The 449,546-nt window shown below is 55.0% G+C and carries 463 protein-coding genes, 2 tRNA genes, 1 other RNA gene, 7 pseudogenes and 1 other annotated feature; of the genes and pseudogenes, 260 read left to right on the top strand and 213 right to left on the bottom strand.

What is annotated here, in order from left to right:
* Window positions 1-338: 338 nt before the first annotated feature.
* From csgB to ymdB, 5 genes are all read left to right on the top strand, one after another.
* Entirely contained in the window at window positions 339-794 is a 456-nt protein-coding gene (gene csgB, locus ACTJI7_RS03940; protein ID WP_028012679.1) for a curli minor subunit CsgB, read from the top strand.
* Between the two features lie 41 nt (window positions 795-835).
* Window positions 836-1,288 (top strand): curli major subunit CsgA, encoded by a 453-nt coding sequence (gene csgA / locus ACTJI7_RS03935; RefSeq protein ID WP_047368274.1) that lies wholly within the window; start codon window positions 836-838, stop codon window positions 1,286-1,288.
* Between the two features lie 61 nt (window positions 1,289-1,349).
* On the top strand, window positions 1,350-1,682 hold the full coding sequence (gene csgC / locus ACTJI7_RS03930; protein WP_041910536.1) for a curli assembly chaperone CsgC: 333 nt from the start codon (window positions 1,350-1,352) through the stop codon (window positions 1,680-1,682).
* 150 nt (window positions 1,683-1,832) lie between these two features.
* Complete coding sequence (locus ACTJI7_RS03925; protein WP_045261657.1) at window positions 1,833-2,153, top strand: type 1 fimbrial protein; 321 nt, start codon at window positions 1,833-1,835, stop codon at window positions 2,151-2,153.
* Between the two features lie 103 nt (window positions 2,154-2,256).
* On the top strand, window positions 2,257-2,799 hold the full coding sequence (gene ymdB / locus ACTJI7_RS03920; protein WP_045630081.1) for an O-acetyl-ADP-ribose deacetylase: 543 nt from the start codon (window positions 2,257-2,259) through the stop codon (window positions 2,797-2,799).
* A gap of 35 nt (window positions 2,800-2,834) precedes the next feature.
* Here ymdB and mdoC read toward each other — a convergent pair whose 3' ends face one another.
* The gene (gene mdoC / locus ACTJI7_RS03915; protein ID WP_041910534.1) at window positions 2,835-3,974 is read right to left on the bottom strand and encodes a glucans biosynthesis protein MdoC; all 1,140 of its coding nucleotides are present in this window, start codon (window positions 3,972-3,974) and stop codon (window positions 2,835-2,837) included.
* Between the two features lie 254 nt (window positions 3,975-4,228).
* Here mdoC and mdoG point away from each other — a divergent pair, with 254 nt between their 5' ends.
* The 3 genes from mdoG to ACTJI7_RS03900 all read left to right on the top strand — a co-directional run bounded on the left by mdoG (window position 4,229) and on the right by ACTJI7_RS03900 (window position 8,615).
* Window positions 4,229-5,782: a glucans biosynthesis protein MdoG gene (mdoG, locus tag ACTJI7_RS03910; protein WP_440669724.1), complete on the top strand. Its 1,554-nt coding sequence runs from the start codon at window positions 4,229-4,231 to the stop codon at window positions 5,780-5,782.
* Window positions 5,775-8,303 carry a glucans biosynthesis glucosyltransferase MdoH gene (gene mdoH / locus ACTJI7_RS03905; protein ID WP_041910533.1) on the top strand — a complete coding sequence of 843 codons (2,529 nt, stop codon included), beginning with the start codon at window positions 5,775-5,777 and terminating at the stop codon, window positions 8,301-8,303. The genes mdoG and mdoH overlap by 8 nt, the downstream gene beginning before the upstream one ends.
* An 84-nt stretch (window positions 8,304-8,387) precedes the next feature.
* Window positions 8,388-8,615 (top strand): YceK/YidQ family lipoprotein, encoded by a 228-nt coding sequence (locus ACTJI7_RS03900; protein WP_013097162.1) that lies wholly within the window; start codon window positions 8,388-8,390, stop codon window positions 8,613-8,615.
* A 6-nt stretch (window positions 8,616-8,621) separates the two neighbouring features.
* Here ACTJI7_RS03900 and ACTJI7_RS03895 read toward each other — a convergent pair whose 3' ends face one another.
* The 3 genes from ACTJI7_RS03895 to ACTJI7_RS03885 form a co-directional block, all read right to left on the bottom strand.
* Window positions 8,622-8,996, bottom strand: coding sequence for a MysB family protein (locus tag ACTJI7_RS03895; protein ID WP_028012687.1), 375 nt, complete (start codon window positions 8,994-8,996; stop codon window positions 8,622-8,624).
* A 97-nt stretch (window positions 8,997-9,093) separates the two neighbouring features.
* Window positions 9,094-10,311, bottom strand: a complete 1,218-nt coding sequence (gene mdtG, locus ACTJI7_RS03890; protein WP_192979238.1) for a multidrug efflux MFS transporter MdtG — start codon at window positions 10,309-10,311, stop codon at window positions 9,094-9,096.
* A gap of 140 nt (window positions 10,312-10,451) precedes the next feature.
* On the bottom strand, window positions 10,452-11,378 hold the full coding sequence (locus ACTJI7_RS03885; protein WP_028012689.1) for a Kdo(2)-lipid IV(A) acyltransferase: 927 nt from the start codon (window positions 11,376-11,378) through the stop codon (window positions 10,452-10,454).
* A gap of 222 nt (window positions 11,379-11,600) precedes the next feature.
* Between ACTJI7_RS03885 and trhO the strand changes: the two genes are divergently transcribed.
* Window positions 11,601-12,650, top strand: coding sequence for an oxygen-dependent tRNA uridine(34) hydroxylase TrhO (gene trhO, locus ACTJI7_RS03880; protein ID WP_192979239.1), 1,050 nt, complete (start codon window positions 11,601-11,603; stop codon window positions 12,648-12,650).
* Between the two features lie 41 nt (window positions 12,651-12,691).
* Here trhO and ACTJI7_RS03875 read toward each other — a convergent pair whose 3' ends face one another.
* The 9 genes from ACTJI7_RS03875 to mdtH form a co-directional block, all read right to left on the bottom strand.
* The gene (locus ACTJI7_RS03875) at window positions 12,692-13,270 is read right to left on the bottom strand and encodes a YceI family protein (protein ID WP_028012691.1); all 579 of its coding nucleotides are present in this window, start codon (window positions 13,268-13,270) and stop codon (window positions 12,692-12,694) included.
* 1 nt (window position 13,271) lies between these two features.
* Window positions 13,272-13,838: a cytochrome b gene (locus tag ACTJI7_RS03870; RefSeq protein ID WP_063942654.1), complete on the bottom strand. Its 567-nt coding sequence runs from the start codon at window positions 13,836-13,838 to the stop codon at window positions 13,272-13,274.
* Between the two features lie 218 nt (window positions 13,839-14,056).
* Window positions 14,057-14,170 carry a YceO family protein gene (locus ACTJI7_RS03865; protein ID WP_032644857.1) on the bottom strand — a complete coding sequence of 38 codons (114 nt, stop codon included), beginning with the start codon at window positions 14,168-14,170 and terminating at the stop codon, window positions 14,057-14,059.
* Between the two features lie 60 nt (window positions 14,171-14,230).
* Window positions 14,231-15,349 (bottom strand): N-methyl-L-tryptophan oxidase, encoded by a 1,119-nt coding sequence (solA, locus tag ACTJI7_RS03860; protein ID WP_047368279.1) that lies wholly within the window; start codon window positions 15,347-15,349, stop codon window positions 14,231-14,233.
* 116 nt (window positions 15,350-15,465) lie between these two features.
* Entirely contained in the window at window positions 15,466-15,720 is a 255-nt protein-coding gene (bssS, locus tag ACTJI7_RS03855; RefSeq protein WP_023299782.1) for a biofilm formation regulator BssS, read from the bottom strand.
* 272 nt (window positions 15,721-15,992) lie between these two features.
* A complete protein-coding gene (dinI, locus tag ACTJI7_RS03850; protein WP_028012694.1) occupies window positions 15,993-16,238 on the bottom strand; it encodes a DNA damage-inducible protein I in 246 nt (81 codons plus the stop codon).
* 74 nt (window positions 16,239-16,312) lie between these two features.
* Entirely contained in the window at window positions 16,313-17,359 is a 1,047-nt protein-coding gene (gene pyrC / locus ACTJI7_RS03845) for a dihydroorotase (RefSeq protein ID WP_028012695.1), read from the bottom strand.
* 126 nt (window positions 17,360-17,485) lie between these two features.
* Window positions 17,486-18,046 carry a lipoprotein gene (locus tag ACTJI7_RS03840; protein WP_028012696.1) on the bottom strand — a complete coding sequence of 187 codons (561 nt, stop codon included), beginning with the start codon at window positions 18,044-18,046 and terminating at the stop codon, window positions 17,486-17,488.
* Between the two features lie 123 nt (window positions 18,047-18,169).
* The gene (mdtH, locus tag ACTJI7_RS03835) at window positions 18,170-19,378 is read right to left on the bottom strand and encodes a multidrug efflux MFS transporter MdtH (RefSeq protein WP_047364272.1); all 1,209 of its coding nucleotides are present in this window, start codon (window positions 19,376-19,378) and stop codon (window positions 18,170-18,172) included.
* A gap of 236 nt (window positions 19,379-19,614) precedes the next feature.
* Between mdtH and rimJ the strand changes: the two genes are divergently transcribed.
* From rimJ to murJ, 4 genes are all read left to right on the top strand, one after another.
* Complete coding sequence (gene rimJ, locus ACTJI7_RS03830; RefSeq protein WP_013097146.1) at window positions 19,615-20,199, top strand: ribosomal protein S5-alanine N-acetyltransferase; 585 nt, start codon at window positions 19,615-19,617, stop codon at window positions 20,197-20,199.
* Between the two features lie 9 nt (window positions 20,200-20,208).
* Complete coding sequence (locus ACTJI7_RS03825; protein ID WP_047368280.1) at window positions 20,209-20,856, top strand: YceH family protein; 648 nt, start codon at window positions 20,209-20,211, stop codon at window positions 20,854-20,856.
* 2 nt (window positions 20,857-20,858) lie between these two features.
* Complete coding sequence (locus ACTJI7_RS03820; protein ID WP_182035272.1) at window positions 20,859-21,782, top strand: Gfo/Idh/MocA family protein; 924 nt, start codon at window positions 20,859-20,861, stop codon at window positions 21,780-21,782.
* 129 nt (window positions 21,783-21,911) lie between these two features.
* A complete protein-coding gene (murJ, locus tag ACTJI7_RS03815) occupies window positions 21,912-23,447 on the top strand; it encodes a murein biosynthesis integral membrane protein MurJ (RefSeq protein WP_063153827.1) in 1,536 nt (511 codons plus the stop codon).
* Between the two features lie 59 nt (window positions 23,448-23,506).
* Here the strand turns inward: murJ and flgN are convergent, their stop codons facing one another.
* The 3 genes from flgN to flgA all read right to left on the bottom strand — a co-directional run bounded on the left by flgN (window position 23,507) and on the right by flgA (window position 24,983).
* On the bottom strand, window positions 23,507-23,932 hold the full coding sequence (gene flgN / locus ACTJI7_RS03810; protein ID WP_028012701.1) for a flagella biosynthesis chaperone FlgN: 426 nt from the start codon (window positions 23,930-23,932) through the stop codon (window positions 23,507-23,509).
* Window positions 23,933-23,936: 4 nt separating this feature from the next.
* Window positions 23,937-24,230 (bottom strand): flagellar biosynthesis anti-sigma factor FlgM, encoded by a 294-nt coding sequence (flgM, locus tag ACTJI7_RS03805; RefSeq protein ID WP_014883360.1) that lies wholly within the window; start codon window positions 24,228-24,230, stop codon window positions 23,937-23,939.
* Between the two features lie 93 nt (window positions 24,231-24,323).
* Window positions 24,324-24,983, bottom strand: a complete 660-nt coding sequence (gene flgA, locus ACTJI7_RS03800) for a flagellar basal body P-ring formation chaperone FlgA (protein WP_028012702.1) — start codon at window positions 24,981-24,983, stop codon at window positions 24,324-24,326.
* 157 nt (window positions 24,984-25,140) lie between these two features.
* Between flgA and flgB the strand changes: the two genes are divergently transcribed.
* The 11 genes from flgB to flgL all read left to right on the top strand — a co-directional run bounded on the left by flgB (window position 25,141) and on the right by flgL (window position 34,989).
* On the top strand, window positions 25,141-25,557 hold the full coding sequence (gene flgB / locus ACTJI7_RS03795) for a flagellar basal body rod protein FlgB (RefSeq protein ID WP_008500815.1): 417 nt from the start codon (window positions 25,141-25,143) through the stop codon (window positions 25,555-25,557).
* Between the two features lie 3 nt (window positions 25,558-25,560).
* Window positions 25,561-25,965, top strand: coding sequence for a flagellar basal body rod protein FlgC (flgC, locus tag ACTJI7_RS03790; RefSeq protein ID WP_013097138.1), 405 nt, complete (start codon window positions 25,561-25,563; stop codon window positions 25,963-25,965).
* A gap of 11 nt (window positions 25,966-25,976) precedes the next feature.
* Window positions 25,977-26,687: a flagellar hook assembly protein FlgD gene (flgD, locus tag ACTJI7_RS03785; RefSeq protein WP_041910524.1), complete on the top strand. Its 711-nt coding sequence runs from the start codon at window positions 25,977-25,979 to the stop codon at window positions 26,685-26,687.
* A 26-nt stretch (window positions 26,688-26,713) separates the two neighbouring features.
* Window positions 26,714-27,922 carry a flagellar hook protein FlgE gene (gene flgE / locus ACTJI7_RS03780; RefSeq protein WP_041910523.1) on the top strand — a complete coding sequence of 403 codons (1,209 nt, stop codon included), beginning with the start codon at window positions 26,714-26,716 and terminating at the stop codon, window positions 27,920-27,922.
* Window positions 27,923-27,942: 20 nt separating this feature from the next.
* Window positions 27,943-28,698: a flagellar basal body rod protein FlgF gene (locus ACTJI7_RS03775; RefSeq protein WP_028012705.1), complete on the top strand. Its 756-nt coding sequence runs from the start codon at window positions 27,943-27,945 to the stop codon at window positions 28,696-28,698.
* Between the two features lie 11 nt (window positions 28,699-28,709).
* Window positions 28,710-29,492 (top strand): flagellar basal-body rod protein FlgG, encoded by a 783-nt coding sequence (gene flgG / locus ACTJI7_RS03770; protein ID WP_000625853.1) that lies wholly within the window; start codon window positions 28,710-28,712, stop codon window positions 29,490-29,492.
* A 57-nt stretch (window positions 29,493-29,549) separates the two neighbouring features.
* Window positions 29,550-30,248 (top strand): flagellar basal body L-ring protein FlgH, encoded by a 699-nt coding sequence (gene flgH / locus ACTJI7_RS03765; protein WP_023311139.1) that lies wholly within the window; start codon window positions 29,550-29,552, stop codon window positions 30,246-30,248.
* 12 nt (window positions 30,249-30,260) lie between these two features.
* A complete protein-coding gene (locus ACTJI7_RS03760; protein WP_028012706.1) occupies window positions 30,261-31,352 on the top strand; it encodes a flagellar basal body P-ring protein FlgI in 1,092 nt (363 codons plus the stop codon).
* Complete coding sequence (gene flgJ, locus ACTJI7_RS03755) at window positions 31,352-32,305, top strand: flagellar assembly peptidoglycan hydrolase FlgJ (protein WP_041910522.1); 954 nt, start codon at window positions 31,352-31,354, stop codon at window positions 32,303-32,305. The genes ACTJI7_RS03760 and flgJ overlap by 1 nt, the downstream gene beginning before the upstream one ends.
* 75 nt (window positions 32,306-32,380) lie before the next feature.
* Entirely contained in the window at window positions 32,381-34,021 is a 1,641-nt protein-coding gene (gene flgK / locus ACTJI7_RS03750; RefSeq protein ID WP_048956760.1) for a flagellar hook-associated protein FlgK, read from the top strand.
* A 14-nt stretch (window positions 34,022-34,035) separates the two neighbouring features.
* Window positions 34,036-34,989 (top strand): flagellar hook-associated protein FlgL, encoded by a 954-nt coding sequence (gene flgL, locus ACTJI7_RS03745; RefSeq protein ID WP_048960921.1) that lies wholly within the window; start codon window positions 34,036-34,038, stop codon window positions 34,987-34,989.
* 75 nt (window positions 34,990-35,064) lie between these two features.
* Here flgL and ACTJI7_RS03740 read toward each other — a convergent pair whose 3' ends face one another.
* A complete protein-coding gene (locus ACTJI7_RS03740) occupies window positions 35,065-36,279 on the bottom strand; it encodes an MFS transporter (protein WP_048960925.1) in 1,215 nt (404 codons plus the stop codon).
* A 109-nt stretch (window positions 36,280-36,388) separates the two neighbouring features.
* Between ACTJI7_RS03740 and ACTJI7_RS03735 the strand changes: the two genes are divergently transcribed.
* A complete protein-coding gene (locus tag ACTJI7_RS03735; protein WP_048960926.1) occupies window positions 36,389-37,327 on the top strand; it encodes a LysR family transcriptional regulator in 939 nt (312 codons plus the stop codon).
* Between the two features lie 41 nt (window positions 37,328-37,368).
* Here ACTJI7_RS03735 and rne read toward each other — a convergent pair whose 3' ends face one another.
* Window positions 37,369-40,476, bottom strand: a complete 3,108-nt coding sequence (gene rne, locus ACTJI7_RS03730) for a ribonuclease E (protein ID WP_192979240.1) — start codon at window positions 40,474-40,476, stop codon at window positions 37,369-37,371.
* 572 nt (window positions 40,477-41,048) lie between these two features.
* Here rne and rluC point away from each other — a divergent pair.
* The gene (rluC, locus tag ACTJI7_RS03725; protein WP_028012713.1) at window positions 41,049-41,996 is read left to right on the top strand and encodes a 23S rRNA pseudouridine(955/2504/2580) synthase RluC; all 948 of its coding nucleotides are present in this window, start codon (window positions 41,049-41,051) and stop codon (window positions 41,994-41,996) included.
* 79 nt (window positions 41,997-42,075) lie between these two features.
* On the opposite strand, the gene ACTJI7_RS03720 is transcribed toward rluC, so the two are convergent.
* On the bottom strand, window positions 42,076-42,660 hold the full coding sequence (locus ACTJI7_RS03720) for a Maf family protein (protein ID WP_063153829.1): 585 nt from the start codon (window positions 42,658-42,660) through the stop codon (window positions 42,076-42,078).
* Between the two features lie 140 nt (window positions 42,661-42,800).
* On the opposite strand from ACTJI7_RS03720, the gene yceD reads away from it, so the two are divergent.
* The 14 genes from yceD (at window position 42,801) to ptsG (ending at window position 55,127) form a co-directional block, all read left to right on the top strand.
* Window positions 42,801-43,322, top strand: a complete 522-nt coding sequence (gene yceD, locus ACTJI7_RS03715; RefSeq protein ID WP_021240759.1) for a 23S rRNA accumulation protein YceD — start codon at window positions 42,801-42,803, stop codon at window positions 43,320-43,322.
* A gap of 16 nt (window positions 43,323-43,338) precedes the next feature.
* Complete coding sequence (rpmF, locus tag ACTJI7_RS03710; RefSeq protein ID WP_003857964.1) at window positions 43,339-43,512, top strand: 50S ribosomal protein L32; 174 nt, start codon at window positions 43,339-43,341, stop codon at window positions 43,510-43,512.
* A gap of 80 nt (window positions 43,513-43,592) precedes the next feature.
* Complete coding sequence (plsX, locus tag ACTJI7_RS03705) at window positions 43,593-44,627, top strand: phosphate acyltransferase PlsX (RefSeq protein ID WP_028012715.1); 1,035 nt, start codon at window positions 43,593-43,595, stop codon at window positions 44,625-44,627.
* A 6-nt stretch (window positions 44,628-44,633) separates the two neighbouring features.
* Window positions 44,634-45,587, top strand: coding sequence for a beta-ketoacyl-ACP synthase III (locus ACTJI7_RS03700; protein WP_041910515.1), 954 nt, complete (start codon window positions 44,634-44,636; stop codon window positions 45,585-45,587).
* A gap of 15 nt (window positions 45,588-45,602) precedes the next feature.
* On the top strand, window positions 45,603-46,532 hold the full coding sequence (gene fabD, locus ACTJI7_RS03695) for an ACP S-malonyltransferase (RefSeq protein WP_028012717.1): 930 nt from the start codon (window positions 45,603-45,605) through the stop codon (window positions 46,530-46,532).
* A 12-nt stretch (window positions 46,533-46,544) separates the two neighbouring features.
* Window positions 46,545-47,279, top strand: a complete 735-nt coding sequence (gene fabG, locus ACTJI7_RS03690) for a 3-oxoacyl-ACP reductase FabG (protein ID WP_010429699.1) — start codon at window positions 46,545-46,547, stop codon at window positions 47,277-47,279.
* Between the two features lie 154 nt (window positions 47,280-47,433).
* Window positions 47,434-47,670, top strand: a complete 237-nt coding sequence (gene acpP, locus ACTJI7_RS03685) for an acyl carrier protein (protein ID WP_003857954.1) — start codon at window positions 47,434-47,436, stop codon at window positions 47,668-47,670.
* 91 nt (window positions 47,671-47,761) lie between these two features.
* Complete coding sequence (gene fabF, locus ACTJI7_RS03680; protein ID WP_045630098.1) at window positions 47,762-49,003, top strand: beta-ketoacyl-ACP synthase II; 1,242 nt, start codon at window positions 47,762-47,764, stop codon at window positions 49,001-49,003.
* Between the two features lie 121 nt (window positions 49,004-49,124).
* The gene (gene pabC / locus ACTJI7_RS03675) at window positions 49,125-49,940 is read left to right on the top strand and encodes an aminodeoxychorismate lyase (RefSeq protein ID WP_063153830.1); all 816 of its coding nucleotides are present in this window, start codon (window positions 49,125-49,127) and stop codon (window positions 49,938-49,940) included.
* Window positions 49,937-50,959 carry a cell division protein YceG gene (yceG, locus tag ACTJI7_RS03670; protein ID WP_063153831.1) on the top strand — a complete coding sequence of 341 codons (1,023 nt, stop codon included), beginning with the start codon at window positions 49,937-49,939 and terminating at the stop codon, window positions 50,957-50,959. The genes pabC and yceG overlap by 4 nt, the downstream gene beginning before the upstream one ends.
* A complete protein-coding gene (gene tmk, locus ACTJI7_RS03665) occupies window positions 50,949-51,590 on the top strand; it encodes a dTMP kinase (RefSeq protein ID WP_041910511.1) in 642 nt (213 codons plus the stop codon). Before yceG ends, tmk begins: the two co-directional genes overlap by 11 nt.
* Window positions 51,587-52,591 (top strand): DNA polymerase III subunit delta', encoded by a 1,005-nt coding sequence (holB, locus tag ACTJI7_RS03660; RefSeq protein ID WP_045261638.1) that lies wholly within the window; start codon window positions 51,587-51,589, stop codon window positions 52,589-52,591. Before tmk ends, holB begins: the two co-directional genes overlap by 4 nt.
* Before the next feature lie 10 nt (window positions 52,592-52,601).
* Complete coding sequence (locus tag ACTJI7_RS03655) at window positions 52,602-53,396, top strand: metal-dependent hydrolase (RefSeq protein WP_028012723.1); 795 nt, start codon at window positions 52,602-52,604, stop codon at window positions 53,394-53,396.
* 297 nt (window positions 53,397-53,693) lie between these two features.
* A complete protein-coding gene (ptsG, locus tag ACTJI7_RS03650; RefSeq protein WP_028012724.1) occupies window positions 53,694-55,127 on the top strand; it encodes a PTS glucose transporter subunit IIBC in 1,434 nt (477 codons plus the stop codon).
* Between the two features lie 71 nt (window positions 55,128-55,198).
* On the opposite strand, the gene fhuE is transcribed toward ptsG, so the two are convergent.
* A complete protein-coding gene (fhuE, locus tag ACTJI7_RS03645) occupies window positions 55,199-57,388 on the bottom strand; it encodes a ferric-rhodotorulic acid/ferric-coprogen receptor FhuE (RefSeq protein WP_045630101.1) in 2,190 nt (729 codons plus the stop codon).
* Between the two features lie 340 nt (window positions 57,389-57,728).
* Here fhuE and hinT point away from each other — a divergent pair, with 340 nt between their 5' ends.
* From hinT to ACTJI7_RS03605, 8 genes are all read left to right on the top strand, one after another.
* On the top strand, window positions 57,729-58,088 hold the full coding sequence (gene hinT, locus ACTJI7_RS03640; RefSeq protein ID WP_006809243.1) for a purine nucleoside phosphoramidase: 360 nt from the start codon (window positions 57,729-57,731) through the stop codon (window positions 58,086-58,088).
* A 1-nt stretch (window position 58,089) separates the two neighbouring features.
* The gene (locus tag ACTJI7_RS03635) at window positions 58,090-58,464 is read left to right on the top strand and encodes a YcfL family protein (protein WP_041910507.1); all 375 of its coding nucleotides are present in this window, start codon (window positions 58,090-58,092) and stop codon (window positions 58,462-58,464) included.
* A 13-nt stretch (window positions 58,465-58,477) separates the two neighbouring features.
* Window positions 58,478-59,122, top strand: a complete 645-nt coding sequence (gene lpoB / locus ACTJI7_RS03630) for a penicillin-binding protein activator LpoB (protein WP_126327402.1) — start codon at window positions 58,478-58,480, stop codon at window positions 59,120-59,122.
* A complete protein-coding gene (gene thiK / locus ACTJI7_RS03625; protein WP_440669713.1) occupies window positions 59,103-59,927 on the top strand; it encodes a thiamine kinase in 825 nt (274 codons plus the stop codon). The genes lpoB and thiK overlap by 20 nt, the downstream gene beginning before the upstream one ends.
* Before the next feature lie 11 nt (window positions 59,928-59,938).
* Window positions 59,939-60,964, top strand: coding sequence for a beta-N-acetylhexosaminidase (gene nagZ, locus ACTJI7_RS03620; RefSeq protein WP_440670040.1), 1,026 nt, complete (start codon window positions 59,939-59,941; stop codon window positions 60,962-60,964).
* Between the two features lie 34 nt (window positions 60,965-60,998).
* The gene (ycfP, locus tag ACTJI7_RS03615) at window positions 60,999-61,541 is read left to right on the top strand and encodes an alpha/beta hydrolase YcfP (protein WP_008500781.1); all 543 of its coding nucleotides are present in this window, start codon (window positions 60,999-61,001) and stop codon (window positions 61,539-61,541) included.
* A gap of 237 nt (window positions 61,542-61,778) precedes the next feature.
* Complete coding sequence (locus tag ACTJI7_RS03610) at window positions 61,779-63,083, top strand: NAD(P)/FAD-dependent oxidoreductase (RefSeq protein WP_008500780.1); 1,305 nt, start codon at window positions 61,779-61,781, stop codon at window positions 63,081-63,083.
* Window positions 63,084-63,276: 193 nt separating this feature from the next.
* Window positions 63,277-63,816 carry a glycine zipper 2TM domain-containing protein gene (locus ACTJI7_RS03605; RefSeq protein ID WP_028012731.1) on the top strand — a complete coding sequence of 180 codons (540 nt, stop codon included), beginning with the start codon at window positions 63,277-63,279 and terminating at the stop codon, window positions 63,814-63,816.
* 58 nt (window positions 63,817-63,874) lie between these two features.
* On the opposite strand, the gene comR is transcribed toward ACTJI7_RS03605, so the two are convergent.
* A complete protein-coding gene (gene comR, locus ACTJI7_RS03600) occupies window positions 63,875-64,510 on the bottom strand; it encodes a TetR family copper-responsive transcriptional repressor ComR (protein ID WP_028012732.1) in 636 nt (211 codons plus the stop codon).
* Between the two features lie 244 nt (window positions 64,511-64,754).
* On the opposite strand from comR, the gene bhsA reads away from it, so the two are divergent.
* Window positions 64,755-65,012: a multiple stress resistance protein BhsA gene (gene bhsA, locus ACTJI7_RS03595; RefSeq protein ID WP_023332711.1), complete on the top strand. Its 258-nt coding sequence runs from the start codon at window positions 64,755-64,757 to the stop codon at window positions 65,010-65,012.
* 73 nt (window positions 65,013-65,085) lie between these two features.
* Here bhsA and ldtC read toward each other — a convergent pair whose 3' ends face one another.
* The 3 genes from ldtC to ACTJI7_RS03580 all read right to left on the bottom strand — a co-directional run bounded on the left by ldtC (window position 65,086) and on the right by ACTJI7_RS03580 (window position 70,871).
* Complete coding sequence (gene ldtC, locus ACTJI7_RS03590) at window positions 65,086-66,051, bottom strand: L,D-transpeptidase LdtC (protein ID WP_100170471.1); 966 nt, start codon at window positions 66,049-66,051, stop codon at window positions 65,086-65,088.
* A 150-nt stretch (window positions 66,052-66,201) separates the two neighbouring features.
* Entirely contained in the window at window positions 66,202-69,648 is a 3,447-nt protein-coding gene (gene mfd, locus ACTJI7_RS03585; protein WP_440669710.1) for a transcription-repair coupling factor, read from the bottom strand.
* A gap of 149 nt (window positions 69,649-69,797) precedes the next feature.
* Window positions 69,798-70,871, bottom strand: coding sequence for an acyltransferase family protein (locus tag ACTJI7_RS03580; RefSeq protein ID WP_048959703.1), 1,074 nt, complete (start codon window positions 70,869-70,871; stop codon window positions 69,798-69,800).
* 256 nt (window positions 70,872-71,127) lie between these two features.
* Here ACTJI7_RS03580 and lolC point away from each other — a divergent pair, with 256 nt between their 5' ends.
* From lolC to cobB, 5 genes are read left to right on the top strand one after another with little or no spacing between them, the layout of a single operon-like run.
* On the top strand, window positions 71,128-72,327 hold the full coding sequence (lolC, locus tag ACTJI7_RS03575) for a lipoprotein-releasing ABC transporter permease subunit LolC (RefSeq protein WP_028012739.1): 1,200 nt from the start codon (window positions 71,128-71,130) through the stop codon (window positions 72,325-72,327).
* Complete coding sequence (gene lolD, locus ACTJI7_RS03570; protein ID WP_192985959.1) at window positions 72,320-73,021, top strand: lipoprotein-releasing ABC transporter ATP-binding protein LolD; 702 nt, start codon at window positions 72,320-72,322, stop codon at window positions 73,019-73,021. The genes lolC and lolD overlap by 8 nt, the downstream gene beginning before the upstream one ends.
* Window positions 73,021-74,265, top strand: coding sequence for a lipoprotein-releasing ABC transporter permease subunit LolE (lolE, locus tag ACTJI7_RS03565; protein WP_047368298.1), 1,245 nt, complete (start codon window positions 73,021-73,023; stop codon window positions 74,263-74,265). Before lolD ends, lolE begins: the two co-directional genes overlap by 1 nt.
* A 54-nt stretch (window positions 74,266-74,319) precedes the next feature.
* Window positions 74,320-75,231, top strand: coding sequence for an N-acetylglucosamine kinase (nagK, locus tag ACTJI7_RS03560; RefSeq protein WP_063153838.1), 912 nt, complete (start codon window positions 74,320-74,322; stop codon window positions 75,229-75,231).
* A gap of 14 nt (window positions 75,232-75,245) precedes the next feature.
* A complete protein-coding gene (cobB, locus tag ACTJI7_RS03555) occupies window positions 75,246-76,067 on the top strand; it encodes a Sir2 family NAD+-dependent deacetylase (RefSeq protein ID WP_041910499.1) in 822 nt (273 codons plus the stop codon).
* Window positions 76,068-76,106: 39 nt separating this feature from the next.
* Here cobB and potD read toward each other — a convergent pair whose 3' ends face one another.
* Genes potD through potA form a run of 4 tightly spaced genes read right to left on the bottom strand, consistent with a single transcriptional unit; the run spans window position 76,107 to window position 79,915 of the window.
* Window positions 76,107-77,141 (bottom strand): spermidine/putrescine ABC transporter substrate-binding protein PotD, encoded by a 1,035-nt coding sequence (potD, locus tag ACTJI7_RS03550; protein WP_028012743.1) that lies wholly within the window; start codon window positions 77,139-77,141, stop codon window positions 76,107-76,109.
* On the bottom strand, window positions 77,138-77,929 hold the full coding sequence (gene potC, locus ACTJI7_RS03545) for a spermidine/putrescine ABC transporter permease PotC (RefSeq protein WP_048956794.1): 792 nt from the start codon (window positions 77,927-77,929) through the stop codon (window positions 77,138-77,140). The genes potD and potC overlap by 4 nt, the downstream gene beginning before the upstream one ends.
* On the bottom strand, window positions 77,926-78,783 hold the full coding sequence (potB, locus tag ACTJI7_RS03540; protein ID WP_041910497.1) for a spermidine/putrescine ABC transporter permease PotB: 858 nt from the start codon (window positions 78,781-78,783) through the stop codon (window positions 77,926-77,928). The genes potC and potB overlap by 4 nt, the downstream gene beginning before the upstream one ends.
* On the bottom strand, window positions 78,767-79,915 hold the full coding sequence (potA, locus tag ACTJI7_RS03535; protein WP_167401640.1) for a spermidine/putrescine ABC transporter ATP-binding protein PotA: 1,149 nt from the start codon (window positions 79,913-79,915) through the stop codon (window positions 78,767-78,769). Before potA ends, potB begins: the two co-directional genes overlap by 17 nt.
* Before the next feature lie 237 nt (window positions 79,916-80,152).
* On the opposite strand from potA, the gene pepT reads away from it, so the two are divergent.
* Window positions 80,153-81,376 (top strand): peptidase T, encoded by a 1,224-nt coding sequence (pepT, locus tag ACTJI7_RS03530; protein WP_440669706.1) that lies wholly within the window; start codon window positions 80,153-80,155, stop codon window positions 81,374-81,376.
* Window positions 81,377-81,418: 42 nt separating this feature from the next.
* On the opposite strand, the gene ACTJI7_RS03525 is transcribed toward pepT, so the two are convergent.
* The 8 genes from ACTJI7_RS03525 to rluE all read right to left on the bottom strand — a co-directional run bounded on the left by ACTJI7_RS03525 (window position 81,419) and on the right by rluE (window position 89,226).
* The gene (locus ACTJI7_RS03525; protein WP_047364295.1) at window positions 81,419-82,540 is read right to left on the bottom strand and encodes a ribosomal protein uL16 3-hydroxylase; all 1,122 of its coding nucleotides are present in this window, start codon (window positions 82,538-82,540) and stop codon (window positions 81,419-81,421) included.
* A 90-nt stretch (window positions 82,541-82,630) separates the two neighbouring features.
* Complete coding sequence (gene phoQ, locus ACTJI7_RS03520; protein ID WP_045630113.1) at window positions 82,631-84,094, bottom strand: two-component system sensor histidine kinase PhoQ; 1,464 nt, start codon at window positions 84,092-84,094, stop codon at window positions 82,631-82,633.
* Window positions 84,095-84,766 (bottom strand): two-component system response regulator PhoP, encoded by a 672-nt coding sequence (gene phoP / locus ACTJI7_RS03515; protein ID WP_440670038.1) that lies wholly within the window; start codon window positions 84,764-84,766, stop codon window positions 84,095-84,097.
* A 124-nt stretch (window positions 84,767-84,890) separates the two neighbouring features.
* The gene (gene purB / locus ACTJI7_RS03510; RefSeq protein ID WP_014883421.1) at window positions 84,891-86,261 is read right to left on the bottom strand and encodes an adenylosuccinate lyase; all 1,371 of its coding nucleotides are present in this window, start codon (window positions 86,259-86,261) and stop codon (window positions 84,891-84,893) included.
* A 19-nt stretch (window positions 86,262-86,280) separates the two neighbouring features.
* The gene (gene hflD, locus ACTJI7_RS03505) at window positions 86,281-86,910 is read right to left on the bottom strand and encodes a high frequency lysogenization protein HflD (RefSeq protein ID WP_013097081.1); all 630 of its coding nucleotides are present in this window, start codon (window positions 86,908-86,910) and stop codon (window positions 86,281-86,283) included.
* A 26-nt stretch (window positions 86,911-86,936) separates the two neighbouring features.
* A complete protein-coding gene (mnmA, locus tag ACTJI7_RS03500; RefSeq protein WP_028012751.1) occupies window positions 86,937-88,049 on the bottom strand; it encodes a tRNA 2-thiouridine(34) synthase MnmA in 1,113 nt (370 codons plus the stop codon).
* Between the two features lie 40 nt (window positions 88,050-88,089).
* Window positions 88,090-88,563, bottom strand: a complete 474-nt coding sequence (locus ACTJI7_RS03495; RefSeq protein ID WP_440669704.1) for an NUDIX hydrolase — start codon at window positions 88,561-88,563, stop codon at window positions 88,090-88,092.
* Between the two features lie 9 nt (window positions 88,564-88,572).
* A complete protein-coding gene (rluE, locus tag ACTJI7_RS03490; protein WP_440669703.1) occupies window positions 88,573-89,226 on the bottom strand; it encodes a 23S rRNA pseudouridine(2457) synthase RluE in 654 nt (217 codons plus the stop codon).
* 117 nt (window positions 89,227-89,343) lie between these two features.
* On the opposite strand from rluE, the gene icd reads away from it, so the two are divergent.
* On the top strand, window positions 89,344-90,594 hold the full coding sequence (gene icd / locus ACTJI7_RS03485) for an NADP-dependent isocitrate dehydrogenase (protein ID WP_003857898.1): 1,251 nt from the start codon (window positions 89,344-89,346) through the stop codon (window positions 90,592-90,594).
* 260 nt (window positions 90,595-90,854) lie between these two features.
* On the opposite strand, the gene ACTJI7_RS03480 is transcribed toward icd, so the two are convergent.
* From ACTJI7_RS03480 to ACTJI7_RS03445, 8 genes are all read right to left on the bottom strand, one after another.
* On the bottom strand, window positions 90,855-91,391 hold the full coding sequence (locus tag ACTJI7_RS03480) for a hypothetical protein (protein WP_246949820.1): 537 nt from the start codon (window positions 91,389-91,391) through the stop codon (window positions 90,855-90,857).
* On the bottom strand, window positions 91,375-91,848 hold the full coding sequence (locus tag ACTJI7_RS03475; RefSeq protein ID WP_246949818.1) for a hypothetical protein: 474 nt from the start codon (window positions 91,846-91,848) through the stop codon (window positions 91,375-91,377). The genes ACTJI7_RS03480 and ACTJI7_RS03475 overlap by 17 nt, the downstream gene beginning before the upstream one ends.
* Before the next feature lie 212 nt (window positions 91,849-92,060).
* On the bottom strand, window positions 92,061-93,191 hold the full coding sequence (locus tag ACTJI7_RS03470; protein ID WP_439199536.1) for a phage integrase Arm DNA-binding domain-containing protein: 1,131 nt from the start codon (window positions 93,189-93,191) through the stop codon (window positions 92,061-92,063).
* Window positions 93,172-93,417 (bottom strand): excisionase, encoded by a 246-nt coding sequence (locus tag ACTJI7_RS03465; RefSeq protein WP_246949814.1) that lies wholly within the window; start codon window positions 93,415-93,417, stop codon window positions 93,172-93,174. Before ACTJI7_RS03465 ends, ACTJI7_RS03470 begins: the two co-directional genes overlap by 20 nt.
* Before the next feature lie 52 nt (window positions 93,418-93,469).
* The gene (locus tag ACTJI7_RS03460; RefSeq protein ID WP_440705156.1) at window positions 93,470-95,953 is read right to left on the bottom strand and encodes a 3'-5' exoribonuclease domain-containing protein; all 2,484 of its coding nucleotides are present in this window, start codon (window positions 95,951-95,953) and stop codon (window positions 93,470-93,472) included.
* Window positions 95,954-96,129: 176 nt separating this feature from the next.
* Window positions 96,130-96,312, bottom strand: a complete 183-nt coding sequence (locus ACTJI7_RS03455; RefSeq protein ID WP_281506764.1) for a DUF1482 family protein — start codon at window positions 96,310-96,312, stop codon at window positions 96,130-96,132.
* The gene (locus ACTJI7_RS03450; RefSeq protein WP_281506763.1) at window positions 96,309-96,431 is read right to left on the bottom strand and encodes a hypothetical protein; all 123 of its coding nucleotides are present in this window, start codon (window positions 96,429-96,431) and stop codon (window positions 96,309-96,311) included. The genes ACTJI7_RS03455 and ACTJI7_RS03450 overlap by 4 nt, the downstream gene beginning before the upstream one ends.
* 277 nt (window positions 96,432-96,708) lie before the next feature.
* Window positions 96,709-97,146, bottom strand: coding sequence for a helix-turn-helix domain-containing protein (locus tag ACTJI7_RS03445; RefSeq protein ID WP_080934414.1), 438 nt, complete (start codon window positions 97,144-97,146; stop codon window positions 96,709-96,711).
* Window positions 97,147-97,235: 89 nt separating this feature from the next.
* Between ACTJI7_RS03445 and ACTJI7_RS03440 the strand changes: the two genes are divergently transcribed.
* The 6 genes from ACTJI7_RS03440 to ACTJI7_RS03415 are packed head-to-tail and all read left to right on the top strand — an operon-like array spanning window position 97,236 to window position 100,380.
* On the top strand, window positions 97,236-97,466 hold the full coding sequence (locus ACTJI7_RS03440) for a transcriptional regulator (protein ID WP_072052375.1): 231 nt from the start codon (window positions 97,236-97,238) through the stop codon (window positions 97,464-97,466).
* A gap of 2 nt (window positions 97,467-97,468) precedes the next feature.
* On the top strand, window positions 97,469-98,023 hold the full coding sequence (locus ACTJI7_RS03435) for a toxin YdaT family protein (RefSeq protein WP_045889188.1): 555 nt from the start codon (window positions 97,469-97,471) through the stop codon (window positions 98,021-98,023).
* Window positions 98,024-98,077: 54 nt separating this feature from the next.
* Window positions 98,078-98,884: a DUF1376 domain-containing protein gene (locus ACTJI7_RS03430; RefSeq protein WP_246949810.1), complete on the top strand. Its 807-nt coding sequence runs from the start codon at window positions 98,078-98,080 to the stop codon at window positions 98,882-98,884.
* 2 nt (window positions 98,885-98,886) lie between these two features.
* Complete coding sequence (locus ACTJI7_RS03425; RefSeq protein ID WP_179367409.1) at window positions 98,887-99,627, top strand: ATP-binding protein; 741 nt, start codon at window positions 98,887-98,889, stop codon at window positions 99,625-99,627.
* Window positions 99,628-99,646: 19 nt separating this feature from the next.
* Window positions 99,647-100,066, top strand: a complete 420-nt coding sequence (locus ACTJI7_RS03420) for a PerC family transcriptional regulator (RefSeq protein ID WP_179367408.1) — start codon at window positions 99,647-99,649, stop codon at window positions 100,064-100,066.
* Window positions 100,063-100,380, top strand: a complete 318-nt coding sequence (locus ACTJI7_RS03415) for a hypothetical protein (protein WP_248249143.1) — start codon at window positions 100,063-100,065, stop codon at window positions 100,378-100,380. Before ACTJI7_RS03420 ends, ACTJI7_RS03415 begins: the two co-directional genes overlap by 4 nt.
* 664 nt (window positions 100,381-101,044) lie before the next feature.
* Here the strand turns inward: ACTJI7_RS03415 and ACTJI7_RS03410 are convergent.
* Complete coding sequence (locus ACTJI7_RS03410; RefSeq protein WP_246949804.1) at window positions 101,045-101,980, bottom strand: DUF6896 domain-containing protein; 936 nt, start codon at window positions 101,978-101,980, stop codon at window positions 101,045-101,047.
* Window positions 101,981-102,326: 346 nt separating this feature from the next.
* On the opposite strand from ACTJI7_RS03410, the gene ACTJI7_RS03405 reads away from it, so the two are divergent.
* Together ACTJI7_RS03405 and ACTJI7_RS03400 are read left to right on the top strand one after the other, a co-directional pair.
* The gene (locus tag ACTJI7_RS03405) at window positions 102,327-102,470 is read left to right on the top strand and encodes a hypothetical protein (protein ID WP_316326011.1); all 144 of its coding nucleotides are present in this window, start codon (window positions 102,327-102,329) and stop codon (window positions 102,468-102,470) included.
* Window positions 102,437-102,559, top strand: a complete 123-nt coding sequence (locus ACTJI7_RS03400) for a DinI-like family protein (RefSeq protein WP_338031139.1) — start codon at window positions 102,437-102,439, stop codon at window positions 102,557-102,559. The genes ACTJI7_RS03405 and ACTJI7_RS03400 overlap by 34 nt, the downstream gene beginning before the upstream one ends.
* Window positions 102,560-102,939: 380 nt before the next feature.
* On the opposite strand, the gene ACTJI7_RS03395 is transcribed toward ACTJI7_RS03400, so the two are convergent.
* A complete protein-coding gene (locus ACTJI7_RS03395) occupies window positions 102,940-103,878 on the bottom strand; it encodes a hypothetical protein (protein WP_246949803.1) in 939 nt (312 codons plus the stop codon).
* A gap of 269 nt (window positions 103,879-104,147) precedes the next feature.
* Here ACTJI7_RS03395 and ACTJI7_RS03390 point away from each other — a divergent pair, with 269 nt between their 5' ends.
* Genes ACTJI7_RS03390 through ACTJI7_RS03375 form a run of 4 tightly spaced genes read left to right on the top strand, consistent with a single transcriptional unit; the run spans window position 104,148 to window position 106,344 of the window.
* The gene (locus ACTJI7_RS03390) at window positions 104,148-104,348 is read left to right on the top strand and encodes a hypothetical protein (RefSeq protein WP_063162725.1); all 201 of its coding nucleotides are present in this window, start codon (window positions 104,148-104,150) and stop codon (window positions 104,346-104,348) included.
* Window positions 104,339-104,707, top strand: coding sequence for a RusA family crossover junction endodeoxyribonuclease (locus tag ACTJI7_RS03385; RefSeq protein ID WP_246949801.1), 369 nt, complete (start codon window positions 104,339-104,341; stop codon window positions 104,705-104,707). Before ACTJI7_RS03390 ends, ACTJI7_RS03385 begins: the two co-directional genes overlap by 10 nt.
* A complete protein-coding gene (locus ACTJI7_RS03380; protein WP_213821750.1) occupies window positions 104,707-105,726 on the top strand; it encodes a DUF968 domain-containing protein in 1,020 nt (339 codons plus the stop codon). The genes ACTJI7_RS03385 and ACTJI7_RS03380 overlap by 1 nt, the downstream gene beginning before the upstream one ends.
* Before the next feature lie 12 nt (window positions 105,727-105,738).
* Window positions 105,739-106,344 (top strand): hypothetical protein, encoded by a 606-nt coding sequence (locus ACTJI7_RS03375; protein WP_246949799.1) that lies wholly within the window; start codon window positions 105,739-105,741, stop codon window positions 106,342-106,344.
* A 293-nt stretch (window positions 106,345-106,637) separates the two neighbouring features.
* Here the strand turns inward: ACTJI7_RS03375 and ACTJI7_RS03370 are convergent, their stop codons facing one another.
* A complete protein-coding gene (locus ACTJI7_RS03370; RefSeq protein WP_246949797.1) occupies window positions 106,638-107,228 on the bottom strand; it encodes a hypothetical protein in 591 nt (196 codons plus the stop codon).
* A gap of 103 nt (window positions 107,229-107,331) precedes the next feature.
* Here ACTJI7_RS03370 and ACTJI7_RS03365 point away from each other — a divergent pair, with 103 nt between their 5' ends.
* From ACTJI7_RS03365 to ACTJI7_RS03305, 13 genes and pseudogenes are all read left to right on the top strand, one after another.
* Entirely contained in the window at window positions 107,332-107,547 is a 216-nt protein-coding gene (locus ACTJI7_RS03365; RefSeq protein WP_040017182.1) for a class II holin family protein, read from the top strand.
* Window positions 107,547-108,083, top strand: coding sequence for a lysozyme (locus tag ACTJI7_RS03360; RefSeq protein ID WP_246949822.1), 537 nt, complete (start codon window positions 107,547-107,549; stop codon window positions 108,081-108,083). Before ACTJI7_RS03365 ends, ACTJI7_RS03360 begins: the two co-directional genes overlap by 1 nt.
* Window positions 108,080-108,541: a lysis protein gene (locus ACTJI7_RS03355; RefSeq protein ID WP_032642684.1), complete on the top strand. Its 462-nt coding sequence runs from the start codon at window positions 108,080-108,082 to the stop codon at window positions 108,539-108,541. Before ACTJI7_RS03360 ends, ACTJI7_RS03355 begins: the two co-directional genes overlap by 4 nt.
* A gap of 188 nt (window positions 108,542-108,729) precedes the next feature.
* A complete protein-coding gene (locus ACTJI7_RS03350) occupies window positions 108,730-109,659 on the top strand; it encodes a hypothetical protein (RefSeq protein WP_246949794.1) in 930 nt (309 codons plus the stop codon).
* A 538-nt stretch (window positions 109,660-110,197) separates the two neighbouring features.
* A complete protein-coding gene (locus ACTJI7_RS03345) occupies window positions 110,198-110,743 on the top strand; it encodes a terminase small subunit (RefSeq protein ID WP_023292740.1) in 546 nt (181 codons plus the stop codon).
* Window positions 110,718-112,640, top strand: coding sequence for a phage terminase large subunit family protein (locus ACTJI7_RS03340; RefSeq protein ID WP_039025128.1), 1,923 nt, complete (start codon window positions 110,718-110,720; stop codon window positions 112,638-112,640). Before ACTJI7_RS03345 ends, ACTJI7_RS03340 begins: the two co-directional genes overlap by 26 nt.
* Window positions 112,640-112,846 carry a phage head-tail joining protein gene (locus tag ACTJI7_RS03335; RefSeq protein WP_023292738.1) on the top strand — a complete coding sequence of 69 codons (207 nt, stop codon included), beginning with the start codon at window positions 112,640-112,642 and terminating at the stop codon, window positions 112,844-112,846. Before ACTJI7_RS03340 ends, ACTJI7_RS03335 begins: the two co-directional genes overlap by 1 nt.
* Complete coding sequence (locus tag ACTJI7_RS03330; protein WP_032641872.1) at window positions 112,843-114,432, top strand: phage portal protein; 1,590 nt, start codon at window positions 112,843-112,845, stop codon at window positions 114,430-114,432. Before ACTJI7_RS03335 ends, ACTJI7_RS03330 begins: the two co-directional genes overlap by 4 nt.
* Complete coding sequence (locus tag ACTJI7_RS03325; RefSeq protein ID WP_246949793.1) at window positions 114,413-115,756, top strand: S49 family peptidase; 1,344 nt, start codon at window positions 114,413-114,415, stop codon at window positions 115,754-115,756. Before ACTJI7_RS03330 ends, ACTJI7_RS03325 begins: the two co-directional genes overlap by 20 nt.
* A gap of 9 nt (window positions 115,757-115,765) precedes the next feature.
* Entirely contained in the window at window positions 115,766-116,098 is a 333-nt protein-coding gene (locus tag ACTJI7_RS03320; RefSeq protein ID WP_039025130.1) for a head decoration protein, read from the top strand.
* Window positions 116,099-116,153: 55 nt separating this feature from the next.
* Window positions 116,154-116,399: pseudogene (locus ACTJI7_RS03315) on the top strand (major capsid protein); the annotation flags it as partial.
* 163 nt (window positions 116,400-116,562) lie between these two features.
* Complete coding sequence (locus ACTJI7_RS03310; RefSeq protein ID WP_440669690.1) at window positions 116,563-117,798, top strand: tyrosine-type recombinase/integrase; 1,236 nt, start codon at window positions 116,563-116,565, stop codon at window positions 117,796-117,798.
* A 1-nt stretch (window position 117,799) separates the two neighbouring features.
* Complete coding sequence (locus ACTJI7_RS03305; RefSeq protein ID WP_248188503.1) at window positions 117,800-118,021, top strand: helix-turn-helix transcriptional regulator; 222 nt, start codon at window positions 117,800-117,802, stop codon at window positions 118,019-118,021.
* A 50-nt stretch (window positions 118,022-118,071) separates the two neighbouring features.
* On the opposite strand, the gene ACTJI7_RS03300 is transcribed toward ACTJI7_RS03305, so the two are convergent.
* Both ACTJI7_RS03300 and ACTJI7_RS03295 read right to left on the bottom strand, forming a co-directional pair.
* A complete protein-coding gene (locus ACTJI7_RS03300; protein ID WP_248188505.1) occupies window positions 118,072-119,436 on the bottom strand; it encodes a hypothetical protein in 1,365 nt (454 codons plus the stop codon).
* A gap of 7 nt (window positions 119,437-119,443) precedes the next feature.
* A complete protein-coding gene (locus ACTJI7_RS03295; RefSeq protein ID WP_248188506.1) occupies window positions 119,444-119,638 on the bottom strand; it encodes a toxin-antitoxin system HicB family antitoxin in 195 nt (64 codons plus the stop codon).
* A gap of 133 nt (window positions 119,639-119,771) precedes the next feature.
* Here ACTJI7_RS03295 and ACTJI7_RS03290 point away from each other — a divergent pair, with 133 nt between their 5' ends.
* The 10 genes from ACTJI7_RS03290 (at window position 119,772) to ACTJI7_RS03245 (ending at window position 125,639) form a co-directional block, all read left to right on the top strand.
* On the top strand, window positions 119,772-120,059 hold the full coding sequence (locus ACTJI7_RS03290; RefSeq protein ID WP_023343858.1) for a host cell division inhibitor Icd-like protein: 288 nt from the start codon (window positions 119,772-119,774) through the stop codon (window positions 120,057-120,059).
* Window positions 120,052-120,231 carry a hypothetical protein gene (locus ACTJI7_RS03285; RefSeq protein ID WP_121425934.1) on the top strand — a complete coding sequence of 60 codons (180 nt, stop codon included), beginning with the start codon at window positions 120,052-120,054 and terminating at the stop codon, window positions 120,229-120,231. Before ACTJI7_RS03290 ends, ACTJI7_RS03285 begins: the two co-directional genes overlap by 8 nt.
* Window positions 120,232-120,236: 5 nt before the next feature.
* Window positions 120,237-120,560 carry a DUF4222 domain-containing protein gene (locus ACTJI7_RS03280; RefSeq protein ID WP_248192930.1) on the top strand — a complete coding sequence of 108 codons (324 nt, stop codon included), beginning with the start codon at window positions 120,237-120,239 and terminating at the stop codon, window positions 120,558-120,560.
* Window positions 120,557-121,975, top strand: a complete 1,419-nt coding sequence (locus tag ACTJI7_RS03275) for a helicase RepA family protein (protein WP_248188511.1) — start codon at window positions 120,557-120,559, stop codon at window positions 121,973-121,975. Before ACTJI7_RS03280 ends, ACTJI7_RS03275 begins: the two co-directional genes overlap by 4 nt.
* Before the next feature lie 184 nt (window positions 121,976-122,159).
* A complete protein-coding gene (locus tag ACTJI7_RS03270; protein ID WP_248188513.1) occupies window positions 122,160-122,522 on the top strand; it encodes a hypothetical protein in 363 nt (120 codons plus the stop codon).
* A gap of 6 nt (window positions 122,523-122,528) precedes the next feature.
* Window positions 122,529-122,888 carry a hypothetical protein gene (locus ACTJI7_RS03265; protein WP_440669685.1) on the top strand — a complete coding sequence of 120 codons (360 nt, stop codon included), beginning with the start codon at window positions 122,529-122,531 and terminating at the stop codon, window positions 122,886-122,888.
* Between the two features lie 241 nt (window positions 122,889-123,129).
* On the top strand, window positions 123,130-124,170 hold the full coding sequence (locus ACTJI7_RS03260; RefSeq protein ID WP_099543328.1) for a major capsid protein: 1,041 nt from the start codon (window positions 123,130-123,132) through the stop codon (window positions 124,168-124,170).
* A 9-nt stretch (window positions 124,171-124,179) separates the two neighbouring features.
* The gene (locus ACTJI7_RS03255; RefSeq protein WP_248188517.1) at window positions 124,180-124,521 is read left to right on the top strand and encodes a head decoration protein; all 342 of its coding nucleotides are present in this window, start codon (window positions 124,180-124,182) and stop codon (window positions 124,519-124,521) included.
* A 10-nt stretch (window positions 124,522-124,531) separates the two neighbouring features.
* Window positions 124,532-124,915: a helix-turn-helix transcriptional regulator gene (locus ACTJI7_RS03250; RefSeq protein WP_248188520.1), complete on the top strand. Its 384-nt coding sequence runs from the start codon at window positions 124,532-124,534 to the stop codon at window positions 124,913-124,915.
* Between the two features lie 214 nt (window positions 124,916-125,129).
* Window positions 125,130-125,639 carry a terminase small subunit gene (locus tag ACTJI7_RS03245; protein WP_248188522.1) on the top strand — a complete coding sequence of 170 codons (510 nt, stop codon included), beginning with the start codon at window positions 125,130-125,132 and terminating at the stop codon, window positions 125,637-125,639.
* Between the two features lie 159 nt (window positions 125,640-125,798).
* Here the strand turns inward: ACTJI7_RS03245 and ACTJI7_RS03240 are convergent, their stop codons facing one another.
* A complete protein-coding gene (locus ACTJI7_RS03240) occupies window positions 125,799-127,007 on the bottom strand; it encodes a hypothetical protein (RefSeq protein ID WP_440669682.1) in 1,209 nt (402 codons plus the stop codon).
* A gap of 137 nt (window positions 127,008-127,144) precedes the next feature.
* Between ACTJI7_RS03240 and ACTJI7_RS03235 the strand changes: the two are divergent.
* From ACTJI7_RS03235 to ACTJI7_RS03160, 16 genes and pseudogenes are all read left to right on the top strand, one after another.
* A pseudogene (locus ACTJI7_RS03235) lies at window positions 127,145-127,933 on the top strand (major capsid protein); the annotation flags it as partial.
* A gap of 45 nt (window positions 127,934-127,978) precedes the next feature.
* Complete coding sequence (gene gpFI / locus ACTJI7_RS03230) at window positions 127,979-128,392, top strand: DNA-packaging protein FI (RefSeq protein ID WP_052259186.1); 414 nt, start codon at window positions 127,979-127,981, stop codon at window positions 128,390-128,392.
* 11 nt (window positions 128,393-128,403) lie between these two features.
* Entirely contained in the window at window positions 128,404-128,757 is a 354-nt protein-coding gene (locus ACTJI7_RS03225) for a head-tail joining protein (RefSeq protein WP_039025133.1), read from the top strand.
* Between the two features lie 9 nt (window positions 128,758-128,766).
* Complete coding sequence (locus tag ACTJI7_RS03220) at window positions 128,767-129,351, top strand: phage tail protein (RefSeq protein ID WP_023292731.1); 585 nt, start codon at window positions 128,767-128,769, stop codon at window positions 129,349-129,351.
* Window positions 129,348-129,746: a phage minor tail U family protein gene (locus ACTJI7_RS03215; RefSeq protein WP_000683284.1), complete on the top strand. Its 399-nt coding sequence runs from the start codon at window positions 129,348-129,350 to the stop codon at window positions 129,744-129,746. Before ACTJI7_RS03220 ends, ACTJI7_RS03215 begins: the two co-directional genes overlap by 4 nt.
* A 7-nt stretch (window positions 129,747-129,753) precedes the next feature.
* Complete coding sequence (locus ACTJI7_RS03210; protein ID WP_032677929.1) at window positions 129,754-130,497, top strand: phage tail protein; 744 nt, start codon at window positions 129,754-129,756, stop codon at window positions 130,495-130,497.
* Window positions 130,498-130,507: 10 nt separating this feature from the next.
* Complete coding sequence (gene gpG / locus ACTJI7_RS03205; RefSeq protein ID WP_032677930.1) at window positions 130,508-130,939, top strand: phage tail assembly chaperone G; 432 nt, start codon at window positions 130,508-130,510, stop codon at window positions 130,937-130,939.
* Between the two features lie 50 nt (window positions 130,940-130,989).
* Window positions 130,990-131,262, top strand: a complete 273-nt coding sequence (locus tag ACTJI7_RS03200) for a phage tail assembly protein T (protein ID WP_246949789.1) — start codon at window positions 130,990-130,992, stop codon at window positions 131,260-131,262.
* Complete coding sequence (locus tag ACTJI7_RS03195) at window positions 131,246-134,383, top strand: phage tail tape measure protein (RefSeq protein WP_246949786.1); 3,138 nt, start codon at window positions 131,246-131,248, stop codon at window positions 134,381-134,383. The genes ACTJI7_RS03200 and ACTJI7_RS03195 overlap by 17 nt, the downstream gene beginning before the upstream one ends.
* Complete coding sequence (locus tag ACTJI7_RS03190; protein WP_032677933.1) at window positions 134,380-134,718, top strand: phage tail protein; 339 nt, start codon at window positions 134,380-134,382, stop codon at window positions 134,716-134,718. The genes ACTJI7_RS03195 and ACTJI7_RS03190 overlap by 4 nt, the downstream gene beginning before the upstream one ends.
* A 55-nt stretch (window positions 134,719-134,773) precedes the next feature.
* Complete coding sequence (locus ACTJI7_RS03185) at window positions 134,774-135,511, top strand: phage minor tail protein L (RefSeq protein WP_032677934.1); 738 nt, start codon at window positions 134,774-134,776, stop codon at window positions 135,509-135,511.
* Window positions 135,512-135,513: 2 nt separating this feature from the next.
* Window positions 135,514-136,233: a C40 family peptidase gene (locus tag ACTJI7_RS03180; RefSeq protein WP_246949784.1), complete on the top strand. Its 720-nt coding sequence runs from the start codon at window positions 135,514-135,516 to the stop codon at window positions 136,231-136,233.
* Window positions 136,226-136,843 carry a tail assembly protein gene (locus tag ACTJI7_RS03175; protein ID WP_246949781.1) on the top strand — a complete coding sequence of 206 codons (618 nt, stop codon included), beginning with the start codon at window positions 136,226-136,228 and terminating at the stop codon, window positions 136,841-136,843. Before ACTJI7_RS03180 ends, ACTJI7_RS03175 begins: the two co-directional genes overlap by 8 nt.
* A gap of 43 nt (window positions 136,844-136,886) precedes the next feature.
* Window positions 136,887-140,363, top strand: coding sequence for a host specificity protein J (locus tag ACTJI7_RS03170; protein ID WP_440669675.1), 3,477 nt, complete (start codon window positions 136,887-136,889; stop codon window positions 140,361-140,363).
* Entirely contained in the window at window positions 140,357-140,659 is a 303-nt protein-coding gene (locus ACTJI7_RS03165; RefSeq protein WP_071888249.1) for a hypothetical protein, read from the top strand. Before ACTJI7_RS03170 ends, ACTJI7_RS03165 begins: the two co-directional genes overlap by 7 nt.
* A complete protein-coding gene (locus ACTJI7_RS03160; RefSeq protein ID WP_063154256.1) occupies window positions 140,656-141,297 on the top strand; it encodes a hypothetical protein in 642 nt (213 codons plus the stop codon). Before ACTJI7_RS03165 ends, ACTJI7_RS03160 begins: the two co-directional genes overlap by 4 nt.
* On the opposite strand, the gene ACTJI7_RS03155 is transcribed toward ACTJI7_RS03160, so the two are convergent.
* The gene (locus ACTJI7_RS03155) at window positions 141,262-141,624 is read right to left on the bottom strand and encodes a hypothetical protein (protein ID WP_063154253.1); all 363 of its coding nucleotides are present in this window, start codon (window positions 141,622-141,624) and stop codon (window positions 141,262-141,264) included. The two genes, ACTJI7_RS03160 and ACTJI7_RS03155, sit on opposite strands and share 36 nt — an antisense overlap.
* A 126-nt stretch (window positions 141,625-141,750) precedes the next feature.
* Here ACTJI7_RS03155 and ACTJI7_RS03150 point away from each other — a divergent pair, with 126 nt between their 5' ends.
* From ACTJI7_RS03150 to ACTJI7_RS03140, 3 genes are all read left to right on the top strand, one after another.
* Complete coding sequence (locus ACTJI7_RS03150; protein ID WP_047749200.1) at window positions 141,751-143,298, top strand: tail fiber domain-containing protein; 1,548 nt, start codon at window positions 141,751-141,753, stop codon at window positions 143,296-143,298.
* Between the two features lie 241 nt (window positions 143,299-143,539).
* The gene (locus ACTJI7_RS03145; protein ID WP_023618012.1) at window positions 143,540-143,959 is read left to right on the top strand and encodes a translesion error-prone DNA polymerase V autoproteolytic subunit; all 420 of its coding nucleotides are present in this window, start codon (window positions 143,540-143,542) and stop codon (window positions 143,957-143,959) included.
* A gap of 2 nt (window positions 143,960-143,961) precedes the next feature.
* The gene (locus ACTJI7_RS03140) at window positions 143,962-145,230 is read left to right on the top strand and encodes a Y-family DNA polymerase (protein ID WP_047368311.1); all 1,269 of its coding nucleotides are present in this window, start codon (window positions 143,962-143,964) and stop codon (window positions 145,228-145,230) included.
* Here ACTJI7_RS03140 and ACTJI7_RS03135 read toward each other — a convergent pair.
* Entirely contained in the window at window positions 145,213-145,794 is a 582-nt protein-coding gene (locus ACTJI7_RS03135) for a hypothetical protein (RefSeq protein ID WP_131701658.1), read from the bottom strand. The genes ACTJI7_RS03140 and ACTJI7_RS03135 overlap by 18 nt on opposite strands.
* A gap of 48 nt (window positions 145,795-145,842) precedes the next feature.
* A complete protein-coding gene (locus ACTJI7_RS03130; RefSeq protein ID WP_047368312.1) occupies window positions 145,843-146,517 on the bottom strand; it encodes an SOS response-associated peptidase in 675 nt (224 codons plus the stop codon).
* Window positions 146,518-146,740: 223 nt separating this feature from the next.
* Between ACTJI7_RS03130 and ACTJI7_RS03125 the strand changes: the two are divergent.
* The 3 genes and pseudogenes from ACTJI7_RS03125 to ACTJI7_RS03115 form a co-directional block, all read left to right on the top strand.
* Window positions 146,741-146,911, top strand: a pseudogene (locus tag ACTJI7_RS03125) (NADP-dependent isocitrate dehydrogenase); the annotation flags it as partial.
* A 77-nt stretch (window positions 146,912-146,988) separates the two neighbouring features.
* On the top strand, window positions 146,989-147,336 hold the full coding sequence (locus ACTJI7_RS03120; protein WP_028012754.1) for a DUF1304 domain-containing protein: 348 nt from the start codon (window positions 146,989-146,991) through the stop codon (window positions 147,334-147,336).
* Between the two features lie 69 nt (window positions 147,337-147,405).
* Window positions 147,406-147,651 (top strand): DUF2543 family protein, encoded by a 246-nt coding sequence (locus tag ACTJI7_RS03115; protein WP_028012755.1) that lies wholly within the window; start codon window positions 147,406-147,408, stop codon window positions 147,649-147,651.
* A gap of 1 nt (window position 147,652) precedes the next feature.
* Here ACTJI7_RS03115 and ACTJI7_RS03110 read toward each other — a convergent pair whose 3' ends face one another.
* Window positions 147,653-149,152 (bottom strand): EAL domain-containing protein, encoded by a 1,500-nt coding sequence (locus ACTJI7_RS03110; protein ID WP_028012756.1) that lies wholly within the window; start codon window positions 149,150-149,152, stop codon window positions 147,653-147,655.
* 172 nt (window positions 149,153-149,324) lie between these two features.
* Between ACTJI7_RS03110 and ACTJI7_RS03105 the strand changes: the two genes are divergently transcribed.
* Together ACTJI7_RS03105 and ACTJI7_RS03100 are read left to right on the top strand one after the other, a co-directional pair.
* Window positions 149,325-150,809 (top strand): sensor domain-containing diguanylate cyclase, encoded by a 1,485-nt coding sequence (locus tag ACTJI7_RS03105; RefSeq protein ID WP_323307231.1) that lies wholly within the window; start codon window positions 149,325-149,327, stop codon window positions 150,807-150,809.
* A 278-nt stretch (window positions 150,810-151,087) separates the two neighbouring features.
* A complete protein-coding gene (locus ACTJI7_RS03100; RefSeq protein ID WP_028012758.1) occupies window positions 151,088-151,336 on the top strand; it encodes a GlsB/YeaQ/YmgE family stress response membrane protein in 249 nt (82 codons plus the stop codon).
* 126 nt (window positions 151,337-151,462) lie between these two features.
* Here ACTJI7_RS03100 and ACTJI7_RS03095 read toward each other — a convergent pair whose 3' ends face one another.
* Window positions 151,463-151,561 carry a YoaK family small membrane protein gene (locus ACTJI7_RS03095; RefSeq protein WP_014883431.1) on the bottom strand — a complete coding sequence of 33 codons (99 nt, stop codon included), beginning with the start codon at window positions 151,559-151,561 and terminating at the stop codon, window positions 151,463-151,465.
* A 45-nt stretch (window positions 151,562-151,606) separates the two neighbouring features.
* Window positions 151,607-152,626 carry a sensor domain-containing diguanylate cyclase gene (locus ACTJI7_RS03090; protein ID WP_063437681.1) on the bottom strand — a complete coding sequence of 340 codons (1,020 nt, stop codon included), beginning with the start codon at window positions 152,624-152,626 and terminating at the stop codon, window positions 151,607-151,609.
* Between the two features lie 308 nt (window positions 152,627-152,934).
* Between ACTJI7_RS03090 and ACTJI7_RS03085 the strand changes: the two genes are divergently transcribed.
* The gene (locus ACTJI7_RS03085) at window positions 152,935-153,183 is read left to right on the top strand and encodes a putative hemolysin (RefSeq protein WP_323307230.1); all 249 of its coding nucleotides are present in this window, start codon (window positions 152,935-152,937) and stop codon (window positions 153,181-153,183) included.
* A gap of 80 nt (window positions 153,184-153,263) precedes the next feature.
* Window positions 153,264-153,569, top strand: a complete 306-nt coding sequence (locus ACTJI7_RS03080) for a hypothetical protein (RefSeq protein WP_323307229.1) — start codon at window positions 153,264-153,266, stop codon at window positions 153,567-153,569.
* Here ACTJI7_RS03080 and ACTJI7_RS03075 read toward each other — a convergent pair whose 3' ends face one another.
* Window positions 153,570-153,914 carry a DUF488 domain-containing protein gene (locus ACTJI7_RS03075; RefSeq protein WP_041910484.1) on the bottom strand — a complete coding sequence of 115 codons (345 nt, stop codon included), beginning with the start codon at window positions 153,912-153,914 and terminating at the stop codon, window positions 153,570-153,572. It lies immediately after the preceding gene.
* Window positions 153,915-154,015: 101 nt separating this feature from the next.
* Here ACTJI7_RS03075 and ACTJI7_RS03070 point away from each other — a divergent pair, with 101 nt between their 5' ends.
* Window positions 154,016-154,723, top strand: a complete 708-nt coding sequence (locus tag ACTJI7_RS03070; protein ID WP_028012763.1) for a CTP synthase C-terminal region-related (seleno)protein — start codon at window positions 154,016-154,018, stop codon at window positions 154,721-154,723.
* 31 nt (window positions 154,724-154,754) lie between these two features.
* On the opposite strand, the gene ACTJI7_RS03065 is transcribed toward ACTJI7_RS03070, so the two are convergent.
* Window positions 154,755-155,942, bottom strand: a complete 1,188-nt coding sequence (locus ACTJI7_RS03065; protein WP_063153842.1) for a CynX/NimT family MFS transporter — start codon at window positions 155,940-155,942, stop codon at window positions 154,755-154,757.
* A 99-nt stretch (window positions 155,943-156,041) separates the two neighbouring features.
* Between ACTJI7_RS03065 and ACTJI7_RS03060 the strand changes: the two genes are divergently transcribed.
* On the top strand, window positions 156,042-156,833 hold the full coding sequence (locus ACTJI7_RS03060; RefSeq protein ID WP_041910482.1) for an AraC family transcriptional regulator: 792 nt from the start codon (window positions 156,042-156,044) through the stop codon (window positions 156,831-156,833).
* Here ACTJI7_RS03060 and ACTJI7_RS03055 read toward each other — a convergent pair.
* Window positions 156,817-157,263: a DUF441 domain-containing protein gene (locus ACTJI7_RS03055; protein ID WP_008500737.1), complete on the bottom strand. Its 447-nt coding sequence runs from the start codon at window positions 157,261-157,263 to the stop codon at window positions 156,817-156,819. The two genes, ACTJI7_RS03060 and ACTJI7_RS03055, sit on opposite strands and share 17 nt — an antisense overlap.
* A 145-nt stretch (window positions 157,264-157,408) precedes the next feature.
* On the opposite strand from ACTJI7_RS03055, the gene yoaI reads away from it, so the two are divergent.
* Window positions 157,409-157,513, top strand: a complete 105-nt coding sequence (gene yoaI / locus ACTJI7_RS03050) for a small membrane protein YoaI (protein WP_088205013.1) — start codon at window positions 157,409-157,411, stop codon at window positions 157,511-157,513.
* Window positions 157,514-157,518: 5 nt separating this feature from the next.
* On the opposite strand, the gene ACTJI7_RS03045 is transcribed toward yoaI, so the two are convergent.
* The 3 genes from ACTJI7_RS03045 to yeaG all read right to left on the bottom strand — a co-directional run bounded on the left by ACTJI7_RS03045 (window position 157,519) and on the right by yeaG (window position 161,417).
* Complete coding sequence (locus ACTJI7_RS03045) at window positions 157,519-158,025, bottom strand: YbaK/prolyl-tRNA synthetase associated domain-containing protein (protein ID WP_028012766.1); 507 nt, start codon at window positions 158,023-158,025, stop codon at window positions 157,519-157,521.
* A gap of 99 nt (window positions 158,026-158,124) precedes the next feature.
* The gene (locus ACTJI7_RS03040; protein WP_028012767.1) at window positions 158,125-159,408 is read right to left on the bottom strand and encodes a YeaH/YhbH family protein; all 1,284 of its coding nucleotides are present in this window, start codon (window positions 159,406-159,408) and stop codon (window positions 158,125-158,127) included.
* A 74-nt stretch (window positions 159,409-159,482) separates the two neighbouring features.
* Window positions 159,483-161,417, bottom strand: a complete 1,935-nt coding sequence (gene yeaG, locus ACTJI7_RS03035) for a protein kinase YeaG (RefSeq protein ID WP_014883443.1) — start codon at window positions 161,415-161,417, stop codon at window positions 159,483-159,485.
* A 430-nt stretch (window positions 161,418-161,847) separates the two neighbouring features.
* Here yeaG and ACTJI7_RS03030 point away from each other — a divergent pair, with 430 nt between their 5' ends.
* Entirely contained in the window at window positions 161,848-162,594 is a 747-nt protein-coding gene (locus ACTJI7_RS03030; protein ID WP_048959711.1) for a MipA/OmpV family protein, read from the top strand.
* Window positions 162,595-162,672: 78 nt separating this feature from the next.
* Here the strand turns inward: ACTJI7_RS03030 and ACTJI7_RS03025 are convergent, their stop codons facing one another.
* Window positions 162,673-163,557 carry a D-hexose-6-phosphate mutarotase gene (locus ACTJI7_RS03025; protein WP_041910476.1) on the bottom strand — a complete coding sequence of 295 codons (885 nt, stop codon included), beginning with the start codon at window positions 163,555-163,557 and terminating at the stop codon, window positions 162,673-162,675.
* A 75-nt stretch (window positions 163,558-163,632) separates the two neighbouring features.
* Window positions 163,633-164,628 (bottom strand): glyceraldehyde-3-phosphate dehydrogenase, encoded by a 996-nt coding sequence (gene gapA, locus ACTJI7_RS03020; RefSeq protein WP_006809136.1) that lies wholly within the window; start codon window positions 164,626-164,628, stop codon window positions 163,633-163,635.
* Between the two features lie 341 nt (window positions 164,629-164,969).
* Between gapA and msrB the strand changes: the two genes are divergently transcribed.
* Together msrB and ACTJI7_RS03010 are read left to right on the top strand one after the other, a co-directional pair.
* Window positions 164,970-165,383: a peptide-methionine (R)-S-oxide reductase MsrB gene (gene msrB, locus ACTJI7_RS03015; RefSeq protein ID WP_028012770.1), complete on the top strand. Its 414-nt coding sequence runs from the start codon at window positions 164,970-164,972 to the stop codon at window positions 165,381-165,383.
* 41 nt (window positions 165,384-165,424) lie between these two features.
* Window positions 165,425-165,703, top strand: a complete 279-nt coding sequence (locus ACTJI7_RS03010; protein WP_028012771.1) for a YeaC family protein — start codon at window positions 165,425-165,427, stop codon at window positions 165,701-165,703.
* Window positions 165,704-165,762: 59 nt separating this feature from the next.
* Here the strand turns inward: ACTJI7_RS03010 and ACTJI7_RS03005 are convergent, their stop codons facing one another.
* The 4 genes from ACTJI7_RS03005 to sppA form a co-directional block, all read right to left on the bottom strand.
* Window positions 165,763-167,019: a glycoside hydrolase family 18 protein gene (locus tag ACTJI7_RS03005; RefSeq protein WP_440669668.1), complete on the bottom strand. Its 1,257-nt coding sequence runs from the start codon at window positions 167,017-167,019 to the stop codon at window positions 165,763-165,765.
* A 172-nt stretch (window positions 167,020-167,191) separates the two neighbouring features.
* On the bottom strand, window positions 167,192-167,833 hold the full coding sequence (gene pncA / locus ACTJI7_RS03000; RefSeq protein ID WP_028012773.1) for a bifunctional nicotinamidase/pyrazinamidase: 642 nt from the start codon (window positions 167,831-167,833) through the stop codon (window positions 167,192-167,194).
* 9 nt (window positions 167,834-167,842) lie between these two features.
* Window positions 167,843-168,859 carry an asparaginase gene (ansA, locus tag ACTJI7_RS02995; protein ID WP_028012774.1) on the bottom strand — a complete coding sequence of 339 codons (1,017 nt, stop codon included), beginning with the start codon at window positions 168,857-168,859 and terminating at the stop codon, window positions 167,843-167,845.
* 63 nt (window positions 168,860-168,922) lie between these two features.
* Entirely contained in the window at window positions 168,923-170,779 is a 1,857-nt protein-coding gene (gene sppA, locus ACTJI7_RS02990; protein WP_063153844.1) for a signal peptide peptidase SppA, read from the bottom strand.
* 167 nt (window positions 170,780-170,946) lie between these two features.
* On the opposite strand from sppA, the gene ACTJI7_RS02985 reads away from it, so the two are divergent.
* From ACTJI7_RS02985 to ACTJI7_RS02975, 3 genes are all read left to right on the top strand, one after another.
* Complete coding sequence (locus tag ACTJI7_RS02985) at window positions 170,947-171,498, top strand: NAD(P)H nitroreductase (protein ID WP_028012776.1); 552 nt, start codon at window positions 170,947-170,949, stop codon at window positions 171,496-171,498.
* Window positions 171,499-171,614: 116 nt separating this feature from the next.
* Complete coding sequence (gene selD, locus ACTJI7_RS02980) at window positions 171,615-172,658, top strand: selenide, water dikinase SelD (protein WP_192970925.1); 1,044 nt, start codon at window positions 171,615-171,617, stop codon at window positions 172,656-172,658.
* A 4-nt stretch (window positions 172,659-172,662) separates the two neighbouring features.
* Window positions 172,663-174,570 carry a DNA topoisomerase III gene (locus ACTJI7_RS02975; RefSeq protein WP_440669665.1) on the top strand — a complete coding sequence of 636 codons (1,908 nt, stop codon included), beginning with the start codon at window positions 172,663-172,665 and terminating at the stop codon, window positions 174,568-174,570.
* A gap of 71 nt (window positions 174,571-174,641) precedes the next feature.
* Here ACTJI7_RS02975 and gdhA read toward each other — a convergent pair whose 3' ends face one another.
* Window positions 174,642-175,985 carry an NADP-specific glutamate dehydrogenase gene (gdhA, locus tag ACTJI7_RS02970; protein WP_048959453.1) on the bottom strand — a complete coding sequence of 448 codons (1,344 nt, stop codon included), beginning with the start codon at window positions 175,983-175,985 and terminating at the stop codon, window positions 174,642-174,644.
* A 227-nt stretch (window positions 175,986-176,212) separates the two neighbouring features.
* Here gdhA and ACTJI7_RS02965 point away from each other — a divergent pair, with 227 nt between their 5' ends.
* Window positions 176,213-176,485 carry a YnjH family protein gene (locus tag ACTJI7_RS02965; protein ID WP_028012780.1) on the top strand — a complete coding sequence of 91 codons (273 nt, stop codon included), beginning with the start codon at window positions 176,213-176,215 and terminating at the stop codon, window positions 176,483-176,485.
* Here ACTJI7_RS02965 and ACTJI7_RS02960 read toward each other — a convergent pair.
* Window positions 176,445-176,861 carry a pyrimidine (deoxy)nucleoside triphosphate diphosphatase gene (locus tag ACTJI7_RS02960; RefSeq protein WP_248037862.1) on the bottom strand — a complete coding sequence of 139 codons (417 nt, stop codon included), beginning with the start codon at window positions 176,859-176,861 and terminating at the stop codon, window positions 176,445-176,447. The genes ACTJI7_RS02965 and ACTJI7_RS02960 overlap by 41 nt on opposite strands.
* Before the next feature lie 75 nt (window positions 176,862-176,936).
* Between ACTJI7_RS02960 and ACTJI7_RS02955 the strand changes: the two genes are divergently transcribed.
* Both ACTJI7_RS02955 and ACTJI7_RS02950 read left to right on the top strand, forming a co-directional pair.
* Window positions 176,937-177,506, top strand: a complete 570-nt coding sequence (locus ACTJI7_RS02955; RefSeq protein WP_182034244.1) for a carboxymuconolactone decarboxylase family protein — start codon at window positions 176,937-176,939, stop codon at window positions 177,504-177,506.
* Complete coding sequence (locus tag ACTJI7_RS02950) at window positions 177,499-178,116, top strand: CDP-alcohol phosphatidyltransferase family protein (protein WP_236300248.1); 618 nt, start codon at window positions 177,499-177,501, stop codon at window positions 178,114-178,116. The genes ACTJI7_RS02955 and ACTJI7_RS02950 overlap by 8 nt, the downstream gene beginning before the upstream one ends.
* Here ACTJI7_RS02950 and ACTJI7_RS02945 read toward each other — a convergent pair.
* The 6 genes from ACTJI7_RS02945 to xthA all read right to left on the bottom strand — a co-directional run bounded on the left by ACTJI7_RS02945 (window position 178,113) and on the right by xthA (window position 184,288).
* Entirely contained in the window at window positions 178,113-179,420 is a 1,308-nt protein-coding gene (locus tag ACTJI7_RS02945; RefSeq protein WP_236300246.1) for a sulfurtransferase, read from the bottom strand. The genes ACTJI7_RS02950 and ACTJI7_RS02945 overlap by 4 nt on opposite strands.
* A 73-nt stretch (window positions 179,421-179,493) precedes the next feature.
* Complete coding sequence (locus tag ACTJI7_RS02940; protein WP_063153849.1) at window positions 179,494-180,114, bottom strand: ATP-binding cassette domain-containing protein; 621 nt, start codon at window positions 180,112-180,114, stop codon at window positions 179,494-179,496.
* Entirely contained in the window at window positions 180,114-181,643 is a 1,530-nt protein-coding gene (locus ACTJI7_RS02935) for a thiamine ABC transporter permease (protein ID WP_440669660.1), read from the bottom strand. The genes ACTJI7_RS02940 and ACTJI7_RS02935 overlap by 1 nt, the downstream gene beginning before the upstream one ends.
* Window positions 181,616-182,776 carry an ABC transporter substrate-binding protein gene (locus tag ACTJI7_RS02930; protein ID WP_440670035.1) on the bottom strand — a complete coding sequence of 387 codons (1,161 nt, stop codon included), beginning with the start codon at window positions 182,774-182,776 and terminating at the stop codon, window positions 181,616-181,618. Before ACTJI7_RS02930 ends, ACTJI7_RS02935 begins: the two co-directional genes overlap by 28 nt.
* A gap of 15 nt (window positions 182,777-182,791) precedes the next feature.
* On the bottom strand, window positions 182,792-183,475 hold the full coding sequence (locus tag ACTJI7_RS02925; protein ID WP_440669658.1) for a TVP38/TMEM64 family protein: 684 nt from the start codon (window positions 183,473-183,475) through the stop codon (window positions 182,792-182,794).
* Window positions 183,476-183,481: 6 nt separating this feature from the next.
* The gene (xthA, locus tag ACTJI7_RS02920) at window positions 183,482-184,288 is read right to left on the bottom strand and encodes an exodeoxyribonuclease III (protein WP_032644863.1); all 807 of its coding nucleotides are present in this window, start codon (window positions 184,286-184,288) and stop codon (window positions 183,482-183,484) included.
* 433 nt (window positions 184,289-184,721) lie between these two features.
* On the opposite strand from xthA, the gene astC reads away from it, so the two are divergent.
* From astC to ves, 7 genes are all read left to right on the top strand, one after another.
* Complete coding sequence (astC, locus tag ACTJI7_RS02915; protein ID WP_440669656.1) at window positions 184,722-185,942, top strand: succinylornithine/acetylornithine transaminase; 1,221 nt, start codon at window positions 184,722-184,724, stop codon at window positions 185,940-185,942.
* Window positions 185,939-186,973, top strand: coding sequence for an arginine N-succinyltransferase (gene astA, locus ACTJI7_RS02910; protein WP_126817517.1), 1,035 nt, complete (start codon window positions 185,939-185,941; stop codon window positions 186,971-186,973). Before astC ends, astA begins: the two co-directional genes overlap by 4 nt.
* Window positions 186,970-188,457, top strand: a complete 1,488-nt coding sequence (gene astD, locus ACTJI7_RS02905; RefSeq protein ID WP_192985977.1) for a succinylglutamate-semialdehyde dehydrogenase — start codon at window positions 186,970-186,972, stop codon at window positions 188,455-188,457. The genes astA and astD overlap by 4 nt, the downstream gene beginning before the upstream one ends.
* Window positions 188,444-189,769: an N-succinylarginine dihydrolase gene (gene astB, locus ACTJI7_RS02900; protein ID WP_047368346.1), complete on the top strand. Its 1,326-nt coding sequence runs from the start codon at window positions 188,444-188,446 to the stop codon at window positions 189,767-189,769. The genes astD and astB overlap by 14 nt, the downstream gene beginning before the upstream one ends.
* A gap of 10 nt (window positions 189,770-189,779) precedes the next feature.
* Window positions 189,780-190,745: a succinylglutamate desuccinylase gene (astE, locus tag ACTJI7_RS02895; RefSeq protein WP_248095448.1), complete on the top strand. Its 966-nt coding sequence runs from the start codon at window positions 189,780-189,782 to the stop codon at window positions 190,743-190,745.
* A 337-nt stretch (window positions 190,746-191,082) separates the two neighbouring features.
* Entirely contained in the window at window positions 191,083-191,577 is a 495-nt protein-coding gene (spy, locus tag ACTJI7_RS02890; protein WP_028012795.1) for an ATP-independent periplasmic protein-refolding chaperone Spy, read from the top strand.
* A 297-nt stretch (window positions 191,578-191,874) separates the two neighbouring features.
* A complete protein-coding gene (ves, locus tag ACTJI7_RS02885; RefSeq protein WP_041910459.1) occupies window positions 191,875-192,432 on the top strand; it encodes an environmental stress-induced protein Ves in 558 nt (185 codons plus the stop codon).
* On the opposite strand, the gene cho is transcribed toward ves, so the two are convergent.
* Window positions 192,410-193,288, bottom strand: coding sequence for an excinuclease Cho (gene cho, locus ACTJI7_RS02880; protein WP_032644984.1), 879 nt, complete (start codon window positions 193,286-193,288; stop codon window positions 192,410-192,412). The two genes, ves and cho, sit on opposite strands and share 23 nt — an antisense overlap.
* A 121-nt stretch (window positions 193,289-193,409) precedes the next feature.
* The gene (gene nadE, locus ACTJI7_RS02875) at window positions 193,410-194,234 is read right to left on the bottom strand and encodes an ammonia-dependent NAD(+) synthetase (RefSeq protein ID WP_048959444.1); all 825 of its coding nucleotides are present in this window, start codon (window positions 194,232-194,234) and stop codon (window positions 193,410-193,412) included.
* A gap of 232 nt (window positions 194,235-194,466) precedes the next feature.
* Here nadE and osmE point away from each other — a divergent pair, with 232 nt between their 5' ends.
* From osmE to chbG, 7 genes are all read left to right on the top strand, one after another.
* Complete coding sequence (osmE, locus tag ACTJI7_RS02870) at window positions 194,467-194,811, top strand: osmotically-inducible lipoprotein OsmE (RefSeq protein ID WP_003857836.1); 345 nt, start codon at window positions 194,467-194,469, stop codon at window positions 194,809-194,811.
* Window positions 194,812-195,092: 281 nt separating this feature from the next.
* Window positions 195,093-195,410, top strand: coding sequence for a PTS N,N'-diacetylchitobiose transporter subunit IIB (gene chbB / locus ACTJI7_RS02865; RefSeq protein ID WP_014883474.1), 318 nt, complete (start codon window positions 195,093-195,095; stop codon window positions 195,408-195,410).
* Window positions 195,411-195,490: 80 nt separating this feature from the next.
* Entirely contained in the window at window positions 195,491-196,849 is a 1,359-nt protein-coding gene (chbC, locus tag ACTJI7_RS02860) for a PTS N,N'-diacetylchitobiose transporter subunit IIC (protein WP_028012799.1), read from the top strand.
* Between the two features lie 47 nt (window positions 196,850-196,896).
* A complete protein-coding gene (chbA, locus tag ACTJI7_RS02855; protein ID WP_028012800.1) occupies window positions 196,897-197,244 on the top strand; it encodes a PTS N,N'-diacetylchitobiose transporter subunit IIA in 348 nt (115 codons plus the stop codon).
* Between the two features lie 5 nt (window positions 197,245-197,249).
* Window positions 197,250-198,092 (top strand): transcriptional regulator ChbR, encoded by an 843-nt coding sequence (chbR, locus tag ACTJI7_RS02850; protein ID WP_028012801.1) that lies wholly within the window; start codon window positions 197,250-197,252, stop codon window positions 198,090-198,092.
* A 109-nt stretch (window positions 198,093-198,201) separates the two neighbouring features.
* Window positions 198,202-199,557 carry a 6-phospho-beta-glucosidase gene (locus tag ACTJI7_RS02845; protein ID WP_028012802.1) on the top strand — a complete coding sequence of 452 codons (1,356 nt, stop codon included), beginning with the start codon at window positions 198,202-198,204 and terminating at the stop codon, window positions 199,555-199,557.
* Window positions 199,558-199,568: 11 nt separating this feature from the next.
* Window positions 199,569-200,318: a chitin disaccharide deacetylase gene (chbG, locus tag ACTJI7_RS02840; protein WP_063153855.1), complete on the top strand. Its 750-nt coding sequence runs from the start codon at window positions 199,569-199,571 to the stop codon at window positions 200,316-200,318.
* Between the two features lie 123 nt (window positions 200,319-200,441).
* Here the strand turns inward: chbG and katE are convergent, their stop codons facing one another.
* Window positions 200,442-202,691, bottom strand: a complete 2,250-nt coding sequence (katE, locus tag ACTJI7_RS02835) for a catalase HPII (protein WP_063153856.1) — start codon at window positions 202,689-202,691, stop codon at window positions 200,442-200,444.
* A 168-nt stretch (window positions 202,692-202,859) separates the two neighbouring features.
* Here katE and cedA point away from each other — a divergent pair, with 168 nt between their 5' ends.
* Entirely contained in the window at window positions 202,860-203,135 is a 276-nt protein-coding gene (cedA, locus tag ACTJI7_RS02830; protein WP_223239595.1) for a cell division activator CedA, read from the top strand.
* A 48-nt stretch (window positions 203,136-203,183) separates the two neighbouring features.
* Here the strand turns inward: cedA and tcyP are convergent, their stop codons facing one another.
* From tcyP to hxpB, 4 genes are all read right to left on the bottom strand, one after another.
* Window positions 203,184-204,575, bottom strand: coding sequence for a cystine/sulfocysteine:cation symporter (gene tcyP, locus ACTJI7_RS02825; RefSeq protein ID WP_041910456.1), 1,392 nt, complete (start codon window positions 204,573-204,575; stop codon window positions 203,184-203,186).
* Between the two features lie 129 nt (window positions 204,576-204,704).
* Window positions 204,705-205,295: a metal-dependent hydrolase gene (locus ACTJI7_RS02820; RefSeq protein ID WP_032644865.1), complete on the bottom strand. Its 591-nt coding sequence runs from the start codon at window positions 205,293-205,295 to the stop codon at window positions 204,705-204,707.
* Between the two features lie 94 nt (window positions 205,296-205,389).
* Window positions 205,390-206,151: a 2-dehydro-3-deoxy-D-gluconate 5-dehydrogenase KduD gene (gene kduD / locus ACTJI7_RS02815; protein WP_028012807.1), complete on the bottom strand. Its 762-nt coding sequence runs from the start codon at window positions 206,149-206,151 to the stop codon at window positions 205,390-205,392.
* A gap of 127 nt (window positions 206,152-206,278) precedes the next feature.
* Entirely contained in the window at window positions 206,279-206,950 is a 672-nt protein-coding gene (gene hxpB / locus ACTJI7_RS02810; protein WP_028012808.1) for a hexitol phosphatase HxpB, read from the bottom strand.
* 147 nt (window positions 206,951-207,097) lie between these two features.
* Between hxpB and ACTJI7_RS02805 the strand changes: the two genes are divergently transcribed.
* Window positions 207,098-207,634, top strand: coding sequence for a YniB family protein (locus ACTJI7_RS02805; RefSeq protein WP_045261585.1), 537 nt, complete (start codon window positions 207,098-207,100; stop codon window positions 207,632-207,634).
* Between the two features lie 36 nt (window positions 207,635-207,670).
* Here ACTJI7_RS02805 and ACTJI7_RS02800 read toward each other — a convergent pair whose 3' ends face one another.
* The 3 genes from ACTJI7_RS02800 to pfkB all read right to left on the bottom strand — a co-directional run bounded on the left by ACTJI7_RS02800 (window position 207,671) and on the right by pfkB (window position 209,963).
* Entirely contained in the window at window positions 207,671-208,531 is an 861-nt protein-coding gene (locus ACTJI7_RS02800; protein ID WP_041910453.1) for a fructosamine kinase family protein, read from the bottom strand.
* 105 nt (window positions 208,532-208,636) lie between these two features.
* A complete protein-coding gene (gene ghoS, locus ACTJI7_RS02795; RefSeq protein WP_028012811.1) occupies window positions 208,637-208,927 on the bottom strand; it encodes a type V toxin-antitoxin system endoribonuclease antitoxin GhoS in 291 nt (96 codons plus the stop codon).
* Window positions 208,928-209,030: 103 nt separating this feature from the next.
* Entirely contained in the window at window positions 209,031-209,963 is a 933-nt protein-coding gene (pfkB, locus tag ACTJI7_RS02790) for a 6-phosphofructokinase II (RefSeq protein WP_041910452.1), read from the bottom strand.
* A gap of 296 nt (window positions 209,964-210,259) precedes the next feature.
* Between pfkB and ACTJI7_RS02785 the strand changes: the two genes are divergently transcribed.
* Window positions 210,260-211,018: a DUF481 domain-containing protein gene (locus ACTJI7_RS02785; protein WP_028012813.1), complete on the top strand. Its 759-nt coding sequence runs from the start codon at window positions 210,260-210,262 to the stop codon at window positions 211,016-211,018.
* A 100-nt stretch (window positions 211,019-211,118) separates the two neighbouring features.
* Here ACTJI7_RS02785 and yniD read toward each other — a convergent pair whose 3' ends face one another.
* Window positions 211,119-211,226 carry a small membrane protein YniD gene (gene yniD, locus ACTJI7_RS02780; protein WP_120279406.1) on the bottom strand — a complete coding sequence of 36 codons (108 nt, stop codon included), beginning with the start codon at window positions 211,224-211,226 and terminating at the stop codon, window positions 211,119-211,121.
* A gap of 97 nt (window positions 211,227-211,323) precedes the next feature.
* Window positions 211,324-211,416 (bottom strand): stress response membrane protein YncL, encoded by a 93-nt coding sequence (gene yncL, locus ACTJI7_RS02775; RefSeq protein ID WP_071787459.1) that lies wholly within the window; start codon window positions 211,414-211,416, stop codon window positions 211,324-211,326.
* Window positions 211,417-211,738: 322 nt separating this feature from the next.
* Here yncL and thrS point away from each other — a divergent pair, with 322 nt between their 5' ends.
* From thrS to selO, 14 genes are all read left to right on the top strand, one after another.
* Entirely contained in the window at window positions 211,739-213,667 is a 1,929-nt protein-coding gene (gene thrS, locus ACTJI7_RS02770; RefSeq protein ID WP_028012814.1) for a threonine--tRNA ligase, read from the top strand.
* A 3-nt stretch (window positions 213,668-213,670) separates the two neighbouring features.
* A complete protein-coding gene (gene infC, locus ACTJI7_RS02765; protein ID WP_023616141.1) occupies window positions 213,671-214,213 on the top strand; it encodes a translation initiation factor IF-3 in 543 nt (180 codons plus the stop codon).
* Between the two features lie 97 nt (window positions 214,214-214,310).
* Window positions 214,311-214,508 (top strand): 50S ribosomal protein L35, encoded by a 198-nt coding sequence (gene rpmI, locus ACTJI7_RS02760; protein ID WP_003030583.1) that lies wholly within the window; start codon window positions 214,311-214,313, stop codon window positions 214,506-214,508.
* A gap of 50 nt (window positions 214,509-214,558) precedes the next feature.
* On the top strand, window positions 214,559-214,915 hold the full coding sequence (rplT, locus tag ACTJI7_RS02755; protein ID WP_000124850.1) for a 50S ribosomal protein L20: 357 nt from the start codon (window positions 214,559-214,561) through the stop codon (window positions 214,913-214,915).
* Window positions 214,916-215,032: 117 nt separating this feature from the next.
* Window positions 215,033-215,157 (top strand) — a sequence feature (Phe leader region).
* Window positions 215,038-215,082 (top strand): pheST operon leader peptide PheM, encoded by a 45-nt coding sequence (gene pheM / locus ACTJI7_RS02750; protein ID WP_001386830.1) that lies wholly within the window; start codon window positions 215,038-215,040, stop codon window positions 215,080-215,082. Its footprint overlaps the feature before it by 45 nt.
* A 62-nt stretch (window positions 215,158-215,219) precedes the next feature.
* Complete coding sequence (gene pheS / locus ACTJI7_RS02745; protein ID WP_010426091.1) at window positions 215,220-216,203, top strand: phenylalanine--tRNA ligase subunit alpha; 984 nt, start codon at window positions 215,220-215,222, stop codon at window positions 216,201-216,203.
* 15 nt (window positions 216,204-216,218) lie between these two features.
* A complete protein-coding gene (pheT, locus tag ACTJI7_RS02740) occupies window positions 216,219-218,606 on the top strand; it encodes a phenylalanine--tRNA ligase subunit beta (RefSeq protein WP_028012816.1) in 2,388 nt (795 codons plus the stop codon).
* A gap of 4 nt (window positions 218,607-218,610) precedes the next feature.
* Entirely contained in the window at window positions 218,611-218,910 is a 300-nt protein-coding gene (ihfA, locus tag ACTJI7_RS02735; RefSeq protein ID WP_003857805.1) for an integration host factor subunit alpha, read from the top strand.
* A 102-nt stretch (window positions 218,911-219,012) separates the two neighbouring features.
* Window positions 219,013-219,993, top strand: a complete 981-nt coding sequence (gene btuC / locus ACTJI7_RS02730; RefSeq protein ID WP_045630141.1) for a vitamin B12 ABC transporter permease BtuC — start codon at window positions 219,013-219,015, stop codon at window positions 219,991-219,993.
* 22 nt (window positions 219,994-220,015) lie between these two features.
* Window positions 220,016-220,567 carry a glutathione peroxidase gene (locus tag ACTJI7_RS02725; RefSeq protein WP_028012818.1) on the top strand — a complete coding sequence of 184 codons (552 nt, stop codon included), beginning with the start codon at window positions 220,016-220,018 and terminating at the stop codon, window positions 220,565-220,567.
* Window positions 220,567-221,322, top strand: coding sequence for a vitamin B12 ABC transporter ATP-binding protein BtuD (gene btuD, locus ACTJI7_RS02720; RefSeq protein ID WP_047368358.1), 756 nt, complete (start codon window positions 220,567-220,569; stop codon window positions 221,320-221,322). Before ACTJI7_RS02725 ends, btuD begins: the two co-directional genes overlap by 1 nt.
* Before the next feature lie 74 nt (window positions 221,323-221,396).
* Window positions 221,397-221,861, top strand: a complete 465-nt coding sequence (locus tag ACTJI7_RS02715) for a C40 family peptidase (protein WP_028012820.1) — start codon at window positions 221,397-221,399, stop codon at window positions 221,859-221,861.
* A 291-nt stretch (window positions 221,862-222,152) separates the two neighbouring features.
* Window positions 222,153-222,869 carry an EAL domain-containing protein gene (locus ACTJI7_RS02710; RefSeq protein WP_028012821.1) on the top strand — a complete coding sequence of 239 codons (717 nt, stop codon included), beginning with the start codon at window positions 222,153-222,155 and terminating at the stop codon, window positions 222,867-222,869.
* 61 nt (window positions 222,870-222,930) lie between these two features.
* A complete protein-coding gene (selO, locus tag ACTJI7_RS02705) occupies window positions 222,931-224,373 on the top strand; it encodes a protein adenylyltransferase SelO (protein WP_063153858.1) in 1,443 nt (480 codons plus the stop codon).
* 43 nt (window positions 224,374-224,416) lie between these two features.
* Here selO and ACTJI7_RS02700 read toward each other — a convergent pair whose 3' ends face one another.
* The 5 genes and pseudogenes from ACTJI7_RS02700 to ACTJI7_RS02680 form a co-directional block, all read right to left on the bottom strand.
* Window positions 224,417-225,187 (bottom strand): 3-hydroxybutyrate dehydrogenase, encoded by a 771-nt coding sequence (locus tag ACTJI7_RS02700; protein WP_063153859.1) that lies wholly within the window; start codon window positions 225,185-225,187, stop codon window positions 224,417-224,419.
* A 10-nt stretch (window positions 225,188-225,197) separates the two neighbouring features.
* Window positions 225,198-226,591, bottom strand: a pseudogene (locus tag ACTJI7_RS02695) (GntP family permease).
* Window positions 226,592-226,632: 41 nt separating this feature from the next.
* On the bottom strand, window positions 226,633-227,814 hold the full coding sequence (locus ACTJI7_RS02690; RefSeq protein ID WP_063153860.1) for an acetyl-CoA C-acetyltransferase: 1,182 nt from the start codon (window positions 227,812-227,814) through the stop codon (window positions 226,633-226,635).
* A 9-nt stretch (window positions 227,815-227,823) separates the two neighbouring features.
* On the bottom strand, window positions 227,824-228,480 hold the full coding sequence (locus ACTJI7_RS02685) for a CoA transferase subunit B (protein WP_041910432.1): 657 nt from the start codon (window positions 228,478-228,480) through the stop codon (window positions 227,824-227,826).
* 2 nt (window positions 228,481-228,482) lie between these two features.
* Entirely contained in the window at window positions 228,483-229,190 is a 708-nt protein-coding gene (locus ACTJI7_RS02680) for a CoA transferase subunit A (protein ID WP_028012827.1), read from the bottom strand.
* Window positions 229,191-229,330: 140 nt separating this feature from the next.
* On the opposite strand from ACTJI7_RS02680, the gene ACTJI7_RS02675 reads away from it, so the two are divergent.
* On the top strand, window positions 229,331-230,254 hold the full coding sequence (locus tag ACTJI7_RS02675) for a LysR family transcriptional regulator (RefSeq protein WP_440669647.1): 924 nt from the start codon (window positions 229,331-229,333) through the stop codon (window positions 230,252-230,254).
* On the opposite strand, the gene ACTJI7_RS02670 is transcribed toward ACTJI7_RS02675, so the two are convergent.
* From ACTJI7_RS02670 to ppsR, 8 genes are all read right to left on the bottom strand, one after another.
* Window positions 230,221-231,000, bottom strand: a complete 780-nt coding sequence (locus ACTJI7_RS02670) for a heme ABC transporter ATP-binding protein (protein WP_126345709.1) — start codon at window positions 230,998-231,000, stop codon at window positions 230,221-230,223. The genes ACTJI7_RS02675 and ACTJI7_RS02670 overlap by 34 nt on opposite strands.
* Window positions 230,993-231,985: a FecCD family ABC transporter permease gene (locus tag ACTJI7_RS02665; protein WP_045261574.1), complete on the bottom strand. Its 993-nt coding sequence runs from the start codon at window positions 231,983-231,985 to the stop codon at window positions 230,993-230,995. Before ACTJI7_RS02665 ends, ACTJI7_RS02670 begins: the two co-directional genes overlap by 8 nt.
* A complete protein-coding gene (locus tag ACTJI7_RS02660) occupies window positions 231,985-232,806 on the bottom strand; it encodes a heme/hemin ABC transporter substrate-binding protein (protein ID WP_041910423.1) in 822 nt (273 codons plus the stop codon). The genes ACTJI7_RS02665 and ACTJI7_RS02660 overlap by 1 nt, the downstream gene beginning before the upstream one ends.
* Window positions 232,803-233,831, bottom strand: coding sequence for a hemin-degrading factor (locus ACTJI7_RS02655; RefSeq protein WP_440669644.1), 1,029 nt, complete (start codon window positions 233,829-233,831; stop codon window positions 232,803-232,805). Before ACTJI7_RS02655 ends, ACTJI7_RS02660 begins: the two co-directional genes overlap by 4 nt.
* A 35-nt stretch (window positions 233,832-233,866) precedes the next feature.
* Entirely contained in the window at window positions 233,867-235,849 is a 1,983-nt protein-coding gene (locus ACTJI7_RS02650) for a TonB-dependent hemoglobin/transferrin/lactoferrin family receptor (RefSeq protein WP_063153863.1), read from the bottom strand.
* A gap of 72 nt (window positions 235,850-235,921) precedes the next feature.
* Window positions 235,922-236,110, bottom strand: coding sequence for a hemin uptake protein HemP (gene hemP, locus ACTJI7_RS02645; protein ID WP_193031202.1), 189 nt, complete (start codon window positions 236,108-236,110; stop codon window positions 235,922-235,924).
* Between the two features lie 212 nt (window positions 236,111-236,322).
* Complete coding sequence (gene aroH, locus ACTJI7_RS02640) at window positions 236,323-237,369, bottom strand: 3-deoxy-7-phosphoheptulonate synthase AroH (RefSeq protein WP_028012834.1); 1,047 nt, start codon at window positions 237,367-237,369, stop codon at window positions 236,323-236,325.
* 152 nt (window positions 237,370-237,521) lie between these two features.
* A complete protein-coding gene (gene ppsR / locus ACTJI7_RS02635) occupies window positions 237,522-238,355 on the bottom strand; it encodes a posphoenolpyruvate synthetase regulatory kinase/phosphorylase PpsR (protein ID WP_028012835.1) in 834 nt (277 codons plus the stop codon).
* A gap of 335 nt (window positions 238,356-238,690) precedes the next feature.
* On the opposite strand from ppsR, the gene ppsA reads away from it, so the two are divergent.
* The 3 genes from ppsA to ACTJI7_RS02620 all read left to right on the top strand — a co-directional run bounded on the left by ppsA (window position 238,691) and on the right by ACTJI7_RS02620 (window position 245,083).
* A complete protein-coding gene (gene ppsA, locus ACTJI7_RS02630; protein WP_192978969.1) occupies window positions 238,691-241,069 on the top strand; it encodes a phosphoenolpyruvate synthase in 2,379 nt (792 codons plus the stop codon).
* 234 nt (window positions 241,070-241,303) lie between these two features.
* Window positions 241,304-242,704, top strand: a complete 1,401-nt coding sequence (locus ACTJI7_RS02625) for an MFS transporter (protein ID WP_192978970.1) — start codon at window positions 241,304-241,306, stop codon at window positions 242,702-242,704.
* Between the two features lie 3 nt (window positions 242,705-242,707).
* Window positions 242,708-245,083, top strand: coding sequence for a glycoside hydrolase family 3 N-terminal domain-containing protein (locus tag ACTJI7_RS02620; protein WP_440669641.1), 2,376 nt, complete (start codon window positions 242,708-242,710; stop codon window positions 245,081-245,083).
* A 5-nt stretch (window positions 245,084-245,088) separates the two neighbouring features.
* On the opposite strand, the gene rprA is transcribed toward ACTJI7_RS02620, so the two are convergent.
* Both rprA and ydiK read right to left on the bottom strand, forming a co-directional pair.
* An RNA gene (gene rprA / locus ACTJI7_RS02615) (antisense sRNA RprA) lies at window positions 245,089-245,196 on the bottom strand.
* Window positions 245,197-245,405: 209 nt separating this feature from the next.
* Window positions 245,406-246,521 carry an AI-2E family transporter YdiK gene (ydiK, locus tag ACTJI7_RS02610; RefSeq protein ID WP_440669639.1) on the bottom strand — a complete coding sequence of 372 codons (1,116 nt, stop codon included), beginning with the start codon at window positions 246,519-246,521 and terminating at the stop codon, window positions 245,406-245,408.
* Window positions 246,522-246,719: 198 nt separating this feature from the next.
* Between ydiK and ydiJ the strand changes: the two genes are divergently transcribed.
* From ydiJ to ACTJI7_RS02595, 3 genes are all read left to right on the top strand, one after another.
* The gene (ydiJ, locus tag ACTJI7_RS02605; protein ID WP_063153865.1) at window positions 246,720-249,776 is read left to right on the top strand and encodes a D-2-hydroxyglutarate dehydrogenase YdiJ; all 3,057 of its coding nucleotides are present in this window, start codon (window positions 246,720-246,722) and stop codon (window positions 249,774-249,776) included.
* Complete coding sequence (gene menI, locus ACTJI7_RS02600; RefSeq protein ID WP_028012841.1) at window positions 249,773-250,183, top strand: 1,4-dihydroxy-2-naphthoyl-CoA hydrolase; 411 nt, start codon at window positions 249,773-249,775, stop codon at window positions 250,181-250,183. Before ydiJ ends, menI begins: the two co-directional genes overlap by 4 nt.
* 85 nt (window positions 250,184-250,268) lie before the next feature.
* Window positions 250,269-250,463, top strand: coding sequence for a YdiH family protein (locus ACTJI7_RS02595; protein WP_003857766.1), 195 nt, complete (start codon window positions 250,269-250,271; stop codon window positions 250,461-250,463).
* Between the two features lie 50 nt (window positions 250,464-250,513).
* Here the strand turns inward: ACTJI7_RS02595 and ACTJI7_RS02590 are convergent, their stop codons facing one another.
* A complete protein-coding gene (locus ACTJI7_RS02590; protein ID WP_150143549.1) occupies window positions 250,514-251,143 on the bottom strand; it encodes a helix-turn-helix domain-containing protein in 630 nt (209 codons plus the stop codon).
* Between the two features lie 77 nt (window positions 251,144-251,220).
* A complete protein-coding gene (locus ACTJI7_RS02585) occupies window positions 251,221-251,880 on the bottom strand; it encodes a winged helix-turn-helix transcriptional regulator (RefSeq protein ID WP_063942603.1) in 660 nt (219 codons plus the stop codon).
* A gap of 422 nt (window positions 251,881-252,302) precedes the next feature.
* Between ACTJI7_RS02585 and ACTJI7_RS02580 the strand changes: the two genes are divergently transcribed.
* The 6 genes from ACTJI7_RS02580 to ACTJI7_RS02555 are packed head-to-tail and all read left to right on the top strand — an operon-like array spanning window position 252,303 to window position 258,310.
* The gene (locus tag ACTJI7_RS02580; protein ID WP_192978971.1) at window positions 252,303-252,833 is read left to right on the top strand and encodes a fimbrial protein; all 531 of its coding nucleotides are present in this window, start codon (window positions 252,303-252,305) and stop codon (window positions 252,831-252,833) included.
* A gap of 57 nt (window positions 252,834-252,890) precedes the next feature.
* Window positions 252,891-253,568, top strand: a complete 678-nt coding sequence (locus ACTJI7_RS02575) for a fimbrial biogenesis chaperone (RefSeq protein ID WP_048960405.1) — start codon at window positions 252,891-252,893, stop codon at window positions 253,566-253,568.
* A gap of 42 nt (window positions 253,569-253,610) precedes the next feature.
* Window positions 253,611-256,154 (top strand): fimbria/pilus outer membrane usher protein, encoded by a 2,544-nt coding sequence (locus ACTJI7_RS02570; protein WP_440669635.1) that lies wholly within the window; start codon window positions 253,611-253,613, stop codon window positions 256,152-256,154.
* A 1-nt stretch (window position 256,155) separates the two neighbouring features.
* The gene (locus ACTJI7_RS02565; RefSeq protein WP_192978973.1) at window positions 256,156-257,103 is read left to right on the top strand and encodes a fimbrial protein; all 948 of its coding nucleotides are present in this window, start codon (window positions 256,156-256,158) and stop codon (window positions 257,101-257,103) included.
* An 11-nt stretch (window positions 257,104-257,114) separates the two neighbouring features.
* Window positions 257,115-257,627, top strand: coding sequence for a fimbrial protein (locus ACTJI7_RS02560; RefSeq protein WP_192978974.1), 513 nt, complete (start codon window positions 257,115-257,117; stop codon window positions 257,625-257,627).
* 41 nt (window positions 257,628-257,668) lie between these two features.
* Window positions 257,669-258,310 carry a helix-turn-helix transcriptional regulator gene (locus ACTJI7_RS02555; protein WP_048960398.1) on the top strand — a complete coding sequence of 214 codons (642 nt, stop codon included), beginning with the start codon at window positions 257,669-257,671 and terminating at the stop codon, window positions 258,308-258,310.
* Between the two features lie 15 nt (window positions 258,311-258,325).
* Here ACTJI7_RS02555 and ACTJI7_RS02550 read toward each other — a convergent pair whose 3' ends face one another.
* Both ACTJI7_RS02550 and ACTJI7_RS02545 read right to left on the bottom strand, forming a co-directional pair.
* Window positions 258,326-258,964, bottom strand: coding sequence for a helix-turn-helix domain-containing protein (locus ACTJI7_RS02550; protein ID WP_192978975.1), 639 nt, complete (start codon window positions 258,962-258,964; stop codon window positions 258,326-258,328).
* Between the two features lie 87 nt (window positions 258,965-259,051).
* Window positions 259,052-259,714: a winged helix-turn-helix transcriptional regulator gene (locus ACTJI7_RS02545; protein ID WP_047368376.1), complete on the bottom strand. Its 663-nt coding sequence runs from the start codon at window positions 259,712-259,714 to the stop codon at window positions 259,052-259,054.
* Window positions 259,715-260,120: 406 nt separating this feature from the next.
* Between ACTJI7_RS02545 and ACTJI7_RS02540 the strand changes: the two genes are divergently transcribed.
* The 8 genes from ACTJI7_RS02540 (at window position 260,121) to ACTJI7_RS02505 (ending at window position 267,306) form a co-directional block, all read left to right on the top strand.
* Window positions 260,121-260,639 (top strand): fimbrial protein, encoded by a 519-nt coding sequence (locus tag ACTJI7_RS02540; RefSeq protein ID WP_100170423.1) that lies wholly within the window; start codon window positions 260,121-260,123, stop codon window positions 260,637-260,639.
* 61 nt (window positions 260,640-260,700) lie between these two features.
* Window positions 260,701-261,378, top strand: coding sequence for a fimbrial biogenesis chaperone (locus ACTJI7_RS02535; RefSeq protein WP_028012853.1), 678 nt, complete (start codon window positions 260,701-260,703; stop codon window positions 261,376-261,378).
* 40 nt (window positions 261,379-261,418) lie between these two features.
* Window positions 261,419-263,959: a fimbria/pilus outer membrane usher protein gene (locus tag ACTJI7_RS02530; RefSeq protein ID WP_063153874.1), complete on the top strand. Its 2,541-nt coding sequence runs from the start codon at window positions 261,419-261,421 to the stop codon at window positions 263,957-263,959.
* A gap of 8 nt (window positions 263,960-263,967) precedes the next feature.
* Window positions 263,968-264,891 (top strand): fimbrial protein, encoded by a 924-nt coding sequence (locus ACTJI7_RS02525; RefSeq protein WP_074147899.1) that lies wholly within the window; start codon window positions 263,968-263,970, stop codon window positions 264,889-264,891.
* Window positions 264,892-264,901: 10 nt separating this feature from the next.
* Window positions 264,902-265,411, top strand: coding sequence for a fimbrial protein (locus ACTJI7_RS02520; protein WP_126326128.1), 510 nt, complete (start codon window positions 264,902-264,904; stop codon window positions 265,409-265,411).
* 12 nt (window positions 265,412-265,423) lie between these two features.
* Window positions 265,424-265,933, top strand: a complete 510-nt coding sequence (locus tag ACTJI7_RS02515; RefSeq protein ID WP_047368379.1) for a fimbrial protein — start codon at window positions 265,424-265,426, stop codon at window positions 265,931-265,933.
* Between the two features lie 41 nt (window positions 265,934-265,974).
* A complete protein-coding gene (locus ACTJI7_RS02510) occupies window positions 265,975-266,661 on the top strand; it encodes an EAL domain-containing protein (protein ID WP_063153875.1) in 687 nt (228 codons plus the stop codon).
* Between the two features lie 3 nt (window positions 266,662-266,664).
* The gene (locus ACTJI7_RS02505; RefSeq protein ID WP_063153876.1) at window positions 266,665-267,306 is read left to right on the top strand and encodes a LuxR C-terminal-related transcriptional regulator; all 642 of its coding nucleotides are present in this window, start codon (window positions 266,665-266,667) and stop codon (window positions 267,304-267,306) included.
* Between the two features lie 67 nt (window positions 267,307-267,373).
* Here ACTJI7_RS02505 and fdhF read toward each other — a convergent pair whose 3' ends face one another.
* The 4 genes from fdhF to ycgZ all read right to left on the bottom strand — a co-directional run bounded on the left by fdhF (window position 267,374) and on the right by ycgZ (window position 270,581).
* A complete protein-coding gene (gene fdhF, locus ACTJI7_RS02500; RefSeq protein WP_063153877.1) occupies window positions 267,374-269,524 on the bottom strand; it encodes a formate dehydrogenase subunit alpha in 2,151 nt (716 codons plus the stop codon).
* Between the two features lie 184 nt (window positions 269,525-269,708).
* The gene (locus tag ACTJI7_RS02495) at window positions 269,709-269,987 is read right to left on the bottom strand and encodes a biofilm development regulator YmgB/AriR family protein (protein WP_047368383.1); all 279 of its coding nucleotides are present in this window, start codon (window positions 269,985-269,987) and stop codon (window positions 269,709-269,711) included.
* Between the two features lie 29 nt (window positions 269,988-270,016).
* A complete protein-coding gene (locus ACTJI7_RS02490; RefSeq protein WP_047368384.1) occupies window positions 270,017-270,337 on the bottom strand; it encodes a hypothetical protein in 321 nt (106 codons plus the stop codon).
* Between the two features lie 4 nt (window positions 270,338-270,341).
* A complete protein-coding gene (gene ycgZ / locus ACTJI7_RS02485; protein WP_028012861.1) occupies window positions 270,342-270,581 on the bottom strand; it encodes a regulatory protein YcgZ in 240 nt (79 codons plus the stop codon).
* Window positions 270,582-270,921: 340 nt separating this feature from the next.
* Between ycgZ and ACTJI7_RS02480 the strand changes: the two genes are divergently transcribed.
* From ACTJI7_RS02480 to ldtE, 9 genes are all read left to right on the top strand, one after another.
* Window positions 270,922-272,142, top strand: a complete 1,221-nt coding sequence (locus ACTJI7_RS02480; RefSeq protein ID WP_047368385.1) for a diguanylate phosphodiesterase — start codon at window positions 270,922-270,924, stop codon at window positions 272,140-272,142.
* A 188-nt stretch (window positions 272,143-272,330) separates the two neighbouring features.
* Complete coding sequence (locus ACTJI7_RS02475; RefSeq protein ID WP_048956258.1) at window positions 272,331-273,059, top strand: MerR family transcriptional regulator; 729 nt, start codon at window positions 272,331-272,333, stop codon at window positions 273,057-273,059.
* 313 nt (window positions 273,060-273,372) lie between these two features.
* Window positions 273,373-273,741: a Fe-S cluster assembly scaffold SufA gene (sufA, locus tag ACTJI7_RS02470; protein WP_063153878.1), complete on the top strand. Its 369-nt coding sequence runs from the start codon at window positions 273,373-273,375 to the stop codon at window positions 273,739-273,741.
* Between the two features lie 8 nt (window positions 273,742-273,749).
* A complete protein-coding gene (gene sufB, locus ACTJI7_RS02465; RefSeq protein WP_028012865.1) occupies window positions 273,750-275,240 on the top strand; it encodes a Fe-S cluster assembly protein SufB in 1,491 nt (496 codons plus the stop codon).
* Window positions 275,241-275,249: 9 nt separating this feature from the next.
* Window positions 275,250-275,996, top strand: coding sequence for a Fe-S cluster assembly ATPase SufC (gene sufC, locus ACTJI7_RS02460; RefSeq protein ID WP_041910384.1), 747 nt, complete (start codon window positions 275,250-275,252; stop codon window positions 275,994-275,996).
* Window positions 275,971-277,242: a Fe-S cluster assembly protein SufD gene (gene sufD / locus ACTJI7_RS02455; RefSeq protein WP_049138918.1), complete on the top strand. Its 1,272-nt coding sequence runs from the start codon at window positions 275,971-275,973 to the stop codon at window positions 277,240-277,242. The genes sufC and sufD overlap by 26 nt, the downstream gene beginning before the upstream one ends.
* Window positions 277,239-278,459, top strand: a complete 1,221-nt coding sequence (sufS, locus tag ACTJI7_RS02450; RefSeq protein WP_028012868.1) for a cysteine desulfurase SufS — start codon at window positions 277,239-277,241, stop codon at window positions 278,457-278,459. Before sufD ends, sufS begins: the two co-directional genes overlap by 4 nt.
* Window positions 278,460-278,472: 13 nt before the next feature.
* Entirely contained in the window at window positions 278,473-278,889 is a 417-nt protein-coding gene (gene sufE / locus ACTJI7_RS02445; protein WP_028012869.1) for a cysteine desulfuration protein SufE, read from the top strand.
* Window positions 278,890-278,986: 97 nt separating this feature from the next.
* Entirely contained in the window at window positions 278,987-280,000 is a 1,014-nt protein-coding gene (ldtE, locus tag ACTJI7_RS02440; RefSeq protein WP_028012870.1) for a L,D-transpeptidase LdtE, read from the top strand.
* A gap of 60 nt (window positions 280,001-280,060) precedes the next feature.
* Here ldtE and lpp read toward each other — a convergent pair whose 3' ends face one another.
* The 5 genes from lpp to ACTJI7_RS02415 all read right to left on the bottom strand — a co-directional run bounded on the left by lpp (window position 280,061) and on the right by ACTJI7_RS02415 (window position 284,924).
* Window positions 280,061-280,297: a murein lipoprotein Lpp gene (gene lpp / locus ACTJI7_RS02435; RefSeq protein ID WP_001082307.1), complete on the bottom strand. Its 237-nt coding sequence runs from the start codon at window positions 280,295-280,297 to the stop codon at window positions 280,061-280,063.
* Between the two features lie 309 nt (window positions 280,298-280,606).
* Window positions 280,607-282,019 (bottom strand): pyruvate kinase PykF, encoded by a 1,413-nt coding sequence (pykF, locus tag ACTJI7_RS02430; RefSeq protein WP_014883536.1) that lies wholly within the window; start codon window positions 282,017-282,019, stop codon window positions 280,607-280,609.
* Window positions 282,020-282,026: 7 nt separating this feature from the next.
* Window positions 282,027-282,221 carry a protein YnhH gene (gene ynhH / locus ACTJI7_RS02425; protein ID WP_418721936.1) on the bottom strand — a complete coding sequence of 65 codons (195 nt, stop codon included), beginning with the start codon at window positions 282,219-282,221 and terminating at the stop codon, window positions 282,027-282,029.
* A 175-nt stretch (window positions 282,222-282,396) separates the two neighbouring features.
* A complete protein-coding gene (locus ACTJI7_RS02420) occupies window positions 282,397-283,542 on the bottom strand; it encodes a trans-sulfuration enzyme family protein (protein WP_063153879.1) in 1,146 nt (381 codons plus the stop codon).
* An 11-nt stretch (window positions 283,543-283,553) separates the two neighbouring features.
* Window positions 283,554-284,924 (bottom strand): pyridoxal-phosphate dependent enzyme, encoded by a 1,371-nt coding sequence (locus ACTJI7_RS02415; RefSeq protein ID WP_136486051.1) that lies wholly within the window; start codon window positions 284,922-284,924, stop codon window positions 283,554-283,556.
* A 400-nt stretch (window positions 284,925-285,324) separates the two neighbouring features.
* Here ACTJI7_RS02415 and ACTJI7_RS02410 point away from each other — a divergent pair, with 400 nt between their 5' ends.
* The 4 genes from ACTJI7_RS02410 (at window position 285,325) to fumD (ending at window position 288,164) form a co-directional block, all read left to right on the top strand.
* A complete protein-coding gene (locus ACTJI7_RS02410) occupies window positions 285,325-286,347 on the top strand; it encodes a methionine ABC transporter ATP-binding protein (RefSeq protein ID WP_063153881.1) in 1,023 nt (340 codons plus the stop codon).
* Window positions 286,340-287,008: a methionine ABC transporter permease gene (locus tag ACTJI7_RS02405; protein ID WP_049138910.1), complete on the top strand. Its 669-nt coding sequence runs from the start codon at window positions 286,340-286,342 to the stop codon at window positions 287,006-287,008. Before ACTJI7_RS02410 ends, ACTJI7_RS02405 begins: the two co-directional genes overlap by 8 nt.
* Before the next feature lie 23 nt (window positions 287,009-287,031).
* Window positions 287,032-287,844, top strand: a complete 813-nt coding sequence (locus ACTJI7_RS02400) for a MetQ/NlpA family ABC transporter substrate-binding protein (protein WP_028012875.1) — start codon at window positions 287,032-287,034, stop codon at window positions 287,842-287,844.
* A gap of 110 nt (window positions 287,845-287,954) precedes the next feature.
* Window positions 287,955-288,164, top strand: a complete 210-nt coding sequence (gene fumD, locus ACTJI7_RS02395; protein ID WP_028012876.1) for a fumarate hydratase FumD — start codon at window positions 287,955-287,957, stop codon at window positions 288,162-288,164.
* Here the strand turns inward: fumD and ACTJI7_RS02390 are convergent.
* Genes ACTJI7_RS02390 through ACTJI7_RS02375 form a run of 4 tightly spaced genes read right to left on the bottom strand, consistent with a single transcriptional unit; the run spans window position 288,145 to window position 291,209 of the window.
* Window positions 288,145-288,831, bottom strand: coding sequence for an amino acid ABC transporter permease (locus ACTJI7_RS02390; protein WP_063153882.1), 687 nt, complete (start codon window positions 288,829-288,831; stop codon window positions 288,145-288,147). The genes fumD and ACTJI7_RS02390 overlap by 20 nt on opposite strands.
* Entirely contained in the window at window positions 288,815-289,561 is a 747-nt protein-coding gene (locus ACTJI7_RS02385; protein ID WP_063153883.1) for an amino acid ABC transporter permease, read from the bottom strand. Before ACTJI7_RS02385 ends, ACTJI7_RS02390 begins: the two co-directional genes overlap by 17 nt.
* Window positions 289,561-290,376 (bottom strand): amino acid ABC transporter ATP-binding protein, encoded by an 816-nt coding sequence (locus ACTJI7_RS02380; RefSeq protein WP_440669622.1) that lies wholly within the window; start codon window positions 290,374-290,376, stop codon window positions 289,561-289,563. The genes ACTJI7_RS02385 and ACTJI7_RS02380 overlap by 1 nt, the downstream gene beginning before the upstream one ends.
* A gap of 2 nt (window positions 290,377-290,378) precedes the next feature.
* Window positions 290,379-291,209 (bottom strand): ABC transporter substrate-binding protein, encoded by an 831-nt coding sequence (locus ACTJI7_RS02375; protein WP_071993779.1) that lies wholly within the window; start codon window positions 291,207-291,209, stop codon window positions 290,379-290,381.
* A gap of 241 nt (window positions 291,210-291,450) precedes the next feature.
* On the opposite strand from ACTJI7_RS02375, the gene ACTJI7_RS02370 reads away from it, so the two are divergent.
* The 5 genes from ACTJI7_RS02370 to ACTJI7_RS02350 all read left to right on the top strand — a co-directional run bounded on the left by ACTJI7_RS02370 (window position 291,451) and on the right by ACTJI7_RS02350 (window position 295,745).
* Complete coding sequence (locus ACTJI7_RS02370) at window positions 291,451-291,618, top strand: hypothetical protein (RefSeq protein ID WP_032644868.1); 168 nt, start codon at window positions 291,451-291,453, stop codon at window positions 291,616-291,618.
* 144 nt (window positions 291,619-291,762) lie between these two features.
* Window positions 291,763-293,169 (top strand): DUF1996 domain-containing protein, encoded by a 1,407-nt coding sequence (locus ACTJI7_RS02365; protein ID WP_063153885.1) that lies wholly within the window; start codon window positions 291,763-291,765, stop codon window positions 293,167-293,169.
* A 91-nt stretch (window positions 293,170-293,260) separates the two neighbouring features.
* Window positions 293,261-294,571: a sensor histidine kinase gene (locus ACTJI7_RS02360; protein ID WP_236299168.1), complete on the top strand. Its 1,311-nt coding sequence runs from the start codon at window positions 293,261-293,263 to the stop codon at window positions 294,569-294,571.
* Complete coding sequence (locus tag ACTJI7_RS02355) at window positions 294,564-295,175, top strand: response regulator transcription factor (RefSeq protein WP_063153887.1); 612 nt, start codon at window positions 294,564-294,566, stop codon at window positions 295,173-295,175. Before ACTJI7_RS02360 ends, ACTJI7_RS02355 begins: the two co-directional genes overlap by 8 nt.
* A gap of 90 nt (window positions 295,176-295,265) precedes the next feature.
* On the top strand, window positions 295,266-295,745 hold the full coding sequence (locus ACTJI7_RS02350) for a GlcG/HbpS family heme-binding protein (protein WP_047368400.1): 480 nt from the start codon (window positions 295,266-295,268) through the stop codon (window positions 295,743-295,745).
* Window positions 295,746-295,781: 36 nt separating this feature from the next.
* Here ACTJI7_RS02350 and ACTJI7_RS02345 read toward each other — a convergent pair whose 3' ends face one another.
* On the bottom strand, window positions 295,782-295,922 hold the full coding sequence (locus ACTJI7_RS02345; RefSeq protein ID WP_003857665.1) for a hypothetical protein: 141 nt from the start codon (window positions 295,920-295,922) through the stop codon (window positions 295,782-295,784).
* A gap of 125 nt (window positions 295,923-296,047) precedes the next feature.
* Here ACTJI7_RS02345 and ACTJI7_RS02340 point away from each other — a divergent pair, with 125 nt between their 5' ends.
* Together ACTJI7_RS02340 and ACTJI7_RS02335 are read left to right on the top strand one after the other, a co-directional pair.
* Window positions 296,048-296,830, top strand: a complete 783-nt coding sequence (locus ACTJI7_RS02340; RefSeq protein ID WP_063153888.1) for an MBL fold metallo-hydrolase — start codon at window positions 296,048-296,050, stop codon at window positions 296,828-296,830.
* 72 nt (window positions 296,831-296,902) lie between these two features.
* Entirely contained in the window at window positions 296,903-297,538 is a 636-nt protein-coding gene (locus ACTJI7_RS02335; protein WP_028012884.1) for a carbonic anhydrase, read from the top strand.
* Between the two features lie 28 nt (window positions 297,539-297,566).
* Here the strand turns inward: ACTJI7_RS02335 and ACTJI7_RS02330 are convergent, their stop codons facing one another.
* The 4 genes from ACTJI7_RS02330 to mdtK all read right to left on the bottom strand — a co-directional run bounded on the left by ACTJI7_RS02330 (window position 297,567) and on the right by mdtK (window position 300,965).
* A complete protein-coding gene (locus ACTJI7_RS02330; RefSeq protein WP_063153889.1) occupies window positions 297,567-299,162 on the bottom strand; it encodes an FAD-NAD(P)-binding protein in 1,596 nt (531 codons plus the stop codon).
* Between the two features lie 118 nt (window positions 299,163-299,280).
* A tRNA-Val gene (locus tag ACTJI7_RS02325) sits at window positions 299,281-299,357 on the bottom strand.
* Window positions 299,358-299,361: 4 nt separating this feature from the next.
* Window positions 299,362-299,438 (bottom strand) — tRNA-Val (locus ACTJI7_RS02320).
* A gap of 153 nt (window positions 299,439-299,591) precedes the next feature.
* Complete coding sequence (mdtK, locus tag ACTJI7_RS02315) at window positions 299,592-300,965, bottom strand: MdtK family multidrug efflux MATE transporter (RefSeq protein WP_047368403.1); 1,374 nt, start codon at window positions 300,963-300,965, stop codon at window positions 299,592-299,594.
* Window positions 300,966-301,190: 225 nt separating this feature from the next.
* Between mdtK and ACTJI7_RS02310 the strand changes: the two genes are divergently transcribed.
* The gene (locus ACTJI7_RS02310) at window positions 301,191-301,832 is read left to right on the top strand and encodes a riboflavin synthase (protein WP_028012887.1); all 642 of its coding nucleotides are present in this window, start codon (window positions 301,191-301,193) and stop codon (window positions 301,830-301,832) included.
* A 31-nt stretch (window positions 301,833-301,863) separates the two neighbouring features.
* Here ACTJI7_RS02310 and cfa read toward each other — a convergent pair whose 3' ends face one another.
* Window positions 301,864-303,012, bottom strand: coding sequence for a cyclopropane fatty acyl phospholipid synthase (gene cfa / locus ACTJI7_RS02305; protein WP_028012888.1), 1,149 nt, complete (start codon window positions 303,010-303,012; stop codon window positions 301,864-301,866).
* Between the two features lie 297 nt (window positions 303,013-303,309).
* The gene (gene punC / locus ACTJI7_RS02300; protein WP_047368404.1) at window positions 303,310-304,500 is read right to left on the bottom strand and encodes a purine nucleoside transporter PunC; all 1,191 of its coding nucleotides are present in this window, start codon (window positions 304,498-304,500) and stop codon (window positions 303,310-303,312) included.
* A gap of 114 nt (window positions 304,501-304,614) precedes the next feature.
* On the opposite strand from punC, the gene punR reads away from it, so the two are divergent.
* Complete coding sequence (punR, locus tag ACTJI7_RS02295; RefSeq protein ID WP_028012890.1) at window positions 304,615-305,526, top strand: DNA-binding transcriptional activator PunR; 912 nt, start codon at window positions 304,615-304,617, stop codon at window positions 305,524-305,526.
* Window positions 305,527-305,543: 17 nt separating this feature from the next.
* Here punR and purR read toward each other — a convergent pair whose 3' ends face one another.
* Window positions 305,544-306,569: an HTH-type transcriptional repressor PurR gene (purR, locus tag ACTJI7_RS02290; protein ID WP_008500597.1), complete on the bottom strand. Its 1,026-nt coding sequence runs from the start codon at window positions 306,567-306,569 to the stop codon at window positions 305,544-305,546.
* A 297-nt stretch (window positions 306,570-306,866) separates the two neighbouring features.
* Here purR and cydH point away from each other — a divergent pair, with 297 nt between their 5' ends.
* Both cydH and ACTJI7_RS02280 read left to right on the top strand, forming a co-directional pair.
* Window positions 306,867-306,956, top strand: coding sequence for a cytochrome bd-I oxidase subunit CydH (gene cydH / locus ACTJI7_RS02285; RefSeq protein ID WP_020688313.1), 90 nt, complete (start codon window positions 306,867-306,869; stop codon window positions 306,954-306,956).
* Between the two features lie 163 nt (window positions 306,957-307,119).
* Complete coding sequence (locus ACTJI7_RS02280) at window positions 307,120-308,286, top strand: MFS transporter (RefSeq protein ID WP_028012891.1); 1,167 nt, start codon at window positions 307,120-307,122, stop codon at window positions 308,284-308,286.
* Window positions 308,287-308,323: 37 nt separating this feature from the next.
* Here ACTJI7_RS02280 and sodB read toward each other — a convergent pair whose 3' ends face one another.
* A complete protein-coding gene (sodB, locus tag ACTJI7_RS02275) occupies window positions 308,324-308,905 on the bottom strand; it encodes a superoxide dismutase [Fe] (RefSeq protein WP_028012892.1) in 582 nt (193 codons plus the stop codon).
* Between the two features lie 122 nt (window positions 308,906-309,027).
* Window positions 309,028-309,801: a C40 family peptidase gene (locus ACTJI7_RS02270; protein ID WP_047368407.1), complete on the bottom strand. Its 774-nt coding sequence runs from the start codon at window positions 309,799-309,801 to the stop codon at window positions 309,028-309,030.
* A 338-nt stretch (window positions 309,802-310,139) separates the two neighbouring features.
* Here ACTJI7_RS02270 and grxD point away from each other — a divergent pair, with 338 nt between their 5' ends.
* Window positions 310,140-310,487: a monothiol glutaredoxin 4 gene (grxD, locus tag ACTJI7_RS02265; RefSeq protein ID WP_003832760.1), complete on the top strand. Its 348-nt coding sequence runs from the start codon at window positions 310,140-310,142 to the stop codon at window positions 310,485-310,487.
* 44 nt (window positions 310,488-310,531) lie between these two features.
* Here grxD and rnt read toward each other — a convergent pair whose 3' ends face one another.
* The 5 genes from rnt to eptA all read right to left on the bottom strand — a co-directional run bounded on the left by rnt (window position 310,532) and on the right by eptA (window position 315,203).
* A complete protein-coding gene (rnt, locus tag ACTJI7_RS02260; protein WP_440669616.1) occupies window positions 310,532-311,182 on the bottom strand; it encodes a ribonuclease T in 651 nt (216 codons plus the stop codon).
* Window positions 311,183-311,277: 95 nt separating this feature from the next.
* A complete protein-coding gene (gene gloA / locus ACTJI7_RS02255; protein ID WP_013096923.1) occupies window positions 311,278-311,685 on the bottom strand; it encodes a lactoylglutathione lyase in 408 nt (135 codons plus the stop codon).
* A 100-nt stretch (window positions 311,686-311,785) separates the two neighbouring features.
* The gene (locus ACTJI7_RS02250; protein WP_028012895.1) at window positions 311,786-312,883 is read right to left on the bottom strand and encodes an alkene reductase; all 1,098 of its coding nucleotides are present in this window, start codon (window positions 312,881-312,883) and stop codon (window positions 311,786-311,788) included.
* Between the two features lie 53 nt (window positions 312,884-312,936).
* Window positions 312,937-313,536 carry a TetR/AcrR family transcriptional regulator gene (locus ACTJI7_RS02245; RefSeq protein ID WP_440669614.1) on the bottom strand — a complete coding sequence of 200 codons (600 nt, stop codon included), beginning with the start codon at window positions 313,534-313,536 and terminating at the stop codon, window positions 312,937-312,939.
* 41 nt (window positions 313,537-313,577) lie between these two features.
* On the bottom strand, window positions 313,578-315,203 hold the full coding sequence (gene eptA / locus ACTJI7_RS02240; RefSeq protein WP_048960364.1) for a phosphoethanolamine transferase EptA: 1,626 nt from the start codon (window positions 315,201-315,203) through the stop codon (window positions 313,578-313,580).
* A 149-nt stretch (window positions 315,204-315,352) separates the two neighbouring features.
* On the opposite strand from eptA, the gene ACTJI7_RS02235 reads away from it, so the two are divergent.
* From ACTJI7_RS02235 to sodC, 3 genes are all read left to right on the top strand, one after another.
* Complete coding sequence (locus tag ACTJI7_RS02235; RefSeq protein WP_028012898.1) at window positions 315,353-315,592, top strand: DUF1289 domain-containing protein; 240 nt, start codon at window positions 315,353-315,355, stop codon at window positions 315,590-315,592.
* A 48-nt stretch (window positions 315,593-315,640) separates the two neighbouring features.
* Entirely contained in the window at window positions 315,641-316,537 is an 897-nt protein-coding gene (locus ACTJI7_RS02230; RefSeq protein WP_440669612.1) for an aldo/keto reductase, read from the top strand.
* A gap of 80 nt (window positions 316,538-316,617) precedes the next feature.
* Complete coding sequence (gene sodC, locus ACTJI7_RS02225) at window positions 316,618-317,136, top strand: superoxide dismutase [Cu-Zn] SodC (protein WP_063438364.1); 519 nt, start codon at window positions 316,618-316,620, stop codon at window positions 317,134-317,136.
* Here the strand turns inward: sodC and ACTJI7_RS02220 are convergent.
* The 3 genes from ACTJI7_RS02220 to ACTJI7_RS02210 are packed head-to-tail and all read right to left on the bottom strand — an operon-like array spanning window position 317,115 to window position 320,247.
* Complete coding sequence (locus tag ACTJI7_RS02220; protein ID WP_063153893.1) at window positions 317,115-319,148, bottom strand: FUSC family protein; 2,034 nt, start codon at window positions 319,146-319,148, stop codon at window positions 317,115-317,117. The genes sodC and ACTJI7_RS02220 overlap by 22 nt on opposite strands.
* A complete protein-coding gene (locus ACTJI7_RS02215; protein WP_049000858.1) occupies window positions 319,148-320,008 on the bottom strand; it encodes an efflux RND transporter periplasmic adaptor subunit in 861 nt (286 codons plus the stop codon). The genes ACTJI7_RS02220 and ACTJI7_RS02215 overlap by 1 nt, the downstream gene beginning before the upstream one ends.
* Before the next feature lie 2 nt (window positions 320,009-320,010).
* Entirely contained in the window at window positions 320,011-320,247 is a 237-nt protein-coding gene (locus tag ACTJI7_RS02210) for a DUF1656 domain-containing protein (RefSeq protein WP_028012903.1), read from the bottom strand.
* A gap of 186 nt (window positions 320,248-320,433) precedes the next feature.
* Between ACTJI7_RS02210 and slyA the strand changes: the two genes are divergently transcribed.
* Window positions 320,434-320,874 (top strand): transcriptional regulator SlyA, encoded by a 441-nt coding sequence (slyA, locus tag ACTJI7_RS02205; protein ID WP_028012904.1) that lies wholly within the window; start codon window positions 320,434-320,436, stop codon window positions 320,872-320,874.
* 37 nt (window positions 320,875-320,911) lie between these two features.
* Here the strand turns inward: slyA and ACTJI7_RS02200 are convergent, their stop codons facing one another.
* Window positions 320,912-322,273 (bottom strand): sensor domain-containing diguanylate cyclase, encoded by a 1,362-nt coding sequence (locus tag ACTJI7_RS02200; protein WP_063153894.1) that lies wholly within the window; start codon window positions 322,271-322,273, stop codon window positions 320,912-320,914.
* A gap of 196 nt (window positions 322,274-322,469) precedes the next feature.
* Window positions 322,470-322,937 carry an outer membrane lipoprotein SlyB gene (gene slyB / locus ACTJI7_RS02195; RefSeq protein WP_028012906.1) on the bottom strand — a complete coding sequence of 156 codons (468 nt, stop codon included), beginning with the start codon at window positions 322,935-322,937 and terminating at the stop codon, window positions 322,470-322,472.
* A 255-nt stretch (window positions 322,938-323,192) separates the two neighbouring features.
* Between slyB and anmK the strand changes: the two genes are divergently transcribed.
* From anmK to pdxY, 5 genes are all read left to right on the top strand, one after another.
* Window positions 323,193-324,317, top strand: a complete 1,125-nt coding sequence (anmK, locus tag ACTJI7_RS02190) for an anhydro-N-acetylmuramic acid kinase (protein ID WP_028012907.1) — start codon at window positions 323,193-323,195, stop codon at window positions 324,315-324,317.
* A 93-nt stretch (window positions 324,318-324,410) separates the two neighbouring features.
* On the top strand, window positions 324,411-324,734 hold the full coding sequence (gene mliC / locus ACTJI7_RS02185) for a C-type lysozyme inhibitor (RefSeq protein ID WP_028012908.1): 324 nt from the start codon (window positions 324,411-324,413) through the stop codon (window positions 324,732-324,734).
* Window positions 324,735-324,791: 57 nt separating this feature from the next.
* Window positions 324,792-325,448, top strand: a complete 657-nt coding sequence (gene pdxH, locus ACTJI7_RS02180) for a pyridoxamine 5'-phosphate oxidase (protein ID WP_028012909.1) — start codon at window positions 324,792-324,794, stop codon at window positions 325,446-325,448.
* Between the two features lie 125 nt (window positions 325,449-325,573).
* Window positions 325,574-326,848 (top strand): tyrosine--tRNA ligase, encoded by a 1,275-nt coding sequence (gene tyrS / locus ACTJI7_RS02175; RefSeq protein WP_028012910.1) that lies wholly within the window; start codon window positions 325,574-325,576, stop codon window positions 326,846-326,848.
* Window positions 326,849-326,914: 66 nt separating this feature from the next.
* Window positions 326,915-327,775 carry a pyridoxal kinase PdxY gene (pdxY, locus tag ACTJI7_RS02170; RefSeq protein ID WP_063153895.1) on the top strand — a complete coding sequence of 287 codons (861 nt, stop codon included), beginning with the start codon at window positions 326,915-326,917 and terminating at the stop codon, window positions 327,773-327,775.
* A 60-nt stretch (window positions 327,776-327,835) separates the two neighbouring features.
* Here pdxY and gstA read toward each other — a convergent pair whose 3' ends face one another.
* From gstA to blr, 12 genes are all read right to left on the bottom strand, one after another.
* Entirely contained in the window at window positions 327,836-328,441 is a 606-nt protein-coding gene (gene gstA / locus ACTJI7_RS02165; RefSeq protein ID WP_028012912.1) for a glutathione transferase GstA, read from the bottom strand.
* Window positions 328,442-328,546: 105 nt separating this feature from the next.
* Window positions 328,547-330,055: a dipeptide/tripeptide permease DtpA gene (gene dtpA, locus ACTJI7_RS02160; protein ID WP_028012913.1), complete on the bottom strand. Its 1,509-nt coding sequence runs from the start codon at window positions 330,053-330,055 to the stop codon at window positions 328,547-328,549.
* 592 nt (window positions 330,056-330,647) lie between these two features.
* The gene (gene nth / locus ACTJI7_RS02155) at window positions 330,648-331,283 is read right to left on the bottom strand and encodes an endonuclease III (RefSeq protein ID WP_028012914.1); all 636 of its coding nucleotides are present in this window, start codon (window positions 331,281-331,283) and stop codon (window positions 330,648-330,650) included.
* Window positions 331,280-331,966: an electron transport complex subunit E gene (locus ACTJI7_RS02150; protein WP_023617347.1), complete on the bottom strand. Its 687-nt coding sequence runs from the start codon at window positions 331,964-331,966 to the stop codon at window positions 331,280-331,282. The genes nth and ACTJI7_RS02150 overlap by 4 nt, the downstream gene beginning before the upstream one ends.
* Window positions 331,967-331,968: 2 nt before the next feature.
* Complete coding sequence (gene rsxG, locus ACTJI7_RS02145; RefSeq protein ID WP_063153896.1) at window positions 331,969-332,589, bottom strand: electron transport complex subunit RsxG; 621 nt, start codon at window positions 332,587-332,589, stop codon at window positions 331,969-331,971.
* A gap of 10 nt (window positions 332,590-332,599) precedes the next feature.
* Window positions 332,600-333,652 carry an electron transport complex subunit RsxD gene (gene rsxD / locus ACTJI7_RS02140; protein ID WP_063153897.1) on the bottom strand — a complete coding sequence of 351 codons (1,053 nt, stop codon included), beginning with the start codon at window positions 333,650-333,652 and terminating at the stop codon, window positions 332,600-332,602.
* Window positions 333,653-335,674, bottom strand: coding sequence for an electron transport complex subunit RsxC (rsxC, locus tag ACTJI7_RS02135; protein WP_047368415.1), 2,022 nt, complete (start codon window positions 335,672-335,674; stop codon window positions 333,653-333,655).
* Window positions 335,667-336,245 (bottom strand): electron transport complex subunit RsxB, encoded by a 579-nt coding sequence (gene rsxB / locus ACTJI7_RS02130; RefSeq protein WP_032640037.1) that lies wholly within the window; start codon window positions 336,243-336,245, stop codon window positions 335,667-335,669. The genes rsxC and rsxB overlap by 8 nt, the downstream gene beginning before the upstream one ends.
* A complete protein-coding gene (rsxA, locus tag ACTJI7_RS02125; RefSeq protein ID WP_028012919.1) occupies window positions 336,245-336,826 on the bottom strand; it encodes an electron transport complex subunit RsxA in 582 nt (193 codons plus the stop codon). Before rsxA ends, rsxB begins: the two co-directional genes overlap by 1 nt.
* Before the next feature lie 76 nt (window positions 336,827-336,902).
* On the bottom strand, window positions 336,903-337,343 hold the full coding sequence (locus tag ACTJI7_RS02120; protein WP_025758365.1) for a DUF2569 domain-containing protein: 441 nt from the start codon (window positions 337,341-337,343) through the stop codon (window positions 336,903-336,905).
* Window positions 337,344-337,429: 86 nt separating this feature from the next.
* A complete protein-coding gene (ydgT, locus tag ACTJI7_RS02115; protein WP_013096896.1) occupies window positions 337,430-337,645 on the bottom strand; it encodes a transcription modulator YdgT in 216 nt (71 codons plus the stop codon).
* A gap of 233 nt (window positions 337,646-337,878) precedes the next feature.
* Entirely contained in the window at window positions 337,879-338,004 is a 126-nt protein-coding gene (gene blr, locus ACTJI7_RS02110; protein WP_168733269.1) for a division septum protein Blr, read from the bottom strand.
* Window positions 338,005-338,244: 240 nt separating this feature from the next.
* Here blr and ACTJI7_RS02105 point away from each other — a divergent pair, with 240 nt between their 5' ends.
* On the top strand, window positions 338,245-339,285 hold the full coding sequence (locus ACTJI7_RS02105) for an oxidoreductase (protein ID WP_048956290.1): 1,041 nt from the start codon (window positions 338,245-338,247) through the stop codon (window positions 339,283-339,285).
* A 54-nt stretch (window positions 339,286-339,339) separates the two neighbouring features.
* Here the strand turns inward: ACTJI7_RS02105 and add are convergent, their stop codons facing one another.
* The 3 genes from add to malX all read right to left on the bottom strand — a co-directional run bounded on the left by add (window position 339,340) and on the right by malX (window position 343,251).
* Window positions 339,340-340,341: an adenosine deaminase gene (add, locus tag ACTJI7_RS02100; RefSeq protein WP_047368418.1), complete on the bottom strand. Its 1,002-nt coding sequence runs from the start codon at window positions 340,339-340,341 to the stop codon at window positions 339,340-339,342.
* Between the two features lie 96 nt (window positions 340,342-340,437).
* Window positions 340,438-341,610, bottom strand: a complete 1,173-nt coding sequence (locus ACTJI7_RS02095; RefSeq protein ID WP_192979000.1) for a MalY/PatB family protein — start codon at window positions 341,608-341,610, stop codon at window positions 340,438-340,440.
* Between the two features lie 48 nt (window positions 341,611-341,658).
* Complete coding sequence (gene malX / locus ACTJI7_RS02090; RefSeq protein ID WP_028012923.1) at window positions 341,659-343,251, bottom strand: maltose/glucose-specific PTS transporter subunit IIBC; 1,593 nt, start codon at window positions 343,249-343,251, stop codon at window positions 341,659-341,661.
* Between the two features lie 177 nt (window positions 343,252-343,428).
* On the opposite strand from malX, the gene ACTJI7_RS02085 reads away from it, so the two are divergent.
* Window positions 343,429-344,457, top strand: a complete 1,029-nt coding sequence (locus tag ACTJI7_RS02085; RefSeq protein ID WP_063153899.1) for a Mal regulon transcriptional regulator MalI — start codon at window positions 343,429-343,431, stop codon at window positions 344,455-344,457.
* 1 nt (window position 344,458) lies between these two features.
* Here ACTJI7_RS02085 and ACTJI7_RS02080 read toward each other — a convergent pair whose 3' ends face one another.
* On the bottom strand, window positions 344,459-345,355 hold the full coding sequence (locus ACTJI7_RS02080) for a LysR family transcriptional regulator (protein WP_045261486.1): 897 nt from the start codon (window positions 345,353-345,355) through the stop codon (window positions 344,459-344,461).
* A 107-nt stretch (window positions 345,356-345,462) separates the two neighbouring features.
* Here ACTJI7_RS02080 and ACTJI7_RS02075 point away from each other — a divergent pair, with 107 nt between their 5' ends.
* Complete coding sequence (locus ACTJI7_RS02075) at window positions 345,463-346,443, top strand: MBL fold metallo-hydrolase (protein ID WP_063153900.1); 981 nt, start codon at window positions 345,463-345,465, stop codon at window positions 346,441-346,443.
* Window positions 346,444-346,458: 15 nt separating this feature from the next.
* On the top strand, window positions 346,459-347,313 hold the full coding sequence (locus tag ACTJI7_RS02070) for an alpha/beta fold hydrolase (RefSeq protein ID WP_063153901.1): 855 nt from the start codon (window positions 346,459-346,461) through the stop codon (window positions 347,311-347,313).
* 38 nt (window positions 347,314-347,351) lie between these two features.
* Here the strand turns inward: ACTJI7_RS02070 and ACTJI7_RS02065 are convergent, their stop codons facing one another.
* A complete protein-coding gene (locus ACTJI7_RS02065) occupies window positions 347,352-348,884 on the bottom strand; it encodes a YdgA family protein (protein ID WP_047365362.1) in 1,533 nt (510 codons plus the stop codon).
* 99 nt (window positions 348,885-348,983) lie between these two features.
* Entirely contained in the window at window positions 348,984-350,159 is a 1,176-nt protein-coding gene (gene manA / locus ACTJI7_RS02060; protein WP_440669605.1) for a mannose-6-phosphate isomerase, read from the bottom strand.
* A 199-nt stretch (window positions 350,160-350,358) separates the two neighbouring features.
* Between manA and fumA the strand changes: the two genes are divergently transcribed.
* Window positions 350,359-352,005, top strand: coding sequence for a class I fumarate hydratase FumA (gene fumA / locus ACTJI7_RS02055; protein ID WP_028012930.1), 1,647 nt, complete (start codon window positions 350,359-350,361; stop codon window positions 352,003-352,005).
* Window positions 352,006-352,142: 137 nt separating this feature from the next.
* Window positions 352,143-353,537 carry a class II fumarate hydratase gene (gene fumC, locus ACTJI7_RS02050; protein WP_063153903.1) on the top strand — a complete coding sequence of 465 codons (1,395 nt, stop codon included), beginning with the start codon at window positions 352,143-352,145 and terminating at the stop codon, window positions 353,535-353,537.
* Here fumC and tus read toward each other — a convergent pair whose 3' ends face one another.
* The 3 genes and pseudogenes from tus to ACTJI7_RS02035 form a co-directional block, all read right to left on the bottom strand.
* Complete coding sequence (gene tus, locus ACTJI7_RS02045) at window positions 353,538-354,467, bottom strand: DNA replication terminus site-binding protein (RefSeq protein WP_440669602.1); 930 nt, start codon at window positions 354,465-354,467, stop codon at window positions 353,538-353,540.
* Window positions 354,468-354,540: 73 nt separating this feature from the next.
* Window positions 354,541-355,839, bottom strand: a complete 1,299-nt coding sequence (gene rstB / locus ACTJI7_RS02040) for a two-component system sensor histidine kinase RstB (RefSeq protein WP_028012933.1) — start codon at window positions 355,837-355,839, stop codon at window positions 354,541-354,543.
* Window positions 355,840-355,868: 29 nt separating this feature from the next.
* Window positions 355,869-356,120, bottom strand: a pseudogene (locus ACTJI7_RS02035) (site-specific integrase); the annotation flags it as partial.
* A gap of 32 nt (window positions 356,121-356,152) precedes the next feature.
* On the opposite strand from ACTJI7_RS02035, the pseudogene ACTJI7_RS02030 reads away from it, so the two are divergent.
* A pseudogene (locus ACTJI7_RS02030) lies at window positions 356,153-356,329 on the top strand (KilA-N domain-containing protein); the annotation flags it as partial.
* A 6-nt stretch (window positions 356,330-356,335) separates the two neighbouring features.
* On the opposite strand, the gene ACTJI7_RS02025 reads toward ACTJI7_RS02030, so the two are convergent.
* A complete protein-coding gene (locus ACTJI7_RS02025) occupies window positions 356,336-356,722 on the bottom strand; it encodes a hypothetical protein (protein ID WP_045261479.1) in 387 nt (128 codons plus the stop codon).
* 326 nt (window positions 356,723-357,048) lie between these two features.
* Between ACTJI7_RS02025 and ACTJI7_RS02020 the strand changes: the two are divergent.
* A pseudogene (locus ACTJI7_RS02020) lies at window positions 357,049-357,195 on the top strand (AraC family transcriptional regulator); the annotation flags it as partial.
* A 175-nt stretch (window positions 357,196-357,370) separates the two neighbouring features.
* Here the strand turns inward: ACTJI7_RS02020 and ACTJI7_RS02015 are convergent.
* Window positions 357,371-357,631, bottom strand: a complete 261-nt coding sequence (locus tag ACTJI7_RS02015; protein ID WP_207118989.1) for a hypothetical protein — start codon at window positions 357,629-357,631, stop codon at window positions 357,371-357,373.
* Window positions 357,632-357,875: 244 nt separating this feature from the next.
* Window positions 357,876-358,592 carry a two-component system response regulator RstA gene (rstA, locus tag ACTJI7_RS02010; RefSeq protein WP_028012938.1) on the bottom strand — a complete coding sequence of 239 codons (717 nt, stop codon included), beginning with the start codon at window positions 358,590-358,592 and terminating at the stop codon, window positions 357,876-357,878.
* A 128-nt stretch (window positions 358,593-358,720) separates the two neighbouring features.
* Between rstA and ACTJI7_RS02005 the strand changes: the two genes are divergently transcribed.
* A complete protein-coding gene (locus ACTJI7_RS02005; RefSeq protein WP_014883596.1) occupies window positions 358,721-359,056 on the top strand; it encodes a GlpM family protein in 336 nt (111 codons plus the stop codon).
* On the opposite strand, the gene folM is transcribed toward ACTJI7_RS02005, so the two are convergent.
* From folM to ydgH, 3 genes are all read right to left on the bottom strand, one after another.
* Window positions 359,053-359,775 carry a dihydromonapterin reductase gene (gene folM, locus ACTJI7_RS02000; protein WP_061098394.1) on the bottom strand — a complete coding sequence of 241 codons (723 nt, stop codon included), beginning with the start codon at window positions 359,773-359,775 and terminating at the stop codon, window positions 359,053-359,055. The two genes, ACTJI7_RS02005 and folM, sit on opposite strands and share 4 nt — an antisense overlap.
* Before the next feature lie 39 nt (window positions 359,776-359,814).
* A complete protein-coding gene (locus ACTJI7_RS01995; protein ID WP_232948166.1) occupies window positions 359,815-361,197 on the bottom strand; it encodes an amino acid permease in 1,383 nt (460 codons plus the stop codon).
* 184 nt (window positions 361,198-361,381) lie between these two features.
* A complete protein-coding gene (ydgH, locus tag ACTJI7_RS01990) occupies window positions 361,382-362,326 on the bottom strand; it encodes a DUF1471 family protein YdgH (RefSeq protein ID WP_232948167.1) in 945 nt (314 codons plus the stop codon).
* A gap of 535 nt (window positions 362,327-362,861) precedes the next feature.
* Here ydgH and pntA point away from each other — a divergent pair.
* The 3 genes from pntA to ACTJI7_RS01975 all read left to right on the top strand — a co-directional run bounded on the left by pntA (window position 362,862) and on the right by ACTJI7_RS01975 (window position 367,006).
* The gene (pntA, locus tag ACTJI7_RS01985) at window positions 362,862-364,391 is read left to right on the top strand and encodes a Re/Si-specific NAD(P)(+) transhydrogenase subunit alpha (RefSeq protein ID WP_028012942.1); all 1,530 of its coding nucleotides are present in this window, start codon (window positions 362,862-362,864) and stop codon (window positions 364,389-364,391) included.
* Between the two features lie 10 nt (window positions 364,392-364,401).
* Complete coding sequence (gene pntB / locus ACTJI7_RS01980) at window positions 364,402-365,790, top strand: Re/Si-specific NAD(P)(+) transhydrogenase subunit beta (RefSeq protein ID WP_013096868.1); 1,389 nt, start codon at window positions 364,402-364,404, stop codon at window positions 365,788-365,790.
* Window positions 365,791-365,896: 106 nt separating this feature from the next.
* On the top strand, window positions 365,897-367,006 hold the full coding sequence (locus ACTJI7_RS01975) for a mechanosensitive ion channel family protein (protein ID WP_041910286.1): 1,110 nt from the start codon (window positions 365,897-365,899) through the stop codon (window positions 367,004-367,006).
* Between the two features lie 40 nt (window positions 367,007-367,046).
* Here the strand turns inward: ACTJI7_RS01975 and uspE are convergent, their stop codons facing one another.
* The 7 genes from uspE to ACTJI7_RS01940 form a co-directional block, all read right to left on the bottom strand.
* Window positions 367,047-367,997, bottom strand: coding sequence for a universal stress protein UspE (gene uspE / locus ACTJI7_RS01970; RefSeq protein ID WP_028012944.1), 951 nt, complete (start codon window positions 367,995-367,997; stop codon window positions 367,047-367,049).
* 109 nt (window positions 367,998-368,106) lie between these two features.
* Window positions 368,107-368,259: a hypothetical protein gene (locus ACTJI7_RS01965; RefSeq protein ID WP_223824746.1), complete on the bottom strand. Its 153-nt coding sequence runs from the start codon at window positions 368,257-368,259 to the stop codon at window positions 368,107-368,109.
* 176 nt (window positions 368,260-368,435) lie between these two features.
* Entirely contained in the window at window positions 368,436-369,188 is a 753-nt protein-coding gene (gene fnr / locus ACTJI7_RS01960) for a fumarate/nitrate reduction transcriptional regulator Fnr (RefSeq protein WP_006174991.1), read from the bottom strand.
* A gap of 183 nt (window positions 369,189-369,371) precedes the next feature.
* On the bottom strand, window positions 369,372-369,887 hold the full coding sequence (ogt, locus tag ACTJI7_RS01955) for a methylated-DNA--[protein]-cysteine S-methyltransferase (RefSeq protein ID WP_028012946.1): 516 nt from the start codon (window positions 369,885-369,887) through the stop codon (window positions 369,372-369,374).
* A gap of 10 nt (window positions 369,888-369,897) precedes the next feature.
* On the bottom strand, window positions 369,898-371,424 hold the full coding sequence (abgT, locus tag ACTJI7_RS01950) for a p-aminobenzoyl-glutamate transporter (RefSeq protein WP_048999464.1): 1,527 nt from the start codon (window positions 371,422-371,424) through the stop codon (window positions 369,898-369,900).
* Between the two features lie 41 nt (window positions 371,425-371,465).
* The gene (locus tag ACTJI7_RS01945) at window positions 371,466-372,911 is read right to left on the bottom strand and encodes a M20 family metallopeptidase (RefSeq protein ID WP_440669598.1); all 1,446 of its coding nucleotides are present in this window, start codon (window positions 372,909-372,911) and stop codon (window positions 371,466-371,468) included.
* The gene (locus tag ACTJI7_RS01940; RefSeq protein ID WP_248186707.1) at window positions 372,911-374,221 is read right to left on the bottom strand and encodes a M20 family metallo-hydrolase; all 1,311 of its coding nucleotides are present in this window, start codon (window positions 374,219-374,221) and stop codon (window positions 372,911-372,913) included. Before ACTJI7_RS01940 ends, ACTJI7_RS01945 begins: the two co-directional genes overlap by 1 nt.
* 175 nt (window positions 374,222-374,396) lie before the next feature.
* On the opposite strand from ACTJI7_RS01940, the gene ACTJI7_RS01935 reads away from it, so the two are divergent.
* Window positions 374,397-375,308 (top strand): LysR family transcriptional regulator, encoded by a 912-nt coding sequence (locus tag ACTJI7_RS01935; RefSeq protein WP_440669596.1) that lies wholly within the window; start codon window positions 374,397-374,399, stop codon window positions 375,306-375,308.
* A 355-nt stretch (window positions 375,309-375,663) separates the two neighbouring features.
* On the top strand, window positions 375,664-376,227 hold the full coding sequence (gene smrA / locus ACTJI7_RS01930; protein ID WP_045630204.1) for a DNA endonuclease SmrA: 564 nt from the start codon (window positions 375,664-375,666) through the stop codon (window positions 376,225-376,227).
* Between the two features lie 27 nt (window positions 376,228-376,254).
* Here smrA and tcp read toward each other — a convergent pair whose 3' ends face one another.
* Window positions 376,255-377,916, bottom strand: a complete 1,662-nt coding sequence (tcp, locus tag ACTJI7_RS01925; RefSeq protein WP_063153904.1) for a methyl-accepting chemotaxis citrate transducer — start codon at window positions 377,914-377,916, stop codon at window positions 376,255-376,257.
* 143 nt (window positions 377,917-378,059) lie between these two features.
* Here tcp and ACTJI7_RS01920 point away from each other — a divergent pair, with 143 nt between their 5' ends.
* Window positions 378,060-378,926 (top strand): aldo/keto reductase family oxidoreductase, encoded by an 867-nt coding sequence (locus ACTJI7_RS01920; protein ID WP_028012953.1) that lies wholly within the window; start codon window positions 378,060-378,062, stop codon window positions 378,924-378,926.
* A gap of 46 nt (window positions 378,927-378,972) precedes the next feature.
* Here ACTJI7_RS01920 and ACTJI7_RS01915 read toward each other — a convergent pair whose 3' ends face one another.
* Window positions 378,973-379,173, bottom strand: a complete 201-nt coding sequence (locus ACTJI7_RS01915; RefSeq protein ID WP_028012954.1) for a hypothetical protein — start codon at window positions 379,171-379,173, stop codon at window positions 378,973-378,975.
* A gap of 309 nt (window positions 379,174-379,482) precedes the next feature.
* Between ACTJI7_RS01915 and umuD the strand changes: the two genes are divergently transcribed.
* Together umuD and umuC are read left to right on the top strand one after the other, a co-directional pair.
* A complete protein-coding gene (umuD, locus tag ACTJI7_RS01910; RefSeq protein WP_028012955.1) occupies window positions 379,483-379,917 on the top strand; it encodes a translesion error-prone DNA polymerase V autoproteolytic subunit in 435 nt (144 codons plus the stop codon).
* The gene (gene umuC / locus ACTJI7_RS01905; protein WP_045630206.1) at window positions 379,901-381,163 is read left to right on the top strand and encodes a translesion error-prone DNA polymerase V subunit UmuC; all 1,263 of its coding nucleotides are present in this window, start codon (window positions 379,901-379,903) and stop codon (window positions 381,161-381,163) included. The genes umuD and umuC overlap by 17 nt, the downstream gene beginning before the upstream one ends.
* Before the next feature lie 83 nt (window positions 381,164-381,246).
* On the opposite strand, the gene ACTJI7_RS01900 is transcribed toward umuC, so the two are convergent.
* Window positions 381,247-382,227: an NAD(P)H-dependent flavin oxidoreductase gene (locus tag ACTJI7_RS01900; protein WP_207118976.1), complete on the bottom strand. Its 981-nt coding sequence runs from the start codon at window positions 382,225-382,227 to the stop codon at window positions 381,247-381,249.
* A gap of 136 nt (window positions 382,228-382,363) precedes the next feature.
* On the opposite strand from ACTJI7_RS01900, the gene ACTJI7_RS01895 reads away from it, so the two are divergent.
* Complete coding sequence (locus ACTJI7_RS01895) at window positions 382,364-383,248, top strand: LysR family transcriptional regulator (protein ID WP_045261464.1); 885 nt, start codon at window positions 382,364-382,366, stop codon at window positions 383,246-383,248.
* Between the two features lie 195 nt (window positions 383,249-383,443).
* On the opposite strand, the gene ACTJI7_RS01890 is transcribed toward ACTJI7_RS01895, so the two are convergent.
* The 4 genes from ACTJI7_RS01890 to ACTJI7_RS01875 all read right to left on the bottom strand — a co-directional run bounded on the left by ACTJI7_RS01890 (window position 383,444) and on the right by ACTJI7_RS01875 (window position 389,627).
* Complete coding sequence (locus tag ACTJI7_RS01890) at window positions 383,444-386,515, bottom strand: efflux RND transporter permease subunit (protein ID WP_440669593.1); 3,072 nt, start codon at window positions 386,513-386,515, stop codon at window positions 383,444-383,446.
* The gene (locus tag ACTJI7_RS01885; RefSeq protein WP_047368441.1) at window positions 386,512-387,660 is read right to left on the bottom strand and encodes an efflux RND transporter periplasmic adaptor subunit; all 1,149 of its coding nucleotides are present in this window, start codon (window positions 387,658-387,660) and stop codon (window positions 386,512-386,514) included. The genes ACTJI7_RS01890 and ACTJI7_RS01885 overlap by 4 nt, the downstream gene beginning before the upstream one ends.
* 78 nt (window positions 387,661-387,738) lie before the next feature.
* Window positions 387,739-388,935 (bottom strand): sensor histidine kinase, encoded by a 1,197-nt coding sequence (locus ACTJI7_RS01880; protein WP_440669590.1) that lies wholly within the window; start codon window positions 388,933-388,935, stop codon window positions 387,739-387,741.
* Entirely contained in the window at window positions 388,932-389,627 is a 696-nt protein-coding gene (locus ACTJI7_RS01875; RefSeq protein WP_028012960.1) for a response regulator, read from the bottom strand. The genes ACTJI7_RS01880 and ACTJI7_RS01875 overlap by 4 nt, the downstream gene beginning before the upstream one ends.
* 124 nt (window positions 389,628-389,751) lie before the next feature.
* On the opposite strand from ACTJI7_RS01875, the gene ACTJI7_RS01870 reads away from it, so the two are divergent.
* Window positions 389,752-390,537 (top strand): MipA/OmpV family protein, encoded by a 786-nt coding sequence (locus ACTJI7_RS01870; RefSeq protein ID WP_059356979.1) that lies wholly within the window; start codon window positions 389,752-389,754, stop codon window positions 390,535-390,537.
* Between the two features lie 28 nt (window positions 390,538-390,565).
* On the opposite strand, the gene yajD is transcribed toward ACTJI7_RS01870, so the two are convergent.
* The gene (gene yajD / locus ACTJI7_RS01865; RefSeq protein ID WP_003857471.1) at window positions 390,566-390,913 is read right to left on the bottom strand and encodes an HNH nuclease YajD; all 348 of its coding nucleotides are present in this window, start codon (window positions 390,911-390,913) and stop codon (window positions 390,566-390,568) included.
* Between the two features lie 177 nt (window positions 390,914-391,090).
* Between yajD and ACTJI7_RS01860 the strand changes: the two genes are divergently transcribed.
* Both ACTJI7_RS01860 and ACTJI7_RS01855 read left to right on the top strand, forming a co-directional pair.
* Window positions 391,091-392,116, top strand: coding sequence for an LLM class flavin-dependent oxidoreductase (locus tag ACTJI7_RS01860; protein WP_048956325.1), 1,026 nt, complete (start codon window positions 391,091-391,093; stop codon window positions 392,114-392,116).
* A 28-nt stretch (window positions 392,117-392,144) separates the two neighbouring features.
* Complete coding sequence (locus ACTJI7_RS01855; RefSeq protein WP_045261811.1) at window positions 392,145-393,092, top strand: zinc-dependent alcohol dehydrogenase family protein; 948 nt, start codon at window positions 392,145-392,147, stop codon at window positions 393,090-393,092.
* Between the two features lie 3 nt (window positions 393,093-393,095).
* On the opposite strand, the gene ACTJI7_RS01850 is transcribed toward ACTJI7_RS01855, so the two are convergent.
* Window positions 393,096-394,130, bottom strand: coding sequence for an AI-2E family transporter (locus tag ACTJI7_RS01850; RefSeq protein ID WP_041910260.1), 1,035 nt, complete (start codon window positions 394,128-394,130; stop codon window positions 393,096-393,098).
* Between the two features lie 133 nt (window positions 394,131-394,263).
* On the opposite strand from ACTJI7_RS01850, the gene ACTJI7_RS01845 reads away from it, so the two are divergent.
* From ACTJI7_RS01845 to mdtI, 3 genes are all read left to right on the top strand, one after another.
* On the top strand, window positions 394,264-394,434 hold the full coding sequence (locus ACTJI7_RS01845) for a protein YdgV (protein ID WP_088205359.1): 171 nt from the start codon (window positions 394,264-394,266) through the stop codon (window positions 394,432-394,434).
* Window positions 394,435-394,552: 118 nt separating this feature from the next.
* Window positions 394,553-394,915, top strand: a complete 363-nt coding sequence (gene mdtJ / locus ACTJI7_RS01840; protein WP_028012965.1) for a multidrug/spermidine efflux SMR transporter subunit MdtJ — start codon at window positions 394,553-394,555, stop codon at window positions 394,913-394,915.
* Window positions 394,902-395,231 carry a multidrug/spermidine efflux SMR transporter subunit MdtI gene (gene mdtI, locus ACTJI7_RS01835; protein ID WP_028012966.1) on the top strand — a complete coding sequence of 110 codons (330 nt, stop codon included), beginning with the start codon at window positions 394,902-394,904 and terminating at the stop codon, window positions 395,229-395,231. The genes mdtJ and mdtI overlap by 14 nt, the downstream gene beginning before the upstream one ends.
* 38 nt (window positions 395,232-395,269) lie before the next feature.
* On the opposite strand, the gene ACTJI7_RS01830 is transcribed toward mdtI, so the two are convergent.
* From ACTJI7_RS01830 to puuD, 9 genes are all read right to left on the bottom strand, one after another.
* Window positions 395,270-396,091 (bottom strand): trypsin-like serine peptidase, encoded by an 822-nt coding sequence (locus tag ACTJI7_RS01830; RefSeq protein ID WP_028012967.1) that lies wholly within the window; start codon window positions 396,089-396,091, stop codon window positions 395,270-395,272.
* Between the two features lie 102 nt (window positions 396,092-396,193).
* Window positions 396,194-396,277, bottom strand: a complete 84-nt coding sequence (locus tag ACTJI7_RS01825) for a hypothetical protein (protein WP_023617729.1) — start codon at window positions 396,275-396,277, stop codon at window positions 396,194-396,196.
* 93 nt (window positions 396,278-396,370) lie between these two features.
* A complete protein-coding gene (gene asr / locus ACTJI7_RS01820; RefSeq protein WP_032642591.1) occupies window positions 396,371-396,745 on the bottom strand; it encodes an acid resistance repetitive basic protein Asr in 375 nt (124 codons plus the stop codon).
* 148 nt (window positions 396,746-396,893) lie between these two features.
* Window positions 396,894-398,381 carry a carboxypeptidase M32 gene (locus tag ACTJI7_RS01815; protein ID WP_440669586.1) on the bottom strand — a complete coding sequence of 496 codons (1,488 nt, stop codon included), beginning with the start codon at window positions 398,379-398,381 and terminating at the stop codon, window positions 396,894-396,896.
* A 150-nt stretch (window positions 398,382-398,531) separates the two neighbouring features.
* Complete coding sequence (puuE, locus tag ACTJI7_RS01810; protein ID WP_028012970.1) at window positions 398,532-399,803, bottom strand: 4-aminobutyrate transaminase; 1,272 nt, start codon at window positions 399,801-399,803, stop codon at window positions 398,532-398,534.
* A gap of 25 nt (window positions 399,804-399,828) precedes the next feature.
* On the bottom strand, window positions 399,829-401,109 hold the full coding sequence (locus ACTJI7_RS01805) for an NAD(P)/FAD-dependent oxidoreductase (RefSeq protein WP_063435703.1): 1,281 nt from the start codon (window positions 401,107-401,109) through the stop codon (window positions 399,829-399,831).
* The gene (gene puuC / locus ACTJI7_RS01800; protein WP_252015411.1) at window positions 401,106-402,599 is read right to left on the bottom strand and encodes an aldehyde dehydrogenase PuuC; all 1,494 of its coding nucleotides are present in this window, start codon (window positions 402,597-402,599) and stop codon (window positions 401,106-401,108) included. Before puuC ends, ACTJI7_RS01805 begins: the two co-directional genes overlap by 4 nt.
* A 157-nt stretch (window positions 402,600-402,756) precedes the next feature.
* Entirely contained in the window at window positions 402,757-403,314 is a 558-nt protein-coding gene (gene puuR, locus ACTJI7_RS01795; RefSeq protein ID WP_013096835.1) for an HTH-type transcriptional regulator PuuR, read from the bottom strand.
* 25 nt (window positions 403,315-403,339) lie between these two features.
* Window positions 403,340-404,104, bottom strand: coding sequence for a gamma-glutamyl-gamma-aminobutyrate hydrolase (gene puuD / locus ACTJI7_RS01790; protein WP_028012974.1), 765 nt, complete (start codon window positions 404,102-404,104; stop codon window positions 403,340-403,342).
* Window positions 404,105-404,318: 214 nt separating this feature from the next.
* Between puuD and ACTJI7_RS01785 the strand changes: the two genes are divergently transcribed.
* From ACTJI7_RS01785 to ACTJI7_RS01775, 3 genes are all read left to right on the top strand, one after another.
* Entirely contained in the window at window positions 404,319-405,737 is a 1,419-nt protein-coding gene (locus ACTJI7_RS01785; RefSeq protein WP_024909135.1) for a glutamine synthetase family protein, read from the top strand.
* A 172-nt stretch (window positions 405,738-405,909) separates the two neighbouring features.
* Window positions 405,910-406,104 (top strand): YmjE family protein, encoded by a 195-nt coding sequence (locus tag ACTJI7_RS01780; protein WP_032644869.1) that lies wholly within the window; start codon window positions 405,910-405,912, stop codon window positions 406,102-406,104.
* Window positions 406,094-407,485 carry an APC family permease gene (locus ACTJI7_RS01775; protein WP_252015413.1) on the top strand — a complete coding sequence of 464 codons (1,392 nt, stop codon included), beginning with the start codon at window positions 406,094-406,096 and terminating at the stop codon, window positions 407,483-407,485. The genes ACTJI7_RS01780 and ACTJI7_RS01775 overlap by 11 nt, the downstream gene beginning before the upstream one ends.
* 63 nt (window positions 407,486-407,548) lie before the next feature.
* Here the strand turns inward: ACTJI7_RS01775 and ACTJI7_RS01770 are convergent, their stop codons facing one another.
* Window positions 407,549-408,802, bottom strand: coding sequence for an MFS transporter (locus tag ACTJI7_RS01770; protein WP_126326086.1), 1,254 nt, complete (start codon window positions 408,800-408,802; stop codon window positions 407,549-407,551).
* Window positions 408,803-408,923: 121 nt separating this feature from the next.
* On the opposite strand from ACTJI7_RS01770, the gene ACTJI7_RS01765 reads away from it, so the two are divergent.
* The 3 genes from ACTJI7_RS01765 (at window position 408,924) to bioD (ending at window position 411,996) form a co-directional block, all read left to right on the top strand.
* Window positions 408,924-409,820 carry a LysR family transcriptional regulator gene (locus ACTJI7_RS01765; protein ID WP_440669582.1) on the top strand — a complete coding sequence of 299 codons (897 nt, stop codon included), beginning with the start codon at window positions 408,924-408,926 and terminating at the stop codon, window positions 409,818-409,820.
* A gap of 129 nt (window positions 409,821-409,949) precedes the next feature.
* A complete protein-coding gene (gene mlc, locus ACTJI7_RS01760; RefSeq protein WP_041910244.1) occupies window positions 409,950-411,170 on the top strand; it encodes a sugar metabolism global transcriptional regulator Mlc in 1,221 nt (406 codons plus the stop codon).
* Between the two features lie 130 nt (window positions 411,171-411,300).
* Window positions 411,301-411,996 carry a dethiobiotin synthase gene (gene bioD, locus ACTJI7_RS01755; protein ID WP_028012980.1) on the top strand — a complete coding sequence of 232 codons (696 nt, stop codon included), beginning with the start codon at window positions 411,301-411,303 and terminating at the stop codon, window positions 411,994-411,996.
* Here the strand turns inward: bioD and clcB are convergent.
* Entirely contained in the window at window positions 411,931-413,241 is a 1,311-nt protein-coding gene (gene clcB / locus ACTJI7_RS01750; RefSeq protein WP_063153919.1) for a voltage-gated ClC-type chloride channel ClcB, read from the bottom strand. The two genes, bioD and clcB, sit on opposite strands and share 66 nt — an antisense overlap.
* A 250-nt stretch (window positions 413,242-413,491) precedes the next feature.
* Between clcB and ACTJI7_RS01745 the strand changes: the two genes are divergently transcribed.
* From ACTJI7_RS01745 to ACTJI7_RS01735, 3 genes are all read left to right on the top strand, one after another.
* The gene (locus ACTJI7_RS01745) at window positions 413,492-415,189 is read left to right on the top strand and encodes an S-type pyocin domain-containing protein (RefSeq protein WP_440669579.1); all 1,698 of its coding nucleotides are present in this window, start codon (window positions 413,492-413,494) and stop codon (window positions 415,187-415,189) included.
* The gene (locus tag ACTJI7_RS01740; protein ID WP_047368455.1) at window positions 415,186-415,653 is read left to right on the top strand and encodes a DUF6392 family protein; all 468 of its coding nucleotides are present in this window, start codon (window positions 415,186-415,188) and stop codon (window positions 415,651-415,653) included. Before ACTJI7_RS01745 ends, ACTJI7_RS01740 begins: the two co-directional genes overlap by 4 nt.
* 369 nt (window positions 415,654-416,022) lie before the next feature.
* Window positions 416,023-416,259 (top strand): DUF7683 domain-containing protein, encoded by a 237-nt coding sequence (locus ACTJI7_RS01735; RefSeq protein WP_422110662.1) that lies wholly within the window; start codon window positions 416,023-416,025, stop codon window positions 416,257-416,259.
* Between the two features lie 171 nt (window positions 416,260-416,430).
* Here the strand turns inward: ACTJI7_RS01735 and osmV are convergent, their stop codons facing one another.
* From osmV to ACTJI7_RS01705, 6 genes are all read right to left on the bottom strand, one after another.
* Entirely contained in the window at window positions 416,431-417,579 is a 1,149-nt protein-coding gene (gene osmV, locus ACTJI7_RS01730; protein WP_045631630.1) for an osmoprotectant ABC transporter ATP-binding protein OsmV, read from the bottom strand.
* On the bottom strand, window positions 417,579-418,226 hold the full coding sequence (gene osmW, locus ACTJI7_RS01725) for an osmoprotectant ABC transporter permease OsmW (protein WP_028012983.1): 648 nt from the start codon (window positions 418,224-418,226) through the stop codon (window positions 417,579-417,581). Before osmW ends, osmV begins: the two co-directional genes overlap by 1 nt.
* Window positions 418,227-418,234: 8 nt before the next feature.
* A complete protein-coding gene (gene osmX / locus ACTJI7_RS01720) occupies window positions 418,235-419,134 on the bottom strand; it encodes an osmoprotectant ABC transporter substrate-binding protein OsmX (protein ID WP_063153920.1) in 900 nt (299 codons plus the stop codon).
* Window positions 419,135-419,152: 18 nt separating this feature from the next.
* A complete protein-coding gene (gene osmY / locus ACTJI7_RS01715; protein WP_440669576.1) occupies window positions 419,153-419,863 on the bottom strand; it encodes an osmoprotectant ABC transporter permease OsmY in 711 nt (236 codons plus the stop codon).
* A 277-nt stretch (window positions 419,864-420,140) separates the two neighbouring features.
* Window positions 420,141-420,878 carry a YoaK family protein gene (locus ACTJI7_RS01710; protein ID WP_041912015.1) on the bottom strand — a complete coding sequence of 246 codons (738 nt, stop codon included), beginning with the start codon at window positions 420,876-420,878 and terminating at the stop codon, window positions 420,141-420,143.
* 155 nt (window positions 420,879-421,033) lie between these two features.
* Window positions 421,034-421,657, bottom strand: a complete 624-nt coding sequence (locus ACTJI7_RS01705) for a glutathione S-transferase family protein (protein WP_028012987.1) — start codon at window positions 421,655-421,657, stop codon at window positions 421,034-421,036.
* Between the two features lie 251 nt (window positions 421,658-421,908).
* Between ACTJI7_RS01705 and catA the strand changes: the two genes are divergently transcribed.
* Window positions 421,909-422,574 carry a type A chloramphenicol O-acetyltransferase gene (gene catA / locus ACTJI7_RS01700; protein ID WP_047368456.1) on the top strand — a complete coding sequence of 222 codons (666 nt, stop codon included), beginning with the start codon at window positions 421,909-421,911 and terminating at the stop codon, window positions 422,572-422,574.
* A 64-nt stretch (window positions 422,575-422,638) separates the two neighbouring features.
* Here the strand turns inward: catA and ACTJI7_RS01695 are convergent, their stop codons facing one another.
* On the bottom strand, window positions 422,639-422,929 hold the full coding sequence (locus ACTJI7_RS01695) for a YebG family protein (protein ID WP_063153922.1): 291 nt from the start codon (window positions 422,927-422,929) through the stop codon (window positions 422,639-422,641).
* A gap of 69 nt (window positions 422,930-422,998) precedes the next feature.
* Window positions 422,999-423,352, bottom strand: coding sequence for a helix-turn-helix domain-containing protein (locus ACTJI7_RS01690; protein ID WP_028012990.1), 354 nt, complete (start codon window positions 423,350-423,352; stop codon window positions 422,999-423,001).
* 333 nt (window positions 423,353-423,685) lie between these two features.
* On the opposite strand from ACTJI7_RS01690, the gene ACTJI7_RS01685 reads away from it, so the two are divergent.
* Together ACTJI7_RS01685 and oqxB are read left to right on the top strand one after the other, a co-directional pair.
* Window positions 423,686-424,861, top strand: coding sequence for an efflux RND transporter periplasmic adaptor subunit (locus ACTJI7_RS01685; RefSeq protein ID WP_063153923.1), 1,176 nt, complete (start codon window positions 423,686-423,688; stop codon window positions 424,859-424,861).
* Between the two features lie 24 nt (window positions 424,862-424,885).
* Window positions 424,886-428,038 (top strand): multidrug efflux RND transporter permease subunit OqxB, encoded by a 3,153-nt coding sequence (oqxB, locus tag ACTJI7_RS01680; protein WP_028012992.1) that lies wholly within the window; start codon window positions 424,886-424,888, stop codon window positions 428,036-428,038.
* Window positions 428,039-428,096: 58 nt separating this feature from the next.
* On the opposite strand, the gene ACTJI7_RS01675 is transcribed toward oqxB, so the two are convergent.
* The 3 genes from ACTJI7_RS01675 to ACTJI7_RS01665 all read right to left on the bottom strand — a co-directional run bounded on the left by ACTJI7_RS01675 (window position 428,097) and on the right by ACTJI7_RS01665 (window position 430,779).
* Window positions 428,097-428,576 carry an RrF2 family transcriptional regulator gene (locus ACTJI7_RS01675; protein ID WP_028012993.1) on the bottom strand — a complete coding sequence of 160 codons (480 nt, stop codon included), beginning with the start codon at window positions 428,574-428,576 and terminating at the stop codon, window positions 428,097-428,099.
* Between the two features lie 137 nt (window positions 428,577-428,713).
* Complete coding sequence (locus tag ACTJI7_RS01670) at window positions 428,714-430,102, bottom strand: sensor histidine kinase (RefSeq protein WP_063153924.1); 1,389 nt, start codon at window positions 430,100-430,102, stop codon at window positions 428,714-428,716.
* Window positions 430,102-430,779, bottom strand: a complete 678-nt coding sequence (locus ACTJI7_RS01665) for a response regulator (protein ID WP_028012995.1) — start codon at window positions 430,777-430,779, stop codon at window positions 430,102-430,104. The genes ACTJI7_RS01670 and ACTJI7_RS01665 overlap by 1 nt, the downstream gene beginning before the upstream one ends.
* A 203-nt stretch (window positions 430,780-430,982) precedes the next feature.
* Here ACTJI7_RS01665 and ACTJI7_RS01660 point away from each other — a divergent pair, with 203 nt between their 5' ends.
* Together ACTJI7_RS01660 and ACTJI7_RS01655 are read left to right on the top strand one after the other, a co-directional pair.
* Complete coding sequence (locus ACTJI7_RS01660; RefSeq protein WP_063153925.1) at window positions 430,983-431,819, top strand: MipA/OmpV family protein; 837 nt, start codon at window positions 430,983-430,985, stop codon at window positions 431,817-431,819.
* A 233-nt stretch (window positions 431,820-432,052) separates the two neighbouring features.
* Window positions 432,053-433,783 (top strand): SulP family inorganic anion transporter, encoded by a 1,731-nt coding sequence (locus ACTJI7_RS01655; RefSeq protein ID WP_045631623.1) that lies wholly within the window; start codon window positions 432,053-432,055, stop codon window positions 433,781-433,783.
* A 35-nt stretch (window positions 433,784-433,818) separates the two neighbouring features.
* Here ACTJI7_RS01655 and dmsD read toward each other — a convergent pair whose 3' ends face one another.
* The 3 genes from dmsD to ACTJI7_RS01640 form a co-directional block, all read right to left on the bottom strand.
* Complete coding sequence (dmsD, locus tag ACTJI7_RS01650) at window positions 433,819-434,433, bottom strand: Tat proofreading chaperone DmsD (protein WP_440669572.1); 615 nt, start codon at window positions 434,431-434,433, stop codon at window positions 433,819-433,821.
* A 92-nt stretch (window positions 434,434-434,525) separates the two neighbouring features.
* Entirely contained in the window at window positions 434,526-436,964 is a 2,439-nt protein-coding gene (ynfE, locus tag ACTJI7_RS01645) for a selenate/tellurate reductase subunit YnfE (RefSeq protein ID WP_440669570.1), read from the bottom strand.
* A 131-nt stretch (window positions 436,965-437,095) separates the two neighbouring features.
* On the bottom strand, window positions 437,096-437,389 hold the full coding sequence (locus ACTJI7_RS01640; protein WP_028013000.1) for a DUF1161 domain-containing protein: 294 nt from the start codon (window positions 437,387-437,389) through the stop codon (window positions 437,096-437,098).
* A gap of 69 nt (window positions 437,390-437,458) precedes the next feature.
* On the opposite strand from ACTJI7_RS01640, the gene ACTJI7_RS01635 reads away from it, so the two are divergent.
* Window positions 437,459-438,205: a YnfC family lipoprotein gene (locus ACTJI7_RS01635; protein WP_032644870.1), complete on the top strand. Its 747-nt coding sequence runs from the start codon at window positions 437,459-437,461 to the stop codon at window positions 438,203-438,205.
* A gap of 17 nt (window positions 438,206-438,222) precedes the next feature.
* Here the strand turns inward: ACTJI7_RS01635 and speG are convergent, their stop codons facing one another.
* Together speG and ACTJI7_RS01625 are read right to left on the bottom strand one after the other, a co-directional pair.
* Window positions 438,223-438,783, bottom strand: a complete 561-nt coding sequence (gene speG / locus ACTJI7_RS01630) for a spermidine N1-acetyltransferase (RefSeq protein ID WP_041910220.1) — start codon at window positions 438,781-438,783, stop codon at window positions 438,223-438,225.
* Complete coding sequence (locus tag ACTJI7_RS01625) at window positions 438,783-439,121, bottom strand: DUF1283 family protein (RefSeq protein ID WP_008502414.1); 339 nt, start codon at window positions 439,119-439,121, stop codon at window positions 438,783-438,785. The genes speG and ACTJI7_RS01625 overlap by 1 nt, the downstream gene beginning before the upstream one ends.
* A 297-nt stretch (window positions 439,122-439,418) precedes the next feature.
* Here ACTJI7_RS01625 and manD point away from each other — a divergent pair, with 297 nt between their 5' ends.
* From manD to ACTJI7_RS01605, 4 genes are all read left to right on the top strand, one after another.
* Complete coding sequence (gene manD, locus ACTJI7_RS01620) at window positions 439,419-440,633, top strand: D-mannonate dehydratase ManD (RefSeq protein WP_028013004.1); 1,215 nt, start codon at window positions 439,419-439,421, stop codon at window positions 440,631-440,633.
* 14 nt (window positions 440,634-440,647) lie between these two features.
* Window positions 440,648-441,667 (top strand): Zn-dependent oxidoreductase, encoded by a 1,020-nt coding sequence (locus ACTJI7_RS01615; protein ID WP_063153928.1) that lies wholly within the window; start codon window positions 440,648-440,650, stop codon window positions 441,665-441,667.
* 72 nt (window positions 441,668-441,739) lie between these two features.
* The gene (locus tag ACTJI7_RS01610) at window positions 441,740-443,107 is read left to right on the top strand and encodes an MFS transporter (protein WP_440669567.1); all 1,368 of its coding nucleotides are present in this window, start codon (window positions 441,740-441,742) and stop codon (window positions 443,105-443,107) included.
* A 221-nt stretch (window positions 443,108-443,328) separates the two neighbouring features.
* On the top strand, window positions 443,329-444,792 hold the full coding sequence (locus tag ACTJI7_RS01605) for a mannitol dehydrogenase family protein (RefSeq protein WP_063153930.1): 1,464 nt from the start codon (window positions 443,329-443,331) through the stop codon (window positions 444,790-444,792).
* A gap of 43 nt (window positions 444,793-444,835) precedes the next feature.
* Here ACTJI7_RS01605 and ydfZ read toward each other — a convergent pair whose 3' ends face one another.
* The gene (gene ydfZ / locus ACTJI7_RS01600) at window positions 444,836-445,039 is read right to left on the bottom strand and encodes a putative selenium delivery protein YdfZ (protein ID WP_028013008.1); all 204 of its coding nucleotides are present in this window, start codon (window positions 445,037-445,039) and stop codon (window positions 444,836-444,838) included.
* A 288-nt stretch (window positions 445,040-445,327) separates the two neighbouring features.
* On the opposite strand from ydfZ, the gene ACTJI7_RS01595 reads away from it, so the two are divergent.
* Window positions 445,328-445,759, top strand: a complete 432-nt coding sequence (locus ACTJI7_RS01595) for a universal stress protein (RefSeq protein WP_041910207.1) — start codon at window positions 445,328-445,330, stop codon at window positions 445,757-445,759.
* Window positions 445,760-445,792: 33 nt separating this feature from the next.
* Here the strand turns inward: ACTJI7_RS01595 and ACTJI7_RS01590 are convergent, their stop codons facing one another.
* Window positions 445,793-446,479, bottom strand: a complete 687-nt coding sequence (locus tag ACTJI7_RS01590; RefSeq protein ID WP_028013010.1) for a GntR family transcriptional regulator — start codon at window positions 446,477-446,479, stop codon at window positions 445,793-445,795.
* A gap of 91 nt (window positions 446,480-446,570) precedes the next feature.
* Window positions 446,571-447,317: a bifunctional NADP-dependent 3-hydroxy acid dehydrogenase/3-hydroxypropionate dehydrogenase YdfG gene (ydfG, locus tag ACTJI7_RS01585; RefSeq protein WP_028013011.1), complete on the bottom strand. Its 747-nt coding sequence runs from the start codon at window positions 447,315-447,317 to the stop codon at window positions 446,571-446,573.
* Window positions 447,318-447,459: 142 nt separating this feature from the next.
* Here ydfG and dcp point away from each other — a divergent pair, with 142 nt between their 5' ends.
* Window positions 447,460-449,493, top strand: coding sequence for a peptidyl-dipeptidase Dcp (dcp, locus tag ACTJI7_RS01580; protein WP_063153936.1), 2,034 nt, complete (start codon window positions 447,460-447,462; stop codon window positions 449,491-449,493).
* Window positions 449,494-449,546 lie beyond the last annotated feature (53 nt).

Genomic DNA, 449,546 nt, shown 5'->3' with positions numbered 1-449,546 from the left:
GCTTAAGAAAACTCGCCTTGTGTCACGCCCTGAAGAAAATGTCATCCTGGCGTTACGCTTAAACAACGCGGGAAGGGGCATGGACGGCTTTCTCGCCGTTGTACAACATGTCGCGCATAAATATTTCATAAAAAATAAAAACGGCCTGTGTCATGCCTTTTATGGTGCAAATTACAACTTTGTGGTGACCTGAAAAATAAAAATAAGCCGCGCGGGTGAGATATTTAAAATGTTTCAGCGGACATACTCTTCACCGTAACGACGCGTTAACAAAAACGAGTCGTTTAATACGAAATACGATCAGGGTGTTTTCAGGTAGCCGGGTCCAGGGTGACAACATGAAAAACACATCGTTATTTTTGATGTTTACATTACTGGGTGCGCCTGGATTTGTAACCGCCGCGAATTCAGATTTAGCAAACGCTGAATATAATTTTGCGGTTAATGAATTAAGTTATTCATCATTAAATCAGGCAGCCATTATTGGTCAACAGGGCGTATTTAATGACGCTCAGCTTCGCCAGGAAGGGTCGAAACTCTTGTCCGTCATTTCTCAGGATGGGGCAGGCAACAGAGCGAGAGTTGATCAATCAGGGACTTACAATATTGCCTGGATCGATCAGAGCGGTAACGGGAACGATGCAGGTATTACGCAGGATGGATATGGTAATAGTGCGAAAATTATCCAGAAAGGGTCGGGTAATAGAGCAAATATTACGCAGTACGGTACGCAGAAAACCGCAGTTGTAGTGCAGAAACAGTCGCAGATGGCAATTCGCGTTATTCAGCGCTAGCTATTTCGCGACGACGTTAATCAATCCGATGGGGGTTTACCATGAAATTTATCAAAGTGGCAGCACTTGCAGCAATCGTCGTTTCTGGTAGTGCTATGGCTGGTATGATTAATCAGGGCGGATGGGGTCATGGACACGGTCATGGCGGAAACAGTGGTCCAAATTCAACCCTGAATATTTATCAGAACGGTGGCGGTAACTCCGCGCTGGCGTTGCAGACAGATGCCAGAAATTCCGTTCTTAATATTAGCCAGACCGGTGGCGGTAACGGGGCTGATGTCGGTCAGGGTTCTGACGACAGCAAAATCAACCTGACCCAGAACGGCTTTGGCAACAGTGCGACACTCGATCAGTGGAACAGCAAAAAATCCGTTATGAATGTTAGCCAGTACGGCGGCCTTAACGGTGCGCTCGTAGACCAGACGGCGTCTAACTCCACCGTCAACGTTACCCAGATCGGCTTTGGTAACCACGCGACAGCGCATCAGTACTGATACTGAAATCTGTACTACAAAAAAACAGGGCCGATGCCCTGTTTTTTTTCGGGAGTTCCTCATGAATACCTTCATTCTCCTTGCCGCGCTTTCCGGGCAGATAACCTTTCAAACGTCACAGCAGGGAAATATGACGACCATTATTCCGCAGGTCATTTTGACGGAACCGTGTGATTGTCAGGTTCAGATCCTCTCTTTGAAGGAAGGGCAGAGTGGGCAAAGTGCTTCGCGACAGCAAAATACCCTTTTTATTCCCGCTAATCAGCCGATTGATTTAACGCGGTTGAGTTTAACTATTTCTGCGGAAGACACGATCAACATCGTTGTCACCGTCACGGATGGAAAAGCGCTTCATTTATCACAGCAGTGGTCGCCAGCCGGGGGTGCGCTGTAAATATTCATGAAATCAATGCATTGTGAATATTTGCCGTTGAACTAAGCTGTTATCAGGAACTGCGTTGTTAGGTTCCGTAACGTCAGCCTTCGTTTGCATAATGAAGCGCGTTTGCCCCTCATGGACGATTTTCATTGAGGAGTACATATCGTGACCCACTCGTTTGCACATCTTATTTCAGGTCTGGGCCTGCTTGTTTCGGCATTTATCGCTCCAGCTTATTCGGCCACGCTCGCGCAGGGCGGCGTTATTCACTTTCGCGGCGCAATCGTTGCTGACCCTTGCGAAGTTACCCAGCAGCAGCGGCAGCTGGCGGTGTCGTGTCCGGAAAAAAATCGTATGCAAACGCGTATGGTGAGTTACGGCGACGCGCTGAACGGCAAGGCGACGGCTTCCGGCCTGGCGACAGTGAATATGACGTACCTGAATCCTGAAAAAACGCTCGCGGTTGTTCAGATCCAGTACCGTTAATACCCGTGCGCGCCCGTCGGCGGGCGCGGTTTTATGCCTATCGTTTTTCTCAATAACCCCTCTGCGATACACTTATAAAAAAGGCGGGCAGCAGAGGGGCTTTATGAAACCGCAAATTGAAGTTATTCATGGCGATATTACGACAGTTCATGTCGACGTCATCGTCAATGCGGCCAATCCTTCCCTGATGGGGGGAGGAGGCGTAGACGGCGCTATTCACCGGGCTGCCGGACCGCAGTTACTGGAAGCCTGTAAAATGGTGCGTCAGCAACAGGGTGAATGCCCACCGGGCCATGCGGTGATTACGCTGGCGGGCAACCTTCCTGCCAAAGCGGTGATTCATGCTGTCGGGCCCGTGTGGCACGGCGGAGACCAGCATGAAGCGAGCCTTCTGGAGGAGGCATACCGAAACTGTCTGCGGCTTGCCGCCGACAACGGCTATAAAACGATGGCGTTCCCGGCCATCAGCACCGGCGTGTATGGATATCCTAAGGCGGCAGCGGCGACCATCGCCGTCGAAACGGTTTACCGCTATTTGTCGCTTAAACCGCTGCCAGAGAAGGTGATTTTTGTCTGCTTCGATGAAGACACCACGCATCTTTATCAGCGGCTTTTGACTCAGCGCAGACAAGAGCTGGAGAGCTGAAGCGAAGGCGGCGCACCGTGAGTGCGCCGCGCTGCTCAGGCGGCTTTCGGCTGAGGTTTTCCTGAAAACAGGAAGCGCAGAAGAGGGATCCGCAGATGGATCTCGTAGAGTACGACGGCAATCCCCACCACAAACACCAGCCCGGTAAAGAAGCCCAGCGTGTTGGATGCGATATGCGGCGTGATGTATGCCCCGAAGAACAGCGTCAACGGGTGGTGCACCAGATAGATAAACAGTGAGGCATTGACGAAGTAGGTCACGCGGCTGGACTTAAAGTTCAGCAAACGGTGGCCGAGCGCGAACACCACGTTCACCATCCATAAGCCCAACAGCATGGTGATCACGCTTTCCGTTTCATACATCCAGGCGTCGCCGCTCCCGTAGCGCTGGTTCAGCAGGTAGGCCGCAAACGCGATGGCCGCACCCACCGCGCACCACGGTGACGGGGTGGTAAACAGCGCTTTAAGCCTCGGATGAATAAAGGCCAGCGCGCCAATTAAAAAGAACGGAATGTAGAACAGCGACTGCATCACCACAAAATTGAACAGGCCGTCGCTCAGTATTGGTGGATAGACGATAAACAACGTGCGTCGCACCGCGGCATAGGCGATCCCCAGCAGTAAAAAGAGCACCGACAGTTTGCCCAGCGTGACGTTAGCGAAGAAAGAGTCTGCTGTCGTGCTGAGATGACGGCGCAGGCGGCTGAAAATCACCAGACTGACCGTGGTCAGCACCACCAGAACCAGCAGGAACCAGAGGTGAGACACCAGCTCCCAGACCAGCGTGTTGTACTTTTCATACAGCGAGAGATTCGGCCAGTTCTCCGCCTTGCCTTTAACGTATTGCAGCATAATGAACTGCGGCAGCGTCAGCAGCGGTATGGCGGTTAACATGGGAATACCTACGCGCTCTACGCGCACTTTCCACCAGCGCTTAAGCGGATAGCGTAAAAAAAGCATGTACGAGAAATAGCCGGAGATGACAAAAAACACCTGCATGCGGAAGGCGTGAATAAAGTCATTAAACAGCGTCAGCCACCAGGAGGGCATCTGGCTATTAACATGCCACGTGTGGCTGGAGTAAATCAGTGAAATATGAAAGGGGATCCCCAATAGCATCAGCCATGCCCGGATCGAGTCGAGGAAATATTCCCGTTGTATCGGTGTTGTGCTCATATAACGTTGCGCATTCTCAGACTTTTCGCCTTATCCCTAAGGCTCATAATGGTTACATTCGACGCCAACCCTACACCAAGACCGACACACTGTCTCCAGGATAAGCACGCAAAGTGAATAACGGGTTCTTTCATTTGCTTAATCCATGAGCCAGCAGCTGAACAAAGCAGTGATTATGTTGTCGGATTGCCTGAGTTTCCATTAAAATGGATCGGATCGATATAAGCACACAAAGGGGGAAGTGCTTACTTATTATGAAACATAAACCACAGATGATGAAAATGCGTTGGTTGGGTGTTGCGGTGGTGTTATCACTGTATACCTCATCGGCACTGGCCTTTAACATCGACGATGTCGCAAAACAGGCAAAATCGATGGCAGGCAAGAGCTACGAAGCGCCGAAAAGTAACCTGCCCTCCGTTTTCCGCGACATGAAGTATGCGGACTATCAGCAGATCCAGTTCAACCACGATAAAGCGTACTGGAACAACGTTAAAGCCCCGTTCAAGCTTGAATTTTATCATCAGGGTATGTACTTCGACACGCCTGTTGCCATCAATGAAGTGACGGCGACCGCGGTACGTAAGATCAAGTACAGCCCGGATTACTTCAATTTTGGCAATGTGCAGCACGACAAAGATACGGTGAAAGACCTGGGCTTCGCAGGCTTCAAGGTGCTTTACCCGATCAACAGCAAAGATAAAAACGACGAAATCGTTAGCATGCTTGGCGCCAGCTACTTCCGCGTGATTGGCGCGGGCCAGGTGTACGGGCTTTCTGCGCGCGGTCTGGCTATTGATACCGCGCTGCCATCAGGTGAAGAGTTCCCGCGTTTCCGCGAGTTCTGGATTGAGCGTCCAAAACCAACGGACAAACGTCTGACTATTTATGCGCTGCTGGATTCCCCACGCGCAACCGGTGCCTATCGCTTTGTGATTATGCCAGGTCGTGACACGGTCGTTGACGTGCAGTCTAAGGTTTACCTGCGTGACAAAGTGGGCAAACTGGGCGTCGCTCCGCTGACCAGTATGTTCCTGTTTGGGCCGAACCAGCCGTCACCGGCAACCAACTTCCGCCCGGAACTGCATGACTCCAACGGTCTGTCTATTCATGCTGGTAACGGTGAGTGGATCTGGCGTCCGCTGAATAACCCGAAACATCTGGCGGTCAGCAGCTTTGCGATGGAAAACCCGCAGGGCTTTGGCCTGCTGCAACGTGGCCGTCAGTTCTCTCGCTTTGAAGATCTTGACGACCGCTATGACCTGCGTCCAAGCGCCTGGGTTACGCCGAAAGGCGACTGGGGTAAAGGCAAGGTAGAGCTGGTTGAAATTCCAACCAACGACGAAACCAACGACAACATCGTCGCATACTGGACGCCGGATCAGCTGCCGGAAGCCGGTAAAGAGATGAACTTCAAGTACACCATTACCTTCAGCCGCGACGAAGATAAGCTGCATGCGCCGGATAACGCGTATGTGACGCAGACTCGCCGCTCTACGGGTGACGTGAAGCAGTCTAACCTGATCCGTCAGCCTGACGGTACGGTAGCGTTTGTCGTGGACTTCACCGGCCAGGATATGAAGAAACTGTCTCCTGATACTGCGGTGTCGGCCCAGGCCAGCATCGGTGACAACGGTGAAATCGTAGAGAACACCGTGCGTTACAACCCGGTAACCAAAGGCTGGCGTCTGACCCTGCGCGTGAAAGTGAAAGATCCGAAACAGACCACTGAAATGCGTGCTGCGCTGGTCAGTGAAGATCAGCCGCTGAGTGAAACCTGGAGCTACCAGCTACCTGCCAATGAATAATACATCTGAATATATTGATGCCATGCCGCTGACGGATATCGAAAAAGCGGCGCTGCCTAAGAGCGACATCCGCGCGGTTCACACCGCGCTGGATGGCGAACATCGTCAGTTTTCCCGTGATGATGATACGCCGCTGGGGTCAGTCAAGGCGCGTCTGGAGCAGGCCTGGCCGGACTCGCTGGCAGAAGGGCAGTTGATTAAAGACGACGAAGGACGCGATCAGCTTCAGGCGATGCCGAAAGCGACGCGTTCCTCAATGTTCCCCGATCCATGGCGCACCAACCCGGTTGGCCGCTTCTGGGATCGCCTGCGCGGGCGTGACGTCACGCCGCGCTATCTGTCGCGCCTGACGAAAGAAGAGCAGGCCTCCGAACAGAAATGGCGTACCGTGGGGACAATTCGCCGTTATATCCTGCTGCTTCTGACGCTGGCGCAGACGGTTGTCGCGACCTGGTATATGAAAACCATTCTGCCTTACCAGGGCTGGGCGTTTATCAATCCGACGGACATGATGGGCCAGGATCTCTGGGTCTCCTTCATGCAGCTGCTGCCGTATATCCTGCAGAGCGGCATTCTCCTGCTGTTCGCGGTCCTCTTCTGCTGGGTATCTGCCGGTTTCTGGACCGCGCTGATGGGCTTCCTGCAGCTGCTGATGGGACGGGACAAGTACAGCATTTCGGCGTCAACGGTCGGGGATGAACCCCTCAATCCCGAGCACCGTACCGCACTGATTATGCCTATCTGTAACGAAGACGTTGACCGCGTATTTGCGGGGCTGCGTGCAACCTGGGAGTCCGTAAAGGCAACCGGTAATGCGGCGCATTTCGACGTTTACATCCTGAGTGACAGTTACAACCCGGATATCTGCGTTGCAGAACAAAAAGCCTGGATGGAGCTGATTGCAGAAGTGCAGGGCGAAGGACAGATCTTCTACCGCCGCCGCCGCCGTCGCGTGAAGCGTAAAAGCGGCAATATCGATGACTTCTGCCGCCGCTGGGGTAACCAGTATAGCTACATGGTCGTGCTGGATGCTGACTCCGTCATGAGCGGTGACTGCCTGAGCGGTCTGGTGCGTCTGATGGAAGCCAACCCGAACGCGGGGATCATTCAGTCTTCGCCAAAAGCATCCGGCATGGACACCCTGTACGCGCGCTGCCAGCAGTTCGCCACCCGTGTTTACGGCCCGCTGTTTACCGCCGGTCTGCACTTCTGGCAGTTGGGTGAGTCGCACTACTGGGGCCACAACGCCATTATCCGCGTGAAGCCGTTCATCGAACACTGTGCGCTGGCGCCGCTGCCGGGCGAGGGTTCGTTTGCCGGTTCGATTCTGTCGCATGACTTCGTGGAAGCGGCGCTGATGCGTCGTGCGGGCTGGGGCGTCTGGATTGCCTACGACCTGCCGGGATCGTACGAAGAGCTGCCGCCGAACCTGCTGGACGAGCTCAAGCGCGACCGCCGCTGGTGTCACGGTAACCTGATGAACTTCCGCCTGTTCCTCGTAAAAGGGATGCATCCGGTTCACCGTGCGGTGTTCCTGACGGGCGTAATGTCTTATCTCTCCGCACCGCTGTGGTTTATGTTCCTCGCGCTCTCCACTGCGCTGCAGGTCGTCCATGCCCTGACGGAGCCGCAATACTTCCTGCAACCGCGCCAGCTGTTCCCGGTGTGGCCGCAGTGGCGTCCGGAGCTGGCGATTGCGCTGTTTGCTTCCACCATGGTGCTACTGTTCCTGCCTAAGCTGCTCAGTATCATCCTGATCTGGTGCAAAGGCTCGAAAGAGTACGGCGGATTCTTCCGCGTCACCCTTTCGCTGCTGCTGGAAGTGCTGTTCTCCGTGCTGCTTGCGCCGGTGCGTATGCTGTTCCACACCGTGTTTGTGGTCAGCGCGTTCCTGGGCTGGGAAGTGGTCTGGAACTCACCGCAGCGTGATGACGACTCCACGCCGTGGAGTGAAGCCTTCATGCGCCACGGCTCTCAGCTGCTGCTGGGCCTGGTGTGGGCGGCCGGGATGGCCTGGCTGGATCTGCGCTTCCTGTTCTGGCTGGCGCCGATTGTCTTCTCGCTGATCCTGTCGCCGTTTGTGTCCGTGATCTCCAGCCGTTCAACGGTAGGGCTGCGTACCAAACGCTGGAAACTGTTCCTGATCCCGGAAGAGTATTCCCCGCCGCAGGTGCTGGTGGATACCGATACCTATCTGGAGCAGAACCGTAACCGCACGCTGGACGATGGCTTTATGCACGCCGTGTTTAATCCGTCATTCAACGCTCTGGCGACGGCAATGGCCACCGCGCGCCACCGCGCAAGCCAGGTGCTGGAGATTGCCCGCGATCGTCACGTTGAGCAGGCGCTTAACGAGACTCCGGAAAAACTCAATCGCGACCGTCGTCTGGTGCTGCTGAGCGATCCGGTCACGATGGCAAGACTTCACTATCGCGTATGGTCCGCTCCGGAGAAGTACTCTTCGTGGGTGAACTACTACAAAGAGCTGAAGCTGAACCCGCTGGCGCTGAAGGCGAAGTAAGCGGTTAAGCAAGGCGGGTAAGCAAAGCGCCACCCGTCAGATAAAATACCGGCTGTGAGGCCGGTATTTTTTTAGAGGTTACTGATGAAAATAATCATCGTCGTCATGATGGCATGCCTGCTGAGCGGCTGCGGCAGCATCATCAGCCGCACTATTCCAGGTCAGGGCCATGGCAACCAGTACTACCCGGGCGTAAAATGGGATGTCCGTGATTCCGCATGGCGTTACCTGACGGTGCTCGATCTGCCGTTCTCGCTGATTTTCGACACGCTGTTGCTGCCCATCGATGCCAGCCACGGCCCGTACGAGTAGCGTAAATTAACGCTCGTCCCATTCATCGGCTGCGGTTTGACCTTCTTCCGTATCCAGCGGTGGCTCGAGCTGAAATTCGCCCTCATCCCACTCGTGCAGCGTATTCTCCTCCAGCCATTCCTGGCGTAACTCGATTTCATCATAGTCGCCATCAAACACGGCCTGCGCACCTGCACCGCTCAGGACCGGCAAACATTCTCCTTCTTCGCCTTCATCGGCAAAGAATTCGGCCTGCCACATAATATCCCCATCCTGCAGAACATATTTTTGGATATTAAGTTGTTGCACGTCAGCATCTTCTTCCTCAACGCCGGGATTATCGGCAAGGAACTCTTCACGAGCGGCATCAATAGCTTCTTCCAGCGTGGCGTACATGGTCATTGGTGTCTCCCTGTTTTCCAGAAGGTTTCAGGGAAAGAATAGCTGAATATCAGATTCTGCAAGTATGAATGCGAAAATAAGCCGTCAGGCGTTCTTCTTATTCCGTCACCGGCCGTAACGCGCGGGATAAACTGAACCAGGAGTAAATCGCGTTGAACAGCACCACGCCTGCCGTCACGATAAAGACGGCGCGAAAACCGAAGCTGGCGGAAATACCCGCCCCGAGAAGCGGCCCGGTGACGTTACCGATATCGCGAAACGACTGGTTATAGCTAAAGATACGCCCGGCAATCTGATTCGTGGAGTTGTAGACCAGCAGGGTCTGTACGGCGGGCAGCAACGCTCCGTCGGCGGCGCCCAGCAAAAAGCGAAGCACGCCCAGCTGCCACGGAGAGTGCACCATCGACATGGGGATAAGCAGCAGGACGGAAATGATCAGTGCGCAGATCAGGATCTTTTCCGGGCCGACCCGGTCACCCAATTTCCCCAGTCTCGGTGCGCTAACCAGCGCCGCCACGCCGGGCACAGAGGCAATCAGTCCGCTGATAAACGCAATATTGCTGACGTTACCCGCCAGGTCGCGAACGTATAGGGTGAGAATAGGAGCGATCGATCCGGTTGCCACCTGAATGATCAATGTCGTTACGAATAGGCTCAGCACCAGTCTGGGATTTTTAAGCGAGGTCAGCACGTCTCTGGCGTGAAGCATCTCTTTTTTGGCGACGGCCGTAAATTTTTCACGGATGCATACCAGGGTGACGATAAAGCACAGGAACAACACGCTGGCGGTGATGAAAAAGACCGGGCGCAGGCCGTAGTTATCCGCCAGTAATCCCCCCGCCAGCGGCCCAAGCAGGGCGCCGCTCACGCCACCGGTTGAGAGCGTGCCAAGCGCCCAGCCGCTCTTATGGCGAGGAATTTGCGTGGCGATCAGGGCGTTCGCGTTGGGAATAAATCCGCCCAATAAGCCCAGCAATGCGCGCAATATCAGGAACTGCCAGACGTTCTGCGCCACGCCCATCAGCGCCATGATAATCGCCATCCCCAGCGCTGAACGCAGCAGCATGATTTTACGTCCCTTGCGGTCGGCAAGGCCGCCCCAGAAGGGCGAGGCAATGGCGGAAAAGAGAAACGTGATGCTGAATACCAGGCCAGACCACATGTTGAGTGCGCTATGGCCCGTCACGCCCAGCTGTTCGACGTAGAGCGGCAGGAAAGGCATGACCAGGCTAAACGCCGCGCCGGTAAGAAAACAGCCAAGCCACGCAACCGTGAGGTTACGCTTCCAGTTTATGGGGGCATCTGAGGGTGTCATAACAATCCGAATAGTGAGGTGCAGAGCACCTGAGGCATGAAGTAATAAGCCTGCTAATTATGCGCCTGGGTTATGATTGCCGCAATGAGGGGGAGCTTTTAAAGCTAAAATAGCATGCGGCCCTGAGGGCCGCATGAGGATCAATAGCGGGAAGGCGTGCCTTCTGGCCGCGTTTTAAAGCGTCGATGCAGCCACATGTACTGCTCGGGTGCCAGCATGATGCACTTTTCCACAACGCCGTTCATCCAGCGCGCGGTAGTTTCCGCATCTTCCAGCGGCGGCGCGAGTTCCGGCTCAAGCATCATCAGCTCGTAGCCTGAGCCATCCGGCATACGGCGGGGAACAAAGGGAACGATGGCGGCTTTGGACATCCGCGCCAGCATCCAGGTGCCGGTCGTGGTGGCGGCCTCATCAACGGCGAAGAAGGGGACAAAGACGCTGGCCTGGGGGCCATAGTCGTGATCGGGGGCATACCAGACCACTTCACCGGACTTCAGCGCGCGGATCATGCCCTTCAGATCCTTACGGTCGATCATGCTTTTGTTGGAGCGCATGCGGCCATTGGTCTGGATGAGGTCGATAACCGGGTTGTCGTTAGGACGGTAAACCCCGATGCCGGGCGCCTGCATGCCAAACATACGCGCCCCGATTTCGAGCGTCAGGAAATGGACGCCGATCAGCAGCACGCCGGTCTGATTGGCCTGAAGCGTATGCACCGGCTCCATGCCGGTGCCTGTAACCTTGCTCCAGCGGGCCATACGTTTGTCCGACCAGAACCACGCCATTCCGGTCTCCATGAGACCCATGCCGACGGATTCGAAATTCTTCGAGACCATATCATGGCGCTCTGCCTCGCTCATCTGCGGAAAGCACAGCTCAAGGTTACGATACGCGATGCGGGCGCGGCGCTTCATAAGCGTTTGCGCGAGTCGGCCTAATGATGTACCTAACCGGAAGATAACAGGGTAGGGAAGCTGTACCAGTAGCCATAAAAAGCCAATGCCAAGCCAGGTCATCCAATAGCGGGGGTGCAAAAGGGCGACGGTAAATTTTGGTAACTGGGTCATGTCTTTCCTGTGTTCAAACGTCCTGTTTCGCTATTGTCGCATTTTTTGAGACGTAGCCAAAATATCTGCCGTCGAAACCTGCACGACGACGGCGATTGTTAAGCCTGATTCATCAGGGTGTGTGAAATGTAGCGTAAATTGTGTGGATGTAAATTGGTTTTGTTTGCTATATGATGCCGACCGATTTTTCATTCTCTCTGACGATTGCAGGACTTGTACACCATGCCAGTGTTACACAACCGCGTTTCGAATGAGATGTTAAAGGCGCGCATGTTGGCTGAAACCGAACCGCGCACGACCATCTCCTTCTACAAATACTTCACTATCGACGATCCGCAGGCGACCCGCGATGCGCTTTATCAGTCCTTCACGGCGCTGAACGTATTCGGCCGCGTCTACCTTGCCCGCGAAGGGATTAACGCGCAGATCAGCGTGCCGGAAAGCAAAGTGAATGCGTTCCGCGACGCGCTTTATAGCTTCGATCCTGCCCTCAACGGCTTACGCCTGAACATTGCCCTGGATGACGATGGAAAATCGTTCTGGGTGCTGCGCATGAAGGTGCGTGAACGCATCGTGGCGGACGGTATTGACGATCCTGAGTTTAACCCGGCGGACGTCGGCGAATATCTGAAGGCCGCGGAAGTGAATGCGATGCTGGACGATCCGGATGCCGTGTTCATTGATATGCGTAACCACTACGAGTACGAAGTGGGGCATTTCGAAAACGCGATGGAGATTCCGGCCGATACCTTCCGCGAGCAACTGCCTAAAGCGGTGGAGATGATGCAGGAGCATAAGGATAAAAAAATCGTTATGTACTGCACCGGCGGTATCCGCTGCGAGAAGGCCAGCGCGTGGATGAAGCACAATGGGTTCAACAAGGTCTGGCACATTGAAGGCGGTATTATCGAGTACGCCCGCCGCGCCCGTGAGCAGGGCTTACCGGTACGCTTTATCGGTAAAAACTTCGTCTTTGACGAGCGCATGGGCGAGCGCATTTCTGAAGATGTGATTGCCCAGTGCCACCAGTGCGGCGCGCCGTGCGATACCCACACCAACTGCAAAAACGACGGTTGCCACCTGCTGTTTATTCAGTGCCCGGCCTGTGCCGAGAAGTTTAACGGCTGCTGTAGCGAGCTGTGCAGCGAAGAGAGCGTCCTGCCGGAAGAAGAGCAGCGTCGTCGTCGCGCGGGGCGTGAAAACGGTAATAAGATTTTTAATAAATCACGCGGCCGTCTGAATACCAAACTGGGTATTCCTGACCCGGAATGATAATAACGCCCGGCACGGCGAAAGCCTGCCGGGCGAATCTATTACGACTTCTGCTGCACACCTTCAACGGAAATAACCAGCTCAACGTCCTGCGACGCCGGGCCTAAATCCGTTGTGATATTAAAATCTTTCAGGTGAATTTTACCCGCCGCTTCAAAACCTGCGCGTTTTCCGCCCCACGGATCGTCGCCCTGACCGATCAATTTCGCATCCAGAGTCACGGGTTTAGTTACGCCATTCAGCGTCAGATTCCCGGTAATAGCCAATTTATCACCGTCTTTCTTAACTTCCGTGGAGGTGAAGGTGGCCTGTGGGAATTTTGTGACGTTGAGGAACTCTGCGCTGCGCAGGTGTTTATCGCGCTCAGCATGGTTCGTGTCGACGCTGTTCGTATTAATGGTCACATTGACTTTATCTGCCGCAGGATTTTTCTCGTCAAAAGTAAATGTGCCGTCGAAATCTTTAAAGGTGCCGTACAGCCAGCTGTATCCCAGGTGCTGAATGCGGAAATTGACGAAAGCGTGCTGGCCCTCTTTATCAATTTTATAGTCAGCCGCTACGGCAGAACCGGTGGTGAATAACAGAGAACCGAGGGCAATACCCAGCAGGTGTTTTTTCATTTTATGCTCCAGAGTCAACTGACGAGCGGCCAAGCATGCGCTTAAGCGTATCGTCTTTATCAATAAAATGGTGTTTAAGGGCGGCGAGCCCGTGCAGTACGGACAGGATCACCACGCTCCAGGCAAGCCAGAGGTGAATGACGCCTGCCGTATCGGCCTGAGCCCCGGCATCGCTGAGCGTTGCCGGAACCTCGAACAGGCCAAAAACGCTAATCGGTTTGCCGTCTGCCGTTGAAATGAGATAGCCGCTGATAAGAATGGCGAAGAGCAGCGCGTAGAGCGCAATATGCGCGGCAACGGCGCTGACTCGAGTTATTTTTCCGTATGTCTTTAGTGGCGCGGGCGGTGGGGAAATATGTCGCCAGATAGCGCGAAATACCAGCCCCAGCATCAGCAGAACCCCGATGCTTTTATGCAGCTCGGGTGCCTGATGATACCAGCCATCGTAATAGCTGAGCGTGACCATCCAGAGTCCAAGTCCGAACATACCGTAGACGGCAATGGCAAATATCCAGTGCAAACTTATGGATATTATTCCGTAGCGCCGGGAGGAGTTACGCAATTGCATCAGAATGTCCATTTTCAAATTAACCGAAAGGTAAAAATGAACGGGAAGGCGCGATATTGCAACTGAAATAATTGACTATTGATTTTTATTTTATTTATTTCAGCGATTTTGAAAAGAAACGGCGAGATTAATTCAATGGCTTCGTGCAAGACGTATTTAGCAGAAGAAAAAATCTTAAATAAACATAAAGTAACGTCAGTTAACGTCAATTGTCACTTTCAATAAAACACAATGTAAATAACATCAACGATAGCGAGCAGCGCCCACAATAAGATATAGAGCATAAAGTGTTCGCGAATGTTATTGATGAGGAAATCCACTATCCTGCGCATAACGCCCCACAATTGAGTACGAAGAAAACGGGCCCCGATGCCGCCGGAGCCCGTGGCCGATTATCCGTTAAAACGCGAGAGTGAGAACGGCGTCAGATCAAACTGCGGCGTGATACCCTGGGCGAACTGCGCGGCGATTTCACCCAACACCGAAGCGAACTTAAAGCCGTGGCCACTCAGCCCGGTAATCAGCAGGGTGTTGTCATGTCCCGGCAGCGTATCAATGATAAAGTCTTCATCCGGCGTGTTGTCATAGGTGCAGGCCGCGCCATAAAGCAGGCCACCGACGCCCGGGAGAATATTGCGCAGGAACGAGAAGGCTTCGGAGCCGTCCTGCGGGCAGGCGCCAAACGGCTTGCGCTCCTCAGGTGAGGAGATGACCTGCCCGCCGTTGTGTTTTCCAATCTTGAGGGCGTCCTTCTCGGAAGGGAAACCGTAGAACTGATCGCCGTTGGGTAACTCGCCGGTAAAGGCCGGGAATTTATTTTGCGCGCTGTAACGCCCGTCAGACTGGAACCAGGAGAAGACCTTGCGTACCGGCTGGATCGGCAGGTCCGGGAGCAGGCGGGTAACCCAGGTTCCTGCGCTAATAAGCAGGCGGGAAGCCGAATATTCCCCGTCTACGGTTTTCACCGTAACGCCGTTTGCATCATGCGTGATGGCCTCTACGGGGCAATTGAACAGCTGCGCACAGCCCGCTTTGGCGGCAAGATCGACCCAGGTTTTGATCGCCGTTTCACAGTGCAGCACACCGGAGTTGGCTTCAAAGAGGCCGATATAATCCTCCGGGACAGTAATTTCAGGCCAGCGCGAGGTAATGGCCGCCGCGTCCAGCTTCTCAACGTCAAGATTAAAGGCTTTCGCGCTGCGTTCGACGTTGGCGAGAAATTCTGAACGGGCCGGACCGAGGTTGATGATCCCTGTGCGTTCGAAAATGCGCTCTTCAGTCTGTTTCGCCAGCTCGTCCCACAGCGTCTGGGCGCGAAGCACCAGCGGAACGTAGCGCTCCCCCTCGCCATAGGCATGGCGAATGAGACGGGTGTCGCCATGATGGCTACCTTCGCTATGCGGCGGCAGGTGGGCGTCAATCATCAGGACGTTTAGCCCTGCCTGCGTTGCGTAATAACCGGCGGCCGATCCAACGGAGCCGCTACCAATAATGATTAAGTCGTATCTCATATGCATCTCGTAAACTTACGGTTTGTTAGCAGAGTAATTAACAACGCGGGCGTAAACAAGCGGGAAATAAATAAGGCACCGCGAGGGTGCCTGTTGAGTGAAAAGTGGGCATAAGGTTAGTGCCGTTTATACTCATTTTCCTGATAGTCGCCAGATTCTATTTTTGCAATGCCTGCCTCTAAAATAGAAATAAACTGACGGGCGACGTCTGTTGTTAGCCACAGCGTCTGTCCCACTTCCGCTTCGTCACGGTTGAGTTGATTTGGGGTCTGGTAGTGCAAACGCAGCATCAGTGCATCGTAGCTATCTACGGTACTGATATCCCAGCCTACAAGCGGATGGGTCTGGATGACTTCGTTATTCTTTTCCATTATAACCCCCTTAATGCGTGTTAGAAGACAACGGCTCTGAGGTTCAATGCATGTTTTTCTGAAAGCTTCTTCAGTATACCAAGTAATAAGGGTTCCAAAGGGAAAAATAAACAGGTAGCAACACATTTTTCTGCTTTTTAGGATTGTTCGAACAATAAAACACCATCTCGTTCACGATTTTTTAAGAACACGCTGAATTAATTTGAACTTTCGAAATTACAGGCAAAAAAAAGCCGGGGCGACCCGGCAAAAAACACAATGAGGGAGCAGTGTTAATCGGTAATGAACCAGTCGTCTGCGCTTTCCCACGTTTCCTGCAGGATTTCGCTGATGCGATCTTTATCTTCTTTTGCGGCACCCATGACGGAGAGGTTGTTCGCTGCGGCGTAACGCACCGTTACGGCGCCCGCGTTGTCGGGAAAGGTGTTGTTAATACGACGGGATAATTCGCCTGCCAGAGCGTCAAGCGCGCCGGCAGGCAGAACGGTAGTTTTGGCTATGGTGACTTCAATACGCATAAATGCCCCCTGTGTAATATACTGTTTATTTATACAGGCATATTATCGGTTTGACAACAAGGGGCGTTGATTTTTTAGCGTTTTACCGTCCAGCTTACGGTTTCACCTGCCAGGAAGGGGATCAGCGTGTCATCCGTCAGCGCGATAGACTCCTCAACCTGGCTCGCTTTGCGCTCCAGCTCAATGAAGGTGTCATTGACCGGCAGGCCGTAGAAGCGCGGGCCGTTGAGGGAGCAGAACGCTTCGAAATGTTCCAGCGCGTTCATCTCTTCAAATACGGTTGCGTAGCTGGCAAGCGCCGTTGGGGCGTTGAAACAGCCCGCGCAGCCGCAGCTTGCCTCTTTGCGATGGCGGGCGTGAGGCGCGGAGTCTGTGCCCAGGAACGCACGCGTGAATCCGCTGGCGACCAGCTCGCGCAGCGCCTGCTGGTGAACGTTGCGCTTGAGGATCGGCAGGCAGTACAGGTGAGGGCGCACTCCGCCCACCAGCATATGGTTACGGTTAAACATCAGATGCTGTGGGGTGATGGTCGCAGCGATCAGCTCGTTACCGTCGCGAACATACTCTGCCGCGTCTTTGGTGGTGATATGCTCAAAGACCACCTTAAGCGCCGGCAGGCGCTGGCGCAGGGGCTCCATCACGGTTTCGATAAAACGGGCTTCACGGTCGAAGATGTCAATCTCCGCATGCGTTACTTCACCGTGTACCAGCAGCGGCATGCCCAGTTTCTGCATGCGCTCCAGCACCGGCATGATGGCATCAATACTGGTGACGCCGTGGCTGGAGTTGGTGGTGGCGTTCGCCGGGTAGAGTTTCGCCGCCGTAAATACGCCTTCGTTAAACCCGCGTTCCACTTCGTTCGGATCCAGTGAATCGGTCAGGTAGCAGGTCATCAACGGGGTGAAATCATGTCCCGCCGGAACGGCATCCAGAATGCGCTGACGGTAGGCAATGGCGGCATCGACGGTGGTGACTGGCGGAACCAGGTTTGGCATGACAATCGCGCGGCCATAAATTTCACTGGTATAGGGCACGACGGTTTTCAGCATATCGCCATCGCGCAGATGGATATGCCAGTCGTCTGGGCGGCGGATTTTAAGAACCTGGGGTTGTGCAGTCATGGAAGCTCCGGCTTGTCAGGAATCAGTCATAAGGATGGCTGTTTTTGCCGGACACAAATCATAAGCGGAAACGTTTTCGTTTGCACACTTTTCCGTAAAAAAAAGGGCGCCGCAGCGCCCTTCAGGTTAATCGGTGAAAGGAATAACGATCTCTCCCGGTTTCACCTCTATCCCTTTTGCGTATTTCTTCGCGAGGGCTTCACCCTTGCTGTTGTCTTCGCTTAAGACGTACGCCGGCTGCTGGTTAAAGTAGTTTCGCAGCGACTGGTTCAGATAGGGCATCAGGGTTTGCAGTACCGGCGCCATTTTGTCCGGCGAAACCTGCGCATCGACCACTTCCATCTCCTGCAGGAATATCGCTCCTTTCTCTTTGTTGAAAACGGGGAGCGCCTTCAGCTTGAGCTTGATGTTGGCTTTCTGATTGCCAAAAAGGGACGTCATATCAAGCGCGGCATCGCCTGCGAGAGTGACTTTATTCGGCTCTTCGCGACCAATCTGGCTGGTGAGATTGGTGAGAACGATGTGGGCATCGGCCAGCCCCGGCACGCCAATGTCTTTAGAGAAATTGTTATGTTTTTCCAGCGCCTGATTAATTTCCTGCTCACTGACGGTATATTGCGTAAGCTGGTTACAGCCCACCAGCAGACCGCTGACAACGAATGCCGCGGCTAAGACAATTTTCTTCATAGTGCTCCTCAACGAAAAATCGGCGCTTCTGTCCTGTTACGCCAGTATGTCAGCGTGAATGGGCAGAAACCAGCAGAAAAAACTGAGAAGTGGGGCGGGAGAGGCTCCCGCCCGAGGGAAAGGCTACGCGCCAGGCTCGAGCATGCCGCTCGCGCTGCGCTTCTGGCTGAACTGCCACCACAGGGCGAGAAGCGTCATGATGCCTACCACGCCGAGCATCATCCAGGGAAGTTCCGGCTGGTTAAGCGCTTTGCCGGCATCGAACAGCCAGCCGCCGCCGGCGTAACCCAGCGCACCGCCAAAGGCCAGACCCAGGCGGCTGAAGCCCATATAGCTGCCGCGCGCACGCGCATCAGCAAGCGAGGCGCTCAGCGTTTCGCGGGCGGGCTCGGCGATGATGGAGCCGATATAGAAGGTGCAGATCAGCGTAAAAAGCTGCTGAAGCGTGTTTACCAGACCGATCGGCATCATGCTCAGCGTCATCAGAAACAGCCCGGCCATCAGGCGATGCTCCAGGCGAAAACGCCGTTCACTCCAGCGGGCAATCGGATAAAGCAGCGTTAATGACAGACAGGCTTCAATGGCGTACATCCATTTTACGGCAGCAGGCGTGCCCGCAATATCGTTCACCATGATTGGCAGCATCAGCATCACCTGTACGGCGAGCATGTAATAGCCGGTCAGGGTCAACACGTAGGTGACAAAACGCCTGTCGCGCAGGACGCGTCCTAGCCCCTCCCGCACCGGGGCTTTTACCGTCGACAGCTTCCAGGCCGGAAGGTAGAGGCCGTTAAACAGGGCGCAAAGAATAAACAGCACCGCCCCGGCCGCGCAAACCAGACGGAAATCGTACTGCAGCAGCCAGCTGCCCAGCAGGGCGCCAACAACCGCCCCGGCGCTGTCCTGCATCATCAGAATGGAGAAGAAGCGGCCGCGGTGCTGTGGACGAATCAGCTTTACCACCAGCGCGGTGCGTGGCGGGTCAAACAGCGTGCCACCGATACCGGAGAGAAAGCAGGAGAACCACAGCAGCCAGGGCTCCTGGGCAACCGCCATCGTGGCAAAGCCTGCCGCGCGGAGCAGCATCCCGGTCACGATCATCGGTTTAGCGCCAAAGCGGTCGGCAATAGCCCCGCCAAAGACGCCCAGCCCCTGCTGGACAAACTGGCGTAACCCCAGGGCAATCCCAACCATTAATGCCGCCCAGCCCATTTGATCGACAAAGCGGATCGAGATGAGGGGGAACACGACAAAAAAGCCGAGCACGACCAGCATGTTATCGACGAGCAGGAAATATTTACCCAGGCTCCTGGCCTGTGATACGCGGGACATTTTCCCTCCAGGGAAAATAAGAAGGTGAGCACGCTAACATTCTGCGGTGTCGCCGCGTTTTTTCCCACCCCCGGGCGCGACAATATTTTTTTATCAAAACGGTGCTTTGATAGAGAGTTCTCATCGAAAAATGTGAAAAGAGGTCAAAATGGTATGTCACTGTTTTCACAGACGGCACGGGCGCAGGTATAGTAAAGCTAATGGGTAAGCTGAAGTGACGGGAAGGAGTGGTATTGATGTTTGGCTATCGCAGTAATGTGCCAAAAGTGCGTCTGACAACGGACAGGCTGGTCGTTCGTCTTGTGCATGAGCGTGATGCCTGGCGTCTGGCGGATTATTACGCCGAGAATCGCCAGTTTTTAAAACCCTGGGAACCCGTTCGGGATGAGAGCCATTGTTACCCCTCCGGCTGGCAGGCACGCCTCAGCATGATCGCTGAATTTCATAAGCAGGGCAGCGCGTTTTATTTCGCGCTGCTGGATCCAGAAGAGAAAGAGATTATCGGGATCGCCAATTTTTCAAACGTGGTGCGGGGATCGTTTCACGCCTGCTACCTTGGCTATTCCATCGGCCAGAAATGGCAGGGGCAGGGACTGATGTACGAGGCGTTAACGGTAGCCATCCGCTATATGCAACGCACGCAGCATATCCATCGCATTATGGCGAACTACATGCCGCATAATCAGCGCAGCGGGAATTTGCTGGCGCGTTTAGGGTTTGAGAAAGAGGGTTATGCCAAAGACTATCTGCTGATAGACGGAGAGTGGCGCGACCACGTTCTGACGGCATTAACCACCCGTGACTGGACCGCAGGTCGTTAAGGAGAAAAGATGAAGTATCAGCTAAACGGTACGGAAGCGCGCGTGATTGGGTGCTTACTCGAAAAACAGGTCACCACGCCGGAGCAGTATCCGCTCTCTGTTAACGCCGTGACCATGGCCTGCAACCAGAAGACCAACCGCGAGCCGGTGATGAATCTCAGCGAGCATGAGGTTCAGGACGTGCTGGATGCGCTGGTGAAGCGCCACTATTTGCGCACCGTCAGCGGCTTCGGCAACCGCGTGACCAAATACGAGCAGCGCTTCTGTAACTCCGAATTTGGCGATCTGAAGCTGAACAGCGCGGAAGTGGCGGTTATTACCACGCTGCTGCTGCGCGGGGCGCAAACGCCGGGGGAACTGCGAACGCGCGCTTCCCGAATGCATGAGTTCAGCGACATGCAGGAAGTCGAGCAGACCCTGGAAGGGCTGGCCGCGCGTGAGGATGGCCCTTTCGTGGTGCGCCTGGCGCGCGAGCCGGGTAAACGTGAGAGCCGCTACATGCATCTCTTCAGCGGCGACGTTGACGCCGCAAGCGTGGCGACGGAATCGAGCCCTGCAACCCGTGACGACCTTGCCGCGCGCGTAGAGGCGCTGGAAGACGAGGTGGCCGGGCTGAAACAGCGTCTGGATGCACTGCTGGCACATTTGGGAGACTAACGGTGAAAAAATTACGCATTGGCGTGGTGGGGCTGGGCGGTATTGCGCAGAAAGCCTGGCTGCCCGTATTGGGCGCTGCGTCTGACTGGACGCTGCAAGGGGCATGGTCACCCACCCGAGAAAAGGCAGAACGTATCTGTGAAACCTGGCGTATCCCGTATGCGGCATCGCTCCAGGATCTGGCCCGCGATTGCGATGCGGTCTTTGTGCATACCTCAACGGCAACCCACTATCAGGTGGTGAGCGAGTTGCTCAATGCGGGGGTTCACGTCTGCGTGGATAAACCGCTGGCGGAAAATGTTCAGGACGCTGAACGGCTGATTGAGCTGGCGGCACGTAAAAAACTGACGCTGATGGTCGGTTTCAACCGCCGCTTCGCGCCGCTTTACCAGCAGCTGAAGGCGCAGTCCGGCAATATGGCCTCGCTGCGCATGGATAAGCACCGCACCGACAGCGTGGGACCAAACGATCTGCGCTTTACCCTTCTCGATGACTACCTCCACGTGGTGGACACCGCGCTGTGGCTGGCTAACGGCGAAGCGCTGCTGAAAAGCGGCACTCTTGTCACCAACGAACAGGGGCAGATGGTGTATGCGGAACACCATTTTGCCGTTGAGCATCTTCAGGTCACCACCAGCATGCACCGCCGCGCGGGCAGCCAGCGGGAATCCGTGCAGGCGGTAACCGACGGCGCGCTGTACGACGTTACCGACATGCGTGAATGGCGGGAAGAGAAGGGCGGCGGCGTGGTGATGCAGCCGGTCCCCGGCTGGCAAAGCACTCTGGAGCAACGAGGTTTCGCAGGATGTGCCCGCCACTTTATCACCTGCGTGCAAAATCAGACGGTTCCTGAAACGTCCGGCGAGCAGGCCATTCTGGCTCAGCGCATTGTGGAACGGCTCTGGCGCGAGGCCATGAGTGAATAACTCGCTGTAACATATGCGGATAGTAATTCGTTGAAATCGGGTTAGACTAAGCGCCGCTTGTTGGCTTTGCCGGGTGGCGCTTGTGCTTTCCCGGTCTATAAATCCGTATGGTTCTGGAAATTCACGTTAATGAACTTATTAAAATCGCTGGCGGCCGTCAGCTCGATGACCATGTTCTCTCGCGTTCTCGGTTTTGCGCGCGATGCCATTGTGGCAAGGGTCTTTGGTGCAGGGATGGCAACGGACGCCTTTTTCGTGGCGTTCAAACTGCCGAACCTGCTGCGTCGCATTTTTGCTGAAGGGGCGTTCTCCCAGGCGTTTGTGCCCATTCTGGCGGAATATAAAAGCAAGCAGGGTGAAGACGCGACGCGCGTGTTTGTCTCTTATGTCTCCGGGTTGCTGACGCTGGCGCTGGCCGTGGTGACGGTAGTCGGTATGCTGGCCGCGCCCTGGGTCATTATGGTGACCGCGCCCGGCTTTGCCGACACGGCGGATAAATTTGCTCTGACCTCGCAGCTTCTGCGCATTACCTTCCCCTATATTCTGCTGATCTCGCTGGCCTCGCTGGTGGGGGCGATCCTGAACACCTGGAACCGCTTCTCCGTTCCGGCGTTTGCGCCGACGTTTCTCAACGTCAGCATGATCGGTTTTGCGCTGTTCGCCGCGCCGCACTTCAACCCGCCGGTGCTGGCCCTGGCCTGGGCGGTCACCGTGGGCGGCGTGCTGCAGCTGGCGTACCAGCTGCCGCACCTGAAAAAAATCGGCATGCTGGTGCTGCCGCGTATCAACCTGAAAGATGCCGGGGCGATGCGCGTTATCAAGCAGATGGGGCCCGCCATTCTTGGCGTCTCCGTCAGCCAGATCTCGCTGATTATCAACACCATTTTTGCCTCTTTCCTGGTGTCGGGTTCCGTCTCGTGGATGTACTACGCTGACCGCCTGATGGAGTTCCCGTCCGGCGTGCTGGGCGTGGCGCTGGGGACCATCCTGCTGCCGTCGCTGTCGAAAAGCTTTGCCAGCGGCAACCATGACGAATACTGCCGCCTGATGGACTGGGGCCTGCGTCTCTGCTTCCTGCTGGCCCTGCCAAGCGCGGTAGCGCTGGGGATCCTCGCCAAGCCGCTGACGGTGTCGCTGTTCCAGTACGGGAAATTCACCGCGTTTGACGCCGCGATGACCCAGCGCGCGCTGGTCGCTTACTCGGTGGGATTGATGGGGCTGATTGTCGTCAAAGTGCTGGCACCGGGGTTCTATTCACGTCAGGACATTAAAACGCCGGTGAAAATTGCCATTGTAACGCTGATTATGACGCAGCTGATGAACCTGGCATTTATCGGCCCGCTGAAGCATGCCGGCCTGTCGCTGTCTATTGGTCTGGCGGCCTGTCTGAATGCCGGGCTGCTTTACTGGCAGCTGCGCAAGCAGGATATCTTTACGCCGCAGCCGGGGTGGGCAAGTTTCCTCGTGCGTTTGGTCGTGGCGGTGCTGGTGATGTCTGCGGCACTCATCGGGATGATGTACATCATGCCGGAATGGTCTTTGGGCACGATGCCTTATCGTCTGATGCGGCTGATGGCCGTGGTGGGCGTTGGGGTGGTAGCGTATTTTGCCACGCTCGCCGTGCTGGGCTTCAAAGTGAAAGAGTTTACCCGCCGGACGGCATAAACGCCAAAAGGGGAGTTCACCTCAGGGTGCTCCCCACTGCAAGATTTGTCGCTTACGCCTCAAATCGAAATCTTTTTTACACCCGCAATACGTGCCGTCGCCGTCTGACCATCCGCGCCGTACAGTCCGGTTTCTTTATGCGGCTTCAGCACCTCAAGCGCCTGCTGATTACGCTCTATCTGGCCTTCAAGCAGCCAGCCGTTATGCTGGTTGAGATCGCGCAGATGCTGGGTTTTTTCGGTAATGGTCTGCCAGCGCTCGGCAATATCGTCATTGGCGCTGCGCTTCGAGTCCTGCTCGGCGCGGCGCTGCTGCTCCAGATAATCCAGCGTGGCCAGCAGCGAACTCTTATCTTCAGTAATACGCTGCAGCGCGCTGCCGTTAATGTGACCGGAAGAGAGATGCTGTTGTTCAGCATCCATTACCGTTTTCAGGTCGTTCAGGACAACCGTCATTTGATCCAGTATTTCTGACAGTCGACTCATACGGTTAGTTACTCTGTAAGAAACTCTGTGCTTCCTGAATCAGGGCATCAGCAATTTTGCTGGTGTCCATTTTCAGCTCACCGTTGCGAATAGCTGTTTTCAGCGCTTCAACACGTTCCATATTGATATCGTTGCTGCCTGGCTGCATCAGTTTTGCCTGGGCATCGCTCAGGGTCACGCTGGTGCTGTTAGACGTTGACGGTTTTTCCAGACGCGTTTTCTGAGGGGTAGCGTCGTTCGTTTCGCGAGGCTGTACAGCGCTTACCGGCTTCAGGGCTGATGTACGATCAATGCTCATAGTGTTGTCCTCATCGAGGGTTCGCGGCGTTTGCGCCTGACATCATCATTAGTGGAATATTTATCGGCACGCGCCGCGAAATCTTTAAAAAGATTATAGGTTAATCAGAATATTCCCATCAGAATCGACGGTTCCGCTCACCACCTGGCCTGAGGACATTCTGACGCGGGCGTTTTGCGCTACCGCGGCATTGTTTAACGCTTTCCCTTCACTGTTGATGCTAAAGCCGTCTCCGTTGGCAACGACCATCACCTGCTGTCCCGCTTTGACACGCCACGCCTGGCGCAGCATGGAGAGCTGAATAGGCTGGCCCGGCGCAACATCGCGCAGGCTGACGGCGTCCTGTGCCTGGTTAATGTCCAGCATTGTCCGCGGCGGGAGCTGATCCAGACGCCCGCGCTTTAACGTCACGCTGTTTGCCTGCAGCGCGCTGCCACGCACAATGGGGACGGCGGCGACAACATAATTGCCCGTCGCCTGAACTGCAACCTGTAAATAGCGTTTTTCGTTGGCGCAGCGTGCCAGGACGTTCACATTGCCCCACAGCTTCGTGGTCCCCGTCACGCTGAATGACGGTTGCTCGCAGGTCGGATACAGATTCGGCGGCGTGCGTATGGTCACGTTAACGTCATCGCTAAAGCCTGCCAGCTTCTGGGCAAAAAAATTCGTCAGCGCATCCTGTAAATCCCCGGCATTCACCAGAGGGCTAAACAGCAAGAAAGTTGCCATCAGGCCACGTTTTAACGTTTGCATCGCAAGTTCCACCGTTTCCAGAGTTGGATGAATTCTACCTGCAGTGGTTTTGCATCAACGGAATAAATAGCGACGCATTTTGTGCTTATTCCGTCGATAGGGGAGACCGGGTGAGATTTAAGCTGTGAACTGAAATTTTGCCATCAGCGGAGGAGACATGCTCGATAAACTCGACGCCGCGTTACGTTTTCAGCAGGAAGCGCTCAATTTACGCGCCCAGCGGCAGGAGATTTTAGCCGCCAACATCGCTAACGCCGATACGCCCGGGTATCAGGCGCGCGATATTGATTTTTCCAGTGAGCTCAAAAAGGTGATGGAGCGTGGACGTGCCGAAGGAACCGGTGTTGCACTCGCCATGACATCCTCTCGCCATATTCCCGCTCAGGCGATGACCGCGCCAGCGACCGATTTACTTTATCGCATCCCTGACCAGCCTTCACTCGACGGTAACACCGTGGATATGGACCGGGAGCGTACGCAGTTTGCCGATAACAGCCTGAAATACCAGACGGGCCTGACCGTACTCGGCGGACAAATCAAAGGCATGATGAACGTCCTGCAAGGGGGCAACTGATAAATGGCCTTGCTGAATATTTTTGATATCGCCGGCTCGGCGCTAACTGCCCAGTCCAAACGTCTGAACGTGGCCGCCAGTAACCTGGCGAACGCCGACAGCGTGACCGGACCTGACGGACAGCCTTATCGTGCCAAACAGGTTGTGTTTCAGGTCGACGCTGCGCCAGGCGCGGCGACGGGCGGCGTGAAGGTGTCTGACGTGGTTGAGAGCCAGGCGCCGGACAAGCTGGTGTATGAGCCAGGTAACCCGCTCGCGGACGCTAACGGATACGTGAAGATGCCAAACGTGGATGTGGTAGGCGAGATGGTGAACTCCATGTCGGCGTCCCGTAGCTACCAAGCGAACGTCGAAGTGCTTAATACCGTGAAGAGCATGATGCTCAAAACACTCACTCTCGGCCAGTAAAGGAGACATGCATGTCCATCGCCGTAAATGTGAATGATCCGACGAACACGGGTGTTAACAACACCAAAAGTTCGACAAGCTCCAGCTCCCTGACGGGAAGCAATGCCTCCGATTTGCAGAGCAGTTTTCTGACGCTGCTGGTGGCGCAGCTTAAGAACCAGGATCCGACTAACCCAATGCAGAACAATGAACTGACCACGCAGCTTGCGCAGATCAGTACCGTGAGCGGCATTGAGAAACTGAACACCACCCTCGGTTCCGTCTCCGGTCAGATTAACAGCGCTCAGTCCCTGCAGGCGGCAAGCCTGATTGGTCACGGCGTGATGATCCCGGGGACCACGATCCTGGCGGGCACCAGCACCACCGACGGTACATCGACCACCACCACTACGCCGTTCGGCGTTGAATTGCAGCAGGCGGCTGACAAAGTGACGGCGACGATCACCGATTCAACCGGCGCCGTGGTTCGCACCATCGACATCGGCGAGCTGAAAGCGGGCGTTCACACCTTTACCTGGGACGGCAGCCTGACCGACGGCACGAAAGCACCAAATGGCTCCTACAAAGTTGCGATTAGCGCCAGCAACGGGACGACCCAACTGGTGGCGCAGCCGCTGCAGTTCGCGCTGGTTCAGGGCGTGATTAAAGGGGGCGACGGCAACAAACTGGATTTGGGTACCTCCGGTACCACCACACTCGACGAAGTTCGGCAGATTATCTAAGCCTTAACACTTATCAGGAGTAAGTCATGGCCTTTTCTCAAGCGGTCAGCGGCCTGAATGCTGCGGCCACCAACCTGGACGTCATTGGCAACAACATCGCCAACTCCGCGACCTATGGTTTCAAATCCGGTTCTGCGTCTTTTGCAGATATGTTTGCCGGTTCCAAAGTGGGTCTGGGCGTAAAAGTTGCGGGCATCACTCAGGACTTTACCGACGGTACCACCACCAACACCGGTCGTGGCCTGGACGTTGCCATCAGCCAGAACGGTTTCTTCCGTATGGTCGATGCAAACGGCTCGGTGTTCTACAGCCGTAACGGCCAGTTCAAGCTGGACGAAAACCGTAACCTGGTGAACATGCAGGGGATGCAATTAACGGGGTATCCGGTTGCCGGAACACCATCAACGGTTCAGACCGGTGCGAATCCACAGGCGATTAATATCCCGACCACGCTGATGGCCGCGAAGTCCACCACAACGGCTTCCCAGCAGATTAACCTCAACTCCACCGATGCTGCACCAACCGCCGCCTTCGATCCGGCCAACCCGGACACCTACAACAAAAAAGGTACGGTAACCGTCTTTGATAGCCAGGGTAATGCGCACAACATGAACCTGTTTTACGTCAAAGATGCAACCCCGGCGAACTCCTGGAAAGTGTATGCCCAGGACGGCAGCGTGGCAGGCAGCGCGGCGGCAGTGGCCACGACCTTGACCTTCGATAATAACGGTACGTTGATCGGGGGTGGAAACATCAACATCACTACCGCGACTATCCCAGGTGCGGACCCGGCGACCTTCGCGATGAGTTTTGCTAACTCCATGCAGCAGAACACCGGTGCAAACAATATCGTGGCGACCAACCAGAACGGCTTCAAGCCGGGCGACCTGGTCAGCTATCAGATCAACGATGACGGCACCGTCGTCGGGAACTACTCCAACGAGCAGACTCAGGTGCTGGGCCAGATCGTGCTGGCAAACTTCGCCAACAACGAAGGCCTGAAGTCCGAAGGGGATAACGTCTGGTCTGCCACGCAGTCTTCCGGTGTTGCCCTGCTGGGCACCGCGGGCTCCGGTAACTTCGGCACGCTGACCAACGGCGCGCTGGAAGCCTCTAACGTGGACCTGAGTAAAGAACTGGTGAACATGATTGTCGCGCAGCGTAACTATCAGTCGAATGCGCAGACCATCAAGACCCAGGATCAGATCCTCAACACGCTGGTTAACCTGCGTTAAGCGGCTAACAGGAAAGCGCAATGGATCACGCAATATATACCGCGATGGGCGCGGCAAGTCAGACGCTCAGCCAGCAGGCCGTTACCGCCAGCAACCTGGCAAATGCCTCTACGCCGGGCTTTCGCGCGCAGCTGAATGCGCTGCGCGCAGTGCCGGTGGAAGGGCTCTCCCTGCCGACCCGTACGCTGGTGGCGGCATCCACCCCGGGCGCAGACATGACGCCAGGGCAGATGGATTACACCTCACGCCCGCTGGACGTTGCTCTGCAGCAGGACGGTTGGCTGGCGGTGCAAACGGCGGACGGTGGCGAAGGCTATACCCGTAACGGGAATATCCAGGTCAGCGCGACCGGCCAGCTGACGATTCAGGGGCATCCGGTGATGGGTGAAGCGGGCCCGCTGACCGTGCCGGAAGGCTCTGAGCTGACCATCGCCGCGGACGGCACCATCTCGGCGCTGAACCCGGGCGATCCTGCCAACACCGTTGCCCCCGTCGGGCGTCTGAAGCTGGTCAAAGCGGAAGGCAAAGAGGTGCAGCGCGGCGACGACGGTATGTTCCGTCTGACCCAGGCAGCTCAGGCTACCCGTGGTGCCACATTACAGGCCGATCCGAGCATCCGCGTGATGTCCGGCGTTCTGGAAGGCAGCAACGTTAAGCCGGTAGCCGCTATGAGCGACATGATCGCCAGCGCCCGTCGTTTTGAAATGCAGATGAAAATTATCAGCAGCGTGGACGAAAACGCGGGCAAGGCTAACCAACTTCTGTCGATGAGTTAACAGGACTCTTTATGATCAGTTCTTTATGGATCGCGAAAACTGGCCTGGACGCGCAGCAAACCAACATGGATGTGATTGCCAACAACCTGGCAAACGTGAGCACCAATGGTTTCAAGCGTCAGCGCGCCGTTTTCGAAGATTTGCTTTATCAAACCATCCGCCAGCCGGGCGCGCAGTCTTCTGAACAGACGACGCTGCCGTCAGGCCTGCAGATCGGTACCGGCGTTCGCCCGGTGGCGACCGAGCGTCTGCACAGCCAGGGCAACCTGTCTCAGACCAACAACAGCAAAGACGTGGCGATCAAAGGCCAGGGCTTCTTCCAGGTGCAGCTGCCTGACGGGACCTCTGCCTACACCCGTGACGGTTCCTTCCAGGTCGATCAGAACGGTCAGCTGGTGACGGCGGGCGGTTTCCAGGTTCAGCCTGCGATCACCATTCCGGCGAACGCCCTGAGCATTACCATCGGCCGTGACGGCATCGTGAGCGTGACCCAGCAGGGGCAGGCCGCGCCGGTCCAGGTCGGACAGCTCAACCTGACCACCTTCATGAACGATACCGGTCTGGAAAGCATTGGTGAGAACCTCTACACCGAAACGCAATCCTCCGGCACGCCAAATGAAAGTACGCCAGGCCTGAACGGTGCCGGTCTGCTGTATCAGGGGTATGTCGAAACCTCCAACGTGAACGTGGCGGAAGAGCTGGTGAATATGATCCAGGTCCAGCGCGCGTATGAAATTAACAGTAAAGCAGTCTCGACGACCGATCAGATGCTGCAGAAACTGACGCAACTCTAAGGTGTAGCCCGGTGCGGTAAACCCCGCACCGGCTCCCTGTTTTCGAAGATGAAGGCAATGCAAAAAAACGCGGCGTTTCGTTATCCGATACTGACTGTTCTGGCCGTCACCCTCAGCGGGTGCGCTTTGATCCCGTCTAAACCATTGGTCCAGGGTGCGACGACTGCCCAACCCGTTCCTGGCCCTGCGCCAGTTGTAAACGGCTCCATTTTCCAGACCGCGCAGCCGATTAACTACGGCTATCAGCCGCTGTTTGAAGATCGCCGCCCGCGTAATGTCGGCGATACATTGACCATTGTGCTGCAGGAAAACGTCAGCGCGAGCAAGAGCTCGTCGGCGAACGCCAGCCGCGATGGCAAAACCAATTTTGGCTTTGACACCGTTCCACGCTATCTGCAGGGCCTGTTCGGCAATGCCCGTGCGGATGTTGAGGCCTCCGGCGGCAACACCTTTAACGGTAAAGGTGGCGCGAACGCCAGCAACACCTTCAGCGGTACGCTGACGGTCACGGTTGACCAGGTGCTGGTTAACGGCAATTTACACGTCGTGGGTGAAAAACAGATCGCCATTAACCAGGGCACTGAATTCATTCGCTTCTCGGGCGTGGTGAATCCACGCACCATCAGCGGCACCAACACCGTTCCGTCCACCCAGGTGGCGGATGCGCGCATTGAGTACGTCGGTAACGGCTACATTAATGAAGCGCAGAATATGGGTTGGCTGCAGCGCTTCTTCCTTAATTTATCGCCGATGTAAGCGAGGTGACCCATGTTTAAATCGATCTTCGCCGCGGCGCTGGTTCTTGTCGCAACGTTTGCCCAGGCCGACCGCATTCGCGATCTCACCAGCGTTCAGGGCGTCCGCGGGAACTCGCTGATTGGCTATGGCCTGGTGGTGGGGCTGGACGGTACCGGTGACCAGACCACCCAGACGCCGTTTACCACCCAAAGCTTAAACAACATGCTTTCCCAGCTCGGCATTACCGTGCCAGCGGGAACAAACATGCAGCTGAAAAACGTGGCCGCGGTAATGGTCACTGCCTCATACCCGGCGTTTGCGCGCCAGGGGCAGACCATTGACGTGGTGGTCTCCTCAATGGGTAACGCCAAAAGCCTGCGCGGCGGTACGCTGCTGATGACCCCGCTGAAAGGCGTCGACAGCCAGGTCTACGCGCTGGCGCAGGGGAACATCCTGGTCGGCGGGGCAGGCGCATCCGCTGGTGGAAGCAGCGTACAGGTGAACCAGCTGAACGGCGGGCGCATCACCAACGGTGCGATCATCGAGCGTGAACTGCCGACCCAGTTTGGCGCGGGTAACACCATCAACCTGCAGCTGAATAATGAAGACTTCACGATGGCGCAGCAGATTGCCGACACCATCAACCGCAGCTATGGCAATGCCACGGCACTGGATGCGCGTACCGTGCAGATCCGCACCTCCACCGGCAGCAGCAACCAGGTGCGCATGCTGGCGGATATCCAGAATCTGGAAGTGAACGTGCCGGTGCAGGATGCCAAAGTGATCATCAACTCCCGTACGGGCTCCGTGGTGATGAACCGGGAAGTGTCGCTGGATAGCTGTGCCGTGGCGCAGGGTAACCTGTCGGTGACGGTTAACCGTTCCGCCAACGTCAGCCAGCCGGATACACCGTTTGGTGGCGGCCAGACGGTAGTGACGCCGCAAACGCAGATTGATTTACGCCAGAGCGGCGGTTCCCTGCAGAGCGTGCGCTCCAGCGCCAACCTGAACAGCGTGGTGCGTGCCCTGAACGCCCTGGGCGCGACGCCGATGGATCTGATGTCCATTCTGCAATCGATGCAAAGCGCGGGCTGCCTGCGCGCCAAACTGGAAATCATCTGATGCTGACCGATAGCAAACTGTTGACCAGTGCCGCCTGGGACGCCCAGTCGCTCAACGAACTGAAAGCCAAAGCAGGTAAAGACCCGGCGGCGAATATCCGCCCGGTTGCTCGCCAGGTGGAAGGGATGTTTGTACAGATGATGCTGAAGAGCATGCGCGAAACCCTGCCGAAAGACGGGATGTTCAGCAGCGATTCAACGCGTCTCTACACCAGCATGTATGACCAGCAGATTGCGCAGCAGATGACCGCTGGTAAAGGCCTCGGTCTGGCTGACATGATTGTCAAACAGACCGCTGCCGCACAGGGTGTTCAGCCAGAAGAGCAGCCGCCGCAGGTGCCGATGAAGTTCGACCTTGAAACGGTGACCAGTTATCAGAACCAGGCGCTGACGCAGATGGTGCGTAAAGCGATACCGAAGGCAACGGGCAGCGGCGACGAGGCGCTCTCCGGTGACAGCAAAGACTTCCTGGCGCAGCTTTCTCTGCCGGCACGGCTTGCCAGTGAACAGAGCGGCGTGCCTCACCACCTGATTCTGGCCCAGGCCGCGCTGGAGTCGGGCTGGGGCCAGCGCCAGATCCGCAAGGAAAACGGCGACCCGAGCTTCAACATCTTCGGCGTGAAGGCCACCTCCAGCTGGAAGGGGCCGACCACCGAGATCACGACTACGGAATACGAGAACGGCGCGGCGGTGAAGGTGAAAGCCAAATTCCGCGTTTACAGCTCTTATCTGGAAGCGTTGTCTGACTATGTGGGTCTGCTGAGCCGAAATCCGCGTTATACCGCCGTTACGCAGGCGGCAACGGCGGAGCAGGGCGCTCAGGCCCTGCAAAACGCGGGCTACGCGACCGACCCGAACTACGCGCGCAAGCTTACCAGCATGATCCAGCAGCTGAAATCGATGGGCGAGAAGGTCAGCAAAGCCTATAGCACAGATATCGAAAATCTGTTCTGAAAGTTCTCAAGTCCCGGTGGAGGTTGCCGATAACCTTCATCAGGACTCGTGTCTGAACGTATAAAAGGAACCCCCATGTCCAGTTTGATTAACAGCGCCATGAGTGGCCTCAGTGCCGCACAGTCGGCACTCAATACCGTCAGTAATAATATTTCAAGCTATAACGTGGCAGGTTACACCCGCCAGACGACGGTGCTGGGTGCATCTAACAGCACGCTGACCGGCGGTGGCTGGGTGGGTAACGGGGTGTATGTCTCCGGTGTCCAGCGTGAATATGACGCTTTCATCACCAACCAGCTGCGCGCCGCGCAGACCCAGAGCAGCGGCCTGACCACGCGCTATCAGCAGATGTCAAAAATTGACGATGTGCTCTCCGATACCACCAACTCGCTTTCCACCACCCTGCAGGATTTCTTTAAGAGCCTGCAAACGCTGGTGAGCAACGCGGAAGACCCGGCTGCGCGTCAGACGGTGTTGGGAAAAGCGGGCGGCCTGGTCAATCAGTTCAAAACCAACGATCAGTATCTCCGCGATCAGGATACGCAGGTGAATACGGCGATCGGAACCAGCGTTTCGCAGATCAACAACTATGCCAAACAGATTGCCAATCTGAACGATCAGATTTCCCGCCTCACCGGCGTCGGCGCGGGCGCATCGCCTAACGATCTGCTCGACCAGCGCGATCAGCTCGTCAACGAGCTGAACAAAATCGTGGGTGTGGAAGTTTCGGTTCAGGATAGCGGCACGTTTAACATCTCTTTCGGCAACGGCTACAGCCTGGTGCAGGGCAGCAAAGCTAACCAGCTGGCTGCCGTGAAGTCCAGCGCCGATCCTTCCCGCACCACTATCGCCTACGTCGATGAAGTTGCGGGTAATGTCGAGATCCCGGAAAAGATGATCACCACCGGCTCGTTAGGCGGTTTGCTGACCTTCCGCGCGGAAGATCTGGATAAGGCTCGTAATAACCTGAACCAGATGGCGCTGGCGTTTGCTGACGCGATGAACAAGCAGCATGAGGCCGGCTTTGATGCCAACGGCGATGCGGGCGGCAAGCTGTTCGGCTTCGGTTCTCCGGCTGTGCTTTCCAACAGCAAAAATAGCGGCACGGCGGTCGTCAATGCCACCGTTGCGGACAGCACCAAAGTTCAGGCAACGGACTATAAGCTGCAGTTTAACGGCACCGACTGGACCATCACCCGCACGTCGGACAAGACCAGCTTTACCATGAGCCCGGATGCCAGCGGCAATCTGTCGTTTGACGGTCTTAACGTGAACGTCAGCGGTTCGGCCAACGCCAAAGACAGCTTTACCGTGAAGCCCGTCTCTGACGTCATCATGAACATGGAACTGTCCATCAGTGACGAATCCAAACTGGCCATGGCCGCGGTGCAGAACGGCGGTGAGAGCGACAACCGCAACGGGCAGAAAATGCTCGATCTGCAAAACAGCAAAGTGGTTGGCGGGAACAAAACCTTTAACGATGCCTATGCCTCACTGGTGAGCACCGTAGGGAGCACCACCGCTTCACTGAAAGTCAGTAGCCAGACGAAAGCCAATGTGGAAACGCAGTTAATTAAGCAGCAGCAGACCATCTCTGGGGTAAACCTCGACGAAGAGTATGGCAACCTGCAGCGTTATCAGCAGTATTACCTCGCCAACGCGCAGGTGCTTCAGACTGCCAGTACGCTCTTCGATGCAATTATCAACATTCGTTAAGGTTGAGGTGAAAAATGCGTATTAGCACCCAGATGATGTACGAACAGAACATGCGCGGGATCACCGATTCCCAGAGCAGATGGCTGAGCTACGGTGAACAAATGTCCACCGGCAAGCGCGTTAATCGTCCGTCGGACGATCCTATCGCGGCTTCACAGTCTATTGTGCTGTCACAGTCTCAGTCTCAAAACAGCCAGTTCGCGTTAGCGCGCACCTTTGCCACGCAAAAAGTGTCGCTGGAAGATAACGTGCTGACCCAGGTGAACACCGCGTTATCAAGCGTGCGTGAGAAGCTGGTCTACGCGTCAAACGGCACCTTAAGCGATGACGACCGTCTCTCTCTGGCGACCGATATCCAGGGGATCCGCGACCAGCTGATGAACCTGGCTAACACGACGGATGGCAATGGTCGCTTTATCTTTGCGGGATACAAAACCGAGAGTGCACCGTTTGATGCCGCAACCGGCACCTACAATGGTGGTACTGAGGCGATTACGCAGCAGGTTGATACGGCGCGAAACATGGCAATCAGCCATACCGGCCAGCAGATCTTCGAGAGCATTACCAGTAATGCGCAAGAGCTGCCGGGCGGGGGCTATGGCGACACCAACATGTTTAAAATCCTGGACTCCGCCATTGCTTCGTTGAAGACGCCGATTGAGAACGATCCGGCCGCCGCCGCCGCGCAAAGCCAGGTGATTTCCAACGCGCAAATCGGCATCAAAAACGCTCAGAACAATGTCCTGACGGTTGTTGCGGATGTGGGAACGAAGATGAACGAGCTGGAAAAACTCGATACGCTGGGCGATGACCGCGCGCTGGGTCAGACCAAGCAGATGAGCGACCTGGTTGATGTCGACTGGAACGAAGCGATCTCCTCTTACACCATGCAGCAGGCGGCCCTGCAGGCTTCTTATAAAGCGTTTAGCGATATGCAGGGCATGTCTCTGTTCCAGCTGAACAAATAACATCTTGACCTCTTGGAACATGTCTTGAAACTGGGCATGTTTTACTGCCCAATCCGTCTGGATTGGGCATTTTTTTTATGCCATTTCTGCTGGTGCCGAGGCGACCCGCGCGCTTTCAATCATACGGATTGCCAGCGCAATGATGCCGCAAACCGTTGCCAGCGCAACCACGCCCGTCCAGCCAGCCAGCGTGTAAATATTGCTGCCTAAAGCGGAACCCAACGCCATGCCGATGAAGATCACGGTAAAGAGCAGGGCGTTCAGACGACCCCGTGCCTGTGGCTCAAGGCTGTAAACCAGATTCTGGTGCGCGACCAGGCTGGACTGCAGGCCCAGATCGAACCCGATAGCAGAGACGGCAATCAGAATCAGCTGTCCGTGAACTCCCAGGGCGGGCATCAGGAACATCAGGGCAAACGAGACGGTCACAAGGACGGCACCAAGCTGCGTGACTTTCCCGGCACCCAGTTTATCCGCCAGGCCGCCCGCCAGCGGGGCTGCCAACGCACCGGCTGCACCTGCGATACCAAAACCACCTGCGACGGCACTCCCGAGGTGATAGCGTTCCAGCAGCATGACCGCAAGCGTAGACCAGAAGGCGCTAAAGGCTATCGACAGAAAACCCTGGGCCAGCGCTGCACGGCGCAGAGCGGGATAGCGACGCCACAGATGTTCCATCGAGCGCAGCAGAGCGGGATAGCTCAGCGTGGAGTGAACGGCGAAACGAGGGAGTACGGCCCACATCACCACGCCGATAAACGCAATACTTCCCGCAGCCAGCTGATACATCACGCGCCAGCCAAACGCTTCGCCCACCACGCCGCTGACGGTTCGGGAGAGCAAAATGCCCAGCAGCAGACCGGTCATCACCGTACCCACGGTTTTCCCCTGTTTGCCTTCCGGCGCAAGGATCGCCGCAGCCGGGACAATATCCTGCGCCATGGTGGCGGCCATGCCGATGAGCAGGCTTGCCAGCAGCAGGGAGTGGATCTGTCCGGTCAGGCTACAGCCCAGCAGGAACAGCGCCAGGGCCGCGCTCTTTATCAGGATTAATGTTCTGCGGTCGTGGCGATCGCCGAGCGGCAGCAGGAACAGGATCCCTAAGGCATATCCCGCCTGGGTGAGGGTCGGGACCAGGCCCATTCCTTCGATACTCAGGTGAAGGTCGGCGCCCATCAGAGGCAGCAGAGGCTGGGCATAATAGATGGATGCCACGCTGAAGCCTGCACCGAGCGCCAGCATTAGGATTACCCAGCGGCTTACGGCATGGGCGGCGGTTGTTGTGTTCATAAGACGTTCCTCATTCATCGTGTGAGGCTATTTTTCATCAGTACGCCTTGCAGCGGTAGCGGGCGCGGTGGTAAAACGCTTATACGTTGAACGTATAGATGAAAAGTAAATGAAAAGAGCTGAGCGTATAGACAGGGTAGAGCTGATGCGGACGTTTGTCCGCATTGTGGAGGCGGGTTCCCTTTCTGCGGCGGCACGGCAGCTGGACACCACCCAGGCTACGGTGAGCCGGCGGCTGCAGTCGCTTGAGACAATGCTGGGCGTGCGTCTGATGTTGCGCACCACCCACACGACGCGGCTGACGGATGACGGGGAGCGCTGCTATCAGCATGCCCGTCGGGTAATTGACAGCTGGCTGGCGCTGGAAGATGAGGTGGGGCAGACGGAAGATGAACCTGTAGGCGTGCTGCGGGTGCGGGCACCGCATGCGTTTGGTCAGGATCAGCTCCTGAAACCACTAACCGAATTTCTGCAGCGTTATCCGCAGCTTTCTATTGAGTGGATGCTCAACGATCGGTCGGCTGATTTTCTGGGCGACAACCTTGACTGCGCTATTCGGGTGGGAATGGAAGTCGACCCGGCGACCGTGTCCGTGCTGCTGGCCGAAGTGCCGCGCTCGGTGGTGGCTTCTCCGGCATTGCTGGACCGCTTTCCGACGGTTAACGCCCCGGAGGATTTGCAGCAGCTTCCCTGGATTGCCATCAGCTCTTTCTACCAGCGCCATGTGGAGCTTTTTCACGAGGCATCATCCGCCACCGCGCGCGTGATAATTACACCACGCCTGAGCACTGACAGTCTGTATGTCGCACGCAATACGGCACTCACCGGTCTTGGCGTGGCGGTAGTATCCAGCTGGACGGTACAGGATGATATCCGGGAAGGTCGGCTGGTACATTTGCTGCCAGAGTGGCAGCCGGCGGCGTTACCGGTGCATCTGGTTTACCCCTGGTCCCGGTATTATCCGGCGCGCTTGCGGCGATTTCTGGAGCTAATGCGGCAGATCATGCCGGAGGTCACCGGGATGAGAAAGCCCGTGCAGCAGCCATAAAAAAAGCCGACCCGAAGGTCGGCTTTTTACTTTCTGCGTCGTTATTCGACAGACTGCGGACGTGTCGCTGGTGCAGTCGCCTGATGCGTTGCACTGTGGCCGCCTGCAGCACCTTTACCGTCAAAGCTGAACGCCGGGCGAACCCAGTCGCTGTGACGCGGTGCTTCAGGCACATACTCTGGTGCCGGAGCGCGCGTCATCGGCGCTGTCGCAACGTGAGCAGGCGCAGGAGCGGCAACAACCTTAACCGGCTCTGGCTCCACTTCAGGCGCTTTCGCTTCTTCAACAACCGGTTCAACCTGAATCTCAACGTCCTGAACGATTTCTTCAGTGGTGGTTTCGACGAGGGTTTCAGCGGCTTCTTCCACTGCGGCTACTGGTTCAGCCTCTTCAGCGACTTCCTCAGCCACCACGACATCTTCTTCGGCGATAATCTGCGGTGCGGCATCAACCGGCGCGGCAATCACTTCAGGATGGGTGGTTTCGACGTCCACTGCGTGTGGTTCTGCTGCTTCAACAACCTGAGGTTCAACCACGGTTGCTGCTTCGGTCACAGCGTCTTCAACCGCTGCTACAGGAGCAATCACCTCTTCGGTCACAGCCTGCTCTTCAACAGCCTGCTCCAGGCGAGCGACCGGATAACGGATCCAGACTTTGCCGGATGCCATTTCTGGTGACGCGCACGCCACGGTCAACGGCATTGGAGACTGAGTCGGATAACGCTCGTCACGGTAGCGACGACGACGCTGGCCACTCACGCGCAGATGACGCGGAGAACGGCGGGAGCGACGCGGCATACCTGCGTTGTCACGGTTTTCACCGTTTTCATCCTGCTCAACGTTATTGTCCACGACGGCTGGCAGGTCAACTTTTGCAACCTGCGTGCCTGTTGCGGTTTCTGCCGCTTCAGCCGCAACTACGGTGGTTTCTTCTACCGGAGCCGCACCAACGCGCACTTTCTGTGCCAGCTGGCGCTGCTTACGACGAGGCATCACCTGAGTACGTTCTTCCTGCTCGCCGTCCTGCTGCTCAGCGGGCTCTTCGCGGTTCAGGTTTTTAACTTCCTGCTGCGCCTGACGCTTCTCCTCGTTACGACGACGGTTGCGTTCGCGGCGTGGCTGCTGCTCGTCGCGCTGTTTGCTCTTCTCAGACTCATCGCCCGCCTGCTGGCGAATTTCACGATCTTCAACATTCTGCTGCTGTTTCTCGCGACGGTTGCGACGGTTGTCTTCGCGCTGCTCACGGCCTTCATTATTGTCTGAGCGGCTGTCACGACGCTCGTTACGGTCGCTGCGGTCGTTACGATCGCGGCGGTTGTTCTGACGCTTGCGACGGTCCTGCTGACGTTCAGGTTTGGCTGCTTTAGGTTCTTCTTTCGGCTGCTCTGGCTGAACTTCTTCACCCGCAAACATCTTCTTCAGCGCGCCGAAGAAGCGGCTCAGCAGACCCGGTTGCGCCGGCTGGACTTTCGCGGCCGTTGCTTCTGGTTTCTGCGCCGCCGGTTTGGCTGCCGGTTTTTCCAGCGCCGCTTCCGGTGGTGCTTCAGGCATAATGAAGGTCGCTAACGCAGGCTGCTCTGGGAGTTTGCGCTCGGCAGGTTCTTCATCGGAAGGCAGCGCCATCTCTTCTTCATGCAGCTTCGGCAGCAGGTAGCTGAGGGTGCTGGTCTCTTCGCCCTTACGGACACGCAGCACGTGATAGTGCGGGGTTTCCATCTGGTCGTTTGGCACGATGATGCAGCGAACGCCGCCCTGACGCGCTTCGATTGCGCTGACCGCTGCACGTTTTTCGTTCAGCAGGTAGGAGGCAATCGGCACAGGCACAATGGCGTGAACCTCTTTGGTGTTCTCTTTCAGCGCTTCTTCTTCAATCAGACGCAGGATAGAGAGAGACAGAGATTCGTTATCACGCACGGTACCGGTGCCGGAGCAGCGCGGGCAGACGTGATGGCTGGACTCACCCAGCGACGGGCTCAGACGCTGGCGGGACATCTCCAGCAGGCCGAAGCGCGAGATGTGGCTAATCTGGATACGCGCGCGATCCTGACGCACCGCTTCACGCAGGCGGTTTTCAACCGCGCGCTGGTGGCGAACAGGGGTCATGTCGATGAAGTCGATAACAATCAGACCGCCCAGGTCGCGCAGGCGGAGCTGGCGGGCGATTTCATCAGCGGCTTCAAGGTTGGTGTTGAAGGCCGTCTCTTCGATGTCCCCGCCGCGGGTTGCACGCGCGGAGTTGATGTCGATAGCGGTCAGCGCTTCGGTGGTATCGATCACGATAGAACCGCCGGACGGCAGGCGCACTTCACGCTGGAAGGCGGACTCGATCTGGGATTCGATCTGATAATGGCTGAACAGCGGGATTTCACCGGTGTACAGTTTAATTTTGCTGGTGAAATCCGGACGACCCAGCGCGGCGATGTGCTGGCGAGCCAGCTCAAGCACTTTCGGGTTATCGATCAGAATCTCACCGATGTCCTGACGCAGGTAATCACGGAAGGCACGCACGATAACGTTGCTTTCCTGGTGGATCAGGAACGGAGCAGGGCGGCTTTCTGCGGCTTTCTGGATAGCTTCCCAGTGCTTCAGACGGAAGCTCAGGTCCCACTGCAGCGCTTCGGCAGATTTGCCCACGCCCGCGGTACGCACGATAAGCCCCATGCCATCCGGCAGCTCAAGGCTTGCCAGCGCTTCTTTCAGCTCGGTACGGTCATCACCTTCGATACGGCGAGAGATGCCCCCCGCGCGCGGGTTGTTTGGCATCAGCACCAGATAGCTCCCCGCCAGGCTGATAAAGGTGGTCAGTGCGGCACCCTTGTTGCCGCGCTCTTCTTTATCAATCTGAACGATAACTTCCTGACCTTCACGCAGAACATCTTTGATGTTTGGGCGGCCATGGGCGTTGTAGTTTGCAGGGAAATATTCGCGGGCGATTTCTTTCAGAGGGAGGAAACCATGACGCTCAGCACCGTAATCGACAAATGCAGCTTCAAGGCTTGGTTCAATGCGGGTGATTTTACCTTTGTAAATGTTCGCTTTTTTCTGTTCGTGTCCAGGACTTTCAATATCCAGATCGTACAGGCGCTGCCCATCCACAAGGGCGACACGCAACTCTTCTTGCTGAGTTGCGTTGATTAACATTCTTTTCATCGTAACTTACTCGTTATTCTTACATTGACGACAAAGCTGCGGGCAAGGTGACGCTTTCCGGGGTATGAACCGATGGCCTCGTGTCTGTTCACGTCGCCAACCTCACGGTTGTCGCTCGCTTAAGAGGCGCAGAGTGTCGGTTGCCTGTATTTCATACGGAAACACAGCGCAATTATCAGGGGAATTGCCTGGGTAGAACTCTCCAGAGAACAATCCTTATACCGGGAAGTACTGCAACCCGCAGCCCGCTAACTGCCTGAAAGATCAATACGTCTTACGCCATTGCTGCGTGGATGATCGGTCAGACAAAATTGGTCATTCCGTCGACATCCTTACAAAACCCGGATTTAACGCGGAAAACAGCCCCATTATTCCACTGCTCGCCGGGTTATAGCAAGATGACTTTTACCAATTATCACCCGGTTACTCACAGTTTCTTCACCTCAAGGTGGTGATTGGTTTAATAACCACCAAATCGATTGCGTGAAACGGGGCGCAGGCCGGATAAAAGTAAATATAAGCATAGAAAAATGAGTGGCGCTAATGGCTGACGATATTTAGAATCGCCAACCATGAAAACAGAGACTCCAGCCGTAAAAATGGTTGCTATCGCGGATGACTACGCGGGGCAACGCATCGATAACTTCTTGCGCACCCAACTGAAGGGCGTGCCAAAGAGTATGATTTACCGCATCCTGCGTAAGGGCGAGGTGCGGGTGAATAAAAAACGCGTGAAGCCTGAGTATAAGCTCGAAGCCGGTGATGAAGTGCGTATTCCACCGGTGCGCGTGGCTGAACGTGAAGAAGAGGTGGTTTCGCCGAAACTGCAAAAAGTCGCGGCCCTGAGCGATGTCATCCTTTATGAGGACGATCATATTCTGGTGCTGAATAAGCCATCGGGTACCGCGGTCCACGGTGGTAGCGGTCTGAGCTTCGGCGTGATTGAAGGGTTACGTGCGCTGCGTCCGGAAGCCCGTTTCCTCGAACTGGTTCACCGCCTGGACCGTGATACCTCAGGCGTGCTGCTGGTAGCGAAAAAGCGTTCAGCGCTGCGTTCCCTGCACGAGCAGCTGCGTGAAAAGGGCATGCAGAAAGATTATCTGGCGCTGGTGCGCGGTCAGTGGCAGTCCCACGTGAAGGTGGTGCAGGCCCCGCTGCTGAAGAACATTCTGCAAAGCGGCGAGCGCATTGTGCGCGTGAGCCAGGAAGGGAAACCGTCGGAGACGCGCTTTAAGGTTGAAGAGCGCTATGAGTTTGCCACGCTGGTGCGCTGCAGCCCGGTGACGGGGCGTACCCATCAGATTCGCGTGCATACCCAGTTTGCGGGCCATCCGATTGCGTTTGATGACCGCTACGGCGATCGCGAGTTCGATAAGCAACTGGCGGGTACGGGCCTGTCGCGTCTGTTCCTGCATGCGGCAGCGCTGAAGTTTACCCATCCGAATACCGGGGAAGTTATCCGTATTGAAGCGCCGCTGGACGAGCAGTTGAAACGCTGCCTGAAGGTTCTGCGCGGCTGATTAGGTGCCGGGTGGCGCTGCGCTTACCCGGCCTACGAAACCCGTAGGCCCATGCAAGCGAAGCGCCGCTGGGCATAACTTACACGATCAGCGGATTACACTCTTCTCGCCGTAACATCTGGCACAAGGCAATCAGCGGCAATCCCACCAATGTGTTCGGATCCCGCCCATCCATTTTGTCGAACAGCGCAATCCCCAGTCCTTCACTCTTAAAGCTTCCTGCGCAGTTCAGCGGACGTTCCCGGCGCACGTAGTCCATAATCTCCTGCTCGCTAAGATGGCGGAAGTGCACGTCGAACGGCTCGCATTCGGTTTGCAGATGGCCAGAGGCGGAGTTATAGAGCGCCAGGCCCGTGTAAAAGGTCACGATAGTGCCCCGCGCACGCAGAAGCTGCTGGCAGGCATTCTCCTCCGTATGAGGCTTGCCGGTGATTTCGCCGTCCAGCACGCAAACCTGATCGGAGCCTATAATCAAATGTGCAGGATAACGTGCGGCCAGCGATTGCGCTTTCTCCTTAGCGAGACGCGTTACCAGATGACGCGGTGATTCACCCGGCTGCGGCGTCTCATCAACGTCCGGCGCGGCGCATTCAAACGGGATCCCGAGCTTTTCCAGCAGCGTTCGACGGTAGGGAGAAGTGGAAGCAAGGACGAGATTTGGCATATTTTTATCACCAGATATAGCGTATCGATGCCAGCCATTTTAAACTACAGGCCGCAATGTGTGCGAATAATTGGCAAAAGGCAGCTCTGGTTGCCTTTTTCTTTGACTCTATGACGTTACAAAGTTAATATGCGCGCCCTATGCAAAAGGTAAAATTACCCCTGACTCTTGATCCGGTTCGTACGGCTCAAAAACGCCTTGATTACGAAGGTATCTATACTTCCGATCAGGCCGAGCGTATTGCCGAATCTGTAGTCAGTGTGGACAGTGATGTAGAATGCTCCATGTCGTTCGCTATCGACAACCAGCGTCTCGCCGTTTTAACCGGTGATGCAAAGGTAACGGTAACGCTCGAGTGTCAGCGTTGCGGGAAACCGTTTGTACAGCATGTTCACACAACGTATTGTTTCAGTCCGGTTCGTTCTGACGAACAGGCTGAAGCACTCCCGGAAGCGTATGAGCCGATTGAGGTTAACGAATTCGGTGAAATCGATCTTCTGGCTCTGGTTGAAGATGAAATCATCCTCTCCTTGCCAGTTGTTCCGGTGCATGATTCTGAACACTGTGAAGTGTCCGAGGCGGACATGGTCTTTGGGGAACTGCCTGATGAAGCGCAAAAACCAAACCCATTTGCCGTATTAGCCAGCTTAAAGCGTAAGTAATTGAGGAGTAAGGTCCATGGCCGTACAACAGAATAAACCAACCCGTTCCAAACGTGGCATGCGTCGTTCCCATGACGCGCTGACTGCAGTTACCAGCCTGTCTGTAGACAAGACTTCTGGTGAGAAACACCTGCGTCACCACATCACCGCTGACGGTTTCTACCGCGGCCGCAAGGTTATCACTAAGTAATCGCGCGAAAGCGTGATTAGGCTTAGTGAGGATTTCCCCGTGCAAACGGGGAAGTTACCGAACCAGGCTGCGACGATACCTTGACACGTCTAACCCTGGCGTTAGATGTCATGGGGGGAGATTTTGGCCCTTCCGTGACAGTGCCTGCAGCATTGCAGGCACTGAATTCTAATTCGCAACTCACACTTCTTTTAGTCGGCAATCCCGACACAATCACGCCATTACTTGCAAAAGCTGACTTTGAACAACGTTCGCGTCTGCAGATTATTCCTGCGCAGTCAGTTATTGCCAGTGATGCACGCCCCTCACAGGCGATTCGTAATAGCCGTGGCAGCTCTATGCGCATGGCGCTGGAGCTGGTAAAAGAAGGGCGAGCGCAGGCTTGCGTCAGCGCCGGCAATACCGGCGCGCTGATGGGGCTGTCGAAATTACTGCTCAAGCCGATTGAGGGCATTGAGCGCCCGGCGCTGGTGACGGTGTTACCGCATCAGCAGAAGGGGAAAACGGTGGTGCTCGATTTGGGCGCTAACGTGGATTGTGATAGTACCATGCTGGCTCAGTTCGCCGTGATGGGGTCGGTGCTGGCAGAAGACGTGGTCGGGATCAACAATCCCCGCGTTGCGTTATTGAATATTGGTGAAGAAGAGACCAAAGGCCTGGACAGCATTCGCGACGCTGCTGAAATGCTCAAACAGGTTCCCTCCATCAACTATATTGGTTATCTCGAAGCCAATGAGTTGCTGACGGGAAAAACGGATGTTCTGGTGTGCGATGGCTTCACCGGAAACGTAACGTTGAAGACCATGGAAGGGGTCGTGCGCATGTTCCTTTCTCTGCTGAAATCTCAGGGAGAAGGCAAAAAAAGCGCCTGGTGGTTGATTTTATTGAAGCGTTGGTTACAAAAGAGCCTGACGCGGCGATTCAGTCACCTCAACCCCGACCAGTATAATGGCGCCTGTCTGTTAGGATTGCGCGGCATCGTGATTAAGAGTCATGGCGCCGCCAATCAGCGAGCATTTTCTGTCGCCATTGAACAGGCAGTGCAGGCGGTGCAGCGACAAGTCCCTCAGCGGATTGCCGCTCGCCTGGAATCTGTATTAGCTAAAAGTGACTGAGCGTACATGTATACGAAGATTTTAGGTACCGGCAGCTACCTGCCAAAACAAGTGCGTACCAACGCCGATCTGGAAAAAATGGTAGATACGTCTGACGAGTGGATTGTCACGCGCACAGGTATCCGTGAACGTCGTATCGCCGCGCCAGACGAAACCGTGTCCACCATGGGTTACGAAGCCGCACAGCGCGCTATCGAAATGGCGGGTATCGATAAAGAAGAGATTGGCTTGATCGTGGTTGCCACGACGTCTGCCACGCATGCTTTCCCAAGCGCGGCGTGTCAGGTGCAGAACATGCTCGGTATTAAAGGCTGCCCGGCGTTTGACGTTGCCGCTGCGTGCGCAGGTTTCACCTACGCGCTGAGCATTGCCGATCAGTATGTTAAATCTGGCTCCGTCAAATATGCGCTGGTTATCGGTGCTGACGTTTTGGCGCGTACCTGCGATCCAACCGATCGCGGAACGATCATTATTTTCGGTGATGGTGCCGGTGCGGTGCTGCTGGGGCAGTCCGAAGAGCCGGGTATCATCTCCACGCATCTGCATGCCGATGGCCGCTACGGCGAGCTGTTAACGCTGCCTAACGCCGATCGCGTTAATCCGGACAGCTCCATCTACCTGACCATGGCGGGTAACGAGGTGTTCAAGGTGGCGGTGACCGAGCTTGCGCACATTGTCGATGAGACGCTGGAAGCAAATAACCTTGAACGCACCGCGCTCGACTGGCTGGTGCCGCATCAGGCGAACCTGCGTATCATCAGCGCCACCGCTAAAAAGCTGGGCATGTCGATGGATAACGTTGTGGTGACGTTGGATCGTCACGGCAACACCTCTGCGGCGTCGGTACCGTGCGCATTTGATGAAGCGGTACGCGACGGACGAATCAAACGGGGCCAGCTGGTCTTGCTTGAAGCCTTCGGTGGCGGGTTCACCTGGGGTTCCGCGCTGGTTCGTTTCTAGTATAAGGAATAAAAAATGACGCAATTTGCTTTTGTGTTCCCGGGCCAGGGTTCTCAAACCGTTGGGATGTTGTCTGAAATGGCAGCAAACTACCCGGTCATTGAAGAGACTTTTCGTGAAGCTTCTGATGCGCTGGGTTATGATCTGTGGGCGCTGACCCAACAGGGTCCGGCCGAAGAGCTGAACAAAACCTGGCAAACTCAGCCAGCGTTGCTGACTGCGTCCGTTGCGCTGTGGCGCGTATGGCAGCAGCAGGGCGGTAAAGCGCCAGCGCTGCTCGCGGGCCATAGCCTGGGTGAATACTCTGCGCTGGTGTGCGCCGGTGTGATTGCGTTTGCTGACGCGGTGCGCCTGGTAGAACTGCGCGGTAAATTCATGCAGGAAGCGGTGCCAGAAGGAACGGGTGGCATGTCTGCCATTATTGGTCTGGATGATGCCGCGATTGCAAAAGCGTGTGAAGAATCTGCTGAAGGGCAGGTGGTTTCTCCGGTTAACTTCAACTCGCCGGGCCAGGTTGTTATTGCTGGTCATAAAGAAGCCGTTGAACGTGCCGGTGCTGCCTGTAAAGCCGCGGGCGCCAAACGCGCACTGCCGCTGCCGGTCAGCGTACCGTCTCACTGCGCACTGATGAAGCCCGCAGCCGAGAAACTGGCGGCTGAGCTGGAAAAAATTACCTTTAACGCACCGACGATTTCCGTTGTGAACAACGTCGATGTGAAATGCGAAACCGCGCCGGAGGCTATCCGTGACGCACTGGTTCGCCAGCTCTATAGCCCGGTACAGTGGACCAAAACCGTTGAGTTTATGGCCTCTCAGGGCGTTGAGCACCTTTATGAAGTCGGTCCTGGTAAAGTCCTCACCGGTCTGACGAAACGTATTGTTGACACCCTGACTGCCTCGGCGATTAACGAGCCGGAAGCGATGTCAGCGGCACTCTCGCAATAAAAGAGGAATACCATGAGTTTTGAAGGAAAAATTGCCCTGGTTACTGGCGCAAGCCGCGGTATCGGGCGTGCAATTGCTGAAACACTGGTCGCGCGCGGCGCGAAGGTGATTGGTACAGCAACCAGCGAGAATGGCGCTCAGGCCATCAGCGAGTATCTGGGTGCGAACGGTAAAGGTCTGGTACTGAATGTGACCGAACCTGCATCTATCGAATCTGTTCTGGAAAATATTCGCGCAGAGTTTGGTGAAGTGGATATTCTGGTCAATAATGCCGGGATCACTCGCGACAACCTGCTGATGCGAATGAAAGATGATGAGTGGAACGATATTATCGAAACCAACCTGTCATCTGTATTCCGTCTGTCAAAAGCGGTAATGCGCGCTATGATGAAAAAGCGTCATGGTCGTATTATCACTGTTGGTTCTGTGGTTGGTACCATGGGAAATGCTGGTCAGGCTAACTACGCTGCGGCGAAAGCAGGTCTGATCGGTTTCAGTAAGTCGCTGGCGCGTGAAGTCGCGTCCCGCGGGATTACTGTAAACGTTGTTGCTCCGGGCTTTATTGAAACGGACATGACGCGTGCGCTGACTGATGATCAGCGTGCGGGTACGCTGGCGGCAGTTCCGGCGGGTCGTCTTGGCGACCCTAAAGAAATCGCCAGTGCGGTTGCATTTTTAGCCTCTGACGAAGCGGGTTACATCACTGGTGAGACCCTCCACGTCAACGGCGGGATGTACATGGTTTAATCACGATCGAAAATATTTGCGTTATTAGGGCAAATGGCCTCAAAATAACGTAAAATCGTGGTAAGACCTGCCGGGATTTAGTTGCAAATTTTTCAACATTTTATACACTACGAAAACCATCGCGAAAGCGAGTTTTGATAGGAAATTTAAGAGTATGAGCACTATCGAAGAACGCGTTAAGAAAATTATCGGCGAACAGCTGGGCGTTAAGCAGGAAGAAGTTGTGAACTCCGCTTCCTTCGTTGAAGACCTGGGCGCAGATTCTCTTGACACCGTTGAGCTGGTAATGGCTCTGGAAGAAGAGTTTGATACTGAGATTCCGGACGAAGAAGCTGAGAAAATCACCACCGTTCAGGCTGCCATTGATTACATCAACGGCCACCAGGCGTAAGTGAACATCTCCAGGCGGTCATTCGACCGCCTGAGTTTTATCTTTTTTAGTCCCACGTATCTCTTTTTTTATCCCTCCCTGGAGGACAAACGTGTCTAAGCGTCGTGTAGTTGTGACCGGACTTGGCATGTTGTCTCCTGTCGGCAATACCGTAGAGTCCACCTGGAAAGCTCTCCTTGCCGGTCAGAGCGGCATCAGCCTAATCGACCATTTCGATACTAGCGCCTATGCAACGAAATTTGCTGGCTTAGTAAAGGATTTTAACTGTGAAGAGATCATCTCGCGCAAAGAACAGCGCAAGATGGATGCCTTCATTCAATATGGAATTGTCGCTGGCGTTCAGGCCATGCAGGATTCTGGCCTTGAGATTACGGAAGAGAACGCAACCCGTATCGGCGCCGCTATCGGCTCCGGGATTGGTGGTCTTGGCCTGATCGAGGAAAACCATACATCGCTGATGAATGGCGGACCGCGTAAGATCAGCCCGTTCTTCGTTCCGTCCACGATTGTTAACATGGTGGCAGGTCACCTGACCATTATGTTCGGCCTGCGTGGGCCAAGCATTTCTATCGCTACCGCGTGTACGTCTGGCGTACATAACATCGGCCAGGCCGCGCGTATCATTGCGTACGGCGATGCAGATGCTATGGTTGCGGGCGGTGCTGAAAAAGCCAGTACCCCACTGGGTGTTGGTGGTTTCGGCGCAGCGCGTGCGCTCTCTACCCGTAACGATAACCCTCAGGCGGCGAGCCGTCCGTGGGATAAAGACCGCGATGGTTTCGTGCTGGGTGACGGCGCAGGTATGCTCGTACTGGAAGAGTACGAACATGCGAAAAAACGTGGCGCGAAAATTTATGCTGAAGTCGTTGGCTTCGGGATGAGCAGCGATGCGTATCACATGACGTCTCCTCCGGAGAACGGCGCGGGTGCTGCGCTGGCGATGGAAAATGCGATCCGTGATGCGGGTATTACCCCTGCACAGATTGGCTACGTTAACGCACACGGCACTTCTACGCCTGCAGGCGATAAAGCAGAAGCGCAGGCGGTTAAGTCTATCTTCGGCGAGGCTGCCAGCCGCGTAATGGTCAGCTCCACGAAGTCCATGACCGGTCACCTGCTGGGTGCGGCGGGTGCAGTAGAGTCAATCTACTCTATCCTTGCGCTGCGCGATCAGGCTGTGCCGCCAACCATCAACCTGGATAACCCGGATGAAGGTTGCGATCTGGACTTCGTTCCGCACGAAGCGCGTCAGGTTAGCGGTATGGAGTACACCCTGTGTAACTCCTTCGGCTTTGGCGGCACGAATGGTTCTCTGATCTTCAAAAAGGTCTGAGCCTGACTGCCCGAAAGCTATAAAAAAAGGTCCGCTTAGCGGGCCTTTTTTATTAGGGAAAATCCCCTTGTCCGGCTTTTAACATCCTGCCAGACTGAGCCTCCACGCATAAGGAGCCACCATGTTTTTAATTAATGGCCTTGAGCAAGAAACGCTGCCGGCAAGCGACAGGGCAATCCAGTTTGGCGATGGTTGTTTCACCACTGCGCGTATTCTTGACGGTGAGGTGAGCCTGCTTGACGCCCATATCCGTCGTTTACAAACAGCCTGCGAGAAATTGCTGATTCCCTTCATGCAGTGGGACATTCTCGAGCGCGAGATGCGCCGGCTGGCGTCAGGTAATACAAACGGCGTTTTAAAAGTTATTCTTAGCCGCGGCAGCGGCGGGCGAGGGTACAGCGGTTCCGCCTGTCAGCATCCCACGCGTATTCTTTCCGTATCAGCGTATCCTGCTCACTATGCGCGCTGGCGTGAGGAGGGGGTAATGCTGACGCTGAGCCCGGTACGGCTGGGGCGAAACCCTATGCTCGCCGGAATAAAACATCTCAACCGCCTTGAACAGGTGCTTATTCGTACTCATCTTGAACAGACGGACGCCGATGAGGCGCTAGTCCTTGACAGCGAAGGGTTCATTACGGAATGCTGTGCGGCTAATTTACTCTGGCGGAAGGGCCGTGAGGTCTTCACCCCTTCGCTGGAGCAGGCTGGGGTTAACGGCATCATGCGCCAGTTTTGTTTGCAACAGCTGGCACATGCAGGCTTTCGCGTTGTCGAAGTAAACGCGAAGGAAGAGGCGCTGCTGTCCGCCGATGAAGTTGTGATCTGCAATGCGCTGATGCCTGTTATACCCGTTCGGGCGTATGGTCAACAGCGCTGGTCTTCGCGAGAGCTCTTTACGTTTTTAGCCCCGATATGTGAGCAAATCAAAAAGTCATGAAGAAAATGTTGCGCTTTGTCCTTCTCCTGCTCGTTGCGCTGGGTATTGCCGGCGGAGCGGGAGTATGGAAGGTTCGCCAGCTGGCGGACAGTAAAATACTGATTAAAGACGAGACGATTTTTACCCTGAAAGCCGGTACCGGGCGGATGGCGCTGGGCGAGCAGCTTTACGGGGATAAAATCATCAACCGTCCACGCGTGTTCCAGTGGTTATTGCGTATCGAGCCTGAACTGTCTCACTTCAAGGCTGGTACCTATCGCTTTACGCCCGGCATGACCGTCAGAGAGATGCTGCAGCTGCTGGAAAGCGGTAAAGAGGCACAGTTCCCGCTGCGCTTTGTTGAAGGGATGCGCTTAAGCGATTACCTCAAGCAGCTGCGTGATGCGCCTTACATCAAGCACACGCTAAAAGACGATCGCTATGAGACGGTCGCCGAGGTGCTGAAATTTGAACATCCTGAGTGGGTGGAAGGCTGGTTCTGGCCAGACACCTGGATGTATACGGCGAGCACGACCGATGTGGCGATTCTTAAACGGGCACACAAAAAGATGGTTGAGGCAGTTGATTCCGCCTGGGAAGGGCGCATGGACGGGCTGCCTTATCAAGATCAAAACCAGTTTGTGACAATGGCCTCGATCATTGAGAAAGAGACGGCCGTGGCGGCCGAGCGCGACCGGGTCGCGTCGGTATTTATCAACCGCCTGCGCATCGGCATGCGTCTGCAAACCGACCCGACCGTCATCTACGGCATGGGCGAGAGCTATGCCGGTAAGATCTCCAGAAAAGATCTGGAGACGCCAACGGCGTATAATACCTACGTGATTAACGGCTTGCCGCCGGGCCCGATAGCCACGCCGAGCGAGGCTTCGCTCAAAGCCGCCGCGCACCCGGCCAAAACACCGTATCTCTATTTTGTGGCTGATGGAAAAGGGGGGCATACCTTTAACACCAACCTTGCCAGCCATAATCGCTCTGTTCAGGACTATCTGAAGGCACTTAAGGAAAAAAATGCGCAGTAAATACATTGTCATTGAGGGACTCGAAGGGGCGGGTAAAACCACCGCCCGTAACGTGGTAGTGGATACGCTGAAATCGCTTGGCGTCGCTGACATGGTCTTTACCCGCGAGCCGGGCGGTACTCAGCTGGCGGAGAAACTGCGCAGCCTGGTGCTGGATATTAAATCCGTTGGCGACGAGGTTATTACTGACAAAGCCGAAGTGCTGATGTTCTATGCGGCGCGCGTCCAACTGGTTGAGACCGTGATTAAACCTGCGCTGGCCGACGGCAAGTGGGTGATCGGTGACCGTCACGATCTGTCGACTCAGGCCTATCAGGGCGGCGGACGCGGTATTGACCAGGCGATGCTGGCAACCCTTCGCGATGCCGTACTGGGGGATTTTCGCCCGGACCTGACCCTCTACCTGGATGTGACCCCGGAAGTGGGCCTCAGGCGCGCCCGCGCGCGCGGCGAACTGGATCGCATTGAGCAAGAGTCATTCGATTTCTTTAACCGCACGCGCGCGCGCTATCTTGAGCTGGCCGCACGGGACAGCGCAATTCGTACCATTGACGCCACGCAATCTCTGGACGACGTCACGCGCGATATTCAACAGACCGTTACGCAGTGGCTACAGGAGCAGCAGGCATGAAATGGTATCCATGGTTGCGCCCGCACTTTGAACAGCTGATCGCCAGCTATCAGGCCGGTCGGGGGCATCATGCGTTACTGATTCAGGCGTTGCCGGGAATGGGGGATGATGCGTTGATCTACGCCATCACTCGTTTTCTGATGTGCCAGCAGCCGGAAGGGCATAAAAGCTGCGGTAAATGCCGCGGCTGCCAGCTGATGCAGGCCGGCACGCATCCTGACTACTACACGCTTGAGCCTGAGAAGGGCAAAAGCGCGCTCGGCATTGATGCCGTGCGTGAAGTCAGCGAGAAACTGTACGAACATGCGCGTCTGGGCGGGGCAAAAGTGGTCTGGCTCAACGACGCTGCGTTGCTTACCGAGGCGGCGGCGAACGCGCTGCTTAAAACCCTGGAAGAGCCGCCGGAAAAGACGTGGTTTTTCCTTTCCTGCCGGGACCCGGGACGTTTACTGGCGACGCTGCGCAGCCGTTGTCGTCTCCATCATCTGGCGGTGCCTCAGGAATCGTGGGCGTTAAGCTGGCTTGAGCGAGAGGTGACAACGTCACAGGAGAGTGCGTTGTCTGCGCTGCGCCTCAGCAGCGGCGCCCCCGCGGCGGCGCTGGCATTACTACAGCCTGATGTCTGGTCGCAGCGAGAAGCGCTTTGCCGGGCCGTTGAGGCTTCACTTAACAACCAGGACTGGCTGAGTTTACTGCCTGCGCTGAATAGCGATCGGGCCGTCGAGCGTCTGCACTGGCTGGCCTCCTTATTGCTCGATGCGCTAAAAATCCAGCAAGGGGCTACGCTGCTGACTAACCCGGACGCGTGGCCCCTGGTGAACATGCTGGCGAGCCGCCTTACAGGCGCGTCTCTGCACGCTATCCTTCATGATGTTTGCGAGAGCCGCGAACAGCTTTTAACCGTGACGGGTCTTAATCGCGAGCTTTTGCTGACCGACCAGTTACTGCGTATTGAACACTACCTGCAACCGGGCGTTACGCCGCCTGTTTCCCATCTCTGAGAGAGACATTATGTTTTTAGTCGACTCACACTGCCATCTTGATGGCCTGGATTATCAATCCCTGCACAACGACGTGGATGACGTGCTGGCGAAAGCCGCTGCCCGCGATGTGAAATTTTGTCTTGCGGTGGCGACGACGCTGCCAGGGTATCGCTCAATGCGTGAGCTGGTGGGCGATCGCGATAACGTGGTGTTCTCCTGCGGCGTTCATCCGCTGAACCAGGATGAAGAGTATGACGTAGAAGAGCTGCGCCGACTGGCAGCAGAAGCGGGCGTCGTGGCGATGGGTGAAACCGGGCTGGACTATTTTTACACGCCGGAAACGAAAGCGCGCCAGCAGGCGTCTTTCCGCAACCATATTCGCATCGGCCGCGAACTGAATAAACCGGTCATCGTACATACACGCGATGCGCGCGCCGATACGCTGGCGATCCTCCGGGAAGAAAACGTGACGGATTGCGGTGGCGTACTACACTGTTTCACAGAAGACAGAGAAACGGCGGGTAAACTGCTTGATTTGGGGTTTTATATTTCGTTTTCCGGGATCGTGACGTTCCGTAACGCTGAGCAGCTCCGTGATGCTGCGCGATATGTCCCGCTCGATCGCATTCTGGTGGAAACAGACTCTCCGTATCTGGCGCCGGTACCGCATCGCGGTAAAGAGAACCAGCCGGCCATGACGCGAGACGTCGCAGAGTACATGGCCGTGCTTAAAGGCGTCAGTATCGAAGAGCTGGCCCGCGTCACGACGCAAAACTTCTCTGCGCTGTTCCATATCGACCCCGCCCGCCTGCAATCCGTCTGATAAGCCTGTTTTTTTTAGGCTCGTAATTAATAAATAAAACGAGTAAAGTTCACCGCCTCATTTGGGGCGGTGACGGTGTTCTTAGAAACATCCAGACATGCTTTTTGTAAATTACTGAAAGTTTTTCGACCGTCTTAAGCTGAAACGTGATAGCCGTCAAACAAACTCAGAGGGAATTATTTTACTCTGTGTAATAAATAAAGGGCGCTTAGATGTCCTGTCCACGGCACGGTACTCCCCCCGGGCCAATGCGTGAAAACGTAAAAAAAGCACAAATACTCAGGAGCACTCTCAATTATGTTTAAGAATGCATTTGCTAACCTGCAAAAGGTCGGTAAATCGCTGATGCTGCCAGTATCCGTACTGCCTATCGCAGGTATCCTGCTGGGTGTCGGTTCTGCTAACTTCAGCTGGCTGCCAGCCGTAGTTTCCCATGTGATGGCTGAAGCAGGCGGTTCCGTCTTTGCTAACATGCCTCTGATCTTCGCTATCGGTGTGGCGCTGGGCTTCACCAATAACGACGGCGTTTCTGCGCTGGCTGCAGTGGTTGCTTACGGCATCATGGTGAAAACCATGGCTGTGGTTGCGCCGCTGGTTCTGCATTTACCGGCAGAAGAGATTGCCGCGAAACACCTGGCAGATACCGGTGTTCTGGGCGGTATCATCTCCGGTGCGATTGCAGCGTATATGTTCAACCGCTTCTATCGCATCAAGCTGCCTGAGTATCTGGGCTTCTTCGCGGGCAAGCGTTTTGTTCCGATCATCTCTGGTCTGGCAGCGATTTTCACTGGCGTGATCCTCTCCTTCATCTGGCCACCAATCGGTTCCGCTATCCAGACCTTCTCTCAGTGGGCTGCTTACCAGAACCCGGTTGTCGCGTTCGGTATCTACGGCTTCATCGAGCGTTGCCTGGTGCCATTCGGTCTGCACCACATCTGGAACGTTCCATTCCAGATGCAGATTGGTGAATTCACCAACGCAGCAGGTCAGGTGTTCCACGGCGATATCCCACGTTACATGGCGGGTGACCCAACTGCAGGTAAACTGTCTGGTGGCTTCCTGTTCAAAATGTACGGCCTGCCGGCTGCTGCGATTGCAATCTGGCACTCTGCTAAGCCAGAAAACCGTGCAAAAGTGGGCGGTATCATGATCTCCGCAGCGCTGACCTCGTTCCTGACCGGTATCACCGAGCCGATCGAGTTCTCCTTCATGTTCGTTGCGCCAATCCTGTACATCATCCACGCTGTACTGGCTGGCCTGGCGTTCCCAATCTGTATCCTGCTGGGTATGCGTGACGGTACGTCCTTCTCTCACGGCCTGATCGACTTTATCGTTCTGTCCGGTAACAGCAGCAAGCTGTGGCTGTTCCCAATCGTGGGTGCGTGCTATGCCGTTGTTTACTACACCATCTTCCGCGTGCTGATCAAAGCACTGGACCTGAAAACTCCGGGTCGTGAAGATGCAACTGAAGACAGCAAAGCAGGCGCGACCAGCGAAATGGCTCCGGCACTGGTTGCTGCGTTCGGCGGTAAAGAGAACATCACTAACCTGGACGCGTGCATCACTCGTCTGCGTGTGAGCGTTGCCGACGTTGCGAAAGTGGACCAGCCGGGTCTGAAAAAACTGGGTGCAGCGGGCGTGGTTGTTGCAGGTTCGGGCGTTCAGGCTATCTTCGGTACTAAATCCGATAACCTGAAAACCGAAATGGATGAGTACATCCGCAACAGCTAAGCTGTGACCTGGGGAGACTAAGGCAGCCGAATGGCTGCCTTTTTTATTGCTGTGGTTTGTTGTGCCAACACTCAGAAGTCGTAGCTTGCGCTCACCGAGACGTTCAGCGGTGCGCCATAAACCACGTAAGAGCCGACGTAATCGTAATACTCTTTGTCGAACAGGTTGTTGACGTTCGCCTGAATAGCAAAATCTTTGGTGACCTGATAGCGGCTGAACAGGTTAACCAGTCCATAGCTGCCTTGCTCTGCGCGGGATTGTCCCGCCGGGCCACCGTCCACATCCGTCCACACTTTGTTCTGCCAGTTTACGCCACCGCCCACCGTCAGCGCCGGCAGCATTGGCAGTTGATAACGGGTAAACAGCTTCATTGTCGTGCGCGGCTGATCGGAACTGACAGCGCTGCCGTTCTTATCTTCCGCAATGTAGCGGGTCGCGCCGAACGTCAGCTGCCAGTTATCGGTCAGGGCGCCGTTCAGCTCGAACTCAATCCCTTTGCTGACCACGCCGTCCAGCGATTCATAAATCGATTCACCGCTCGGCATGTAGGTATAGGTGTTGCTCGCCACGTTATCCTGCTCGATGCGGAAAATCGCCAGCGAGGTGGTCAGACGGGTATTAAACCAGTCTGCTTTAACACCGGCTTCGTAGCTTTTGCCCGTGGTTGGATCGAGATAACGTCCGCTGGCGTCGCGCTTGTCCTGCGGCTGGAAGATGGAGGTATAGCTGACGTAGGTCGACCAGTCTTCGTTGATATCGTAGACCAGGCCCGCGTAAGGCGTTACGTCATCTTCAGTGCTTTCCAGACGGGTGTCAGGAGAGCCCGCCGGGTTATAGCGAATGTTGTAGTTGGTGTAGCGCGCACCGAGGATCAGGTGCAGCGGGTCAGCCAGCGAGAAGCGGGCGGAGGTGTACGCTGAGGACTGGCGAATGTCATCCTGGCTGTAGAGCTTCCACGGGGTCCACTGCGGATCGGCGATATTTCCGTTCCAGTTTTTGAAATTCCCCACGTCCACCATGCCGTACAGCGCATCCGGCATTCTGTTGTCATAGTGGTTGCGCTGTCGGCTGAAGCTGCCGCCAAACATCATCTCATGCTGGCGGCCGAAAAGATCGAAGCCGCCGCGCAGGAAGGCATCAACCGCATCCTGTTTGCGTTCACCTCTGTTCCAGCCGCCGTAGCCAACCATGCCCGCCCCGGTCTCTTTTTCCGGATAGCCGGACATATACATCAGCTTGCTGTCGAAGTTGGTCTCCGCGTGCATGCCGTTGACGTGCGCTTCCCAGCCGTTGTCGAAACGCTGGGTCAGGTTAGCGAAGATGCGGGTGCTATCCTTGTCTGAGTAGGCCCAGTCAGGCGCGACGGTCTGGCTGCGATTGTAGTCGGTTTTACTCCCGTCGCTGTACCAGGTCGGCAATCCGCCCCAGGTCGGATCGGCGGTGTGGCTTTCCTGATATTCATACCCTACAGAGAGGGTGGTGCTGTCGGTGACGTCCGCATCCACCACGCCGTAGAGGAACTTCTTCCGGTAGTGGTAGTTATCCACGAAGCTGTCGTTGTCCTGATAGCCCGTAATCAGGCGTCCCCGTACCTTCCCGGACTCTACCAGCGGTGCCTGGAGATCCAGCACGTAGCGCTGTTTGTCCCAGCTGCCGTAGCTGGCGGAGACATTGCCTTTGAACTCATTGCTGTCCGCATGCTTACGCACCATATTGACGTACGCCGCCGGGTTACCGGTGCCGGACATCAGCCCGGTCGCGCCGCGAACCACTTCGATACGGTCGTAAATCGCGGTATCGGCGGCGGTGTCGCCGAAGTTCCACACTTCGCTGATGGAGGTTGGCAGGTCGTCAAAGGCGTAATTACTGACGAAAAATCCGCGCGAGTAAAATACGGTACGATCGCTGTCCTGCACCTGCGCCGTTACGCCCGTGGTGTTAGTCAACACCTGGCCGATAGACTGCAGGTTCTGATCCGCCATGCGCTGTTGGCTAATGACGCTAACGGACTGTGGGATATCGCGTGGAACCAGCAACAGCTTTGTGCCGGTGGTGGTGGTTTTTACGCTGTAATCCCGGTCCTGACTTGCGGAAGGATCCTGCGTATTGTCAAAACCTCCATCCACGACGACGGTGTCTTCGGTTGCTGATGCAGCGAAAGCGGCGGCTGGCGTCAATGCCATAGCAATACAGGCTGCCAGCAACGAAGGTGTTGCGACAGGCTGACGTTGCCCATCCCTGGTGTGATCAATGAAAGACATTATCAAACCCTTATGAACGGTGAAGAGTGTTTGCGTCAGTCCCACAAATACGGTCTGACGTCGTTTTCTATGTTAAAAATGCGCATGAAAATGCAAATGCGAAATATACGCATTGCCATTAATGCTGTAAACAGATGTGTCGTGCGAAACTGAAATAATGTTTCAGCCCGTTAAGGCACGCGAGCGGTCACTCTTCAGTCAGCTGATGAATATTCAGCAAAGAATTCGGGGGAGAAGGTTGAAAGGACAGGAGAAACTCGCTCATACTCTTGAATTGTGTCACACAGTCCTCCAGAGAGTGTGTTAACAGCGGACGCACCTAACAAAAAAGGAAAAGGTCATGGCTGAAGAAACGATTTTCAGTAAAATTATTCGCCGCGAAATCCCGTCGGATATCGTCTATCAGGATGAACTGGTAACGGCTTTCCGGGACATTTCCCCTCAGGCACCGACGCACATCCTTATCATTCCTAATATTCTGATTCCGACCGTAAACGACGTAAAAACCGAGCACGAAGTGGCGTTAGGTCGTATGCTGACGGTGGCGGCGAAAATTGCCGAGCAGGAAGGCATAGCGGAAGACGGTTATCGTCTGATCATGAACTGTAATCGTCATGGCGGCCAGGAAGTTTATCATATTCACATGCATCTGCTGGGTGGACGTCCGCTGGGACCGATGCTGGCTCACAAAGGTCTGTAACATGTTTAAAGGGCGTATTGCAGCGCTGGTAATGACGATGATGGTTGTGGGGTGCAGCACGCGTCCGGCGATCCCCGTCAGCGATGAACAGACGCTGGTGATGGAATCCTCCGTGCTGGCTGCGGGCATCACGGCGCAACAGCCCGCACTGACCATCAGTGAAATTAAATCTTCTGCCTCCTCTACGCTCTATAACGAAAGAAATGAACCGGTGACGGTCCACTACCGTTTTTTCTGGTATGACGTAAGAGGTCTTGAGATGCACCCGCTGGAGGCGCCGCGTAGCGTCACTCTTCCGGCAAGGTCGTCGGTAACGCTCTATGACAGCGCCAGCTATTTGGGTGCGCATAAGGTGAGACTTTATCTTTATCTCTAAGGGGTGAACCTTGATTAAAAATATGAGCCGTTATGCGCTCGTGACCGCATTCGCGCTGTTCCTCGCAGGGTGTGTGACCCGTACAGAACAGCCAGCACCTGTGGAAGAGGCAAAGCCGGGTACCGAGCAGCCGACACCGCCAACGCAGACCCAGCCAACCGTGCCGTCTGTACCGTCTATTCCGTCACAGCCTGGCCCGATTGAACATCAGGACCAGACGTCACAGCCTGCGCCGCGCGTGCGCCATTACGACTGGAACGGTGCGATGCAGCCGATGGTCGGTAAAATGCTGCAGGCTCAGGGCGTGACGGCAGGCAGCGTGCTGCTGGTCGATAGCGTGAACAACCGTACCAACGGTTCGCTGAACGCGGGCGAAGCGACAGAAACGCTACGCAATGCGCTGGCAAACAACGGTAAGTTTACGCTGGTCTCTGCTCAGCAGCTCGCGTTAGCCAAACAGCAGCTGGGCCTGTCGCCGCAGGATAGCCTCGGCTCCCGCAGCAAGGCGATTGGCATTGCCCGCAACGTTGGCGCCCAGTATGTGCTGTACTCTAATGCGACCGGTAATGTGAATACCCCAGCCCTGCAGATGCAGCTGATGCTGGTTCAGACAGGCGAAATTATCTGGTCAGGTAAAGGTGCGGTTACGCAACAATGACACCACGCGTGATGAGATTCTGACGCGTTATTTTCCACAGTACCGCCTTATCGCGCCGCAGGCCCACTCCGGGCTTAGCGGCGCGAGTTGCATTATAGCGCGGGGCGCGCACCGTCTGGTCTTGCGGCAGAACCACGATCCCTTCGCCCCGGCTTTCCAGTTTCGCCGTCAGTTTCGCGCCCTCAAACGCCTTCCGTCGGATCTCGTGCCTGAACCCCGATTTTTCAGCAAGGGCTGGATGGCCGTCGACTATCTGGAGGGGGAGGTGAAAAGCGCGCTGCCGGACACCCCAGCGCTTGCGGCGATGCTGTATCATCTGCACCAGCAACAGCGTCTGGGGTGGCGAATCGCCTTACTTCCACTGCTGGAAAACTACTGGCAACAAGCCTCTCCAGCAAGACGTACCCCAGTGTGGCTTGCGCATCTCAAACGGCTGCGTAAAGCGGGCGAGCCGCAACCGATTCGGCTCTCGCCATTACATATGGATGTGCACGCCGGAAATATTGTGCATACGCCACAGGGCGCCAGGCTTATCGACTGGGAATATGCCGGAGACGGCGATGTGGCGCTGGAGCTGGCCGCGGTCTGGACGGAAAGTGAAGCCGCGCGGCAGAAACTCATCAGAGAGTATGCCAGCGTTGCGCACTTTAACGCCGATGCGCTGGCACGCCAGGTGAGACGCTGGCGGCCCTGGGTCATCATGCTGATGGCGGGCTGGTTTGAGATGCGTTTGCATCAGTCCAGAGATAAACACTTTATTGCGCTGGCAGACGATGCCTGGCGCCAGTTACAAACGAAAGGATAAGAGAGGTGAGTGTGGGTCCAGTCATGTTGGATGTAGAAGGGTTTGAGCTGGATGCGGAGGAGCGTGAAATTCTGGCGCATCCGCTGGTGGGCGGCCTGATCCTGTTTACCCGCAACTATCACGATCCGGCGCAACTGCGTGAACTGGTGCGCCAGATCCGCGCCGCGTCGCGCAATCATCTGGTGGTGGCCGTCGATCAGGAAGGCGGCCGCGTGCAGCGTTTTCGCGACGGTTTTACCCGCCTGCCGGCAGCCCAGTCTTTCGCCGCGCTGCTCGGCACGGAAGAGGGTGGGAAACTGGCGCAGGAAGCCGGCTGGCTGATGGCCAGCGAAATGATTGCCATGGATATCGACATCAGCTTTGCCCCGGTTCTGGACGTGGGGCATATCAGCGCCGCCATTGGCGAGCGCTCGTACCATGACGATCCGCGCATTGCGCTGGCCATGGCGACCCACTTCATTGACGGCATGCACGATGCCGGGATGAAAACCACCGGGAAACACTTCCCGGGCCACGGGGCGGTGACGGCGGATTCCCACAAAGAGACCCCGCGCGACCCGCGTCCGGAAGCGGAAATTCGCGCCAAAGATATGTCGGTGTTCCGCTCGCTTATCACCGATAACAAGCTGGACGCCATTATGCCCGCGCACGTGATTTACAGCGACGTTGATCCGCGTCCTGCCAGCGGCTCCCCGCACTGGCTGAAAACCGTTCTGCGCCAGGAGCTGGGTTTCAACGGCGTCATTTTCTCCGACGATCTGTCGATGGAAGGGGCGGCAATCATGGGCAGCTATGCTGAGCGCGGTCAGGCCTCGCTGGATGCAGGTTGCGATATGATCCTGGTCTGCAATAATCGTACAGGTGCCGTTAGCGTGTTGGATAACCTGTCACCGATCAATGCAGAGCGTGTTACGCATTTGTATCATAAAGGTTCATTTAGCCGTCAGGAGCTGATGGATTCGGCGCGCTGGAAGTCGGTCAACGCCCGGCTTGAAGACCTGAATGAGCGCTGGCAGGCACATAAAGCCAGCCTGTAAACCCTCCCGGAAGGCGTAGCGTGGTGAGAAGACAATGATCATCTATTTACACGGTTTTGACTCAAACAGTCCTGGTAATCATGAGAAGGTGCTACAGCTGCAGTTTATCGATCCCGATGTACGGCTGATTAGCTACAGTACGCGCCATCCGAAGCATGATATGCAGCATCTGCTCAAAGAGGTGGACAAGATGCTGCAGCTTAACGTCGACGATCGCCCGTTGATTTGCGGCGTGGGGCTGGGCGGCTACTGGGCGGAGCGGATTGGCTTCCTGTGCGACATCCGCCAGGTGGTCTTCAATCCTAACCTTTTCCCGAATGAGAACATGGAAGGCAAAATTGACCGCCCGGAAGAGTATGTCGATATTGCGACCAAGTGCGTGAGCAACTTCCGTGAGAAAAACCGCGATCGCTGTCTGGTGATCCTCTCGCGTAATGATGAAGCACTGAACAGCCATCGGGCCGCAGAGCTGCTGCATCACTATTACGAGATCGTCTGGGACGAAGAGCAGACCCACAAGTTCAAGAACATCTCCCCGCATCTCCAGCGCATCAAAGCCTTTAAAACGCTGGGCTAAACCACAGCCTGCCACTTCAGAAACCCGGTCGCGAACGCGCACCGGGTTTCTTTTTGTCCAGAATTGTCTACTTTTAAGCCATCAAAACTTGATGCATATCAATTTTGGTATGACCAATGCGCCTGACGTGTTATTCTCAATGCACCTGAATGGTTTCAGTGCTGTAACCTGTTGTTAATTAAGGGTTATTTTCATAACTTTTAATTAACAATTGGTTAATAATTTGAGGGGGTCACGTTGACTACGCCATTGAAAAAGATAGTGATTGTAGGCGGTGGTGCTGGCGGGCTGGAGCTGGCCACACAGTTGGGCAAGAAGCTGGGGCGCGGTAAAAAAGCCAAAATCACGCTGGTGGATCGTAACCACAGCCACCTGTGGAAACCGCTGCTGCACGAAGTGGCGACCGGCTCACTGGATGAGGGCGTGGACGCGCTGAGCTATCTGGCGCACGCGCGCAACCATCATTTCCAGTTCCAGCTGGGCTCGGTGGTTGACATCAACCGTGAAAGCAAAACCATCACTCTGGCAGAACTGCGTGATGAAAAAGGGGAGCTGTTGGTTCCTGAGCGCAAGCTGCCGTACGACACCCTGGTCATGGCGCTGGGCAGTACCTCCAACGACTTCAACACGCCGGGCGTGAAAGAGCACTGTATCTTCCTCGATAACCCGCACCAGGCGCGTCGTTTCCATCAGGAAATGCTGAACCTGTTCCTGAAGTACACCAGCAATATGGGTGCGAATGGCAAGGTTAACATTGCCATTGTCGGCGGCGGCGCGACAGGCGTTGAGCTGTCCGCAGAGCTGCACAATGCGGTTAAACAGCTGCACAGCTACGGTTACAAAGGGTTAACTAACGAAGCGCTGAACGTGACGCTGGTTGAAGCGGGTGAGCGTATTCTGCCTGCGCTGCCTCCGCGCATTTCAGGCGCAGCGCACAATGAACTGACGAAACTGGGCGTGCGCGTCCTGACGCAGACCATGGTGACCAGCGCTGACGAAGGTGGATTGCACACCAAAGACGGCGAGTATATCAAAGCGGATCTGATGGTCTGGGCGGCAGGTATCAAAGCGCCTGACTTTATGAAAGATATCGGTGGTCTGGAGACGAACCGCATTAACCAGCTGGTCACCGAGCCGACGCTGCAAACCACGCGCGACCCTGAAATCTTCGCTATTGGTGACTGTGCCTCCTGCGCGCGTCCTGAAGGGGGCTTCGTGCCGCCGCGCGCTCAGGCCGCGCACCAGATGGCAAGCCTGGTGCTGCACAACATCCTGGCGCAGTACAAAGGCAAGCCAATGAAGGCGTATGTCTATAAAGACCACGGTTCTCTGGTATCGCTGTCAAACTTCTCTACCGTCGGTAGCCTGATGGGTAACCTGATGCGTGGCTCGATGATGGTGGAAGGGCGCATTGCACGCTTCGTGTATATCTCCCTGTACCGTATGCACCAGATCGCGCTGCACGGTTACTTTAAAACGGGCCTGATGATGCTGGTGGGCAGAATCAACCGCGTCATTCGTCCACGTCTGAAGCTGCACTAATCTTTCACTCCCTCCGGGCCCTCCGGAGGGATTTTTTAGCATATCATGCTGCTCGTCGTGGATTAGGTGCCTAAGAGTTCTCCTAAACGCGATATATCTCTCCCCGATGTCCACTTTTTGATCCTTTGTCTTATTGGCGAAGCCGCGCCTCCATAGCAGAATTGTTACCAATAGCAACAAAGGAGGAAGTCCCGTGAATAAATCAATGTTGGCGGGTATAGGGATCGGCGTCGCAGCTGCGTTAGGTGTGGCTGCTGTTGCCAGTCTCAACGTTTTAGATCGCGGCCCGCAGTATGCGCAGGTGGTTTCTGCAACGCCTATTAAAGAAACCGTAAAAACCCCACGTCAGGAGTGCCGTAACGTCTCCGTAACCCACCGTCGTCCGGTACAGGATGAAAACCGTATTGCCGGCTCTGTTCTGGGTGCGGTAGCGGGTGGGGTGATTGGTCACCAGTTTGGCGGTGGCCGGGGTAAAGATGTCGCGACCGTGGTCGGCGCGCTGGGTGGCGGCTATGCCGGTAACCAGGTGCAGGGCGCAATGCAGGATAACGATACTTACACCACGACCCAGCAGCGCTGTAAAACCGTCTATGACAAGTCGGAAAAAATGCTGGGCTATGACGTGACCTACAAAATTGGCGATCAGCAGGGCAAAATCCGCATGGATAAAGACCCGGGCACCCAAATTCCACTGGATGGAAACGGCCAGCTGGTACTGAATAACAAAGCGTAAAAAAGATGTTCTCTGAACTTAGCTCCTCAAGCGCTCAGGCTGAGGAGCTTTTTTTGCGTCAGATTTTGAGCAGTTCAGGCCACAGGCGCAGCGTGGTGTCGGAAATGTTCTGCAGTTTTTCCAGCGTCGCCCCTTCACGGGCGCTGATCGACATTCCCTGTAAAATACAGCTCAGGTATTGCGCCAGCATCTGAGGCTGGCAGTGTGCGGGAATTTCACCGCGCTGCTGGCGCTGAGCCAGAAATGCGCTGAGCGTCTCCTCCTGCATCGCATGACGCGATTTCACCGTATTGGCGATCTCTTTTGATGCTGCCGCCAGGGTGGCAGAGGTGTTAATCATAAAGCAGCCCGCGGGCGTCTCTTTACTGGTGAAGCAGGTGGCAACGGCGGTAAAGTAATCCCGTAGCGCCTGTTCAACGCTTTTCTCTTCACAAAATAGCTGGGCTTCGTGTTTCGCCGCAAAGCGCGAAATGTACCTGTCCAGCACCGCCCTGAACAGCCCCTCTTTATTGGTAAATTCAGCATAAAGCGTCGGCGCTTTAGCTCCGGTGGCTTCTACCAGATCGGAAAGCGAGGTCGCTTCATACCCATGTTGCCAGAAGAGAGTCATGGCCTTATCAAGCGCTGCATCCCTGTCGAACACTTTTGGTCGGCCACGGCTTTTCTTCACACAACTCGTGACGTCGGTTGTCATTTGCCGTTGGTCCTCTGTTGGTTTGTTGAATGACCATTATAAAAATAAACGCAACCCACCACCAGTGCAGAATGCTTAAAAATAAATTAATCATATATGTATGAAAAATAACAATTTTAAAATTTAATTAATGCTCGTTATAAAAATGTGTTGACGCGTGAGCTGGATCACATTTATTATTTATCTATCGATCGTTAACTAAATAGCTAACGACCAAAAAATTCATCTGCCAAAGGTAAACATTATGAAAAACGTAAAAACCCTCATCGCTGCTGCTGTACTGAGTTCACTCTCTTTCGCAAGCTTTGCTGCTGTACAGGTACAATCCACTCCAGCCGATCAGCATAAAGTCGGGACGATCTCTGCATCTGCCGGGACTAACCTGGGCTCTCTGGAAGATCAGCTGGCACAAAAAGCGGAAGCAATGGGTGCAAAATCTTACCGCATCACCTCTGTGACCGGTCCTAACACCCTGCACGGCACCGCTGTCATCTACAAATAAGCCGGGCATAAACCCTCATTTATGCCACTGCAATAAAAAACGCCCTGCTTAGCAGGGCGTTTTACTTTCCGTCTTACATGGACTGCTGGACGACATCGTGATGCCGGGTGACATCGGTCGGCATGCCTGACCGCGCTTCCATCGCGCGCTCCATCACCAGGCTATCGGTATTCGCATTCGTTTTGAAGCTCACCATCGTGGCATTCAGGTTAATGGGTAATGTCTGGGGATCATCGCCGATATTTTTTGATAGCGGCTGGTGAATCTCAACCAGCCGCACGCCGCCTGGCTCTTCAGAGACCTTAATCGGCGTATTGATAATATTCACCTTCGTTCCCGGCGTAACGACGTTAAACAGCGTTTTGATATCGTCATCGCGCAGACGAATGCAGCCGGAGCTGACGCGCATGCCGATGCCAAAATCCGCGTTCGTACCGTGCAGCAGGTATACACCGCCGTATGCGGCAAGGCGGATCGCGTGATGACCCATCGGGTTATCCGGGCCTGCCGGAACCACGGCAGGAAGATCGATGCCCTGGGCCTTATAGCGGGCGCGAATGTTGGCCGTCGGCGTCCAGGTTGGGTTGGCGCGTTTATCCGAGACGGTGGTGACCATCGTCGGTGTCAGCGTATCGCCGCCCAGTTGACCAATACCGATAGGGTAGACGGTAACCTCATTTTTACCCGGCGGGTAATAGTACAAACGCAACTCCGCCAGGTTGATCACGATCCCCTCCCGCGGGGCATCCGGCAGGATAGTCTGTAACGGAATGGTCAGTACGCTGCCCGCGCGCGGGACGTACGGATCGACGCCGGGGTTCGCCTGCAGCAGGGCCAGAAAACCGACGTTATATTTTTTGGCTATCGCTTCAAGAGAGCCACCATTGTTTTCAACCACATGAAAGCGGTTTTCACCCACCACCTTGCTGCCGGGCGGGGGAAGGGGCCAGGTGTTTGCCCGCGCAGGAAGCGCAACCGCGACGGTGGCTGCCAGCGCAAACAGGGTTATCCAGCGGGTAAAACGCGAAGAGGTCATCATCACCATAATCCATGTAAATGATAAGGTTATTGTTTTATAAGGGGTTAAAGATAATTATGGCGAATGGGTGTGTCGGGAAGATCGGGTGAAGTGCAAAGAGTTTGTAAATTGTCCCCCCGCCAGCACTGCGCTAACGGGGGGAAGGGCGAGTTACGCGACAGCGTTCTCTTCCAGCTGACGCATAAAGTTACGCACCCAGTCCATGCGCGTTTTGCGCTCCGTCAGCTCCTGGGTAAATTTCAGTCGCGTCGGGCCATCAAGACGGAAGTGCTGCGGCTGTTTTTGCAGCAGGCCGATCAGCCACATCGGATTGACGTGGTTCTTCTCGGCAAATTCAATGACGCCGCCTTTTTCGTTGCCCTCAAGCTTGCGAATGCCCAGCTTCTGCGCCTGCTGGCGCAGGCGCGCGATATCCAGCAGGTTACGCGCAGCATCTGGCAGCAGGCCGAAGCGGTCGATCAGCTCAACCTTAATTTCTTCCAGCTCGTTTTCCGTCTTCGCGCTGGCGATGCGCTTGTAGAACGACAGTCGGGTATTCACGTCCGGAATGAAATCATCCGGCAGCAGGGAAGGCATTCGCAGCTCGACCTCGGTTTGCTGGCTGGTCAAATCTTCCAGAGACGGCTCGCGCCCGGCCTTCAGGGCGTCCACCGCGTTTTCCAGCAGCTCCATATAGAGCGAGAAGCCGATGGTCTCCATGGAGCCGCTCTGGTCCTCACCCAGCAGTTCACCCGCGCCGCGGATCTCCAGGTCGTGCGTGGCCAGCGCGAAGCCTGCGCCGAGGTCTTCCAGCGAGGCGATGGCTTCCAGGCGCTTTTGCGCGTCGGTGGTCATCGCTTTCGGATGCGGCGTCAGTAGCCAGGCGTAGGCCTGATGGTGCGAACGCCCGACGCGGCCGCGCAGCTGGTGAAGCTGGGCCAGGCCAAAGTGATCCGCGCGTTCGATGATAATCGTGTTCGCCGTTGGAATGTCGATCCCGGTTTCGATGATGGTGGTACACACCAGCACGTTAAAGCGCTGGTGGTGGAAGTCGTTCATCACCCGCTCCAGCTCGCGTTCGCGCATCTGTCCGTGACCGATGGCAACACGCGCTTCCGGTACCAGTTCCGCCAGCCTGTCGGCGGCTTTCTGGATGTTTTCCACGTCGTTATACAGGTAATAGACCTGACCCCCGCGCAACACCTCACGCAGGATCGCCTCACGCACCACCAGATTGTCGTACTCGCGGACAAAGGTTTTTACCGCCAGACGGCGCGCCGGCGGCGTGGCGATAATCGACAGATCGCGCATGCCGCTCATCGCCATGTTCAGGGTTCGCGGGATCGGCGTGGCGGTCAGGGTCAGGATGTCGACGTCCGCGCGCATCGCTTTGATGCGCTCTTTATGACGCACCCCGAAGCGGTGCTCTTCGTCGACGATCAGCAGCCCCAGATCTTTCCACTTCACATCGCTTTGCAGCAGCTTGTGGGTACCGATCAGAATATCGATCTTGCCTTCGCTTGCCTGCTCCAGGATCTGCGTCTGCTCTTTGGTGCTGCGAAAACGCGACAGCATCTCGATGCGTACCGGCCAGTTGGCGAAGCGGTCGCGGAAGTTGTCGAAGTGCTGCTGGGCGAGCAGGGTGGTCGGCACCAGCACTGCCACCTGCTTGTTGTTTTCAACCGCAAGGAAGGCGGCGCGCATCGCCACTTCGGTTTTACCGAAGCCGACGTCGCCGCAGACTAAGCGGTCCATTGCCAGCGGCTGGCACATGTCGCTCAGCACGGCGTTAATAGCCTGAGCCTGATCCGGCGTAGTTTCAAACGGGAAGCTGTCGCAGAACAGCTGGTACTGTTCTTTGTCGTGCTTAAAGGCGAAGCCCTCTTTGGCCGCGCGCTGGGCGTAGATATCCAGCAGTTCGGCCGCCACGTCGCGCACTTTTTCCGCCGCTTTCTGGCGTGCACGCGTCCAGGCGTCGCCGCCCAGCTTGTGCAGCGGCGCATTTTCCTCCGCGCCGCCCGCATAGCGGCTGATCAGGTGCAGCGACGAGACCGGTACATAGAGTTTGGCGTCGTTGGCGTAGGTCAGCATCAGGTACTCACCTTTGATACCGCCCGCTTCCAGCGTGGTCATCCCCTGATAGCGGCCAACGCCGTGCTCCAGGTGAACAATCGGCTGGCCTGGATGCAGCTCGGCCAGGTTGCGGATCAGCGTGTCCGGGTTGATGGTCCGACGGCTGTCCTGACGGCGGCGCGCGACGCGCTCGCCCAGCAGGTCGCTTTCGCAAATCAGCGCCAGGTTGTTGAGCGTGTCGATGAACCCGTGCTCGGCGGCGCCGATCATCAGATAACGACCGTTTCCGGTCGCTTCGCTCAGACGCAGGATGCGCTTCGGGGCCACCTTAATGCGTCCCAGCAGCTCACCCAAAGCTTCGCGGCGGCCTTCACTCTCAACGGAGAACACCACCGGGCCAGTAAAGGACTCCAGGAACTTGCGCAGATTATCCAGCGGCGATTTCTGCTGCGCCTGAACGGCCAGCTCCGGCAGCGTGCGGAAGGCGAGGTTGGTGTTGGCGGCCTTATCGGCAAGCGAATCGGTTTTCAGCTGCATGCGCGGCCAGCGCTTCAGCTCGGCGTTGAGTTCGTCGGTGCGCAGCCACAGCGCTTCCGGTGGCAGGAGCGGACGCATCGGGTCAACGCCCCGGTTTTCGAAGCGTGCGCGGGTTTCGCTTTCAAAGCGGCTGGCGCTGGCGTCGATATCGCCGGTGTTCACAATCAGGGTATTCGCCGGGAAGTAGCTGAACAGGGCGGGCAGCGGCTCGCTGAAGAACAGCGGCTGCCAGTATTCGATTCCGGCCGGGAGCGTACCTTTGCTGACCTGCTGATAGATATGTTCTGCATCACGCTTTACGTCGAACCTGTCGCGCCACTGGCTGCGGAACAGCTCGATGGCGGTTTTGTCCGTCGGGAACTCGTGGGCAGGCAGTAAATTGATGGATTCCACCTCTTCCAGCGTGCGCTGGGTGTCGGCATCGAACACGCGCAGGCTGTCGATTTCATCATCAAAGAAATCCAGACGATACGGCTGGTCGCTGCCCATCGGGTAAAGGTCGAGCAGCGCGCCGCGGGTGGCATATTCCCCGTGCTCCATGACCTGATCGACATGGCGATATCCGGCACCGTCAAGCTGGTCTCGCAGGGTGTCGCGAGACAGGCGCTGGCCTTTTTTCATCACCAGCGCGTGGCCGTGCAGATAGCTATGCGGGCAGACGCGCTGCATCAGGGTATTCACCGGCACAATCAGCACGCCGCGCTGCATGGTCGGGAGTTGATATAGCGTCGACAGGCGCGAGGAGATGATCTCCTGATGCGGGGAGAAACTGTCATACGGCAGCGTTTCCCAGTCGGCCAGGCTGAACACCAGGCTATCGGTGAACTGGCGGATTTCATCGTGCAGGCGCAGGGCGTTTTGCATATCCGGGGCAACCAGCACCACCGGGCCAGGGTGCCGCTCAGCGATTTCTGCCACCAGCGTGGCGCACGCCGCGCCCGTGAGTTCACCCAGCTGGCGCTGGTCGCCCGCTTTGACGGGCAAGGAATAACGATAGTGTTCAGGCATGGCTATGTCAGAGTCTCTTATGGATATACCAACAGTATTGGGGCATATCACTGATACGCAATGTCTTTATTATCCTCGATCGTTTTACATAAGCAAATTGTAACCGCACGGCAGGGCTAAACGCCCCCAAAACGGGGGCGGAGAGGGCATTAACGGGTGGCAGGTGACAGGCTCCGCGCAGACGGAGGAGAGAAGAAAAGGTCCCCGAACAGCGCGGTGGAAATTTTACGCACCCCGAGCCCGGCAAGGGTACAGATCAGCAGGCTGGCAATCGGGTAGACCAGTATTAAGCACAGTTCTGCCCAGACCGGCCACAGGGCGGCATTCATCTCGCCAATCAGGATCAGGCTGAAGGCCTCAATTAAGATGCGGTGGGTGGTATAGATCGCAATGGTGTTTGAGCCAATCACGTTCAGCAGGTTGTTGGGATGTACGGCATAACGCTGCTCAAGGCTGTAGAACAGCTTCATGATCAACACGATCGACAGCAGAGAAAGCAGGAGAGGAACGTTAGCAAACCACAGCACCACGGAGACGGCCGCGAAAGCGCCAGTAGCCAGCCAGGTGCGGCGCAGGTTGAAGCTTTTCATCCACGCCATCAGCTCGGCGCCATACCACGCCCCCAGGCTGTAGTAGATCATGTTGCGTACCACGCTGTTCATTCCCCACCACGGCAGCGGCAGGAAGTTGATCGCGATGCTCGCCAGCGCAAGCAGTCCGAGTACCGGCAGCTTCCAGCGGCTCAGCAGTTTACACAGCGTGAAGTAGACCACCAGAGCATACAGATACCACAGGCTGGTGCTGGCGGTGAGCATGCCCCGCACAAATCCTGCCAGAGAATCGGCGTAGGCCGCGTTCGACGAGGTGGCAAGCTCGCGATCGGGCGCCAGCCAGGCGTTCAGGTGGGTCAGCGCCTGCCATTGCAGGATCCCCCACAGCGCCAGAACCCAGACAATGCTCCAGATCCGCTTGTCGAGGCTGGTGCGCCAGTCTACCTCATCAATATAACGACGGATCAGATAGCCGGAGATAAAGAAGAAAACCGGCATCCGGAACGGGGCGAGATAGAGGTTAAAATAGACCCAGCATTTGGCGAGGAGACCGGAGAGCGGATGCTGTAGCCCGCTGAGATGAGGATAAAAGGTGATAACCGAGTGGTAAATCACCACCAGACAGATGCACAGCCCTTTTATCTGGTTTATCCATAATGCTTTTTGCTTCATTGTTCGCAACTACCTTATTGCCATAGACGAACGAGCAATTGTTGTTAAACGAAACCGTGATGTAATGGGTAACAGTCTGTATCAGGAGGTTTTTCGGAAAAGGTGGAGGTTGCGAGGCGCGGTTTCAGACATTAGTACCCTGATTTATCTGAATTTTTCGGAAAAATGATTACCAAAGCTTACGGTTTCAGTCATTTACCCTTAACGGATTCGCTTATATACTCGTGGGTCTGCTATCAGCAAACAGACGGACTTCATGTATCAACCTGTCGCACTCTTCATAGGCTTACGTTACATGCGTGGGCGCGCCGCGGACCGCTTCGGTCGCTTTGTCTCCTGGCTTTCGACTATTGGCATTACGCTCGGCGTGATGGCTCTGGTGACGGTGCTTTCCGTCATGAATGGCTTCGAGCGCGAGCTGCAAAACAACATCCTGGGGCTGATGCCGCAGGCCGTTCTCTCATCGAATAACGGTTCCGTTAACCCGCAACAGCTGCCGGAAAGCGCGGCGAAGTTACAGGGTGTCACGCGCGTTGCGCCCTTAACCACTGGCGATGTGGTGCTGCAAAGCGCCCGCAGCGTGGCGGTCGGCGTGATGCTGGGGATTGACCCGGCGCAAAAAGACCCGCTGACGCCGTTCCTGGTTAACGTGAAGCAAACCGATCTGGAAGCCGGAAAATACAACGTGATTCTGGGTGAGCAGCTTGCCGGACAGCTTGGCGTCAACCGCGGCGATCAGCTGCGCGTGATGGTGCCGTCCGCCAGCCAGTTTACGCCAATGGGTCGCCTGCCGAGCCAGCGCCTGTTTAACGTGATTGGTACTTTTGCCGCCAACAGCGAAGTTGACGGCTATCAGATGCTGGTGAACATTCAGGATGCGTCACGCCTGATGCGCTACCCGGCGGGAAATATCACCGGCTGGCGCCTGTGGCTCGATCAGCCGCTGAAGGTCGATACCCTCAGCCAGCAAAAACTGCCGGACGGCACCAAATGGCAGGACTGGCGCGAGCGTAAAGGCGAGCTGTTCCAGGCCGTGCGCATGGAAAAAAACATGATGGGGCTGCTGCTGAGCCTGATCGTCGCCGTGGCTGCATTTAACATCATCACCTCGCTGGGCCTGATGGTGATGGAGAAGCAGGGCGAAGTCGCCATCCTGCAAACCCAGGGTTTGACGCCGCGCCAGATCATGGCGGTCTTTATGGTGCAGGGGGCCAGTGCAGGCATTATCGGCGCGCTGTTGGGCGCCGTGCTCGGCGCACTGCTTGCCAGCCAGCTTAATAACTTAATGCCGATCATCGGCGCGCTCCTTGACGGCGCGGCGCTGCCGGTGGCTATCGAGCCGCTGCAGGTGGTCGGAATTGCGCTGGCCGCGATGGCCATTGCTCTGCTTTCTACGCTTTATCCTTCCTGGCGCGCCGCCGCCACTCAACCCGCTGAGGCTTTACGTTATGAATAAGATCCTGTTGCAATGCGACAACCTGTCCAAACGCTATCAGGAAGGCACTGTGCAGACCGACGTGCTGCACAATGTGAGCTTCAGCGTGGGCGAGGGCGAGATGATGGCGATTGTCGGCAGCTCCGGCTCGGGCAAAAGTACGCTGCTGCACCTGCTGGGCGGGCTGGACACGCCAACCAACGGCGACGTGATCTTCTCCGGTCAGCCGATGAGCAAAATGTCCTCTGCGGCGAAGGCCGAGCTGCGTAACCGCGAGCTGGGCTTTATCTACCAGTTCCACCACCTGCTGCCGGACTTCACGGCGCTGGAAAACGTGGCGATGCCGCTGCTGATTGGCAAAAAGAAACCGGCAGAAATCAACGCCCGCGCCAGCGATATACTGAAAGCGGTAGGGCTGGGCCACCGGGGAAATCACCGCCCGTCGGAGCTGTCCGGCGGCGAGCGCCAGCGCGTGGCAATTGCCCGTGCGCTGGTCAACAACCCGCGTCTGGTGCTGGCGGATGAGCCTACCGGTAACCTGGACGCGCGCAATGCGGACAGTATCTTCCAGCTTCTCGGCGAGCTTAACGCCTCGCAGGGAACCGCGTTTCTGGTGGTGACTCACGATCTGCAGCTGGCAAAACGCATGGGTCGCCAGCTTGAGATGCGCGACGGCCATCTGAATGCGGAACTGACCCTGATGGGGGCAGAGTAATGGCGTCACCGTTATCGTTACTCATCGGGTTACGCTTTAGCCGCGGCCGCCGTCGCGGCGGTATGGTGTCGCTGATCTCCGTGATCTCCACCATCGGTATTGCGCTGGGCGTGGCGGTCCTGATTGTCGGCTTAAGCGCCATGAACGGCTTTGAGCGCGAACTGAATAACCGCATTCTGGCGGTGGTGCCGCACGGGGAGATCGAGCCGGTTAACCAGCCGTGGGCCAACTGGAGCGATGCGCTCGCCAAAGTGGAAAAAGTGCCGGGCATTGCCGCGGCCGCGCCATACATTAACTTTACCGGACTGGTGGAGAGCGGGGTAAACCTGCGCGCCATTCAGGTGAAAGGGGTGAATCCGGCCCAGGAGGAGCGGCTCAGCGCGCTGCCGAAATATGTGCAGAACGGCGCGTGGGCGAACTTTAAGGCCGGCGAGCAGCAGATCATTATGGGTAAAGGCGTTGCCGATGCCCTGAAGGTGAAGCAGGGCGACTGGGTGTCAATCATGATCCCGAATGCCAGCGCCGATCACAAACTGCAGCAGCCAAAACGCGTGCGCCTGCACGTCACCGGTATTCTTCAGCTGAGCGGCCAGCTTGACCATAGCTTTGCGATGGTTCCGCTGGAAGATGCGCGCCAGTATCTCGACATGGGCGACAGCGTGACGGGCATTGCCATTAAGGTGAACGACGTCTTTAACGCCAACAAACTGGTGCGTGATGCCGGCAGCGTGACCAATAACTATGTCTACATCAAAAGCTGGATCGGCACTTACGGCTATATGTACCGTGATATCCAGATGATCCGTGCGATCATGTATCTGGCGATGGTGCTGGTGATTGGCGTGGCGTGCTTTAATATCGTCTCGACGCTGGTAATGGCGGTTAAGGACAAGAGCGGCGACATCGCCGTGTTGCGTACCCTCGGGGCAAAAGACGGTCTTATTCGCGCCATCTTCGTCTGGTACGGTTTGCTGGCAGGGCTGTTCGGCAGCCTTTGCGGCGTGGTGATTGGCGTGGTGGTTTCTCTGCAGCTGACGCCGATTATCAACGGGATTGAAAAGCTTATTGGTCACCAGTTCCTGTCCGGTGACATCTATTTTATTGACTTCCTGCCGTCTGAACTGCACTGGCTGGACGTTTTTTATGTGCTGGTTACAGCACTTTTACTGAGTCTGCTGGCAAGCTGGTATCCGGCGCGTCGCGCAAGCCGAATTGATCCGGCGAGGGTATTAAGTGGCCAGTAATTACGTCATGGTGTAGCGGTCCTGAGGCCGCTATGTCAGAAAGAGGAATGCGTTATGTATTATGGATTTGATATTGGCGGCACCAAGATTGCGCTCGGCGTGTTTGATAAAGACCTCAAACTGCAGTGGGAAACCCGCGTTCCCACGCCGCGCGAAAGCTACGATGAATTTTTAACCGCCATTGCCGCGCTGGTGGCGCAGGCGGATGAACGATTTGGCGTGAAAGGCAGCGTCGGCATTGGTATTCCGGGCATGCCCGAAACCGACGACGGTACGCTGTACGCGGCCAACGTGCCTGCCGCCAGCGGTAAACCGCTCCGCGCCGACCTCTCGGCCCTCCTAGAACGCGACGTGCGTTTAGATAACGATGCCAACTGCTTTGCCCTCTCTGAAGCCTGGGACGATGAATTCCGCCGCTATCCGCTGGTGATGGGGCTGATCCTCGGTACCGGCGTAGGCGGGGGGATTGTCATCAACGGCAAGCCGATTACCGGGCGCAGCTACATCACCGGGGAGTTTGGTCATATCCGTCTCCCGGTGGATGCGCTGGAGGTGGTAGGGCGTGATTTCCCGCTCACCCGCTGCGGCTGCGGCCAGCACGGCTGTATCGAGAACTCTCTCTCAGGACGCGGGTTTGCATGGCTTTACGAACACTTCTATCATCAGAAACTTGAGGCCCCTCAAATCATTACCCTGTGGGAGCAGGGGGATGCGCAGGCGCGTGAGCACGTCGAGCGCTATCTGGATCTGCTGGCGGTGTGCCTGGGAAATATTCTCACCATCGTCGACCCGGATCTGCTGGTGATCGGGGGAGGGCTGTCAAACTTTACTGCGATTACGGAACGGTTGTCCGGGCGTCTGCCCCGACATTTATTGCCGGTCGCCCGCGTGCCGCGCATTGAACGCGCGCGACACGGGGACGCGGGAGGCATGCGCGGAGCCGCATTCCTTCATCTCACCGATTAGTTTACGAGGTCTTTATGCTGTCGCGTCGCCAGGGTCGACTCAGCCGTTTTCGCAAAAACAAACGCCGCTTACGAGAGCGCTTGCGCCAGCGGATCTTTTTCAGAGACAGAATCATGCCAGAAGCGATGGATAAACCCAGAGTGGTGGTACTGACCGGGGCGGGGATCTCCGCCGAGTCAGGAATTCAAACCTTCCGTGCGGCAGACGGGCTGTGGGAAGAGCACCGCGTCGAGGACGTGGCGACGCCGGAAGGCTTTGCCCGCGATCCGGATCTCGTGCAGGCGTTTTACAACGCTCGCCGTCGACAGCTTCAGCAGCCTGAGATTGCGCCGAACGCGGCGCATCTGGCGCTGGCGAAGCTGGAAGAGGCGCTCGGGGATCGTTTTCTGCTGGTGACGCAGAATATCGACAACCTGCACGAGCGGGCCGGTAACAAGAACATCATCCACATGCACGGTGAGCTGCTCAAGGTTCGCTGCGCCTGGAGCGGCCAGGTGCTGGACTGGAAAGAGGACGTGCTGCCAGAGGACAAGTGCCACTGCTGCCAGTTCCCGTCGCGCCTGCGTCCGCACGTGGTCTGGTTTGGCGAAATGCCGCTGGGGATGGATGAGATCTACAGCGCGCTGGCGATGGCGGACGTGTTTATCGCTATTGGCACATCAGGGCACGTTTACCCGGCGGCGGGGTTTGTTCACGAAGCGCGACTGCACGGGGCGCATACGGTGGAGCTCAATCTGGAGCCGAGCCAGGTGGGCAGCGAGTTTGAAGAGAAGCAATATGGCCTGGCGAGCGAGGTGGTGCCAGCGTTTGTAGATAAGCTTCTGAAGGGGCTGTAAGAGTAACGGGCGACGTTGCGTCGCCCGTTATGTATTGCATTAACGACCTGCTTTTAACTTCTGATAATACTCTTCGTAAAGGCGGCTCGCGTCGCCTACATCGTTCTGCCATTCTCCTTTGCTGATGGTTTCGGCATCTGGATAGAGTGACTTATCGTTAGCCACGTCAGGCTTCAGCAGCTTGCGGGCGGCCAGGTTTGGCGTCGGGTAGCCAATCGTCTCGGCTACCTGTTTCGCCACGTCCGGACGCAGCAGGAAATTAATCAGCTTCAGCGCACCGTCCACGTTCTTCGCGTTGGCCGGGATCGCGAGGCTATCCATCCAGAAGATCCCGCCTTCCTTCGGCCAGACCACCTCCAGCGGCGTACCGGCCTGACGGGCAACATACGCAGAGCCGTTCCACACCATCCCCAGGTTTACTTCGCCTTCCATATACGGGTTTGCCGGGTTATCAGAGTTGAATGCCGCCACGTTAGGCATCAGCTTTTTCAGCTCGTTGTAAGCCGCGTCGATCTCTTTCGGATCGGTGGTGTTACCGGAATAGCCAAGCTTACGCAGCGCGATCTGGAACACTTCACGCGCGTCATCGGTTAACAGCAGGCTGCCTTTGTATTCCGGTTTCCACAGATCCGCCCAGCCGGTGACCGTTTTTGGATCGATGGCCTCGCTGTTCACGCCAATCGCCGTCGCCCCCCAGATGTACGGAATGGAGTAGTCGTTATTTGGGTCGAACGGCTTGTTGAGCATCTCAGGATCGAGGTTTGAAAAATTAGTTAGCTTCGTTTTGTCGATCTTCTGGATCATGCCCTCTTTGCGCATTTTGTCGACAAAGTAGGTGGAAGGAACCACCAGATCGTAGGCGCCGTCCTTGTAGGTTTTGAGCTTGGCATACATGGTTTCATTCGACTCGTAGGTCGAGTAGATCACCTTGATGCCCGTCTCCTTTGTGAACTGTTCCAGCAGGCCCGGCGGCACGTACTCGGTCCAGTTGTAGAAGTAGAGCGTTTTGCTGTCATCAGCGTGCGCGGCACCCATGCCAAGCACCAGCGCCGCAGCGGCGAGCATTTTTTTCATTTCATTGTCCCCTGAGATTTTGTTTTATCACGAGCAATAACCTGGCTGGCGATCACCAGAACCAGCGAAAACAGCAGCAGTATGGTCGCCAGCGCGTTCACCTCCGGTGAGACGCCAACTTTTACCATCGAATAGATCTTCAACGGCAGAATTTCGTAGCTCGGCCCGGTCACGAAGGAGGAAACCACGACGTCATCCATCGACAGGGTAAAGCTGAGCAGCCATCCGGCGGCGACGGCAGGCATCGCCAGCGGCAGGATGATTTTGCGCAGGATGATCATCTCGCTGGCACCCAGATCTTTCGCCGCTTCCAGCATGCGCACGTCGAACCCTTTCAGACGCGCGTAGACGGTGACCACCACAAACGGCAGGCAGAAGGTGATATGGGAAAACAGCAGCGACCAGAAGCCAAGCTGTACGCCCAGCAGCATAAACAGCACCAGCAGCGAAATCGCCATCACGATGTCCGGCGACATCATCACTACAAACAGCATGCCGCTGACGAACGGCTTGCCGCGAAAACGGTAGCGGTACAGCGCCACGGCGGTCAGTGAGCCAATCAGCGTGGCGAAGGTGGCGGAGACGATCGCCATCGTCAGCGAGTGCTGTGCGGCTTGCAGCAGGCTGTCATTGTTCATCAGCAGGCTGTACCAGTTGGTGGTAAACCCCTGCCAGTTGATCCCGAACCGCGAGCTGTTAAACGAGTTCACGATCAAAATGATAATCGGGATATAAAGGTAAGCGTAAATGGCGGTCATAAAACCGCCGCGAAGCAGTCGACCGATCATTCGAGTTCCACCTTCTTGTTGAGCAGGCGAGAAGCGCGCCAGTAGACCAGCAGCATCAGCCCCATCACCACCGTGAGCGTAATGCTGGTCGCGGAGCCGAACGGCCAGTCGCGGATGTTCAGGAACTGACTCTTAATCACGTTGCCGATAAGCAGGTTTTTCGCCCCGCCCATCAGGTCAGAAACGTAGAACAGGCCCATCGCCGGGAGCATCACCAGCAGACAGCCCGCAATAATGCCGGGCATGGTCAGCGGAATGATAATGCGGATAAAGGTCTGCAGCTTGCTGGCCCCCAGATCTTTTGCCGCTTCCAGCAGCGGTTTATCGAGCTTCTCAATGCTGGAGTAGAGCGGCATCACCATAAACGGCAGCAGGATATAGACCAGGCCAATGATTACCGCACCTGGGGTAAACATGATGCGCACTGGCGTATCAATCACGCCCAGCCACAGCAGAAACGCGTTGAGGTAGCCTTTGGTGCTGAGGAAGATTTTCAGCCCGTAGATGCGAATCAGCGAGTTGGTCCAGAACGGCACAATCAGTAGAAACAGCAGCAGCGGGCGCACCTTTTGCGGCAGTCCTGCCAGGAACCATGCGAAAGGGTACCCCAGCAGCAGGCAGGCCACGGTGGCAATCAGCGCCATATTGAGCGAGTGCAACAGCACGTCGAAATAGAGCGGATCGAGCAGGCGCGCGTAGTTGTCCAGCGTAAAGACCAGCGAAACGAAGTTTGCATCGTCGCGGGTCAGGAAGCTGGTGGCGATGATCATCAGGTTGGGTAAAAAGACAAATAACACAAGCCAACCGACGATAGTGGCAATAACCACCTTCTGGAACTTACTTGTGTTCTTCATCAGCCAGCACAACCTCCCAGCTTTCTACCCAGTTGATAACCATTTTCTGGTCAAGAGAGTGGTCAAAGTCAGGATCGTCCTCGTTAAAGAATTCGCTGACCATCACCATTTTGCCGTTCTCCAGTTCCACAACGGACTCGAGGGTCATCCCTTTATAGTTACGTTCGCGAACGTAACCGATCAGACCTTCGACGTCGGCCGTGTCGTGGATCTCATCAACGCGGAGATCTTCCGGGCGCAGCAGGACGTTGAGTTTTTGTCCTTTCTCGACGGCAAAGTTCACGGTGATAATGCAGTCGCGTCCCTCGACGTTCGCGCGAACGCGCTGTGCATCCAGACGCTCAAGTACGGTGGCGTTGAAGATATTGATCTCGCCAATAAAGCTGGCGACAAACAGGTTTTTCGGCTCTTCGTATATTTCACGCGGCGTACCGTCCTGTTCAATCTTACCGTCACGCATTACCACGATACGGTCTGACATGGTCAGCGCCTCTTCCTGATCGTGGGTGACGAAGACAAAGGTGATACCGAGCTTGCGCTGTAGCGCTTTCAACTCGTTCTGCATCTGCTTGCGCAGCTTGTAATCCAGCGCGGAGAGGGATTCATCCAGCAGAAGCAGGCGCGGTTTATTGACGACCGCGCGGGCAATGGCCACGCGCTGCTGCTGACCGCCGGAGAGCTGGTGGGGCTTTCGCTGGGCAAACGTCTCCAGCTGAACCATGCGCAGGGCTTCGGTGACGCGCGGTTCGATCTCATTAGCCGGGGTTTTTTGCATCCGCAGGCCAAACGCCACGTTCTCAAACACGGTCATGTGCGGGAACAGGGCGTAGCTCTGAAAAACGGTATTGACGTGGCGATCTTCGGCAGGAACCTGGGTTATGTCCTGGTTTTCAAGATGGATGCGGCCATTATCAACGCTTTCCAGCCCGGCGATAAGGCGCAGTACGGTGGTTTTGCCGCAGCCGGAAGGGCCAAGCAGCGTAAGAAACTCACCATCATTGATGGTCAGGTTGAGGTCGGAAATGACGTCTTTGCCATCAAAGCTTTTACGAATTCGTTCCAGTTGCACCAGCGGTGAACGAGAACGGGATTGTGTATTCAATTTTTGCGCTGTCCCATATAGACGCCTCAGGCAGCAGACTGAAGCGGGGTTTGTGTGTAACCACCTTGGTGACTCGTAATGAGGGCGGACATTCTACGGCAATCCCCCGTAATCGCCAATCCTTGTCACTGATTCATAAGCTACATTTATTAACGCATAAAGATATAAACGTAAAAAGTTCTCGTTTGCGGGATAAAAGTGACCTGACGCAATATTTGCGTTTTGATGCTTACTGATAATGTTGTCACAAAAAGTGAGGGTGACTGCATGGATAAATTACTTGAGCGTTTTTTACAGTATGTTTCGCTGGATACCCAATCTAAGCCGGGTGTCCGCCAGGTGCCAAGCACCGAAGGCCAGTGGAAGTTGTTAAACCTGCTTAAAGAGCAGCTTGAGGCCATGGGGCTGGTCAACGTCACGTTAAGCGAAAAAGGCACTGTGATGGGAACGCTGCCGGCGAATGTGCCGGGTGATATTCCGGCGATTGGCTTTATTTCTCATGTCGATACCTCACCTGATTTTAGCGGCAAACACGTGAACCCGCAGATCGTGGAAAACTACCGCGGCGGTGATATCGCGCTGGGGATTGGCGACGAAGTGCTCTCTCCGGTGATGTTCCCGGTGCTGCACCAGCTGCTCGGCCAGACGCTGATCACCACCGACGGTAAAACGCTGCTGGGGGCGGATGACAAGGCGGGCATCGCGGAAATCATGACGGCGCTGGCGGTGCTGAAACGTAAAAACATCCCGCACGGGGACATCCGCGTTGCCTTTACCCCGGACGAAGAGGTGGGTAAGGGCGCGAAGCACTTCGACGTGGATGCTTTTAACGCGCAGTGGGCGTATACCGTCGACGGCGGTGGCGTGGGCGAGCTGGAGTATGAAAACTTCAACGCGGCGTCGGTGACTATAAAAATTGTCGGAAACAACGTTCACCCCGGGTCTGCCAAAGGGGTGATGGTGAACGCGCTGTCGCTGGCGTCGCGTATTCATGCGGAAGTCCCGGCGGAAGAGAGCCCTGAACAGACAGAGGGATACGAGGGTTTTTATCACCTCACCAGCATCAAAGGCACCGTGGACAGCGCGCAGATGCACTACATCATCCGCGATTTTGACCGTAAAGCTTTTGAGGCGCGCAAGCGCAAAATGATGGAGATCGCCAAGAAGGTTGGGAAGGGATTGCATCCTGACTGCTATATTGAGCTGATCATTGAAGACAGCTATTACAATATGCGCGACAAGGTGATGGCCCATCCGCACATTCTGGATATCGCCCAGCAGGCGATGCGAGACTGCGATATTGAACCGGTCTTAAAACCGATTCGCGGCGGCACTGACGGCTCGCAGCTGTCATTTATGGGGCTACCGTGCCCGAACCTGTTTACCGGGGGCTATAACTACCACGGCAAGCATGAGTTTGTGACGCTGGAAGGGATGGAAAAGGCGGTGAAGGTGATTGTGCGCATAGCCGAGTTAACCGCTAAACGCTAAAAAAATGCCCGGTGGCGCTGCGCCACCGGGCATTGTCACAACTCAGTCCTCAAAGAACCAGTACCCGCTGTTGACCAGCGCGGCCAGCATCGCGAGGAAGGATGGGTCTTCCAGCGCGTCGCCAAAGGTTTCTGCAGTCAGTACCATATGGCTGGCAATGGCTTCCAGCGCCGGGCGGTGCGGGGAGTCGAGCTTCTCCCCGTTGACGAAGACCTCTTCACCAATGCGCAGCACGCGTAATCCACCCAGACGAACCAGCTTGTCACCCTGCTGCAGCGCATCATAGATCTCATCTGCCTGATACGGCGGCTCCGGCGGTGCAACGTCCAGCTCGTGGCGTGACTGACTGATAAATTCGCCAAACCACTGCCTGAAATGTTCCGGCTCGTTGATCAGATCCAGCATCATGCCGCGCAACTTATCCAGCTCTTCTGGCACGATGTCTGCCGGATGCTCGCGCGCAGGCACATCCGGATCGCTGTAGCGATAGCTTCCCAGCTCGCGCTGCAGGACATAGTCGGCAAAGCCGCTGATCATCTCGCGGCCGCTCGGCGCGCGGAACCCGACAGAGTAGTTCAGCGAGTTCTCCAGGGAGTAACCTTCGTGAGGGAATCCTGGCGGAATGTAGAGAATATCGCCTGGCTCCAGCTCTTCGTCGATAATGCCTTCGAACGGATCCACCTGAAGCAGATCCGGGTGCGGGCAGTGCTGCTTCATCGGCACTTTTTCGCCCACGCGCCAGCGGCGGCGGCCCGTGCCCTGAATGATAAACACGTCGTACTGGTCCAGATGCGGACCCACGCCGCCGCCAGGTACGGAGAAGGATATCATCAGATCGTCCATTCGCCAGTCTGGCAGGGCGCGGAACGGGCGCATTAGCGCGGCAGTCGGCTCGTGCCAGTGGTTAACCGCCTGCACCAGCAGCGACCAGTTGCTTTCGCCGAGATGATCGTAGCTTTCGAAAGGACCGTGGCTGACCTGCCATTTCCCGTCCTGGTGGCTGACCAGACGGCTGTCGACTTCGTTTTCCATGGCCAGACCGGCCAGCTCGTCAGGTGAGATAGGGTCGACAAAGTTGCTGAACCCGCGTTTCAGAACCACCGGGCGCTTTTGCCAGTAACGTTCAATAAACTCGGGCCAGTTAAGTGTTAAGTGATAATCCATATTTTTTTATCCGCAGGCTCTTACTGACTCGGATTATAACGGAAGCTCAGCCCCCCGGCTGCGAGATCCTCGCATTTTTCACATAACGGGTTAACTATCGTCCGATGTGGGCTGCTGACGACCAAAAATCACTTCCATTCTGGCCCCGCCGAGCAAGCTTTCGCTGGTTTCGATTTTTCCGTCATACTGGTCGACAATCTCGCGGGCGACGGCTAAACCCACGCCCTGACCGGGGCGCAGCGTATCCGCTCGCTGACCGCGATCGAACACCACATCACGTTTATTAAGCGGGATCCCGGGGCCATCATCCTCAACGATAATGTGTAACTCGTTATCCGTCTGGCGCGCCGATACTTCAACAAACTCCAGGCAGTATTTACAGGCGTTATCCAGCAGGTTGCCCATCACTTCCATAAAGTCATTTTTTTCGCCTACAAAGCTAATTTCAGGCGAAATATCGAGGCTGATGTTGACCCCTTTACGCTGATACACCTTGTTAAGGGCGGACGTGAGATTATCCAGCAGCGGGGCCACCGGGTGCAGCTCGCGGCTCAGGAGCGCGCTGCCGGAACGCATGCTGGCGCGGTGCAGATAGTAGCCAATTTGCTGCGAGATTCGGCTGATTTGTTCCAGCATCACCGGCTCGGCATCGTCGACGCTCAGCCTTGAGCTGCGCATGGAACGCAGGGTGCTTTGCATTACGGCCAGCGGCGTTTTCAGGCTGTGGGTGAGGTCGGTCAGGGTCGTACGGTACTTATCATAGCGTTCACGCTCGCTTTTCAGCAGGCGATTGAGGTTACGCACCAGACTGGTCAGCTCACGGGTGGTTTCCGGATTGAGCTTTTCACGATGATGTTCCTCAAGCTCGCGCACCTCTCGCGCCAGGGACTCAATAGGGCGTAAGCTCCACCACGCCGCCACCCAAAGCAGCGGGATCACCAGCAGCAGGTTTGCGGCCAGAACATAAACGAACCAGCCCCAGACCTTATAGGAACGTTTTAGCTCAACCGGAATGGTGTCGATCACCACAATAGTTAACTGCGGCATGTTCATGGTCGCCGGGTAGATATTGATCGCCACCGAATGCGTCATTTCCGTCTCGGCATCGTCAGCCCGGATTTCATTGAGCTTTTGCTGCATCGAGCGATCTTCGCGAATCAGCGTGCTGGTGGTATTGAGATCGGCTTCTATCTCATGAAACCCGTTGGTTTTGAGCCACTCCGGACGAATGCTTTTCGCCAGCCACGGAATATCGCGTTGCGCCCAAAGCAACTTTCCCTTTTCATTGTAAATCAGGGCTAAAGTAGGACTCTGTTGATCCAGGTTCTCCGGCATTTCAACGGTGATGTGGTTGTCTTCCCATGTGGCCAGGGTATAAAACAGATTACTTTCGCCGCGTAACAGTCGAAAGGTCGTTTTATCGAAGCTGACGCTGTAGCCCACCAGGGCGACCAGACCGTAGGAGAGCGACAGCACCAGCACCACCGCGGCTGTTGCCAGTAAAAAACGAACCCGCAGCGAGAGGGGCAGAATGTGGCGCAAAATCCGTCTCATTTAGCGTAATTCGAACAGGTAGCCCTGGCCGCGGACGGTCGTAATCACGTCCTGCGGATACTGCGCCTGAATTTTCTTACGCAAACGGCCCATCAGCACGTCTATGGTGTGACTCTCGCGCAGCTCAGCGTCAGGGTAGAGCTGGAGCATTAAGGAGTCTTTGCTCACTACTTTTCCGCTGTTACGGATCAGCGTTTCCATAATGGTGTATTCGAACGCGGTGAGCTTGATCACTTCATCGTTAATCGACAGCTCGCGACGGGAGAGATCCACCTGGAAAGGCGGAATGGAGATAACCTGTGAAGCCAGCCCGCTGTTGCGGCGTAACAGCGCCTGCATGCGCGCCGCCACTTCTTCAATGTGAAACGGTTTGGTGACGTAATCATCCGCACCGGCGCTGAGCACTTCAACTTTGTCCTGCCAGCCTTCGCGGGCGGTGAGAACCAGAACCGGCAGGGAAACGTGATGGCTGCGCCAGCGACGAATTAACGACAGGCCGTCTTCATCAGGCAGGCCTAAATCGACAATGGCGATGTCCGGCAGGTGTTCATTGAGATAATAATCGGCTTCTTTTGCATCTTCAGCATCATCCACCTGATGTCCCATCTCCTGAAGCTGAACCTTCAGGTGGTGGCGTAGCAATGCGTTATCCTCAACAACCAGTACGCGCATCATCTTTTCTCCCAGAATAAATAGTATGAATAGTTTAACGCTGATTATGTTGCTGTGGGGATAAACATTCAGTAAACCGGGGAAAAGCAACCCCCTTTCCGGGCGGAAAGGGGGGGAAGGAACATTACTTCAGCTCATCAACCATAGTGATGGCGCGGCCAATGTAATTCGCCGGAGTCATGGCCTTCAGGCGGGTTTTCTCTTCTTCCGGCAGTGCCAGACCGTCGATAAACTGTTTCATGCCTTCGGCATCGACGCGTTTACCGCGTGTCAGCTCTTTCAGCTTCTCGTACGGTTTTTCGATACCGTAGCGGCGCATCACGGTCTGAATCGGCTCTGCCAATACTTCCCAGTTGTGATCCAGCTCGTCCAGAAGACGGTCACGGTTCACTTCGAGCTTGCTCACGCCCTTCAGGGTGGACTGATACGCGATCAGCGCGTAGCCAATGCCCACGCCCAGGTTACGCAGCACGGTGGAGTCGGTCAGGTCGCGCTGCCAGCGGGAAACCGGCAGCTTGCTCGCCATATGCTGCAGCACGGCATTAGCCAGGCCCAGATTGCCTTCGGAGTTTTCGAAGTCGATTGGGTTCACCTTGTGCGGCATGGTGGAGGAGCCAATTTCCCCGGCGATGGTCTTCTGCTTGAAGTGGTTCAGCGCGATGTAGCCCCACACGTCGCGATCGAAGTCGATCAGGATGGTGTTGAAGCGCGCGATGCAGTCAAACAGCTCTGCAATGTAGTCGTGCGGCTCAATCTGGGTGGTGTACGGGTTCCACTGGATCCCCAGAGAGGTCACGAACTCTTCGCTGAACTGATGCCAGTCCACTTCCGGGTACGCGGCAATGTGGGCATTGTAGTTACCGACCGCGCCGTTAATTTTACCCAGAATTTCAACCTGCTCCAGCTGACGATACTGGCGCTCCATACGGTACGCCACGTTCGCCATCTCTTTACCCATCGTGGATGGGGTGGCTGGCTGGCCGTGAGTACGGGAAAGCAGCGGAATGTCGCGGTATTCCACGGACAGCGCTTTCACCGCGTCGATGATTTTACGCCAGTAAGGCAGCACCACTTCTTTACGCGCGGTGGAGAGCATCAGCGCGTGAGACAGGTTGTTGATATCTTCGGACGTACAGGCGAAGTGAATGAATTCGGATACCGCATGCAGGGCCGGAACGCTTTCCACTTTCTCTTTCAGGAAGTACTCAACCGCTTTCACGTCGTGGTTGGTGGTGCGTTCAATGGTCTTAATGCGCGCGGCATCTTCTTCGCTAAACTCAGCAACGATTTTATCAAGGTAATCGTTTGCCTTTTCGTCAAAAGCAGGAACTTCCTTGATTGCTGCCTGGGCGGCCAGCTTCTGCAGCCAGCGTACTTCAACCTGAACACGGAACTTCAGCAAACCATATTCGCTGAAGATCCCGCGCAGCGCGCTGACTTTATCGCCGTAGCGTCCATCGACAGGGGATACGGCGGTCAGTGAGGATAATTCCATAATTCGCAACTCCGGGAGGTTAACAATGAGCAAGAATTTGTTTTGCCTGAGTAGTCAGGCGATTACGAGAAAACATTAACTGCAGGCGGCCACCGCCAACCTGATGCCACAGCACGGCGGCGCGGATCCCAGCCAGCAGGGAAGCGCGGACCTTCGCCTGCACCTGCGGGCTTTGCAGTACGGCAGGGGAGCCGGTGACCTGAATGCGCGGGCCCAGCGGGCTGATGACGTCAACGTAAATGCCCGCCATGGCGCTCAGCAGCGTTTCAGACTGCAGGTCAAAATGGTCGAGCTGACGCTGTAGCCCGGCGATGCGATCGCCCAGGGTATTGAGCGCGCCTTTTGCCGCGCTCAGCTTACGCTCAAGCACCATCAGGCTTAAGGTGTAGCGGGTCAGTTCCGCGTTTAACCCCTGACGGCTACTGGCGTTAAGCACGCCAAGCAGGGTTTCAAGACCGAGACGAAGATTGGTTTCGCTGCCGCCGAACACGCCCAGGGTTGAACCGGGGTTGAGGTCGATAACGCTGTTGAGCGAAACGTGCAGGGCATCAGCGTCACAGTGACCCTGATGCGCCAGCTGTTGCACCAGACGAGCAGACTGGCAAATTCCTGCCAGCGCAAGGGTGATGTCATAATAATTCTTCGCCACACGGTCTCCTTTATGTGTGCAATCGGTTAAACAGCGGGCAGCGGCAGGCGCTGTTCAATGATCCCGCCGCCCAGGCAGATTTCGCCGCTGTAGAAGACAGCAGACTGGCCCGGGGTAACGGCGGCGACCGGCTCGTCGAAACGGACGTCAATACGGTCGTCATCAAGCGCGGTGATGGTGCAAGGAATATCGGTCTGGCGGTAGCGCGTTTTCACCGTACAGCGCAGCGTGCCTTTCAGGGGCTCGCGATCGACCCAGTGCAACTGCTGTGCGATAAGGCCAACGGACATCAGACGCGGGTGGTCGTGACCCTGAGCCACCACCAGAATATTGTTTTCGACGTCTTTGTCGACCACGTACCACGGATCTTCGCTGCCTTCTTTCGTCCCACCAATACCGAGGCCTTTACGCTGGCCTAAGGTGTGGTACATCAGCCCCTGATGCTGACCAATCTCGTCGCCATCAACGGTGACAATTTTACCTGGCTGTGCAGGCAGGTAGCGGCCCAGGAAATCACGGAATTTGCGCTCGCCGATAAAGCAGATACCGGTGGAGTCTTTTTTCTTCGCGGTGATCAGGTCCAGCTCTTCGGCAATTTTACGCACTTCCGGCTTTTCCAGTTCGCCGACCGGGAACAGACTTTGCGCAATCTGTTCGTGGCTCAGCGTATAAAGGAAGTAGCTCTGGTCTTTATTGCCGTCGAGGCCGCGCAGCAGCTGGCTTTTGCCATTCACGTCCGCACGACGCACGTAGTGACCGGTCGCAATGTAGTCAGCGCCCAGATCTTCCGCGGCGAATTCCAGGAAGGCTTTAAATTTGATCTCTTTGTTGCACAGAATATCCGGGTTCGGGGTACGGCCCGCTTTGTACTCTTCCAGGAACAGTTCAAAGACGTTGTCCCAGTATTCTGCGGCAAAGTTAACGGTGTGCAGTTCAATGCCGAGCTTGTCGCATACGGCCTGCGCGTCGGCGAGATCCGCTGCGGCAGTGCAGTATTCCTCGCCATCGTCTTCCTCCCAGTTCTTCATGAACAGGCCCTCCACCTTATAGCCCTGTTGCTGCAACAGGTAGGCGGAAACGGAGGAATCGACACCGCCGGACATGCCGACGATCACTTTTTTCTGGCTGTTATCTGACATGGAATACTCACGACATTGAACTTCAAGGCGGCGTATTCTATCACGCCCCCCCACCGTTGACACCCTCTGTAAACGGCCAGTTAAATTCTCCGATGACACCCAGCGGCAGGCGTGCGCCTGACTGCCAGCAGCGGATGCTTTCCGCAACCAGCGGTGAGCGCAGGTTTGGCGCGTTCAGGATCTCCTCGGCGGTGACCCACAGGCAGCGATCGATATCGTCATCATGCGGTTCTGTGGCGCACGTTTCGCTAAGCGCAACGGCGAATAAAAAGCGCAGGAATGGGGTGCTGTCGGGCGCAATCCACTGGTGCATGCGAATGAAGTGCTGGGGCTCAGCGCGAATGCCGGTCTCTTCCCAGAGCTCGCGCTTCGCGGCCTGCAGCAACGTTTCATTGGCTTCAAGATGCCCGGCAGGCTGATTCCACAGCGCCCTGCCGTTGATGCTCTCTTCCACAACGAGGAATTTTCCCTGCGCGTGCACCACGCAGGCGACCGTAACATGAGGTTTAAACATCGTTTCTCCTTAAGGGGCAGCGTCGCGCCATTCGCCGTTTGCCAGCGTATCCAGCGTGTAGCTGCCCATGGCGTAGCGAATCAGACGTAGGGTAGGGAAGCCGACGTGCGCGGTCATTCGCCTCACCTGGCGGTTGCGGCCTTCATACAGGGTGATTTTGAGCCAGCTTGTCGGGATGGATTTACGCTCGCGAATGGGCGGGTTACGCGGCCACAGCCACTCCGGCTCATTCACGCGTTCAATACCGGCGGGCAGGGTGGGACCGTCGTTCAGCGTCACCCCGCTGCGCAGTTTTGCCAGCGTCTCTTCGCCCGGCTCGCCTTCAACCTGCACAAAGTAAATTTTGCCGGTGCGTTTGCCCGGCTGCGTAAGCTTTGCCTGTAGGGCGCCGTCGTTGGTTAGGACCAAAAGTCCTTCGCTGTCCCGGTCCAGGCGACCGGCGGCGTAGACGCCCTGAACAGGGATGTAATCCTTGAGCGTGCTGCGTCCGGCCTCATCGGTAAACTGCGGCAAAACATCGTAGGGTTTATTGAACAGAATAACCCGCTTTGGCTGGGTTTCTTGCGGTCGTCTGGCGGCTTGTCGCGAGCTGAATCGCTCAACCCGGTGTTTTGTAAAAGAAGTTTTCTTCATGGTATTTTCAGGCGTTATCAATTGCCGCATTATAGCCTAATAACGAAGACCTTTCATGGCGCAGGACAATCAGGTACTATCGAAGGGCTCATTACAATTTATTAACATAAGATCAGTAACAACCAGAAGCGCTCGAAGGAGAGGTTAATGGAAAGCAAAGTAGTTGTTCCGGCGGAAGGTAAAAAGATCACCCTGCAAAACGGCAAGATTAACGTTCCTCACAATCCGATTATTCCGTTCATCGAAGGCGACGGTATCGGTGTAGACGTTACCCCGGCAATGCTGAAAGTGGTTGATGCCGCTGTTGAGAAAGCCTACAAAGGCGAGCGTAAAATTTCCTGGATGGAAATTTACACCGGTGAGAAATCGACGCAAGTTTATGGCCAGGACGTCTGGCTGCCAGCGGAAACGCTGGACCTGATCCGCGACTACCGCGTTGCTATTAAAGGCCCACTGACCACTCCGGTCGGCGGCGGCATCCGTTCCCTGAACGTGGCGCTGCGTCAGGAGCTGGACCTGTACGTGTGTCTGCGTCCGGTTCGTTACTATCAGGGCACCCCAAGCCCGGTTAAGCACCCTGAACTGACCGACATGGTTATCTTCCGCGAAAACTCAGAAGACATCTACGCGGGTATCGAGTGGAAAGCGGACTCTGCTGATGCAGAAAAAGTGATTAAATTCCTGCGCGAAGAGATGGGCGTGAAGAAAATTCGCTTCCCTGAGCACTGCGGTATCGGCATTAAGCCGTGCTCTGAAGAAGGGACCAAGCGCCTGGTGCGTGCGGCCATCGAATACGCGATCACCAACGACCGTGATTCTGTGACCCTGGTTCACAAGGGCAACATCATGAAGTTCACCGAAGGCGCGTTCAAAGACTGGGGCTACCAGCTGGCGACCGAAGAGTTCGGCGGTGAGCTGATCGACGGCGGCCCGTGGCAGAAGATCAAGAACCCGAACACCGGCAAAGAGATCATCATTAAAGATGTGATCGCCGATGCGTTCCTGCAGCAGATCCTGCTGCGTCCTGCTGAATACGACGTCATTGCCTGTATGAACCTGAACGGTGACTACATTTCTGACGCCCTGGCGGCACAGGTTGGCGGTATCGGTATCGCCCCTGGCGCGAACATCGGCGACGAGTGCGCCCTGTTCGAAGCAACCCACGGTACTGCACCAAAATACGCAGGCCAGGACAAAGTGAACCCAGGCTCTATCATCCTCTCCGCAGAGATGATGCTGCGTCATATGGAATGGTTCGAAGCCGCAGACCTGATCGTTAAAGGTATGGAAGGCGCGATCAACGCGAAAACCGTAACTTACGATTTCGAACGTCTGATGGAAGGCGCTAAGCTGCTGAAATGTTCAGAGTTTGGCGACGCGATTATCGCGAACATGTAATGCACTCTCTGGGTTGAACAAGAACGGGGGCCACTTGGTTCCCGTTTTTATTATTAGATTTCGTACGGTTATCAAAATATTATCAAAACTATTTAACAAAATATCTAAATGGTAACCGCAATTACATTGTGAAGATATTGAATATTTTAGGCAGACATGTATGTTATGATATTCACTGTGAATCAACATGAACTAAAAAACCCAGACATTTAAAGCATGACTGGGCTTAATTGATAGCTGAAATGTGTCAAATTCAATAATCAGGGGCAGAACATACTGAGATAATCTGATTGGGCTCCTGCTGAAGGTAAGTCAGAGAGATTGTTAGCCTCTTTACTAATATTAATTTTTGTCATTATTTTCTTAATATCACCTACCATAGATTCAATATTATCATTCGTTAATATTGTGTTATTAAGATTGCAACTAATAGCATGGATTATTTTCCTTTTTTCATCGATTATTGTTTCTTTTGCTGTCAATGCGACTTTAAGGGTTTCTAACTCTTCCTTGGTTTGTTCATGATTTTTTCTCTCTTTATTTATTGGTGCTTGCATGTCCCATTCTTCGGTGATCATGTCTCTGAACCAACTTAACAACCCTACAAAAAGAACCAAAAGAATGATACCAACAGAGAGTTTGAAAGCATCCTGTTCGAGCAAGAACTCTTTTTTAACATATCCAATAACTAAATATGATAAGAAACTATATAAAGCAGCGTTCAAAAGAGAAATGATTTTTCCGGTATGCCTAAGATTTAAAAACTTCTCCCAAGCACCTTTATTTTTTTCGCTCATCTGCAGCCCTTACAATCTTTTTATGCTGAATAGATTTGAGATCCATATCCATGCTAAAAATCAAGGGTGCTGCTGACAGTATTGGAATGGAAGCATAAAGTGAACCTTTTAGGGTATCATAATCTCCGTTTTTAGTAATTATCTCACTCTTGAAAGCAATCTTCAATTTACCTTTTGGCATATCTGCCAAACAACATTTAATACCTGGTTTAGTCTTATTAAAGAAATTAACTAACTCTAATATTTTATCTTTCTTTTCTTTATTAAATAGAGTGTACTCAAATGCAATTGTGGTCAATATAATGTCAATTGCAGTGGCTTTTTTATATTCAAAGTATGCTCGCATACCTTGGATATCAAGCATGCCACTAGTATCATGGTTATCATCCTCAGTTGTTGTTATTACAATGTTTTCAACACCAGGTACGCTTCTAAACGCTTCTTCCAAGTTAAACATGTCATCTCCTTAAGTAAACAAAGTGATATAATACAAAACAAGCAATGATTGTGCATCAAAAAAATTTATTGTTATAATGTTTATTACTATTTTCAATCTTATGATTAAAAAGTGCACAATCTAATGAAATTTGTAAAACAAACCTGTTTTGTTTGTTTTTTGTGCAGAGAGAGTGGTTTCTAACATCGATAAATGCATTGCGATTGAATTTTTCATAGTATTGAAACCACAGTCCAATTTTTTCCTCGATCATCGTGATATCGGGCTGTTTGATTTGGAGATTTATGGCCAAGCAATTTCTGAGTATCAACACCTTGAGCTTCGTAAAGGCGTTCTGCTAAAGATCGTTGTTCGTGGAACGTTGCTGGCGTACCATCCCCCCAATTTATTTCTGCTTTATCACGGGCCTTACTGAAATTCATTGTTATAGTGTTCGACTTCACCTGTGCACCTCGTTCAGCCATTGAGGTCGCCCGGAAGAAATGGATAAGGTATGGACTCACGGTATAGTCACGGCAACGCGCAACTACATCCCTCAAACTCCAGTCAATCACATTAAGTCTCAGGGATAGAGGGATCGCTAGCTTGCTACCCGTCTTCTCCTGTACGACATGCAGATGGTCATCCCAAATATCGCTAAACTTCATGTTGGATATATCCCCGAGGCGCTGACCAGTAACGAGTGCCAATAGCATTGCATTGCCCATGTAATGATGGCGGGCATCAGCAATCGCGAAAATCTTATGCCATTCGTCGAGGTTAAGACGTTGTCGGCTAATCCGCCGGCGCGGTTGTTTTGTAGCAAGTGCCGGGTTATAACCCGGCGGTACCTCGCCATAATGTTGGGCTTCCTTGAAAACATCGATTAAAACAGAGCGGATCACCTGGGCCATCCTAGGTTGACCTTCTGCAACATAGGACTCCAGAATCTGGGCAACGTCCCGAACATCGACGGATGAAATCACTTTCATTCCTACGCTCTCACGGAGTAGGGCGACGGGTTTAGCCTTTTGCTTATGAGTGTTCGGCTTGATATCACCATTCTCCAGTCTTTCATCCTGAATTTTCCAATAACGATCCAACCATGTACTCGTTGATATCGCTTTTCCTTTGCTGGTGGCTATCTTGTCACTTATTGCCAAAACCTGCCTAGTACGCTGTTCAGCTAGTCGCGCATTAGCTTCTATTGCTATTGCTGTTGCTTCAGCCTCGTTAGTTCCGAGGCTGTGAAATTTACCAGTAACAGGATGCTTATAGCGCCAGTAGATTTTATTTACCTTGCGACTGTAGAGCGGATAAAGATTAGGTATCTTGACGTTGTTTTTACGTGGTCGGGCAGCCATCAGACAGTATCCTTTGAAGCATAGGAGAATCAGATTTTTTAATAACGGGCTGGGTTAAATTACCTGTAATCTCGGCATCTTCTCTTACCCGCCAATATCTTCCTTCTTTGGTGGCCGGGGGAGTGAACATGCTCTCTTTAGCGTATCGGCGTAATGTATTCAGACTTGGAGGATTACTCCGGTATTTTTCCCCAGCCCATTCTTCTAAAGTCAGCATTTGAAGCATATGATTTACCTCATAATGGCCCATATCAGAGCCATTTTCTGAAATTAAAAAATCAGTGTTCAGTCAGACGCTGCCAGATTGCAGACACGTATTTGACCTGATGATGAGCATCCGAAATAGCCTTGTGAGGTTCTCCCTCAAACGGGATCTCATAGCGAGGCTTGCAGCCAACGGCTTTACCCAACTCGACAATTGTTCTTACATCCCGGTTATTCCAGAACTTCCATGGGCAGGGGATCCCCGTCCGGTCATAAGATGCCTCAAGCAGGACATTGTCATAAGTGGCACCATTACCCCAGACCTGAACAGAATCAGGGCCGTTAACCGCATTCTCGCCTATAAACTCATTTAGCTGCAGTAATGCATCATCGAGCGGAATAGCATCATCCATCACTAACTCTGAACGAGCTTCAGGTGAAGCTTTGAGCCAGAAGATTATGGTAGATGCATCCGGAACTCCGCCGCTGGCCATGGCAGATTCCAGGCTAATCACTTTGTAAAAATCCGAACCGGTATTACCTGTTGATGGATCAAAGAACACGGCCCCGATAGATACGACTGGTGAATCAGCTTTTTTACCAAAAGCTTCAATGTCGATCATAAGGTGTGTATAGAGCATTTCAGGCTCGACATGATTATGATGACCGGAATCATTATTTATGGCAGTTGTGCTGCTATAAGTTTCATTAGCGCTTGCGCTTGAGATAGTTTCTTCCGTGCCTTCTGATAACGCAGCACCGTCCGGTGTTTCATCATTGCCAGTTTCTTCCATCTGCACATTATCAATGTACTCCGCCGCGGTATTTTGTTGGTCGATTACAGCTTTGCTAGTGGCCAGCCCTTCAATAGAAAAAAGACCATTACCAACTTTTTCGAAAACCGGCAGCGTGCCGCCGTCGACTTGTGCCCCTTCATTCTGGCCGCGAGTTTCAAAAGCAGAATCAGTCACTATCTCGTTTGTCCAGCTCACCTCAGGGTTATGTCGCGCAGCCGCAAGAGTTTCGTCTGATGGAGCAGAATGATCGCTTTCAGTCAGGTTCGCGTTAATGAATCCGCTGAGACGAGCCGGATACAGGTAATGCTCTGGGTGAGCGCTGCGGACAAGTGCAAAGATAGCTGCACGCGAGTAGTCCAAAACCCCCGGAGTTGCGCGAAGAACTCTAGACCATTCTTTGAATGGACTTTCTTTTTTACTTACGATCTCTTTTGCCCGACGGAAAACACCACCAGGGATATCATAAATGTTGAAATCCATTGGTAACGTGGCCAGCGCAATCTCTAAATCGAGAGTGTCGAGATCATGTTTAAGGTCAGGGTTTCTGTCGGTCTTGTTGCCTCCGCCAGCATTCGTACCGCTTTCAGTACGCTGTATTTCTGCAATGCGATTGCCTTTGGCCCATTCTTTTACCAGCAGGCCGCGGTCTATGTAATCAGTCGCCGCCCAGATTCTGGTGAATCGGAGAACCAAAGCGAGTTCGTGACGCTTTTCCTGGCTGAACACTTTGCGAATGGCGTCGGTATAGCGCCACAGGTCTTTGGTGTCGTAACCCTTAACCTGTTCGCAGTTTTCTGCCGCCAGCAACAGGTTCTGGACATAGCTATTGTCAGTGTCCATCTCAAGCGCGCTGATACCTTCGTATTCTTCGCGGGTTAAGTGGTGGCGCAGTTCGTCGGCGGTGAACTGGGCGAGTAGCTGCTTGCGGAAGGGCATACGAACGACTGGATAACGTGTGGTTTCGTCATCATTCTCGTCAATCTGGATAGCGTTATCAGGTGCAAGACCCTGACCTGCTATAACGCCAGTGTCGCTGGTGCTTTCAGATTTCAGAGGGGGAAATTTGCCGCTGCGCCAGTCTTCCACTAATTGATTGCGAGCGCTGGCATCTGCTTTAGTCCAGTCAGCCATGAATGCAGCGATATCTTCAGTTTCGTGCGTTTCATCTGGCGCGAAAACCTGCTTAATCGCCTGAACGAGTTTCCACTCAACGTACAGGCTGAGTTCGGCAACTTCAGGGATGTCGCTCTTCGCCAGCAGCAGGTTCTGAAGATAGGTGTTGCCTTCATCCAGTGACATTTCGCTGGCAGCCAGCTGCTGCTCTTTAGTGATATGTGACTGGTATTTGTCGCTGGTCAGGTGGACGGCAAAACGGACCGCTGGAGTGCGGTTTTCAAGCGGGACACTCTCGACGGTGGTTTCAATTGTAGTGGTCGTTTCCGGAGCGGCAGTGTTGTTGTCCACGGCTCCAGTAGACTCAGCACCAGCCTTTGGCAGCCAGGTGCGTCCATCGTCCCGGAGTTCGTAGCGTTTGCACCAGGTGTAATCTACTGTGCTTTCTTCCGGCAGGTCGTTGTAAACAGGAAAATCGGTACGGACAGGCTTGCTATAATTCTTGCCCCGGCCGGTTTCAATGCCAGCATCTTCCAGCTCTACATCCAGCTGCAAATTGGCTCGCGCTTCTGATTTAGCCGTAAACCAGATAACGGCATCTTCTTTGCCGGATTTCTGTGTTGCCTTGATTAAATGAAAGAATTCCATATCGGGTCCTTAATTTTGGTTGTAAGATACCCGCAGCTAGTGATTGCCGCCTTGGGTAGTGGTCATTGGTCAAAACTCGATTCCGGAAAGCTTTGGTCGGCTGACCGGGTACTTAACCCGCCTTGCGCGGGTTTTGTGCTTTTAGGGGCTGGTAACAGCCATTGGTCATAACTCGATTAAAACTTGAAAGCAGGCTGTTGGTCTCCAGCCGGTTTATATGGGTAACACACTCCTTTAATGTGCTGCTCTTTGGCAGCTGCATCACAGCCAGATTCGGTTTTGTATACACCGAGCATGATGTCTGAGCATTCCCCGGTGAGGGCACAGACGGTAACGATCAGGGCATAGAACGAGCTCATGCTTTTAGCTTTGGATTGCCTTTTTGGGCCAGTAAATAGCAAAGTTTACGAACCAGAACTTCAAACAGATTTAAGCGAACGGCTTGGCAGCCTGCTTTTTTGCGTGCGAAATCGATCATGGTTAACTCCTGTGTGCCTTTAACGCCAGGCTGGCGGAACGGTAAACCTGCTGCGCGATTGTCTTGCCATCTCATCCGGTGTTTCGTATGCCGCCGGCAGCTACTTCGTGGGCGTCCTGCCTTGATGACTGATTTTCTAAATTCAGACTACAAATAAATATGTCATTGGTCAATATTAAATTGACAAATATAATTTCATTGATGATCTCATGGGGGGCGAAAGAGATGTTAGGGACGAAAAAAAAGCCGCTATATGCGGCCTTTCGAATGTTCTCTATTAGTCTTTGGTGGGAGCGGGCTCAATCTTCCTTTTGCTGAGGAATTCAGCCATAAATTTATCGAGTTCTTCGAGGCGTTCGCTGGCCAGCTGTATGAACCTGGTTTGTTCAACTTCAGGTAACTGATCAAAAACTTCCAACAACGCAGCTTGTTTCTCGTTCAATACCGTTTTGCTTTCGCTGGTTGCCTTAAGATGCGCCTCTTCTTCATCAGATAAAAAGAACCAATACAGTGGTTTACCTAATGCTTCCGGGAATAACGCCAACTTTTCCTTGCGAGGAAAATTACCTGTATTGCACCAGTTACTAACCGTTTGTGAGTTTACCCCCACTCTGCGGCCCAGCTCAGATTGAGATATCCCGGCTTCATCAAGAGCCCGTAACAGTCTTTCTTCGAAATTCATGTTCGTATCCAAATCAAACCCATAAGCAAGCATACAAACTTTCTTATCAGATGTGATTGATTAATTTTATTGACACTGACAAATTATTTATCAATTATGTGATTCATAAATTGGGAGGAAGCATGAAAGAACACATTCAACAAAAAATTATTTCACTATGTGGCAGCCAATCAGAGCTGGCTCGCCGCTTAGGAAAAAACTCGCAGACTGTATCTGTCTGGTTTCGTACTCAGGTAGCAAGCACAGAGGTTTTAAACGCATGCAGAGTTTTAGATTGGGAAGTCACCCCGCATGAATTACGTCCAGACCTCTACCCCAACGCCACAGATGGTTTACCTCAGAAGGAGGCTTAATCATGCAGTCAGCCACATATCAACATCATAACCAACGTCTGGCCGGACCGTTGAAAACTCAAAATCAGTTTATGGCGCATCGGCGAGATAACTTTAAGCAACGTTCAATACAGGCTGCAGTGCGGGAGTGGGAATCTACTTTGCCCGGCCAGGCACAGGAAAAAATCGCTCAGCTGGTGGCTGACCAGTGGGTGAAGGAAGGGGGCCGCGGTATCGCGGTGAACAAGCAGAATTTATTCCGATATCTGAGAAACGAAGCTGGCTCGGAAAAATACACCGCTTACGTCATGCAACTGTCGGGCGCAATCGTCGCAGCTATGCCTATTGAGATAGCAAGGAAGCATGGGCTCAGTAACGCCAGAACGGAAGCCGAGTTGGTGGCGAGCGCAATCAAAGAATGCAGTGAGGCGCATCAGGCTAAGTTACTTGGCGCCCCCCTTCAAAAGCTTGAAAAAGAGATTCGTGAAGCGGCAATCGCTTTGTTCAATATGTTACCCGCTGACGCGGCGGGACCACTACTGGCGAGCATCAGCGCCGTAGCGCCGCAATTTTTTTAATCGAGTTTTGAGCAATAACCATTACGAGCCGGGAAACCGGACAAGGGAGTAACCATGGCAGCTCTGCCTTACATGCAACTGTACATTGCTGATTACCTGGCGGACACCATGCATCTGTCTACAGAAGAGCATGGCGCATACCTGCTGCTGATGTTCAATTATTGGCAAACAGGTCGCCCGATCCCCAAAAACCGTCTTTCGAAAATAGCACGGCTAAGTAACGACCGTTGGGATGCCGTTGAACCATCGTTGAAAGAGTTTTTTAACGATACTGGCACCGAATGGGTACAGGAGAGAATTGAGCGGGATCTGGAGGCTGTAAAAAATTCAATCAGTCAAAAGTCTGCCGCAGGTAAAGCATCCGCACAGGCCAGAAAGACCAAAAAAAGAGCAAACACCCAACAAAACAGTAACGAGCGTTCAACGGGTGTTAATGCTCCGTTTGAACAGAACAGTAACGGCAAATCAACTAATAAAAATACAGATACAGATATAGATACAGATCTAAAAGAGAAACAAGAGAGAGAGTTAAGCGCGCAAGAATCATTTTTGCCACCAATCGGTAAATTCCCGATTACCGATGACTGGATGCCGAGTGATGACTTTGTCGGGCAAGCCGCACAGTGGGGAATTAATCTCGGTGACCGCCCTGGTTATACCCCAGTGGAACTTCAGCAGTTCCGCGATTACTGGAAGTGCGAAGGGAAGGTAAAACACCACCTGCAGTGGGAACAGACTTTCGCCTCGAGCCTGAAAACATCCCGAGCCAAAACCTCAACTTCTGGGACATCTTCTCGCCGTCAGGCAGGCTTTGGCATTTCACAACCAGACACTGAGATCCCACCGGGATTCAGGGGGTAACTATGAAATCGACGCACGATTTGCTTGGTCGTCTCCGCAATATCATGCCTGCAGGTATCCAGCCGAAGTTTACCAGCAGTCAGGAATTGATGGCTTGGCAGCAGGAAGAAGGCCGGAAGCGTGCAGTAGAGCTGGAAAAACTAAATCAGCGGGCGCGAGCGGAGAAGATATTTGGGCGTTCAGGGATATGCGATCTGCATAAGGGGTGCACTTTCTCGAATTATCAGGTCAGCAACGACGGGCAAAAGCATGCTCTCACCATGGCAAAGAGCTATGCCCATAACTTCGGGTCTGGTTTCACTAGTTTCATTTTCAGTGGGAGCTGCGGGACGGGGAAAAATCATCTTGCTGCAGCAATCAGTAATTACCTGTTGCAACGTGATCACTCCGTTCTGGTGGTTACAGTACCTGACCTGATGTTGCGCGCTCGTAAGTGCTATGACGAGGGGCAATCAGAGTCCGCGCTGCTGGATGACCTTTGCAAAGTAGATTTACTGGTTCTTGATGAAGTCGGCGTCCAAAGAGAAACGCGAAACGAATGGGTTCTACTCAATCAAATTATTGATCGTCGTATGGCGGCGATGAAACCAGTGGGCATCCTGACTAACCTGAATTTTGATGAATTATCTAAGACTCTTGGTGAGCGGGTAATGGACCGCTTAACCATGGATAACGGTCTCTGGGTTAACTTTGCCTGGGGAAGTTATCGCAAAAACGTAACCCATTTACGGGTTGTTAAGTAATCAAATCGAGTATTGACCAATGACTAAAGCATTAACACAAAAAGAGCAGGTGGCGGTATTTGTGCGCTACCAACCCAACTGCGCCGTTGGCGAAGTTTCCGAAGCGCTGGACATGGCTGGAGGTACAGCCGGAAGGCTGCTGCGCGAACTCAGTGACGAAGGCGTGATTATTCGCTCGCGTGACAGCGTTCAGTACACATACAGGGCGGTACCTCACGCGGATATTCCAGACGTAATCCTCCCGTGCATGGTTGAAAAAAGTGATCCGGTCAGGATGCAGGCTGCCGAGCAGAAAGCGAAGGAGCTAGAGGAGAGGGGGCTTTGGCGAAGAGCAGCAGCAGTATATTCGGACATGTTTGGTATCGCCGGTAGCGCTGTTGAAGTAGCCCGTATTGCCAAGCGCCGTAAAGACTGTCTGCGCCTGGCGGGGAGGGTATGACTATGGCGAGCAATAACCTCTGGACAATCATTCGCGCCATTCAGCACGGTGGCGAGATCACCCCGCGGCAAGTTCGCCAGTTGCTGGGCTGCGACAGCAAAAAGGCCTGTCGCCTACTGGAGCATCTCGTTTCTGCTGGCGCCGCGAAGAACATCGGTCAGCGACACCACCCGGTGTACGTGATGCAGCCAGGCGGGGAAACATGCATTAAGCCATCACCGGTGGTTCGCAAGAAGTCCGGTATCACCGAAGTTTGCCGCCAGAACTGGCGGGATTATCAGATCCACAAAGTTATTGGGAGCACTCGCGCATAAACCAACCTCTAAATGCTGGTGGCATCCGGCATTAAACAGTCGCAAAACTCTATTGAGAAAGAGATATTATTTTGGTATCAATATACTTAATCAAGAGTTCGAGACTTACGGAGCTCCTGTTAGTGGTACTTGGGCACTGGTTTTAGGTGTGTTCTCATCCTTAGTAACGATCGGTGATTGGCTTAACCGTCTGATCATTAGCTTTTTCAACATTGAGGATGTGAATATGAAAAAAAACTGTGGAACACTTGTGTTCATCCTAGCTGTGTGCGGTGCGGCGCTGTGGGAACATCATCAGTAACCGATAAACCCAAGGAACACTATCAGCCGTAAGCCTTTAACAGTCGCCGGGAGTAGCCTCCTAACCCACACCAAATCAATGGCCTCGTTATGCGAGGCCATAACTTAAAAATTAATTGTATCGAATGCTATCAATTTAGCTTCCATAGGACGCAATTTATGACAATGAGAAAAGTAACATTCAAAAAAGGTAATGAAGAAATAAGTTGCGATTGCTTTTAACTCCCTGATACCGCTGATTCGCAAGGGTATTTTGGTTATTTTTCTAAAGATAATTTCGGTATGTTCGAAAATAAATTTTCATACCCTGTTGAGAAAATTGGAGAAGAATATATCGTTTTTCTTCCGCAATAATATAAGCTCCTCAGCGTAATTTTAAATTTGATTTCTTCTGGCGCTTTAATTTCTCTCTTATAAAATCACTCTCGCCATTCCGCCCGTTAACTAAATAATGTACTTCACAAAAGACTCGATAATTCGAAAAGAAATCAGAAAGTGCCGCGTGTAAGTCTTTTGCCCATTGTATACGATTAACTTCTGCATCAAAAAATTGACGCACGGATTCTGTGTTTTCTCTGAGATGAAAAACATTATTTCTAAAAATTCTGAGTGAATTCGAATTTTCTTTCATCAACTTTCCAATTTTGTCTGAAATTGATATAAGTTCTTTAAATTCATTGGGGCGCTCTTTAGCCAATAAGATTCGCATGTTTAGGTTACGAAAGCCCTCGCAGACCACACCTAAGAAACCTAACCAAGTAAAAAGATAAACTCGCATGTCAAATTCATCGCGATGAATTAATGATCCATTTTTTTTCATTTTTTGTTTGAGTTTATTGTAATTTCGCAACATAAGTTCAGCCGTTTCGAAATAATGAATATGCAGTGTTAAAACATGATCTTGATTACGGCTAGGAAGTTTATCCTCAGGGGCGCGAGCGTCTATATCTAAAGCATATTTTAATGGAGCGTTAGCAATGTAATACAGACCTTGATTCAAAGGCGATAAATGTCCTTTTTCTAATTCTTGCTTTAAGTGATCATCTACATCATTATAATTACTAAAGCCATATATGGGTAATCTACTACCTGCAAATGCAGTTAACCACCAAGAGTTAAATCCACCTATCTCACCATGTTCACCGAAATCAAAATCAACAGTTCCAGAGTTTAAATCTACTCGACATCCAGCACCATGTTTAAAATATTTCACACCATCTGTTAACTCACCTGAAAATGGAATGTCATAATCAATCCATTCATTGCAAGAGGACGGCATTTGAATACCGGAGCGATACATTAGTTTTAGAGCGTCCTCAACATGGCTTTGAAAGTCTATAATCAAATGATAGAGGTTTACATTCACAGCTCACACTCACTTCTGGTTTCTTTAAAAAGAATACTATGTGTCCCGGACGAACAAGTAGTTTACCACTTTGCCTTAAGATCGCGACAAGTATACATGTTTATCAGTATCGTCGCGAAATGAATCAAATTATTGATATATATTATTTTTCATGTGGTTCTTGATGTGGTTATTTTTTGATTAGATCCTTTTTGTTTACCATTTCGTGCGGTTAAAGCGTTGATCAAAACAATCTTGCGATGTACTGTGTGGATATACAGGTATCGCAGTGGAGACAACGATGAAAATAGAATTACCCATTGATCTTGCTCAAGAACTTCCTCAGAGCGTGGTTCCGACACTGGAAAAAGAACTGTTAAACGGCTCCAGAATCAGTTCGCTGAGTGCAGCCTGGTCATACGCCGTGCAGGCTCCAATTGGTTAAATGTTTACGGTGGTGAGAAAGAAGCTGAGCAGATGGTTGATGAAATCATCCAGAAGACTTGGGAAAGTGCAGACAACTGGTTTTATTGATACAGCATGCAATGACTTTCCAGTGTGGAGGGATAGTGTTGAAACGGATAAAAGAATTACCTAGTAAGGGCTACGCGGTTATTAGATGCCACGATGGGGTTATTGTTGCGAGACTGCACTCATTTCCTGACAGTGGGCGCGCACTCATGTACCGACGAGGCGACGAGGTGTCGTTCATGCCGTTACAAGATGATGAGATGGTAGGAACACCGACACTCTTTACGCAGATGCTTGAGCGGGCTGGTTATCGAATAGCAAAAAGTGGGTATCATTGAGCTAGTATTCATAGCAACGGACTGCGCCCTCACTTAAGTGATGGCGCAGAAAGTAAATGTATCTGAATTGAAATTTATATCACTCCCAAACATTGTTATTCAAACTCAATCTTTATTATTATGTTCAACAATCGGCAGTTTATTGGTTACTATCTCATCAAGAGTACCATAAAGCATTGAGTTATTGATGTTATGTAAGCCCCTCTTTGCCCTTTTCGTCAGTTCTACATGTGGAATGTTATCAACTATACTAATTTCAAAAATACCTTGGTATTCATGAGCTAGTGTTGTTAATTGGTCACTTAAGTTTTCATTTTTCTTAACTAGTGCTTCTTTCTCAATGCGAAGTTCAGATACGTCTTTGGTAAGAATTTTGATGTCACTTTTTGCGTGCTCGATACTCTGTTCAAGTTCCTTTATGGTTGAGTTTAAATTTAGGTTTATATCTGAAAGTTGCTTGCGAACATTTTCACTCTGCGCAACAGACTCTTTTTCTGAGCGAAGTAATGTTCGCAGGCTATTTTCCTCCGCCTTACTGTCACTCAACCTAGCCTGAAGATCTTTAACTTCAACCTCATATGATAAGACTTGGTCGTTTAATTTGCTATTCTCATTTTTTATTGACTCTATGCTTTCCTCAATAAATCTTTCTTCTTTTTTATCAGCTAATTTTTTTCTTGCTTCAATTTCTGCTATTGATTGTTGCAATTCTGCTACTCTGATTTTTGATGATAGAGTTAGTTCAATTGTTTCAGAATTGGGCTTGTCTTGGATTTTAGTAATTAATTTATTTATTTGTGGTAATAAGAAAGCTATTAAAACAGAGGTGCAAAGAGGTGCAAGCAAGTATGAGCCTATTTCAAAGTTAGAATTTATAAATTCAATTCTAGATTCAATTTCTTTTTTACTGAAAAATAAAATGGCAAGCATTGGCCAATTAAATGCAATCCAAGAAAAAACAAACACCCCTAAAAAAGGGCTTTTTACTCTCTCAATAGAAGTTTGTCGAAAAGAAGCGAAGAGGTCGCGAATAAACTCCAACATGTCACATTCCTTGGTAGGCATTCCGATTATGATAGATAAGGGGTGATAATCGCTATCAAGCATACTACTCCGACTCATCTCAAGAAAGATGCTTGAGTAGGTATAACATAACTTAGTAAACCGTGTTAATCTCTTTAAAGGTCTGAACAACCTAGCCTGCTGCGCCACTGGAGAGAAACCATGGCGCAAAAATCAAACCAGAATGAACCCTTACTGACCCCTCAAAGGGCCAGCAATTTTCTTTTGATGTCACTCCTGCAGGAGGCGGCATGAAGAAAAGCTGGTTCACTCACACCGGGCTGACAACCGAAGAAGCCAATGAGCTGGTGGCGCGCTATAAGTCTAAAGGTGTTCCTGTCGAGAAGAGTCTCGATATTGACCCTCGCCTTTGGATAGTCAGCGCACTTCTACCGCAGCAAAAATCCGCACCTAAGACGCAGCAAAGTATGCGTTCCCGGGCATGGGGGTGATCGTGACCGTCTACAACATCCTTCCGATTGGTAAGCCACGCATGACGCGTGCAGACAAATGGAAAAAGCGCCCTGAAGTTATGCGTTACCGGGCCTTTTGCGATCACGTCCGGCTGCTGGGCATTTACATGCCAGAGTCAAATACACACGTTACCTTCGTTCTTCCGATGCCTAAGAGCTGGAGCAAAAAGAAGCGCGCAGAGATGAACGGGCAGCCCCATCAGGGTAAACCCGATCTTGATAACCTGATGAAGTCTTTGATGGATGCGCTCTTCGAAGACGACACGCATATATGGGATTCAAGGATAACAAAGCTCTGGGGCGAGAACGGGCAGATCATTATCAGGGAGAGCGAGTGATGCGTGCGCTTCTTCAACCTGTGATTGCACGGGAGCTGGGTGTCGTACTTTTGAAGCCAGGAAGAGAGCTGATGGAGTTGTTCACCGCAGGTAGAGTATTAATCGAGCGCCAGCCAGAAAGTATGGCTGGATATCAAACTGGTCGCGTTTCGGACGCGCGGCAGCCACTGGCTGAAAACGAGCAGCTGCGAAGCTTCTTTCTGAATGAAAAGGTCCTGACTGCAGCTGGTGGTATAAGTGGGCTTGATTACTGGTTGCTAAAGCACGGCGCCGGAAATTGCCAGTTCGCTCACAGTGAATACCACTATCACGAACTAACCATTATGCACCATGAGCCTGGCTCCATCCTGCTTTGTGGCTATTGTGATAACCACTTGCGAGAGCAGCGTACCGAAGCACTGGCAGAGCTGGCACGCAGAAATGTAATTGCCTTTGTTCTGGATTCGGTTCGTATTTCACTCGCTATCGACAAAAGCCGCGAGATTTCCCTCGCTGAACTCTGCTGGTGGGCAGTTCGTAAAGGGGTTACGGATGCACTTCCAGAATCCTGCGTTCGTGAAGCGCTTCGTTTACCTCAAGAAAGCAGGATTGGTCGTGAAAGCGATATTACGCCTTCAGTATCGGCCACCAGCATCCTCGGGGAATTAGTTTCATCCGCTGACCTGCCTGATGCGCTGACCGAACCTCTGGTGGGGGTGATGGTGGATCCGGCGCCGCCTCAGTCTTTCATGCGTCGACCAAAGCGTCTTCGCTGGGAAAGTCGCGATTATCTGAATTGGGTGAAAACACAGCCCTGTGAATGCTGCCAGCAGCAATCAGACGACCCACATCACTTAATCGGATGGGGGCAGGGTGGCATGGCGACAAAAGCGCATGACATCTTCTCCATACCACTTTGCCGAAAGCATCACACCGAACTGCATAACGACCGACTGGCATTCGAGCGCAAATATGGCTCGCAGCTGGAAATGATCATTAGAGTGCTGGACCGGGCCTACGCGCTCGGCGTTCTGGCGTAAGGAGCGAACAGGATGACACCACGTCAACGCCGTAATCATATTGAAGCGCTGGGTAAAGCAGCGAGTGCGCCGCGTAAAAGCTGGCTGGGTAAAAGCATGCTTCTTACAAGTATTCAGTCGGCATGGATTAAATCATTGCTGACAACATGGGGCGAGGGGGTAAGCGGTGGAACAGCCCCACGATTGCCTCGCGCTCATGCATGCTGGGATGTTCTTAAGGGCGGGCGATGGTCGGATAAGGCATTGTCTCGCTTTACAGCTGCACTGGAACAAGCTCGAGCAGAGGGATTCAGAGGGCCGCAGGCGTTAAATCGTGCTCACGCCATTTTGTGGCCACAGCCCGCCACCAGCATCATTGATGAAGCTATGCAAAATGATGACGTTGATTTTGTCGAGCAGTCAGTGCTACAGGCGCTTGATGTAAATGACCCGGTTTATATCGTCGGTCTGCAGTATTACACCACACGCAAAAAAATCTCAGACATTACGCGGGAACTACAGTCTATCGCACCGTGGCTAACGGATTGGGAGGCCAGAAAACGAGTTCGCTGGTGCCTGGAGATATTCAGGGCGAAGGTCTTTTTATCTACGCGGAAACTCATGGCTGGGCAGAGTTGAATGATTGGGTTTTAACTTTTCGTGCTCTAATTCTATTTGTATATTGAAAATGAGCCAGGAATTTAGATAATTCATTCATGCTTGGCAGAGCTGCGCCGCGATGGCAGCGAATTTAAGCGACAATTTGAATATAACGAGAGCCCCGCCAGTCGGGGCTTTTGCTTTACGGCGATACGACAGGGGTATTCGTGAAGGTGCATTGCACTAGTACCCCTGTCTTAGCGTCGTCGCATAATTCCATTTGAAACGTAAGATTAAAGGCAAAAAGTTAATTAACCAAAATGATGGCAGCTTCAACCAAATTGATTACCCATAGAGGCATAAGTTACATAAGCACCAACACCAAAAAGAATCAAAGAAGAAACTCCTGACACAATTGCGATGATATTGTTAACATCGCCTCCCATCTTCCATTTGCTATCTGACCCTAATTCCGAAGTTGCATAACAATATTGCGCAAGATAAGTAAACCCTGAGCAAACACCGGAACACAGAACGCCGATACAGAAAATTAAAAGTGAGCCTAAGATTGATGACAATACATCTGGACTTGAATCTTTATTCCAAACATTACCTAAAAAAGCGAGTAAAGCTATTGCTGCTCCGCCATTTATAATCATAAACGCTCTGGCAGCATTTGCTCCGACAGTTATTACTGAACGAAAAGCCTCCAGGCTTGCAGCATGGTTCATTTTGGCAATTTCAATTTGACTTGTATTGCTGCTCTTAAGTAATTCCATCTGAACATCATGGTCATAAACATTTTCTTGCTTTAAATTCTCGAGATACATAAGCATTTTTTCAATGTCTAAATTTTTGTATCCATCATTCTTAGTTTGTTCAATATCATCAATTATCTTATCAAGCGGGTTAACAACGGCCATATCGAAATCTCCATGCATGGGACACTGTGTGGGTAATATATCTAATTATATAGCTAATTACTTGGCTATTTCACCAAACGCCTCGTCAGAACGGAGGTGGAGTATGTATCCAATGGAAAAAATTACGACGGGAATAGCTTACGGAGCATCTGGAGGGGGGACTGGATACTGGTTGCTTCAGCTCCTCGATAAAGTCTCCCCATCTCAATGGGCGGCCATAGGTGTGCTCGGTAGCCTCATGTTTGGTTTGCTGACCTGGTTAACGAGTCTGTACTTCCAAATCAAAGCGGATCGCCGCAAAGCTGCGCGGGGTGAATGATGTCGAAAAAATCAAAGCTCAGCGCAGCAGTGTTGGCGCTAATCGCGTCGGGTGCATCTGCTCCACTCATTTTCGACCAATTCATAAGCGAGAAAGAAGGCAATGCGCTGGTGGCCGTTGTTGATCCGGGTGGGGTTTGGTCTTTATGTCACGGCGTTACCGTTATTGATGGCAGACGTGTTGTTAAAGGCATGACGGCCAATGAGGAACAATGCCGGAAGGTTAACGCTATTGAACGCGATAAGGCATTAGCCTGGGTTGATCGCAATATCAAAGTGCCTCTAACAGAGCCGCAAAAGGTGGGTATCGCATCCTTCTGCCCGTACAACATTGGTCCCGGTAAATGCTTCCCATCGACCTTCTACAGGCGCATCAATGCAGGTGACCGTAAAGGGGCATGCGAAGCAATTCGCTGGTGGATTAAGGACGGCGGTCGGGATTGTCGCCTGACCAAGGGCCAGAAGAACGGTTGTTACGGTCAGGTTGAGCGTCGCGACCAGGAAAGCGCGCTGGCATGTTGGGGGATAGATCAGTGAGCCGATTAACCGCAATTATCTGCGCTTTCGTTATCTGCCTGCTGGTTTCTATGGCCTGGGCGATTAACCACTACCGCGATAACGCCCTCACCTACAAAGACCAGCGCGATAAAGTCACTGAAAATCTCAGCCTGGCGAATGCCACCATCAAAGACATGCAGACCCGCCAGCGTGATGTCGCTGCGCTGGATGCCAAATACACGAAGGAATTGTCCGATGCGAAAAAGCAGCTTGATGATATGCAGCGTTGTGTTCGCGATGGCAAGTGTGGGCTGCACGTCAACGCCAGATGCCCCGCGAACGGAACGACCAGCACCGGCGGCGTGGGCGATGCTTCCGGCCCCCGACTTACTGACACCGCTGAACGGGATTATTTCACCCTCAGAGAACGAATCGAAACAGTGACCAAACAGGTAGACTATCTGCAGAATTACATAGGACAGCAGTGCCTTCAATAGGTTACAGCTCATTACGTTCTGATGTTTTCTCTCCTCTTAATGGATTTCCTGCTAATATACTCAGTCATTGACAGTTAACGTGCCATGACTAGAGATCTATTCACCGAGAAGATTTCTTATATTTTGCAAGCAAGTTCAATGATGAATGTGAGAAAATGATATCTTCAAAGTCAAAAGGGGATGAGAAAATGATAACGTTACTATTTGGCGCCGGTGCCAGTTTTGGTGCGGAGTTACATAAGCCTGTTCCTCCTTTAGGAAATTATTTATTTGATAAACTTGTGGAACTGGGTGGCGCGTTTGCTGAATTGCCGGATGATATAAAGCAGGAGTTTAGACTACACGGTTTCGAAAAAGGTATGTTGAGCATACCTAATGACAGTAGAGTCATTAACCCCCTTCAAAAGGAAATAGCAAAATACTTGTCCTCATTTAAACCGAGCAATGAAAATGCTTATGTAAGACTATTTCGTTCTCTGAGAGAGTATGCGAAGCATGTTAATGTCATTACACTGAATTATGATTTACTTATTGAGCATGCTATGCTTATGTCTGGCGCTCAAAAAGTTTCATATGGTATAGATGCCAATGAGAAAAGTTATAGTGTTTTGAAAGTTCATGGCTCTGCTAATTTTGTGCCGGTATTAGCACCTAATGTTATCTTTGAGGGTAATGTATCTATTGGTTGTGGTGCGTTTATTGAAACCAATCAGATACGTTCATTAAATAGCCATGAAGAAATCATAAAGTGGTGTGATTCACGCCAAAATTCGGATCTCAGTCCGATAATGTGTATGTATAATAAAGAGAAACGTGTAGTTATTAATCCAAAATACCTTGAGTCAAAGAGGAAGGATTATACAGGCGTTATCTCAAATACTAGAACGTTAATAATTGTTGGGGTTAAATACATTGAGCATGATAATCACATATGGGATGTAATACTTGATTCAGCACCTGAATTAATAATTGTCGATCCATACCCATCTGAAGAGTTTTTATTGTTATTGCAACAAAGGAATATAACCCACACTCTGATACGAGATTCATTCTATAAAAGCGTGCTAAAGTTATCACTACATATAAGGAGTAGGGTAAAAATTGACCCTCAAATTTAAAAAAAAATCATGTCTCCATGTATTGGAAGTTCATTTTTTTAATGTGGGACGATTTTAAATTACGTTCCTATAAGGTTTTATGAAGAAAGCAAACTTCCTTATGTATGTAGGGAGGCTTTTTCAAAATGGATATGTGGAGAGTTGCAATCGTTAATTTTGGTTATAATCATTTTCAAAAGTTATGCGGTCAACAATACCTAAGACACCTTTTCAATTGGGTTTTTTTTGTGCCGGATACGCGAACCCATACCCTGCTGACCTATTTTGAAAATAGGTTAGCAGCTAATCACATTATGTAAATGATATTTGTTATCATTTACGGGTCCTTTCCGGCGATCTGATATGTTACGGGGCGGCGACCTCGCAGGTTCTCGCTATTTATGAAAATTTTCAGGATTTTGCCTTTTCCGTTCTTCTTCTTGCTAAGTATCTGTCTTTGCTGGGTATAACCCACCACAAGAAAGGAAGTGTTAAAGCCAGGTAGTAGTCATTTTACCCGGCATGGTTTCCTTACCCTGTGTTTCGACTGGAGTTCGTCATGGAGGTCAATAAAAAACGCCTTTCAGAGATTTTTGGTGTCAGCATCCGCACGATCCAGAACTGGCAGGATCAGGGAATGCCAGTTGCGCGCGGTGGTGGAAAAGGTAATGAAGTGCTTTATGACTCTGCCGCCGTAATCGAATGGTATTCCGCCCGTGACGCAGCGATAGAAAACGAAAAGCTGCGCAAAGAGGTTGAACAGCTGAGAGTTGATTCAGAATCAGACCTTGTGCCTGGCACGATTGATTATGAGCGCCATAGGCTTACCCGAGCCCAGGCTGATGCTCAGGAACTAAAAAATGCAAAAGAGTCCGCTGAGGTGGTGGAGACCGCATTCTGCACGTTCGTGCTGTCGCGGATAGCCGGAGAAATTGCCAGTATCCTTGATGGAATACCTCTGTCGGTTCAGCGGCGCTTTCCGGAACTGGAAAATCGACATATTGATTTCCTCAAGAAGGACATCATAAAAGCCATGAACAAAGCAGCTGCGCTGGATGAAATGATACCGGGGTTGCTGAGTGAATATATCGAACAGTCAGGTTAAGGGGCTACAGCACTCCGCGCGCTCGGGGCTCCGTTCGTTGTACCGGCCAGAACCGCAAACGGCGGTTGAGTGGGCAGACGAAAATTATTACCTTCCAAAAGAGTCTGCTTATCAGGAAGGGCGCTGGGAAACGCTGCCGTTTCAGCGTGCGATAATGAATGCGATGGGTAATGACTATATCCGCGAGGTCAATGTCGTTAAGTCTGCCCGAGTAGGCTATTCAAAAATGCTGCTCGGCGTGTATGCGTATTTCATCCAGCATAAACAGCGTAACTCGCTTATCTGGTTACCTACCGACGGTGATGCAGAAAACTTCATGAAATCCCATGTCGAACCGACAATCCGGGACATCCCCTCACTGCTGGCGCTGGCGCCCTGGTACGGTAAAAAGCACCGGGACAACACGTTGAGTATGAAACGTTTCTCGAATGGGCGAGGTTTCTGGTGCCTCGGTGGTAAAGCTGCAAAAAACTACCGTGAAAAATCTGTTGATGTGGCGGGTTATGACGAGCTTGCGGCATTTGACGATGATATCGAGAAAGAGGGCTCTCCAACGTTCCTGGGGGATAAACGTATTGAAGGGTCGGTCTGGCCTAAATCGATACGAGGATCCACACCCAAAATTAAAGGGACATGCCAGATTGAACGTGCCGCCAAGGAGTCTGAGCATTTCTTGCGCTTCTATGTTCCCTGCCCACATTGTAGGGAGGAGCAGTTCCTTAAATTCGGCGATAAAGAGACGCCATTCGGGTTCAAATGGACGCCGGGCGATCCTGCCAGCGTTATATATCTGTGTGAACACAATGCATGTGTAATTAAACAGCAGGAGCTCGATTTTTCGCAGGCGCGGTACATCTGTGATGAAACCGGGATCTGGACGCGCGACGGACTTTGCTGGTTTTCATCATCGGGTGCCGAAATTGATCCGCCTGACAGCGTAACCTTTCACATCTGGACGGCCTATAGCCCCTTCACAACCTGGGTGCAAATCGTCAAGGACTGGATCAAGACCAAAGGCGACACGGGAAAGCGTAAGACGTTCGTCAACACAACGCTTGGTGAAACGTGGGAGCCTAAAATTGGTGAGCGTCCTGATGCTGAGGTGATGGCCGAACGTATTGAGCACTTTGGTGCCAGGGTGCCGGAGCGCGTGGCCTATCTTACTGCCGGTATTGACTCCCAGCTTGACCGTTACGAAATGCGTGTCTGGGGCTGGGGGCCTGGTGAGGAAAGCTGGCTTATCGACAAAATTATCATTATGGGGCGACATGATGATGAATCCACGCTTCTGAGGTTGGATGAGGCGATCAACAAAACCTATCCGAGGCCTAACGGCGTTGAGATGCTTATTTCCCGCATCTGCTGGGATATCGGCGGCATAGACCCAACGATTGTATATAACCGCTCGAAAAAGCATGGTCTGTTTCGTGTCATCCCCGTTAAAGGCGCATCTGTCTACGGCAAGCCCGTGGCGAATATGCCTCGTAAGCGTAACAAGAACGGCGTTTATCTCACTGAGGTAGGAACAGACACCGCGAAAGAGCAGATTTATAACCGTTTCACGCTGGTGGCAGAAGGCGACGAACCGCTGGCGGGAGCGGTTCACTTCCCTAATAACCCTGAAATATATGATTTAGCTGAGGCTCAGCAGCTTACGGCTGAAGAGCAGGTTGAGAAGTGGGTAGACGGGAAGAAAAAAATCGTCTGGGACAGTAAAAAACGACGAAATGAGGCGCTTGACTGTTTTGTCTATGCCCTTGCAGCTCTGCGGATAAGTATCTCCCGCTGGCAGCTGGATCTGGATTCTCTTCTGGCCAGCTTACGGGAAGAAGACACTGGCCGTAAAAATAACAAATCTCTGGCGGATTATGCCAGGGCGTTAGCGGGAGATGAATAATGGCAACACAGGCTGAACTGGATGCCGCGCGCGCAGCGTTACATGATCTGATGATGGGAAAACGGGTTGCGACGGTACAGAAAGACGGTCGAAGGGTGGAATTTACGGCGACGTCAGTCAGCGATCTGAAAAAGTACATTGCCGATCTAGAGTCACAGGTCGGTACCACTTCACGACGCCGCGGGCCGGCAAGGTTCTACGCATGAAAATTCCTTCTTTAGTTGGCCCCGACGGGAAAACCTCCCTGAGGGAATATGCAGGCTATCACGCCGGTGGCGGCGGATTCGGTGGGCAGCTGAATGCCTGGAATCCCCAGAGTGAAAGTGCCGACGCCGCACTTCTGCCGAACTTCGCCCGGGGGAATGCCCGTGCTGATGATCTGGTCCGTAACAATGGTTATGCTGCAAACGCCGTTCAGCTTCACCAGGATCACATCGTCGGGTCTTTTTTCAGACTGAGTTACTGCCCGAGCTGGCGTTATCTCGGCATTAAAGAAGAGGAAAGCCGGGCATTTGCCAGGGAGGTGGAGGCCGCCTGGTATGAATATGCGGAGGATGACTTTTGCGGGATTGATGCCGAGCGCAAGCGTACCTTTACGATGATGATCCGTGAAGGCGTTGCGACGCACGCCTTTAACGGTGAACTGTGCGTCCAGCCCACCTGGGACAGTGATTCATCGCGACTTTTTCGCACGCAATTTAAAATGGTTAGTCCAAAACGCGTGAGTAATCCCGGTAATACAGGTGACACGCGTAACTGTCGCGCGGGTGTCAAAATCAGTGATAGCGGCGCAGCGCTGGGGTACTACGTCAGTGAAGACAGCTATCCTGGCTGGATGTCGCAAAAATGGACCTATATACCACGGGAACTGCCGGGCGGAAGGCCATCATTCATCCATATTTTTGAACCGCTTGAGGATGGGCAGACCCGCGGCGCAAACGTGTTTTACAGCGTGATGGAGCAGATGAAAATGCTCGACACACTGCAAAATACTCAGCTCCAGAGCGCAATTGTAAAAGCTATGTATGCGGCGACAATCGAGAGCGAGCTTGATACCGATACGGCGATGGACTTTATCCTCGGCGCGGACAGCAAGCAGCAAAATAAGCTGACGGGCTGGCTTGGCGAAATGGCAGCATACTACGCTGCAGCGCCGGTTCGCCTCGGTGGCGCGAAAGTTCCTCATCTTATGCCGGGCGATTCCCTGAACCTTCAGTCAGCACAGGATACCGATAACGGTTATTCCACCTTTGAACAATCACTCCTGCGCTATATTTCGGCCGGTCTTGGTGTTTCGTATGAGCAGCTTTCCCGTAACTACTCTCAGATGAGCTATTCGACGGCGCGCGCGAGCGCCAATGAATCCTGGGCGTTCTTTATGGGGCGTCGCAAGTTTGTCGCGGCCCGGCAAGCCTGCCAGATGTTCGTCTGCTGGCTCGAAGAGGCGATTGCGCGCCGGGTTGTCACGCTCCCGTCCAAAGCCAGGTTTAGCTTCCAGGAGGCGAGAACTGCCTGGGGTAACGCCAACTGGATTGGCTCGGGGCGCATGGCTATTGATGGGCTGAAGGAGGTGCAGGAGGCCGTGATGCTGATTGAGGCTGGTCTCAGCACATATGAGAAGGAGTGTGCCAAACGCGGAGATGACTATCAGGAAATATTTTCTCAGCAGGTACGTGAAACTATGGAGCGCCGGAGCGCGGGACTTAAACCTCCGGCATGGGCGGCAGCTGCATTTGAATCTGGGCTGAAAAAATCAAACGAGGAGGTAAAAGATGACGCCAGAGCTGCGTAATCTCCCGCATATTGCCAGCATGGCCTTCAATGAGCCGCTGATGCTTGAACCCGCCTACGCGCGGGTTTTCTTTTGCGCACTGGCAGGCCAGCTGGGTATCACCCGACTGACTGATTCCGCTTCTGGCGTCTCGCTCGGCGCTGAACAAATTGCAGAGCCGCTGGCGCTGTTTGGCGATGACGAGGAAATGGGGCCCCGGCCAGCGCGGAGCTATCAGGTAACAAACGGGATCGCGGTGCTGCCCGTTTCCGGGACGCTGGTCAGCAAAACCCGGTCACTGCAGCCTTATTCCGGTATGACGGGCTATAACGGGGTCATTGCCCGACTGCAGCAGGCAATGAGTGATCCCGGCGTAGACGGTATTCTGCTGGATATGGACACGCCGGGCGGGATGGTGTCCGGGGCTTTCGATTGTGCCGACATTATTGCCCGGATGCGGGATATCAAGCCCGTCTGGGCGCTGGCAAATGATATGAACTGCAGCGCAGGGCAGCTAATTGCCAGTTCTGCATCGCGACGGCTTGTCACGCAAACGGCCAGAACCGGCTCCATCGGCGTCATGATGGCGCACAGTAATTATGGCGCTGCGCTGAAAACTAACGGCGTTGAGGTCACGCTGATTTACAGCGGCGATCATAAAGTCGACGGCAATCCCTACGAAAAACTACCAAAGGACGTTCGCGCTGATTTTCAGACGCGCATCGATGCCACTCGTCAGATGTTTGCCGAAAAGGTTTCAGCTTATACCGGCATGTCAGTGCAAGCCGTACTGGACACCGAAGCGGCCGTCTTCTCCGGCCAGGAGTCCGTGGATAACGGTCTGGCGGATGAACTTGTTAACAATACCGACGCGCTCAGCGTGATGCGTGAAGCACTCGACAGACGCAAAAAAACAACCACTGGAGGAACTATGCCATCACCTTCTGCATCTGCAGCGACCAATCAGCCAGCTGACCAGGCAGCAACACAGACGACTGCACCGGCTGAGCAGGTCACCAACGTTGACACAACAACTGCTGCCTTAACGGCCCCGGCAGACCTCAGCGCTCAGGTATCGGCAGCCTTAGCCGCCGAGAATGGTCGCATCATGGGTATTCTGAACTGCGAAGAGGCAAAAGGTCGTGAATCACAGGCCCGTGCGCTGGCAGAAACGCCGGGCATGACGGTCGAGAGTGCACAGCGCATTCTGGCCGCGGCGCCGCAAAGCGCCCAGGCGCGTACCGATACGGCGCTGGATCGCCTGATGGAAACCGCACCAGGCGCTCTTTCAGCAGGGAATGCCTCTGCTGAAGCCGGCGACGATTTGTTAAACACCCCCGTTTAAGAGGCTAACATGGCAATCACCGAAGTATTTACTCATCACCAGCCGCTCGGTAACAGCGATCCGGCACACACCGCGTATGCACCGGGCGAACTGACAGCATCCACCCCGGCAATGACCCCGCTCATGCTCGATGCTACGTCCGGCAAGTTAACCGTCTGGGACGGCGAGCATGCAGGTGCAGCAACCGGCATTCTGGCTGTTACCGCTGACCAGAACAGTGCTGAACTGGCATTCTATAAATCCGGCTCTTTTCGCATCGAAGATGTGCTCTGGCCATCTGCCGTTACCGACGAAAATATCAAGCGTAACGCGTTTGCCGGTACGGCGATCAGCATCGTTTAATCACCCTCAACTTTCATCAAAGCCGCATATGCGGCTTTTTTTACGGGAAAATTCTATGTCAGTTTACACAACAGCCCAGCTTCTGGCGGTCAATGAGAAGAAATTCAAGTTCGATCCGCTCTTCCTGCGCATCTTCTTTCGCGAAACTTATCCCTTCAGTACAGAAAAAGTCTACCTGTCGCAAATTCCGGGCATGGTCAATATGGCGCTGTACGTATCGCCGATTGTCTCCGGGAAAGTGATTCGTTCCCGTGGTGGCAGCACGTCGGAATTTACGCCGGGGTATGTGAAGCCAAAGCACTTAGCATGGCTTTCTGAGGCTTTCGTATAGTTGCTAGTTTTTGCACTTAATTGTCTGATAACTATGGTTAAGTTTTTCTGGCGCTTTCACTGGATTTTCCTCGTTTTCTGTGCGTTGCAATCACCTCTGTATTGCAGCTTGTATTGCTTTTTGGGGGCTAAAAATGGCTGGTGAGAACAAATTGAGCGACAAGGCGCTTAAGGGGTATCTGGGAAAATCCAGAGAAAAGCAGATCACTGTAGCGGATGGGAAGGGTCTTTCCGTTCGTGTGAGTAAGAAGGGGGCTGTGAGTTTTGTTTTCTTCTACAGGTTAGCTGGTGGTCTGACTGCCCCGGTCTGGTTAACGCTGGGTAAGTATCCGGATATGTCGCTAAAACAAGCCAGGGAGAAGCGGGATGAGTGCCGGGCGTGGCTTGCAGATAAACGAGACCCACGCATACAGATAAAGATTCAGTCCGAGGAGCGTCTTAGGCCGGTTACTGTTCAGGACGCTCTCTGTTACTGGTACGAAAATTACTGCAAGGTACGTCGCAAAACCCATGCTGTAACTCTCGGCCGTTTTCGAAAACATGTTTTTCCCTTTATCGGGCATCTGCCTGTAAATGACACTCATCTCTATGAATGGCTCGACTGTTTTGACCGGATTAAACGAAATGCGCCCGTTATGGCCGCTTATGTATTTTCTGACACTAAACTGGCACTTCGTTTTTGCCGGGTTCGCCAGTACGCAACCTGCGATGCACTAAAGGACTTGCGCATGACCGATGTTGGCCAGGTGGCAGGTAAGCGTGATCGGGTTCTTGATGAGGCCGAGTTAGGACAGCTCTGGAAAGCTATCTTTGTTGAATCTGATATCAAGTTGATGTCCGGATACGCCAGGAAAATGTTTGTTCTATGCACGGTTTTCGGATGCCGCATGAGTGAGGCCCGGTTATCAGAATGGAAGGAATGGGATCGAAAAAACTGGGTATGGGCCGTTCCAAAAGAGCATTCAAAAACTGGTGTGGAAATTGTAAGACCAGTACCCGAAGGTCTGAGGCAGTGGATAACCGACATCTACGAGGAAACAAAGCATTCCGGCTATGTGCTGGGTAGTCTGCGTATCAGGGAAAGCGTAAGTAAAATTGGTGGAAAAATTGGTAAGCGGCTGGGCCACGAAAAACAATGGTCTCTACATGACCTCAGGCGAACGCTTTCAACACATCTGAGTGATTTGGGCGTTGAGTTTCATGTCGTGGAGCAGCTGTTAGGCCATGCATTACCTGGTATGGCGGGTATTTACAACCGAAGTAATTTTATGGCGAAGAAACTGGACGCGTTAGATCTCTGGATGACATACCTCAATAGCATCTCAGGTGCTGAGTCAAAAGTGACAATCCTCAAACAAAAGGCTGGTTAACATGAAAAAAATGGCAGTTGTTGATAAAAAGGGTCTCGAGTACATTCCTAACATTGACCGTATGATTCGTGAGAAAGAGTGTCGGGAACTGACTACTCTTGCGAATAGCACGCGCTGGAAGTTGGAGAAGGAAGGGAAGTTTCCTAAACGCATAAAGATAGGTGCTACTGCCGTTGCGTATCGTCTCTCTGAGATTCAGTCATGGATTCGGGGTGAATGGTAGAATTATGATAAGGATGCATATCCTATGGGTTATGCCCATAGGATTTTATATCACTTAAATTCAAAAACTTGCGTAGTAGATGTGATTACATAATTAGGTGGGAAGTATTGAACTATTTCCCCATTTTCTTCAAAAACATGAATAACTCTTGGGAATAGATCAGGGTGTACAGGATTTAGTGCCTTCGGATTATGGAACATGTATATCGCTGTACACCAAGGTTCTTCATATGATGGGTCATTGACGACAGCAGCATAAGGCATTGGAATGCAGCTTTCATCAGTTTTGACACCTCTCACTACGGAATTGACATTTTTTTGTTCAATTCCAGCAACTACTCCCATTCTATCAAATTTTGGGATTGTGGCGTGTGTTGCAAGTAATATGGCTGAGACATTTTCATTCTTATTAGAACCGAAAAAATTAGACTGTATACTTCGATTGTCAAAAAAGTGCTGTTCAATTTTGCTTCCAGAATCAATATCTACCCCGTAAAGATAGCTCTGCAACGCTGGCATTGAAAAGCTCATTGAGAGCCGGCGTGAGTAATCGTGTAAAGCTATAATAAAGGGCTTGCCTTTGGTATGTTCTAATTCCCAATAACATAGTTTTAAAGGTTCTGGCCTGTGCCTCACCTTGTTTAAAAGAGTTCGTGCAAATTTGAATGGCATCTGCTCTTTTATATATCTTTGAAGGTCTTCAAATGCGTCTTGGTCAAGCACTGGCTTGTCAGTGGGTTCCGCGAGTTCAGCAACTGTAACAGCCTCTACAGCAATATCAACGCCATGCTTTGAAATAATATAATCAGGTTGGGCGTAATCTCTGCATATTATAAAATCCATCTCATAAAATATGGCATTTAGATAAAGCTCAAATAAACGAGAGTTAAATGAGGCGCTTTGGAAATCTCTGATGAATATTCCGTCAGGATCTTTAAACCAATAAGCCAATTCTTGCATTACTATAAACGCGGGATAGTGCTTTGGTTCCTCAAGTAACATTTTTAGATAGACGTTTTTCTTGTGCTCAGGAACTTTAGCAAGGAAAATTGAAAAAGCTGCTTCTGATTCATCCCCTTGTATAAAGCAACCGTCCTTGTGTAGTGATAATAATTCAGGTATGGCTTTTTCTATATCAGCTATTAAAATGTCTTTCGACTCTCGCGAAGCGATGACTTTTACAGCTCTAAATTTTTTATCTAAATCTCTGCCTAGAATTATTGCATTGTAGTCCTTATCAATATTACAAAGCACAATTGTTGCTAAAAGAGTTACATCGGCATTTACATATTTAAACCATAAAATTTCTTCTGAGAAAGTTTTAACATATGGCGTGCGGCCATAAAAATAAACCTCGAATTGTTCCTTGGTGATTTCAATCATTTTGTTGCCAGAGGGCATACTAGACTTTTCCATGTATTTTTTAACCTTTAGGATTAATACCTTGTTTTCTTAGTTCAGCCCGTGCAAGTTCCTTGAGCCAATTACCTAAGCTCATTCCTTGGCGGGCAGCCGCATCATTCATCTGCTCTTTCAAATCTGGGTTAATTCGTATTTGAAACGCTGGGGCCTTGCCGGCTCCTTTAGGCTGCTTATCACGTTGTATAGTGGTTGACATGTGTGTACCTATTCAATAGCATCTATGTTGATAGGTACACACCTTATCATGACGTAAATAACAGATACAACGCCCTGCAGTGCTCGCAACACATGCAGGGCGTCTAACCAAACCGTTAACTGGAGTAACGACTATGGCTGGAACACAGCATACCCAAACTCACCCCAAATTTACATGGCTATTCCTTGGCACACCGAATGGCCACGCCTGCACACCCGTAGTTCTGCGCACCGTCGCCGAGACCGAAGATACTGCCCGTGAAGCATTCTGCGGCTGGAAGTTAACCTTCGCCGCAAAAATTCGAACCGAAAGCCCGCTTTCAGTGTCGTTTATGGACCCTGAAAGCCAAATCCTTTGGAGCATTCTGGGTAGCGATCCTTACAGCGCAGATGCCGTGCCAATGGAGGTGCGTCATGCATAAGTCCGACTTACCCGCAGATTACGAGATTCGCGTACTGGTTACGGTTAAAAACGGTCAGGTTACAGAGCGCCGCCTTCGTCCGAATGAAATCGTGGCCACACCGGAAGGTTTTATCCAAGCAGTTCGTCAGGCTGCTAATGCACACGGTTTAACTGCTACCAACAAGGAATAAACTTCATGGTGAAAAAATTAAATCGGGCAAAGCCTGAGGGCATCGCTCAACCAAAAATCGAGCTTAACAGCCGCTGGAAAGATTCTCGCGGGGAAAAAATTACTGTCACAGGCGTAACGGATAGCCGTATTACGTATGTCCGGGATGGATACTCCCATGAGTGTGTTTTTTCTGAGTACCGGTTCCGAAATGAATTTATTTACCTTCCTGCGGAAAGCCGGGAGTGGCAGGGGGCCGTAAAAGAAAATGGGCGTAAAAAAATCGCTGCTCTGCGATCTTCTCTGCCGATGAGTATTGGGTCTGACGGATGGGATAAGGGGTTGAAATGAAGAACGCACCGAACCTGAAACACCTGTCAAAGGAAAAATTCACTGAAGCCGTTATCTTTGCCGGGTCTGATGCATATGCACATGCCAGGGGATGGGAAGAGGGGCTTGGTAAACAGATCGCCGAAGACACTACTCCTCCTGTTTACCTTGGGCCAAAACAGCTGGCAGAGCTCGATAACCTGCGCATTGTGGATGATGGCCGTCGTGCCGCGCGCATATATCTTGCCGGGAATATTGAGCCTATCCAGATTAATAATATTGCCGAAAAACTGGCTCTGGCTGGTGTGCAGGATGCCAAATTGTACAAAGGCATTCCCGACCAGGAGCCGGAGGACTGGAGAGAATATCTTTCCCGTCTGCGCGAACATATTGATGTCTCTGTGAGGGAGATGTCATTGCGGCATAGCCTTCCATTAAGCGTGGGCTCTGATGGGTACGATCAGGAGCAGGATTATACGTTAAAAAGTTATCTGCCCTCTAACAGCCTGAGCAGCATCTACGGCCCGAGCGGTTCATATAAAAGTTTTCTGGCGGTGTCCTGGGCTTGCCACGTTGCAGCCGGGATGAAATGGGCCGGAAAGTCAGTATCAGCTGGCGCTGTGATGTACGTAGTGGGTGAAGGTGGTATTGGCGTTCCGCGGAGAATAAAGGCGTGGGAGAAAAAACATGGAGTGAAACTGAATAACCTGTATCTGGTCAACCGTCCGGTTTTCCCGGTTCGCCGTGAGGAAATGCAGGAGATGATCAAAGCTGCGCGTGATGTTAAGTCCAGAACCGGCCAGCCGATTCGCCTGATTGTCGTCGATACGCTGGCGCGGTGCTTCGGTGGTAATGATGAAAACGATGCTCGCGATATGGGGGCGTTTATAGAAGGCTGCGACGTCATCAAGCGTGAGACTGGCGCCACGTTGCTGGTGGTGCATCATTCAGGAAAAGACGATACCAAAGGCGCACGAGGTTCTAGTGCTTTCAGGGCAGCTCTGGATGCAGAATTTAACATTCGCCGCGAAGGTGACGGCGGAGCGATAATTCTGACCTGTACGAAGATGAAGGATGCGGAGGAGCCTAAACAGGCCGCATTCGATTTGCGCCCGGTGGAACTGTTTACGGATCGGGATGGCGAACTTATTTCTTCGCTGGTGGTTAATGATGTTCCTAGAGAGGCAAAAGGAGTAGATCCTGAGTTGGTAGGGATAGCGAAGTTAACAGGTAATCATATGGCTCTATGGCAAGCTATCCGAAGTAGAACAATGCAAGGTGAACCTTGTACCAGGGCTGTTCTGCGCGATGATTTGAAAGCGACGGGCACTGATACTAAGCACTTCAGCCGCTGGGTTCAAAAGTTGGTTGATGATGGATTAATTATCCAGAATGGTGACGTATTAACGATACAATCGTTAAGAGAAGTGGGTTAACAAGTGGGTAGTAAGTGGGGAGGGCCGGGGGAGTCCCTATGTTTTCCCCACTTTGCGCCTATATACTTGGACAAAGTGGGTAAAAATGCTCTAACCCGCGTCAATACTGGTTTTGGCGGGGGTAGTCTAAAATGCTGGTGGGTTGTAAGTGGGAAGCTAACTAAGTGGGGAGGATGTGGGGATTATGAAGGAAGGAACAACTCGTACTGTAGTTGATGAATCATTTGTTCAGTTTTTTAATAGCTTTCATTCGATAGCTGAAAAAACTTCTGGCACTTTGGCATTAGCCATTATTCAGTGTTTGGTAATGGCGGCTGCTGTAGTAAAAAAAAGCCAGGTGCATGGGGTTATGTATTGGGGCTTAACATTTGTTGCCTTAGTTTCTACTCTGGGGTTCTTTGTATGCTTTCTTTCCATAATTAATGTGATTGCAAAACAAGACAATTGTGGTAGGTGGATAAAATCTCTGATTTTTTCACTATACATATCTGCCTACATAGGGACGTTATTATCCGCTATAGCAACAATTATTTCACTGAATGGTTAATATTTTATGAATCAGTTAATAGAGATTAAAAAACGCCTAGAAGTAATCGAACAGGCGCTTAACGAACAGTATCCGCGTTTTAAAGCAGATCCCGAAATTACAGGAAAGATAACAGACCTGAAGGACTATGTTCAGGAGGAACGTAAGAGGATTCAGAAACAGAAGGCGCGGGGAGAATTGTCAGAGTTTGAATTAACCTTCATTGAGCCAGCCATTAACGATGTGTACATGACATCCCTCGACAAAATCAGACGGGGATCTAAACCCAGCCCTAGCGTTAGTGACAACATTTACGATACCAGTTCCACTCTCAATCACTGGTTACATGCAATTAATGCTTTTGAAACTAACAATCAGAGTAATTAGATGCATAAAAAAGAGGGCCAAATTCAGGCCCGCTTTGACAAATACCGATTTTTTACAGGGTGTTATCTGGAGGAAATAACGGTAAGGATGATAGCAGATTTAACTTGTCGTAAAATCATGCAAAATTAAATCTATACATTATTGCACTCCATTGCACACCGTTGCATACATCCAATACCACTTTTGCAGTGATAGCATTATCACTGCAATGAACTCTATCTGTTTTTTAATGAGGTAATATATGTCAGGTTTATACACGCCAGCGGCACTAGTCCGGGTTGTAAGTGCTGAGGATATTCAGAAGCAACTCAAAACCCTGTTCACTGATTTATTCTTTACCCGTGCGGTAACATTCGAAACCCGCGACATCATACTGGACACGATTGACGATCCCAATATTCCGATCGCAGCATTCTGTTCGCCAATGGTAGGCAGTAAGGTGGCACGCGATGAGGGTTATGAATCGAAATCCATCCGTCCGGGTTACATGAAGCCCAAAAGCAGCATTGATCCGAATAAACTGGCTGTTCGTCCGGCGGGTGTAACCCCTGAGCAATACAGCTCGCTCGATGCACGAAATATTAAAGTTAAACAGGCCATTCTGAAGCAATCCATTGCTATCCGGGCGCGTATTGAATGGCTGGCTGTTCAGGCCGTTACTACCGGGAAAAATATCATTGAAGGAGAAGGGATCGAACGCTACGAACTGGACTGGAATATCAAATCCCAGAACATGATCACTCAGGCTGGTGGCGCTGCATGGTCAGGTAAAGACAAAGCGACATTTGATCCAAATGACGACATTGAAACCTACTCAGAACTGAGCGAAGGCGTTACTAATATCATCATTATGGGCGGGAATGTCTGGAAGAAATACCGCTCATTCAAAGCGATCAAAGATGTACTCGATACACGTCGCGGATCTAATGCCCAGCTTGAAACAGCACTGAAAGACTTGGGCGATTCAGTGAGCTTTAAGGGCTATATGGGCGATGTTGCAATCGTCGTTTACAGCGGTCGCTATACCGACGAAGACGGCACAGAAAAATATTTCCTTGACCCGGATTTGATGGTGCTGGGTAACACTGCGCTACAGGGCATTGTAGCCTATGGTGGAATTCAGGATCCCGAACTCATCCGCATGGGCATCACCAAAGCAGAACTTGCGCCCAAGAATTACATCGTACCTGGTGACCCGGCAATTGAATATGTTCAGACGCATTCCGCACCGCAACCAATCCCGGCCCGCATTAACCGTTTTGTCACCGTTCGTGTGGCTTAAGGAGCATTCATGACTGCAAATTACATTGAGCTGGTGGCCGGCACTGAAGCGCTGGTATCTACGCTGGGGATTTTTTCTGGTGGGAAAGGCTTAATCCCTGCGCTGACACCGCTGATGCAGGATGCGACTACTGGTGCTCTGGTTGCATGGGATGGCGTTAAAGCAGGGCAAGCTGTTTATGTGTCCTGCTTCAGCGTCGATACCGCAAGCCAGACACAGGCGCAGGTCTACAAGACTGGTGTGCTGAATGTCGATGCACTCAACTGGCCGGAAGGGGTTACAACTCTCTCGGCAAAGATTGCCGCCTTTGTTGGTTCGGGTATTTCTGTTCAACCTCTGGCGCACGTGTGAGGAGATAACGATGAAAGTTAAAGACAAAAGCCTGATGGCAACCGCCGATACTCTCTATCCGGATCCGGTAGTGAACGAGCTGCAGGAGCTCGCAGACAAGATGAAAGTCAGTGAGCGCCTGGTTGATATGAATCAGGTGATAGAACTCACCACACTAAGCCGACGTACATTGCTTAACCTCGAAGCTCGAGGCGAGTTTCCGGTGCGTGTACAGGTCACTGAAGGGCGTAAGGCATGGTATCTGAGCGAAGTTATCGAGTGGATCAATAACATTCCTCGCAGCTCTGAAACATGTCAGGTCCCTGTGCCCGTCAAACCAGATGCATCACTATGCCTCAAGGCTGAGCGAGTTCGCCGACAGGCCCAGAACGGCAAAAGCAAGCTGATCGGCTAGGTGAGTCAGCCCGATTGACCCGGCGAAAGTGCGCGGGTCCTTTCGGGCAGTTTGGCTTACTACGGGGCGGCGACCTCGCGAAAAAGCGCTATTTATGAGATTTTCTGAGATGCTGGTGGTGTTGTTGTTGTTCCTTTTATCCTGCTGATTCCATTTGTTTTTCTCACTTCAATACACCCACTTATGCATCAAGTAAAACAGTCCAGAGGTGAAAATGACTCAACATCTGCTCAATAAAAAGAATATGGCGAAAAGCTGCAAGGTTGGCGTAACGGCTTTCGACAAGTGGGGCGTAGAGCCGGTAGAGCGAGCCGGGCGCGAAGCGTTTTATGATGTGGCAAGCGTTGTACGTAACAGGATTGATAATGAGCTAAGTAAAATTGTGGAGCAGGCAGGTGATATAGATGATGCTGAACTTTTGAAGGCAAGGATCCGCCTGACTAATGCCCAGGCTGACGCTCAAGAGCTTAAGAACGCCCGGGAAACTGGTGAAGTTATCGACACTGAATTCGCCACTTATGTGCTGGCAAAACTTGCTGCAGAAATCGGTTCAATCATGGACAGTCTACCATTGACGATTAACCGTAAGTTTCCTGATTTGGAGCCGCGTTTCTCCAATGCTATTAAAATTGAGGTTAACCGGGCGGTAAATCGAGCGTCGGCTGTGGGAGAGCTTATTCCTGAGTTGGCTGAGAAGTATATCGAAGAGAATCAGAAAAATTGATTGCATGGCAGATGCTACAATCATGAAAAATAAAATGCATCGGATGAGAATTCACATGCGGATATAAGTTTAGTATTATTCATAATACATCTGGGCTAGGGTTTTATTTAGAGCATAAGAATTAACCCCTCACCTTATAAATATAAAGTGAGGGTTAGGTTAGTTGTTTAAGTTTGCAATTTCTTTGCCGAGGGCTGTTTGCAAAAGTTCCCGAGCATAGTTAAGCATATAGCTATCTTCATGTTCTATCTTATTTATGACGCCGTGAACGATTTTTGACCTTATTGTGTAAATCTTGTTGAAGGCATCTTTGATATTTTTTCTTTGTCTAATGTTTTTTCCAATAAGGTAAGCACACCGATCACCTAATGTCTTTGTTAACCCCCCCTGATCCTGATCATCTCCAAAAATAGCTTCTAATCCCATACATAGCTGGAGGAATGCCATAACTGAATCTTCATTAGCATACGAAGTTATATACCAGTCAATAGCCATTTTTATACGTCTGGCTTCATTTGAGGAGTCTTTATATAACTGGCTGGACTTTTGTGTTATTACATCTATATATTCTTCAAGGGTTTTATCCAGCGCAGCATTTATCTCAAGGCGACTTATAAATCTGGATATGCCTATTGGTAAAACCTCTGAGTATGGTAGGAGGGGATAAGTTCTATCGACAATTTTTACAGAGTATTTAGTTATCATATGCGCATCAATTGCGTTTATAAGCCCTAATCCATTCATAAGTGGAGGGTTGATATTACTTTGATCTTTTAAATTGATGGCCTTTGTTTTTATCATGAAATAAAAGAATATATTTAATTTTTGTATGTACTCTCTCAGTATGTCATTTTTGGAAAAAGGAGAGTAAAATCCTTCACCTTCAAAATTAATACAGGTGATCTCCTTGGATTTTGTCGCGAACAATCCTATTGATTCTACTTCTTTATCAAGGGAAATTATTATTCCATCATGATTGGAACATGCGGGTAAAAGCATATTGTGCAGTTTGAAAGTAATTGATAAATTCGCGGGTGTGTTTTTGAGTGCATCTGAGATGAAATCCGTTAATTCATCGAGGTTGTCTTTAGGCATTTCATTTAAATAAAATGGTTGTTCACCAGTGTCAACTTCTTTCATTTTTTCGAAATAATAATTTATTGCATGAAGAAACGTTAATGCACACTGAGAACTGTCAATTTTAAAAGATACCTTTCTCTTGTTTAATTCGGTGGCTATCTCTGAAAAATTTCTCGATGTGTATTCACAATATGGGAATGAATTTAGTAGATAGGTCTTGAGTAATTCACTGTTAACCAGTTTTTTTATCTTTTGTTCAGATTTGATATGCATCTCTCTTTTGTTCACTGTGGCTTACTCCGAAGCATTCAAAGAGTTAAATTCTCTGTATTGCAGTGTGTATTGCAATCAAGATAGTTAACCATAATTAATATTGTTTTTTTCTTTCACAGTCAATCTCATAGCTACTTATTTGACTCATGTAGCCAAAACACGAAGTGAATCCGCTGATGACCCTCCGCCGCCTGCCTGATGAAGACCCACAAAATCTGGCCGACCCTGCCTATCGCCGTCGACGCATCATTCTTCAGAACATGAAAGATGAAGAGCTTGCAATTGCGCAGGTAGAAGAAAAGCAGGCCGTTGCTGCAGTCCTCAGTGGTAAATACACCATGACCGGTGAAGCGTTTGAACCGGTTGAAGTTGATATGGGACGCAGTGCCGGTAACAACATCACCCAGGCGGGTGCAGCTGCCTGGTCTTCTCGCGACAAAAAAACGTACGACCCGACCGATGATATTGAAGCGTACGCGCTTAACGCCAGCGGTGTGGTCAACATTATCGTCTTCGATCCAAAGGGCTGGGCGCTGTTCCGCTCCTTTGACGCGGTGAAGGAAAAGCTGGATACGCGTCGCGGTTCAAGCTCTGAGCTGGAAACCGCCCTGAAAGACCTGGGAATGGCCGTCTCTTATAAGGGAATGTATGGCGACGTGGCCATCGTTGTGTACTCCGGTCAGTACATCGAGGATGACGTCAAAAAGAACTACCTGCCGGATCTGACAATGGTGCTGGGAAATACCCAGGCGCGCGGTCTGCGTACCTATGGCTGCATTCTGGATGCAGATGCACAGCGCGAAGGCATTAATGCTTCAACGCGCTATCCGAAAAACTGGGTGCAAACGGGCGACCCGGCTCGCGAGTTCACCATGATTCAGTCAGCTCCGCTGATGCTGCTGCCAGATCCGGACGCGTTCGTTTCAGTCAAGCTGGCATAACTTTCCCCAGTGGCCCTGTTGGGCCACATTTCTGGAGTATTTCCCATGACAGAAAAAGAAACCCTTATCGCCCGACTGAAAGAGCTGGGCGTAAAGCTTGATCGTGAGGTCAACGTCACAGGCACCATCCAGGAGCTTACGTTACGTATTTCTGAGCTTGAAGAGGAACTCGACGAAGACGGAGAAGAGGGCGCTGAGGTGTCCGTTGCCAGCACTACTGCTATCAGCACCTCGGGCCAGCCCGGACCAGAGAACACCTCTGGCTCTATTACCGAGAATCCTGCGTCATATGAGCCCGGCGAGCTGGTGGCGGTTGAGACACTGGTGACCTTGCACATTGATGCACTTCACGCCACACGCAACGAGTCCCTCTCTATTGTTGAGCCTGGTGTCGTTATTCGCGTGACCGACGCGGAGGCTACCGAACTGATTTCTCAGGGGCTGGCCCGGGAAGTCTGACAGGGGGCCTAATGGCTGATTTCGATAATCTTTTTGATGAAGCAATGGCGCGCGCGGATACCACTATACGTGGAGTGATGGGCGCAGAGGCAAGGATAACCTCTGGATCTTTATCCGGCGTCACGCTCCGCGGGGTCTTTGACGATCCAGAGAACATCGGTTTCGCAGAAGCGGGGATCAGAATTGACGGAACCAAGCCGACGTTTTTTGTGAACTCATCGGATGTAAGCGTGCTGGAACGTCTGGACACGCTGAAGGTAAACGGGCGCGAATTTTGGGTTGATCGCGTGGGCCCGGATGATTGCGGTTCCTGCCATGTATGGCTGGGTAGTGGATCACCTCCCGGCGGATCGCGGCGTCGTTAAGGAGCATTCATGTCGATAAAAGGTCTTGAGCAGGCGATTGCTAACCTGGATAGCCTGGACAGAAATATGGTTCCCAATGCCAGCGCATGGGCTGTGAACCGGGTTGCTGCTAATGGCGTCTCGGTTGCCGTCCGAAGGGTGGCGAAAGAAACGGTAGCCGGTGATAACCGCGTTTCGGGGATACCTGTAAAGCTGGTCAGACAAAGGGTGAGAATCAACAAAGCCTCGGCGTCAGGGCACTCAGCGGCCCGAATTAAGGTTAACCGGGGCAACCTTCCCGCCATCAAACTCGGTGCCGCGCAGGTCAGGGCTACGAACCGAAAAGGCCCGCTGGTTCGAAAAAGTAGCGTGCTGAGAATTGGCCGTTATGTTTTTCGCGACGCCTTTATCCAGCGCCTGGCGAACGGCCGCTGGCACGTCATGAAGCGCATTGCAGGAAAAAGTCGTTATCCCATCGACGTGGTCAAAATCCCATTGTCCGCGCCCCTCACTACTGCTTTCGAAGCAGAGAAGAAACGCATGCTTGAAGAGGAAATGCCAAAACAACTTGGCTATGCCCTCAGGCAACAACTGAGGTTGCATCTGACACGATGAAACACACTCTCATTCGCCAGAAAATTATTGATGTGCTTGAAGAGGCCATCGGGATCGACGTCATGTTTTTTGACGGGCGCCCGGCTGTCATTGAGGAGGAGGATTTTCCTGCCGTCGCGGTCTATCTGACCGATGCGGAGTATACCGGCGAAGAACTTGATGCCGATATGTGGGCGGCAACGTTACATATCGAGGTCTTCCTGTCCTCGCAGGTACCAGATTCCGAACTGGATGAATGGATGGAAAGCCATATCTATCCGGCCCTCGCTGATGTTCCCGGCCTTGATTCACTGTTAACGCTCATGGTTCCACAAGGCTTCGACTACCAGCGCGATGATGCGATGGGGCTGTGGACCTCCGCCGATATGAAATATTCAATCACTTACGAAATGTGAGGAAAACATGCCAACACCAAATCCACTTGCTCCTGTAAAAGGCGCCGGTACGACGCTCTGGCTTTACACCGGAACGGGCAACGCTTTCGCTAACCCACTCTCTGATATCGACTGGAATCGCCTGGCGAAAATCAAAGAACTTACGCCGGGCGAAATGACTGCCGAATCGTATGACGACACTTACCTCGACGACGAGGATGCCGACTGGAACGCGACGGCCCAGGGGGCAAAATCTGCTGGCGATACCTCGTTCACCCTCGCCTGGAAACCGGGCGAAGAAGGGCAAAAAGACCTGGTCGCATGGTTTATTGATGGCTCAGTACGCTATTACAAAATCAAATACCCGAACGGTACCGTCGACGTTTTCCGCGGCTGGTGCAGCAGCCTGGGTAAAGCCATTCCGGCAAAAGAGGTCATTACCCGTACAGCGAAAATCACCAATACCGGCAAGCCGGAGCTGGCTGAAGAAAGCGGGACCCCGAATATCCCCGTGACCGGCGTTACGCTCGATAAAGCCACGGCAAGCGTGGTCGTGGGCGCAACCACAACGCTCAATGTGACGGTTAACCCTGCCAGTGCCTCAGATACCTCGTTCCGCGTGGCAACCTCCGACGGGGCAAAAGCAACGGTCACCGTTAGCGGCAACGCGATCACCGTCACCGGCGTGGCGGCAGGCACCGCTGACGTTATTGTTATGACCAGCGATGGTAATTTCGTAGCGGTCTGCAAAGTCGCCGTAACTGCAGCGTAAGGAAGGACGCATGTTTCTGAAAAAAGAGAAGTTCACCTGGCAAACAGAATCCCTGACCATCTTCGAGCTGTCGGCGCTGCAGCGTATTGAGTACATCACGTTTATGGCCGCAGAGGAAAAGGCCGTCAGCGCTGACAGCGACGGCATCAGCGATCAGGAAATGACGGCCAGGCTGATTGGCTCAAATATTCGCTGCGGTGCGCGTTTGATCGCGATGTCTTTGTGGCATAACGATCCGGCTGGCACGGATGTGGAAACGCTTTATCAGCAGGTGCTTAGCGGCTGGCCGCCGGAGGCGATCGGTAAAGCAGAAATGGAAATAAAGCTGCTCTCCGGCATGCTCGTTCCGGTTGAGGATGACAATCCTGCCGATCCGGATGCCTCAGCGGAGGCCGAAAGTGCTGAACCCGTTACGGCGGAAAAGCCCTTGCCAGCGAGCTGAAGTTTGTCCTGAATCTGGCGCGCGAGTTCGGGCGACCCGACTGGCGCGCCATGCTGGCTGGAATGACTTCCAGTGAGCTGGGCGACTGGCACCAGTTCTACCGGGAGCATTATTTTCAGGACGCGCAGCTCGATGCGCATTTCTCAGAGCTGCTTTATTCCATCTCCACTCTTTTCTTCCGCGACCCGGAACTTACCCCCGCACTTTTCAGCCTGCTTTCTCCTTCGGATGTCGTCATCAGCGATGACGAGCCGAATGATGACACGCTGATGACCGCCGCTGAGGGGATCACAGGAGGTATCCGATATGGCCCAGCAGATTAGCGATCTGGTTATTAAGCTGGATGTTGACCGCGCAACCTTCAGCGAGCAGGTCGCCCGAATCAAAGGGCAACTGACAGGAATGGCGGATGAGTCTGATAAAGTTCAGGCGCGAATGCAGCGTGCTGCGGACCGTCAGAGCGCAGCACTAAAGAGTGTGGGCGACGCTGGCGCGGCGGCCGCCGCAGATATGAAATCCCGTCAGTCAGCCGCAACGGAAGGGCTGACAAAAGACTGGCAGAACGTTTCCAGGTCCGTTGATGAAACTCATCGCCGCGTGACCGAACTTAACCAACGCATGCGTGAGAATGACGGGCAGGCTGCAGCGCTTGCCCGCCGACAGGATGAACTGGCGGCATCATTTTTCCGTCAGATTGACGGCGTTCGCCAGCTCAATGGTGAAACACAGTCGCTTGCGAACGTGCAGGCGCGCTTTCGCGCAGCCAGGGCACAGGGCAACATAACCCAGCAGGATTATCTCGCCCTTATTTCCCGCACCACGGCCCGGCAAAAAGAACTGCAGATCGTGGAGGAAAAATCGGCCGCAGCGCGCACGCGATTCCTCAGCCAGCTGAAGCAACAGGTTGCAGAGCAAAAGCTCTCCGGTACCGAGCTGCTGCGCATGAAGGCGGCGCAGGTCGGTGCCAGCGATGCGGCTGAGGTCTATATCCGCAAGCTTGAAGCTGCCAAAGTGGCCACGCACGGTCTGGGGCTGCAAAGTGCTGCTGCCCGGCAGGAGCTGGGGGTACTTATCGGCGAGGTCATGCGCGGTAACTTCGGTGCGCTGCGCGGCTCAGGGATCACGCTGGCTAACCGGGCAGGATGGATAGACCAGCTGCTGTCGCTGCGCGGGCTTGGGATCGCCGGCATGGTTGGTGGGATTGCCGCGGCGGTATTCGGGCTGGGTAAGGCCTGGTATGACGGCAGCAAAGAGTCTGAGGAATTTAACAGGCAGCTGATCCTGACCGGGAACTACGCGGGGAAAACGTCAGGGCAGCTTCAGGCGCTGGCGCGCTCGCTGGCCGGTAATGGCATCACGCAGCATGCCGCAGCAGGCGTGCTGGCACAGGTCGTTGGAAGCGGCGCGTTCAGCGGGAATGACGTCAGCATGGTCAGCAATGTTGCCGCCAGGCTGCAGCAGGCTACCGGGCAGGCCGTTGACGAAACCATAAATCAGTTTAAACGCCTGAAGGATGATCCGGTTAACGCAGTCGCTACGCTCAACGATTCCCTTCACTTTCTGACGGCTACCCAGTATGAACAGATAGCTTCTGCTCAGGCGCTGGGGGATTCGCAGAAAGCTGCCGAGCTGGCCATGCGGGCATATTCCGACGCGGTCATTCAGCGCGCCGGGGCGGTCGAGGATAATCTTGGCTCCCTCGAAAAAGCCTGGAACTGGGTGAAGAATGCCGCCTCCGGCGCATGGGATGCGATGCTTGGCATAGGGCGTAATCCTGACTCCGCGATGAAGCGCCAGGACTCTTTTGCTGAATGGCAGGCAGCAGAGAAAGAGTACCGCGCGCTGTCCAGCAATCTTAAAGTCGACCCGGATTATGCCGGTAACAACGTTCTGCAGAAAGCGGATGCGGAAAGGCTGAGAAACGCGCGCCAGCAGGTGGAGCTGAAAAAGCAGGCTTACGATCTTGCCGATCAGCAATACGCCCAGGAAGGGCTGGCAGCCGCGCGGGAAAAAATGCGGACGGACCAGCAGGCTCAGGCAATCCGCAACCAGCAGCAGTTTAACCAGCTGGTGGAGTCCGGCGCGACGGCGGCAGAAAAGCGGGCTTCAGCAGAGAAAAAGCTCAGTCAGCTTATTGAGAAAAACCGCCAGGATGCGAAAGACGGTGTCGCCACGCTGTGGACTGAAAAGGACATTGCCGCTGCCCGCGCCGGGATTGAAAAGCAGTGGAAGGATCCAAAAACGCCGAAAGGCAAAAGCTACTCAACGCCCGCCGGGGATAAAGCCGAGGAAAAGGCGCAGGCCGAACTTCTCACCCTTCAGGCCCAGCTTAAAACGCTTGAGCAGCATACCAGCGTGAACGACGTCATAAGCAAACAGCGTCAGGATCTCTGGCAGACTGAAAATCAGTTCACCGTTCTGCAGGAGGCCGCGGGGCGTCGTCAGCTTACAGCGCAGGAAAAATCCCTGCTGGCGCACAAGGAAGAAACGCTCGAGTACAAGCGGCAGCTGGCCGATCTGGGCGATAAGGTTGCCAGCCAGCAAAAACTCAACCAGCTGGCCGATCAGGCCGTGAAGTTTGAGCAGCAGCAAAAAGCCGCCAGGGCGGGCCTGCAGGCTCAGTCTGAGGGGGTATCCACCCGGGAAGCCGGGCGACAAACTACGCTGCAGCGTCTCAGCGAAAGCTATTCGTACAACCCTCAGGCGCAGCAAAAGGTTCTCGAAGAGCAAAGGGCGACGTTCGAGGCTGAAGATGCCCTGCGCGCAAACTGGCTGGCCGGTGCGAAACAGGGCTGGGCCGAATATCAGGATTCAGCGACAAACGTTTTCAGCTCTGTTCAGCAGATTTCGCAGGCTACGTTCAGCGGGCTGGCGGGCCAGCTTACCAGCCTGACGACAACCGGGAAGGCGAGCTTCAGGGACTTCACCAGCTCGATCCTTAAAATGATAGTGTCCGTTATCAATCAGCTGCTGGTGGCTTACACCATCCAGAGCGCAATGGGCTGGGTTAGCGGCGGGGCGAAAACCTCCTCTGCAGGTCAGTCATTAGCGGTCCCGTCATACCGGCCACAGGGTTTTGACGTGGGCGGTTTTACCGGGCACGGCGGCAAGTACGAGCCAGCCGGTATCGTTCACCGCGGGGAATTCGTCTTCACCAAAGAATCAACCAGCCGCATCGGCGTGGCTAATCTCTATCGCCTGATGCGCGGGTATGCCTCGGGTGGTCTGGTCGGCGGCGGGAGCGCAGCCGGTGCTGGCATGGGCGGGATCAGTGTTTATGCCCCAGTCAGCATCAGCCAGCAGGGGAGTGACGGGAGCATAAATCAGGCGAACGCCACGGGGACGGCGAAACAGCTGCAGGCGATTGTTCAGCAGACAATCACCGAGCGACTGAAAAAAGAAATGTCCGCAGGCGGCGTGCTTTATTCGAGGAGGACACCGTGACAGACACGTTTACCTGGCGCACCAGAAAAACAGCGCAGGGAACTGAAACAGCCCGAACGCTGCAGGCCCAGTTCGGGGATGGCTACAAACAGATAGCAGGGATGGGGATCAACGACAAACAGGAAACGTGGAACCTGGACTGGACGGGCACCAGACAGGAGGCGGCTGCGCTGCGCGCTTTTCTGATGTCTCACGTTACTAAATCGTTCTGGTGGACCACGCCATGGGGAGAAAAAAAGCTGTTCAGAATGAAATCCGATTCGTTCAGCGTTTCTTTCCCTACCGGGAAAAAAGCCACTGTTGCCTTCACTTTTGAACAGGCGTTCGCGCCCTGATTTTCTCGACAAACACTGAAAGCTGCCTCCGGGCGGCTTTTTTTATGGGGGGAGTATGAGTTTTACGGCAGACATCCAACAGCTTGAGCCCGGCAGCGTTATTCAGCTGATTGAGATCGACGGCACTGAATTCGGTATGGATCAGGTGCTGCGTTTTCATGCGCACAATATTCAGGAAGAGGGGTGGGCAGCCTTCGCTGCAGAAAATCTGCCCGCCATTATCTGGCAGGGAAACCAGTACGATCCCCATCCCTACGAACTGAAGGGGATGGAATTGTCGAGTACAGGTTCACAGCCAACGCCCACGCTGTCCGTCGGGAACGTCGGAAACTATGTCACCGCGCTGTGTCTTGAATATGACGATATGGTCAGGGCTAAGGTCAAAATCCATACCACGCTTTCGAAGTATCTCGACGCCGCCAACTGGAAAAAAGGTAATCCGGGTGCCAGCCCTGCCGATGAGCGCGTACAGCTCTTTTACGTCAATGCTAAAACCGCAGAGACGCGGGTACAGGTTGATTTCGAGCTGTGTTCTCCTTTCGATATTCAGAGCCTGCAGCTGCCGACACGGCAGATTACGCCTGTCTGCACCTGGTGTATGCGGGGCTGGTACCGAAGCGGGACCGGATGCGATTACAACGGCACGAAATACTTTACCAAAGACGGTACGCCGACCGATGACCCGTCGAAAGACGTTTGTGGCGGCCGCCGGCAGGATTGTCAGGATCGTCACGGCCCGGACGCGCCGCTGCCGTTCGGTGGTTTTCCGGCCGCTAACCTGCAGGGGAAATAAAGATGCGTGAAAAATTGCTGGATGCTATCCGTCAGCACGTCGCTGCTGAATATCCCAAAGAAGCCTGCGGCCTGATTGTTCAGTCAGGCCAGCAGCAAATCTTTATTCCCTGCCGCAACATTGCCGATAAACCCGAGGAGACATTCATGCTCTCCCCGGAAGATCAGCTCGCTGCCCGCGCGCGCGGTGAGATCATCATGCTCATTCATTCCCATCCGGATGTGGTCCGGCTGGTGCCCTCGGAGCTGGACCGGATCCAGTGCGACTGGTCAGGTATTGAGTGGGGGATCATGTCCTGGCCGGACGGGGATTTTTGTACGATCTCCCCGCGTGAAGACAGGGATTATATCGGGCGGCAGTGGGTACTGGGTTACGCGGACTGCTGGTCGCTTATCCGTGAATTTTATCTGCGCGAATACGGCATTGGACTCGGGAACTATTCGGTACCTTACGAATGGTGGGAGAGCGGCAAGGAACGGCTCTACGACGACAACTGGGAGCGTGAGGGATTTGTTGAGATTGCCGCCGGTGCAATGCAGCCAGGGGACATCATCATGATGAGCATGCAGGCATCGGTGACTAATCACGCCGCTGTATATGTGGGTGACAACATCATTCTGCATCATCTGTTCGGGCACCTTTCTTCGCGAACGCCTTATGGAAAATATTATCGCGACAGAACGGTCCGGGTGGTCAGGCATAAGGATCGAATGCATGGTTAAGACGCTTATTCTCGAAGGGAAAATGGCTAAAAAATTCGGTAAACGCGTTCAGTTTGATGTTGCCGACCTGCGCGAAATGCTCAGGGCCATGTGTTCACAGGTACCCGGATTCAAAAAATATATGTCGGAAGCTCATATGAAGGGGATCCGTTTCGCCTTTTTTAACGGTGACAACAATATCGGACTGGAAGAGTTTGATATGACCCGCGGTGGAAGCGTGTACCGGATCGTGCCCGTTTATGAGGGGGCCAAAAATTCGGGCGTCCTGCAGATAGTTGTTGGCGCCGTTGCGCTGGTCGCCGCCTTTTTTACTGCCGGTGCGAGCATGGCTGCCTGGGGGGCGGCGATGAGCGCAACAGCCATCAGCGCCACGTCGATTTTGACCGGGGTTGGGGTGTCAATGATGCTGGGCGGCGTTGTCCAGATGCTTACGCCCCAGCCATCCTTCGGCGCAGGTAAATCCTCCAGCACGGACAACACGCCTAACTACGCCTTCGGGGCGCCGGTTAATACGGTCGCTATGGGACATCCTGTCCCCCTGGCCTACGGTCTGATCGAGGCAGGGGGAGCGATAGTCAGCGCCGGTATGTACTCGAGCGATAAGCAGTAGGCCAGCGGCCACTAACTTAAAGGTGCTTCGGCGCCTTTTTTTTATGGGTGAAAAAATGCAGCTTCTTAAACAAGAAACCATCCTGCAGGGTGCCAAAGGGGGAGGTGGCAGTTCACATACTCCGGTTGAGCAGCCTGACGATCTGCTGTCGGTCGCAAAGTTAAAAATGCTCATTGCCGTTTCTGAGGGGGAAATACAGGGCGACCTGACCGCTCAGAACATTTTTCTCAACGATACGCCGCTGGCAAACGACAGCGGGGAATACAACTTCAGAGGCGTGAAATGGGAGTTCCGCAAGGGGACACAGGACCAGACCTATATTGCCGGGATGCCCCAGGTCGATAACGAGCTGGCGGTGGGCACAACTGTCACCACCACCGCGCCCTGGACACGCCAGTTTACCAACCTTTCCCTGGATGCCATCCGCATCAAGCTCAGCCTTCCGGTCCAGTATCTCTATAAAGATAACGGCGATATGGTGGGCACGGTTACCGAGTATGCGATCGATTTATCAACGGACGGCGGCGCCTGGAAAACGGTTGTAAACGGCAAGTTTGACGGAAAGACCACGACGGAATATCAGCGTGACCACCGTATCGATCTGCCAAAATCCACGTCCGGCTGGTCTGTCAGGGTCAGGCGTATTACGGCTGATGCCAGCGGATCAAATTCGAAACTGGTTAACGCCTTCAAGGTGTTTTCGTATGCGGAAGTCATCGACAGCAAGCTTCGTTATCCTTTAACCGCGCTCCTGTATGTAGAAGTGGACAGCAGCCAGTTCAACGGCAGCGCGCCGAAAGTGACCTGTAAGATAAAAGGCAAGCTGATTAAGGTTCCGGATAATTACGATCCGATAACCCGAACCTATTCTGGCTCATGGTCCGGCGGGTTCAAAATGGCCTGGTCCAATAACCCTGCCTGGATCTTTTACGATCTGGTTCTGGATGAAATTTACGGCATGGGCACGCGCGTGGATGCGTCCATGGTGGATAAGTGGGCGCTGTATTCAATCGCCCAGTACTGTGACGAAATGGTTTCCGACGGGGCCGGTGGCACCGAACCACGTTTCACCTGCAACGTTTTCATTCAGAGCCAGGAGGACGCCTGGCAGGTACTTAACGATCTCGCCGCGGTATTTCGTGGAATAACTTTCTGGGGCAACGATCAGATTTATGTCCAGGCAGACGTCCCGCAGGACGATGTTGACTGGGTTTATAACGTCTCAAACGTTATCGATGGACTGTTTACTTATGCGGGCGGCTCATACAAGAATCGCTACAGCTCCTGCCTGGTGTCCTGGTCCGATCCACAGAACCATTACAGCGATACCGTTGAGGGGGTCTACGATTCGGCGCTTGTAGAACGTTACGACGTCCGGCAGACGTCCCTGACCGCAATCGGCTGCACCTCGCAAAGTGAAGCGCACCGGCGCGGGCGCTGGGTACTACTCTCCAATGCCAAAGACGGTACCGTATCATTTGGCGTGGGGCTGGATGGCTACATCCCGCTGCCCGCTGAAATTATCGGTGTCGCCGATCCTTTCCGTTCCGGCAAGGAGAACGGGGGACGCATCAGGGCGGTCAACGGCCGCCAGATTACGCTGGATCGGGAAATAGACTACGCGGCGAAAGACCGGCTGGTGGTTAACCTGCCTGACGGAAAAGCCCAGACGCGCACAATCAGCGCGGTGAGCGCAGATAAAAAAACGGTGACGGTGGCCACCGCATTTAGTCAGGCACCTGCCGCCGGTGCTGTGTGGGCGATAGACAGTGATAACCTCGCGATACAATACTTCCGGGTGACTTCAATTGCGGCTAATGACGACAGCACTGGGGGTTTCACGATTACGGCCGTTCAGCACGATCCAAACAAATACCGTTACATCGATGACGGCGTTCGGATCGAGTCGGCCCCAATCAGCGTCACGCCGATAAGCGTACTGTCTGCGCCGAAGAATATTGTGATGACTGAAAGCGATCATGTGTCGCAGGGCCTGACGGTAGCAAGCCTTGACGTGTCATGGGAAAAGGTGGAGGGCGCAATCCGGTACGTTGCCCAGTGGCGCAAGGACAACGGGGACTGGATAAACGTTCCGGTTACCAGCGCGCAGGGTTTCTCGGTTCAGGGCATTTATTCGGGCAGCTATGACGTGCGCGTCCGGGCGCTGAATGCGCAGGATTCGTCGTCACCGTGGGGATACGGCAAAACAACTTATCTCTCAGGTAAAACGGGAAAACCGGGTACTCCGCTCAACTTCCTGGCGACCGAAGATGTGGTCTGGCATATCGACCTGACCTGGAAATTCCCGGATGGCTCAGGCGACACGGCCTATACAGAGATTCAGCGCGCCACAACCTCTGACTTTGCCAATCCTGAACTGCTGGTCCTGGTGCCATACCCGGCTGCAGATTATCAGCATGGTCCCATGCCTGCCGGCGTTCGCCAGTGGTACCGCGCGCGCCTGATTGACCGTATCGGTAATGCCGGTGACTGGACCGACTGGGTCATGGGCTCGTCCTCGATAGATGTCAGCGAAATAACCAATGACATTCTGGAGGATATGAAAGAGTCGGAAACGTTCAAAGACCTGCTCGAGAACGCGGTGGACAGCAACGAAAAAGTTGCAGGCATGGCGGATGAAATCAAAAAGCATGCCGACGAGCTCGAGCAGCAGGCGAAAGACATCCAGGAGAACGCTGACGGGCTGGCGCAGGCCGAAGTGAAGATAGACGAGATTTCTGTTTCGATGGACGGCATGACAGGAGGCGTGAAGAACTCGGCAATTGCGATAATCCAGGCCAATCTCGCCCAGGTGGCCACGCGTAAAACCCTGTCGGCATCGGTTGCCGGTAACAGCGCGCAGCTGGACCGCATTGATGAGGTGATCGTCACTGACAGGGAGGCAACGGCACGCGCATTGCTGAGCCTGCAGACGAACGTCAACGGTAATACGGCATCCATCAACAGTCTGAGCCAGACGGTTTCGAATTATCAGCAGGCCACGGCGACGCAGATAAACGCCATTACTGCGACCATAAACGGTAATACGGCGGCGATAACAACCAACGCCCAAGCCATTGCGAACGTAAACGGCCAACTCAGCGCGATGTACAACATCAAGGTTGGGGTAACGAGTAATGGCCAGTATTACGCCGCAGGAATGGGGATCGGTGTGGAGAATACGCCATCAGGGATGCAGTCGCAGGTTATCTTCCTGGCCGACCGTTTTGCCGTGACTACTGCAGCCGGTAACAGCGTGGCTTTGCCGTTCGTGATCCAGAACGGGCAGACATTCATCCGGGCCAGCTTCATTCAGGACGGTACCATTGAGAACGCCAAAATCGGCAACTTTATTCAGTCCAATAACTATGTGGCTGGCTCTGTAGGCTGGAAGCTTGATAAAGGGGGAACGTTTGAAATTAACGGTGTGGGTGGCGGCGGCAGGATGTTGATATCCAGCACGCTCATTCAAATCTACGACAGCAACAACGTGCTGCGTGTCAGAATGGGGTTATGGTAATGCCACAGGGGTTGCAATGCTGGGACGGAGCAGGGCGTATTTCCGTTGATTTAAGTGATTATGCTATCCGCTATATTGGAAGCACAACAGTAACATTTGCTGCCGGGGAAACGGCGAAAGACGTTTCATTTTCCGGTATAACCCAGGATGGTTCATTTATATCAATTGTAACAACTGACGTAACTGCAAATGAATATTACTGCCGCGCTTTTAATGGCGGCTTCACTGCATTCTATTTGCCTATCACCGGTAGTCCTGCATTCACTTTTACAGTTGAGGTTTATAACTTTCAATGAGCGGATTCGAAGTTTACAACAGTGCCGGGAAGTTGCTCGTCGATTCGCAAAACAGGTCCACCCTTTTTTATGATCAGCGTTCTCTGGGGGCTGTGACTGAAAAAGGGTTTTACCGTGTAGACAGCCCGTTTGGTGACGGAAGCACGCTGGGATTTACCCAACAACAATTCTGGAATGACGGGAATTTGCGCTGGCTTCAACTGGATGCAAATAAGTATGGTTTACCCGGCGCCGATCTTCTTGAAGATAATGCAGGGAGGATGATACGCACGACGCGAAATATTGGAATGCAGAGCGGTTACCTTGATGTATTCGACGCTGGTGGAAACCTTATCTGGAGCGCTGCATCAGCATCGAAAATGCCCAGGGTCGTTGGTTTTTTTGATGTGCCAGCGAGTTATGATCTGCAGAACAATACCTTTACGATAAACCTCGGCTTTAATCCGTGGATTCTGATTAACAACTGTCCGGGAAATCTAAGTGATGATGGCGGGGCGACGGGTTACTCAGGGATCGCTTTAAGGTGGACTGGCTCACAGCTGCAGGGCAGGTATATATCCAAAAACCAGCGCAACTGGAGCCAGATACTACAGGGACGAGGGTTACGAATTCCCATCGCTCAGTTTGTCGGAATTTGATACTGGCGGGACGCGGGGGTATTGAGTAGCGATCATGTCTTGCTTTACACCCTTTGCAGGTTCGAATCGGTATACAACATCAAGCTTATCCGTTTTCTTATAACAGATGTTGCTGAGCCGCTTATTTATATGTCGGCTGAAAATTCCATTGCTGCTATCTGAAATTACGTTAACTTCCCTCGTAGCGCAGTCGATATTTACGTGAATATCTCCCCCAAGAGATATGCGCGCCGCATCCACCGGGTAATCCATTTTGAAGGCATAGTCTCTGTCTTTATTGGCACAGCCAGCCGCCAGCAAAAGTGCCACGGCAAATAATCGTTTCATTTCTACATTCCTGTATCTGCGGGAATATCCATTTTATTAGAGTTTAAAAAATAGTCAGATTGATATGAGCGATCAATTTTACAAGATTGATCGTTTCAAGCGATCGTTATTATCGTGAGGTAGTTCATGCTTTATAACAATGGCACTATCGCTATTAACGGAAATACCGCAACCGGCACTGGCACAAACTGGACGGCATTGGCCAGCCAGGTTCGCGCTGGCCAGACGATTATCGTCATGTCTAACCCGGTTCAGATGTTCCAGATTTCATCCGTGAACAGCGCCACGTCAATGACGGTTACGCCTGCTGCTTCCCCAGCGCTGAGCGGCCAGAAGTATGGAATACTGGTGTCCGACAACATCTCTGTCGACGGACTGGCACAGGCGATGTCGCAGCTTATCAAAGAGTATGACGAGAACATCGGCGCGTGGGAGATGTTTGCCACTACCTCAGCCAACCAGAACATAACCGTTACGATCAACGGCACCTCCGTAACTATCCCAGGCATCGGCAAACTGGCTCAGAAAGGTACCAATGGTACTCTCCCGATTGACCAGGGCGGTACCGGGGCAACAACGGCAGAAGGCAGTCGCACAAACCTCGGTTTAGGAGACAGCGCCACCAGGAACGTCGGAACGGCGGCGGGAACGGTTGCTGCAGGGGATGATTCGCGTCTTAAAACAATAGAAGGTAAAACAGGTGGGACTGTTACTGGCGGCGTTGTTGCATCTGCAGGAAACATAGTGGGCGTAGCTTCAGGATCTGGCGGTAATAAGGCTATTACTTTAGGTAACGTTGGTTCAGACGGTCCGGCTGAAAATTATGTTAACTGGCTTTCTGGTAACTACTATTCTGGCACATGGAGGCTTGGCGCTGTACGTGGGTCAGGACCCGATTTAGCCCGTGTACAAATGAACATCTATGATGGTGTAAGTACCAATGCTGATTTCCGCTGGTACCCATACGGAGCGTTTCAGTCAAAAACCCATATTGGCCCTGGGGAAGGATACGGTGGCGGTTACCAAGATATTGTTAACGGCTACAGCACGAACACATCGTTTGCACGCCCAAACCTATCAACTCCAAACGATAGTGGATTTGTACCATTTGGCAGGTGGCATACCTATTGCTCAGGGGGGTATCACGCCGTTACCGCTCTTGGATCTATTTCCCAGGGGAAAAGCAACTGGCCATCTATTGAACTTGTAACCATTGGTGATAGCGGATCTGCAGGAACGCGTATTTTCTCGTTTAATACCGTTACCGCGGATATTTCAGTTTCAGGCAGTGGTGGTTTTGGGGGCAATTATATTTTCTCTAAACAACCAAACTGTGATATCGAACTGAAACATAGTGTGAAATACGATGATGGTTATCAGTCATACGAGAATATCAAGAAATTCCTGCCAGCAACTTACGTATACAACGATGACCCTTTGGAGAGAGTTCGCCGAGGTGTTATCGCTCAGGATGTCATGAAGATCGACAGTGAGTACGTAACGTTGGTCCCAGCAGCACCGAAATTTGATGGTGAAGGCAACAGGGTTGATGCTGACGATACGTTAGCGCTGGATAGCAACGTCATCATGCTTGATACCGTGTTGGCACTGAACTACGTCATTAAACAGCTGGAGGCAACACAGAAAGAGCTCCAGGAGCTTAAGCAAAAATAGCGGAATCATGAAGACTTAGCTTTCAGTCGCAGCCCGTTCTGGCATTTAACGGGCTTTGTCTCCCTCAGATCTGCTTACATCTGCGCCATTATTGAAAAATTTACAAAAGAGATAATTCGAAACGAGAGATAAACTTAGAAACGAAACGGCGAAGCTTTAAGCAGTGACGATAGGGCCTGTATCTTGCGGACACTTACAAATAAAACTACTGTATATAAAAACAGTATTTGAGGTGTGTGCAATGGAATTCATCAGGCCAACAGAACTGCGAGAAATTATCGCTCTTCCGCTTTTCAGTGACTTAGTACAGTGTGGTTTCCCCAGCCCCGCAGCTGATTACGTTGAACAGCGTATCGATCTCAATGAGTTACTTGTCGCTCACCCGAGCTCTACATATTTCGTCAAAGCCGCGGGGGATTCAATGATCGAAGCCGGGATAAGCGACGGTGATCTGCTGGTGGTGGATAGTTCGCGCACGGCTGAGCACGGTGACATTGTCATCGCCGCGGTTGAAGGGGAATTCACTGTTAAGCGTTTGCAGTTGCGTCCAAATGTCCAACTCATCCCAATGAATAGCGCCTACAGTCCGATTGTTGTAGGCAGCGAAGATACGCTGGACGTTTTCGGCGTTGTTACTTTCATCGTCAAATCGGCGAGCTGAGTATGTTTGCGCTCTGCGACGTGAATTCGTTCTACGCATCATGCGAGACGGTGTTTCGTCCCGATTTGAAAGGGCGGCCAGTGGTTGTTCTTTCGAACAATGACGGCTGCGTAATCGCGCGCAGCGCCGAGGCCAAGGCGGCTGGAATTACAATGGGAGAGCCTTTCTTCAAGCAAAAGGACTTATTTCGGCGCGCTGGGGTTGTTTGCTTCAGCAGTAACTACGAGCTGTACGCAGACATGTCGAATCGAGTAATGACCACACTGGAGGAGTTGAGCCCTCGCGTAGAAATTTACAGTATCGATGAAGCATTTTGTGACCTAACAGGTGTTCGCAATTGCCGGGATCTTACTGAGTTCGGCAAAGAAATCCGCGCTACCGTTCTGAAGCGGACGCACCTGACTGTCGGGGTTGGAATTGCCCAGACAAAGACACTGGCCAAGCTGGCCAACCACGCCGCGAAGAAATGGCAGCGGCAAACGGGAGGGGTAGTTGATTTATCCAATATCGACCGCCAGCGCCGATTGCTCGCCATCGTGCCAGTAGAAGATGTATGGGGCGTAGGCAGGCGCATCAGTAAGAAGCTGAATGCCATGGGCATCAAAACAGCTCTGGACCTTTCTGAACAAAGCACGTGGATTATCCGCAAACACTTCAATGTCGTGCTGGAGCGAACCGTCCGGGAACTGCGCGGCGAGCCCTGTCTCGAGCTGGAGGAATTTGCGCCGGCAAAGCAGGAGATCGTCTGTAGCAGGTCATTCGGTGAACGCGTCACTGATTACGAACAAATGAGGCAGGCCATTTGCAGTTATGCGGCCCGAGGCGCAGAAAAGTTGCGGGGAGAGCATCAGTACTGCCGCTTTATTTCTGCGTTCGTGAAAACCTCTCCCTTTGCGCTTAACGAGCCATATTACGGTAACAGCGCGTCCATGAAGCTTCTCACCCCTACACAGGATTCCCGCGACATAATCAACGCCGCGGTAAAGTGCCTGGACAAAATCTGGAAGGATGGCCATCGCTATCAAAAAGCTGGAATCATGCTTGGTGATTTTTTCAGCCAGGGCGTGGCGCAGCTGAACCTTTTCGATGAGAACGCCCCACGCGCTGGAAGCGATAAGTTGATGGAGGTTCTCGATCATCTCAATGCGAAAGACGGGAAAGGCACGCTCTACTTTGCCGGACAGGGCATACAGCAGCAGTGGCAGATGAAACGTGACATGCTCTCACCTCGCTACACAACTCGTTATGCCGATTTATTGACGGTCAGATAGGCCGCCATGGGATTGAGATACCTCGGCAGGCGAACATGTAAAAGGATAAGTAAACGTTTTGTTGCTGCCATTAAGTTCGACGTATTGGATGACTAAAGTACAGTTTTTTGGGACATCGTCTTTGGAATTTAAAATCGTCTGAATTTCATAGGGAAGAGGGGAAGGTATAGGTGCCCCGTTTGAGGCATTAAGTACTTTAGCTTGCCCTGGTTCAAGGAGTGTGCCATCAAGCTGATTATCGAGGTACCATGTACCTATCCCGAAACTCATCTTGCTGTCAATTTCAATAGAAGTAATTGCTGCCGGCTGATTGCCGTTATTGGCGATCATAAAACGAAGCTTATTTGACTCGCCAGATATGATAGAGGTAACTATTTCTGCCTGTTTAGATTGAAAAACACCATTAATAAATGGAATTGTCCATATTGAAAGCAGTGTCAGAAAGAAGCCAGTAAACAGAGCAAACGTATTGAGGTGACGGATCCAGTTCTGATAGCTTCCGCAGTGGTGACATTTTTTAGCTCCGTGGTGTATTGGATTTCTACAATCACGACAGTTATTCATAAGGCATTCCCTGCTTATACCATGAACAATATTAGTGAATACATAGTACTAGAGCGAGACTGGTTCTAATAGATCATGACTTTGGTTTTTCACATTCCCCACAGCGCGCGTTACTGGATGCCATATAAATTTGCTTGCCGGCACGGCACCGCTGACAGCTATATCTTCCGCTTCTTTCCCTCCAACCTCCTGACGCATCCATTCCCGGGCCGCTTCTGGCGATAGGACGAGGGGCCGGCGGTCGTGAATATCCACTAGGCCTTTGTCAGAAGCAGACGTTACTATCAGAAAACCTTCTGCTTCATCGCCTCGCTCAAACGGTGTGCTGCCGATCGCCGCCATAAAAATCGGCTGACCGTCTGCCCGATGGATATAAAAAGGCTGTTTCTTGTCACCTTCTTTCTTCCATTCGAACCAACCATCAGCGAAGCAAATTGCCCGGCCATGCTGCCAGAGAGGTTTAAACATTCTACTAGTTGCCGCCGTCTCGACGCGCGCGTTAATTAGTGGCGGCTTACCCCACCACCCGGGCGCGTAACCCCAGAAAACAGGATCAAGGTGCAGTTTCTGGTCGCGTTCGCTCAGCAGCAAAACCTTAGTGCCTGGTGCCACGTTGTACCGGCCAATAGGTTCCGGGTCGAATGGCATGTCGCGATCGGCTTCATCGGCCAGATAAGCCAGATATTTTTCACGCGTTTGAGCTTGTGCAAAACGTCCGCACATAGAAACCTCCAGCCAAGTGTCAAACTCAAAGTATAGGGCAGGGGGAGAAGGAGGAGCGTAGCGAACCCATTAAGAGATTAATTAATAAAGCCAAAAAGTGGTTATCAAAACCCAAAAAACATTGTAGTTAATCAATAGGTTAGCTTGTGGTCAAAAAAAGTGTGATGAACGCGTCAATTATGAATTTTTCATTGGAAAATCAATGCATCACGATTGATTTAATGAAATACTGCTGCGCCATATGGAATGGTTTGAAGCCGCAGACCTGATCGTCAAAGGTATGGAAGGCGCGATCAACGCGAAAACCGTAACTTACGATTTCGAACGTCTGATGGAAGGCGCTAAGCTGCTGAAATGTTCAGAGTTTGGCGACGCGATTATCGCGAACATGTAATCCAGATTCTGGGTTAAACAAGAGCGGGGGCCTGAGGGTTCCCGTTTTTTTTGCCTCTGCCTGCGGGAAATAACACGATGCTCGCTACTGTTCTTATCGCTGTCGTTGCATTCATCCATATCTACATTCTTGTGCTGGAAATGTTCCTGTGGAACACCAGAACAGGGCACAAGGCCTTTAATCTGCGTCCCGATTTTGCGCGCGACACCCGCGTGCTGGCCGCGAATCAGGGGCTGTATAATGGTTTTCTGGCTGCGGGTCTGCTCTGGAGCCTCTGGCTTGGTGAAAAGGGTATATCTGTGGCCATCTTCTTCCTGACCTGCGTGTTGATTGCCGGACTCTTTGGCGCAGCGACCGCCAGCCGAAAGATACTGTACGTTCAGGCCATACCTGCTCTTGCAGCCCTGCTTGCCCTGCTTATCTGACGCAACGCGTTGGTTAACCGTACGTCGTCGGATATACTTGTGGCTTCACCCTCAAAGGTTAACGCTGTTATGAATAACGAAATCCCACTGAAGTATTATGACATCGTCGAAGAGTACGCGACGGAAGCCACAAAGCCCGTGAGTGAGTCAGAGCAGGACTCGCTGGCGCATTATTTCCAGCTGCTTCTCACGCGTTTGTCGAATAATGAGGAGATCGATGAGGAAGCTCAGCAGGAGATGGCGCGTGAAGCCGGGGTTCGTGCCGAACGTATTGATGATATTGCAAACTTTCTTAATCAGTGGGGAAACGAGTAACCTACCGCGCGATCCCAGCGAGTCGCTTCGCAAGCTCGCTTCGGGTGACGGATTTTGAGAAATACCATCCCTGAATCAGCGCCTCGGGGTATCTTTCAGCAATAAAGCGATACTGTATTTCGCTCTCTACGCCTTCGAAAACAAGCGTTTTATTCAGTTTTGCGAGGGCGTCGCTAAAAATGACAAAAATGTTCTGCTTGTAATGTTCACTGATGCCATCGACCAGCGACTTGTCGATTTTGATCTCATCATATTCAAGCAGCGAAAGCCTTGCCAGGTTTGAGTTTTGCACCCCGAAGTCATCAATGGATATTCTCACGCCAAGGTTTTTTAAATCCTTGCAGAAATCTTCCAGAATATTCCCCGTTGAAATGGCTTTTTCAGAAAGCTCGATTTTGATCAGAGAGAGTGGAATGTTATTAGCTAAACAGCTACGGCGCAAAATGCTGATAAACTGTCCGTCTTCAATTTCCGTTCGGCCAACATTGAGCGAAACAACCAGATGATATTTAATAATAAGTGGCGCGATATCCGAAAGGGATTTTTGGAGAATATTAATATAGTAATTTTTATACAGGCCAATTTTTTTGATTAATGGAATAAACAGTTCCGGGGAGACGTCACCGTATCTTGCGTCACGCCATCTCGACAAGACCTCCACACCTACAATTTTTTTATCCTCAATCCGAACAATGGGCTGGTAATGAACGCCGATAGTATTAGTGATAACAGCTTTGACCAACGTCCGCTCCAGGGAGAACCGGTCCTCGTTGAGTCGAAAGAAAAAGAGCGTTATCGCAATCCAGATAAAACATAAAATGACCGCGAGAACGATAAATACAACGGGAGATAACGAGGCCAGTCCCGCGTTGTGATGCTTCACAATGACGCACAAATCCCACGTGGTGCTGCACCGGGTGAGGGTCAGGGTAAACAAGGAGGAATTCAGTTCGCTCTGTTGGTTTAATTCAGGCGTAGCCGAAAAAAACGTTCTGCTTAAGTCCCTGGTGGTGGTGCTCAGAGAATAGCTCTCCGTAACCGGGGTGAATTTATCGTAAGCATAGCGGGAGGTGAAGATAATGTGATTATTATAGATGGCCGCATTGCCGGTAAAAAAATCCTTTCTCGAAAATTGCGCGAGGAGAAATCCTCTGGGCGTTTCATGGAGCTCTTCAGGAAGCGGGACAGGATTAACGAGTTTACCCCAAAAAGCGGTACAGACTATTTTTCCCTTTTCAATAAAACCGACGTCAGCGACATAGCGGCTTTCGAGCTTGACCTGCCGGTAGCGATCGAGGCTGTCTCTGTCGCATCCCTGTGTGGTCAGGTTTTTGAGCGTCTGCGCCATGCTCTGGGTCAGACTTTCTGAATGCTGTAAAAGGGTTCGGGAAATCTCAAGCTGTTTGCTTTTCTGCTGGCTCCCGATAACTGCATTAACCGCAAAAAGAGACAGGAAGACCAGAAACGCTGAAACGATAGTAACGGCAATGATCTTTTTCATTTTCCAGATACCCTGTCCGCTCCCTCATCTCTCAAATCTTATCACAGGCAGTGCAAGCTACAAGCCTGATAATAACGGCAGCCGTTATGCTTAAGTGCAATTTGTTTTCCTCTTAACCTGAGCTTTGTTACAGTGACAAGAGTTGTCAGCCAGGGATGCCAGGCGTGATAAGGTGGAAAAGCTCGTGCATGTGAAAAATACTTTTTACACAACAACCATTACCGTCATCATTGTCTCATTGATTGTTTCATTGTCGCTTGCCGTCCAGATTGCCACGTCCCGACAGCAGTCAATCCAGCAAATCAATACCAGCGTTGCCAACCTGAGCCATACCCTTAACGTCTACACGGAAGGGATCATTCGCCAAAGTGAAATGTTGATTACCACCGTTTCCGACACAATTGAAATTTATGGTATGACCCCGCAACAGGCGATCAATATTCAGCGAATGATAAGCAATCAGGATAATCTTCTTACTCAGATTAATAATGTGGTTGTCTATGATGCGCATGGGGATATCTTCACTGCATTGCACAAAAATTTTGCGGGCCCCCATAATGGCGCGGACAGGGCATTTTTTGTCTATCACAAGGAAAATAAAAGTCAGCAGATTTATATTGGTGAGCCGGTGATAAGCAGAACCAATGGTAAATGGGTTATTACTCTTAGCCGACGCCTTGAAACCCACACCGGTGCATTTAACGGTGTTGTGGTGGTGACGCTGGGTATCGAAAATTTTCTGGCACTTTATGGACAGATTAATATTGGTCACGCGGGCGTTATTGGTTTAACGACGCAAGCAGGCGTTTTACTGATTCGTTATCCCTTTAAAAATAACTATATCGGTACGATTTTTTCTGACTCACCTCTCTTCAGAAAATACCTCAAGGTACAAAATACAGGGATAGCCAGCTCTGTCTCCAGGTTTGATAAAATCGAACGCATTTATGCCTATGAGAAAAACAGGCGCTACGGACTGGTTACGACGGTAGCGGTAAGCATTGATGAAGCCCTTTCACCGTGGCGCAAGCAGGCGATTCAGCTTGCCGCACTTATTTTGGTGTTTACCGCGACGCTCATCGTGGCGTCCTGTTTCCTCTATTCCGACTTAACCAGAAAAGCACGGGATAACAAAGCGCTAAAGATTATTGCCTCGGAGGATGCGCTGACAGGGCTTTATAACAGGCGCATCTTTGATGAAAAAATCCTCTCGGAAATTGCGGCGTGTGCGGCAAAGGACGCGCCGGTTTCGCTGCTCCTTGTGGATGTGGACTACTTCAAAAAGTACAACGATAACTACGGTCATCCGGAAGGGGACAGATGCCTGGCGTTGCTGGGAAACTGCCTCAGGGAAAGTCTCACCCGCGACAACCAGATTGTGGCGCGCTATGGCGGGGAGGAGTTTGCGCTGATTTTGCCTGAAACGGATATCCAGGAGGCGCTCCGCCTTGCGCAGACGATTATTCGCTATGTTTTCTCTCAGCAAATTAAACACGCGTTTAGCCCCTTCGGGCGGGTCACGGTAAGCGTAGGGGTCTCCAGTGCGCGTGCTGTCAACATCGCGGGTAGCCAGCAGAATATTATTAATGCTGCCGACCAGGCGCTCTATCAGGCAAAACGCGGCGGGCGCAACCGGCACGCTTTCGTTGGGGCTTGATCAAAAAAAAGCCCACTCATGAGTGGGCAAGAAATACTGGAAGCAATGTGAGCAATGTCGTACTGAATACCTGAGTGTTTATCTCAACTATTCAGTATTGAGAAAGATAATCTTTCTCAATAAAAGATGCAACCCCACAGTTCTTGTGGAAGGGCATGTTGATGAAGAAATGCGCAGACTCTCTCTGTGAGGCTTATCACAAATTTCCTTTCTCAGATCCTGTGCTATCCTTTTTGTGTCGTTGATTTAATGACAAAAACCATACAGAGAGGAAAGTTATGGGAATTTTATCCTGGATTATCTTTGGGCTTATTGCGGGTATTCTGGCGAAGTGGATCATGCCGGGCAAAGATGGCGGTGGGTTTATCGTCACCATAATACTGGGTATTGTCGGCGCGGTAGTCGGCGGTTGGATCAGTACGCTGTTCGGTTTTGGTAAAGTCGATGGCTTTAACTTCGGCAGTTTCGCGGTCGCGGTGATCGGCGCGCTGGTTGTGCTGTTTATCTACAGAAAGATCAAAAGCTAATACTGAAGCGTTAAAAAGGCTGCCATATGGCGGCCTTTTTACGTAACGGGTTTACCACCAGCCAAACTGCGTGCCGGCAAACGCCACGACGGCAACGATCAACATAATGAGGGTGGTTTTTCTCATTTATGCCCCCGGAGCAGCGTAACCACCGACAAAAAACCACGCCAGAAATACCACCGCCGTTATAAAAATAACGACCGGGAAGAGGATCCCTATTCTCATATCATCACCTGTTTCGGTTTTTATAACGCCGTAGAGTGTACGGGGTTAATCCATCGCGAGAAAGCCTGTTTTGCTTTTTCCTTTCTTATCCTGATACATCGCGATATCTGCGGCACGTAACGCACTGTCCGGATCGGTTACGCCGGGATCCACTTCGATAACGCCGAGGCTGGCGCCAGGATAAATGATGCTGATGCTACCCAGCCAGTATTCCCCCGCAATTCGGGCGCTGAGGCGCGTTCTGAGAAGGTGAATTTGCTCCTCATTCTCGACGTTGCTCAGAGTGGCCACCAGAAACTCATCGCCGCCCAGCCGGCCGATGATATCGTCCTGCTGTTTTTCTGCGGTCAAACGCTTGCCCACTTCAATCAGGAACTGGTCGCCTGCTTCATGCCCGTATCGATCGTTAATCAGTTTAAAATCATCCAGATCGATAAAGGCAATGATGGCGTTACGTTTCAGATGCCGTGCCAGAGAAAACAGGGTCGTTAAATCCTCAAAAATGGCGCGACGATTGGGCAGACCGGTCAGAGCATCGGTATAGGAGTGTGCAATGAGGGCCGCATTGGCTTCACGAAGCTGGGTGACCAGAGACTCTTTTTGAATGTACTGACCGATCAACCCGGCGAAAAGTTTTAATATCTGTTCACCGCGTTCGCTGAGCGGTTTCTTTGCCGTACTGGTGGCGCAGAGCGTACCGTAAAGTGAGCCATCGGCAAGATGCACTGGGATGCTCATGTAAGTGGTAATGCCGAGCGCTTTAGCCGCTTCGCATTCCGGCCAACGCTCGGGCACATCGTTACTGAATAATGTGTCGCTATCCAGCGCGCGCTTACACAGCGTTTCATCCCATGGCACGCTTAACCCTTCCGGGATAGTCATCTGCTTGCTGTTGCGGGCATACAGGATATGCTGCAGCCGGGCTGTTATATCCACCTTCGTCAGATACGTCGACTCCATGTCGGTGACGATTTCCAGCATCTCCAGCAACTGACGAACGAGGCTTTCAAGGGATTGCTCGGTGGCAAGGGTTTCTGAAACGCGAGCGAGGATAAGATCCGACATGACGTAGAATGACTCCCAGGCAGAAGACGTCTGCATCTGCATGTTATGCTGAATTTTTAGGCTTCCGGCATAGTAAAACATGAATATAGAAAATTTAATATATGCAGAGGCGGGCAGCAGGCGGGAAAAAAAGCCCCGTTGTTGAGAACGGGGCAAAGACATCTTGATTACGGAATGATGTTCTCTGGTCAAAGTGAGAACATGCCAGACTGTAGCGTTGAAAAGTGCAGTTAGAATGGAGAAATCATGGAGAAAGCGGCGACAAGCCGTTACCCTTAGCCAATGATGATGTCAAAAGGATCAACAAGATGAGATTTCTGCTACTGGCGCTTCCCCTGGTTGCCTGCACCGCAAAAACAACCCCACCCGACGCCCCGAAACCGCCGCACGCCGTGGGCATGGCGAACCCGGCTTCCGTTTACTGCCTGGAAAAGGGCGGGGAACAGGTCCCAATTCAAAGCCCGCAGGGGGTCCGCACCGAGTGCAAGCTGCCCGGTGGCGAAGTGATCGACGAATGGACGCTCTATCGTCGCGATCATCCGCAACCTGCCAGGTGACAGAGGGACAGTAGCTGCGATACACTTCTCTTTAGGATTATTCTTAGCCAATTTCTGGCTACCGTTACCGCGAGAGAAGTATGTTTCAGCTTAAACCGGGCAGCGTGGCGATGATCGTCGGTGCCCGCACGGCGTCAGGCCGTCGCAATATTGGTAAATCTGTGGAGCTATTTGGTCTCTGCCAACCCGGCCAGCGTTTCGTTAACCCGGTCAACGGCGTGATGACGCAGTTACCCGCAAGCGCGGACCGCGCGCTCTGGCTGGTGACGGGAGACGTCTACGCCTTTGATAATCAGCACGGCTTTGCGTTTGTTCGCGCCGAACACCTGATGCCGCTCACCCCGGACGCAGCTCCGCAAATTCAGGATGAGCTGACGGTCGGCTGATCACAGATGGCGCAGCCAGTCGGCTAAGACCAGAGCGTGATTCTGCTTCGTGTCCTTCGCGCCGTAGAGCAGGGTTACGGTCTGCTTTTTCGCCAGCGCCGCCAGACGCTCTCCTTCGTCCTTATGCTGCGCCAGCTCTTCCTTGTAGGCTTTAGTGAAGGCCGCGAAATCAATCGCTTCGCTATGAAAGTCCTTGCGTAACGCGCTGGACGGTGTGAGCGTTTTACACCATTCGTCATACGCGAGGTCCGTTTTTTTCACCCCACGGGGCCAGAGCCTGTCCACCAGAACCCGATAGCCATCGCCCGGGCTCGCCTGTTCATAGACGCGTTTGCACTGAATCATAATTCCACCCTCCCAATTTAAGGTATTGTGATAATTGCAGAAGATCGGTAGTCTGAGGTTCCTTATGTTATCTGATAATACTCTGGCATAAGGAACCTTTCATGGAACACCTCCCGGTTAAAACGACGCTGCGCATTGCGCTGGTTGGCGATTACAATCCTGATGTTATTGCACACAAGGCGATCCCGCTGGCCATTGACGACGCCGCCGCGGTCCTTGACCTCACCGCCGATTACGACTGGCTTGCCACCACGGAATTAACCAGTTCTGAGGATCTGGTGGGCTACGATGCCATCTGGCTGGTTCCCGCAAGCCCCTATAAAAATACCGAGGCGGCCTTTATTGCCGCACGCTACGCGCGTGAAAACAGCATTCCGTTCCTGGGCACCTGCGGTGGGTTCCAGCATGCGTTAATTGAGTATGCCCGTAACGTGCTGGGCTGGAGCGACGCGGCACATGCTGAGACGGATACCGAAGGCACGATGGTGATTGCGCCGCTGACCTGCTCGCTGGTGGAAAAAACCGATGCCATTGAGCTGCGCAATAATACGCTGATCGCGAAGGCCTACGGAAAGCCGGAAATCGTAGAGGGTTATCACTGTAACTATGGCGTATCGGCGGCGTTTGCTCAGGAACTGGAGAGCGGTGATATGCGCGTGACGGGCTGGGACGAGCAGGGGGAAATTCGCGCTGCGGAGCTGGTGACCCATCCGTTCTTTGTGATCACCTTATTCCAGCACGAGCGTGCTGCGCTGGAAGGGCGTCCGGTGGTGCTGGTGCAGGCAATGCTGCGCGCGGCGCGCGGGTAAAAAAGGCAGACCCGATGGTCTGCCACCGTGTTTATCGGGGCGCGATTTCCCGGTCGCGCCCGGCAAGTACGCCGCAGATGGCCATGACGACAGCGGCCAGCGCGCAGGCGAGAAGCGGGATCCGCCAGTCTCCAGCCGAATCGTGAATTTTACCCATCAGCGGCGGACCGCAGGCGGCGAGCAGATAACCAATAGACTGTGCCATACCGGACAACGCTGCCGCCTGGTGTGCGGAGCTGGCGCGCAGGCCGATGAACGTCAGGCCGAGGATCATCGTTGCCCCGGTACCAAAGCCAAACACCAGCGTCCACATCACCGCCATCTCAGGCATAAACCACAAACCCGCCGCGCTAACCGCGCACATCAGCCCAACCGCCCCGGCGATGGTTCGCTGATCCTTCAGGCGCTGGAGGACGAGCGGAACGGCAAGCCCCGGCACGGCCGTGGCGAGCTGTAAAAGGCCGTGCACCGAGCCGGCCTGCGCTTCGCTGAAGCCATGGCTGAGCAGTATTGCCGGCAGCCAGCCGATGATAACGTAATAAATCAGCGAGTTAATCCCCAGAAAGAGCGTCACCTGCCAGGCGAGTGCCGAGCGCCAGATCGCGCGGTTATGCAGCGCGCCTGCGCCCGTTACCGTTGCGACGTGTTTTTGACGCCACTGCGGCAGCCAGAGCAGCAGTGCGACCAGCGGAAATACCATCAGCATCAGCAGCGCGCCATGCCAGCCCACATCACCCTGAGCCAGAGGTACGATCAGCGCCGAGCCTAACGCGGCAGAGACACCCATCGTCAGGGAATAGGCGCCGGTGAGTTTTGCCACCTGACCCGGAAAGTCACGCTTAATTAAGCCGGGCAGCAGCACATTCCCCAGAGCGATCCCGCAACCAATCACCGCCGTTCCGATGAAAAGCAGGGTAGCGGAAGGCAGGGAGCGAACGGCAATCCCGATGCAAATCAGCATCAGGGCGATAAACAGGCTGCGCTCCATGCCGATACGCCGGGCAACGCCCGCCGCGAGCGGGGAGACAAGAGCAAAGGCCAGCAGGGGCAGGGTGGTCAGCAGACCGGTTTGCGCCGTGCTTAAGCCATAATCAAGGCGAATGGTATCGAGCAGCGGCGCTGCGCCGGTAAAGGTGACGCGAAGCGTGGTGGCAATCATCAGGATGCCTGCAATCAACAGCGCGCCCTGTTTTCCTGAGGTGCGAAGAGCAGTAGTCATTGTGTTCTCATACGTTCAAGCGAGCGCACACAATACCGATTTTCTCAGCGGTTGAAATCAGGCTAAAATGACAGTTTATCGCTAATATCGGACAACCTGATGATTGGTCTGGGACTGGACGGCTACGATCCTGATAGCCAGCACGATGCGGCAGTCGCGTTTCGCATCCGCGTGGTGACGGAAGAACAATATATTCCGCAGCATCAACACCGTAAGGGGCAGCTGATTCTGGCCCTTGGCGGCGCGATCACCTGCGAAGTGGAAAATGCGATGCTGATGGTACCGCCCCAGTATGCCGTCTGGATCCCAGGCCAAATGCCGCACAGCAACAGGGCCACGCCGGGGGCGCAGCTCTGCTTTTTGTTTATTGAGCCTGGTGCCGCCAGCCTGCCCGACCGCTGCTGCACCCTGAAAATCTCTCCTCTGGTGCGGGAGCTGATTTTATCTCTGGCGGAGAAATCACGTGAACAGCTGCATCTTGCGGCCACATCGCGTCTGGTGGACGTCCTGTTTGACGAACTGCCGCTCCAGCGCCAGGAGCATCTGCAGCTGCCCGTCTCTCCCCATCCTAAAATCCGGCTGATGAGCGAGAAAATGGCGGAAGAGCCCGCCGCCTGGCAGACGCTGGCGCAGTGGGCGAGCCATTTCGCGATGAGTGAACGCAACCTGGCGCGGCTGGTGGTCAAAGAGACCGGTTTAAGCTTTCGCCGCTGGCGTCACCAGCTTCAGCTGATCGTGGCGTTACAGCATTTGATTAGCGGGAAATCGGTGCAGCAGGTGGCACAGTCTCTGGGCTATGACTCTACCACCGCGTTTATCACCATGTTCAAAAAGGGGCTGGGCCAGACGCCGGCGCGTTACATGGCCAGCCTGACTATGACTTCCCGATAAACAGGGACACCAGCCCTGCCGCAATCAGCGGGCCTACCGGCACGCCGCGGAAGAGCGCCACGCCGAGTACCGTGCCCACCAGCAGGCCCGCCACCAGCGAGGGCTGGCTGCTCATCAGCGTCACGCCGCGTCCGCCCAGCCACGAAACAAAAATCCCCACCGCGATCGCCACCAGTGATTTCCAGTTCACAAACGAGTGCAGCAGCGTTGAGGCGGGAAGGGTGCCGCTGGCGATGGGAGCCATCACCCCGATGGTTAAAATGATGATCCCGATGGTGAGGCCTTGTTTTTCTATCCACGGGAAAAAGGTATTTAACGGGGTCACGCGCACAATAATCAGCACCAGAATCGAGATGGCGACGGTGGTGTTATGGCTGATAAAGCCGAGCGCGGCGAGCGCCAGAAGAATGAGCAGAGTCGGGTCAAACATGGGGGGATCCTTGCCAGAATAATTATCCTGCTTACTGTACGCGTAAACGCGGCGGAGGACAGCGTTTAAAAGATTTTATCGCTGTCATTACCCTGTCATTTACGCGGATTAAAACGAAGGCAGGTATCGCAAAGGGATCGCCATCATGAACGATCACATGTTTGTTGAAACGCTCATTATCTCCTCATCGTTTTTCGCTATTGCCGTGATTCTCGTCGCCTCCGTGCTGTTTCTGGAAAGAAGAGGCTAGCGCCGTCACGACGACGCTTTATGGAAGTTTACGAGCTCAGGACGGGCGATGCGCAGGTAATCCTGGGTGTCCATGATCACGGATTTCTCCAGTAAACCGGCGTTAAAAGCAATTTCGTCGAAACGCTCGAACAGCAGCGGGTCGGCCACCAGCGCCAAATCAGGATGGAAGCTAAAGGGCGGGATCGCGCCAAAAACGCAGGCGGTAAGGGTATCGACCTCGGCCGGGCTGGCGAGGGAGGCTTTAAGCCCGCCAAAATGGCTGGCAAGCTGGCTCAGATCGGCCTGCAGGTCGGCGGCCAGAATCGCCAGTACATGTTTTTTTACGCCGTTGCCCTTCACCTTGCAGACCAGGGCTTTTGCCCCCTGGCGCAGATCGGTCCCGCGAATTTCACTCACCGCTTCGCATTTCCCCACCGCCTCGTGCTCCATGACGCGAAAACGCGCGCCCTGCTCGGTGAGTAAGGTAATCAGCTGATGGTGGGTACTTGTCCCCATAACGTCGTCAGTCATCACAATTTTCCCGGTGATAATCCAGTATGCAGCTTGCTACATTAGCACGGGATAAACGGGGTCGAAAGAAAACAGCCAGCGGATTCGCTGGCTGTTGGGTTATGCGTTGCTGGTAGCAGATTGCTTGTGGAACAGCTCCCTGAACACAGGATAAATATCATCCTGATCGCGGATATGCTGCATGGCAAAGTTATCGAACATGGACTGCAGATGTTCATATTCCCGCCACAGGGTTTGGTGGGCACGACGGGTGATTTCGATATAGCTGTAGTAACGCACCACCGGCAGAATTTTCTTCGCCAGGATCTCGTGACATAGCGGTGAGTCGTCGGCCCAGTTGTCGCCATCCGACGCCTGCGCGGCATAAATGTTCCACTGCGCCGGGTCGTAACGCTCTTTCACTACTTCATCCATCAGCTTCAGGGCGCTTGATACGATGGTCCCCCCGGTCTCCTGGGAGTAGAAGAACTCATGTTCATCCACCTCTTTGGCCTGGGTGTGATGGCGGATATAGACCACTTCCACGTTCTTATAGGTTCTGCTCAGGAACAGGTAGAGCAGGATATAGAAACGCTTCGCCATATCCTTGGTGGCCTGGTCCATCGAGCCGGAGACGTCCATCAGACAGAACATCACCGCCTGGCTGGAGGGTTCGGGACGTTTTTCGTAGTTCTTGTAGCGCAGGTCGAAGGTATCGATAAACGGCACGCGGTCGATCTTCGCTCTTAGCTCGGCAATCTCTTTACGCAGGCGCTCCTCTTCCAGCAGCTGCGCCGGCTCCGTGTTTTCCACGACCTTCAGGCTGCTCTCCAGCTCGCGCAGTTCGCGACGTTTGCCTGCCGTCATGGCCGTGCGGCGCGCCAGAGAATTCTGCAACGAACGCACAACGCTGATATTGGCGGGCACGCCGTTAGCGGTATAGCCCGCGCGATGGGTTTTATACTCGTTAAGCTGACGATGCTGATTCTTTTTCAGGTTCGGCAGCGCAAGGTCCTCAAACAGCAGGTCGAGATATTCATCTTTCGAAATCTGGAAAACGAACTCATCCTGGCCTTCACCGTCCTGGCTGGCCTGCCCCTGACCGCTTCCTGAACCACCGCCGCCGCCCTGAGGGCGCTCAATCCTGTCGTTCTGAACGAAGTGGTCGTTACCTGGATGAACGCGATGGCGCAGGCCGCCGCGCCCCTGATGAAACATCGGTTCGCTGATGTCATCGGTAGGGATGGAGACAGACTCGCCGCTGTCGACGTCGGTCACCGAGCGTTTGTTGATGGCCTCGGAGATCGACTGTTTAATTTGCGCTTTATAACGGCGCAAGAAGCGCTGGCGGTTCACCGTGCTCTTGTTTTTGCCGTTAAGACGCCGGTCAATAAACCAGGTCATATACCCCCCGTACTGCATTTGCCAACTTGCGTTTTTGTTGGCCCGGCAGGCGCAGGCGCTACCGGGCACTTGTTTTAGGACGATTTACGCACGCGCAGATACCATTCGCAGAGCAGGCGAACCTGTTTGCGGGTGTAGCCTTTTTCCATCATACGGTCGACAAAATCGTCGTGTTTCTTCTGCTCGTCGGTTGAGGTTTTGGTGTTAAACGAGATCACCGGCAGCAGCTCTTCGGTATTGGAGAACATTTTCTTCTCAATAACCGTGCGCAGCTTCTCGTAGCTGGTCCAGTTCGGATTGCGCCCGTTATTATGCGCTCTGGCGCGCAGGACGAAGTTCACAATCTCATTACGGAAGTCTTTCGGGTTGCTGATCCCGGCAGGCTTCTCGATTTTTTCCAGCTCCGCGTTCAGGGATTCACGATCAAACAGCTGGCCGGTATCCGGGTCGCGGTACTCCTGATCCTGAATCCAGAAGTCAGCATAGGTGACATAGCGGTCGAAAATGTTCTGCCCGTATTCTGAATAGGATTCCAGATAGGCCGTCTGGATCTCTTTGCCAATGAACTCGGCGTATTTCGGGATCAGGTAGCCTTTCAGGAACTCAAGGTAGCGTTCAGCCTGCTCCTGCGGGAACTGCTCGCGCTCGATTTGCTGCTCCAGGACGTAGAACAGATGAACCGGGTTGGCCGCCACTTCCGCGTGGTCGAAGTTAAAGACCCGTGAGAGGATCTTAAACGCGAAACGCGTGGAGAGGCCGTTCATCCCTTCATCAACCCCGGCGTAATCGCGGTATTCCTGGTACGATTTCGCTTTCGGGTCGGTATCTTTCAGGCTTTCACCGTCGTAGACGCGCATTTTCGAATAGATGCTGGAGTTTTCCGGCTCTTTCAGACGCGACAGGATGGAGAAGCGCGAGAGCGTTTCCAGCGTGCCCGGAGCGCATGGCGCATGCACCAGCTCACTGTGGTTAAGCAGTTTTTCGTAAATTTTGATCTCTTCGGAGATCCGCAGGCAATAAGGCACCTTGACGATGTACACACGGTCAAGGAAGGCCTCATTGTTTTTGTTATTACGGAAGGTCACCCATTCCGATTCGTTCGAGTGGGCGAGAATAATCCCGTTAAACGGCAGGGCGGAGATACCTTCCGTCCCGTTGTAGTTCCCTTCCTGGGTCGCCGTCAGCAGAGGATGCAGCACTTTGATCGGTGCTTTAAACATCTCGACGAATTCCATAATCCCCTGGTTGGCGCGGCACAGCGCACCGGAATAGCCATAGGCATCCGGGTCGTTTTGTGCGAAGTTTTCCAGCTTACGGATATCGACTTTACCCACCAGCGCCGAGATATCCTGGTTGTTCTCATCACCCGGTTCCGTTTTGGCGATAGCGATCTGCTCCAGTATGGATGGCCACACTTTCACGACGCGGAATTTGGTGATATCACCGCCAAATTCGTGCAGGCGTTTTGCCGCCCACGGCGACATAATGGTGCCGAGGTAGCGACGCGGGATGCCAAACTCTTTATCCAGAATTTGCGCATCTTCCTGCGGGTTAAACAGGCACAGCGGATGGTCGTTCACCGGGCTGCGTTCGCCGTTGGCGCTCAGCACGTAAATCGGTACGCGCTGCATCAGCGACTTCAGGCGTTCAGCCAGCGAGGATTTACCGCCGCCGACGGGGCCGAGTAAATAGAGGATCTGTTTCTTCTCTTCCAGACCCTGGGCGGCATGCTTCAGATAGGAGACAATCTGTTCAATGGCATCTTCCATACCATAGAACTCTTCGAACGCCGGATATCGGGCGACCACCCGATTCGAAAATAGACGGGAAAGCCGTGGCTCCAGGGCAGTATCAACCATGTTTGGCTCACCGATAGCCATCAATAGCCGTTCTGCCGCATTGGCATAGGCACTGCGATCTTGCCGACAAATGGTAAGAAACTCCTGCAGTGTGAACTCTTCGTCCTTGGCAGCTTCGTAGCGCTGGCGATAGTGATCGAATATATTCATGGCATGCCGTCCTTTCGTTTTTTAGCACAGGATAAGAGCCGTTCGTATGAGTAGTGGAGGCTCCCGGAAGAGAATCTCTCGCACCCCACTGCCAGAGCAGCAACCTGTGTGCCAGGTCAGACGCTAAGAACCGCAGGTGTTCAGGAAAACTCTTCTTAAATTTAAGCGTAGATGGCATTTGCCAAACTTGCATGCTGAGAAAAACTAATTTCAATGACATATCAATAACTCATCCAAAAATTTCCACCCGGGTTATAAGGCTTAAGCACGTTTTTCATTCAGCTGTCATATAAATGAAAGCGGGTTGTCATCTGAAAAGTTAAAAATAATGGGTTAATCAGACTGATTAGCAGGCAAAAAATTTTGGGATGTACGGGAATGGCGGTTACACTTCACCCGCTGATTATTTGACTACAGGAAAGAATGGATTGTGACCAAACTCAAACTTCTGGCATTGGGCATCCTTGCCGCGACCGCAGTTAGCACCGCTCAGGCGGAAAGTCAGTGGACGGTGGGTGCGGGCGTTGGCGTCATTAACAGCCCATACAAACAGTATGACCGCGATGTTTATCCTGTACCCGTTATCACCTATGAAGGCGATAACTTCTGGTTCCGCGGTCTCGGTGGCGGCTATTATCTGTGGAACGATACGGCCGATAAGCTTTCTATCATGGCCTACTACGATCCAACGCACTTCAAGCCAGGCGACAGCGACAGCCACGCGCTTCGCCAGCTCGACAAGCGCAAAAGCACCATGATGGCCGGGCTTTCATACGTGCATAACACCCAGTATGGCTTCCTCCGTACAGCCCTGGCGGGTGATACGCTGGATAACAGCAACGGCTTTATCTGGGATCTGGCGTGGTTGTATCGCTATACCAACGGTGGGCTCACCCTGACGCCGGGTATCGGCGTGCAGTACAACAGTGAAAACTACAACGACTATTACTACGGCGTCTCTAAAAACGAGTCCCGTCGCAGTGGGCTGAAAAGCTACAGCGCCGATGATGGCTGGGATCCTTACCTGGAGCTGACCGCGAGCTATAACTTCCTTGGCGACTGGAACGTCTACGGTACCGGCCGTTACGAGCGTCTGAGCGACGAAGTGAAGGATAGCCCGATGGTTGATAAGTCCTGGGCTGGCATCTTCTCGGTGGGTGTGACCTACAAGTTCTGATTGTGCATTATCGCGGTGCAATCATTGCATCAAAACGGGGCGCTTGCGCCCCGTTTGCTTTGGTGTGGTGCAGCGACCTTATCGCTTAACGATGCGAATTGTCTGCCCTAAACGAGACGGCTTTTCCTCGCTCGCTTTCTGCGGGGTGGTTACGCAGGCCGTTTCCACGCAGACGAACGTTTTGTAACCGTCATCAGGGATGTCGGCCATGCTGATGGAGAGTGCAGGCCCCGGGTTCCAGCCCACCACGTTGCTGTGATGGTGATGAACCACCTCAATGCCGCGGTTCAGAGCACCGTCGTGGATCACGCTGCACGCTTCCGGATGCAGATAGACGCGGTCAGTACGGTCAGGGAACGCCTGAACGCCGTCGCTCAGCTTACCTTCCTTCGCGTTATCAACTTTGTCGATAAAGGTATCGCCCAGGCCGCTCACCTTCACTGCATTGATGTCACCCACGTTGAAGTAGGTATGCAGGGCAGAGGTGGTCTCGAACTCGCCGTGGGCTTCCAGCTCAATCTCGCAGCTCTGACCCAGTTTGAAGCGGGCATACAGGGTGAAATCATGCGGCCACAGGGCGCGAGTTTCATCATTAGCCTGCAGCTCAAAGGTCAGCACTGCGCCGTTGTCATCTTCGTTATGCGCTTTCAGCGTCCACTGCTGGTTACGGGCGAAACCGTGAGAAGGCAAACCCGGCTGGGCGGACGGGCCAAACCACGGCCAGCAGATCGGTACGCCGCCGCGAATCGCATCCCCTTTTTTGAACGAGGTGGCGTCACTCAGCCACAGCGCTTCCGCTTCGCCTTCCGGTTTCCAGGAGAGCAGGTGTGCGCCGTTCAGCGCCACGGAGGCTTTAACGCGCGGGTGGTCAACGACGATAACGTCGGCACCGTCAATCTGACGGCGGGAGAGCACAGGGGTAAGTTGTTCGACTACCGGAAGTGCAAAAATTTTATTTATCATTAAGCAATCCTCTGTCTAAAAAACAATAAAAAAGGCGACCGAAGTCGCCTTTTTGGATCAATCACTCATCTCAACTTATTTGGAGATGTGAGCGATCAGGTCCAGTACTTTGTTAGAGTAGCCGGTTTCGTTGTCGTACCAGGAAACCAGTTTCACGAAGTTGTCGTTCAGTGCGATACCTGCTTTAGCATCGAACACGGAAGTGCACACTTCGCCGTTGAAATCGGTAGATACAACGTCGTCTTCGGTGTAACCCAGAACGCCTTTCATTGGGCCTTCGGAAGCAGCTTTGATTGCTTTCTTAATTTCTTCATAAGAAGCAGCTTTTTCCAGACGAACGGTCAGGTCAACAACGGATACGTTAGGAGTTGGAACGCGGAACGCCATACCAGTCAGTTTGCCATTCAGTTCTGGCAGTACTTTACCTACAGCTTTAGCAGCACCGGTAGAGGATGGGATGATGTTCTGAGCCGCGCCACGGCCGCCGCGCCAGTCTTTGTGAGACGGGCCGTCAACGGTTTTCTGAGTAGCGGTGGTCGCGTGAACGGTAGTCATCAGACCTTCGATGATGCCGAAGTTGTCGTTGATCACTTTAGCCAGCGGTGCCAGGCAGTTGGTGGTGCAGGATGCGTTAGAAACGATGTCCTGGCCAGCGTAAGTTTCGAAGTTTGCACCGCGAACGAACATTGGGGTGTTGTCTTTGGAAGGACCAGTCAGAACAACTTTCTTCGCACCCGCAGTGATGTGTTTACGTGCAGTTTCGTCGGTCAGGAAGATACCGGTTGCTTCAGCAACAACGTCAACACCGATTTCGTTCCATTTCAGGTTAGCTGGGTCTTTCTCAGCAGTAACGCGGATGGTTTTGCCGTTAACAACCAGGTGGCCGTCTTTCACTTCAACGGTGCCGTCGAAACGACCGTGAGTTGAGTCGTACTTCAGCATGTACGCCATGTATTCAGCGTCCAGGAGATCGTTGATACCAACGATTTCGATGTCAGAACGTTTCTGAGCAGCACGGAAAACAATACGGCCGATACGGCCAAAACCGTTGATACCTACTTTGATAGTCATATATTCCACCAGCTATTTGTTAGTGAATAAAAGGTTGCCTGTAAAATTACAAAAACCTTACGCAGCGTCAAGCGGAATCGTGTCAATCATTGCGACAAATCAATCCTGTGACTAACGTTTGTGCGACTGACTCGCCTCACTTTCCCTTTGAGCTTGCAACCACATGGGGGCTGCGCCCGGAATTTTAAAGTCCTCGCAGGATAAAAATGTGAACGTGATCACAATTGCCTGACCGCCTTTTCGCGACACATAAGTTTAGAACAAAAGTGCACGCAAGGGTGTTAATGTTTTGTTAGAATCCGGGTTAAAAGATGTCTGTTTCTACAGCGAGATGTAAGCATATGTCGAACCAACATAACCCTGACGATTTGAAAAAAAACCTCACAGAAATGCAGTTTTACGTGACCCAGAATCACGGCACGGAGCCGCCATTTACCGGGCGATTACTGCACAACAAGCGAGACGGTGTCTATCACTGTCTGGTCTGCGATGCCCCGCTGTTCAATTCACAAACGAAATACGACTCCGGCTGCGGCTGGCCGAGCTTTTACGAGCCGGTGAGCGATGACGCAATCCGCTATCTGACCGACTCGTCGCACGGTATGGTGCGCACGGAAATTCGCTGCGGTAACTGCGACGCGCACCTGGGGCACGTCTTCCCGGACGGTCCTCAGCCAACGGGTGAGCGTTTCTGCGTGAATTCAGCCTCAATGAGCTTCACCGATGATGAAAACGGCGACCAGATTAAGGGTTGAAAAAACGATTCAGCAAATTATTCCTTTGAAAGGGAGAGATCGTGAATATTGAGGACATGATTAACGGGATGACCCCGGAAGTTTATCAGCGTCTGGTGACCGCCGTTGAGCTGGGAAAATGGCCGGACGGTGTGGCGCTCACGCCTGAGCAAAAAGAGAACAGTTTGCAGCTGGTGATGCTGTGGCAGGCGCGCAATAACACCGATGCGCAACACATGACTATCGACACTAACGGTCAGATGGTGATGAAGAGCAAGCGCGAGCTGAAGGAAGATTTTGGCATCACGCCGAAGCCGATTGCGACGATCAAAATGCAATAACGGTGCGGGTTGATGCCCTCATCAGGCCCTCTCTCTGTGGGAGAGGGCCTGGTGTCTTACTACTTATGCAGGATCCCGAGCGACTCCGCCAGCTGTTTCGCTAACTGATTATTGTCGTCCGCTCCGTACTCCCAGAACATCGCCCCGGCGAGGCCTTTCTCTTTGATGTAGTCCGCCTTGATCGCGACAGAACGCGGATTCTCATACGAAATCGCAAACAGCGCGTTGCCATCGGCACCCTTTACCGAGAGCCACGGTACCTTCGCCTGGTCGTCCCAGTGTTCGGTAAAACGCTTCTGCGGATCGTTCAGCAGCTTCTTCACGATATCGTTGTACTTCACGTAGGTATCTTTAGTCAGGTCATAGCCGAGCGACTTAAACAGGGCGATCTCCTGCGGTCCAAAGTAGGGCTGTGTGACCGGATTTTTTTGCGCGTCCGGCTTGCTCCAGTCAATGCCCGGTTCAACCGCACGTTTCGGTACGCGGCCGTAAAAACCGATCCCGAGGTTCATCTGCTTCGGCTTAAGTCCGGCGGCCAGATAGTTGTTCACCACAAAATCGACGCTGTATTTGTCGGCGGCAGCCACCGTTGGCCAGGCGCTGGAGTCATACAGGTTCGCGTTGAAGTACTGTGTCCCGTACGCCATGTCGTAGGTCATCAGGTTGATGTAGTCGAGGAGCGGGGCGATGGCTTTGACATCCACCCAGCTTTTCGGACTTTCCGCATTCGCGCCCACCGCAATGGTCACCAGCTTTTTCTGCCCGAACGCGTCGCGCATCTCTTTCAGCAGGGCGGTAAAGTTATCCCTGTCGGCGGGCTGGCTTGCAACCAGCCCCCACGCGCCGTTGACCGGATATTCCCAGTCGAGATCGATCCCGTCCAGACCGTATTTCTCAACAATTTCCTTCGCGGAGCGGATAAACACCGCGCGACTCTCCTGGGTTGCCGCTGCGCCAGAGAAACCGCGCGCCCCCCAGCCGCCAACGGAGAGCAGGACTTTCAGGTTCGGGTTTTGCTTACGCAGAGTGGGGATTAAGGCCAGGTCGGACGCCACTTTTGGCGATAGCCAGATTTGATGCAGCTTCGCCGGATCTTTCAGCGCGGCGTTGGTTTCGTCTTTTTCGTCGTTGTAGACCAGACCAAACGAGTAGTTCAGGTGGGTGATCTGGCGAACGTCCAGTTTATTGATATCGCCACCCGGTCCGGCGGTGACGTCGCCACCCCCGTTAAAGTAGCCCACGGACATCAGAGGTGCGGCGGAAGCAAGCGACGCGCAAAGCAAGGGTAATGCTGCCAGCAGGGGCAAACGTTTCATACAAGTTCCTCTTTGACTTAATAAAAATAACCACGCCACAGAAAAGGCGTGGCGAAAAAACAGCCTGAAGAGAATAGCATTGCCGCTTCGCTGAGGATGCGAGGGAGTTCACTTTATGAGGATTGGGGAGGGGTTTTGCCGGGTAAGCGTCAGCGCCACCCGGCTTAAAAGGCTACGCCTGCGTTTCCTGCCAGTCTGCCAGCGTATACAGCGTGGCACCTTCGGCGGCCATATCCATAAACGCCTGGGCGCTGTCCTGTGGTTGAATGTTCACCCCGCGACAGCCGTCGGTGATGACGCTAACGGTATAACCCAGCTGGAGCGCGTCCAGCACGGTAAACTTCACGCAGTAATCCGTCGCCAGACCCAGCACGATCAGCTCCGTGATTTCATGGTGACGTAACCACGCGTCCAGCGCCGTCTTCTGGCGATGCCCGTTATCGAAAAATGCGCTGTAGCTGTCGATAGCCGGATTTTCACCTTTATGAAACACCGCGTCGATGGCCTTCTGATTCAGGAGCGGGTGCAGCTCCGCTCCTTCGGTCTGCTGTACGCAGTGATCCGGCCAGAAGGTTTGCGCCAGACCGTCGAGTTCACCCTGGGTGAAAGGCTCAACGTTGTGCTGGCTGGCAAAGCTGCCGTGGTTCGCCGGGTGCCAGTCCTGGCTGGCGACAACCGCTTCACCACGGGCTTTGCACCAGTCAATCAGGGTATTTGCCACGTCAACGGTGCTGTCACCTTCGGCGACGGCCAGCGCGCCGCCCGCGCAGAAATCATTTTGCAAATCGACCAGTAGCAGGGCGCGTTGCTTCATGAGAGCTCCTTATTCGTCCGGGGTCAGCTCGCCGCGAAGGTTTTGCATCATTGCGCGGCGAATGGACTGAATGTCCAGATCCTGACTCAGTAAATAGTGAAGTTTAGTCAGCGTCGCCTCAACGGTCATATCGAAGCCGCTGATCACCCCCGCGTGCGCCAGCGCGTTGCCGGTGGCATAGCCGCCCATATTGACCTTGCCAGACATGCACTGGGTCAGGTTTACCACCACAATTCCGCGCTCGCTGGCTTCCTGAAGCTCCTTCAGAAATTCGCCGTTCTGCGGAGCGTTGCCGACGCCATAGGAACGGAGGATCAGCGCTTTCACCGGCTGGCGCAGGAAGTTGCGCACCACGTCCGCGGAGATGCCCGGATAAATGGTGACCACGCCAATCGGCTGCGGGGTAATCGGATGCACAATCAGCTCGCCGGCGGTGTTCGGTGCCGGAGGCGTTCCCAGACGACGGATATGAATACCCGCTTCCAGCAGCGGCTGCAGGTTAGGGGAGGCAAAGGCATCAAAACCGTCGGCATGGGCTTTGGTGGTGCGGTTGCCGCGATACAGGCGATTGTTAAAGAACAGCGACACTTCGTTGATCGGGTAATTCGCCGCCACGTACAGGGAGTTCAGCAGGTTGATCTGCCCGTCCGAGCGCAGCTCCGCCAGCGGTATTTGCGACCCGGTGACGATCACCGGCTTGCTCAGGTTCTCCAGCATGAAGGAGAGCGCCGAAGCGGTGAACGCCATGGTGTCGGTGCCGTGCAGGATCACGAAGCCGTCGTATTGGTCGTAATGGGCTTTAATGTCATCCGCGATGTGCTGCCAGTCTTCCGGCGTCATATCGGAGGAGTCCATCAGCGGCTCGTATTCATGGATGGTGAAGTCAGGCATTTCCGGACGGTGGAATTCAGGCATCAGCGCAAGCTGACGCTGCAGATGGCCGGAGACGGGGATATAGCCATTTTCAGAGCGCTGCATACCGATGGTACCGCCAGTGTAGGCTACATAAATCGATTTCTTCTGCATGGTAGTGAGTTCTTGTTCTTCAAAAGAAAAAAATCCCCTCTTCACGGGAAGAGGGGATGGTTTTTAACGGACGTTCGCGCAGGTCAGGCAAAACGCGTAACGACTTTGTGGATCGTTAAAGGCCGCAAGCTTATCGCTTTCCGCCTTCATCGCTTTCGCAGCCGTGGTCACCGGGGCCGGCAGGTACGCCTGCAGCGCCTCCGGCAGCATGGCGCGTACGGAGACGGACATACTGTCCATCACCATATCGAAGAACGACGGTTCGTCCTGATAATACTCAACGTGCCACTGCTTGAGCTTCGCCAGTTCGGCGGCTTTCTTCACCGCGTCGTCGAAGTCGCCCAGGCTGTCGACCAGACCGTTACTCTTCGCATCCTGTCCGGTCCAGACGTGGCCCTGAGCAATCTGGTCGATCTGTTCCGGCGTCTTTTTACGCGAGTCGGCAACCAGAGTGATAAAGCGTTTATAGCCGTTCTCAATGCTCAGCTGCATCATCTCTGAAACTTCCGGCGGCAGAGATTTGGTCATCGACACATCCGCCAGAGGCGACGTGGAAACACCATCGGTATGCACGCCCAGATAATCCAGGCTGTTTTCCACGGTGTTAATCACCCCGAAGATGCCAATCGAGCCGGTCAGCGTGCTTGGGTTCGCCACAATATAGTTGGCAGGCGTGGAGATCCAGTACCCGCCAGACGCGGCCATGCCGCCCATGGATACGACGACCGGCTTGCCAGCGGCACGCGCTGCGGCCAGCTCGGCGCGGATCACTTCGGAAGCGCTAACGCTGCCGCCAGGGCTGTTCACCCGCAGGACAATCGCTTTCACTTTCGGGTCAAGGCGTGCATCGCGGATTTGCGACGCGGTAGTATCACCGCCGACGTTCCCCGGGGTTTCCTGACCGTCCATGATAGCGCCGTTAGCAAACACCACGGCTACGCTGTCGCCGCTGTCGTCCGGCTTTTTCGCAGCATAGTCATACATGCTGATGGCGCTGTAGTTTTTGTCCTCTTTGCTCCAGCCAAACTGTTTGGTCAGGGCTTTTTCGATATCCGCACTGGTGCCCAGTGCGTCAACCAGCTTGTTGTCGAGCGCATATTTCGCGGTATCTCCGTCGACCTTGCGCAGTCCATCCAGCACGCCGCGAGCGCCAGGGAACACCTGCTCAGCGGTAATTTGACGGTTAGCGGCAACGGTACCCAGATAGTTCTGCCACAGCTCGCCAATCCAACGGCTGTCCGCTTCACGGGCGGCAGGGGACATATCGTCGCGGATAAACGGCTCCACGGCAGATTTATAGGTGCCGACGCGGAAGACGTGGGTGGTGACCTTCAGCTTATCGAGCAGCGATTTGTAGTACAGGCCGTTGGTGGCAAAACCGTGCAGATCGACCGTTCCCTGTGGCGAAAGCCAGATCTTATTGGCGAAGCTTGCCAGATAATATTGCCCCTGGCTGTAGCTGTCGCCCACGGCAATCACCGGCTTGCCGCTGTCGCGGAATTCGCGCAGCGCTTTACCGATGTACTGCATAGAAGGCTGGTCGCCGCCGGCAAAATCTTTCAGATCCAGCACGATCCCGGTGATATTTCGGTCGTCTTTGGCCTGACGGATAGTATCGACGATATCGAACAGGGAGTTCTCCTGCAGGCGGTCTGACGTCGCGCCAAACAGCTGGCGGCCGATCACCCCCAGACGGTTGCTGGTGGACGGTTTATCAACGATCACGCCGGTGATATCGAGTAACAGGGCCCCACGAGTCGAATGCTGCGCCTGATTCGCGTTGCTGATATGCATCCAGATGCCCGCGCAAACCAGAACCAGCAGGATGAAGAAGATGTTCATCACCAGGTTGCGGACGAAGTTGAGCAGTCGCCACGTCCATTTAAAGAAACCGGCAAAGATTCGCCAAAGGGTTCGCATGTATTCTCCCTAACCAGAAAATGACTGTTTCCGTCGCCACTGGACGGTAATGTTGGGTTATCGTAATGACCCAACCGCCACTTGTCAGCAGGAATCGCCTGCCAGGCTGTAACAAAATCTGCCGTCGTGTTAATTTTGTGAGTAAATTTCAAGAAAGGAGTTAACCAATGGATGCACTCGAACTGCTTGTTAACCGTCGTAGCGCGTCACGTCTGGCCGAACCCGCCCCTGCGGGCGAGCAGCTGGAAAACATTCTGCGTGCCGGTATGCGTGCGCCGGATCATGGCACGCTGCAGCCGTGGCACTTCTTTGTGATTGAAGGCGAAGGCCGCGATCGCTTCAGTCAGCTGCTGGAGCAGGGGGCAGTTGCCGCCGGGCAGGATGAGAAAGGTATCGACAAGGCGCGTAACGCGCCGTTCCGCGCCCCGATGATTATCGCTGTCGTGGCGAAATGCCAGGCCGACCATAAGGTGCCGGTCTGGGAGCAGGAAATGTCTGCCGGCTGTGCGGTGATGGCGATGCAGATGGCCGCCGTTGCGCAGGGTTATAACGGTATCTGGCGCACCGGGCCGCTGACCGAGAGCGCCGCAGTGCGGGCAGGATTCTCCTGCGGTGAGCACGACAAAATTGTCGGTTTCCTTTACCTCGGCACCCCGCAGCTTAAAGCCTCCAGCACCATTAGCGTGCCGGACACCACGCCTTTCGTCAGCCGTTTTTAATTACACGCGCTAAACTGTCTGGATTCTGAGCATCCGCCGCAGAATTCAGACAGTCATACTTACCTCTTTATGGAATGAGCGCTACCATAGCGCGATTGAGATGACAGGAGACGTCCATGAGCGAGCAAACCATTCGTTTAACGCAGTACAGCCACGGAGCCGGTTGCGGTTGTAAAATTTCCCCGAAAGTGCTGGAGACCATTCTGCACAGTGAACAGGCGAAGTTTGTCGACCCGAACCTGCTTGTCGGCAACGAAACGCGTGACGATGCGGCGGTTTATGACTTAGGTAACGGCACCAGCATTATCAGCACCACTGACTTCTTTATGCCGATTGTTGATAACCCGTTCGACTTCGGGCGCATCGCGGCCACCAACGCCATCAGCGATATCTTCGCCATGGGCGGTAAGCCGATCATGGCCATCGCCATTCTGGGCTGGCCGATCAGCACCATTCCACCGGAAATCGCCCGCGAGGTGATTGATGGCGGGCGTTTCGCCTGCCAGCAGGCGGGGATTGCGCTGGCCGGCGGCCACTCGATTGATGCGCCAGAGCCGATCTTCGGCCTGGCCGTTACCGGCGTGGTGCCGACCGAGCGCGTGAAGCGCAACAGCACCGCGCAGGCGGGCTGCAAGCTGTTCCTCACCAAGCCGCTGGGCATTGGTGTGCTCACCACCGCAGAGAAAAAATCCCTGCTCAAACCGGAGCACAAAGGTCTGGCGACGGAAGTCATGTGCCAGATGAACCTCGCCGGCGCGGCGTTCGCCAATATCGACGGCGTAAAGGCGATGACCGACGTCACCGGTTTTGGCCTGCTGGGGCACCTCTCTGAAGTCTGTCAGGGCGCGGGCGTGCAGGCGCAGGTCTGGTATCAGGACGTGCCGAAGCTGCCTGGCGTGGAAGAGTACATTGCCCAGGGCGCGGTTCCGGGCGGTACCCAGCGCAACTTCGCCAGCTACGGTCACCTGATGGGCGAAATGCCTGAGGCGTGGCGTAACCTGCTGTGCGATCCGCAAACCTCCGGCGGCCTGCTGCTGGCCGTCACGCCGGAATCCGAAGCCGAGGTTCAGGCAACCGCCGCCGAGTTTGGCATCACCCTGACGGCGATCGGCGAACTGGTGACCGCCCGCGGCGGCCGACCGATGATTGAGATCCGTTAATTCGATGCGGTTGTTTATTGCCGAAAAGCCGAGCCTGGCCCGTGCCATCGCCGACGTGCTGCCTAAACCGCATCGCAAAGGCGACGGCTTTATCGAATGCGGTAACGGGCAGGTGGTCACCTGGTGTATCGGCCACCTGCTTGAACAGGCGCAGCCGGACGTCTACGACAGCCGCTACGCCCGCTGGAACCTCAACGACCTGCCCATCGTGCCGGAAAAGTGGCGTCTTCAGCCTCGTCCGTCCGTCACCAAACAGCTCAACGTCATCAAGCGCTTCCTGCATGAGGCAACGGAGGTGGTCCACGCAGGTGACCCGGACAGAGAAGGGCAGCTGCTGGTGGACGAAGTGCTGGACTATCTTGAGCTGGCGCCGGAAAAGCGCCAGCAGGTGCAGCGCTGCCTGATCAACGACCTCAACCCGCAGGCCGTTGAGCGGGCGATCTCGCGCCTGCGTTCCAACAGCGAGTTTATCCCCCTGTGCGTCTCTGCTTTAGCGCGCGCCCGCGCCGACTGGCTGTACGGGATCAACATGACCCGCGCCTACACCATCCTCGGGCGTAACGCGGGCTATCAGGGCGTACTCTCCGTGGGCCGCGTGCAGACGCCGGTGCTGGGGCTGGTGGTGCGTCGCGACGAAGAGATCGAGAACTTCGTCGCCAAAGATTTCTTTGAAGTGAAAGCGCATATCGTCACGCCTAAAGACGAGCGCTTTACCGCCGTCTGGCAGCCGAGCGACGCCTGCGAGTCGTACCAGGATGAAGAGGGGCGTTTGCTGCATCGTCCGCTGGCGGAGCATGTGGTTAACCGCATTACCGGCCAGCCGGCCATCGTTACCAGCTATAACGATAAACGGGAATCAGAACCCGCGCCGCTGCCGTTCTCCCTTTCTGCTCTGCAGATTGAGGCCGCGAAGCGCTTTGGACTCAGCGCGCAGAACGTGCTGGATATCTGCCAGAAACTCTACGAAACCCACAAGCTGATCACCTATCCGCGTTCGGACAGCCGCTATCTGCCGGAAGAGCACTTTGCCGGACGCCATTCGGTGATGAATGCCATCGGCGTCCACGCGCCGGATCTGCTCCCGCAGTCTGTCGTTAACCCGGACACCCATAATCGCTGCTGGGACGACAAAAAGGTCGATGCCCACCACGCGATTATCCCGACGGCGCGCGCCAGCAAGGTCAATCTGACCGATAACGAAGCGAAGGTCTATAACCTGATCGCCCGTCAGTACCTGATGCAGTTCTGCCCGGACGCGGTGTTCCGCAAGTGCGTCATCGAGCTGGAAATTGCCAAAGGCAAGTTTATCGCTAAAGCGCGTTTCCTCGCGGAAGCGGGCTGGCGCACGCTCCTCGGCAACAAAGAGCGCGATGAGGAGAACGACGGCACGCCGCTGCCGGTAGTCGCTAAAGACGACGAACTGCTGTGCGAGAAGGGCGAAGTGGTTGAACGTCAGACCCAGCCGCCGCGCCACTTCACCGATGCGACGCTGCTGTCGGCCATGACCGGAATCGCCCGCTTTGTGCAGGATAAAGATCTGAAGAAGATCCTGCGCGCCACCGATGGACTGGGTACGGAAGCAACCCGCGCGGGGATCATCGAGCTGCTCTTTAAGCGAGGTTTTCTTGAGAAAAAGGGGCGCTACATCCACTCAACGGAACCGGGCCGGGCGCTCATACACTCCCTGCCGGAGCTGGCCGCAAGGCCGGACATGACCGCGCACTGGGAATCCGTGCTGACGCAAATCAGCGAAAAGCAGTGCCGCTATCAGGACTTTATGCAGCCGCTGGTGGGGACGCTTTACCAGCTGATCGATCAGGCGCGCAGCACGCCGGTGAAGCGGTTCAGAGGCATGGTTGTACCCGGTGGTGGCGCGAAGAAACCGTTCAAAAAGAAAAAGAGCGCGGCCTGATACGCCCGGTTTTCTCCCTCTCCCTGTGGGAGAGAGCCGGGGTGAGGGCACCCGGCCGCACGATATAAACCTTAAATCACACCCTGCCCAATCATCGCATCCGCCACCTTCACGAACCCGGCGATATTCGCCCCGCGCACGTAGTTGGTTTGCGATGCCTCGCCGCCGTACTCGACGCAGGCATGGTGAATATCCAGCATGATGTGGTGTAAACGGGCATCCACTTTCTCCGCCTTCCAGCCGAGCCGCGCCGCGTTTTGCGCCATCTCCAGGCCGGAGGTCGCCACGCCGCCCGCGTTCGCCGCCTTGCCTGGCGCAAACAGCACGCCCGCCTCCAGGAACAGATCCGTCGCCTCGATAGTGGTCGGCATATTCGCCCCTTCCGCTACCGCCTTCACGCCGTTGCTAATTAGCGTGCGCGCGGCGTCCGCGTCCAGTTCGTTTTGCGTGGCGCACGGCAGGGCGATATCCACCGGCACGCCCCACGGCTGTTTGCCTTCCAGATACGTCAGGCCAAACTCCGCGGCATAATCGACAAGTCGGCCATCGCGGCTGGCTTTGATTTCGCACAGGCGCGCCAGCTTCTCCGCCGTAAAGCCCGCTTCGTCCACTACCGTGCCTTTAGAGTCGGAGGCAGTCACCACGCGGGCACCAAACTGCATCGCTTTTTCGATAGCGTACTGCGCCACGTTACCGGAGCCGGAGACCGCCACGCGCATCCCCTCGAAACCTAAGCCGTGACGCTTGAGCATTGCCTCGGTGAAGTAAACCAGGCCGTAGCCGGTCGCCTCCGGGCGGATCAGGCTGCCGCCAAACGATAACCCTTTGCCGGTAAAGACGCAGGCGCTGTTGTTGGAGAGTTTTTTCATCATCCCGGCCATAAAGCCCACTTCGCGGGCCCCCACGCCGATATCCCCCGCCGGTACGTCGGTGTCCGGGCCGAGGTGGCGGTAGAGCTCGGTCATTAGCGCCTGACAGAAACGCATCACTTCGCCTTCGCTTTTGCCTTTCGGGTCGAAATCGCTCCCGCCTTTACCGCCGCCCATTGGCAGGGTGGTGAGCGCGTTTTTAAACGTCTGTTCAAAGCCAAGGAATTTCAGAATCGACAGGTTCACGGAAGGGTGGAAGCGCATGCCGCCCTTAAACGGACCGATGGCGGAGTTAAATTGCACGCGCCAGGCGCGGTTGACCTGTACCTGGTTGCGGTCATCCACCCAGGTCACGCGGAACTGGATCACACGCTCTGGTTCAACCAGACGTTCCAGCAGCGACAGTTGACGATAGCGCGGGTTTTCTTCAAGGAACGGCCAGAGGGTAGTCATTACTTCACGAACGGCCTGAGCAAATTCGCTTTGATGCGGGTCGCGCTGCTGAACATAGGCAAGGAAACTTTCCAGAGAGCGTGTCTGATCCATAGATATAAGAACCTCTTATAGTCATTAATGTATGTTGCTTATGCGATTTGTGTTGTTTTTTTGACTATACCACCCGTACCGCTTTGTGAAGCAAGCAGAAATGTGGGCCGAAAGGGAAATTAATGACCCGGGCCGCGTCATAACAAAAAGCGATGGCGCGCTAAATTAAAGATTCTGCCCGATTTACCGTTATAGTCATTATCAGGACACAACAGGAAGAGAAGTCTATGAACCGTTACGTGATGGCCGCGTTATCATTGATGTTGACCGCAGGCGCGCAGGCTGACCGCATTCGCCCGGATGTAGAAGTGAACGTGCCGCCGGAGGTGTTTAGCTCCAGCGGCCAGCGCGCGCAGCCGTGTAACCAGTGCTGCATCTACCAGGATCAAAACTATTCTGAAGGGGCCGTCGTGAAGGCGGATGGCGTGCTGCTGCAGTGCCAGCGCGATGAACGTACCATCAGCACGAATCCGCTGGTCTGGCGTCGCGTAAAAGAATAAACGCCTCCAGCAGCGGAATATCCGCCGGAGCTAACTGATAACTGAAAGCCTCTTCCGGCGTACACCACGCCAGCGCGCTGTGGTAGTGCGCCGTTAACTCTCCGCTGAAGCGGGGTACGTGCCAGGCGTGCAGGTTGATTAACCGCTGTGATACCTCGCGCTGATGGCTCGCCACGTACTGCTCAGGCTGAGCCTCGATACCCAGCTCTTCACGCAGCTCGCGGATAAGCGCCTCAGGCTGGGTTTCTCCGGCCTCCACTTTGCCGCCAGCGAACTCCCACATTCCCGGCTGGTCGGCGTGAGCAGGGCGCTGCGCCAGTAAAATTTTGTCGTCTTTTTCGATGATGGCCGCAACGACATCGACTGTTTTTAGCATGGTCGTCAATAATTGATAGCGAAAAACGCCATATTATCGTGCCCTTTCAAAGAGTCCAGCCATCAGGAGAATCAGGTGAAAGAGACGTCCACCTGGGTAGAGCCCATCCCAACCCTTCCGGCGAGCGTAAAACCCATTGCCGCCATGCAGCAAAAACACTTCGGCGCCGTGCTGAACCCCACGCGCTGGTGGGGACGCATGCCGCGTCTGTTCTGGCTGGTCGCTTTGTTTGTGGGGTTTCTGGAGCGCAGAAAAGCGCGCCTGACGCCAGTGCTGCGCTCGCTGCTCATGACGCGCGTATCGCAGCTGTGCCACTGTGCGTTCTGCATTGACGCCAACAGCCTGCGCCTGGCCGAGCGCTGCGGCGCGCTGGATAAAGTCCAGGCCGTAAGCGGCTGGGCTGATTCTGACGTGTTCAGTGAACAGGAACGCGCGGCGCTGGCCTATGCGGAGGCGGTGACCGCCACGCCGCCCCGGGCGGATGAGGCCATCAGAGCGGCGCTGAAGCACCACTTTACGGATGACGCCATCACCGAAATGACGGCGCTCATTGCTTTTCAGAACCTCTCGGCCCGCTTTAACGCCGCGCTGGATATTCCGGCGCAGGGGCTTTGCGCCACCTTTAACGAGACGCCCGATGCTTGATCGCCACCTCCATCCACGAATCAAACCCGTCCTGAATCGTCTGGTCTCCGTGCTGGACCGACCGGGAATAACGCCCGACGGATTAACGCTTGCCGGGTTTGCCATCGGCCTGCTGGCGTTGCCGTTTCTGGCCCTCGGCTGGTATCCGGCGGCGCTGGCCGCCATCGTCCTGAACCGCCTGCTTGATGGTCTGGACGGCGCGCTGGCGCGTCGGAGAGGGCTGACGGATGCGGGAGGGTTTCTCGATATCGCCCTCGATTTTCTGTTCTATGCGCTGGTGCCGTTTGGCTTTGCGCTGGCTGCACCCGCAGAGAATGCGCTGGCGGCGGCCTGGCTGTTGTTTGCGTTTATCGGCACCGGCAGCAGTTTTCTCGCCTTTGCCGCGCTGGCGGCGAAGCACGAGATCGACAACCCCGGCTATGCGCATAAGTCGTTTTACTATATCGGCGGGTTAACGGAAGGGACGGAGACCATCGCGCTGTTCGTGCTGTGCTGCCTGTTTCCGGCACAGTTTACGCTGTTCGCGTGGATATTCGGCGCGCTGTGCTGGCTGACCACCACAACGCGCATCTGGAGCGGCTACGTGACGCTGAAGTCACTCACCCGTTAGAGAGCAGTCTCTGGTCCGCGCTCTCCGGCGGTGACCGGGTTCTGCGGGTGACTGCTCCATTCGTACCAGCCGCCGTCATAGACGGCGACGTGCTTCCAGCCCATCGCCCGGGCGTACATAAAGGTTTCGGACGCCCGCCAGCCGGTGCCGCAGTAAAACGCGACCTGCTGTTCCGGCAGAATATTCCAGCGCTTCCACTGGGCGGTGATGTCGTCAGCGCTGCGCATGGTGCCATCCGGGTTATGGAAATCCTCCATGTGGGTGGCATCGCTGCCCGCATGGCCCCAGCGGGCGCCGGCAATTTCACCTTTTGGCTTGATGTAGCTGTAGCCGCTGGTTTCGCCGATAAACTCCGGCCACGAACGAATGCTGACCAGGGAGGCATCCTGACGGTGCAGCATGCCGCGCGCCTGTTCCATATCCACCATCAGCTGCGGCTGGCCGGGGATCGGCGCGCCAAAATCAGGGGCAGGAGCCACTTTGCCGGGCGTACCGCGCTCAACCGGCAGACCGGCATCTGACCACGCCTTCCAGCCGCCATCGAGAAGGCGCACATCCTTCACGCCCGCGTAGAGCATGATCTGCGCCACGCGCGCGGCGGCGTAAACGTCGCGCCCGTACAGAATGACGGTGGTATCGTGACGGATCCCGTGCTTTGCCAGCATTGCTTTCAGCCTGTCGTCGGAGACTTTGTTCCACAGCGGCTCGCTTTCCACCTCGTTGGTGTCAATGTAGCCCGCGCCGGGAATGTGGTTAAGCAGGTAAAACTTCGGTGCGCCCCAGGCCGCCTCTATGACTTTCCATTCGCCCGCCGGCGCGGCGGTCACCGGTTTGCCCTGCTGAAGCCGGTGGATCCACTGCGGGTAAACCAGCTGTTCAAAGTGGGGCAGGCGCTGAAGGCGGTCGGGCGTCTGCAGAGCATCGCTGAGCAGCGAAACGTGGCGGTAACCAGCTTTCTCCAGACGGGCTTTCACCGCCTGGTTATCGTTCTCGTCGCCATACAGCGCGATGGACGTCGCAGGGGTAAGCTGATGCTGTTTTGCCCAAAGTGCAATCTGCTCGTCGCTCATGGCGCTAAGCCAGGCGGCTGCCAGGTTGAGCGCTGCGGGTTCGTGCCCGGAAGGACCGCTGAGGGTCTGCGGCCAGCCGTTATAGAAGGCGCTGGGGCGGGTGTCGATTGCCGCGCCGTGCTGCGCCTGAAGCTGAGACAGCGTCATCGCGTTGGCCATATCAGCAGCCTGAGAGGAAAAAGAGGCGAGGCCGCAGATCAGGGCCAGCGCGGTCAGTTGAGAAACACGTTTCATCGAATAACCTGACGTCAATAAAAGAGGGGGGCATTGTCGTCTCTCCCGAAACGGAAAACATTGCGTTAGCACATTATTGCCAGCGAGAAATCTCCATCACCTCGCCGCCGGGCGGAATATCGTCCTCGTCATGGGTGACCAGCACCACCGGAATATTGCGCGCGCGGACGGCGTCAAATACCCATGCCCGGAACGTCGTGCGTAACGCTTTATCAAGGCGGCTGAACGGTTCGTCCAGCAGCAGCGCCTGCGGCTCTGCGAGCAGGGCGCGCAGCAGGCTCACCCGGGCGCGCTCTCCGCCGGAAAGGGTGGCCGGATCGCTGTCGTAATGACCGCCAAGCCCGGCGGAATCCAGCGCCTGCTCGACCGCTTCCCGCCGTGCGCGTCCCGCGATCCGCTCAGGCAAGGCCAGCAGCAAATTTTGCCCAACGCTGAAAGGGTCGAACAGCAGCGCGTCCTGAAAAAGAATCCCCAGACCGCGGGATTCGACGGGCAAACCGTCGCAGCGGCGTTCGCCGATCCACAGCTCGCCCCGCGCCTGAAAATCCTCTGACAGCGCGCCGACCATCCAGGCAAAGAGGGTCGATTTGCCGCTGCCGGACGGCCCCATCAGGGTGACAATCTCCCCGCGGGGTACGCAAAAATTGACCTCGCGGAAAAGCGGTTCGATGGTGAGATCGTTGACCTTGAGCATTAGCGTAATCCTTGACGGTAGCGGCCCGCGAGCCGGGATAACAGCGCAGCAAGACCGAATACGACGCCCGTGACCAGCAGTAATCCCAGGGCACGGTTAGCGAGAACCGGGATGCTGCCTCCGCTGCTGAGCGCGACGGTCTCGGTGGTCAGCGTGGCGAAACGTCCCGCGCCCAGCCACAGGGTCGGCATATATTGGGCCATGCTGACGGAAAAGCCGGTGGCAAAGGCCAGCAGCGCAGGACGCACCAGCAGGGGACATTTCAGCCGGCAGAAAATTTTTGCCCGCCGCCAGCCGAGCGTTCTGGCGGTAAGGATAAGCCGGGGATCGATCCGCCGCCAGGCGGGCTGCAGCACCAGCAGCATCCACGGCAGCACCCACAGCAGATGGCTCCAGAGGACGGCGATAAAGCCTCCGTCGAGACCCAGATGCAAAGCAATCGCGTATTGCCCGGTGACGAGCGGCAGTGCCGGAAGGGCGAGCGGTAGCCACACCCACGCCGCGCCGCGCTGCGGCCCCCATTCCAGCCAGAGAAAAATGACGATCAGGGCGATAAGGCTCGAAAGCAGACCGAAGGAGAGGCTGGTTCCCACGGGACCGACGTCGTCCCGCTGCGCCAGCATCAACAGCACGGCGGCGCAAAGGAGGCCGCATGCGGGCAAAAAGCCGCTGAATGCGCGTTCAGGCAGGACGAGATGCAACCTGCGGCGCGTCCCGCTCAGGTCCGGAATCGCGCGACGCCAGACCTTCCACAGGCCGTACCCCAGCGCGGCAAGCGCGGCCAGCAAAAGAAGGAGCACCAGGCACAGCAGCGTCCCTTTCACCTGCTGCTGCGCGTCGCCCTGGCTCAGCCACTGCCAGGCCAGCACGGCCAGCGTGGGCGGGTTGCCGGGCCCGAGAACGATCGCTACGTCCACAACCGACAGCGACCACGCCAGCACCGCCAACATCACCGCCCCGAGGACGGGCGCGATCGCCGGAAGGATCAGCCAGCTGAGCGTCTGAAAACGCCCGTAGCCAAAGGTTTGCAGGACGATCTTCTGCTGCGCGAGCCCTTTTTCCGGCAGCACGGCGTAAATGGCCCACAGCAAGAATGCGCTCTCTTTGACCGCGAGCGTCAGGCCCAGCCCTACGCCGTAGCGGTCAAACGGCGGCGAACAGACGGTACAAACCTGATAAAACAGTCCGCCCTCGGCAAACAGCAGTAGCGCGCTGGTGGCGAAGGCCACGTGGGGGATCGCCAGCAGCCACGGCAGGCGCGTGCTGAGGCGCCGCCAGCGGGTGCCGGGCCAGAAAAGAGCCACGAGGGAAAGGGCGATAAACAAGGCCCCCAGCGTAGCGATAAGCGTTGAGACCAGCGTGGCAACGGCTGCCTGCGGCAGTTGAGGATCGTTTAGCAGCCGCTGCCAGTTTGTCACGGAAAAGGCCGGCGCGAACAGCACGGTGCCAGCGGGCAGGATCGGCAGATAAATCACCGTCATCGCCAGCCAGACAAGCCAGCCTAACGGGTGCCGTAACGACGCAGCCATTCCTGCTCCAGCGCGTTCACCCACGCGGACTGCGGCTCCGGGAGCACCTTCGGTAGCCCCTGAGGCGTGTGGGCCTGCAGCTGTTTCGCTTCACGTTCGGGCAGCGTTTTCGCATCCAGCACGCTCGGATCCCCCCAAATGGCCGGGTCGGCCTTGCGGATCTGCGCCTGCGGCGACAGCAGGAAATTGGCGACCACTTTCGCCCCCGCGCTCGCGCTGGCATTAGCCGGAATAGCGACAAAATGCACGTTGCCGAGCATCTCGCCCTGAAAACCAAAGCTGTAGCTGTCGGCAGGCAGTTCGCCGCTAGCCACTTTTTGCTGCGCATGCGCCGGGTTAAAGGTCAGCGACAGGTTCAGACTTCCGCTGGCGAGCAGGGCATCCATCCGGGCGGGTGAGGGAGGGAAGTCTTTTCCTTCACGCCACAGCAGCGGGTGCAGTTTATCGAGGTAGCCCCAGAGCGGCGCCGTAACCTGGGCAAACGTATCATCAGGCGCTTTTTGTAACGCCTCGGGATGCGCCGCAAGCGTCAGCAGCAGCTGCTCAAGAAAGGCCGTGCCGGTAAAATCGGGTGGGCGAGGATAGCTCACCTTGCCCGGGTGCTGCTGCGCGTACGCCAGCAGCGCCTGCGGATCCTTCGGCGGCATTGGCATGCTGGCTTTGCGGGCGATAAAAGTCAGCTGCGCGCCGCCCCACGGCGATTCCGCCCCGTCGGTTGGAACCGCAAAATCTTCCGTAACGGGTTTACGGGTATCGACATAGCGCCAGTTGGGCAGACTCTGCGCCCACCCGGTTTGCAGCAGGTTCGCCTCTTTTAGCGTGCGGAAGTTCTCGCCGTTCACCCACAGGAGGTCGACCGAGCCGTTGGTCTTACGCCCTGCGGCGGCTTCCGTCTGAATACGTTTGACCGCATCGGCGGCATCCGCCAGCGGGACGATTTTTAGGGTGATGGCATAGTGCGTTTGCATCTCACCGCTGACCCACTCAAGGTAGCGGTTAACCGCCGGATCGCCGCCCCAGGCGTTAAACCAGACGGTCTGGCCTTTGGCCTGCTGTTGAATAGCTTGCCAGCCGTCGGCGGCATAGAGGGGGGCTGCCAGCAGCAGACCGGTCAGAAACGTGCAAAAACGCACACGGCGCATAATGCCTCACTTTTTATCAGCAGGGAGATAGCGGGAAAACAGCCGGCGTGTAACCAGCGGTAATAACCCCAGTAGTGTAAAGGCGAATATCACGCCCGGCGACAAAATATCGCGCAGCGATGCCACTTTTCCCAGCTCCCGCCCGGCGTTCAGAAAGATAACCGTCGCGGGCAGCATGGCGAGCTGGCTGACCCACCAGTAGCGCCGGACCGTGATGCGGGTCAGCCCCATCAGTAAATTCACCAGGAAAAACGGGAACAGCGGCATCAGGCGCAGGGCAAAAAGATAGCCCGCGCCGTCGCGCGCCATGCCCGCATTTACCGTTGCCATCTGTCGGGCAAACCGCCGCTGCACCCAGTCGCGCAGCAGGTAACGGCTGGCGAGCATCGCCAGCGTGGCCCCGAGCGTGGAGGCAAACGAAACCAGCACGGTGCCTTCCCACAGCGTAAATAACGCCCCGCCCAGCAGGGTCAGAACCGCCGCGCCGGGTATCGAGAGAGCGGAAACCGCCACGTAAAGCGCAAAGAAGATCAGCGCGCTACGCAGCGGCGCGTGGTCGACATGGGAGAGTAGCGTCTGCTGGTGGGTTTTAATTCCTGCCAGAGAAAGCGTGTCAGGCGGCAGAATGACAAGTGTCATAAGAAATGCGCCCAGAAGGGCGCACAGGAAGAGTGTTTTTCGTATGTTCACGCGCGATTACAGCTTGAATTTAGCCCATACCGGCGCGTGGTCCGACGGTTTTTCCATGCTGCGGATGTCGTAGTCGATCCCGGTTTCAATGCAGCGCTCCGCCAGCGGCGTACTCGCCAGCAGCAGATCGATACGCAGGCCGCGGTTGTCGTCAAAGCCCTTCGAGCGGTAGTCAAACCACGAGAAGCGGTCCTGCGTTTCCGGGTTGGCATTGCGGAAGGTATCCACCAGGCCCCAGCCCAGCAGGCGCTCCATCCACTCACGCTCTTCCGGCAGGAAGGAGCATTTGCCGGTGCGCAGCCAGCGCTTGCGGTTCTCTTCGCCGATGCCGATATCCAGATCCGTCGGGCTGATGTTCATGTCGCCCATGATCAGCACCGGATTCTCTTTTTTCAGTTCGGTCGTCAGATAGTTCTGCAGATCCTGATAAAACTTCGCTTTGGCCGGGAATTTTGTCTCGTGATCGCGGCTCTCACCCTGCGGGAAATAGCCGTTAATGACCGTAATATTCCCGAGCGCGGAGGGCACTTCCGCCATGATGATGCGGCGCTGGGCTTCTTCACCGTCGCCGGGGAAGCCGCGGCGCACGGAAACCGGCGTGTCTTTAGTGAGCAGCGCGACGCCATAGTGACCTTTCTGACCGTGGTAAAAGACGTTGTAGCCGAGTTTCGCCACCTCTTCGAGGGGGAACATGTCGTCGTGAACCTTGGTCTCCTGCAGGCCGATCACATCTGGCTGATGTTGCTCAACAATGGCTTCTAGCTGATGAGGGCGGGCGCGCAGGCCGTTGATATTAAAAGAGACAAATTTCATAGTCGCTGCCAGTGCAAGGTGAATAGTGCATGGATGGTAGCAGAATTTGCGTCAACTGTTACCGGGTTCGACCAATAACTGCGACAGATATTGCCGGTGGTGCAATATTTGCACCATTCTGACGCGCTTCGCCCTCAAACAGGGCGTAAAGGGCCGATAAATTTCGCGAGCGATCACAATTCCAGAATTATATTTGGCCTGTGCATACTCTTTCTGATTTTCATGCGGCAAAGCGCCGCTTGTCGTAAAAATATTCACTTTTTATGCACTAATAGTGAATAACTCCATATTGTAACCTATTGATATTCTGTTGCCTCACCCCGTTTATGCATTTTTATCGCTGGCTGGCACGAAGGCTGCAATCTACATTCACAGTGCAAACACTCAATTATTTAACATTCAAATAACTTTTTATTTACCGGATGAGGTCGCTATGTCTCTGTCAATTACGCGTGAAAATTTCGATGAATGGATGATGCCGGTTTACGCTCCGGCGGCTTTTATTCCGGTTCGCGGGGAAGGCTCACGCCTGTGGGATCAGCAGGGTAAAGAGTATATCGACTTTGCCGGGGGGATTGCGGTGAATGCGCTGGGTCATGCCCATCCGGCGCTGCGTCAGGCGCTGAATGACCAGGCGGCGAAGTTCTGGCATACCGGCAACGGCTTTACCAACGAACCCGCGCTGCGCCTGGCGAAAAAGCTGATTGACGCGACCTTCGCCGAAAAAGTCTTTTTCTGTAACTCCGGCGCGGAGGCCAACGAAGCGGCGCTGAAGCTGGCGCGCAAATATGCCCACGACAAGTTTGGGACGCACAAGAGCGGGATTGTGGCGTTTAAAAATGCCTTCCACGGGCGCACGCTCTTTACCGTGAGCGCGGGCGGCCAGCCTTCGTATTCGCAGGATTTCGCTCCGTTGCCGCCGGATATTCGCCACGGCATTTATAACGATCTTCAGTCCGCCAGCGAGCTGATTAACGACACCACCTGCGCGGTGATTGTCGAACCGATGCAGGGCGAGGGCGGCGTGCTTCCGGCGCAAAAGGCTTTCCTGCAGGGGCTGCGCGAGCTGTGCGATCGTCATGACGCGGTCCTGATTTTCGACGAAGTGCAGACCGGCGTGGGCCGCACCGGCGAGCTGTATGCCTATATGCACTACGGCGTGACGCCGGACGTTCTCTCTACCGCCAAAGCGCTGGGCGGCGGCTTCCCGATTGGCGCGACGCTGACCACCGATAAATTCGCCAGCGTGATGACCGTGGGCACCCACGGCACCACCTACGGCGGCAACCCGCTGGCGACCGCCGTCGCCGGACAGGTTCTCGACATCATTAACACCCCTGAGGTGCTGAAGGGCGTTAAGCAGCGTCACGACTGGTTCGTTGAGCGCCTGAACGCCATTAACGGTAAGCTTGGCCTGTTTAAAGAAATTCGCGGCCTGGGGCTGTTGATCGGCTGCGAGCTCACGGCTGAGTTTGTCGGAAAAGCGAAGCTTATTTCACAGGAAGCGGCAAAAGCGGGCGTAATGGTGCTGATTGCCGGTGCCAACGTGGTGCGTTTTGCCCCTGCGCTGATCGTCAGCGAGGAAGAGGTACAAACCGGTCTGGATCGTTTTGCGCTGGCGTGTGAGAAGGTGAAATCCGGGGTGTCATCATGATGGTCATCCGTCCCGTTGAGCGCGGCGATATTGCCGGGCTCATGCAGCTTGCCGGTAAGACGGGAGGTGGGCTGACCTCGCTTCCTGCCGATGAAAAAACGCTGTCGGCGCGCATTGAGCGCGCCCTGCAAACCTGGCAGGGGACGTTGCCAAAAAGCGAACAGGGTTACGTGTTCGTGCTGGAAGACACCGAAACGGGGAGCGTGGCCGGGATCTGCGCCATCGAAGTGGCCGTCGGGCTTAACGACCCGTGGTACAACTACCGCGTCGGCACCATGGTTCACGCCTCGAAAGAACTGAACGTCTATAACGCGCTGCCCACGCTGTTTCTCTGTAATGACCACACGGGCGCCAGCGAGCTCTGTACGCTGTTCCTCGACCCGGCGTGGCGCAAAGAGGGCAACGGCTATCTGCTCTCCAAATCGCGCTTTATGTTTATGGCCGCTTTCCGCGATCGCTTTAACGAAAAAGTGGTGGCAGAGATGCGCGGCGTGATCGACGACAAAGGCTACTCGCCCTTCTGGGAGAGCCTGGGCGAGCGCTTCTTCTCGATGGAGTTCAGCCGGGCGGACTATCTCTGCGGCACCGGCCAGAAAGCGTTTATCGCGGAGCTGATGCCTAAACATCCTATCTATACCCATTTCTTAACGCCGGAAGCGCAGGCGGTAATTGGCGAAGTGCATCCGCAAACCGCGCCTGCCCGCGCGGTGCTGGAGAAAGAGGGCTTCCGCTACCGTAACTATGTCGACATCTTTGACGGCGGGCCAACGCTTGAGTGCGATATCGACCGCGTGCGCGCCATCCGTAAAAGCCGCCTGGTTGAGGTATCCGAAGGCCAGCCCGCGCCGGGTGACTGGCCGGCATGCCTGGTGGCGAACGAAAATTACGCCAACTTCCGCGCCATGCTGGTGCGGACCAACCCGAAATGTGAACGTCTGGTGCTGACAGCTGCAGAGCTGGATGCCCTGAAATGTAACGCCGGCGATAAGGTTCGCCTGGTGCGTCTCTGCCCTGAGGAGAAAACAGCATGACATTATGGATTAACGGTGACTGGGTAACGGGCGAAGGCGAACAGCGCGTAAAAACCAATCCAGTTGGAAAAGAGGTGCTGTGGAAGGGAAATGACGCCAGCGTCGCGCAGGTCGAGCAGGCCTGCCGTTCCGCACGACACGCGTTTCCCGCGTGGGCAAAACGACCATTCGCCGAGCGCCAGGCGCTTATTGAAAAATTTGCCGGACTGCTGGAGGCCAACAAGGCCGAGCTGACGCGCATCATCGCGTCCGAAACCAGCAAACCGCGCTGGGAAGCGGCGACCGAAGTGACGGCGATGATCAATAAAATCGCTATTTCGGTTAAGGCGTACCACACCCGCACCGGCGAGCAGCATACTGAGATGCCGGACGGCGCGGCCACGCTGCGCCACCGTCCGCACGGCGTGCTGGCGGTGTTTGGCCCGTATAACTTCCCGGGGCATCTGCCGAATGGTCACATTGTGCCCGCGCTGCTGGCGGGCAATACCGTCATCTTCAAACCGAGCGAGCTTACGCCGTTAACCGGCGAGGCGGTGGTGAAGCTGTGGGAGCAGGCCGGGCTGCCGCCGGGCGTGCTGAACCTCGTGCAGGGCGGGAGGGAAACCGGTCAGGCGCTGAGCGCGCTGAGCGATATCGATGGCCTGCTGTTTACCGGCAGCGCCGGAACGGGCTATCAGCTGCACCGCCAGCTGGCGGGGCAGCCGGAGAAAATTCTGGCGCTGGAGATGGGCGGCAACAACCCGCTGATTGTCGAAGATCCTGACGATATCGACGCTGCGGTACACCTGACGATCCAGTCCGCCTTTATTACCGCCGGACAGCGCTGCACCTGCGCCCGTCGCCTGCTGGTCAAGCGCGGCGCGCAGGGGGATGCCTTCCTGAAGCGTCTGGTAGAGGTGAGCGCGCGGCTGGTGCCTGCCGCGTGGGATGCCGATCCGCAGCCGTTTATCGGCGGGCTGATCTCCGAACAGGCCGCGCTGAACGTGCTCAACGCCTGGCAGGACCACGTTGCACGCGGGGCGAAAACCCTGCTGGAGCCGAAGCAGGTTCAGCCGGGTACCTCGCTGCTGACGCCGGGCATCGTTGAGATGAGCGGTGCGAGCAGCGTGCCGGATGAAGAGGTGTTTGGCCCGCTGCTATGCGTCTGGCGTTACGACGATTTTGATGCGGCCATTGCGATGGCGAATAACACCCGCTACGGCCTGTCGAGCGGGCTGATATCGCCGCATCGCGAGAAGTTTGAACAACTGCTGCTGGAAGCGCGTGCCGGGATCGTGAACTGGAATAAACCGCTAACCGGGGCGGCGAGCACCGCGCCGTTCGGCGGCGTGGGCGCCTCGGGCAACCATCGCGCCAGCGCCTGGTATGCCGCCGATTACTGCGCGTGGCCGATGGCGAGTCTGGAAACTCCGGCTCTGACGCTGCCGGCGACGCTTAATCCGGGGCTCGATTTTACGAAGGGAGAAGGCCATGAAAGCGCGTGAAGTCAACTTTGACGGGCTGGTGGGGCTGACGCACCACTATGCCGGTCTCTCCTTTGGTAATGAAGCCTCGACGAAGCACCGCTTTCAGGTCTCCAACCCGAAGCTGGCGGCGAAGCAGGGGCTGCTAAAAATGAAGGCGCTGGCGGATGCCGGCTTCCCGCAGGCGGTGATCCCGCCGCAGGAACGCCCTAACGTGGCGGTGCTGCGCCAGCTAGGATTTAGCGGTACGGACGAGCAGGTCGTCGAAAAAGCGGGTACGCAGACGCCGCATTTGCTCTCTGCGGCAAGCTCTGCCTCTTCAATGTGGGTGGCAAACGCGGCCACCGTCGCGCCGTCAGCCGATACGCTGGATGGTAAAGTCCATCTGACGGTGGCGAACCTGAATAATAAGTTTCATCGCGCCACCGAAGCGGACACCACCGAGCGCGTGCTGCGCGCTATTTTCAAGCATGACGCCCATTTTGAGATCCATCAGGCCCTGCCGCAGGTGGCGATGTTTGGCGACGAAGGCGCGGCCAACCATAACCGGCTGGGTGGCGATTACGGCGATCCCGCCGTGCAGCTGTTTATCTACGGGCGGGAAGAGGGCGGCCACGCTGCGCCAACCCGTTATCCAGCGCGTCAGACGCTCGCGGCCAGCCAGGCGGTTGCGCGCCTGAACCAGGTCAATCCTTCCCAGGTGATTTTTGCCCAGCAGAACCCGCACGTGATCGACCAGGGCGTGTTCCATAACGACGTGATTGCCGTGTCCAACCGCCAGGTGCTGTTCTGCCATGAGCAGGCCTTTGCCCATCAGGATAAGCTGCTCGCCACGCTGCACGAACGCGTGCCCGGCTTTATGCCGATCCAGGTGCCAACGCAGGCGGTCAGCGTGCAGGACGCGGTCGAAACCTATCTGTTCAACAGCCAGCTGCTGAGCCGCGATGACGGCAGCATGATGCTGGTGCTGCCGCAGGAGTCCCGGGATCATCGGGGTGTGTGGCGCTACCTCACCGAACTGGTGAAGGCCGATAACCCGATTGACGAGCTGCGCGTGTTTGACCTGCGCGAAAGCATGGCTAACGGCGGTGGTCCCGCCTGTCTGCGCCTGCGGGTCGTGTTAACGCCAAATGAAATACAGGCCGTTAACCCGGCAGTCATGATGAATGAGACGCTCTTTAACGCCCTGAACGACTGGGTGGACCGCTACTATCGCGACCGGTTGACGCAGGCCGATCTGGTTGACCCGCAGCTGCTGCGCGAAGGGCGCGAGGCGCTGGACGCATTATCGTCAATCCTGCAGCTGGGCTCGGTTTACCCGTTCCAGCGCTAAAGGAGTGGATATGGAAAATTTACTGGCGCTGACCCTGGCCGATGAAACGCCGGACCAGAGTGAGGGGGAAGGCCCCTCATTCCGCTGGCGGTGGCTGGGGCGCGGGGTGCTTGAGCTGACGCCGAAGGCCAGCAGTGCGTTATCGTTGCTGCTTTCCACAGGGATCCACGGGAATGAAACCGCACCCGTTGAGATCGTCGATGGGCTGCTGCGCGCGCTGTATCGCGGCGAGATATCCCTTGCGTGCCGCGTGCTGGTGGTGCTTGGCAATCCGCCTGCGCTGGCGCAAAACAAACGGTACCTGGTTAGCGACATTAACCGCATGTTCGGCGGGCGCTGGTCGCAGTTTCCGCAGAGTGACGAAACGGCGCGCGCGCAGTGGCTGGAGAACGTCGTGACAACGTTTTTTGCCGCGGCGGGACCGGCGCGCTGGCATCTGGATCTGCATACGGCGATCCGCGCCTCTTACCATGTCAGATTCGGCGTTCTGCCGCAGCGCAATCAGCCGTGGGATGAAGCGTTTCTGAGCTGGCTGGGGGATGCCGGGCTGGAGGCGCTGGTGTTTCATCAGTCGCCGGGCGGGACCTTTACTCACTTCACTTGCGAACGGTTTGGCGCGCTGTCCTGTACGCTGGAGCTGGGAAAAGCGCTACCGTTCGGACAGAACGATCTCACTCGCTTTGCGCCTACGGAGCTCGCGCTTCGGGCGCTGCTCGGTGGGACGGCTACCGAGCACGCACATCAGCCCGTTGAGCGGTACCGGGTCGTACAGCAGATCACCCGCCGCAGCGAGGCTTTCCAGCTTCACATGGCCGCGCACACCCTGAACTTCACACCGTTTCGCAAAGGGGCTCTACTGGCGGAAGATGGCGAAGAGCGTTACGAGGTGCAGAAAACCACCGAATATGTGCTGTTCCCCAACCCCTCCGTAGCGTTTGGCCTGCGGGCCGGTCTGATGCTGGAAAAACTCACCTGAACCTTTCCCCTCTCACCATCCGGGAGGGGAAGTAAATATGTTTTCTTAGCGATTAAAGCGCTCTGATTTCTTTTACGGAATATTCCTGGCGAATTGCTTTATTATTCACCGTCACTTCGTTATACTTCTGCTAAATAGCTTTAAAATCATCGTATTGAATATTTCTTGTTGCAACTCTCCACGCTTTATCCTTATTTCCTCCACATTTGGCGAAGAATTGTTTTTTACACTTTCATTGTTTTACCGTTGCTCTGATTAATTGACGATAAACCCCGTAAAGTTAATCTCGTCAACACGGCATAGCGCCGAAGAATAACTGAAAGAAAGGAAATAAATTATGCGTAAGTTTACTGCACTGTTTGTTGCTTCTACCCTGGCTCTGGGCGCTACCAGCATGGCGTTCGCCGCAGATACCGCAACCACCACCGCCGCGCCAGCTGAAGGCAAAATGATGATGCATCATAAAGGCAAGCCGGGTATGCACCACGAGATGATGATGTTCAAAGATTTGAACCTGACGGACGCGCAGAAGCAGCAGATCCGCGACATCATGAAAAGCCAGCGTGACCAGATGAAGCGTCCTCCGCTGGAAGAGCGCCGCGCAATGCATGACATCATTGCCAGCGACAGCTTCGATAAGGCGAAAGCCGAAGCGCAGATCGACAAAATGGCCGAGCAGCACAAAGCCCGCATGCTGGCCCACATGGAAACCCAGAACAAGATCTACAACATTCTGACCCCGGAACAGAAAAAACAGTTTAATGCCAATTTTGAGAAGCGTCTGACAGAACGTCCGGCGATGGAAGGTAAAATGCCAGCACCAACCGAATAATCGGTTCACTCTCTTAAGACCGCCGGGATCCTGTCCACAAAAGCGAAATCGCTGTGGACAGGACCGGCGGTTTTTCTATTCTGCCCTCTTGCCTGCCGCCGCCAGCGCGGTATTCTCCTGTAGTCGCTTCAGAGAATGTCTGTAGAGTCATGGCGTTAGCATTTTTATTAACGTTCCGCTAAGGCCTGCCCGCTCTGCTGCCGATACTGTGTCTGTGAATACCTAACGATAACAAACAAGACTGCAGGGGTAGCGATATCCTTGCCCTGGCACGGGTTGTGCCATTCAGGAGTGGTGATGGAGTTCTTTGATATTCGTAAGATGCCGGTCAGCCTCTGGCGCAATGGTGCTGGCGAAACGCGAGAAATTTGCTGTATCCCTCCCGCGACGCGCGATTTTTACTGGCGTGCCAGTATCGCGACCATCGCCAGCAACGGCGAATTCTCCTCGTTTCCCGGTGTCGACCGGGTCATTACCCTGCTGGAAGGCGGGGAGGTGACGCTGGATGCCGGTCAGGCGTTCTGCCATACCCTTAAACAGCATCAGCCTTACAGTTTTGCTGGCGATTTGCCGGTGAAGGCGCTGCTTTCCGATGGCAGGATGGCGATGGATTTCAACATCATGACCCGGCGCGACTGCTGTCAGGCGAAGGTGCGGGTTGCCGATCGTACTTTTACCACCTTTGGCTCGCGCGGGGGCGTGGTGTTTGTATTAAGCGGGGCGTGGCAATTGGGTGATAAATTGCTCACGGCCGATCAGGGCGCCAGTTGGCAGGAGGGGACCCATACTCTGCGTCTGCTGGAGTCTCAGGGCACCCTGCTGTTCAGTGAAATTAACTGGCTGCCGGGTCACTGAGCGCGATGATCTCGAACTTGCCCGCTAATACGGGCTTGCAGAGGATTTTGTAGCCGTCGTGGTCGAATCCCGCGGGGGTGCGCAGCAGGGTTGCCGCGTCGCTTAAATCATCGACCGCCCCCAGCCAGAGCCAGTTATTGACGATGTGATACTGCGTCATGGTTTCACCCACTTCTTTTAGCGCAACGGCGCCGTCCCACGGCCAGCAGTTGACGCTGATCCCGGCCAGGCCCGCGAGGAGCCGGGCGTGATGCGCCTCAACGCTCTCTTTTCCGCAGCAGGCGCCTGCGCAGCGCTTCAGAGCGGAGCGGAAACAGGCGCGGCCCCGCGTGGTGCCCTCTAGCCCTAAAAGGCTATAGCAAAGCTGCAGCTCGTCCGCGAGCGCCTGCAGAGACTGTAGGGCGGCACGCTTGTTTGCGAACAGCCCGAAGAGATTCGGGGCGTGGGAGAAATCGACCTCGCGGGCGTAGACGACCTGCGGCTTGCCGTCGGCGATCTGCAGGGAGCAGAGCTGGCGGTTGCGGCGCAGGCGCTTATTGAAGAGCGGCTGCTGCTCTTTTATCAGCCGGGCTTCCAGCAACAGCGCGCCCATTTCTCCCGCCGTCTGGAACCAGGTAATGCGTCGCGACTGGCGCAGCATGGCGGCCTCGTCCGGGGTGCGCAGGTGGGATAACACCCGGCTGCGAATGTTAACGCTTTTGCCGATGTAGAGCGGCAGGGTCTCGCTTTCACCGTGAAAGATGTACACGCCCGGCTGTTTAGGCAGCGCCTCAAGCCAGGGGCGAAGATGTTCGGGATATTCATAGATAGCCGCCGCTTCAAACTCAAGACGCGGGGCTGATTGACGCCTGCTCACATACTGCTCCATATACTGTTCAGGTATACAGTGTAGCAGGTGTGCTGTGGTTAAAAAAGAGCCGGGTGGCGTGATGCCCTCTCCCTAAAGGGGAGAGGGAGCAAAGATTAACGTTTTGCGTTTATTTCCAGAAATCGTCAAACACCGTAATTGGCGTGTGGCGCTTGTGCTCGGTTTTCAGGTACCAGCCCTCGATAATTTTCGCGGTACCTTCATCCAGCGTTTTGCCTTCCAGATAATCATCAATGTTGTCATAGGTGACGCCAAGGGCCGCTTCATCCGGCAGGGAAGGGCGATCGTCTTCCAGATCCGCGGTTGGCGCTTTCTTGTACAGATGCTCAGGGCAGCCCAGCGCGGCGAGCAGCTGCTTGCCCTGACGCTTGTTGAGACGGAAAATCGGGTTGATGTCGGTGCCGCCATCGCCGTATTTGGTGAAGAAACCGGTGATCGCTTCTGCCGCATGGTCGGTGCCTACCACAACGCCTTTGGTCATCCCGGCGATGCTGTACTGCGCTTTCATGCGCTCGCGCGCTTTCTCGTTGCCGCGCACAAAATCACTTAATTCAATGCCCGCTTCGCGCAGCGCCTGCTCGCTTGCCAGCACCGAGCCTTTGATATTGACGGTAAGCACGCGATCGGGCTGGATGAACGCGATGGCGTCCTGGCAGTCCTGTTCGTCCGCCTGAACCCCATAAGGCAGACGCACGGCGATAAACTGCAGCGCTTCGTCGCCCGTCTCTTCACGAAGCTCTGAAATCGCCATCTGGCAGAGTTTACCCGTCAGGGTAGAGTCCTGCCCGCCGCTGATGCCCAGCACCAGGGATTTCAGGAAAGCGTTCTTTTTTAAGTACGACTTTAAAAAATCCACGCTGCGGCGGATCTCTTCCTGTGCATCTATCGCAGGCTTAGCGCCCAGCGCCTGAATAATCTCTTGTTGCAGAGCCATCATGCCCTCCGTATGCAGAACATAAACAGAATGTGTTAACTGTTAAAACTAACCCTTTGGGCGGAAAACGACAAGGATCACAGTTTCGAGTGCGTTAATTTGCGGCGATTTAGCAGCTTATCGTTGTTTTATTAGAATTTTCCGAAATTCGTCTGGCGTAAATCACAAAGTTGAACAATAGTACTTTTTATCCCATGCTTAGATAACATGCTGATAAACAAGAGGACGGAATATGAACAAGAACGTAGCAGGAATTCTTAGCGCAGCGGCGGTACTGACGATGCTGGCAGGGTGTACGGCTTACGATCGCACCAAGGATCAGTTTACCCAGCCCGTGGTTAAAGACGTTAAAAAAGGGATGACACGTTCGCAGGTGGCTGCGATCGCCGGCAAGCCTTCTTCTGAAGTGACCATGATTCACGCGCGCGGTACGTGTCAGACTTATATCCTGGGTCAACGTGATGGTAAGGCAGAAACTTACTTCGTCGCGCTGGATGATACCGGACATGTGATTAACTCCGGCTATCAGACCTGTGCTGAATACGACACCGATCCGCAGGCACCTAAGGCGCAGTAACCCTGCTTGCCTGAAGATGTTAACAAACCGGCCTCTGGGCCGGTTTTTTTATTCATACGTTAATCTTATTTCTTTGCGCGAATTATTTGCCTGAAATGTGAAGGTAGTCAACAAGCCAGGTCAATGAGAGACAATTTAGGCCTATCCAGAATTATCTCCCCTCTGTACCATTGCGTATACTCACTTCAACGATAAACAACAGTACGCAAGCTACCTGTCTGCCGGGACAGCGAGTCGAGTGATAGCGCGACGGCAGGTAGTCATACAAGAGGGAAATTATGATGGAAAAGAAACATATCTACCTGTTCTGCTCAGCGGGCATGTCAACCTCGCTTCTGGTGTCAAAGATGCGCGCGCAGGCTGAAAAGTATGAAGTTCCTGTGGTGATTGAAGCGTTTCCGGAAACGCTGGCGGGCGAAAAAGGCCAGAAAGCCGATGTTGTGTTACTGGGGCCGCAAATTGCCTATATGTTGCCCGAAATTCAACGACTGCTACCGAATAAACCGGTCGAGGTGATCGACTCGGGGCTGTACGGCAAGATCGATGGTTTAGGTGTACTTAAAGCTGCTGTGGCAGCCATTAAAAAAGCTGCTAATTAATTTTTATTTTTCCCGTCAAAGAGTTATTTCACACACAATTACGCCGTAACATGCGTTACGGCATTTAAGGGTATTTTCCTATGAGTAAAGTCATCGCTTCACTTGAAAAGGTACTCCTTCCTTTTGCTGTTAAAATAGGAAAGCAGCCTCACGTTAATGCCATCAAAAACGGTTTTATTAAATTAATGCCGTTGACGCTGGCCGGGGCCATGTTCGTTTTAATTAACAACGTTTTTCTGAGCTTTGGTGAAGGTTCCTTCTTTTATTCATTAGGAATTCGGTTAGACGCTTCCACTATTGAAACCCTTAATGGTTTTAAAGCCATCGGCGGCAACGTATATAACGGTACGTTGGGTATTATGTCGCTGATGGCGCCTTTCTTTATTGGGATGGCGCTGGCTGAAGAGCGGAAAGTGGATCCGCTGGCCGCCGGATTATTATCCGTTGCCGCGTTTATGACCGTCACGCCTTACAGCGTGGGTGAAGCCTACGCCGTTGGCGCAAACTGGCTGGGCGGAGCCAACATCATCTCCGGTATTGTTATCGGCCTGGTGGTGGCAGAAATGTTCACCTTTATTATCCGTCGCAACTGGGTTATCCGCCTGCCGGATAGCGTGCCGGCCTCCGTTTCTCGTTCATTTTCCGCGTTGATCCCAGGCTTTATTATCCTCTCCATCATGGGGATTATCGCCTGGGCGCTCTCTCACTGGGGCACGAACTTCCACCAGATCATCATGGACTCTATCTCTACGCCGCTGGCGTCGATGGGTGGCGTGGTCGGTTGGGCGTATGTGATTTTCACCTCTCTGCTGTGGTTCTTCGGCGTGCATGGTTCACTGGCACTGGCCGCGCTGGACAGCGGAATTATGACCCCATGGGCACTGGAAAACGTTGCGCTTTACCAGCAGTACGGTTCCGTTGACGCGGCGCTGGCGGCAGGTAAAACCTTCCATGTGTGGGCGAAGCCGATGCTTGACTCCTATATCTTCCTGGGTGGTACCGGGGCGACCCTGGGTCTGATCATCGCGGTCTTTATTGTCTCTCGTCGCGCTGACTATCGTCAGGTGGCGAAACTGGCCCTGCCATCAGGCATCTTCCAGATTAACGAGCCGATTCTGTTCGGTCTGCCAATCATCATGAACCCGGTAATGTTTATCCCGTTCATCCTGGTGCAGCCGCTGCTGGCAGCGATCACCCTGACGGCCTACTACATGGGTATTATTCCACCGATCACCAACATTGCTCCGTGGACCATGCCGGCAGGTCTGGGCGCCTTCTTTAACACCAACGGTAGCGTCGCGGCCTTCCTGCTGGCGATATTCAACCTCGGGATTGCCACCCTGCTGTACATGCCGTTCGTGGCGATTGCGAACAAAGCTGCCACCATCATTGATGAAGAAGAGAGCGAAGAGGAAATTGCCCTCTCACTGAAATTCTAAGATTGACCGGCGCGGGGAAGCCCGCGCCAGCCACAAGGAGCTAAAACATGTTAGATTTGGATAGTATCGTCGCAGACGAAGCCGCAGAGAACGATCTCGAAGAAGTGGTGATGGGCCTCATCATCAACTCCGGGCAGGCGCGCAGCCTGGCGTATGCCGCACTGAAGCAGGCCAAGCAGGGAGATTTCGCCGCCGCGAAAACCATGATGGAGCAGTCCCGCACGGCGCTGAACGAAGCGCACCTGGTGCAGACAAAGCTGATTGAAAGCGACCAGGGCGAAGGGAAGATGAAGGTCAGCCTGGTGCTGGTACACGCTCAGGATCACCTGATGACGTCCATGCTGGCGCGTGAGCTGGTGGCGGAGTTGATTGAGCTTCACGAGAAAATGCACTAGGTCGGATTGAGCAGCAGGAGGTCAGCACGATGGAAATCAAAACCGCATTTGAACAGCAACTGTTTAATGGCAAAAATTTTCACGTGGTTATCTACAACAAGACGGAGAGCGCCAGCGGTCTGCACCAGCATGACTACTATGAGTTCACGATTGTTCTGACCGGCCGCTACTACCAGGAGATCAACGGTAAGCGCGTCCTGCTGGAGCGAGGGGATTTTGTCTTCCTGCCGATGGGTTCCTATCACCAGAGCTTTTACGAATTTGGCGCGACCCGCATTCTGAACGTGGGCGTCAGCAGACGCTTCTTTGAGAAGCACTATCTGCCGCTGGTGCCGTTCTGCTTTGTGGCGTCCCAGGTATATCGTGTGAAAAACGAGTTCATGACCTGGATTGAAACGGTCATCGCCTCGCTTAACTTCCGCGACAATGAGTTTGATGAATTTATTGAAACGGTGACCTTCTACGTGATGAACCGGTTGCGGCATCACCGTGAAGAGCAGCAGGTGACGGATGATGTTCCACAGTGGCTGCGCAGCACCGTGGAACTGATGCACGATAAAGGCCAGTTCAGCGAAAATGCGCTGGAAAATATGGTATCCCTCTCGGGGAAATCCCAGGAATATCTGACCCGCGCAACGCAGCGTTATTATCGTAAAACGCCGGTGCAAATAATTAATGAAATCCGCATTAATTTTGCCAAAAAACAGCTGGAGATTACCAACTATTCTGTCACCGATATTGCCTATGAGTCAGGATATAGCAGTCCCAGCCTGTTTATTAAAACTTTTAAGAAGTTGACCTCATTCACACCGAACAGCTACCGGAAGAATTTAACGGTAATTAATTAACTTTCGGCGGATTACCCGCCATAAATATTGCTTTAATGGCTTGCCCAAATAGCGGGAAGAGTACGCTATACCTTGCAGGCGATTAACCTGATACGCTAAGGGAGATATTATGCAAAAGAAATTAAAAGTCGTAACCATTGGTGGCGGCAGCAGCTATACCCCGGAATTACTCGAAGGTTTTCTGAAACGTTATCATGAATTACCGGTCAGCGAATTATGGCTGGTGGACGTTGAGGAAGGTCAGGAGAAGCTGGATATTATTTTCGACCTGTGCAAGCGCATGGTTGAGAAAGCGGGCGTGCCGATGACCGTGCATAAATCCCTCGATCGTCGCCTGGCGCTGAAAGATGCGGATTTCGTTACCACTCAGCTGCGCGTCGGCCAGCTAAAAGCGCGCGAGCTGGACGAGCGTATTCCGCTGAGCCACGGCTACCTGGGGCAGGAGACCAACGGCGCGGGCGGCCTGTTCAAAGGCCTGCGTACCATTCCGGTGATTTTCGACATCGTCAAAGATGTGCAAGAGATCTGCCCGAACGCGTGGGTGATTAACTTCACTAACCCGGCCGGAATGGTGACCGAGGCGGTATATCGTCATACCAATTTCAAACGCTTTATCGGCGTCTGTAATATCCCGATCGGCATGAAGATGTTTATCCGCGACGTGCTGGAGCTGACCGACAGTGACGATCTCTCAATCGATCTGTTCGGCCTGAACCACATGGTGTTCATTAAAGACGTCATCGTGAACGGAAAATCGCGCTTTGCCGAACTGCTCGACGGCGTGGCTTCCGGTCGCCTGACCGCGGCCTCCGTGAAGAACATCTTTGACCTGCCGTTCAGCGAAGGGCTGATCCGCTCGCTGAATCTGCTGCCGTGCTCATACCTGCTTTACTACTTCAAGCAGAAAGAGATGCTGGCTATCGAAATGGGCGAGTACTATAAGGGCGGCGCGCGTGCGCAAATCGTTCAGAAAGTTGAGAAGCAGTTGTTCGATTTATATAAAGATCCGAACCTGAACGTCAAACCGAAAGCGCTTGAGCAGCGCGGTGGGGCCTATTACTCCGATGCAGCGTGTGAAGTGATCAACGCCATCTACAACGACAAGCAGGCGGAGCACTATGTTAACGTGCCGCATCACGGCCATATCGACAATATCCCGGCGGACTGGGCCGTCGAGATGACCTGCATTCTGGGGCGCGAGGGGGCTAAACCGCATCCACGTATCACCCACTTCGACGACAAAGTTATGGGCCTGATCCACACCATCAAAGGCTTTGAAGTGGCGGCGAGCAACGCGGCGCTGAGCGGTGAACTCAATGACGTGCTTCTGGCGCTGAACCTCAGCCCGCTGGTGCATTCCGACCGCGATGCGGAGCAGTTGGCCAGCGAGATGATCCTGGCGCATGAAAAATGGTTGCCGAACTTTGCCGCCACGATTGAGAAGCTGAAGTTCAAACAACACTGAGAGGACGCACAATGGAAAACCTGCTGATCGTTAATGCTGATGACTTTGGCCTTTCGAAAGGCCAGAACTACGGCATTATTGAAGCCTGTCGCCGCGGGGTAGTGACCTCTACAACGGCACTGGTGAACGGTGAAGCGGTTGAACACGCGGCGCAGCTGAGCCGCGAGGTGCCAGAGCTGGGTGTCGGCATGCATTTTGTGCTGACGCTCGGGATGCCGCTTTCGCCCATGCCGGGCCTGACGCGTGACGGTCTGCTGGGCAAATGGATTTGGGAACTGGCGGAGCAGGACGCTCTGCCGCTCGAAGAGATTGCCCGTGAGCTGGACTGCCAGTACAACCGCTTTGTTGATCTTTTTGGCAAGGCGCCGACGCACATCGACAGCCACCATCATGTGCACATGATCCCGGCGATTTTCCCGATTGTTGCGGCGTTTGCCCAACGCAAAAGCGTGGCGATGCGCGTGGATCGTGAGGCGCAGGGCGTGCCGGACTGTGCCGTGACAACAACAGAGGGGTTCAGCAGTGCCTTTTACGGTGACGAGATCGACGAAGCGCTGTTCCTGAAGGTGCTGGATGATTCCGCCGCGCGGGGGGAACGGTCGCTGGAGGTCATGGCGCATCCTGCCTTTGTCGATAACACCGTGCGTAAGAGCGCCTACTGCTGGCCGCGCCTGGCGGAGCTGGATGTCCTGACGTCGCCGTCGCTGAAATACGCCATTGCCGAGCGTGGGTATCGGTTGGGGACGTTTGGGGATCTGTAAGAAGTGCCGGGTGGCGAGGTAAAAGCAAAACGGTAACCTGGGTTACCGTTTTTATTGTTTTCTCCCTCTCCCGTGGGAGAGGGGCGGGGTGAGGGCATCAGGCCGCACAACCGGGAATGGTTTTTATGCCGGAATCTGATCGATCTTACTGCTGCGCGACCAGACGCGGTGCGCGGCGAGCAAATCAAACAGCTTCGTCATAAACGCATCGTCCACGCTATCGCCCTCGACAATGCCGTCCTCACCCTGATCGGCAACCTTCAGCTGTGCTTTAAACTGTCGTGCGTCGCCGGACAGCGCAATGGGCTTCAGGTGCTTATAGGCTTCCAGCAGATAATAGACGGCGTCGCCGTTGGTCAGCAGGCTGGCAATATCCCCGCACGGCACAATCACCGCATCGACGGTCAGCGACGGCGCGCCGGCAAAGGTCGCCGCGACCGGCAGCACGGAGCCGTCATCAGCCGTCACTTCACCCATGCGGGAATAGAGCAGTTTGGCGTGTACGCCTTGGGTTTTTAGCGCCTGCATAATCCCCAGCACGTCGCTGGCGCGGGTTTTGTCGTTCAGCAGGATGGCGACTACGCGGCCCTTAATTGAACCACCCGGCACCGCATACAGGCTCAGCGATGGATCTTTCTTCACGCCGTTAACCTCTTTCGGTGGCGCAAGGTTACGCTGTTCGTCCGTTAGTGTGATACCAAGGTTATCCGCCACGCTCTGGGCAAGCTGAATATCAATGTGCGCCAGCTGATCGACCACGCGCTCGCGGATGTAGGTGCGCACCACTTTGCTCAGTTCGAAGCTAAAGCCGCCGATGATGTGCTGTTGCTCAATCGGCGTCTGGCTGTTCCAGAACAGGCGAGGGTGGGCGTAATACTCACCGAACGAGGGGCTGCGCTCGCGAATTTTGTTGCCGTCGATACGCTCCTGGTACGATTCGAATCCGCCGCGTTTCGGCCCCGGCGGGGTTTCTCGCGGCCAGTTGTCGTTGATGGAGTTCGGCTCATAGTTTGCCGGGTTGGTATCAATATCCTGACGGTGCATCCCGTCGCGCTGGAAGTTATGGTACGGGCAGGTTGGGCGGTTAATTGGGATCTCGTGGAAGTTCGGCCCGCCAAGACGGCTAATCTGCGTATCGGTATACGAGAACAGACGTCCCTGTAAGAGCGGATCGTTGGTGAAATCCAGTCCGGGGACGATGTGGCCCGGGTGGAACGCGGCCTGCTCGTTTTCGGCAAAGAAATTATCCGGGTTGCGGTTAAGCACCATTTTCCCCACCAGCTGAACGGGCACCAGCTCCTCAGGAATGAGTTTTGTCGGGTCAAGCAGGTCGAAATCGAACTTAAACTCGTCTTCTTCCGGGATCAGCTGTAAGCCCAGTTCATATTCCGGGAAGTCACCCGCTTCAATGGATTCCCACAGTTCGCGGCGATGGAAGTCCGGATCGCGCCCGGTGAGCTTCTGCGCCTCGTCCCATACCAGCGAGGCTTTGCCCGCTACCGGCTTCCAGTGGAAGCGCACAAACGTGGCTTTTCCTTCCGCGTTGATCATGCGGAAGGTATGAATACCGAACCCTTCCATCGTGCGATAGCTGCGCGGGATCCCACGGTCGGACATCGCCCACATCACGTTGTGTAAGGTTTCAGGCTGCAGGGAGACATAGTCCCAGAAGGTATCGTGCGCACTTTGTCCCTGGGGTATGGCCCAGTGGGGCTCCGGTTTTACCGCATGGACAAAGTCAGGAAATTTATGCGCATCCTGAATGAAAAACACCGGGGTGTTATTGCCCACCAGATCGAAAATACCCTCTTCGGTATAAAACTTGGTGGCAAAGCCGCGGATATCACGCACCGTGTCTGCCGAACCTGCGCCACCCTGCACGGTGGAGAAACGCACAAAGACCGGCGTGATTTTATCCGGGTCGGAGAGGAAATCCGCTTTGGTGATCGCTTTCAGGCTTTTATAGGGCTGGAAGTAGCCGTGCGCCGCAGAACCGCGCGCGTGAACGATGCGTTCCGGAATTCGCTCGTGGTCAAAATGGGTAATTTTTTCCCGCAGGATGAAATCTTCCAGCAGGGTCGGCCCGCGCGCGCCTGCGCGAAGGGAGTTTTGATCGTCAGCAATGCGCACGCCCTGATTGGTGGTGAGTGCAAAACCTTCACCGCCTTTACGGTGTGGCTCAAGCGATTTCAGCTTCTCGTTTCCGGTGTCCGGCGATTTCATGCTTCCCGGCGCGGTTGGTTGTTCGCCAGGGGCTGATGGGCCCGGCGAGGGGCGGTGAGAGCCGTCAGCAGGGGCGAGAGAGTCCATACCCGGTTGAGATTCTTCAGTGCCATGAATCGGTGATTGATGTGATTTATCTTTGTTCGACATTGCACGCTTCTCCTTTATCCATTGCTAAAAACCCTATTAAGGATAGAACAATGTCGTGAGATAGCTCGCTAACTAAGCGTTTTTCACATGACGTTATTAACGAAAGGAGCCATCTCACCCACTCGGAGCGCGACGTAAGGCAGCAGGATCGGCTATCATAGAATTTTCCTGCTTCAAGAATTTGCTTTAGTGAATCCGTCGCTTATGAAACCTCTTCGTCAACAAAACCGCCAGGTTATTAGCTATGTGCCCCGCGTTGAGCCCGCGCCGCCTGACCATGCCCTGAAAGTGGATGGTTTTCGTGATGTCTGGCTGCTTCGCGGTAAATATGTGGCTTTTGTCCTGATGGGGGAACATTTCCGCCGGTCGCCGGCGTTTTCCGTGCCGGAGTCAGCCCAGCGATGGGCGACGCAAATCCGCCAGGATGAAGAGGTTGAAGAATAACAGCCATAAAAAAACCGCCATCAGGCGGTTTTTTTATTTCTATCGAGATTAACGGTGCGCCAGCTCGGCGTCGTCTTCACTTTCCAGAATGGCTTTGTCGGTCTGCTTTAGCCACTGGCTGGTCAGCGTACCGGCAGTCATGGAGCCACTCACATTCAGCGCGGTACGGCCCATGTCGATCAGCGGTTCAACGGAAATCAGCAGGGCGACCAGCGTGACGGGCAGGCCCAGCGCGGGCAGCACAATCAGCGCGGCGAAGGTTGCACCGCCGCCGACACCTGCAACGCCGGCGGAGCTGATGGTAACAATCCCGACCAGCGTGGCGATCCAGACCGGATCCAGCGGGTTGATACCCACGGTTGGGGCAACCATCACCGCCAGCATCGCCGGGTAGAGACCCGCGCAGCCGTTCTGACCGATGGTAGCACCAAAGGAGGCAGAGAAGCTGGCGATAGATTCCGGCACGCCCAGACGACGGGTCTGTGCTTCAACGTTCAGCGGAATAGACGCTGCGCTGGAACGGCTGGTGAAGGCAAAGGTCAGTACCGGCCATACTTTGCGGAAGTATTTCAGCGGGCTGACGCCGTTCACGCCCAGCAGGATACCGTGCACCACGAACATAATGCCCAGGCCCAGATAAGAGGCGACAACGAAGCTGCCCAGCTTAATGATGTCCTGTAGGTTAGAGCCGGCTACCACTTTAGTCATCAGTGCCAGAACGCCGTATGGCGTCAGCTGCATGACCAGACGGACCAGCTTCATCACCCAGCTTTGCAGGGTATCAATCGCCGTCAGCACGCGTTCGCCTTTCGGCGCGTCGTCTTTCAGCAGCTTAAGCGCAGCCACGCCCAGGAATGCCGCGAAGATCACCACGCTGATGATAGAGGTTGGGCTTGCACCGGTCAGGTCAGCAAACGGGTTCTTCGGAATGAAGGAGAGGACCATCTGCGGAACCGTCAGATCAGCCACTTTACCCACGTAGTTGGTTTGAATTGCGGTCAGACGCGCCGTTTCAGCGGTACCCTGAACCAGACCTTCGGCGGTCAGGCCAAACAGGTTGGTAACCAGCACCCCCACCAGCGCGGCAATCAGCGTGGTAAAGAGCAGCGTACCAATGGTCAGAAAGCTGATTTTACCCAGCTGAGTTGCGTTGTGCAGACGGGCTACGGCACTCAGAATAGAGGCGAACACCAGCGGCATAACGATCATCTGCAGCAGCTGGACGTAGCCGTTACCGACAATGTTGAACCACTGAATGGACTCTTTCAGTACCGGACTATCGGAGCCGTAGACGGCGTGTAAGGCCAGACCAAACGCCACACCCATGACCAGACCGACCAGTACTTTTTTCGCCAGGCTCCACTGTTTGTGGCGCGCCTGCGCGAGAAGCAATAGTAATACGACGAACACGACTATGTTCGCGATGAGTGGAAAATTCATCCCCGTTCTCCTGATTTATTATGTGGGATCGGTTTTTCCCGATCCTGTTGGCGGAAGGTTAGCAGAAGTGTGATGTGGCGCTTATATCCAAATGGAATGGTTTATGACAAATGGAATGATTTTGTTGGTTTACTGTTCAATCTGGTGATGAATAAAACGATTGAACTGAAATTGCAGCGAATTGATCATCTGGGAAGACCAGCGCACTGCACTGTTTTCGGGCAAGGTTTGCGGCATCCAGACGGCGTAGGCGAACAGCGCCATGCACAGCACGCGTTCAAGCTGATTCCCTTTTTGCGGCGCAAGGATTGGAAAACGGAAACGCCAGCGGCAGGGCCACAGCAGCGGCACGCCTGCGGGCGTCAGCATATCGGCGAGGATATGGCTTAAATAACCCAGCACCATGCCCTGAATGGCATCGCCCGGCACTATCCAGCTTTCAGGGACTTTTAAATAGAAAAGCGTGAGCAGACCAAAAACGGCCAGCAGGCTGTGGGTAAACCCGCGGTGGCCGAACGCGCGGGCGATGGGCTTCGACACCCACTTCAGGCGCTGTCCGAGGAAGGATTTTGGGTGGTCAATATCGGGCAGCAGACAGGTTAAAACGGCGGAAGGGACAATATGCCACCAGTCTCCCTGTGCAAGCACGGGAGTAAGTTCTGCGTTTTTGGCAAATACTGCGCACGCAATTGAAAAAAGCAGGTGGCCTTCCGCCGTCATGATAAAACCCACGAAACTGTCAATTTATACAGTATAGGGTTTTTATACAGTGGGCGAAAGAGGTGACGGTGTAACTGTTTGTCACAAAGGCGCCTCAGCGCGCCAGCCAGCCGCCGTCGACGGCTAAGGTGTGACCATTCACGTAATCTGATGCGGGGGAGGCTAAAAAGACGACCGGCCCCTGAAGGTCATCCGGTACTCCCCATCGACCCGCCGGGATGCGGTCAAGGATCTCCGCGTTACGCTGTTCGTTATCGCGCAGCTGCTGCGTGTTGTTCGTCGCCATGTAGCCCGGCGCGATGGCATTCACGTTGATGCCATGTAGCGCCCACTCATTTGCCAGCAGGCGCGTGATCCCCAGTACGCCGCTTTTCGAGGCGGTATACGACGGCACGCGAATGCCGCCCTGAAAGGAGAGCATAGAGGCGATATTGATAATTTTGCCGCCCTGGCCCTGGGTGATAAATCGCTTAGCGACCGCCTGAGAGAGGAAAAAGAGCGACTTGAGATTCAGGTTCATAACGTCATCCCAGTCTTTTTCGCTGAACGTCAGAGCCTCCTCCCGGCGAATCGTCCCGGCATTGTTCACCAGAATATCAATTCGTCCCATCTCCGCCACGGCGGTGTCCACGACGTACTGAAGATTTTCCTGCTGGCTCAGATCGGCCCGAATAGCCACAAAACGTCTTCCCAGGGCGGTGATGGCGCTGGCCGTTTTCTCTGGAGCTTTGCGATTTACCCCAACGATATCGCAACCTGCCTGCGCCAGCGCAATAGCCATGCCTTGCCCAAGACCGGTATCGCACCCGGTGATGAGGGCTACTTTGCCTGAAAGAGTAAAGGTGTCCAGTATCATACGCGCCTCAGAAGCTGGTTATCGTCGTGTTGACGTTAAAGATAGGAGGCAGGGATGAGAAAAGCAAACAAAATGAAACTGTGTTTTGTTTTTATCAGGCAGCATGACGCTGCCTGTAGGAGGGGCGCTATTCGCCGCGCAGGTGTTGTACCGTCAGTTCAGCCAGCGAATTCAGCTTAACGTCGGCAAGAGCATACCGCGGATCGTGGCGGTTTTCTTCATCGGGCACCACAATGGAGCGCATACGCGCGGCTTTGGAGGCCACCATGCCGTTTACTGAATCTTCCAGCGCGACGCAGGTAAGCGGATCAAGACCCAGCTTCGCGGCGCAGTCCATATAGACCTGCGGATGCGGCTTGCTGTAGGGCAGTTTTTCCGCAGACGCCAGGGCGTCAAAACTGTCGCGCAGCTCAAACATGATCAGCACTTTTTCCAGCATATGCAGCGGTGAAGCGGAAGCCAGGCCAACCTTCAGCCCCTGAGACTTGCACAGCGCGACAGCCTCATGTACGCCCGGCAAGAGCGGCTTGTTCTCCTCCACCAGCGCGATGGCGCGGCTGATAATACGCGAGGTGACTTCGTCGCGATCGGGCCCAACCCACGGCTGTTGGGCGTACCACAGGTCAACGACCATATCAATACGCAGGCCCAGCGTGTCGGGAAGTTCATTACGGCGACTGATATCAACGCCCAGGCTGGCCATCACGTCCAGCTCGGCGCGATCCCACAACGGCTCGGAATCAATCAGTAATCCATCCATGTCAAAAATAGCGGCAAGTATCTGGCGCGGTGTCGACATCACAACGTCTCCTTATCCAGGTGTTCGACAGACGATAAGTGCTAAGCACAGTCTGCAATTTAGCATATTGCTTTTAAAGAGCGGGCGAAATTGATGTCCAGCAGGTAGACTTAGGCTCAAATCACGCGTCTTTATGAAGAGGAACTGATGACGTATCAACAAGCTGGACGCATTGCTGTCTTAAAACGTATTGCAGGCTGGGTGATTTTTATTCCCGCCGTCATTTCTACGCTGATATCCGTGCTGAAGTTTATGTACGATCACAGCGAAAAACAGCCGGGCATTAATGCGGTAATGCTTGATTTTGCGCATGTCATGATTGAGATGGTGCGGTTTAATACCCCGTTCCTGAACGTCTTCTGGTTCAACTCGCCAACGCCGGACTTTCACCAGCAGCTGAATGTTGGGTTCTGGATTATCTATGCGCTGATTTTTATTGCGATGGCTCTGCAGGCATCGGGCGCACGAATGAGTCGCCAGACCCGTTTTTTACGCGAAGGGGTGGAAGATCAGCTTATCCTTGAGAAGGCGAAAGGTCCTGAAGGAATGAGCCGGGAGCAGATTGAATCCCGCATTGTGGTGCCTCGTCACACCATTTTCCTGCAAATTTTCCCGCTCTATATCCTGCCGGTTATCATCATCGTGGCGGGATATTTCTTCTTCTCACTGCTCGGTTTTCTGTAACGAATTAGGGTGGCGGCAAGGCCACCCGTTTTGTCTTTAAGCCGCAAGCACGCGTTCAAGCGCACGCTGGGCGTTGACCAGATGTTGCCCGCCAAAAAGAATGGCTCGGTTCATCAGCGTATAGAGCTGATACACGGGCTGGCGCTCAAGGAAGTCCGGCGGCAGAGGGGAGACAGACTGATAGCCATCGTATATTTGCGGCGGTTGTTCGGGATGCAGGGGCAACATGGCCAAATCGCACTCTCTGTCGCCCCAGTAGCAAGCCGGGTCGAAGATATACGGGCCGTTGGGGCCCAGCGCGCAGTTATCGGACCATAAATCACCGTGCAGTAAAGACGCCTGAGGCTGGTGGGAGGCCAGGCGCTGTTGCACATGCTCGACGATGGCATCAATGTTGCCAAATTCCAGCCCTTTCTCTGCGGCCAGCTCAAGCTGCCATCCGATGCGCTGCTCGGCAAAGAACGTCGACCAGCGGCGCTGCCAGGCATTGGGCTGCGGTGTGGTGGAAAGGTCGTTGTCGAAGTCGAGACCAAACTGGGGCTGGTCGCTCCACTGGTGCAGGCGCGCTAACTGTTGCCCGAGAATAAAGGCATTATGGGCGTCCAACGGGCGGGCAGGGAGATAGTCCATCACCAGAAAGCTGTAGTCCCGGTCACTGCCCACGGCCAGCACCTCAGGTACCGTCACCGTTTTACTGCGGGACAACAGTTCAAGCTGATCGGCTTCAGCGGTAAAAATCGGGAGCAGCTCTCGCTCGTCGCATTTAACGAACAGATCGCGTCCTGCGTAGCGTAAATGCCACGCGGCGTGAATTTCCCCGCCCGGCAGCTCGTTACGCAGTTCAATTTCACCTTCACCCAATTGCTCATGTAAAAGATGACTGATAGCCTGCCACATGTTGACTCTCCCATGTTGTCTGCCAGATCATAAAGTTAGCGCATAACTGCGGTAAAAAAATACGAACTAACGCACACCTGAGCGGATTAATTTCATGCAGGGCACTTATTGTTCTTTTTTCTGCCAGCGTTCCCACGTCTCCACGGTGATGTCGGCAGGCTTGTCGGTCACGCTTTCCACCAGGCTGGCGGCCAGCGCATGCACCTCTTCTTCACTCAGGGCTGCGATCAGGCCAAACGCCAGGGTGCCTAAATCATGAATATGACCTTCGTCATCCGTTAGCGTGAGCAGGAAATTCGCCCGTGTAAAGGCATTGTTGAGCTCGTTAAGCTCGGTCAGCGATGCTTCATGAAGGCTGATGGTCACGACGTAGCGGGTGATATCACCACTGCTCATAATTCACCTCGTTGTTATCCTGAAAGTTTTTTTAGCATAGTCGATACGCCATATTTGGCGACTTCCACAGATATCCCCCTCCGCCAGGAGGGGGATATATCGGTTAGCTTCGTGACAGGTAATCGACGATTTTCTGCGTATCGGCAAGCGAACACAGGCGCGTTCCCTGATTGATGGTGGCGGCACTCCCCGCCGCGACGCCATAGCGCGTCATCTCCAGAAGTGATGCGCCCTGCGCCAGCTTCAGCGCCATCGCGCCGACCATACTGTCGCCTGCGCCAACGGTGCTCTGGCTCTTCATTGGGGGCGGAACAACCTGCACAAAGCCCGTCTTGTCGACGGCCAGCGCACCCTGAGGACCGAGAGAGACGACAACGCGGTGCGCTTTGCCGCTGCGAACCAGTTCTTCAGCGGCAGTACGCACGTCATCCGGCTGGCTAAGTTCGCGATTAACAAGCGCACTCAGCTCTTTCTGGTTAGGCTTAACCAGCTCAAGTTGTCCGGGTTCTAATGCCGCCTGCAGGGCTTCGCCTGAACTGTCGACAATGCAGCGAATGCCGCGCTGAAGTACGGCATCAACCAGTGCTGTCAGCTTTTCTGTTTTGACACCTGGCGGCAGGCTACCGCTGATGACCAGCAGCGAGCCGCTTTCAATGGTTAGCACCTTCTCTTCCAACTGACGAAACTCATCGTCGCTCAGCCTGGCGCCTGGCATAACGAAACGATACTGCTCCCCGCTGGACTCAACGTGGACATGCAGGTTCTGCCGGGTCCAGTCTTTGGCGTCAACGGTATCCACGGCAACCTGTTCATCGGCCAGCAAGGCAACAAGATGCTCCCCCGTTGCACCACCGGCCGGAAAGATGGCAGTCGCTTTACCACCGAGGTGGGTAATCGCGCGCGCAACGTTAATCCCGCCGCCGCCCGGCTCAAATACGGGTGCGCTACAGCGTAGTTTACCTTCAGGGTAAATCTGCGGCGTTATGGTCGCGGAGTCGAGGGAAGGGGAGAGCGTCAGCGTATAAATAGAAGCCATCATAACCTCCTTTTAGCATGGGTTCTTTTAAGCCTGGCACCGATCGACAGGAAGGCAATGTAAATAACAGTATGATTTTAAAAATGAATGCTGACATAAATGCGATGAGGGATATATAAAATAAAACGCGTTTTGAGATCGTTCTTATTCAAAAAATGAAATAAGAAAATATTGCTATGTTATTTGCGCCTTTTTATAATTTGTTACCTTTCTCTGGACGCCTTGTCATTGATCCTCAAGAAAGTTTCCGAGACCGTGGTGGTCTCTTTTTTTGTTGTACGGACTCCTTAAATAAAATGAAGCTTTTGAAGACAGTACCCGCAGCACTGATGCTGGCGGGTGGCGTTTTTGCATCACTGAATGCAGCCGCCGATGACACCGTTTTTACTGTCATGGACGATCCCTCCACTGCCAAAAAACCGTTTGAAGGTAACCTGAACGCCGGGTATCTTGCGCAATCGGGTAACACGAAAAGCTCTTCTCTGACGGCGGACAGCACCCTGACCTGGTACGGCAATACCACTGCATGGTCGCTGTGGGGGAATGCCAGCAACACGTCCGCTAACGATGAACGCTCATCCGAGAAATACGCGGTCGGTGGACGTAGCCGTTACAACATGACCGACTATGACTACATCTTTGGTCAGGCAAGTTGGTTAACCGACCGCTTCAACGGCTATCGCCAGCGCGATGTGTTCACCGCCGGTTATGGTCGTCAGTTCCTGAATGGTCCGGTACACAGCCTCCGTTTCGAATTCGGTCCTGGTGTCCGCTATGACGAGTACACCAATGGCGAAAATGAAACCCAGCCGCTGGGCTATGCTTCCGGCACGTATGCCTGGCAGATGACCGATAACACCAAATTTACGCAGGGTGTTTCTGTGTTTGGTGCCGAGGATACGACGCTGAATTCCGAAAGCGCTTTGAATGTGGCTATCAATGAACACTTCGGTTTGAAATTGGCCTACAACGTGACCTGGAACTCTTCACCGCCAGAAACGGCACCGGATCATACCGATCGCAGAACCACGATTTCGCTGGGCTATAAAATGTAATCATAGCGGGCCGATGAAAGTGTCGGCCCGTTTTCATTATTATGGTAACCCGCGCCAATAAATTCTCATCACGCGCCACGGCATTTATTTTTATTTGTACTTAGCCCCAAATCATTGCCGCCCACCGAAATAACAGCATTGCACCGCAGATGGCAACCAGCACCAGCACCATTTTCCAGTGTTTTATGGCAAATCGTTTTGTTGGCATAACCTAATCCTTGTTCGTTGATACGCATAGTCTATCAAACGGGGCCAAAAGATGCGCCTTCCCGGGAGCGATCGAGTTATGCCAACAAGGGGTCGGCTCAGAACCAGTGGAATCGTTCGGCGAGGATCAACACTAAACCTGTTGCGGAAAGGATGTTCAAAATCACAACCGTTCTACTGGATACATTCATGGTATGCACCTGTTGATATAAAAGGCATGTTCAAGAGTAGCCCAGCATGTCTGAAATGCGAGCGCCGGAGAGATGCAATCTGCAAATTTACGCTACGTGCCAGCCCATCATTCTGGCTGCAGAGGGTGCAATCTCCTTGCTGATAGTGTTAACATTACGTCGCTTGCCGTAAATCCGCATTAATCTGAATTCGGCAGGTGCATGATGACGAACCAATTTGACGATTGTTGGTCAGATGGTGTCGTAATCTATTGTCAAATCACGATTATTTTCTTTGTATATGCTCTTATGTGTGGGGCATCACTGCAAATAAGGATATAAAATGCCTGTAATTACTCTTCCTGATGGCAGCCAACGCCATTTCGACCACGCTGTTAGCCCTATGGATGTCGCCCTGGACATCGGTCCTGGCCTCGCGAAAGCGACCATCGCCGGCCGTGTTAACGGTGAGCTGGTTGATGCGTCCGATCTGATTGAAAACGATGCGACGCTTGCAATCATCACCGCGAAAGACGAAGAAGGTCTGGAGATCATTCGTCACTCCTGCGCACACCTGTTGGGTCATGCTATCAAGCAGCTGTGGCCAAACACCAAAATGGCGATCGGTCCGGTTATCGACAACGGTTTCTACTACGACGTTGATCTTGACCACACCCTGACCCAGGAAGATATCGACGCGCTCGAAAAACGTATGCACGAGCTCGCCGAGACCAACTATGACGTCATCAAGAAGAAAGTCAGCTGGCACGAAGCGCGTGAAACCTTCGTCAAGCGTGGCGAGAGCTATAAAGTCTCTATTCTCGATGAAAACATTGCTCATGATGACAAGCCTGGCTTGTACCATCACGAAGAATACGTCGACATGTGCCGTGGACCGCACGTGCCGAACATGCGCTTCTGTCATCATTTCAAACTGATGAAGATCGCCGGCGCCTACTGGCGTGGCGACAGCAACAACAAGATGTTGCAGCGTATCTATGGTACCGCGTGGGCGGATAAGAAAGCCCTGAACGCGTACCTGCAACGCCTGGAAGAGGCCGCGAAGCGTGACCACCGTAAAATCGGTAAGCAGCTTGACCTGTACCACATGCAGGAAGAAGCGCCGGGTATGGTGTTCTGGCATAACGATGGCTGGACTATCTTCCGTGAACTGGAAACGTTCGTACGTTCCAAGCTGAAAGAGTACCAGTATCAGGAAGTGAAAGGCCCGTTCATGATGGACCGTGTGCTGTGGGAAAAAACCGGCCACTGGGACAACTACAAAGATGCGATGTTCACCACCTCGTCCGAGAACCGTGAATACTGCATCAAGCCAATGAACTGCCCGGGCCACGTTCAGATCTTCAACCAGGGTCTGAAATCCTACCGCGACCTGCCGCTGCGTATGGCGGAGTTCGGTAGCTGCCACCGTAACGAGCCATCAGGTGCGCTGCACGGTCTGATGCGCGTGCGTGGCTTTACGCAGGATGATGCGCATATCTTCTGTACTGAAGATCAGGTCCGTGATGAAGTTAACGCCTGTATTCGTATGGTCTACGATATGTACAGCACCTTTGGCTTCGAGAAGATCGTGGTCAAACTCTCAACGCGTCCGGAAAAACGTATCGGTAGCGATGAGACCTGGGATCGCGCAGAAGCGGATCTCGCCGTAGCGCTGGAAGAGAACGGTATTCCGTTCGAATACCAGCTGGGCGAGGGCGCATTCTACGGTCCGAAAATTGAATTTACCCTGTATGACTGCCTCGATCGCGCATGGCAGTGCGGTACTGTACAGCTGGACTTCTCCCTGCCGCAGCGTTTAAGCGCCTCTTATGTTGGCGAAGACAACGAGCGTCAGGTACCGGTCATGATTCACCGTGCTATTCTCGGTTCTCTGGAGCGCTTCATCGGCATCCTGACCGAAGAGTTCGCGGGCTTCTTCCCAACCTGGCTTGCGCCAGTGCAGGTCGTGGTGATGAACATTACCGATTCTCAGGCAGATTACGTTAAAGAATTGACGCAGAAACTACAAAATGCGGGCATTCGCGTAAAAGCAGACTTGAGAAATGAGAAGATTGGCTTTAAAATCCGCGAGCACACTTTACGTCGTGTCCCGTATATGTTGGTCTGTGGTGATAAAGAGGTGGAAGCAGGCAAAGTTGCCGTTCGCACCCGCCGTGGTAAAGACCTGGGCAGCCTGGACGTAAGTGAAGTGATTGAGAAGCTGCAACAAGAGATTCGCAGCCGCAGTCTTCAACAACTGGAGGAATAAGGTATTAAAGGCGGAAAACGAGTTCAAACGGCACGTCCGAATCGTATCAATGGCGAGATTCGCGCCCAGGAAGTTCGCTTAACAGGTCTGGAAGGCGAGCAGCTGGGGATTGTGAGTCTGAGAGAAGCGATCGAAAAGGCTGAAGAAGCTGGAGTAGATTTAGTTGAAATCAGCCCTAACGCCGAACCGCCAGTTTGTCGTATCATGGACTACGGCAAGTTCCTTTATGAAAAGAGTAAGTCTTCTAAGGAACAGAAGAAGAAGCAAAAAGTTATCCAGGTTAAGGAAATCAAATTCCGTCCTGGTACCGACGATGGCGATTATCAGGTAAAACTCCGCAGCCTGATTCGCTTTCTGGAAGATGGCGATAAGGCCAAGATCACGCTGCGTTTCCGCGGTCGTGAGATGGCCCACCAACAGATTGGTATGGAAGTGCTTAACCGCGTCCGTGACGATCTGAGTGAACTGGCAGTAGTCGAATCCTTCCCTACGAAGATCGAAGGCCGCCAGATGATCATGGTGCTCGCTCCTAAGAAGAAACAGTAAGGCCTTCAAGCAGCAAAATCTGTGGAGCCTTCGGGTTTCATAGGTTTTGTTCGCCTATGTTTCGTTTATTTAACAATGCGAAGTGGAAGTTATTAAGATGCCAAAAATTAAGACCGTACGCGGTGCTGCTAAGCGCTTCAAAAAAACCGGTGGTGGTGGATTTAAGCGTAAGCACGCAAACCTGCGTCATATTCTGACCAAAAAATCTACTAAGCGTAAACGTCACCTGCGTCCAAAAGGCCTTGTTTCTAAAGGCGATCTGGGTCTGGTTATCGCGTGCCTGCCGTACGCATAAGCCGTTAACGTTTAATTTTTTACTAAGAATATAGATACAGGAGAGCACATATGGCTCGCGTAAAACGTGGTGTAATTGCACGTGCACGTCACAAGAAAATTTTGAAGCAAGCTAAAGGCTACTACGGTGCGCGTTCACGCGTATACCGCGTTGCCTTCCAGGCTGTTATCAAAGCAGGTCAGTACGCTTACCGTGACCGTCGTCAGCGTAAGCGTCAGTTCCGTCAACTGTGGATTGCGCGTATCAACGCAGCAGCACGTCAGAACGGTATTTCTTACAGCAAATTCATCAACGGCCTGAAAAAAGCCTCTGTTGAAATCGACCGTAAGATCCTGGCTGACATCGCAGTATTCGACAAAGTAGCGTTCACCGCTCTGGTCGAAAAAGCGAAAGCAGCACTGGCATAAGCCAGTTGAGAGAGGGGGCCTGGCTCCCTCTTTTCATTTAACACCATCAGAAGATTGACATTTATCCGTGCAGGCTTTTCAATAAGGTCTTACCGGTTTTTACCCAACAAGGTAACGCAAGCATGAATGCTGCTATTTTCCGCTTCTTCTTTTACTTTAGCACCTGACTCCAGGAGGCTAGCGCGTGAAAGATGAAACGAAAAACAGCGCCAGATAAGCCTCCCGATGGAGGCTTTTTTTGTGCCTGAATTTGAGAGAATAACTCCACCAAATCGGTGTCTGCACCGACATAATGAGGAAAATCATGTCACATCTCGCAGAGCTGGTTGCCAGTGCAACAGCCGCCATTAATCAGGCCTCAGATGTTGCCGCGTTAGACAATGTCCGCGTCGAATATCTTGGGAAGAAAGGGCACCTGACCCTTCAAATGACAACCCTGCGTGAACTGCCGCCAGAAGAACGCCCGGCAGCGGGTGCGGTGATTAACGAAGCCAAAGAGCAGGTTCAGCAGGCGCTGAACGCGCGTAAGGCCGAGCTGGAGAGCGCGGTACTAAACGCGCGTCTTGCGGCAGAAACCATCGACGTTTCTCTGCCGGGTCGCCGTATTGAAAACGGTGGTCTGCATCCGGTTACCCGTACTATCGATCGTATTGAAAGTTTCTTCGGTGAGCTCGGCTTTACCGTGGCGACTGGCCCGGAAATCGAAGATGATTACCACAACTTCGACGCCCTGAACATTCCTGGCCATCATCCGGCACGCGCTGACCACGACACTTTCTGGTTTGACGCGACGCGTCTGCTGCGTACCCAGACCTCTGGCGTTCAGATCCGTACCATGAAGGATCAGGAACCGCCAATCCGCATCATCGCGCCGGGCCGCGTGTATCGTAACGACTACGATCAGACCCACACCCCAATGTTCCACCAGATGGAAGGTCTGATTGTTGATAAAAACATTAGCTTCACCAACCTGAAGGGCACGCTGCACGATTTCCTGAACAACTTCTTTGAGGAAGATTTGCAGGTTCGTTTCCGTCCGTCCTACTTCCCGTTCACCGAACCGTCTGCGGAAGTTGACGTGATGGGTAAAAACGGCAAATGGCTGGAAGTGCTGGGCTGCGGCATGGTGCATCCAAACGTGCTGCGCAACGTGGGCATCGATCCGGAAGTTTATTCCGGCTTTGCGTTCGGCATGGGCATGGAGCGTTTGACCATGTTGCGCTACGGCGTGACCGACTTACGTGCATTCTTCGAAAACGATCTGCGTTTCCTCAAACAGTTTAAATAAGGGCAGGACAGAACAATGAAATTCAGTGAACTGTGGTTACGCGAATGGGTTAACACCACGCTGGACAGCGAAGCGCTTTCCAACCAGATCACCATGGCGGGCCTGGAAGTTGACGGCGTTGAGCCGGTTTCCGGTGCCTTCAACGGCGTCGTGGTGGGTGAAGTGGTCGAGTGCGGCCAGCACCCTAATGCTGACAAACTGCGCGTGACAAAAGTGAACGTAGGCGGCGACCGTCTGCTGGACATCGTCTGCGGTGCGCCAAACTGCCGTCAGGGCCTGAAGGTGGCCGTGGCGACCGTCGGTGCCGTACTGCCGGGTGATTTCAAAATCAAAGCGGCCAAGCTGCGCGGTGAGCCGTCTGAAGGCATGCTGTGCTCCTTCTCCGAGCTGGGTATTTCCGACGACCACAACGGCATCATCGAGCTGCCGCTGGATGCGCCAGTGGGTACCGATATCCGTGAATACCTGAAGCTTGATGACAATACTATCGAAATCAGCGTCACGCCAAACCGTGCCGACTGCTTAGGTATCATCGGCGTGGCGCGCGACGTGGCCGTACTGAACCAGACCGAACTCAACGCGCCGGAGATTGTCCCGGTTGAAGCGACCATCAGTGACGTGCTGCCGATTCAGGTTGACGCTGCTGATGCCTGCCCGCGCTATCTCGGTCGCGTGGTAAAAGGCATTAACGTTAAAGCGCCAACCCCGCTTTGGATGAAAGAGAAACTGCGCCGCTGCGGTATCCGCTCAATCGACGCCGTGGTTGACGTCACTAACTACGTTCTGCTGGAGCTGGGCCAGCCGATGCACGCGTTCGATAAAGATCGTATCGACGGCGGCATCGTTGTGCGCATGGCGAAAGAGGGGGAAACCCTGGTGCTGCTGGACGGCACAGAAGCCAAACTGAACGCCGACACCCTTGTGATTGCTGACCACAGCAAAGCGCTGGCGATGGGCGGTATCTTTGGTGGCGAACACTCTGGCGTCAACGACGAAACGCAAAACGTCCTGCTGGAATGTGCGTTCTTCAGCCCGCTCTCCATCACCGGCCGCGCGCGCCGTCACGGCCTGCACACCGATGCGTCTCACCGCTACGAGCGCGGCGTTGACCCAGCGCTGCAGTACAAAGCGATGGAGCGTGCAACCCGCCTGCTGATCGACATCTGCGGCGGCGAAGCGGGCCCGGTTATTGACGTCACCAACGAAGCGACCCTGCCGAAGCGTGCGACCATTACCCTGCGCCGCAGCAAGCTGGATCGCCTGATTGGTCACCACGTTGCCGACGCGCAGGTGACCGACATCCTGACGCGCCTGGGCTGCGAAGTGACCGAAGGTCAGGACGAGTGGAAAGCCGTTGCGCCGTCATGGCGTTTCGACATGGAAATTGAAGAAGATCTGGTGGAAGAAGTGGCCCGTGTTTACGGTTACAACAACATCCCTGACGAGCCTGTGCAGGCGGGTCTGGTGATGGGCGCCCACCGTGAAGCCGACCTGTCCCTGAAGCGTGTGAAAACCATGCTGAACGACAAAGGCTACCAGGAAGTGATCACCTACAGCTTCGTTGATCCTAAGCTGCAGCAGCTGATCCACCCGGGTCAGGAAGCGCTGATCCTGCCAAGCCCAATCTCCAGCGAAATGTCTGCGATGCGTCTGTCCCTGTGGACGGGCCTGCTGGGGACTATCGTTTACAACCAGAACCGCCAGCAAAACCGCGTGCGCATTTTCGAAAGCGGTTTGCGCTTTGTGCCGGATAATCAGGCAAATTTAGGCATCCGTCAGGATCTCATGCTGGCTGGTGCCATCAGCGGTAACCGCTACGAAGAGCACTGGGACCTGGCAAAAGGCACGGTTGATTTCTACGATATGAAGGGCGATCTGGAAGCGATTCTGGATCTGACCGGTAAATTATCTGAAATTGAATTCCGCGCGGAAGCGATTCCTGCGCTCCATCCGGGCCAGAGCGCGGCGATTTATTTAGACGGCAAACGCGTTGGTTTCATTGGCGTTGTCCACCCGGAGCTGGAGCGTAAGCTGGACCTGAACGGCCGTACCATTGTGTTCGAGCTGGAGTGGAGCCCGGTTGCAGACCGCGTCATTCCTCAGGCGCAGGACGTCTCCCGCTTCCCGGCGAACCGCCGTGATATCGCGGTTGTGGTCGCTGAAAACGTGCCCGCAGCAGATATTTTGGCCGAATGTAAGAAAGTTGGCGTAAATCAGGTAGTTGGCGTAAACTTATTTGACGTGTACCGCGGCAAGGGCGTAGCAGAAGGTTTCAAGAGCCTCGCTATCAGCCTTATCCTTCAGGATACCAGCCGTACACTCGAAGAAGAGGAGATTGCCGCTACCGTCGCCAAATGTGTAGAGGCATTAAAAGAGCGATTCCAGGCATCATTGAGGGATTGAACCTATGGCGCTTACAAAAGCTGAAATGTCAGAATATCTGTTTGATAAGCTTGGGCTTAGCAAACGGGATGCCAAAGAGCTGGTAGAGCTGTTTTTCGAAGAGATCCGTCGTGCTCTGGAAAATGGTGAGCAGGTAAAACTCTCCGGTTTTGGCAATTTTGATTTGCGAGACAAAAACCAACGTCCGGGCCGTAACCCGAAGACGGGGGAAGATATTCCCATTACAGCCCGCCGCGTGGTGACCTTCAGACCCGGCCAGAAGTTAAAGAGCCGCGTCGAAAACGCAACGCCTAAAGCAGAGTAATATGAACTAACCAAAAAGGCCGCCCACGCGGCCTTTTTTCTTTGCGCTCTCCGGCAAACACGCCGTAAAATCAATTACATCACTCGCTAACAAACCGTACACATGCTTGATTATGCTCATCGCCAGCACCGTTCCGATCGGCGTCGCCTGCTTCTGCTGGTGCTGCTGCTTATTCTTGCCGCGGGTATTAGCCTCTGCGCAGGCGACAGCTGGATCGGGCCTGAAAGCTGGCTGGGGCCTGACGGGCAGCTCTTCGTCTGGCAAATTCGCCTGCCGCGCACCGTCGCGGTGATCCTGGTCGGCGCCGCGCTGGCGCTGTCTGGCACTATTATGCAGGCGCTGTTCGAAAACCCGCTGGCGGAGCCCGGCCTGCTGGGGGTGTCGAACGGTGCAGGCGTCGGGCTGATTGCGGCGGTGATGCTGGGTGGGGGAGAACTCTCCGGCTGGAGCATTAGCCTGAGCGCCATTCTCGGCGCACTGCTGATCACAGTCATTCTTCTTCGCTTCGCCAGACGTCACCTGTCGACCAGCCGGCTGCTGCTTGCCGGCGTCGCGCTGGGGATCATCTGTAGCGCGCTGATGACCTGGGCGGTCTACTTCTCGACCTCCTTTGACCTGCGTCAGCTCATGTACTGGATGATGGGAGGCTTTGGCGGCGTTGACTGGCACCAGGGTTGGCTAATGGCGCTTCTGGTACCGGTCATCGCGTGGGCTGCGCTGCAGGCCCAGCCGCTGAATCGGCTCGCGCTGGGGGAAATCTCTGCCCGCCAGCTCGGCATGCCGATTGGTTTCTGGCGTAACGTACTGGTCATTGCCATTGGCTGGCTGGTAGGCGTGAGCGTGGCCCTGGCGGGGGCGATTGGCTTTATCGGGCTGGTCATTCCGCACATGCTGCGTCTTTGCGGCTTCACGGATCATCGAACCTTGCTTCCGGCTTCGGCGGTTGCCGGGGCAGCCACGCTGCTGGTGGCCGACATCATCGCCCGTCTCGCCCTGACGGCCGCAGAATTGCCTGTTGGCGTGGTGACCGCAACGCTGGGCGCGCCAGTCTTTATCTGGCTACTATTAAAAGCTGGACGTTAAATCGACAACCTGAGGAAATGCTATGCAGTCAGATATCCTGAATACCGAAGTGACCACCATTGATGGGGATAACACCACGCTGGAAAGCTACAAAGGCAAGGTGTTGCTCATCGTCAACGTGGCATCGAAATGCGGCCTGACGCCGCAGTACGAGCAGCTGGAGAATATTCAGAAGGCCTGGGAGAAAGACGGTTTTACCGTGCTGGGCTTCCCGTGCAACCAGTTCCTGGGCCAGGAGCCGGGCAGCGAAGAAGAGATTAAAACCTTCTGCAGTACCACTTATGGCGTGACGTTCCCGATGTTCAGCAAAATTGACGTCAACGGTGAAGACCGCCATCCGCTGTATGCGAAGCTGATTGCCGCCGCGCCGAAGGCCGTTGCGCCGGAAGAGAGCGGTTTTTACGAGCGCATGGCCAGCAAAGGCCGCGCGCCGCTCTATCCGGACGATATTCTGTGGAACTTCGAAAAATTCCTGATTGGTCGTGACGGCCAGGTCGTTCAGCGTTTTTCGCCGGATATGACGCCTGAGGATCCGATCGTCATGGAATCTATTAAGCTGGCGCTGGCGAAATAATGTCGCTGCTGATGCAGCTCACGGACGTCGCCGAGAAGGGGCGTCTGGAGCCGGTAACCTGCGACATCAATTCGGGTGAAATCTTGCATCTCGTCGGGCCAAACGGCGCGGGTAAAAGCACGCTGCTGGCGCGGATGGCGGGGCTAACCACCGGGCCAGGGCAGATTACGCTGCTGGAACATGCTTTGGTCGACTGGTCACCCGCCTCGCTGGCCCACCGGCGCAGCTACCTGGTGCAGCAGCAGGTACCGCCTTTTGCGATGCCGGTCTGGCATTATCTGATGCTGCATCTGCACGACAAACAGCATACGGCACTGCTGGAGGAAGTGGCTGCGGCGTTAGGGCTGGAAGATAAACTGTCCCGGCATGCCAGCCAGCTTTCTGGAGGGGAATGGCAGCGGGTGCGTCTGGCGGCGGTCATTCTTCAGATCCATCCCGCGGGCAATCCTCACGGGAGGATGCTGCTGCTGGATGAACCGATGAGCGGTCTGGATGTTGCCCAGCAGGCGGCGCTGGATAGCCTGCTAAGCGCTCTGAGCAGGAAAGGTATCGCCGTAGTGATGAGCAGCCACGATCTTAACCATACGTTACGTCACGCCCATCGCGTGTGGCTCCTGTCGCGCGGCAGGATGATCGCCAGCGGTACGCGGGATCGGGTCCTTACGCCGCCAAATCTTGCCCGCGCCTACAACATGTCGTTCCGCAGGCTGGATATAGAGGGACATAAGATGCTGATTTCTACCGGGCAGGAGTAACCGTTTCTTGCCTGTGAACACAATTGCACGCTAAATTACCAAAAGAACAATAAAAGCAGAGGATTCGTCTGAAAATGCGATTCTGGTTTCTCTTCGTGGCGGCACTCTTTCTTGCGGGATGCAGCAGCCATCGTGCACCGCCGCCTAATCCGCGGCTATCGGATTCTATCACCGTTATTGCCAGCCTTAACGATCAGCTGAGCAACTGGCGCGGCACGCCTTATCGCTACGGCGGCATGAGCCGCGGTGGGGTGGACTGCTCAGGCTTTGTCCTGATGACGTTTCGTGACAAGTTTGATTTACAGCTTCCGCGAGACACGCGCAAGCAGGCGGAAATAGGCACTGAAATTGATAAAGACGATCTCCTTCCCGGTGATCTGGTCTTTTTCAAAACCGGATCGGGAGAAAGCGGCCTGCATGTTGGGATATATGATACAGACAATCAGTTTATTCATGCCTCTACCAGCCGCGGCGTGATGCGCTCTTCTCTCGATAACGTGTACTGGCGTAAAAATTTCTGGCAGGCGCGACGTATTTAGACTGCCCGAACACGTTTCTTATGTCGGCATGGTAACTATTAAACCATGCCGTTTTTCTCAAATAAGCTGATTAAAGTTAAATTTACCTAAATTAGCAACATCCTTATGTGTCTGTTTTATCTAAAACTGGCTATTATTCAGTAACCAGGATAAGATTATTTTAGATTCAGGGATAAATCTGAAAATTAATACGGAACTAATGAAATTAAACTTATTAAAATCAAGACAGTGGAATTGTGTCAGCAATTGCTCCAGGATGTCCTCTCTCATCTTTAATGCGGGGCGAGTGCAATGATTATTACGCTAGATAATGCTTACCAGTCTGAACTGATGCTTCTGCCTGCCCGTAATAGCGCAGGTGAGCTAAAAGGTTTAGAAATACTGGTTAACTTTACTGGCGTCGGCACCGATGTGAGGATCCCCACTGAGCTCGTTATCCCTCGGCTTTCAGCGGCAGAGGAGTTAGCGCTGTTTAACGAAAAACTGCAATTGCTTGATACCTGTAAACTGTTTTTTATTCAGCATCAGTTAATTGCATGGATCAATATTACACCAGCAATTGTTGAGTTTTTATTAAGTAATGGGAATGCTGTTTCAATTCTTGAGCGTTATCCGTTTCTTGAGTTTACTGTTAATGAGAACTATCCAGGTTTAAATAACGGAAAGGACGATCTGCAGCTGGCAAGAATGGCGATCCATTTTCCGCTGGTGCTGGCAAACTTTGGAGCCGGTGCTGCATCGCTCAAGGCCGTCTATGATGGATTATTTAAACGGGTTATTCTTGATAAAGGATTCATCCAGCAGCGTGCTTCTGAGCTTTCTTTCGAGCCTTTTATGCGCGCGATCCTCTGGCAAATAACGCCGCACTGCCAGTCGGTGATCGTCTCCGGCATTGACGACCACGGTTTGCTGCAGCGCGTTCTGTCCTTCAATTTTGGTGCCATGCAGGGTGCGCTCTGGCCAGCCGTCTCGGCGGAGCACGTCACGACGCTCGTTCAGCAGCGATAACCCTGCCTTTCGCCCGTGTTTAAGTCCGGGTAAACCCTCTACACTAAAGGCAGGAGGACTTATGACCCTGTCTTTTACTGCTCACTGGCATGACGAGTTGCCTGGCTTTTACACCGCACTCAAACCAACACCGTTACATAATTCACGTCTTATCTGGCATAACGATCGGCTGGCCGATGAGCTGTCCATTCCGCCCGATCTGTTTCAGCGTTCAGACAGTGCTGGCGTCTGGGGAGGTGAAACGCTTCTCCCCGGTATGCAGCCTCTGGCTCAGGTCTATAGCGGACACCAGTTTGGCGTCTGGGCGGGGCAGCTGGGTGACGGCAGGGGGATCCTGCTCGGCGAACAACGGCTTCCCAACGGGGAGACGGTTGACTGGCATCTGAAAGGTGCAGGTCTTACCCCTTACTCACGAATGGGCGACGGGCGCGCGGTATTGCGGTCAACGATACGCGAAAGTCTGGCATCCGAAGCGATGCATGCGCTGGGGATTCCCACCACCCGCGCGCTGTCGATCGTCACCAGCGACACGCCGGTGACGCGCGAAACGGTGGAAAAGGGGGCGATGCTGATGCGCATAGCGCAAAGCCATCTCCGCTTTGGTCATTTTGAGCACTTTTACTATCGCCGCGAGCCGGACAAGGTTCGCCAGCTCGCGGATTTCGCCATTCGCCACCACTGGGCGCATCTGCAGGATGAGGCGGATAAATACGTTCTCTGGTTCCGGGACGTGGTTGCCCGTACCGCCACGATGATTGCGCGCTGGCAAACGGTGGGCTTTGCTCACGGGGTCATGAACACGGACAATATGTCGATTCTCGGCCTGACCTTTGATTACGGTCCGTTTGGTTTCCTGGACGATTATCAGCCGGGGTATATCTGCAACCATTCCGACTATCAGGGGCGTTACAGCTTTGATAATCAGCCGGCGGTTGGGCTGTGGAACCTCCAGCGGCTTGCACAAACCTTATCGCCGTTTATCGACGTTGATGCCCTGAACGATGCGCTCGACAGCTATCAGGACCTTTTGCTGCGGGAATACGGCACGCTGATGCGTAACAAGCTGGGGCTGATGACCCAGGAGAAGGGCGACAACGACATCCTCAACGGCCTGTTTGCCCTGATGGCGCGTGAGGGAAGCGATTACACCCGCACCTTCCGAATGCTGAGCCAGACGGAGCAGCACAGCGCCGCCTCGCCGCTGCGCGACGAGTTTATTGACCGTCAGGCGTTTGACGACTGGTTTGCACAGTACCGCACGCGGCTGCAGCAGGAGCAGGTAGACGACGCTACCCGTCAGGCGCAGATGAACGCAGCGAATCCCGCGATGGTATTACGCAACTGGCTGGCGCAGCGGGCGATTGAGCAGGCAGAGCAGGGTGAGTACGATGAGTTACACCGGCTGCATCTGGCGTTGCGCACGCCGTTTGCCGACCGGGATGATGACTACGTCAGCCGCCCGCCCGACTGGGGCAAGCGGCTGGAGGTCAGCTGCTCAAGCTAGCGATTTTAGCCGGGCGGCGACGTTGCCTTACCCGGCCTGTTCATCACTGAGCAACCCAGCCGCCATCCATATTCCACGCAGCGCCGCGAACGTTCACGGCGCCGTCGCTGCACAAAAACAGCGCCAGCTCGCCCAGCTGTTCCGGCGTAACAAACTCCCCTGAAGGCTGTTTCTCCGCCAGAAGCTGTTCGCGAGCCTGCTCCGGCGGTACGCCGTCCGCGATACGTTTGTCGATTTGCTGCTGCACCAGCGGGGTCAGTACCCAGCCGGGGCAAATAGTATTGGCGGTAATACCCGTGCGGGCGGTTTCCAGCGCCAGGGATTTGGTAAAGCCCACCACGCCGTGCTTGGCCGCAACGTAGGCCGATTTCTCTTTCGACGCGACCAGCCCGTGAACGGAGGCGATATTGATGACGCGCCCCCAGTTTTTATCCCGCATGGTCGGCAGCGCCAGCCGGCTGGTGTGAAACACCGCGGAAAGATTAATGGCGATAATGTCGTTCCATTTCTCCACCGGAAAGGCGTCAATCGGGGCCACGTGCTGGATCCCGGCATTATTCACAAGAATGTCCACGCCGCCAAACTGCGATTCGGCGTAGCGCATCATGGCCTCAATCTGCAATACGTCCCGCAGATCCGCATCGTGATAGCCCGGTTTTTTGCCCAGTTGCGCAATCTCTTCCCGTGCCGATGCGCTGTCGCCGAAGCCGTTGAGGATCAGCTGCGCGCCCGCCTTCGCCAGCACGCGGGCGATCCCCAGACCAATGCCGCTGGTTGAGCCGGTGACCAGGGCGGTTTTACCGTTCAGATTCATTTTTCTCTCCTTACACAATGCCGGTCAGATAGAACACGGCAATGACAAAAAGTACTGCCAGACTTTTAATGATGGTGATAGCGAAAATGCCGCCGTAGGCCTGGCGATGGCTCAGGCCGGTGATAGCCAGCAGGGTAATCACCGCCCCGTTATGGGGAAGGGTATCCATCCCGCCGCTCGCCATCGAGGCCACGCGGTGCAGCACCTCAAGCGGGATATTGGCCGCATGGGCGGCGGCGACAAACGAGTCGGACATGGCGGCAAGGGCAATACTCATCCCGCCGGACGCCGAACCGGTGATCCCCGCGAGCACGGTCACGCTGATGGCCTCATTTAGCAGCGGATTCGGAATGGCCGCCAGCGCTTTGGATAACACCAGGAACCCAGGCAGCGCCGCGATAACCGCGCCGAAACCGTATTCCGAGGCGGTATTCATCGCCGCCAGAATGGCTCCGCTCACCGCCGTTCGGCTGCCTTCAGCCAGACGCCCCCGGATATTGCGAAAGCCAAAAATCAGCACCAGCACGATACCGGCGATCAGTGCCGCCTCCACGGCCCAGATGGCGGTGATCTTGCCCACCTCGGTCACAATCGGTTTCGCCAGGCCGGGCAGGGTAAGCTCGTGACTCACGCCGTACCAGCCGGGGATCCAGCGGGTAAACAGCAGGTTTAGTATGCCCACTACCAGCAGCGGGGAGATAGCAATCAGCGGATGCGGGAGATTAATGTTATCCGGCGTCTCGGGTTCATTTTTCAGATCCGTGCCGTAACCCTCGTTGTTGCTGAGCGCCTTACGCCGCTGGCGCTCCAGCCAGAGCAGGCCAAAGACGATAATAAACAGAGAGCCGATAAGCCCCAGCCACGGGGCCGCCCAGGCGTTCGTGCCGAAGAAGCTGGTGGGGATGATATTCTGGATCTGCGGCGTGCCGGGCAGGGCGTCCATGGTAAACGAGAATGCCCCCAGCGCCACGGTGGCCGGGATCAGCCGTTTAGGGATACCGCTCTGGCGAAACAGCTCGGCGGCAAACGGGTACACCGCAAACGCCACCACGAACAGCGAAACGCCGCCGAAGGTTAACAGCGCGCATACCAGGACAATCACCGGGATGGCGTGTCGACGCCCGAGGATCTGGATTGCGGCGGCGACGATGGAGCGTGAGAAGCCGGAAAGCTCAATCAGCTTGCCAAACACCGCACCCAGCAGGAACACCGGGAAGTAGAGCTTGACGAAGCCCACCATCTTTTCATAAACAGGCCGGTAAACGTCGGGCCGACGGCACCCGGATCGGTCAGCAGCACGGCACCGAGCGCCGCGATCGGCGCAAACAAAATAACGCTGTATCCGCGGTAGGCCGCCAGCATCAGCAGTGCCAGCGCCGCCAGGGCTATTAACACACTCATTATGACTCCTCACTTTACTTATTATTCGGGTACCAACGAGAGGTTTAACGCTCGACGGTCAGGGCAATGCCTTGTCCGCCGCCTACGCACAGGGTGACGAGCCCTTTTTTGACGTCACGGCGCTGCATTTCGTACAGCAGGGTCACGAGGATTCGGCAGCCGGAAGCACCAATCGGATGGCCCAGGGCGATGGCACCGCCGTTAACGTTGACCTTGTGCTCATCCCAGCCGAGCTGCTGGCCCACCGCCAACGCCTGGGCGGCAAAGGCTTCATTGGCTTCAATGAGGTCCACCTCGTCGAGCGTCCAGCCCGCCCGCGCCAGCGCCGTCCGGCAGGCGCTGACCGGGCCCATGCCCATTACTGACGGGTCAACGCCCGTCACGGCGTAACTCACGATGCGGCCAAGGACAGGCAATCCGCTCTCCCGCGCCTTTTCCTCGCTCATCAGCAGCACCGCGGCGGCACCGTCGTTGAGCGTGGAGGCATTCCCCGCCGTGACGGTGCCTTCCTCGTGCAAAAAGGCGGGGCGCAACTGCGCAAGCTGCTCTGCGGTAGTGCCTGGTCGGGGCTGTTCGTCACGATCAATAACCAGCGGCGGCTTTTTACCCTGTTTCACCGTCACCGGCGCTATCTCGGCGTCAAGCCGGCCGGACTCAATGGCGGACGCCGCTTTTTGCTGCGAGCGGGCGGCGAAGGCGTCCTGCTGCTCGCGGGAAATGTCATACTCGCGGGCGACGTTTTCTGCGGTGATCCCCATGTGGTAATCGTTGAATGCGTCCCACAGGCCGTCGGTAATCATGCTGTCCTTGAGGCCCGCATGCCCGAAACGTAGCCCGGCACGTGCGCCGTCCAGCAGATATGGGGCGTTGCTCATGCTCTCCTGACCGCCGGCGATAACCACCTCCGCGTCGCCGCAGCGGATCGCCTGGGCGGCGAGCTGGACCGCTTTTAAGCCCGCGCCGCACACCAGGTTGACGGTGGTCGCCGGCGTGCTGACGGGCAATCCGGCGCCGATGGCCGTCTGGCGGGCGGGGTTTTGCCCGCATCCGGCCGTCAGAACCTGGCCGAAAATCATTTCATCTACCTGTTCGGCGCTGAGACCACGGTTCTCCAGCAGGTGCCGTACCGTGACGGCCCCAAGCTCAACCGCAGAAAGGGACGAGAGCGATCCGCGAAAACTGCCAATGGGGGTTCGCGTTGCCCCGACAATCATGACCTTTTTCATGCTGACCCCTCAGGTGAAGCGCATCTCGCGCACGTCGTCCGCCACAATGATTTTCCCTGCCGTTTTACGCACGATTTCGTCAATACTGACGCCCGGGGCGTATTCCCGCAGGATGAACGCGCCGTCCTGAATTTCCAGCAGCGCGAGATCGGTCAGGACCCGACGGATACAGCCCGCGCCCGTGAGCGGCAGCGTGCAGCGCGGCAGCAGCTTCGACTCACCGCTCTTTGAGGCGTGGGTCATCACCACAATGATGTTCTGCGCCCCGGCAACGAGATCCATCGCGCCGCCCATGCCCTTCACCATCTTTCCAGGGATCATCCACGAGGCGATGTTGCCCTCCACGTCCACTTCAAATGCGCCCAGCACGGTCAGGTCCACGTGGCCGCCGCGGATCATGGCAAACGACTGGGCCGAGTCGAAAATGGCCGCGCCGGTCCGCGCGGTCACGGTCTGTTTACCGGCGTTGATCATGTCAGGATCAAGGGTCTGCTCGTCGGGAAAAGCCCCCATCCCCAGCAGGCCGTTTTCCGACTGCAGCATCACGTCCATCCCGTCCGGAATGTAGTTCGCCACCAGGGTAGGGATGCCGATCCCCAGGTTGACGTAATAACCGTCGCGCAGCTCGCGGGCGACGCGCATGGCCATCTGTTCACGGGTTAACATCGTCACACTCCTTGCGCGCGCAGGGTGCGCTGCTCAATGCGTTTTTCAAACTGGCCGACAATCAGCCTGTCGACGTAAATTCCCGGGGTGTGAATGGCCGACGGGGGCAGTTCACCCGGCGGAACAATCTCTTCCACCTCCACCACCGTGATCCGGCCCGCCGTTGCCATAAGCGGATTAAAGTTTTGCGCGGTATGGCGATAGATGACGTTGCCGTACCAGTCCGCTTTCCAGCCCTTGATCAGCGCGAAATCGCCGACGATCGCCTCCTCGAGGATGTAGTGCTTGCCCGCGAACTGGCGCACGTCCTTGCCGGTCGCCACGGGCGTGCCGTAGCCGGTGGCCGTATAAAACGCCGGAATACCGGCCCCGCCCGCGCGCACCTTTTCCGCCAGCGTGCCCTGCGGCGTAAGCTCAATTTCCAGCTCGCCGCTCAGCACCTGCTGCTCAAACAGCGCGTTCTCGCCGACGTAAGAGGCCACCACTTTGCGAACCTGCCGCGTTTCGAGCAGTATCCCCAGGCCGAATCCATCCACGCCGCAGTTGTTTGACACCACGGTCAAATCTCTCACCTGACGGCGCCGGACCTCCGCAATCAGGTTCTCCGGAATGCCGCACAGGCCGAAGCCGCCCGCCAGCAAGGTCATTCCGTCCGTCAGCCCGTCCAGCGCCTGCGCATAGCTGCCGACGCGCTTATCCAGTCCTGCCATAGTCATCCCTCCCGTTAACCGTGCCGGTATCATTAGGGGCGGCGACTCATTTGTTAATTTTGAATTTGTGACCCACTCATTTGGTTTTCTTATTAATTTCCTGTTAACTAATTCTTTTCAATTAGTTAACAGGATGAAAAATGAGAATGAGTGTCAAACAGTTACGCGCGTTTTTAGCGGTAGCTCACACTCTCAATTTCGCGCACGCCAGCGAACGCTTAAATCTCTCCCAGCCGGCCCTGAGCCTGACGATTAAAAGTCTGGAAGACGCGCTCGGCGGCCCGCTGCTGCAGCGGAGCACGCGCAAGGTTGCCCTCACGCAGGAAGGGGAGACGTTTCTGCCGATGGCGCGGCAGCTGCTTGCCGACTGGGATAATGTGGAGGAGGCGATGCACCAGTGCTTTACCCTGCAGCGCGGCAAAATCTCGGTCGCGGCGATGCCGTCATTTGCCGCCAACGTTTTACCGGAGGTGCTCAAGGCGTTTCGCGATCGCCACGCCGGGATCAACGTCACCGTGCATGACGTCATTAACGAGCAGGTGATTGAGATGGTGCGGGAAGGGCGGGTTGAGATGGGGATCGCCTTTGAGCCGGCCCCCACGCACAACCTGCTGTTTACGCCGCTGGGGCTCGACAGGTTTGTCGCCATTGTGCCGAAGGACTCCGCGCTGGCGGGCAAAAAGCGGCTGGCCTGGGAAGAGCTACTGACGCTGGATTTTATTACCCTGCAGCGCCCGTCGGCGGTACGTCTGATGATGGAGGAGGAGCTGGCCCGAAGCGGCAGAAAGCTGGACGTGGCGCTGGAGAGTCATCAGCTGGTGACGGTAGGTCGCATGGTCGCCAGCGGGCTGGGCGGCAGTGCCGCACCGGCGCTCTGCGAAGCGCAGATGACGGCGCTGGGCGCGGTCTGTATACCGCTGGATAATCCGCCCATTGAAAAGTGCATCGGAGCAATCCATCCGGGGCACACGCAGCTCTCTAAAGCGGCGCATGCCCTGCTGGAAACGCTGAAGGATTTTTACCAGCCCGCTCACTGGGCGAGAAATACCTGCGGTACGGGGTGATCCGGATGGCTGCCGACGCGCACCTGTGCGCCGTACCAGCGCGCCAGCGTCCCGGCCTGCAGCACGTCCTCCGGTGTGCCACTGGAGACCAGCCTGCCGTTGTGCAACAGCAGAATGCGATCCGCCCACAGCGCCGCCAGATTGAGATCGTGCAGCACCACGCACACGTGGAGATGACCCCGACGGGTCAGGGATCTCATCAGGCGCAGCAGATGCTGCTGGTGGTAGAGATCCAGCGCGGAGGTGGGCTCATCAAGAAACAGCCAGCCGCGCGGGGCTCCGTCGCACCAGAGCTGGGCCAGCGCGCGGGCGAGCTGGATCCGCTGCTGCTCGCCGCCGGATAGCGTTGAATAGCGTCTGCCCGCCAGCGGTAGACAGCCCGTTATCGCCATCACTTCCTCAACTACCGACGCTTCAGGGGAGCGAGTCCAGGGTGCGCGTCCCATACCGACCACCGCGTCCACCGGCCAGTCGAATCCGGGCTGTGTATTCTGGCGCATCACCGCCCGGTAGCGCGCGAGAGTATCCGGCGGCCAGTCCGCAAGCGGCGTCCCGGCCAGAGTGCAGCGTCCGCTTGCTGGCTTGAGATAACCGGTAAGCAGCCGCAATAACGTCGATTTCCCGGCACCGTTCGGTCCAATCAGGGCGACCAGCTCACCCTGAGAGAGGGTAAGCGACACATCATCGATCAGCGTCCGCTGACCGGCGTGAAAGAAGATTTTCTCTGCACAATAGCGTTCAGCCATGCGTACCTCCGCGACGAAAGATAAGCCACAGGAACCACGGCGCGCCGAGAAGGCTGGTCAATAACCCGACGGGCATCTCCGCCGGAGAGACCAGGGTGCGCGCCAGCGTGTCGGCAACCAGCAGCAGCAGCGCACCGGCCAGCACCGAGCCGGGTACGACGGCCCGGTGGTCGGCCCCCAGCCACATGCGCATCAGGTGCGGCACCACAAGGCCAATAAAGCCGATCACGCCGCTGACGGCTACCGCCGCGGCAACCAGCAGGGCGCTGCACAGCAGCAGGATCCGCTGTACCATCGCGACATCCACCCCGAGATAGTGCGCCTCTTCATCGCCCAGCTGCAGCAGGTTGAGCGGGGCGGCCAGCCGCCAGATAATCAGCACCGCGGGCACCATCAGCGACGTTACCGCCAGCAGGGTGGACCACTGCGCCTGCCCGAGGCTGCCCATTCCCCAGAGGGAAAGCTGGCGAAGCTGGGCATCGTTGCTGAGCCATGAGAGCACCCCAACGGCCGCGCCGCACAGGGCGTTGATGGCGATCCCCACCAGCAGCAGGCGGGACAGGGAGCCGTGACGCTGCTGGCTGAGCAGGAAGATAATAACGGTTGCGGCCAGCGCGCCGAGGAACGCCGCGAGCATCGGGGCATACAGCATCAGCAGGGCAGGTAACGCGGCGGGAATGACCACCCACAGCGCCACCGCCAGCGCCGCGCCGCTGCTGATCCCCAGCAGACCCGGGTCTGCCAGCGGGTTGCGGAACAGCCCCTGCATCACACAGCCGGCCAGCGCCAGCGCTCCGCCAATCACCAGCGCCAGCAGTACGCGGGGCAGGCGAATGGTAAGCCAGATCTGACGCATGGCCTCATCGCTGCCGCTCCACAGCAGGCTGACCGGCAGGTGCAGTGCCCCAAACCCGGTCGCGGTGAGCGTCATGATGCTCAGGATCGCGGCCAGCATCCACAACGACAAGGCGATCCGCCGGGACATCAGGGCAGTTGCTCCGCTTTGGCGCGCAGCTGCTGGATGGCATCCGGCGTTCGCACGCTGAAGCCCAGCAGCGCCATATCATCAATCGCCAGCACCTGCCTGTTCCGTCCCGCCGGGGTTTGCGCCAGACCGGGCAGCTTCCACAGGTTTTCTTCGCCGCCCAGCGCGTTCACGCCGTCCTGCGAAATCACCACCAGATCGGGCTGGCTGGCAATGACCCCTTCCTGAGACAGCGGCTGATAGCGGGTGAATCCCTGCATCGCGTTCTGCAGCCCGGCTGCACGGATGGCAGCGTCTGCGCCGGTCTGCTGCCCGGCGGCCATTGCGGTCATTCCCCCGTGGTTGAGGATAAACAGCACCCGCTTGTTGAGGGGAGCGGAGGGCAGGGCCGCCAGCGCCTGACGCAGCGTGTGGCGCAGGGCTTCCCCCTCGGCTTCATGGTGCGTAGCGTTGGCAATCACCCGAACCTTTTCGTCAATGACGCTCAGGTCGTTGCGGCCGGGAACGGTTACTACCCTGACGTGACTTTGTTCGACCTGCTTCAACGCCAGAGACGGCTGCGCCTGGTCGCTGGCCAGCACCAGCGTGGGGCGCATGGACAAAATGCCTTCGGCGTTAAGCTGGCGTAAATATCCCACGTCAGGTAGATCGTTTGCCGCCTGCGGCCACTGACTGGTGCTGTCGCGCGCGACCAGCGAAGACTGCGCGCCAAGCGCGTAGACAATCTCCGTCACGTCGCCGCCAAGGGCGACAATTTTCTCCTGCGCGGCGGCAAACGCCACCAGAGGCAGGGCGCTCAGCAGGGCTAACCACGTTTTCATGCGGCCAGCCCTTTTGGCGTCAGGGCGTCAATCTGGCTGCGCCACTGGCTCTGCTCCGGCTCACCTTCGGTACGCTGGCCGTAAAGCTGGGCGATTTGCGTGCCGTCGGCGGCAAACAGCTCCAGGCTCGTGACGTGGCCGTCAGCCGTGGGCTTGCGCGTCACCCAGCTCTCTGCGATCGTCTCCTCCAGCAGATGCAGGGTAAAGGCAGGGTTAAAGACGTTCAGCCAGCCTTTCATCGGCACGACTTTTTCCACCGCGCCGGTGAATATCTGCACGCAGCCGCGGTTGCCGACGAAGACCAAGATTTCGTTGCCGTCCCGGCGTGCCGCTTCCAGCAGCTGTGCCAGCGCGCTGTTCTCCACCTTACAGGCCAGGTCGTCGCCCACCAGGCGAAACGCCTGCTGACGGCTGAGATTGTGGCGCTTGAGCAGGCTGAAGAACTGATGCACGTCGGTCATGGCGCGCCACTCCTTGTCCACGAGAGCGGCATCCGCGTTTTCGGCGTGAGCCGGGACATCCCCAGCGCTCAGTTCAAGCGGCGGGTTATCGGCAAAGATAAAGCGGGTCAGCACGTCGCCCCAGGCGGCGAGGTCGGTGTTGTCCGTGGTGTAGACCTTCAGCACCGCATCGCCCTGACGATCGAAGAACTGAATGCTCTGTCGCTCGCCGCGGGCGGTGGTTTCGCTGAGGTGAAACGCGCTCGCCCACTGGTTGAGGAACAGGCGCAGATCCAGCGCGCGCGGGTTCAGCACCAGCCCGGCGTGGCCGTTCAGGTGCTGGTTGGTGAAGCTGCCCACCTGCTCGTGAACGGCATACTCGTTGCGGCAGATGCACTTGGTTTCACCCACGGCCTCCAGCGCGCCCAGGATATCGCGGATTTCGCCGCGCAGTCGCCAGGCATCATGGCCCACGCGGGAAAAGGTCAGCTCCGCTTCGCTGATGTTCATTAACCCTGCGATGTCTCGCGCATACTTACCCGGATTTTCTTCTTTTAGCTCAAGCCAGCGTGCGTAGTGATGCATTGTCTTATCCTTCTGAAGAGTGGCCCCGAAGGGAATTACCACTGATAGCTTACGAAAATCTTGCCGTTACGACCGTCCTGCGGAATACCCTGCGGAGACCAGTACTCCTTATCGAAGGCGTTGCCGAGCACCAGCGTGGTGGTGACGCCCTTGAGCTGCTCCTGGCCCTTATAGCTGACGTAGAAATCGTTAACCGCATAGCCCGGCTGCTTGCTGTAGCTGCTGCTGACGTGGGTTGAGCGATCGGCAAAGGTGCCGATCCAGCCCACGGAGAAACCGCTTTGCGCCACCGGAACGTCCAGCTTGCTGGTGACGGTATCCGGGTTGATGCTGGAGATGTATTCCCCGGTATCGGTATCTTTCCCGCGGGTGCGGTTATAGGCCACGTCGAGGCTAAACAGATCGGCCGAGTATTTTGCCATCATGTCCCAGCCCCAGATTTTGGCGTTCGGAACGTTGTACGACATGGTGGTCGCGGCGGCAAAATCGACGGTTGTGGAGATATAGTCTTTGGCTTTGGTATCGAAATAGCTGGCCTTAAACTCCAGCGCGTCGTTGGTAAGCAGCAGATCGTCAAAGCGCAGGCCAAAACCAAACTCCTGCGTTTCGTTGGTTTCCGGGCGCAGGTTCGGGTTCGGCACCCAGTAGTTGGTGTAGAAGCGGCCAATGGAGAAGTGTTTGGCGTCGTTGTACATTTCGCCCATGGTCGGCGCGCGGAACGCCTGCGCGTAAGAGCCAAACAGCATCAGCCAGTCGGTCGGGCTGACGGTCAACCCGGCGCGGGAGGACCATTTATCGGCATCGACATCGTCGTAGCCATTGCTGCTGCCGCGGTAGTTGTCATACCGCGTGCCGCCCAGCAAGGTGATCGGCAGATCGCGAAGGGTGATTTCATCCTGCAGCCAGCCGGAGCTGAAGTCGATTTTCGCCTCCGGGAAGCCGGTCGTGGCCCCGCCCGGACGCTGCTCCTGACGATAATATTCTCCGCCGTAGGTCAGCAGGTGAGAGGCAAAAGAGTCGCTGAACAGGCGGGTACGGTTTTCCACCTTGCCGCCTTTGGTGGTCTGCTTGCGGAACTCGCCGGTGCTGTCGATGTTCTGGGCATTAATGCGCGCTTCGGACCAGTAAACCTTCGCATCGGCGTTCAGCCAGTCGTATCCTTCCGGCGCAATGTGGTAGCCAACCTGCGCATCGCGCTGGATGGTGGAGCGGTCGGTCATCGGGTTGCTGCTATTGGCATCAGAGGTTTGCGGGTTTTTCGGCTCCTGCGCGGCATTGTTGTAGTAGCGCAGGGCGCCGCTCAGGGTCTGGGCCTGGTCGATTTTCCAGCTGCCTTTCGCCAGCATGTTATTGATGGATTCGTCGTTCGGCGCCGTCGCACCGTCGCTCTGGCGGATATCGCCGCGGTCGCGGCTGGACCACGATACCAGGCCGTCCAGGGTATCGGTACGGCCATAGGCGCTGGCCCCCAGGCCGAGGCTGTGGTCCCCCGTTGCGCCGGTACCAAACACGCGATAACCGCTGTTTTTGCCCGGTTCCAGCAGATCTTTGGCGTCAACGGTGTCATAGGAGATGACGCCACCCAGCGCGCCGCTGCCGTAGAGCAGCGCAGACGGACCGCGCACCACTTCAATACGTTTAATCAGCGCCGGATCGAGGAACGTGCTGTTGAGGTGCCCGGTGTCGGTACCCTGGCGCACGCCGTCGACCAGCACCAGAACGCCGCGGCGGTCATAGCCGCGCAGGTTAACGTCCTGACCGTTGGTGCGGCCGGTGCCGTCCAGCGTCAGACCGGGCACGTTGCGCAGCAGGTCGGCGGCAGAGCTGGCGGTCTGTTTTTCCGGGGCGGTGGCGTCAACCACGCTCACCATCATCGGGGCTTCGAAAGCGCTACGGGCGTTGCCTGTGGCGGTGACGGTTATTTCATCTGCGGCAGCAAACGCGGCGCCCGGCAGGGTGCTGACAATCGCCAGCGCCAGAAGGGACGGGCGTAAACGTGCGGTATGCAGGTGTAGCATAGCAACTCTCCATAAAGTATCGAAAGCGCTGGCTGCCTGGGGATCACCTGGGTGGCTGGCGAAAGTTTTGGTTTATTTTGTGAGGATCAGTTTTCCGGCATTCGTCTGGCGCAGCAGATACTGCTGGCCGTCATGCTCGATAATCACCCGGCCCTCATCACCCAGCAGCGTTTTGCTGTCGATGCGACGATCGGTGGAAGCAGGGGATGGCGCTGTGTGTGTTTTTACTGGCGTTGCCGCGCTGTTATCGGTCGGTGACATAATGTTTATAAATAACAATCAATGTAACAATGATAATCATTATCAATAAACTGCAAATTCACGGCAAGCGTTTTTGTGAAAATTGTGTGACGGGATCAAATTCAGGGGGAGGCGATGCGGCCTGATGCCCTCACCCCAACCCTCTCCCACGGGGAGAGGAAGAAGGGCGCGAACCGTAGGTCGGGTAAGCGCAGCGCCACCCGACAATAACATCAGAAGCGAGAATCAACCGCAGCTGCCAGCTTCTCCAGCAGCAGCTCGCTGTCTTCCCAGCTCAGGCACGGGTCGGTGATCGACTGACCGTATACCATCTGCTGGCCGGCAACGATTTTCTGCGTGCCTTCTTTGATAAAGCTTTCGGCCATGATCCCGGCAACGGCGGTCGAGCCGCTGCGGATCTGCTGACAGACCTCATCGCAGACGTCAAGCTGGCGGCGATGCTGCTTCTGGCAGTTGCCGTGGCTGAAATCCACCACCAGATGTTCCGGCAGGTCGAATTCGGCCAGCGTTTCACAGGCGGCAGCGATGTCTTGTGCATGGTAATTAGGCTTCTTCCCGCCGCGCATAATGATATGCCCATACGGGTTACCGCTGGTCTGGTAGATGGTCATATGGCCGTTCTTGTCCGGCGACAGGAACATATGGCTGGCACGCGAGGCGCGGATCGCATCGACCGCAATCCGGGTGTTGCCGTCGGTTCCGTTTTTGAAGCCGACCGGACAGGAGAGGGCTGAGGCCATCTCGCGGTGGATTTGGCTTTCGGTAGTGCGCGCGCCAATCGCGCCCCAGCTGATCAGATCGGCGATAAACTGCCCGGTCACCATGTCGAGAAACTCGGTGGCCGTCGGCACGCCCAGCTCGTTGACCTGCAACAGCAGCTTGCGCGCCAGCTCGATGCCGTGGTTCACGCGATAGCTGCCGTTAAGGTCAGGGTCGGAAATCAGCCCCTTCCAGCCCACCACGGTACGCGGTTTTTCAAAGTAGGTGCGCATCACAATCTCAAGGCGATGCTGGTATTTTTCCCGCAGCCCCTGAAGTCGTTTTGCATAATCCATCGCGGCATCCAGATCGTGGATGGAGCAGGGCCCAATCACCACCAGAAGACGCTTGTCTTCACCATTGAGGATTTTTTCAATGCGGCGGCGGGAGGCCGTCACATGTTCCGCGACCGCGGCGGAAACGGGGTGCCGCTCGGCCAGTTCAGCCGGGGTGACCAGGCTGTCTATGCGCGCCGTGCGGAGTTCATCGGTTTTATTCATGACTTGTCTCAGAAAATTTTTGCTTCATCGGCAGACTACCGGGAAGTGATGGGCATCACATTAAACCAATCCCTGCTGATTTCAAGTTCGGGGCGACACCGCCCCGCTGTTGAAAAAGATGATACATGAATCTGAGCTAATGTACTAGCTTATTAGTACATGCGGCGGTTAAGCCCCATGATGTCGAGAATTTTGGTGGCGATCTCTTCTACCGAATAGTTCGTGCTGTTCAGCCACGGGATCTGGTTTTTGCGGTACAGCGCTTCCACTTCGGAAACCTCCATGCGGCACTGGCGCATCGAGGCGTAGCGGCTGTTCTCGCGGCGCTCTTCGCGGATCGCCGCGAGACGTTCCGGGTTAATCGTCAGGCCGAACAGCTTATGCTGCAGCGGCTTGAGCGCAGCGGGCAGCACCAGGTTATCCATATCGTCGGCAATAAAGGGGTAGTTTGCGGCGCGGATGCCGAACTGCATCGCCAGATAGAGGCTGGTCGGCGTTTTGCCGCAGCGCGACACGCCGAGCAAAATCACCTGCGCCTGGTCGAGGTTGCGCAGCGAGATCCCATCGTCGTGCGCCAGGGTGTAGTCGATGGCGGCAATACGCGCGTCATATTTGGTCAGGTTGCCGGGGTTCAGCCCGTGGGTGCGGTGCGCGATAGGCGTCGGGTCAAGCTTCAGTTCGCTCTGGAGCGGGGCCACCAGCGCCTGCACGATATCCTGGCAAAAGCCTTCACTTTGCAAAATGATGTGGCGAATCTCAGGAATAACGATGGAGTAGAACACCAGCGGGCGCACGCCGGTCTGCTGGAAGATGGCGTCAATCTGGTCTTTCACCGCTTTGGCACGGCTCTCATTTTCCACAAACGGCAGCGTGATGCTGTTAATCGAAACGGGGAATTGCGACATCACCGCGTGGCCCAGCACCTCGGCGGTGATCGCCGTACCATCAGAAATATAAAAAACGTGACGATCGACAGCATTATCCATTTTACTCACCCTGAATATCATACCTAATTGTCTGAAAGCATAAATTAAAAAAGTTAATTGCACAGCAAAGAAGTTATCTGAATTTAAAATGAAATGATGTTTTTGATTTTCCTGAAAAGCGGATTTCATTTTTCAAATAGCGACTTTATTTTTGTGGTTTCTGGCTGAATATAGAGGAATCATCAGCTTATTGGCTGGTGGGAAACTATCCGAAAAGTTGAAAATTTAAATTGCTTACACGATTCACCGTTTTTTTAGCGCAAATAATTATGCCAGTATAAATACGTAGTCAGGTGTTACTTACTCCGATCAAATATCACAAAAGGATTGTTTCGATGTCCAACAATGGCTCGTCACCGCTGGTGCTTTGGTATAACCAACTCGGCATGAATGATGTAGACAGAGTTGGGGGCAAAAATGCCTCCCTGGGTGAAATGATTACAAATCTGTCCGGTATGGGTGTCTCCGTACCAAACGGGTTTGCCACGACCGCCGACGCGTTTAACCTGTTTTTAGACCAGAGCGGTGTAAACCAGCGCATTTACGACCTGCTGGATAAAACGGATATTGATGACGTCACCGAGCTTGCCAAAGCCGGGGCGCAGATCCGCCAGTGGATCATCGACACACCTTTCCAGCCGGAACTGGAAAAAGCTATCCATGACGCGTACAACCAGCTCTCTGCTGACGACGCGCAGGCCTCCTTTGCCGTACGTTCTTCCGCGACCGCAGAAGACATGCCGGACGCGTCGTTTGCCGGACAGCAGGAAACCTTCCTGAACGTTCAGGGCTACGATGCGGTACTGGTGGCGGTGAAGCACGTATTTGCTTCCCTGTTCAACGACCGCGCCATCTCCTATCGCGTGCACCAAGGCTATGACCATCGCGGCGTGGCGCTCTCCGCGGGCGTGCAGCGCATGGTGCGCTCGGACGTGGGTTCCTCCGGCGTGATGTTCTCCATTGATACCGAATCCGGCTTCGACCAGGTGGTGTTCATCACCGCCGCGTGGGGCCTGGGTGAGATGGTCGTGCAGGGCGCGGTGAACCCTGACGAATTCTACGTACACAAGCCTACGCTTGCCGCGGGCCGTCCGGCGGTGGTGCGCCGCACCATGGGCTCGAAAAAAATCCGCATGATTTATGCCCCAACCCAGGAGCATGGCAAGCAGGTTAAGATTGAAGATGTGCCGCAGGAGCAGCGCGACCGCTTCTCCCTGACCGACGCCGAAGTGCAGGAGCTGGCGAAGCAGGCGGTGCAGATTGAGAAACACTATGGCCGTCCGATGGATATCGAATGGGCGAAAGACGGGAACACCGGCAAGCTGTTTATCGTTCAGGCGCGCCCGGAAACCGTTCGCTCTCGCGGCCAGGTGATGGAGCGTTATACGCTGCATGCACAGGGTAAAATCGTGGCGGAAGGCCGCGCCATCGGTCACCGCATCGGTGCCGGTCCGGTCAAAGTGATCCACGACATCAGCGAGATGAACCGTATTGAGCCAGGCGATGTGCTGGTTACCGACATGACCGACCCGGACTGGGAACCGATCATGAAGAAAGCGTCGGCCATCGTCACCAACCGCGGCGGCCGTACCTGCCACGCGGCGATCATTGCCCGCGAGCTGGGGATCCCGGCGGTTGTCGGCTGCGGTGACGCCACCGAGCGCATGAAGGACGGGCAGAACGTGACCGTCTCCTGTGCCGAAGGCGACACCGGCTACGTCTACGCCGATATCCTTGACTTCAGCGTGAAGAGCTCCAGCGTGGATACCATGCCGGATCTGCCGCTGAAGATCATGATGAACGTGGGTAACCCGGACCGCGCGTTTGACTTCGCCTGCCTGCCGAACGAAGGCGTTGGTCTGGCGCGTCTGGAATTCATCATTAACCGCATGATCGGCGTTCACCCGCGCGCGCTGCTGGAGTTTGACGACCAGGACGCGAAGCTGCAGAACGAAATCCGCGAGATGATGAAAGGCTACGACTCGCCGAAAGAGTTCTACGTCGGCCGTCTGACCGAAGGGATCGCCACGCTGGGCGCAGCGTTCTACCCGAAACGCGTGATCGTGCGTCTGTCTGACTTTAAGTCTAACGAATACGCTAACCTTGTGGGCGGCGAGCGCTACGAGCCGGAAGAAGAGAACCCGATGCTGGGCTTCCGCGGGGCCGGACGCTACGTGTCCGACAGCTTCCGCGACTGCTTCGCGCTGGAGTGCGAGGCGGTGAAACGCGTGCGCAACGACATGGGGCTGACCAACGTCGAAATCATGATCCCGTTCGTGCGTACCGTGGATCAGGCGAAAGCGGTGGTGGACGAGCTGGCGCGTCAGGGCCTGAAGCGCGGCGAAAACGGGCTGAAGATCATCATGATGTGTGAGATCCCGTCCAACGCCCTGCTGGCCGAGCAGTTCCTGGAGCACTTCGACGGCTTCTCTATCGGCTCGAACGACATGACTCAGCTGACGCTGGGCCTGGACCGCGACTCCGGCGTGGTTTCCGAGCTGTTCGACGAGCGTAACGAGGCGGTGAAAGCGCTGCTTTCCATGTCCATCCGCGCGGCGAAGAAGCAGGGTAAATACGTCGGGATTTGCGGTCAGGGTCCATCCGACCATGAAGACTTTGCCGCCTGGCTGATGGAAGAGGGGATTGACAGCCTCTCCCTGAACCCGGACACGGTAGTGCAAACCTGGCTGAGCCTGGCGGAACTGAACAAGTAACGGCAACACGATCGCAAAAAGGCGAGGATTTTATTCCTCGCCTTTTTTATTTCACCTCTAATTTGCTCCCCATCACAAATAATCTAAAAAACCAAATATCATAATTTGTCTGTTAATTAAGACAATTGTTAGTGCGCAACGCGTTGCTAATACTTGAGCCTTACTGCGCATTTCCCTTCAGATGATGCGCAACTGGTTGAAATACGTTTTAACCTGATAAAAAGGCAAATAACAATGACACTTTCCTCTGTATTGCGTACCAAAGATAAAATAGGTTATGGCTTAGGTGATATGGCCAGCGCGCTGGTCTGGCAAACGGCCACATTATTTCTTGCTTATTTCTATACCGACGTTTTTGGTTTGCCTGCCGCGATCATGGGTACCATGTTTTTAGTGGTGCGTGTGGTCGATGCGTTTGTCGACCCGTGTATTGGCGCGCTGGTTGACCGCACGCAGACGCGTCACGGCCGTTTCCGTCCCTGGCTGCTGTGGTTTGCTATTCCCTTTGGCGTAAGCTGCCTTATTACCTTCTACGTACCGGACGTCGGGCCGATGGCAAAAATTGTTTATGCCTGCGCGACCTACGCGATTTTAAGTCTGATTTACTCCGCCATTAACGTGCCTTACTGCGCCATGCCGGGCGCGCTGACGCTGGATCCGCGTGAGCGTCACTCCCTGCAATCCTGGCGTTTTGGCCTGTCATTTATTGGCGGGTTGATCGTAACGGTTATCGCTCTGCCGCTGGTCTCATTGTTGGGCCAGGGCAACGTGCAGAAAGGCTATTTCTTTGCCATGAGCCTGATGGGGCTGCTGGGAATTGTGCTGTTCTTTTGCTGTTTCCTGATGACCCGCGAGCGTTATTCCCCGCGCAATGATACCTCCGGCTCCATGCTCACCGATTTAAAACTGCTGGCCGGTAACAGCCAGTGGCGCATTGTGTTTGTGTTTAATATTTTGCTGTTAACGGCGGTGGTGACGCGCGGCTCTGCCACCATGTATTACGTCAACTATGTACTGTTGCGCCCGGAGCTGGTTTTTGCCTTTATTGTTTCTGGCATGGTGGCCTCGTTAAGCGGCGCGTTATTATCTGAACGCCTGCTGGGGAAATTTGACCGCGTGCGCGCTTATCAGTGGACGATAATGTCCTTCGTCATTTTCGGCGCGCTGATTTTCTTCCTGCCGCCTTCGCAGGTGTGGCTAATCTTTGGCCTTAACATCGTCTTTAGCTTTATTCAAAACCTCACCACGCCGCTCCAGTGGACCATGTTCTCTGATGTGGTCGACTACGAAGAGCATCGCAGCGGCCGCCGTCTGGACGGGCTGGTCTTCTCTACCGCGCTGTTCGCCATCAAGTTTGGCCTTGCGCTGGGTGGGGCAGTGGTCGGCTGGGTGCTCGGCATGGTGGATTACGCCCCAGGCCAGGCAGCCCAGGCGCCGCTCGTGCTCTCCACCATCAACGCGCTGTTCACCCTTATTCCGTGCGCGCTGTTCCTCTGCATGGTGGCGCTGCTTTCCATCTACAAGCTCAACAGCCGGCTGGTGGATTCCATCGCCCGGGAACTGGCCAGCAAGCGTGAGGTAAGACCCGACGCGGGGCAGCTCAGCCCGGCAACCCCTTCCGCACTACAGGAGTAAAATATGACTGCTATCTATAAGGACGCGGGACGTCCCGTGCACGAGCGCGTCGCTGATTTACTGGCGCGCATGACCCCCGAAGAGAAGTTCGCCCAGATGCACGCCTACTGGCTGATCCTTGATGAAAACGGCAACCACCGGGAGCGCAGCGATTTGAGCGACGAATTTGCTGGCGTCAGCGAGCAGGCGGCGCTGAGCGAACGGCTAAAACTGGGCGTCGGGCAGATCACCCGTCCGCTCGGCACCCACATCGTTGACGCGAAAACCGGGGTGCGCGCGGCTAACCGCCTGCAGCGCATGATGATGGAAGAGACGCGGCTTGGCATTCCGGCGTTATTCCACGAGGAGTGCCTGGTGGGGCTGCTGTGCAAAGACGCCACCCTGTTCCCGTCCTCGCTCAACTACGGCTCGACCTGGGACCCGGAGCTGGTGCAGCGCGCGGCAGAGCAGATCGGTAAAGAGGCGCGTTCCGTCGGTTGCCAGCAGGGGCTGGCTCCGGTGCTGGACGTTTCCCGCGACGTCCGCTGGGGGCGAACCGAAGAGACGTTCGGGGAAGATCCCTGGCTGGTGGGCGTGATGGCAACCGCCTGGGTGAAAGGGTTACAGGGCGACAAGCGCGATCTGCTGGCGACGCTCAAGCATTACGTGGGCCACTCGTTCAGCGAAGGGGCGCGCAACCACGCCCCGGTGCATCTTGGCTTTAGCGAGCTGAACGACACCTTCCTGCTGCCGTTTGAAATGGCGGTCAAGCTGGCAAATGCCGGTTCGGTCATGCCCGCCTACCACGACATCGATAACCAGCCGGGGCACAGCGACAGCTTCCTGTTGACCACCGTCCTGCGCGAACAGTGGGGCTTCGACGGCATTATTGTGGCGGACTACGGTGGCGTCAGCCTGCTGCACCAGCACCACGGGATTTCTCACGACGCAGCGGAGTCCGCCGCGCTGGCGTTTAACGCCGGGCTGGACGTTGAGCTGCCGAAAGATGACTGCGCACGCCATCTGGCGGAAGCGGTAGAGCGCGGGCTGATCTCTATGGCGAAAGTCGATGAGATCGTGGCGCGTACGCTGACCGAAAAATTCCGTCTCGGCCTGTTTGAGAACCCGTATGCCGATGAAAACGGCATCGATCTGCAAAATGAGATGACCCGCCAGGTGGCGCGGGAGGTGGCGACAAAATCGGTCACGCTGCTGGAAAACAACGGCATTCTGCCGCTGAACGGTAAACCCCGCGTGGCGGTGGTGGGGCCGACGGCAGACGATCCGCTGGCGTTACTCAGCGGGTATAGTTTCCCGGTGCATCTGATCATCAGCGATATGGTTGAGGAGACCTCGCAGGTGACGACCCCGCGCGCGGCGCTGGAGCAGTACCTGGGTGCATCGAACGTGCGCTACGCGAAAGGGTGCCACATTATCGAAAAACGGATGGCGGGTGCGCCGGTCTTCCCGGGCGACAGCGGCGGCAAGCCAATGCAGCAGTCTCCGGTGTCGCAAAGTACCGCACTTATCCCCGAGGCGGTCAGCGCCGCACAGGAGAGTGACGTGGTGGTGGCCTGCGTGGGCGATCTCGCCGGGCTGTTCCAGAGCGGCACGGTAGGGGAAGGCTCCGATACTGACTCCCTGAATTTGCCGGGCGTGCAGCAACAGCTGCTGGAGGCGCTGGTGGCGACGGGCAAACCGGTGATCGTCGTGATGACCGGCGGGCGTCCGTACAACCTTCAGGGGCTGGAGGAGAAGATTGCCGCGCTGATGATGGCCTGGGCGCCGGGACAGGAAGGGGGCTGGGCGATTGCCGATGTGTTAACTGGTCGCGCGGAGCCGCAGGGCCGGCTGGTGGTCAGCGTGCCGAAAAGCGCCGGGGCGATGCCGTTCTACTATAACCACAAGCTGAAAAGCGGCGGCACGCCGTTCGCGTTCCATTTCGGTGCGCGTTACCCGTTTGGTTTCGGCCTCGGCTGGACGCAGTTTAGCTGGGGCACTGCCCGCGTCGCTGAAAGCAGCGTGCCGGTCGACGGGGAGGTGACGCTGAGCGTGGATATCACCAATACCGGCGAGCGCAGCGGCAGCGAGGTGGTGCAGGTCTACGTGCGGGACAAGGTCGCCACCCAGGTGCGCCCGCTTCAGGAGCTTAAGGCCTTCCAGCGCGTCACGCTCTCGCCGGGCGAAACCGCCACGCTAACCTTCACGCTGCCGGTTGAGATGTTCAACTTCACCCGCCGTGACGGCAAGCGCGTCGTTGAGCCGGGCGAGTTTGAACTGCAGATTGGCGCATCGTCGGCGGATATCCACCAGGCGGTGACGGTCAATGTGACGGGGGAAACGCGGGTGCTGCCAGCAGAGTGGCGGATGCTCAGTGCCTGTGAGGTTAAGCGCGCGTAGTCAGGATAAAAAAAAGCCCATCGTGGGAGATGGGCAAAGACTACACACAGCAATTCGTTGTTTCACTCAGGGGATTTCCATGCTTATAAATCAAGGTGTTGATTTATAACCTTGAGCTAATAGTAGGCATGTCATCTTTCAGCGTCGATCGGATTCGTCTCAATAGTTAAAGAGACGTAAAGATTTCTTGAGAATAATAGCGGACTTAATGCTGAAATGGCGGGTCTGACCAGTGTGCAACGAATAAATACTTTAGCAGTGTTAAAGTATTGTGCGGGATAATGTAGGCCGGGTAAGCGCAAGCGCCACCCGGCAACAAGGCTTAATGGGTATTCTTTTCTTCCAGCTCTTCCAGCTCGCTCAGAATCACGTCCGAGGCGGTTCCAGGCGGCGGCACTTCATGAACCCAGGCGGAGAACAGACGCCAGGTAACGGCGAGCAGCACCGGGCCAATGAACAGACCGATCATCCCGAAAGCAATCAACCCGCCGATAACCCCGGAGAGGATCAGGATCAGCGGCAGGTCTGCGCCCATGCGGATGAGGATGGGGCGAATCACGTTATCCATGGTGCCAACCACGCAGCTCCAGACCAGAAGAACCGTTCCCCACGTGGTATCACCCGTCCAGTAAAGCCAGATAATGCTCGGAACCAGCACCAGCAGCGGCCCCAGTTGCGCAAGGCAGGTCATCAGCATGACTACGGTAAAGACGGTGGCGTACGGTACGCCGGAAATCGCCAGGCCGATACCGCCCAGCACCGCCTGCACCAGCGCCGTCACCACGACGCCCAGGGCGACCGCGCGCACGGCCTGCGCGGCCAGCAGCACCGCGGCGTCACCCCGTTTTCCCGCCAGGCGGATGGCAAAGTGACGAACGCCTAAAGCCACCTGCTCACCGCGCCAGTAAAGCAGGGCGCTGAAGACCAGCATCAGGGTACAGTGCATCATAAAGCGGCCGATATGTGCGGCCTGACCGACAAACCAGGTGGTGGTGGTGCCAATATACGGACGTACTTTCGCCATCAGCGCGCTGCCGCCCATCTCCAGCAGGCTATGCCAGCCGCTGTAAAGTTTAGCGCCCACGACCGGAATGCTGTTCAGCCAGCCGAGGTCCGGCAGCGTCAGGTCGCCGCTTGTCACGGCGCGGATCACCGGGCCGCTGGAGTCGACAAGGCTGTTTACCAGCAGCGCAATTGGAATAATAAACAGCAGGAACAGCAGCAGCGTCATCACCAGCACGGCCAGCCCGCGGCGGCCAAACAGCAGTTTCTGCAAGCGCAGCAGCAAAGGCCACGTGGCGACGACAACGGTCGCAGCCCAGGCGAAGCCGAGAATAAAGGGTTGAACAATCCACAGACACGCAATAATCATGAGGGCCAGGAACAGCACCGACAGCAGAATTTGCGCAACATCCCTGGGCTGGCGAAGATTGACCATAAATGAAACTTTCCTTAAAAGAACGCCAGTACCACTGGCGGGAATGGAAAACCGCGTCTCTCTTATCATTAGCGATCGCAGCGGTTTTTGACAGGCGAATTCTGCCTGTAATTCAGCAGAGATTATAAGAAAAAAATGTGATAAAACTTTTAAGATACACGCAAACGATTCCCACAACTCTAATTAGGGTCGACAGTAATGATCCCACAGATTTCTCAGGCACCTGGCGTCGTTCAGCTGGTGCTTAATTTTTTGCAGGCACTGGAGCAACAGGGTTTTACAGGTGATACCGCCACGAACTATGCCGACAGGCTGACGATGGCAACCGATAACAGTATCTACCAGCTTCTTCCCGATGCGGTCGTTTTCCCTCGTTCCACGGCCGACGTGGCGCTTATCGCCCGGCTGGCAACGCAGGAGCGGTTTGCCTCTCTGGTCTTCACGCCGCGCGGCGGTGGCACCGGAACTAACGGTCAGGCGCTGAACCAGGGCATCATTATTGATATGTCGCGCTATATGAACCGCATCATTGAGATCAACCCCGAAGAGGGATGGGTGCGGGTTGAGGCGGGCGTTATCAAAGATCAGCTTAATCAGTACCTCAAGCCTTACGGCTACTTTTTTGCCCCTGAACTCTCCACCAGCAACCGCGCAACCATTGGGGGGATGATCAACACCGATGCCTCCGGGCAGGGGTCGCTGGTCTACGGTAAAACCTCCGATCACGTGCTGGGCGTGCGGGCAGTATTGTTAGGCGGCGATATCCTTGATACCCAGCCGATGCCGGTCGAACTGGCGGAAACGCTGGGTAAAGATAACACCGCCAGCGGGCGCATCTACCGCACCGTGCTGGAGCGCTGCCGCGACAACCGCCAGCTTATTCTCGACAAATTCCCTAAACTGAACCGCTTCTTAACGGGCTACGACCTGCGCCACGTGTTTAACGATGACCTGACGCAGTTTGATTTAACCCGCGTGCTGACCGGCTCCGAAGGAACGCTGGCGTTTATTACCGAGGCGCGGCTGGATATCACCCGCCTGCCGAAGGTGCGTCGCCTGGTGAACGTCAAATATGACTCCTTCGACTCCGCGCTGCGCAATGCGCCGTTTATGGTGGAAGCGCAGGCGCTGTCGGTGGAAACCGTCGACTCTAAGGTGCTGAATCTGGCGCGGGAAGATATCGTCTGGCACTCCGTGCGCGAGCTGATTACCGACGTGCCGGACAAAGAGATGCTTGGCCTCAACATCGTGGAATTTGCCGGTGATGACGCGGAGCTGATTGAAAGCCAGGTGACGACGCTCTGCCAGCGCCTGGATGAGCTGATTGCTCATGGCGAAGGCGGCGTGATTGGCTGGCAGCTTTGTCACGATCTGGCTGGTATCGAGCGTATTTACGCCATGCGTAAAAAAGCCGTGGGCCTGCTTGGCAATGCGAAAGGGGCGGCGAAGCCGATTCCGTTTGCCGAAGACACCTGCGTGCCGCCCGAGCATCTGGCGGATTATATCGTGGAGTTTCGCGCCCTGCTGGACGGCCACGGCCTGAGCTATGGCATGTTCGGCCACGTGGATGCCGGGGTGCTTCACGTGCGTCCGGCGCTGGACATGTGCGACCCGCAGCAGGAGATCCTGATGAAGCAGATCTCCGACGACGTCGTTGCCTTGACCGCCAAATACGGCGGTCTGCTGTGGGGGGAGCACGGGAAAGGGTTCCGCGCGGAATACAGCCCGGCGTTCTTCGGGGAGCAGCTTTACGCGGAGCTGCGCAAGGTCAAAGCGGCGTTCGACCCGGATAACCGCCTCAATCCGGGGAAAATCTGCCCGCCTGAAGGGGTGGACGCGCCGATGCTCCAGGTGGATGCCGTTAAGCGCGGTACGTATGACAGACAGATCCCGATTGCGGTGCGCTCGTCCTGGCGCGGCGCGATGGAGTGTAACGGCAACGGCCTGTGCTTTAACTTTGACGTGAAAAGCCCGATGTGCCCGTCAATGAAAATCACCAGCAACCGCATTCACTCGCCGAAAGGGCGTGCGACGCTGGTGCGCGAGTGGCTGCGTCTGCTGGCGGACCGTGACGTCGATCCCCTGAAGCTGGAGCAGGAGCTGCCGGAAAAACGGGCCAGCCTGCGCTCGCTGATTGAGCGCACCCGCAACAGCTGGCATGCCAATAAGGGCGAGTATGATTTCTCCCATGAGGTGAAAGAGGCGATGTCCGGCTGTCTGGCCTGTAAAGCCTGCTCTACCCAGTGCCCGATTAAAATCGACGTGCCGGAATTCCGCTCGCGCTTCCTGCAGCTCTACCACACCCGCTATCTGCGCCCGGTGCGCGATCATCTGGTGGCGACGGTGGAAAGCTACGCGCCGCTGATGGCGCGCGCGCCGAAGACCTTCAACTTCTTTATCAATCAGCCGCTGGTGCGCAAGCTTTCCGAAAAGCATATCGGCATGGTCGATCTGCCGCTGCTGTCGGTGCCGTCGCTGCAGCGCCAGCTCGTCGGCCACCGCTCGGCGAACATGACCCTGGAACAGCTTGAAGCGCTTACTCCTGAGCAAAAAGCGAAGGTGGTGCTGGTGGTCCAGGATCCGTTCACCAGCTACTACGACGCGCAGGTGGTCGCTGACTTCATCCGCCTGGTTGAAAAACTGGGCTATCAGCCTGTAGTGCTGCCGTTCTCGCCAAACGGCAAGGCGCAGCACATTAAAGGCTTCCTGAACCGCTTTGCGAAAACGGCGCAAAAAACCGCTGATTTTCTCAACCGGATCGCCGAACTTGGGATGCCGATGGTCGGCGTCGATCCGGCGCTGGTGCTTTGCTATCGCGATGAATACAAGCAGACGCTGGGTGATAAGCGCGGCGATTTCCACGTCATGCTGGTGCACGAGTGGCTGCCGGCAGCCCTGGAAGAGAAGGCCATTCAGGAGGCTGGCGGTGAACCGTGGTATCTGTTCGGACACTGTACGGAAGTGACGGCGCTGCCCGGCGCCCCGGCGCAATGGGCGTCTATTTTTGCGCGTTTCGGCGCGAAGCTGGAGAGCGTCAGCGTGGGCTGCTGCGGTATGGCGGGCACCTACGGCCACGAGGTGAAAAACCACGCCAACTCGCTCGGCATCTATGAGCTGTCGTGGCATCAGGCGATGCAGCGATTGCCAAGAAACCGCTGCCTGGCGACGGGCTACTCCTGCCGCAGCCAGGTGAAACGGGTTGAGGGTAACGGCGTACGCCACCCATTACAGGCTTTACTGGAGATAATTGGATGATCTGGAAACGTGCCGTCACGCTGCAGGCGCTAAACGCCATGGGCGAGGGGAATATGGTGGGGCTGCTGGATATCCAGTTCACCCGCATTGGGGAAGACGATCTGGAGGCGACGATGCCTGTCGATAGTCGCACCCATCAGCCGTTTGGCCTGTTGCACGGCGGGGCTTCCGTCGTGCTGGCGGAAACCCTGGGCTCCGTCGCGGGATATCTCTGCACCGAAGGCGAACAGAAGGTGGTCGGGCTTGAGGTGAATGCCAACCACATTCGCTCGGTGCGCAGCGGGCGCGTGCGCGGTATCTGCCGCGCGCTGCACGCTGGCAGCCGCCACCAGGTGTGGCAGATTGATATTCTCGACGAGCAGGATCGCCTGTGCTGCTCGTCGCGTCTGACGACGGCGGTCGTGTAAAGTTTTCAGATGAATTGCCTTTGGTCAAAAACTAGCCAGCGTGTTGTGATATACTGGTCAGGATTTGTACATAAGCGAGGACATCATGGATACTGAAATAACCCCAACACAGCTGGCAATTGAATATTTACGTCGCGATAAGAGCAACCTGTCTCCGGCGCAGTACCTGAAAAAGCTGAAACAGCTTGAACTGGAGTTCACGGATCTGCTGGCGCTCTCTTCGAATGAACTGAAAGAAGAGATCTACTTTGCCTGGCGGTTGGGCGTTCACGTCCATTGAGTGAGTGTTGTTGAACAGGCCGCGAGTGCGGCCTTTTTTGTGTCTGACATTCAGTATTTAGCGGGGAGCTTGTTGATTTTAATAAGCCTGCCTTCTTCCATTTCGATAAATCCGCCGGTTTTTAAATCCGCCAGAATGCGCATTACGCCGCTGCGGGAGAGCTGGGTTTTCTCCCGAATATACCTTTCCGCCGTTACGCTGCTGCGATAACTTTCATCTTCCTCCATCAGCTTTATGAGCTGCTGGCGAATCATCTCATACGCCGTCGGTGCGCCCTGCGGCATCACGTTGTTATAAAGCCGGCTATAGACAAACATCAGTTGTTTCGAGAGCAGGCCCCATAGCCCTTTTTCTTTGATAATGTCAGCCACCTGTTCAGTAGGGATACTGCCAATCAGGCAAGGGCTCACCGTGACGAGGTAATCATTGAAATAGATGTCCGTCAGGTTAGCAAGACCAAACAGGGCAGGGCTGCGGGCGGTAGAAAGCATCATGCTATCGCTGCTGCGGTATATGGCAATCGTCCCCTCCAGGATTAAATAACAGAGCCCCTGACCGTTCACCTCAAGGTTAAGTCGTTCACCGCGGCCCGTTCGACGCACGGTGCAATAAGGCTCCAGATGCGCGATCAGTTCCTGGGCGTAAGGGGAGCCGCGAGACGATTTATCTGTAGAGGACATAGCCGTAAACCTGGAAGATAATCTTATGCTTATAGTTTCGCTCTTCTCTCGCGCTATCTCCAGATATTATTGTGCTTTCAGTACTTCCGGGGTAAATGGTTAACTTCTATCAGCACGCCACGGTCCATGGTGATGTATTTCCCCGTACGCAGTTCTGCCAGAATCCGCATAATTCCGCTGCGGGAAAGGTAGGTACGGCTTTTAATGTAAGCCGCTGCGGTGATGTTTTGTCGAATTGCCTCAGGCTCCTGCATTAATTCAACCAGCTGAAAGCGGATGATATCGTAGGCGGACATCTGTGATATTTGCGCGCAGTGCTCGTACACCCGCGATGCCGTGTAGATCAGCAATTTAGAAAAGTGTTCCCAGAGATCGTGCTGTGCAACCACGTTGTTAAACGTTTCCAGCGGTACGCTTGCTAATTCGGATGTCTCCAGGGCCCTGACGTAAAGATGTTCCGATGAAAACTGACTGCTGACACCCAGTATAAAAGGCGCTGATTCTGAATTTAACACAATGCCGTCGCCGCGGCGGTGCAGCGCCACGCTGCCGTGTAACAGCATAAAACATTGGCGTTCGTCATTTCGGTAATATTGTACGACTTCGCTTTTCGAAAGAATGATTTTCTCTGCGCCAGGAAGGACATTATCAATTAAACGCTCAATGTGCCTTAGGGGTTTTAATCCCAACACTGACGATTTCTCATTGTCTAATACGGCTGCAATTCGCGTGTTCATAATATACCTCACTTCAACAGATGCGATCGTTATTCAATCAGCGTGGAGAATTATCTTAAAAAGCAGCGAAGCAGGGAATAATACTCGGAAGTCTAATAATAGACCGGAAGGGTTGAGCATCTTAACGTTATGAATTTTATCGTTAAACGGTGAAAGTCTAAAAGTAGACTGGCGATAAAGTGAACGATTCAAATGTTTATTTTTTGTTAAACCCCAGTCTACAGCTAGACCTGAAAATGGATTGTCTCGCACAAAAGAGTTGTATAAATTTTGACTCGTCGACAGAAACACCCATCTGAAACGCTCGACACGATGAGAGTGATATTTTGTTTCTGATGGCCTCTAAAAAAGAATGGCAGAATGAGGAACGTCTGTTTTGCCTGAATATCAGTAATAAATAAAGTAATACAGGAAATGGCTTTATGAAAAAGAAAATTATTGTTGCCATGTTTGCGGCAGGCTCTGCATTGACAATGACTCAGGCTTTCGCGGCGGCAGGTACGGTTAATTTTAACGGTAATATTTTGGATAATGCCTGCGATGTGGATGTGGCATCCCAGAATCAGGTTGTGGTCCTCGGCGATTATTACAAAACGGAATTCCCGACAACGGGTTCCCGAACCGCAGCGACGCAGTTCAATATCGTACTGAAAAACTGCCCGGTGACCATTACCTCCGCGAAGGTGCGTTTTGACGGCACGCCAGATTTAACCAACGCAAGCCTGCTGGCGATTGATTCCTCCGTTGTGGGAGCAGCAACGGGCGTGGCCATCAACCTGATGACGGGGGATAAGGCCGATCTGCCGCTGCATGGTAGCAACAGCTATACCTATGCGCTGAGCAGCACCGCTGATAATACGCTCAACTTCTATGCCCAGTATATTTCGACTGCGGCATCAGTGACCGCGGGCCCGGCTAACTCGGTTGCTAACTTCTCTGTGATTTATAACTAAGTCTTTTGCAGTAATCAGTATGGGGCCACCCGGCCCCTTTGTTTTATGAGGTATTCAATGCGTTTTATCACAACAATCGGTCTGGCCGCAGCAGCGTTACCGCTGACATTTTCAATCGCCAATGCCGGGGTCATTATTGGCGGCACCCGCGTTATTTTCGACGGTGCAAAAAAAGAAGCAACCATTAGCGTGGACAATGCCGATAGTGCGCCCTTTTTAATTCAATCGTGGATTGATGCGCCGGAGGGAAAAACAGATAAAGCGCCTTTTATCATTACGCCTCCGCTTTATCGACTGGATGGCGGCCAGAAAAATATCGAACGCATTGTTATGACAGGTTCGCTCTCTCAGGAACAAGAAAGTTTATTCTGGCTCAATATAAAAGCCATTCCTTCTGCAACGAAACAGGCTAACGCACTGCAAATTGCGGTGAAAACGCGTATCAAGTTGATTTATCGCCCGGCTAATCTTCACGCGTCAACGCCTGAAGATCAGGCCGGAAAATTAACGTGGCAACGCAACGGGAATGAAATTCAGGTTACGAATCCGACACCTTATGTCATCAATTTTAATGAAATATCTGTGGGCGGAAAAAGGCTGGATGATGTTTCGTATGTATTACCTGGCGCGTCGGCCCGGTTCCCGTTATCTCATGGAACCAGCGGAAATACGTTGACGTTTAAAGTTATCAACGATTATGGAAGCCCCGGCGCGTTGCATCAAGCCAGTTTGTGATTTTGACAAACGGTAATACCCGCATTACTCAGGTTATCAGCAATGAAAATACAGCAATATAAAGTACGTCCTCGACGCCTGGCGACACTCATCGCCCTGGCAATGACGGGGTCTTCTCCCACGCTTTATGCCAGCGAAACGTTTAATACCGAACTGGTCGAGCTGGACAACCCAGGGATGGGGAAAGCCGATTTATCCGCATTTGAATCAGGCTCTCAGGCACCGGGGACGTACCATGTTGATATTATTCTTGACGATCAGCTCATGGAGACCCGGGATATTACCTTCGCCGCAGCAAAAACGCCTGATGGAAATGACGTATTACAGCCATGCCTGAGCATTGAACAATTAAAACAGTGGGGCGTTAAGACAGCGCTCTTTCCACAGCTGGTCTCAGAGAAAAGCGACTGTGCCGATCTTAAGGCTATTCCACTGGCCTCGACGGATTTCCAGTTCAACGCGCAGCGTCTGGTTATCAGTATTCCGCAGGCGGCTATTGATATACCGGCGCGTGGCTATGTGCCACCAGAAATGTGGGACGAGGGCATCAATGCCGCCATGCTCAATTACAGCCTGAGCGGGGCCAACTCCTGGGCGAAGACCGGAGGGGCTAGCAGAACGGACAGCCAGTATGCCAACCTGCGTCCGGGGATCAACATTGGGCCCTGGCGCCTGCGCAACTACACCACCTGGTCCCGGGATGCGTCGGGTCAGGATAAATGGGACACCGTTTACACCTATGCGCAGCGGGCCGTTATTCCCCTGAAAGCGCAGCTGACGCTCGGCGACAGCTCTTCCCCGGCTGACGTATTTGACAGTATCCCTTTTCGCGGCGGCCAGCTGTCGTCCGACGATGACATGCTGCCGGATTCCCTGAAAGGCTACGCGCCCGTGGTTCGCGGTATTGCGCGCACGAATGCGCAAGTGGTGGTGCGCCAGAATGGCTATCAGATCTACCAGAGCTACGTCGCCCCTGGGGCGTTCGAGATAACAGACATGTACCCGACGGGCGGTGCCGGGGATCTGGATGTGACAATCAAAGAAGCGGATGGAAGCGAACAGCATTTCACCTTGCCTTACGCCTCTCTGCCGGTGCTGCAGCGCGAAGGGCGTCTGAAGTATGCCATCACGGGCGGCCAGTATCGCGCCTATAACAACAGCGTGGAAAAGACGCCTTTCGGGCAACTGACCGGTATTTATGGTCTCCCGCAGGGTCTGACGCTATACGGCGGCGTGCAGGGATCGGGCAAGTACCGGTCGCTCGCCGTTGGGGTGGGTAAAAACATGGGGGATTTTGGTGCGATCTCCACCGACGTAACCCAGGCCTGGTCTACGCCGGATAACACGGCCAAAACCAGCGGCCAGTCCTGGCGCGCGCGGTACAGCAAAAACTTTATTGATACCGGAACAAACTTTTCGATTGCGGGGTATCGCTATTCGACCAGCGGCTACTACGGAATGCAGGAAGTGCTGGACTCCTGGGGAGACAGTACCGCGCTGCAGGACAGGCGGCGTAACCGCGCCGAATTGACCATGAGCCAGACGCTGGGCGGGGATTTGGGGTCCCTGACCCTCAGCGCCGCGCGGGAAGACTACTGGAATTCGGGCAAATCAATGGCGTCCTGGAGCGTCGGGTATAACAACTACTGGCATAACATCAGCTATGGCGTGACCTGGACATACAGCAAAAACGCCAGCGCAGCCTCTTATGGCACCGGGAGCAGTAAAACGTACGACCACGACCAGCTTCTGGCGTTTAACGTCAGCGTGCCGCTGGAGAAATTCCTCCCGCAGACGTGGGCGAACTATGGCATGAACGCCAGCAAGAATAACGGCACTACGCACAGCCTGGGCATGAACGGCGTGGCCCTGGAAAACAACGCCCTTAACTGGAACGTGCAGCAGGGCTACGGCACGGACGGCGTGGGATATACCGGCAACATGAACGGGGATTACAAAGGGACCTACGGCGAAGTGACGGCGGGCTATGGCTACGACAGGAACAGCGAGCGTCTGAACTACGGCCTGCAGGGGGGCATCCTGGCCCACGCGGACGGCATCACCTTTTCCCAGCCGCTGGGGGAAACCAATGCCCTGATTAAGGCACCTGGCGCCCACGGGGTGGATATTCGAAACCAGTCCGGTATGCGAACGGACTACCGGGGCTATACGGTGGTGAGCAACCTCTCCGTGTACCGCAAAAACGACCTCACGCTCGATCCGGAAAATATGTCTGACGACGTGGAACTGGAGATCAATACGCGCACGGTCACGCCAACGCGAGGCGCGGTGGTCAGGGCAGATTATCTCTCTAAAGTGGGGCGCAAGGTGCTGATGACCCTGATGGACGACGGTCGATTCGTTCCATTTGGGGCGATGGTGACGCTCGCCGGAGACGGTCACAGTAGTTTTATCGTCGGCGATCGCGGACAAGTCTATTTAACCGGCATGAGCGAGCAGGGGACGCTGATCGTGGCGTGGGGAAATCAGTCCGGCCAGCAGTGTCGCGCGGATTTCACGCTGCCGAAACAGGCCACCTATGGTGGCGTCACCCTCGTTAATGCCCTTTGTCGTCGGGAACATTAAGATGAAAACGATGAAATTTTTGCTGTTGCTCTGTTTATTGGCGGGCTGGAATGGTGCCTGGGCCGGGACGTGCACGACGATCGTGCCGCAAACGTCTTCGCTGTCGGTGGGCACCCTCAACGTGCAGCGCGATGCGCCTGTGGGAACGGTGATATTCTCCGGTGCGGCGTCAAATACGGGGTCCTATCTGACCGGCTGCAGCAATCCATTAATGCTGGGTTTTAGCATGCGGTATAACGGCGCCACGCTCAGCACCTATGGGAATCATGTTTACAATACCAACGTCAGCGGGATTGGGATTCGATTTTCATCGAACAACTATTTTGATAACCCGAGCAATACCTTCTCATACAACGCGCAAACCTCCTACGTCGACTGGTATGGCGGAAAAATTGAACTGGTGGTGACCGGGCCGGTTTCATCCGGGGCGCTCACGCCCGGCGTCATCGGCGTGGTAACCCTTCAGGGCAGCGACGCTATTTATCGCGATGGCCTGACAACGCAGTTGACCAGCGGCACGATCAATGCCCTGGCGTGTACGATTAATACGCCACAATTAACCTTCGCCATTGGAAATATACCCGCCTCTTCCTTTACTGGCGGTGTGGGAACGTCGCCGGCAGGCGCGCAAAATACGCAGAACCTCGGATTAAACTGCAGCGCCGGGACCAATATAAACGTCACGTTGAGCGGCATTCAAAATCCGGATAGCGGCAATACCAGCGTGATGGCCCTGACGGGGCAGGGTAATTCAGGAACGGCAAAAGGGGTGGGCGTTCAGCTCATCTATAACGGTACGCCGCTGGCCATGAACAGTCGCCTGCTATTAAAACAGTCCGCGGGTGGAGTCGAAACGCTCCCGTTAACGGCCCGTTATTATCAAACGCTGGGGACCATTCAGTCGGGAACGGCCAACGCCTCGGCCACGCTTAATATAACCTACCAGTAGCAGGTGAGAAGATGAAAATAGCGCACAAAAAAACGCTCCTGCTTGCCCTGTTGAGCTGGAAGGTGTTTTCCGGCGATGCGGTCAATATCGGCGTAACGGGGAATATCGTGGCATCGCCCTGCATATTTAATGGCGGGAATACGAATCTGGATATTAACCTCGGCAATATTCAGGCTTCCAATATGGCGACGCCAGGATCCACGTCCGATCCGGTTGCGTTCAATCTGCTCTTTACAAGCTGTCCGCTGGGAACCCGCAGCGTCACGGTGACGTTCGCAGGTAACCCGGATCCCGCAGCAGGCGCGGACTACTACATGAACAGCGGAACGGCCACTGGCGTTGCCGTCGCCATGAGTGACGCCGCGACCGGCTCGCTTAAAGGGACGGGCTCCAGTATCACAAAGGCTATTGCGGCAGACAGCACTGCCACGATGCCCATGCAGGCCTGGGTCAAAACCGCTCCAGGCGGTGTTACGCCCGGAAGTATCAGTGCCGTTGTTGTGATGACTATGCAGTACAACTAAATGACAGTGATACGTATCTCTTAAAGACGTTGGTATGAACTATGTTAAATATTCTGATTCAGGAAACGGATCTGTTTTTTCAGGCTGGGCTACAGAACTTTTTAGAGAATTTTTTTAAGCAAAACTTTAATCGCGCCATCACCTTTAATCTTGACCTGACCCATGAAAACGTCAGTCAGGCCGATATTATTGTTCTGTCATTGTGTCAGGGTGAAACACTGACCTGTTTTCCCGAGTTACTGGCCCGGAAAAAAGGGATTGTGATAGGCTTCGTCGACGATGAGCTGCGATTTTCAGCGTCGCCCTCCTGCTTTCAGGACATCATTTTTCTCTCTCGCCGTGCATCGCTTGATCGTATCAGTGGTGAACTGTTTATCGCGTGGTTCAGGACGCAACTACCGGGTTACAAGTGGACTAAAAGGAACTGTTTCGACTGCCAGCATAAAGGTTTATCCCGGCAACAAATTCGCATTATGGTGAATTTTTACAGAGGGCTGTCGGTTGTGCAGATCGCGCACGCGCTGGAGATGAGCGAGAAAACGGTCTTTACCCATAAATATATGATGATGCAAAAATTTAATCTGCGCACCGATTACGAGCTGATCGTATTGCTGAGAAGGTTGATGGAGAAAAAGAGCCAACCCAACCAGCTTCGCGATTTCCTGGAAAACGATTATGTATAACCTGGCAATGCTCTATCAAAATTTTTCAGGCAACTTAATAATATCAAGTAACACACCTCTTTGCATGTCAATATAGCCCCCTTCTTTTAATGCCGACAGTATACGCATCACGCCACTCCGGGACAGGTGGGTTTTATCTCTGATATAACTTTCAGCAGTAACACTGAGCCTGAACGAGGGTTCTTCGTTTGAGAGCGCATAAAGTTGGGCGATGACAATATCATAAGCGGAAGGGCCCGTTAAATCTTCATAACTGTGAAAGAGCTTACCTGCCAGGCTCATCAGATGATATGCCAAAGGCTCCCAAAGGTTATGACGCTTAACCGTCTCATTAACAAAATCCATTTTAAGGATGACGATGTCACAGTTATTGAATGTCTTGATATAGCCGCGCATCTGGGTCTGATACAAATTGCTGAGGCCGATCACCGCGGGCCCTTGAACCGTAGCCATCGCTAAATCGTGGTTGCTACGGTGTATCATGACACGTCCTTTGAGCAATACATAACAGAGACGATCATTGCCAACCACAAAATTTAATCGACGGCGTGGAAGCACTTTTTTCAAATCTGAACCATGTTGAAGATAATCGATCAGCAATGTTGTCGCTGATAAAGGATCACATACCCATTTTGTGGAGAAGTCATCGAGCATACGCGCGCCTGTCCGTCAAACCTTCCAGTAGTCATGGGATTCAGTATAGCGTGGATCCTGCCGAGTCTCCCTAAGCGCCCGTTTTGTTCAGTATTTCAAAGGTAAGTGATTGATAGAAATCAAAATACCGCGTTTAAGTTCAACGCATCCGGTATCCCGAAGTTCTGCAAGGATCCGCATTATGCCGCTACGAGAAAGATACGTTCTGCTTTGGATGTAATTTGCTGCGGTAATATTGCTGCGGATACGCTCCGATTCGTTCATCAGTTCAAGCAACTGGAACCGGATTATTTCATATGAGGACATCTGTGATATCAATGTGCAGTGCTCGTAAACGCGAGAAGCGGTGTAAATCACTAATTTGCACAAACTCTCCCACAGTCCAAAACTCTCGATCAGCAGATTGAAACGTTCCAGAGAAAGGCGGCTCATCACAGCATTTTCATTCACTCTGACGTACAGGTTTTCGGTCTGTGAGAACTGATTACTGATACCCATAATGAAAGTCGCTTGTTCAGAGTTAAGCACCATACCATCCCCTCGTCGGTTCAGCGTGACACCACCTTGATGAAGTATGTAACAGGTTCTTTTTTTACCGGAATGATAGCGCAGGACTTCGCCTTTATTCGCATTAAAACGCGTGGCAAAGGGAGCGATTTGTTCAATAATTTTATTGATATCATCAACGGGCTTAAATGCATGTGCAGGAGTAACCTCAGTGATTTCTCCCGTTGACATTTTAGTATTCATATTAATCCCTCCAGACGCTCTTTATGTTTGTCAAAAGATGCGTCAGAGATTATCTATCCGAGGGGAGTATAAATAAATAATAGGTTGATTTCATAATGGACTCGGCCATTAACAAATATTTAATAATTTGAAATAGACCAATTAAACAAGTTTTACGTGTTAAAGAATAGTTAAGATTAAAGTCTACTGTTGGGCTAAAAACCAATTGTCGAAAAAATTAAACTTCTGTAAATTTCGCTTCAGCAAGTGAGAGGGTGAAAACAAAGTTATCGAATAAATATCTTTGCGTTCTGCTTACTGCACGTTGGAAATGAGATGTCTGGCGCAAAAAATAAATGGCCTAAATCCATCTGGATGTTGCTGCCTAAATTTCGGTAATTTATAAAGTTATTAAGGAAATTAAATCATGAAAAAGAATATTATTGCTGCTGCTTTCGCTGCGACTGCTGCTCTGACCATGTCTAATGCATTCGCTTCTGCTGGTACCGTTAATTTCACCGGTGAAATCATCGACGCAGCGTGCACCGTTGACGCGGGTTCGGTAAACCAGACCGTTGATCTGGGCCGTTACAGCAAATCTGAATTTACCGCTGCTGGCGATAAAACCGCTGCGACTAAATTCTCAATCGTGCTGACCAACTGCCCGGCAACCGTAACAGGCGCAACCATCAAGTTTGACGGTTCTGCGGACCCAGCAAACTCCAACCTGCTGGCTGTAACCGGTGGCGCAACGGGCGTTGCTATTAACCTGATGACGGCTGACAGCCAGGACCTGCCGCTGGCGGGCGTTAACTCCCACGTTTACAGCCTGGCTGAAACTGTACCAAACACGCTGGACTTCTTTGCTCAGTACGAAGCAACGTCAGCAACTGTTGGCGTAGGTCCAGCAAACGGTGTAGCTAACTTCTCCGTTAGCTACCAGTAATCTTCCTGACCGGAAAAATATATGAGGGCCGGTATACGGCCCTTTTTTATCGAGGTGTAAAATGAATTTTCTTAGCAAAACTTTAATTGCCTGCGCAGTGATTTCAGCAAGCGTGTCCGCCGCCAATGCGGGTGTTATTATTGGCGGAACGCGTGTCGTCTATGATGGCAATAAAAAAGAAGCTTCCATTGATGTTAACAACCCGGATAAGACGCCGTACCTTATTCAGTCATGGGTTGAGACATTAAATGGTGGCGCTGAGAAAGCTCCTTTTATTATTACCCCTCCGTTGTATCGACTCGATGGCGGTCAGCAAAACATTGAGCGTGTTGTGGTGACTGGCAACTTGCCGCAGGATAAGGAAAGTCTCTACTGGCTGAATATTAAAGCGATACCGTCAGCGCCCAAAAAAGATAATACGCTGCAAATAGCGATTAAAACGCGCATTAAGCTGATATACCGTCCTGCAGGCTTAAAGTCTCAGCAGCCGCAGGAGTTGAGTCATCAGTTAACCTGGCGTCGAAATGGTAATCAACTTCAGGTTACCAACCCAACCAGCTATGTCATTAACTTTAATGAAATCAGTCTGGGCGGTAAAAAAATTGAAAATGTTTCGTATGTACTTCCTGGGGAATCAATGAATTTCACGCTACCTGCTGGCGCTAACTCAACCTCTGTTAATTATAAAGTCATTAATGATTATGGAGCGGTGAGTGACGTGCAAAGCGCAAGCTTGTGAAAATAATTGGTTTTGGAATGTCGTTTCCAAGGTGACGTGAATGATGATAGTAAGGGAATATAATAATTTTAAACCTGCGCGATTGGCTTTACTGATTGCATTTGCCCTTGCTGGCTCAATGCAGAATGCCATGGCGCGTGATTACTTCAACCCGGACCTGGTTGAGCTCGATAATCCGCAAAATGGAGGTAAAGCCGATCTCGCTGCGTTTGAAGCGGGCTCGCAGGCGCCGGGAACTTATCACGTCGATGTGATGCTGGATAACGAACTTGTTGATACGCGCGATATCGAATTCAAAACCTCTGGTGCTCCCAATGATGAGGGGAAATTAGAACCTTGTCTGACCGTGGAGCAGCTTAAAGAGTGGGGCGTAAAAACCGAGCTTTTCCCGGCGCTGGCGGTGGACAACGAACGTTGTGCAAACCTGCACGCGATACCTTCCGGATCCACTGAATTCCAGTTTGGCGCACAGCGTCTGCTCATCAGCATTCCACAGGCGGCGATTTCTCGTCAGGCCCGCGGATACGTTCCACCAGAACAGTGGGATGACGGAATCACGGCTGCACTGCTCAACTACAGCCTGAGTGGCGCTAACAACCGCTCGCGCAACGGGAGCAGTGATACCAGCAACACGCAGTACGCTAATTTGCGTCCGGGAATCAACATTGGGCCATGGCGTCTGCGCAATTACACGACCTGGTCACGGGATGAAGATGGCAAGGACAAATGGGACAGCGTTTATACCTACGCCCAGCGCGCGATCGTTCCGTTAAAAGCGCAGATGACCCTCGGGGACAGCACTGCGCCTGCCGATGTCTTTGACAGTATGCCGTTCCGCGGTGCGCAGCTGGCCTCCGATGATGACATGCAGCCTGACTCCCTCAAAGGGTACGCACCCGTCGTGCGCGGTATCGCGCGTACCAATGCGCAGGTCATTGTCCGTCAGAATGGGTATGAGATTTACCAGACCTACGTTGCGCCTGGCGCCTTCGAGATCACGGATATGTATCCGACAGGGGGAGCAGGCGATCTGCAGGTCACAATAAAAGAGGCTGACGGTAGCATTCAGCAATTTACCGTTCCCTTTGCGTCACTGCCCGTACTGCAGCGAGAAGGGCGATTCAAGTACGCCGTCACGGGTGGGCAATATCGTTCCTATAACGGTAGCGTAGACAAGACACCGTTTGCGCAAATAACGGGCATCTATGGCTTACCGTATGGCTTAACGGCGTACGGCGGTGGTCAAACGTCGAGTCACTACCAGTCGATCGCTGCCGGTATGGGTAAGAACATGGGAGATCTCGGCGCAGTTTCTGTCGACGTCATTCAGGCATGGTCCACTCCACAAAATCTGCCGAGCGATAGCGGACAGTCCTGGCGAGCACGCTACAGTAAGAACTTTGTCGACACCGGCACTAACTTTGCTATTGCAGGCTACCGCTATTCGACCAAAGGCTTTTACGGTATGCAGGAAGTGCTTGATTCATATGGCGATAACGGTGTGATGCAAAACAGACGTCGTAACCGTATGGAGCTGACGATGAACCAGTCTCTGGGCGGTTCATTAGGCTCGATCATGGTGAGCGCCGTTCGCGAAGATTACTGGAACTCCGGGCGAGCGATGGAGTCCTGGAGTCTGGGGTATAACAATTTCTGGAACGGCATCAGCTACGGTTTGACGTATACCTCAACGCGTAACGGGACGCCTGGTACCTACGGTAACCCTACGAGCTATGACAAAGATCGGATGGTGGCATTTAACATCAGCGTGCCGCTGGATAAATTCCTGCCGCAGACGTGGGCAAACTACAGCGTCAATAACAGTAAAAATAGCGGAACGACCCATACGGTTGGCATCAACGGCACCGCTCTGGAAAACAATGCCCTGAACTGGAACGTTCAGCAGGGCTATGGCAGCGATAATGTCGGATACAGCGGCAACGTAAACGGTGATTACAAGGGTACCTATGGTGAGGTGACGGCAGGGTACAGCTACGACCAGAATAATGAGCGTCTGAACTATGGTATTCAGGGTGGCGTCATCGCGCATGCTGATGGCGTGACGTTATCGCAACCGCTGGGTGAAACGAACGTCCTGATTAAAGTGCCTGGGGCGAAAGGTCTGACGGTGCGAAACCAAACGGGCGCGAAAACGGACTATCGGGGATATACAACGGTAAATAACGTCAACGTCTACCGTAAAAACGATATCGTAATCGACCCAGAAAGTATGTCCGATGATGTAGAACTGGATCTCACGACCCGGACCGTTGTGCCGACTCGCGGAGCTATTGTTCGCGCTGAATATACTGCCAACGTTGGTCAGCGTGCATTGTTTACGTTATTGCGCGGTAACGGACAGCCCATTCCCTTTGGGGCGATTGTCAGCGTGGGGGGTATTAAAAATAGCGGCTTTATTGTCGGCGATAATGGGCAGGTTTATCTCACAGGCTTAGGCGAGAATGTCGACCTTATCGCGCAATGGGGTGAGGGTAGTGATAAGCAGTGTAAAGCCTCATACGTTTTAAAACCTTCCGATGTTAAAAATAACATTGCTGTTGTCAGTACTGTTTGTCGATAGGAAACAAAATGAATCTGCTTAAAATTTTTTTGCTGTTGATTTTGACGTTAATATCCGTAGAAAGCTTTGCTGGCTGCACAAACAATATCTCTGCGCAAAACTTTAATTTAAATTTTAGTAACATTACTGCGCAGCGCGATGTGGCGCCGGGAACGGTTATTGCTGCACAATCGGGTATTTACAATGTGAATTACTCATGTACTGATTCTGCGAATACTTACCAGGAAGCGATGAGCGGTAGTTCTCTGGGGAACAGCCTCTATGATATAGGCGTGAGTGGCTATGGTGTGCGTGTTTCAGAAAATGATACAGGCGGCGGTTTCCACCACTACTTTCCAATGTCGTTCACTATTGGCAGCTATAGTGCGTCTTATATGTATAAAGTTGAGTTGGTAAGGACAACCGCTCCCGCTGTATCCGGTGCACTTCGCAGTGGACAAATTGCTAACGTATCTATTTCGAACCAATTTTTCATCGCGACATGGAATATTACTGGAGGGAGCATTACAACACTTGCTTGTAGTACTTCTTCGGGATCGCTGAGTTTCCCAATAGGTAATATCCCCGCGACAAGCTTTGGTTCAACAGTAGGTACTACGCCAGCCAATGCTCAGGTTACCCAGACTCTCGGACTAACGTGCAATCCTGGAGCAAATATCAATATTTCTTTGAGTGGACAGCAAAATCCTGATGTGGTCAATACAAGTGTTTTAGCCTTATCGGGTCAAGGGGGGCCGGGAGTAGCGCAAGGTGTCGGGGTGCAAATATTATATGGAGGTACACCTCTCAATCTTAATAATACTGTTTTCCTTAAGCAATCTGGGGGTGGGTTGGAGTCATTCCCAATCGTGGCACGTTATTATCAGACTAAATCAGCTGTTTTACCCGGAACAGCAAATGCAACAGCAACGTTGAACATTACCTATCAATAAGGGGATAAATGTGAATATTAAATGTTTAGTCCTGAGCTTGTCCGCAATGATACCGATTTTGTCTTATTCAGCAGATGCGGTAAATATTAACGTGACTGGTAATATCGTGGCGTCACCCTGTATTGTCAACGGAGGAGCAAACAGCCTTTATGTTGATTTAGGTAATATTCAGGCAACAGCACTCGCAGCTCCTGGCTCATCATCTACTGCAGTGCCGTTTACATTGACAGTCACAAACTGCCCAACAGGCACAAGTACTGTCAGAGCAGATATTGGTGGTCTTGCATCCCACGACTCACCTAACCTTTATGAGAATTCAGGTACGGCAGGGAATGCCTCTGTTGTTTTGTATGATGGCGTAACTGGTGATTATTTAGGTCCTGGCACTACAGTCTTTAAAACTGTCCAGAGTGACCGTACAGCATCGATGGCGTTTAAAGTTGGCGCATATTCTCTTCATGGTAATACAACGCCTGGTTCAATTAATACGGCGATAGTTATTACAATGAGTTATCAATAAAGACTAGATCATATGAATAATAAACTCTTTTTATTTGCCTTCCTCCTGAGTTCAGCCCCTTTAATTACCTGCGCTGATACCACTATCATTGTTACTGGCCAGGTCATTGCCAGCCCGTGTGTCGTTGACACGGGCACCGTTTCTAAAGTGGTCAATCTGGGGGAAGATACAAAGCAAAATCTCATCAATGCCGGTGACGGTGGCGTCTGGTCTGACTTTGATCTGCTGGTGCAAAATTGTCCCACAGGCACCAGCAGCGTAACGGCCAAATTTACCGGTAATGCAGATACGCAAGATCCCACGGCATGGAAAAACAGCGGAACCAGCAACAATGTTGCATTACGTATCGCCAGCAGGGATCATGCGACAACATATAGCGTAAACAGCACAATGCAGGTCAACGTCGATAACAGTACGCGCAGCTCGACATTTCCCCTGTCAGCGAGAATGTTTACGCCGCAGGGAAATTCCACTGCTGGAACTTTCCAGTCAGTAATGAACGTTGATTTTACCTATCAGTAACGGCTGAAATATCTTTTTAAAATAATAAGTTTGAGACATCCATGTTGATTAATTCCTTGCTTGAGCATGCTATATGCGGTGTTCGGTTCCAGCCTATCTATTCTTCACAGGAAAAGAAGATAAAGGCTTGGGAGATGCTAAGTACCTTACGTCAGGGAATTGATTGCGAAACGTTTTTTGAAAAGATGTCTTTAAGTGCAAGCTCTCGTTTGCTGCGCTGGCAGTTGCGTATAATTCCTCTGTGTGAAGAGGATGGTGACTATTTTATTAACGTCCCCGCAAGATTATTATGCCAATCAGAATTGGTCAGTGAAATATTGCCCAGCCTGCGTTCTGGTATCGTTATTGAGGTACAAGATCCGTGCAATTTTATTTTGCTAACAAATGAAGAGCGAGAGAGTTTTGATATAATGCATCAGAGAATAAAAAAAACAGGTGCAAAGATATGGTTGGATGATGTTAGAAGTGAGCATTTAGCGCCGCTGGGTGAACGTATTTGCATATTTGATGGTGTTAAAGTAGATAAAAAGAGCTTGTGGGAAAACAGATTGACTCCCCGGGCCTTACAATCAATGATAGCCTACTGCGCTATGATGGTAGATCAGGTGCTTATTGAAGGCATCGAAAATAACGAACTGTTTTCTTTGGCTCAGAATACTGGATGCAATTTAATGCAGGGATTTCTTTGGCCTGAAAAAAAGTTGAGTATCGATTATGTCTCGGTCTGATAAATGATAAATGTTTTAATTAAAGAAGATGATTCTTTATATCACCATAGCCTCAGGTCATTTGTTGAAGATTTTTTTAACAATGAATATACAAAAAAAGTCAATTTTCTCAATGGCTATGATGTGGAGAATATTGCTCGGGCGGAAATAATCGTTTATGCGTTCAGCAAGGGCGAACATTATACCTGTTTCCCGGAATTAAAATGTGCGCGTAAATGCGTCATAATTGGTATTACCGAAGCGGAAGAGCCATCGTCATCGTTTTTACCGTTCTGCATTCAGCAGACCTTTTTTGTGTCGCGCTCAGCGTCACTCTATCTGTTGAAGAGGGTATTGCGCCAGGCCTGGAGTGCATACAGTGCGCCCGTTATCCCTGTCCTCTCAAAAGCCTGTTTAAGCTGTAAGCATAAAACGTTATCACAGCGTGAGCTCAATATTATGGCCGGTCTTTTCAAGGGGGAATCCGTCAAAAACATAGCCAGGGAGATGATGCTTACACCAAAGACGATCTATGCCCATAAGTATGCGGTTATGCATAAGTTTAACCTGAGCAGTGAGCATGAATTGCTGGAGCTCCTGAACCGCTTGCTTGAAAAGCGCTGTAACCCCAATTTGTTTCGTGATGCATTAGATCTGTTTCATTAGGGAATTACCCGGCCAAAAAGATGATCATTCTGGTGCCGGGTAAACCTGATGCTATTTACGCTGTTCCTTAGACGTTCGCCGCGCTCATCAGCCGCGACTTCATGGACTGATACGCCGACGCCGCATAGTCCTCCGCCCAGCGCTGATCCTCAATGGCCTCCAGCTGCACCGCACAATATTTTGTCTCCGGCGTTTTTGATACGGGGTCGAGATTATCCTGCGTCAGCTCATTGCAGGCCCCGATCCACCACTGATAGGTCATATAGACCGCCCCGGCGTTGATGCGCTCGCTAATGCTGGCGCGGGTGATCACTTTACCCCGGCGCGAACGTACCCAGACCAGTTGACCGTCGCTAATACCTAGTCTCTCCGCATCGGCAGGATTCACCTGCACCCGTCCCGGCTCATCGGCGAGGCTTTGCAGCGCGGCGCAGTTACCCGTCATCGAGCGGCAGGAGTAGTGCCCAACTTCGCGTACCGTGCAGAGTACCAGCGGATAATCATCATCGGGCGTCTCGGCCGGCGCGCGCCACGGTGCGGCAAAGAGCTGCCCTTTACCGCTCGGGGTATCGAACTGATTATCTTTGTACAGGTACGGCGTGCCGGGGTGATCGAGCGTCGGGCACGGCCACTGCACGTGGCCCATCTCGCCCATTTTTTCATACGTCACGCCGTAGAAGAGAGGGCACAGCTCGCGCATTTCATCCCAGATCTGCTGGTTATCGTCGTAATGCATCGGATAGCCCATCTCAGTGGCGAGCAGGCTGATGATCTCCCAGTCGCGCTTCACGTTGCCTTTGGCCTCAATAGCCTGGCCAAAACGCTGGAAACCCCGATCGGCGCAGGTAAAGACGCCGCCGTGTTCGCCCCATGAGGTGGCAGGGAGCAGAACGTCTGCCACTTCCGCCGTTTTCGTCATAAAGATGTCCTGAACCACCACGAAGTCAAGCGCCTCAAAACCGCTGCGCACCAGGCCGAGATCGGCTTCCGTCTGCAGCGGATCTTCCCCCATGATGTAATAGGCTTTGACCTTGCCTTCCAGCGCAAGGTGAGGCACTTCGGTAATGCGCGTCCCAACGCGATCGTCCATGTTATTCACGTCGATCCGCCAGGCATCGGCGAACTTCTGCCGGACAGCCGGATCGGTCACATCCTGATAGCCGGGGAACATATTCGGCAGAACGCCCATATCGCAGGCGCCCTGAACATTGTTTTGCCCGCGGACGGGACCGACACCGACGGCAGGGCGACCGAGGTTGCCGGTCAGCAGTGCCAGGCTGGAAAGCCCTTTGACGACATCGACGGCCTGGCCAAACTGGGTCACGCCCATTCCCCACATTACGGTGGCGGAAGGGGCCGCCGCGAAGGTGCGCATTGCCTGACGAACGTCGCGGGCGGGGATGCCGGTGAGGTGTTCTACGCGCTCTGGGGCATACTCTTTCACCGTCTGCCGATAGGCCTCAAGTCCTTCGGTAAACCGCGCGACGTAGTTCTTGTCGTACAGCTCCTCTTCCAGAAGCACATAGCCAAAGGCGTTCACCAGCGCCATGTTGCTACCGTTCTTCAATTGCAGATGCTGATCGGCAATACGCGCCGTTTCGATGCGGCGCGGGTCGCAGACGATGATTTTCGCGCCGTTTTCACGGGCCTTTAGCACGCGCCGGGCGACGATAGGGTGGGAGTCTGCGCAGTTATAGCCAAATACCAGCAGGCATTTGGAGTGTTCAATATCGTTGATAGAGTTGCTCATTGCACCGTTGCCGAGGGTCTCCTGAAGTCCGGCGACGGAAGGACCGTGACAAACGCGCGCGCAGCAGTCGACGTTGTTGGTGTGCAGCACCGCGCGGGCAAATTTTTGCATCACGTAGTTGGTTTCATTCCCGGTACCGCGCGACGACCCGGTGGTCATAATCGAACGCGGGCCGAACTGGGCTTTAATGCTGCTGAGCTTCCGGGCGGTGTAGCGGATAGCCTCTTCCCAGGTCACGGGAGTGAATGTCTCTCCCTTGCGGTAGCGGATCATCGGCTGGGTCAGGCGTGGGGTGAGCAGGCGGGTATCGTTAAGGAAATCCCATCCGTAAAATCCTTTCAGGCATAGCGTGCCCTGGTTTGTGGCCCCCTCTGCCGCTTCGGCACGGATGATACGGTTATTCTCAACGACAAGGTTTAGTTTGCAGCCTGCACCACAGTAAGGGCAGACGCTGGCGATTTTTTTCATCAATAACAGACCTGTTAAGAAATGAAGCAAAATGACTGGTAAGCCCAGTCCCGTAACAGGGAGTAAGCAGAAACCATGCCATCTTTATAACGCTTCTTTACAGGGGGTTATGAAGAGAGGGGGGTGTCATCGTCAGCATGTTCGACAATTCTGACGATGACACGATCGCTGAATGGCAGGGCGTTTAAACGTCATCCATGGTGTAGCCCACAACGATCTCAAGCGTCTTACGAATAACATCCGCCTGCACAACGTCTCTGGTCGCTTCCAGCGTCTGAATGAGCCACAGGATGATCGCTTTATTGGAAATATGACCTTCAGAGGCCAGAACACAGCGTACTGCAGTAGAAAAAATAGCGGACTCTTCAGCAAAACGATCGCCTGCGTGACGGAAATATTCCGCCAGCGCACTGTCTAAAAAAGCAGAGTGGTATTCGGGTTGAAGCTGAATATTTTGTCTCATTTGTTCTCACCGTAGCTGTTAAAATGCAGTCAATGTATTTTTTTGGGATCGGACGGCTTTCCCTTTCCAAACAACGACACTACATTGCCTCTGTTATCATTGAGAGGTCCCTCTCTGCTCATTCGTCCTTGCGCGGTTCTGCGACGTTTTAATCCGAGGCTTTTTGATCCGATATCGGCAATCGCCTTCGCCAGTGTCTCCCGCCGCCGGGGATTCTTTTCATGTGTTTTCATCTGCCGCAGACGCTGAACCAGAGCTTCAGTTGTAACGGGGCCACGCTCTCTCAAAAGAGAAAGAACGGCTTCGCCAATCAGCTGATCGGTCAGTTTGTCTGCGTCACTGCTGTTCATCACGTTATCGTTCGAAGAGCAAGCCAAGCAGCATATGGTAATGCTGTTCCTCTTCGGGGCCCTCGGCCCTTTCAAGGCGACTTAACAGTTTGGTACAGAGCGATTTGCGATTGAGATTTCGCCCGTCGCTAAGGATCTCAACAACGACCTGACCCAGCGTTTCCTGTTGGGTGGGAAGCGTGGCTTTTTCGAAGTACTGTGCGATTGCTGCTGCGGAATCTGCGACGTAACCTTTCTGCTGCATGTTTCGCTCCTGTAAAATTTTGTAATCAGTAACGTTACATTTAAGGTATACACTTTTTCTAAATCTGTACATTAAAAATGTACAAATTTTTAATAGAATCAGGATATATTTTATAAATACTCTATTTTTCAATTAGTTGTTTGTTGTTCATGAAACGGTAATGCTACAGAATATATTGTACAAATCGCACAGCCGCTGTTAAGTTGTACAACACTTGTGAGAGTGCCATTAACGGGCGTAAATGATTGAGATGTAAATTATTTGTGAGGCAATTAATGTGCTATAAGAGAAGTCTCTCCACATGTTTTTGTGGTCAAAACCCTTAACCCCCAGGAATCGCATGCTTACAACCATCATTTACCGCAGTCATATCTGCGAGGACGTTCCAGTGAAAGCACTGGAAGCTATGGTCGCTGCTGCAAATAATAAAAACCGGCAAGCCAACGTCACGGGGATCTTGTTGTTTAACGGCACACATTTTTTTCAGTTGCTTGAGGGGCCAGTGGAGCATGTTTCTGCTATTTATGAGGAGATCTGCAACGACCCGCGACACCATAACGTAGTCGAGCTGATGCGCGATCACGGGCCTGTTCGGCGTTTTGGCAAGGTGGGGATGGAGCTTTTTGATTTGCGCCAGTTCGACAGGAACGAGGTGCTGCAACAGGTGCTGAACAAGGGAACAACACGCTATCAGCTGACTTACAATGACCGTCCGCTGCAGTTTTTCCGTACCTTTGTCGAGGCCACGGAAAAAGCGAACTATTTTGAACTGCCGCCTGCGGATTCCTGGGAGTTCGTTCGCGAAGAAACACGCTTGTCAGCGCAACCCGAGGTGGTCGCGAAAGGAGCGGATTGCAGCTTTGCTTTCCAGCCGATAGTCGATCCGTTTATGCAGCAGGTCGTCTCCTGGGAGGCACTTCTCCGCACGCCTGACGGCGGCGCACCGGGGATCTACTTTGCCAATCTGCCGCGTGACGACGTGTATACCTCTGATTTGCACAGCAAGCAGGTGGCCCTCTCAATGGCCAGCGCACTCGGGTTGCAGAACCAGACGTTATCCCTCAACCTGCTGCCTATGACGCTGGTTAACATTCCTAACGCCGTTGATTTCCTGCTCACCGCGATTGGAGCAAACGGTTTTGTTCCTGAGCAAATTGTGGTGGAGTTTACCGAAAGTGAAGCCATTTCCCGTTTTGACGAGTTCACGGATTCAGTCAGACAGCTAAAAAGTGCAGGCATCAGCGTGACGATCGATCACTTTGGTGCCGGCTTTGCGGGACTACAGCTACTGGCCCAATTCCAGCCCGACAGAATTAAGATTAATCGCGATCTCGTCGCGAACGTGCATAAAAGTGGCCCTCGACAGGCCATCATTCAGGCGATTATCAAATGCTGTTCCTCGCTTGAAATTCAGTTCTGCGCGGTCGGCGTGGAGAAGGCAGAAGAGTGGATGTGGCTGGAATCTGCGGGGATTTCCCAGTTCCAGGGGCATCTTTTTGCCAGCCCCCGGCATGGCGGAATTCCGGCGATTGCATGGCCGGAGAAGAAATTCGATTTTTGATAAAGCTGTACAAAATTCGGCAGACTTAGCTGTACGAGAAGCAAACTTTAGACAACAATGTATTAACAGGTGAAGGGAGAACGACCCCTTTCACCTGTGCAAAATGCGGTCTTAGTTATACAAATGGTTTGTACAATCTGATAAGGTTGGTGTAGTTAGGTATGGAAGTTCTGAGCGTGAGGGAGTTAATGGCCTATTACAGTATCGGCGAAGTGGCCGAACGATGCGGTATCAACCCCGTTACGCTGCGTGCCTGGCAGCGACGTTATGGATTGTTGAAGCCGCAGCGCAGCGAAGGGGGGCATCGTCAGTTTGACGATGAAGATATCCTGCGTATTGAAGAGATCAAACGCCTGATGAAAAGCGGCGTTTCGGTCGGAAAAGTTAAAGCCTTGCTGGAAAATAAAGAAGTCCTGACTCAGGGTAACTGGGTCTCGTTCCAGGAAGAGATGATGACCGTTCTGCGTTATGCCAGCCCGGCAAAGCTGCGCGCCAAAATCGGTGAGTTCCGCCGGGATCACGCCATGGATGCGCTGATTGATAACATCATTTCCCCCGTCCGCCAGCGAATGAATCAGGATCAAAATACTGTACGCCACATGGCGAGCATGCTTGACGGCGTCCTGATTGAATTCGCGGTTCTAAGTCTGGCGGAGTCGCGCAAGAAAGCGGGTAAAGATGCGTTGCTTATCGGCTGGGAATGCGATGACCGTACTCATCTTTGGCTTGAAGCCGCGCGGCTGGCGCAGCAAGGCTGGCACATTGACGTGCTCGCGGACCCGATTGATTCTCCGCGTCCTGAACTTTTCCCGGGGCAAAAAATCTTCGTCTGGACGGGAAAGACGCTAACACCGCGTCAGCAGGAACAGCTGGATCACTGGCGTGAGCAGGGTTTTAGCGTTTCATTTCACCAATAATAATCAGAGGCCTTGAGGGCCTTTTATTGTTTTAGACACTTCCAGAACAAAAGCTATCTCAAAAATAGGCATTTCCGATACATATTTTACTTTTCCTCTCTTCGCTGTTTTCTCCAACAGATAATCCATTAATTTTCAAAGTATTGAACAATTAAATCCATCCCGCCCGCATCTTCTGACAGGGTCTATGCTTAATAAAAGTAGACAAAAAGGGCGGTTTAGCCGAATGCCCCTGCTGACAGAGGGTTGAAGTGATAATCGTTATCACTAACATGGTGTTATGCCCTGATGGCTAATCAGATGAGGTGGACCTATGGAACTGCATTCAGAAACCTTCAATCCTGCCGATTTTGCCTGGCGAGGATTAACGCTCACGCCTGCGGCGGCAGCGCATATCCACGAGCTGGTAGCAAAAAATCCCGACATTCTCGGCGTGCGCTTAGGCATTAAGCAGACCGGCTGCGCGGGCTTTGGTTACGTCCTGGATACCGTCACCGCACCGGAAAAAGATGACCTGGTGTTTGAAACCGACGGCGCAAAGCTGTACGTCGCGCTGCAGGCTATGCCGTTTATCGATGGAACCGAAGTGGATTACGTGCGGGAAGGTTTAAACCAGTTATTCAAATTTCATAACCCGAAAGCCCAGAACGAATGCGGCTGCGGCGAAAGCTTTGGGGTATAGGCGGTACTATGTCTCGTAATACTGAAGCAACGAGTGATGTAAACACCTGGAGCGGCGGACACCTCAACTATAAAGAGGGTTTTTTCACGCAGCTGCAGACCGACGAGCTGGCGAAAGGCATTAATGAAGATGTGGTGCGCGCCATTTCGGCCAAACGTAACGAGCCCGAGTGGATGCTCGAATTTCGCCTGAGTGCGTTTCGCGCCTGGCTGGAGATGGAAGAGCCGCACTGGCTGAAAGCCCACTACGACAAGCTGAACTATCAGGATTACAGCTACTACTCCGCACCCTCCTGCGGCAGCTGTGACGATACCTGCGCCTCGCAGCCCGGCGCGGTCCAGCAGACCGGTGCCGAGAACAGCTTCCTGAGCAAAGAGGTTGAAGAGGCGTTTAACCAGCTGGGCGTGCCCGTGCGCGAGGGGAGAGAGGTGGCGGTGGACGCCATTTTCGACTCCGTCTCGGTGGCGACCACCTACCGTGAAAAGCTGGCCGAGCAGGGGATCATTTTCTGCTCCTTTGGCGAAGCCATTCATGACCATCCCGATCTGGTGAAAAAGTACATCGGCACAGTGGTACCGAGCAACGATAACTTCTTCGCCGCGCTGAATGCCGCGGTAGCCTCTGACGGCACCTTTATCTACGTGCCGAAAGGCGTGCGCTGCCCGATGGAGCTCTCCACCTATTTCCGCATCAACGCCGAAAAAACCGGACAATTTGAACGTACCATTCTGGTAGCGGACGAAGGCAGCTACGTCAGCTATATCGAAGGGTGCTCCGCCCCGGTGCGCGACAGCTACCAGCTGCACGCGGCGGTGGTAGAGGTCATCATTCACAAAGACGCCGAGGTGAAATACTCCACGGTGCAGAACTGGTTCCCCGGCGACGGCAATACCGGCGGTATCCTGAACTTCGTCACCAAGCGCGCGCTGTGCGAAGGCGAAAACAGCAAAATGTCCTGGACGCAGTCGGAAACCGGCTCCGCTATTACCTGGAAATACCCGAGCTGCATCCTGCGCGGGGATAACTCCATCGGTGAGTTTTACTCGGTGGCGCTGACCAGCGGGCATCAGCAGGCCGATACCGGCACCAAGATGATCCACATTGGGAAAAACACCAAATCGACGATTATCTCGAAGGGGATCTCCGCCGGGCATAGCCAGAACAGCTATCGCGGGCTGGTGAAAATCATGCCGACGGCCACCAACGCGCGTAACTTCACCCAGTGTGATTCAATGCTGATCGGTGCCGACTGCGGGGCGCATACCTTCCCGTACGTGGAGTGTCGCAATAACACGGCTCAACTGGAGCACGAGGCGACCACGTCGCGCATTGGGGAAGATCAGCTCTTCTACTGCCTGCAGCGCGGCATCAGCGAAGAAGATGCCATTTCGATGATTGTGAACGGCTTCTGTAAGGACGTGTTCTCTGAACTGCCGCTGGAATTCGCCGTTGAAGCACAAAAACTCCTCGCCATTAGTCTTGAACACAGCGTCGGTTAAGGAAAGCACATGTTAAGCATTAAAGATTTACAGGTCAGCGTGGAAGAGAAAGCGATCCTGCGCGGTCTCAATTTTGACGTCAAGCCGGGTGAAGTTCACGCCATCATGGGGCCGAACGGCTCCGGGAAAAGTACGCTTTCAGCGACGCTGGCGGGACGTGAAGATTACGAAGTGACAGGCGGCTCGGTCGAATTTAACGGCAAAGATCTTCTTGAGATGTCGCCGGAAGACCGCGCGGGTGAGGGCATCTTTATGGCCTTCCAGTACCCGGTGGAAATTCCGGGCGTCAGCAACCAGTTTTTCCTCCAGACGGCGCTGAATGCGGTGCGCAAGTATCGTGGCCAGGAGGCGCTGGATCGCTTCGACTTCCAGGATCTAATGGAAGAGAAGATCAAACTGCTGAAAATGCCGGAAGACCTGCTGACCCGCTCGGTCAACGTCGGCTTTTCTGGCGGCGAGAAAAAGCGTAACGATATCCTGCAGATGGCGGTGCTCGAGCCCGAGCTGTGCATTCTGGATGAGACCGACTCCGGTCTGGATATCGACGCCCTGAAGATTGTCGCCGACGGGGTGAATTCCCTGCGCGACGGCAAGCGCTCGTTCATTATTGTCACCCACTACCAGCGCATTCTGGACTACATCAAGCCGGACTACGTCCACGTGCTTTACCAGGGACGTATTGTGAAATCCGGTGATTTTACGCTGGTTAAACAACTGGAGGAGCAGGGTTATGGCTGGCTTACCGAACAGCAGTAATGCGCTCCAGCAGTGGCACCGGCTGTTTGAGGAGCAGGGTAATACGCGCTCCGAGCAGGCGCAGCAGCACCTGCAGCAGATGCTGCGCCTCGGCCTGCCGACGCGGAAGCATGAGAACTGGAAATACACCCCACTCGACGGCCTGCTGAACGGCGAGTTTGTGACGCGTCTGGCGGAGATTGACCCGGCCCGGCGCGACGATCTGGCGCTGACGGTGGATGCGGTGCGTCTGGTCTTTGTCGATGGCGTCTGGCGTCCAGAACTGAGCGACGACGCCCGGGATAGCGGGTTCGATATCGTCATTAACGACGACCGCCAGAGCCTGAGCGCCCCGGTTCAGCCGGAAGTTTTCCTCCACCTGACCGAGAGCCTGGCCCGCAGCGTGACGCATATTCAGGTCAAGCGTAACCAGCGTCCGGCAAAACCGCTGCTGCTGATGCACATCACACAGGGCGTGGAGGGCGATGAGATCAACACCGCGCACTATCGCCATCACCTGGAGCTGGCGGAGGGGGCGGAGGCCACGGTAATCGAACATTACGTCAGCCTCAACGAGACCCGCCATTTTACCGGGTCGCGGCTGACGATGAACATTGCCGCCAATGCACAGCTTCACCATATTAAGCTGGCGTTTGAGAATCCGCAGAGCCACCATTTTGCCCATAACGATCTCCTGCTGGGCCAGGATGCCGCGGCGTACAGCCACAGCTTCCTGCTCGGCGGCGCGGTGCTGCGCCACAACACCAGCACGCAGCTTAACGGTGAAAACACTACGCTGCGCATCAACAGCCTGGCGATGCCGGTGAAGGCAGAAGTGTGCGACACGCGCACCTGGCTTGAGCACAACAAAGGCTACTGCAACAGCCGCCAGCTGCACAAAACCATCGTCAGCGATAAAGGGCGGGCGGTGTTTAACGGCCTGATTAACGTCGCCCAGCACGCCATCAAAACCGACGGGCAGATGACCAACAACAATCTGCTGCTGGGGCGCCTGGCGGAAGTGGACACCAAGCCGCAGCTGGAGATCTACGCCGACGACGTAAAATGCAGTCACGGCGCGACGGTCGGTCGGATCGACGACGAGCAGATGTTCTACCTGCGCTCGCGCGGCATCGACCAGCAGGCGGCGCAGAAAATGATCATCTACGCCTTTGCGGCGGAGCTTACGGAAGCGCTGCACGATGGCGTATTGAAGCAGCAGGTGCTGGCCCGCATTGGTCAGCGTCTGCCCGGAGGCGAAGCATGAGTTTTCCCGTAGAGAAAGTGCGGGCCGATTTCCCGGTTCTGACCCGTGAAGTGAACGGCCTGCCGCTGGCCTATCTCGACAGCGCGGCCAGCGCGCAGAAGCCGAATCAGGTGGTGGATGCGGAAGCCGAGTTCTACCGCCACGGCTACGCCGCCGTGCATCGCGGTATTCATACCCTGAGCGCCGAGGCGACCCAGCGCATGGAAAACGTGCGCACGCAAATTGCAGCCTTCCTCAATGCACGCCTGCCGGAAGAGCTGGTATTTGTGCGCGGCACAACCGAGGGGATTAACCTTGTCGCCAACAGCTGGGGCAACGCCCAGGTGCGCGCGGGGGATAACATCATCATCACCCAGATGGAGCACCATGCCAATATTGTGCCGTGGCAGATGCTCTGCGAGCGTGTCGGCGCGCAGCTGCGGGTCGTTCCGTTGAACGACGATGGCACGCTGCAGCTGGAGCAGCTTGACGCCCTGCTGGACGATAAAACGCGGCTGGTGGCGGTCACCCAGGTCTCTAACGTGCTGGGCACCGAAAACCCGGTGACAGAGATTATCGCAAAAGCCCATCAGGCCGGCGCGAAGGTGCTGATTGACGGCGCGCAGGCGGTGATGCACCACGCGGTGGACGTGCAGGCGCTGGACTGCGATTTCTACGTATTCTCCGGGCATAAGCTCTATGGCCCGACCGGGATTGGCGTGCTGTATGTGAAAGAGGACATCCTGCAGGCGATGCCGCCGTGGGAAGGGGGCGGATCGATGATCGCCACCGTCAGCCTGACGGAAGGGACGACCTACGCCCGCGCGCCCTGGCGTTTCGAGGCGGGCACCCCCAACACCGGCGGGATTATCGGCCTGGGGGCGGCGGTGTCTTACGTCTCCGCAATCGGCCTGGACGCCATCCAGGAGTACGAACAGCTGCTGATGCACTACGCGTTGCAGGAGCTTGCCAGCGTGCCTGACCTTACCCTGTATGGCCCGGCTGACCGACAGGGCGTGATTGCCTTTAACCTGGGGAAACACCACGCCTATGACGTGGGCAGCTTCCTCGATAACTACGGCGTGGCCGTCCGTACCGGGCACCACTGCGCCATGCCGCTGATGGCCTTTTATCAAGTGCCGGCAATGTGCCGCGCATCGCTGGTGATGTATAACACAATGGAAGAGGTCGACAGGCTGGTGGCGGGGCTTAAGCGCATTCACCAGCTGCTGGGCTAAGAAGAGGCAAAAGATGGCAGAACTGCCGGACAGAGACAAATTGCTGCGCAACTTTGGACGCTGTGCAAACTGGGAAGAGAAGTACCTTTATATCATCGAGCTGGGGCAGCGTCTGCCTCCGCTCGGTGAAGAGGCGCATAACCCGGAAAACATTATTCAGGGCTGCCAGAGCCAGGTGTGGATTGTGATGGAGCAGTCTGACGACGGCACTATCGCCCTGCACGGCGACAGCGATGCGGCCATTGTAAAAGGGCTGATTGCGGTCGTCTTTATTCTTTACCACCGGATGTCGGCGCAGGATATCGTCGCGTTCGATGTCCGCCCGTGGTTTGAAAAAATGGCCCTGACCCAACACCTCACCCCGTCCCGCTCCCAGGGGCTGGAAGCGATGATTCGCGCCATTCGCGCCAAAGCTGCAATCCTTAGCTAGACTTACAGAACAGCATTCATTCTGTTTCGCGAGGTGGTTCCCGCCTCGCTGGTTTTTCAGCTTTCTGGCATCCTGCCAGTGAATAAGGAATCTCAGCATGAAGCGCGCGTCTCTAATAACTCTATTACTCCTCAGTTCGCTCGGTACGTTTAATTCGGCCCGCGCGATGGACTATCCGTTGCCGCCTGCAGGCAGCCGCCTGATTGGGCAAAATCAAACCTACACGATACAGGAAGGGGATAATAAGCTTCAGACTATCGCCCGTCGGTTTAATACGGCGGCGCAGGTGATCCTTGAAACGAACAATACCATTGCGCCAGTAAACCCGGCACCGGGTACCGTTATCACCATCCCGTCGCAGATGTTGCTGCCGGATACCCCGCGCGAAGGCATTGTGGTTAACCTGGCCGAGCTTCGGCTCTACTACTTCCCGCCGGGAGAAAATATTGTCCAGGTATTCCCGCTCGGCATCGGACAGCTGGGGCTGGAAACGCCGGTGAGCACCACCCGCGTCAGCCAAAAAATCCCTAATCCAACCTGGACGCCAACGGCGGGCATCAGAGCGCGTTCCCTGGCCCAGGGAATTAAATTGCCACCCGTCGTCCCGGCAGGGCCAAATAACCCGCTGGGGCGCTATGCGCTGCGTCTGGGAATTGGTAATGGGGAATATCTTATTCACGGTACCAGCGCGCCGGACAGCGTAGGTCTGCGCGTCAGTTCCGGCTGTATGCGAATGAACGCCCCGGATATTAAAGCCCTGTTTGAACAGGTGCGGGTCGGCACGCGGGTACAGATCATCAACGAGCCGGTGAAATTCTCGGTTGAGCCGGACGGTAAGCGCTATATTGAGGTCCACCGTCCGCTGGCGCAGGTGGAGGGCGAGAACCCGCAGATTTCGCCCATTACCCACTCGGCAGACTTTGCCACCTTTGTTTCTCAGGCCGGAAGCGATAAGGCGTTAATTGATAAAGCCCTGGCGCGCCGTGCCGGGATCCCGGTTGTCGTATCCGCGGGTAGCGGCCCGTCGGCCAGCAATAGCGTGTTGTCAGTGCAGAACAGCCGGGTGTCTGCTGCGGTAGCAGAAGAGGAAGGGGAAAAGGTAACGCAGTAGCAGTTTGACGCAGGCAAAAAAAATGGCGCACAATGTGCGCCATTTTATTAACAGGTACTATTACTTACGGTATTTAGTAGCCTGGTTGTCCAGACGCTGGTTAGCGCGAGCTGCGTCGTCTTTAGCAGCCTGAACGTCGGAACGCATTGCGTTCACGTCGTTGCTCAGCTGGTCAACTTTAGCGTTCAGAGTCTGAACGTCAGAAGACAGCTGATCGATTTTAGCGTTGCTGGAGCAACCAGCCAGCAGAGTAGAACCCAGGATTACCGCGCCCAGTACCAGTTTAGTACGATTCATTATTAATACCCTCTAGATTGAGTTAATCTCCATGTAGCGTTACAAGTATTACACAAACTTTTTTGGGTTGAGAATATTTTTTTGATGGGAATACGCCTATTTTTGATCGTTCGCTCAAAGAAGCATCGAATCAGTGCGTTTTGAGTAAAAAGCTATGTAAAAAAAGGCATTTTTCATCGGATTCATCTTAGATAAATCGCATTTAAATAGAAAAACCCGATTTGCTTTTTGAATGAATTTGGCTAATGCCGGGAATAAAAAAAGCGCCCATTGGGCGCTTTTTATCAAATTTAATTCGTTCGTGAATTATTACAGCACGTGAACGGAGGCAGTATTGGTTGTTCCGCTTGGTACCAGAGCACCAGAAACCATTACAACCACGTCGCCCTTCTGCGCCAGACCGCTTTCCAGAGCCATTGCTTTACCCTGAATGTAGAAATCGTCAGTAGAGGCGATCTCTTTGACCAGGTGCGCAACCACGCCTTTGCTCAGCACCAGCTGACGTGCGGTGGTTTCGTTGGTGGTCAGGGCCAGGATGGTGGCATCCGGGAAGTATTTACGCACTGCGCGCGCAGATTTACCGCCCTGGGTCGCAACAACAATCAGTGGCGCTTCCAGTTTCTCAGCGGTTTCTACCGCACCGCGGCATACTGCTTCAGTGATGCGCAGCTTGCGGCTGTCGTTGTTGAAGTCCAGACGGCTGGTCATTACGCGGTCAGTACGTTCGCAGATGGTCGCCATGATGCCGACCGCTTCCAGAGGGTATTTCCCTTTCGCGGATTCACCGGACAGCATTACTGCATCGGTACCGTCGAGGATGGCGTTCGCCACGTCGCCTGCTTCAGCGCGGGTAGGGCGTGGGTTTTTGATCATGGAGTCCAGCATCTGCGTGGCGGTGATAACCACTTTACGCGCGCGAACACATTTCTCGATCATCATCTTCTGCGCGAAGATCACTTCTTCAACCGGGATTTCAACGCCCAGGTCGCCACGAGCAACCATGATGCCGTCAGACGCTTCGAGGATTTCGTCGAAGTTGTTCAGGCCTTCCTGGTTTTCGATTTTGGAGATGATCTGGATCTTCTCGCCGCCGTGGGCTTTCAGGTGCTCACGAATTTCAACCACGTCGGAACGCTTACGGATGAAGGACGCCGCAACGAAATCAACGCCTTGTTCGCAGCCGAAGATCAGGTCCTGTTTGTCTTTCTCCGCCAGTGCTGGCAGCGCGATAGAAACGCCCGGCAGGTTAACGCCTTTGTTTTCGCCCAGGTCGCCGTTGTTCAGCACTTTACAGATAACTTTGTTACCTTCGATAGCGGTGACTTCCATACCGATCAGACCATCGTCGACCAGCACGGTGTTACCCACGGACAGATCGCTGGTGAAGCCTTCATAGGTGACCGCAACGATTTCGCTGTTACCAACAACGGATTTGTCGGTAGTGAAGGTGAAGGTCTGGCCCGCTTTCAGAGAGACGTCGTTACCGCCTTCCAGTTTGATGGTACGGATTTCCGGACCCTTGGTATCGAGCAGGATCGCCGCTTTTTTACCGGTCTTGCTCATCACGTTGCGCAAGTTCTGGATACGCTGACCGTGTTCTGCGTAGTCACCGTGGGAAAAGTTCAGACGCATCACGTTCATGCCGGCGTCCAGCATTTTGCTCAGCATCTCTTCGGATTCGGTTTTCGGGCCGATAGTACAAACAATTTTCGTCTTTTTCATGACAGTCTTAGTCTTTAAGTTGGGAAGGATATGGAAATCTCGCTCCGGGGGCGCACCGCCGCGGAGTCAAACCTGTGTTGCAAAAGAGTATATGACACGCACTAAGGATAGGAGACATCAAATGAGCGTGCAGAAGAAAGTGTGCCTGAGTGACAGCCCAACGAAGGAGAGGAGAAGTTGTACGTTGTTTTTTGTATTCCAAGCGCTGAAACCATTCACCAGGGATTTGGCGCGCATTATACGCTAATTTTAAGATAAAAGGAAAATGGAAACGGTGTTTCAGAATTAATCAATGCCGTTTCACATAATATTGTTATCAAGGCGTTAAGCCATGATGACAACTTTTGGCGGCAGGTGAGCGACCTGCCGCCGTTTTCTTATTTTTGCAGCGCCTGGCTGAGGTCGGCAATCAGGTCTTTTGGATCTTCAATGCCTACCGAGAGGCGGATCAGCTGCGGCACAATGCCGTTTGCCAGCCGTTGCTCCAGCGGAATCGAGGCGTGCGTCATGCTGTAAGGCTGGCTCACCAGGCTCTCCACGCCGCCCAGGCTTTCCGCGAGGGTGAACAGCTTCAGGTTGCGAATCACCTCGGTGGCGCGTTGCGCGTCACCTTTCACCACGACGGAAATCATCCCGCCCGGCAGGGCCATCTGAGTGCGGGCTAGCTGGTACTGCGGATGCGATTCCAGGCCGGGATAGAACACTTTTTCGACAAGAGGATGCTGCGCCAGCCATTGCGCAATCTCCAGCGCGTTGCTGCTGTGCTTTTCTACCCTCAGCGCAAGCGTGCGGATACCGCGCAGGGTCAGGAAGCTGCTGAACGGATCCAGGACGCCGCCCACCGCGTTTTGCAGATAGCCCAGCTTGTCCGCCAGTTCCTTGTTATCTCCGACAATCGCCAGCCCAGCCACCACGTCAGAGTGGCCGTTAAGGTATTTGGTGGCGGAGTGCACCACGATATCGAAACCGGACGCCAGCGGGCGGTGGATCACCGGCGATGCGAAGGTGTTATCCGCCACGCTGATGACGTTATGACGACGGGCGATCGCCGCAATGGTCGCCAGATCCGCCAGCTTCAGCAGCGGGTTGGTCGGCGTTTCGACCCACACCATGCGGGTCTCCGGGCGAATGGCGGCCTCAAGTCCGGCTAAGTCGTCCGGCTTAACCCAACTGACCTGCAAGCCCGTACTGCGTTTGCGCACGTTTTCAATCAGGCGATACGTCCCGCCGTAAACGTCATCAATGGCGACGATATGGCTGTCTTTATCCAGCAGCTCGAGCACCGTGGAGATGGCCGCCAGACCGGAAGCAAAGGCGTAGCCGCGCGTGCCGCCCTCCAGTTCGGCAATCGCCGTTTCCAGCGCATGGCGCGTTGGGTTGCCGCTGCGGGAATACTCATAGCCGGTATGCTCGCCGGGTGACGGTTGCGCAAACGTCGACGTGGCGTAAATCGGCGGCATGACGGCGCCGTGCGGGTCGTTGAATGCGCCGCTGTGGACGCTCAGGGTTGCCAGGTTTTTCATCGTTTAATCCTTTATTGCTGTAGACGATTGCGCCACGCGGTCAGGACGTCGCTGCGCGTAATCAGGCCGAGAAAACGGTCATTGTCGTTAATGACGGCCACCAGACCGCGGTCGAAGATGGCGTGCAGGGCACTCTCCGGGGCACGTTTATCGAGAAATTCCACCTGTCGGGTCATGGCCGCCGTGACCGGCAGGGCAAAGCGGTCGCCGTCGCCGCCGATATGCCGCAGCAGATCCCACTCGTCGATAATGCCCACCACCTTGCCGTTCTCCAGAACCGGCAACTGAGAGATGTCATACAGGCGCATGCGTGCCAGTACGGTGGAAAGCGTATCGTCCGGCGCGGCGGTGACGGTAGCGCCTTCATCATGGCGCAGGGCAATGTAGTCGGAGAGATCGCCCGCCTGAGGGCGCGTGATAAGCCCCTGCTGGCGCATCCAGTCGTCGTTAAACATCTTCGAGAGATACTTATTGCCGCTGTCGCAGGCGAAGGTCACCACGCGTTTCGCCACGGTCTGCGCCTGGCAATACTTCAGCGCCGCCGCCAGCAGCGTGCCGCTGGAGGAGCCCGCCAGAATGCCTTCCGTCTTCAGCAGCTCGCGCGCGGTGGCGAAGGCTTCGCGGTCGGTGATGCGCCAGGCGCGATTCACCCCTTCAATGTGGGCCAGCGGCGGAATAAAGTCTTCGCCAATGCCTTCGACCAGCCAGGAGCCCGCGTCGTGGTAGCGTCCGGTTTCCACCTGGTCGGCCAGCACCGACCCGGCGGGGTCAGCCAGGACAAACTCCGTGTGCGGAGAGTGCTCGGCGAACCACGCCTGCAGGCCACCGAGCGTACCACCTGAGCCGACGCCGACCACGATGGCGTCAATCTTGCCGTCAAGCTGTTCATAGAGTTCCGGTGCCGTGGTGGTGCGGTGCGCCAGCGGGTTGGCCACGTTATTAAACTGGTCGATGTAAAACGCGCCGGGCAGCTCGTTGGCCAGACGCCGGGCGTAATCCTGGTAATAGGCGGGGTGGCCTTTATTCACGTCCGAGCGGGTTAGCACCACCTGGGCACCCAGCGCGCGCAGGTGGAAAATCTTCTCGCGGCTCATTTTGTCAGGCACTACGAGGATCAGCGAGTAGCCTTTCTGGGCGGCGATCAGCGCCAGGCCGAGGCCGGTATTGCCCGCCGTGGCCTCAATAATCGTGCCGCCCGGCTGCAGCTGGCCGGTACGCTCCGCTTCGTTAATCATCGACAGCGCAACGCGATCCTTAATCGAACCGCCGGGGTTCTGGTTCTCCAGCTTGAGAAACAGTGAGCAGGGACCGGTATCAAGCTTATGCAGCTGGATCAGCGGCGTGCGGCCAATCAGTTCGGTGACAGAGTGGTAAATCGTCATGATGTTTTCCTTTCGGTATGTCATGACGGGATGATAGGGCGGTGAAATTTTCTCAATAAAGAACCATTCACTGCCGTTTAGAACAGAAAGGAATATAAATACCGTTTTTGGATGTCAGGACAGCAAGACGTAAAGTTGTCTGGATGTGGGGATGGCTATACCGGCATAAAATGCTGAAAAAATGACCGCTTTTACGGAAGGTAAGCCAGCATATATGCGTATCGTAGATAATCATTGCTGAAATTGGTCTAAATGCTTCCCACCCGGTAAATCCGCTGTTTATTTCCGAAAGTTATAACACATTCTTTTTTGTTCATTTAAAAGCTGATAACGCCTGTTTACTATCTTTTGGACATCCATACTGCTAAACCGCCAAGGGCGGCACGGATAACGAATAAGAATGATTGTACTGAGCAATATTTCGAAGGTTTTTGACAACGGAAAGGTGGCACTCACAGCCGTTGATAACGTCAATTTGACGATAGCACAGGGACAAATATACGGAATTATCGGTTACAGCGGCGCCGGGAAAAGCACGCTGATTCGCCTGCTGAACGGTCTGGAGAAACCCAGCGCCGGGAGCGTCACCATTAACGGGCAGGATATCTCCGCCGCAAAAGGTGAAGCACTGCGTCAGGCGCGTCTGAAGATCAGCATGGTGTTTCAGCACTTCAACCTGCTGTGGTCGCGCACGGTGAGTGAGAACATTGCTTTCTCTATGCAAATTGCCGGTGTGCCAAAAGCGAAGATTAAGGCGCGCGTCGCCGAACTGGTGGAGCTGGTTGGCCTGAAGGGACGCGAAAATGCGTATCCGTCGCAGCTGAGCGGCGGGCAAAAGCAGCGCGTGGGGATTGCGCGCGCGCTGGCCAACAACCCCGACGTGCTGCTCTGCGATGAGGCTACGTCCGCGCTCGACCCGCAGACCACCGATCAGATCCTCGATCTGCTGCTGGACATTAACCGCCGCTTCAAGCTCACCATCGTGCTGATCACGCACGAGATGCACGTGGTGCGCAAAATCTGCGACCGCGTGGCGGTGATGGAGAACGGCAAAGTGGTGGAAGAGGGCGACGTGCTGAGCGTCTTTACCCATCCACAGCAGCCGATTACGCAGCAGTTTGTCCGCCAGGTGAGCCAGTACGCCGAGGAAGAGACCTTCAATACCGAACTGGCAAGCGATCTGGAAGGCACGGTGATCAGGCTGACCTTTACCGGACACAGCACGCACAAGCCGATTGTCGGGGAACTCACCCTGCGCTACGGCCTGCCGTTTAACATTCTGCACGGAAAAATGACGCAGACCGCCCACGGTGTTTTCGGGCAGCTCTGGGTCCACGTGGCGGCATCCGATGAACAACTGAACAATATCCTCGCCGACCTGCAGCACAGCGATATTGAAGGCGAGGTAATTAAACATGTTTGAGAATCTCTTTCCGCATCTCAAGTGGGATCAGCTCTGGGCTGCAACGCTGGAGACGCTGTACATGACCGCGCTGTCCGGCGTGGCGACCTTTGTGCTGGGCATCGTGCTGGGCCTGGCGCTGTTTTTAACCGCGCGCGGTGGCTTGTTCCACAACCGCACGGTCTACAGCGTCATTTCGATAGTGGTGAACGTGTTCCGCTCTATTCCGTTCATCATTCTCATCGTTCTGCTGATCCCGTTCACCAAGACCGTCGTCGGCACCATCCTTGGCGCTAACGCGGCGCTGCCGGCCCTGATTGTCGGTGCCGCGCCGTTCTATGCGCGTCTGGTGGAGATCGCCCTGCGCGAAGTGGACAAAGGGGTCATTGAAGCAACGCGCTCGATGGGCGCACGACTGAGCACGCTCGTGTTTCGGGTTTTACTGCCGGAATCATCACCTGCACTGGTATCAGGTATTACGGTGACGCTGATTGCGCTGGTGAGCTACAGCGCCATGGCGGGGGTGATTGGCGCCGGTGGTTTGGGAAATCTGGCTTATCTGGAAGGATTCCAGCGCAACCATGGTGACGTCACGCTGGTGGCAACGGTGACCATTTTAATCATCGTTTTCATTATCCAGTTCTGCGGCGATGTCATTACTTCACTGTTAGATAAACGCTAATAAATACACACAGGAAACACATCATGAAAAAGACACTGACACTGATCGCCGCCGCAACCCTGAGCGCCCTGAGCTTCGCCTCCTGGGCCGACACCCTGACCGTGGGCGCATCCAACACGCCGCACGCCGAAATTCTGGAGCAGGCCAAGCCGATTCTGGCGAAGCAGGGTATCGACCTGGAGATTAAACCGTTCCAGGACTACATTCTGCCGAACACTGCGCTGGCGGGTCATGACATCGACGCGAACTATTTCCAGCACATTCCTTACCTGAACAGCGTGCTGAAAGATCATGCTGGCGATAAAGACTACGATTTTGTCAGTGCGGGCGCGATCCACATTGAGCCAATCGGCATCTACTCAAAAAAATACAAATCCCTGAAGGACCTGCCGGAAGGCGGCAAGATCATCATGCGTGATGCGGTTTCCGAGGAAGGCCGTATTCTCTCCATCTTCGAAAAAGAGGGCGTGATCAAGCTGAAGCCGGGCATCGACAAAGTGACGGCGCGCATCAGCGATATCGTTGAGAACCCGAAAAAACTGAAGTTCACGCCGAACGTGGAAGCGTCCCTGCTGCCGCAGATGTACAACAACGACGAAGGCGACGCGGTGGTGATTAACGCCAACTATGCGATAGACGCCGGTCTGGATCCGGTTCACGACCCGATTGCGGTAGAGAGCGGTGAAAACAACCCGTACGCCAACATCATTACCGTGCATCGCGGCGACGAGAAAAAGAAAGACATCGTCGCGCTGGTGAACGTGCTGCACTCCAAAGAGATTCAGGACTGGATCCGCACCAAATACAAAGGCGCGGTCATTCCAGTAAACAACTAATTATTTGATTTTCCAGATGAAGCCCGGCGAGATCCTCGCCGGGCTTCTTTTTTGTATCCGGCGGGAGAATCATTTAAGCTCAACGTTTAACAGGCAATGGAGTGATGACGATGGGTAACGTGACCAAAGATGAAGCGCTGTACCAGGAGATGTGCCGGGTGGTCGGAAAGGTGGTGCTGGAGATGCGTGATTTAGGGCAGGAGCCGAAGCATATTGTCATTGCGGGCGTGCTGCGCACGGCGCTGGCGAACCAGCGCATCAAGCGCAGCGCACTGACAACCGAAGCGATGGAAACGGTGGTTAAGGCGCTGGCCGGCTAACGCGCCAGCGTTTCGCGACCTGTTCAAGCGAGCAGCAGAGCAGGTAATAGACCGCACCCGTAAAGATAAAGATGGCCGCCGGGTAGATTTGCACCCGGTTGTTGACCTGTCCCGCCACCGTGGTTAGCTCCGGGACGTTGACGATGAATGCCAGCGACGTATCCTTCAGCAGGCTGATAAAAATTCCCACCAGCGACGGCAAAATATTTCTCAGCGTCTGCGGCAGCAGCACGCGCCACAGGGTTTGCTGCGTGCTGAACCCCTGAGACAGCGCGGCCTCGTTTTGACCCGCTGGGAGCGCCCTGAGCCCGGCAAAAACCGAATGCATCACCGATGCCGCCGTAAACCAGGCCAGCGCCAGCGTCACGGTCAGCGCCCCCGGCAGATCCCCGCCGGTGATCAGCGGCAACAGGTACCACATCCAGAAAATCACAAAAATCAGGGGAATACCGCGAATCAACTCCGCCCACAGAAAAAGCCCCCTGCGCACCAGCCCAGGATAGCGCCAGGCGAGGCACGCCAGCGCCACGCCGCCGGGAAGCGCAAGCAGGACGGCCCCTGCGGCCATCAGCAGCGAAAGCAGTACGCCGCCGGGTTCACCCGCTGCCGTTCGTCCCCACAGCAGATAATCCAGGTTTTCGACAATAACGTTAAATCCTGCAACCATCTTTTTTCCTCCCTGAATGCGGACCGACGCGCACCAGTACCATCCCCATGACAATGCCGGTAAGCAAATAGAGCACCGTACCGACGATAAACGCCTCCATGGCGTGGGCGTTGTAACTTTCAATCTGCCGGACCTGGTAGGTTAGCTCAGCGAAGCCAATCCCGCTGGCGAGCGAGGAGAGCTTCATCAAGTTGAGGTACTGGCCGACAACGGGCTGCCAGGCGTTGGCGAGCCCCTGCGGCAGAAGGATGTAGCGAAATAAACGCCACGAGGAGAACCCTTGCGCCAGCGCCGCTTCCTGCTGTCCGGCAGGAACAGAACGCAGTCCCGATGCCGCTTCCTCAATTAAAAATGCCGAGGTAAAGACGCCCAACCCCCAGGCAGAACATAAAAACTCAGGGGTAAACCACCAGACGTCGCCGGGCAGAATTGACCAGTTGTGATCCGCATTCACCGCGTCTCGAAAGCCCTGCGGTAACCCGTTCCAGGCGGCGAAATACCAGAACAGCAGCTGCACCAACAGCGGCGTATTGCGAAACAGCGATACCCAGCCGTTGACGACCGCATTCCCGATGCGTCCACCGGAAAGACGCAGGAGCAAAAAGGTCAGTGCAAGCAGGCTGGCGATCAGGCCCCCCGCCAGCGTCACCCACAGGGTGGTGAGAAAACCGGAGAGTATCCACTGCAGAGGCTGTCCGGCCAGCACGCCCTGCCAGTCGAGGGCGGGCATCAGAGGTGCTCCTGGTGCAGCGGGTTCAGCACTTTTTGCAGGAAACGCTGCGCCCGGGGATGCGACGGTTGACGGAAAAATTGCCCCGGCGGCGAGGTTTCAAGAATCTGCCCGCCGTCGATAAAGACAATCCGGTCGGCAATTTCCCGGGCGAACTGCATCTCATGAGTCACGACAATCATGGTGATCCCGCTATGGGCAAGGGCTTTCATGACGAATAACACTTCGCCAATCATCTCCGGATCGAGCGCCGACGTCGGCTCGTCGAAGAGGATGATCTGCGGCGATGAGGCCAGGGCGCGGGCAATCGCCACGCGCTGCTGCTGGCCGCCGGAAAGCTCAGCGGGGAAGTGGTGAGCCTTTTCCTGCATTCCGACCTTCTCCAGCAGCGCCAGCGCGCGCTCCTGAGCTGGCTGCGGCTTCCAGCCGCGCACATGCTCCAGCGCCAGGGTGATGTTCTGGCTGGCGGTGAGGTGGGCATACAGATTGAACTGCTGAAACACAAATCCAACGCGGCTGCGCAGCTGACGCAGCCTGCTGCCGGAAAGCTGCCCGGTCGGCTTGCTGTCGACCAGGATTTCCCCGCCGCTCAGGGTTTCAAGCTGATTGATAAGACGGATCAGCGTTGATTTACCCGAACCGGAAGGGCCGAGAATAGCAACCACTTCACCGGGCGTGATGGTGAGGTTAATGTCGCGTAAAACCTGATGGTCGCCGTAGCGTTTGTCCACGTGACGAAACTCAACACTGGCCTGTTCCAGATGTGAAAAATCCGCGGCAACGGCCGCGGAGTGGGAAAATAAACCTGAGAGCATAATTACCTGGCTTCTATTTTAAAGGCGCGAGGCTGTGGAGCGGGCGTGTTTGGGCCAAACCAGACGTCATAGATTTTTGCCGCCTGACCGTTCTTCTCGAGATTAACCAGCTCATCATTGACTGCTTTCAGCAGCGCCGTTTCACCTTTCTTCACCCCGACGCCAATTTCTTCTTTACTGAGCAGATCGGGCAGGATTTTGAAGTTCGCTTTATCCGGGGCCTGTGCCAGCAGGCCTGCAAGAATTGTGCTGTCCTGGGTAATGGCCTGCACGTTGCCGTTGCGCAGCGCCGTCAGCGCCAGAGGAATGTCGTCATAAGCCAGCACGCGGGACTGCGGGAAACGCTGGTGGAGCGCCTGTTCACCCGTGGTGCCTTTGACCGCGCCAATGCGCGCCCGGCTGTATTCATCCAGCTTATCGGGCGATTTGGCGGGAACCAGGAACTGTTGTCCGGTCACGAAATAGGGGGTGGAGAAATCAATCACCTGCGCGCGTTCCGGGGTGATGGTGATATCCGCTACGATCAGGTCTGCTTTACCGGACTGAAGCAGCGGAATGCGGTTGGCCGGATTGGTGGCAACCAGTTCAAGCTTCACGCCGAGTGATTTTGCCAGTGCTTTGGCAAAGTCCACGTCGTAACCCACGATCTCGTGCGTTTTTGCATCAATTGAGCCAAACGGTGGGTTGGCGTCAAACGTGGCGACTTTCACCACCCCCGCGGCCTTAATATCCTCCAGCCGATCGGCCAGCGCCTGCGCTGAAAACAGGCTCCCGGCGGCCAGTAATCCCAGAACTGCCGTCCCTTTTTTAAACCTTTTCATCTTTGCTGCCATAGTCATCGTTCGTCCCGTTGTTTTTGTTTTGCACCGTTACGCTCCCATAAGCAAAAGCTATCGCCAAATAAGAAATTGTTCTTTGCTCTATACAAAAAAGCATTAGTGAACAGTATGTTACCGGCAGGTAAATGTAAGGAGCTATTTGCACATCCTGCACATCGACTGCCGGAATTGATATTTCCGCGGCCAGGAAACGCGTGCTTAACTCAGGGCTGGTGAAGCGAGAGGGGTAAAGGCAATGAAAAAATGGATCGGCACGCTACGGCGGTTTTTTGCGACCCGGCCAGCGAATGCGGAGAACAGCGCGCAGCGTGTTCTGGAGTCAATACTGCCTGTTGCCAGCCTGTATGGCGTGGACGTCGCTAACATCGACCCGGAGTGGTTCCATGATAAAACGTCACGCTGAACTTCGCCGCACGCGCGAAACGTACTGGAATGAGCTGTGCGTGATCCGTGTAAAGCAGGGATGAACGGAAAAATACGCGGGCAAATCCTCGGTAAACCCTGGCCGTTTTGATACCAATATCTCCTTTCTCAGAAGGAGATGATAATGAAACGGACAGTATTAATCCCGGCACTTTCTGCCACCGCACTACTGATTGCCATGCAGGCGGCGCACGCTGCGCCACAGGCGCACGTCGTCTGCGGTTACTCCCACACGCTCGGCGACGATGCCATTATGATGCACGGCATGCCCAACGAGGCCATGCTGCACGATTTTTTTGGCAACGTGCAAACTGATGCCTTCTCCAGCCGTGAATCGCTGCGTAAAGATGAAAAGACCACCTGCGATAACAAAGCAGACAGCTCGGCCTACTGGGCACCCTCTCTGAAATTGCCTGACGGAACGGTGGTCAAACCCGCCTATCAAAAAACCTATTATCAGGCATCGAACGTCGACGCCTGGCCGCTGCACCCGTTCCCGGCGGGGCTGTCGCTGCTGGCGGGCGATCATCACGGCACCGCGCCGAATCCACATATCACCTTCCTGTGCGCTAACGGCAAGGGCTACACCACCAAAACGGGTGAGGTCTGCGGCTTACGCAAGGCGAACGATGCCGTGCAGTTTAATATTGGCATTCAGTTTCCGAACTGCTGGGACGGGGTAAATCTTAAGCCCGCTCACGGTCTGGCCAACGCCACCTACGACACCAAAGGGCAGTGCCCGTCCGACTTCCCGGTGAAAATTCCCACCGTGAACATGAACATTGCGTACGTGCTCCCGACGATTAGCTCGCTTGATACCAGCAAAGCGCAGCTTTCTCTCGACCCCATCATGCACGGCAACGAGCGTGAAGAGCGGTGGGGGAGCCTGTATACGGCGCATGCTGATTTTATGAACGGCTGGACGGAAGACGCCGCGCGCTTTATGACCGACCTGTGCATGAACCGCGGTCTGGACTGCGGCACCACCGTTCCGTATGGTTATTCAAAAGCGAAGGCCAGCGTCTGGCTCAGCAGCCTGGAGCCCGCGCTTACCCAGCCAGAGCCCCAGGTCCTGCTGGTGCAGGATAACTGGCAGAACGGCGGGCGCACCAAAAACAGCGAAACGCTGTCGCTGGTGAAGTTTCACATTCCCCCGCTGCCTGCCGGACAGGATCCTTCGCAGTTTAAATACCGCGTGCGGATTTATGGCGGGAAAGTGGAAACCAACGGCGCGGATCAAATTTTCTTCTATCCGGCAAGCAACGACTGGGATCCGGCCAGCGTGAGCTGGCAGTCGCGGCCAGCCTGTAACTACCGCTCGGATGCGGTGCTTTACCTTAACCACTCCCGCGAATACCGGATGGTGGACGTAGATAAAGCGGTGCGCAAGGCGCTGGCAGAAGGGAAAACCGAGATTTCGTGGTACATCGGCGGCGATCGTCAGGGAAATCACTACCAGTTTGAGACGGCGTCTTCCCCGCAAAGCCTGATCCTGATGCTGACCGGCTTTAGCAAAACGCCGGAGGTCTGATTACGCCCGCGTTTTTTTGTTCTCATCAACGTTAACTGGTAATGTCGACAGCCTGAATGACGGGCCAGTTAACGCGATGAGCATAAAAAAGATGATAAAGCGCAGCATCGCTGCGTGGGTGGTGGTCTGCCTGATAAGCGGCGTGCTGCTGTATGCGGAACAGATACGCCGCCAGTTCTGGGAGCGCGATCGCGAGTTTACGGCGCTGTATTCGGGGATCGGCGCCGTGCTGACGCAAAACGAGTCGGTACTTCCGCTTCTGACCGGCGATGAAGACCTCACCGCGTTACGCAAAAAATTCCCCCACATTAAGGCTCTGGAAAAAACCACCGGTCGCGCGCTGGACGCCGCCCGCGTGGAGCCTTTTCGCGGCGTTCAGTACTGGTTATACAACCCGTGGCGGCAGATCCGCATCCTGATCGACTTAAGCGCGCTGCTTGCGCCGATCCATAGCTTTGCAGAGCTGCATCTGAACCTTTCGAATGACGATCGTCCGCGGTCAACGGGCACTTTCTGGCACTGGCAGCGCACCTTCCCGCAGCATACTCAGCCCTTTATTCTCACTGCCGCGGCAGATCCGGACTGGTTCAGGGTCTCCTGGCTGGCGTATCCGCTGCTGTTTCTGACATGGGGGATAGTGATTGGGGGCGCGGGAACCGTGCTCTGGCAGCGCAAACAGCGCCAGCAGGCTGAGCAGCGTGCGCTCTATTATCAGCACGCCAGGCTTAACACGCTGGGAGAGATCACCGCGGGCATCGTCCATGAAATCAACCAGCCGCTGACCGCCGTGCAAACCTGGATCCAGGGGGCGCAGCGACAGCTGCAGGATAATCCGCAGGCCGTGTCGCAGGCGCTCGCGGCCGCGCTGCTGCAAACGCAGCGTATCAGCGCCTTGCTGACCCGGTTTCGCGAGCATGTGGTACAGGAAAAGGTGACCCTGCGCGAAACCGATCTGGTACAGTGCTGGCAGCAGGTGGAGAATTTACTGGAGCACGAGCGTAAATCCCGGCGTATCGCGGTTATTCATGCGTTTGCTGTGGATGCTACGACCGTAATGGCGGACCGACTCTGGCTGGAGCAGATCCTGCATAATCTGCTCAGCAATGCGATTCAGGCGCAGCAGGAGAGCGCGGACGGCTGGGTGCGAATCGACAGTCAGAAAAATGAGAAGGGCATTCTGGTTACCCTGACCGACGGCGGGCCCGGGTTTAGCCCGGATGCCCTGCAGAACGCATTTATGCCATTCTTTAGCGGACGCCCCGGCGGAATTGGGCTGGGAATGACGTTAACGGAAACGCTGATGACGCGCATGAACGGCTCGATCGCCCTGGACAATGCCCCGCAGGGTGGGGCGCAGATCCGCTTGCAGCTGGCAGCAGGAAAGGAGTTAAAACATGGATAAGGTGGTCTGGCTCATTGATGACGACGAGTCCATCAGAGAATCCCTGTCGTTTTTACTGTCGGGGATGGGCTGGCAGGTTAAGACGTTTGCGAGCGTCGAGGCTTTTACTCAGGCGCAGAGCGGTGAATCGTCGCTTGTCGGCTGTCTGCTGCTGGATATGCGCATGCCGGGTAAAGGCGGGCTGGCGTGGCTGGAAGAGGGCGAATGGCCGTGGCCGCTGCTGCCGGTCGTTGTCATGACCGGACACGGAACGATCGACGCCTGCCGTCGCGCGTTTCGCAACGGCGTATTTGAGTTTTTCACCAAGCCGTTAGACGCCGATAAGCTCATCGAAACGGTTGGGCTGGCCTTTGAGGAGAGCCAGCGACGGTCTGCCACCTGGCAGGATATTTCGCAGATCAAAGCACGCTTTGAACAGCTAACCGCGCGGGAGCACGAGGTACTGACCGTACTGATGGAAGGGTGCAGTAATAAAGAGGTGGCAGCACGCCTGAATCTTTCCCCGAGAACCGTGGAAGCGCACCGTGCGGCGGCGTTTGCCAAGCTCGGCGTCACCAGTCTGGTACAGGCGAGCCGGGCGTACGATAAATTGCAATCCGTATAACTACCAGGTGGAGTGCGTAATCAACCGAATTACGTTTCATCGCGCCGTTAAGTAACCTCCGGGATGTCTAACAACACGCGAGGAAGTGCGATGAAAAAAGTCATGATGGTTGCGGCACTGGTCGCAGGTAGCGTAAGCCTGGCCGCACAGGCCGAGACGTTGACCCAAAAAAATCTCTCTCTGACGCAGGCTAACGCACTGGCAACATCCGCCATTCAGTCCTGTGCAGCGAAAAATTACCAGGTCGCGGTCACGGTGGTTGACCGTGCGGGCGTGGTAAAAGCGGTGCAGCGTATGGATAACGCCGGTCCTCACACGGTTAAAGCCAGCGAAATGAAAGCGTTTACGGCGCTCAGCGCAAAGAATGCGTCAGGCAAAGTGATGGAAGCGGCGCAGAGCAATGCGGGCGCACAGAACATGCGTGATATTCCTGGCTACCTGCTGCTGGCAGGTGGTCTGCCGGTAAAAGAAGGCGATGAGGTGATTGGGGCGATCGGCATCGGCGGCGCGCCGGGCGGTCATCTTGATGAAGCCTGCGCTCAGGCGGCCATTGACGGGCTGAAAAAGTAATATAAAAAAAGCACCGGTTTACCGGTGCTTTTTTTATCAAATCTTGCAGGCATCACCGCAGTCGTCGTCGGCAACAATCGCCTGCGCTTTTTTATCCGCGTCGTCCAGACGTTCCGCGTTACGCTCTTCCGCTTCATCCAGACCGTTAAAAACTAAGTTATCGAGATCAATTTCCATGTTGCACCTGCTCTGTTCGGTTTTTGATACTGGCACAGTATAGGGTAAAAAACATCGGCAATGTACCTCGCAGCACATAAGGATAATCCCTGCCATACTCAGTGCTTTATCACCGAGGAGCGCTCATGATTACACTCTGTAAAACCTGCGGTACCTCCTATGATGGAAAGCCGGAGAGATGTCCGATTTGCGAGGATGAACGCCAGTATGTCCCGGTCAGCGGTCAGGCGTGGATTGATTACGCGACGGTGACGGCCACGCACGTGAGTAAATGGCAGCAGCTGGAGCCCGCGCTGTTCAGTATCAAAACGGTTCCCGCTTTTGCGATTAACCAGAGGGCGCTGCTTCTGCGCACCCCGCACGGCAATATTCTTTGGGACTGCATTGCCAACCTTGACCCGGCAACCCAAACGCTCATCACCGCGCTCGGTGGCCTTCACGCCATTGCGATTTCGCATCCGCACTATTACACCACGATGCAGGAGTGGGCCGCGGCTTTCGATGCGCCAGTCTACCTGCACGCCAGCGACCGCGAATGGGTGATGCGCAACAGCCCGGCGATTCATTTCTGGGAGGGGGAGGCGCTGGAGATTTGGCCGTCCGTCACGTTGCTACGTCTCGGCGGCCATTTTGCGGGCGGAACGGTGCTGCACTGGCAGGAGGGCGAGGGCGTTTTGCTGGCGGGGGATATTTTGCAGGTCACCCCGGGGAAAGATGCGGTGTCTTTTATGTGGAGCTACCCGAATATGCTCCCGCTGCCTGCCCGTACGGTTGAGGACGTTACCCGGCGCCTGGCGGGAAAATCATTCGCTCGTCTTTACGGCGCGTTCGAAGGGCAAAACATCCCGGCGAACGCCGACAACATTGTGCAGCGGTCGGGCCAGAAATATATTGCTTGTCTCAGGTAAAGTACGGTGGGTAAACTTTACGAGTGTGATCGCGATCATACCTAAACGAAAACAGATAAAAGAGAAATTGCTATGCAACATATCATTGAAGGTTTTCTCAGCTTTCAAAAAGAGATTTTCCCGCAACGTAAAGAGCTCTTTCGCAGTTTAGCGTCCAGCCAGAATCCCAAAGCGCTGTTCATCTCCTGCTCCGACAGCCGTCTGGTTCCTGAACTGGTCACCCAGCAAGAGCCGGGACAGCTTTTTGTCATTCGTAATGCTGGCAACATTGTCCCGCCTTTCGGGCCGGAGCCGGGCGGCGTATCTGCAACTATCGAGTACGCGGTGGTGGCGCTGGGCGTGACGGATATCGTGATCTGCGGCCACTCCAACTGCGGCGCGATGAAGGCGATTGCCGATAACGCCAACCTGGAGCCAATGCCAGCCGTATCGCACTGGCTGCGCTATTCCGACGCGGCGAAAGCCGTGGTAGAGAAGAAAAGCTGGGACAAGCCTATCGATAAAGTGAATGCGATGGTGCAGGAGAACGTGTTTGCGCAGTTGAGCAACATCAAGACCCATCCGTCCGTCGCGGTGGGCCTGCGTAATAACTCGCTTCGTCTGCACGGTTGGGTGTATGACATTGAAAGCGGCAAAATCCTTGCCCTGGATAAGAACACCAAAACGTTCGTATCGCTGTCGGAAAACCCGGAGGTCTTCTTCGAGTAATCACCGATAGCAGGGCATGGAAGCCCTGTCAGCTCTCCACGTACGGTAACCGACGCCGTCTCCCCGAGGCAGGTTTTTCAGCCGCCTTCGCCATCGCCTCTGCAATCTCCGCACACTCCGCCAGCCCCTGAACGAAGGGACTATCGTGCATCAGCCACGGTATCGCACCGAAAGCAATGCGCCCGCGAACCGTTTCAGGCGCTTTAAGCGTGTAATCCTCGCCAACGTCGGGTATCTCGTCGCCCGTCTCTGCCAGCTGTTTACGCAGCGTCGGGAAAGGCAAGTCCTTTGTTTTGAGCGGCTTTTGTCCGCGCGCGTCAATAAACACGTCGAAACGATAAACGCTCTCTTTGGTGGTAATTACCGTCCGATCGCTGCCGGCATCGAGCGTGTAATCATCGCCGAGCGCCGCCACGCTAATGATGCCGGCCTCGCGAAGCGCAAGCAGCCTGCGGATAGACTGCGGCGGAATGGCGGCATAGTTGTCGATAAACACGCGGGCGAGGCCCTGCTTAAAGCGCTCTCTGTCCTCTTCGTTGAGGTGGGGCACAATCTCCTGAACCACCTCATGCAGTCGAAGGACGGTATAGCGCCAGGCCACGGTGCGCCGTTCGCGTTTGTTGCGTTCAACCTCACTGAGGTTCTCTTCCGCCCAGGTAAAGGGCCCGTGCCGTTTACGGTCCTCAAACCATGCCTCACGAAGGCTGTCGGCATCCTGGTTACGCAGAGAAATTTTCTCGCACCACGCCGGGTCAGCGAGCTCGAGCTCTTTCACCATCAGGGAAAATATGCGGTCAAGCAGGCCGTCCGATCCTTTGGCTATCTCGTGTTCAACCATGAATTCGGTCAATACCGACAGCGGTTCGTATGGGATTGGACAGTAAAAATCGGCTTCCGGCAGAATGCCCGTGCGGGACATCAGCGTAATGTTTAACCCTTCGCTGCCCTTGTCGAGGAGGAATTTACCGTCACGAAACTCACCGTGCTGCATTACCACCGCCATAGCCGCGTCCAGACCGCTCAACGACGTTCCCATAATGCCCACGCGGCAAGGGGGAATGCTGGCGTCCATCAACCCCGACCACGGGCTGGGGAAGAACGTGCGCGTGGCTTCCTCCTCATCTGGCCAGACGTGGCCGGTGGCGATAACCGCCAGGTCGAACCGATCGGGCAAAGTGGTGTCGTTGACGGAAAGCGTTACGCCGGTTGTCGAGGGGATGATGTCCGTTACCTTCGCGGATTCATGGACCGTAACCTGGAACCCCAGCTTTTTTGCCTCTTTCACGATTGAACGCAAGCTGTCGCGAAAATACTCTCCCAACAGGAGTCTGGGCAGGAACTGCCGGTCATGCAGGCTGGCTTTATCAACCTTAAAGCGCGCCAGATGGGCGTCGCTCTGTTCCTTGAGCCAGTCGAGGTAGGTCATAAAAATGGGCGGGATTTCTATGCTCGCAATGTTCGCCAGCATCAGCCGGGAATTATCGTCGTCGTTATAGGGCATGCCCACGCCGGCTTCATCGGCCTGTTCGAAGACGGATACGGAGAGCGGGGTGCTGTTATTAAGCAGATGATAAAAGGTGTAAATCCCTGTAGGGCCGGAGCCGATAATCGCGATATTCTTCATTGACGCGCTTCCTGTATTTATTCCATAAGAAAAGCGTAGCAGGAGAATAATGATGAAAATAAGCGATTAAGAAAATTCAGGGTAAAAGGAGAGAATTTGCACCATTTCAGGACTGAAATGGTGCGTCCGAGTGGACTCGAACCACCGACCCCCACCATGTCAAGGTGGTGCTCTAACCAACTGAGCTACGGACGCAGAATGGTGCGTTCAATTGGACTCGAACCAACGACCCCCACCATGTCAAGGTGGTGCTCTAACCAACTGAGCTATGAACGCAACGTGTTGTCGGTGACAACGGGGACGAATATTAGCGGCACAGCATCAAGGAGGCAAGAGGGAAAACGCATTTTTCTCTCTGATTTCACGCGATTGCTTCATTACCGCGCAAAGTGAAGAGAAAGTAGCCGCCAGCTGGCGGCTACTGCGTAGTTAACGCGCAGCGCGCTGCAAAATTACCGTTGACGGCTGGCGCTGCAGGAAGCGCATGCGCATCATCATCATGATCGCCGCCGACGTCAGTCCGATGATAAAGCCCATCCAGAATCCGGCTGGCCCCATGCGATCAACGACCAGATCGGTCAGCGCCAACACGTAGCCAGTAGGCAGACCCAGCACCCAGTAGGCGATAAAGGTAATAAAGAAGATCGAACGCGTGTCTTTATAGCCGCGCAATACGCCGCTGCCAATCACCTGAATGGAGTCAGAAATCTGGTAAATCGCGGCCAGCAGCATCAGGTGCGATGCCAGCGTGACGACCTCCGGATTATCGTTATAGAGCAGGGCAATTTGCTCGCGCAGCGCCACGGTAAAAAGCGCCGTGCAAATGGCCATGCAGACGCCAACGCCTAATCCGGTGCGCGCGGCGGTTTGCGCATCAAGCGTCGAGCCTTGCCCCAGGCGGAAGCCCACGCGGATCGTCACTGCCGCGGCCAGCGACATGGGCAGAACAAACATCAGAGAGCTGAAGTTGAGCGCAATCTGGTGCCCGGCGACGTCCACAATGCCCAGCGGGGAGACCAGCAGGGCGACCACGGCAAACAGGGTCACCTCAAAGAACAGCGCAAGGGCAATCGGCAGCCCCAGCTGCACCAGGCGCGTCATGATGTTCCAGTCCGGCGTGCTGAATCTGTTCTCGTTACGAATATCGCGCATGGAGCGGGCGCGCTTCACAAAGGTAAGCATCGAGAAGAACATGACCCAGTAAACGGCGGCCGTCGCCACCCCGCAGCCGACGCCGCCCAGCTCCGGCATGCCGAAATGGCCGTAGATAAAGATGTAGTTCACCGGAATATTCACCAGCAGGCCGATAAAGCCCATCACCATGCCGGGCTTGGTTTTCGCCAGCCCTTCACACTGGTTACGGGCGACCTGGAAAAAGAGGTAGCCGGGCGCACCCCAGAGCAGGGCGCGCAGATAGCCCACGGCTTTGTCTGCCAGCGCCGGGTCAATGTTATGCATGGCGCGGATGATATGACCCGCGTTCCAGAGCACGATCATAATCAGCACGGAGACAAACCCTGCCAGCCAGAAACCCTGGCGGACCTGATGGGCAATACGCTCGCGACGACCCGAGCCATTAAGCTGAGCGATAACCGGGGTGAGGGCGAGCAGCAGACCGTGGCCGAACAGGATGGCCGGCAGCCAGATTGACGTGCCGATAGCAACGGCCGCCATATCGGTGGCGCTGTAGCCACCCGCCATTACCGTATCCACAAATCCCATTGCGGTCTGGGCCACCTGCGCGACGATCACTGGTATAGCCAGTGCCAATAGCTGGCGCGCTTCATTCATGTACTTCTGCACGTGAACACCTTTATTTTGTAGTTATATGAGAGACTAAAAAAGCCGCCGAAACGGGCAGCAAGAAGAAAATGCAGGGGGGTGCCAGCTATTGTAGCGGGCTTTAGCTATTTATCTAGTGAAAAAATCGCCAGAAAATGCGCTCCGCTGGCAACCTGTTTTTCCAACTGTTATTGTGGTGGGATTAAACGGTGTCACCACCGTCCGGAAAAAACAGGAGTTGTAAGCATGTTTACTGGTATTGTGCAGGGCACCGCCAAAGTGGTGTCCATTGATGAAAAACCTAATTTTCGTACTCATGTTGTAGAGCTGCCGGAATATATGCTCGACGGCATCGAAACCGGCGCCTCGGTTGCCCATAACGGCTGCTGCCTGACCGTCACCGAAATTAATGGCAACCAGATTAGCTTTGATTTAATGAAAGAGACGCTGCGTATTACCAACCTGGGCGAGCTGGTGGTGGGGGACACCGTCAACGTTGAGCGCGCGGCGAAGTTCAGCGACGAGATTGGCGGCCATCTGATGTCCGGGCACATCATGACCACCGCCGAAGTGGCGAAAATCGTTACATCAGAAAATAACCGTCAAATCTGGTTTAAAGTGCAGGACCCGTCATTAATGAAATACATCCTCTATAAAGGGTTTATTGGCATTGATGGGATTAGTCTGACGGTGGGAGAAGTTACTCCGACGCGTTTTTGCGTGCATTTAATTCCCGAGACGCTGCAGCGCACCACGCTGGGTTCGAAAAAACTGGGGCATCGCGTGAATATCGAAATCGATCCGCAAACCCAGGCGGTTGTAGATACCGTTGAGCGCGTGCTGGCCGCAAAAGAAGCCGCAATAATTAAAGCTGTAGAAGAAGAATAAAAAATAACCCCGGCTGGCCGGGGTTATTTTTCTAGCGTGCGACCCGCAAGCCGTGTTCAATCCCACGGCTAAAAACAACCTGCCAGAGCTGAATATCTCGCGCGCGAAACGCTCCCGCGCAGGCATTCAGATAATAGCTAAACATCCGCTTGAATCGTTCAGAATAGTTGTCCGCAATTTCAGGCCAGGCTTCCTGAAAACGTGCATGCCACGCCATTAACGTGGTGTCGTAATCCGCGCCGAAGTTATGCCAGTCTTCCATCACGAAATGGGATTCGCTGGCGTTGGCAATCTGGCGTACGGACGGTAAACAGCCATTCGGAAAGATGTATTTGTTGATCCACGGGTCAACGTTATTGTCGGTCCGCTTAGAGCCGATGGTGTGCAGCAGGAAAATACCGTCCGGTTTCAGATTACGGTCCACCACCTCGAAATAGGTGTCGTAATTTTTCGGCCCGACGTGCTCGAACATGCCCACGGAAACGACCCGGTCAAACTGTTCGTTCAGGTCCCGGTAATCCTGCAGGCGGATATCCACATCAAGCCCCAGGCAGCGCTCCTGCGCCATTTTTTGCTGTTCAGCGGAAATGGTGACGCCGACCACGCTGACGCCGTAGTGCTTCGCCATAAAATACGCCAGCCCGCCCCAGCCGCAGCCGATATCCAGCACGCGCATACCGGGCTGCAACTGCAATTTCTCGCTAATCAGGCGCAGCTTGGCCTGCTGAGCCTCTTCAAGCGTCGACGCCTCTTTCCAGTAGGCGCAGGAGTATTGCATGAAGGGGTCCAGCATGCGGCTGAACAGATCGTTGCCGAGATCGTAATGCTCTTTGCCGACGATCCAGGCACGCTTTTTACTTTGCAGGTTAAAGAGACGGGCAGAGGCGACACGCAGGGTGTCTTTAAGATTACGGGGGAGCTGTTTTTCCAGACCAGCACGCAGCACGCTGGCGAAAAAAGTATCCAGCCGTTCGCATTCCCACCAGCCGTCCATATAGCTTTCCCCCAGGCCTAGCGACCCCTCGCGCAACACGCGTTTAAAAAAATCGGGATGTTTAACCTGAGGATCCGATGGGGATGATCCGTTGATAGTGATGCCTGCCCGACCTAACAGTTCACTGACGATCCGGGACCAGTTATCGTCCGGAACGCTGACTTCTTCTATACACGATGAACTCATAGCTTCTCCATCACCCTACTGTGATCAGAACCTTAAAACAGCGTAGACGCTTTTTTGGTTTGTGAGAAATCTCACGGTAAATACCGCGAGGCTAGTATCCGACGTAGAACAGAGGAAGGGAGATAACCCTTGCCGAAATGCCTTCCATGGTAAAACGGGAGCACTCCGGCTCCCGTTAACACATAATATTTATCGTATTTAATCGAACCAAATTTAGTATAGGCCTCAAAATTTGGTGATTCAATAGAAAATTCTTAGCAACCTAATCACTGAAAATTAACATAGTTTCTGGCGCGATTAGGCATGCGAGGTTTCTACCTGCGTGCTCTCATCCTGAGCGGAAGCCTGCATGCGATAGCCTATGACGGCCAGCGCAACGGTAGCCAGCATCACGCTGGTTGTCGTCAGCAGCGGCGTGGCGATCAGCGCGGAGACCACCAGGCTTGCCAGGAAGCACAGCCCCAGCTGCAGGGTGTTCTGCAGCGCAGCCGCGCGGCCTGTCGCCTGCGGGAACGGACGCAGCGCCTGCGCCACAACGATAGGGTAGATCGCCCCGTTCGCTATGGCCATCACGCAGAATGGAATCAATATTTCGGCCAGACCCGCGCCCGGAATAAACCCTACGGCCCAGGTGCCGATGACGCTCAGCGCATAGAGCACCAGCAGCCACGGCAACATCTGCTGGCCTTCCCATTTTTGCAGCGCCGCGCGACAGCCGTACCCGCCCACCAGGAACGCGATGGTCTGCGGAACGTAGCTCAGGCCAATGGCCGCCGGGCTATAGCCCATATCGTGCAGAATAAACGGCGAGCCGGTCAGCCACGCGAAGAAGCTCGCCGAGCAGGCGGCATAGATCAGAACGTTGCCGCGATACGCTTTCGCGCTCAGCAGGGAGGTGAAGGTAATCGGCTTCGCGTCTGCGTGCGCCTCTTTTTTATGCGCGGGCTTGAGGGCGAACGCCGGCAGCATCAGCACCAGCGTAATGGCAAACAGCGTGGCAAAGATGGCCTGCCAGTCAAAGTGCGCGAGGATCCAGCTTCCCAGCAGCGGGGCGAGGGCCGGTGAGAGCCCTACCAGCGGCATGATGGTGGCGAAAATACGGTTAGTGCGGTTCGCCGGATAGTAATCGGTGACCAGCGCCTGCCAGGTCACGGCCGCGGCACAGACGCCGACCGCCTGAACAAACCGCAGCACCAGCAGCCAGGTGGCATCGCGCACCCATAGCATCCCCAGGCAGCCCACGGCAAAAATGGCCAGCCCCAGCAGCAGCACCGGTTTACGCCCAAAGCGATCCGAAAGCGGTCCCCAGAGCAGCTGCGCGAAGGCAAAACCGGCCAGGAACAGGCTCAGGCTGGCGCTGATGGCGGCAGCAGGGGTTTGCAAATCTTCCTGCATGGCGGCAAACGCCGGCAGGTACATATCGGTGGCCAAAAAGCCCAGCACGCTTAAGCCGCCGAGCCAGACTAAAAAACCTTTCCTGGGTTGCACTGTTTTATTCTCCTGAGGAGGCAGGTATACGTTGGCGCTGAGTGTAGGGAGTGCAAAGCCGCTTGTGAAACGCTAATATTTGGCGGGTGCATTCAAATTTTTTGCAGGCAGAAAATGTGGTCAGATTATTCTCTTGAAGTGGTCGATGCTGTCGCGCGTAACGGCAGCTTTAGCGGAGCGGCGCAGGAGTTGCACCGCGTCCCTTCAGCCATCAGCTATACGGTGCGACAGCTTGAAGAGTGGCTGGCGGTACCGCTGTTTGAACGGCGGCATCGTGATGTGGAATTAACGCCCGCAGGGGCATGGTTTTTGAAGGAAGGGCGTTCTGTTATCAAAAAAATGCAGATCACCCGCGAGCAGTGCCAGCAGATCGCGAACGGCTGGCGGGGGCACCTTTCTATTGCGGTGGATAACATCGTTAAGCCCGAGCGCACCCGGCAGATGATTGTCGATTTTTATCGGCATTTCTCTGACGTAGAACTGCGGGTCTCGCAGGAGGTGTTCAACGGCGTCTGGGATGCGCTGGCGGACGGCAGGGTAGAGATGGCGATTGGCGCGACCCAGGCGATCCCGGTCGGGGGACGTTACGCCTTTCGCGATATGGGCATGCTGAGCTGGAAATGCGTGGTGGCAAGCGATCATCCGCTGGCGGCGACGGAAGGGCCGCTGAGCGACGATACGCTGCGCAGCTGGCCGTCGCTGGTGCTGGAAGATACCTCCCGCTCGCTGCCGAAGCGAATTACCTGGCTGCTGGACAACCAGCGGCGGGTTGTCGCCCCCGACTGGGGATCATCGGCGACGTGCCTCAGCGCCGGGCTCTGCGTAGGCATGGTGCCCGCCCATTTTGCACGTCCGCGAATCGACACCGGTGAGTGGGTTGAGCTGACGCTGGAGAATCCGTTCCCGGATGCGGCCTGCTGCCTCACCTGGCAACAAAATGATGTCTCGCCGGCGATGGCCTGGCTGCTGGACTATCTGGGGGACAGCGAAACGCTTAACCGGGAGTGGCTGCGGGAGCCAGACTGACTGGCTCCGCAATGAGATTAACGACGGTAGTCGCGGAACGGGCCATCCGCAACGGAACGGCGTTCGATGAGGCGAGGATGCACTTCAATGGACTGCGACTCTTCACGCTTGTTGACGATCCTGTCCAGCAGCATATTGAAGGCGGTTTCACCCAGCGAATCTTTCGGCTGGTGAATGGTGGTCAACGCTGGCGTGAAGAAGCGCGCGTTGCGCACGTTATCATACCCGATCACGGAGATGTCCTGCGGTACGCGCAGACCCAGCTCGTCGGCCGCACAGAGGGCGCCCATCGCCATGATATCGCCCCCGCAGAAAACGGCGGTTGGACGGTGCGGCTGGGAGACGATCTGCTGCATCGCGCGGTAGCCTGATTCCGGCTCAAAGTCGCCCTGCACGATCCAGTTTTCCGGCACGGTGATTAGCGCTTCTTCCATCGCTTTCATAAAACCGGCCAGGCGGCCCGCGCCGGTGTTGCGTTCCAGCGGACCCGGGATCACGCCAATCTCGCGGTGGCCGCGTTCGATCAGATAACGGCCCGCCATGTAACCGCCTTCGAAGGCGTTATCGATAACGGAGTCGGTGAAGTCGGCGCGCGCTTCGCCCCAGTCCATCACCACCATAGGGATATGGCGATACTCTTCCAGCATCGACAGCACGGATTCCGGGTACTCTGAACACATCACCAGCAGGCCGTCCACGCGCTTTTGCGCCATCATCGACAGGTAGGCGCGCTGTTTTTCAATGCTGTTCCAGGCGTTGCCGAGAATCAGGGTATAGCCTTTCTGGAAGCAGTTTTTTTCTACCGCTTCAATGATCTCGGCAAAATAGGCCGCTTCGCTGCTGGTCGCCAGCAGACCAATAGACTTGGTGTGATTAACCTTGAGGCTGCGCGCAACCGCGCTTGGCGAGTAGTGCAGCTCTTTGATCGCTGCCCAGACGGCGTTGCGCGTCTCTTCCGCCACAAAACGGGTTTTGTTAATTACATGTGATACGGTTGTAGTGGAAACGTTTGCGCGTTTTGCTACGTCTTTAATTGTTGCCATTAAATGTCACTCCAGACCATATCCTAAACTCCTGAAAAACTTGAAGGTAAACGTTTGCCTTCTCTCACCCTTATCACGCAATTTTGAATTGCGGCACGCCGGGAAAACGACACGGGACGTCAGGAGGGGGTCAATGGCCGGTACGCTAATAAATTTAGCGTGGAATTTTGGCCTATCTTGATGAAAAGGGGAAGAGGTAAAGTGTTTATCAGCTTAAATCCAGGAAGATTTTTGACGTAAACTGTGCAAAAATGAGCAAGCTCACTTTTCGTGGGGGGATTAAAAGGAGAAAAATTGATGAGTTCCGATCTGAAGTTTTCGCTGTTCACCACCGTTATTGTGCTGGCGCTGATTGTGGCGGCTGGCCTGACGGCTGCGCTGCATTGATTTACGCGGGGGGAGAGCCTTCTCCCTCCCGGACGCTCCGATTGTTACTTCTCTGGCAAAAATCTTTTGCCATTTTGTTAACTTCTCATTTTTTGTGATTGATGTCATGCTTTCCGCTTCTTTGTTCTGTGTCACCACATGACACGGCATCCGGAGTTGACGCATGAAAATCAATTTTCCCCTGCTGGCCCTGGCGATTGGCGCTTTTGGGATTGGCACCACTGAATTCTCCCCGATGGGGTTACTGCCCGTTATCGCCCGGGGCGTGGACGTCTCGATCCCGGCCGCCGGGATGTTAATCAGCGCCTACGCCATCGGCGTGATGGTGGGAGCGCCGCTGATGACGCTTCTGCTTTCGCACCGTGCGCGCCGCAATGCGCTGATTTTCCTGATGGCGATTTTCACCCTGGGCAACGTGCTTTCGGCCATTTCGCCGGATTACACCACTCTGATGCTGTCGCGCATTCTGACCAGCCTCAACCACGGTGCCTTCTTTGGTCTGGGCTCAGTCGTAGCCGCAAGCGTGGTGCCAAAACACAAGCAGGCCAGCGCCGTGGCCACCATGTTTATGGGGCTGACCATCGCTAACATCGGCGGTGTTCCTGCGGCAACCTGGCTGGGCGAGGTCATTGGCTGGCGGATGTCCTTCCTGGCGACGGCCGGACTGGGCGTGGTCGCGATGGTGGCGTTGTTCTTCTCCCTGCCAAAAGGCAGTGCGGGTGAACGCCCTGATGTACGCAGAGAGCTGTCGGTGCTGATGCGCCCGCAGGTACTCTCCGCGCTGCTGACCACCGTGCTGGGGGCAGGAGCGATGTTTACCCTCTACACCTATATTTCGCCGGTCTTACACGACATTACCCACGCAACGCCACTCTTTGTTACCGCGATGCTGGTGCTGATTGGCGTCGGCTTCTCGATTGGCAACTATCTCGGCGGGAAATTTGCTGACCGTTCCGTGAGCGGCACGCTGAAGGGCTTTTTAACCCTGCTGATTGTCATTATGGTCGCGATCCCGTGGCTGGCGCAGAATGAATTCGGCGCGGCGATTGCGATGGTTGTCTGGGGCGCTGCCACCTTTGCCGTGGTGCCGCCGCTGCAGATGCGCGTGATGCGTGTTGCCCATGAGGCGCCGGGTCTCTCGTCTTCCGTGAATATCGGGGCATTCAATCTCGGCAATGCGCTGGGCGCCGCCGCCGGAGGCGCCGTGATTTCAGGCGGTCTGGGGTACAGTTTTGTGCCGGTGATGGGGGCGATTATTGCCGCGCTCGGCCTGCTGCTGGTGATGATGTCCGGCCGTAAACAGCCTGAAGCGGTTTGCACGGCTGAATAAGCAAAAACGCAGAAGGGTTACCCCTTCTGCGTGTCTCTTACGCGGCGAAGTTCTTCGCGACAAAGTCCCAGTTAACCAGAGCCCAGAAGTGCTCCAGGTAGTTCGGGCGCGCATTGCGGTAATCAATGTAGTAAGCATGTTCCCACACGTCCACGGTCATCAGCGGCGTAGCGCTGGTGGTCAGCGGGGTGCCCGCGTTAGACGTGGACACGATAGCCAGTTTGCCATCCGCCTCTTTTACCAGCCACGTCCAGCCAGAACCGAAGTTCTTGATGGCGGCATCGGTAAACTTCGCTTTAAACTCTGCAAAGCTGCCAAAGGCGGCGTTGATGGCGGCTGCCAGTTCACCGGCAGGTTCGCCACCGGCATTCGGCGCCAGGCAGTGCCAGTAGAAAGTGTGGTTCCACACCTGAGCCGCGTTGTTAAAAACGCCACCCTCTGAGCTGCGAACGATCTCTTCCAGCGTTTTGCCTTCAAAATCGGTGCCCTTGATGAGGTTGTTCAGGTTAGTGACGTACGTCTGATGATGCTTGCCGTAGTGGTATTCCAGGGTTTCCGCTGAAATGTGCGGTGCCAGGGCGTCTTTTGCATACGGTAGTGCAGGTAATTCGAACGACATTGCTTCTCTCCTTATTGTATTTTGTGTTGCTAATAACCCTACAGACAACAAGGACAGGATAGCAAATTGAAAGGGTATGCAAAAGAGGAACTTACCCTGCCGCAGATGCGGCAGGGCAGGGATTAACGAATGGTTTTTGGCGTCATGACGCGACGCGCGCCGACGTAGTGACGTACCCAGTAATCTTCGCTGAGCGAGGTGATCTGAATGTCCTGACCGCTGCGCGGAGACTGGATGAATTTCCCGTTGCCGACGTAGACGCCCACGTGGTCAGCCGTACCGCGACCCTGCGTGCGGAAGAAGACCAGGTCGCCGTTTTCCAGCTCACCCCGGTTCACCGGTGACGCATCGCGCAGGTGATACATCTCATTGGCGGTACGTGGAATACGGAATTTAACCAGATCTTTATAGGCGTAATAGACGAGGCCGCTGCAGTCGAAACCGGTACGCGGCGAACTGCCTCCCCAACGATAAGGTTTGCCAATCTGCCCCATCAGTTTATTCATCGCGGTTTTTTGCGCTTTTTGCACACGCACTTTATGCACATCCGCCAGCTTTGTTACCTTCGTGCATTTTGCTTTATGGCCTTTACGGGTAATGCATTTTTCTGTAACGAGATTAGCGGCGGTCTGCGAAGCTTTATTTTTGGCGGTGCGGGTAGTGCGGGAAGATTTTGTTTTCGTCTTGCTGGAAGCGGTTTGTTTAGTCTGAGCGGTGGTTTTTTTCTTGTCGTTCTTGTTGCTGGTTTTTTTCTTACGTTCTGTGGCTTTAACCAGATGGCTTTTTTGTACAGCAGATTGCCGCGCCTGCTGAGAGGCGTTTGCCGCTGGCGTTAACGTGAGTGATGTAAACAGTAAAGCACAGAGCGTGATCGAGATTTTAGTTATCCGCGCCACTGGGCAGTCCCCTGATATATGCAGGTCATCAATAATACCCGCGTGTGATTTACAAAGCCCGTCGATTCTAATCCATAAAAACCCGAGAAGTTAATAGCATTTTTCAATCTAAAAACGTGTTTCGTTAGCAAGTGCAAAAAAATTCATCGTTCTGACGCACAATTGTTCACTCCCTAAGCAAAACCCTGACGGGCGAAGGGGTAAACACCATTTGCAATGCAACTTTTGTGGAGTCGGGGTAAAATATATAAACGTGACGAAAATGTTATTTTCCGATGCCAGCCTGACCCGCTACAATGTCAGACTACTGCCGTAACAGAAGTTAAAGGAAGCAAGACATGAGCACCACTATTGAAAAAATCCAGCGCCAGATCGCTGAAAACCCGATTCTGCTGTATATGAAAGGTTCTCCGAAGCTGCCAAGCTGCGGCTTCTCCGCGCAAGCGGTTCAGGCGCTGTCAGCCTGTGGTGAGCGTTTTGCTTACGTTGATATCCTGCAGAACCCGGACATCCGCGCTGAGCTGCCAAAATACGCTAACTGGCCGACCTTCCCGCAGCTGTGGGTAGACGGCGAGCTAGTGGGCGGCTGCGATATCCTGATTGAGATGTATCAGCGCGGCGAACTGCAGCAGCTGATCAAAGAGACGGCGGCGAAGTACAAAACGGAAGAGCCGGACGCTGAATAATTTTCTGCGTTAATAAAAAAGCGACCTGAAGAGGTCGCTTTTTTTTATTCTTCACTGTCGCCCATCGGCAGCGGCCAGCCGCCCAGACGCTTCCAGCGGTTGACGATCTCACAGAACAGCTCTGCGGTGCGCTCCGTATCGTATAAGGCGGAGTGCGCCTGGGTACCGTCAAACGGTATACCCGCCGTAATGCAGGCTTTGGATAAAACCGTTTGTCCCAGCGCCAGGCCGCTTAGCGCGGCGGTGTCGAAGGTTACGAACGGGTGGAAAGGGTTGCGTTTGAGCGACGCGCGTTCGGCTGCGGCCATGGTAAAGCTGTGATCAAAGGTGGCGTTATGGGCTACCATGATGGCGCGGCTGCAGTTGCTCTCTTTCATGCCTTTACGCACCATTTTAAATATGGCGTGCAGCGCATCATATTCACTGACTGCACCACGCAGCGGGTTATGCGGATCGATACCGTTAAACGCCAGCGCCTCCGGCTGTAAGTTTGCCCCTTCGAAAGGTTCAATGTGGAAATGCAGCGTGGTGTCCGGTGTAAGCCAGCTCTGTTCATCCATCTTCAGCGTGATGGCGGCAATTTCGAGCAGCGCATCGGTTTTAGCGTTAAATCCGGCTGTTTCTACATCAATGACAACGGGATAAAAACCACGAAAACGGTCGCACAGACCGCTAAATTGAGCGTTATCGGACATCAGGGTCTCTTACAAGGGGAAAAAGCAGTGCGCATTATGGCAAATTTTGCAGGGTGATGCAGTAAAACTACGGGCGCATGTTGCGCCCTGAGGGATCAGTTGCCCAGACCGCGACCCGCGTCTTTGGCTTCAATCAGCTCGATCTTGTAACCGTCCGGATCTTCTACAAAGGCAATAACGGTGGTGCCGCCTTTTACCGGGCCGGCTTCGCGCGTGACGTTACCGCCGTTGCTGCGAATGCGTTCACACGCCTCGGCCGCGTTGTCCACTTCCAGCGCGATATGGCCGTAGGCGGTGCCCAGCTCATAGCTGTCCACGCCCCAGTTGTAGGTCAGTTCAATGACCGCTTCATCCGTTTCCGGGCCGTAACCCACGAACGCCAGCGAGTATTTGTATTCCGGGTTTTCGCTGGTGCGCAGCAGCTTCATGCCCAGGACGTTAGTGTAGAAATCGATAGAACGTTGCAGATCGCCAACGCGCAGCATGGTGTGAAGTAGGCGCATAATTTCCTCATTAACCAATGGAATAGACTATTTTTTTGAACAGAAACGATGTTTTAGTATAGCGGCGAAGTGTCGCCGCTATCAATGAACAATGGCGAGATTACAGTGAAGGGTAGTCGGTGTAGCCTTCCGCGCCGCCGCCGTAGAAGCTCTCAGGACGCTGCGGGTTCAGGGCCGCTTTCTGCTGCAGTCGAGCAACCAGATCCGGGTTGGCAATATAGTCGCGGCCAAACGCCACGGCGTCGATCAGCCCTTTATTAATCAGATCTTCGGCTTTCTCAGGGGTATAAGCACCCGCACCGATGATCACCCCGTGGAAGCGTTCGCGCACTTTCTGACGGAAGGCTTCCGTATAAGGCTTACCGCCGGCCCAGTCCGGCTCGGACATGTGCAGATAGGCAATGCCACGTTTCGCCAGCTCTTCAATCAGATACAGCGCGTCCGCTTCTTCATTCGGACCGTTGTCGACGTTCTGGAACGTACCGATTGGGGAGACGCGGATACCGATACGGTCCGGGCTCCACTCCTGACAAACGGCGTCAACCACTTCCAGCACCAGGCGGGCGCGGTTTTCGACGCTGCCGCCGTACTGGTCGGTGCGATGGTTAGACGACGGTGACAGGAACTGGTGCAGCAGGTAACCGTGCGCGGAGTGCAGCTCAACCAGGTCAAAACCGGCTTCGCGGGCGTTAGCAACGGCCTGGCGGAAGTCGTTCACGATACCCGGGATCTCATCCAGCTCCAGCGCGCGTGGCGTAGAGGTGTCGACGCGGATCGCGTTGCCGTTTTCATCGCGCAGGGAGGTGCGGGTGTTCGCGTTCAGGGCAGACGCTGAAACCGGCGCCTGACCGCCAGGCTGAATGCTGCTGTGGGAGATACGACCGGTATGCCACAGCTGGACCGCAATGCGACCGTCTTCAGCGTGAACGCCCGCGGTGATTTTCTGCCATGCGGCGATCTGCTCCGGGCTGTGCAGCCCCGGCGCACCCGCATATCCCTTGGCCTGAGCAGAAATCTGCGTGGCTTCAGTGATGATCAGGCCAGAGCTGGCGCGCTGACGATAGTATTCACCCATCAGTGGGGTTGGGATATCACCCGGCTCAATGCTGCGCAGACGGGTAAGCGGAGCCATAAACACGCGGTTTGGCGCGGTGACGGCACCCACTTTTAAGGGGGTAAATAATTTTTCAGCTGACATAACGACTCCTGAGTAGACCAGTCGACTAGTAATAACGTAAATAAAAACGCCTGCTAAGCGCCAGGCGCAGTAATCGTACTTATCACATGTGCCAGCGCGCTTTCGAGCGGCACGGCACTGCGAGAAATTTTAGCCTGCAGGTTGGCGCCTAACCAGAGGGAGTAGAGCACCTGAGCCTGCGTTAAGGGATCCCCGGGGAAGGCGAGCGTATTTTCTTCGCGCCCCTTCGCCAGCGCCTGCGCCAGCAGGGCGATAACGCCGCTGGCGCCTTTATCCATTGCAGTGCGCATATCTTCTGAGAGATCGCACACTTCGGCAGAGAGTTTAACCGTCAGGCATCCGCTGATAATGCCCTGCTGACAGAACTGGTTCAGCGTTTCCTGGTAGTAGTTCAGAACACGATCCCGATAGTTACCTTCCCCCGTGGCGAAGTGGGTCGCGAGGCGCTGTTGGTAAGCAGCATAGTGCCGCTCCAGCATCGCCACGCCAAAGGCCTCTTTGGACCGAAAGTAGTGATAGAACGACCCTTTCGGTACCTCAGCGGTTTTTAATAGCTCGCTCAACCCCATACCGGTGAAGCCGCGGTACATGCACAGCCGCTCGCCGGTCGCCAGGAGATGTTCGCGCGTGTCGTGTTCAGTATTTCTGCTCATGGATTCACTCTAATAGACCGTTCGGTCTAATGCAAGCGCTATTACCGGCGACACGCATTCAGAATGTCCAGCTGTTGCTGATAAACGCTTGATTTAACGTCCATCATGCCCAGCACCGTCGAGAATAAATTGTCCTGCGAAACCGCATTTTTTGCTGCGTGATCGCGTAAACACTGCGCGTTGATGCCAAAGTTTTTCGCATAGTCCGGGGACAGCCAGAACATAAACGGAATGTGCGTCTGCTGCTCCGGCGCCAGCATGTACGGCGTGCCGTGCAGATAAATACCGCTTTCACCGAGCGATTCCCCGTGATCCGAGAGGTAAATCAGCGCGGTGTTCATGTTCGCCTGACGGGCTTTCAGCGCATCAATGGTTTTGCTGACCATGCTGTCGGTATACAGGATGGTATTGTCATAGGTGTTCATCAGCGCCTGATGGTCGCAATCCTGAATTTCGTTGGTGTCGCAGGTGGGGGTGAATTTACGGAAATTATCCGGGTAACGGCGATAGTACGCCGGGCCGTGGCTGCCCATCAGGTGGATAACCAGCACCGTGTCCTGCTTCAGACCGTCCAGCACGTTGTCCAGGCGGTAGAAATTCACGTCATCAATACAGGACTGGTCTTTGCAGAACTGATCCAGCTTCCACTGCGTCATGTCGGTATGGGGAATACGATCGCAGGCACCTTTACAGCCACCGTCGTTGTCGCGCCACAGGAGGTTGATACCCGCATGGTTGAGCACGTCGAGCAGCCCTTCCTGATGGTGCGCCAGGTCGGCATCGTATTTGCTGCGCGTCATACCGGAGAACATGCACGGAACGGATACAGCGGTTTCAGTGCCGCACGAGGAGGCCTGCGGGAAGTTAATCACATCCTGCTTTTTCAGCTCCGGGTTGGTTTCACGCCCGTAGCCATTGAGGGAGTAGTTCGCCGCGCGCGACGCTTCGCCGATGACCAGCACCAGAACGGTTTTCTTCTGCTGACCCGTAATCAGCGCGCCTTTGTGCGCATCTTCGCCAATCCGCACCAGCGTTTGATCGCCGGCAAACCAGCGCATCTTGCTGTATTTCACCACCGCGCTGACGTAGTTCGCCGGAGTGACCATTTTGACGATGCTTTTGTTATTGCGGAACAGCGACGCGTAATCTTTATAAAACACCGCGGCGATAAGAATAATCACCAGCAGGGCACCGAGCATCGCGGCAACACGCGTCAGCAGGGCGTACCACCATTTGCCGGTACGAATGCGGGTCAGCGCCAGCACCAGGGATGGAACAAGACCGGCTATGACAATCCACAGAATCATCTGCGGGGTCACCAGCGCGGTGGCTTCCTGGGAGTTAGTTTCGAACACGTTCACAATCATGTTCTGATCGATGACCGCGCCGTAGGTAAACATAAAGTAAGTTGCCGCAGCGCACCCGACAGTTAAGACGATCATCAGCGGCTTACGGATATACGGGATATTGAGCAGGCTAAATACAATGACCCAGCCACAAAAAAGCACCACCGGCACGGATGCGGCGAAGAGAATATCGTGCAGATGCGCAGGGGCAATAATAGCCCAGCTGCGCTGGATAAACAGCCCGTTAAGCAGAGTAAAAAAGAGTGCACAGCCCAGAGTAAATTTTATGTCGTTACATTGTAACTTTTTACTTAACCACATCGATCGTAAAACCTGTCATTGTCATGATGTGGCGAGTATAGAGAGGGAAGATTAGTGAAACCTTAATGCCACAAAACTGTGGTAAAGCCCTTGCACGCGGCGCTTTTAGCGTCTTCACTGTAGGTGAGAGAGGTTAACCGGAGGTGAGTGTGGCAGAGCAACTGGAGTTTTTCCCCATCCAGAGCCCGTGCCGGGGGATTTGTCAGTCAGATGAACGCGGTTATTGCCGCGGGTGCATGCGTACCCGTGACGAGCGTTTTAACTGGCAAAACTTCAGCGACACGCAAAAGCAGGATGTGCTGCGCCTCTGCAGACAGCGACTTCTGCGCAAAATCCGCGCAAACAAAGCCTCTGAGACCGAAGAACCCCAGCAACCTTCACTGTTTTAATGCGGTAATTGCGTATACTCATGACATCACGTCCTTGAGGAAAATGTTATGGTTCAGCGTATTACCCTTGCCCCCCAGGGGCCAGAATTCTCCCGTTTTGTGATGGGCTACTGGCGCCTGATGGACTGGAATATGTCCCCCCTCCAGCTGGCAAGCTTTATTGAAGAGCATATCGATTTAGGGGTAACAACCGTCGATCATGCGGATATTTACGGTGGCTATCAGTGTGAAGCCGCCTTTGGCGAGGCGCTCAAGCTGGTTCCGGCACTCCGGGAGCGCATGGAGATCGTTACCAAATGCGGTATTGCCACCACGGCCAAACCGGAGCATGCCCTCGGCCACTACATCACCGACAGCGCCCATATCATCAAGAGCGCCGAGCAGTCGCTGGTCAATCTGGCAACCGATCGTATCGACCTGCTGCTGATTCACCGTCCGGACCCGCTCATGGATGCCGACGAGGTGGCGGAAGCCTTCCTGAGTCTGCATCAGAGCGGGAAGGTGCGTCACTTCGGCGTCTCCAACTTTACCCCGGCCCAGTTTGCGCTGCTTCAGTCTCGTCTGCCGTTTACGCTCGCCACTAACCAGGTTGAGATCTCCCCGGTGCATCAGCCGCTGCTGCTGGATGGCACGCTCGACCAGCTGCAGCAGCTGCGCATTCGCCCGATGGCCTGGTCGTGCCTCGGCGGCGGACGCCTGTTTAATGATGATGCGTTCCAGCCGCTGCGCAATGAGCTGGAAACCATCGCCCGCGAGCTGAACGCCAAGAGCATAGAGCAGGTGGTTTACGCCTGGATCCTGCGTCTGCCGTCAAAACCGCTGCCGATTATTGGCTCAGGGAAAATTGAACGCGTCCGTTCCGCGCTGGCCGCCGAAGAGCTGCAGATGACCCGCCAGCAGTGGTTCCGCATCCGCAAAGCCGCGCTGGGTTACGACGTGCCTTAAACCGCAAGAAGGTGACTTTCCGGTGAAATCTGGGCCCCTGGTATACACTTAAGGGGCAAAAAATAACCAGCGGAGGTCATATGAAGCGTTTTACTCTGGCATTGGTCACGCTGGTTGTTTGCGCAGGGGCGCAGGCAGCCAGCGACGAAGTAGAAATGAATCTCGTCACCTCACAGGGTGTGGGTCAGTCCATCGGGACGGTGAAAATCACCGAGACCGATAAAGGGCTGAAATTCGCACCCGATCTTAAAGCACTCCCGCCGGGCGAACACGGCTTCCATGTTCATGCCAAAGGGAGCTGTCAGCCAGCCATGAAAGAGGGTAAACCGTCGGCAGCGGAAGCAGCAGGGGGCCACCTTGACCCGCAGAATTCAGGCAAACATGAAGGGCCTGAAGGTATGGGACACCTGGGCGACTTGCCGGTGCTGGTGGTAAACAATGACGGTAAAGCCACGGATCCGGTCGTGGCCCCGCGGCTGAAAAAGCTGGATGAGGTCAAAGGCAAAGCGCTGATGATCCATGTGGGCGGCGATAACATGTCCGATCAGCCTAAACCGCTTGGCGGCGGCGGGGCGCGCTATGCCTGCGGCGTAATCTGATCCCCAATCGTTCCCGGCGGGGGCGCCTGTTCCAGCTGCGACAGCGAGCAGTGCAGGCGCCAGATTATCGAGGCCAAATCGCGGGCTGCGGGAAGATGATGCCGGGCAAGGGTGTCGCAGATCCGCTGCAGTTCAGCCAGTGTGGCCTCCAGAGGCCGCTGCTGAACGCCGCGCTCGCTCATCACATCGCGTAGCAGAGAGATACACACATCACGTACCTGCGACAGCGGATCGGAGCGCGTTTCCCATGCGCGAAGCTGCCAGACCACGTGCGAGCAGTTCAACAGCACCACCCCCCAGCGCAGCAGCCAGCGTCGGGACAGCGCGTCCTGGCTGTTATTTAACTGGCTGACGTGGTGATAAACCAGCGATTCATACTCGCTTTCTTGCAGATGCGGCTTGCGGCTGAGCTGGTCGACAAACCCTCTGCGCAATTCACGGATATGTCGACGGCTTTTGCGTGCGTCAGAGCCGGGACGCAACACCGCGAAGGCCAGCCACGCCAGCCCGACGCCAAGAATCTTTGCCAGGTTGTCATTCAGAAAAGCGGCGTAATCATACACCGGCGGATTCGTCACGGAGATAAACGAGCCCATAAAGACAATCAGCTGTCCCCACAGACCCGCCAGTTTCGGCATTTGCAGCTTAAGGAGCTGCATCGTAGTTAGCAGCGGAAACAGGAACAGCAGAAACTGCCAGAGATCGCTTATCTGCACCATCAGGCCAAACTTCACCACAAAACTGAACAGTGATAGCAAAACAAGCGTTCGCAGCAGCAGCGTAAGCGAGTTAAACGGCGAGGCCGCGACGGAGTAAAGCACGCAGCTGATAGCGGCTAGCGTTAACGCCGCCGAACCTGACTCCCACTGCGTGGTAATGCTCCACGCCCCCACCAGCATCAGTGCGCTGAAGGTGCGAAAACCGCTCCATAGCGCTTCCAGATAATCGGTGTGACGTGCGAGAGCCGGGCTGCCGGGAACGGCGAACTCCGTGACCGGCGTGGCATTCTCGACCGCCTTAATCCAGCGGCTGCTGCGCAGATAGAGCCTGCAAAAGTAGTTCAGACGCTGCCAGAAGGCGCGATGGCGATAGTCATACTCATCAACCGGAGCGAGCGGGGCGATAATCTTCGCGACGGTGTAGATATCGGCGTCCGGGCGTGCAAGGGCTGCGAGCAGGGTTTCAATCACCTCGCGCGTGTTTTCCGGCGGCGTCGGCCAGTTGAGCAGCATCCTGCGAAGGCTGGAGATGGCGCTGGTCATGCGCAGCTGCTGGTGCAGTAAATAATTTAGCAGGGTGTTCTGACGGCGAAAGCGGTAGTGGCTCCAGAACGCTTGAATACGCAGCAAATTCATGGTCAGTATCTGACCGATGACCTTCTCATGCGCGAGACGGATCTCATCGCTGGTATCCGGCTGCCACAGCAGGCTCGCGTGCTCCAGCAAGCGGGTATGCATGGTTTTCAGCGCGGTGATGAGCGCGGTGCCGTCGGAGGTGCTGGGCATCACCATCATCATGAAGCCGCCGCAGAGGATCCCGACAATGACCTCACAGACGCGCGCCTGTGCAATGTCCCACAGCTCGGTAGTGTCGAGCACGTTGACGACCGGGAAGGCGATAATGGCGGCGGTATAGCCCGCCAGCTGGAAAGCGTAGGCCACGTTATTGGTAAAATGGGCGCAGGCCCAGGTACAGCAACCCAGCCATGCCGCCATGCTCAGCAGGAACAGCCACGGATCGTTCAGCGTGTGGCCCGCGATAATTAACGCCGCGGTGGCGCCCAGCAGGCTACCTGCGATACGGCCAAGGCTTTTGCTGATCACCCCACCAACGGTGGGGAAGCTTACCACCGCCGCGGAGGTCATCGCCCAGTAGGGTTCATCCAGGTTCAGATAATAGGCGACAGTCAGCGCCAGGCACATGGCAATGCCGTTACGCAGCGCGTAGCGCCACTGGGGGCGCGTCGCTTTCATCCACGGCGTGTTTTGCCAGGAGAGCGCCTGCAGCTTCATTAACGGGTTCCGATAGAGACAGTGCAGGTGGTGCCGGAAACCAGCGTGATGTCCTCGGGTAAACGGTCAAACTCCACGCGCACAGGCACGCGTTGAGCCAGGCGCACCCACGGTACGTTCGGCTTGATGTCCGGCACCAGCCCGGAATCCGTTTCAACGCTTTGATCGTAAATGGCGCGGCCAATGCTGGAAACGTGACCCTGTAACTTTTGCGGGCCACTATACAGCGTTATGGCGGCGGGTGCGCCTTCATGGATATGACGAAGCTTGGTCTCTTCGAAATAGCCCACGACGTAGAACGAGTGGCTGTCGACGAGCGCAAAAACCGGCTGACCGGCGGTGGCATAATTTCCCACCCGGGCGGAGAGGTTGGTCACCCATCCGTCGACGGGGGCGGTGACCACGGTTTGGGTTAACTCCCACTGCGCCTGCTTCAGCGTGGCCTCAGCCACGTTGACGCTCGCCTGCATGGCCTTGACGTTGATATTGGCGGTATCTAAATCTTCCGCGGAGATGTAGTTTTTCGACAGGTGACGGCGGCGATTGGCCTCATTATTGGCCTTAGCAAGGTCAGACTGGGCTTTTGCCAGCTGCGCCTGGGCGTTCAGAATTGCAATGTGATACGGGGTGTCGTCGATGCGGAATAACACCTCTCCCTTTTTAACGTACTGGTTATCCTTAACCAGCAGCGTTGTGATACTTCCCGAGACCTGAGGGGTGATGCTGACCTGCTCAGCGCGAACTTTGCCGTCACGGGTCCAGGGGGACTGCATATAATAATTCCACAACCACCATCCAGCAGCCAGGGCGAGGACAAGAACGAACAGGGTGGAAAAGTACTTCAGCGTTTTCAGAGGCATATTCACCACACGATCAGAACAGCAAGGCCCAGGCATACGGAGAGGGCAAACAGGGAGAGATCCATCAGCATGGGGTGCCAGATTTCGCCGGAGTACATCCAGTCGCGAAGCAGGCGATGCGCGATGAGCCAGAGAACAAAGCCCACCAGCACGGCTTTAAACAGGGGAGGAAAGTAGACTGACGCACCGAAGATCAGGTCCTGAAGGGGTAAACCTTCTGAGCGATGAAAAAAGATCACAGGCAGAAATCCTTTGCAGTGAACAGAATGCCGCGTTGGCTTGTCTGAGTATGAAGAAGCATCATAATTCAGTGTAAGTCATACTTTTGAGTCCGATGAATGCAGTATTGCATTTGTTTTGCCAATACAAATGCTGCACACTATTCTAAAATCAGTATAATAACTTAGCAAGCTAATTATAAGGAGATGAAATTGGAATCGCCATTAGGTTCTGATCTGGCAAGGTTGGTACGCGTCTGGCGTGCTCTGATTGACCATCGCCTGAAACCTCTGGAACTGACGCAGACGCATTGGGTCACGTTGCACAACATTCATCAGCTGCCGCCCGACCAGTCGCAAATTCAACTGGCTAAAGCGATAGGCATTGAGCAACCGTCGCTGGTGCGCACGCTTGACCAACTGGAAGAGAAGGGACTGATCTCCCGGCAAACCTGCGCCAGCGATCGTCGCGCCAAGCGCATTAAGCTGACGGAGAAAGCGGCGCCTATCATCACTGAAATGGAAGCGGTGATCACCAAAACGCGCGGTGAAATCCTTTCAGGCGTTTCACCGACGGAGCTGGAAATGCTCATCAGCCTCATTGCGCGCCTTGAGCAAAACATTCACGAGCTACAGTCTCGCGACTGACCAGACAACACGGCCTTGCATCTGCAAGGCCTTGTTTTTACTTAAAGACAACGACGCGGTTACGGCCCGTCTCTTTCGCTTCATACATCGCCTTATCGGCACTTTCCACGCACGCTTCTGCGCTTACCGACGAAGAGGTTGCCGTAAACACACCCATGCTGATGGTAATCGGCTCTGGTAACTGACCCTCGCTGCTAATTTTATCAAAACCGCTTAGCTTCAACCGAATGCGCTCTGCCACCTGATATGCGTCTTCTGCGGAGGTGTTTGCCAGCATCAGGACAAACTCTTCGCCGCCGATTCGCGCTGCGATATCCTGCGGACGTACGGAGTCCATCAGCAGATTGGCGACAAACTGCAGGACTTTATCTCCCTGCAGGTGACCGTAGTTGTCGTTGATACGCTTGAAACGATCGAGATCGCTGACGATAACCGAAACCGGGCGGCTGGGTTTGGCGATGCCCAGCGCCTGGTTTAACGATTCATAAAAATAGCTACGGTTATAAAGGCGCGTGAGCGGATCGCGAATCGAATTTTGATACGACTGCTGATACTTCAAATGGGAGTCACGATACAACCTGAAGACATCATAGAGCAGCACAAAAATAATAATCAGCGTCGCGACGGTTTCAAATAATCGGGCGCGATACCAGGATATATCTTCTGCATGTCCGCCTACCAACAGCATAGAGAGCGTGACGACATAGCAGACACACAGAAAATTACCGCCTACCCAGAACAGATTACGCACGCGCGTAATAAACATCAGCGTGGCTAGTGTCACGACCCAGAGAACGATTAATGAAATATTAATGCTGTGGCTCCAGAGAACCATAAACTGCCGCGTTTCATTATCAACCAGATCGAGGGATAAAAACGGGGAATGGCTGGAATACATCCAGGCCAGAATCACCATACATGCGGTAAAAAGAAATGAACCGCTAACGATGATGATATGCGCCAGCCGTGAAAGGGGCAGATTGCGCGTGGGATAAAGTAATGCCGAAACGATCATCAGCACCGCCATTAAGAGGTGGCGGAACATATAGTAGATCATCGCATCGTTGTAGTTCACAACGTTGAACTGATAGAGATCCAGCCATGCCGGAAAGCTGGTCAATGTTCCGACCATCAGCAAGGCCGAACCGGCAAAGGCAAATGAGATGGCAATCAGATAGAGCCGCCGCTTATCACACCAGTATTTCATTGCCATAAAACAGGCAATAAACAGGTGAAACACGAGTAAAAAAATGGTGAGTGTGGGGAACAAAAGAGGCGAAAAGGACGGAACCCAGTCAACCAGTTTTGAAAATAAAGCCTGTAATATTCCGATGACGACCAAGCAACCGAAACAGAACGAGATATAACGACCTTTTACAGAACGACTATTCGCAAGCATATAAAGTTATACAAATTAAAATAATTATGAAGAGATGATTGCGAAGAGTTTAATCAATTAGCACGCTAAATACTTTGCGCAGAAACAATATATGGCGCGTTTAATAATGTGTGAGATGAATGTATTCTGTAAATATATTTGTGAGAGTGATATATATTGTAAATGGATGTGGCCTGATGACCACATCCATTTTTAATTAACGCGGAGAAACGGTAACCTGGCTGCCGTTGCTCGCCAGCACGACGCGTTGACCCGCAGAGAAGCGGGTGTTGCCCTGCTTCTGAACAACCATAATGGTGCTGCCGTCGTCTTTACGAATTTCCAGCTCTACACCCTGGGTTTTGTTCATCGCGCCCTGAACGCCCTGACCCGCGACACCACCCGCTACAGCCCCCGCTGCGGTTGCCAGAGAACGGCCCGTGCCGCCGCCAACGGTATTACCCAGGAAACCACCCAGTACAGCACCGCCGATTGCGCCCATCACGTTGTTTTCATCACCACCCTGAATTTGTACAGGACGGGCGTTAACAACGGTACCGTAAGTCACGCTTTGAACCTGTTTTGCTTCAGAAGCGCTGTAAACGTCGCCAGACAGCGAGCTGTCGTTCACACAGCCAGCCAGGGTTAAACCAATCAGCGAAACGCCCAGTACACGTACAATCATTTGAATCTCCTGTTCACCAAAAACGCCCATCTGGAGGCATCCGTTATGGCTAAATTATATGGCATAAAGAGCCATAGTTCATATCTTTGCACTAACAATAAGAAAATTGTACTTGAATTTGACTTAACGAGACATAAACAGGAGCCACTCGCCATACCGGCAAGACATTGTTAAAAAATATTATCGTCGGATGGCAAAGGAGCGCTGTTTATGGTTGAGTGGATATCCTTAGCCCACGCAACGTAAGGAAAGCGCATGAAATCGGGTCGCTACATTGGTGTGATGTCGGGCACCAGTCTGGATGGGGTAGATGTCGTTCTGGCCGCCATTGACGAACATATGGTGGCACAGCAGGCGAGCCTGACCTGGCCAATCCCCCTTTCGCTGAAAGAGGACATTCTGAGCATCTGTCAGGGGCAGCAGTTAACCCTCTCCCAGCTTGGTCAACTTGATGTTCGGCTGGGGGCGCTGTTTGCGGATGCGGTGCAGGCGTTAATGCAAAAAGAACACCTTCGTCCCCAGGATGTGGTCGCCATCGGGTGTCACGGACAAACCGTCTGGCATGAGCCGACTGGCGACGCGCCGCATACGTTGCAAATCGGCGATAACAACCAGATTGTGGCGAAGACGGGCGTAACGGTCGTCGGGGATTTTCGGCGCCGCGATATTGCGCTTGGCGGCCAGGGCGCGCCGCTGGTGCCTGCATTCCATCAGGCGTTGCTGGCGCACCCTACAGAACGCCGCATGGTGCTCAACATAGGCGGGATTGCTAACCTCTCGATGCTTATTCCGGGGCAGCCCGTTCGCGGCTACGATACCGGCCCGGGAAATATGTTAATGGATGCCTGGATCTGGCGGCAGTGCGGTCAACCGTACGATAAAAACGCCGAGTGGGCGAGCGAGGGTAAAGTGGTTCTCCCGCTGCTGCAGTCCATGCTCAGCGACCCTTATTTTGCCTTACCGGCGCCGAAAAGCACGGGACGAGAATACTTCAACTTTGGCTGGCTCGAGCGCCAGCTTGCGCTGTTCCCGGCACTCGCCCCGCAGGATGTCCAGGCGACGCTTGCCGAATTAACGGCCGTGTCGATCTCTGAGCAAGTGCTGCTCAGCGGCGGCTGCGAACGCCTGCTGGTGTGCGGCGGGGGAAGCCGAAACCCGCTGGTGATGGCGCGTCTTGCCGGGCTGCTGCCGGGCACTGAGGTGACCACGACGGACGAGGCCGGCATCAGCGGGGATGATATGGAAGCGCTGGCTTTCGCCTGGCTTGCCTGGCGCACCATCGCCGGGCTGCCAGGGAATTTGCCGTCGGTAACCGGCGCGCGCGAGGCCAGCGTCCTCGGGGCGATTTTCCCTGCAAATCCTCGTCATAATCAGAGTTAACTGAAATTCAGCGCGGCGCCTCGTCGTTAGAATGGAATAAAACAGGGGGGCAGCCATGCCCTCCAGGACCAGGAAAGTCTTCGGAATACGCCCATGAAAAAACTTCTTCTTATTGCCGCGCCTTTATTGCTGTCAGGATGCAGCGTCTATAACCAGTTCCTTGAGCGCATGCAAACCGATACGCTGGAGTATCGCTGCGATGAAAAACCGCTGACCGTGAAGCTGAATAACCCGCGTCAGGAAGCCAGCTTCGTTTACGATAACAAGCTGCTAACCCTTAAACAGGGTATCTCGGCCTCCGGGGCGCGTTATTCGGACGGCATCTATGTCTTCTGGTCGAAAGGCGACAGCGCCACGGTCTACAAACGCGACCGCATTGTGCTGAACAACTGCCAGCTTGAAAATCCGAAGCGTTGAGATTTTTACAGGGGCGGCGCACAATAGCGCCACCCAATCTCAAGATCAGCTAACGCCATGTCAGATAACGACGAACTGCAGCAAATTGCGCATCTGCGCCGTGAATACACCAAAGGCGGCCTGCGTCGCCAGGATCTTCCCGCTGAACCCCTCGTGCTTTTTGAGCGCTGGCTGAAACAGGCCTGCGACGCGAAGCTGGCCGACCCAACGGCCATGGTCGTCGCGACGGTAGATGAAAACGGTCAACCGTATCAGCGCATCGTCTTGCTTAAGCATTACGACGAGAAAGGGCTGGTGTTCTATACCAATCTGGGCAGCCGCAAGGCGCACCACTTAGAAAACAACCCGCGCATCAGCCTGCTGTTCCCGTGGCACATGCTGGAACGTCAGGTGATGGTCACCGGTAAAGCGGAACGTCTCTCGACCCTTGAGGTGGTGAAGTATTTCCACAGCCGCCCGCGCGACAGCCAGATTGGCGCCTGGGTATCAAAACAGTCCAGCCGGATCTCTGCCCGCGGCGTGCTGGAAAGTAAATTCCTGGAGCTGAAACAGAAGTTCCAGCAGGGGGAAATTCCGCTGCCGAGCTTCTGGGGCGGCTTCCGCATTCCGATTGAGCAGATGGAATTCTGGCAAGGCGGTGAGCATCGCCTGCATGACCGCTTTTTATACCAGCGCGAGAATGGCGGCTGGAAAATCGACAGACTGGCCCCGTAATCCCCGAAATTTGTTGATTTAAGCGCTAGCGCACACCGCGCTTGCGCTTTATTCTATGGTCCTTTCGCATCAGGCGAAAAGTCGTGTACCGGCAAAGGTGCAGTCGTTTATACATGGAGAATTTGATGGCAAGCAGTAACTTGATTAAACAATTGCAAGAGCGGGGCCTCGTGGCCCAGGTGACGGACGAGGAAGCGTTAGCAGAGCGACTGGCGCAAGGCCCGATCGCGCTCTATTGCGGCTTCGATCCCACCGCTGACAGCTTGCATTTGGGGCATCTTGTTCCATTGTTATGCCTGAAACGCTTCCAGATGGCGGGTCATAAGCCTGTTGCCCTGGTGGGCGGCGCGACCGGTCTGATTGGTGACCCGAGCTTTAAAGCCGCGGAGCGTAAGCTGAACACCGAAGATACCGTGCAGGAGTGGGTGGATAAGATCCGCAAACAGGTTGCACCGTTCCTCGACTTCAACTGTGGTGATAACTCTGCCATTGCTGCTAACAACTACGACTGGTTTGGCGGCATGAACGTGCTGACCTTCCTGCGTGACATCGGCAAGCACTTCTCTGTTAACCAGATGATTAACAAAGAAGCGGTCAAGCAGCGTCTGAACCGTGACGATCAGGGTATCTCCTTTACCGAGTTCTCCTACAACCTGCTGCAGGGCTATGACTTTGCCTGCCTGAACAAGCTGCACGGCGTCTCTCTGCAGATCGGCGGCTCTGACCAGTGGGGGAACATCACCTCCGGTATCGATCTGACCCGTCGTCTGCATCAGAACCAGGTCTTCGGCCTGACCGTTCCACTGATCACCAAAGCAGACGGCACCAAATTCGGTAAAACCGAAGGCGGCGCGGTGTGGCTCGATCCGAAGAAAACCAGCCCGTACAAATTCTATCAGTTCTGGATCAACACGGCGGATGCCGATGTTTACCGCTTCCTGAAGTTCTTCACCTTCATGGACATTGCAGAGATCAATGCGCTGGAAGAGGAAGATAAGAACAGCGGTAAAGCGCCGCGTGCCCAGTACGTGCTGGCGGACGAAGTGACCAAACTGGTTCATGGTGAAGAGGGCCTGGCCGCGGCAAAACGCATCACTGCAAGCCTGTTCAACGGTACGCTGAGCGATCTGAGCGAAGCGGACTTCGAACAGCTGGCGCAGGACGGCGTGCCGATGGTTGAGATGGAAAAAGGGGCTGACCTGATGCAGGCGCTTGTGGACTCTGAGCTCCAGCCTTCCCGTGGTCAGGCGCGTAAAACCATCGCCTCCAACGCTATCACCATCAACGGTGAAAAGCAGGCTGATCCGGAATACACCTTCGTTGACGGCGATCGTCTGTATGGCCGCTACACGCTACTGCGCCGCGGTAAGAAAAACTACTGTCTGGTCTGCTGGAAGTAAGTAAAAGTCTCGAGGGGCGTGGGAAACCACGCCCTTTTTGTTTGTTCAGGGTTTGGTAAGAAAAAGATGAAGAACATCCTCGCCATTCAGTCCCACGTTGTGTTTGGACATGCTGGCAATAGCGCAGCGGAATTCCCGATGCGCCGCCTCGGTGCCAACGTCTGGCCTCTCAATACCGTGCAGTTCTCTAACCACACGCAATACGGCAAATGGACAGGCTGCGTGATGCCGCCTTCGCATCTCACAGAGGTTGTGCAGGGTATTGCGGATATCGACCAGCTCAAGCGCTGCGACGCCGTTCTGAGCGGCTACCTCGGCTCAGCGGAGCAGGGGGAACACATCCTCGGCATCGTGCGTCAGGCGAAAGCGGCAAACCCGGTGGCAAAATATTTCTGCGACCCCGTCATGGGACACCCGGAGAAAGGCTGCATTGTGGCGCCTGGCGTAGCGGAATTTCACGTTCGCCATGCGCTGCCCGCCAGCGATATCATTGCGCCCAACCTGATTGAGCTGGAGATCCTCTGCGAGCATCCGGTTAACAGCGTAGAAGAGGCTGTACGCGCGTCTCGCGAGCTCATAGCCCAGGGGCCGGAGATTGTGCTGGTAAAACATCTCGCCCGCGCAGGGCTGACCCAGGAGCGTTTTGAGATGCTGCTGGTGACGAAAGATGACGCATGGCATATCAGCCGTCCGCTGGTGGATTTCGGCACGCGTCAGCCGGTGGGCGTGGGTGATGTGACCAGCGGGCTACTGCTGGTGAAACTGTTGCAGGGTGCAACGGTGAGAGACGCGCTGGAGCACGTGACGGCAGCGGTGTACGAAATTATGATTGCGACGAAAGAGATGCAGGAATATGAACTGCAGGTGGTCGCGGCACAGGATCGTATCGCGAAGCCGGAGCACTATTTCAGCGCCACACGGCTATAATCGTCCAGAGTTCGTAGGCCGGGTGAGCGTCAGCGCCACCCGGCAACACAGACGGCTCGCTTAATTCAACCCTTCCGCTTTTAGCGCAGCGGCCACTGCTGGACGCTCCGCCACGCGCGCCATATACGATGCGATATGGTCCAACCCTTCCAGGTTCAGCTTAACCGCACGCGCCCAGCGCAGTACGGTAAACAGGTACGCGTCGGCAATGGTGAAGCGTGAACCACAAATCCACTGATCGTCTTTCAGCGATTCGTTAACATACTGCAGCTTTTTCTCCAGCAGAGCTCGCACGGTCGGCTTGTACTCTTCCGGCGTATCCGGGCGGAAGAGGGGGGTAAAACCTTTGTGCAGCTCGGTGGCGATATAGTTCAACCACTCCAGCGTTTTATAACGTGCGACGCTGCCGGTAGGGGCAAGGAGCTGGCGATCCGGTACGTTGTCCGCCAGGAACTGCATAATCGCCACGCCTTCGGTCAGCAGAGTTCCGTCATCCAGCAGCAGGGCCGGAACCTGCCCTTTTGGGTTAATCGCAAAAAAGTCATCCCCGTTTTCCAGGCGCTTTTTCATCAGATCAACGCCATCCAGCGTGAAATCTTTGCCGCTCTCGCGCAGGGTGATATGGGAAGCAAGAGAGCACGCGCCCGGTTTGTAGAACAGTTTCATCGGTAACTCCTTTTTGCTGAGGTTTCAGCTATGTTAGTGCGCGAAGGGACAAAAAAAAAGCCGCTAATCTCTTAGCGGCTTCTGTTCTGTCGTTTCTCTCAGATATCACGCGGTAGCGGTTTTGTTCGCTTCCGCCGTCTTGTCGTCGTCCTGAGTCATTCGATTCAGTTTCGGCGCGGTCAGCAGCATCAGCGCCGCGATAACCGCCGTAGCGATACCAATCTGCATGAACACGGTACCGTAGACGTTCAGGGAGAGCAGCGGATCGGTCACGTTTTCTGGCACAGCCATCAGGTTCGCGATCTTACCGGCGATGATCGCCGCACCAGCAGTGGTCAGGAACCAGCTACCCATAATGAAGCCCATCAGACGCTGTGGAACCAGCTGTGCAACCATCGCCAGACCCAGACCGGAGATCATCAGTTCGCCGATAGACTGCAGCGCGTAGCTCAGGATCAGCCAGTTAACGGACACGATACCGGCGTCGGACGCAAACTTAGTCCCCAGCGGCAGCACCAGGAACGCACCAGAACAGAGCACCATACCCACCGCGAACTTGTGCGGCATTGGCAGACGATCGCCCATCTTGTTATAGATTGCGGCCAGAATCGGGGAACCGATCATGATCCAGAAGGGGTTCAGCGCCTGGAACTGCTCGGGTTCGAATGCGATACCCAGGATAGAGTGCTCAACGTTACGAATAGCGAAGAAGTTCAGAGAGGTTGGCATCTGGCTGTACAGCACGAAGAAGATAATCGCTTCCAGCATCAGAATGAACGCCACAATCATCTTACGACGGGCTGCACCCTTCATAGCGAACGCTTCTTTTGCGAAGATGACCACGATGCCCAGCGCAACTACGCCCAGAACGGCACGAGCGATACCCTGGTTGTGCAGCAGCCAGGTGGCGATCGCCGCCAGGACGACAACGCCCACGATGGTAGCCAGCAGCTTGCCCATGTGGACAGGCTCGAAGTCAGGTTTTGAACCGTAGTCTTTCACCCAGTTGCGGCAGAACAGGAAGTTTACCACGGTGATCAGCATACCCACGAAGCTCAGCGCAAACGCCACGCTCCAGCCGAATTTCGCGGCCAGCCATGGGGTTGCCAGCATGGAAAAGAAGGAACCGATGTTGATGGACATGTAGTACATGGTAAATGCACCGTCCAGACGTGGGTCATCTTTGCTGTAGCAGGTTGAGAGCAGGGAAGACGGGTTCGCTTTGAACAGGCCGTTACCCACGGCGATGGTTGCCATGCCCATGTAGACCACAGCCGCATCATGTCCTGACCATGCAACCAGACCATAGCCAATAGCCAGAACAATGGCACCCAGCATAATGACGCGCTTAGTACCGAGAACTTTATCACCCAGCCAGCCGCCGATAGCAACCAGACCGTAAACGAGGGCACTAAAGGAGGAGAACAGCGTGATGGAATCGGCTTCGGACATACCCAGCTGTTTAACCAGGTAAACCGCCATGATCCCTTGCAGGCCGTAGTAACCAAAACGCTCCCATAACTCGATAGAGAAGATGAGATAAAACGCTTTCGGTTGTTTAAAAGCGTTCAGACTCACGCTTTCATCTGTTGGTTTATTGTTTGCAGTCGACACATATACCTCTTTTTTTACATCCCATATTAACGGGGGTGTTCATAGCGTGATGGCCGTAGCCCATCCGCCTTATAGTTATATTGGGAGGAGAAACGGCGGGTAATGTTCACTATCCTGCCCCGTCTGGCAATACGTTTGTAATAATCTGTTACATTTATCTTGAACGGTATAATTGTCGGCTTCTACAAATGTTATTTAGCGTTAAATTTTATACGATAACTAAAGGTAGTTTTTTCGACTGGTATACACCCAGTGCGATGGGGTTTTGGCGATATGTTCTGCTATTTGCCGCTTGTTGTAGTGATATAGCCCATATTCTGAAAAATAGCTGGTCTTATCTTCCGGGTAAACGCATTTAAATCTTGCCCGGCAAAGGGTTTGCGATGACTTTGACTACAAAAAATCAACATGACGTTATCAGAGTGATCGCGATCACAGATGTATAGAAATTTTTGGCTATGAAAAAAGTATTAACCTGTTTGAGCGTTATAGAGCCGAACAAGTGACAAGTCAGAAGAAAGTAAGAGCGGACAAATAACGGCCAAAAGAAGAACGAACGGTAGTCCTTCTTTAGGTAGGGGATTATGACGGGTCAGGGATAGACTTTTTCTTTATATTCGCAGAGATCTTCAATAACGCAGGAGCCGCAGCGCGGCTTTCGGGCTATGCAGGTATAACGACCGTGCAAAATCAGCCAGTGGTGGCAGTCAACCTTGAATTCGGCAGGAACCACTTTTAACAGCTTCTCTTCTACCTGCTCGACGTTTTTCCCTGGGGCGAAGTTGGTCCGGTTTGAGACGCGGAATATATGCGTATCAACGGCGATGGTCGGCCAGCCAAACGCGGTATTGAGCACAACGTTCGCGGTTTTACGCCCCACGCCCGGCAAGGCTTCCAGCGCGGCGCGATCTTCCGGTACTTCGCCTCCGTGCTGTTCCAGCAGGATCCGACAGGTCTTAATTACGTTCTCGGCTTTGCTGTTAAACAGGCCGATGGTTTTGATATAAGACTTCACGCCTTCCACGCCCAGTTCCAGCATGGCCTTCGGCGTATTGGCGACCGGATAGAGCAGGGCAGTGGCTTTATTGACGCTCACGTCGGTCGCCTGCGCAGAGAGCAACACCGCGATCAGCAGCTCAAACGGGGAGGTAAAATTCAGCTCCGTCGTCGGGTGCGGGTTCTCGTCCCGCAGACGGGTCAGGATCGCAATGCGCTTTTCTTTATTCATGAGGCCTTCTCGGGTGTCCCTTCCAGAACGCTGCGCTCAGCCGCGCGGCGCTTACGTTTCTCATCAATCAGGTATTTTATCGCCAGCATCATGCCGAGGCCAATAAACGCGCCGGGCGGCAGCATCGCCAGCAGGAACGGCGTATCGGTGTGAAACACCTCAACGCGCAGCGCTTTAGCCCAGCCGCCCAGCAGCGCATCTGCGCCGTCGAACAGCGTACCGTTGCCGAGGATTTCACGCAGCGAGCCCAGCACGAACATGGCGCACGTGGCGCCCATGCCAATGGAAAAACCATCCAGCGCCGACATGGCCGGGCTGTTTTTCACCGCGAACGCTTCCGCACGCCCGACCACAATACAGTTGGTGACGATAAGAGGAATGAAGATCCCGAGCGACTGGTACAGACCAAACGCGTAGGCGTTAATCAGCATCTGGACAATACTGACCACCGACGCAATGATCATGACGTAAATCGGAATACGAATTTCCGACGGCGTCCAGCGTCGCAGGGCAGAGATGGAGAGGTTGGTCAGGGTCAATACCAGCGTGGTTGCCAGACCCAGACCGAGCGCGTTGGTGGCGGTGGATGTCACCGCCAGCAGGGGGCACATACCCAGAAGCTGTACCAGCGCGGAGTTGTTTTTCCACAATCCCTGGACAATAACCTCTTTAACCTGGCTCATGATTACTCCTCACAGGCCGGAAGATTGTTGATCTGCGCGGGCAGCGTTTCAGCGTACAGCCCGGCTCGTTTTACGGCGTTTACCACCGCCCGCGGGGTGATGGTTGCGCCCGTGAACTGGTCAAACTCGCCGCCGTCTTTCTTCACCGCAAACGCGGTGTCATTTTCACCATGGATCACTTTACCGGCAAAGTGCAAAATCCAGTCGCTCAGACGGGTTTCAATTTTGTCGCCCAGGCCCGGCGTTTCATGATGTTCCGTCACGCGGGTGCCCAGGATGGTACCGGAGAAATCGCTGCCCACGAGCAGCTGAATGGCGCCGGAATAGCCGTCAGGGGCGGTCGCTTCCATCACCGCGCCGACCGGTTTATCCCCTTTGCGGGCGATAAAGAGGCGGTGCGGGCCTTTCCCAAGCTGCGGCGCGTCTACCACAAAGCAGCTTTTTTGCAGGTCATTATCGTAGAAATCGGACGGGATCACCTGATCGAACAGCGCCTTTTGCTGCTTCGAGGCCTGTTCTTCGATGGTCGTTTTGGTCAACGCATTAACCAGTGCCGTCAGCCCCGTCAGGACCGCGGCGAAGACAGCCAGCGTGACGCCGTGTTTTTGCATCGTTTTTAACATGGCGAAACCCTTAGCGATGGCCGTACACGCGTGGACGCGTGTAATAGTCGATGAGCGGAACGGTAATGTTGGCGAGCAGGACGGCAAAGGCCACGCCGTCCGGGTAGCCACCGAAGCTGCGGATGAGCCAAACCAGCAGGCCAGCCAGCGCACCGAAGATCAGGCGTCCGCGGTTAGTCGTTGAGGCCGTCACCGGATCCGTCAGGATAAAGAAGGCACCCAGCATGGTCGCGCCGGAGAGCAGGTGCATCTGCGGGCTGGCCAGCGATTCAGGAGAGAATACCCAGCCCAGCGTGGCGCAGAACGCCAGCGTTACCAGGAAGCTGACCGGAATATGCCAGCGGATGGCTTTCTGCTGCAACAGGAACAGGCCGCCCAGCAGATACGCCAGGTTGACCCACTGCCAGCCGGCTCCCGCCAGCACGCCGCTGTAGATGGCGGACTTCATGATTTGCTCAACGCTGTGCCCGGCGTGCAGGGACGTTTTAAACGTATCGAGCGGCGTCGCCTGGCTGATACCGTCCACGCCCATACGCAGCGCGTTCATATCAGCACCCAGCGCCGTATGGCCGGTAAAGATCACCTGCAGAGCATCCATAAAGCCGGGCACCGTGGCTGCAATCTCATGCGGCGGGAGCCAGCTGGTCATCTGTACCGGGAAGGAGATCAGCAGCACCACGTAGCCAATCATCGCCGGGTTAAACGGGTTATGACCGAGGCCGCCATAGAGCTGTTTGGCAATAATCACGGCAAACACGGTGCCGAGCACCACCATCCACCACGGGGCAAGCGGGGGAATGCTGATGGCCAGCAGCAGGCCGGTCAGCAGAGCGGAGTTGTCCGCCAGGATGCGGGAAACCGCCATCTTGCGCAGCTTCAGCACGAGGGCTTCCGCGGCGACGGCGCTGGCGCATCCAAGAGCTATCTGGAACAGAGTTCCCCAGCCGAAAAACCAGCACTGAACGGCAATGCCCGGCAGCGCGGCCAGGCAGACCAGCATCATGATGCGCGATGTCTGGCGCTGATTGTGGGTGTAAGGGGAACTTGCGATTCTGAAAACCATTTAATCCTCGTTTACGGCTTGCTGTGCGGCTTTCTTTGCCTGAACGCGCGCAATGGCGGCGGCGACGGCGGCCTTGCGCGGGTCATCGTTGGCGGCCTGCGGCTGCTCTTCCTGCTGTGCTGCTTTGCGCGCTTTGGCGCGGGCTATCGCCGCTTCAACGGCGGCTTTACGTGGGTCGACCGGTGCTTCAGGTTCTGCGGCTGGCGCCTGCTGCGCTGCTTTGCGCGCTTTGGCGCGGGCAATCGCCGCTTCGACGGCGGCTTTACGCGGATCGACCGGTTCCTGTTCAACCACCACTGGCTGCTCCCCGGCCTTGCGCGCTTTGGCACGGGCAATCGCCGCCTCAACGGCGGCTTTGCGTGGATCGATTTCAGCTTCCGGCTGCGCCGCTTGCGCTTTTTCCGCCTGACGGGCGCGGGCCGCAGCTTTACGCGCTTCGCGGGCGGCAATCGCTTCGCTGTTATCCGGTTTTTCACCGGCCTGGATCACCAGCGTCTGGGCGGCACTGGCTTTTTTCTCGCGAACGCGCGCCAGTGCGGCGTTGATTGCATCCTGATCTTTCCCGGCAGGCTGAACGGCGGCCTGCTTATGTCGCTCCTGACGAGCCATCTTCTCACGTTCGAGACGCGCCTGACGCGCTTCGAAACGTGCCTTGGCTTCCGCGGCGCGTTTTTCTTCCATGGAGATGGCATAAATCTCGGCCTTCTCCTGGCGGAAGTACTGCACCAGAGGAATGTTGCTTGGGCAGACCCAGGCGCAGGCGCCGCATTCGATGCAGTCGGCCAGGTTATGGGCTTTGGCCTTATCGTGCAGCTGGCCTTTGCTGTACCAGTACAGCTGCTGCGGGAGGAGATCCGCCGGGCAGGCATCGGCACAGGCGCTGCAGCGGATGCAGCCTTTCTCTTCCTGCTCCTCCCCCATTTCGGTTGGAGAAGGGGCGAGCAGACAGTTGGTGATTTTCACTACCGGAACGTCGAGCCACGGCAGGGTAAAGCCCATCAGCGGACCGCCCATGATCACCATCTGGTCGCTGGCCGGGCAAAATTCAGCCTGTTCCAGCAGATGGCGCACCGGCGTGCCGAGGCGCGCCCACACGTTACCCGGACGAGAGACAGACTCTCCGGTCAGCGTTACCACGCGCTCGGTCAACGGCTCGCCGTCAATCACCGCACGCTTGACGGCGTAAGCGGTGCCGACGTTTTGCATCAGCACGCCGATATCCGACGAGCGTCCGCCGTGCGGGACCTGCTTGCCGGTGAGGATTTGCGTCAGCTGTTTTGCGCCGCCAGAGGGGTACTTGGTCGGAATAACGCGCAGGGCGATATCATGGCTACCGGCCAGCACGGCGCGCAGCATTGAGATGGCCTGCGGTTTATTGTCTTCGATACCAATCAGCACTTCCCGCGGCTGCAGAATATGCGCGAGGATGCGGATGCCTTCCACCACCTGGGCGGCGCAGTCCTGCATCAGACGATCGTCGGCGGTGATGTATGGCTCGCACTCGGCGGCGTTGATAATCAGCGTCTGAATCTTATCGCCACCACCGCGCAGCTTGACGCCGGTCGGGAAGCCCGCGCCGCCAAGCCCCGCGACGCCGAACTGATGAATACGCTCAATGAGCGCTTCGCGGCTCTGGCTGCGGTAGTCGCTCCAGCCGTCACGGTCAATCCAGCGATCTTCGCCGTCGGCTTCAATAATCACGCTCAGTTCCGACAACGCGGACGGATGCGCCACCGTATGAGGGGCAATTGCCACCACTTTCCCGGAAGTAGGGGCGTGTACCGGCAGCATACGTCCGCGTCCGAAGGTCAGCGGCTGACCGCGCAGCACCGTATCGCCTTCTTTCACGCACAGCTCGCCCTCAGCGCCAATATGCTGCTTGAGCGGCATGACGTAACGCGTCGCCAGCGGAATTTGACGCAGCGGCGTGCCGTTGGACTGGGTTTTCATCTCTGGCGGATGGATACCGCCGTCAAAGTCCCAGATCTTCTCTTTTCTGAAAGCAGAAAATAACTTAAGCATGTTGTTCCACAGGAATATTGCGAACCGGAATGGTTTGAAGATCCCACTTCCAGCTTTCGGTAGTCGTTTCAACCGGGCGCAGCTCTATACATTGCGTCGGGCAGGGGGCCACGCAGAGGTTACAGCCGGTGCAAAGATCCGCCACAACGGTGTGCATGGCGCGGGTCGCGCCGACAATGGCGTCGACCGGACAGGCCTGAATACATTTGGTGCAGCCGATGCAGTTTGCTTCATCGATCACCGCGAGGGCGCGAACCGGCTCCTGGACTTCCGCATCGCCATCAACGGGCTGCGGATCGACGTTAAGCAGGGCGGCAATTTTCAGCATCACCGCTTCGCCGCCGGGCGCACAGCGGTTAATTTTTTCACCCTGAATGCCTACCGCTTCAGCGTAAGGGCGGCAGCCCGGGTAGCCGCACTGTCCACACTGACTTTGCGGCAAAAGCTCATCAATTTTTTCAACAACAGGATCGTCCTCTACCGCGAAACGGCGGGAGGCGTAACCCAGGATAAGGCCAAACACCAACCCCAGGACGCTGATAGAGGCGATGGCAATCCAGATAGCACTCATTACAACTTCACCAGACCACTAAAGCCCATAAAGGCCAGAGACATTAAACCCGCGGTCACCAGCGCAATGGCATTACCGCGAAATGGCGCAGGGATATCAGCTGCTGCCAGACGTTCGCGAATCGACGCGAACAGCACCATAACAAATGAGAAACCGACAGCGGCGGAGAAGCCGTACAGCGCCGACTGCATGAAGTTATGGCCAAGGTTGATGTTCAGCAGCGCCACGCCAAGCACCGCGCAGTTGGTGGTGATCAGCGGCAGGAAGATACCCAGCAGGCGATAGAGCGCCGGGCTGGTTTTACGCACCACCATTTCGGTAAATTGCACCACCACCGCGATAACCAGAATAAACGCCAGCGTGCGGAGATAGATTAACCCCAGCGGGATGAGGATCCAGGTGTCAATCAACCACGCGCAGATAGACGCCAGCGTCATGACGAAGGTCGTCGCCAGCCCCATGCCCATCGCCGTTTCCAGCTTTTTGGACACGCCCATAAACGGGCACAGGCCAAGGAACTTCACCAGAACGAAGTTGTTAACCAGCACGGTGCCGACAAAGAGCAGTAAGTAATCGGTCATTATTTAGCCTGAAATAAAAAAGCCGCCTATTATCGGACAAACCGGGGCAGGCGACAACAGGTTATCTGTAAGGTTATTACGGGTTCACGAAGGTGTTTTTCACACGCGTTGAACGTTTGAAATAGGGCACCAGCAGCGCCGCAGCCAGTAACGGGAAAAGCAACTGGCGGACAGCAAGCGCGTCAGAGACGGGCGAGAAAGCAAACGCTTTAACCGCCAGCAGGACCGAGACCAGCAGCCAGATAATGTAGTGCTTAGGCACACTCTTGCGGCGCTTAAAGAAGGCGATAGTCAGCCACAGGGTGTAGTACCACATCCCAATCGCGAAAACGAACGACACAAACCACATCGCTATATTCAGCACGCTTTGCGACATTAGGGTCTGAATAGCGTGAGGGGTAATCAATGCGGTGGTATAAAGCAGCAGCGCAAGCGATGCGCTTAATAAGGCAACCAGCAGCCATGCCAGTGGGGCGATTAACCAGCCTCCGATGCGTTCTCCAGGCGTTGCGGTCATGAACTCTCCCATTATCTGCGCGAAATGTTGTACAGCCAGTTTGCAGGGCGGAGAGTATATAACATTTCGCGCGGATGGCTACTTTCTTATAAAACGTAACGCCATACGGACTTCGGCACCTCGCCGACGTTGAACAAGCGTCCGCCGGAGACCAGCTCCGCACGGCGATGGTCAGCGGCGCGATACATATTGATGATGTCCTGATTATCCGACAGGGTGTAGTTCAGATGGTCAAACAGTTTTTCCAGGCTCTCAAGCGAATTGATCTTGCGAAATTTTAATAAATAGTCCTGAACTGTCATATTAATAATTTTCCATATAAAAGTGAGTAATACCAGTTAAGGTAATTCGGTCGAATAATAAACGGATTAATACAGACGTAAACAGCCCACTCAGATAACGCGACGAAATTAGGAGTTTTCTTTGCTGAAATTCAGGCACCGAAGGTGATGCCTGGAAGAGAAGGTTAACCGTGTTCACCAGGGCTGGCAATACGAAACTGACACATTATGTCACTCTTTAAAGCAGCAACCGGTTACTTAGGATGGGTGACGGCAGCAGGCTCCGGCGGCTGGTAGTTATCAATATGGCTGGCTACGCCGAGCAAAATGACCGAAACCCCAAGAACAATCCATCCCGCTAATTCAATGATTCGATTAATAATTGATGCCATGATTCACTGTTGTAATTTATCCATAAATACAGGTCGCAAATGTTACAGCGCTGTTTCTCTGACGGCAAGCGCTTTGGGAACGATTCCCTTAAACAAAATCAGAAGGTTAATACTATGTAACAAAAATAGCCGGTACAGCCTGCTATTTTAAGCGCCATGGCTCATTATTAATGAGGACAATGCCAGAAAAGCCAGTATGAAATAAGAAACGCAAAAGAGGACAACACGATGAGTGATAACATCCGCGTCGGGCTTATAGGCTACGGGTACGCGAGCAAAACGTTTCATGCGCCTCTGATAGCCGGAACGCCGGGAATGGCGCTGGCGGCGGTATCCAGCAGCGACGCCGCCAAAGTCCACGCTGACTGGCCCGCAGTGCCGGTTGTCTCCGAGCCTAAACACCTTTTCAACGATCCGAATATCGATTTAATTGTTATTCCCACCCCGAACGACACGCACTTCCCGCTGGCGAAAGCCGCGCTGGAAGCCGGGAAGCACGTCGTTGTTGACAAACCCTTCACCGTGACGTTGTCACAGGCGCGTGAGCTGGAGGCGCTGGCAAAAAGTCTGGGCAGAGTGCTGTCCGTTTTCCATAACCGCCGCTGGGACAGCGACTTCCTGACGGTTAAAACGCTTCTCGGGGAAGGCACGTTAGGAGAGATCGTTTTTTTTGAATCACACTTTGACCGCTTCCGTCCGCAGGTGAGAAACCGCTGGCGCGAGCAGGCCGGTCCGGGCAGCGGCATCTGGTACGATTTAGCCCCGCATCTGCTGGACCAGGCCGTGAATCTGTTTGGGCTGCCGGTGAGCATGACGGTCGATCTGGCCCAGCTGAGGCCCGGTGCGCAGACAACGGATTACTTCCACGCGGTGTTGAGTTACCCGCAGCGGCGGATTGTGCTGCACGGGACGATGGTCGCGGCCGCGGAATCTGCCCGCTATATCATCCACGGCACGCGCGGGAGCTACGTGAAGTTTGGCCTCGATCCGCAGGAAGATCGCCTCAAAAACGGTGAACGTCTGCCGCAGGAAGACTGGGGCTATGATATGCGCGACGGCGTCGTGACGCGGACGGAAGGTGAGGAGCTGGTTGAGGAAACCCTGTTAACGATCCCGGGTAACTATCCGGCTTATTATGCTGCCATCCGCGATGCGCTTAACGGAACGGGGGAGAACCCGGTTCCGGCCAGCCAGGCGATCCAGATTATGGAGCTGATTGAGCTGGGGATTGAATCTGCCAAACATCGCGCGACGCTCTGTCTGGCATAAGTTTTTGACGTTGTTGTAGGCCGGGTAAGGCGTAGAAGCCACCCGGCAAAGGGTTTACGCGGTTGCCACCTTATCCCGCAGCGCCTGCTTCTCTGCTGGCGTAAGGAAGGCGATCTCCAGCCCGTTGATCTGCGCCTGGCGGATCTGCTCGCGGCTCAGGCCCGCCTGCGGTGCGGCGATGTTGTACTCGTGGATGATATCCACGCCCTGAACCGCCGGATCGTCCGTGTTCAGCGAGGCCAGCACGCCGTGCTCAAGGAACGTTTTCAGCGGGTGCTGCGCCAGCGTTGCTACGGTGCTGGTCTGAATGTTGGACGTCAGGCACGACTCAATGCCGATGCGCTGCTCCGCCAGGAAATCCATCAGCGCGCGGTCTTCTACCGCCTTCACGCCATGGCCGATACGCTCGGCGCCCAGCTCGCGGATGGCCTGCCAGATGCTTTCCGGGCCCGCTGCTTCACCAGCATGGACGGTAATGTGCCAGCCGGCATCGCGCGCGCGGTTGAAGTGGGAGAGGAACAGGCTGCCGGGGAAGCCTAGCTCATCGCCGGCAAGGTCAACGGCGGTGATGGCATCGCGGTGCGCCAGCAGCGCTTCCAGCTCCTGCAGGCAGGCGGCTTCGCCGAACGTGCGGCTCATAATGCCGATCAGGCGGGCCTGAACGTCGAAGGTTTTACACCCTTCGCGGACGCCTTCAATGACGGCTTCCACCACGCCTGCAACGGGCAGGTTGTGGGTCATCGCCATATAGCCCGGCGAGAAGCGCAGCTCAACGTAGTGCAGGCCGTTGCGGGCCGCGTCTTCAATGTTCTCAAACGCCACGCGGCGGCAGGCATCCAGCGAGGCCAGCATCTTCACGCCCCAGTCGAGTTTGCTCAGGAAGCTGACCAGGTCTGGTTCATTGGAGGTAACCTGTACGTGTGGGATCAACGACTCAAGCGTCTGAGCGGGAAGCGTTAAGTTGAACTGGCGGCCAAGATCGAGGATGGTTTGGGCACGAATGTTACCGTCAAGGTGACGATGAATATCAGTTAAGGGCAGGCGTGTATCAATCATGGTCGCACTCTTTTCGGATTAAAGTGCGCCATATTATAAAAACAAAACGGGGTAAAAAGCTATTTGCGCAAGGGAATATTCCGTTGCGCAAACAAATTACAGGAGCGTGTTGATCCCGGCGATGAGGCGCTGAACCCCTTGTTCCAGCTTGCTGCGTGGGCAGCCCGCATTTAAGCGCACGAAGCCATTTCCCTCTTCCCCGTAGGTATATCCCGGCATGATGGCGACTTTTTGCTGCTCGATCAGCACTTTTTGCAGTGCCCTGTCGTCAATGTTCAGCGGGCGCAGGTCAATCCAGGCCAGATAGGTTGCTTCCGGCGGCTGCCAGTTCAGTTTCGGAAAAGCACTGTTTAATTCCTGTGCGATATACAACAGATTCTCTTCCAGATAACGACGCAAGGCATCAAGCCACGGCTCTCCACGCTGATAGGCGGCGATATGAGCCGTCAGCGCCAGCACGGAAGGGGAAGAGAGCCCATCCCGTCCTTTTAGCGCGGTGAGATAGCCGTTACGGCTCTCTTCATCGCCGATCAGGCCGTATGCGCCCGTCAGTGCCGGAATATTAAAGCTTTTCGAGCCGGAGGTGAGAAGCGCCCACTTGCCGCGCGCTACCGCATTCCACGGGGTGTGGCGATGCGCCCCCCACACCATGTCCATATGAATTTCATCGCTGATAACCGCCACGTCATAGCGCTCACAGAGTTCCGCCATCTGCGTCAATTCATCCCGCGTCCAGACCTTGCCGGTCGGGTTCTGCGGGCTGCACAGTAGCAGAATTTTGTTTTCCGGTTTCGCCAGGGCCGCTTCAAGCGCCGCCATATTGCCCTGCCAGCCAGCCGCCTGCTTTTCCATCTCAACGGCCACAACCTGACGCGCATTGCCTCCAATGGCGTTGTAAAACGCATCGTACGCCGGGGTGTGGACCACCACGCCGTCGCCGGGGTGAGACCAGAGGCGTATCAGCTCTGACACCATGTAGATGACGGAAGGGCCATAAACGATGGTTTCTTTATCAATGCGGCTGTTAAAGCGCTGCCGAAACCAGTGCTCAACAGCGGCAAGAAACTCGTCGTTTTTCCAGCGGCTGTAGCCCAGCACGCCGTGGTTGATGCGCTGATGCAGCGCGTCGGTAATGCAGGGGGCGGTGGCGAAGTCCATATCCGAGATGGTGAAGGGCAGCAAATCCGCCGCGCCAAAGCGGTCGGCGACGTAGTCCCACTGCGTACACCAGGTGCCGTGACGATCCACGACGGTAGAAAAATCAAACATGACGTTAATCCTTAAAGTAAAACCCCCTCATGAGAGGGGGTTGAGGCATCAGGCTTCTACTGTTCGCATCAGGGTTGCCAGCTCATCTTTCACCGACTGAACCTGCGGGCCGATAACCACCTGCAAATTATGCTGATTTAACTGTACCACGCCGATGGCCCGGTTGGCTTTCAGGGCGTTGGTATCCACTTTTGACATATCCGCCACCGACAGACGCAGGCGGGTGATGCAGTTATCCAGCGAGGTAATATTATCCGCACCGCCCAGCGCAGCCAGAATGGCAGGGGTGTTATACCCGGATTTGCCCACGGTACCGGCCACCGCCTGCTCAACGCTGGTGGCGGTGTCGGTATCGCGGCCCGGCGTTTTCAGGTTAAAGCGGGTGATGGCGAAGCGGAAGATACCGTAGTACACCGCGAACCAGATAGCCGCCACGACCGGCACCAGATACCACTTGGTTGACAGGCCGTGCAGGATCCCGAACACCACGAAGTCAATCACGTTGCCGTCGGTGTTGCCGATGGTGACGCCCAGCACCGCCATCACGGTAAAGCCCAGGCCGGTCAGCAGCGCGTGGATGAGATACAGCACCGGCGCAACAAACAGGAACAGGAATTCGATAGGCTCGGTGGTGCCGCCCACGACGCAGGCAATCACGCCGGAGATCAGCAGCCCTTTAATTTTATGTCGGTTTTCTGGGCGCGCGCAGTGATACATCGCCAGCGCGGCACCCGGCAGGCCGCCGAGGAAGGCCGGCATTTTACCCTGAGACAGGAAGCGGGTGGCGCTTTCGGAGAAGCCGTGGGTAGTCGGACAGCTCAGCTGCGCCTGGAAGATGGTCAGCGCACCGCTCACGTCGTGACCGCACACCTCCATGGTACCGCCCGCTTCGGTGAAGCGAATCAGGGCCACCAGGATATGCTGCAGGCCGAACGGCAGCAGCAGACGCTCGCCAGTGCCGAAGATCATCGGACCAAAATCTCCCGCGCCGTTGATGATGCGGCCAATGCCGTTGATGCCCATCGCAAAGACCGGCCAGATCAGCGGAATGATCAGGCCGAACAGACCCATGACCACCAGGGTGACAATCGGCACGAAGCGGGTACCGCCGAAAAAGGCCAGAGCATCCGGCAGGCGGATATTGTGGAAGCGCTCGTGCAGCATCCAGATAATGACCCCGGCGATCACCGCTCCGAGGATCCCGGTATCAATAGACTGGATACCAATCACGCTCTGAATGTTGTTGGCCTTCAGCACGGCAGCATCGGTCGTCGGCAGAATGCCTTTCGCGGTCAGCCAGAAGTTAACCGCCAGGTTCATCACGGCGTAACCCACAAACCCGGCAAACGCCGCGACACCTTTATTCTCGCGGGCCAGGCCCAGCGGGATGGCGATGCAGAACATCACGGGCAGGAAGCTAAACGCGAAGGAGCCGACCTTACTCATCCAGATAAAGATCGCCTGCAGCACGGGAGTACCGAGGAACGGGATCAGCGTGATGACGTCTTTACTGCTCAGCGAACTGCCGATCCCGAGCATGATCCCGCAGAACGAGAGGAGCGCCACGGGCAGCATAAAGGTTTTACCCAGTTGCTGGAAAAACTCCCACAGCGATATTTTTTGTGCTGTTTTCGCCGTCATAAAACGACTCCTTTATTGTTAAAATCAGTTTGCCTGCTTCAATGCTGCGAGAAGATAAAACGTTTTATCAAAGTTTAGTGCGCGCTAAATCACATTCTCAGGCTTTGACTGGTAGTATAAAGATAACGTATTGATAAAACGTTTTACCGATCTCATTTCAGGGAGTCACGCTGACACATGGCTGTAGCGAAAAAAGTCACCATCAACGATGTCGCGCTGGCGGCGGGGGTTTCCGTCAGCACCGTTTCTCTCGTGCTCAGTGGTAAAGGGCGCATCTCGCCCGCAACCGGCCAGAGGGTGAACGAGGCGGTTGAACAGCTGGGCTTTGTGCGTAACCGTCAGGCGTCGGCGCTGCGCGGCGGGCAAAGCGGGGTGATTGGCCTGATTGTCCGTGACCTGACGTCACCTTTTTATGCGGAGCTGACCGCCGGGTTAACCGAAGCGCTGGAAGCGCAGGGGCGGATGGTCTTTCTTCTGCACGGCGGGCGCGAGGCCGGGCAGCTTCTCTCCCGTCTCGATATGCTGCTGACACAGGGGGTTGACGGAGTGATCGTTGCCGGAGCGTCGGGCGTGGGTAGCGAACTGTGCGAGCGTGCCGCCGAAAAAGGCGTGCCGCTGGTGTTCGCCTCGCGCGCCAGCTATCTGGACGAGGCCGATACGCTGCGCCCGGATAACATGCAGGCCGCGCAAATGTTGACCGAACATCTTATTCGCCGCGGGCATCAGCGCATTGCCTGGCTGGGAGGAAAAAGCTCCTCCCTGACGCGCGCCGAGCGGGTCGGCGGCTACTGCGCGACGCTGATTAAATACCGCCTGCCGTTCCACAGCGAATGGGTCGTGGAGTGTGAATCCAGCCAGAAGAAAGCGGCGGAAGCGATAGGCGCGCTGCTGCGAAGCAATCCGACGATCAGCGCCGTGATTTGCTACAACGATGTGATTGCCATGGGGGCCTGGTTTGGCCTGATTCGCGCCGGGCGTCAGAGCGGCGAGGGCGGGGTGGAAACCTTCTTCGGTCATCAGGTGGCGTTAGGGGCGTTCGCCGACGTTGGTGAAAACGCGCTGGATGACCTGCCGATAGTCTGGGCTACCACCCCTGCGCGGGAGATGGGCTACACGCTGGCAGACAGAATTATGCAGCGCATCGACAACACGGATGTCCAGTCCGGGCACCAGATTGTGGCGGCGCGGCTGGTGACGGTGAAATAACTCAGCTCTGCTGTGTAAGCGGGTTGAGCGTCAGATGTGTCTCCAGGGCTTCTACAAATTTCCGTACTTTTGCCGGGATCAGCCGGGAGGTCGGGTAAACCGCCCAAATGGCCAGAGATTCCGGCTGAGCATCTTCCAGGACGATCCGCACGAGTTTACCCTCAGCAATGGCAGGCTCTACGTACCAGCGAGATAAATTTGCGATGCCGAGTCCCCCCAGACAAGCCTCGAAAATCGCCTCAATAGAGTTAGCCGAGAATCGGCCTGACACCTTTTGTTTGTAGCGCTGTTCACCCTTTTCAAATGACCAGTGTGTCGTATCTGAGGTGGTCAGGCAGCTATGTCCAGCCAGATCGTTAAGCAATTTCGGTGAACCGTACGCGGCGAGATACTCCGCGCTGGCGCAAAGCTCGCGGGGGTTATCACAGATGCGGTGTGCGACTAACCGGTTATCGCGCAGCGGTGCAATGCGTAACGCCACGTCTATGCCTTTCCCGACAATATCAATTTGCTCATCGGTTGCCAGCAGGTCGACCTGCAGGGCAGGATGTTGCTGCATAAACAGCGGCAACATCGGTGCAACGATCTTGCGTCCAAACGCCGCTGAGGCGGTAATGCGAAGGCGTCCGGACAGGTGCGTACCATCAGGAAACAGATCGGCCAGCGCGTTATTTTTATCTTCCAGCAACGCCTGCGCATGAGGCAAAAAAACGTCACCATCGCTGGTGGGTGAAAGGGATCGCGTGGTGCGATGCACCAGCCTGACCCCCAGCTCAGCCTCAAGATTGTTAAGAGAGCGTGACGCCGCCATGGCACTCATTGAGAGCCGACGCGCGGCGCCCGCCAGGCTACCCGCCTTAATCGCTTCGACAAACACTTCAACGTCTTCCAGTTTCATTATATCGCTTTTCGTTATGCTGACTTATCAAAGTACATATCTACAGTATTTATCGTTACGCTGCCATAGTCTCTTCACAACCTGAAAAATATCAATCTGGAGTGAAGATGAAAAAGTTGAAAACGGTTCTGGCATTCAGCAGCCTGTTGCTGGTAAGTGCTGCCTGGGCTGACGCACCTGCGCAGGTGAAGCAGCAGGTCCCCGGCTATTATCGTCTGGCGGTAGGGGAATATGAGGTCACGGCGCTGTTCGACGGCTATAACGACCTTTCGCCGTCATTACTCCACGGTCTTTCAGACGACAAGGTTCGTAAACTGCTGGCTCAGCATAAAATCGATGCCGACCGCATGCCGACCGCTTTTAACGCTTTCCTGGTTAATACCGGTAAACATCTGGTCATGATTGACAGCGGAGCGGGGCACTGCGTGCCGGAAACGGCCGGCCAGCTGGTTAACAATATGAAAGCATCAGGCTATCGTCCCGGGCAGGTTGATACCATTTTCCTGACTCACCTGCATCTTGACCACGTGTGTGGCCTGAGCGATGCAGACGGTAAAGCGTTGTTCCCCAATGCCACCGTCTACGTACCGCAGGGGGAGGCCGACTACTGGCTTGATCCTGCAAAAGAAGCGAGCGCGCCGGCTAATGCGAAAGAGTATTTTGCTATCGCCCGAAAAGCATTGTCTGATTATAAAGCCTCCGGACATCTTAAAACCTTCGTTCCGCCAGCTTCGCCGATCCCGGAAGTCCAGACGGCCTATGCCGTTGGCCATACGCCCGGCAGTACCGTTTATCGCTTTGCGTCGCAGGGGACGGCTATTAACTTCATTGGGGATCTGATTCATGCGCCAGCCGTCCAGTTCCCGCATCCTGAAGTGTCTATTCGCTTTGATGTCGATTCGAAAAAAGCCATCTCGTCCCGGGCGCAGGAATTTAACGCCCTGGCGAAAGACGGCGAGTGGATGGCCGCTGCGCATCTGCCTTTCCCCGGTATTGGGCATATCACCGCCTGGCAGCAGGGCTATAGCTGGAACCCTGTAAATTACGGTCCTTATCAACGTGCGGCCAACGTGCCTCTGCTGAAATAAAGTGAGGTTACGAATATGAAAAGTTACACCGTAACGGCAAACGGCATTCGCCAGTTTGTGGTTGAAGAGGGTGAAGGCGCGCCGGTTATTCTTCTGCACGGTTTTCCTGAAACAAACTATGCCTGGCGCTACCAGATACCTGTATTGTCCCGGCACTACCGCGTCATCGCGCCGGATTTGCGAGGATATGGCGAAACGGATAAACCGGCTTCTGGCTATGATAAACGGAACATGGCCCGGGACATCCGGGAGCTGATGCGTGCGCTGGGGTTACAGAAGGTGGTGCTGGTGGGGCACGATCGCGGGGCGCGCGTCGCGACGCGGTTCGCAAAAGATTACCCTGAGCTGGTGGATCGTCTGGTGGTCATGGATAACGTGCCAACGCGTATCGTGGCGCGCGATTTGAATACGTCCATCGCCCGCGCATACTGGTTCTTCCTGTTCCATCTTGTGCCCGATCTGCCGGAAGCGCTGATTGCGGGACGTGAAAATATCTGGCTGCGCCACTTTTTCTCGGACTGGACCTACGATCCGTCAACCATTAGCGGCGAGGCGTTTGACACCTATGTGCGCGCGTATCAGGCGCCCGGAGCCGTGCGAGGCGCGATGGCTGACTATCGCGCCAACGCGGAAGACGTGGCGCAGGATCTTGCCGACGCTGACGTGAAAATCGCCTGTCCGGTAATGTCGCTGTGGGGCAATGATTTTCACGCGGTCGGCAAGCTTTTCGATATGCAAAGCGTCTGGGCTGAAATGGCGGATAACCTGCGGGCGCAGGGTATCGACGAGTGCGGCCACCTTCCTCAGGAGGAACAGCCTGAGAAAGTTAACGCCTTGCTGCTGGATTTCCTGGAGGGATGGAAAGGATAAGGGCAATAAAAAACCCCTCTTGCGAGGGGTTTTGACGTTTACTGCTGCGGTGCCGCCGGTACGGCTGGCGCTGCGGGTTCAGCCGGTTCCGGCATTCCCAGCGTCGGCATACCAAACATGCCAACAAACTCTTCCAGCGGCATTTTGTCGCCGTTCAGCGTTACCTGGCCGTTGGCATATTGCAGGCTGGTGGAAATGGTGTTGTCTTCCACTTTGGTGATGCGGAACATCTGACCCATCGCCGCCAGACCTTTCACCTGCTGATTCGCCAGCTTGCCGGCATCTTCATCGCCGTAGCCTTCCAGCTTCGCAATCTGGGTCATAAACTCGGTCGCCATATCCATCGGGATGGTCAGCTTACTGTCGAGCGACTTCACGCTGCGATCCACTTCCTGCGCCAGCGTCTGCGGTTCACCCGTGGCGGCTGCAGGATCTTTCAGGAACAGCGACAGGTTAAAGCTGGTTTCGCCTTTGCTGTTTTTCCAGCTCAGCGGCGCAACGGTGACCACCGGCTGGCCTTTCAGCAGGATTGGCAGGTTATTGAACAGCACCGCCATCGCCTGCTGCTGGTACACTTCCGGGTTCTGCTGCAGCGCGGCGTCGGTCAGCAGCGCCTGGCTCTCTTTGCTGTATTTCTGGCTAAATTCGTGCCATGCCTGGCCGTCGATATTGCCGATCTTCAGCGACAGCTTGCCGGTGCCCAGATCCTGATTCTGCACTTTCAGGCTCTTCAGCGTGTAATCCAGCTGGGTATTGATGCTTTTACCGTCTTTGGATACATCGGATTGACCGTTAACGTCCATGCCTTCCAGCACGGCCATCTCTTTTCCTTCAATTGCGATAGCAATTTTATCCACGGAGAGCTTCTGATCGCCGATACGCTCTTTAAAGTCGGTCATACGGCTGTTGCCGTCGGCTTTCAGGTTGTTGAAGGTGAGCTGAACTTTTTGGTTATATTCGTTCACGGCGTTGACCAGGCCGCTTTCCGCTTCACCCGTCATGGAGAAGACGTTGCCGTCCCGATCCGCATCAAGTTTGAAATGGCCGCCGCTGAAGGCGACTTTTTCGTTCTCTTTCTCGTAGTTCAGCGGTTTCAGCGCGATATCAGAGCTGGTATCACCGGAGTAGCTAATACGGGTGTTAATGTCGAAAGGTGATTCATTCTTCGCCAGGTCAAACAGCGGTTTAGTGACGTCGTTATTCACCAGTACGGTATGAACGGACGCCATGGACGGGATCAGGTTAAACGACTTTAGCTGCGCCAGCGGCAGCGGACCGTGGCTTACCACTTCATCCAGCACCACGCTCTGTCCCGGCTTCAGCCAGCCGTTTGCCGCACCGGCCACCGGCTTCACCACCAGCTGCATGCGGCTGGTGAACACGCCGCGCTGATAGTTCTGGTAGCTCAGCTCCAGACCCGCCTCCGGCGCGCTGCGCTTAATTTCTCCGTTAGCCTGCGCCACCATCTCAGCCAGACGGCCTTCCAGCTGTTTCCCGGTAAACCAGGAGGCACCCGTCCAGACCACGCCTAACGCTACAATCACTCCAACCGCTACGACCGATTTTTTCATTGCGACTATCCCTAAAATGAAACCAGGCGGTAAAAACCGCCCGGAGATATTAAGCCTTCAACTAGCTTAGCAAGAGTTGTTAAAAAATTCAGTAAGTGCTTAAAGCTTATTAAAAACGCGCGCCAGGCGACCGGTGCCGCTCACGCTGACCGGGGACTCATTGGCTGCAACGAATGCTGACTCGCCAGGCTGGAGAACCAGACGCTGCTCGCCTTTGCGCAGCGTTGCTTCGCCCTCGACGCAGAACAGGATCGTCGCGCTTTCCTGTGCGATTGTCGTTTCCGTCTGATTGAGGTCATGCAGGGAGAACGCAAAATCCTCAACCGGAATCGGGAAGTCCAGCTCTGCACCGTTTTTCACCGGCTGAGTCAGCAGCTCCGCAGCAGGCTTCGCCACAAACTTCACGTTGGCAACCAGCTCAGGGATGTCGATATATTTCGGCGTCAGGCCCGCGCGCAACACGTTGTCAGAGTTGGCCATCACCTCCAGCGCTACGCCCTGCAGGTAGGCGTGCGGGGTTTCCGCGAACAGGAACATCGCTTCGCCCGGGTTCAGCTTCACCACATTCAGCAGCAGAGGGGAGAACAGGCCGCTGTCGTCAGGGTAAAACTCGGAAATCAGGCGGATGGTCTCCCACGGTTCCCCTTGCTGGCTGTTCAGGGCCGCTTTCAGCACCGCCAGCGCGTGAGATTTCTCTTCACCCTGCATATTCAGCAGGCTGGCAAACAGCTGGCTGAGCGCGTCCGCGTTTGGGTTTTCGAGGAAGTGGGCAATAGCCTTGTTGGCACCCGCGACCGGCTGCAGCAGGGAGATAATCTCTGAAAACTCGCGGAAGGCGTTCATCGCCAGGAACGGCGTCAGTGCGAACACCAGCTCCGGCTTGTGGTTAGGATCTTTGTAGTTACGCTCGGCGGCGTCCAGCGGGATGCCCGCCGCGTTCTCTTTGGCAAAGCCGATTTCAGACGCTTTCTTGTTCGGGTGAACCTGGATGGAGAGCGGCTGGTCGGCGCACAGCACCTTAAACAGGAACGGCAATTCGCCAAAGCGCTGAGCCACCTTGTCGCCCAGCAGTGCGGCTTTATCGGCATCAATCACGTCACGCAGGCTGCGTACCTGGCCGCTGGCGTCTTCAATTTTTGAGCTGCTCTTCGGGTGCGCCCCCATCCATAGTTCCGCCATCGGCAGGTTGTTCGGGTTCGCGATACCGTAGAGATCCGTTAACGCAGTTATACTTCCCCAGGCGTAGTTTTGCACTGAGTTAATGAGTTTTTGCATTATCAAGCCCTGATTCAAATGTGGAATTAACTCCGGGTATTAAAGCAATAAACTACGTGGAAGTAACCTGTGGATGTAAAAAGTCGTACTAGTCTCAGTTTTTGTTAAAAAATTGTGTAGGATAAGCTGACTCGCTTTTAAGCCGGGCAGCGGAACATCTGCCCTGAATAAACAGACCGAAGCAGTAAGTGAGAGAACAATGTCGAATAAACCCTTCCATTATCAGGATCCTTTCCCCCTCAGTAAGGATCAGACCGAGTATTACCTGTTAACCCGCGATCACGTCTCCGTCTCTGAGTTTGAAGGACAAGAGATCCTCAAGGTGGATCCGCAGGCGCTGACGCTGCTGGCGCAGCACGCTTTCCACGATGCCTCCTTTATGCTCCGCCCCGCGCATCAGCAGCAGGTTGCCGATATTCTGAGCGACCCGGAAGCCAGCGAAAACGACAAGTACGTTGCCCTGCAGTTCCTGCGTAACTCAGACATCGCGGCGAAAGGCATTCTGCCCACCTGCCAGGACACCGGCACGGCGATCATCGTCGGTAAAAAAGGCCAGCGCGTCTGGACCGGCGGCGGTGATGAAGCGGCGCTGGCTCACGGCGTCTACAACACCTACACCGAAGACAACCTGCGCTACTCGCAAAACGCGGCGCTGGACATGTACAAAGAGGTCAACACCGGCACCAACCTGCCCGCGCAGATTGACCTCTACAGCGTTGACGGTGACGAGTACAAATTCCTCTGCATCGCCAAAGGCGGCGGTTCAGCCAACAAAACCTATCTCTACCAGGAAACCAAAGCGCTGCTCACTCCGGGCAAGCTGAAAAATTACCTGGTTGAGAAGATGCGTACCCTCGGCACCGCGGCGTGCCCGCCGTACCATATCGCCTTCGTGATTGGCGGAACCTCAGCTGAAAGCACGCTGAAGACCGTCAAACTGGCCTCAACCAAATACTACGACGGCCTGCCAACCGAAGGTAACGAACACGGTCAGGCGTTCCGCGACGTGCAGCTTGAGCAGGAGCTGCTGGAAGAAGCGCGTAATCTGGGACTCGGGGCGCAGTTTGGCGGTAAGTACTTCGCCCACGACGTGCGCGTGATCCGTCTTCCGCGCCACGGTGCCTCCTGTCCGGTCGGGATGGGCGTCTCCTGCTCTGCGGATCGCAACATCAAGGCCAAGATCAACCGCGAAGGCGTGTGGATCGAAAAGCTGGAAAATAACCCGGGCAAATACATCCCGGAAGCGCTGCGTAAAGCGGGTGAGGGGGAAGCGGTTCGCGTTGACCTGAACCGTCCGATGAAAGAGATTCTGGCGCAGCTTTCTCAGTATCCGGTCTCGACCCGTCTCTCCCTGAACGGCACGATCATCGTGGGCCGCGACATTGCGCATGCGAAGCTGAAGGAGCGTCTGGACAACGGCGAAGGGCTGCCGCAGTACATTAAAGATCACCCGATCTACTACGCGGGCCCGGCGAAAACGCCTGAAGGCTATGCCTCCGGCTCGTTAGGCCCAACCACGGCAGGGCGTATGGACTCGTACGTTGATCAGTTGCAGGCCAACGGCGGCAGCATGATCATGCTCGCTAAAGGCAACCGCAGCCAGCAGGTGACGGACGCGTGCCACAAGCACGGCGGCTTCTACCTCGGCAGCATCGGCGGCCCGGCGGCAGTACTGGCGCAGGGCAGCATCAAGAGCCTGGAGTGCGTGGAATACCCGGAGCTGGGTATGGAAGCGATCTGGAAAATCGAAGTGGAAGACTTCCCGGCGTTTATCCTGGTGGATGACAAAGGTAACGACTTCTTCAAGCAGATCCAGTCGTCCCAGTGTTCGGCGTGCGTGAAGTAAATTGAAAAAAACGGGTGGCGCAGCCGCCACCCGACATCAAAAAGAGCGCACAAAGCGCCATACCGTTTCTCAGAAGTCATCAATACTTATCCCTTAAGCATGTGAGCAATCCCTCTTTTGTTATCAAGGAGAAAGTAATGACCACGGTACGCCATGAGAAAGACTCGATGGGCGCCATCGACGTCCCGGCCGACAAGCTATGGGGCGCGCAAACCCAGCGTTCGCTGGAGCACTTCCGTATTTCGACCGAAAAAATGCCCGTCTCGCTGATTCAGGCGCTGGCGCTGACCAAACGCGCCGCCGCGAAAGTGAACCAGGGTTTGGGCCTGCTGGACACCGATAAAGCCACCGCCATTATCAACGCCGCAGACGAAGTGCTGGCGGGCAAGCATCCTGACGAATTTCCCCTCGCTATCTGGCAGACCGGTTCCGGTACCCAGAGCAACATGAACATGAACGAAGTGCTGGCGAACCGGGCGAGCGAGCTGCTGGGCGGCGTGCGCGGCATGGAACGTAAGGTCCACCCGAACGATGACGTCAACAAAAGCCAGAGCTCTAACGACGTTTTCCCGACGGCGATGCACGTGGCGGCGGTAATCGCCATTCGCGAGCAGCTTATCCCGCAGCTCAACGTGCTCAAATCCACGCTTAACGAGAAAGCGCAGGCCTTCCGCGACATCGTCAAGATTGGCCGTACGCACCTTCAGGACGCCACGCCTTTGACGCTCGGCCAGGAGATTTCCGGCTGGGTGGCGATGCTGGAACACAACCTGAAGCATATCGAGAACAGCCTGCCGCACCTGGCGGAGCTGGCGCTCGGTGGGACGGCGGTCGGTACCGGGTTAAACACCCATCCAGAATACGCGGTGCGCGTGGCGGAGGAGCTTGCTGCCATCACCGGACAGCCGTTCGTCACGGCGCCCAATAAGTTCGAAGCGCTGGCGACCTGCGATGCGCTGGTCCACACCCACGGCGCGCTGAAGGGGCTGGCGGCCTCGCTGATGAAAATTGCTAACGATGTGCGCTGGCTGGCCTCGGGCCCGCGCTGCGGCATCGGTGAAATCAGCATCCCGGAAAACGAGCCGGGCAGCTCCATCATGCCGGGTAAAGTGAACCCGACCCAGTGCGAAGCCATGACCATGCTTTGCTGCCAGGTGATGGGCAACGACGTGGCCGTCAACATGGGCGGTGCGTCCGGCAACTTCGAGCTGAACGTCTATCGCCCAATGGTGATCCACAACGTGCTGCAATCTGTTCGTCTGCTGGCGGACGGGATGGAGAGCTTTAACGAGCATTGCGCGGTGGGGATTGAGCCCAATCGCGAACGCATCAGCCAGCTGCTCAATGAATCTCTGATGCTGGTCACCGCGCTCAATACCCATATTGGCTACGACAAGGCCGCCGAGATCGCCAAAAAAGCGCATAAAGAGGGGCTGACGCTGAAAGCCTCCGCCCTGGCGCTGGGCTATCTCACGGAGGCGGAGTTTGACGCCTGGGTTCGCCCGGAAGCGATGGTCGGTAGCCTGAAATAATCATCCCGCCACGTACAGGTGCAGCCGAGGAATAATCAGCTGTAGCGGCTGCGCCTGAGGTCTGTAACGGTGCTGAACATTGTCAGCATCGTAATTCAGCAGTTCCCCAATATCGGGTACCACCGCGCCCTGATCGGCATCGTAAAGCGCAATCAGCGGCGTCGGGCAGGCATATTGCACCTGCTTTTGCTGACCGGAATACCAGACGCGAGCGATAGGCTGCACCTTCACCGGGCGCTTTATCTTCAGGCGCGCATCCACCGGCAGCGAGGCGATGCTGTGGTACTCCTGCTCCAGGCGCTCAATCCACTGCTCCCGCGACCACGGCGCGACGGTGCGCGGCGTCTTCAGGCTTTTTTCCAGCTGGGCCAGAATCTCATCCCGGGTGAAGTTTTTAATGATGTGCTTATTCGCCCAGCCGAAGCGCAGCGTAGCGGGGTGACGCAGTACCGTCAGCGTCCGATAGGCGTTCAGGGTAATCAGCCCCGGAAGCTGGCGGTGCACCCACTCGAACCGCGCGGCAGGCGCGAGGCCGGACTCTTCGGTGATGATCTTTTCAAAGGCCGCTTTCAGGGTGTTGATATGCGCAATCTGGCTTTCCAGCGCTTCGCGCGATGTCGCATCGGTTTGCAGGCAGATGACCCCCGGCAGGCGCACGGCGGCCTTGCTGCTTCGGTTTTCTGACTGCTGCTGGATAAACAGGCGACGATAGTGTTTTAGCGCCTGCTCAAGGGCCGCGCTGCCGATGTGCTGTTCGACCTCGATGGTGTCCAGCGGATCGTGCTCGGCTCCCTTAGCCACATCCGGCAGGGTAAAGACGCGCGCGGCCAGCAGGCGGCAGGCCTGCAAACGCTCGGTCAGGGTCAGGAGTTCGTGTTCTATTTCCCGAAACGTGCCGTTAAGCCGTTCGATGAGATCGTAGTTCGCCATAAACACCCTCATTAGTTACAACATACTTATCATATAGCACAGCACGCCGGGTCAGGCCAGCGTGCGGTTGAGGTCAGGCAGGAACGGGAAGGGCGATGTTATGGTACACCGGCCAGCTAAAGCAGAAGCGCGCGCCGCCGAGCTCGCTCTCCTCGCAATGCACCGTGCCGCCCATCGCCTGCGCGATAGAGTAGACAATCGCCAACCCCAGGCCGCATCCGCCGGTGGCGCGATCGCGGCTGGGATCGAGGCGGACAAACGGTTCAAACACGGTTTCTCGCGCTTCCGGGGCAATTCCCGGTCCGTCGTCCTCCACCGTCAGGCTGGCCCGGTTGCCCTGCAAATCCAGGCCAATCTGGAGTGTACTTTCGCTGTAGCGCATGGCGTTGTTCATCAGGTTGTCCAGCACGCGCTCCATCAGGCGCATATCGAGCGCGCCGTAGTCACCCGGCGTGACGCGCGTCAACAGCGTGCGCTGCGGATTTACGCTCTGAACGTCATCAATGTGGGTTTGCAGCCAGGCGGGCAGATCCGGCGTGGTGAGGTTCAGCTCGTTTTGCGGGCGGTCGAGACGCGCGTAGGTCAGCAGCTCCTCAATCAGCGCTTCAAGCTGGCCAATGTCGCGGTTAAGCGCCTGATTCTCTGCCTCGGTCAGATTCTCGCTCATCTCCAGACGGTAGCGCAGGCGAACCAGCGGCGTGCGCAGCTCGTGCGCAATTCCGTCGATAAGCTGCTTCTTACTGGCGATTAGGGCGTTGATGTTATCGGCCATCTGGTTAAAGGCCACGCCCAGACGCTCAAAGCTGGAACCGCTGTCGAAGTGAATGCGTTCAGTAAAATGCCCCTCGCCAAAACGCTGCGCGGCGGATTCCAGCTTCAGCATGTCCTGCCAGTGGGGCCGCATCCAGATAAAGACCGGAAATGCGAGCGAAATGGCGATAAAGGCCATCAGCGCCATGTCCAGCAGGCGCATCTGATGGAGATAATAGAGATAGGGCACCGGCCCGACGGCCAGCACATAATGGCTGCGCGGAATGCGCTGGATAAAGGTGTATTTCTCATCCAGCGCGACGATGTCCCCGTCGCGCAGACGCTGCATGGCGGGCGGGTCCAGATCGAAATCTTTTAACGGCTCAATGCGTAAATCGAATGACAGATTGAGATCCAGCTCTTTCAGGGTTTTCGCCCAGTCGTGTGGCGGGATCTCTCTCAGCTCGCTGCGCATCAAATAGAGCGAGCTTTTCATCAGATCGTCCAACGACTGCCGGCCCGCACGTTCGGCGGTGAATTTATAAACCAGGCCGACCAGCATGGTCATCACCAGGAAGCAGACAAACAGTAAAAGATAAAACTGCACAAACAGCTTTTTCATTAAATATCACCGGGACATCAAGTAATTAACTACTTTGTTTTGACCTTCAGGAGCACTTTAGGGGCATTTGCATATCCGCCAAAGCGCTGATTCAAAAATGGTACCTGATCGCTATCGAGAACATTTATCCACGCAGAGTATACATGGAAGACCATCTCTGCATTCTCATCACCCATCTGATTCGCTATAAAAGCAGGATTAGCACCTGCCGACAACATCCAGCACGCGTATGTATGACGCAGTTGATAGGGGCGTCTGCGGCGAATGCCCGATCGTTTTATCGTTCGGTAGGCCTGTCTTCTCTTTGAGTTTTGAAGCAATTTCTCGGCTGAACAAGCTTGATCATATTATTAATACCGAAACGAAAGAGGTTAGTCATTGCGCCAGCAAAATGGCCCGGTGGGAAGCTGGTGGTAGGAAACAATTTCTTCATGTGGCTCGTGAGTGGGTGATGAGCGCAGTTCAGATTTATTTGCCAGGCTTCAAATAGATAAAATTACTTCCTGTACAGGTCGCCTTGACCGGACCTTGCTCTTCCCCAGATTTCATCATCAGAGAGTGTAGTTTCTATGAGTTCAATCGGTGCGCCATTGTCATTAATCATGGCAACAAAGAAACCGTCAATGGGCTCATAGGGACCAAGAATGACTTCTTCATCTTCGATAGCTCTTAGCAGGTTGTCCACTTTGAAGGCGACGTGAGGCACAGTTTTTATCAGATTGTGGAGTGGAGAACTGTCTTTAAATCTATGCCACTGCACACGAAACTGACCTGGGTTATCAACTGTATACATCCCGGCTTTTTCGCTGTATGCACCTTCAAAAACGCCATCCTGTAACGGGATGCCGAAGTGATGAAAAGTATACTTTACATTTGATTTCATTCTTATCTCGCTAACTAATTAATGACAATGTAATTGAGCATAGGATGTAACTACTGTGGGCAATGTACTAAATATAAAAAACAAAAGAATACCATACATGAAATTCTTCCAACACGAGCGCATTTGTAAGTGGATTTAAAAGGGATATCCCTACAGCGGATAAATCACCTGCTATTCCCTTGAGTGGATAAATAGACGTTCATGACTTACATCGACAGATACATTAAACCTGTAAGGGAATCGATTTAACTGCTGGTAATTTTGAAATGTTCAATCTGATGCGAGCGTTTGTTTCTGAAGGTGTTGAATTTTTTACAAACTTATGCAGCAAGCGGTTTGGTTCAGTTTGTACGGGGGCATTACTCCTGGCACTCACCGGAAAGCTAAATGGAAAAAGAGTGACCACGCATTGGGCATGTCCGAAAACCCTTTCCGCCAGGCATCCCCTAATAATCGTAGAGGCAGATGCGTTGTAACGAGTCGTTAATAGCTTTGCGAACGGGAGAGAAGCTATAGCCTTTCCAGTAAATTGCAGATTTTCTGCACACTAAACTGCACAAACAGCTTTTTCATTGGATCTCACCGAAAAAACGCTATGTGCAGAATATACATGAAAACCCTTCGGTTTTTTCACGTCTGTCGAGCGTGTTATATGGCTTTCGCGCTGTTTTTTACCTTGGCGATGAGTTTTTCGGTCACGGCCAGGCCTTCCGCAATGTGCGTATCAATCACATCCGCCCCGTATTCGCTGATGAGATCCAGCAGTATTTCGTAATACTGGATGAGTTCCAGCAGGTCAAAGAGCGCTTTTTGATCGGTGCGTGAGGGGGAGGTGTGGTTAAGGGTTGCCTGATTAACAATCCACTCAAGATTGGTTTTTATCGCTTCTACCTGACCGTAGCTATACATAATTCATGGGCTTAAATCCTCATTTCAAGATTTCTGGGAGCGATGTCGTGAAAGCTTCACGGCGAAAATGAGTAAAACGATCGCAAGAGCGGGATGAGCTGAAGAAAGGAGAGTCGAGAAGCTAATTATGGAATAGTTTGCGTGCTTAGCAAGTTAAATGTTGCGCAAACGTAAAAATAAATGCGCGAAAGGAGGGCATTTCCGCGCAATGCCTTCAATTCGCGCAGATTATCCTATCCGACGATCAGGTTTCCCAGGCGTGTGGGGCAAACAGATAACCCTTGTTACGCACGGTTTTAATGCGGTAGGGCTCGGTGGCGTTATCCTGCAGTTTTTTGCGTAATCGCGAAATCGCCACGTCAACGCTGCGATCCATACCGTCATAGCTCACGCCACGGAGGTTTTTCAGCAGCGCGTCGCGGTCCATGATTTGCCCGGCATGCGTGGCCAGCTCCCAGAGCAGGTCAAAGTCTGCGGTAGAAAGGGCGATAAGCTCGCCGGAAAGCAGGACCTGGCGGTTAACCGGGTCAATAGACAGCGTACCGAAGCGCAACGCTTTGTGTGGCGTCAGGGACGGCGCGGGCGCTTCGCGTTCGATGCTGGCGTGCTGGCGCAAATGCAGGCGCAGGCGGGCCAGCAGGACGGCAGGCGGTGTGGTTTTCAGAATGTAATCATTGGCGCCCATCTCCAGCGACAGAATATGGTTCATATCGCTGTCCAGTGAGGTAAGCAGAACGATAGGACCGTCCCAGCGGGCGCGCAGGTCCCGGCAGAGCGTCATGCCGTCTTTGCCTGGCAGCATGATGTCCAGCAGCACTAAATCCGGGTTTTCACGGACGACCACCTCTTCGGCACGATCGCCGCGAGGCTCAACAATGACGTCCATATCATGTTTACCCAGATAGGCGGCGATCAATTGCCCGACTTCGGGTTCGTCTTCAACATATACAATCTTATTCATACAGCGTCTGTTTTCGTGAAAAAAGCCAAAATACACCGCGGAACCTTAACCTTCCATTAATCTTTCAAAATTAACGCCGCTTCCGTTATTCTGACGTTTCTTGTTATTTGATTGTTATAGGAAAAAATATGGGGCTGGTGATCAAAGCCGCGCTGGGGGCGCTGGTGGTGTTACTGATTGGCATTCTGGCAAAAACCAAAAACTACTATATTGCCGGGCTTATCCCGCTGTTCCCGACCTTTGCGCTGATTGCCCACTATATTGTGGCCTCTGAGCGGGGTACGGAAGCGCTACGCACGACCATCGTGTTTGGCATGTGGTCAATCATTCCGTACTTTCTCTACCTGCTTTCCCTGTGGTATTTCACCGGTTTTCTGCGGCTTCCCCTGGCGCTGGGCGGGGCAGTGGTCTGCTGGGGGCTCAGCGCCTGGGTGTTAATCTTCTTCTGGAGCCGCTTTCACTAGCGCAGCGGGCGGCCGCCGTCCACGGCAAAGGTTCTGCCGGTGACGTAGCAGCTGGTGAGGAGATAATCCACCAGGTCGATCACCTCTTTTTCGCCTGGGGCAATTTTCATGAGCGACTTATTCAGCGCCTGCTGGCGGTATTCCGCATCATCGTTTTCGTTAAACAAAATCATCGCCGGGGCGATGGCGTTCACCTTTACCTCGGGCGCGAGCTTGCGGGCAAAGGAGCGCGTCATGTTATCCAGCGCGGCTTTGCTGGCCGCGTAGGCGATATGCTTGTCGCTGCCGCGCTCCACCACATAATCGGTAAAGTGAATAATGTCCCCCGCCGCATGCCCGTGGCCGCGCAGCAGATCCTGCAGCGCGTGGTTAAGCAGATAAGGGGCGTTAACGTGGATCTGCAGCATGGCGGAGAGCGTATCGCTGAGGGACGTGCCGGGCTTCTCGGCACACCATGCGCTGGCGTTATGGATCACGGCACGCAACCCCGTCGCGGTGGATTTAACCTGTTCGGCAAAGGCCAGAATGCCTTCGTCGGTGGAAAAATCAGCCTGAATGCAGACCGCTCCGGCTTTGCGCAGCCCCTCAATCGACGGGTATTCCGTACGGTAGCTGACAATGACCGGATGCCGAAGGTTGAGAAAGTGATGGGCGAGGGCGAGGCCGATACGGCGGCCTCCACCGGTGATCAGTATTGGGCGAAGCGGTGCATTTCCCATCGTATTCTCCTTTACAGTTCAACAATGGGAAAGACAGTGCTATCCCATTAACATCCAGGTTGCCGGTACGGCAGCAACCAGTAACAGCCCGATTAAGGCCATTTCACGGCGTTTCAGCGCGTTCTCCAGCTGATGCGTGCGGCGGGCATAGATAAACACCAGCAGACCCGGCGCATACAGCACAACCGACAGCAGCAGATGCATCGGCCCGGAAGCATACAACAACCACAGGCCGTAAATACAGGCCCCTACGCCCACAACATAGTGCACCGGACGCGTGGCGATTTTTAACAAATACGCACCCACTAAGAAATAGGGTACCAGAATCATCTCCGAGGCGATGGTCAGCAGGGTGTTATAGTCTGAACCTGTGAGCCAGATCAGCACCAGACAGACCTGAACGCTGATGTTGGTCAGCCAGAGTGAGGCTGATGGTGCATTATTTTGGTTTTGACGGGCAAACAGGCGGGGAAACGCCTTGTGCGTCGCGGCCAGGAACGGTACTTCAGCCGCCATGATGGTCCAGCTCAGGTAAGCGCCGCAGACGGAGACGATCAGCCCTGCGGCAATCACCACGTCGCCCCACGGGCCGAGCATTTTCACCATCAGGCCTGCCATGGACGGGTTACGCATTTCGGCCAGTTCAGGACGCGCCACCACGCCCAGCGAAAGCAGGGTCACCAGCAGATACACGCCCAGCGCCGCCAGGACGGCCAGCAGCGTGGCGCGGCCCACATCGCGCTTATTACGCGCGCGGGCAGAAACCACGACGGCACCCTCAACGCCGATAAATACCCACAGGGTAATCAGCATCGTGTTTTTCACCTGCTCCCAGACCGGAACGCCCAGCGCAATGCCGCTGAAATCAAGCGAAAACACGTCAAGACGAAACGCGATAAAGGCCAGCACGATAAACAGGCCAAGCGGCACCAGCTTCGCCAGCGTCGCCACCAGGTTGATGCTGGCGGCGGTCTGGACACCGCGCAAAATCAGCCAGTGAACAATCCACAGCAGCACCGAGGCGCCGACGATAGACTGCCAGGTATTACCGTCGCCAAACAGGCGCAGCTCAGGGGTATCGGTAAAGAAACTGAGCGCCGAGAAGACAATTACCAGATAAGAGACGTTGGCGATGACCGCGCACAGCCAGTAGCCCCAGGCAGAACAGAAGCCGATCAGCTCGCCGAAACCTTCACGTGCATAGGTGAAAATGCCGCCGTCCAGATCCGGGCGAATGCGCGTCAGCAACAGCATGGCAAACGCCAGCAGCAATATCCCGACACCGGTAATGCCCCAGCCAATGAGCAGGGCGGCAGGGCTTGCGACGGCCGCCATGTTCTGCGGTAAACTGAATACGCCCGCGCCCAGCATTGAGCTCAATACAAGTGCAGTTAAAGCACTCAGGCCAAGTTTCTTTTCCATTGGCTTCCTGTTATGAAAAGTCCCAATCCAGAATAATTATTTCGCTAAGGCGCATAAAAATGGTGGATCACACTAAGGCGCGGGATTTTACGGAGTGTAACGAAAGCATGCAATGATGTGTGGCAGATTTTCAAAAAAAGTAACAAAAAAGGCGGCATTGCGCCGCCTTTCGTCAACGGTTTTGTTACTTGTACAGATCGGCGCTGATGGTCACGTTGTTACCACGTTCCTGCCACTGGCGGGTGATGTGGTAATACTTCGCCCCTTTCTTCGCCGCACGCTTCGCGACCTGATAAGAGACTTCCGTCATATTGCCGTAGTTGCCGGTAAACTTGATGCTGTCGAACGGCACCATCTGCGCGGCAGTGGCTTTGTTCAGCTCTTCAATTTTGGTGCCGTCCGGCAGCGTCACGGAGTAACGGCCACCTTTCGTGGACTGCGTTTCAAAGAAACGGCCCACTTCAGCGCTTGGCGCCGCAGAGGTGGCTACGCCCGGAATTTCAACTTTCTTCGCTTCTTCGCCGCCTTTGGCTATCGCCGCGCGACCCGCTTCAGAATCCGCAGGGATGGCATCCGGGCTCTGCAGAACGCGTTTTTTCGCATCTTCTTTGTAGATGAATGCGGTAATGCGCTGGTTGCCGCCCTGGTTAGCATCCACCTGACGCACGATAAAGAAAGAGTAGGCACCTTTCTCTTTCGCGGCTTTGGTGATGGCATCGTTCACTTCTGGCTGGCTGCGATAGAAGCCCTGAACGGTAACGGTGTCGTAAGGTTCCAGCTCAATGGCCTGGTCTTTCGGCAGCTCAACGATACCGTTGATCACGCGATTTTTCGGCGCGTCAGCCTTTGGTGCATTATCTTTATACAGCGCAATGGTCACGCGCTGGTTACCGCTGTTGCCGTAATCGGACTGGTCAACTACGTAAAACGAGGCCGCCCCGTTTTTATCCGCGGCTTTTGATGCGGCGGCGACGGCATCGCCAATAGAATTATAACGACCCACAATGACCGTATGGTCAAAAGGTTTTAACGCTGCCGCTTGCTCTGGCGTTAACTCTGTTGCGGCATTCGCAGACAGGGCGGTCGCACAGAGAAGTGCGGACGCCAGGAGTGTGTTCTTAAGCTTCATAAAAATAATCCTTCGCCTTGCGCAAACCATGTACTGGTATTGTTGTTTATTTGAGACGGCCCCGATTATGGCATTTAAAACCCGTCGCTGTCTGCGCCATTTTTCACTGCCTGTGCTCACTCAATTACCGAATTCGATAACATTTAGTGATATGTTAAAAAAACAGGCGTTTGACAAGCAAAACTGATAAAGCATATGACTTTTACAAGTTAATTTAATGTTAATAACTTGTTCTCTTATGGCGCTATATCATGTTTTTACCGCTTCGCTTGCGCGATTTATCGGTTCTGGCGATGAATTTAAGGTAAATATCACTGTCAGTGACGCCGATCGCTTATTTTTCACAGATAAAGTAAGAAATAGTGTTTTCTGGCGGTAGATCACAAGCGCTATTTTCAGTAGGTTATAGACAGTTTGTTACTGTTTTATTTTGCGGGGTTACTCATTTCTCGTCGCTATCATGCTGGCGAAAATTGATACAAACCGCGGGCATTTATCGACAAACCATCATCAAAAACCGATGGAAGGGAAAACTATGCGTATTGGGGTACCAAAAGAACGGTTAGCCAATGAAACCCGCGTAGCGGCAACACCGAAAACGGTGGAGCAACTGCTTAAGCTGGGTTTTACCGTCGCGGTTGAAAGCGGCGCAGGCAAGCTGGCGAGTTTCGATGACGAAGCCTTTATTCAGGCTGGCGCGGAAGTGGTGGACGGTGCTGAAGTCTGGCAGTCGCCCGTGATTCTGAAGGTCAACGCGCCGGAAGAGAGTGAGATTGCGCTGCTGAATCCAGGCACCACGCTGGTGAGCTTCGTCTGGCCTGCACAAAATCCTGAACTGATGGAGAAGCTGGCGGCCCGTGGCGTGACCGTGATGGCGATGGACTCCGTGCCGCGTATTTCGCGCGCGCAGTCGCTGGATGCGCTGAGCTCCATGGCAAACATTGCCGGCTACCGCGCCATTGTTGAAGCCGCTCACGAATTTGGACGCTTCTTTACCGGCCAGATCACCGCGGCGGGGAAAGTCCCACCGGCGAAAGTGATGGTAATTGGCGCGGGCGTGGCGGGTCTTGCCGCAATCGGTGCGGCAAACAGCCTGGGCGCTATCGTGCGCGCGTTCGACACCCGTCCCGAAGTGAAGGAACAGGTCCAGAGCATGGGGGCCGAATTCCTTGAGCTGGACTTTAAGGAAGAAGCGGGCAGCGGTGATGGTTACGCGAAGGTGATGTCCGAAGCCTTTATCAAAGCCGAAATGGAACTTTTTGCCGCGCAGGCGAAAGACGTCGACATTATTGTTACCACCGCGCTTATTCCGGGTAAACCGGCGCCGAAGCTGATCACCCGCGAGATGGTCGACTCCATGAAGCCGGGCAGCGTGATTGTCGACCTGGCGGCGCAAAACGGCGGTAACTGCGAGTATACCGTTGCCAATCAGGTGACCACGACCGCTAACGGCGTGAAGGTGATCGGCTATACCGACCTGCCTGGTCGCCTGCCAACCCAGTCGTCTCAGCTGTACGGCACCAACCTGGTTAACCTGCTGAAGCTGCTCTGCAAAGAGAAAGACGGCAACATCACCGTCGATTTTGACGATGTGGTGGTGCGCGGCGTCACCGTCGTTCGCGAAGGTGAAATTACCTGGCCTGCGCCGCCTATTCAGGTTTCAGCCCAGCCCCAGGCAGCGCCGAAAGCGGCACCCGAGCCAAAAGAACCGGCAAAACCGGCTTCTCCGTGGCGCAAATACGCCATCATGGCGCTGGTCATTATTCTGTTCGGCTGGCTGGCTGACGTCGCGCCGAAAGAGTTCCTCGGCCACTTTACCGTCTTCGCACTCTCGTGCGTTGTGGGTTACTACGTGGTGTGGAACGTCTCCCATGCGCTGCATACGCCGCTGATGTCGGTGACCAACGCTATCTCCGGGATCATCGTGGTAGGGGCGTTGCTGCAGATTGGACACGGCGGCTGGATCAGCTTCCTGAGCTTTATCGCGGTGCTGATCGCCAGTATCAATATTTTCGGTGGCTTCACCGTGACTCAGCGCATGCTGAAAATGTTTCGTAAAGGCTAAGGGGTAGCATATGTCTGGAGGATTAGTTACAGCCGCATACATTGTTGCTGCAATCCTGTTTATTTTCAGTCTGGCGGGGCTTTCCAAACACGAAACGTCTCAGCAGGGAAATAACTTTGGTATCGCCGGGATGGCGATTGCGCTGATTGCCACCATCTTCGGGCCGGATACCGGCAACGTGGCGTGGATCCTGGTGGCGATGATCATCGGCGGCGCGATTGGTATTCGCCTGGCGAAGCGCGTGGAAATGACCGAGATGCCGGAGCTGGTGGCGATTCTGCACAGCTTCGTGGGCCTGGCGGCGGTGCTGGTGGGCTTCAACAGCTACCTGTATCACGAACCGGGCATGGAGCCGATTCTGGTCAACATTCATCTGACCGAAGTGTTCCTCGGTATCTTCATCGGTGCAGTAACCTTCACCGGTTCTATCGTGGCGTTTGGCAAGCTGCGCGGTAAGATCTCTTCTAAACCGCTGATGCTGCCTAACCGTCACAAGCTGAACCTGGCGGCGCTGGTGGTGTCGTTTGTGCTCCTGGTGGTCTTCGTGCGTACCGAAAGCGTGGGCCTGCAGGTACTGGCGTTGCTGGTGATGACCATCATCGCGCTGGCGTTTGGCTGGCATCTGGTGGCGTCCATCGGCGGTGCGGATATGCCGGTGGTTGTCTCGATGCTGAACTCCTACTCCGGTTGGGCAGCGGCGGCTGCGGGCTTTATGCTGAGCAACGACCTGCTGATCGTCACCGGTGCGCTGGTCGGTTCTTCCGGTGCCATCCTGTCTTACATCATGTGTAAGGCGATGAACCGTTCGTTCATCAGCGTTATCGCCGGTGGCTTCGGTTCTGACGGTTCTTCTACCGGCTCTGACGAAGAAGTGGGTGAACACCGTGAGATCAGCGCGGAAGACACCGCGGAAATGCTGAAAAACTCGCATTCTGTGATCATCACCCCAGGCTACGGTATGGCGGTGGCGCAGGCGCAGTATCCGGTGGCGGAAATCACCGAGAAGCTGCGCGCGCGCGGTATCAAAGTTCGCTTTGGTATTCACCCGGTGGCCGGACGTCTGCCGGGCCACATGAACGTACTGCTGGCGGAAGCGAAGGTGCCATACGACATCGTGCTGGAGATGGACGAGATCAATGATGATTTCGCCGACACCGACACCGTGCTGGTTATTGGTGCTAACGACACCGTTAACCCGGCGGCACAGGACGATCCGCGCAGCCCAATCGCCGGGATGCCGGTTCTGGAAGTGTGGAAGGCGCAGAACGTCATTGTCTTCAAACGCTCGATGAACACCGGCTATGCTGGCGTGCAGAACCCGCTGTTCTTCAAAGAGAATACCCATATGCTGTTTGGCGACGCCAAAGCCAGCGTGGATGCGATTCTGAAAGCGCTGTAATTCGCTTTCTCCTGACAAACCGCCTTTCGGGGCGGTTTTCCTATTTCTGCGGCCAGCGTTTCTCCTCTGTCTATACTTTACCCTTTGTGTAATACGAGGAGGTGTAATGCAATTTCTGTCCCGCTTCGACATCATCGCGCTGATGATGACGCCGACATTCTGGATAGGCGCCGCCACGGTTGTCTTTGTGACGCTGCTGGTGTACTGGCTGCTAACGCGCCTGATCGCGTTCGTTAAGAAAGGCATCACCACCTGGGGCGACAAGCACCCGACCACCAACCGGATGCGTTTTATCCTGACCGATATGCTTAACCGCACCAGCCGCTTCCTGCTGTTTGTGGTGGCGCTGCTCTTCAGCCTGCGTTTCGTTGACTTGCCGGATCATCTCTTTGGCACCGTGAGCCACGCCTGGTTCCTGGTTTTCGCCATCCAGGTGGCGCTGTGGATGGATCAGGGGGTGGTGTCGTGGCTTCGTCACGTCATGCTGGCGCCCGGAAGCCATAAAAACCCGGTCACGCTGGTGATCACGGGGCTTATTCTCCGTGCCATCGTCTGGTCAGTGATGCTGCTGTCTATCCTTGCTAACGCGGGCGTCAACATCACTGCTCTGGTTGCCAGCCTTGGGGTAGGGGGTATTGCCATCGCCCTCGCCGTACAAACGATCCTCAGCGACGTGTTTGCCTCGCTCTCTATCGGCTTTGATAAGCCGTTTGAAATTGGCGATTTTGTGGTGTTCAACGACGTGGCGGGGACGGTAGAGCACATTGGCCTGAAAACGACCCGTATCCGCAGCCTGAGCGGGGAGCAGATCGTCTGCGGTAACGCCATTTTGCTTCAGCAGACGCTTCACAACTACAAACGCATGCAGACGCGTCGCATCGTCTTTACCTTTGGCGTTGCCAGCGACACGCCGCCCGATAAGTTGCGCTACGTGGGGGATATGGTCAGGCAGATCATTACCGATGTCGGCGAGACAAAATTCGATCGTGCCCATTTTCTGGGATTTGACCGCGACCGCCTGACGTTCGAAGTCGTCCATATCGTTAATACCGCGGATTACAACAAATACATGGACATCCAGCAGGAGATCAATATCCGTATTCTTGAAGGGCTGAACGCCCAGGGGATTAAGCTGGCGCTGCCCAGCATGGTATTGCACGCGCCGTGGATGCAGGATGAGTCAGGTGAACAGCCGAAGCCGGTAATGGAGAGCTGATGAGAAAAGCCCGCCGGAGCGGCGGGCTTTGATGTTTACGTTAATCGTCTTCCGGGTCGTCCAGCTCAATCGGCGTCTGATACTCATCCGGCTTGATGACCAGCAGGTCGCAGCGCAGATGGTCGATCACCTGTTCGGCGGTATTGCCGAGGAAGGCAGCAGAGATACCGGTCCGGCCAATGGTGCCCAGCACCACAATCCCGGCCTGCAGATGTTCGGCTAAATCCGGGATCACCTCTTCAGGCAGCCCTTTTTCCACGTGCGTCATGTTCTCGTCAATGCTGAACTTCTGGCGCAGCGCTTTCATCGCCAGCAGGTGCTGACCGCGGATCGCGTCGTTATAGACGCTTGGGTCAAATTCCGGCAGCTCAATGGCGATATTGATCGGGGTAACCGGATAGGCGCCCACCAGATGCACTTCGGTATGGTTAACCTGATCGGCAAGCTGGATGGTCTCCTTCACCAGCTTCTCGTTGAGCGAATTGTGATAATCCTCTTCGCTCGCGAGATTCACCGCCACAACGGCTTTCCCGCCTTCAGGCCACGGCTGGTCTTTCACCATCCAGACCGGGCAAGGGCATTTACGCAACAAATGCCAGTCGGTCGGAGTGAAGATTACGGACTCCAGCTTGTCGTGCTGGTGCGCCATCTTCAGCAGCAGGTCGTGCCCACCGGCAACCACTTCCTGGATAATGGCCTCAAAAGGTCGGTTATGCCAGACCACTTTAATATCAATAGGCACGCCCGCTTCCAGGTAATACTTCGCCTGTTCACGGATCCACGCGGTACGCTGGCTGATGACGCCCTGACGCATAGCGGTGCGCTCGTCAGGCGACAGAAGGGTGGTCATCTCATACGAGAAGTCATAGATCGGCAAAAACGCTTTGATTTTGCCACCAATCCGTTGATGTAAATACACAGCACGTCGTAATGCCGGCTGATCGTCCTGATTCGGATCGATAGCTACCAGCATGTTTTGATACTTGGCCATACAGGTCTCCTTACTACTGTCACCACAGTCTGTAATTAAAAGAGTAACCTATATATCCTGAATGAAACAGAGGGGAGCTTTTGCCAGATCAATAATTCATGAAAATTTATCAGAGGAAAAGCACGGTGGATGTCACCGCGATAAACGCAATGAACAGCAGCACCATCACCGCTATCGCAAAGGTCGTGGAATCCTGAACGTAGGTTTTTTCTTCCCCCTTCATCGGACCGACAAGCATGATCCAGATGAATATAAAGGTCACTGAGGCGATCACGACTGAAACGAAAAACAAACTTTCTCTCAATTCATAACCTCAACGACAACCTTTCAGGCGCTGTATGGGGACGTGCTACGATGAAAATGTCTTAAAGCGGAAGCGATGATACCAGACCAATAAATCACGTGAATTTATCAGTCTGGTTATCAACATGCGGAGAGTTACGCCACGTTGCGGGCGTGTCCGGCAAGAACGGCCAGCGCTTCGCCGTTTTCGATAGTGATGTATTTACCCTTAACGGCCAGCATTCCGCTCTTCTGGAAACGACCCAGCAGACGGCTTATGGTCTCAACGGTCAGGCCCAGGTAGTTACCGATATCGCCACGGGTCATGGTCAGACGGAACTCACGCGGCGAGAAACCGCGTTCGGCGAAGCGGCGGGAGAGGTTGTAGATAAACGCGGCCAGGCGCTCTTCTGCGTTCTTTTTGGAAAGTAGCAGAATCATGTCCTGATCGCCTTTGATCTCACCGCTCATCAGACGCATCATCTGCTGACGCAGGTTAGGCATCTTACCGGACAGATCGTCCAGGGTTTCAAACGGAATTTCGCAAACCATCGAGGTTTCGAGTGCCTGAGCAAAGCTCGGGTGGTGACCAGTGCCGATGGCATCAAAGCCCACCAGATCGCCTGCCAGGTGGAAGCCGGTGATCTGCTCGTCACCCTGTTCGGTGATGGTGTAGCTCTTGATGGTGCCAGAGCGGATAGCATAGAGCGATTTCAGTTCGTCTCCCGCTTTAAACAGCGTCTGCCCTTTCTGAATCGGCTTTTTGCGCTCGATGATATTATCAAGCTGATCGAGTTCATGCTCATTCAGGGTAAACGGGATACAGAGCTGGCTGATGCTGCAATCCTGGCAATGGATAGCACAACCGCCAGACTGAATGCGTCGTATAATTCGCTTTTCCGGGATCATAGGTTTGCTCAAGCCTTAATTGATATTGGTCAATTTTAACATCTTTTTGGTAAGTACGTAAGCCTGACAAACCCTCAATAAGGACAAGAGACGGCAACGTGTTGCCATCTTCTTGAAATTCCACAGCTTGATTATGGATTTTTAGCCTAACCGGTAGAAAATTAAGCACAAAAAGCCTGGGAACTACAGCAAGAGATACCCTTCGTGACGCAGTAACCACTCCTTGCGCTGCACGCCGCCGGCATAGCCGGTCATGGTGCCGTTACGGCCAATGACCCGATGGCAGGGCACCACAATGCTGACCGGATTAGAGCCATTGGCGGCACCCACCGCGCGTGCGGCGCCTGCGCGGCCTAGCTGCTCCGCGAGCTGGCCGTAATGCATGACCTGCCCGCACGGAATCGACCGCAGCGCCTGCCACACTTCGCGCTGAAAAGGGGTACCTGCCGTGGCGGTTGGCAGAGTGTCAATGATGCTGAGATCGCCTTCAAAATACGCCGCCAGCTTGTCGCTCAGCCCGCCCGGGTTGGTGGCGCTGATGCGTTCATAACCCTGTGCGCGGTAATGAATATCAAGCAGTTCCTCCATGCGGTCGCTGTGCTCTTCCCACTCAACGGCGCGCAGGCAGAACTGCTCGTCCGCGATCACCCACAGCGGCCCGAGCGGCGTCGCAATTTTATCTTCGAGTAATCTCAGCATTTTCAATCCTTTAATTTAGCCTCGGGTATATCCCCGGCCCAATCGGCAGGCCGACAAGATACCATGCCACCAGCATCACCAGCCATACCCCTAAAAAGATAAGCGGGTAGGGTAAAACCAGCGAATAGTAGGTACCCAGTCTGGCCTCGGGCTTATAGCGCTGCAGGAAGCCTAAAAACAGCGGAACGAAAGGTGAGACGGGCGCCAGCGGGATCACCGAGGAGTCCGCGATGCGGAACAGGATCTGGGCAAACGCCGGGTGGAACCCGAGCATCATGAACATCGGCACGAAGATCGGCGCCAGAATTGACCAGATGGCGGAGCCGCTGGCAATAAACATGCACAGCAGGGATGACAGCAGCGCCAGCCCGACAAACGCCGGTACACCGCTTAATCCGGCAGCCTCCAGCGCGTCGGTCAGGCCCACGGCCATAAACTTGCCCATGTTGCTCCAGTTAAACATCGCCACAAACTGCGCCAGCGGGAATACCATCACGATAAAGCCCGCCATCTCTTTCATCGGCTCGATCATCAGCTGCGGCAGATCGCCCTGACGGCGGATTTTGCCGGTAGCGATACCGTAGGCGAGCGAAACGACAAAGAAGAAGAGAATAATCAGCGGCACGATGCCCTGAATAAACGGCGACGGCAGGACGGTATGCTTAACCGGATCGCGCAGTATGCCGTTTTCCGGCACCACCATCAGCGCCACCAGCGCGATAAACGCCAGCGAGACCAGCCCGGCCACGCGCAGGCCGAAGCGCTGCTCTTTGCTCAGCGTCTCCAGCTTTTCATCGCTACGGCCTTCCCATTTGCCCAGACGCGGCTCGACGATCTTATCGGTAATCAGCCCGCCGACAATCGTCAGGACAATCACCGAGCTGGCCATAAAGTACCAGTTGTCGATCACGCTGACGTGCATGGCCGCATCAATGGTTTTCGCTGCCTCCGTGCTGATGCCCGAGAGCAGCACGTCGGTGGTGACGATCAGCAGGTTGGCGGTAAAGCCGCAGCCCACGCCCGCAATGGCCGACAGCAGACCCGCCACGGGATGGCGCCCGACGGCGAGGAAGATCAGCGCCCCCATCGGCGGCATAATCACCAGCGCGGCATCGGATGAAATGTGGCTGAAGAAGGCGATAAACAGCACCATGTAGCTGGCGTAGCGCGCGCTGACGTGGGACGCCATTTTTACCATCAGTGCGGGTAACAAGCCCACGCGTTCAGCCAGCCCGGCGCCCAGCACCAGCGCCAAAATGGCCCCCAGCGGAGCGAAACCGCTGAAGTTTTTGATCACGTTCGGTAAAAACCAGTGCAGCCCGTCAATGCTGAGCAGGTTTTTCACCGCCACCAGGCTGCCGTCTGCCGGGCTGCGCACGCTGACGTCAAAGGCCGAGAGCACGGCGGTGGCAACCATCAAAATTACAATCAGATAGATAAACAGCAGGAAAGGGTGCGGCACTTTATTGCCGATCCTTTCAACCCAGCCATAGAGCTTACCGGATGGGGAATGCGAAGGTATGGATGACATACTCATGGGCGTTCCTCGGGAGTGTTGTGTTGTTGTGTTGTGTTTTTTTATTTTAAAGGTGACGGTGTCACGCCCGGTGGGATCGGACACGCGTACGGTTTTTCTTCTATTTGTTGTTCGAACTCTTCACGGCATGTTTTCAGCAGGTCTGCATCCTGCAGCAGATTGAGCGCGGTTGCGCCCATCACTTTCCCGGCCAGCAGCATGCCTTTGTGGGCGATGGAGGTTCGTCCTTGCGCCACCAGTTGCCAGGTGTGCAGCGGCGTGCCGACGGTAAAGCAGGGGCTGAAGCACTGGGCGACCGGCATTTTCCAGCTGACGTCACCCACGTCCGTTGAACCCGCCAGCACGTTATCGGTGATGGCATAGGGCGCGACTTCATCCACCAGCAGCGTCTCCTGATGGCGGCGGGCAAAGGCTTTGCCTGCTTCTCCCCCCGTGGCGGCAATATTTTTCAGGCTGTTCTGCAGATCGTTTGGCGTCAGCGTGGCGCGGATTTCGCGGGCAAAGTCGCGCTCTTCATCGGTCCACTCCGGCGTGCCGTAGTGCTGCAACGCGCGGTACATCGCAGCCTCAAGCGTGCGGTTCGGCAGGTAGCTGGAGCAGGCTTTATCAAAGCGGCATTCGACGGTGGTTTCGGTCATCATTGCCGCGCCCTGGGCAATTTTTTCGATGCGTTGGTAGATCTGCTGCGCGTCGGCCATCTCCGGGGCGCGGATCAGGTACAGCACTTCAGCCTGCGCCTGCACCACGTTGGGCGAAATCCCGCCGGTGTCGGTGATGGCGTAATGGACGCGCGCTTTCTCTATGATGTGCTCGTTAAGGAAGTTGGTGCCGGTAGTCATCAGCGTCACGGCGTCCAGCGCGCTGCGCCCTAAATGGGGCGAGTTGGCTGCATGTGCCGCCACGCCGTGAAAACGCCAGGCCGCCTGAATGTTGGCGAGCGTGCTGACGTTAAACATCCCGGCAAAGGCCTCCGGGTGCCAGGTGACGGCGGCATCAACGTCATCAAACAGACCTTCACGTACCATAAAGGTTTTCACGGAGCCGCCTTCCTCACCGGGACAGCCGTAAAAACGCACCGTTCCGCTGCCGCCGTGCTGCTCCAGCCAGCTTTTTACCGCCACCGCGCCCGCAAGCGCCGCGGTACCCAGCAGGTTATGCCCGCAGCCGTGGCCGTTCGCCCCCGGCGTGGCGGATTGCGCCGTCGCGCAGTGCGCCTGCTGGCTTAGCCCGGCCAGCGCGTCGTACTCGCCCAGCAGAGCGATAACCGGTTTTCCGCTGCCGAAGCTGGCGATAAAGGCATTTGGGATACCGCCTGCCTCGCGGGTCAGCGTAAAGCCCTCGGCTTCCAGCTCGTCAGCGAGCCGTCTGGAGGACCAGAACTCTTCAAAGCGGGTTTCGGGATGATCCCAAATCGCGTCGGCAATATCGGTTAGCGTCTGACATCGCGTGTCGATGGCATCGGCAATAAAAGCGTAGTTCTCCTGCATTACACACCTCGCGTCCACGGGAAATTGAGCGCAGTTCGCGCCAGCGTTTCAATGGCGACAGCCATGATCTGCTCATCGAAGTCGAATTTTTCGTTGTGATGTCCGGCGCTCAAATCCGTGCCGAACACCATATACGATGCCATGCCGCCGTTCTGCTGCACGCGGGCCATCATCAGCGTGGCGTCTTCAGAGCCTGCTGGCGCTTTCACCTTATCGATTGCGTGCACAATTCCCGATACCTGGCTCGCCTGTTCACGCAGGTAATCAACCCAGGCCGGCGTCGGCGCGCTGGAGGTGGCTGCCCCCATCAGGCGCATCTCCGCGCTCACGCCATAGAGCGCGGCCGCGCCGGTAATGACAGCCTTCGCGCGTTCAAAGACATACTGGTTTATTGCTTCGCTTTCGCCGCGGGTTTCAACCTTAATCAGTGCATTTGCGGGCACCACGTTGCGGCCGCTACCCGCCTGCATCACGCCGACGTTGACGCGGGAAGCGCCTTCGCTGTGCGGGGCGATGCTGTGCAGGGCGAGGGCGGCCTGCGCGGCGGCAAGCAGGGCGTTACGTCCATCCTCCGGTTTGCCGCCCGCGTGTGCGGCAACGCCGGTAAAGTTCACGTCGAACTTGGTGGTTGCCATAAAGTTATCGCTGCCGCAGATCGCCGTTCCGGCGGGGACGCCGGTACCAATATGGATGGCGGTAAAATAGTCCACGCCGTCCAGCGCCCCGGCGGCGACCATGGCGCGCGCGCCGCGGGTGCCTTCCTCGGCAGGCTGGAAGATCAGCTTGACGGTACCGTTGAGCTGCGCTTCGTTCTGCTTAAGCACCTTTGCCAGCCCCAGGCCAATGGTGGTGTGGCCGTCGTGCGCGCAGGCGTGCATCATTCCCGCGTTGCAGGAGGCAAAACCGTCGCGGAACGGGCGATGGCTGTCGTCGAGCGCTTCGCTTAAATCAAGGGCATCCATGTCGACGCGAAACGCCAGCGTCGGGCCCGGTCGTCCGGTATTCAGGGTCGCCACAATGCCGGTAAATCCGCCTTCAAACGGTGCCAGCCATTTCTCAGGCGCGCCCTGTGACCGCGCACGGGCAAACTCTCGCGAAAGGGTAGCGTCATCGGGCAGCCCCATACGGCTTTCGGCATCGATCACGTCGCGACCCATCGCCAGTTCGTAGCCCAGGGAGTCAAGAATTTCCGCGACCTTTGCGGCGGTACGGAACTCTACCCAGCCGGATTCCGCAAAATGGTGAAAATCGCGACGCCATGCGATCAGCTGGGGGGCTAATGTCTGGATGTACTGCGCCAGTGTGTCCATATCTGTTCCTGTCATCATTAAAAAATGTGAACTGCTTCACGCTGTGATAGTTTTTACTTATCACTAACCGTTTTTTCACAGTTTTAACCGTTCAGGAATTACCCTCGCACATCCCTTTCCATTAAAGTAGATGACAGTTTCTTTACTCTGATAAACAACGGTTATCGGTTGGGCTATGTCATTTCAGATTAAATTTCATCAAATCCGGGCGTTTGTTGAAGTGGCGCGTCAGGGCAGCATTCGCGGTGCCAGCCGGACGCTGAATCTCTCGCAGCCGGCGCTGACCAAATCCATCAAAGAGCTGGAGGAGGGCATGGCGGCGCAGCTTTTTGTTCGCCGGAGTAAAGGCGTTGCGCTGACCGAGTGCGGGGAAGGATTTTACCAGCGCGCCATGCTGATTCTGGAAGAGCTGCGTGCGGCGCAGGATGACATTCGCCAGCGGCAGGGGGATCTGGCCGGGCAGATCAATATCGGGATGGGGGCCAGCGTGTCACGCAGCCTGATGCCCGCCGTCATCACCCGTTTTCACGCCCAGCACCCGCAGGTTAAAGTGCGAATTATGGAAGGGCAGCTGGTGTCGATGATCAATGAATTACGCCAGGGCGAACTGGACTTCACCATCAACACCTATTATCAGGGGCCTTACGACCATGAGTTTACGTTTGAAAAACTCTTCGAAAAACCGTTTGCGGTATTTTGCCGGGAAGGGCATCCGGCGACAGGGGCAACATCCATTAACGATCTGCTGCATTATAACTGGACAATGCCAACGCCGCGGGGAAGTTATTATAAGCAATTAGAAGATCTATTTAGCCACCGCTCGCAAATACCGCGGATTGGCGTAGTGTGCGAAACCTTTTCTTCCTGCATTAGCCTTGTTGCGCAAAGTGATTTTTTAAGTATCCTTCCACAGGAGTTAGGCTGTGATCCGCTGCTGGCGCACCGTCTGGTGATTCTGCCGGTTGCCGAGTCGCTTCCAAAAGCCGCATATTATTTAATTCAGCGCCGGGATTCTCGTCAAACTCCGCTTGCCGAATCATTAATTACGCAATTCAGAAGGGAGGCGAGGAAAATAGTTTCAGAGTGAATGTCGCATAATAAAAAAACAGAGTCTGCCCGACATCAGACAGACCCTATAGTACACACAGCAGTGCGTCCTTTCGCAAGTCCTGGGTATTATATCCATGAGGCAGGTAAATTTAGTTATAACACCTTTCCCGAAAAATGAAAGGAAGGTGAATGACTGATTTTAGAAAAATTTAACGCAAATCACCTATTTTACCGTTGCTGGGGTTTTAGTTAAGTCAGGTTTAAGTGCATTTTATAATGACTATATATATTCATCGGGTTAATATTTATCTCGTGCCTCATCTTCTAAGGGTTATTGAGACACCTGTCTGGCGCAGGTATAGTACAAGCCCAGATGTAGCCGGAGGATTTCCATGAACCCTGACGACAAATCCCTTTTTCTTGACGCCATGGAGGATGTCCAGCCCCTGAAACGCTGCACCGATATCCACTGGCAGCAAAGCCGTAATACCCGGGCTCGCCAGGACATCGATACCGAACAGCTCGACAACTTTCTGACCCTGGGTTTCCTTGAGCTATTGCCGCTTGACGAGCCGCTGGCGTTCCAGCGCGAAGGCGTCCAGCAGGGCGTTATTGATAAGCTGCGTTCGGGTAAATACTCCCGACAGGCCAGCTTAAATCTGTTGCGTCAGCCCGCTGAACGCTGCCGCCAGATGCTGTATTCCTTTATTCGCCAGGCCAGTCGTGACGGATTACGTAACCTCATCATCATCCACGGGAAAGGGCGCGAGCAAAATTCGCATCCTAATGTGGTGCGTAGCTATCTGGCACGCTGGTTAACCGAGTTCGAGGAAGTACAGGCGTTCTGCGTGGCGCTGCCGCATCACGGCGGCAGCGGGGCTTGCTATGTTTCCCTGCGAAAATCCGACGACGCGAAGCAGGAGAACTGGGAACGGCACGCCAAGCGCAGCCGTTAGCGGGCGATATCTTCGCCCGCCTGAGGCTTAGAAGGTTTCCCAGTTACTGTCGGAGGTGGCGTTAGCAGTTGCCGGACGCAGCAGTTGCGGTGTTTTAACGTTGGCCGGGCGTGGGGCGGTGGCGTTTGCTTTACCGTTCAGACGAAACGCGGCCACGGCCTGACGCAGCTGTTCGGACTGATCTTCCAGCGCCGCTGCCGCCGTGGCGGACTGCTGCACCAGCGCGGCGTTTTGCTGCGTCACGCTGTCCATCTGCGACACGGCCAGGCTCACCTGCTCAATTCCGCGGCTCTGCTCATCCGATGCGGACGAAATCTCGCCCATGATATCGGTGACGCGGGTGACGGCGGCGACAATCTCCTTCATAGTCGCGCCCGCTTCGCTGACCTGCTCAGAACCGGTGTTCACCCGGCTGACGGAGTTCTCAATAAGCCCTTTGATCTCTTTCGCCGCCTGCGCGCTGCGGCTGGCCAGCGTACGAACTTCACCGGCGACAACCGCAAACCCGCGGCCTTGCTCGCCTGCGCGTGCGGCTTCCACCGCGGCGTTAAGCGCCAGAATGTTGGTCTGGAACGCAATGCTGTCAATCACGCCGGTAATATGAGCGATTTGCTGCGAACTGTCGGCAATTTCGTTCATGGTGCGCACCACGTTATCCACGACGTGGCCGCCGCGAGCCGCTGTTTCAGAGGCATTCTTCGCCAGCAGCGTCGCCTGACGGGCGTTATCGGAGTTCTGTTTAACCGTTGCGGTCAGCTCTTCCATGCTGGCGGCTGTCTCTTCGAGCGAGGAGGCCTGCTCTTCGGTGCGGGCGGAGAGATCGTTGCTCCCTGCGGCAATTTCACCCGCGCCGGTGTAGATGGAGTCGGTGCTGCCGCGTACGGCGCTGACGGTCGTCACCAGCGACTGCTGCATCTCGTGCAGGCCAGCCGCCAGTTGGCCCATCTCATTGCGGCCAGAGAGGGTGATATCCTGCGTCAGATCGCCTCCCGCAATGGCGCGAATATGGTTCATGATGGCGTTGAGCGGTTTTAACAGCAGGTGCTGTAAACCCTGCCAGATCACCACCAGCACGGCGATAACGGCCAGGAAAATGGCTGCCAGCGTCCACTGCATCTGCGTGAAGCTGCTTTGGTTCTCTTCGGTTGCCGCCTTCAGCAGCGTGTTGTTCTCGGCGCGCCAGCGGTTATAGACCGCTTCCATGTCGTCCTGGGCCTGCTGAGCGTCCAGATCGCCATAGGCCTGGTAGTTGTCGGCACGCAGATACTCAATCGACAAACGCATCACCTCGTGCATCTGATTCCATGACTTCTGCATCTCGTCGGTTAACGCCGCATTCTGGCCGTTAACCTGCGGCATTTTCTGCCATTCTTTGTTATAGGCTTCAGCTTTAGCCAGCGAGTCGCCTGCGGTGCCGAGCAGTTTGTTAATCGCGGCAAGGGATGCCGGGTCGCGCTGGTTCTTCAGGTAGCGGATTGCCACGCGGGTGACGGTAACGCGCGTTTTCACCAGCGTGTTCACGCTGTCGCTCAGGCTTTCCTGCTGGGCATTCAGCACGCCGGAGTTCTGGAAGTTATGGCGATCGTTGCTGACGGCAGAGTAGAACAACCCTCCCGTGACAACTTGCAGCAGACAGAATATGGTGAGGGCAAAGATAATTCCGGTAATCACGTGCAGATTTTTCAGCATAGCGGTCGTCCGTTAGAAAAGATGCAGAGGTACACCCATACTATCGTCGTATAGAATTTAAACTTTAATTTAACTCGCGCTTAACTTAGGGCTTCGGTCAGGAACCTGTTGTAAATCCGGATCATTTTATGAGGAAGGTTAACATGAGCAGCATTGATAAAAGCGGGACGTACGCGCTCGGAACGCGAACGGTGAAACGACTGGGCTACGGGGCAATGCAGCTTGCCGGGCCGGGCGTATTTGGCCCGCCGAAGGATAAACAGGCCGCGCTGGACGTGCTGCGCGAAGCCGTGGCGGCGGGTGTGAATCATATCGATACCAGCGATTTTTACGGCCCGCATGTGACGAACCAGCTGATCCGCGAGGCGCTTCATCCTTACCGGGACGATCTCACCCTCGTCACTAAGATCGGTGCCCGTCGCGATGACAAAGGGGCCTGGCTGCCGGCCTTTTCCGCGCAGGAGCTGACCCAGGCGGTGCATGACAACCTGCGCAACCTGAAGCTGGATGTGCTGGACGTGGTGAACCTGCGGATCATGTTTAGCGCACACGGCCCGGCAGAAGGATCGATTGCTGAACCGCTTTCCACCCTCGCAGAATTACAGCAGCAGGGGCTGGTACGCCACATTGGTCTGAGCAACGTCACGGCCACGCAGGTGGCGGAAGCGCGGAAGATGGTGCAGGTCGTCTGCGTGCAGAACATGTACAACATTGTGAACCGCGGCGACGATGCGCTGGTGGATTTACTGGCGCAGCAGGGGATTGCGTATGTGCCGTTCTTCCCGTTGGGAGGCTTCACGCCACTGCAGTCCACCGGCCTGCAGGCCGTCGCGGATTCCCTGGGCGCAACGGCGATGCAGGTTGCGCTGGCATGGCTGCTGCAACGGTCGCCGAACATCCTGCTGATCCCCGGCACGTCATCCGTGGCGCATCTGCGGCAAAACCTCGCGGCGGGAGAGGTGCAATTGCCGCCTGAAGCACTTGAAAAACTGAATGCGCTGATGGGTTAATCACAGCATGGGCAAAGCCGGAAGGACACTTCCAGGCTTTGCCTGCTCAGACTCCGCATTGACTTTTTTGTCTGTGAAGCGCTAACGCTTCTGCCACAATTTCCTGCTTGCTTTTTCGCGTCTCAAAGGCGGTGATTCTGATGTATTCCATCAGGTCAGGCTCAATGCGGGCGCTCAACATCCTGAGATCGGCCTCCTTTGCTAAACCGCGGGCAACTCGCTTGTCGGGATAGTCACGGGCTGGCATAGAAAACGTCCTCCAAAAGTCTTGATAATTCGTGCCCTAAAATATGCGTTATTCTGATGTGTAAGTCAATTGATAGTGTTTCTATAGTGATTTAATGATCTTTTTTATATGAAGTGATTTTAAAAGTGTTCGCTAATGACTTTTTTATGACTTTTGGTTGGCCCATCTGCGATCGCCAGCAGGAGAGGTTGCTAAATTAAATCCGCTCAAACTTCAACGCGTTTGCGGTCTTTGTCGGAAATGACCTTGATCCTGTGCCGTAATCCGTAATACTGTGTTTATATACAGTATCTGGCGGGAAAGGCATTTATGGACACTCTCTTTTCTTATCATCCAAAGCAACTTATTGAATTACCTCTATATCTTGAGCGTGTTGCCTGTGGCTTTCCAAGCCCTGCGCAGGATTATGTGGAGGATCGTCTCGATCTTAACCGGCTGGCGGTCAGGCACCCCAGTGCGACCTACTTTATCAAAGTGAGCGGGGACTCCATGATCGGCGCAGGGATTAGCGACGGCGATCTGCTGGTGGTAGACCGCTCGTTAAATGCCGAGCACGGGGACATTGTTGTGGCGTCGGTCGGCGGCGAGTTTACGGTGAAAGAGCTACAGACCCGCCCTGTTCTGCGGCTGCTGCCGCGTAATGCCCGCTATCAGCCGATCGCCTTTCAGTCCGAAGAGGAGCTGCAAATCTTCGGTGTCGTCACTCATACGCTCAAAACGCATAAACATGTTCGCGCTGGTTGATGTGAATAGCTTCTATGCCTCCTGCGAGAGGGTGTTTCGCCCCGATCTGGTGGGTAAGCCCATCGTGGTGGTGTCCAATAACGACGGCTGTATTATTTCGCTGTCGCGGGAGGCAAAGCAGTTCGGCATAAAAATGGGGGAGCCCTATTTTAAATTCAAAGAGAAGGGGTATCCGTCGCGGGTTTACGTCTTTAGCTCCAACTATGCGCTGTATGCCGATCTCAGCAGCCGGGTGATGCAGACGCTGACCGATCTCGCGCCGGCCATTGAGATCTACTCCATCGATGAAGCATTTGTGAACGTTTCGGGTGTCAGCAACTGCATCTCGCTGGAAGCATTCGGTCATCAGATGCGTACGCAGGTCTTTAAAAACACAGGCTTAAGCGTGGGCGTCGGGATTGCGCCGACTAAAACGCTGGCGAAGCTGGCCAACTATGCGGCGAAGCGGTGGTCAGCCACCGGTGGCGTGGTCGATCTCTCGGATCGTGGACGGCAGCGTAAGCTGCTGGCAAAGGTTCCGGTGGAGGAGGTGTGGGGCGTAGGACGACGCATCACGAAAAAGCTTAACGCGATGGGGATAACCACGGCGCTGGAGCTGGCGGAAGCGTCATCCTGGGTCATCCGCAAACATTTTAACGTGGTAATGGAGCGCACGGCGCGCGAGCTTCGAGGTGAGCCCTGCCTCGATCTGGAAGAGTTTACTCCTACGAAGCAGCAAATTATCTGTAGTCGTTCGTTTGGACACCGTATTACGCAGTACGAGGAGATGCACCAGGCCATTTGCGCCTATGCAGAACGTGCTGCGGAAAAACTGCGTGGCGAGCATCAGTATTGCCGCTTTATCAGCGTGTTTGTGCGCACCAGCCCGCATGCCGACAACGAAATTTATTACGGCAATCAGGCTTCCGTCACCCTGATGACGCCCACCAATGATTCGCGCGATATCATCCGTGCCGCCACTGAGGCGCTGGGTCGTATCTGGCTTGACGGATATCGCTATATGAAAGCGGGGGTGATGCTGGCAGACTTTTTCAGCAGCGGCGTTGCCCAGCTGAATTTGTTTGACGATAACCGCCCGAGCGCCAACAGCGCGGCGCTGATGGAAACCATCGACAGCTTAAATCATTCCGGCAAAGGGAAAATATGGTTTGCCGGGCAGGGGATTGAGAAAGCCTGGGCGATGAAGCGCGAGATGCTGTCACCGGCCTATACGACGCGGTACGCGGATTTACCGGTGGCGAGGTAAAAGGCGGCTATGTGTGACAAAGAGCCGAAGACGGTTTACGGACGCCGCTCCTGTGCAGCGTCCATAGCATCAGGGTTAAGGGCTTACTCAACCGTTAACGCATCGACAACCTCGACCACGCTTCTCACGCTGCGGATATTCCCGATCCCCGTGCCGAGCGCGATATAACCTTCATCGGTGTTATTTTCCAGCATGCCCAGGCGCAGGCCCCGCAATCCTCCCATCGCCTTGCCCAGCGCTTCATTGCTTGCGCCAGCTTTATCCATCGCCGCCAGTTTTTCCGCCAGCTTGCCGGGCAGAGAACGATAGTAGTGAGGGACGGTGCGGAAAAGCAGCAGGTCCAGGCCGTTGGCGGCAACAATTTTCTCTTTGACCTCCTGCGGCACGCGGCTTTCTACGGTACTGATAAAGACCGAACCGGCAAACACGCCTTCCGCACCTAACGCATGCGCCGCTCTGGCGGTGCGGCGATCGGTAATACCGCCCGCCGCCATCACCGGAACATGCTCCACGGCATCGGCAATCAGCGGCACGATGGAAAAGGTGCCAAGCGCCGTTGCGGGTAAGGTACCGCCTTCATCAAAACCGGTGGCCACAATAATGTCAGCCCCTGCGTCTTCCGCGAGACGGGTGTTTTCCGGGGTGGGATTAATGTCGCGGTAGATAATGGCAATACCCGCCTCTTTTAATTCACTGAACAGCGCAGGAATAATGCTGCCTTCACCATAGCCCGTATACACCACGGCCCTGACGCCTTCCTCTTTTATCACCTTAAGAATTGGCCCGGTCCAGACGTCATTAACGGCGGTGGGGATCAGGTTCACGCCGAAGGGTTTTTCGGTCAGCCGTTTGGTTTTGCGAATTTCTTCCCGCATTTTTTCGGCGGTTTCTTCCGGCGTGGAGACCGCGGTATCGGCGGTTAACCCTGCGTTGGGGCCGAGCACGCCGAGTCCTCCTGCATTGCTGACCGCGGCCACTAAACGGGCATCAGTAAGCCAGGATAACGGTCCCTGAATAACAGGCTTTTCGATCCCCAGGATCTGACAGATACGGTTATTTTTCATAGCAGAATATTCCTCACGTTTGAATGGAGGAGAGTGTAGGGCGGAAGATTGTTAGGAAAAATAGCCAAAAAGATTCATCACTGTTATAAAATAAGTAATAATCCTGACATTCCTGTGACGGCAAAAGAGACAACCAATGCAACTAAATCTCTTTGAATCAATTAGAGTTTTCATTGAAATTGTCGAGTCGGGCAGCCTGACCCAGGCGGCGGAAAATCTGCAGATCCACCGTCCGGCGGTCACCAAAGCGTTACAGCATCTGGAGCAGCACAGCGGCACGCGTTTGCTGCAGAGAACAACGCGGCGGATTAGCCTGACGCCGGACGGCGAGGCGTTTTATCGCCGAAGTAAACCCCTGCTGGCGCAGGCGGACGATTTACTGGAGTCGTTTGGCACTGGCCGGGCAATACACGGTCAGTTGCGGGTGGATATGCCCATCGCTTTTGCGGCGCTGAGGGTCATACCCAACCTGCCGGATTTTTATCGGCAGCATCCTGAAATCGACATCATACTGAGCAGCTCTGACCGCCGTCGGGATATGCTACGCGATGGCCTGGACTGCGTGCTGCGAGTGGGGGAGCTGGACGATGGTGACTATGTCGCGCGCAAAATCGGGAACATTAAAATCACGACCTGTGCCAGCCCGGCCTGGCTGGCAAAACACGGTACGCCAGAAACGCTGGATGATTTATACAAACATCAGGCCATCAACTGGATTAATAACAACAGCAGAAAAATTCAACCCTGGACGTTTACTACGCCAGAAGGCATTGCGGAAATAACGTTGCCCGGCAAGCTGGTCGTGGATAACTCCGAAGCCTACATCGCGGCGGGCCTGGCCGGGTTAGGGTTAATACAGGGGATGAATCTTTTTCTGCAGCCCTATATTGACCGCGGCCAACTGGTTGAAGTGTTACCGGAGCATCGCTCCCCGGATCGTAAATTGTCGCTTCTCTATCCACACCGCCATCTCTCCCGCAAGGTGCGGGCCTTTACCGAGTGGCTGGAAAGTTTAGTGTAAAACCGCCACCGGAGAGGAGCCCGCCAGTTCATGACACCGCGCGCCAATCTGTTCCATGGCATTCAGCAGGTGAGGCGTGGGTTCGTTTGCGCAGTTTAGCCGCAGCAGCTGACGGAGGTTGAGATCCCCCGGATCCTGAGGAACCGTTTTGCGCTGACTGCTGTGTAATCTGCCGGGGAATGATTGAGCCTCAGCTCACCTTTCTTCTGCGGCTTTGCGCTGAGTGCCCCACTGTAACAGCAGGCTAAACGACGCGGGTAATACGGTCAGCGTTACCAGCGTCGCGACCAGCAGCCCGCCGATAATCGCATAGGCCATTGGCCCCCAGAATACCTGATGAGAGATCGGGATCATGCCCAGAATGGCGGCGCAGGCGGTCAGACAGATGGGTCTGGCCCGATGCTCCGCGGCCGCCACAATCGCGGCATCGTTTGTCATCCCCTGAGCAAGATTACTGTCTACCTCGCTAATCAGTATCACCGCGTTACGCACGATCATCCCCGCCAGGGCGATGACGCCCAGCAGCGCGACAAATCCCATCGGCGTGCCGCCGGGCAGCATAGCCAGCACGATCCCCGGTAAACCAAACGGGGCCATCAGAAGCGCCAGCAGCATCCGGGAATATCGGCGCAGCTGAAGCATCAGCAGCATCAACATGATGACAAGCGTCACCGGAAGAACGCTAAAAACGGAGCTGTTCCCCTTATCTGATTCGGCAACCGCGCCGCCTTCTTCTATGCTGTAACCGGCAGGCAGCTCCGCGCGCAGCGTGTCGATCGCCGGACGCAGCGCCGCCGATACCGCTTCGGCCCTCAGCCCCGGCGCGAGGTCAGTTTGCACCGTAATAAAAGGCAACCGCTGTCGACGCCAGATGACCGGATCGTCCACGCTCCAGACCAGCGTCGCGACGGCGCTGAGCGGAATTTTTTTACCGTCATTCCCCTGAACGGTCAGCGAGGAGAAGGTGGCGGTGCTGTGACGTTCATTGTCCGTGGCCCGTAGCACCACGTCGACAAGGCGATCGTTATCCCTGACCGAGGTGACAACGCTGCCGGACCAGAGGGTATTCAAGGTGCGGGCGAGAGCTTCTGACGATATTCCTGCCGCCCTGGCCGCCGTCTGATTCACCTTCAGAGTAATGATCCTCTCCGGCTCTCCGGCCGTCTGGTTAACCTCGCGCGACAGCGGCGATTGGCCAATCGCGTCGGCCAGACGGTTCGCAAGCGCCCGGACCTGCAGATAATCAGGCCCACTCACCCGGTATTTGATTGGCCAGCCGACGGGCGGCCCAAGCTCCAGGGGCGACACGCGCGTGATGATGTCGCTAAACTGCGCCGCCAGCAGCCTGTTCAACTGCCCATGCAGACGATCCCGCGCCTGAAGATCCTTCGCCACCACCACAATCTGGGCGATGTTTTCATTTTCCAGCAGCACGTCCATCGGCAGGTAAAAACGGATGGCTCCTGACCCGACGTACGTCGAGTAGCGCTCGACATTGCTGTTGCCGGCCAGCGCGTGTTCCAGCTTTTCCACCTCTCTTAACGTTTCGGGCTGCGACGCGTTGGCCGGAAGCGTCAGGCTGACCAGCAGCTCAGGCCGGTCCGACGCCGGGAAGAACTCACCCTGCATAAACGTCGTGCCGTACACGGACAGCCCCAGCGCGGAAAGCGCAATCAGCACGGTGGCGAGCCGGTGACGTAGCGCCAGCCCTAAAAGCCGCCCGTACCCGCGCGCGATCCTTCCTGGGCCTGCCGCGCGATGTCTGACCTTCTCCGGCAGCAGCCACGTGCCCGTCAGCGGCGAAAACAGGATCGCGACAACCCAGGAGCAGAGCAGGGCAATCAGCACTACCGCAAACAGGGAAAAACAATATTCACCGGCGCTGGAGGCCGCAAAACCAACGGGAATAAACCCGGCAATCATCACCAGGGTTCCGGTGAGCATCGGGAAGGCCGTCGTTTTGAATGCATGGGTGGCCGCATGCCGACGGGAATCCCCGGCTTCCAGTCGGGAGACCATCGTTTCGACGGCGATCATGGCGTCATCCACCAGCAGACCCAGCGCAATGATCAGCGCCCCAAGCGAGATACGCTGAAGCCCGATGCCGGCGAGCATCATGCCGGCAAACGTCATGGCGAGCACCAGCGGAATGGCCGCAGCCACCACCAGCCCCGCCCGCAAACCCAGCGAGACAAATGAAACCGCCAGCACGATAACAACAGCTTCAATAAGCACCCGGACAAAACCACTTACCGCGTCACTGACCACCGCCGACTGATCGGCAACTTTCACCATCTCAATACCGTGCGGCAGCCCGGCGCTGAGGACTGTCATTCTGGCGTTCAGCGCGGCGCCAAAACGCAGCATGTTGCCCGTTGGCGCCATTGACACCGCCAGCCCGATGGCCGGTTTGCCGTTTACCCGGTACGCGGGGGCCGGCGGCTCGGCGGCTTCCCGGGTGACGGTGGCGATATCGGTCAGCGGAATATAGCGATTGTTAATGTGCAGCGTGACGGCGCGTAAACTCTCTTCGGACGTGAGCGCCCCGCTGACCTTGAGCGCGATGTTCTCCTGCCCGGTACGCATAACGCCAGCCGGGACAACCGCGTTTTGCGCCCGCAGCGCATCGGCGACTGCCTGAATATCCAGTCCCATACCCGCCAGACGGGCCGGAGAAAAGGCGAGAACCATCTGATCCTGCTGTTCGCCCAGCAGGGTGGTTTTGCCGATATCTGGCAAGGAGGCGAGCTCACGACGTATTGTCTCAACGCGATCCCGCACTTCCCGTAAGGTGTAGCCGTCGGGAATAAAGCCGTAAATCGTGCCGAACGTATCGTCAAATTCGTCGTTCACGGCCGGGCCCTGAACGCCTTCCGGTAAAGACGGCGCGATGTCCTGCATTTTTTTGCGGATCTGATACCAAATGTCCTGCACCTTTTGCGGCGGGGTATTGTCACGGAGATTCACATGGATAACCACGCTCCCGGCGCGGGTTTCACTTTCGAGATAATCAAGCCAGGGCGTTTCCTGCAGCTTTTTTTCAAGCGTATCGGTCAGCAGACGGGTGGTGTCCGTTACGGACGCGCCCGGCCACTGCGCGGAGACGACCGCCGTTTTAATGGTAAAAACCGGATCTTCATTACGCGGCAGTTTTTCATAGCAGAACACGCCCATCGCCACGATCAGCAGCATGAAGAAACTGACCATCTGCTGATGGTTAAGCGCCCATGCGGACAGGTTAAATTTCGCTTCCGGTTTCGTGTTCATGGCTGAACCTCCCCGGGTACCACCGGCTCTCCGGAACGGAGTTTGCTCACGCCAGCCGTAATCACCCGGTCGCCTGGCTCAAGGCCGGAGGCGATAATCACCGAGGAGGCCGTATAGCAGGCAGGCACCACCGCGCGCAGCTGCGCCTGCGAATGCGGGTTAATCACGAACACCGCCGGTCTATCCCCTGTTCGGCTCAGCGCCGATGCGGGAATGACGTAACCTCGCGGGCCAGTCGAGGGCAGGGTGACGGTGACGCTGGCACCCAGCGCTATCGCCGCTGGCGGGTTTATCAGGGTGGCTCTGACGCGCCAGGTGCGGGTCTGAGGATCGGCCTGCGGGGTGATATCCCGCAGCACGGCAGATGCCTGTACCGACGGGTCGCTGAGCAGGGAAACCCGCAATTCCGCCTTATCCAGCGGCGGTATCGCATCGGGCGTGGCGATATCAAACGCTACGTCGCGGGCTTCGCCGGTTGCCAGCGTAAGCACCGTCTGCCCCGCGCTGACAACCTGGCCCGCAGAGGCGCTCACCTCGGTGATCGTGCCGGTTTGTGGAGCGATAAGGCGCGTCCAGCCAAGGCTTTCGCGGGCGTTACGCCACGCGGCCTCGCTGCTTTTTAATCGCGCGCGGGCGACAAGCCAGTCCGCGCGGGCGCTGTCGAGTTGCGTGCGGGCTATTGCGCCCGTCGGCATGAGCTTTTGCATTCGGCTGACGTTAAGCGCGGCAACCTGCGCTGAGGCTGTGGCCCCTTCATAGTCGGCCGTTGCGCTGTCGAGCTGATTTTGTCCGGTGGTATTTTCAAGTGTGGCCAGCAGCTGTCCGGCATTAACCCGATCGCCAATATCAACGCTGCGCGTCAGTATTCGCCCCCCGGTTTGAAAGCTCAGCGTCGTTTCATCGCGGGCATGGACCTCACCGGTCCTTTCCAGCGCGGGGAGGGTTTGGGCTGTACGTACGACGACGTAGCGCACCGTACGCACTGGGGCAGGCTTATTTTCCTGTTTGTCACCGCAGCCGGTGAGCGGAAAAATCACCAGCGCGAGCAGGACCAGAGGGAGAAAATTTACCCAGGAAAGAGTGCGCGCCACGCCGTACAGATGGTGCAGGCAGTGGCGGAGGGAGAGAACAAATTCGTCTGACATAACGCCGCTCCATAAAGATGAGGGCGTTATTAAATGCGCGCTACGTCGAGAAAGATTCGATGTTCTGTCAAGGGTTTATCAAGAGTGGATATTTTCATTACCGGACGGCTGCCAGGGTAACAAAATACGCACAGCAAGGGCGCCCGTTTCCGGTAATGAGGCCTCGATCGTGCCCCCATGGGCCTGACAAATCGCCCGGGCGATAGACAAACCGAGGCCGCTGCCGCCGGAATGCCGCGCGCGGGACTGCTCCTCACGGCTAAAGCGCTTAAACATGTCCGGTAAGAACTGGGGGGATACGCCCGGTCCGTCATCGTGAAATTCAATAGCGTAATGCCCGCTGGCGTAGTGCAGCGCCACCTCAAGATGGCCGCCTTCGCGCCCGTAGCGTAGTGCATTTTCCATAAGGATAGTAAATACCTGCCCCATGCGGAACGCATCGCCTCTGAACGGGCACGTACGCGGGTTACGCAGCGTAATCGTAAAATGATGCGCTTCGGCCTGCGGCATGATCCAGGCCGCCCGCTCCTGAATAAGCTCATCCAGAGAAAAGGCCTGCTCTTCCAGCACCAGATTTCCCGCGTCCGCTAACGAGAGAAGGTGGAGCTCATCGGTCAGGCGATTAAGATGCTGAAGCTGTTTCATCACCATTCCCAGCTGCACCGGGCTGGCATCAAACACACCGTCCAACATGCCCTGCAGACGACCAATGGCGGCCGTCAGGGGCGAACGCAGCTCGTGCGCCATCGCGACGTGCGAGGCGCGGAGCTCTTTTTCATAGCGGGCGAGTTGCCCCGTCATGGAGTTAAAGTCGTTTGCAAAGCTGACCATTTCCGCTGGCGCATCCTTGACCAGTTCAGCCTGACGGCCAAACTGCCCGTCGGCGACATCTTTGGCGGCATCGCGAAGACGGCTGAACTGCAGCGCCAGCGGTCGGGCGTGTTTTAACCCCATCACCACAATAAACGGGATCATCACCAGCACCAGCAGGGCCACCGTAACCCAGTCCGCAGAGGCGATGGATGGCGTGGAATAACTCAGCCCCCACCAGGTATCCACAATGCTGTGGAAGCGGGCCGGATCGGCCTGTGGGTTCTGGCTGAGCGTCAGAAATTCCTGCCGGACCGCCGCTGGCATTCTGCCCATTATCCAGTAGTTCTGTACCGCATAACGTAGCCACATGCAGGTGGCAATGACGATCACGCTGCCGATGGCCAGTGCCAGGATACGCGCGCAAATCCAGCGCCAGAGAGAGGAGTGCCGGTTTTTTATCATGGTTGTCTGAACCTGTATCCCACGCCGCGAACGTTAATCAACACGCCGGAAATACCCGCCGCTTCGAGTTTTTTACGCAGGTTATAAATATGGGTGTCCACCACGCGCTCCAGCGCCTCGCTTTCCGGCAGACAGTGTTCCAGCAGGTACTGACGGGAAAAGGGGCGAGCGGGAGAGCGCAGCAGCGTTGCCAGAAGCGAGAATTCCGTTGGCGTAAGATCGAGCATCACGGGCGCGTCGCCGCCGTTATCCACGCTCGCCACAATGGCGGCCACATCCACCTCCAGCGTTTGCCAGCGAAGGATCTCGTCGTCTGTCTCTTTTTTACTGCTGCGTCGCAGCACCGCCTGTACGCGAGCCACGACTTCTCCCGGATGATAGGGTTTCACAACATAATCATCGGCACCGTACCGCAGGGCACCAATGCGATCGGGGGTGTCGCCCATGGCGGTGACCATGATCACCGGTACATCGCTTTTACGACGCAGTCCGGCCAGCACTTCGGTGCCGTTAAGCCCGGGCAGCATCACGTCCAGCAGGATGAGGTCGGGTTTCCACCGCTGCGCCATATCCAGCCCGGAAAGACCGTCTCCGGTAATGGTGACATCGTAATTTTCACGACGTAAATAAGCTTCAAGCACGCCAGCCGCATCGGCGTCATCTTCAATAATCAGCACTCTTCTGGACAACATCCGTTCACCTTGACCGTTTCTTAACACTATCCCGACGATTCATTGATTTAGCCAAACCATACTGCGCCAACATTGTGTGGCAGACCCTGAATCAGCAGACGCCAGCGTCTGCGTGGAGAACAGTATGATAGCGATAAAAAAAGGCCTGTATATGACCGTTCCGCTTCTGATGACCGTTGCCTCAGGTGTGCAGGCGGATGATGACGCCGCTTCCGGCTCTTTAACCGTCGGGCTGGGCGGTCACTATGCCCCCCGTTATTCAGGCTCAGACAAGCAGGTGTGGCAGGTGGTTCCTGTGCTGCAGGGGCGCAAGGGTGCTTTCTTTATTGATGCACAAAAAGGAGTGGGATATGACCTGCAAAACGACAGCGGTTGGTACCTGGAACATACGCTGGGTTACGACCTCGGGAGGGCAGAGAAAAATTCTGGCTGGCGTGAGGGCGCAAACAATCTGAAAGGGATGGGGGACATTGATGCCACCCTGAATACCGGCCTGGCCGTCGGCTGGCAGGCTGCGTCCTGGCTAAGCGTTGAGGGTAAGGCGACGCTACCGTTAACGGACAGCCAGGGCGTAAGTTATCAGGCGTCCGTTACGTTGATTCCCCTACAAAACAGCGAGGACACGATCGCCCTTCAGTCTGCGGCTCTGTTTGGCGACAGCCGTTATCTGAATACCTGGTATGGGGTCAGCGAGCAGCAGAGCCGCCGCACCGGCTATCGCCGCTATTCAGCGCCGGGGGGATTTTATGGCGTCGACACCAGCCTGACCTGGAGCCATCAGTTCGATGCTCACTGGGGAACGGTCCTGAGCGCGGACTATACCTGGCTTGGCGACCATGCGAATGAAAGCCCAATAGTGATGCGGCGTAATGAGGGGTCTGCAACCGCCGCTATCACCTGGACATTTTAAAATCGCGGAGCACGAGCGGACGAGAAGATTATTTCTTCTTATCCATCATCGCTTTTAAATCGGCAAACGGGTTAAACGTGGCGACACCCACGTCTTTTTGCGCGTCTTCACCGGCGACCACGGTGGTGCCGTACTGATCCGCTTCGGTGTATTTCGAATGCTCGTGATCGTGACAAAACAGGCACAACAGCTCCCAGTTGCTGCCATCTTCCGGGTTGTTAGTATGGTCATGATCGATATGGTGAACCGTCAATTCACGCAGGTTGGAATAGACGAACTCCCGCGAGCAGCGTCCGCAGACCCAGGGATAGATTTTTAATGCTTTCTCGCGATAGCCGCTTTCCAGTCGCGCGTAGTTTTTAGGGATCAGAGCCATTGCCGGTTTTACCTGCCATGAAAAAAGTGGGGGGTATTATATCCATTATGGAGCGGAATGACGAACCGCTCTATTCCGTCAATTTATTTGATGCTTTCCGTTAAATAAACGGCATTTATTCTTACCGGGTAATGCGTAAAGTGGACAGAACGCAACGCATTATCAGGACACAGGGTTATGAAAAAGATCGGTTTTTTATCGTTTGGTCACTGGACGCCTTCTCCGCAGTCCGGCACGCGCTCGGCGGCAGACACGCTGCTGCAGTCCATCGACCTGGCCGTGGCCGCTGAAGAGCTGGGCGCGGACGGCGCCTATTTCCGGGTGCACCACTTCGCCCGTCAGCTTAGCTCGCCGTTCCCTCTGCTGGCGGCAATAGGCGCGAAAACGAAAACCATTGAAATCGGTACGGGCGTGATTGATATGCGCTATGAAAACCCGATGTATATGGCCGAGGATGCGGGCGCGGCAGATCTGATCTCCGGCGGCCGTTTGCAGCTTGGCATCAGCCGCGGCTCCCCGGAGCAGGTCATTGATGGATGGCGTCATTTCGGCTATGTACCGCAGGAAGGAGAAAACGAAGCGGACATGGCGCGCCGTCATACCGAGGTGCTGCTTGAGGTGCTGCGCGGCGAAGGGTTTGCAAAGCCGAATCCACAGCCGATGTTCCCCAATCCGCCTGGGCTGCTGCGCCTGGAACCGTATTCTGAAGGGCTGCGGGAGCGTATCTGGTGGGGCGCCGGTTCGAATGCGACGGCGGTATGGGCCGCTAAGCTCGGCATGAACCTGCAAAGCTCAACCCTGAAAGACGACGAAACCGGCGAACCGTTCCATATTCAGCAGGCAAAACAGATCCGCGCCTATCGTCAGGCGTGGAAAGAGGCAGGGCATGCGCGCGAGCCGCGCGTCTCGGTCAGCCGCAGTATTTTTGCCCTGATGGACGACCGCGACCGGATGTACTTCGGCGCCAGCCGCAACGACAGCGATAGCGTGGGATATCTTGATGAAAAAACGCGCGCGATCTTCGGGCGCAGCTATGCCGCGGAGCCTGACAGGCTGATTGAACAGTTGAAGAAGGACGAGGCGATTGCCGAGGCTGATACGTTATTACTGACCGTACCGAACCAGCTCGGTGTGGATTACAATGCGCACGTGATTGAGTCCATTCTCAAACATGTCGCACCGGCAATGGGCTGGCGCGATTAAGTATTCCGCCGTCAGCCGTGAGATCGTAATGGAAAATCTGGCCCTCTGGTATCGCCGTTTTGGCGAGCCAGAATCTGTTCTGCAACCTGAAACCGCGCCGCCGGGCGCGCTTGCGCCGGGATACCTCCGCGTGCAAATGCTGTATGCGCCGGTGAACGCGTCCGATCTCATTCCGATTACCGGCGCTTACCGCCACAGAACCCCGCTGCCCGCCGTCGCGGGGTATGAAGGCGTCGGCGTTGTCATTCAGGCACCCGCGTCTTTTGCATATCTGCAGGGTAAACGCGTTCTGCCGCTGCGCGGGCAGGGCACCTGGCAGCGCTATGCGGATTGCCCGGCAGAGTATGCGATACCCGTGCCGGATGATGTCGATTCACGCCTGGCCGCGCGGGCCTATATCAACCCGCTGGCGGCGCAGATGATGTTGAGCCACTATCCACCGCGGGGAAAGCGGGTGCTGCTCACGGCCGCCGGTTCGGATTGCGCCATTCTGCTCGGGCAGTGGGCGCGTCTGGCGGGGGCAGAGGCGGTGTACGGTATTCATCGTTCGCCCGCTCACGCTGAACGGCTGGCGGCGATGGGGATCGTTCCTGTCGCACAGCATGACATGCAGCGGATTCTCTCCGTTGCCGCGCGTGCCGACGTCGTTTACGATGCAACCGGCGGGGCGCTGGCGGAAGCGATCCTGAGCGTGCTGCCGGAGCAGGGCATATTTGTCTGCTACGGGCTGCTCTCCGGGCAGACCTTCCGCCAGCAACGGCCCCTGCCGCGCGTGGCGTGGTTCCATATTCGTAACTATCTGGATGGGCTCAGCGCAGAGGCGTGGCGCGCGGAGTTCGATCAAATCTGGCCCCGGATGCGCGCCAGCGCGTACAGCCCCGGAACGGTGTACCCTCTGACGGACTGGCAGAGGGCGCTCAGGGCTTACCGTGAAGGAGGAAGGGCAAACAAGCCCCTCATGTCGATGGCGGAATGACGGCTATTGATGGCTCATATCGCTCAGCAGCACGGCGATGCTTTGCCCACCCGCCGTCTGTTCCAGACCAATCTTCACGATGATGGTCAGCGGAACAGAGAGCAGCATGCCTACGGGACCGAGCAGCCAGCCCCAGAAAATCAGGGACAAAAAGACCACCAGCGTCGAAAGCCCCAGCCCGCGCCCCATCATTCGTGGTTCAAGAATATTCCCGAACACCAGGTTAATCGCCAGATAGCCGGCCAGCAGAATCAGCGCATCATAAAATCCACTGAACACCAGCACCTGAAGAATAGGGGGGATTGCCGCCAGCACGGAGCCGATGTTAGGAATGTAGTTGAGCGCAAATGCCAGTAACCCCCAGACGAACGCAAAGCGGACGTCCAGCGCCACCAGCATTCCCCAGACCACCACCCCGGTGACCAGGCTGATGACGGTTTTCAGTACCAGATAGCGTGAAACGCTGTCCAGCGCGCGCTGAATAGCTCCCATTCCTTCAACCGGACGAACCATGATTTGCTGTAACTTTGCGGGCAGCTGTGGCACCTCCAGCAGCATGAACACCACCGTTAAAAACAGCAGGAAAATGGAGGTCATGGCATTGGAAAGCTGCGTCAGCAGGCCTGTGACGATGGTCATGGCCGCATTAGGGTCGATATATTTAAGAAGCTCCTCAACCGAGACTTCTATTCCCGCGCGCTGAAGCCAGGGCTCAAGCTGCAGCAGCGGTATCGCCAGCGAGGAACGGTATTTCGGCAGCGTTCGCGCCAGTTCGTTCAGCGAGGTACCCAGATACGCAACCAGTAACACCATGGCGAAAATAATGACGCTAATTAGCAGGGTAATTGCCAGCACGCGCGGGATGCGCAGCCGCGTCATGCGCCGGACCAGTGGGTTAAGGATCACCGCAACAAACAGGGCCAGAATAAAGGGCACAATGATGTCGGCGGCAAAACGAACGCCCGTGAGTATGATCACCAGCATGCCCAGCATGATGACAATTTTTAACCCGTTGAGGGTAATAATGGGTTTAGCCATGGTGACTCCAAAAAAAGCTTTTTATTTATAATAGAGGGTAAACGTCCTGCAATAAACTAACCAAAATCAAACGGGATGGGTAAAGAATTGAAAAGACTTTGAGTAAAATCTTCAGTTATGGTACAAATTTGGCGTGTTCAACTACCGAGGACAATTTTCATCCGCAAAGACGAGAAGCAACAACGCGGATAATTGTAATTTTATGGACAATTTGTTCAGGACCTATTCTTCAAACAACGCTGCTCTATTTTCTACCTCCTTCTGCCTGATTGCTGGTGAGCAACACTGGCGCACCGCACTATAGTCACCTCTTCTGCCTGAGCTGGCGCTACGCGCTTAGCCGTCTGATTTAATTTCATATTTTTTTGGTTTGCTGCATGCAGCGGGCCACGATGGATTATATTCTCAAGCAGGAGAAAAACATGTTTTACTGGATCTTATTAGCCCTGGCTATCCTCGCTGAAATTACCGGCACGCTGTCAATGAAATGGGCAAGCGTCAGCGAGGGCAATACCGGTTTTATTTTAATGCTGGTGATGATATCCCTTTCCTATATTTTCCTCTCATTTGCGGTGAAGAAAATTGCGCTGGGTGTGGCCTATGCGCTGTGGGAAGGGATCGGTATTTTATTGATTACGCTGTTCAGCGTTCTGATATTCGACGAAACATTAACAACAATGAAGGTCGCCGGGTTAACGACGCTGGTCGCGGGTATCGTGCTGATTAAATCAGGTACCCGTAAACCGACAAAACAGCAGAAGGAGCAGAACCATGCAACAGTTTGAATGGGTTCATGCGGCCTGGCTGGGCTTCGCCATCGTGCTGGAAATTCTGGCGAACGTTCTGCTGAAATTCTCTGACGGTTTTCGCCGTAAGGTTTATGGCCTGATGTCGATTGCCGCAGTGCTGGGGGCGTTCAGCGCCCTGTCACAGGCGGTCAAAGGTATCGATCTGTCCGTGGCCTATGCGCTGTGGGGCGGTTTTGGTATCGCCGCCACCCTGGCCGCAGGGTGGGTGCTTTTCGGGCAGCGTTTAAATAATAAAGGCTGGATAGGACTGATCTTGCTGCTGGCGGGCATGATCATGATAAAACTCGCCTGATCAATCGGTAACCCTGATTCACAGACAGCCGCGCTGGCTTACTCTTTAGCCAGCGCTTCCAGCTTATCGCGAAAACCGGTGACGGATAAGGCCCGGTTATCGGCTCGCCAGCGGTCTTTCGCCGCCGGGGCGGAGCTTTGAACCCCAATCAACTGCCAGCCGTTATCGGTTTTCAGCATCAGCGGTGAACCGCTGTCGCCCGGCAACGTATCGCACTGATGGGAAAGCACGCTGGTCTGCGCCCAGCCCGTCACGATACAGTCCGTGTGGGTGTAAAGCGCATCCAGATGATCGACCGGGTAGCCTGACTGCGTTACCTTGCGGTCGGCAGCTTTCAGCGCGGCGGTGAGCGCCGCTTTATCGCCGTCAAATAACGGCAGCGGCGTAATGCCTGAAGGCGGGTAGCGCAAAATAATCAGGCCAAAATCCCACGAGGCTGCCGCGGGCGGCACAATCCAGCCGTCTCCATCCGGTTTAAGACGTTTCCCAAGAGAAGCATCAACCCGGCCTTCAATGCCGTGGATTTCATAGCGCCAGATCCCTTTTTGCGACACAAATCGTAAGACAACCGCTTTGTCTGGCTTACCGTTGGGTGGCGTCAACAGGCAGTGGCCCGCCGTCAGCGCTAATTGCGGGGTGATTAACGTCGCGGTACACAGGTTGCCGCTGGCGGTTTCCAGTTGGCCTATAGCGTCCCAGGGAGCCTGGGTAGGATCGGTGACGCGAGTACGATCGTCATGACCGAAAAAAAGCGTCTTTAGCTCTTTCGCGCTAATGGCGTTATCACCGCCATCATCCGCCTGTGAAAATCCAGAAAAAAGGCCAAACGTTCCCAGCAACAACACAACAGATTTACGCATATCACACTCTGGTGGGGGTAATTATGATTATTAAAAGTGAACCCTATGAAAATACTATAGACGGGACGGCGCTAAAGTGGGAGTAAAATCAGCGTGCTACAGTCAGGAAAGATAAAAGCGGCTGGCGATGAGCGCGCATAAAATAAGCAGGATAAGAATCAGCTCAAACCGATAGCGTCGCAGCATACGCCCTCCGGATAAAAAAAACGGCGCAGAACCTTTTCCGGTTCAGCGCCGGTTTACCAACGTGCCCCGCAGGGCACGGTTAAGCTTGTACGCTTACGCAGCTGGCTGTGCAGCTGGTTTAGCAGCTTCGTGTTTTACTGCTTTTTTGTGATGCTTTTTCGCAGCCTGGGCTTTCTGCTCTACGGCTGGTTTAGCGGCTTTCTTGTGGTGCTTTTTCGCAGCCTGGGCTTTCTGCTCTACGGCTGGTTTAGCGGCTTTTTTGTGGTGCTTTTTAGCTGCCTGCGCTTTTTGCTCTGCAGCCGGTTTAGCGGCTTTGTGGTGTTTCTTGTGATGTACGGTTTTTGCTGGCGCCGCGGTGGTCGTTGCAGCAGGCGCCGCAGCAGCTGGTGCAGCAGTGGTTTCAGCAGCAAACGCAGCAGAAGACAGACCCATAGCAGCGGCAACAACCAGAGCTAATACTTTTTTCATGTTCATACCCTCGAATTTGGTTTTTCATTTAACCCCACTGCGGGGCCGTTGAAATAACTATATCCCTGTAAATTCGGGGTTTCCGTGAGTGATTGGTATCGGCGTGTAACCATATGTACAAGGCCGGGGAAGAACCCCGGCCTTATCATTACAGGTAGCGTGAGGTCAGGTGTTCGCGGAAGTAGCGGATATTCAGATCTTCCCCCGTCGCCTGGGTGATTAACTGCGACGTGCTAAAGCGGCTACCGTGCTGCCAGATGTTCTGACGCAGCCACTCAAAGAGGGCGGAAAAATCCCCTTCAGCGATGGAGGACGCCAGTCCCGGAAGCGCGGTCTTTGCAGCATGGAACAGCTGCGCGGCATACATCGCGCCCAGCGTGTACGACGGGAAGTAACCAAACCCGCCGTCGGTCCAGTGGATATCCTGCATGCAGCCGTTGCGGTAGTTATCTTTGGTGGATAATCCGAGCCAGGCCTGCATTTTCTCATCCCACAGGGCGGGGATATCGTCCACCTCAATCTCGCCGTTGATCAGCGCCCGCTCAATCTCATAGCGCAGCACCACGTGTGCCGGGTAGCTCACTTCGTCGGCATCGACGCGGATATAGCCCGGCTTCACGCGCTGGTTCCAGGCGATAAAGTTCTTTTCGCTGAACGCCGCCTGGCTGCCAAAGCGGGCGTGAACGGCAGGGAGGAGGTGCTTGAGGAAGGCTTCGCTGCGTCCCAACTGCATCTCAAAGAACAGGCTCTGGGATTCATGGATCGCGGTTGAGCGTGCCAGGGCAATAGGCTGGCCTGCCCACGCGCGCGGCAGGTTTTGTTCGTAGCGCGCGTGTCCGGTTTCGTGGATCACGCCAAACAGCGCGCTGAGCAGCTCGTCCTCATCATAGCGCGTGGTAATGCGCACGTCTTCCGGTACGCCGCCGCAGAACGGGTGCGCACTTACGTCGAGGCGACCGCCGTTAAAATCGAAGCCGAGCATCTTCATGGCTTCCAGACCCAGTTCGCGCTGGGTTGCCGTCGGGAAGGGGCCCTGCGGCGGAACGAACGACCGCTGAGCCTGTTTCTCCACCGCGCTTGCCAGCAGGTCCGGCAGCCAGGTTTTCATATCACCAAACAGCACGTCCAGGCGCGCGCTGGTCATGTCCGGTTCAAAAATATCCAGCAGCGCGTCGTATGGCGTACAGCCTTTGGCTTCTGCGCGCAGGCGGGCTTCTTCACGGCTGAGTTTCACCACTTCTTTCAGGTTGGCGGAAAAGCCCTGCCAGTCGTTCGCGGGACGCTGCGTACGCCAGGCGTGCTCGCACCTGCTGCCCGCGAGAGATTTGGCTTCCACCAGCGATTCCGGCAGCAGGGTAGCCTGCTGAAACTGTCGCGTCATTTCCCGCAGGTTGGCCTGTTCGTCGTCATTCAGATCTTCCCCTGCTGCGGCCGCTAACAGGTCGCCGACTTTTTTATCGGTCAGGATCTGATGTTGCAGGACGCTCATCTCTGCCAGCGCTTCACCGCGCGCGGCGCTGCCGCCTGGCGGCATCATGGTGAACATGTCCCAGCTGGCGATCGAGGTAAGGTGCGAGAAGCGGGAGAGGCGCTGGAAGGTTTTCACAAGTGACTGATAGGCTGATGTTTTTTGCAATTCTTATTTCCTCATGCCGGGGATGTGTTTCAGGGAGCATACAATGAAACAGACCAAATTCCCCAACATTTCCCACACGGAGGAAATCTGTGCCGATCTCCTCCGTTGAAACCGTCCCCGGCATTCCGGGTGACGGTTTTCGGTGGGCACTCAGGACTTATCACGCATGACCTGCTGCAGGATCGCCAGCGCCTGGTTGAACTGGGCATCCGGAATGGTCAGCGGATAAAGGAAGCGGATCACGTTGCCGTACTGGCCGCAGATCAATAACAGCAGGCCCTGGGCGAGCGCCTTTTGCTGTATCGCCTGCGCGATGGCGGCCGAAGGCTCACGGCTCTCGGGATCAAAAAACTCCGCCGCAATCATCGATCCTCTCCCCCTTATCGCCACGAGCGCAGGGAAGGTGCCCTGAATCTCCTCCAGCGTGGCTTTCAGTCGATCTCCCAGATGGCAGGCGCGGGCGCACAGTGACTCGTTGTCGATAATCTTCAGCACCGCGTGCGCGGCGGCCACCGCAAGCGGGTTGCCTGCATAGGTCCCCCCCAGACCGCCGGGAGCCGGCGCGTCCATGATTTCGGCGCGACCCACCACGCCAGACAGCGGCATTCCGCCTGCCAGGCTTTTCGCCATCGTCATCAGGTCGGGCTTGTCCGCGTAGTGTTCCATGGCAAACAGTTTACCCGTACGGGCGAAGCCGCTCTGCACTTCGTCGGCAATCATCACGATCCCGTGCTCATCACAGATTCGGCGGATGGCGGCCACCAGCTCTGGCGGGGCGACGTTGAATCCGCCTTCACCCTGAATGGGTTCAAAAATAATCGCCGCAACCTGTTTCGCCTCAATATCCGCTTTGAACAGGCGTTCTATCGCCGTGATGGCATCCTGCGTCGTGATGCCGTGCAGCTCGGAGGGATACGGTACGTGATAAACCGACCCCGGGAAGGGGCCAAATCCCAGCTTATAAGGCGCGACCTTGCCGGTTAAGGCCATGGTCATATAGGTTCGGCCGTGGAAGCCTCCGCCGAAGGCAATCACGCCGGGTCTGCCGGTGTGGGCCCGGGCGATTTTAATGGCGTTTTCCACCGCTTCTGCGCCCGTGGTGAAGAACGCCGTTTTGGCCGGGCTCTGGACCGGGGCCAGCTCGTTAAGTTTCTCGGCTAATGAAACATAGCTTTCATACGGCACAATCTGGTAGGCCGTGTGGGTGAACTGGTGAAGCTGTTTTTCCACTGCGGCCACCAGTTCAGGATGACGATGGCCGGTATTCAGCACCGCGATCCCGGCGGCGAAATCAATATAGTCGTTGCCTTCCACGTCGGTAAGCGTGGCATTCTCCGCCGAGCGGGCAAAGAAATTACACATTACGCCTACGCCGCGCGGGGTGGCAGAAAGTCTGCGCTGATGAAATTCCTGGTTACTCATGTCAGATACCCTTTTGTCGAAACGATCATACGCCAAGACGATCGCGCAGGCTGTAGTACGCCGCGCCCATCGCCGTGAATGGAATCCGCAGGCTACGGCCGCCCGGGAAGGGGTAGTGCGGGAGGTTAGCAAACGCATCAAAGCGCTCAGCGTCACCGCGCAACAGTTCCGAGATCAGCCGTCCGGCCAGGTGGGTGCAGGTCACGCCGTGGCCGCTGTAGCCCTGCATGTAATAGATGTTTTTATCCAGACGACCAAACTGCGGCATACGGGACAGGGTCAGCAGGAAATTGCCCGTCCAGCGGTAGTCGATTTTGACGCCTGCCAGCTGAGGGAAGGTTTTCAGCAGCTTTGGCATCACCAGGCGTTCGACATCGTCCGGATCGCGCGCGCCATAGACGACGCCACCGCCGTACAGCAGGCGGTTGTCTGCGGTGAGGCGGTAGTAATCCAGCAGATAATTGCAATCTTCCACGCAGTAGTTATTGGGGATCAGCGTGCGGGCGACCTCTTCCGGCAGCGGAGCGGTGGTCACCACCTGGGTGCCGCAGGGCATGCTGCGTTTTGCCAGCTCCGGTTCTATCTTATCGCCCAGATAGGCATTCCCGGCGACGATCACGTAGCGGGCCGTGACCTGGCCATGCTGCGTGCTTACTACTGCCGGGCTGGTGTGCTGAATGGCGGTCACCGGAGACTGTTCATATACACGCCCACCGTTCAGGCGAATGGCGTCCGCTTCGCCGATCGCCAGGTTCAGCGGATGAATGTGCCCCCCGCTGCGGTCCAGCAGCGCGCCGGTATAGCGGTCGCTGTCGACTTCCCGGCGGATGGCGCTGGCGTCCAGCAGCTCCAGCTGGGTGTTGCCGTAGCGTTCCCAGTTGGCCTTTTGCTCCTCCAGCGTCTCCAGCTGCTTATGGTTTAGCGCCACAAACAGCCCGCCGGGACGATAGTCGCACTGGATCTGATAGCGCTGGATACGCTCCCGAATAATTTCCCCGCCTTCAAACATCATGCTCCCGAGCATTCTGGCGGCATCGGGACCGTAGTTTTTCTCGATCACGTCGATATCGCGGCTGTAGGAGTTAACCAGCTGGCCGCCGTTGCGTCCGCTGGCGCCGAAGCCGATGCGCGCCCCTTCAAGGAGCACCACGTCGTAGCCCATTTCGGCGAGATGCAGCGCGGAGGAGAGGCCGGTATAGCCGCCGCCCACCACGCACACGTCACAGCTGATCGACTCGTTAAGCGTCGGGAAAGGTTCATAAGCATTCGCGCTGGCCGCGTAGTAGCTGGTGGTATGTTCGGTCATGATTGAGGCTCCAGGGCAATCCAGATGGTTTTCAGTTCGGTAAATTTTTCCAGCGCGTGCAGGGACTTATCGCGACCGTTGCCGCTCTGCTTATAGCCGCCAAAGGGGACGGTCATATCACCGTCGTTGTAGTTATTGACGAAGACCGAGCCTGCTTTCAGGCGGCGGCTCATGCGGTGCGCCCGGGAGAGATCGCGGGTCCATACCGCCGCGCCAAGCCCGTATTCACTGTCGTTGGCCAGCGTCAAGGCTTCCTCTTCGGTTTTAAAACGGGTGACAACCAGCACCGGCCCGAAAATCTCTTCCCGGCACAGCGGGGAGGCAGGGTCGATGTCGACAAAAATGGTGGGACCGACTGCGGAAGGCCATGATTGTTCCCGCCCGTCCAGCAGCAGCGTACCTTTCCGGGTTCCTTCGCGAATAAACGTGTGGACGGTATCGGCGTGCGCAGCGTCGATGAGCATGCCCATCGTGCTGTCAGGGTCGAGCGGATCGCCCGGCTGCCAGTGACGGGCCTGCGCTTTCAGCCTTGCCAGGAAGTCATCGGCGATGCTGTCTTCGAGCAGCAGGCGGGTACCGGCGATACAGACTTGCCCCTGGTTGTAAAAAATCCCGGCGGCGGTCGCGCTCACGGCCTTGTCCAGGTCCGGACAGTCGGCAAAGATAATGTTGGCGCTCTTGCCGCCTGCCTCCAGCCAGACGCGCTTCATGTTGCTTTCTCCCGCGTCCTTCAACAGCTGCTTGCCGGTACGGGTAGAGCCGGTAAACGTCAGCACTTCGACCTCCGGGTGCAGTGCCAGCGCCTGGCCCGCTTCGTGGCCGTAACCGCTTATCACATTCAGCACGCCGTCCGGCAGGCCCGCCTCTTTCGCCAGTCCGGCCAGGCGCAGGGTGGTGAGCGGTGATTTCTCCGACGGTTTTAATACCACGCTATTGCCCGCGATCAGCGCCGGGCCCAGCTTCCAGCAGGCCAGCAGCAGCGGGAAGTTCCAGGGGACGATGGCCGCGACAACCCCGATCGGCTCGCGCACGATCATCGCCAGCTCGCCCGGACCCGTAGGCGCCACTTCGCCGTAGACTTTATCCGCCGCTTCGGCGTACCAGCGAATGGCGCGAGCCGCGCCGGGAATATCGTCGCGCAGGCTGTGGCGGATGGGTTTACCGGTGTCCAGCGTTTCCAGTAAGGCCAGCTCTTCGCCGTGGCGCTCCATCAAATCGGCGAGCTTATTCAGCACGGCCTTGCGCTGCGCCGGAGACGCCTGTGACCAGTCGCCGCGCTCAAATACCTCACGTGCGGCCTGAACCGCGCGGTCCACGTCAGCCTGCTTGCCCCGGGCCACGTTCGCCAGCGTCTGTTGGGTAGCGGGATTGACGGTTTCAAACGTGGCATTATCGGCGGCGTCACAATAGGCACCGTTAATAAATAACCGGGTCTCAATGGCGCTGTTTTTTGCTTTATCCTGCCAGTAAGTCAGGTGCTGAAAATGCATATTCACTCCTTTCTTTCGCAATCAGATAAATAAAGGCATGGCCGTTTCAGGCAATACGAAGCCGTGGGGCATCCCGGGAATTAACCCGTTGAATGCCGACATTGATCGTTTTTATTTGTCCCGGCGTAAGCGCGCTTACGCCGGGACTGAGTGGTAATTAGAACGTGGTGGGGGTGTGGGCACTGATAATGCGGCAGATGCCTGCCGAGGTATTGCTGAAGCTGTGCGGTATGCCGGTATTGATGGCATAGCTCTGCCCTGCAACCAGGTGATAAGGCTGGCCATTAATTGTCAGCACTATTTCACCTTCCAGTATCGTACCGATCTCCTCACCCTGATGTTTGATCCTCTCTCCGGTCGTGGTTCCAGGCTGGTAAGTTTCAAAAATCATCGCCAGCGTACGGTTCGGATTTCCGTTATGAACCAGCTTCATCGAAACCCCCTGACTGCCTATTTCGATAAGGTCTTCCTGATTAATAACCACCTGCGGTTCATCAGGTTTTTCCGGTTCCGAAAAGAATTCCGAGAGCGACAGCCCATAGACTTTCAGCAGCTTTTGCAGCGTACTGATGGCAGGACTCACTTTGTCCTGCTCAATGGTGCTGATGGCACTGTGTGTTAACCCAGACAGTTCGGCGGCACGCCGCTGCGAGAGACCCAATTGCTGGCGGATCTCAGACAGACGTTTCCCTGGCGCCAGTCCGTCATCGCTCATAGTTGCATTTCCTTTACGGTAGTGGTCAAAGCCGTTGCTTCTCGGCAATGTGGCTTTGACAGGCGGTGATAAAACCATCAAACAACATACGTGAGAGGGCGTACTCGCTGCTGTTCCATTCGGGGTGCCATTGCACGCCGAGGGCAAAAGGGTGGTCATGAACGCTGACCGCTTCCACCAGCCCGTCCGTCGAGCGGGCCTCCACGCGAAGCCGTGGTCCTAACGTTCGTGCACCTTGCCCGTGTAACGAGTTTACCCAAAATGTGTTACAGCCTGGTATTAATTGAGACAGCAGTCCTCCCTCCTGAACCTGAACCTCATGAGAAGGGGCGTATTGTAGCTCAACCGGCAGTTCAGGATCTTCCCGGTGTTCAAGCAGGTCGTTCTGCTCGAACAGGCGGCGATACAGCGTTCCTCCCGTCGCAACAACCAGTTCCTGCAGCCCCCGGCAGATGGCGAAAATGGGGATGCGCCTTTCGAGCGCGGCGGCAATCAGCGCCATACTCAGAAGATCTCGCCCGGGATCGGCGTCAGGCTCATCGCCGTTTTCACCATAAAGGTGCGGCTGCACGTTACTTGGGCTGCCCGGCAGGTAAATCCCGTCCAGGGTTGGCAGCAGAGCGGTAAGTAGCTCTGGCTCTGCCAGCGCATGGGGTAAGGCAATCGGTAAGCCCCCCGCGTTAATAATGGCATTCAGGTACTTTTCTTGCAGGGTCTGGGTCTCATGACCCTTAAGCCTGTTTCTGCACATCACTACGCCAATAACTGGCTTGTTCATTATATTTTCCATGATCGCCCTCACAAAGTGGACTAAATTTAGGCCATTCTCGCCTGTGAAACGGCCTTTTCGTTCAATATTTTCTCAATCTAGCAACGGGATCTGCCTTTTGCAAACTTAATTTAACATTTGACAAACAATTTGTTTGCATACAGATTCGATAGGGTGGACATTATATTTGACAGTCCAGAGCAGCGAACGCAAATCCCAAAAACGGTGGTAAATCATGGAAACCAATATCGTAGAAGTTGAGAACTTTGTGCAGCACACGGATGAGAGGCGGGGCAGCGCCTTTACGCAGGAAGTGAAGCGCTATTTAGAAAAGTATCCTGACACCCAGTTTATTGATGTCCTTCTGACCGACCTGAACGGCTGTTTTCGCGGCAAGCGCATCCCGGTTGCCGGACTGAGCAAGCTTGAAAAAGGCTGCTATTTCCCGGCATCGGTTTTCGCCATGGACATTCTGGGTAACGTCGTGGAAGAGGCGGGCCTGGGGCAGGAGCTCGGCGAGCCGGACTGTATCTGCGTGCCGGTACCGGGCACCCTGACGCCGTCCGCCGCCGACCCGGAATACATTGGTCAGGTGCAGCTCACCATGGTCGATGAAGATGGCGCTCCCTTTGACGTTGAGCCGCGGAACGTACTCAACCGACTCTGGCAGCAGCTGCGCCAGCGCGGTCTGTTCCCCGTGGTAGCGGTAGAGCTGGAGTTCTATTTACTTGACCGTAAGCGCGATGCCGACGGCTATCTGCAGCCACCCTGCGCGCCGGGCACCGACGTACGTAACACGCAGAGTCAGGTCTACTCGGTTGATAACCTGAACCACTTTGCTGACGTGCTGAACGACATTGACGAACTGGCGCAGCTGCAGCTGATCCCCGCTGACGGAGCTGTGGCTGAGGCCTCCCCGGGCCAGTTTGAAATTAACCTGCACCATACGGAAAACGTGCTCGACGCCTGCGATGATGCGCTGGCGCTGAAACGTCTCGTCAGGCAGATGGCGGAAAAACATAAGATGCACGCCACGTTTATGGCAAAGCCGTATGAAGAGCATGCGGGCAGCGGGATGCATATTCACATTAGCATGCAAAACAACCGAGGCGAAAACGTGCTCGCAGACGCCAGCGGCGAGGATTCCGCGCTGCTGAAACGCGCGCTGGCCGGAATGATCGATCTGATGCCCGCGTCCATGGCGCTGCTGGCGCCGAACGTCAACTCCTACCGCCGCTTCCAGCCGGGAATGTACGTACCGACGCAGGCGTCATGGGGACACAATAATCGCACCGTTGCCCTGCGTATCCCCTGCGGCGATCGCCATAACCATCGGGTCGAATACCGTGTGGCGGGAGCAGACGCGAACCCGTATCTGGTGATGGCGGCGATTTTTGCCGGCATTCTACACGGGCTGGATAACGATTTACCCCTGCAGGAAGAAGTGGAAGGCAACGGTCTGGAGCAGGACGGACTGCCGTTCCCGATTCGTCAGAGCGATGCGCTGTGGGAATTTATGCAAAACGATCATCTTCGCGAGCGTCTGGGCGAACGTTTCTGCCACGTCTATCACGCCTGTAAAAACGATGAATTACTGCAGTTTGAACGCCTGATTACCGAAACAGAAATTGAGTGGATGCTGAAAAACGCCTGATGACGTGCCCCGGTTAGGGGCCGCTTTGTTTCATCGCATACGTATCACCAAACGGCCTGCGCGGAGCCTGGCCGAAACGTTCGCTGGCACGCCAGCTATCTCCCGGGAGTCGCGTTATGGAGCGCAGGCGGCACAGGGACTTTCTTAACGACACTGTGTGACGAGGTAGGAAATGATGCAGATGTTCAACTATCCGCAGGGCGAAGGGGGCCAGTCAGGCGCCTGCTGTGAGTGCGAGCGAGAGACGCTGCGCTGGTACGATCGCGTATGTTCTTTACAACTTCCCCCTTTGCTAAGCAGGTTTGCGTTACGGTCAACGCGATTGCAAACCACGGTAAGCATGGGGGGGACGGTTTATGGCGACTAACACCTCTCTTGACTCGCCGCGCATGGCCGGAAGAACCCGGCTGCGCAGTTCCCTCAAGCTCTGGCAGGTGGTCATGATGGGGCTGGCTTACCTCACTCCCATGACCGTGTTTGATACCTTCGGCATTGTGTCCGGTATCAGCAATGGCCACGTGCCCGCCTCGTATCTCCTGGCGCTGGCGGGCGTCATGTTTACCGCCATCAGCTACGGCAAACTGGTGCGACAGTTCCCGGAAGCGGGCTCTGCTTACACCTACACGCAGAAATCGATCGGCCCTCACTTAGGCTTTATGGTTGGCTGGTCATCGCTGCTGGACTATCTCTTCCTGCCGATGATCAACGTGCTGCTGGCGAAGATCTACCTTTCCGCGTTGTTCCCTGAAGTCCCGCCCTGGGTCTGGGTGGTGGGTTTTGTAACGATCCTGACGCTGGCGAACCTGAAAAGCGTTAACCTGGTCGCCAACTTTAACACCCTGTTTGTGCTGGTGCAGGTCGCCATCATGGTGGTCTTTGTCATACTCGTAGTGCATGGACTGCACAAGGGGGAGGGGGTCGGCACCGTCTGGTCGCTCCAGCCGTTTATCAGCGAGAACGCGCACCTGATTCCGATTATTACCGGCGCGACTATCGTCTGCTTCTCTTTCCTCGGCTTTGACGCGGTCACCACGCTGTCGGAAGAGACGCCAAACGCGGCGCGGGTTATTCCCAAAGCCATTTTCCTGACCGCACTGTATGGCGGGCTGATATTTATTGTTGCCTCGTTTTTCATGCAGCTCTTTTTCCCGACGATCGCTCGCTTCAAGAACCCGGACGCCGCGCTGCCGGAAATTGCGCTGTACGTGGGCGGCAAGCTCTTCCAGTCGGTGTTTCTGTGTACCACGTTTGTGAATACGCTCGCTTCAGGCCTGGCCTCGCACGCCAGCGTCTCACGCTTATTGTATGTGATGGGGCGTGACAACGTCTTTCCTGAGCGGGTGTTTGGCTACGTGCATCCGAAATGGCGCACTCCGGCCCTGAACGTGATTATGGTAGGGATAGTGGCGCTGTCGGCCCTGTACTTTGATCTGGTGACCGCGACGGCGCTGATCAACTTTGGCGCGCTGGTGGCGTTTACGTTTGTTAATCTCTCGGTGTACAACCATTTCTGGCGGCGTAAGGGGCTGAACAAAACGTGGAGAGATCGGCTCCACTATTTCCTGCTGCCACTCATTGGTGCCGCAACGGTCGGCGTGCTGTGGATCAACCTCGAAGCGACGTCCCTGACGCTTGGCCTCATCTGGGCGGCACTGGGTGTCCTTTACCTGACCTGGCTCACGCGCCGCTTCCGAAAACCGCCTCCGCAGTTTGAAGCCGGTAAGATAGAGCAGGCCTGGGATTCCTGAACGTGAAACGGCACCAGTAAGCTGGTGCCGTTTATCTGGATCGGGCATCAGCCCGCAGGATGCTTATCTCAGGCGTTTATGAAGGCTTGCGCCCACCAGCAGTGCGGCACAGAGCATCAGCGCGATAAACCCGCCCACGCCGTTCCAGCCGTAGTGATGCCAGAATACGCCGCCCAGCGTCCCGGCGATGCTTGAGCCCAGATAATAGCTAAACAGATACAGCGACGATGCCTGGCCTTTGGCGCGACGCGCGCGCGGGCCAATCCAGCTGCTGGCGACGGAGTGAGCGGCGAAGAACCCTGCGGAGAAGAGCAGCATCCCGGCAAAGATAAGCCACAGGGAAGAGAAGAGCGTCAGCAGCAGGCCGAGCAGCATCACCGCGGTAAACACCAGCATCACCGGCCCGCGGCCAAAGCGTGCCGTCATCGCCCCGGCTTTCGGCGAACTCCACGTACCGGTGAGATAGGCCACGGAAAGCAAACCCACAACAGCCTGATTCAGATGCCACGGCGAGAGCATCAGCCGGTAGCCAATATAGTTAAACAGCGTCACGAAGGAACCCATCAGCAGGAATCCCATCAGAAACAGTCGCGGTAAACCTTTGTCACGCCAGTGCAGGCGGAAGTTGATAAACAGCGTTTTCGGACGCAGAGACGTCGGGCGAAAATGGCGCGATTCTGGCAGGATTTTCCAGAACATCAGGGCCGATGCCAGCGCAAAACACCCGATCACCGCCAGCGCAATGCGCCAGCTAAAGAAGTCCGTGAATACCCCGCTCAGCAGACGCCCGCTCATGCCGCCAATCGAGTTCCCGCTGATGTACAGCCCCATCGAAAAGGCAACGAAGCTCGGGTGGATCTCCTCGCTGAGATAGGTCATCCCGACTGCCGCCACGCCGCTGAGCGAGAGCCCGATCAGCGCGCGCATCATCAAAATGCCGTGCCAGCTGGTCATCATGGTCGAGAGTAACGTACAGACCGAGGCCAGCATCAGGGCGGTTACCATCACCTGTTTACGGCCAATGGCGTCGGAGAGCGGGCCGGTAAAAAGCAGGCCAATTGCCAGCATCCCGGTTGAAATGGAAAGCGAAACGCTGCTGCTGGCAGGAGATACGTCAAACTCGTGGGAGAGAACGGGCAGGATCGGCTGAACGCAGTAGAGCAGGGCAAACGTTGCCAGACCGGCGGAAAAGAGCGCCAGCGTGACGCGCATAAACTGCGGGGTACCACGTTTGATGAACTGAACCGGCTGCGATGCTACAGGCAAATCATTAATATCTCTGGCCGGCTCGATATCAATGGTAGAAGTACGACTCACACAGTTTCCTTGCTTAAACATCCCCGTGATTTCTGGTGACGGGTATGACCACACCTTCAGGGTAGGAAAATGTAAATATTCTGTCTAATATATTAATAATCTCAAATGATACTTTAAAAATATGAATGTCGAGCTGCGTCATCTTCGCTACTTTGTCGCCGTCGCTGAGGAACTGCATTTTGGCCGCGCGGCGGCACGGCTGAACATTTCTCAGCCGCCTTTAAGCCAGCAGATTCAAATCCTCGAACAGCAGGTCGGGGCGCGTCTTCTGGCCCGCACCAACCGCAGCGTGAGCCTGACGGCAGCGGGTAAGCAGTTTCTGATCGACAGCCGACAAATTCTGAGCATGGTCGACGACGCCGCTGCCCGGGCGGAACGGCTCTATCTTGGGGAAGCCGGAGAGCTGCGGATCGGGTTTACCTCGTCCGCGCCGTTTATCAGCGCCGTCTCGCAGACGCTTTCGTCATTCCGCCGTCATTTTCCGGACGTGAATATTCAGACGCGCGAAATTAATACCCGCGAGCAGATTGCGCCGCTTAACGAAGGTGCGCTCGATCTGGGGCTGATGCGTAATACCCAGCTGCCGGACACGCTGGCGTGGGAGGTTATCCTGCGCGAACCGCTGATGGCCATGATTCCGAACGATCACGCGCTGGCGTCGCGTCCGGCGGTTTCGCTGGCGGAGCTGGCAAAAGAGCCGTTTGTCTTTTTTGACCCGCAGGTCGGGACGGGGCTGTATGACGATATTCTGGGGCTGATGCGCCGCTACGATCTGGCGCCGGTCATTACCCAGGAAGTGGGAGAGGCGATGACCATTATCGGCCTGGTCGCCGCCGGGCTGGGCGTGTCGATACTCCCGGCCTCCTTTAAGCGGGTACAGCTGCGCGAGATGCGCTGGGTTGCTATCGCCGAGGAGGATGCCGTTTCAGAGATGTGGCTGGTGTGGTCAAAACATCGCGAACAGAGTCATGCTGCCCAGCGCTTCAAACAGCGATTAATCCAGGCTTCCGCGGTCTGATATTTCCCTGGAAAACGGGTAAAAATGTGCGGTAAATCACAAGGCTAAGTAAATATTTGACGACACCCATGGAAGTGCTTCACCATAGCCAACAGTTTATTTCGAAGCTCGAAAATAAGGGAGTACGAGGTGGTTGCTGATAGTCAGCCAGGGCATATTGATCAGATTAAGCAGACCAATGCTGGCGCGGTGTATCGCCTGATTGATCAGCTTGGTCCGGTTTCGCGTATCGATCTGTCGCGCCTGGCACAGCTGGCACCTGCCAGTATCACCAAAATTGTCCGCGAAATGCTGGAAGCGCACCTGGTCCAGGAGACGGAAATTCAGGAGCCGGGCAGCCGTGGTCGTCCGGCGGTCGGCCTGGTGGTCGAGACGGAAGCCTGGCACTACCTCTCGCTGCGCATCAGCCGCGGAGAGATCTTCCTTGCGCTGCGCGATCTGAGCAGCAAGCTGGTGGTGGAAGACCGGCTTGAGCTGCCGCTCAACGCCGAGGAACCACTTCTCGATGCGATTGTCTCCCATATCGATCGCTTCTTTATTCGCCATCAGCAGCGGCTTGAACGCTTAACGGCGATTGCCATCACCATGCCCGGCATTATTGATACCGAAAATGGTATTGTTCACCGCATGCCGTTTTACGACGATGTTAAAGAGATGCCGCTGGGCGAAGTGCTGGAAAACCATACCGGCGTGCCGGTCTATATTCAGCACGACATCAGCGCCTGGACGATGGCGGAAGCGCTGTTTGGCGCGTCGCGCGGTGCGCGGGATGTCATTCAGGTGGTCATCGACCATAACGTCGGGGCGGGGGTGATCACCGACGGACGGCTTCTCCACGCCGGGAGCAGCAGCCTGGTGGAAATTGGTCATACCCAGGTCGACCCGTACGGTAAACGCTGCTACTGCGGGAACCATGGCTGTCTGGAGACGATCGCCAGCGTGGAAAGCGTGCTCGAACTGGCGCAGGTGAGGCTCAGTCAGTCCATGAGCTCCTCGCTTCACGGCCAACCCTTAACGGTGGATTCCCTCTGCGCCGCCGCGCGTCAGGGGGATCTGCTGGCGAAGGACATTATTACCGGGGTGGGTAATAACGTAGGCCGCATTCTGGCGATTATGGTGAACCTCTTCAATCCGCAAAAAATCCTGATCGGCTCACCGCTCAGCCAGGCGGCGGAGATCCTTTTTCCGGCGATTACGGCCTGTATTCAGCAGCAGTCGCTTCCCGCCTACAGCAGAAATATTGCGGTAGAAAGTACCCAGTTTTCCAACCAGGGCACGATGGCCGGCGCGGCGCTGGTCAAAGATGCCATGTACAATGGCTCGCTGCTTATCCGCCTGTTACAGGGTTAACTCTTTTCCGCAGATGTAAGAAAAATTGCGCTATCTCAAGCCGGATAGCGCACGCATCCCGTAGACTTCCTCCACTGAATTATTTACCTGGTTGATATTTTCGAAGCATACCCAAGAGGTGGAGTGAGTCATGCTTAAGCGTTTCTTTGTTACTGGTACAGATACCTCTGTCGGCAAGACCGTTGTATCCCGCGCATTGCTGCAGGCTCTGACAGCAAGCGGTAAACGCGTCGCTGGGTACAAACCGGTCGCAAAAGGGAGTAAAGAGACGCCAGAGGGATTGCGAAATAAAGACGCCCTGGTGCTGCAAAGCGTCTCGTCGCTGGAACTGCCTTACCACGCGGTCAATCCTATTGCGTTAAGCGAAGATGAAAGCAGCGTGGCGCACAGTGGCCCGATCAATTATTCCCTGTTATCCGACGGGCTGGCGAACCTGAGTGAGCAGGTCGATCACGTAGTCGTCGAAGGAACGGGCGGCTGGCGCAGCCTGATGAATGATTTACGCCCGCTGTCTGAATGGGTCGTGCAGGAGCAGCTGCCGGTAGTGATGGTAGTGGGGATCCAGGAAGGGTGTATCAACCACGCGCTGCTGACGGCGCAGGCGATTGCCAATGACGGCCTGCCGCTGGCTGGCTGGGTGGCAAACCGTATTAATCCAGGCCTCGCGCACTACGCGGAGATCATCGACGTACTGAGCACCAAACTGCCTGGCCCGCTGGTGGGCGAGCTGCCTTATCTGCCTCGCGCCGAGCAGCGCGAGCTAGCGCAGTACATCGATCTCTCTGCCCTCGGTGGCGTGTTGACCGTAGATCGAGTCGTGGCGTAACGTCCGCGACAGTACGGACGCTATCACGCAGGCGACCAGTAAACCGGGCAGTAAAAAATACTGCCCGGTCATTTCACAGACCATCAGCGCCGACATAATGGGCGCATGCGTGGTCGCAGCGAGCAGCGTTGCCATCCCGGCCAGCCCCAGCAACATGGCCGTCTCAGAACCCGGCAGCCACAGCGCGAAAAACTGCGCGAACAGCATCCCCGTAGCCATACCGACAAACAGGGTAGGCGTAAATACCCCGCCCGGCGCACCCGAACCGCTGCTTGCCAGCACCGCCAGCAATTTACAGATGAACACGCCGGCAATCACCGACAGCAGCGGCGGGGCGAGCAGAAAAGCCTGAACCACGCTGTAGCCGTTCCCCCAAACCTTCGGCGTCAAAAGAGACAGCAGCCCGACAATCAAGCCGCCGAGTGCCAGCTGCCACGGCGGCGAAAGCCTGAGACGCAGGAAAAGCCCGTGGCTGAACGCCATTAGCCACATCAGCAGCGGTCCGCAGAGACCTGCCAGCAGCCCCATCGCGACCAGCAGGGCATAATCTGCCGCGGTGAGAATGCCGCTCAGATGGACCTCGTAGAGCGTACCGGCACCCGGTGCCAGGAGTTGCGTCGTAAGAAGCGCCACCACCGCCGCAATCACCACGGGGCCGAGCGAGGCCAGCATCAGCGTGCCAAACAGAATCTCTGCAATAAACAGGCTTCCCGCTAACGGAGCATGGTAGGCGCTGGCCATCCCGGCGGCGGCGCCACAGGCGATCCAAAGCTTCCATTCCGATTTGGGCGTAAAGCGCCGGGCAAAAAAGGAGGCGGCGAGGGCGGCAAGCAGGATCATGGCCCCTTCGCGGCCGATGGCGCTTCCGCTGGCAACGACCAGCAGCGAAGCAAGAGATTTAACGAGGCTCGCGCCGTAATCAAACTGACCGTCGCCGGTCTCCAGCGCTTCCATATAATCGGTCGGCGCGTGGGGACGCTGGGCGTTCAGGCGCTGCCATCCCCAGAGCAACAGCCCGGCAGCCAGCCCGCCCAACGCGGGTGTCAGCGCGCGCCTCCAGGGGGAGAGCGACGCGGCGGCATTCACCAGGCTGCCGCTGTCATTGCTCAGAAGCAGCCACTCCAGCAGGTACATGCTGTGGCGGAACACCGCAACGGCCAGCGCGGCCAGCACGCCGGTGACGGTGGCAATCAGGAGTCGGCGAAACATTGCGCGGATGTCGGGGTACGTATGAAGACGTTGCATGGGTCGCGAGTAAACGGGGACGATGTCCTATTGTGGTTGGAACTCAACCAGTATGCAAATGAGCTTTTATAGGGTGTTCTATATATATTATTTATTTTTCTTTGTCATTTATTTGATTATTAAATATTAACCAAAAGTGCTGAATAAATCTGGTGAACTCGTCTTCATAGTAAAATTGCTTTTTTATTTACAGGAAGGAAAAGGAAATTCTTTATGAGTAACGAACTCACTAATTACCGGAGCGTAATGCATGGGTTACCGTACCGATAATTATGGTCGGGGGCAGGCGCTTGAGAATGATAAAACGACTACCGGTGCCAGGTGTATTGCGTCTATAACGGACAGCACCGAATTTGGCCGCAGGATACTCAGGGTAGGTGATAAAACCACTCCCTGCCCCAAATGCGGGAAACAGGGCGTCATTGTATCAGGTGAAGAACGCGTGACATTTCACGGGGTGCCCGCAGCCGTTCACGGTTCAAAAGTACACTGTGATTGCCCGCCGGGTTCGAACCGGGTGATTGCTCCGGCAGGTCAGTGGCTGGGACGGGGACGGGACCCGGTTGAGGTTGCCAGGGAAGAACACGCTGCCAGGCTGGTTGCAGAAAAGCAAGCCGAAGAAAAACGCAGAGAGGAAGAAAGGGAGCGTAACCGGGTATTCGCAAAATCCTGCCTGCGCGGTGAGGGGTGTAATGATGCCGGTGACCAGCGCGAGCCTCACACCAATTTTGCTGATATGGCTTTTTTTCAGGCCATGCCCGCCAGCGACCCTGCAACCGATTCAGACACCCCGCAGCACGCCCGGACCGCAAAAAAGAAAAAGCCAGACGATATCCCCAAACCGAAAAAGCGCAGCGCCCCGTATCGCTGGTGGAACGGCAACCATGAGGAGATGGATTATCAGGCCGCCGTTGCTGCCGCAGCTGCAGCTTCACGTGCACAGACGGCCACGGCAGGCGCAAGCCTGCTGGAGCTGATAAGCGGCAGGGCGCTGACCTACGGCACCTGGGCGGTACGTGGTGCCGCCGGGCTGGGTGAGACAGCCGCCGCCGGAGCGGGTGCCTCAGTGGCCGGGCTGCTGGTGGGAATGATGCCCGGCAGGCTGAACGACGGCGAACAGGATTTTATCGACCGTATGCGCCTGGAGCAGATGCGTGAAGCCCCGAGCCGGGTGCGCTATACGTGGGAGAATGACAGCAGCGGGAACGCGGTCCCGCGTGGCTGGCACACGCCACCCGGCCGGGACAGTGTTCGCGTCAGAAAAATGGAGTATGACAGCAGCGCGCAGGCGTACACCTTCACCACGGAAGAAGAACCGCACATCACCATTGTGTGGACGCCTGACCGGACAGACGAGAATAAACCCTGGAATACCGGCAACCAGGCGCGGCCGGTGCTGCCGAACCCGGTGGTTGTTGACCCGCTGCCGGATAACACAGGCATAACGGCGACCACCAGCCCGGCGCCAGAGGAAAAGCGTTTCGCGGATTACATTCTGATCCTGCCGTTCCCCGACCTGCCGCCGATTTATATTTACCTGAGCAAACCGCCGGTGGAGTTTCTGGAGGTTGAGTTATACAGTGATTTCAAACGCCGTTCTCGACAGGGGATTTACGAGGCTGATCACATGCCGTCGAGGGCTGCCGTTGATGCATATCTAAAAGCTAATTATCCGTTGCTAGATGATGACGAGATATTTGCACTGACTGATAAAGTTGCAGCCATCGTGATCCCGAAAGATATTCATCAAAAAATAAGCGAGACATATGGTGGACGTAATACGCCTACACATATTGATCTTGACTCAAGGAACCTCAGGGCAGCAGTGGATCGCAATCTGGATGCCATAAAACCGGCATTGAAAGAGCATGGAGCGACCGAAATCCAGATCGAAGCAGCAAGGGTGAAAATACATACAATTAACAGTGAAGCGGGGCTTTACAAATGACGATAGACGTTGAGGCGCTGATATATAGTCTTGGTAAGTCTTATCAATATATGCTTGGTAAGGACTTAATTCCGTATAAGTCTCCTCCAAAGGGATCTTCTGGAACACCGACCCTCAACCTCGAAATGGCTCAGGAAGGGATTTTTCTTTCTTTTTGGCGAGAGGGGCGGATTTTGAAATCTGTCACACTCAGAATTCAGCACGAACCTGCGTCCAGTTGGACATTTCCTAATGAACTACCAGCACCCTTGCAGGCGTCTATGTCTCGTAAATGGGTTAATGAAACTCTTGGTGAGCCGCTAAGAAGTGCGCCGCCTTACACTGTGATGAATAAGGATTATGGTTGGACAGACCTTTATGAGGTAAAGGATCACGATATTCCTACGAGCATGCAGATTAACTATGACCTAGAGGATCGCGTGAGGTCTGTAACCTTCATGCCAACCTCAGAGCTTCGCTGGTAATGCGCAACACAAGCCCCGGGAGGGGCTTTTTGTGCTCGCGTGCAATAAAGCCACCATTAAAAAAGCATGGTGCGACGGAAAGTCAGATTGAAGCTGCAAAGGTTAAAATTCACGAATTGAATCGTAATGTGGGGTTATACGAATGACCGTAAATTTAGAAGCACTGAGCCGTAATCTGGGCAGGAGCTAAAAAGAATTAGTGGACAATGAAATAATCACTTATAAAACTGACACTAAAGAGGCAGTAAGTTGTGGAATGGTAACGATGAGGAGGTGGATTATCAGGCTGCCGCAGCTGCGGCTAAAAGGCGAGTAGATGAAGCCTGCCGACCAATCCAGAAAGGTTGAAAAAAGAAGATTGTCTAAGCTATTGATATTTATAGTAAAGAAACAGAAATCTTGCTTTTCGAGATAGAAATTCCATCTGAAAAAGCACATGTAATGGCAGATATTTTGGGATTAAATGCGAGAGACCGAGAAGAATTTATGTGTGGAATTGGAGTGTACAACTTGACAAAAAACCAGGCTCACGAGTTTGAATTATTGGTAGGTAAAACGTTTTATTCAGATGATGTGACCTTGCAAATTTCTGGTGGAGAAATATGAGGGCCGGGTTCTTCAACCCACCAGCGAATTGTTGCTGGTGGGTTGAAATTGCCGGGAAGAAATTACGTTGTCTCTTCAGCGTGATGACGTAAAGGGATGAGGCTTCACGAATGAACTCCCTACACAGCTCTAGCCGAACCTGTCTCGCGCATGGATTCAAAAATATAATTCTCAGCTCTCGCTATGAATATTCAGCGCCCGGCGCGTACGCCCTGAACTCAGATACTCGGCAATATAATCCTGAGAAATCTCGCCGTTGTAGCGCCCGTCCTCATCCACGATCGGCATCCAGCTGGTGTTGCTCTCATACAGGCGTGACAGCACCACGCGCAGGTTGTCTTCGGCTTTGCCAGTCATGCGGAACGGATGCAGGATGTCGGCGCATGTCCCGCTGGCGTTACGCGCTTCGCGACGCTTCACAAAGCCCAGCGGCTTGCCGTGCTCGTCAACCACGGTAATCGCGCGAATATCGTTATCATCCATGGTTGCAAAGGCTTCCGGGAGCGGAGTCGAACCCCGTACCGTAATGGTCGGCTGCTGGTCGGTGACGTCGCCGGCCGAGACCAGCAGCAGGCGCTTCAGCGTGCGGTCCTGACCGACAAACGAGCCGACAAACTCGTTCGCCGGTTTCGCCAGCAGTTCATCCGGGCTGGCACACTGGACGATTTTTCCCTGACGGAATACCGCAATGCGGTCCCCGAGCTTAAGGGCTTCGTCGATATCGTGGCTCACCAGCATGACGGTTTTTTTCAGCTTGCGCTGCATCTCGAGGAACTGGTTCTGGATCACCTCACGGTTGATCGGGTCCACCGCACCGAACGGTTCATCCATCAGCAGTACCGGAGGATCCGCCGCCAGGGCGCGAATAACGCCAATACGCTGCTGCTGGCCGCCGGACATCTCGCGCGGATAACGGTGGAGGAACTTGTGCGGATCCATTGCCACCATATCCATCAGCTCTTCGGCGCGGGCTTTGCAGCGCGCTTTATCCCAGCCCAGCATGCGCGGCACGACGGTGATGTTCTCTTCAATGGTCATGTTCGGGAACAGGCCAATCTGCTGGATCACGTAGCCGATGTTGCGGCGCAGGGTCACGGTGTCCATCCCGTTGGTGTCCTCGCCATTAATCAGGATGTTTCCGCTGCTTGGGGTGATGAGGCGGTTAATCATCTTCAGGGTGGTGGTCTTTCCGCAGCCAGACGGGCCGAGCAGGACGCACATTTCCCCTTCGGGCACGTTCAGGTTGACGTTATCGACGGCCTTAAAGGTCTGGCCGTGCTTCTGTGAAAATTGTTTGGTGAGGTTTTCCAGTTTTATCATTATCGAATCCCCTTTGGAGTCAGAACCACCTGCAGACGGTGCAGCAGCCAGTCGAGCACAATCGCTAAAAGACAGATCATCAGCGCGCCCGCAATCAACATACGAATATCGCTTCCGCCGATGCCGTTAAGCAGCAGCAGGCCAAGTCCGCCCGCGCCAATCACGGCGGCAATCGCCATCACGCCGATGTTCATCACCACGGCGGTGCGGATCCCGCCGAAAATCACCGGCAGCGCCATCGGAATTTCCACCCAGCGCAGACGCTGCCAGAACGTCATGCCGATGCCGCGTCCGGCTTCGCGCAGGCCCGGCGGCAGGCTGTCGAGCGCCGTGTGGGTGTTACGCACGATCGGCAGCAGCGAGTAGAGAAACACTGCCGTGATTGCGGGCAGGGCGCCAATCCCCTGACCGATCAGCGAAAACAGCGGGATCATCAGGCCAAACAGGGCAATGGACGGGATGGTCAACACGATGGTGGCAATCCCCAGCACCGGCGTCGCCAGCCACTTGTGGCGCACAATCAAAATGCCCAGCGGGACGCCGATGATAATCGCTAAGCCCACGGCCAGCGCCACCAGCCACAGATGCTGCAGCGTCAGGGTTAACAGATAGTCCCAGTTGTCCAGAATGTAGTGAACGGTATCCATAGCGCCTCCTACAGCAGCTGTTTGCTACGCAGGAAATCGCGGGCGACCTGCTGCGGTGACTGATGGTCAATATCCACTTTCTTGTTCAGCTCGGTGATAACGTCGTTGTTGAGCTGGGCCGAGAGGGTATTGAGCGCCTCTTCCAGACCGGGATTGGCCTCCAGGGTGTCCTTGCGCACCACCGGGGTGACCGCGTAGCTCGGGAAGAAGCCTTTATCATCTTCCAGCACTTTGAGATCAAAGCCCTTCACGCGCCCGTCGGTGGTATAAACCAGCCCGGCGTCGACGAAGCCGTCGCGCACAGCGTTATAGACCAGACCCGGGTCCATCTGGCGGATTTGCGGACGGTCCAGATCCATCTTATAGGCCTCCTGCAGTGGCTTCATGCCGTCGCTGCGCCCGGCAAATTCAAGGTCTAAGCCCAGCAGCCAGTTTTTGTCCGGGTTGGTTTTGCGAACCTGTTCAATTTTCGCCACCATCTCCGACATGGTGTTGATATGCTCCGCCTCGGCGCGCTTGCGCTGCATGGCGAAAGCGTAGGTGTTGTTCATGTCGGCGGGTTTGAGCCACACCAGACCGTGCTTCGCATCCAGGCGCTTCACCGTCTTCCAGGACTCCTGCGGCGACATGCGCTTGTTGATGTGGTTGAAGATGATCAGCGACGTGCCGGTGTACTCCCAGGTCATATCAATCTGCTTGTTGATCATCGCGTTGCGGGAGATCACCGTGGCGATATTGGTTTTTGGCTGCACCTGAAAACCTTTCTTTTGCAGGTACTGTACGGTCATCGCCGAGAGAATGTGCTGCTCGGTAAAGCTCTTGGTCGCCAGAATCAGCGGGGCTGCCATCGCCTGGCCGGTGAACAGCGCCGCGGCACACAGCGCCGTCAGGCTGGAAAACAGTCTCATAAAAGCTCCTTGTTATTGTTATCGAGCGAGATGGGGACTCATCACGCGACCCAGCGCCGCCAGCAGGGTGTCGAGGATCAGGGCGAACAGGGCGGTGGCCGCCGCGCCGAGGATCAGGGTCGGGAAATCGTTCAGGTAAATACCCGGGAAAATCAGCTCGCCGTAGCTGCTGGCGCCAATCAGAAACGCCAGCGGCGCGGTACCGACGTTAATGGCGGTGGCGATGCGGATCCCCGAGAGCATAACCGGCCAGGCGTTGGGCAGCTCAACCTGGCACAGGCGCTGCCATTTGGTCATCCCAATCCCGTTTGCCGCTTCCAGCAGCGACGACGGGACCGAGCACAGCCCGGCGTAGGTATTGCGCACAATCGGCAGCAGCGAGGCGAGGAACAGGGCGATGATGGCGGGCGTATCGCCGATACCAATCACCACCATCGCCAGCGCCAGCACGGCCAGCGGCGGCAGGGTGTTGCCGACATTAAAGATTTGCATCACGTATTCGGCGACGCCCCGCGCGGCCGGACGGCTCAGCAGAATACCGGCCGGAATGCCCACCAGCAGGGCAAAAAACATCGACGAGAAAACCAGAATCATGTGCTGTTGCCCGAGGTAGACCAGGTCAACCTGACGCGCCTTGATTGTCTCAAGCCCGATTCCCCAGACGAGGAGGGCGAGGACCACGAGAATGGAGCCGACAAATAGCAGCGAGCGTTTGAGTAATGGGTGCATTGCGGTGTGTCTCCCTGTGCGCATGCGTTATAGCAACCACCGGTTGCCTGTTGTTATGCCATGTTTCGGCAGGGGTAATTGACCTATAGCAAGCGTTTGGGAAGGGTTCCAGCGAAGGGGGGAAATCAGTAACCCTATGAAATTAGTGACAACCTTAATTAAAGCCTTATGGCGTAAGGGCTGGTTGCGTGCCGGGCAGAATAGTCCTAAAGCGAATTTTCAATAGTGACAGTGTCACATATCAAAGGGCGCCCTTACGCCGAGAGTCGTTCGTTATTTAGATAGAGGCACGAACCCGGCGAACGCGGACCGAGATGCTAATGATAGAAAAAATGGCAACAATCGCGAGCAGCAGCCCAAGCGCCAGCATGGCGTTAAACCCAATCCATCTAAACAGCAGCAGCCCAGCAATCCCTCCGCTCATAAACGAGAAAATAGTGGTTAAGTGAGTTTTTAGCTGACTTTTTTGTGCCGCGGTATCCTTCGAGTAATCCCTGCGAAGCATCGCCACCAGCACGGAGGCCAGTGATATGCCTGCATCCGTTAGCGTGCCGGTAATGTGCGTCGATCTCACCCGCCCTCCGGAGAGCTGCGTGGAGGTTGAATTATGAATACCCATCAGGCCGCACAGAAAAATAATAATCTCGCGGTTGCTCGTGAGGGCGTGGAAATACATCTCGTAGAGAGAGATGCCGGTCAATAGTACCCCCTCGACAAAAAGGATTTGGCAAAAAACCAGCCTGATATTGTGGATAATGCCCCAGAGTACAATAAGACGAGCAAGGATGGCGCCGGTGACAAAAGAGAGAATAATCGAGCCAAAGAAAATCATATCGCTCAGATCGGTGGAGGAGACTTCGCTGGATAATTGTGAGGTATTGCCGGTCATGTGAGAGGGGAAAAAGCCAAATGCCCCAAGGGCGATGGCGTTAAGCAAACCTGCCGAGGTCGCCAGCCAGAGGGCAAGCCGACGATCCTCCTTATGCGTTCGTTCTTTCTTGAGTCTAATCAGCAAGAATACCTCCGGGTTGAGCTTTGCCTGAATAGTCAGGCTAGCAAAGCGGTGCAACGGGCTGTCCAGGATATGGCTTAATTATTATTCCCTCTGACGCCATTCAGGGTTTAGTAATTAAATAAAATATCCTTGCTCAAGGTGGGGGCGTAAATAATTTATATCATGCCGTTATTGCCGTGACGCAAAAACGCGGGGCGCTGGTTGAGGCGCTCATACCAGGCCTCAATCGCCGGCACGTCGGGCTTGTCAAACGGCGTCATCTTCCAGCGATTCACCGACAGCCCAAGCACCACGTCCGCAAGGGTAAACGTCTCTCCCGCCGCAAAGGCCCCGGTGCGCTGCAGTTGGTTTTCCAGAATGGTGATGCAGTGGTTCCACTCTTTTATTCCCGCCGCAATGCGCGCAGGGTCGTTAAAGTCCGGGTTTTTTCGTCCCAGCGCCGGGAAGACATAGCGCCAGGCGTTATTGAATTCAGTTGCCTGCCAGTCCATCCAGCGCTCAACGTTGGCGCAGGCCTGCGGCTCTGCAGGCAGCAGATCGTGACGTCCGGCCTTGCGCACCAGATAGCGGCAGATGGCGTTGGACTCCCACAGCACGAAATCGTCATCCATCAGCACCGGCACCATGGCGTTGGGGTTCAGCGCGCGGAAGTCATCCGTTTCTGTTGAGGCAAAACCGCTGCCGTAGTCTTCCTGCAGGTAAGGGATGCCCGCTTCTTCACAGGTCCAGAGCACTTTACGAACGTTGATGGAGGTGGTTTTACCGAGGATGTTAATCATGACGCCGCTTCTCTTCAGGGGGGTTAATCATTTAAAAACAATACACCCTTTGCGCGAAGAGGGAGGGATAATATTGAGTGAGGAGTGCTTTGTACGGGCAGGTCAGCGCGTTTTAAGCGGAAACGTTACGTCTTCAGGGTGCGTAATGGCGGTTATTCCGCGCCGTTTTCTCCAGAGGCGCCTGCTTGCTTAATGCCTGGAAAAAATTTAGGCTAACCTCAGAGATATGCTTGCTCATTAAAGGCTTAGAAATGGAAAAAATAACCCCTGAATATACGTCCGTTGACTTATCTCGTTGGGCAAGGAAGGAACATTTTGAGATTTTTCAGGGGTTCGCTCAGTCGACGTTTAACCAGACGGTTTTAATCGATATTACTGCGCTGTTAAAACATATCAAAGCGGTCGGCTGGAAATTTTACCCGACTATTATTTTTCTCATTTCTAAGATCGTCAACAGTCATCCTGAGTTCCGTATGGCCATGAAAGACAATGAGCTTATTATATGGAACGAAGTTCATCCAAATTATACCATTTTCCATAATGAAACAGAGACCTTTTCATCATTATGGAGCCATTATGATGGCAATATTCAGCACTTCCAGAAGACCTACGCTGAAGACATTGCGCGCTACGGTAATAATTTTGCTTATTGGCCTAAGGACGAATCCAGGGAAAATATCTTTTTCATATCGGGTATTCCCTGGGTGAGTTTTACCAGCTTTAACGTCAACGTTGCGCACATGAAGAACTTTTTTGCCCCTATGTTTACGCTTGGAAAATACTATGAACAAGATGGCAAAGTATTATTGCCCCTTGCCGTTCAGGTTCATCATTCCGTGTGCGATGGTTTCCATGTGGCAAGACTGTACAATGAATTACAAGAGATGATTGATGCCTTGCCGCAATCCGGCGCGTGACGTTAATAAAAAAGCCGCAAGCAGCATGCTGCTTGCGGCGTCAGGCTCGGTGACGATGTGGCAATCAGGCAGCTTTTACCGCTCTGATTTTTTTACTGTCAGCCGCAGGGGCATCGAGAGCAGGGAGCTTGCTGGTGCGCAGAATATGCTGCACGGTATCTTTCTGCTCGGCGAGATACAGACCAAGATTTTCAGCCTGCGTTTCATCCATCTGCATTCCGCTTTGCAACAGCCAGTCGGTGAACGCGTCTGCCATATCGAGCAGCTTGTCGTGAGCGTCAGCCTCTTTCTTACTGGCAAATGTCATTTTCTCTTCACCTTTTCTTACGACAACATATTTTATTTCAACAGCCATCACGCACCTCTCATACTGTATTTATATACAGTATAACAGCTTCGGGATGATGTTGCAGTAAAAAGTGAGCTACTGGTGCATCGGCTGCGTTTCTCGGCCGCCGATACTGCGTCGCCATGCGCCAGGTGCCTGACCGAATTGGCGCTTAAAGCTGCGGTTGAACGACTGCTGAGAGTCAAACCCGAGCGCGATTGCCACGTTCAGGATGGGCTCATCGCTGTGGGCTAAGCGCTCAACCGATTTTTGCAGCTTTTGCGCGCGAATATAGCCGGCGAGGGGATAGCCCGTGTGCTCTTTAAACAGGCGCTGGAGGTGCCATTTCGAGTAGCCGGAGCGCCTGGAGACGGTCTCAATGTCCAGACGACTGTCGAGGTTGTTATCAATCCAGTCGAGTAAATCATGCATAAATGCGCCAGTGTTCATCAGGTTTCCCCCACGCAGCGATAGAAAGGTATCTTTGTCTGTTGCATTTTAAGGTGGCCTGGTTTCACGATAATTGCAAGTTTTATTGTTGCATTTAAATCCTTGCCCGAAACGGGCCTTTTAACGCCGCCTCAAATAGCACATAAAGTGCAACAATTATTCTTGCACTTAGTTAGGCGCATTCCTACAATCGCCGCGATAGTGTATTCGAAACTGTTACAGTTTTGTGGCGATGAACGACACAAATGGCCTTAAGCCAGCCCGGACAAAGGAAGTGGCGCGGCACCTCCCGCTGCGTCTTGCCCGGCGGCTACAATTACCGGAATAAAAATAATGAGCCTGCAAAAAACCTGGGGAAACTATCATCTGAATGCGCTGGGAGCGATGATGCTCTCCGTGCTGCTCGTCGGATGTGATGACAGCGTCGCGCAAAACGCCGCGCCGCCCGCGCCCGCCGTTAATGCTGCAGACGTGGTTGTGAAATCCATTAGCCAGTGGGATAGCTTTAACGGCCGGATTGAAGCCGTGGAAAGCGTGCAGCTTCGTCCCCGTGTCTCTGGCTACATCGACAAAGTGAATTTCACCGACGGCCAGGAGGTGAAAAAGGGTGAGGTGCTGTTCACGATTGATGACCGAACCTATCGCGCCGCGCTGGAGCAGGCGCAGGCGACGCTGGAGAGAGCCAAAACGCAGGCCAGCCTGGCGCGAAGCGAGGCTAACCGTACCGATAAACTCATTAATACCAACCTGGTATCCCGTGAAGAGTGGGAGCAGCGCCGTTCGGCCGCCATTCAGGCACAGGCCGATATTCGCGCGGCCCAGGCTGCGGTAGACGCCGCGCAGCTCAATCTCGACTTCACCAAAGTGACGGCTCCTATTGATGGCCGCGCCAGCCGGGCGTTAATCACCAGCGGCAATCTGGTCTCCGCGGGCGACAGCGCCAGCGTGCTCACCACCCTGGTCTCGCAGAAGACGGTTTACGTCTACTTTGACGTGGATGAGTCAACCTATCTTCACTATCAAAATCTCGCCCGCAACGGGCAGGGGGCGTCCAGCCACCATACGGCGCTACCGGTTGAGATCGGCCTTGCCGGCGAGGAGGGCTACCCCCATCAGGGTAAAGTGGATTTCCTTGATAATCAGCTCACGCCGAGTACCGGTACGATCCGCATGCGCGCGCTGCTGGATAACGCGCAGCGTCAGTTCACGCCTGGACTCTTTGCCCGCGTGCGCCTGCCGGGCAGCGCGGAATTCCAGGCCATGCTTATTGACGACAAAGCGGTACTGACTGACCAGGATCGCAAGTATGTCTATATCGTGGATAAAGAGGGTAAAGCGCAGCGTCGCGATATTACGCCGGGGCGTCTGGCCGACGGTTTACGCATCGTGCAGCAGGGGCTGAAACCTGGCGATAAGGTCATCGTTGACGGTCTACAGAAAGTGTTCATGCCGGGTATGCCGGTGAACGCGAAAACCGTCGCCATGACCGCCAGCACCGTCCTCAATTGATCACTTGACCTGAGAATCCTTCCCATGGACTTTTCCCGCTTTTTCATCGACAGGCCGATTTTCGCTGCCGTACTGTCGATTCTGATTTTTATCACAGGATTAATCGCCATCCCGCTTCTACCGGTGAGTGAATATCCTGACGTCGTACCGCCAAGCGTACAGGTGCGCGCGGAGTATCCGGGCGCCAACCCGAAAGTGATTGCCGAGACCGTGGCGACGCCGCTGGAAGAGGCGATCAACGGCGTCGAGAACATGATGTACATGAAATCCGTTGCCGGCTCGGACGGCGTGCTGGTTACTACCGTCACGTTCCGTCCGGGTACCGATCCGGATCAGGCGCAGGTGCAGGTGCAAAACCGCGTCGCGCAGGCCGAGGCGCGTCTGCCGGAAGACGTGCGGCGCCTGGGCATCACGACGCAGAAGCAGTCGCCAACGCTGACGCTGGTGGTGCATCTGTTCTCGCCCAACGGTAAGTACGATTCACTGTATATGCGCAACTACGCCACGCTGAAGGTGAAGGACGAGCTGGCGCGTCTGCCCGGCGTCGGCCAGATTCAGATTTTCGGCTCCGGTGAATACGCGATGCGCATCTGGCTGGATCCGAACAAGGTCGCGGCCCGCGGGCTGACCGCCTCGGACGTGGTCACGGCAATGCAGGAGCAGAACGTGCAGGTCTCCGCCGGCCAGCTTGGCGCCGAGCCGCTGCCGAAAGAGAGCGATTTCCTGATCTCCATTAACGCCCAGGGCCGTCTGCATACCGAAGAAGAGTTTGGCAATATTGTCCTGAAAACGTCGGAGGACGGTTCGGTCGTCCGCCTGCGCGACGTGGCGCGGATTGAAATGGGTTCCGGCAGCTATGCGCTGCGTTCCCAGCTTAACAATAAAGACGCGGTAGGGATTGGTATCTTCCAGTCACCCGGGGCGAACGCCATCGATTTGTCTAACGCGGTGCGCGCCAAAATGGACGAGCTGTCCACCCGTTTCCCGGAAGATATGAAGTGGGCGGCACCTTACGATCCGACGGTTTTCGTGCGCGACTCCATCCGTGCGGTGGTGCAAACCCTGCTGGAAGCGGTGGTGCTGGTTGTACTGGTGGTGATCCTGTTCCTGCAAACCTGGCGCGCGTCGATCATTCCGCTGATCGCGGTGCCGGTGTCGGTGGTGGGGACGTTCAGCATTCTCTATCTGCTGGGCTTTTCGCTTAACACCCTGAGTTTATTCGGTCTGGTGCTGGCGATTGGTATCGTGGTGGACGATGCCATCGTGGTGGTGGAAAACGTCGAGCGAAACATTGAAGAGGGGCTTGCGCCGCTTGCGGCGGCGCATCAGGCGATGCGTGAAGTCTCCGGGCCCATTATCGCAATTGCGCTGGTGCTGTGCGCGGTGTTCGTGCCGATGGCGTTCCTCTCCGGCGTAACCGGTCAGTTCTACAAGCAGTTTGCGGTGACGATAGCGATTTCCACGGTGATCTCCGCCATCAACTCGCTAACGCTCTCTCCGGCGCTGGCCGCGCTGCTGTTAAAACCGCACGGCGCGCCGAAAGACTTCCCGACCCGGCTTATCGATCGCCTGTTCGGCTGGATTTTCCGTCCGTTTAACCGCTTTTTCCATCGTAGCTCTAACGGCTATCAGGGGCTGGTGGGCAAAACGCTTGGCCGACGCGGCGCGGTGTTTGTGGTGTATCTGCTGCTGCTGTGTGCCGCGGGCGTCATGTTTAAAGCGGTACCCGGCGGGTTTATTCCGACACAGGATAAGCTCTACCTGATTGGCGGCGTGAAGATGCCGGAAGGCTCGTCGCTGGCGCGCACCGACGCGGTGATCCGCAAAATGAGCGAAATCGGCATGAATACCGAAGGCGTGGACTACGCGGTAGCTTTCCCGGGGCTGAACGCGCTGCAGTTTACCAACACGCCGAATACCGGGACGGTGTTTTTTGGCCTGAAGCCGTTTGACCAGCGCAAGCACTCTGCGGCGGAAATTAACGCGGAGATCAACGCGAAAATCGCGCAAATCCAGCAGGGCTTTGGTTTCTCCATTCTGCCGCCGCCGATTCTGGGGCTGGGTCAGGGGTCTGGCTACTCGCTGTATATTCAGGATCGCGCGGGTCTGGGCTATGGCGCGCTGCAAAACGCGGTGAACACTATGTCCGGTGCGATTATGCAGACGCCGGGAATGCACTTCCCGATCTCAACCTATCAGGCTAACGTTCCGCAGCTGGACGTGCAGGTTGACCGCGATAAGGCGAAAGCGCAGGGCGTGTCGCTGACCGATCTGTTCGGTACGCTGCAAACCTATCTGGGCTCGTCGTACGTGAACGACTTCAACCAGTTCGGGCGCACCTGGCGCGTGATGGCGCAGGCAGACGGGCAGTTCCGCGACAGCGTGGAAGATATTGCGAATTTACGCACCCGGAATAGCCAGGGCGAAATGGTGCCGATTGGCAGTATGGTGAAAATCACGACCACCTACGGACCGGATCCGGTGATCCGCTACAATGGCTACCCGGCGGCGGATCTGATTGGCGATGCCGACCCGCGCGTGCTCTCGTCCGCGCAGGCGATGACGCAGCTGGACGCGATGTCTAAGCAGATCCTGCCGAACGGAATGAACATTGAATGGACGGATCTGAGCTTCCAGCAGGCCACGCAGGGCAATACGGCGCTGATCGTTTTCCCGGTCGCGGTACTGCTGGCGTTCCTGGTGCTGGCGGCGCTGTATGAGAGCTGGACGCTGCCGCTGGCGGTGATCCTCATCGTTCCGATGACCATGCTTTCCGCGCTGTTTGGCGTCTGGCTGACCGGGGGCGATAACAACGTCTTCGTGCAGGTGGGGCTGGTGGTGCTGATGGGGCTGGCCTGTAAAAACGCGATTCTTATCGTGGAGTTTGCCCGCGAGCTGGAAATTCAGGGTAAAGGCATCATGGAAGCAGCGCTGGAAGCGTGCCGCCTGCGTTTACGTCCGATTGTGATGACATCCATCGCCTTTATCGCCGGGACCATTCCGCTGATCCTCGGCCACGGCGCGGGCGCAGAAGTGCGCGGCGTCACCGGGATTACGGTCTTCTCCGGGATGCTGGGCGTGACGCTGTTTGGTCTGTTCCTGACGCCGGTCTTTTACGTGACGCTGCGTAAGTTCGTGACGCGCGGCAAAGTGGAAAGAGAGGTTCTGCCTGCGTAGGGATATCGCAGATAACAAAAAACCGCACTCACTATGAGGGCGGTTTTTTTTGCGTAAATTACTGGGCTTTTTTGTACTGGGCAATCAGTTCAGGTAAAGGATCGCACCCGCTGGTATCGGCTTTTTTGACCTCGTCCAGCGCGCTTGCCACGGTGTGGCGCGCTAATACCGCGAGCGAGGCCTGCTCTGCTTCTTCGGAAATAGATTTGAAGTACCAGCAGGCGTTCGCGCTGACCACGCAGCGGGCCGGCACGTCCGGGCGCGACGCCCAGAGTTTTTTATCTTCGGTGACTGAAAGGTAGATATCGCGCAGCGTAATCTCTTCCGGCGGACGTCCAAGATGAATTGAGCCGTTGCGGCCAAGCGTTGAGACGATAATGCCGTCACGCGTGAGTGGAACCATCAATTTGCGGATAAAGCTCGGGTTGGCTTCCAGGCCGTAGGCCAGAATCGCACTCGTCGAACGTTCACCTAGTTGCTCCGCCATCGCTACGCTGAGAACCATCTGCAAAGCTGTCGGGAAGCGGTAATCTAACATTTCTCTTTCCTGGGTTGCGGTGAATCTTGTTCTTTTTGGCACCGCGGAGGTGAATAAGCAATAAACAACAATATAACAAATACGGTAATTTTTTTGAAGCAATCTGCGGCATTTGCGATCAAACACCCTGTTCCGGTTTAGCTATATGTGCGGTTCGGGAAGTCAACCGTCACCAGCAGGCCACCTTCTGCGGAAGTACTCAGGTTTACGCTGCTGCCGTGTTGCTGTGCAACGGCTTTGACAATGGCAAGCCCCAGTCCGCTCCCGCTTTGCAGCTGATTGGGATCGCGGAAAAACCGGTCGAATACGCGCTCGCGCAATTCAACCGGGATACCCGGCCCCCGATCGGAGACGCGTAGCTGGGCTGATTTATCTGCTGAGCATACCTCTACCTGAATCCGCCCGCCCTCAGGACTGTACTTCACGGCGTTTTCAATGAGATTGTCTATAAGCGACATCAGACGCTCCCTGACGCCAGCGATCCAGATTTCATCCTCAGCGAAGAATTCCAGCTCAATCTTGCGCCCGGACGCTAGCGGCTCCAGCGCAGCCATCCGCTCTTGTATGAGCGAGGTTAGCGGCACGGGCTCCATCGCGGTGTCAATGCGCGCTTCACTGTGCATCATCAGCAGCAGCTGGTTGACAAGACGGGCCGCCCGGCTATTGCTGCGCACAATCCCTGCAAGCAGTTGCCGCTGGCTCTCGCTGCTCACCCAGGACTGCAGCGCCTCCACGTTGATGCGCATCGCGGCCAGCGGCGTACGCAGCTCGTGCGCGGCGTCCGCAATGAATACCCGTTCGCGTTCAGCGCTTTCCCGCACTCTGGCAAGAAAGTCATTAATCGCGTCCACCATCTGGCGGAGTTCCTTATGCCCGGGAACGGCCTTTAAAGGGGAGAGATCGTCAGGCGAACGTAATGAAATCTCATTAACCACCTTGCTCCAGGGGCGCATCGCAATGCGGATTGACAGCCACGCAGGAAAAAGAAGAAAAGGAATGCACACCAGCAGCGGCATAATGTAGTAGCCCCGCGAGTTCAGGTAGATAAAGAAGTTCCAGCTTCCGGCAGGGGTGAAAAGGGTAACCTCCACGTTGGAGTGGGGGGATTTAAGCGTGCGGCTCGTCCAGGCGTGACCTTCACTCTGAACGCGCTGCATTTCGCCCAGTCTGGTGTTTTTTACCCCCGTAGGTGCACCATCAGAAGAGAAAATAACCTCGTTGTTTTTGCGAACGATCAGGTTAATCGACAACTCCGGATCTTCACCGCCGCCATAGCCTTCCCGCAACGCTTTGCTGAATGCTTCCAGGACATCATTACGATCCTGCGGGCGCTCGTCACTGAGATCAACCAGAGTAAAAATGGTTTCGTAAGTCTTACTTCCCGTGAGTATCGGAGGGCTACGCAGGTCTTCCAATAAAATAAAGGTTAAAAAAAGACACCACAGCAGGGTAAGCAGCAGCATCTGGGCGATGATAATTCGCCGTACCAGCGTTGGGCGCCTCAGTTGGTGCCAGACATTTCGCATTAATCTGTCACCTTCTGGATAGCGACGGTATCAATGACATACCCGACGCCCCGCACCGTTCGTACATAGCCGTCACCAATTTTTCGCCGCAAATTCCCCATATGCACGTCGAGTGCATTGCTGAGATTTTCCTTCGCGCCAAATATCCTCTCTTCCAGGAACCGCCGCGTGATCACCCGGTCAGCGCGCAGCATCAATGTTTCAAGCAGCGCATATTCACTGGCCGTCAACTCAACGTGACGCGCGTTCACCGTTACGCGACGCGTCGGGATATGAAGCGATAAGCTCCTGATTTCTATCGCTTCATTTTCAAAACCGTAGCTGCGTCGCGCAAGGGCTCTGACTCGCGCCAGCAGTTCGGCGAGAACGAAGGGTTTGACAAGATAGTCGTCTGCGCCAGCATCCAGCCCGCACAGGCGATCCTGCAGGGTGCCTCGCGCCGTCAGGATAATGACGGGGATCCCCTTAAGCTGCTGGCGCAAACGCGTCATCAGGCTCATGCCGTCGCCGTCGGGCAGCCCCAGGTCGAGCAGAATAAGTTCCGGCACGCCGACCTCAAGCTGATGCAGCGCATCCTCTTTACGGCGAACCCATATGACATCAAATCCTTGATCTGAAAGGGCGATACGTACGCCATTGCCGAGATCCAGGTCGTCTTCGATTAGTAAGATTTTCACATTGGTAACTGTATCAACAGTGAATGAAGAACAACTTAAGAAAAAAACGGTAGCAGGAAATCCGTCCGGTTGACAGCGCCCGCACGCGCTTCAGTCTTTCTTCATTTTCGGCTCATAAGAACCTCAGGGTGAGTATTCAGAATGAGTGCTCTGGCGTGTAAACCGCTTGCATCGCAATCATTTGAATCCAAAGGACTTCTTCAATGAGTAACATCGAACTGCGTCATTCTTTCCCCTATTTACTTCCGAGCCGCAGACTGAAAAACATCGTGCCGGGCGTTATTCTGGCGTTACTGGCTACCCCGGTACTGGCGGCAGAGCAGAAACAGGGCAATGTCATAACCCTGGGGGGAGGCGTGGACGTCGCGCCACGCTACTCGGGTTCGGATAAAAGCCGGGTCTCGGCAGCTCAGGTAGTAGATTATTCCATGGCAAATGGTTTCTTTATCAGCACCACGCGGGGTATCGGTTACGGAAACAACATTGGCAACCTGGATTACAACGCCGCAGTGAGCTACCGAACAGGCCGTAAAGATAAAGACGTGAGCAGTGATTCGATCAGCTCCGGCAGCGACTACCTGCGGGGGATGGGCGATATCAAGGGTTCCGCTATCGTGGTGCCGGGTCTGGGGTATAAGGTGACCGACTGGCTCAATCTGCAGCTGCAGGCTGAGATCCCGGTTTCTGAGAGAGACAACGGTGAGGCGGTGCATTTCGGCATTTCCAGCCCGCTCTATACATCGTCGAAAAATGCGGTGACGCTGGGGCTGACGGGCAGCTGGGGTTCCGGCAAGTACATGCAAACGTACTATGGGGTTAATGCTGCCCAGTCCGCCGCATCGGGATTTGCCCGACATGACGCCGGAGCGGGAATTTACGCCTGGTCGATGAACCTTGACTGGACCTACAGGCTCACCTCGCGCTGGAGCGTTCTCACCTCCGCGGGCGTAACGCAGTTGACGGGGGATGCGGGTGATAGCCCGATCGTGCAACGTAAAACGTCGCCAACGGGAAGCCTGAAGGTGACGTACAGTTTCTGATTGCAGGTTGCTTATAGATATGAGCGCGCAATAGCGACGAATTTGAACCGCCCCGGAAAGATGATGGGGCGGTAGTTTTTAAATGATGTTTAACAGCAGTCAGAATAATGAGTTGACTGACGTTTTATTAAGAACTGAGAGGCATCGACCTGACTCCGGAGCATTTGGAAACCATAACCTCACTGAGAAGTGTGTCAATATTACGTGGCTATAATCCCTGTCCGGAGAATAAAGTGCTCGGAAAATTATTGTTAAAGTACATGCCAGGGTTACAAAATTTGTTAGCCTACGATAAAAGCTGGCTAAAACATGATGTTAAAGCTGGATTATCCGTCGCGGCTGTAGCGCTACCAGTTGCTATTGCTTATGCTGAATTGGCGGGTGTTGGGGCAATAGTGGGGCTCTATTCCTGCGTTTTACCGATGATAGCTTATGCACTGTTTGGTTCTTCACGTCAGCTTATTGTTGGCCCTGATGCAACGACCTGCGCCGTGATTGCAGCCGTCGTGTTTCCTCTTTCTGCAGGCAATCCTGAACTGCACTGGCAACTGACGATCGTCATGACATTGATGATGGGCGGGTGGTGCCTGCTTGCCAGTAAATTCCATCTGGGTGCACTTGCCGATCTCCTTTCTCATCCCATTCTTACAGGGTTGCTTAATGGCGTAGCCGTGACGATTATTGTCGGGCAATTAGGCAAGGTTTTGGGGATCAAGCTCGATGAAGCGCAGGTTATTGAGAAAATACTGGCCTTGCCAGGCCGACTTTTAGACAGCCATGTATTAACAATAGGGATATCACTTTTAACGTTAATTATTTTAATGGTTATCAAAACGTATCGCAGCAACTGGCCAGCACCTCTGATTGCCATTGTGATAACAACGATACTGGTATGGGGAACATCTGCGCAACAGTATGGTATTGCCACGATTGGGGGGGATGGCTTCCAGCCTGGTTTACCCGTCGTTAACTGGGGGGCGTTCCAGCCCGGTCCGATGCGAGAATTAGTGATCCCGGCGCTGAACCTGGCTTTAGTAAGTTTTGTCAGTCTGATGCTGACCGCCCGCAGTTTCGCCGCGAAAAATGGCTATGAAATTAATGCTGATGCAGAGTTCCGGGCACTGGGTATTGCGAACATTATGTCTGGGTTATCTCAGGGATTTGCCATCAGTGGAGCCGATTCCCGGACCGCGGTTAATGATTCCGTTGGGGGGAAAAGTCAGCTGGTTTCCATAGTCGCAGCCTTACTGATAGGTTTAGTGGTGGTATTTTTCACGCAGCCATTACAATTTATTCCGGTATCTGCATTAGGTATTGTTCTAATGTATGCATCGTGGTCATTAATTGATTTACGTGGTTTATGGAACCTGAGGCGAAGAAATAAACAGGCATTTCGCCTGGCCTTCTTCACGTTTGGCTGTGTTTTAATCATCGGTGTAATCCAGGGGATCGGCCTTGCGGTGTTGCTTGGCCTGTTACAGTTCCTGCGTACGGTATTTCGTCCCTCTGAGCACTTACTCGGGACTGACGAAAATGGAATGATCCACTCATTAGGTAATACAACCGATATTAAAATGGTCCCGGGCGTGCTGATGTATCGATTTAACTCACCGTTGACCTATTTTAATGTGGCTTATTTTAAACGTCGGGTATTGAACCTGGTTGATGGTGCAGCAGTACAACCTAAATGGGTGGTTATTGATGCCGTGGCTTGCTTCACCTATTCAGATATCAGTGTCCTGGCAACCATTAATGAGTTAAAGCGTGACCTGAAAGCCCGACAGATTATGTTAATCCTTGCGGGCAGGAAAACGGAATTAACACGTTGGTTTAAAGAAAGTCGGCCAACGATGAATGATGATGACATGATTCTGGCGCCAGACCTCTATTTGGCACTCCGGTTCATTCAAAGCAAAGAAAGTGTGAGTGAATCAGGTGGTGATGCACAACCAAACCCTGGTTAAAGGCTTGCTCGCCACCCGCGAGCAAGCCATATCCCTTAGCGGTACAACGTCTTTTCCGCAACCGGAACAACCAACGCCGATCGCCAGTCCGCCAGCGTCAGCTGCGCAAGCCTGCCGAGCGCGATATAGAACGGATGCCCGGCGTTGTCGACAAACACCGACAGAAAGCGGGTGCTCCACGGCAGCAGATGCCACGCCAGAAGCCGATCGCACTCCGACTCGCGGCCATTCTCGGCCAGCCATGCCGCCAGCAGCAGCAGGGTGCCGAAATGATCTTCCGGTTCATTTTGCTGCATCTGAAACGCGATATTGTTTTCCCGCATCCACTGGCGCAGCGCGAGGGTCGAATCGCCAAACAGCACGGATTCACGGTCCAGCCAGACGGAACCCCACGGCGGAGCGGGCAGGGCATAAGGACCAATAAACAGCCGTTGCCAGGCATCCGTCAGCGGCTCATCGGAAGATGAGGCAAAGGTTTCGGCAACGGGCAGCAGCGTTTCCGGCGCCACGGGCCAGTCCTCTATCCATTCGCCAGCGGTAAGTGCCTGCACCAGCGGGGCTGTCTGCTCGCTGTCTGGCGCGAAGTAAAACAGCGCGCCCAATACGCGGGCGCTGAACGCGAACGAGTCACGGTGTGAGACGTCTTTCATTAAACCTTCCTTGCTCGCGCGGTTATGTCCGCGCGACGTGGTTAACCATTAATACAGACCAAAGCATAAACCAGGGTCATAGAATTCACCCCTTACACCTTCTCAATCTGCACCAGATTGGTGTGCTGCGGGTTGCCTTTTGCCAGCGGTGACGGGCGGTGCGTGGTCAGGGTGTTGATACACGAGCCGTGGTCGATACGATCGCCATTCATATTGGCATCGTGCCAGGCTCCCTGGCCCATGGCGCTTACGCCTGGCATGATGCGCGGCGTGACTTTCGCTTCTATTCTCACCTCACCGCGATCGTTAAAGACGCGCACCGTATCGCCGTTCTTAATGCCACGTTTCGCGGCATCAACGGGATTCAGCCAGACTTCCTGGCGGCAGGCCGCTTGCAGCACGTCGACGTTACCGTAGCTCGAGTGGGTGCGGGCTTTAAAATGGAAGCCAAACAGCTGCAGCGGGAACTGCGCGCGCTCGGGCGCATCCCAGCCGTCAAAGGTGGATGCGTAGACGGGCAGCGGGCTGATCGTCTCATCTTTTGCCAGCTCCCAGGTCGCCGCAATATCCGCCAGCTTGCTGGAATAAATTTCAATCTTGCCTGAGGGCGTTTTCAGCGGGTTGGCTTCCGGGTTCTCGCGGAATTTTTTATAGGCCACAAAGTGTCCGTTCGGATCTTTGCGCTTATAGATGCCCATTTTTTTCAGCTCGTCATAGGACGGCAGTGTGGGATCTTTAGCGAGCATTTTGGCATACAGATACTGCAGCCACTCTTCCTGCGTTCGTCCTTCGGTAAATTTCTGATGGATATCCGGTCCGAGGCGTTTCGCCACTTCGCTCATGATCCAGTAGATAGGCTTGCGCTCAAACTTCGGCGCGGTCACGGGCTGGAGAAAAATCAGGTAACCCATGTTCCCGGCGTAATCGTTAGGGATAATGTCTTCCTGCTCGACGGTCATTAAATCTGGCAGCAGGATATCGGCGTATTTCGCCGATGAGGTCATAAAGTTGTCGATCACCACGATGGTTTCGCACTTGCTTTCGTCCTGCAGAATATCGTGGGTTTTATTGATATCGGAGTGCTGGTTAATAATGGTGTTGCCCGCGTAGTTCCAGATGAACTTAATCGGTACGTCCAGCTTATCTTTACCGCGCACCCCGTCGCGCAGAGCGGTCATTTCCGGGCCACGGGCGATGGCGTCCGTCCAGCTGAAGCAGGAAATTTGCGTTTTGACCGGGTTTTCCGGCAGCGGCATACGTTCGATAGTGATGGTGTAGGTCGACTCACGGGCGCCGCTGTTGCCGCCGTTGATCCCCACGTTGCCGGTCAGAATCGGCAGCATCGCGATGGCGCGGGAGGTCAGTTCACCGTTCGCCTGACGCTGTGGTCCCCAGCCCTGGCAGATATAGGCCGGCTTCGCGGATCCAATCTCGCGGGCCAGTTTAATGATGCGTTCTGCAGGAATGCCGGTGATGCGCGAGGCCCACTCCGGCGTTTTCGCCGTGTTGTCCTCACCCTGGCCGAGAATGTACGCTTTGTAGTGACCGTTAGCGGGGGTACCTTCCGGCAGCGTTTTCTCATCGTAGCCAACGCAGTATTTGTCCAGGAACGGCTGGTCAACCAGGTTTTCGTCGATCAATACCCAGGCAATCCCCGCCACCAGGGCGGCATCGGTACCCGGACGGATCGGGATCCACTCGTCTTCGCGTCCGGCTGCCGTATCGGTGTAGCGCGGGTCGATGACAATCATGCGTGCGTTAGAACGCTCGCGGGCCTGCTCCAGATAGTAAGTAATCCCGCCGCCGCTCATGCGCGTTTCCGCCGGGTTATTGCCGAACATCACCACCAGTTTGGTATTTTCGATATCCGAGGTGCTGTTGCCGTCGTTGCTGCCGTAGGTATAAGGCATCGCGCAGGCGATTTGCGCCGTGCTGTAGGTGCCGTAGTGGCTCAGGAAACCGCCGTAGCAGTTCATCAGGCGCGCCACCAGCGAAGCGTAAGGGGAGGAGCGGGTGATATTGCCGCCGACAATCCCGGAGGAGTAATTAATATACACCGCTTCGTTGCCGTACTTGCTGACCACGTCTTTCAGACTGGCGGTGATGGCGTTCAGCGCTTCGTCCCAGCTGATGCGCTCGAACTTGCCTTCACCCCGCTTACCCACGCGTTTCATCGGGTAGTTCAGACGGTCAGGGTGGTTGATGCGGCGGCGAATGGAGCGCCCGCGCAGGCAGGCCCGGACCTGGTGATTGCCGTAGATATCCTCACCGGTGTTATCCGTTTCGACCCAGTACACTTCGTCATCGCGGACGTGCAGACGCAGCGCACAGCGGCTGCCGCAGTTGACCGAACAGGCGCCCCAGACCACTTTATCTTCTGCCGGTTTCATTGCATTTTGTACCGCGGCTGCGGCGCTTTTCAGTCCAAAAGGCAACGAAATTCCGCCAGCGGCAAGCGCCAGAGAACCTATCGCCGTAGATTTCACGAGTGTTCGACGGCTAATCCCGCCGTGATGTTCGATATCGGACATGGCTCACCCCACCATTGTGATTACGTATTATTTTTCCCGAAACGATAACCGGGCTAATGATGGGGTGAGTGTTACTTATTTGGAGGTATTAAATATTAATCCTTGTCAAATCAAAGGGGATTGACGGTGATTTACTGAGGTTCAGCCGGCGCATTATCCTGATTGCCGGACGCCGCCCCGCTGCCCGTACGGGTGTACAAAATTTTAAAGGTGTCGTTGGCACAGTGGCCCACCACCTGAGCATCCGGCTGGTCAGCCTGATCGTTCGGCACAATGTTCAGCGTAAAACCTGACTCCGGCACGCCGTTGTTGATGATCTTCTGCTGAATGTCGCTTTTCACGCGCTCGCAGGAGTCCGGTGCCGCCAGCGCGGCCGTTGAGGCACTCATTAACAGCAGGGCGGTAATCCAGGGTAACCGTTTCATCTGTAGCTCCTTTTCTCTGTGTAGAGATTAATTTTAGCAGGCTTCGTGTAAACAACTGTATTTGCTAATATGATTGGGAATAATCTCTCTGTATTGGTAAAGAATGTGAAGAAATATGCAGCGATAACGCTCCTGGCAGCTACTCTCGCAGGGTGTGATAACAACTCCGCGCCGCTGTCGTTTACGCCCGAGATGGCGAGTTTTTCGAACGAATTCGATTTCGACCCTCTTCGCGGCCCGGTCAAGGATTTTACCCAGACGCTGTTCAACGAGAAGGGTGAAGTGTCCAAACGGGTCACCGGCACCGTGTCGGCGGAAGGGTGTTTCGATACTCTGGAGCTGCACGACCTGGAGGCTAACACGGGCGTAGCGCTGGTGCTGGATGCCAACTACTACATCGATGCAGAAACCCAGCAGCGTAAGGTGAAGCTGCAGGGCAAATGCCAGCTGGCCGAACTGCCTTCAGCTGGGGTGACGTGGGATACCGACGACAACGGCTTTGTGGTGGCCGCACATGGTAAAGAGATGGAGGTGAAGTACCGCTACGATGCGGATGGCTACCCGCTTGGCAAAACCACCGTCTCCGGAGATCAGCATTTATCGGTACAGTCGACGCCGTCTAAGGATCTGCGCAAAAGAATGGATTACTCGGCCGTGAGCCTGTTAAACGATAAGCCGCTGGGCAACGTGACGCAGAGCTGCGACTACGATCGCCACAATAACCCGGTGAGCTGCGATCTGACGATCACGGACGACAGCGTCAAACCCGCCGTTGAGCGCAAGTACACCATCAAAAACACGATTGAGTATTACTGAGAATGAAACCGCGCAGGCTACTGCGCGGTTGGTTTCAGCAGGCTGGCACCTGACGGCTTGTGACCGGCCAGATGCTGATGCTGGAAAATGCACATGCGGATGGTATTGCGGTATTCACCGTTGATAAAGAACTCATGAATCAGCTCGCCTTCTACCATAAAGCCCAGTTTGCGGTAGATATGGATCGCTTTTTCGTTCTCTTTATCCACGATCAGATAAAGCTTGTAGAGATTCAGGACGTTGAATCCGTAATCCATCGCCAGCTTCGCCGCCCGGGAGGCCAGGCCTTTCCCCTGGTGCTCCGGCGAAATAATGATCTGGAACTCCGCCCGGCGGTGAACGTGGTTGATCTCAACCAGCTCCACCAGCCCGGCTTTGTCGCCTTCACACTCCACCACAAAACGACGCTCGCTCTGATCGTGAATGTGCTTGTCGTAAAGATCCGACAGCTCGACAAAGGCCTCGTACGGCTCTTCGAACCAGTAGCGCATCACGCTGGCGTTATTGTCGAGCTGGTGAACAAAGCGCAGGTCTTCACGCTCCAGCGGCCGGAGTTTTACGTCACAGGGTGCCGACATTATGGGGCTACCGTACGACCAGTGCGGCGATCCAGGCAGCGCAGGGTGTTCGGCTCCCAGTAGGCATTGACGTTCGCACTTTGCTGACACTTATCGCGTGCGTCAAAGGCGACATCTTCTTTGTCCCACTCTTTTTCAGCACGTTTGTTGACCTTCTGACGAAGGCTGCGGGTGTCATTCCATTGTTCTTTGTCCATCGCGGCGTTCTGGCGGCTTTGCGCGCTGTCACCAGACTCAATAATGAGCTTGCTGGTTTCCGCTGTCGCAGAGGCGGCAAAGGCGAACGATGACAGCGCCAGCAGGGCTGTCAGACAAAGGCGTTTGCTTAATGTAGTCATAGCGTTTCCTTTTAAATGGGTGCAGATGAGCAAGTTTCCCCGTTCAGATTCTACACCAAAGAGCAATAACGGCATACCCGCGACACGGGTATGGAAAAGTAAAAGATATCTTCAGGTACGCTGCCTAAATGAATCGTCACCTGAAGTGAAACAGGCACAAAATGATGGGTTTTAGGGGGACGAGCAGGCGACCGTTTTTGTGATCGTTAGCCGATTTTATGATCATCATACTTGTATGGTAGTTATGTGAGTGGGTAAATTTCCGTCATCACAACGAACGATGTAAGGAAAGGAATTATGAAGATTGTCGCGGCTGACGTGTTTGTTACCTGCCCGGGGCGGAACTTTGTCACCCTTAAAATCACTACCGATGAAGGGATCGTTGGCCTCGGTGATGCCACGCTGAACGGGCGTGAACTCTCCGTTGCTTCCTACCTGAAAGATCACCTCTGCCCGCAGCTGATTGGCCGCGACGCGCACCGTATCGAAGATATCTGGCAATTCTTCTATAAGGGCGCCTACTGGCGCCGCGGGCCGGTCACCATGTCGGCCATCTCCGCCGTGGATATGGCGCTCTGGGACATCAAAGCCAAAGCGGCCAATATGCCGCTCTACCAGCTGCTGGGCGGCGCATCCCGTGAGGGCGTAATGGTCTACTGCCACACCACCGGGCACACCATTGACGACGTGCTGGAAGATTACGCCCGCCATAAGGAGATGGGCTTTAAGGCGATCCGCGTCCAGTGCGGCGTGCCGGGCATGAAAACCACCTACGGCATGGCTAAAGGGAAGGGGTTGGCCTACGAGCCCGCCACCAAAGGCGACTGGCCGGAAGAGCAGCTTTGGTCCACCGAGAAATACCTCGATTTCACGCCAAAACTGTTTGACGCGGTGCGCAGTAAATTTGGCTTCAATGAGCATCTCCTGCACGACATGCACCACCGCCTGACGCCCATCGAAGCGGCGCGCTTCGGCAAGAGTATCGAAGCGTTCCGCATGTTCTGGATGGAAGACCCAACACCTGCGGAAAACCAGGAGTGCTTCCGCCTGATCCGCCAGCATACCGTCACGCCAATTGCGGTGGGCGAGGTGTTCAACAGCATCTGGGACTGCAAGCAGCTTATCGAAGAGCAGCTTATCGACTATATCCGCACCACTATCACCCATGCGGGGGGGATCACCGGGATGCGCCGCATCGCGGACTTCGCGTCGCTCTATCAGGTGCGTACCGGCTCGCACGGCCCGTCCGATCTGTCGCCGATCTGCCACGCAGCCGCGCTGCATTTCGACCTCTGGGTGCCGAACTTCGGCGTGCAGGAATATATGGGATACTCCGAACAGATGCTGGAAGTCTTCCCGCACAGCTGGCGCTTTGATAACGGCTATATGCATCCGGGCGAGAAGCCGGGGCTGGGCATTGAGTTTGATGAAAAGCTGGCGGCGAAATACCCGTACGATCCGGCCTATCTGCCGGTGGCCCGTCTCGAAGACGGCACGCTGTGGAACTGGTAACCGAGGAGCAAACGATGAAAAGCGTAGTGATTCAACAGCCGAACCAGCTGGTAATTGAAGAGCGTCCGCGCCCGGAGCCAGGCGCAGGGGAAGTCCGCGTCAAAATCAAGCTGGCCGGGATCTGCGGGTCAGACAGCCACATCTACCGCGGGCATAATCCGTTTGCAAAATATCCGCGCGTGATTGGCCACGAGTTTTTTGGCACGATCGACGCCGTGGGCGAGGGCGTAGAACCGTCCCGGTTAGGGGAGCGCGTTTCGGTGGATCCGGTGATCAACTGCGGGCACTGCTACCCGTGTTCCGTCGGCAAGCCTAACGTCTGCACCTCGCTGGTGGTGCTGGGAGTCCACCGCGACGGCGGATTCAGCGAATATGCCGCCGTGCCCGCTAAAAATGCCTGGCGCATCCCGGATGCGATCCCGGATAAACACGCCGTGATGGTTGAACCTTTCACCATTGCCGCCAACGTGACGGGGCAGGCTAGCCCTACCGAACAGGACGTTGCGCTGATCTACGGTGCAGGGCCGATGGGACTGGTCACCGTACAGGCACTGAAGGGCGTCTACAACGTGAAGCAGGTTATCGTCGTCGACAGAATCAATGAGCGTCTGGCCATGGCCCAGCGCAGCGGCGCGGACTGGGTCTTTAATAACGGCGAAACGTCGCTGCAGGCCGCGCTGGACGAAAAAGGCATCAAGCCGACGCTGATTATTGATGCCGCCTGTCATCCGTCGATTTTGCAGGAGGCGGTCACCCTGGCTTCCCCGGCGGCGCGCATCGTGCTGATGGGCTTCTCCAGCGAGCCGAGCCAGATAGTCCAGCAGGGGATTACCGGTAAAGAGCTGGCGATCTTCTCCTCGCGCCTCAATGCCAACAAATTCCCGGTCGTCATCGACTGGCTTGAAAAAGGGCTGATCGATCCGGAAAAACTGATCACCCATACCTTTGACTATCACCATGTAACAGACGCCATCGAACTGTTTGAAAAAGACCAGCGGCAGTGCTGCAAGGTTTTACTGACGTTCGGGCAATAACCCTACACGCGGTTAAGAGCCCGCGAAGACGGGCTCTCAGTGGTACGCATCTTACCTTTAGAGATAGCCATTATGACGCAAGCACAACCTCAAAGAACTACCTCAGATCTGGTGAAAGCCGCCGTCTCCGGCTGGCTGGGCACCGCGCTGGAGTTTATGGATTTCCAGCTCTACTCGCTGGGGGCGGCGCTGGTATTTCATGAAATCTTCTTCCCGGAACAGTCGGCCGCGATGGCGCTGATTCTGGCGATGGGAACCTACGGCGCGGGCTACATCGCGCGTATCGTCGGGGCCTTTATCTTCGGCAGAATGGGCGACAGCATTGGCCGTAAAAAGGTGCTGTTTATCACCATCACCATGATGGGGATCTGCACCACGCTGATTGGCGTGCTGCCGACCTACGCGCAGATCGGCATTTTTGCGCCCGTACTGCTGGTGATGCTGCGTATCATTCAGGGGCTGGGCGCAGGGGCGGAGATCTCCGGGGCCGGGACCATGCTGGCGGAGTACGCCCCGAAAGGGAAACGCGGCATCATCTCCTCGCTGGTGGCGATGGGGACTAACTGCGGGACGCTGAGCGCCACGGCGATCTGGGCCATTATGTTCTTCGCCCTCGATCGTGAACAGCTGCTCGCCTGGGGCTGGCGCGTGCCGTTCCTTGCCAGCGTCGTGGTGATGATCTTTGCCATCTGGCTGCGAATGAACCTCAAGGAGAGCCCGGTCTTTGAGAAAGTAAACGATGCAGAAACCGTGCAGCCGGACACCTCGCTGGGTTCAATGGTGAAAAGTAAATCCTTCTGGCTGGCGACCGGCCTGCGTTTCGGTCAGGCGGGCAACTCCGGGCTGATCCAGACCTTCCTCGCGGGTTATCTGGTCCAGACGCTGCTGTTCGATAAAGCGATTCCCACCGACGCGCTGATGATAAGTTCTATTCTCGGGTTTATCTCCATCCCGCTGCTGGGCTGGCTTTCCGACAAAGTGGGGCGCAGGCTGCCGTACATTATCCTCAATATCTCCGCCATTATTCTGGCGTACCCGATGCTGTCGATTATCGTCGATAAGAGCTATGCGCCGGGGACAATCATGCTCTCGATCATCGTTATCCATAACTTCGCCGTGCTGGGGCTGTTTGCGCTGGAAAATATCACCATGGCGGAGATGTTTGGCTCGCGAAATCGCTTTACCCGTATGGCTATCTCCAAGGAGGCGGGCGGTCTGGTGGCGGTGGGTTTTGGCCCGGTACTGGCGGGGATTTTCTGCAATATGACGGGTTCCTGGTGGCCGATTGTAGCCATGCTGGTGGCCTATTCCGTGATTGGGCTGGTTTCGGCGTTCCTGATGCCGGAAGTCCGCGACCGCGACCTCAGCGCGGCTGAAGATGCCGCCGAGGCCGCGCCGAAAGAGCGCGTGGGTTACGGCGCGGTCTCCACGCGACGCTAGCGGTTTACATCTTTCGTGACTTATCACACAACTTTTTGTTTATGTCACACCACCTGAGCAAAAGTTAATATAAATCAAAAACTCAAACGGCAGTATCAGTATGGTTGATGGCAGTAATTTTTTACCCCGACTGCCATTCTAGTTGGTGTAGTCAGCAGGCGCTGCTGCTCTGGACTAGGGGCGGCAGCGATCCACAGCTTTCTAATTAGCGAGTCTTAATCATGGAAAACACCTTATTACAGGCCAACGCGACGCTGCCTCAGTACGATCGCGACAGCCTTAAAGCACGCATTGTACATTTAGGCTTCGGCGCATTTCACCGCGCGCATCAGGCGGTGTATGCGGACATCCTCGCGGCTGAACACGGCAGCGACTGGGGGTACTGTGAGGTTAACCTGATTGGCGGCGAGCAGCAGATTGCCGACCTGAAGGCGCAGGATAACCTCTACACCGTAGCGGAAATGTCTGCCGATGCCTGGACGTCCCGCGTGGTTGGCGTAGTCAAAAAGGCCCTGCACGCGCAGGTCGACGGGCTGGAAAGCGTGCTGGCGGCAATGTGTGAACCGCAGGTGGCGATTGTCTCGCTGACCATCACCGAAAAAGGCTACTGCCACTCTCCGGCAACCGGGCAACTGATGCTCGATCATCCTTTCATCGTTGCCGACCTGCAAAACCCGCATCAGCCGAAATCCGCGCCGGGCGTGGTGGTGGAAGCGCTGTCGCGCCGTAAAGCGGCGGGGCTGCCCGCGTTTAGCGTGATGTCCTGCGACAACATGCCGGAGAACGGTCACGTGATGCGCAATGTCACCTGCTCTTACGCCCGGGCGGTAGACGGCGAGCTGGCGGACTGGATCGAGGCTAACGTCACCTTCCCGTCAACCATGGTGGACCGCATCGTGCCGGCGGTCACACCCGATACGCTGGATAAAATCGCGCAGCTGACCGGCGTACGCGATCCGGCGGCGGTGGCCTGCGAGCCGTTCCGCCAGTGGGTTATCGAGGATAACTTTGTGGCCGGGCGTCCGGAATGGGAAAAAGCCGGAGCCGAACTGGTTTCAGACGTGATCCCGTTTGAAGAGATGAAGCTACGCATGCTCAACGGCAGCCACTCTTTCCTGGCCTACCTGGGCTATCTGGCCGGTTATCAGCACATCAATGAGTGTATGGAAGACGAACACTATCGCGTCGCCGCGCACGCGCTGATGCTTAACGAGCAGGCGCCGACCCTGAAAGTGAAGGGCGTCGATTTAGAACGCTACGCTGACCTGCTGATCGCCCGTTACAGTAACCCGGCCCTGCGCCACCGTACCTGGCAAATTGCGATGGACGGCAGCCAGAAGCTTCCGCAGCGGATGCTGGATCCCGCGCGCTGGCACCTGGTGCACCAGACGCCTTTCCCACTGCTGGCGCTGGGCGTGGCTGGGTGGATGCGCTATGTCGGCGGCGTGGATGAGCAGGGTAACGCTATCGACGTGAGCGATCCGCAGCTGGCGGTGATTCAGGCGGCGGTGAAGGGAAGTGCCGAAGGGGAAAACCGGGTTAACGCGCTGCTCGGCATTGAGGCCATTTTTGGGAAAGAGTTGCCGCGAGAAAAAGCCTTCACAGATGCCGTGATGAGCGCGTATCAGACGCTGCTGCAGAAGGGGGCAAAGACCACGGTGGCGGAGTACGTGTCGCACCTGTAATTCAACACATGCCGCCGTTCGCGGCGGCATGTCGGCGCACAATTTAGTGCATACCCAGACGAATCAGTTCAATTGGTTCGAACTTACCTTCGCATCCTTCCACTTCCACCGTTTTGCCACGGCGCACCTGCGCGGCATCCAGCCCGTCGCTGTGGATCGCCTTAATCACGCCGGTTTTGCCGGTGCCGCTAATCATGACGCGGCTGCCGGTGGTGATTGCATTGCGGTTACGGTCGTATGTCATCATGGTATTTTCTCCTCTCTAAACTATCCGTTACGGCGCTATTTCAGGTTTTGCCGTTCACGGGGCACTATAAATACGCCTGTCTGCCAGTCATGTTTTTGTTTTTGATCAAACTCACACTTTTTTCTTTATTACATGGGGCGTTGACGCTTCATGACGGTAATTTACAAAGCAGACCGTTATTTTCACTTATTGATAGTTTCTACGGGGAAGCGTTGAGGATTGGTTTATATTCCCGATGCCATTCTGGTTGCAGGAAATAACCCTTCATCGGAATAAGGAGTCAGGCTTATGTATAAGAAGATTTTGATGCCTGTTGACGTGTTTGAAATGGATTTAAGCGACAAAGCGGTTCGCCACGCGGCTAACCTCGCGAAGGCCGAGGGCGCGTCGATTACCCTGGTCAATATTCTGCCTGCCAGCAGCCGGTCTCTGCTGCGCGGATTCAACGCCGATATTAAAAAGTTTGAAGAGTATATGAGCGCAGAATCCGGGAAGAAAATGAACGAGTTAAAACGACTGTTCGATATCTCCCCGGAGAATATTCACACTCTGGTTCGTTTTGGCAGCGTCCGCGATGAAATTATCAAGCTGAGCAAAGAAGGGGAATATGACGTGATTGTCATCGGGTCAAAAAATCCGGGCATCACCACCCATCTGTTGGGGTCAAATGCGGAGTCTATTCTGCGCTACGCCACAATTCCGGTGTTAGTCGTTCGCTAATTACGGCGCCGCCCGCGAAAAGGGCGGCAAATATCACTCTTCGCTAAACCACTCGCTATTTTCCTGACGAATAAGCTGCACGGATTCGCCTATCTCCTGCAGATGCAGGGTCATCGCTTTTTCCACGCCGTCCGGGTCGCGTTTTTCCAGCGCGCTGAAAATATCGTGATGCTGGCGGAGCAGCATTTCCGGCGGGGAGACGTGATCGAGGCTCATGTAGCGCACCCGGTCAATTGTGGCCTTGATATTCTCGATGGTATCCCAGGCCAACTGGCAGTCTGCAATTTGCGCCAGCTTCTGGTGAAACTCATCATCAAGCTGGAAGAAATCGTTGAGCTGTTTACGGTCAATCGCAATGCGCTGCTGATGCAGGTTTTGCTCCAGCAGGTAACACTGGTTGTCATTAATGAGCGTCGCGGCACGGCGCACCACCGCGCATTCAATTGCCTGGCGTACGAAACAGCCGTTGCGCACCTGTGAGAGTGAAATTTTGTTCACGTAGCTGCCGCGCTGCGGGCGGATCTGAATCAGGCCGTTCTCCGCAAGCTTAATAAATGCTTCACGTACCGGCTGACGGGACACGTCAAATCGCACGGAGACCTCTTTTTCAGAAAGCGGTGTTCCCGGTGGGATCAGGCAATGGACAATATCACGTCGCAAAATGCGATAGATTTGCTGGTTTACGGGCTGGGTGGGATTGAGTTGCGATTCAGCGGCCATGAGTTGTCATTTCTCAGAGAGTTAGCCCGAACATACTACCATTCTTTTATGACCCGAAACAGACCCGGCCCGCGGGCCGGGAAGGGCTTATTTAGCCACGATGGACGCTAAGTCCGGCAAAACTCTGGCTGACCGGCATCATTTCCACGGTATTGATGTTGACGTGTTTTGGCAGCGTTGCGACCCACCAGACCGTTTCGGTGACGTCTTCCGGCGTCAGGGCGTTGGCGTTTTCGTAGGTTTTATCCGCTTTCGCGTCATCGCCCTTGAAGCGCACGTTGGAGAATTCGGTGCCGCCTACCAGCCCCGGCTCGATATCGGTGACGCGAATGGCGGTGCCGTGCAGGTCGGTGCGCAGGTTCAGGCTGAACTGGCGCACAAACGCTTTGGTCGCGCCGTAGACATTACCGCCCGCGTAAGGCCAGCTCCCGGCGGTAGAACCGATGTTGATAATGTGGCCGCGGTTGCGCTCGACCATGCCCGGCAGCACCGCGCGGGTCATGTACACCAGCCCTTTGTTGTTGGTGTCGATCATGTTTTCCCAGTCTTCAACGCTGGCTTTGTGGGCAGGCTCCATGCCCAGCGCCAGACCGGCGTTGTTGACCAGCACGTCGATGGCACGCCACTCTGCCGGCAGGCTGGCAATCATCTCTTCAATGGCCGCACGGTTACGCACGTCCAGCTGCGCGGTCAGGATGCTGTCACCTAAATCGTCCTTCAGCTCCTGCAGGCGCTCCTGACGACGGCCCGTTGCAATCACCTTATGCCCGTTGGCGACGAAGCGACGCGTGATGCTTTCACCAAAACCTGCCGTTGCCCCGGTAACTAAAATAATCATCTCACTGTTCCTCAACGCTTTTTGTGTGGTACTAACATAGCACGCCCGCAGAGGGTGCGTTAAGGCAACATTTGTATGACGGCGTTGCAGGCGATGGCGGCCTGGCCTACTCTGGGAAGATATTCGTTCGGAGGAGTGAAAGATGACGGCCACCAACCCCTTTTTTGACATTAGCCTGCTGCCTTACCAGGCCCCCCATTTTGATACCATCAAAGACGAGCATTATCGTCCGGCCTTCGATGAAGCGCTTCGCCAGAAGCGGGCGGACATAGAGGCGATAGTCACTCACACCGCTGCGCCAGACTTCACTAACACCGTGCTGGCGCTGGAGAAAAGCGGCATCATGCTCGCGCGCGTCAGCAGCGTTTTCTTCGCCATGACCTCCGCGCACACTAATGCGTACCTGCAGGAACTGGAGGAGCAACTCTCCACCGAACTTGCCGCGCTGGCGAACGACATCTGGCTGAACGACACTCTTTTCGCCCGCGTCGAGAGCGTCTGGCAGGACCGCGCCGCGCTGGATGCCGAATCCCGTCGGCTGGTCGAGGAGACGTACCAGCGCTTTATTCTGGCCGGCGCGCGCCTGAATGAAGCGGAAAAAGCCGAGCTGAAGGCGCTGAATACCGAGGCCGCGTCCCTGACCAGCCAGTTTAACCAGCGCCTGCTGGCCGCTAACAACGCGGGCGGGCTGGTGGTGGATTACGCGCACCAGCTTGAAGGCCTTAGCGCCGAAGAGATTTCTGCTGCGGCGCAGGCCGCCGCGGAAAAAGGGCTTAACGACCGCTGGCTGATCCCGCTCCTGAATACGACACAGCAGCCTGCGCTAGCCGCGCTGCGCAATCGGCAGACGCGCGAAAACCTGTTCAACGCCGGCTGGACGCGCACCCAGAAAGGGGATGAAAACGACACCCGCACGCTGATCCTGCGCCTTACGGCGCTGCGGGCGCGCCAGGCCCGTCTGCTCGGCTTTGAGGATTACGCCAGCTGGAGCATCGCCGACCAGATGGCGAAAACCCCGGCCGCCGCGCTGGAATTTATGCGCGGCATTGTGCCTGCCGCCCGCGCCCGCGCGGAACGCGAGCAGGCCGATATTCAGAAGGTCATCGACGACGAGCAGGGTGGCTTCACCGTGCAGGCCTGGGACTGGGCCTTTTATGCTGAGCGCGTGCGCCAGGCGAAATACGCCCTCGATGAATCGCAGATTCGACCCTATTTTGCGCTCAATACCGTATTGCAGGATGGCGTATTCTGGGCGGCCAGCCAGCTGTTTGGCATTCGTTTTGTGGAGCGTTTCGACATTCCGGTTTATCACCCTGACGTCCGCGTATGGGAAATTTTTGACCACACCGGTGAGGGCATGGCGCTGTTTTACGGCGACTTCTTCGCCCGCGATTCCAAGCAGGGCGGGGCCTGGATGGGCAATTTCATCGAGCAGTCCTTTGAGCTTGCTGCCCGCCCGGTGATCTACAACGTCTGCAACTACCAAAAGCCGGGTAACGGCGGCGTCGCGCTTCTCTCCTGGGATGACGTGATAACCCTGTTCCACGAGTTTGGCCATACCCTGCACGGTCTGTTTGCCAGCCAGCGCTTCGCCACGCTGTCCGGTACCAATACGCCGCGTGATTTCGTTGAATTCCCGTCGCAAATCAATGAGCACTGGGCCAGCCATCCTCAGGTGTTTAGCCACTATGCCCGTCATTACGAAACCGGTGACACCATGCCGGACGCGCTGCGGGAAAGCATGCTTAACGCGACCCATTTCAACAAGGGTTATGACATGACGGAGCTGCTGAGTGCGGCGCTGCTGGACATGAACTGGCACGGCATCAGCGAGGCCGTGTCGAGCGTTGAAGAATTCGAAGCCGCCGCGTTGAAAAAAGAGGGGCTGGATCTGCCCGCTGTACCGCCGCGCTATCGCAGCAGCTACTTTGCCCATATCTTCGGCGGCGGCTACGCTGCGGGATATTACGCCTACCTGTGGACGCAAATGCTGGCGGACGATGGCTATCAGTGGTTCGTGGAGCAGGGTGGATTGACGCGTGAAAACGGGCAGAAATTCCGCGAGGCGATTTTGTCCCGTGGTAACAGTACGGACTTGGCTGAACTGTATCGCAGCTGGCGCGGGCACGATCCGAAGATTGAACCGATGCTGGAGAATCGCGGGTTGAGCGCATAAAGTCACTTTTAGCTAAGAAGATAACCGGGCCCCGCGCCCGGTTTTTTTTTAAG

The sequence above is a fragment of the Enterobacter sp. 22499 genome (genome assembly GCF_052044815.1).
In the GTDB taxonomy this organism is placed as follows: Bacteria; Pseudomonadota; Gammaproteobacteria; order Enterobacterales; family Enterobacteriaceae; genus Enterobacter; species Enterobacter bugandensis.
This window is presented reverse-complemented; position numbering and strand designations above follow the sequence as displayed.

Bases quoted from the DNA above. Each gene is read 5' to 3' on its own strand.
- ACTJI7_RS03295 (WP_248188506.1), bottom strand. From the start codon at position 119,638: ATGTCAACCACTATACAACGTGATAAGCAGCCTAAAGGAGCCGGCAAG.
- ACTJI7_RS03345 (WP_023292740.1), top strand. From the start codon at position 110,198: ATGGAGGTCAATAAAAAACGCCTTTCAGAGATTTTTGGTGTCAGCATC.
- rimJ (WP_013097146.1), top strand. From the start codon at position 19,615: ATGTTTGGCTATCGCAGTAATGTGCCAAAAGTGCGTCTGACAACGGAC.
- ansA (WP_028012774.1), bottom strand. From the start codon at position 168,859: ATGCAGAAGAAATCGATTTATGTAGCCTACACTGGCGGTACCATCGGT.
- pntB (WP_013096868.1), top strand. From the start codon at position 364,402: ATGTCTGGAGGATTAGTTACAGCCGCATACATTGTTGCTGCAATCCTG.
- ACTJI7_RS01945 (WP_440669598.1), bottom strand. From the start codon at position 372,911: ATGCAGGAGAACTACGCTTTTATTGCCGATGCCATCGACACGCGATGT.
- pncA (WP_028012773.1), bottom strand. From the start codon at position 167,833: ATGAAGCAACGCGCCCTGCTACTGGTCGATTTGCAAAATGATTTCTGC.
- ycgZ (WP_028012861.1), bottom strand. From the start codon at position 270,581: ATGCAGCAGAAAGGTTACGTCGCAGATTCCGCAGCAGCAATCGCACAG.
- ACTJI7_RS02070 (WP_063153901.1), top strand. From the start codon at position 346,459: ATGAAAAGTTACACCGTAACGGCAAACGGCATTCGCCAGTTTGTGGTT.
- ACTJI7_RS03475 (WP_246949818.1), bottom strand. From the start codon at position 91,848: ATGTTTAACTTGGAAGAAGCGTTTAGAAGCGTACCTGGTGTTGAAAAC.
- pdxH (WP_028012909.1), top strand. From the start codon at position 324,792: ATGTCAGATAACGACGAACTGCAGCAAATTGCGCATCTGCGCCGTGAA.
- ACTJI7_RS03450 (WP_281506763.1), bottom strand. From the start codon at position 96,431: ATGATCGATTTCGCACGCAAAAAAGCAGGCTGCCAAGCCGTTCGCTTA.
- ACTJI7_RS03310 (WP_440669690.1), top strand. From the start codon at position 116,563: ATGGCTGGTGAGAACAAATTGAGCGACAAGGCGCTTAAGGGGTATCTG.
- purB (WP_014883421.1), bottom strand. From the start codon at position 86,261: ATGGAATTATCCTCACTGACCGCCGTATCCCCTGTCGATGGACGCTAC.
- rne (WP_192979240.1), bottom strand. From the start codon at position 40,476: ATGAAAAGAATGTTAATCAACGCAACTCAGCAAGAAGAGTTGCGTGTC.
- chbG (WP_063153855.1), top strand. From the start codon at position 199,569: ATGGAAAACCTGCTGATCGTTAATGCTGATGACTTTGGCCTTTCGAAA.
- ACTJI7_RS02820 (WP_032644865.1), bottom strand. From the start codon at position 205,295: ATGACGGCGGAAGGCCACCTGCTTTTTTCAATTGCGTGCGCAGTATTT.
- sufD (WP_049138918.1), top strand. From the start codon at position 275,971: ATGGCTGGCTTACCGAACAGCAGTAATGCGCTCCAGCAGTGGCACCGG.
- ACTJI7_RS01850 (WP_041910260.1), bottom strand. From the start codon at position 394,130: ATGGCTAAACCCATTATTACCCTCAACGGGTTAAAAATTGTCATCATG.
- ACTJI7_RS02665 (WP_045261574.1), bottom strand. From the start codon at position 231,985: ATGTCCCGGCGGATCGCCTTGTCGTTGTGGATGCTGGCCGCGATCCTG.
- eptA (WP_048960364.1), bottom strand. From the start codon at position 315,203: ATGTGGTTAAGTAAAAAGTTACAATGTAACGACATAAAATTTACTCTG.
- ACTJI7_RS02985 (WP_028012776.1), top strand. From the start codon at position 170,947: ATGGATGCACTCGAACTGCTTGTTAACCGTCGTAGCGCGTCACGTCTG.
- yeaG (WP_014883443.1), bottom strand. From the start codon at position 161,417: ATGAATATATTCGATCACTATCGCCAGCGCTACGAAGCTGCCAAGGAC.
- ACTJI7_RS03525 (WP_047364295.1), bottom strand. From the start codon at position 82,540: ATGGATTATCACTTAACACTTAACTGGCCCGAGTTTATTGAACGTTAC.
- rnt (WP_440669616.1), bottom strand. From the start codon at position 311,182: ATGTCCGATAACGCTCAATTTAGCGGTCTGTGCGACCGTTTTCGTGGT.
- sufC (WP_041910384.1), top strand. From the start codon at position 275,250: ATGTTAAGCATTAAAGATTTACAGGTCAGCGTGGAAGAGAAAGCGATC.
- abgT (WP_048999464.1), bottom strand. From the start codon at position 371,424: ATGAGTATGTCATCCATACCTTCGCATTCCCCATCCGGTAAGCTCTAT.
- dmsD (WP_440669572.1), bottom strand. From the start codon at position 434,433: ATGAAAGACGTCTCACACCGTGACTCGTTCGCGTTCAGCGCCCGCGTA.
- dinI (WP_028012694.1), bottom strand. From the start codon at position 16,238: ATGCGTATTGAAGTCACCATAGCCAAAACTACCGTTCTGCCTGCCGGC.
- phoQ (WP_045630113.1), bottom strand. From the start codon at position 84,094: ATGAGACGGATTTTGCGCCACATTCTGCCCCTCTCGCTGCGGGTTCGT.
- ACTJI7_RS03150 (WP_047749200.1), top strand. From the start codon at position 141,751: ATGCTTTATAACAATGGCACTATCGCTATTAACGGAAATACCGCAACC.
- ACTJI7_RS02800 (WP_041910453.1), bottom strand. From the start codon at position 208,531: ATGTGGCAGGCTATCAGTCATCTTTTACATGAGCAATTGGGTGAAGGT.
- acpP (WP_003857954.1), top strand. From the start codon at position 47,434: ATGAGCACTATCGAAGAACGCGTTAAGAAAATTATCGGCGAACAGCTG.
- ACTJI7_RS01785 (WP_024909135.1), top strand. From the start codon at position 404,319: ATGGAAACCAATATCGTAGAAGTTGAGAACTTTGTGCAGCACACGGAT.
- ACTJI7_RS03270 (WP_248188513.1), top strand. From the start codon at position 122,160: ATGAAGGAAGGAACAACTCGTACTGTAGTTGATGAATCATTTGTTCAG.
- ACTJI7_RS03495 (WP_440669704.1), bottom strand. From the start codon at position 88,563: ATGTTTAAACCTCATGTTACGGTCGCCTGCGTGGTGCACGCGCAGGGA.
- ACTJI7_RS02700 (WP_063153859.1), bottom strand. From the start codon at position 225,187: ATGAATCTGAACGGTAAAACCGCCCTGGTCACCGGCTCAACCAGCGGC.
- ACTJI7_RS02535 (WP_028012853.1), top strand. From the start codon at position 260,701: ATGAATTTTCTTAGCAAAACTTTAATTGCCTGCGCAGTGATTTCAGCA.
- puuR (WP_013096835.1), bottom strand. From the start codon at position 403,314: ATGAGCGATGACGGACTGGCGCCAGGGAAACGTCTGTCTGAGATCCGC.
- ACTJI7_RS01670 (WP_063153924.1), bottom strand. From the start codon at position 430,102: ATGCGAAATGTCTGGCACCAACTGAGGCGCCCAACGCTGGTACGGCGA.
- mdtG (WP_192979238.1), bottom strand. From the start codon at position 10,311: ATGACACCCTCAGATGCCCCCATAAACTGGAAGCGTAACCTCACGGTT.
- flgD (WP_041910524.1), top strand. From the start codon at position 25,977: ATGTCCATCGCCGTAAATGTGAATGATCCGACGAACACGGGTGTTAAC.
- phoP (WP_440670038.1), bottom strand. From the start codon at position 84,766: ATGCGCGTACTGGTTGTTGAGGATAACGCATTGCTACGCCACCACCTG.
- rsxB (WP_032640037.1), bottom strand. From the start codon at position 336,245: ATGAGTGCTATCTGGATTGCCATCGCCTCTATCAGCGTCCTGGGGTTG.
- ACTJI7_RS02025 (WP_045261479.1), bottom strand. From the start codon at position 356,722: ATGAAATCAAATGTAAAGTATACTTTTCATCACTTCGGCATCCCGTTA.
- puuD (WP_028012974.1), bottom strand. From the start codon at position 404,104: ATGGAAAATATAATGAACAAGCCAGTTATTGGCGTAGTGATGTGCAGA.
- pheS (WP_010426091.1), top strand. From the start codon at position 215,220: ATGTCACATCTCGCAGAGCTGGTTGCCAGTGCAACAGCCGCCATTAAT.
- lpp (WP_001082307.1), bottom strand. From the start codon at position 280,297: ATGAATCGTACTAAACTGGTACTGGGCGCGGTAATCCTGGGTTCTACT.
- ACTJI7_RS02595 (WP_003857766.1), top strand. From the start codon at position 250,269: ATGGATACTGAAATAACCCCAACACAGCTGGCAATTGAATATTTACGT.
- ACTJI7_RS02965 (WP_028012780.1), top strand. From the start codon at position 176,213: ATGAACCGTTACGTGATGGCCGCGTTATCATTGATGTTGACCGCAGGC.
- ACTJI7_RS03300 (WP_248188505.1), bottom strand. From the start codon at position 119,436: ATGGAAAAGTCTAGTATGCCCTCTGGCAACAAAATGATTGAAATCACC.
- dcp (WP_063153936.1), top strand. From the start codon at position 447,460: ATGACGGCCACCAACCCCTTTTTTGACATTAGCCTGCTGCCTTACCAG.
- ACTJI7_RS01635 (WP_032644870.1), top strand. From the start codon at position 437,459: ATGATTGGGAATAATCTCTCTGTATTGGTAAAGAATGTGAAGAAATAT.
- ACTJI7_RS02385 (WP_063153883.1), bottom strand. From the start codon at position 289,561: ATGCCCGCCCTCGACTGGCAGGGCGTGCTGGCCGGACAGCCTCTGCAG.
- ACTJI7_RS01805 (WP_063435703.1), bottom strand. From the start codon at position 401,109: ATGACCGAACATACCACCAGCTACTACGCGGCCAGCGCGAATGCTTAT.
- fdhF (WP_063153877.1), bottom strand. From the start codon at position 269,524: ATGAAAAAAATCGCCAGCGTCTGCCCTTACTGTGGTGCAGGCTGCAAA.
- ACTJI7_RS02685 (WP_041910432.1), bottom strand. From the start codon at position 228,480: ATGTTAACCCGTGAACAGATGGCCATGCGCGTCGCCCGCGAGCTGCGC.
- rpmI (WP_003030583.1), top strand. From the start codon at position 214,311: ATGCCAAAAATTAAGACCGTACGCGGTGCTGCTAAGCGCTTCAAAAAA.
- ACTJI7_RS03180 (WP_246949784.1), top strand. From the start codon at position 135,514: ATGCGTGAAAAATTGCTGGATGCTATCCGTCAGCACGTCGCTGCTGAA.
- ACTJI7_RS03215 (WP_000683284.1), top strand. From the start codon at position 129,348: ATGAAACACACTCTCATTCGCCAGAAAATTATTGATGTGCTTGAAGAG.
- fumC (WP_063153903.1), top strand. From the start codon at position 352,143: ATGACCACGGTACGCCATGAGAAAGACTCGATGGGCGCCATCGACGTC.
- lolE (WP_047368298.1), top strand. From the start codon at position 73,021: ATGGCGTCACCGTTATCGTTACTCATCGGGTTACGCTTTAGCCGCGGC.
- ACTJI7_RS03160 (WP_063154256.1), top strand. From the start codon at position 140,656: ATGAGCGGATTCGAAGTTTACAACAGTGCCGGGAAGTTGCTCGTCGAT.
- ACTJI7_RS03420 (WP_179367408.1), top strand. From the start codon at position 99,647: ATGACTAAAGCATTAACACAAAAAGAGCAGGTGGCGGTATTTGTGCGC.
- clcB (WP_063153919.1), bottom strand. From the start codon at position 413,241: ATGCAACGTCTTCATACGTACCCCGACATCCGCGCAATGTTTCGCCGA.
- fumA (WP_028012930.1), top strand. From the start codon at position 350,359: ATGTCGAATAAACCCTTCCATTATCAGGATCCTTTCCCCCTCAGTAAG.
- ACTJI7_RS02280 (WP_028012891.1), top strand. From the start codon at position 307,120: ATGAAAATCAATTTTCCCCTGCTGGCCCTGGCGATTGGCGCTTTTGGG.
- astC (WP_440669656.1), top strand. From the start codon at position 184,722: ATGTCTCTGTCAATTACGCGTGAAAATTTCGATGAATGGATGATGCCG.
- ACTJI7_RS03275 (WP_248188511.1), top strand. From the start codon at position 120,557: ATGAAGAACGCACCGAACCTGAAACACCTGTCAAAGGAAAAATTCACT.
- ACTJI7_RS02380 (WP_440669622.1), bottom strand. From the start codon at position 290,376: ATGCTCTCAGGTTTATTTTCCCACTCCGCGGCCGTTGCCGCGGATTTT.
- ACTJI7_RS03430 (WP_246949810.1), top strand. From the start codon at position 98,078: ATGGCAGCTCTGCCTTACATGCAACTGTACATTGCTGATTACCTGGCG.
- ACTJI7_RS03245 (WP_248188522.1), top strand. From the start codon at position 125,130: ATGACTCAACATCTGCTCAATAAAAAGAATATGGCGAAAAGCTGCAAG.
- rpmF (WP_003857964.1), top strand. From the start codon at position 43,339: ATGGCCGTACAACAGAATAAACCAACCCGTTCCAAACGTGGCATGCGT.
- ACTJI7_RS02490 (WP_047368384.1), bottom strand. From the start codon at position 270,337: ATGAACAGCAGTGACGCAGACAAACTGACCGATCAGCTGATTGGCGAA.
- flgJ (WP_041910522.1), top strand. From the start codon at position 31,352: ATGCTGACCGATAGCAAACTGTTGACCAGTGCCGCCTGGGACGCCCAG.
- ACTJI7_RS02065 (WP_047365362.1), bottom strand. From the start codon at position 348,884: ATGAAAAAATCGGTCGTAGCGGTTGGAGTGATTGTAGCGTTAGGCGTG.
- rluE (WP_440669703.1), bottom strand. From the start codon at position 89,226: ATGCGGCAATTGATAACGCCTGAAAATACCATGAAGAAAACTTCTTTT.
- ACTJI7_RS02845 (WP_028012802.1), top strand. From the start codon at position 198,202: ATGCAAAAGAAATTAAAAGTCGTAACCATTGGTGGCGGCAGCAGCTAT.
- ACTJI7_RS03900 (WP_013097162.1), top strand. From the start codon at position 8,388: ATGAAAATAATCATCGTCGTCATGATGGCATGCCTGCTGAGCGGCTGC.
- pheT (WP_028012816.1), top strand. From the start codon at position 216,219: ATGAAATTCAGTGAACTGTGGTTACGCGAATGGGTTAACACCACGCTG.
- rsxC (WP_047368415.1), bottom strand. From the start codon at position 335,674: ATGCTTAAGTTATTTTCTGCTTTCAGAAAAGAGAAGATCTGGGACTTT.
- ACTJI7_RS03840 (WP_028012696.1), bottom strand. From the start codon at position 18,046: ATGAAGAAAATTGTCTTAGCCGCGGCATTCGTTGTCAGCGGTCTGCTG.
- ynfE (WP_440669570.1), bottom strand. From the start codon at position 436,964: ATGTCCGATATCGAACATCACGGCGGGATTAGCCGTCGAACACTCGTG.
- ACTJI7_RS02410 (WP_063153881.1), top strand. From the start codon at position 285,325: ATGATTGTACTGAGCAATATTTCGAAGGTTTTTGACAACGGAAAGGTG.
- ACTJI7_RS02370 (WP_032644868.1), top strand. From the start codon at position 291,451: ATGAAAAAATGGATCGGCACGCTACGGCGGTTTTTTGCGACCCGGCCA.
- btuC (WP_045630141.1), top strand. From the start codon at position 219,013: ATGCTTGATTATGCTCATCGCCAGCACCGTTCCGATCGGCGTCGCCTG.
- ACTJI7_RS02340 (WP_063153888.1), top strand. From the start codon at position 296,048: ATGATTACACTCTGTAAAACCTGCGGTACCTCCTATGATGGAAAGCCG.
- ACTJI7_RS03140 (WP_047368311.1), top strand. From the start codon at position 143,962: ATGTTTGCGCTCTGCGACGTGAATTCGTTCTACGCATCATGCGAGACG.
- mdtI (WP_028012966.1), top strand. From the start codon at position 394,902: ATGCAACAGTTTGAATGGGTTCATGCGGCCTGGCTGGGCTTCGCCATC.
- ACTJI7_RS01940 (WP_248186707.1), bottom strand. From the start codon at position 374,221: ATGGACACACTGGCGCAGTACATCCAGACATTAGCCCCCCAGCTGATC.
- ACTJI7_RS01855 (WP_045261811.1), top strand. From the start codon at position 392,145: ATGGAAAATCTGGCCCTCTGGTATCGCCGTTTTGGCGAGCCAGAATCT.
- sufA (WP_063153878.1), top strand. From the start codon at position 273,373: ATGGAACTGCATTCAGAAACCTTCAATCCTGCCGATTTTGCCTGGCGA.
- comR (WP_028012732.1), bottom strand. From the start codon at position 64,510: ATGACAACCGACGTCACGAGTTGTGTGAAGAAAAGCCGTGGCCGACCA.
- ACTJI7_RS03080 (WP_323307229.1), top strand. From the start codon at position 153,264: ATGTTTCAGCTTAAACCGGGCAGCGTGGCGATGATCGTCGGTGCCCGC.
- ACTJI7_RS01675 (WP_028012993.1), bottom strand. From the start codon at position 428,576: ATGTTAGATTACCGCTTCCCGACAGCTTTGCAGATGGTTCTCAGCGTA.
- flgA (WP_028012702.1), bottom strand. From the start codon at position 24,983: ATGCAAACGTTAAAACGTGGCCTGATGGCAACTTTCTTGCTGTTTAGC.
- trhO (WP_192979239.1), top strand. From the start codon at position 11,601: ATGCCAGTGTTACACAACCGCGTTTCGAATGAGATGTTAAAGGCGCGC.
- ACTJI7_RS01590 (WP_028013010.1), bottom strand. From the start codon at position 446,479: ATGGCCGCTGAATCGCAACTCAATCCCACCCAGCCCGTAAACCAGCAA.
- ACTJI7_RS03145 (WP_023618012.1), top strand. From the start codon at position 143,540: ATGGAATTCATCAGGCCAACAGAACTGCGAGAAATTATCGCTCTTCCG.
- ACTJI7_RS03170 (WP_440669675.1), top strand. From the start codon at position 136,887: ATGGGTGAAAAAATGCAGCTTCTTAAACAAGAAACCATCCTGCAGGGT.
- ACTJI7_RS02310 (WP_028012887.1), top strand. From the start codon at position 301,191: ATGTTTACTGGTATTGTGCAGGGCACCGCCAAAGTGGTGTCCATTGAT.
- ACTJI7_RS03405 (WP_316326011.1), top strand. From the start codon at position 102,327: ATGAAAATAGAATTACCCATTGATCTTGCTCAAGAACTTCCTCAGAGC.
- rplT (WP_000124850.1), top strand. From the start codon at position 214,559: ATGGCTCGCGTAAAACGTGGTGTAATTGCACGTGCACGTCACAAGAAA.
- rsxG (WP_063153896.1), bottom strand. From the start codon at position 332,589: ATGTTAAAAACGATGCAAAAACACGGCGTCACGCTGGCTGTCTTCGCC.
- ydgT (WP_013096896.1), bottom strand. From the start codon at position 337,645: ATGACAGTTCAGGACTATTTATTAAAATTTCGCAAGATCAATTCGCTT.
- ACTJI7_RS03720 (WP_063153829.1), bottom strand. From the start codon at position 42,660: ATGCCAAATCTCGTCCTTGCTTCCACTTCTCCCTACCGTCGAACGCTG.
- ACTJI7_RS02390 (WP_063153882.1), bottom strand. From the start codon at position 288,831: ATGGTTGCAGGATTTAACGTTATTGTCGAAAACCTGGATTATCTGCTG.
- ACTJI7_RS02565 (WP_192978973.1), top strand. From the start codon at position 256,156: ATGAAAACGATGAAATTTTTGCTGTTGCTCTGTTTATTGGCGGGCTGG.
- ACTJI7_RS03290 (WP_023343858.1), top strand. From the start codon at position 119,772: ATGGCTGGAACACAGCATACCCAAACTCACCCCAAATTTACATGGCTA.
- ACTJI7_RS03325 (WP_246949793.1), top strand. From the start codon at position 114,413: ATGACGCCAGAGCTGCGTAATCTCCCGCATATTGCCAGCATGGCCTTC.
- ACTJI7_RS02570 (WP_440669635.1), top strand. From the start codon at position 253,611: ATGAAAATACAGCAATATAAAGTACGTCCTCGACGCCTGGCGACACTC.
- ACTJI7_RS03115 (WP_028012755.1), top strand. From the start codon at position 147,406: ATGAATAACGAAATCCCACTGAAGTATTATGACATCGTCGAAGAGTAC.
- ACTJI7_RS03385 (WP_246949801.1), top strand. From the start codon at position 104,339: ATGGGGGTGATCGTGACCGTCTACAACATCCTTCCGATTGGTAAGCCA.
- thrS (WP_028012814.1), top strand. From the start codon at position 211,739: ATGCCTGTAATTACTCTTCCTGATGGCAGCCAACGCCATTTCGACCAC.
- ACTJI7_RS03470 (WP_439199536.1), bottom strand. From the start codon at position 93,191: ATGGCTGCCCGACCACGTAAAAACAACGTCAAGATACCTAATCTTTAT.
- ACTJI7_RS02515 (WP_047368379.1), top strand. From the start codon at position 265,424: ATGAATAATAAACTCTTTTTATTTGCCTTCCTCCTGAGTTCAGCCCCT.
- ydfZ (WP_028013008.1), bottom strand. From the start codon at position 445,039: ATGATGACATACGACCGTAACCGCAATGCAATCACCACCGGCAGCCGC.
- rsxA (WP_028012919.1), bottom strand. From the start codon at position 336,826: ATGACCGATTACTTACTGCTCTTTGTCGGCACCGTGCTGGTTAACAAC.
- tcp (WP_063153904.1), bottom strand. From the start codon at position 377,916: ATGCTGAAAAATCTGCACGTGATTACCGGAATTATCTTTGCCCTCACC.
- sufS (WP_028012868.1), top strand. From the start codon at position 277,239: ATGAGTTTTCCCGTAGAGAAAGTGCGGGCCGATTTCCCGGTTCTGACC.
- rsxD (WP_063153897.1), bottom strand. From the start codon at position 333,652: ATGGTTTTCAGAATCGCAAGTTCCCCTTACACCCACAATCAGCGCCAG.
- ACTJI7_RS03265 (WP_440669685.1), top strand. From the start codon at position 122,529: ATGAATCAGTTAATAGAGATTAAAAAACGCCTAGAAGTAATCGAACAG.
- ACTJI7_RS03480 (WP_246949820.1), bottom strand. From the start codon at position 91,391: ATGAGCGAAAAAAATAAAGGTGCTTGGGAGAAGTTTTTAAATCTTAGG.
- xthA (WP_032644863.1), bottom strand. From the start codon at position 184,288: ATGAAATTTGTCTCTTTTAATATCAACGGCCTGCGCGCCCGCCCTCAT.
- mdtH (WP_047364272.1), bottom strand. From the start codon at position 19,378: ATGTCCCGCGTATCACAGGCCAGGAGCCTGGGTAAATATTTCCTGCTC.
- ACTJI7_RS02530 (WP_063153874.1), top strand. From the start codon at position 261,419: ATGATGATAGTAAGGGAATATAATAATTTTAAACCTGCGCGATTGGCT.
- ACTJI7_RS02415 (WP_136486051.1), bottom strand. From the start codon at position 284,924: ATGACGATTTACCACTCTGTCACCGAACTGATTGGCCGCACGCCGCTG.
- osmY (WP_440669576.1), bottom strand. From the start codon at position 419,863: ATGCACCCATTACTCAAACGCTCGCTGCTATTTGTCGGCTCCATTCTC.
- ACTJI7_RS01935 (WP_440669596.1), top strand. From the start codon at position 374,397: ATGTCATTTCAGATTAAATTTCATCAAATCCGGGCGTTTGTTGAAGTG.
- ACTJI7_RS01695 (WP_063153922.1), bottom strand. From the start codon at position 422,929: ATGGCTGTTGAAATAAAATATGTTGTCGTAAGAAAAGGTGAAGAGAAA.
- sufE (WP_028012869.1), top strand. From the start codon at position 278,473: ATGGCAGAACTGCCGGACAGAGACAAATTGCTGCGCAACTTTGGACGC.
- ydiK (WP_440669639.1), bottom strand. From the start codon at position 246,521: ATGGTCAATCTTCGCCAGCCCAGGGATGTTGCGCAAATTCTGCTGTCG.
- ogt (WP_028012946.1), bottom strand. From the start codon at position 369,887: ATGCTGAGATTACTCGAAGATAAAATTGCGACGCCGCTCGGGCCGCTG.
- flgE (WP_041910523.1), top strand. From the start codon at position 26,714: ATGGCCTTTTCTCAAGCGGTCAGCGGCCTGAATGCTGCGGCCACCAAC.
- ACTJI7_RS02120 (WP_025758365.1), bottom strand. From the start codon at position 337,343: ATGACCGCAACGCCTGGAGAACGCATCGGAGGCTGGTTAATCGCCCCA.
- ACTJI7_RS02670 (WP_126345709.1), bottom strand. From the start codon at position 231,000: ATGGCTGAACGCTATTGTGCAGAGAAAATCTTCTTTCACGCCGGTCAG.
- ACTJI7_RS01605 (WP_063153930.1), top strand. From the start codon at position 443,329: ATGGAAAACACCTTATTACAGGCCAACGCGACGCTGCCTCAGTACGAT.
- ACTJI7_RS03350 (WP_246949794.1), top strand. From the start codon at position 108,730: ATGATAACGTTACTATTTGGCGCCGGTGCCAGTTTTGGTGCGGAGTTA.
- uspE (WP_028012944.1), bottom strand. From the start codon at position 367,997: ATGGCCAAGTATCAAAACATGCTGGTAGCTATCGATCCGAATCAGGAC.
- ACTJI7_RS02560 (WP_192978974.1), top strand. From the start codon at position 257,115: ATGAAAATAGCGCACAAAAAAACGCTCCTGCTTGCCCTGTTGAGCTGG.
- ACTJI7_RS02420 (WP_063153879.1), bottom strand. From the start codon at position 283,542: ATGAAAAACCTGGCAACCCTGAGCGTCCACAGCGGCGCATTCAACGAC.
- ACTJI7_RS03255 (WP_248188517.1), top strand. From the start codon at position 124,180: ATGACTGCAAATTACATTGAGCTGGTGGCCGGCACTGAAGCGCTGGTA.
- ldtE (WP_028012870.1), top strand. From the start codon at position 278,987: ATGAAGCGCGCGTCTCTAATAACTCTATTACTCCTCAGTTCGCTCGGT.
- yniD (WP_120279406.1), bottom strand. From the start codon at position 211,226: ATGCCAACAAAACGATTTGCCATAAAACACTGGAAAATGGTGCTGGTG.
- ACTJI7_RS02015 (WP_207118989.1), bottom strand. From the start codon at position 357,631: ATGTATAGCTACGGTCAGGTAGAAGCGATAAAAACCAATCTTGAGTGG.
- manD (WP_028013004.1), top strand. From the start codon at position 439,419: ATGAAGATTGTCGCGGCTGACGTGTTTGTTACCTGCCCGGGGCGGAAC.
- kduD (WP_028012807.1), bottom strand. From the start codon at position 206,151: ATGATACTGGACACCTTTACTCTTTCAGGCAAAGTAGCCCTCATCACC.
- ACTJI7_RS02220 (WP_063153893.1), bottom strand. From the start codon at position 319,148: ATGAAGCTGCAGGCGCTCTCCTGGCAAAACACGCCGTGGATGAAAGCG.
- speG (WP_041910220.1), bottom strand. From the start codon at position 438,783: ATGTCGGCACCCTGTGACGTAAAACTCCGGCCGCTGGAGCGTGAAGAC.
- ACTJI7_RS02505 (WP_063153876.1), top strand. From the start codon at position 266,665: ATGATAAATGTTTTAATTAAAGAAGATGATTCTTTATATCACCATAGC.
- ACTJI7_RS01685 (WP_063153923.1), top strand. From the start codon at position 423,686: ATGAGCCTGCAAAAAACCTGGGGAAACTATCATCTGAATGCGCTGGGA.
- ACTJI7_RS03285 (WP_121425934.1), top strand. From the start codon at position 120,052: ATGCATAAGTCCGACTTACCCGCAGATTACGAGATTCGCGTACTGGTT.
- osmE (WP_003857836.1), top strand. From the start codon at position 194,467: ATGAACAAGAACGTAGCAGGAATTCTTAGCGCAGCGGCGGTACTGACG.
- ACTJI7_RS03415 (WP_248249143.1), top strand. From the start codon at position 100,063: ATGACTATGGCGAGCAATAACCTCTGGACAATCATTCGCGCCATTCAG.
- fabG (WP_010429699.1), top strand. From the start codon at position 46,545: ATGAGTTTTGAAGGAAAAATTGCCCTGGTTACTGGCGCAAGCCGCGGT.
- ACTJI7_RS02085 (WP_063153899.1), top strand. From the start codon at position 343,429: ATGGCTGTAGCGAAAAAAGTCACCATCAACGATGTCGCGCTGGCGGCG.
- ACTJI7_RS03335 (WP_023292738.1), top strand. From the start codon at position 112,640: ATGGCAACACAGGCTGAACTGGATGCCGCGCGCGCAGCGTTACATGAT.
- ACTJI7_RS02935 (WP_440669660.1), bottom strand. From the start codon at position 181,643: ATGGCTGCGTCGTTACGGCACCCGTTAGGCTGGCTTGTCTGGCTGGCG.
- ACTJI7_RS01915 (WP_028012954.1), bottom strand. From the start codon at position 379,173: ATGCCAGCCCGTGACTATCCCGACAAGCGAGTTGCCCGCGGTTTAGCA.
- ACTJI7_RS02580 (WP_192978971.1), top strand. From the start codon at position 252,303: ATGAAAAAGAAAATTATTGTTGCCATGTTTGCGGCAGGCTCTGCATTG.
- ACTJI7_RS02330 (WP_063153889.1), bottom strand. From the start codon at position 299,162: ATGAAGAATATCGCGATTATCGGCTCCGGCCCTACAGGGATTTACACC.
- ACTJI7_RS02675 (WP_440669647.1), top strand. From the start codon at position 229,331: ATGAGAATGAGTGTCAAACAGTTACGCGCGTTTTTAGCGGTAGCTCAC.
- ACTJI7_RS02680 (WP_028012827.1), bottom strand. From the start codon at position 229,190: ATGGCAGGACTGGATAAGCGCGTCGGCAGCTATGCGCAGGCGCTGGAC.
- ACTJI7_RS02405 (WP_049138910.1), top strand. From the start codon at position 286,340: ATGTTTGAGAATCTCTTTCCGCATCTCAAGTGGGATCAGCTCTGGGCT.
- pdxY (WP_063153895.1), top strand. From the start codon at position 326,915: ATGAAGAACATCCTCGCCATTCAGTCCCACGTTGTGTTTGGACATGCT.
- mdoC (WP_041910534.1), bottom strand. From the start codon at position 3,974: ATGAGCACAACACCGATACAACGGGAATATTTCCTCGACTCGATCCGG.
- ppsA (WP_192978969.1), top strand. From the start codon at position 238,691: ATGTCCAACAATGGCTCGTCACCGCTGGTGCTTTGGTATAACCAACTC.
- ACTJI7_RS03280 (WP_248192930.1), top strand. From the start codon at position 120,237: ATGGTGAAAAAATTAAATCGGGCAAAGCCTGAGGGCATCGCTCAACCA.
- catA (WP_047368456.1), top strand. From the start codon at position 421,909: ATGGAAAAAATAACCCCTGAATATACGTCCGTTGACTTATCTCGTTGG.
- ACTJI7_RS03005 (WP_440669668.1), bottom strand. From the start codon at position 167,019: ATGAAACGTTTGCCCCTGCTGGCAGCATTACCCTTGCTTTGCGCGTCG.
- gapA (WP_006809136.1), bottom strand. From the start codon at position 164,628: ATGACTATCAAAGTAGGTATCAACGGTTTTGGCCGTATCGGCCGTATT.
- ACTJI7_RS03250 (WP_248188520.1), top strand. From the start codon at position 124,532: ATGAAAGTTAAAGACAAAAGCCTGATGGCAACCGCCGATACTCTCTAT.
- ves (WP_041910459.1), top strand. From the start codon at position 191,875: ATGGAGTTCTTTGATATTCGTAAGATGCCGGTCAGCCTCTGGCGCAAT.
- ACTJI7_RS02495 (WP_047368383.1), bottom strand. From the start codon at position 269,987: ATGAGACAAAATATTCAGCTTCAACCCGAATACCACTCTGCTTTTTTA.
- chbB (WP_014883474.1), top strand. From the start codon at position 195,093: ATGGAAAAGAAACATATCTACCTGTTCTGCTCAGCGGGCATGTCAACC.
- ACTJI7_RS03085 (WP_323307230.1), top strand. From the start codon at position 152,935: ATGAGATTTCTGCTACTGGCGCTTCCCCTGGTTGCCTGCACCGCAAAA.
- ACTJI7_RS03455 (WP_281506764.1), bottom strand. From the start codon at position 96,312: ATGAGCTCGTTCTATGCCCTGATCGTTACCGTCTGTGCCCTCACCGGG.
- ACTJI7_RS02245 (WP_440669614.1), bottom strand. From the start codon at position 313,536: ATGAGCAGAAATACTGAACACGACACGCGCGAACATCTCCTGGCGACC.
- ACTJI7_RS02200 (WP_063153894.1), bottom strand. From the start codon at position 322,273: ATGCTTGCGAATAGTCGTTCTGTAAAAGGTCGTTATATCTCGTTCTGT.
- ACTJI7_RS03390 (WP_063162725.1), top strand. From the start codon at position 104,148: ATGAAGAAAAGCTGGTTCACTCACACCGGGCTGACAACCGAAGAAGCC.
- ACTJI7_RS01775 (WP_252015413.1), top strand. From the start codon at position 406,094: ATGGCGACTAACACCTCTCTTGACTCGCCGCGCATGGCCGGAAGAACC.
- hxpB (WP_028012808.1), bottom strand. From the start codon at position 206,950: ATGTCGACACCGCGCCAGATACTTGCCGCTATTTTTGACATGGATGGA.
- ACTJI7_RS03865 (WP_032644857.1), bottom strand. From the start codon at position 14,170: ATGCGCAGGATAGTGGATTTCCTCATCAATAACATTCGCGAACACTTT.
- yoaI (WP_088205013.1), top strand. From the start codon at position 157,409: ATGAACGATCACATGTTTGTTGAAACGCTCATTATCTCCTCATCGTTT.
- chbC (WP_028012799.1), top strand. From the start codon at position 195,491: ATGAGTAAAGTCATCGCTTCACTTGAAAAGGTACTCCTTCCTTTTGCT.
- ACTJI7_RS02550 (WP_192978975.1), bottom strand. From the start codon at position 258,964: ATGCTCGATGACTTCTCCACAAAATGGGTATGTGATCCTTTATCAGCG.
- nth (WP_028012914.1), bottom strand. From the start codon at position 331,283: ATGAATAAAGAAAAGCGCATTGCGATCCTGACCCGTCTGCGGGACGAG.
- ydfG (WP_028013011.1), bottom strand. From the start codon at position 447,317: ATGATTATTTTAGTTACCGGGGCAACGGCAGGTTTTGGTGAAAGCATC.
- bhsA (WP_023332711.1), top strand. From the start codon at position 64,755: ATGAAAAACGTAAAAACCCTCATCGCTGCTGCTGTACTGAGTTCACTC.
- icd (WP_003857898.1), top strand. From the start codon at position 89,344: ATGGAAAGCAAAGTAGTTGTTCCGGCGGAAGGTAAAAAGATCACCCTG.
- sufB (WP_028012865.1), top strand. From the start codon at position 273,750: ATGTCTCGTAATACTGAAGCAACGAGTGATGTAAACACCTGGAGCGGC.
- rstA (WP_028012938.1), bottom strand. From the start codon at position 358,592: ATGAATAAGATTGTATATGTTGAAGACGAACCCGAAGTCGGGCAATTG.
- ACTJI7_RS02230 (WP_440669612.1), top strand. From the start codon at position 315,641: ATGGTTCAGCGTATTACCCTTGCCCCCCAGGGGCCAGAATTCTCCCGT.
- ACTJI7_RS01900 (WP_207118976.1), bottom strand. From the start codon at position 382,227: ATGAAAAATAACCGTATCTGTCAGATCCTGGGGATCGAAAAGCCTGTT.
- ACTJI7_RS01705 (WP_028012987.1), bottom strand. From the start codon at position 421,657: ATGATTAACATCCTCGGTAAAACCACCTCCATCAACGTTCGTAAAGTG.
- lolC (WP_028012739.1), top strand. From the start codon at position 71,128: ATGTATCAACCTGTCGCACTCTTCATAGGCTTACGTTACATGCGTGGG.
- ACTJI7_RS02715 (WP_028012820.1), top strand. From the start codon at position 221,397: ATGCGATTCTGGTTTCTCTTCGTGGCGGCACTCTTTCTTGCGGGATGC.
- ACTJI7_RS02350 (WP_047368400.1), top strand. From the start codon at position 295,266: ATGAAAAAAGTCATGATGGTTGCGGCACTGGTCGCAGGTAGCGTAAGC.
- ACTJI7_RS02960 (WP_248037862.1), bottom strand. From the start codon at position 176,861: ATGCTAAAAACAGTCGATGTCGTTGCGGCCATCATCGAAAAAGACGAC.
- ydiJ (WP_063153865.1), top strand. From the start codon at position 246,720: ATGATCCCACAGATTTCTCAGGCACCTGGCGTCGTTCAGCTGGTGCTT.
- ACTJI7_RS03155 (WP_063154253.1), bottom strand. From the start codon at position 141,624: ATGAAACGATTATTTGCCGTGGCACTTTTGCTGGCGGCTGGCTGTGCC.
- ACTJI7_RS03870 (WP_063942654.1), bottom strand. From the start codon at position 13,838: ATGCAATTGCGTAACTCCTCCCGGCGCTACGGAATAATATCCATAAGT.
- flgB (WP_008500815.1), top strand. From the start codon at position 25,141: ATGCTCGATAAACTCGACGCCGCGTTACGTTTTCAGCAGGAAGCGCTC.
- ACTJI7_RS01745 (WP_440669579.1), top strand. From the start codon at position 413,492: ATGGGTTACCGTACCGATAATTATGGTCGGGGGCAGGCGCTTGAGAAT.
- astA (WP_126817517.1), top strand. From the start codon at position 185,939: ATGATGGTCATCCGTCCCGTTGAGCGCGGCGATATTGCCGGGCTCATG.
- murJ (WP_063153827.1), top strand. From the start codon at position 21,912: ATGAACTTATTAAAATCGCTGGCGGCCGTCAGCTCGATGACCATGTTC.
- nadE (WP_048959444.1), bottom strand. From the start codon at position 194,234: ATGGCTCTGCAACAAGAGATTATTCAGGCGCTGGGCGCTAAGCCTGCG.
- slyB (WP_028012906.1), bottom strand. From the start codon at position 322,937: ATGATTGTACGTGTACTGGGCGTTTCGCTGATTGGTTTAACCCTGGCT.
- csgA (WP_047368274.1), top strand. From the start codon at position 836: ATGAAATTTATCAAAGTGGCAGCACTTGCAGCAATCGTCGTTTCTGGT.
- ACTJI7_RS02690 (WP_063153860.1), bottom strand. From the start codon at position 227,814: ATGAAAAAGGTCATGATTGTCGGGGCAACGCGAACCCCCATTGGCAGT.
- smrA (WP_045630204.1), top strand. From the start codon at position 375,664: ATGAACCCTGACGACAAATCCCTTTTTCTTGACGCCATGGAGGATGTC.
- ACTJI7_RS02940 (WP_063153849.1), bottom strand. From the start codon at position 180,114: ATGCTCAAGGTCAACGATCTCACCATCGAACCGCTTTTCCGCGAGGTC.
- ACTJI7_RS03110 (WP_028012756.1), bottom strand. From the start codon at position 149,152: ATGAAAAAGATCATTGCCGTTACTATCGTTTCAGCGTTTCTGGTCTTC.
- ACTJI7_RS02975 (WP_440669665.1), top strand. From the start codon at position 172,663: ATGCGGTTGTTTATTGCCGAAAAGCCGAGCCTGGCCCGTGCCATCGCC.
- ACTJI7_RS03445 (WP_080934414.1), bottom strand. From the start codon at position 97,146: ATGCTTGCTTATGGGTTTGATTTGGATACGAACATGAATTTCGAAGAA.
- ACTJI7_RS03305 (WP_248188503.1), top strand. From the start codon at position 117,800: ATGAAAAAAATGGCAGTTGTTGATAAAAAGGGTCTCGAGTACATTCCT.
- ACTJI7_RS02540 (WP_100170423.1), top strand. From the start codon at position 260,121: ATGAAAAAGAATATTATTGCTGCTGCTTTCGCTGCGACTGCTGCTCTG.
- flgK (WP_048956760.1), top strand. From the start codon at position 32,381: ATGTCCAGTTTGATTAACAGCGCCATGAGTGGCCTCAGTGCCGCACAG.
- ACTJI7_RS01610 (WP_440669567.1), top strand. From the start codon at position 441,740: ATGACGCAAGCACAACCTCAAAGAACTACCTCAGATCTGGTGAAAGCC.
- ACTJI7_RS03135 (WP_131701658.1), bottom strand. From the start codon at position 145,794: ATGAATAACTGTCGTGATTGTAGAAATCCAATACACCACGGAGCTAAA.
- ACTJI7_RS03655 (WP_028012723.1), top strand. From the start codon at position 52,602: ATGTTTTTAGTCGACTCACACTGCCATCTTGATGGCCTGGATTATCAA.
- ACTJI7_RS02355 (WP_063153887.1), top strand. From the start codon at position 294,564: ATGGATAAGGTGGTCTGGCTCATTGATGACGACGAGTCCATCAGAGAA.
- ACTJI7_RS03225 (WP_039025133.1), top strand. From the start codon at position 128,404: ATGGCTGATTTCGATAATCTTTTTGATGAAGCAATGGCGCGCGCGGAT.
- solA (WP_047368279.1), bottom strand. From the start codon at position 15,349: ATGAGATACGACTTAATCATTATTGGTAGCGGCTCCGTTGGATCGGCC.
- gdhA (WP_048959453.1), bottom strand. From the start codon at position 175,985: ATGGATCAGACACGCTCTCTGGAAAGTTTCCTTGCCTATGTTCAGCAG.
- ACTJI7_RS03370 (WP_246949797.1), bottom strand. From the start codon at position 107,228: ATGGCCGTTGTTAACCCGCTTGATAAGATAATTGATGATATTGAACAA.
- ihfA (WP_003857805.1), top strand. From the start codon at position 218,611: ATGGCGCTTACAAAAGCTGAAATGTCAGAATATCTGTTTGATAAGCTT.
- ACTJI7_RS02480 (WP_047368385.1), top strand. From the start codon at position 270,922: ATGCTTACAACCATCATTTACCGCAGTCATATCTGCGAGGACGTTCCA.
- ACTJI7_RS02625 (WP_192978970.1), top strand. From the start codon at position 241,304: ATGACACTTTCCTCTGTATTGCGTACCAAAGATAAAATAGGTTATGGC.
- ACTJI7_RS03100 (WP_028012758.1), top strand. From the start codon at position 151,088: ATGGGAATTTTATCCTGGATTATCTTTGGGCTTATTGCGGGTATTCTG.
- ACTJI7_RS03700 (WP_041910515.1), top strand. From the start codon at position 44,634: ATGTATACGAAGATTTTAGGTACCGGCAGCTACCTGCCAAAACAAGTG.
- ACTJI7_RS03875 (WP_028012691.1), bottom strand. From the start codon at position 13,270: ATGAAAAAACACCTGCTGGGTATTGCCCTCGGTTCTCTGTTATTCACC.
- ACTJI7_RS02575 (WP_048960405.1), top strand. From the start codon at position 252,891: ATGCGTTTTATCACAACAATCGGTCTGGCCGCAGCAGCGTTACCGCTG.
- tmk (WP_041910511.1), top strand. From the start codon at position 50,949: ATGCGCAGTAAATACATTGTCATTGAGGGACTCGAAGGGGCGGGTAAA.
- ACTJI7_RS02345 (WP_003857665.1), bottom strand. From the start codon at position 295,922: ATGGAAATTGATCTCGATAACTTAGTTTTTAACGGTCTGGATGAAGCG.
- flgG (WP_000625853.1), top strand. From the start codon at position 28,710: ATGATCAGTTCTTTATGGATCGCGAAAACTGGCCTGGACGCGCAGCAA.
- ACTJI7_RS03095 (WP_014883431.1), bottom strand. From the start codon at position 151,561: ATGAGAATAGGGATCCTCTTCCCGGTCGTTATTTTTATAACGGCGGTG.
- ACTJI7_RS02620 (WP_440669641.1), top strand. From the start codon at position 242,708: ATGACTGCTATCTATAAGGACGCGGGACGTCCCGTGCACGAGCGCGTC.
- rluC (WP_028012713.1), top strand. From the start codon at position 41,049: ATGAAAACAGAGACTCCAGCCGTAAAAATGGTTGCTATCGCGGATGAC.
- ACTJI7_RS03760 (WP_028012706.1), top strand. From the start codon at position 30,261: ATGTTTAAATCGATCTTCGCCGCGGCGCTGGTTCTTGTCGCAACGTTT.
- ACTJI7_RS02365 (WP_063153885.1), top strand. From the start codon at position 291,763: ATGAAACGGACAGTATTAATCCCGGCACTTTCTGCCACCGCACTACTG.
- slyA (WP_028012904.1), top strand. From the start codon at position 320,434: ATGAAATTGGAATCGCCATTAGGTTCTGATCTGGCAAGGTTGGTACGC.
- ACTJI7_RS02250 (WP_028012895.1), bottom strand. From the start codon at position 312,883: ATGTCAGCTGAAAAATTATTTACCCCCTTAAAAGTGGGTGCCGTCACC.
- mliC (WP_028012908.1), top strand. From the start codon at position 324,411: ATGAAAAAACTTCTTCTTATTGCCGCGCCTTTATTGCTGTCAGGATGC.
- ACTJI7_RS01625 (WP_008502414.1), bottom strand. From the start codon at position 439,121: ATGACTACATTAAGCAAACGCCTTTGTCTGACAGCCCTGCTGGCGCTG.
- csgB (WP_028012679.1), top strand. From the start codon at position 339: ATGAAAAACACATCGTTATTTTTGATGTTTACATTACTGGGTGCGCCT.
- mfd (WP_440669710.1), bottom strand. From the start codon at position 69,648: ATGCCTGAACACTATCGTTATTCCTTGCCCGTCAAAGCGGGCGACCAG.
- ACTJI7_RS02655 (WP_440669644.1), bottom strand. From the start codon at position 233,831: ATGCATCACTACGCACGCTGGCTTGAGCTAAAAGAAGAAAATCCGGGT.
- ACTJI7_RS03885 (WP_028012689.1), bottom strand. From the start codon at position 11,378: ATGACCCAGTTACCAAAATTTACCGTCGCCCTTTTGCACCCCCGCTAT.
- puuC (WP_252015411.1), bottom strand. From the start codon at position 402,599: ATGCATTTTCAGCACCTGACTTACTGGCAGGATAAAGCAAAAAACAGC.
- ACTJI7_RS01975 (WP_041910286.1), top strand. From the start codon at position 365,897: ATGCAATTTCTGTCCCGCTTCGACATCATCGCGCTGATGATGACGCCG.
- ACTJI7_RS03200 (WP_246949789.1), top strand. From the start codon at position 130,990: ATGCTGGCTGGAATGACTTCCAGTGAGCTGGGCGACTGGCACCAGTTC.
- ACTJI7_RS03025 (WP_041910476.1), bottom strand. From the start codon at position 163,557: ATGATAAATAAAATTTTTGCACTTCCGGTAGTCGAACAACTTACCCCT.
- ACTJI7_RS01875 (WP_028012960.1), bottom strand. From the start codon at position 389,627: ATGTTGTCCAGAAGAGTGCTGATTATTGAAGATGACGCCGATGCGGCT.
- ACTJI7_RS02105 (WP_048956290.1), top strand. From the start codon at position 338,245: ATGAGTGATAACATCCGCGTCGGGCTTATAGGCTACGGGTACGCGAGC.
- flgM (WP_014883360.1), bottom strand. From the start codon at position 24,230: ATGAGCATTGATCGTACATCAGCCCTGAAGCCGGTAAGCGCTGTACAG.
- ACTJI7_RS03330 (WP_032641872.1), top strand. From the start codon at position 112,843: ATGAAAATTCCTTCTTTAGTTGGCCCCGACGGGAAAACCTCCCTGAGG.
- ACTJI7_RS02525 (WP_074147899.1), top strand. From the start codon at position 263,968: ATGAATCTGCTTAAAATTTTTTTGCTGTTGATTTTGACGTTAATATCC.
- anmK (WP_028012907.1), top strand. From the start codon at position 323,193: ATGAAATCGGGTCGCTACATTGGTGTGATGTCGGGCACCAGTCTGGAT.
- holB (WP_045261638.1), top strand. From the start codon at position 51,587: ATGAAATGGTATCCATGGTTGCGCCCGCACTTTGAACAGCTGATCGCC.
- fumD (WP_028012876.1), top strand. From the start codon at position 287,955: ATGGGTAACGTGACCAAAGATGAAGCGCTGTACCAGGAGATGTGCCGG.
- ACTJI7_RS03065 (WP_063153842.1), bottom strand. From the start codon at position 155,942: ATGACTACTGCTCTTCGCACCTCAGGAAAACAGGGCGCGCTGTTGATT.
- pabC (WP_063153830.1), top strand. From the start codon at position 49,125: ATGTTTTTAATTAATGGCCTTGAGCAAGAAACGCTGCCGGCAAGCGAC.
- ACTJI7_RS01880 (WP_440669590.1), bottom strand. From the start codon at position 388,935: ATGATAAAAAACCGGCACTCCTCTCTCTGGCGCTGGATTTGCGCGCGT.
- gstA (WP_028012912.1), bottom strand. From the start codon at position 328,441: ATGAAACTGTTCTACAAACCGGGCGCGTGCTCTCTTGCTTCCCATATC.
- ACTJI7_RS01595 (WP_041910207.1), top strand. From the start codon at position 445,328: ATGTATAAGAAGATTTTGATGCCTGTTGACGTGTTTGAAATGGATTTA.
- ACTJI7_RS02950 (WP_236300248.1), top strand. From the start codon at position 177,499: ATGCTTGATCGCCACCTCCATCCACGAATCAAACCCGTCCTGAATCGT.
- ACTJI7_RS01920 (WP_028012953.1), top strand. From the start codon at position 378,060: ATGAGCAGCATTGATAAAAGCGGGACGTACGCGCTCGGAACGCGAACG.
- ACTJI7_RS01780 (WP_032644869.1), top strand. From the start codon at position 405,910: ATGATGCAGATGTTCAACTATCCGCAGGGCGAAGGGGGCCAGTCAGGC.
- malX (WP_028012923.1), bottom strand. From the start codon at position 343,251: ATGACGGCGAAAACAGCACAAAAAATATCGCTGTGGGAGTTTTTCCAG.
- ptsG (WP_028012724.1), top strand. From the start codon at position 53,694: ATGTTTAAGAATGCATTTGCTAACCTGCAAAAGGTCGGTAAATCGCTG.
- msrB (WP_028012770.1), top strand. From the start codon at position 164,970: ATGTCGAACCAACATAACCCTGACGATTTGAAAAAAAACCTCACAGAA.
- ACTJI7_RS01885 (WP_047368441.1), bottom strand. From the start codon at position 387,660: ATGTCAGACGAATTTGTTCTCTCCCTCCGCCACTGCCTGCACCATCTG.
- potB (WP_041910497.1), bottom strand. From the start codon at position 78,783: ATGAAGAACACAAGTAAGTTCCAGAAGGTGGTTATTGCCACTATCGTC.
- bioD (WP_028012980.1), top strand. From the start codon at position 411,301: ATGCTTAAGCGTTTCTTTGTTACTGGTACAGATACCTCTGTCGGCAAG.
- rstB (WP_028012933.1), bottom strand. From the start codon at position 355,839: ATGAAAAAGCTGTTTGTGCAGTTTTATCTTTTACTGTTTGTCTGCTTC.
- ACTJI7_RS03465 (WP_246949814.1), bottom strand. From the start codon at position 93,417: ATGCTTCAAATGCTGACTTTAGAAGAATGGGCTGGGGAAAAATACCGG.
- ppsR (WP_028012835.1), bottom strand. From the start codon at position 238,355: ATGGATAATGCTGTCGATCGTCACGTTTTTTATATTTCTGATGGTACG.
- fnr (WP_006174991.1), bottom strand. From the start codon at position 369,188: ATGATCCCGGAAAAGCGAATTATACGACGCATTCAGTCTGGCGGTTGT.
- hinT (WP_006809243.1), top strand. From the start codon at position 57,729: ATGGCTGAAGAAACGATTTTCAGTAAAATTATTCGCCGCGAAATCCCG.
- yajD (WP_003857471.1), bottom strand. From the start codon at position 390,913: ATGGCTCTGATCCCTAAAAACTACGCGCGACTGGAAAGCGGCTATCGC.
- ACTJI7_RS03895 (WP_028012687.1), bottom strand. From the start codon at position 8,996: ATGACCATGTACGCCACGCTGGAAGAAGCTATTGATGCCGCTCGTGAA.
- cfa (WP_028012888.1), bottom strand. From the start codon at position 303,012: ATGAGTTCATCGTGTATAGAAGAAGTCAGCGTTCCGGACGATAACTGG.
- umuC (WP_045630206.1), top strand. From the start codon at position 379,901: ATGTTCGCGCTGGTTGATGTGAATAGCTTCTATGCCTCCTGCGAGAGG.
- bssS (WP_023299782.1), bottom strand. From the start codon at position 15,720: ATGGAAAAGAATAACGAAGTCATCCAGACCCATCCGCTTGTAGGCTGG.
- cobB (WP_041910499.1), top strand. From the start codon at position 75,246: ATGCTGTCGCGTCGCCAGGGTCGACTCAGCCGTTTTCGCAAAAACAAA.
- csgC (WP_041910536.1), top strand. From the start codon at position 1,350: ATGAATACCTTCATTCTCCTTGCCGCGCTTTCCGGGCAGATAACCTTT.
- sodB (WP_028012892.1), bottom strand. From the start codon at position 308,905: ATGTCGTTCGAATTACCTGCACTACCGTATGCAAAAGACGCCCTGGCA.
- ACTJI7_RS02075 (WP_063153900.1), top strand. From the start codon at position 345,463: ATGAAAAAGTTGAAAACGGTTCTGGCATTCAGCAGCCTGTTGCTGGTA.
- ACTJI7_RS02475 (WP_048956258.1), top strand. From the start codon at position 272,331: ATGGCCTATTACAGTATCGGCGAAGTGGCCGAACGATGCGGTATCAAC.
- ACTJI7_RS02710 (WP_028012821.1), top strand. From the start codon at position 222,153: ATGATTATTACGCTAGATAATGCTTACCAGTCTGAACTGATGCTTCTG.
- ACTJI7_RS03185 (WP_032677934.1), top strand. From the start codon at position 134,774: ATGAGTTTTACGGCAGACATCCAACAGCTTGAGCCCGGCAGCGTTATT.
- osmX (WP_063153920.1), bottom strand. From the start codon at position 419,134: ATGAGACTGTTTTCCAGCCTGACGGCGCTGTGTGCCGCGGCGCTGTTC.
- ACTJI7_RS03410 (WP_246949804.1), bottom strand. From the start codon at position 101,980: ATGTATCGCTCCGGTATTCAAATGCCGTCCTCTTGCAATGAATGGATT.
- add (WP_047368418.1), bottom strand. From the start codon at position 340,341: ATGATTGATACACGCCTGCCCTTAACTGATATTCATCGTCACCTTGAC.
- ACTJI7_RS03175 (WP_246949781.1), top strand. From the start codon at position 136,226: ATGGTTAAGACGCTTATTCTCGAAGGGAAAATGGCTAAAAAATTCGGT.
- ACTJI7_RS02150 (WP_023617347.1), bottom strand. From the start codon at position 331,966: ATGAGCCAGGTTAAAGAGGTTATTGTCCAGGGATTGTGGAAAAACAAC.
- ACTJI7_RS01640 (WP_028013000.1), bottom strand. From the start codon at position 437,389: ATGAAACGGTTACCCTGGATTACCGCCCTGCTGTTAATGAGTGCCTCA.
- ACTJI7_RS01765 (WP_440669582.1), top strand. From the start codon at position 408,924: ATGAATGTCGAGCTGCGTCATCTTCGCTACTTTGTCGCCGTCGCTGAG.
- nagK (WP_063153838.1), top strand. From the start codon at position 74,320: ATGTATTATGGATTTGATATTGGCGGCACCAAGATTGCGCTCGGCGTG.
- ACTJI7_RS03060 (WP_041910482.1), top strand. From the start codon at position 156,042: ATGATTGGTCTGGGACTGGACGGCTACGATCCTGATAGCCAGCACGAT.
- ACTJI7_RS02785 (WP_028012813.1), top strand. From the start codon at position 210,260: ATGAAGCTTTTGAAGACAGTACCCGCAGCACTGATGCTGGCGGGTGGC.
- ACTJI7_RS01995 (WP_232948166.1), bottom strand. From the start codon at position 361,197: ATGGAAAAGAAACTTGGCCTGAGTGCTTTAACTGCACTTGTATTGAGC.
- ACTJI7_RS03740 (WP_048960925.1), bottom strand. From the start codon at position 36,279: ATGAACACAACAACCGCCGCCCATGCCGTAAGCCGCTGGGTAATCCTA.
- ACTJI7_RS03055 (WP_008500737.1), bottom strand. From the start codon at position 157,263: ATGTTTGACCCGACTCTGCTCATTCTTCTGGCGCTCGCCGCGCTCGGC.
- ACTJI7_RS02510 (WP_063153875.1), top strand. From the start codon at position 265,975: ATGTTGATTAATTCCTTGCTTGAGCATGCTATATGCGGTGTTCGGTTC.
- mdtJ (WP_028012965.1), top strand. From the start codon at position 394,553: ATGTTTTACTGGATCTTATTAGCCCTGGCTATCCTCGCTGAAATTACC.
- potC (WP_048956794.1), bottom strand. From the start codon at position 77,929: ATGATCGGTCGACTGCTTCGCGGCGGTTTTATGACCGCCATTTACGCT.
- ACTJI7_RS02590 (WP_150143549.1), bottom strand. From the start codon at position 251,143: ATGTCCTCTACAGATAAATCGTCTCGCGGCTCCCCTTACGCCCAGGAA.
- osmW (WP_028012983.1), bottom strand. From the start codon at position 418,226: ATGGATACCGTTCACTACATTCTGGACAACTGGGACTATCTGTTAACC.
- yceD (WP_021240759.1), top strand. From the start codon at position 42,801: ATGCAAAAGGTAAAATTACCCCTGACTCTTGATCCGGTTCGTACGGCT.
- ACTJI7_RS03075 (WP_041910484.1), bottom strand. From the start codon at position 153,914: ATGATTCAGTGCAAACGCGTCTATGAACAGGCGAGCCCGGGCGATGGC.
- ACTJI7_RS01860 (WP_048956325.1), top strand. From the start codon at position 391,091: ATGAAAAAGATCGGTTTTTTATCGTTTGGTCACTGGACGCCTTCTCCG.
- osmV (WP_045631630.1), bottom strand. From the start codon at position 417,579: ATGATAAAACTGGAAAACCTCACCAAACAATTTTCACAGAAGCACGGC.
- ACTJI7_RS01740 (WP_047368455.1), top strand. From the start codon at position 415,186: ATGACGATAGACGTTGAGGCGCTGATATATAGTCTTGGTAAGTCTTAT.
- oqxB (WP_028012992.1), top strand. From the start codon at position 424,886: ATGGACTTTTCCCGCTTTTTCATCGACAGGCCGATTTTCGCTGCCGTA.
- ACTJI7_RS01870 (WP_059356979.1), top strand. From the start codon at position 389,752: ATGATAGCGATAAAAAAAGGCCTGTATATGACCGTTCCGCTTCTGATG.
- sodC (WP_063438364.1), top strand. From the start codon at position 316,618: ATGAAGCGTTTTACTCTGGCATTGGTCACGCTGGTTGTTTGCGCAGGG.
- ACTJI7_RS01895 (WP_045261464.1), top strand. From the start codon at position 382,364: ATGCAACTAAATCTCTTTGAATCAATTAGAGTTTTCATTGAAATTGTC.
- ACTJI7_RS02080 (WP_045261486.1), bottom strand. From the start codon at position 345,355: ATGAAACTGGAAGACGTTGAAGTGTTTGTCGAAGCGATTAAGGCGGGT.
- umuD (WP_028012955.1), top strand. From the start codon at position 379,483: ATGGACACTCTCTTTTCTTATCATCCAAAGCAACTTATTGAATTACCT.
- ACTJI7_RS03090 (WP_063437681.1), bottom strand. From the start codon at position 152,626: ATGTCGGATCTTATCCTCGCTCGCGTTTCAGAAACCCTTGCCACCGAG.
- tcyP (WP_041910456.1), bottom strand. From the start codon at position 204,575: ATGAATTTTCCACTCATCGCGAACATAGTCGTGTTCGTCGTATTACTA.
- ACTJI7_RS03635 (WP_041910507.1), top strand. From the start codon at position 58,090: ATGTTTAAAGGGCGTATTGCAGCGCTGGTAATGACGATGATGGTTGTG.
- folM (WP_061098394.1), bottom strand. From the start codon at position 359,775: ATGGGAAATGCACCGCTTCGCCCAATACTGATCACCGGTGGAGGCCGC.
- manA (WP_440669605.1), bottom strand. From the start codon at position 350,159: ATGCAAAAACTCATTAACTCAGTGCAAAACTACGCCTGGGGAAGTATA.
- ACTJI7_RS03440 (WP_072052375.1), top strand. From the start codon at position 97,236: ATGAAAGAACACATTCAACAAAAAATTATTTCACTATGTGGCAGCCAA.
- mdoH (WP_041910533.1), top strand. From the start codon at position 5,775: ATGAATAATACATCTGAATATATTGATGCCATGCCGCTGACGGATATC.
- spy (WP_028012795.1), top strand. From the start codon at position 191,083: ATGCGTAAGTTTACTGCACTGTTTGTTGCTTCTACCCTGGCTCTGGGC.
- ldtC (WP_100170471.1), bottom strand. From the start codon at position 66,051: ATGATGACCTCTTCGCGTTTTACCCGCTGGATAACCCTGTTTGCGCTG.
- purR (WP_008500597.1), bottom strand. From the start codon at position 306,569: ATGGCAACAATTAAAGACGTAGCAAAACGCGCAAACGTTTCCACTACA.
- ACTJI7_RS03735 (WP_048960926.1), top strand. From the start codon at position 36,389: ATGAAAAGAGCTGAGCGTATAGACAGGGTAGAGCTGATGCGGACGTTT.
- aroH (WP_028012834.1), bottom strand. From the start codon at position 237,369: ATGAATAAAACCGATGAACTCCGCACGGCGCGCATAGACAGCCTGGTC.
- tus (WP_440669602.1), bottom strand. From the start codon at position 354,467: ATGGCGAACTACGATCTCATCGAACGGCTTAACGGCACGTTTCGGGAA.
- ACTJI7_RS02555 (WP_048960398.1), top strand. From the start codon at position 257,669: ATGTTAAATATTCTGATTCAGGAAACGGATCTGTTTTTTCAGGCTGGG.
- cydH (WP_020688313.1), top strand. From the start codon at position 306,867: ATGAGTTCCGATCTGAAGTTTTCGCTGTTCACCACCGTTATTGTGCTG.
- ACTJI7_RS03775 (WP_028012705.1), top strand. From the start codon at position 27,943: ATGGATCACGCAATATATACCGCGATGGGCGCGGCAAGTCAGACGCTC.
- ACTJI7_RS03045 (WP_028012766.1), bottom strand. From the start codon at position 158,025: ATGACTGACGACGTTATGGGGACAAGTACCCACCATCAGCTGATTACC.
- potD (WP_028012743.1), bottom strand. From the start codon at position 77,141: ATGAAAAAAATGCTCGCCGCTGCGGCGCTGGTGCTTGGCATGGGTGCC.
- ACTJI7_RS01830 (WP_028012967.1), bottom strand. From the start codon at position 396,091: ATGCGTAAATCTGTTGTGTTGTTGCTGGGAACGTTTGGCCTTTTTTCT.
- ACTJI7_RS03580 (WP_048959703.1), bottom strand. From the start codon at position 70,871: ATGAAGCAAAAAGCATTATGGATAAACCAGATAAAAGGGCTGTGCATC.
- pykF (WP_014883536.1), bottom strand. From the start codon at position 282,019: ATGAAAAAGACGAAAATTGTTTGTACTATCGGCCCGAAAACCGAATCC.
- ACTJI7_RS03435 (WP_045889188.1), top strand. From the start codon at position 97,469: ATGCAGTCAGCCACATATCAACATCATAACCAACGTCTGGCCGGACCG.
- yncL (WP_071787459.1), bottom strand. From the start codon at position 211,416: ATGAATGTATCCAGTAGAACGGTTGTGATTTTGAACATCCTTTCCGCA.
- ACTJI7_RS01690 (WP_028012990.1), bottom strand. From the start codon at position 423,352: ATGAACACTGGCGCATTTATGCATGATTTACTCGACTGGATTGATAAC.
- ACTJI7_RS03375 (WP_246949799.1), top strand. From the start codon at position 105,739: ATGACACCACGTCAACGCCGTAATCATATTGAAGCGCTGGGTAAAGCA.
- ACTJI7_RS03165 (WP_071888249.1), top strand. From the start codon at position 140,357: ATGGTAATGCCACAGGGGTTGCAATGCTGGGACGGAGCAGGGCGTATT.
- flgL (WP_048960921.1), top strand. From the start codon at position 34,036: ATGCGTATTAGCACCCAGATGATGTACGAACAGAACATGCGCGGGATC.
- flgC (WP_013097138.1), top strand. From the start codon at position 25,561: ATGGCCTTGCTGAATATTTTTGATATCGCCGGCTCGGCGCTAACTGCC.
- ACTJI7_RS02805 (WP_045261585.1), top strand. From the start codon at position 207,098: ATGACGTATCAACAAGCTGGACGCATTGCTGTCTTAAAACGTATTGCA.
- ACTJI7_RS03425 (WP_179367409.1), top strand. From the start codon at position 98,887: ATGAAATCGACGCACGATTTGCTTGGTCGTCTCCGCAATATCATGCCT.
- ACTJI7_RS02660 (WP_041910423.1), bottom strand. From the start codon at position 232,806: ATGAAAACGTGGTTAGCCCTGCTGAGCGCCCTGCCTCTGGTGGCGTTT.
- hemP (WP_193031202.1), bottom strand. From the start codon at position 236,110: ATGTCACCGACCGATAACAGCGCGGCAACGCCAGTAAAAACACACACA.
- pfkB (WP_041910452.1), bottom strand. From the start codon at position 209,963: ATGGCTTCTATTTATACGCTGACGCTCTCCCCTTCCCTCGACTCCGCG.
- gloA (WP_013096923.1), bottom strand. From the start codon at position 311,685: ATGCGCCTACTTCACACCATGCTGCGCGTTGGCGATCTGCAACGTTCT.
- astB (WP_047368346.1), top strand. From the start codon at position 188,444: ATGAAAGCGCGTGAAGTCAACTTTGACGGGCTGGTGGGGCTGACGCAC.
- ACTJI7_RS01660 (WP_063153925.1), top strand. From the start codon at position 430,983: ATGAGTAACATCGAACTGCGTCATTCTTTCCCCTATTTACTTCCGAGC.
- ACTJI7_RS02215 (WP_049000858.1), bottom strand. From the start codon at position 320,008: ATGCCTCTGAAAACGCTGAAGTACTTTTCCACCCTGTTCGTTCTTGTC.
- punR (WP_028012890.1), top strand. From the start codon at position 304,615: ATGTGGTCAGATTATTCTCTTGAAGTGGTCGATGCTGTCGCGCGTAAC.
- btuD (WP_047368358.1), top strand. From the start codon at position 220,567: ATGTCGCTGCTGATGCAGCTCACGGACGTCGCCGAGAAGGGGCGTCTG.
- pyrC (WP_028012695.1), bottom strand. From the start codon at position 17,359: ATGACTGCACAACCCCAGGTTCTTAAAATCCGCCGCCCAGACGACTGG.
- menI (WP_028012841.1), top strand. From the start codon at position 249,773: ATGATCTGGAAACGTGCCGTCACGCTGCAGGCGCTAAACGCCATGGGC.
- ACTJI7_RS02095 (WP_192979000.1), bottom strand. From the start codon at position 341,610: ATGTTTGATTTTTCTACCGTCGTGGATCGTCACGGCACCTGGTGTACG.
- ACTJI7_RS03260 (WP_099543328.1), top strand. From the start codon at position 123,130: ATGTCAGGTTTATACACGCCAGCGGCACTAGTCCGGGTTGTAAGTGCT.
- pntA (WP_028012942.1), top strand. From the start codon at position 362,862: ATGCGTATTGGGGTACCAAAAGAACGGTTAGCCAATGAAACCCGCGTA.
- yceG (WP_063153831.1), top strand. From the start codon at position 49,937: ATGAAGAAAATGTTGCGCTTTGTCCTTCTCCTGCTCGTTGCGCTGGGT.
- ymdB (WP_045630081.1), top strand. From the start codon at position 2,257: ATGAAACCGCAAATTGAAGTTATTCATGGCGATATTACGACAGTTCAT.
- ACTJI7_RS02400 (WP_028012875.1), top strand. From the start codon at position 287,032: ATGAAAAAGACACTGACACTGATCGCCGCCGCAACCCTGAGCGCCCTG.
- ACTJI7_RS03365 (WP_040017182.1), top strand. From the start codon at position 107,332: ATGTATCCAATGGAAAAAATTACGACGGGAATAGCTTACGGAGCATCT.
- ACTJI7_RS03120 (WP_028012754.1), top strand. From the start codon at position 146,989: ATGCTCGCTACTGTTCTTATCGCTGTCGTTGCATTCATCCATATCTAC.
- ACTJI7_RS03130 (WP_047368312.1), bottom strand. From the start codon at position 146,517: ATGTGCGGACGTTTTGCACAAGCTCAAACGCGTGAAAAATATCTGGCT.
- fabD (WP_028012717.1), top strand. From the start codon at position 45,603: ATGACGCAATTTGCTTTTGTGTTCCCGGGCCAGGGTTCTCAAACCGTT.
- selD (WP_192970925.1), top strand. From the start codon at position 171,615: ATGAGCGAGCAAACCATTCGTTTAACGCAGTACAGCCACGGAGCCGGT.
- asr (WP_032642591.1), bottom strand. From the start codon at position 396,745: ATGAAAAAAGTATTAGCTCTGGTTGTTGCCGCTGCTATGGGTCTGTCT.
- chbA (WP_028012800.1), top strand. From the start codon at position 196,897: ATGTTAGATTTGGATAGTATCGTCGCAGACGAAGCCGCAGAGAACGAT.
- sppA (WP_063153844.1), bottom strand. From the start codon at position 170,779: ATGCGAACCCTTTGGCGAATCTTTGCCGGTTTCTTTAAATGGACGTGG.
- ACTJI7_RS01825 (WP_023617729.1), bottom strand. From the start codon at position 396,277: ATGCTGCGACGCTATCGGTTTGAGCTGATTCTTATCCTGCTTATTTTA.
- flgN (WP_028012701.1), bottom strand. From the start codon at position 23,932: ATGAGTCGACTGTCAGAAATACTGGATCAAATGACGGTTGTCCTGAAC.
- ACTJI7_RS03320 (WP_039025130.1), top strand. From the start codon at position 115,766: ATGGCAATCACCGAAGTATTTACTCATCACCAGCCGCTCGGTAACAGC.
- pepT (WP_440669706.1), top strand. From the start codon at position 80,153: ATGGATAAATTACTTGAGCGTTTTTTACAGTATGTTTCGCTGGATACC.
- ACTJI7_RS02375 (WP_071993779.1), bottom strand. From the start codon at position 291,209: ATGGCAGCAAAGATGAAAAGGTTTAAAAAAGGGACGGCAGTTCTGGGA.
- ACTJI7_RS02725 (WP_028012818.1), top strand. From the start codon at position 220,016: ATGCAGTCAGATATCCTGAATACCGAAGTGACCACCATTGATGGGGAT.
- ycfP (WP_008500781.1), top strand. From the start codon at position 60,999: ATGATCATCTATTTACACGGTTTTGACTCAAACAGTCCTGGTAATCAT.
- gpG (WP_032677930.1), top strand. From the start codon at position 130,508: ATGTTTCTGAAAAAAGAGAAGTTCACCTGGCAAACAGAATCCCTGACC.
- ACTJI7_RS03460 (WP_440705156.1), bottom strand. From the start codon at position 95,953: ATGGAATTCTTTCATTTAATCAAGGCAACACAGAAATCCGGCAAAGAA.
- ACTJI7_RS01615 (WP_063153928.1), top strand. From the start codon at position 440,648: ATGAAAAGCGTAGTGATTCAACAGCCGAACCAGCTGGTAATTGAAGAG.
- selO (WP_063153858.1), top strand. From the start codon at position 222,931: ATGACCCTGTCTTTTACTGCTCACTGGCATGACGAGTTGCCTGGCTTT.
- tyrS (WP_028012910.1), top strand. From the start codon at position 325,574: ATGGCAAGCAGTAACTTGATTAAACAATTGCAAGAGCGGGGCCTCGTG.
- fhuE (WP_045630101.1), bottom strand. From the start codon at position 57,388: ATGTCTTTCATTGATCACACCAGGGATGGGCAACGTCAGCCTGTCGCA.
- ACTJI7_RS03040 (WP_028012767.1), bottom strand. From the start codon at position 159,408: ATGACCTGGTTTATTGACCGGCGTCTTAACGGCAAAAACAAGAGCACG.
- ACTJI7_RS02650 (WP_063153863.1), bottom strand. From the start codon at position 235,849: ATGCTACACCTGCATACCGCACGTTTACGCCCGTCCCTTCTGGCGCTG.
- lolD (WP_192985959.1), top strand. From the start codon at position 72,320: ATGAATAAGATCCTGTTGCAATGCGACAACCTGTCCAAACGCTATCAG.
- ghoS (WP_028012811.1), bottom strand. From the start codon at position 208,927: ATGAGCAGTGGTGATATCACCCGCTACGTCGTGACCATCAGCCTTCAT.
- ACTJI7_RS03825 (WP_047368280.1), top strand. From the start codon at position 20,209: ATGAAGTATCAGCTAAACGGTACGGAAGCGCGCGTGATTGGGTGCTTA.
- mnmA (WP_028012751.1), bottom strand. From the start codon at position 88,049: ATGTCAGATAACAGCCAGAAAAAAGTGATCGTCGGCATGTCCGGCGGT.
- puuE (WP_028012970.1), bottom strand. From the start codon at position 399,803: ATGAGTAACCAGGAATTTCATCAGCGCAGACTTTCTGCCACCCCGCGC.
- ACTJI7_RS03220 (WP_023292731.1), top strand. From the start codon at position 128,767: ATGTCGATAAAAGGTCTTGAGCAGGCGATTGCTAACCTGGATAGCCTG.
- grxD (WP_003832760.1), top strand. From the start codon at position 310,140: ATGAGCACCACTATTGAAAAAATCCAGCGCCAGATCGCTGAAAACCCG.
- ACTJI7_RS02945 (WP_236300246.1), bottom strand. From the start codon at position 179,420: ATGAAACGTGTTTCTCAACTGACCGCGCTGGCCCTGATCTGCGGCCTC.
- flgH (WP_023311139.1), top strand. From the start codon at position 29,550: ATGCAAAAAAACGCGGCGTTTCGTTATCCGATACTGACTGTTCTGGCC.
- ACTJI7_RS03380 (WP_213821750.1), top strand. From the start codon at position 104,707: ATGCGTGCGCTTCTTCAACCTGTGATTGCACGGGAGCTGGGTGTCGTA.
- ACTJI7_RS03360 (WP_246949822.1), top strand. From the start codon at position 107,547: ATGTCGAAAAAATCAAAGCTCAGCGCAGCAGTGTTGGCGCTAATCGCG.
- ACTJI7_RS03195 (WP_246949786.1), top strand. From the start codon at position 131,246: ATGGCCCAGCAGATTAGCGATCTGGTTATTAAGCTGGATGTTGACCGC.
- ACTJI7_RS02585 (WP_063942603.1), bottom strand. From the start codon at position 251,880: ATGAACACGCGAATTGCAGCCGTATTAGACAATGAGAAATCGTCAGTG.
- ACTJI7_RS02360 (WP_236299168.1), top strand. From the start codon at position 293,261: ATGATAAAGCGCAGCATCGCTGCGTGGGTGGTGGTCTGCCTGATAAGC.
- ACTJI7_RS02335 (WP_028012884.1), top strand. From the start codon at position 296,903: ATGCAACATATCATTGAAGGTTTTCTCAGCTTTCAAAAAGAGATTTTC.
- mdoG (WP_440669724.1), top strand. From the start codon at position 4,229: ATGAAACATAAACCACAGATGATGAAAATGCGTTGGTTGGGTGTTGCG.
- gpFI (WP_052259186.1), top strand. From the start codon at position 127,979: ATGACAGAAAAAGAAACCCTTATCGCCCGACTGAAAGAGCTGGGCGTA.
- ACTJI7_RS02005 (WP_014883596.1), top strand. From the start codon at position 358,721: ATGGGGCTGGTGATCAAAGCCGCGCTGGGGGCGCTGGTGGTGTTACTG.
- ACTJI7_RS03210 (WP_032677929.1), top strand. From the start codon at position 129,754: ATGCCAACACCAAATCCACTTGCTCCTGTAAAAGGCGCCGGTACGACG.
- astD (WP_192985977.1), top strand. From the start codon at position 186,970: ATGACATTATGGATTAACGGTGACTGGGTAACGGGCGAAGGCGAACAG.
- katE (WP_063153856.1), bottom strand. From the start codon at position 202,691: ATGTCGAACAAAGATAAATCACATCAATCACCGATTCATGGCACTGAA.
- ACTJI7_RS02545 (WP_047368376.1), bottom strand. From the start codon at position 259,714: ATGAATACTAAAATGTCAACGGGAGAAATCACTGAGGTTACTCCTGCA.
- ACTJI7_RS03070 (WP_028012763.1), top strand. From the start codon at position 154,016: ATGGAACACCTCCCGGTTAAAACGACGCTGCGCATTGCGCTGGTTGGC.
- ydgH (WP_232948167.1), bottom strand. From the start codon at position 362,326: ATGAAGCTTAAGAACACACTCCTGGCGTCCGCACTTCTCTGTGCGACC.
- ACTJI7_RS01890 (WP_440669593.1), bottom strand. From the start codon at position 386,515: ATGAACACGAAACCGGAAGCGAAATTTAACCTGTCCGCATGGGCGCTT.
- ACTJI7_RS03395 (WP_246949803.1), bottom strand. From the start codon at position 103,878: ATGTTGGAGTTTATTCGCGACCTCTTCGCTTCTTTTCGACAAACTTCT.
- astE (WP_248095448.1), top strand. From the start codon at position 189,780: ATGGAAAATTTACTGGCGCTGACCCTGGCCGATGAAACGCCGGACCAG.